The following is a 372,390-nucleotide window of genomic DNA, read 5'->3' on the forward strand; positions in this document are numbered from 1 at the left end:
TGATCTACCACGGCGAGAGGCATTCGGCCGCCGACTATCTGAACGCCAAGGGTTGGGAGATGTCCGGCACGCCCCGCTCGGAACTGTTCGTCCGCCACGGCCTGCCGGTGCCCGACCGCGACGACAATGACCCGATGGGTGAAATCGTCTACGTCAGCGGCACTCTGGACTGAGTTCTGCCGGCGCCACCCGATCACGGCACCCGGGCAAAGCGCAACGTCTCGCCCCTGGCTCCGCCCATCCACAGGTCCTGACACGCCGCGGCCATGTCGTCGAACCCTTCGATGATCTCGCCGAACACGTTGCCGGGCACCCAGCCCTGGTCTCCGTTGATCAGCAGGTTGTTGCGGCCGTAGAACAGCGCCAGGTCGACGATCGCTCCGGTGGTTCCGGTGCCGGCGCTGTTCTCGTATCCGTACGCGGGGTTGCCCAGATCGTCTGAGTCGAACGAGAACCAGCACAGATCGCCCGGGATCGGGGTGACCGTGGTGTTCTCCTTGCCGGGGTCGGTGCCGAACGCCGGCAGCAGCGTGTAGATCTCGTTGCGGGCGTACTTGCCGTGAAATACCTGTGCCGCCAGCGGCAGGGCGTCCCACACCGCGGCGCAGGTGCGCGGCGCCGCTTCGTCGAGAAGCCGGGCCACGCAACTGACTCCGCGTTTGTCCAACGACACCGTGATCAACCGGCTCATGCAACCTCCTCGGTGAGCAACGCGGGCACCCGGCGATGCCAGTCCGTGGCGCCCTGGTACGCCTCCCCCACCCGGAGCACCAGGGCATCCGAGTGTCGGGGTCCGACGATCTGCAGTCCGACGGGCAGGCCACCCGCGCTGAACCCGCACGGCACCGAAAGTGCGGGCTGCTGAGTCAGATTGAACGGGTATGTGTAGGGCGTCCAACTCGTCCAGTCCGGCGAGGGCGAACCGTCGGGCACGTCCTGGCCGACGGCGAAGGCGGTCAACGGCAGCGTCGGGGTGACCAGGACGTCATAGGTCTGGTGGAACCTGCCCATCAGTTCCCCGAGCTTCATCCGGACCGCGGTCGCGTCCAGATAGTCCGACGCGGTGAAGGCCGCCCCGGTATCGGCCGTGCGGCGTAGACCGGGATCGACACGTCCGGCGTCCGCACCAGTCAACTTGCCTTCCAACACCTTTGCCTCACCGGCGAACCACAGCACATGGAAGGCGTGCACCGGGTCGGCGAAGCCCGGATCGACCTCCTCTACGTGCGCGCCTGCCGCCGCAAGCACCTCGACCGCAGCCCGCACCGCGATGTCCACCTCAGGGTCATTGACCCCGAAGCCGAGGTTCGGCGAGTAGGCGACCCGCAGCCCGGCGATGCCGCCGTTCAGCGCGGCGCGGAAAGATGTACGCGGAGCAGGCATTGCCGACCAGTCCCGCACGTCGAATCCGGTGACCACATCCAGCAACGCGGCGACGTCGGCGACCGTGCGCGCCATCGGCCCGGCGTGCGACAGCGTGCCGAACGGGCTCGGTGGATACAACGGGATGAGTCCGTAGGTCGGTTTGAGGGCGACGGTGCCGGTGAACGCGCCAGGGATGCGCACCGAACCACCGCCGTCGGTGCCCACCGACCACGCGCCCATACCGAGCGCCACGGCCGCGGCACTGCCCCCGCTCGACCCGCCTGCGGTCATCCCGGGATCCCACGGGTTGCCGGTCACCCCATAGCGCGGCGAGTCGGTCACGCCCTTCCACGAGTACTCCGGGGTGGTGGTCTTGCCGAGCAGCACCGCACCGGATTCGCGCAGCCGCGCCACGCTGGGTGCGTCCTCGTTCCACGGGCCCGCCTCGTCAATGAGCCAGCTGCCACGCAGGGTCGGCCAGTCCCTGGTCCACAGCGCGTCCTTGATCGACGTCGGGATCCCGTCGCCGGGGCCCAGCGGACACCCGTCATGCCAACGCTTTTCGGACTCCCGCGCGGCGGCCATCGCGCCCTCGGGGTCGACGAGCACGAACGCGTTGACCGCGTCGTTGTGGCGGTCGATGGCCGACAGCGCCGCGCGGGTCGCCTCCACTGGCGAGAGCGCCTTGGTGCGGTAGGCCTCGATCAGCTCGACGGCCTGCGGGATGGTCACGTCCGCTCCCCCGGTACGTAACCGAGCGCCTTGTCGACGACGTTGACCAACGGCTGCCCGGCCAGCCAGCGCCGCGCATTGTCGGCGAACTGATCGGCGAGAGTCTCGCGGAACCCCACGACGTCACCGGACATGTGCGCGGTGATGACGGTGCCGGGCGCGTCCCACAGCGGGTGTTCGGCGGGCAACGGCTCGGTGCTGAACACGTCCAGGGTGGCCCCGCCGATGCGGTGTTCGGTCAGCGCGGCAAGCAGCGCATCTTCGTCGACGATCGGTCCCCGCGCGATATTCACCAGGTGCGCATCGGGTTTCATCTCCTTCAACACGGCCGCGTTCACCAGGCCCCGCGTCGCTGCGGTGAGCGGAGCCGCCAGCACGAGGTGATCGCACCAGCCGACAGCCGAGGTCAGATCGTCGGTGGCGACCACCGCACCGAAATCCGGGTCCGCGGCGACGGCCACGCGCCCGGCACCACGCACGGACAGACCCGCCGCGCGCAGCAGACGCGCGATCTCCCGGCCGATGCCACCCGTCCCGACCACGAGAGCCTTGGCGCCCGCGATGCTGCGGGTCTCGCGGTAGCGCCACTCATGGCGGCGCTGGAAATCCAGGCTTGCCTGGCTGCCCTTCGCATACGCCAGCACCGCGCCGAGCACGTATTCAGCTATGGGACGGTCGAATACGCCGCGGGCATTGGTGATCACCACGTCCGATTCCCGTAACCGGTCGAACAGCAACGTGTCGACCCCGGCCGCGGGGACGTGAATCCACTCGAGCGCATCCGCACGTGCCCAGACGTCACGCAACGCGGTGGAGAAGTAGTCCCACAGCAACAAGGCCCGCGCCCCCTCGACCGCCTGCCCCAACCCGGCGGCGTCGCAGTAGCGGAACTCCGCGTCCACGTCGTCCAGACCGGGCACGCGGTCGGTCTCACGCTCGCACAACACCGCGATCAGGGGGCGGGTTGCGTTGGGTGGCACCATTCCGAGGCTAGGAACACGTTCGTATTATTGTCAACAATCTGTTGCCGGTTTGCCCTCTCGGCCTCACACTGTGGACATGACGCTCGAGGAAGTCGTTCCTCCCCCACCGTTGCAGCAGGTGGGGATAGGCGTCGTGACGCCCTACGACTTCGCCCTCGATCGCGAACTGTGGCGTTGGGTGCCCAACGACGTCAGCCTCTACGTCACCCGACTGCGGTACGCCCCGATGCAGGTGACGGTCGACATGGCGGTGCACGTCTCCGAACCCGAGCAGGTCGAGGCCGGCGCCGCGAACGTGCTTTCCGTGTCGCCGTTGGTCACGGCATACGCGTGTACCGCGGGAAGCTTCGTCAAGGGAATGGCAGGCGAGGCCGCACTGGTCGCGGCGATGCGGGCGGCAGGAGCCCCGGCAGCGGTGACCACCAGCGGCTCCATGCTCGCCGCGCTCCGGCACCTCGGGGTGAAGACGGTCGCCACGGTGACTCCCTACACCGCCGACCTGACGAGCGGACTGACCAGTTACCTCATGGAAGCCGGCATCGAGGTCGCCGCCACCGCAGGCCTGGGGATGACATCGCAGATCTGGGCGGTGCCGTATGCCACCACGGCCGAGTTGGTATGCGCCACAGATTGTTCCGATGCCGAGGCCGTCGTCATCAGTTGCACGAATCTGCCGACCTACGATCTGATCGCCCCGCTGGAGCGTCAACTCGGCAAGCCGGTGGTCACCGCCAACCAGGTGACCATGTGGGCGGCACTGGCAGTCGCCGGCCGCAACGCCGTCGGAGGCGGTCAGCGACTGCTGGAGACCTGAACGCACGGTAGCGACAGGGCCACCATTGAAAGGACGATGCATGACCACGGTGGGGATCCTCTATCCCGGCCACAGCGCCGAAGACGACTTCGGCGCGCTGGAGGCACGCCTGCAGGCGACGGTCAGACTGCCCGTCGCGATCACCTCAGTGGGTGAGGACGCTCATCGCGTCGATGCCCTCCTCGACCTCGGCCGGACCGAACGCCTCGCCGACGGTGTCGTGCGCCTGGGGGCGGCGCATCCGGATTCGATGATGTGGGCGTGTACGTCGGGCAGTTTCGTCTTCGGGCGCGACGGTGCCCGACGCCAGGCCGACGACGTGGCCGCCGCGTCCGGCGTCCCGGCGTCGTCGACATCGATCGCCTTCGTAGATGCATTGCAGCACTTGGGCATCCACCGGGTTGCCGTGGCCGCCTCTTACCCGGGCGACGTGGCGGCACACTTCGTCGCGTTCCTGTCGGCCGGCGGCATCGACGTGGTGTCGATCGGCAGCCACGGCATCGTCACCGCAGCCGAGGTAGGCCGGCTGGCACAGGCGCAGGTCCTCGCGATGGTCACCGCAGCCGACCACCCCGACGCCGAAGCCGTGCTGGTACCCGACACCGCCATGCACACAATGGGTTTCATCGATCAACTGGAATCCGCCGTCGGAAAACCGGTGCTCACCGCCAACCAGGTGACGGTCTGGAAGGGCCTGCACCTGCTCGGCCCCGTGCCGCCTCTGCCCGGGCTCGGTCACCTGTTCGGAGGCCGGCCGTGACCGACTTCATCACTCCCGTCGAGCAGGAGTCGACGCCCAGCATCGTCGCCGAGAAGCTCCGGCAGGCCATCGCGTACGGCGAGCTCGTCCCCGGCACGCAACTCGGCGAGGCCGAGTTGGCGCGCAGGTTCGGCGTCAGCCGCGGACCGCTGAGGGAGGGAATGCAGCGCCTCACCCAGGAAGGTCTGCTGATCGCGATCCGCAACCGGGGAGTGTTCGTCAACACCATGGACTCCGGCGAGATTCGCGACATGTACCTGGCCCGCGAGGCGATCGAGCGGACCGCGAGCCGCCAGATCCTGCAGGGTGACTATGCAGGTGCCGGGGACGCATTACTCGCCGTGGTCGACGAGATGGCAGCAGCCAGGGATCTCGATGAGGTCAGCGAAGCCGATATGCGTTTCCACGAGGTGCTCGTGGAACTCGCAGGCAGCCCGCGGCTGTCGCGCCTGCACCAGACCTTCCTCGTCGAGACCAGGATGTGTGTGCACGCGCTGGCCGACACCTATGACACCGCCACCGACCGGGTGAACGAGCATCGGGCGTTGGCGGGCGCCATCCGATCCGGCGACGTCGCACTCACCGACAAGTTGATGCTGGCCCACATGGAGGACGCAGTCGACCGGCTGATCGCGCGACTACCGGCCGGCTGACGCTGACGTCGTGCCTGTGTCGGCGTCGGCGTCGGTCTCGTAATCCAGCTGGGGCGGCGCTTCCGGCGTCCCGGGTATTTCGGTGCCACTGATCGGACATCGCGCGGTCTCCGGCACCTTGATCAGCGCGATCATCCCGATCACGCAGGCGATCATCATGTAATAGGCCGGCACCAGTTGGTCGCCGGTCTTTGACACCACCCAATCGTTGACCGCCGGAGCCGTACCGCCGAACAGCGATGTCGACACGTTGTAGGCGATGGCGAAGCCCGCGTAACGCACCTGGGTGGGGAACATCGCCGGGAACGTCGCGGAGATGGTCGACAACTGGGGTACATACAGCAGGCCCAGCACCGCGAACGCGATGATCGCACCCACCATGTTGGTCGACATCAGCAGGAACATCGGGATGCCGGCGATGAATAGACCGATCAGCGAGAACCACCACATCGGTTTGCGGCCCACGCGGTCGGAGATATGGCCGGCGAACGGCAGGAACACCATCATCGACAGCATGCCGATGATGGGTACCACCAGGGAGTGACCGCTCGACAAGCCGATCGTCTGCTCCAGGTATGTCGGCATGTAGGTGAGCAGCGTGTAGTTGACCACGTTGAGTGCGACGACCAAACCGCCCAATCGCAGGATCGGGCCCCAGTACTCGACCACCAGATCCTTGAGCTCAGACGCAGGTCCGCCTTCCCGCTCCCCCGTCGCCTCGAGTTCGCGGAAGATCGGGGTGTCCTCCAGCTTCGAACGTAGGTAGACACCGACCAGGCCGAGCGGGGCGGCCACGAGGAACGGCAGCCGCCAACCCCATTGCCCCATCTGCTCATCCGAGAGCACTGCCGAGAAGCCGAGCATCAACAGCGCACCCATCGAAAAGCCCGCGAGGGTGCCGAATTCCAGGAAACTGCCGAGGAAGCCACGCCGACGCGACGGCGCGTACTCGGCCATGAACGTCGCGGCACCGCCGTACTCTCCGCCGGTGGAGAAGCCCTGGATCATCCGGAGCCCGACCATGAGCACCGGTGCCCACATCCCGATCGCGGCATAGGACGGAATCAGGCCGGCGCAGAACGTCGCGCCTGCCATCAACACGATGGTGATCGCGAGGACGTGTTTACGCCCGAGTCGGTCGCCGAGTGGCCCCCAGACGAATCCGCCGAGCGGGCGGACCAAAAACGACACCGCGAACGTCGCTAGGGCCAGCAGGGTTGCCTGCTGGGCGTCTCCAGGGAAGATGGCGGCGGAAATGTAGCCCACGCCATAGGCGTAGATACCGTAGTCGAACCATTCGGTGGCGTTACCGATAGCCGAGGCGGCGATGGCCCTCTTCAATACCCCGGGGTCCGGCGAATCCTCGGAGGGTTCGCGATAGTCGATCTCCGGTTTGTCTCCGAAGCCCCTCATCGGGCTTTTATGCGCGGGCACGAGTCCTCCATGTGTCTGACGACACCGTTCCCCGCCGCGCACTCTCTGTTACGGCTGCTCTGACTGGGTTGAACACCGCAGGGCCAGGCCGTCATTTCGTCGACAATTCAATAGTTGCCAAGATCTGACGTTACAGCCCCGCGCCCGACAAAGCGCCGCCCGCTACCGCGTCGTAACTATCGCATGCGTCAAAACCGGGGTTCTCCCAGCCAGAGCGCGTGGGATCCGGTCACCGCGCGCCCGGCGTTCTCGAGGACTCCGACCACCGATTGCCCCAGCAGGTTGCCGACAGCCTGCGGCACCGACGCCGCTGCGGGTTGCGACGAGGGCTTGGGCCGCAACATGTCCAACCAGGACGAACCGGGATAGCTCAGCACCCGCACCTTGGTGTCCGGATCCAGCCCGGCCAGGACCTTGGCGCGGGTGACCGCGGTACGCAGGCCCCCGAGTTCGTCGACGAGGCCGTGGCCCTTGGCGTCGGCGCCCGTCCAGATCCGTCCGCGCGCCACCTTGTCCACCTGCTCGACCGAGAGCTTGCGCCCCTCGGCCACGCGGGTGATGAAATCGGTGTAGAGCAGGTCGGTCTCGGCTTCGATGTGGGCGTGCTGTTCATCGGTGAATGGTGTGTTGGACGACCAGGCATCGGCATTGGGGTTGGTACGCAAGGAGTCCGATCCGACTCCCAACTTGTCCTTGAGCTCGCGGGAGACCAGCTTGCCGGTGATCACACCGATCGACCCGGTGATGGTGCCCGCATTCGCCACGATCTCGTCTGCCGCCATCGACACGTAGTAGCCGCCCGATGCGGCCACCGCACCCATGGAGGCGACGATGGGCTTACCGCGCTCGCGAATCCGGACCACCTCGCGCCAAATGGTTTCCGACCCGGACACCGAGCCGCCGGGGCTGTCGACGCGCAGCACGATCGCCGACACCTCGTCGTCGGCAGCTGCCTCACGCAGAGCCGCGGCGATGGTGTCGCCGCCGGCACTGGAATTACCTATCGGCAGCACCTGTGGCCCGCCGCGGCCGCTCACGATCGGGCCGTGCAACGTCACCAACGCGACCGTGGGCTTGGACTTACGGCCAGGTATCTGTGGTGCCGGAACCTTCGGGGTGGTCCGCGCATAGCGCGAAAGATACAGCCGCGGTAGGGCATCGGGGTGACCGTCGGCATCGGCACCCGCCTCGGCCGGTCCGCCGGACAGTTCCCCGATGCGTGAGTAGGCCTCGTCGCGGAACCCGATCCGGTCGATCAGGCCGGCGGTGACGGCGTCATCCCGCAGCACCGGCGCCTTGTCGGCCAGTACATTGACCGCCTCCGACGTCAGGCCCCGTGATTCGGCGATGGCCTGCCACACCTGCGACTGCAGGCTCTCGATCATCCGGCCGTCGGCCTCACGTTGCGCGTCGGTGTAGCCGGCCTGCGTGAAAACGTTTGCCGCGGACTTGTATTCGCCACGCGCGACGAACTGCGCCTCAACCCCCACCTTGTCGAGTGCGTCGCGCAGGAACATCGCATTGGTGGCGAAACCGACCAGCCCGACCGAGCCCGACGGCTGCATCCACACTTCACGGAAGGCGGACGCCAGGTAGTAGGACAGCGTTCCTGGGTAGGTCTCGGCCCAGGCCACCGTGGGCTTGACCGCGCTGAACGCCGCGATGGCATCCCGCAGTTCCTGTACCGGGCCGGGCGCGGCGGCGGGCAACTGCACCCGCGCAATCAACCCGGCCACCCGGTCATCCTCGGCGGCACGGTGGATCGCGGCGACGGCCTGCCGCAACACCAGCGGGCGGCCCCCGCCCGCGATCACGGCCAACGGGTCGAAACCGGCGGTCTCCGGCGGCGTCGACATCAGATCCAGCTCCAGCACACACCCGCTGGGCACTCCGTTGTGCCGGGCGGTGTCCACGCGCCGGGCCAACGCCCTGAGGTCGTCCTGGCCGGGCAGTCCTGGGAGAAAAGCGAACATGGACCGAGCCTACCGATCGGCGGATTCCGCGCGCGGCGACGAGAACTGTCCCCCTACCCGAGCACCGTCGTAGCGTGAGACGGGTGACGTTCTCCATCTCGCTCCCGCAGCTCGATCACGACGGCTTCGACGACGCGGCCTTCAAGGCGTATCTGGCCCGCGCTGAGGAACTCGGTTTCGAGGGCGGTTGGACGATCGAGCAGACCGTGGGGCCGGCGCCGACGATCGCCCCGCTGGAGTTGCTGTCGTATGCCGCGGCGGTCACCACGAGACTGCGGCTGGGGGTCGCGGTCCTGGTCACCTCGCTGCACGACCCGCTGCAGTTGGCTTCGGCGATCACCGCGGTGGACCGGCTCAGCCACGGCCGCCTCGACGTCGGCGTGGCGCCGGGCGGCAGTTTCCGGCAGTTCCCGGCGTTCGGGGTGGACTCGTCGACATTCATCGCGAGCTTCACCGAGGGGCTGGAGTTGATGAAAGCCGCCTGGTCGGATGAACCCCGGATCACCTTCCACGGCCGCTTCCGCGATGTCGACGATCTGGCCATCAGCCCCAAACCCGTTCAACGGCCACACCCGCCGATCTGGTTCGGGGCCAACGCGCCGAGGGCACTGGCGCGGGCGGTCCGCTACGGCGACGCGTTTCTGGGAGCCGGCTCGTCGACCACGGCGGCCTTCGCCGAGGCCGTGCGGACGGTGCACCGCGAAATCGACGAGCAGGGCAAGGATCAGGCCGGCTTCCGGATCGGCAAGCGGGTGTATCTGATCGTCGACGACGACCCTGCCCGCGCTCGCGAGCGGGTGGACGCGGGCCTTCGACGGATCTACGGGGAGCGGATCAGCCTCGGAGCGGTGGCGGTGGCCGGCACCGTGGACGACGTGGTCCGGGGTCTGCGCGAGGTGCTCGACGCCGGGGCACAGACCCTCGTACTCAACCCCACGGGCGCCACGATCGCCGAGGACCGCGAACAGATGGAACGGCTTGCCGCTGAGGTGATCCCGAAGCTGAGCTGACGGCCCGCCCTGACGGCCAACGCAAAAAGCCCCCGCCGAAGCGGGGGCTTTTGTGTCTGCTCGCGCAGAATTACAGTTCGGTGGCCGAACCGCCGGCAGCGGAGATCGCCTCACGGGCGCTACCGCTGAACTTGTTGGCGGTTACGTCGACCTTGACGGCCAGCTTGCCGTCGCCGAGCACCTTCACCAGGCTGTTCTTGCGAACGAGGCCCTTGGCAACCAGCTCGTCGACACCGATGGTGCCGCCCTGCGGGAAGGCCTTGGCGATGTCGCCGACGTTGACGACCTCGTACTCGGTCCGGAAGCGGTTCTTGAAGCCCTTGAGCTTCGGCAGCCGCATGTGGATCGGCATCTGGCCACCCTCGAACGTCGCGGGGACGTTCTTGCGGGCCTTGGTGCCCTTGGTACCACGACCGGCGGTCTTACCCTTGGAGCCCTCACCACGACCGACGCGGGTCTTGGCCTTCTTCTCTCCGGGGGCGGGCCTCAGGTCGTGAAGCTTGATAACGGACATCAGGACTTCACCTCCTCCACCTCGATGAGGTGATGAACGGCCTTGATCAGACCGCGGGTCTGCGCGTTGTCCTCACGCACCACGGACTGACGAATCTTCTTCAGCCCCAGGGTCCGCAGGCTCTCGCGCTGCTTCCAGCGTGCGCCGATGGTTCCGCGCACCTGGGTGATCTTGAGTTCTGCCATGGTTATGCCGATCCCTCACGCGCTGCTGCGGCAGCCAGCGCTTCGCTCTCGCGCCGGGCCTTCAGCATGCCGGCCGGCGCCACGTCCTCGAGGGGCAGACCGCGACGGGCCGCCACCTCTTCGGGACGCTGGATCATCTTCAGCGCGGCAACGGTGGCATGCACCACGTTGATCGCGTTGTCGCTGCCCAGCGACTTGGCCAGGATGTCGTGCACGCCGGCGCATTCCAGCACCGCGCGAGCCGCACCACCGGCGATCACACCGGTACCCGGGCTGGCCGGACGCAACATCACCACACCGGCAGCGGCTTCGCCCTGAACCGGATGGACGATGGTGCCGCCGATCAGCGGAACCCGGAAGAAGCCCTTGCGAGCCTCCTCGACGCCCTTGGCGATGGCGGCCGGAACTTCCTTGGCCTTGCCGTAGCCGACGCCGACCATGCCCTTGCCGTCACCGACGATGACCAGCGCGGTGAAGCTGAAGCGCCGACCACCCTTGACCACCTTGGAGACGCGGTTGATCGACACCACGCGCTCGATGTAGTTGCTCTTCTCGCCGCTGTCGCGGCCACCACGGCCACCGCGGTCGTCGCGGCGGCCACGGCCACCGCGGTTGTCGGAAGCGCCTGGGCCGCCGGCACCAGTTGCCTGCTCGGCCATCATGCAGTCCTCTCGTTGACAGTCATCAGAATTTCAGCCCGCCCTCGCGCGCGGCATCCGCCAGCGCGGCGATCCGGCCGCCATAGGTGTAGCCACCGCGGTCGAACACAACCGTGTCGACGCCGGCAGCCTTGGCACGCTCGGCGATCAGCTGACCGACCCGAACGCTGTGCGCCTTCTTGTCACCCTCGACGGCACGCACGTCGGCCTCGATCGACGAGGCAGCCGCCAACGTGACGCCTTCCAGGTCGTCGATGAGCTGGACGTGGATGTGCCGTGCCGAACGGTTGACCACCAGACGCGGGGTCTGGGCGGTGCCGGAGACCTTCTTGCGCAACCGGGCGTGCCGACGCAGCCGGGAGTTACGGCGAGTCTCAGAGATGTTCTGCCCCACCGGCTTGCGGACGGCGGCAGCTTGAGTCTTTGCAGCCATGGTTACTTACCTGTCTTTCCGACCTTGCGGCGGATCTGCTCACCTTCGTAACGCACACCCTTGCCCTTGTACGGGTCGGGGCGGCGCAGGCGGCGGATGACCGCGGAGATCTGACCGACCTTTTGCTTGTCGATACCCGTGACCGAGAACTTGGTGGGCGTCTCGACGGCGAAGGTGATGCCCTCGGGCGCCTCGATCACCACGGGGTGGCTGTAGCCGAGTGCGAACTCCAGGTTGGAACCCTTGAGTGCGACGCGGTAGCCGACGCCGAAGATCTCCATCTTGCGGGTGTAGCCCTCGGTGACGCCGGTGACCAGGTTGGCCACCAGGGTGCGGGAGAGCCCGTGCAGGGAGCGGCTGCGCCGCTCGTCATCGGGACGGCTGACCACGATGGCGCCGTCTTCGTTGCGCTCGACGGTGATCGGCTCGGCGACATCGAGGGTCAGGGTGCCCTTGGGGCCCTTGACCGAGACGTTGCGGCCGTCAATCGTCACATCGACCCCGGCGGGAACCAGGACCGGCTGCTTACCAATACGCGACATGTCTTCTATCCCCTCACCACACGTAGGCGAGGACTTCGCCGCCCACGCCGCTTCGTGCCGCCTGACGGTCGGTGAGCAGGCCCGAGGACGTGGAGATGATCGCCACGCCCAGGCCGCCGAGCACCCGAGGCAGATTGGTGGACTTTGCGTAAACCCGCAGACCGGGCTTGCTCACGCGACGCAGGCCGGCGATGCTGCGCTCACGGCTGGGGCCGTACTTGAGCGACACCACCAGGGACTTGCCGACGCGGGCATCCTCGGTGCGGTAATCGGAGATGTAGCCCTCTTTCTTGAGGATCTCGGCGATGTTCGCCTTGATCTTCGAGTGGGGCAGGGTCACCTCATCGTGGTACGCCGAATTGGCGTTGCGCAGACGTGTCAAGAAGTCTGCGATCGGGTCAGTCATCGTCATGACAACCGGCTCACCTTCCTCGCGGCGGTTCCCTTTTCAGGGCCTTCCGCAACCTGTTTGGATTGGTCTGTGTGGTCTACTGCGCAGATGCCGGCTGGATTACCAGCTGGACTTCTGCACACCGGGCAGCTCACCTGCGTGCGCCATCTCGCGCAGGCAGATGCGGCAGAGCCCGAACTTGCGGTAGACCGAGTGCGGGCGACCGCACTTGTTGCACCGCGTGTACGCGCGAACCGCGAACTTGGGCTTCTTGTTGGCCTTGTGGACCAGCGCCTTCTTTGCCATGTGCTCAGTTCTCCTTGAAGGGGAAGCCCAGCGCCTTCAGCAGCGCACGGCCTTCGTCGTCGTTGGTCGCCGAGGTGACCACGGTGATGTCCATACCGCGGGGACGGTCGATGGAATCGACGTCGATCTCGTGGAACATCGACTGCTCGTTGAGGCCGAAGGTGTAGTTACCGGTGCCGTCGAACTGCTTGCCGTTGAGGCCGCGGAAGTCGCGGATACGGGGCAGGGCGATGGAGATCAGCCGGTCCAGGAACTCCCACATCCGGTCGCCGCGCAGCGTGACGCGCGCGCCGATGGGCATGCCCTCGCGCAGCTTGAACTGTGCGATGGACTTGCGGGCCTTGCGGATCTCCGGCTTCTGGCCGGTGATCAGGGCCAGGTCGGCGACCGCGCCGTTGATCAGCTTGGCGTCACGGGCGGCGTCGCCGACACCCATGTTGACGACAACCTTGACCACGCCGGGGATCTGCATGACGTTGTCGAACTCGAACTGCTTGTTCAGCGCCTCGCGGATCTCTTCGCGGTAGCGCTGCTTCAGGCGGGGCTGAACCTTTTCTGGTGCGGTCATCAGATGTCCTTGCCATTGGTCTTGGCGATGCGGACCTTCTTGCCGGTCTCTTCATCGACGCGGTAACCCACACGAGTCGGCTTGCCGTCGGAATCGACCACCATCACGTTGGACACGTGGATGGCGGCTTCCTGGGTGACGATGCCACCCGACGATGCGCCACGCTCGTTCTGCGACTGGGCAGTGTGCTTCTTGATCCGGTTGACGCCCTCGACCAGAACCTTGTCGCGGGTCGGGTAGGCCTCGATGACCTTGCCCTTCGCGCCCTTGTCCTTGCCCGAGACCACCAGAACGGTGTCGCCCTTGTGGACCTTCATTACAAAACCTCCGGCGCCAGCGAGACGATCTTCATGAAGCGCTTCTCGCGCAGTTCGCGGCCGACCGGCCCGAAGATGCGGGTACCGCGCGGGTCGTTGTCGGCCTTGATGATGACGGCTGCGTTCTCGTCGAACTTGATGTAGCTGCCGTCGGCGCGGCGACGCTCCTTGACGGTGCGGACCACGACGGCCTTGACGACATCGCCGCGCTTGACGTTGCCGCCGGGGATGGCGTCCTTGACGGTCGCAACGATGACATCACCGATGCCGGCGTAGCGTCGCGATGAGCCACCGAGCACGCGGATGCACAAGATCTCCTTGGCGCCCGTGTTGTCGGCGACCTTCAACCGCGATTCCTGCTGAATCACTCGATCTCCTGACCTGGATTTGTATGCACGCCAGATACCGACCTGGACGTGCGCGGTCTTTGTTACCGAAGGGCACGCAGGGCCGACTCTTAAACAGCAGTCAACCGAGGTCTGCCCAAGGCAACCCCTACATAGTAGGTGAGCACGGCGAATGCACCAAATCGCCGCAGATCTCCTCACCGAGCGTGCGGTGAGATCGCATCTGCGGGCGGAAACGCGATCTGTGTGCACACTCGGCGCGAGTGCATCGCGCGGTCAGCCGGCCACGCAGCGGAACCCGATGTGGGTGGTCGAGCTGTCCTGTGACTGCGGGGATCGCGCGGCCGGGCGGTAGCGGTGACAGTACTCCGGCGCGCAGAGGTGCGAACCGCCCTTGAGCACCTGGTTCACCATCGGATCGGGATCCGCGGGTGGCGGGCAGCACGCCGGCGCGTCGGCATCTGGCCGGTGATGTCCGGCGAATCGCGTGGTGGTCCACTCCCACACATTGCCGATCATGTCCGCCAAGCCGAACGCGTTGGCCGGGAAGCTTCCGACCGGTGAGGTGCCACGCCAGCCCAGCGCGCCGTCGTTGCGATACGGGAACCGACCCTGCCAGGTGTTGGCCATCAGCGCTCCGCCCGGGGTGACCTCGTCGCCCCAGGCGTAGGTGCCCTCGACTCCCCCGCGGGCGGCGTACTCCCACTCGGCCTCGGTGGGCAGCCGACGGCCGGCCCAGGCGGCGTAGGCCGCCGCATCGGGGTAGGCGACCTGCACGACGGGGTGGTCCGGTGCGGCGGGGTCGCGGTCGGGGCCGAACGGCCGACGCCAGTTGGCGCCGGGCGCCCAGTCCCACCACTGCCGCCAGTCCCGCAGGTCGACCGGACCCTCGGCGGGCCTGAACACCAGGGCGCCGGGCACCAGGTCCGCCTCGTCCACACCGGGATACAACGCGGGGTCCATCGGCCGTTCGGCGATCGTCACGTATCCGGTGGCCTCGACGAATGCGCCGAACTGAGCAGTGGTGACCGGATGTTGTTCGATGGCGAACGCACCGACGGTCACGGCGTGCACAGGAGCTTCTTCGGGGTAGAACGCCGTCGAGCCGATCCGGAAGGTCCCGCCGGGAAGCTCGATGAGTTCGGTGGCCACGGCACCGAGGCTAGTCGTGCCCGCTCATCGGTCGGCTCAGCCCGGCATGGCGATGCCGAAGTCGGCGAGCATCGCAGAACTGGCCTGGTCGAAATCCGGGGTGCCGCTTGGGGCTTCGACGCGCACCGCGGCCAGGAAGTCGCCGCTGTTGGTCCACACGTGAACGATCCGGTCGGCGTATTGGGTGCCCTTGCCCGGCCGGTCGGCCAGGATGCCCATCAGCTTCTGGCCGCTGTAGCCGCACAGGTCCCCGGGCAGCACGCTGACGCTGTTGATGGGGAACTCCGCGACGCGGTCGTTGCTGTACTGATCGAACGCGTCCTGCGCGTCCCCGGTGGTCGGGGTGAGCGTGACCTCGGCGGTCAACCCGGCCCGTCCGGTCAGCCGCACGGTCTCCGCATGCGGTATCACCTCGGCGAACCCGTCGGGAATCCCGACGGTGAGCGTCGGCGAGCCGGGCGCCGGGCTGCGCACGGTGACGGTCGGTCCGTCCGGGGGTGGGCAGGTGATCTCACCGGCGGCCAGTGCCCGTGTGGTCGTGGGTTCGACGCCGTAGGCGGGCAGGGCGAATTCCGGTGCCGGTCGGCCCGACGAGGTGGTCGCCGCGGGAGCTGTCGTGAGCGGTGCTGCCACGGTGGTGGCGGGGGCGACCGGACTGTTGACGGGGCCACCATTGCCGCAGCCCACCATCGCTACAACGGCCAGCGCGCCGACACCCAGCGCCGTCGGGTTCATCGATCAGTCCTTGGCGAACGCGGCTGCGAGGCCGCGCTCGAGGTCCTGATACGGCGCGCCGGACAGGTCGACGGTGACCTGCCGGATGCTGCCGCCGGTGAAGGCGAATGGTGCCCGGTACTGCTGTGACACCGCCGATCCGGTGTTGCGGCCGATGCAGATGCCGCCCCCGGCGAGCGCGAACATGCCGGGATGGGTCTGCATCCCCGCCAACTCGGCGACCGCGGTGTCATCGACGTACAGCGCGGTGTCTCCGAGCGGGGTGTGGCTGCCCTCGACCGTGCCGGCCCGCCGGTACTGCACACCGAAGATGTGCCGTCCCAGCGGGATCGGATCGGGTGAGATCAACGACTGCTCGTGCTCGCCGAGGAAGTTGTATACGTAGTGCAGTCGGCCGTCGGCGAGGAACAGCACATGTCCGCCGTGTGCGCCGCCCTGTTTGAACAGCACGCCCTGCGCGTCGGCGCTGTCCACGGTGACCTCGGCGAGCACCGTGAACGACTGCCCGCGCAGTTCGGCGGCCGCGCCCAACCCGACCTCGGCGGTGTGCGGGTAGTAGGTGTAGCGGGTCCGCTCCCCCACCAGGTACGGCCGCCAGCGGGTCATGGTCTCGAGGATGTTGAGATCGGCCAGAGGCAGCCCGTTGTACTTGTCGGCCTCGCTGAACCACAACGCCGTGAGCTCGGCGAGTTTGTCCGGCTGTTGCTCGGCCAGGTCGTGGCACTGGCTGCGGTCGGCCTCGATGTGGAACAGCTCCCAGCGGTCGCTGTCGAAGTGGGACCAACCCGACGGGGTCGCGGCATGCACGGTGTTGGCGAACCACCCCTTGTGCCAGATGCCCCGGGTGCCGAGCATCGTGTAGAACTGGGTTTCCTTGCCCGTCGGCGCGTCCGGGTTGTCCAGTGCCACTTTGAAACTCACGCCGTCGAGGGGCTTCTGCGGAACCCCGCGCACACTCGCCGGCGGCGTGATGTCGAGCAGGTCATAGACGGTCGGAGTGATGTCGCAGACGTTGACGTAGTTGTCGCGCACGGCGCCGTGGGCGCCAATACCGTTGGGCCAGGAGATGATTGCGGTGTCGGCGATTCCACCCTCGTGCGAGGCGTAGCGCTTGAACAGCTTGTAGGGCGTGTTGAACGCCATCGCCCAGCCGATCGGGTAGTGGTTGTAGGTCTCGGGCGACCCCAGCCGATCGATGAACCTGAGCCCTTCCTCAGCGGTGTCGATGTAGCCGTTGAAGAACTTCGTCTCGTTGACCGAGCCGTTCGGCCCGCCCTCTCCACTGGCCCCGTTGTCGGAGATCACCACCACGATCGTGTTGTCGAGTTGCCCCGTCTCCTCCAGGAAGTCCAGCACCCGGCCGATCTGGGCGTCCGTGTAGGACAGGAACCCGGCGAACACCTCGGCCATCCTGGCGAACAACCGCTTCTCGTCGGCCGACAACGACTCCCACGGCCGAACGGTGTCCTGCACGGGCCACGGTTCTCCGTTGGGTCCCTTCACATCCGCGTAGGGGTTGATCGGCGACAGCTCGGTGTCGGGTGGCACGATGCCGAGCCGCTTCTGGTTCTCCAGCACGATGTCGCGATAGGCCTCATACCCCATGTCGAACCGCCCGGCATAGCGGTCGGCCCAGTCCTTGAACACATGGTGCGGGGCGTGGCCGGCGCCCGGACACAGGTAGGTGAACCAGGGTTTGTCCGGGGCGATCACCTTGGCGTCCCGGATGAACTCGATAGTCTTGTCGGCGAGGTCCTGCGACAGGTGGTAGCCCTCCTCAGGAGTCGCGGGGGGATCGACCGGATGGTTGTCGTACACCAGGTCCGGATACCACTGATCGGTCTCGCCGCCCATGAACCCGTAGAACCGTTCGAACCCTCGTGAACACGGCCAATGCCGTTTGGTGGCAGCGAGGTTGGACTCCTCCAGCGGAGTCAGATGCCATTTGCCGACGCAGTAGGTGTTGTACCCGTTCTCGGCGAGCACCTCCGGCAGTAGGGCGGTCTCGTACGGAATTCGCCCGTTGCAGTTGGGGAATCCGTCGGTGAACTCCTCGATGGTGGCCATCCCGACCGTGGTGGCGTTACGCCCCGTGAGAAGCGAGGCGCGGGTCGGCGAGCACAGCGCGGTCGTGTGGAACTGCGACAACCGCACTCCGCGCTGGGCGATACGGCTCATCGCGGGCATCTCGACCAAACCACCGAAGCAGTCCCACGTCGCGATGCCGGTGTCGTCCCACACCAGATACAGCACGTTCGGGGCGTTCTCGACCGCAGTGGGCGCCGCGAAGGGTCCCCAGTCCGGTTCGGAATCCCGGATGTCCAGTTCGATCTTGCCGTTGAACGCTGAGTTGAACCCGGTGGCCATGGCGAGCCTCACTCCCGGTTGGCTATTCGGCGCGGATCAGACCGATCGCCCGGACGTTACACCCGCTCGCCCGCATTTGCCGGAGAAACTGACGTTGCCTTCGATGTGAACTGCGGGTGCGCTTGATCGGTGAGACCCGTTAGCGGGCCAGCCATCCGGGCGACGAGGGGGCTGGCCGCCGCGAGGGCGGCGAGCACCGTCGAGACCACCGCCGGACCTGTTGCACCGTGCGCGTCAGCCGTGAAGCCGGCGATGGCGGTCCCCATTGCCCCGCCCACGAGCGAAGCGCTGTTGAGCCAGCCGAAGGCCTCCGTCGCGGAGTGCTCGGCGATTTCCCGGGACACCATGAGGTACAGCGCCGACATGGCCGGCGCAAAGCCCAGTCCTGAGACGAACAACGCGACGAACTGCAGCACGCGGTTGTCGATGAGCCCGAACACGCCGGTCCCCACGGCCACGGTCGCCAACGCGGTGACCAATCCGGTCAGCCCGAATCTGCGATGCCCGAGCACCAGACCGCCGATGAGAGATCCCACGCTCGCTACCGCGATGGCCAAGCCGGCCGTCAGTCCGGCGCGGCCGAACGCGGCGACGATGCCGACTTCGAGCGCCATGAACGAGGCGACCAGGGCCAAGCTGGCTGCCATGGCCAGGATCACCGCCCGGTTCGCGATCACCCGGCCGAAGGCTGCGGCACTTCCCGTCGGCGGGTCCGCCCGAAAGCTCTTGGCGCTCAGCAGGAACCATCCGGTGCCGACCACGGTGACGGCGGCGGAAACGACCAATGGCATCGCGGTCGACAGCGCCGAGGCGAGCAACGTCGCCGCCACGGGCCCGACCACCCAGATCAGTTCCTGCGCCGTGGTGTCGAAGGCGAACAGGGCGCGGACTCCGTCACGGGGCACCAGCTGTGGGTACAGCGCCCGGACCACCGGCATCAGCGGCGGAACGGAGGCGCCGATCACCACTCCCAACATCAGCAGCAGCGCCGGGGCGGGACCGCAGAAGGCCAGCGCGACCATGGCGACGCCGTCCGCGAGGGCCGCGACGACCAGCGTGGTGGTCATGGCGCGGGCGGCGAGCCGGGCGGTGACCGGCATGGCCACCGCTTCTCCGACACTGACACACGCCACCGCGGTGCCGGCCAAGGCGTAGGACCCGGTCTCGGACTGGACATGCAGCAGGATCGCAAGGTTGAGCATGCCCAGTGGCAGCCGGGCGAACAGCTGCGAGGCAGTCAGGTTCAGCACGCCCGGAACACGGAGCACGTCGCGATAGGCGCGCATTACCAGCTTCTCCATAGGGAATCGACGGACGTGATGACGATTTACTATACCGTCTGGACGGTATAGTTCGATATCCCTTGTCGTAAGCTCTGGGAATGGCTTCGTCGCGGGACCGCATCCTCGACGCTTACGAGGACGTACTCGCCGTCGAAGGCGAGCGCTACGCCACCCTCGACGCCGTGGCGGCCAAGGCAGGTGTGTCGAAAGGTGGTCTCCTCTACCACTTCCCGTCAAAGGATCGCCTGGCCGACGCGCTCTGCGATCGCCTACTGACGCTGGCAGCCGACGATGTGAACGAGATGCGGGCGGCCCCCGAAGGACCAGCCCGCTACTACATCCGGTCCTCGCAGTACGCGAGCACACCGCTGGATCGCGCACTGGTGGCGGTCTCCCGGTTGCAGCAGGCGGGCGACAACCACGCGCGCACAGTCATCGAAGCGGTTTCCGCTGACTGGCTCAATGCTCTGCACGATGCACTCGGCGACCTCGACGTGGCCCGCGCGGTGAAACTGATCGGCGACGGCCTCTATTACAGCGCGCTGCACCGCGCCCTCGGCGGCCATGTGGCGCAAGCCGGCGACGACGACGGCCTGCTGTCCGTGATCGACCGCATCACCGCCACCTCAGACCCGGCTCAATGACTCCGACCGGGAACCGGTGCGCGCTGCCTGTCTGCCTATCCACAACTGCAGCAACAGCAGCGGAATCGTCCAGCCCAGCCATCCGTCCACGCCCGCGACCAACCACATATACCTGTCTTCGTCGCCACCGAAGGCACTGTCGCGCAACGGCTGGAAGCTCAGGTACAGAACGGGCGCCCAGATCCGGTTCGTGATGATCGACAGCGCCAGCGTCGCGCTGCGCAGCATCTGACGGCGGTGCCGACCGAACCGATGTTGCCGGCCCGCGATGAAGCCGTCCACGGTGAACCAGAGCCACAGCGCACCGAGTGTCACGTTGCTGACCGCCAGGATGGGGCCGAACGGCGTCGCCGCGCCGATCACGATCGCGCAGACGGCGGCCGGTATGGCCGTCGCGACGTAGACCCGTCCGGTTCGGCGGTGCAGCGTCGGATGTCGGCGCCGCAGGCCCGGCCAGATCTGCGCGACTGCGCACACCATCGCCACGCTCGCGAACAGAACGTGTGCGACCAGCAGTGGGTAGTGCAACCCGAACGTGGCCGGCACTCGGGTGCCGCCGGTCAGATAAGGCGGCAGCGAATACGCGAGAAACACCACGACGACCACCGCGAGCGCCATCACCGGTCGGACGGAACGGCCGAATGCGTATGTCATACGCATAAGGGTATGACATACGCATTCCGATGTCACTGATTACGCTGAGCGTTGATGACCGGCCCCGACACCCCGCTCCCCCGCGCGTTGCGCCTGCTCTGGCAACCCGACGCGGCGCCGCGTCGGGCGCGCGGGCTCACCCGGGAGGCCATCGTCGCCGCCGCCGTCGAACTCGCCGACAGCGACGGCCTCGCGGCGCTGTCGATGGCCCGGCTGGCCGAGCGACTCGGGTGCGGCACCATGTCGCTGTACCGGCACGTGGCCAACAAGGACGAGCTGGTCACCTTCATGCTCGCCACCGGACCCGGCACACCGCCTGCGGCACCTGACGGCGCGAATTGGCGTGAGGCACTGACAAATTGGGCGCATGAATTGTGGAGCGTCTACCACCGCCATCCATGGATCCTGCAGGCCGCGTCCGCCGGCCTGCCGGCAGATCCCGGCCAGCTCGCCTGGCTGGACGCCGGGCTGGCGGCCCTGTCCGGCACAGCACTGGCCGAACGCGAGAAGCTCACCGCGGTCATCGCCGTGCTGATTTTCACGCGCGGTTCGGCGGCATTGGCCGTCGAGGCTCACGACGTCGATGACAGCGAGTACTCCGCGCTGCTGCGGCGCCTCGTGACCCCCGTGCGGTTCCCGGCTCTGGCGGCAGCGATCGACGCCGGCGTATTCGATCAATCCGACGACCAGATGACGGAATTCCGTTCCGGGCTGGATCAACTGCTCGACGGCATTGCCGCCAAAGCGGGGTGAGCAGCTAGGGCCGTAAACGGTCCAGCCGCAACGAGATACCGTCCAGCAGCAGCTCCAGGGCCGATTCACAGCCGCTCCGCCTCATCGACTCGTCGAGGAGGTGGCTCGTGGCGGCGATGTTCGGGTGAGTTTCGGCGGGCAACCGCGCGTAGGTATCGCGCCACCGGTCTTCGTCGCGCTGCTGATGCTCAGCGGGCAGGGCTTCGAACGCGGCATCGAGCGCTGCGAACCCCAGCATCTGGTCGATGAAGGCGTGGTACACCTCGACGGCTTCGCGGTCGGGAAATCCGGCCGACCGCAGCAGACCCAAAACCGTTTCGATGACCTGGATCTCGTGGGCGCTGCCGGTGACCCGGCTGGCAGCCAGCACCCCGGCCTGCGGGTGATCGACATAGACGCGGTGCACGCGCAGGCCGAGTTCCCGCATGTCCTCCCGCCAACGGCCGGTCGGTTCCCACCCCTCGACCACCCGTCGCAGCAACTCATCGGTGATGGCCAGCACCACATCCTCGATACCGCGGAAGTAGCGGTACAGCGCGGTCGGATCGGCGCCCAGCGCGACGCCGAGGCGTCTGACCGTCAAGCCGGTGGCACCGTGGTACTGGAGCACGCGCAGTGCGGCCTCGACGATGAGCTCTTCGGACAGGACCACGCCCTGCTTGGTCTGCCGCCGACGGCGCCGCGGCGACTCAGACTTCAGTGTTCGGCCCATCCGTCCCACCTTCGGCACTTACGTCAACGCGCTCGCCTCATGTGCGCACCATCGTATTCGCCGCGGGACCGCCCTATCTACGTGATGTACACCTTCCTCAGGGTTTCCCGGATCGTCCAGGTCGTGCGCTGTCCGGCGTGGAGGCGAACCAGCGCACCGGCACGGAGACCGATTGCCGGGGAGCCGTCGTCGAATGTGATGGTGGCGTCGCCACTGAGCACGACGAACACCTCGTCGGACTCCACATCTCGCGACACTCCCGGCGTGTGCTCCCAGACGCCGATACTCTTGTCCGACAACGAGACCAGGTCGCAATGCGCTGTCGTCGGCGCTCCCGCCACCACCGACTCGGGCGGAATTGCCGTGTGGTCGAGCACCAGGGCCGTGACATCGACGACATCGACCGACGCCTCGTGACTCACGAGTCGAACCCCAGCCCCACGGAATCGAGTGCCTTCAGCAGGACGTTGCGACGGCCCTGGCGATGATCGGCCCGGTCCAGTGACCAGCGCGTGGCCTGAATCCCGGCCGAGGCCAACGGTTCCGGCGGGAACGGCAGGGGCATGGACCTGACCATTTCGAGCTCGGTGCGGGGAGTCGGCTTACCGGTGAAGCGGTCGAGCATGACCTCGGCGGCGAAACGCGTGGCTGCCACGCCGAGCCCGGTGAAACCGGCGGCGTATCCGGCGCGGTCGCCATAGGCGGAGCCGAAGAACGCGCAGAACCGGGTCGAGGTGTCGATCACGCCGGCCCAGCGGTGGCTGAACCTGACGTCCTCGAGTTGCGGGAATGTCGTGAAGAAGTGACCGGCGAGGCGCCGATAAGTTGCGTCACGGTCTTCGTACTGAGGCCGGATCCGTCCACCGAAGTGATAGATCGCGTCATACCCGCCCCACAGGATGCGGTTGTCCTTGGACAACCGGTAGTAGTGGAACTGGTTCGACATGTCGCTGATGCCCTGCCGGTTGCTCCAACCGATTTCGGCCAGCTGGGAATCGGTGAGGGGTTCGGTCATCAACGCGTAGTCGTACACCGGCACCGTGTGATAGCGGTAGCGCTTGAGCAGTGACGGAAAACCGTTCGTCGCCAAGATGACTCGGTCGGCACGCACCGACGCGCGCTCGGTGCGCACCGACAGTGACCCGCCGCGACGATTCTGATCGAGCCCGAGTACCTTGCTGTACTCGTAGATGTCCACGCCGAGGGCACCTGCGGCGCGGGCGAGTTCGCTCGCGAGCTTGGCGGGATGGACCAGCGCGGCAGCGTCCTTCGACCACACGCCGGCCAGGTATGTGGGTGAGTTGACCTCGTTGCGCATGGCCTGCTGATCGAAGTAGACCTGATCGGACCGCAGCGCGGCGCCGGCCAGTTCGGCGGCCTGGTGCGGCTCGACCGCGACCGCAATCGAGCCGGTCCGCTCGAAGTCACAGTCCAGATCCAGGGCATCGACGGTCTTCTCGATGGCGTCGAGGTTCTCCACTCCGAACCGGTCGAGGACGTCGATCTCGTCGGGCCATCGGCTGCGGCCGTTCTCGACGCCGTGGGTGAGCGAGGCCTCGACGAAGCCGCCGTTGCGCCCCGATGCCGCCCAGCCGATCGTCTGCCCCTCGACGACGGCGACCCGGATGCCGGGGTTCCGTTGCTTGGCCAGCAGCGCCGACCACAGCCCGGTGTACCCACCGCCGACCACGACGAGGTCGTAGTGCGACGACGCACTGGTCAGCACCGGGTAGTTGGGCTGATCCGGCATGTCGTCGAGCCAGAACGGCTGCAACACGGTGTTGGCCAGTGAGTGATCAACGAGGCTCACAGCAGGAGCGTTTCGTTCAAATGCGGTTTGCACGGGTTCTTCCTCGATGGTGATGTAACACCAGTAAGAAGGATTTCCCGCACTACCTCAACGGTGTTGACGTAAGCGCAGCAGGTCGCCGATCAACACCCGGGTGTCCGGCACGAACGGCCAGGCCGGATCGGCCAGGTGCGCGGCCAGTTCCTCATCGGTCCACCACCAGCCGTCCACGATCTCTTCGGGTTGATGACGGATCGGACCATCCCAGCGCGCCTCGAATGCATACAGGTGACACCGCATGGGTTTTCCGGCCCATTGCCCGTCCCAGGCCGTCGACGCCAGTGCAGTCAGCGGCGGGCCGCTGATGCCGAGTTCCTCGGCCAGTTCCCGGGCTGCGGCCTGCACGGGCGTCTCCCCCGGGTCGACGACGCCGCCGGCCAGGCAGTCGTGCATGCCGGCGAACACCGCCTTGGTCATGGTGCGCCGGTGGACGTAGATCCGGGCGCCGTCCATCGAACGCACCAGCACACCGGCGCTCGCGTGCCAGAGCCCCTCGGCGTACACCCGTGAACGGGGCGCCGCACCAACGGCATTGCCGTCGGCGTCATACACGGAGACGAGTTCGTCGGTCACGGCTTCACGTTAACGGGCCGCCCGGTTGATGGCTTCCCGTCGATTGGTCGCACCGAGTTTCTTGTAGATGGCGCGCTGATGGGTCTTGAGCGTGTTCACCGAAATCGCCATCTTGCCGGCGATCTCCTGCATCGTCATCGGCGTCCTCAGGAAGGTGAGGATCTCCCGCTCGCGCGGTGTCAGGCCGGCCGCGCCAGAATCCGACCGGCGGTGCGCGCTCGCCAAAAGGGCTTGCTCGACGAAATCGGGGTAGGCGGTGTACGAGCGGTGAGCGGCGAGCAGCTCTTGGCACACCGCATCGGGGTTGTCGACGAACTGGTACCGCACGTGCTCCGGGCACGCCGCAGCCACCACCTCTTCCATCCGTTTGTGAGCCTGCTCGGCCTGCCCGTGCTGCCAGGACAACAACGCCAGCGTGTAGAGGGCATAGGCGGCGATGTACCCCGGTAGCTGCGGCTCCAGCGCCTGGTGGGCCAGCCGATCAGCCAGGTCGAGCGCGCCCAGACGACGGCACATCCCGGCCAGGACCGCCGACACCATCGGAACATGTCGAGAACCGACCACACTCGCGGCCAGCTCCAGCGCAAGGTCATGATCACCGCGAGCCTCGGCCAGGCGGGCGCGGCTGGCCGTCTTGTAGCTGACCCACGGCACGCCGTGAGTGTCGGCATCGGGCATGCGAGCCACGACGGCCTCGGCGGTGGCGAGCACGCCGTTGTCGCGCAAGGTGGCCGCACTGAACGCCAGGAACATCCGTGACGTGTCGGGGTAACCGACGCCGACGGTGCGGCTCGATGGAATCAAATCCTCGACGGCCGCAGCGATCTCACCGTGCCAGAAGTGAATCCAGCCTGACGTGAATCGTTCGATGCCGTCACCGTCGTGGGACAGCCACAACTCAGGAGTGGATTCGTCAGATGACACCGCCAGGTGCAGCGCCTGCTGTGCACGGCCCAATTCGCCCGAGTGGGCCAGCGCGAACGCAAGGCTCTGCCGGGCGCGGTGAGCCACCTCCGCCAACCCGAGGGCCACACACTCGTGCACCGCGGCCTCCAGATACTCCGAACCACGCGTCGGACTGCGCCGCATCCGCGAATCCGCCCAGCCCAGGACGAACAACGCACACGCATAGATACGCGGCGCGACCAGATCACGGTCTGACAATGCGGCCTCGACACGTCCGGCGGCGCGGTCCATCACTTCGCGGTCGTCAGAGATCAGGAGCTGTGTGAGATCGGCAATGAGATCGAGCCGCCCCGGTACGTTCTCCGACTCCGGAATTCCCCCGGCCCGGTTGAACAACAACGCCGCCGTGACGTCGTCGCCGGCCATGGCTCGGCAGCTGGACCGGATCATCAGAACCTCCGGATTCTCACCGAAAGCTTCGGTGAGTCGCACGCACGCCAGATCGAGTGCGCTCGAACGAGATTGCAGCAACAGCTCGAGCCAGCTTTCGGCGACGATGTCGTATCCGAAGCGGTCGTCGCCCCGGATGGCGTAGTCCACCGCTTCCAGCGGATACTGCTGTGCCAGTTCGGCCGCCGCCAACCGATTGAGCCGTAGCCACTCCTCGGGGTGGCGCCGCCTCAGGATCTCCCGGCAGTGCTTGACGAAGATCGAATGCCATTGAAAGACAGCACTTTCTCCAGAACCGATACGTTCGAGGAACAGACCGGCGGCAACGCAGTCATTGAGCAGTTCACCACTGTCCGGTCGGTCCGTGAGTACCTGGGCCAGTCGTTCGTCCACCCGCGGGCACACAGTGGCCTTCAGCGCGAATTCGGCCAGATCCGGCCGCATCCGGGCCAGCACGGCGGTGCCGATGTAATCGGTGAGGTCGACATCGTCGGAGAACGCGGCGGCTTCGTCGCCGCTGACCAGGATGAGTCGAACCGCACCGGGCCAACCGCCGCTCTCCGTCATGATGCGATCGACGTCCTCGGGCCGCACCGACGTGTCGCCTCGTTCGACCAGCGCCTGCACATCGTCTCGGGTGAAGGCGAGATCGGCCGAACCGATCACCGCAACCTTGTCGTGGACCCGCAGTCGCGCCCACGCAGGGCCGACCGGATCGGTTGTGATCAGGACAAACCGCAACCACTGTGGGCCGTTCTCGACCAGTTCCACCACATCGTCATCGCCCCATACCGCCCGCGTGAACTGGAAGTCGTCGATCACGATGGTCACGTTCCGACCCGGATCGATGGCCATGAGCGCGGCAACGGCCGCGTCGTAGGTCGCCGACTCGAATGCGCCTGACAAGGACTGGTCCAGCGAGCTGTCCCCCGCATCGCGCGCGGTGTTCAGCAGTGCGGTCAACATGCCGCGCAGCACATCGCTGCGGTCGTTGATCCGCTCGGTCAGTGTCAGCCATGCCACCGAGCCCGGTTCGGCCCGTTGACGCTCGAGGGTCCACTGTGCGACGGCGACGGTCTTGCCAAACCCCGAGGGAGCGGCGACAAGCACGGCGCGCCTCCTGGCGGTGTGCTCATCCAGCGTGCGGCCGATCGCCTGACGCGGCAACATACCCGGACTCGACGACGGTGTCGTGGCGAGAAACCACGGCACCGGATGCATCGATGATGTTCCGGAGGGCTGCACGTTGGTTCCTGTCGATCACTGTCCCGGGCACGGCGTGTCGCCCTGCGGACCACAGGGCAACACACCATTGTCCCAGCTAGGGGGTGACGATATTGAACCAGAAGGGGAAGGTGTCGAGCAGACCCATGAACTCGTCGAACGAACCGCGGTTCCCGTCGATGGTCACCTTGTTCTGTGCGATCGCGTCCTCCAGCTTGAGATTACCCAGCTGGATGTCGTCGAGGGTCACCTTGTCGAGGGTGACGCTCGCGTTGGCGTTCGGCACCGGCTCCGGGGCGTAGTTGAGGACGGCGTTTTCGACAGTCAGGCCGTATTCCTTCTTGATGTCTTTGAAATTGACGTTCATCGTCAGGTTCTTCCCGGTGGCTTTCTCTCCGTTCAGGCGCACCGCCAGGTAGTCGAACAACATGTCGGGCGGCATCGCCTTGACCGTGTCGGGGCTCGCGCTGTCGAGGCCTCCGGTGTCGGGCACGCCATTACGTAGCTCATACGCACCCTGCAGATATATCGAGCGCCAGGGGCCCGATTCGGCCTGATACCCCAATTGCTCGTACGAGTCAGCGAGCAGGTTCTTGGCATCGGTGTTGTTGGGGTTGGCGAACACCACCTGCTTGAGCACCGTGGCGGTCCAGCGGTAGTTGCCGGCGTCGAAATCCTTCTTCGCCTTGTCCAGAACCGCACCTTCGCCGCCCATGTACTCGACATACTTTTTGGCGGCGGGCTCTGGCGGCAGATCGTCGAGATCCGACGGGTTGGCGTCATACCACCCCATGTACCGCTGATACACCGCTCGTGAATTGTGCTTCAGGGTTCCGTAATAGCCGCGGTCCGGCCAGAAGTTGTTGAGTTCCGGCGGCAACGTGATCTCTTCAGCGATCTCGGAGCCCACCAGACCGTTGTTCATCATCCGAACCGATTGGTCGTGAATGTATTTGTACAGATCGCGTTGACGCTTCCAGTAGTCGATGATGTTGGCGTTGCCCCACTTGGGCCAGTGGTGACTCTGGAACTTGACCTCTGTGTTCTCGCCATAGCGACGGATCGTCTCGTCGATGAACTTGGCCCAGACCAGTCCGTCACGCACCTGCGCGCCACGCAAAGTCAGCAGGTTGTGCATGGTGTTGGTGGTGTTCTCGGCCATCCACATGGCCTTGAACTGCGGGAAAAAAGTGTTCATCTCAGTGGGCGCCTCAGTGCCGGGCGTGTACTGAAATTCCATCTCGACGCCGTCGATCGTCACCTTCTGACCCGTGTGGTCGATGATGTCGGTCGGAATGATCATGCCGGCGGTTCCGGTCGAATTGGTCTGGCCCAGACCAGCTCCCACACCCCCCTGGGCGTTGCGCGGGAGCAGCGCCCCGAACATGTACACCGCACGACGGCTCATCGCATTGCCGGCGATCACGTTCTCGCTGATCACGTCCTCTACGAAGTTGACCGGAGCGATGATCTTCACCTTGCCGGAGTCGACGTCTGCCTGGTTGACGACACCGCGCACGCCGCCGTAATGGTCGATGTGCGAATGGCTGTGTACCACCGCGACAACCGGGCGGGGACCCAGCTTCTCGTTCGTCAGATCCAAAGCGGCCTTCGCAGTTTCCGCCGAGACCACGGGGTCGATCACGATCCAGCCCGTATCACCCTTGATGAAAGTGATGTTGGACAGGTCATAGCCCCGCACTTGGTATATCCGGTCCTTGACCACCTCGAACAGTCCGTACTGCATGTTGAGCTGAGTCATGCGCCACAAGCTGGGGTTGACGGTATCGGGCGCCGCCTTGTCATCGGAGATGTACTTCTTGTACTCCTCCATGTCCCAGACAACGTTGCCGTCGGCATCCTTGATCGTCAGGGTTTCGGGCTTGGCGATCAAGCCGCGCTTGGCATCCTCGAAGTCGCCCTTGTCGTTGAACGGCAGTGTGTCGAGCAGCTTCTGGTTGGCCGCCTTGGTTGCCTCGCTCGCACCCTTGACACTGTTGTCGGTGTTCAGATCACCACCGCCGGGTGATCCGCCGGCAGCCCCACCAGACTCGTCGTTGCAGGCTGCGATCAGCGTGGTTGCGACACCCGCCACCGCCAGACCGCCCAGCACCCTCCGCCGCGGCAACCTCGCACGCAATTCGTCAGGCTTATCAGCTTGATATGACTTCGAATTGGGATCCATGCGTGCAAATTATGCCTCTGCACCATCCAATTGGCGGGTAATTCACCCCAGCGATCTCAATGGTTACACAAAGAGCGCTGCGACCCGCCCGTTGCCGGTAAATCGAATCAGACAGCAAGCAAACAGATGTCGCCTCGCTGCGACGGCCGAGTTCCGAAAATCAATGCAGCTCAATCTGAAATGTCGATTACGCCCACCCGCCACTTCCGGCCTTCGAGGAAGCACGGGTCGACGGAGCCGGCCGTCGGGCAGTTGGTCTTCAGCGTCGGGCACTCGATGTCGTCGCGGTGGCATATCGACCGCATTCGCAAATGGTCGACATAATTGAGTTCCCTCACCCAAAAAGGGTGAGGGAATAATCAATTCGCACCCACCGGTGAACACGGCGCTACTGGTTCGGGTCTACTCTTAGCGACCAGACGCAAAAGTGCCCCAAACCCGAAGGGGTTTGGGGCACTTTTCTGTCTGCTCGCGCGGAGAAGAGAAGGAGCCTTCGCTACTTCGCCTTTTCCAGAACCTCGACCAGCCGCCACCGCTTGGTGGCCGACGTCGGCCGTGTCTCCATCAACGAGACGCGGTCGCCGATACCGGCGTCGCCGTTCTCGTCGTGCGCCTTGACCTTCTTGGTGGTCCGGATGATCTTGCCGTAGAGCGGGTGGCTCTTACGATCTTCCAGCTCGACCACGATGGTCTTCTGCATCTTGTCGCTCACCACGTAGCCGATGGCGGTCTTACGACGGCCGCGCGGCTTCTCGGTGGCCGGGGTGTGCTTGGGGCCCTTGGTCTCTGCCATTACGAATCCTCACCAACGGGCCCGGAAGCCAGACCCAACTCACGTTCACGCAGCACGGTGTAAACCCGTGCAATCTCCTGGCGCACGACGCGCAGCCGACGGTTGTTGGCCAGCTGACCGGTCGCCATCTGGAAGCGCAGGTTGAACAGCTCTTCCTTGGACTCGCGCAGCTTTGCCGTCAACTCGGTGTCGGACAGTTCACGCAGCTCACCAGGCGTAGTTCCCACTGCCATCAGAACTGCTCCTCTCGACTCACGATGCGTGCCTTGATCGGCAGCTTGTGGATTGCGCGAGTCAGTGCTTCCTTGGCGATCTTCTCGTCGGGGTAGCTGATCTCGAACAAAATGCGGCCCGGCTTCACGTTGGCGATCCACCACTCCGGCGAACCCTTACCGGAACCCATGCGGGTCTCGGCGGGCTTCTTGGTCAGCGGACGGTCCGGGAAGATGTTGATCCACACCTTGCCGCCACGCTTGATGTGCCGGTTGATGGCGATACGAGCGGACTCGATCTGCCGGTTGGTGATGTAGGCGTGGCCGAGGGCCTGGATGCCGTAGTCACCGAAGCTCACCTGCGTGCCACCGCTGGCGATGCCACGCTGGCGCGGGTGGTGCTGCTTGCGGTGCTTGACCTTACGGGGAATCAGCATGATTTAGCTCTCCGTGCTCTCAGCGGCAGGCGCAGCCTCAGCAGCGACAGCCTCAGTAGCGGCGGGCGCATCTCCGGTGGCGGCGCGGCCGGCTTCGGTGCTCGTCGCCGTGGTGCCCGAAGAACCGCTACGACGCGGCCGGGTGCCCGACGGACGCTCACGACGCGGCCGGTCGCTGGCCGGTGCGGCGGCGGTCAGCTCACGCTTACCACCGACGATGTCGCCCTTGTAGATCCACACCTTCACGCCGATCCGGCCGAAGGTGGTCTTGGCCTCGTACAGGCCGTAGTCGATGTCCGCGCGCAGCGTGTGCAGCGGAACCCGACCCTCGCGGTAGAACTCCGAGCGGCTCATCTCAGCACCGCCGAGGCGGCCCGAGCACTGCACCCGGATGCCCTTGACGTTGGGCTGACGCATCGCCGACTGGATCGCCTTGCGCATCGCGCGGCGGAACGCCACACGGTTGCTCAGCTGCTCGGCGACACCCTGGGCGACGAGCTGCGCCGTCGACTCCGGGTTCTTCACCTCGAGGATGTTGAGCTGAACCTGCTTGCCGGTCAGCTTCTCCAGGTCGGCACGGATGCGGTCGGCCTCGGTGCCGCGGCGACCGATGACGATGCCGGGGCGCGCGGTGTGGATATCGACGCGAACCCGGTCACGGGTGCGCTCGATCTCCACGTCGGCGATGCCAGCACGCTCAAGACCAGTGGCCAGCAGACGCCGGATGGCGACGTCTTCCTTCACGTAGTCCTTGTACTGCTTGTCGGCGTACCAGCGGGACTTCCACTCGGTCGTGATGCCGAGCCGGAAGCCGTGGGGATTGATCTTCTGGCCCACTACTCCGAGCCTCCCTTCGTCTCGGCAGACTTCTTCGTGGCGGTCGCGGCCTTGCTGCCCTGAGCGCGACGGCTACGTGCCGAACCGGCGGCCGCACCCTTCTGCTTGGGCGGACGGCTTTCCACGATCACGGTGATGTGGCTGGTCCGCTTGCGGATCCGGAACGCACGCCCCTGGGCACGCGGACGGATGCGCTTGGCGGTCGGACCCTCATCGGCGTGGATGGTCGCAACCACCAGCGTCGTCGGGTCCAGGCCCTCGTTGTTCTGCGCATTGGCGGCAGCGCTGGCGATCACCTTGGCGACCGGTTCGCTGGCGGCCTGCGGCGCCCACCGCAAGATGTCGAGGGCTTGCTCGACACTCTTGCCGCGGACCAGGTCGATGACACGACGGGCCTTGCTGGCCGAGACACGCACGAAGCGTGCCTGCGCCGTCGCGGACGGGTATTCAGTGACTGTGGTACTCATCGCCGCTTGCTCTTCCGGTCGTCCTTGATGTGACCCTTGAAGGTGCGCGTCGGGGCGAATTCGCCGAGCTTGTGCCCGACCATCGCCTCCGTGACGAACACCGGGACATGCTTGCGGCCGTCATGCACCGCAAAGGTGTGCCCGATGAAGTCGGGGAGGATGGTCGACCGACGCGACCAGGTCTTGATGACCTGCTTGGTGTTCTTCTCGTTCTGAACGTCGACCTTCTTGAGCAGATGGTCGTCGACGAACGGACCCTTTTTGAGACTACGAGGCATCGCTGCTACTCCTTCCGCGGCCTAGCGCTTCTTGCCGGTGCGCCGGCGACGGACGATGAGCTTGTCGCTCGGCTTGTTGGGCTTGCGGGTGCGGCCCTCAGGCTTGCCCCACGGGCTGACCGGGTGGCGGCCACCGGAGGTCTTGCCTTCACCACCACCATGCGGGTGGTCAACCGGGTTCATGACGACACCACGGACGGTCGGGCGCTTGCCCTTCCACCGCATACGGCCGGCCTTGCCCCAGTTGATGTTGGCCTGCTCGGCGTTGCCCACCTCGCCGACGGTGGCGCGGCAGCGCACGTCGACGCGACGGATTTCACCGGAGGGCATACGCAGCGAGGCGTAGGTGCCTTCCTTACCCAGCAGCTGGATGCTCACACCGGCCGAGCGGGCCAGCTTGGCACCGCCACCGGGCCGCAGCTCCACAGCGTGGATCACGGTGCCGGCGGGGATGTTGCGCAGCGGCAGGTTGTTGCCGGGCTTGATGTCGGCGTTCGGCCCCTGCTCGATGACGTCGCCCTGCTTCAGACCCTGCGGCGCGATGATGTAGCGCTTCTCGCCGTCCAGGTAGTGCAGCAGCGCGATGTTCGCGGTGCGGTTGGGGTCGTACTCGATGTGAGCGACCTTGGCGTTGACGCCGTCCTTGTCGTGGCGACGGAAGTCGATGAGGCGGTAAGCGCGCTTGTGGCCGCCACCCTTGTGCCGGGTGGTGATGCGGCCGTGCGCGTTACGCCCACCGGTGCCGTGCAGCGGACGGATGAGCGACTTCTCCGGAGTCGAGCGAGTGATCTCGGCGAAATCGGAGACGCTCGAACCGCGACGACCCGGGGTCGTCGGCTTGTACTTGCGAATTCCCATATCAGTTAAATCCTCTTAGTTCCCGGCGTTACGCCGGGGCTCCGAAAAGCTCGATCGGCTTGCTGCCGGCGGCCAGGGTCACGATGGCGCGCTTGGTGTCCTTGCGCTTACCGAAGCCCGAGCGGGTGCGCTTGCGCTTGCCCTGCCGGTTGGCGGTGTTCACCGAGCTCACCTTGACGTCGAAGATCTTCTCGATAGCGATCTTGATCTGCGTCTTGTTGGAGTCCGGGTGCACGACGAACGTGTACACGTTGTCCTCGATCAGCCCGTACGACTTCTCCGAGATGACCGGGGCCAGGATGATGTCGCGGGGGTCGGTCACGGTAGCCATCAGGCCGACACCTCCTCTTTCTTCGTGTTGGCCTCGATGTAGGCGTTCAGAGCCTCGACCGAGAACACCACGTCGTCAGCGTTGAGCACGTCGTAGGTGTTCAGCTGATCCGGCGAGATCACGTGCACACCAGGCAGGTTGCGGACGCTGCGGGCGCCGACCTCATCGGTGCGGCCGATGACGACGAGAACCTTCTTGTTCTCGGTCAGGCTGCCCAGGAACGCCTTGGCGCTCTTGGTCGACGGGGTCTGGCCCTCGATCAGTTCGGTGATCGCGTGGATGCGCTCGTTGCGGGCCCGGTCCGAGAGCGCACCGCGCAGAGCGGCGGCGATCATCTTCTTCGGGGTCCGCTGGCTGTAGTCGCGCGGCTGCGGGCCGTGGACGACGCCACCACCGGTGAACTGCGGTGCACGGGTCGAACCCTGACGGGCGCGGCCGGTGCCCTTCTGGCGGTACGGCTTCTTGCCACCACCGGACACCATGGCCCGCGTCTTGGTGGCATGCGTGCCCTGGCGCTTGGCGGCCAACTGTGCGTTGACGACCTGGTGCATCAGAGCGATGTTCGGCTCGACGTCGAACAGCGCGGCGGGCAGCTCCACGGAGCCGTCCTTCTTGCCTGCCGGCGTCTTCACATCAATTTTGAGAGTCATTACTTCTCGCCTCGCTTGATTGCGCTGCGGACAACCACCAGACCACCGTTGCGTCCGGGGATGGCGCCCTTGATCAACAGCACGCCGTTCTCGGCATCGACCTTGTGAACCTTGAGGTTCTGCGTGGTCACCCGGTCGTGGCCCATGCGGCCCGACATCCGGGTGCCCTTGAACACACGGCCCGGGGTGGCGCAGCCACCGATGGAGCCGGGGCGGCGGTGCACTGCCTGGGCGCCGTGCGAGGCGCCCTGGCCGGCGAAGCCGTGACGCTTCATGGTTCCGGCGAAGCCCTTGCCCTTGCTGGTGCCGGTCACGTCGACGTAAGCACCGTCGGCGAAGATCTCGGCGGTCAGCTCCTGGCCCACCTCGTACTCGGCGGCGGCAGCCTCGTCGACCCGGAGCTCAGCCAGGTGGCGGCGCGGGTTGACACCCGCGGCGGCGTACTGACCGGTGACGGGCTTGTTGACCTTGCGCGGGCTGATCTCGCCATAGGCGAGCTGCACGGCGCTGTAGCCGTCGCGCTCGGGGGTACGGATAAGGGTCACCACGTTGGGGCCGGCCTTGACGACCGTCACCGGGACGACTTTGTTGTTCTCGTCGAACACCTGCGTCATGCCCAGCTTGGTGCCCAAAATGCCTTTTCTAGCCATTTTTCTCGGGTCTCCTACTGGATGTTGACGTCGACACTGGCCGGCAGATCGATGCGCATGAGCGCGTCAACCGTCTTCGGCGTCGGGTCGAGGATGTCGATCAGTCGCTTGTGGGTACGCATTTCGAAATGCTCCCGCGAGTCCTTGTACTTGTGCGGCGACCGAATCACGCAGTACACGTTCTTCTCGGTCGGCAGCGGCACGGGGCCCACCACACTGGCACCGGTACGGGTGACCGTCTCGACGATCTTGCGCGCCGAGGCATCAATGGCCTCATGGTCGTAGGCCTTGAGCCTGATGCGGATCTTCTGTCCCGCCACGCTTCTCCTACCTCTACTTCGTACATCGGCCGGCCGTATCGAAGCCTCGATGGGAAAACCCACCGAAACCCGTCGGGCCTGGTCCCCGGCGCGGGTGCGCCGAGTATTTGCCGCCGCTGTTTACCTGTCTGTGGTCCACCGGCCCCCGCGGTCGGGCGTGTCGCCTTCGCGCACATTTTCTCGCCCTGAAAATCAGTCGCGATCTAATGTTGGGACCGGATGCGCCCGTGGGGGCGCGGGTCGGATGCCCGGCCAGGAATACCCGGCTCAAGGCAACCCGAACAGTATGCCCTAGATCTGGGCGTGCTCCAAATCCGCGATCGAGCAGGTCGGGGCCCGTCGGCGCGGCCGGCAGCAACGAGCCTCCAACTAGCGGATCTCCCAGTGTTTTCCGACCTCAGACACCCGTCGGCCGGACGCGGTCCGCGTATGTAGCGCCATGGCGGAAGAACGCGCTTCGGACCGCCACTGCGCTTCACCCGCGACGGCGCTGGTGACACTCTGCCGAACTTACTTTTGAGTAAGGTATGGCGCATGACGCAGTCTCCGGTGGGCACACCCAGCGCTACCTATAAAGCATGGAAGAAGTTGTCATCGCTGCCCGGCGGCAGCTGGGCGTTCTCCGCCGCAGCCATGGCCCGGGTGCCCTACTTCGCGTCGGTCCTCCCCCACGTCGTCCGGATGGAACCGGGACTGGCCGAGGTGACGGTGCCGAAGTGGTTCTACGTCTACAACCACCTGCACACCGTGCACGCCATCGCGTCGTGCAATGCCGCGGAGATGGCGATGGGCATGCTCATGGAAGCCACCGTGCCGACAACGCACCGCTGGATCCCCAAGGCCATGAATGTGCAGTACCTCGCCAAGGCCACCACCTCGCTGCGGGCCCGCGCCGAGCTCACTCCGCCGGATTTCGGGACCATCACCGAAGGCACCGACATCGTGGTGCCGGTCAGCATCACCGACCGCCACGGCGTCGAGGTGGTGCACGCCGATATCACCACCTGGGTGACGCCGGCCTAGGTCGCCGAGCGTGCCCTCAGATCGCGATGTGCGCCGAATCCGCGATCTGAGCGCACAGTCGGCGCTAGTCCAGATAGGTGCCGTGCCCTTCGCGCACCAGTGCGCCGTCGAACAGCAGCACCTCGTTGACCAGCCCGCCGTTCTGGTTGCGGTAGTGGATCACCAGGGCGGATTCGCCGCGGTAGGTCGCCAACACCTCGAAATGCAGGTCCGGCATGCCGACCAGCGCCGTCGTCCAGTAATGCCGTAGCGAGTCCTTGCCCCGCACCACACCGCCGGTCTCGGGGAAGAGGCGGGCGGCTACCGGTGAACTGAACACCACGTCGTCGTGGAAATGCGCGAGTACCGCGTCCACGTCGTGCGCGTTCCACGCACGCACCCATTCCTCGGCGAAGGCCTGCGGATCCGGTGTCGCCATCGAGTTCACTTCTCCCTCAACCCGGCCCAGAACGGGCATTGATGCTCATCTGGGTAGCCATTGTCGACGCGACTGCCGTCGGCCCGCAACGACATTCGGCCGTCGCCGTAGTGGGGCCAGTCCGGTTGACCGTCGACCGCCGGCTCGCCGGTGCGCACGAAGGCGCTCCAGTAGTCGATCATCTGGTCCGAAAGTCGCTGCTGCGCCGGGTCCAGCGGCGGCGCCCCGCCGACGTCGAACAGATAGCGGAGCTCCAGCGAGTGACTGGCTCCGACCGGGAAGGGCAGCGTTCGCATGACCTCGGGTGCGGGGGCAGAGCGATCGTTGAACTCGTAGGCGTAGACCGGTCCGGTGCGAGAGAGCTCACCGGCCATCCGCTCCGACACACAGCTGAATTCACCGTCGGTGACCGCCGCCGAATATGCCTGCGCCACACCGCCGTACCGATCGACGGGATAGTGTGCGCCGACGGCCGCGGCATCGGCACCGAACGTCTCGGACAGCAGCCGCGGGTAATCCCCCGCGACGTAGCGCTGTCCCAGGCGCAGGTAGCGCAACGCCACGAAGAGCGTGAACTCATCGCGGGTGGTGCCGATGAGCACCGGCACCGGTTCGGCCCGGTCTGATGCGAACGCGGCCAGCGGGGCCTGCGGAATCACAGTCGACCCGGTGACCGGACCGGTCAGCTCGTCGCTGCCGATATTGAAGTACCACACCGGTTTCCGCAGACTGTCCACCGGCAGGGCCCGCAGGCAAGTGGCCGCCACCGCGGGGTCGGGGCAGCCGGCAGCGGCCGCGTAGTCGAGCGAGCGGCGGGTCGCGGCGGCGAGATCGGCCTGGGCCTGGCACGGCGCGCTCATCAGGATCGCGGCTCGGAACAACCCCGCCGAGCCGGGTGACACCAGGTGGTCGCACACCGACATGCCGCCCGCGGATTCACCGGCGACGGTGACCTTTTCCGGATCGCCGCCGAAGTCGGCGATGTTGTCGCGCACCCACTGCAGCGCCGCCCGCTGGTCAGCCAGACCGTAGTTGCCGACGTCGCCACCGGCGCCCAGGGCCGGGTGAGCCAGGAACCCGAGCGTCCCGAGGCGGTAGTTGATCGTCACCACGACGATGTCGCCGTGCGCGGCCAGCCGTCCCGCGTCGTAGATGCCACTGCTGCCGCCGGCGAACGCGCCGCCGTGGATCCAGACCATGACGGGACGCTTCTCCTCCGAGACCGGCGGCGTCCAGACGTTCAGGTTCAGGCAGTCCTCGGCGGTGTTCGCTCCGCGTTCGGGATCGGAATCGGGGTCCTGGATGCACCGCGGACCCGGGCGGGTGGCGTCACGCTCCCCCGGCCAGCCCGGCGCGGGGACCGGTGCGGCGAATCGCATGGGGCCCACCGGCGCGGCGGCATACGGCACACCGGCGAACAACCGATGGTCGGATACCACTGTGCCGCGCAAGGTTCCGGCTGCGGTCCGGACCACTGCCGGGTCCTGCCCTTGCACCAGGCCGGGCGGAGTGTCAGCTGAACTGCCGGGCGTCGCCGCCCGGCCGCCACCCCGTGCACAGCCTCCCACCAGCATGGCCAACACTGCCAGCAACGCGACGACGCGACGCCCGGACCGCATGGCTGCGAGCGTACGGGGCCGATCGGCATATTCGACTCCCTTACGTGGCGCCGATCACATATGGTGGCAATTGACACCCGTCAAGTTCTGCCAGTGAGGAGTCTGTATGAGCGCGCCGACAATGGATGACGCCGCGAAGGTGCTCGCCGATCCGACGGCTTACGCCGACGATGCACGCCTGCACACCGCGCTGACCCATCTGCGCGCGAACAACCCGGTGGCCTGGGTCGACAATCGGCCCTACCGGCCGTTCTGGGCCATCACCAAGCACGCCGACATCATGGCGATCGAGCGGGACAACGAGCTGTTCATCAGCGAGCCCAGGCCCCTGCTGGCCACCGCGGCGGCCGACGATCTGGCCAAACAACAGCTCGAGGCCGGCATGGGCCTGCGCACACTGATCCACATGGACGACCCGCACCACCGCAAGGTTCGGGCGATCGGCGCAGATTGGTTCCGCCCCAAGGCAATGCGTGACCTCAAGGTCCGGGTGGACGAGCTCGCCAAGCGCTATGTCGACAAGATGCGCGACATCGGGCCGGAGTGCGACTTCGTCACCGCCATCGCCGTCGACTTCCCGCTCTACGTGATCATGTCGCTGCTCGGGCTGCCCGAAGAGGACTTCGGCCGCATGCACATGCTGACCCAGGAGATGTTCGGCGGCGACGACGACGAGTACAAGCGCGAGGGGGGCTCACTGGAAGATCAGCTCGCCGTACTGATGGACTTCTTCGCCTACTTCTCGACGCTGACCGCGTCGCGCCGCGCCAACCCGACCGCGGACCTGGCCTCGGCGATCGCCAACGGCACCATCGACGGGGAACCGCTGTCCGACGTCGACACCGCGTCGTACTACGTGATCGTCGCCAGTGCGGGACACGACACCACCAAGGACGCGATCTCCGGCGGACTCCATGCGCTCATCGAGAACCCCGACCAACTGGCCAGACTGAAGGCGCAACCCGATCTGATGGGCACCGCGGTCGAAGAGATGATCCGGTGGTCCACCCCGGTCAAGGAGTTCATGCGCACCGCCACCGCCGATACCACCGTGCGCGGCGTACCGATCGCCAAGGGCGAATCCGTCTACCTGGCCTATGTTTCCGGCAACCGTGACGAAGAGATCTTCGACAACCCACATCGCTTCGACGTCGGCCGGGATCCGAACAAGCACCTGGCATTCGGATACGGCGTGCACTTCTGCCTGGGTGCAGCACTGGCCAGGATGGAGATGAACAGCTTGTTCACCGAACTGCTCAGTCGGCTGGATTCCATCGAATTGGCCGGGACGCCAGAGCTTTCCGCGACCACATTCGTCGGTGGGCTCAAGCACCTGCCGATTCGTTACTCGCTGCGCTGAGTCTGCCCGGTCCGCCGGTGGGTGGCCAGGAAGCCATCCACCGCGGACTGCACGCAACGGGTGTAATCGAACTCGGCCAGCGTGCTGAGCTTACCCAACACGATCGGCCCCAGCAGTAGCGCGGCGGCCTGCGTCCGATCCACCTCGCCGAGTTCGTCGACCGCCTCGGGACTGTCGAAGATCGCCTCGAACGGCAACGCGTACTGCTCGGCCACCCGCTCGCGCAACGTCCGCACCTCGGCGCTGTCATCGGTCCGCCACGGCAACTGCTCCATGTCACCACCGAGCGCCAGCCACGACATAGCAGTGATGCTGATCGGAGCCTCGGCGATCAAGTCGGCCTGCGCCTGAACCAGGGCGATCAGCCGATCGCGGAGCGTTCCGTCCGCCGGCGGCATCGGCGCGGCCGGGATGAGTGCGCGAAATGCCGCTGCCAGCAAGTCATTTCCGCTCGGGAAGTGCCGGTACAGCGTTGCCCTGGCCACGTTCGCGGCCCTGGTGACCGCGTCCACCGTCACCGCACTGGGACCGCCCGACCGCAACAGCGTCGTCGCCGCCTCGAGCAACCGGGCCCGGGATCGGGCCGGACGCGGGTCACTGCTTTCGGCGGTCATGCGCCAACACCTCCACAAAAACAGACTTACCGTCTCGCTACGAGACTGATAGTCTCGAAACCTCACCGACCGAGGAGGCGCAGCATGTCTGACACCCTCGTCGATTCTGGCCAGGATATAGATCCCGGCCTGTCCTATCTGTCGATCCGGAAGCGATACTGGCTGCTCGCGGTCGCCTGCATGGACGTCTCCATCGTGATCGCCTCGATGGTGGCCCTGAACGCCGCGCTGCCCGACATCGCCCGCCAGACCGCGGCCACCCAGGCCCAACTCACCTGGGTGATCGACGGCTACACCCTGGTGCTCGCCTGCCTGCTGCTCCCGGCCGGCGCGATCGGCGACCGCTACGGCCGCCGCGGCGCCCTGTTGACCGGCCTCGTGGTCTTCGTCCTGGCCTCCGCGGCACCCCTGCTTTTCGACGATCCCGTACACCTGATCATTTCTCGTGCGGTGGCCGGGGCAGGCGCCGCCTTCATCATGCCGGCGACCCTGTCCCTACTCACCGCGGCGTTTCCGAAATCCGAGCGCAACAAGGCAGTTGGGATCTGGGCCGGCGTGGTGGGGTCCGGCGCCATCGTCGGCTTCCTCGTCACGGGTGGCTTGCTGCACTTCTGGGGATGGCAGTCCATCTTCGCCACCTTCGTCGTCGCCGGGGTCGGGTTGTTCATCCTGACCTGCACCGTGCCCTCTTCACGCGACGAACACAGCGCCCCGGTGGATTGGACCGGCGCCGTCCTGATCGGCGCGGCCGTGGCGGTCTTCGTGCTCGGCGTGGTCGAGGCCCCGATCCGAGGCTGGACGCACCCGGCGGTGTGGGGTTGCATGGCCGGCGGGGTCGTCCTCGCTGCTGCGTTCACCGTGGTGCAACTCAAGATCCGGCACCCGCTGCTCGATGTCCGACTGTTCGGAAAGCCCGACTTCGCGACCGGGGCAGTGGGCGTGACATTCCTGTTCTTCGTCAACTTCGGCTACTTCTACGTCAGCATGCAGTACATCCAGCTGGTCATGGGATATAGCCCGATCCAAACCGCAATCGCCCTGTGCCCGTTGGCCATACCGCTCCTGATCCTCAGTGCCACCACACACCTGTACCTGCCTCGGCTCGGCCTCCGGACCTGTGTTTTCGTCGGACTGCTGGTGATCTCGGCGGGGCTGCTGAGTATGCGCTGGCTGCAGATCGACTCCAGCTATCCGCAGTACGCCTGGCCACTGCTGATCATCAGTATCGGCATCGGGCTGTGCACGGCGCCGACGACCTCGGCCATCATGGGCGCGGTTCCCGACGAGAAACAAGGCGTGGCCTCCGCGGTCAACGACACCACTCGGGAAGTCGGTGCCGCCCTGGGCATCGCGGTCGCCGGCTCGATCCTGGCCGCGCAATACCAGAACCACCTGGGGCCCAAGCTGACCGGGCTACCCGCCGAGGTGCGTGAACCCATCCTGAGCTCACTGGCCGAGGCACTCACCGTGGCCGGGCATTTGGGTCCGCAGGGCGTGACCGTCGCCGGGCTGGCCAAGCAGGCGTTTCTCGACGCGACCAACTCGGCCCTGCTGGTGATGGCGGCGGTCCTGGCGGTGGCGGCGGTGTTCGTCGGGATCTGGGCTCCGGGCCGCGACGGTGAGCAGCTCCGAGTGATCCGGCGGCTCAGGTCGCCAGGAACTCCGCAGCCCGATGACCGATCATGGCAATGGTCGCGTGCGGGCCGCGGCTGGTGATGGCCGGCATGATCGACCCGTCGACCACCCACAGATTCTCGACGCCCAGCACCCGGCAGGTCGGATCCAGCACTGCCTGCACGCCGGTGCCCATGGGCGCCGTACCGGCCAGATGCTGCGATGTCGACCACGAAGCCTCACCGACTTCTGCTGTGTGACTGACCAATTCACGAGCCAGTTCCGCGCCACGGCGCAAAGTGTCGACATCCTCTGCCACCGTGTCATACCGATGCTCGATCACCGGTGCCACCGTCGGGTCGGCCGATGCCAACCCGACCCGGCCCCGTGAGTGCGGGCGCATCAGCGCCACACCGAGGTGCGGAAGTTCGGCAGGATCGTGCCCCGGCCCGTGCACCATGGCCGAAAAACCTGCGGTGTAGGGACGCACTTCGATGCCGTCGTCGGTGGTCAGCACAGCCTCCAGCGGCGGCAGGTCGTGAGTCGGCGTCCAGGAGACCGGCAGCACCCATTCCGGATGGTCCACGGTGTGCATGCCGACCGGCAGATCGGAGACCACCTCGATGCCGAGCGCTTCGAGCTCTGCCGCCGGCCCGATGCCCGACAGCAGCAACAGGTGCGCTGACCCAATTGCGCCAGAACACAGAACAATTCGTTCGGCACCGAGCACAGAGCCGTCTTCGCACTGCACTCCGACGGCCTGGTTCGCGCGGAACAGCACGCGGTGGACCCGGGTGTCCGTCACCAGCTGGAGGTTGGGCCGACCCAGCGCGGGTTGCAGGTAGGCACCACCCGGACCAACCCTGTTGCCGCCGTTGATGTTCAGCGGAACGGCACCGACCCCCGCCGGGAGTGCCGCCGCAGCGGTGGACCCATTGAGGTCGTCGATCCAGCCGAATCCGGTACCTATCGCTGCGTCGACGAAAGATGCTGTGCAACCGTCAAATTCGCGGACCCGCCGCACGGTGATCGGCCCGGCATCGCCATGCAGGGAGGTGTCGAAATCCAGATCCGTCTCGATGGCACGGAAGTGCGGCAGTACATCGTCCCAGCCCCAGCCCGGCACGGCCCACCGGTCGAAGTCTCCTGGCAGCCCCCGGCAGAAATAACCGCCATTGACCGCACCGGAGCCACCCACCACCGATCCCCGGATGATCTCGGCGTGCCGGGGCGGGTGTTCGGTCAGTACCGAGGCGTAGTGACGGACCACCGAACTGGCAGCCCCGATCGGCAGGCGCAGCGCATCGGTGATCTGCGCCGCCACCCGGGGGTCACTGGGCTCCGGACCGGCTTCCACGACCGTGACATGGCAGCTTGGATCGACGGAAAGCCGTTCAGCCAGAATTGATCCGGCGCTTCCGGCACCGACGATCAGGACGTCTCGCTCCAACTCGGGTTAGCTCCGAAGCTGCGGCTTGAGCGCGCCCAGCTGACGTTCACGCACCACACCGGTCCACAGGCCGATCCCATAGGCGAGATCGTCCAGACGCTTGAGCAGGATGTGGGTCAGCAGGCCGACGGGCTTGGTGTCGTCGTCGGCATTGCCGCGTCGGGTCGCCCAGTCGACCACACCGTCCAGCACCGCGGCCACCAGGACCGCGTGTCTGGCCCGCCGGAACATCAGGGCGGCGACGAGGGCGACCGGCCAGTAGTGCCGGCAGATCGCCGAACACAGCTGCAGAGCCGCCGACCACAGCCCGCGCGCGGTCACCGCGGCGACCTCGGTGGGTTCGGTGTCGACCGTGCTGAGGGACCGGGCGATACGCCGACCGGTGAAGATCGCGATCACCACCGAGCCCAGGTACCCGAAACACGACCCCATCGCAAGCAGCAGCCAGACCATCAGCGTCCACCCGGAGATCACCACAGGGGCCGTCTTGCCTGGATGGCGGACCGTCAACGGAGCTGCCGAAGTGCCGTAGAAAGCCTTGCGGTTGAACCACTCTCGCAGGTCTGTCCGGTGATCGTGGGCAACCAGCGCAATGGGCTCATAACGCAGGCGGGACCCGGTTTCGACCAGGCGCCAGCACAGATCGACATCCTCACCGGACTGCATGGTCTCGTCGAAGCCGCCCACCGCGGCCAGCGCCGCGCGCCGGCAGATGATCGCCGCGCTGGGTACGTAGGACACCGGGCCATAGGGCACCACCGGTGCCTCGCGCACCCCGAGGTCCAGGGACGAACGCACCGCCTCGTACCTGGCCACCACATTGTCGGCGGTGTGCAGTCCGACGATGCGGGGTGCGACCAGCGCCACGGCCGGGTCGCAGAAGTGGCCGAGCAACGCCTCGAGCCACCCGCGCCGAGGCACCACGTCCGAGTCGAGGAACGCGACGAAATCGGTCTCCGTCGCGGCGAGGCCGGTGTTGCGGGCGGCCGCCGGACCGTTGCTACGGAAGTGCCGGAGGACCTGCACGTCGCAGTGCATCCCGGCGAATTCTGATTGCGAGACCGGAACCGCCGAGCCGTCGTCGACCACGATCACCCGAAGGCCCCGCAACGCCGAGATGAGCCGGTGCAGACCGGATACGTTGTCGCGCACCGGGATAATGACCGTCACATCACGGTGGGACGGACCGCTGGGCGGACGGGGATGGGCGACCGTGGCGTCGAGCAAAGTCCGGGCCAGTTGCGCACTCTGCGCGTCGTGCACCTCGAGACGGCCGCCGTTGAGCATGGTCTGCGCCGTCGGCGCCAGCCGCAGCAACCGGGTCGGCGACCCGCCGAGTAGGGCCGCGCCGGCCCCCAGCACCTTGACACGGCGATCCACCTGTACGGCAAAACCGTCGGGCAGCCTCGGTCCGGTCATGTCAGCAATCCGTTCCGGTCCGGTTGCCACCGCCGTATCCGACCGGCGCAGCCGTTGACCATCTCAGCAAAGATACGCTCCCCCTCGGCAGCCGTGGCGGTTGTCGGGTCACCCAGCACCCCGACTTCGCTTACGGCCGCGATCCCGCCACTGCGCATCGCCGGCATGAGCTCGGCCAGCGGGGCGGTGTTCCCGGGAGCCAGGCCGTCAGCCCAGACATCGCCGGGCGAAATATGTAGCAATACAGATGTTTCGGTATGCCCCGCGTGTGCGTCGGCGCCCGCGGCGATGCACGGGACCCAGCCGACGTCGCGGCTCTCCTGGCGCAACAGGGCCACCGCAGCGGCCAGCGCCTCCACATTCCCCCCGTGACCATTGACGAACACCAGACGCGACGTCCAACTCAATGCGGAACGCCCGTACTCCAGCAGCAACAACCGCAGGGCCGCGGTGCCGATCGACACCGTGCCGGGGAACCCCTCGTGCTCGCCGCTGGCCCCGTAATGGACGGGCGGCGCGACCACCCAGTCACCGGACGACGCGTCATCGACGTGCTCGAGCAGCGCATGCGAGACTGCGGCGGCGATGCGCGTGTCGGTGTCCAGAGGCAGGTGCGGACCATGTTGCTCGGTAGAGCCCACTGGGACGATCAACATTGGCGACATGCTGCGTAGCTGTCTCGACGTTGAGTTCCCGAGCCCGCTGGGGAAAGCCACGTGCCGATGGTAGGCCCAATTCACCTACTGTGCGCCAATTGTTGGAGCACAGGCAGCAATTGATTTGCCGTAGCTTTCCCGGCACCGGTCGTGAACATCACGTACGTCTCTCCCGCCACCCCTGTCACGCTGCACCTCAGGGTGAACGTCAGTGTCAGGCGCGCGGCACACCGAGGGTCCGGGTGAAGCCCTCCGGCACCAGGATGTCCTCCGGTGTCAGGTCGTGGATCGACGACTTGCCCAACCCGCGCAGCGCGGAGTCGATGCCGCCGCTGAGGATGTCCAACACGTTCTCGACACCCGCCTGGCCGTTGGCGGCCAGACCCCACAGATAGGCGCGGCCGATCATGACCGCCCGGGCGCCCAGCGCCACGGCCTTCACGACATCGCTACCCCGGCGGATCCCACCGTCCAGCAAAACCTCGACCTGATCCCCCACCGCGTCGGCGATGGCAGGCAGGCAGCGGATCGCCGCGGGCGTGCCGTCCAGGTTGTTGCCGCCGTGATTGGACACCGTGATCGCCGAAACACCCGCATCCACGGCACGTTTGGCGTCGTCAACCCGCACCATTCCCTTGAGCAGGAAAGGACCGCCCCACTGCTCCCGCAACCAGGCGATGTCCTCCCAGGTCGGGGGCGGGGTACCCATCCACTGCCCGTAGGCCTCGAAGAACGTCGGCCCCGGCTCGCCGGCGCGACCCTGGTTCGGCACCCGCAGGTCCGGCGGACGCAGGTGCTTGCCGAAGCTCCACAGCCAGCGTGGCTTGGTGAGCACCTCCGGAGACATCCGCAGCATCGTGCGCAGGTCCATTCGCTCCGGGATCTTCGGGCTACCCCAGTCGCGGCCGTGGCTGAAGCTCCAGTCGGTCGTGGCGATGAGCCCGACGGCGCCGGCGTCCTTGGCCCGCTGCACACGCTCGGCGATCTCGTCGCGCGACCCGAGCCAGTAGATCTGGAAGAAGATCTTGTCGTTGACCGCGGTGACTTCCTCCATCGGCTTGCTGGCGAAGGAGGACAGCCCCATGGCCGTGCCGCGTGCTGCGGCGGCCCGGGCGACGGCCACCTCACCATCGGGGTCAACGGCCTGCACGCCGGTCGGCGAGATGATGACGGGCATCGAAATATCCTGCCCCATCACCGTTGTCGCCATCTCACGCTTCTCCGTGGCACCCACCACGTGCGGCGCGAAACCGAGCTCGGCGAACGACTCCACGTTGTCGGAGACCGTCACGCCCTTCTCACTGGCAGAGATCAGCGAGGAGTAGGCGGACTTGGGCAGCCGCTTCTTCGCCCGCTGCTGGGCAATGGCGACGGTCTCGAACCAGGTATCACGAGCCATGGGGTTACACCGGACTTTCGTTACAGATGCGGGCGGGCGGCTTGGTCAGCAACTTCAGTGCGACCGGGCCCTGCTTGGTGCCGCGGGAGTGGTCACCGCTGGGCTTGGGTTTGACGCGCTCGGCCGCGAGGGCGGGCTCGCCCCAGCCTTCGACGCACTCGGGATCCGGCCCGTCCATCGGCAGACCGGTGAAGAACTTGGCAGCCATGCAGCCGCCGCGGCAGGCGTCGTAGTGTCCACAGCCGCTGCAGGCGCCGGCCGACTGGGGCTCGCGCAGTTCGCGGAAGAGCGGGGAGTTCTGCCAGACGTTCTGGAATCCGGCGCCGAAACCGGTGTCTTCCAGAATGTTTCCGGCCAGGAACTTGTCGTGGATGGCGAACGGGCAGGCGTAGACGTCGCCCACCGGATCGATCAGGCACACCACGCGGCCGGCGCCGCACAGGTTCAGCCCGGCCAGTGCACCGGGCTCACCCAGCCCCGACAGGTGGAAGAACGAGTCACCGGTCAGCACCCGCTCACCGTGGGCGACCAGCCAGTTGTACAGCTGGCGCTGCTGCTCCGGGGTCGGGTGCAGCTCATCCCAGACATCGGCGCCACGGCCCGACGGGCGCAGCCGCGTGATCCGCAGCGTGGCACCGTAGCGGTCGGCCAACGCCTTGAACTCGTCGAGCTGGTCGACGTTGTGGCGGGTGACCACCACCGAGATCTTGGCGTCCGAAAAGCCGGCGGCGGCAAGGTTTTCCAGTGCACGCACAGCCATGTCGAACGAACCCTTGCCGCGCACCGCGTCGTTGACCTCGGCGTTGGCGCCGTCCAGGGAGATCTGCACATCGACGTAGTCGCTGGCAGCGAGTTTCGCAGCCACCTCGGGCGTGATGCGCACCCCGTTGGTCGAGAACTTGACGCCGACATGATGGGCGGTTGCGTAATCGACAAGTTCCCAGAAGTCCGGGCGCACAGTCGGTTCCCCACCGCCGATGTTCACGTAGAACACCTGCATGCGTTCCAGTTCGTCGATGATGTCCTTGCACTGCTGGGTGGACAGTTCACGAGGATCGCGCTTCCCCGACGAGGACAGGCAGTGCACACACGCCAGGTTGCAGGCGTAGGTGAGCTCCCAGGTCAGGCAGATGGGGGCGTCGAGTCCGTGTTCGAACTGCTCGACGAGCCTTGGAACAGGCGTGCGCACGGGCGCAACAGAAGTCATTGTGGATTCCCGGGGATGAGCATCTTCGAGGACACCAGCACGCTCAGCGCGTGCAGGTAAGGGCCTTGGTCGGAGTCGGCGATACCGACAGCGCGACACGCGGACCGGGCGTCGGGGTGGTCAGCCAGTGAGTTGACCACCTCGACGACCGTCCGGTTCTTCAGAAACGACAGCTTGCGGGTTCCGAAGTGATACAGCAGGGCACCGAACGGCTCCGGCCGCACCGCCACCTGGTGGTGCAACCGCCAGCTGACATTCGGGTCGAAGACGACGCCGACGTGCCCGGCCGTATCGGCAACCTGTGTAGACACGGTCAGTAAACCCCGCACATACCGTCGATCGAGACCTCTTCGACGAGCGTCTCGGTGACGAGCTGGGTTTCGGTTTCGGCCTGCGGGTTCTGATCCATGAATCGCACCTTTCCTGTAACTGTGGGTCTCGACAATTGTGACCTGAGTCGCAAGAATATGGCATCGAGTGCACAAATGGAAGGGCGGGTTTTATGCGGCAGGGATCCGGGCCCCGCGTCGGCAGGCGTCCGTCCACCACGCAGGACCACATCACCGACGTCGCACTGGCATTGTTCGCCGCCCACGGCTTCGACGAGGTGAGCGTCGACGACGTGGCCAAAGCGGCCGGCATCGCGCGACGCACGCTGTTCCGCTACTACGCCTCCAAGAACGCCATCCCCTGGGGAGACTTCGACGCCCACCTGCAACACCTGCGCGACCTGCTCGCCGCGCTGAGCTCCGAGATCCCGCTGGCCGAGGCCCTGCGCGAAGCACTGCTGTCGTTCAACACCTACGACGCCCAGGAGATGGCCCAACACCGCCTGCGTATGCGCGTCATTCTGGAAACCGCAGGGCTGCAGGCATATTCGATGACGATGTACGCCGGATGGCGTGAGGTCATCGCCACCTACGTGGCCCAACGCATCGGCGCGACCCCAGAGGACCTGATGCCTCAGACCGTCGGATGGCTGATGCTCGGAGTCGCGCTCTCGGCCTACGAACACTGGCTTGCCGACGAGTCCGTCGCACTGCCGGACGCCATCGGCCGGGCCTTCGAAGTGGCGCGTCCGGGGTTGGAGCGGCTAGCCCCGCAGTAACCCGTCCCACGCTGCCGCCAGCGCCGCCGGGCCCTGCGGACCGAGCCTCTCGGTGAGCAGGATCGGCGCCTGCGACATGAAACGCGGTGAGCGACCGCGATGTACATCGGCGGCGTGCGCGGTGAACGGATGCAGCACGTACATGTCGCCGGGCCGGCCCGTCGCATGGTCCACCGGACAGGTTCGGCTGGCCACGTCCACCATGGCACCGGCCTCGATGAACTCGACGGGGTCGGGCCCGAGCACCCGGGCGACGTCGCGATGCGAACCCACCCGAATCCGCGTCGGCGCGTCGGCGGGTCCCACCTCGGACAGCAGGGTCAACACCAGGACGGTGTGCGGACGCCCGCTGACCGTCCACTCCCCGCCCGGCAAGGGGGTGTTGGCGTCGACGTGCCAGCCCCGGTCCGCTGCGGGCGGATCGACCGGAAACCGCACCGGGATGTTGCCCAGGGCCCCACGCGGCAGCCAACCTCCTCGTCCACAGATCGCGTCCAGGGCATCGGTGAGCGCTGCGTTGTCCACCAGTTGCCGGAACGGGCCGGCGCCGGTCAGATCGGCCGTCCACACCACCGCACTCGTCCACGACGCGGGCTCATCCGGAGACAGTCCGATCTGCGTCCAGAGCAGATCCCGCGCGGCATCGGCGATTTCGGCCGGCGCGGCCTGCTCGACCTTGACGAACCCGTCCCGCTTGAATGCCTCGACGTCCACCACGCCGACCACCATGACGCACCTCCCCTGACCGGCGCCAATGGTTTTCCGGCGAAAAAACTTCGCCCAAGGCCGTCGGAGTTCGGTGCCCGGCGGCGACGATAAGGGTGTGAGCGCCGAAACAGACGCTCCGCGGGCGCTGCTGAGGTGCTACGACGAGGCCCTGCCTGCGGTGTACGGCTACTTCGTACGCCGCTGCGGCGACCGCGGAACCGCCGAAGACCTGACGTCGGAGACGTTCCTGGCCGCCATGGACGCGGCCCGCAGACCGTCGCCGCCGCAGATCTCGGTGCCGTGGTTGATCGGGGTGGCCAGGCACAAACTCGCCGACCACTACCGCCGCCGCCACGACCGGTTCACCGTGCCGGTGGCCGAACTGCCCGAACCGGTGGACCCGGCCGATGACTGGGACGCGGAACTGGATCGCATTGTCGCCGAAGCGGTTCTGGCCCGGCTACCCGAACAGCACCGCACCGTGCTCGCCCTGCGTTACCTCGACGACTGCTCGGTGGGTGAATGCGCCGAGCTGATCGGGCGCACGGTGCATGCCACCGAGGCTCTGCTGGTCCGGGCCCGCCGAGCCTTCAGAGCCCAGTACCCGACACCGGAGGGAGGGACGTCGTGATCAACAGCCACGATCCGTTGACCGTGCTCAGCGGCGACGACCCACCGGTCTCCCCCGACCCGGCGTTCGCCGCCCGGCTGCGCGCGCGGCTGGAATCGGCGCTCACCCTTCCCCAACGCACCGAAGGAGTTGACATGAGTGGAACCGAAACTGCCATCGCCGAACTGAACGAGCCCGCGGCCACGCCGGCCACCCCGGCTCCCCCACGGCCCGGGCCCGATTCGCGGCCCGCCGCGGCCGCGATCCCGTACCTGGCCGTGGCCGGTGCCCGTGAGGCCATCGCCTGGTATGCCGATGTCTTCGGCGCGTCCGTCGTCGGCGAGACGTACGAGATGGACGACGGCCGCATCGGACATGCCGAGCTGCGGATCGGTGACGGCGTGCTGTACCTGGCCGACGAATACCCCGAGCTGGGCCTCAAAGCACCTGTATCACAGATTAATTCGGTGAGTCTGATGCTGCATGTGGCCGACACCGACGCCGCCATGGAACGGGCGCGCGCGCTCGGCGCCGTCGTGCACCGGGAGCCCTACGAGAACTACGGGGCGCGCAACGCCACGATCATCGACCCGTTCGGCCACCGGTGGATGCTGTCCGGACCGGTCACCGGCGCGGCCGTCACGATCCAGCACGGCGATGTCGGATACGTCTCGGTGTGGGCTCCCGACGCCGCACGCGCCGCGGCCTTCTACGGCCACGTGCTGGGCTGGACCTACGACCCGGCCACCGGCCAGGTCACCAACACGCGACAGCCCATCGGCATCTTCAGCGTCGCGGGCGCCGGCAACCTGTTCTGCTGCTACGCGGTGACCGACCTGGACGGAGCACGCCAGGCGATCCTCGCCGGCGGCGGCCAACCCGGCCAGACCCAGGAATTCGACTTCGGCACCGTGCTCGACGCCACCGATCCGGCCGGCACCCCGTTCGCAGTGTTCCTGCCGACACCGGGCACGCCGCGGCCGGAACTGAACGGCGCAGGGCCAGGCGAGCTTTCGTACCTCACCTACGAGGTGCCCGACTCGACGGCGTTCAAGGAGTTCTACAGCCGAGTCTTCTTCTGGACCTTCGAACCCGGCCGGATCAACGACGGTTGGGGCGTACAGGGCAGTCAGCCGATGTCGGGGGTGGCCGGCGGCGCCGAGAGAGCCACCGCTGTGCCGATGTGGACGGTCGCCGATATCGACGCCGCGGTCGCCCGGGTCCGCGAGGCAGGCGGCACCGTGCTGCAGCAGCCGTCACGACAGGACTACGGCTTCATGGCCGAGTGCACCGACGACCAGGGTGTCCGCTTCTACCTCGGCCAGGTCTAACCGCGAGGAAAAGTCAGCCCAGGACGTCGGAGATGGGAGCGCCTGCGGCGATCTTGCCGCGGGCCTTCATCACCTTGCCGGGCATGCCGCCGCCGACCACGCCGACCACGACACCGTCGCGCTCGTAGAAGGCCAGGAACTTGCGGCCGTCGTCCTCGACCACGTGCACGACATCGTCGGCCTCGGGCTCACCGAGGCACTGGATCTTGACGTCGTACTGATCGCTCCAGAAGTACGGCACCGACACGACGGGCGAGGCCTCCTGGCCCAGGATCGCCGGCACCATTGCTCGCGCCTGATCGGCGACGTTGCTCCAATGCTCAACGCGCGCTTGGTCACCCACGTGATCGCGCCACGATGCGACATCGCCGATGGCCCACACGCCTGCGGCACTGGAGCGCCCGACCTCGTCGCACACCACGCCGTTGTCGAGCGCGATCCCGCTGCCCTCGAGCCACTCGACCGCCGGGTGCGAACCGATGCCGACCACCACCAGGTCGGCGTCGAGTTCGGTGCCGTCGCCCAGCACGACCTCCTCGACCTTGTCGGCGCCACGCACTTCGCTGACCCCCACACCGCAGCGCACGTCGACGCCCTCGGCCTGGTGCAACCGGGTCACCAGGGCCCCGATCTGCTCGCCCAGCACCGAGGCTAGCGGGGTCGGCTGCGGCTCCACCAGCGTCACCTCGACACCGAGCTTGCGAAGGCTCGCGGCCACCTCGCAGCCGATGAAGCCGGCACCGACCACCACGGCCCGCCGGGCCTTACCGGCGTGCTCCCGCAGCGCCATGCTCTCGTCGTAGTTGCGCAGCACGTGGATTCCGGCCAGGTCGCCGAAGGAGCGGATGCGCTTGGGCACCAGCCCGGTCGCGATGATCAGCTCGTCGTAGGCGACGTCGCTGCCGTCGGCCAGCTTCAGCGTCTTGGCGGCGGTGTCCACCGACTGGGCAGCGGAGCCGAGCCGCAGCGCGATGTTGTTCTCGGCGTAGAACTCGGCCGGCTTGAGGGTGACGTCGTCCGTCTCGGCGCGCAGCACCTCCTTGGACAGCGGCGGCCGATCGTAGGGCAGATGGTCCTCGTCGCTGACGATCGTGATGGGCCCGCCGTACTCCGACCGGCGCAGCTGTTCGGCCGTCCGGGCCGCGGCCAGGCCGCCGCCGACGATGACGATGCCCGCTGCTGATCCCGTTGAAGTAGTCACGTGGGGTTTTTACACGATCGCGGTTAAGCGTTGTGCGTCACCCTATGTTTGCGCAGGCCGCTGGGTCACATCAGGACCGGCCCCGCTCGATGACATTCGTGAGCACCACGATGCTCTCGCTGCGCTCGATCCGAGCCGTCGACCGGATGCGTTCCAGTGCCTCTTCGAGGTGGCGCATGTCGCGAGCCAGCACATGCAGGATCGCGTCGGCGGTACCGGTGACCGTGGCCGCACTGACCACCTCGGGAATGTCGATCCAGGCCGTGCGCAATTGATCCGGGGCGATCGTGCCCTGGCAGAACACCTGCACGTAAGCCTCGGTGCGCCACCCCAGCACGTTGCGATCGATCACGGTGGTGAAGCCCCGGATCACCCCGTCGGACACCATCCGGTCCACCCGGCGCTTCACCGCGGGAGCCGACAGGTTCACGCGGTGTCCGATCTCGGCGAACGTCGCCCTGGCGTTCTCGGTGAGTTCGGCCAGGATCCGCTCGTCGGTGTCGTCCAGACGCTCCATTTCCCACCTCCACGCAACAAACCGCCGCAGTATGACGGTTCATGCAATATATCCCTGCTCAAGACGCAACAAGGAGCGATTGATTGCGTCACAGCGGCTCCATATCGTCGAATCATGACGATTTTCGATGAAGTCATGCCTGAAACTGCGCCCGCATCCGGGTCCACAGCCCCCGCCGGGACCGCAGTGCCACCCGCGCGGACCGCGACAAACCGCCACTACGCCATGACCGCCCCGCAGTACTTCACCGTCGAATACGCCATCAACCCGTGGATGGACCCCGCCACCCCCGTTGACTCCGCGCTCGCACTGTCACAGTGGGAAACGCTGCGCCGGGTGTACGCCGACCTGGGCCACACCGTCGACCTGGTCGCCCCGCGCGCCGGTCTGCCCGACATGGTCTACGCCGCCAACGGCGGCTTCGTCGTCGGCGACACCGCCGTGGTCGCCCGCTTCGCCTACCCTCAGCGCGCCGGTGAGGCCGACGCCTACGCCGAGTGGATGACCGCCGCCGGCTACCGGACCGTGTTCACCGATCACATCAACGAGGGCCAGGGCGACCTGCTGCTCGTCGGATCAACCTTGTTGGCCGGATACGGTTTTCGCACCGACCGACGTGCCCACGACGAGATCGGGGCCGCTACCGGCCTTGACGTGGTCAGTCTGGAACTGGTCGACCCGCGGTTCTATCACCTCGATACCGCGCTGGCCGTACTCGACGACTCGACCATCGCCTACCACCCCCCGGCCTTCACTGCCGCGGCCAGAAAGCGTCTGACCGACCTGTTCGGTGACGCAATCGAAGTGGGCTCCGCCGACGCCTTCGTCCTCGGCCTCAATGTGGTGTCCGACGGCCGGCACGTCGTGATGCCTGCCGCCGCCACGGGATTCGCCGACCAGTTGCGCCGGGCCGGCTTCGAGCCGATCGGCGTCGACCTGTCCGAACTCCTCAAAGGCGGCGGATCCGTCAAATGCTGCACCCTGGAGCGGTATCGATGACCATGCTGGACAGAGTGGACGGTCAGGCCGCCCCGGACCCTGCGACCGCCGCCGCGATCGCGCTCGACGATCGCCATGTCGCCCACAACTACTCACCACTGCCCGTGGTCGCCGAAAGCGCAGAAGGGGCCTGGATCACCGATGTGACGGGCCGCCGCTATCTCGATTGCCTGGCTGCCTACTCGGCCGTCAACTTCGGTCATCGCAACCCGGAGATCATCGCCGCCGCCCACGCCCAACTGGACCGGCTGACGCTGGTGAGCCGCGCCTTTCACTCCGACCGGCTCGGGCCGTTCGCCGAGGCACTGGCCGGGCTGTGCGCGAAAGACATGGTGCTGCCGATGAACAGCGGCGCCGAGGCCGTGGAGAGCGGCATCAAGGTGGCCCGCAAGTGGGGCACCGACGTCAAGGGCATGAAAGCCGACAGCTCGAACATTGTCGTAGCGCACAACAACTTCCACGGTCGCACCACCACCATCATCAGCTTCTCCGACGACGACACCGCCCGCCGCGGCTTCGGGCCCTACACCCCCGGATTCCGCTCGGTGCCATTCGGCGACCATCGGGCGCTGGCCGAAGCGATCGACGAGAACACGGCCGCCGTCCTGATCGAACCGATCCAAGGAGAGGCGGGCATCATCGTCCCGCCCGCCGACTACCTGCCACGTGTCCGCGATATCTGTACCCGCAACAACGTGCTGATGATCGCCGACGAGATCCAGTCCGGACTGGCCCGCACCGGCCGAACCTTCGCCTGCGAGCACTGGGGTGTGGTGCCCGACGTGTACCTGCTCGGTAAGGCACTGGGCGGTGGCGTGGTGCCGTTGTCCGCGGTCGTTGCCGACCGCGATGTCCTCGGTGTGCTGCACCCCGGCGAACACGGCTCGACCTTCGGCGGCAATCCACTGGCCACCGCTATCGGCTCCACGGTGGTGGGCATGCTGCGCCGCGGCGAATTCCAGCTCCGTTCAACCCAACTCGGGGAGCATCTGCACAGCCGGCTCACCGGGTTGATCGGGCACGGCGTGACGGCCGTGCGTGGCCTGGGCCTGTGGGCAGGAGTCGACATCGACCCGGATCTGGGCACCGGCAAGCAGTTCGGCCTGGCGTTGACCGAGCGTGGTGTGCTGGTGAAGGACACCCACGGATCGACGCTGCGGTTCGCCCCACCCCTGGTGGTGACCGCCGACGAGCTCGACTGGGCCGTTGACCGATTCGCTGACACCCTGGCCGAGGCGCGCCGATAATCGGTTGACCGGCCGCAAGGAGGCACCATGTCCGCCCCAGCCAACAACCTGACCAGCCAGATGTTGCGGCGCAGGCCGGTCATGGGAGCACCTGTCGCCCACGGCGCGTCCGACCACCTCAAACGAAGTATCGGCACATTCCAGCTGACGCTGTTCGGCGTCGGCGCCACCGTCGGCACCGGCATCTTCATCGTGCTGCAGCAGGCCGTCCCCAAAGCCGGCCCCGCAGTGCTGGTGTCGTTCCTGGTCGCCGGCGTCGCGGCGGGGCTGTCGGCCATCTGCTACGCGGAAATGGCAGCGGCCGTACCAGTTTCGGGCTCCACGTACTCCTATGCCTACACCACCATGGGCGAGTTCATCGCGATGGGCGTCGCGGCCTGCCTGCTTCTCGAATACGGCGTCTCGATGTCAGCCACCGCGGTCGGTTGGAGCGGCTATCTCAATCAACTGCTGGACAACCTCTTCGGTTGGCGGTTGCCGCACGCCCTGTCCGCGGCCCCATGGGGCGACAACCCCGGATTGATCAACCTGCCGGCGACAGTCCTGATCGTCATGTGTGCGCTCCTGCTGATCCGCGGCGCCAGCGAGTCCGCCGCGGTCAACACCGTCATGGTGCTCCTCAAACTGTGTGTGCTCGGCATGTTCGTCGCCATCGCGTTCACCGCGTTCACCACCGATCACTTCGCTGGGTTCTGGGAGAAAGGGTTCACCGGCATCACCGCCGCGGCCAGCACCATCTTCTTCACGTTCATCGGCCTGGACGCGGTGTCCACTGCGGGCGACGAGGTGAAGAACCCGCAGAAGACCATGCCGCGGGCGATCCTCGGAGCACTGATCGTCGTCACCAGCATCTACATCCTGGTGGCGTTCGCCGGCCTGGGCACGCAATCCGCGGACGAGTTCGGGTCCGACGAGCAGTCCGAGGCCGGGTTGTCGGTGATGCTCACCAACATCCTGCACGGCCAGACCTGGGCCAGCACCGTGCTGGCCATGGGAGCGGTGATCTCGATCTTCTCGGTGACCCTGGTGGTGATGTACGGCCAGACCCGCATCCTGTTCGCGATGGGACGCGACGGCCTGCTGCCGCCGATGTTCGCAAAGGTGAACCCGCGCACCATGACTCCGGTGAACAACACCATCGTGGTGGCCATGGTGACCGGCACCCTGGCCGGGTTGGTGCCGCTGGACTACCTGTGGGACCTGGTGTCGATCGGCACCCTGGTGGCATTCATCGTGGTGTCGGTCGGGGTGATCATCCTGCGGGTGCGTGAACCGGATCTTCCGCGGGCCTTCAAGGTTCCCGGTTACCCGGTGACACCGGTCCTTTCGGTGCTGGCCTGTTTGTTCGTGCTCTACGGCCTGCCACACATCACCTGGCTCTGGTTCAGCCTCTGGGTCGCCTTCGTCCTGGCGTTCTACCTGCTGTGGAGCCGCCATCACAGCGCACTGAACGACGGCGGTGACGGCTACATCCCGGGTGCGGCGGCCGGCGAGGACGACGTCAAGACCACTCCCAGAACCGAGGACAGCCGATGACCGTCGTCGTCGGGTATCTGGCCGGCAAGGGCGGAGCGTCGGCGCTGCACCTCGCAGTCGGCGCGGCCCGCACCCTGAACACCTCACTGGCCGTGGCCACCGTCGTACCGCGTCCGTGGCTGAACCCGTCACCGGCGCGCGTCGACGCCGAATATGCCGAGTACGCAGCGCAGTTGGCAGCCTCGTCGGCCGAGCAGGCGCGGCAACACGTATCCGCACTCGACGATCGCCTCGACGTCAGCTTCCACAAGTTCGCGCACCGGTCGGTTTCCGGCGGACTGCTGGAAGCCGTCGATTCGCTCGGCGCCGAGGTGCTCGTTCTCGGTTCGGCGTCCGATGGCCAACTGGGCCAGGTGGTGGTCGGTTCGACCGCCGACCGGCTGCTGCACTGCTGCCCGGTTCCGTTGGCGATCAGCCCGCGCGGGTACCGTCGGTCGAAATCTGCTGCGCTGGCACGTATCACGTGCGCCTACCCCGGCTCACTCGAAGCAGTGGCGGTGGTTCAGCAGGTCGCCGACCTGAGCCGGCGACTGGCTACGCCGATGCGGCTGGCCACATTCGCAGTGCGGGGACGCAACATGTACCCACCGACCGTCGGGCTACATGCCGAGGACGCGATCCTGCAAGAGTGGGTGAAACAGGCCCGGCAGGCGATGATCCGGCTGAGAGACGAGAAGGTGATCGGCGAGGACGTCGATCTGAAGGTCGTCACCGGCAACGACTGGAGCGAGGCGATCGATGCCATCGACTGGATCGAGGGCGAGATCCTGGCGATCGGAACCTCACCCGGCGGCGCGGTCGCCCGGGTTTTCCTGGGCTCGCACGGGTCAAAGATCCTGCGGCACAGCCCGGTTCCGGTTCTGGTCCTACCGGGCTAACCCCGGCGAGCAGACGCGGAAGCACCCGGGTTGGCCCGTTTCCGGGTACCGGGGCGTCTGCTCGCCGGGAAAGGCTCGCGGAAAGGTCAGTACTTGAGCACGCCGCGGTCGACGGCAATCTGGCTGCCCGACAGCGTTGCCGAGTTGTCACTGGCCAGGAACGCCACCACGTCGGCGACCTCTTCAGGCGCCATGAAGGCCGCAAGTCCCTCGTTCTTGCCGTCGGTCACCTTGTGATACGGCATCGGGGCGAAGCTGTGCAGGAAGCTGGGGAACTTCGAGAAGATCTCGGCCATGGCCTCCGGCTCGATCATCGGAGTGTCGATCGAGTAGGGATGGATCGAGTTGACCCGGATGCCGTACTCGCCCACCTCGAGAGCCAGCGTGTTGGTCAACGCCACCAGCCCGTGTTTGGAGGCAGCGTAGTGGCCGTTGCCCGGGGTGGCTTTCACACCGGCCGAGGAGCTGACGATGATGATCGATCCACCGTTGCCTGCCTCGATCATGGCGGGCACCGCGGCCCGGATGGTCCGCCAGGTGCCGTTGAGGTTGACGTCGATGACGGTGTCGAACTGCTCGGGGCTCAGCTCCCACAACCGACCCCAGCTGAGCACACCGGCGTTGGCCACCACGATGTCGAGCCGGCCGAACTGCTCGACGCCGTCGGCCACCACCTGCTGCTGTGCCGCCAGGTCGCGGATGTCGACCTCGCGTGCGAGCACCTTGCGGCCCGCAGCCTCCACGGCGGCAACGGTCTCGGCCAGATCCTCCGATGTCGCGGCCGGATAGGTGATTGTGCCGTCGACGGGCCGGCAGACGTCGATCGCGATGATGTCGGCACCCTCGTTGGCCAACCGCACCGCGTGCGCACGCCCCTGTCCGCGTGCAGCGCCGGTGACGAATGCCACGCGACCTTCCAGTGTTCCGTTACCTGCCGCCATCCCAGGGTCCTTTCAGTGAGCCTGGCCACAGGCTAACAGCAGAAGTAGAACGTGTTCCTGGCCGATACCGATCAGTGGGAGGACCGCCGATCGGGGCTGGTCACTCGGGGCCTGCGCGGGTTCATCCACCGCCTGATCAGAGATCGGCGATGATCTGCTGTCGTTTGGCCGCGTATTCCTCTTCGCTGACGGCACCGGTGGCACGCAGGGTCTCCAGTTCCTGAAGGCGTTGAGCGGTCGACGGGGCCGGCGGAGCCATGAACGGGGCCGCTGCAGGCGCGGCAACCGAGGGCGCCGGCGCCGGCGCCTGTTGCGCGGCCGCGCGCCGCACGACGGCCTGAACCTGTTCGCGGGCCGCCGGGTTGGCCCGCAGATCGACCATGTTGTTGATGGCGATGCCGTGAGACTTGAGGATCTGCAGGATCTCCATCAACGGGCCGGACTGACCGGTGAGGTCGTAGGTCTTGTTCTCCTCCGCGATCGTGAACGTCGCGGGCATCAGACCGCTGACCAGACTGCTTCTCTCCCAATCGATCCGGTACTCGTTGGTGGTCGGGTCCACCATGGCGACCAGTTTGCGGTTGGTGATCATCGGAAGCCGCGACACCGAGGCGAGCACGCGATCCTGAGTGGCGAACGGTGCGATGCCGGGTCCCGAGATCTGCAGGTCCAGCTTCACCAAAGGCTGCTCGTTGATGCGGGTGCCGGTCTCGTGGATGCCGGTGACCTGGGCCAGGGCCAGCACGCCGACCTGTTCGAGTTTCTCGTTCTGCGCCGCCGATTTCGCACCGGCTGCCGTGATCCCCAGCGCGATCAGGATGTCGATCGCGGTGATCAACAGGCCGGCCCAGAACATCCACTTCATCATCGGATCGCCGCCCGCGACGAAGTAGATGACCAGGAAGATGGGCCCGACGATGCCACACAACAGCACGAAGGCCTGAATGCGTACGTACCGCCAGAAAGTGGACATCGCAGGCTCCTGCCGTCGGTTGGGCGCCATCAGATTAGCGCCAACAGCCGCCGAGATCAGGAGTGAACGACTCCATCCGTCGACCCGCCCACCGGCACGGTCTGCTGCTGCATGGGCGACGGGCCCAGCATCCGGTACAGCGGCCAGGTCCAGCGGTAGCCGCCGCCGCTCGAACGGGCATAGCTGGTGTGCACGGCGATAGCGGTGGCCGTCACTTCTTCGTCGTCCGAATCGTAGTCACAGACCGCGTCGCCGCGATCGCACACGCTGATCGTGCGACTGCCGACCGAGGGCGACATGGGGCCCGGCGCATGGGCCAGGATCGGCCAGTCCTGCGCGACACCCTTCCTGGTGCTCACTGCGGTGGCCGTGCCCAGGTTCACGGTGGGATCGGCAGGCAGGCGGTCTCCGTCGGCGACCAACAGAGCCGCAGCCAGATTCGGGCTGCCCGCCAAGCCTGCCAGGTTACGGTGGACCACCATCGCGCCCTGCGAATACCCGGCAAGTACAACCTCGCTGGAGGGACACCGCTGGGTGAACGCCGCGTATTGGTTCCCCAGCGCCGCCACCCCGGCGTCGACACTGCTCATGAAACCGCCCCAGCCCAGCAGATCGCCGTCCGCCGGCACCGGGGCCGCCGGGTAGGCCACTGCCTCGGCCGTAATCGTCCGACCGTCCTGCTGCACCCACTGGGACAGATCACGCAGCGAGTTGTAGACCACCCGGCCCATGCCGGCGTCGACCGTGGGATCGTCACGCTCACCCGAACCGGCGACGCCGATCCAGTGCACGTCCGGGCATCCCGGCGCTGCCTGCGCCACACCCGCCGCAAATCCGACCGCCGTGCCGGCCAGCACGACAGCCGAAGCCACCGAGGCCAATGCCCGTTTCCGTCGCACCATGTCCGTCCCCAACCCGTGTAGCTCACCTATGCAATAAAGATCGTCTCACCTATCACAGCCGTTACACCGGACGCAGCAAGAACACACCGGAAATACAAAAGCGGCACTCACCCGAAGGTGAGCGCCGCTTTCGCAGTGCTAGGTCAGATCATCACTTGATGATCTTGGTAACGCGGCCGGCGCCGACGGTACGGCCACCCTCGCGGATCGCGAAGCGCAGGCCCTCGTCCATGGCGACGGGCTGGATCAGCTTGACGGAGATGTCGGTGTTGTCACCGGGCATCACCATCTCGGTGCCCTCAGGAAGGGTCACCACGCCGGTCACGTCCGTGGTACGGAAGTAGAACTGCGGACGGTAGTTGTTGAAGAACGGCGTGTGGCGGCCACCCTCGTCCTTGGACAGGATGTAGACGCTGCCCTCGAACTCGGTGTGCGGGGTGGTGGTGCCGGGCTTGACCACAACCTGGCCACGCTCGACGTCCTCGCGCTTGATGCCACGAACCAGCAGACCGACGTTGTCGCCCGCCTGGCCCTGGTCGAGCAGCTTGCGGAACATCTCCACACCGGTGACGGTGGTCTTGGTCGTGGTCGGGCGGATGCCGACGATCTCGACCTCTTCGTTGACGTTGATCACGCCACGCTCGACGCGACCGGTCACCACGGTGCCACGACCGGTGATGGTGAAGACGTCCTCGACGGGCATCAGGAACGGCTTGTCGGTCTCGCGAACCGGATCCGGGATCGACTCGTCGACGGCCTCCATGAGGTCCTCAACCGACTTGACCCACTTCGGGTCGCCCTCGAGCGCCTTCAGCGCGGAGACGCGGATAACCGGGGCATCCTCGTCGAACTCCTGGGCGGCCAGCAGTTCGCGGACCTCCATCTCGACGAGCTCCAGGAGCTCCTCGTCGTCGACCATGTCCGACTTGTTCAGCGCCACGAGGATGTAGGGCACACCCACCTGACGGCCCAGCAGAACGTGCTCGCGGGTCTGCGGCATCGGGCCGTCGGTCGCGGCGACCACCAGGATCGCGCCGTCCATCTGGGCGGCACCGGTGATCATGTTCTTGATGTAGTCGGCGTGACCGGGGGCGTCCACGTGGGCGTAGTGCCGCTTCTCGGTCTGGTACTCCACGTGGGAGATGTTGATCGTGATGCCGCGCTGACGCTCTTCAGGCGCATTGTCGATCTGGTCGAATGCGCGCGACTCGTTCAAATCGGGGTACTTGTCGTGCAGAACCTTGGTGATTGCTGCAGTCAGCGTCGTCTTGCCGTGGTCAACGTGACCGATGGTCCCGATGTTGACGTGCGGCTTCGTCCGCTCGAACTTCGCCTTCGCCACTGTGGTGTCCTCCTGGACTTGTTGGTGCTTTGGTTAAAGCAATGATGATGTGTTCAGTTGTGAGCCGCGACAGTTGCCGCGACGAGCTTACTGACCCGTCGCCTTCGCGATGATCTCCTTCGACACGTTCGCCGGAACCTCGGCGTACGAGTCGAACACCATGGAGTAGTTAGCCCGGCCCTGGGTCTTCGACCGAAGGTCGCCGACGTAGCCGAACATCTCCGACAGCGGCACCTGCGCCTTGACGACACGCGCACCGCTGCGCTCCTCCATGGCCTGGATCTGACCACGGCGGGAGTTCAGGTCGCCGATCACGTCACCCATGTAGTCCTCGGGTGTAATGACCTCGACAGCCATGATGGGTTCCAGGATGACCGGCTGGGCCGCCTGAGCAGCCTTCTTCAGCACCTGCGAACCCGCCACCTTGAACGCCATTTCCGAGGAGTCGACCTCGTGGTAGGCGCCGTCAAGCAGCGTCACCTTGATGTTCACCAGCGGGTAGCCGGCCAACACGCCGTACTGCATGGCGTCCTGCGCACCGGCATCCACCGAAGGGATGTACTCGCGCGGGATGCGGCCACCGGTGACCTTGTTCTCGAACTCGTAGGTGGCACCGTCCTCGCCGACAAACGGCTCGAGGTCGATGAGCACCTTCGCGAACTGGCCGGAGCCACCCGTCTGCTTCTTGTGGGTGAATTCGACCTTCTCCACCTTGCGGCGGATGGTCTCGCGGTAGGCCACCTGGGGCTTACCGACGTTGGCCTCAACCTTGAACTCGCGACGCATGCGGTCCACCAGGATGTCCAGGTGCAGCTCGCCCATACCGCCGATGACGGTCTGGCCGGTCTCCTGGTCCAGGTGCACCTTGAAGGTCGGATCCTCTTCGGCGAGCTTCTGGATCGCGGTGCCCAGCTTCTCCTGGTCACTCTTGGTCTTGGGCTCGATGGCCACCTCGATCACCGGATCGGGGAAGGTCATCGACTCCAGCACGACCTGCTGGTTCGGATCGCACAGGGTGTCACCGGTGGTGGTGTCCTTCAGACCGATCACGGCGTAGATGTGACCAGCGGAGGCCGACTCGACCGGGTTCTCCTTGTTGGCGTGCATCTGGAACAGCTTGCCCAGCCGCTCCTTCTTGCCCTTGGTGGCGTTGATGACCTGCGCACCGGACTCGACCTTGCCCGAGTACACGCGCACGTAGGTGAGCTTGCCGAAGAAGGGGTGCACGGCGATCTTGAACGCCAGCGCGGCGAACGGCTCGTCGGTGGACGGCTTGCGCAGAACCTCTTCGTCCTCCTTGCCGGGGACGTGGCCCTTGACGGACTCGACATCCAGCGGCGACGGGAGGTAGTCGATGACGGCGTCCAGCATCGGCTGCACACCCTTGTTCTTGAACGCGCTGCCACACAGCACCGGGTACAGCTCGCTGGCCACGGTCAGCTTGCGGATGGCGCCCTTGATCTCGTCGATCGTGAGCTCTTCGCCGCCGAGGTACTTCTCCAGAAGCGCCTCGTCGGTCTCGGCGACCGTGTCCAGCAGCTCGCTGCGGTACTCGGCGGCCTTGTCGGCCAGATCCGCGGGGATCTCGACGGTCTCGTAGCTCTCACCGAGCTTGGTCTCGCCGCGCCACACCTTGGCGTTCATCTCGACCAGGTCGATGATGCCCTCGAAGTCGTTCTCGGCACCGATCGGCAGCTGGATCACCAGCGGCTTGGCGCCGAGGCGGTCCTTGATGGTCTGCACGGTGAAGTAGAAGTCCGCGCCGAGCTTGTCCATCTTGTTGACGAAGCAGATCCGGGGCACGTCGTACTTGTCGGCCTGACGCCACACCTGCTCGGACTGGGGCTCAACACCCTCCTTGCCGTCGAAGACGGCAACGGCACCGTCGAGCACACGCAGGCTGCGCTCCACCTCAACGGTGAAGTCGACGTGCCCGGGGGTATCGATGATGTTGATCTGGTTGTTGTTCCAGAAGCAGGTGACGGCTGCGGAGGTGATGGTGATACCACGCTCCTGCTCCTGCTCCATCCAGTCGGTGGTGGAGGCACCGTCGTGCGTCTCACCGATCTTGTAATTGACGCCGGTGTAATAAAGGATGCGCTCGGTCGTCGTCGTCTTGCCGGCGTCGATGTGCGCCATGATGCCGATGTTGCGGACCTTGTTCAGGTCAGTCAGCACGTCCTGTGCCACGGAAGTCTTCCCAACTCTTTCGCTTGCTTGATTAGGTGTTCGATTGCGCGCGTACCGGCACCCGACGCTGGATGCCGGGCGCGGGTATCACCAGCGGTAGTGCGCGAAAGCCCGGTTCGCTTCGGCCATCTTGTGAGTGTCCTCACGGCGCTTCACAGCTGCACCCAGACCGTTGCTCGCATCCAGGATCTCGTTGGCGAGGCGCTCGATCATGGTCTTCTCACGCCGGGCCTTGGAGAAGCTGACCAGCCAGCGCAGAGCCAGGGTGGTGGAGCGATCGGGGCGAACCTCGACCGGAACCTGGTAGGTGGCACCACCGACGCGGCGGCTACGCACCTCGAGGGCGGGCTTGACGTTGTCGAGCGCGCGCTTGAGGGTGACGACCGGATCGGTGCCGGTCTTGTCGCGAGCCTGCTCCAGCGCACCGTAGACGATGCGCTCCGCCAGTGACTTCTTGCCGTCCAGCAGAACCTTGTTGACCAGCTGAGTGACCAGCTGCGACCCGTAGACCGGATCGTTGACCAACGGACGCTTCGGCGCGGGACCCTTGCGCGGCATCAGCTCTTCTCCTTCTTGGCGCCGTAGCGGCTACGGGCCTGCTTGCGGTTCTTGACGCCCTGGGTGTCCAGCGACCCGCGGATGATCTTGTAACGGACACCCGGAAGGTCCTTCACACGACCGCCGCGCACCAGCACCATCGAGTGCTCCTGCAGGTTGTGGCCTTCACCGGGGATGTAGGCGGTGACCTCAACCCCACTGGTCAGCTTGACGCGCGCGACCTTGCGAAGCGCCGAGTTCGGCTTCTTCGGGGTGGTGGTGTACACGCGGGTGCACACACCACGGCGCTGCGGGCTGCCCTTGAGGGCCGCGGTCTTGACCTTCGCGACCTTGTCGCGGCGACCCTTGCGGACCAGCTGGTTGATGGTTGGCATGTACCGGCTTTCTCTGTGTTGCTCTCTACTGTTCTAAGTCTCTGTACTGCAGTTATCCCCCGGCCGCGTACCCCGCGTCCGGGCGTGTCGCACGTGCTTACACCGGTGGAATTCCGATGCGTGTTAGACATGCAGATTGGCCCGGCGTGCGGGCACGCTTGCGAAACACTCAGCCGCAGGCGTCTTCCGGCCAGGCACGATCTACCACGATACCAGGGCTGGCCTCGCCGAACCAAACCCGCTCACGACGACCTATCCCCAGGTCAGACGCTACGACTCTCGCTGCCCCATACCGGCGGCCAGTCGTCGCAGCATATCGGTGAATACCGCATCGGTGTCGATATCGTCCATAACCCCGGTCATTTCCAGGAGTACGAAGCCGTGCAGAGCCGACCAGAACTGCAGCGCGGCGTAGAAGGCATCCTCGCCTTCCAGCCCATAAGACGTCAGCACCTGGATGACCGGTCCGGCCGCGTTCCTGGTGGCAGCCGAGTACTCCGGATCGTCACCGCCGAACGGCATCCGGGTGAAAGCCGAGTAGCGACCCGGATGGTGGTGGGCGTAGCTGCGGTAGGCGCTGGCCATCACCGACACGGCATCGTCACGGGTGCGGCCGGAGCCGACGGTGTTGAGCATCTCGATGATGTCGTCGATCACCCGCATCCGGACCGTGCGTCGCAGGTCGTCCAGGCTGTCCACGTGGTTGTAGAGCGACGGGCCCTTCGTGCCGAGCTGATTGGCCAGGGCATTGATGGTCAGCGCGTCCCAACCCTCACGGTCCAGGAACGTCAACGCCGCATTGACAATCGCGTCACGGCTGAGCTTCGTGGTCCGCGCCGGCCGTGACGGAGAGCGTCGAGTGCCAGCCGCCTGTGGCTCCGGCCGAGCTGACATGTAGGTACTGCCTTCGAGTCGATGTGATCGACCCCACCGTTGGGGTCGCCGTGAAACTGTAGCCCCTCAGACAGCGCAGATCAGTTGACCCGGCCCTGACTGAGCCGCGCGAGTTTCTCGATGACCTGACACAGATCGGGCAGCGTGGCCGGATTCATCGTCTGGATCGACCACGTGATGACGTCTTCGCCTTTGGCCACATAGATGCTGCACACATTTGCGTCGGCCGCCCGGAAGCCCTTGTTCCCGTCGATCGACAATTCGGTGAGCGTGCGTCCGGCCCGGGTCTCCAATGTCCGTTCGGTGTCCATGTCGCTGCCCCGGTACCACCACGTGGAGATGCCCATGCCGGCACCGAACGTGCCCAGCACCGAGTTCTCCTGCCAGAAGCACCCGTTGTCGCTGACCACGGCCTTGGTGAACATCGACGATCCGACGGCATCGGTGATATCGGCATCGGTGACCCCGTTGCAGTCCGCGCCATGGAAACCGCCGCCGGGAGCCGCAGGCCCGGGAGCCGGCGACGTGTCCGACGGCCCGCAGGCGGTCAGCAACGCCACTGCGGCTGCGAAGCCGACCAAGTACCTCACGGCGAGGCAGCGATGCGTCACGGGTCAGAGTTCCGATTGCAGGGTGGCCGAGAGCAGCTTCTTGGCGTCCTGGCAGGGGTCGCCCTTGGCAGCCGGTCCGGCACCGGCCGCGCGACGGAACTGCACCCACCAACTGATGACGCCCGATCCGGCCGAGGCGGTCGCCGAGCAGGCCGCGCCGGTGACATCGCGACGGGCGAGGAATGCCTGGTGCCGCTCCAGCACGGTGTCGGTGATCTGGGCGTCGCGACTGCGGGCCACCGCCCGCTCCCGATCCAGGGACCCTTCTTCGAACCAGGAGAAGATCACGTCGAGCATTGCCGGCCCGCCGGCGTTCGGCGTCCCGCCGGTCTTACGCGACAACACGTACTGGCACACCGCGCCGCTGTACGGGCGCACCACATTGTCTGCGGCAAGGATCTCCTGGACCGTGCTGTCGACCAACAGACCGCACCGGTCGTCGACGTAGCCGAAACTGCGATCGGGATCGGCGGTATCGGCCGACGCACGGCGGGCAGCCCCGTCGATGGTGTGCGAACACCCCGCGACGGTCACCACGGCTGTGACTGCCACGGCAGCAGCATGAACAACACACCGACGCATTGCTGAACACGGTACCCAGCACCGACACCACACGCGACCCGTCGGCAACCGCCCGTCAAACTGACGAACACCTGCCGTCACCGCGACAGCGCCACGTACTCTTCTCGCAGCGCATCGGAAGGGGAACTCATCGTGAATTGGACAGCTGTGAGCCGGACAGTGATGGCCGGTCTGGTCGCATTGCCGTTGGCGCTCACCGTCGGCGCGCCCGGCGCCGCAGCCAAGAACGGTGACACCACCGTCACCGGCCAGAGCCTGGAACAGACAATCGACTGCAACAACGCCACGCTGCTCGTCAACGGATCCAACAACCGGGTCAACGCCTTGGGCACCTGCTGGGCGATCACGGTTCAGGGGACGTCCAACGTGATCGTCGCCGACAATGTCATCAACGACATCACCGTGTACGGCTGGGACCAGACGGTGTTCTTCAAGAACGGCGACCCGATTATCGTCGACCGCGGCCGAGAACTGGCGATGGTCAACCAGATCAGCCGCGTTCCCGCCTGACCAAGCCTGAGGAAGAAAGCAGAGGCAGACCCCGTGCTCACCCGTTTCCCCCACACCCAGCTGGTCCTCGCGGTCGGCGCCGCCGCGGCCGCTCTCACCCTGGCGGCCTGTGGATCCGAAAGCTCGGACACCGCCACCCCCAGCGCCACTGCGGGAGAATCCGGGGTCAATGTCGAGGTCGGCAACACCATCAACTACATGTCGGTCGGCACCACGACCGACATCGACTGCGCCGACGGCAAATCCCTCACGGTGGGAGGCACCAACAACACGCTGACCGTCAAGGGCACCTGCGCGAACGTGAACATCGGCGGTTCCGACAACAAGATCACCTTCGAGCGGATCGACAAGGGCCTCACCATCATCGGGCTCAACAACACTGTCAGCTACGCGGCGGGCGACCCGAAGGTCACCAATACCGGCAGCAACAACAAGGTCAACAAGGGCTAGCTCGCGCTGGCACCGTGCCGGCCGGCTCCCCCGGCGAACCGACCGGCTCCCTCGGCCGCCTCACCCGCGACCCGGTTGATGCTGGCGAACTCGAATTCCATTGCTGCCTGCTCGGATTCGCCCCACTGATGCAGTGCCGAGAGCCGGTCGGCCCGCAGACATTGCTGTGGGAGCCGAGAGAGCTGGGCGGCGAGCTCCTCGGCATGTTCGCGGGCCTGGCCTTTCGGGACCACCCGGTTGGCCAGGCCGATCGCGTGGGCCTCGGCGGCATCGACAGCGCGTCCGGTCAGGATCAGGTCCATGGCGCGGCTCTGACCGATCAACCGGGGCAGCCGCACCGTCCCGCCGTCGATCAGCGGCACGCCCCAGCGACGGCAGAACACGCCCATCACCGCATCCTCGTCGACCACGCGCAGGTCACACCACAGGGCCAGCTCCAATCCGCCGGCCACGGCGTGGCCGCTGATCGCCGCGATCACCGGCTTGGACAACACCATCCGGCTCGGCCCCATCGGCCCAGGGCCGGTGCGGTGCAGCTGATTCATCTGCGGGGTACCGAAGGCCTTGAGATCTGCGCCGGCACAGAACGTTCCACCGGCACCCGTCAACACCGCGACCGCCGCGTCGTCGTCGGCATCGAACTGCTCGAATGCCTCGAACAGTGCCGCGGCGGTGGGGCCGTCGACCGCGTTTCGTGCGTGCGGCCGGTCGATGATGACCGTGGTCACCGCCCCGTTGCGTTCGACCCGGACAGCTTCGGTCACGTCGCCTCCATGAGTTCGTTCTGATCGCGCCGATCAACGAGTTCGGCAGCGAAGTCGTTGTAGGCCTTACGCAATTCAGTACCCGGCCAACTGCCCGGCAGCAGTTCGTCGGGCAGCACGGGGTCCGAGAGCAGGTGACGCACGATGCCCGCGGCCGCGACGAACCGTCCTGGAACGTCGGCCGCGTCAGCCATCTCGTCCAACAAGTGCTCGCCGGTGCGCCGCCAGCCGGGAAGGTCCCACAGCGCGGCGACCAGGCCGGCCGGATCGTCGTCCCGGGTGTGCAAGACCCGCACCCGATGGGTGATCTCCTGCGGCAACGCCTGGTCGAGATTGTCCGGGCGCATCCACACGCCCTCGCGCAGCTCACCGAACCGATACTGCTGCAAGGTGTTCCGCAACGACGCGCGGGTACGGGCGTCGGTACCGACGCTGGTGATGACCAGCGTCAGCCATTGACCGCCATACTCACGCAACCGCGGATCGATCGCGTCGTCCTGACGGCGCTGACGGGTCAGCAGCCGGTCCGACAGTCGGTAACCGTCCTCGGAGCGAACCAGGTCACCGGCACTGACCATGCGCGTCAGCGCCACCCGCAGCGTCGGCTCTCTGATGTCGAAATCGGCTGTCAGCCTGATCAGCTCGGCGGCACTCGCCCATGCCGGATGCGCGCCGAGCAGCACGCTCAGCACCACCGAGCGGGCCGTCATCCGTTTGAGCGCGGACATCTCAGACCCCAGAAGACCTGCGCCCGTAGTCACCCATCGGTTCGTCGCGATGGCGCACCGCCTCACGGAAGCCGTGTTCGACGGCGTCGGCCACGAAGGCGTGTCCTTCGGGAGTGTGCCGGGCGATGCCGTCGAACACCGTACTGACCATCCGACTGGTGGCAACACCCTGCTGCAGCAAGGCGGAGTTGCAGGCCAGCTTGGCCATGATGAGCTGGTTGACGGGCATCGCGGCGATGCGCGCGACGAGACGCTCGGTGCGCTCGTCCAGATCCTCGGGCTCAGGCGCCTCCACGGCCAGACCCCATTCGGCGGCCTGCGCGCCGGTGATGCAATCCCCGGTGAACAGAAGGCGTTTGGCGCGTTGATCCCCCAGTCGGTGCGCCCACAGGCCGGCGGCCGGAACGCCCCATACCCGCATGGGCGGATAGCCGATCTTGGCGTCGGCGGCGGCGATCACCTGGTCAGCGTGCAACGCGATGTCGGTACCGCCGGCCACGCAGTAGCCGTGGATCTTGACCACGGTCGGCTTGTCGGCATGCATCAGGCTGGAGAATCCACGCACGAACCGGCTCATCATCTGGTAGTCGACCATCGGGTCCCAGGGTTGATCCGGGAGGTGGTTGATGGCCTGGGTTCTGCCGGACAGCACGGTTCCGTCGTAACGGCCACCCCCGGCCTCGCCGGTTCCATCGGCGTAGGCCGACAGGTCGAACCCGGCGCAGAACCCCTCGCCGCGGCCCGACACCAGGATGACGTGGACGTTCGGGTCGAGGTCAGCCCGCTCGACCAGCATCTGCAGTTCCAGCGGGGTGTCGGCGACGATCGAGTTGCCTTTTTCGGGGCGGTTGAACGTGATTCGTGCGATCCGGTCGGTGACCTCGTAGGTCATCGTCTTGAGCGTCTCGACGCTCATCCCTTGACCAGCGCCCGCTCGAGGATCGGGGCGAGGTCGAGCCCGGTCGGCAGCGTGCCGAAGGCCTGACCCCACTGTCCCCCGAGCCGGCTGGCCAGGAAAGCCTCGGCCACCGCGGGGTGGCCGTGCCGCACCAGCAGCGCGCCCTGCAGTGCGAGTGAAATGTCCTCGGCCACCTTGCGGCCCCGGTACTGGATGGTCTCGAGATCCGCGAGGTCGTTCTGCAACGACGTGACGTGACGGTCCAGGCGCGGGTCCTGCCCGGCGGTCTTGGACAGTTCGTCGAACAGCACCGCGACGCTCTCCGGCCGGGTTGCCATGGCGCGCAAGGTGTCCAGCGCGCTGACGTTGCCCGAGCCTTCCCAGATGCCCATCAGCGGAGCCTCGCGATAAAGCCGCGGCATACCGGATTCCTCCACATAACCGTTGCCGCCGAGGCATTCCATCGCCTCGGCGGCGTGCGGGGTGGCCCGCTTGCACACCCAGTACTTGCCCGCCGCCAGACCGATGCGGCGCAGCAGCGCTTCACGCTCGTCACCGCGCACCGCCTTGTCGGTGGCGCCGGCCATCCGCATCGCCAGCATGGTCGCCGCCTCGGCCTCTACGGCCAGGTCCGCGAGGACGTTGCGCATCAGCGGCTGATCGATCAGGTAGGCGCCGAATGCCTTCCGGTGCTGGGCGTGGTGCACGGCCCGGGTCAGGCCGGTGCGCATGCTGGTGGCACTGCCAAGGGTGCAGTCCAGACGCGTGAGGTTGACCATCTCGATGATGGTCGGCACGCCGCGGCCCTCCTCACCAACCAACCAGGCCGTGGCACCGTCGTACTCGACCTCACTGGAGGCGTTGGCATGATTGCCGAGCTTGTCCTTGAGCCGCTGCAGGAACATCCGGTTGCGGCTGCCGTCGGGCAGGATGCGCGGCAGGAAGAAGCAGCTCAGGCCGCCCGGGGCCTGGGCGAGCACGAGGAAGATGTCCCCCATCGGGGCCGAGGTGAACCATTTGTGCCCGCGCAGCGAGTAGGTGCCGTCACCGTTCGGTGTGGCCTCGGTGGTGCCGGCGCGAACGTCGGAGCCGCCCTGCTTCTCGGTCATCGACATGCCCGCGGTGATACCGGCTTTCGTCGTCGCGAGCTTCAGTTCGGGGTCGTACACCCGGCTGGTCAGCAGCGGCTCGTAGACCGCGGCCAGCTCGGGGTTGAACCGCAGGGCGGGCACGACGGCATAGGTCATCGAGATCGGGCAGACGTGCCCGGGCTCGACCGTCCACACCGAGGTCTTGGCGGCCCGCACCACGTGCGAGCCCTCCCGCTCATCGGCCCACGGGGCACCGTGCAGGCCGTGGGTGACGGCCACATTCATCAGCTCGTGATAGGCCGGGTCGTATTCGACCTCGTCGATCCGGTTGCCGTAGCGGTCATGGGTGTGCAGCACCGGCTGATTGCGGTCGGCGAGTTCACCCCAGCGCTGCGCCTGGACGCTGCCGTTGATCGCACCCAGTTCGTGGACCTCGTCGACGCCCCACTCTCCGCCTTCGCGGATGAGGGCCTCGGCGAGCACCGACGAGGTGGCGGGGTTGTAGTCCTCCAGCGTGGGGACCTGATTGGTGACGACGTGCGTATCAGCCATGCACCCAGTGTTACAAATTCTCGACAACTGCACAATAGTTGTAATAGGACGGCCACCCCGGCCGATCGCCCGTTGTCACGCTGGAGTGGCTCTCGACTCCGGGTGCCACCCCAGCGTGACGCTCGACGATTGGGCCCACGTGCCGGACCCGAGCGCGTCACGCCAGCGTGGCGCTCGCGGTCGACGGCCACGCTGGCGTGACAGAAACTGGCCTGGCAGAACGGGCGTGACAAACGCGTCAGAACTGGCGTGGCAACAGAGTCACCCCGGCCGATCGCCCTTGGCGGCGAATCAGGCCGGGTCGAGTCCTCCGACGACGGTCGGTACGTCCTCGTTGTCGCGGGCTTGTTCGTCGCGCTCCGCCGAGCCTGCAGCCCGCCGCACTTCGTACCGGTTGAGCGCGAACAACACCACGGCCGCCAAGGTCCAGCCGAGCAGGATGTCGACCACGTAGTGCTCGGCGGTGTAGACGAGTGTGAAGGCCATGATGAGCGGATAGGCCACCAACAACGGCCGCCATCCGCGGTTCACCCGGTTCCACAGGAACACCGCTACCGCCGCGGTCAGACCGGCGTGCAGGGACGGGATGGCCGCGACCAGGTTCACGCTGGCCTGGCCCTGGTCGATCAATGCCGTCGCGGTATGCAGGTGGAGCTTGCCCCAACCGCGGGTGACGATCCGTTCGATCCAGTCGTGCGCACCGTCCTGACTGCCCTGCATGGCGCCGAGCAGGCCTCCGTCGACGGCTTCGCGCGCCGATCTGAACATGCACCCCGGGCCCGACGGGCCGCCGTCGACATCGTCGGCGGTGCATCTCGCCGCGGCCCACGGCGGCGCGGCAGGCAACAGCGCATAGATGACCAGCGCCGCGAACGACAGTCCGACGAACAAACGCACGAACCGCTTCCACTCCTCGCGGTCACGCAGCCACAGCACACCGGCCACGACGTAGGGAAGGATGAAGAAAGACATGTACACCGTGCTGATCACGACTTCCCACCACGGCGGGTGGAGCATTTTCAACCGCTCCTGCAGCCACACCGTGGGCACCGTGCCGAAGAACATCCACCGATCCGCGTCGACCTGCCAGTGCCACAGCGTCGGCCGGCCGACCAGGGTCGCAGCGCCCCGGCTCAGGTCGTAAGCGGCCAGCACCAGTGCGAATGGCAGCCAGTCGCGGATGACGTAGAGCATTCGGCGCCCCTGCCCGATACTCGCGGCCAGCAGGCCGGCCGCGATGTAGAGCAGCAACAATTCCCGGTTGAAGGCGAAGCCGTCGGTGACGGTGCGGTAGATGACCACAGCCGCCCACCCGGCGATCGCGCAGTACCGCAGTATGCGCAGCCGACTGGCACGGTTGGTCGCGCCTGATTGCGCGGGAGCTTCTTCGGTTACCGAATCATCTACCGCGGTCACAGAGGTGACGTTAGTTCACCTTTGCGTCACGGTGCCGTTGAAAACGGTTCAAGTTGCCGAACGTGTCAGCCGGCGTGCTCGCGGAGAAACGCGATGTCGTCCTTGCGTCCCTCTTCTGCGGTCTCACAGATCACGGGCGCATCGGCCGCATTGACCACCGCCGCCAGCAACTGCGGATCGATCTGCCCGGCACCGAAATTGGCATGACGGTCGGCGCCCGAGCCGGCCGCATCGCGCGAGTCATTGCAGTGCACGAGGTCGATGCGTCCGGTGATGCCCTTGATCCGGTCTACCGCGTCGATCAGCGCCTCCCCCGCCGCCCACGCATGGCAGGTGTCGAGACAGAAGCCAATTCCTTTGTCCCCGATGTGATCCCACAACCGGCTGATCGTGTCGAAATGCCGCGCCATGGCGTGATCCCCGCCTGCGGTGTTCTCCAGGTACACCGGCACGTCGGTGTTCAGATAGTCCAGCGCCTTGGCCCATCGCTCGAACCCGGCGTCCATGTCGTTGTCGTCAGCGTGGCCGCCGTGCACGATCACCGCGGTCGCGCCGATCTCGGCGGCGGCGTCGCACGTGTCCTGCAGGATCTTGCGGGACGGGATCCGCACCCGGTTGTTGGCCGAGGCCACGTTGATCAGGTACGGCGCATGCACGTACAACGGCACCGCCGAGGCCTTGAGCACCTCGGCGTCCTCGCGGGGCTTGGGTTTTTTCCAGCTCTGCGGGTTGCCGAGGAAGAACTGCACCACGTCGGCGCCGTCTGCGGCGGCCGCGGCCAATGGATCGGTGTTGTCTACATGCGAGCCGATGAGCACGCCGCCAAGTCTAGGCGGGCTCGGTGACAGTCCCGCTTTGTCACGCTGGAGTGGCCGTCACACTCGAGTGTCACGCTGGAGCGGAAAGCCCAGACCGCCGGACCGCGCCCACTTCTCGAGCGTCACGCTGGAGTGGCGGTCGATGTCGGGAGCCACTCTGGCGTGACAAAAGCAGGCGACAAAGCGGCGCGGCAGCGGGCGCACCCACCGCACCCACCGCACGAAAAAGCCCCCGCCGAAGCGGGGGCTTTTCCGTGAACTACTAGCGGTAGTCCGAGTATCCGTAATCGTCCAGTGGCACCGCAGCACCGGTGGCCGCACCGAAGTCCGGGCTGTAGTACTGATCCTCGTAGGACGGAATCGTGTACGCCGCAGCGCGGGCCTCTTCGGTCGGCTGCACCTGGATGTCGCGGTAACGGGCGATACCGGTACCGGCCGGGATCAACTTACCGATGATCACGTTCTCCTTCAGACCCTGCAGCTTGTCGCTGCGGCAGTTGATCGCCGCATCGGTAAGCACGCGAGTGGTCTCCTGGAACGACGCCGCCGACAGCCACGAATCCGTGGCCAGCGATGCCTTCGTGATACCCATCAGCACCGGGCGTCCGGCCGCGGGCTCGCCGCCCTCGGCCACGACGCGACGGTTCGCGGTCTCGAACTCGGCACGCTCGGTCAGCGAACCGGGCAGGAACTCCGTCGCACCCGAATCGATGATCGTGACGCGACGCAGCATCTGCCGGACGATGACCTCGATGTGCTTGTCGTGGATCGACACGCCCTGGGCCCGGTAGACCTCCTGGACCTCCTTGACGAGGTGGATCTGCACCTCGCGGGGGCCCTGGACACGCAGCACCTCGTGCGGATCGGCGGAGCCTTCCATCAGCTGGTCGCCGACCTCGACGTGGTCACCGTCGGACAGCACGCCTTCGGAGCCGTCCTCGTGGGTGAGCACACGCAGCCGCTGACGCTTGGAGAGCTTCTCGTAGACAACTTCCTCGCCACCGTCGTCAGGAACGATGGTGATCTTGAAGAACTTGTCGCTCTCCTCCAGCCGGACCCGGCCCGCGACGTCGGCGATGGGCGCCTTGTTCCGCGGAATACGGGCCTCGAACAGCTCCTGCACGCGGGGCAGACCACCGACGATGTCGGCGCCACCGGTAACACCACCCTGGTGGAAGGTACGCATGGTCAGCTGAGTACCGGGCTCACCGATGGACTGGGCGGCGACGATGCCGACGGCCTCGCCGATGTCGACCAGCTTGCCGGTGGCCATCGAGCGGCCGTAGCACTTGGCACACACGCCGGAAGCCGAGGCGCAGGTCAGCACGGAGCGGACCTTCACCTGGGCGACGCCGGCTGCCAGCAGCGCGTCGATGGCCGGGTCACCCAGGTCATGGCCGCGCTCGATGACGACGTTGCCCTTGTCATCGACTGCATCGGTGGCCAGGGTGCGGGCGAACGCCGAGGTCTCGACGTGCGCATCGCGGATCAGCGAACCATCCGGGCCGCGCTCGGCCAGCGTGACGACGATGCCGCGCTCGGTCTCGCAGTCGGTCTCGCGAACGATGACGTCCTGCGACACGTCCACCAGACGACGGGTCAGGTAACCCGAGTCGGCGGTACGCAGAGCGGTGTCGGCCAGACCCTTACGGGCACCGTGGGTGTTGATGAAGTACTCCAACACCGTCAGGCCCTCACGGAACGAGGACTTGATCGGGCGCGGGATGAACTCACCCTTCGGGTTGGTCACCAGGCCCTTCATGCCGGCCAGGGTGCGGGTCTGGGTGAGGTTACCCGTGGCGCCGGACTTCACGATCGTGATGATCGGGTTGTCGGCCGGGTAGTACTCCTCCATCGCCTTACCGACCTCTTCGGTGGCGTCCTGCCAGATCTTGACCAACGACTCGTTGCGCTCGTTGTGGTTCAGCGCGCCGCGCTGGTACTTGCGCTCGATCGCCTCGGCCTCGGCCTCGTGCCGCTCCAGGATCTCCTGCTTCTGCGGCGGCACCAGAACGTCGGCCATCGAGACCGTGACACCCGAACGGGTGGCCCAGTGGAAGCCGGCGTCCTTGAGCTTGTCGACGGTCTGCGCCACCACGATCATCGGGAAGCGCTCGGCCAGATCGTTGATGATCCGGGCCTGGACCTTCTTGTGCATCTGCTCGTTGACGAACGGGTAGCCCTTGGGCAGCAGCTCGTTGAAGAGCACCCGGCCCAGCGTGGTCTCCGCGGTCCAGGCGTCGCCCGGCTTCCAGCCATTCTCGAAAAGTGCAGCCTCGACGGCGGCCGGCGGACGCTGCTGCGTCAACCGCACCTTGATCTTGGCGCGCACCGACAGAGCACCGCGGTCCAGCGCCATGATCGCCTCGGCGGGCGAGCTGTACACGCCCTGCTCCGCACGATCCTTGGCGGCGGCCACGTACTCGCCGGGGTCGCCGGCGACCTCGGTGGTCAGGAAGTACAGACCGGTCACCATGTCCAGACGCGGCATGGCCAGCGGCTTACCCGACGCCGGGGACAGGATGTTGTTCGAGGACAGCATCAGGATGCGGGCCTCGGCCTGAGCCTCTGCCGACAGCGGCAGGTGCACGGCCATCTGGTCACCGTCGAAGTCGGCGTTGAACGCCTCACACACCAGCGGGTGCAGCTGGATGGCCTTGCCTTCGACCAGCTGCGGCTCGAAGGCCTGGATACCCAGGCGGTGCAGCGTAGGTGCACGGTTCAGCAGCACCGGGTGCTCGGCGATGACCTCTTCGAGGACATCCCACACCTGGGGACGCTGACGTTCCACCATGCGCTTGGCGCTCTTGATGTTCTGCGCGTGGTTCAGGTCGACCAGACGCTTCATCACGAACGGCTTGAACAGCTCCAGGGCCATCAGCTTGGGCAGACCGCACTGGTGCAGCTTGAGCTGCGGGCCGACCACGATGACCGAACGGCCCGAGTAGTCGACACGCTTACCGAGCAGGTTCTGACGGAAGCGGCCCTGCTTGCCCTTGAGCAGATCGGACAGCGACTTGAGCGGACGGTTGCCCGGACCGGTGACCGGCCGGCCACGACGGCCGTTGTCGAACAGCGCGTCCACCGACTCCTGAAGCATGCGCTTCTCGTTGTTGACGATGATCTCGGGTGCGCCGAGGTCGATCAGTCGCTTGAGCCGGTTGTTGCGGTTGATCACGCGGCGGTACAGGTCGTTCAGGTCGGAGGTGGCGAAACGGCCACCGTCGAGCTGAACCATTGGACGAAGCTCCGGCGGGATCACCGGCACCGCGTCGAGCACCATGCCCAGCGGGGAGTTACCCGACTGCTGGAAGGCCGCGACGACCTTCAGGCGCTTGAGGGCGCGCAGCTTCTTCTGGCCCTTGCCGTTCTTGATGGTGTCGCGCAGCGACTCGGCCTCGGCCTCGATGTCGAAGGTCTCGATGAGCTTCTTGATCGACTCCGCGCCCATGGCACCGGTGAAGTACTCGCCGTAGCGGTCCTGCAGCTCGCGGTACAGAACTTCGTCCACGATGAGCTGCTTGGGGGCCAGCTTGGTGAAGGTGGTCCAGATCTCGTCGAGCCGGTCCAGCTCACGCTGGGCCCGGTCGCGGAGCTGACGCATCTCACGCTCGCCGCCGTCGCGCACCTTGCGGCGCACGTCGGACTTGGCACCCTCGGCCTCGAGCTCGGCCAGGTCGGCCTCGAGCTTCTGGGCCCGGGCCTCCAGGTCGGCGTCGCGCTGATCCTCGACGGCCTTGCGCTCGACGGCCATCTCGGCCTCGAGCGTCGACAGCTCGTTGTGGCGCATCTCGTCGTCGACCGCGGTGATCACGTAGGCCGCGAAGTAGATGATCTTTTCCAGATCCTTCGGGGCCAGGTCGAGCAGGTAGCCCAACCGGGACGGAACACCCTTGAAGTACCAGATGTGCGTGACGGGTGCGGCCAGCTCGATGTGGCCCATCCGCTCACGACGCACCTTGGCCCGGGTCACCTCGACGCCGCAGCGCTCACAGATGATGCCCTTGAACCGGACGCGCTTGTACTTACCGCAGTAGCACTCCCAGTCGCGAGTCGGTCCGAAGATCTTCTCGCAGAACAGGCCGTCCTTCTCAGGCTTGAGCGTGCGGTAGTTGATGGTCTCCGGCTTCTTGACCTCGCCGAAGGACCAGTTACGGATGTCGTCCGCAGTGGCGAGGCCGATGCGGAGTTCATCGAAGAAGTTGACGTCTAGCACGTAACTCCCTTTCCCCTTTCGGGACTAGAAAACAACTCAGGCGAGATCTTCGACAGAGGCGGACTCGTTGCGCGACAGGTTGATACCGAGGTTGGCAGCGGCACGCTCCAGGTCCTCGTCGTCACCGTCACGCATTTCGATCGCCGCGCCGTCGCTGGAGAGCACCTCAACGTTGAGGCACAGCGACTGCAGCTCCTTGAGAAGCACCTTGAACGACTCGGGGATACCGGGTTCAGGGATGTTCTCGCCCTTGACGATGGCCTCGTACACCTTCACGCGGCCGACCGTGTCGTCGGACTTGATGGTCAGCAGCTCCTGCAGGGTGTAGGCAGCGCCGTACGCCTGCATGGCCCAACATTCCATCTCACCGAATCGCTGACCACCGAACTGCGCCTTACCACCGAGCGGCTGCTGGGTGATCATCGAGTACGGGCCGGTGGAGCGGGCGTGAATCTTGTCGTCCACCAGGTGGTGCAGCTTGAGGATGTACATGTAGCCGACCGTCACCGGGTACGGGAACGGTTCGCCACTGCGGCCGTCGAACAACGTCGCCTTGCCGTCGGCATTCACCATGACGTCGCCGTCACGGTTGGGCAGCGTCGAGCCGAGCAGGCCGGCCAGTTCCTCTTCGCGGGCGCCGTCGAACACCGGGGTGCTGACGATGCTGTCGACCGGGGCCGAGTGCAGACCATCGGGCAGCCTGCTCGCCCACTCCGGCGTTCCCGCGGCCACATCGATGTTCCAGCCGGCCTTGGCCACCCACCCGAGGTGGGTTTCCAGGATCTGGCCGATGTTCATACGACGCGGCACACCGTGGGTGTTCAGGATGATGTCCACCGGAGTGCCGTCGGGCATGAACGGCATGTCCTCGACGGGCAGGATCTTGCCGATGACGCCCTTGTTGCCGTGGCGTCCGGCGAGCTTGTCGCCGTCGGAGATCTTGCGCTTCTGGGCCACGTAGACGCGGACCAGCTCGTTGACGCCGGCGGGCAGCTCGTCGTCGTCCTCGCGGGAGAACACGCGGATGCCGATGACCTTGCCGGACTCACCGTGGGGCACCTTCAGCGACGTGTCGCGAACCTCGCGGGCCTTCTCACCGAAGATGGCACGCAGCAGGCGCTCTTCCGGGGTCAGCTCGGTCTCACCCTTCGGGGTGACCTTGCCGACCAGGATGTCGCCGTCGCGGACCTCGGCGCCGATGCGGACGATGCCGCGCTCGTCGAGATCGGCCAGCACCTCATCGGAGACGTTCGGGATGTCCCGGGTGATCTCCTCGGCGCCCAGCTTGGTGTCGCGGGCATCGATCTCGTGCTCTTCGATGTGAATCGAGGTGAGCACGTCCTCTTCGACCAGACGGTTCGAGAGGATGATCGCGTCCTCGTAGTTGTGACCCTCCCACGGCATGATCGCCACGAGCAGGTTCTTGCCCAGGGCCATCTCACCGTTCTCGGTGCAGGGACCGTCGGCAACGACCTGGCCGGCCTCGACACGCTGCCCGGCGTCCACGATCGGACGCTGGTTGGCGCAGGTGCCGTGGTTGGACCGGGCGAACTTGCGCATCCGGTAGGTGTGCCGGGAACCGTCGTCGGCCATCACGGTGATGTAGTCGGCCGAGACCTCCTCGACGACGCCCGCCTTCTCCGAGACGATGACGTCGCCGGCGTCGATCGCGGCGCGCAGCTCCATACCGGTACCGACCAGCGGGGCCTCGCTGCGTACCAGCGGAACTGCCTGGCGCTGCATGTTGGCACCCATCAGGGCACGGTTGGCGTCGTCGTGCTCGAGGAACGGGATCATCGCGGTCGCGACAGACACCATCTGGCGCGGCGAGACGTCCATGTAGTCGACGTCGGATGGGGCCACGTTCTCGACCTCGCCACCCTTACGACGGACCATCACGCGGTCCTCGGTGAAGCGACCGTCGGTGTCGATCGGCGAGTTGGCCTGCGCCACGACGTGGCGGTCCTCCTCGTCGGCGGTCAGGTAGTCGATCTGGTCGGAGACCACACCGTCGTTGACCTTGCGGTAAGGCGTCTCGATGAAGCCGAACGGGTTGACCCGGGCGTACACCGACAGCGAGCCGATCAGACCGATGTTCGGACCCTCAGGGGTCTCGATCGGGCACATGCGGCCGTAGTGGCTGGAGTGCACGTCACGGACCTCAAGGCCGGCGCGCTCACGGGACAGACCGCCGGGGCCCAGCGCCGACAGGCGACGCTTGTGGGTCAGACCCGACAGCGGGTTGTTCTGGTCCATGAACTGCGACAGCTGCGACGTTCCGAAGAACTCCTTGATCGCCGCCACGACGGGACGGATGTTGATCAGGGTCTGCGGCGTGATCGCCTCGACGTCCTGAGTGGTCATGCGCTCACGCACGACACGCTCCATGCGGGACAGGCCGACCCGGATCTGGTTCTGGATCAGCTCACCCACGGTGCGCAGACGACGGTTGCCGAAGTGGTCGATGTCGTCGACCTCGACGGGAACCTCGACCCCACCGGGGACGGTCATCGAGGTCTGGCCCTCGTGCAGACGCACCAGGTACTCGATGGTGGCGACGACGTCTTCCTCGGTGAGGGTCGACGACGTGATCGGCTGGCCGGCGTTCAGGCCCAGCTTCTTGTTGACCTTGTAGCGACCGACGCGGGCCAGGTCGTAGCGCTTCTCCTTGAAGAACAGGTTCTCCAGCAGGGTCTGCGCGGACTCCTTGGTCGGCGGCTCGCCCGGACGCAGCTTCCGGTAGATGTCCAGCAGCGCCTCGTCGGGACCAGCGGTGCTGTCCTTCTCGAGGGTGCCCATCATGATCTCGGAGAAGCCGAAGCGCTCGGTGATCTGCTCGCTGGTCCAGCCCAGCGCCTTCAGCAGCACGGTGACCGGCTGACGACGCTTGCGGTCGATACGGACGCCGACGGTGTCGCGCTTGTCGACGTCGAACTCCAGCCACGCACCGCGGCCCGGGATCACCTTGACGCTGTGCAGCGTCTTTTCGGTGGACTTGTCGATGCTCTCGTCGAAGTACACACCGGGAGAGCGCACGAGCTGGCTCACCACGACACGCTCGGTGCCGTTGATGATGAAGGTGCCCTTCTCGGTCATCATCGGGAAGTCACCCATGAAGACCGTCTGGCTCTTGATCTCACCGGTGTTGTTGTTGATGAACTCGGCCGTGACGAACAGCGGAGCCGCGTACGTCATGTCCTTGTCTTTGCACTCGTCGACCGGCGCCTTGACCTCGTCGAAGCGCGGGTCGGAGAAGCTCAGCGACATCGAGCCCGAGAAGTCCTCGATCGGCGAGAGCTCTTCGAGCACCTCTTCGAGACCACCCTTGGGGTCGGTCTCGCCGCGATCGACGGCCTTCTGGCGCCAGCCGTCCGCTCCGACGAGCCAGTCGAAGGAATCCGTCTGAACGTCGAGTAGCCCCGGAACCTCAAGCGGTTCGCGGAGCTTGGCAAATGAAACTCGGTTCGGTGCTCCTGGGACGGAGTTATTGGTGTTAGCGTTCGCTGTGCTCTGGCTAGAGACTGCCAAGATGCATCCTTCCAGCACCTCATGCGACTTTTGAAAGGGCCAGCAAGAGCCGTCCTTCTGGGCCGCGATTCTGCGTCGGTTCGGCTGGCTTTGGCCTGTCCAGAACCCCATACGCACGGCACAGGACTAGATACTGAGCAACGCTCAGGCTAGAACATTATGTGCAGATCAGGTGAGGGTGGGCAGGGTGCAGCCAGCGCAACGTCCAACGATAGCGCAAGACGGCGCATTCCTCAACCACCACACATCCACTGCATGAATTGGGTCACCCGGCGCTGGCTGGCGTCCACTAAACCCTTCACACATGCTGCCCAACAGATTGGCCTGTCCATGGCCTTCCGTCAAGAGGTGACGCGCGGTTTGATGCGCCCAACTCTGCCCCGGATCCGCAGCTCGCGCAACGGTTGAACCGGCGTTATCTTGTCCGCGGGTCACGCCGCGCCGAATTGCGCGAACAGCCCTGATGCGACATCCGCCGGAACCAACCGCTCCGGGATGACCAGACCTGTTCCCAAACCCCGCGCCGAGACGTGAAATACGTGGTCAGCGTGCCAGATTCGCTCGATACCCGCCAGCTTCAGGATCTGCAGATGACCTCCTAGACGCACCCCGATCTGCTGCGGACCGAACTCGGCGGCGATCGGCGCTCCGGGCGGAACCAACTGACGGAATTTCGCCGGCGTGGCGAAGTACACCACGTACGTGAGCGCACCGACGGCCGCGATCAGCAGCACAGCGGCGCGGAGCACCGACGACGCGGTCAGCTCCCCGTCCTCCACATACGAATGGCCGAGCACCGCCAGCGGTACCAGGATCGCGAGTGCGAGCGCCAACCGCGTCACGACACTGCGCTTGACCGCGGCGCCCAGTTGGCCGGCCAAACCGGTGTCAGCGATGTCCGTGGTGCGGGTCACCCCGTCGGGACCCGTCCGCTGCCTCGCACCGGGGATCGCCTCCGGATACGACGGAACCACCCGACGAGGCCCGTTGAAGGTGGACAGCAATGTGGCGGCGACGTCCGGCGGTACGAGTTCGTCGGGGATCAGCAGTTCGATGTCACCGACGCCCTGCACGACGAGGACCGAGTCAACACGCCGGACCTGAAGTACCTGGTCGAGGTAGAGCGCATTGAAGTGCTCCAACCAGCCGATTCCGATGGCCTCCGGCCTGAACTCGGCCCACATAGCGGTGCCGGCAGGCAGCTTGAGCGCCCAACTCCGGGGTCCTGCGAGAACGAACACGCCGAAACCGAACACGGTGAAGATCCCGACCCCCATGGCGACGGCGAACACCAGCCCGTACAGGAGATAAGGGAGGTTCTCGCCCGAGAACGGTATCTGGGCGGAAAGAACGAGAACGGCGGGGACGACCACGGTCACCAGGGCCAAAACGACCCACAGCCAGTTTTGGAGAGGTATTCGGCGCGCGCCAGCTGGTTGGTCATGTGCCGGTGCGCGACGCCGTGCGCCCGGGTGACGTCACCGCCCAATTTCTCGAATCGGGTGGGGCGGCCCCGCTGCGCGTGCATTCGGCTCCTGCTCTCTCACGACACAAATCAGGCCGGACCCGATGGGCCCGGCCTGATTGTCAAAACTCAGCTCTGGTGAGGAACCTCGATGGCCCCGGTGGGAGCGTCGTCCTCGACCGGGCGGTGGTGGCGCGCGGTGGGCTCGTCGCCGAACTGGTGCACCGGCAGTTTGTGCGTGCCCTCAAGGTCATCGAGGATCGCGGCCTGCGCAGCCGGCGGCAGGGTGTGCAGGATCTCGCGCACCCGAGCCTGGCGGCGGGCCACACCCTTACGTTCAGGCATACCGGGAGTGGCCGACAGCTGCGGCGGCACACCCTCGATCTCCTCGACACCGCCGTCGTGCTGACCGGCATCCAGCATGGCCTGCTCGGCGGCCGCGGTCGCCTCGTCCTTCTCCTCCGACATACCGATCGGGCCGATACGGCGTCCGTTGAGGAACTGCTTGACGACGGGCTCTTCGCTGGTCAACAGCACCTCGCGGGGGCCGAACATGACCAGCTGCTTACGGAAGAGCATGCCGATGTTGTCCGGCACGGTCCGGGCGATGTTGATGTTGTGCGTCACGATCAGCACCGTGGCGTCGATCTGCGCATTGATGTCGATCAACAGCTGGGACAGATACGCGGTACGCACCGGGTCCAGACCGGAGTCCGGCTCGTCGCACAGGATGATCTGCGGGTCGAGCACCAGGGCACGGGCCAGGCCGGCACGCTTGCGCATACCACCGGAGATCTCACCGGGGAACTTGTGCCCATCGTTGGGCATACCGACGAGCTCGAGCTTCTCCATCACGATGTTGCGGATTTCGCTCTCGCTCTTCTTCGTGTGCTCGCGCAACGGGAAGGCGGTGTTGTCGTAGATGTTCATCGAGCCGAACAGCGCGCCGTCCTGGAACAGCACACCGAACAGGGTGCGGATCTCGTAGAGCTCCTTGGCCGAGCACTCCAGGATGTTGGTGCCGTCGATGACGATCGAGCCACGCTCGGGGCGCAGCAGGCCGATCAGGGACTTCAGGAACACTGACTTGCCGGTACCCGACGGGCCCAGCAACACGCTGACCTCACCCTCGGGAATCGACATCGTGACGTCTTCCCAAATCTTTGACGATCCAAAAGATTTGCTCAGTCCCGTCACGTCGATTTGGACGCCCATCAAAGATCCTTCCGCCTACGGCTCACCCCGCCACCTGCTGCGCCTGTGGCTTGAGTCACCATAGCGCACGGTGCATCGCACACACATGGTTGTCTCCCAATATTCGGGAGTACCCGGGCTCCAAACGAACCAATCGTGATCATCCAAGCAAAGAACCCCCGAATCCGTCGGGATTCGGGGGTTCTTGCGGTCCGGGTTTGGACTACTTGACGCTGACGCTGGCGCCGGCGGCCTCGAGCTTGCTCTTGGCGTCCTCGGCGGCTTCCTTGGTGACCTTCTCCAGCAGCGGCTTGGGGGCGCTGTCGACCAGGTCCTTGGCTTCCTTCAGACCCAGGCCGGAGACGATCTCGCGGACGACCTTGATGACGCCGATCTTCTTGTCGCCGGCACCCTCGAGGATGACGTCGAACTCGGACTGCTCCTCGGCGGCCTCGGCGGCGGCCGGGGCGGCACCCGCGGCGGCAACGGCGACCGGGGCGGCAGCGGTGACCTCGAAGACCTCTTCGAACTGCTTCACGAACTCAGAGAGCTCCAGCAGGGTCATTTCCTTGAACGCGTCGAGCAGTTCGTCGGTGGACAGCTTGGCCATGTTTATGGTCCTTCCTGATTTTTCTTACAGATGTTGGGATGTTTGTGCGGTTGCGGTTAAGCGGCTTCCTCAGCGGCCTTTTTCTCCTGCAGCGCCGCCGCGAGGCGGGCCACCTGAGAAGCGGGCGCGTTGAACAGGCCGGCAGCCTTGGACAGGTTGCCCTTCATGGCACCTGCCAGCTTGGCGAGCAGAACCTCGCGCGACTCGAGGTCGGCGATCTTCTCGACCTCGGCGACGGACAGCGCCTTGCCGTCCATGAAGCCGCCCTTGATGACGAGCGCCTTGTTGTCCTTGGCGAACTTCTTGATCGCCTTGGCGGCGTCAACGGGCTCACCCTGGACGAACGCGATCGCCGTGGGACCGGCGAACAGCTCGTCGAGACCTTCAATGCCGGCTTCGGAAGCGGCGCGCTTCACCAGAGTGTTCTTGGCGACGGTGTACGTGGCGGAGTCGCCGAGGGAACGACGCAGCTCAGCCAGGTTCGCCACAGTCAGCCCGCGGTACTCGGTGACGACGGTGGCCGTCGACGCCTTGAACTGCTCAGCAATGTCGGCAACCGCCGTGGCTTTGTCAGCCTTGGCCATGCATGCCTCCTTGTGGTGGGTATCGGGCGCTCCACCAACTTGGGGCCGTGAAATGACGAACGCCCCGACGCAGACAGGTCGGGGCGCAGAAATAACCAATACAAAACTGGTCTAGCCTCGTCCTCCTGCGTGGGCCGCCGGGACATTTCCCGGACCTTCAACCTATTGCTAGGTGACCGACGGTCTTCGGTGGAACCCGACCAGAGTAGCCGAACATCTACCGATCAGCCAAAACGGTCAGCCGGCCAGCACCAGCAACACGAACGCCGCCGCGAGCAGTCCGACCCTCACCCAGTGCAGTCGATCCCAGCGCCGGGCCAGTTCGTGAAACTGCTCCGGGTCCTCACCTGCGTCGTCACCACCGAATCCGGCGGCGACCCGGTTGTTGATCGGCACCAGCACGGTGACGCTCACCAACATGACCAGCACCATCATCACCACCGCCGTGACCAGCAGTGGCCCGGGCCTGTACACCGTCGCAGCGATCAGCAACGCCGTCGACGCCAGGTACCAGAACGGCATCGCGGTCCCGAGGGTCTTGGCGCCGGTGCCGCGGGCCTGCCGGTAGGCGGCGTCAGGCAGCCGCTGCAGGATCGGGTTGGTGAAGGCGGCGACACCGAACTCGACGCCGAGAAGCGGGCCGGTGACGATCACCGCGAGGATCTGCACGATTTCTTCCATGCCATCCAGGCTGGTCACTATGCTGACAGAAAACAAGGTACTGACAAATTAGTCAGCTTACGAAGGGCCGGAACCGTGGCGGTTTCCAAGAAAGAGATCGGCGAGTGCCCGATCGACGCGACGTTGTCGGTCATCGACGGGCGCTGGAAGGGCACCATCCTGTGGCGGCTGGCCGACGGGCCGATGCGCACCGCCGAACTGCGCCGCAGCATTCCGGACATCACCGAGCGGATGCTCATCCGGCATCTGCACGATCTGGTCAGCGCCGGGATCATCGAGCGCCACGACGCGGGCACGGTGCCGCCGTGCGTGCACTATTCGATCTCCGAGTACGGCCAGACGCTGGCGCCGGTGCTGGGCGCCTTGTGCGAATGGGGCCGCACCCACATGGAGATCCAGAAGCAGAAGCGTCAGCCGCGGGCCAGTGCCGCCGCGCCCACCAGGCCGGCATCACCACCGAGTTCGGCCGGGACGACCCGCAGCCCCCGCAGGAATTCCAGCCCGACATAGTCGGCCAGGGCCGCGTTCACGGGGTCGAACAACAACGCCCCGGATTTGGCCACTCCCCCGCCGATCACCACCAGGTTCAGGTCGCACACCGCACCCACCGAGGCGATCATCGCCGCCACCGCCCGCGCACCTCGATGAAAAGCCTTGACAGCCAGTTCATCTCCCTCATTCGCCGCCTCGCCCAGCGCCTTGGCGTCGGTACCGTCCCACCCGTGCCGCCGCGCCCACCGCACCATGCTGGGTCCGGACGCGATGGTCTCGACACAGCCGTGCCCGCCGCACGTACACAGGTCGCCGCCGTCGGGGGCGACGATGACATGGCCGACGTGCCCGGCGTTGCCGGTGCGGCCGTCATACGGGGCGCCGTCGAGCACCAGACCACCACCGACCCCGGTCGACACCACCATGCCGAGCAGGAACTGCGCGCCCCGGCCCGCACCGCACCACTGCTCGCCCAGCGCCATGCACAACCCGTCGCCGCCGAGCCGAACCGGTAACCCGGTGGCTGCGGTAACGCGTTCGGCGATCGGAAAATGTTGCCACTCGGTGATATTGATCGGGCTGACCGTGCCGGTGGGCAGGTCGATCGGGCCGGCAGAGGCGATACCGACGGCGGTTGCGGCACCGTCCGCCGTCTGCATGGACTCGGCGAGCAGCTTCTCGACGACGGCCCATACCGTCTCGGCGTCACCGTCCGGGGTCGGCAGTTGCGCCCGACGCACCAGCTGTCCCTCGGCGTCGACCAGGGCGACGGCGATCTTGGTGCCGCCGATATCGAGCGCGAGGGTGAGTGCGGTTGTCGGCGCCATGCGGGTCCCCCTCAGTGCTTGTGCGTGTTGTCCGGTTGACGAGGGTCGCCGGGATGCTCGTAGCCGGGCGCCAGTTCCACGAGGGTCGCGCAGCGTGTGTCGAGCCACTGCCGGAACGCCTGCCTGCGCGCGGCCGCCCGCAGGTGAGCGGCGATCCGGTAGCGCGCCTGATCCAGCGACGGCACGACCGGCCGCCCGCGCCAGCCGCGCGAACCCGCCTGCGCCGACGCGAATCGCAGCGGATTACGCGCGTGGTAGGCAGCCACCTCGGCATCCGAAACATCGACCGCTGCAGTCACATCCGCGAACACCGCTCGGGCTCGTGGGGATCCGAGAGTGGCGGCGGCGACGCTGCCGATCTCCAACCGGGCCGCGGTGTCGGGCAGCAGCTCGTCCTGGCCGGGCGCGCCGAGACCGGACAGTCCGCGCGCGCAGGCCTCGGCATCGACCACCCGCTCGGCAACCACCAGCTGGGTGAGCCAGCGGCGTAACTGCCGGCCCTCGCTTGTCCCTGGGCGTGGCAGCGCCGACGCGCGGTTTCCCGCCCGCAACGCCGCCTCCCGATCGTCGATCTCCTTGACCGACACCGGGTTTCCGGCGACCCGCGCCGCACATTCCGCCGGGTTCACCGGACCGTCACCTTCACCGCCGGCGAGTAGACCAACCGCCCGGCGCAGCCCACCCGGATCAACGCCCACCACTCCCCCGGTTCGACCCACGACGGCGGCATGACATCGAAGACCACCTCGGCCGTGCCCGCCGCGGGCACCTCGACACCGGCCGCGGCCGGTCCCATCCACTCCCAGGTCCCCCACGGGCTGATCAGGTGGGCCTCGGCGTTCAGCCCCGTGACCGCGTCGGTGCCGATCGTCATCGACAGTCGCGCGGTCTCACCGGCCTGGACGTCGACGGCTTGCGGCTCGGAGACCAGTTTGAGCACGTGCGCACCGGGTTCGCCGATCGTGACGACGCAGACGTCCTCGACCACCTGCCGCCATGACGGCGGCAGCGCATCCGATCCGCTGCCGGTCACCGCGAGTTCGGCGCGCACGGGGTACAGCCCGGGTTCGGCCCCGGACGGGATGCTCAGCACCACATCGGTTTCCAGATGCTCTCCGGGCGGCAGGACGTAGGGCAGCTCGGCGGGCTGCACGTCCCATCCCGGCGGGCCATACAGTCTGACCCGGCCGTGCAGAGCGGCGTCGGTGCAGTCGCTGGCCGCGGTCAGCCGCACGACCACCTCGGTATCGGGTTGCGCGGCAACGCTCTCCGGATGCAGGTACGCGACGGCAGGCAGGCCGCCGAGCGGCGCCGGGCCGCGATTGTGCAGCCAGTACCTGGCGTACAGCGGTTGGGCTGCCTCGGCTTCCGGCGCCAGCCGCTCGTGCTCGCCGCGCAACACCTTCGGCAGGTTGAACCGGGTGGACACCGTGGCGATCTGGTAGCCGTGCAGGCTCAGATGCGAGGGCTGTTGCGGCTCCGGTTCCTCCAGCAGGTTCAGGTTCGCGGCGGCCGAGACAGCACGCAGCCCGGACCGGATGGTGACCTCGGCAGCGCTGCCGGTGATCTCCACCAGGCGCGCGGTGACCCCGTCGGCCGGGTCGGTGTTGCGGACGCTGCCCGACGCGAGCGGATTGCCGGTGGCCTTGAGCGCACCCAGTTGCACGGTGCCCGCCGGCTCGATCTCCAGCAGCGATCCCCACGCCGGCAGTCCGCCGCCGGCGTCCGAATCCACCACCACCGGCTGCAGCGGCCGGTTGAACTCCGCGGCGCTGGGGGCGACCCCCGCGGCGCGCCAGTCTCCGGCGCCGGTGACCAGCGCGTAGTCGAATGTGTGGGTCCAGTGCTGCAATTGGAAATTGGATCCGTCCGGTGCGGTACGGCGCGGCGGGTCGATCCAGGTGCCCGACGGCCAGCCGGTGCAGGACCGCATCAGCGACGTGTGCAGCGTGCCGTCCGGTTCGATGGCGAAGCTCGGCACGCCACGGTTCAGCAGTGCGACGGTGCGGGCCTCGAACGGCTCGGCCGCCGCGGCTGCCTGCTGGGTGACGACGATCTCGGCGTCACCCAGGTCCTCGACCACCGCGTCGAGGTCACCGGCCAGGATCAGCACCGGCAGGCTTCGCACTCCGCGCAGATCGGCACCGGGCACCCACTGTTCGGGCAGGGGCGCGACAGCAGGCACCCAGACACGGGCCGATCCGGTGGCGTCTATCTGGCGCTTGAACTCGTCGGAGTAGGCGATCTCGGCTTCGGCGAGAACGGCTGCGGTGAACGGGTTTTCATCGGGCCCACCGAGTGTGAACCGGGTGTCGGGCAGATTAGAGTCCACCGTCAGATCGCCGTAGCGGGGTTTGTCCGCGGCGCTACAGGTGGCCGTCACCCCGGCCCGCACCAGCGCCACCATCAGATCCCGCGCGTCGGTGCCGTCATCGGGGGCGACCACCTCGGCCACTGAAACCGCCCGGACGTCCGAGCCGATCCGCACCCGCGCGGCAGACGACAGCCCGAACCAGCCGTAGGCCGGGTTGTCCAGCGTCCACGGATGTTGCGCCGCGTCCACCGCGTGGTGGGCCGAATGTTCGTGCAGCAACCCGAATCCGCGGCCGATCACGGCGTCGCCGACCTCGCTCACCGGTAGCGCTCCGGGCACCGGGCAGGGCCAGCGCAGCCGCACCAGGCGGTCCGTCCCGACGAACTCGTCGATGACAGTGCGGCAATCGACCCGGTCCACACCGGACCACAGCGTGATGATCTGGGTGTAGCGCAACAACTCTCCGACGCGGCCCCGCACGATCACCCGCTGACCGAGCGCGCTCCGGTAGCACTGCACGTCCTCGGCCGGCGCCGCCGAGGAGCACACCACGGGCCCGGTGGGCAGCAGGTGCCAGGGCCCTTCCCCCGCCTCGGGGTGGGCCGAATACTCTTCGTAGACCGCCAGTTCATTGCCGACCCCACCGTCGGCGATGAGCTCACGCCCACCGTCGAGGAGCGAATACACCCCACCGCCGCGAGCCGCGTCGACGCGTAACCGGTAGCGGTCGTTGGCGATGGAATCGCCCGCGACCGGTTCCCAGCCGTGTGCCGTCCCGGCGGTGAACCGGTAGGACCGCCAGCCCAACGACGGCACGTCGCGGGCCAACCAGCTCACTGTTGCTCCGTCGTGTTCGACCAGAACGGGAACCTCGTTGCCGTCGCAATCGAGCACCCGGCCCGGGAACGGTTCGTCCAGGTGCACGGTGACGATGTCGGTCCGGTTGTGCGCCACGGCGTTCCACACCACCACTGAACCGTCGACAGCCTGCGACAACAGGCGCAGAGCATTGTCGCGGGCGGTGACCCCCAGCTCCCAGGCGTCGCGCCAGCTGGTCAGCAGGTCGAGATAGACCTGGTCGGACTCCGAACCGGTGATGGCGTCGTGATGTGCGCCGTAGGCCAGCTGCACCCAGGCCTTGGCCATGGCGGCCTGCGGGTAGTCCGCACCACCGAGCAGTCCGGCGAACACGGCGAACCGCTCGGCGTCGAGCACCGCGTCCTCGGCGGCCCGGTTGGCCTGCTTGGTGTCGATGTAGGAGACGTCTTTGCCGGTGTAGATCGGGTTCATGTCGCGGGTCTGCGGGGACGGGGTGATGCCGCGCTCGTCGACCTCGGCACGCACCGCGGTGAAGAATTCGGACGGCAGGGCGCACACGAACTTCGGCCAGGCGTACCGCGCGTTCCAGTCGCGGTGGATCTGCGTGACCCATTTGTTGGGCGGGGTGTAATCGGTGCCCACGGGCAGGAGCACGTTGCGGGTCAACGCAACTCGTTTGAGTTTGGTGAACAGCGCGTAAGTGGATTCTTCCGCCTCGGCCAGTGAGGCCGAGGAGTCCATCCACCATCCGGCCGAATAGTGCGCGGGCATGTAGTGGGTGAGCAGGCCGCGGCCCGACGGTGCGATCCACTCGAACTCGCTCGCGAACTGCATGCGCTCGGGGTCGCCGTCGTTCTGCATCGGCCCCCACTGGTGGTGCGGTCCGCGGGCCCAGGAGCTGGAGGTCAGGCCGACGTCGGCCGCCATCCCGGGAAACTGCGGATCGTGGCCGAACACGTCGAGCTGCCATGCCGTGGCCGGCTTCGCGCCCAGCACGTCACGTTGGAAACCCATGCCCGACACGAAGTTCCGGATCGCGGTCTCCGGGCTGGTGAGATTGGTGTTGGGCTCGTTGTACGTGCCGCCCATGATCTCGACGCGACCCTCGGCGATGAAGCGGCGCAGATCGTCGCGGTCTTCGGGCCGGGCATCCCAGTAGGGCTTGAGATAGTCCACCTCGGCCAGGACGAACTTGTACTCCGGAACCCGACGCGCCATTTCCAGGTGTGCGTGCACCAGATCAAATCCGTTGGTCTGCCGGCACTGGCCGGGCGGATCCTCGGTCCACACGCTGGTGTAGGCGGCCTGGGTGTTCCACCAGACGGGGTCGTAGTGGAAGTGGCTGATCATGTACATGGTCCAGCCGGGTTCGGCGACGGTGAAGTCGAAGTCGATCGAGCCCGCCCGGGCGCGCCGGACCTCGCCGGGCACGCCCTGCTCGACGTCCACCGGGACCTCGACGATGCCGTCCCCGGCCGCCGCGATCGCCTCGCCGCTCAGCCCGTCCCCGCTGACCCGCACCGGCGTCGGCGACGTGCAGGCCTCGTATCGCACCCGAACCAGCTGCCGAGCGGCATCCTCCGGCCCGACAAACAGCTCCGTCGTCTCCACTGACAGGACGCGCATCTGAAAAACCCTACGACTTCAACGCTCCGAAATGTCGACGACCAACGCCCGATGATCCGAAATCGGTAGGTGCGGGGCCACGCAGGCCGTGGCGAACAGTGTCGGGTCGTCGGTGAGGATGTGGTCGAGCTGCGTCGTCGGCGTGTCGGCGGGAAACGTCGGCGCCGTCCCGAGTCGGCGCCAGCGCGCCGGTGCGCCCGAGTTCAGGTCGCCCATCAGGAGCCTCGGTGCCGGGAAGCCGCTCAGATCCCGCATCAGATGCTGCAGTTGCACCCGGTTCCATCCCGGCACGAACGACAGATGGGTGTTGGCCACCGTGAGCGCACCGAGTGGGGTGTCGATGCGCGCGACCATCGCGGCCCGGGGTTCTTCGTGGACGATCCGGAACCGGCGGATGCCCGAGACGTACATCGGGAACCGGACCGGTATCCGCGGAAGCCGCAGCACCTGCCAGTTCTCGACCGGGTACCGGGTGAGCAGGGCGATGCCGTAGGCGGCGGTGCCAGGTTGTTCGCGGCCGGTCGCAGCCATCCAGGTGGCGCCCGGGGTCCCGGAGATCGCAGCGACGAAGCGATGGTGCACGGCGTTCATCGCCCGGGCGGCCACGGCGGTCAGATCGGCCTTGCCCGAGCGCGGCTGATCCAGGTCGACTTCCTGCAGCGCGAGGATGTCGGCGTCGAGCTCGGCCACCGCGGCGGCAAGTCTGCCGAGGTCGACGTCGCCATCGTGGACACTGCGTCCGTGCAGGATGTTGAAAGTGGCCAGCCGCATGGGTACTCAGTACCCACTCTGCATCCGCTCCACCATGGCGATGCCCGACCGACCGGGATGGCACATGCTCGACCGCAACGACGACCTGCGTGACGCGCTGAAGCGCGCCGCTGCGGCGTTCAAGGCCCACGGGCCGCACTTCGCGCTCGGCGGCAGCTATGCCCTGTGGGTGTACGGCGCGCCCGAGCCGGTTCACGACGTCGATTTCGTGGTGGCCGAGACCGACGCCGAAGCGGCCGAGGTGGCGTTGCGCAAAGCCGGGTTCCAGATCGTGCATGTGCCCGAGGACTGGTTGTTCAAGGCCTATCCCGACGACGACGTGCTGGTCGACGTGCTCTACCAGCTCAACGGGGTGTCGGTCGATGCGGCGACGCTGGCATCCGCCGAGGTGTTGGACGTGCTCGCGGTCCGGATGCCGGTGTTGCCGCCGACGCTGGTGGTGTCGGAGAAGCTGCGGTCACTCAACGAACACCATTGCGACTTCGCCCCGTTGCTGCCGGCCGCCCGTGCGGTGCGCGAGCAGGTCGACTGGGATGCGGTGCGCGCCTCGACCGCAGACAACGACTTCGCCGCCGCGTTCCTGATGCTGCTCGACCGCCTCGGGATCACCTGACCTTGCCGCGCGCAGCCAGACGTAGGCGGTCGGCCACGGTGTGCACGGCGGCGGCCACCTCGGGCGGCTCGAGCACCTCGAAGTCGTGGCCCACGGTGGCGAAATACAGCACCATGCGCTCGGGGTCGTCGGCGCCGGTCGTGACGATGCAGGCTTCGGGTCCGTCCGCCTCGACGGTGGCCGATGCCGGTGGAAACTTCTGCGCCACAACCTCTTGCGGGGCGTGATAGCGCACCCGCGCCCGGTAGCGGTAGGGCGAGGAGCTGATCGACCGGCGCACATAGTCAGCCGCGTTCGGGGCCTCGCGCGGGGTGAAGGTGGTCCCCGTCGCGGCCACCGTGGACATCCGGTCCAACCGCAGGCTGCGCCAGTCCTCACGGTCACGGTCGTAGGCCATCACGTACCAGCGTCGGCCGGTGGTCACCAGCTGGTAGGGCTCGAGCCGCCGCTGGGTGTGGTTGCCGCGGATGTCCGTGTAGTCGGTACTGACGTGTTCGCGGTCGCGGCAGGCGCGGGCCAGGGTCATCAACACCTCGGGTTCGACCGGGGAGTCCGACGAGTTGGGGGAAAGGGTGACGGTGGCGTCGTGCACCGCCGAGACCTGTGACCGCAACCGTGCGGGCATGACCTGGTCGAGTTTGGACAGTGCGCGCAGGGCGGATTCGCCGACGCCGGCGACGCTTCCGCCGGCAGCCAGTCGCAGGCAGACGGCCATCGCGACGGCTTCGTCGGGGTCGAGCAACAGCGGGGGCAGTGCCGCACCTGCACCCAGTTGGTAGCCGCCGCCCTGCCCCTTGCTGGCGTGGACCGGGTAGCCGAGGTCGCGCAGCCGCTCGATGTCACGACGGACGCTGCGGGTGGTGACACCGAGCCGTTCGGCCAACTCTTCACCCGTCCACGCCCGGCGCGCCTGCAACAGGCCGAGGAGTTGCAACACGCGGCCGGTGGTTTCGCTGCTCACCGCCATGTCAGAAGTCTGCCGCATTTTTAGGACCGAAACTGTCCTATATGGGTGAAACAGTGTTCCCATGTGGACAAACCTTCTGGCCGATCAACTGGACTTCCACTGGAGAAATCAACTGAGGCCGCGATTGGACGGTCTGACGGACGACGAGTACTTCTGGCAGCCGGTGAAAGACTGCTGGACCCTCCATCCCGACGGGGCCATCGACTTCAGTTATCCACCGCCACAACCCGAACCGTTCACCACGATCGCCTGGCGACTGGCACACGTGATCGTCGGCGTGTTCGCGATGCGCAACCACTCGCACTTCGGCGGGCCGCCGGCCGACTACGAGTCGTGGCCGTACGCCACCGATGCGGCCACGGCCCTGCGCCAACTCGACGACACGTACCGAAATTGGATCGACGGGGTCAGGTCGCTGAGCGAAGATGACCTCTCTCGGCCGGTCGGCCCGGCCGAAGGACCGTGGGCCGACGAGTCGATGGCCGTGCTGATACTGCACATCAATCGGGAAGCGATCCACCACGGCGCCGAAATCGCCTGCATCCGAGATCTTTACGCCCACTCAACCGACAACAAGGAGAACTGAACCATGCCAGGAATGCCGCCTCCCGCCGCCGACGAACGCCGGAACCTCGTCGAGTTTCTCGCCTTTCAGCAGAACGCCTTCTTCGCCGTGGCGCACGGCCTGACCGACGAGCAGGCGCGGTCCACGCCGTCGGTGAGCGCACTGTCGGTCGGCGGTCTGATCAAGCACGTCACCGCCGTACAGAAGAGTTGGGCCGACCGCGTCGAGCACGGACCGCAGTTCCCGCCGGCCGACCCCCGTCCGTTCGAGGAACAGGCTGCCGACTACGCCGATATGCACGTGATGCGCGAGGACGAAACCCTGGCCGGCCTACTCGACGCCTTCAAGGCCCAGAACGCCGAGACGCTGCGGGTGTTCACCGAGCGGGACCTCGATACCGCGGTTCCGGTGCCCCACGATGTGCCGTGGTTCCCGCAGGATGTCGACAACTGGTCGGCGCGGTGGGTGGCCATGCATCTGATCGAGGAACTCAGCCGCCACGCCGGACATGCCGACATCATCCGCGAATCGATCGATCGCGCAACGATGTACGAGTTGCTCGCGGCCGAAGAAGAGTGGCCCGAGACCGAGTGGATCAAGCGCTGGCGGCCGGTCGCTCAAGCCTGACGGCGCTGGGTTACCGGCCTCGCCTAATTGGCAGCACCGCTGCCGAGTACCAGCCGGAGCGCGTAATCCACCACGACGTCGAGGTCGTCGCCCAGGTTTCCGCTCAGCCACTGCTGGGCGAGCTCGGCCATCGCACCGGTGTACATGGCCGCGCCGATCTGGGCGGCCACCGGATCGGAACCCGGGTGCAGCCGGCCGCCCTCGGACAGCACGGCCTCGCGTAACAGGTCCTGGGTCGCCGTGCGCCGGGCGGCCAGTACCGGGTTGGCCCTGGCGTCGGTGAACAGGATCCGTCCCCGCCGCGGGTCGGCCGAACTGAAGCCCAGCACCGCGGCGATCCCGGCGCGGGTCCGGGCCCGCAACGAGTCGCCGGCCCCGGTCGTCGCCGCTTCGACGTCGACGGCCAGGGCCGCGCTGACCTCGTCGTAGACGGCACCGAGCAGGTCGTCGGTGTCGGCGAAGCTCTCGTAGAAGTAGCGGGTGTTGAGGCCGCATTCCCGGCAGACCGAGCGCACGGAGACCGCGGCCTCCCCACCATCTCCGAACAGCCGGAACGCCGCGTCCACCAGCAGGGCGCGGCGTTCGGCCCGGCGGTCCGTCAGCGGCACGCCGGCCCACCGGGTCGGGTTGGGCGCTCCGGTCATTCCTTCAGATTAGATCTGGTCACACCCGTACCCAAAATGTATTCTGGCTACAGACGTAACCAGAAAGGGGTCCCGCGGTGGACATGCCACACCAAATCCTCGAGCAGATGCTGCAGCGGAAGTTCGACACGGACATTCGTCAGCACTACTTCCGTGGCATGGAGTTCGCCGGGCCGGCCGGCGATCCGGGATGGTTCGGCCCGGGCAGCGCCGTCTGGCACGTGCACTCCCACACCGAGGCACTCATCTTCGGTCTGCAGTGCGCGGCGTACATGGAACGCCTTGATCCCTCGATCTACTGGATGGGTATGCACCATTCGCGTCTGGTCAAGCGCGACGAGGACGGGACCGCCATGCCGGTGATCGATCCGCAGGGCGCGGCGGTGCGCCTGGGGCACTCGATCGCGTTCTTCATCGGCACCGCCTACGGCAACACCGAGACCGCCGAACGAGTGGCCAAGACCGTGCGCGCCATGCACCACACCATCAAGGGGACCCGCCCCGACGGTGCGGTCTACGACGCCGACGATCCCGACTGGCTGCGCTGGAACTACGCGACCGTGGTGTGGGGGCTGGCCACCGCGCACGAGATCTACCATCCGAACCCGTTGCGCGGTAAGAAACTCGACCGCTACTACGGCGAGTTCATCCGCGTCGGGCACGCCCTGGGCGGCACCGACCTACCCGAGACCAAGGCCGAGACACTGGAGTGCCTGCACTCCTATCTGCCCAGGCTGGCGCTCACCCACGGGGCGGCCATGGCCACCGGCCCCAATCTGCCGATGCCGCAGAGCGCGGTGGACTGGGCGATCCGCGACACCATGCCGAAGTGGGCCAAGCAGCTGATCGGCCACACCGATCCGAACCCGATCGAGCGGGCCGCCCGCCGCGCCATGGTGTGGTCCATCATCAACGGACTGCACACCGCGGCCGGCAACACCTTGGAGTTCCGGGCAGCGCAGAAGCGCGTCGCGCACGGCACCGTCACCCCGCACACCGAGCCCACCTACGTGCCCGGAAGCGACCCGGTTCTGAGCCGTGACGAGGTCGAGGAAAGTTTCGCGTCAGTGTGACTCACGGCACAGATGTTTTTGGCCGCACCGTGGCCTTTGAGACACTGCAGCTATGAGCACTACGCCGCCGAAAACCAAGCACCGCGAGGTCGCCAGGTTGAGCCGGGTGCCGCTGCCCGTGGAAGCCGCCCGTATCGGCGCCACCGGTTGGCAGATCACCCGCACCGGGGTCCGCGTCGCCGCCAACATGTTCGGCAGCGGTTCCCTGCAGCAGAAGGTCATCAAGCAGGTGCCGCAGACGTTCTCCGATCTGGGTCCCACCTACGTGAAGTTCGGCCAGATCATCGCGTCGAGCCCGGGCGCCTTCGGTGAGCCGCTGAGCCGCGAATTCCGGAGCCTGCTCGACCGGGTGCCACCGGCCGATACCGATGAGGTGCACAAACTGTTCGTCGAGGAACTCGGCGACGAGCCCACGAAACTGTTCAAGAGTTTCGACGAGACGCCGTTCGCCTCGGCCTCGATCGCCCAGGTGCACTACGCCACGCTGCACAGCGGCGAGGAGGTGGTGGTCAAGATCCAGCGCCCGGGGATCCGTCGTCGCGTCGCCGCCGATCTGCAGATCCTCAAGCGCGGTGCGCAGCTGGTGGAGCTCGCCAAGCTGGGCCGGCGGCTGTCGGCCCAGGATGTAGTCGCCGACTTCGCCGACAATCTGGCCGAGGAGCTCGACTTCCGGCTGGAAGCCCAGTCGATGGACGCCTGGGTCTCGCACATGCATGCCTCCCCGCTGGGCGAGAACATCCGGGTACCGCAGGTCTACTGGGATCTGACCAGTCAGCGGGTGCTGACCATGGAGCGGGTGACCGGGGTACGTATCGACGATGTCGCCGCGATCCGCAAGAAGGGGTTCGACGGCACCGAGCTGGTCAAGGCCCTGCTGTTCAGTGTGTTCGAGGGCGGTCTCAAGCACGGCCTGTTCCACGGGGACCTGCACGCGGGCAACCTCTATGTCGACGACGACGGCAAGATCGCGTTCTTCGACTTCGGCATCATGGGCCGCATCGACCCGCGCACCCGCTGGTTGTTGCGCGAGCTCGTGTACGCCCTCCTGGTCAAGAAGGACCATGCCGCAGCGGGCAAGATCGTCGTGCTGATGGGGGCCGTGGGCACGGTGAAGCCCGAGGCGCAGGCCGCCAAGGACCTGGAGAAGTTCGCCACCCCGCTGACCATGAAATCGCTCGGCGACATGTCCTACGCCGAGATCGGCAAGCAACTCTCGGCGCTGGCCGATGCCTACGACGTCAAGCTGCCCCGCGAACTGGTGTTGATCGGCAAGCAGTTCCTCTACGTCGAGCGGTACATGAAGCTGCTGGCGCCGAAGTGGCAGATGATGAACGATCCCCAGCTCACCGGGTACTTCGCCAACTTCATGGTGGATATCAGCCGCGAACATAAGCAGGGCGAAGACGGCGACGGGATCGAGGCCTGAATGGCCGGCATGAAGGTGCGATCCGGGTTCGCGAAGTCGTCGGCGGAATCCGGCGATGTCGACCTGTTCTACGAGGACATGGGCGATCCGAACGATCCGGCCGTGTTGCTGATCATGGGCCTCGGTGCGCAGATGTTGTTGTGGCGCACCGGTTTCTGCGAAAAGCTGGTGAATCAGGGGTTGCGGGTCATCCGCTATGACAACCGCGACGTGGGTCTGTCCACCAAGTTGTCGGGCAAGCGGGTCGATTCCCCGCTGCCGCTGCGGATGGCCCGGTCGTTTCTGGGGCTTCGGAGCCCGTCGGTCTACACGCTCGAAGATGTGGCCGATGACGCTGCCGCCCTGCTCGATCACCTCAACATCGACAACGCCCACATCGTCGGCGGTTCGATGGGCGGGATGATCGCCCAGGTGTTCGCCTCCCGCTACGCGCAGCGCACCAAGTCGCTGGCGGTGATCTTCTCCAGCAACAACCAGCCGCTGTTGCCGCCGCCGGGCATCAAGCAGTTGCTGTCGGTGATCACCGGCCCGCCTGCCGATTCATCGCGAGATGCCATCATCGACAACGCCGTTCGGATCAGCCGGATCAACGGCAGCCCCGGCTACCCGACTCCCGAGGCGGAGATTCGGGCCCAGGCCGCCGAACTGTACGACCGCGCCTACTACCCGGCCGGGATCGCCCGGCATTTCGACGCCATTCTCGGCAGCGGCAGCCTGCGCCACCACGACAAGCGGATCAGTGTGCCCACTGTGGTGATCCATGGTCGCTCCGATCGGCTGATGCGCCCGTTCGGGGGCCGCGCGGTGGCTCGCGCCATCAGTGGCGCCCGCCTGGTGCTGATCGACGGAATGGGCCACGAACTGCCCGAACCGGTGTGGGACGAGATCGTCGGCGAGCTCAAGACGAACTTCGCGAGTTCCGCCTGATACCTGCGTCTGCAACGTTAATTCGTTTGCCGGTGCGGGAAAGCTCGGTAGCTGGCCGTGCCCGCTCTACTGTTTTTACAGCAGTCTGGGGGGGCGGCTAGGTCAAGACGTGGCTTAGTGCGGCTCTCGCCAGTCCGTCTTCTTTCGTTAGGCGCCGCATGGCACACCAGCCGGCACATCTCAAACCCCACTTCGACGACGTACAAGCTCACTACGACCTGTCCGACGATTTCTTCGCCCTGTTCCTGGATCCGACCCGGACGTACAGCTGCGCGTACTTCGAACGCGACGACATGACGCTCGAAGAAGCCCAGCGCGCCAAGATCGACCTGGCGCTGGGCAAGCTCGGACTACAACCGGGTATGACTCTGCTCGACGTCGGATGTGGCTGGGGCGCAACGATGATGCGCGCAATCGAACGCTACGACGTCAACGTCGTGGGCCTGACCTTGAGCCGCAACCAGGCCGCTCACGTTCAGAAGCTGTTCGACGGCTCCGACTCCCCGCGTTCCAAACGGGTACTACTGGCCGGATGGGAGGAGTTCGACGAGCCGGTGGACCGGATCGTGTCGATCGGAGCGTTCGAGCATTTCGGCCCGGACCGCTACGCGGACTTCTTTCGCTTCACCCATCACGTCCTGCCGGACGACGGGGTGATGCTGCTGCACACCATCACCGGGATGCACCCCCGAGACGCCCACGATCGTGGCATCCCGCTCACCTTCGAGCTGGCCAAGTTCATCAAGTTCATTCTCACCGAGATCTTCCCGGGCGGGCGACTGCCCACGGTCGAGATGGTCGAGGAGCATGCGCAGCGGGGATCGTTCACCCTGACGCGTCGGCAATCGTTGCAGGAGCACTACGCGCGAACCCTCGACCTGTGGGCAGCCAATCTTGAGACCCACCACGAAGAGGCCGTCCGGACCCAGTCGCAGGAGGTCTACGACCGCTACATGCGCTACCTCACGGGCTGCGCGAACCTCTTCCGCGTCGGCTACACCGACGTCAACCAGTTCACCCTGCATGTCGCCGGCTGATTTCCTTCGCCAACGAAGCACCACCGATGCATTACCGCAGGCACCACCGGAAAAATGACGGTGCAGTCCGAAAATTTTATTTGCCAAGGCAATTCACTGACGGCGGCGACAACAGGGCGTTGGGGCGCGCCTGCGGTACTCTGAGATTCGCGGGGAGAACTCTACAGCTTGGAGCATATCGAATATGTCCAAATTGACACCGAAATATGAAGAACTGCAGTCGATCTACGACATTTCCAACGAATTCTACGAACTCTTTCTAGGCCCGACCATGGGCTATACGTGCGGTTATTTCGAGCGTGAGGACATGACCGGCGACGAAGCCCAGATCGCCAAGTTCGATCTGGCACTGGGCAAACTGGGTCTGGAACCAGGGATGACGCTGCTCGACGTCGGCTGCGGCTGGGGCGGAGGCATGGCGCGCGCGATCGAGAAGTACGACGTCAACGTCATCGGCCTGACGTTGAGTGGTGAGCAACGCGAATACGCCATCGAGAAGCTCGCCAAGATTCCCACCGAGCGCAACGTCGAGGTTCGGCTTCAAGGCTGGGAAGAGTTCAACGACAAAGTCGATCGCATCGTATCGATCGGCGCCTTCGAACATTTCGGATTCGAGCGGTATCCGGCATTTTTCGAGACGGCCTATAACGCGCTGCCCGACGACGGCATCATGTTGCTGCACAACATCACCGGATTCGACCTTCGGCAGGGCCAGAAACTCGGGTTGCACATGACGTTCGAAGACGCCCGGTTCGCGCGGTTCATCATGACCGAGATCTTCCCCGGCGGCCGGTTGCCCTCGGTGTCGATGGAGGAGGAGAAGGCGAAGGAAGCCGGCTTCACCGTGGCCAGGATTCACGAGATCGGCCCGCACTACGTCCGGACTCTCAAGATCTGGGCCGACGCGCTCGAGGCCCACAAGGACGAGGCCATCGCGATCCAGGGCCAAGAGGTTTACGACCGCTACGACAAGTACCTCAACGGCTGCCAGAAATACTTCGCCTCCGGCCACATCAGCGTGCATCAGTTCACCCTGCAGAAGTAGTCGCCGAAATATCTTCGGTGGGCTGTCGGATCCAAGCAGCCTCGTTCGTCGGATAGGTAGAGAGTGGAACAGAGGGTTCTCACTCGCTGATGCCGGGAGATGACGATGCATTACTTCGCTTTACTGATCAGCCAGGACGTCGAACTCGCCCCCGAGGAGCGGGCCGAGGGCATGGCAGCCTTCCAGGCTTTCCACGCCAAGGCCGGGTCGGCGATCCGGGCGGGCGACGCGCTGGAGCGGGCGGCGACCGCCACCCGCATCACCGGTGGGCCGGACCACCCGACGGTCACCGACGGCCCGTACGCCGAGGGCGCCGAGGTGGCGTGCGGCTACTACGTGTTGGAGGCCGACAATCTCGACGAGGCCCTGGCGCTGGCCCGAGACATCCCGGTCGCGCAGTTCGGTGCGGTCGAGGTGTGGCCGATGGTCCACTGGCAGGCACCCGAGCAGCCATTGGGCAACGATTGGCTGGCACTGCTGCTGGAGCGTCCGGAGGACGTCAACACGCCGGGCACCGACGAGTGGAACCGGCAGGCCGGCCGGCATGTCGAACTCGCCACCACCATCGGCGACAAGACGCTTGCCGGTGCGCCGCTGCATCCGCCGTCCACCGCGACGACCGTGCGCGTGCGTGACGGCGAGGTGACGCTCACCGACGGTCCTTACGCGGAGGGCGCCGAGGTGGCCAACGGCTTCTATGTGCTGCGAGCGTCCGATCGTGATGAGGCGGTCAAGCTGGCGTCGATGATCCCGGCGTCGGCCATCGAGGTCCGCCAGTTGTCGGCCGTCTCGGGCCTGTAGTTCTCGGTGACCCAGCTGGACGGCGTCTTTCGGCGCGAGTGGGGCCCGGTGGTGGCCACCATCGCGCGTTGGTCGGGTGACCTCACCGTTGCCGAGGACGCCGTCCAGGAGGCCTGCGCACAGGCCTTGCAGACATGGGCCGCCGACGGTGTGCCCGCCAATCCCGGTGCATGGTTGACGACGGTGGCGCGCAATCGGGCCCTGGACCGTCTGCGACGTGAATCCGCCCGTGCCGGAAAGGAACTCGCAGCGGTGTATGAGCACGTGAGCGCGGCCGACGGCGGCGGTGCCGAGCTGCAGCCGGTGCGCGACGACGAGCTGCGGATGATGTTCACCTGCGCCCACCCGGCGCTGGACCGGAGCTCGCAGCTGGCCCTGACCCTGCGGCTGATCTCCGGTCTCACCGTCACCGAGATCGCCCGGGCCCTGTTGCAGTCCGAGGCCGCCGTGGGGCAACGAATCACCCGGGCCAAGAACAAGATTCGTCAGGCCAACATCCCGTTGCGGGTGCCGCCGCCGGAGCTTCTGGGCGAGCGGACGCCCCACGTCCTCGGCTGCATCTATTCGGTGTTCACCGAGGGCTACTGGTCGACCGGCGGCCCCTCGGCCATCCGTGACGAGCTCTGCGATGAGGGAGTCCGGCTCGCGGGCGAACTGTGCTCGTTGATGCCGGGCAATCGCGATGCCCACGCGCTCGCCGCGCTTGTGCTACTGCATGATTCACGCCGACGCACCCGGGTGGGCGAAGACGGCGCACTGATACCGCTGGACGAGCAGGACCGCAGCCACTGGGATCGCGGCCGCATCGCAAGGGGCCTGGAGCAGCTGCGATTGGCCGACGGCGCGGCCGGTACATATCTTCCGCAGGCGGTGATCGCGGCGCTGCATGCCACGGCGCCCACGTGGCAGCTCACCGACTGGGGCACCATCTGCCTGGCCTACGACCAGTTGGCGGCGATGACGGACTCGCCTGTCGTACGTGCCAATCGTGCACTGGCCGTTGGCTTTCGCGACGGGTTCGAAGCCGGACTGGCCGCCCTCGACGAGGTTGCCGACGATCCACGGCTGGCCCGGACGAATGCCGTGGCGCCGATCCGGGCGGATCTGCTGCGCCGCGCCGGCCGCCTCGGTGAGGCCCAGCGCTGGTACCGCGTCGCACTTGACGGCGAAGGCGCGGCGTCCGAGCCGGCGCGGGCGTTCCTGCGTCGCCGCCTCGCCGAATGCACCCCAGAAACGCCGAATGGCCAGTTATGACACGCGATTCAGAGAATCTTGTGCCGTAACTGGCCACTCGGGCTTAAGGACTACGCCTCAGAGCCCATGGTCGGCTCCGCGAGCTACGCCTCGGTGCCGATGGTCGGCTCCGCTGCGCTACGCCTCGGTGAAGTTCCGGGTCACCGACGGGTCAACCGGGATACCCGGGCCCGTGGTGGTGGAGACGGTCACCTTCTTGAGGTAACGACCCTTCGAGGAGGACGGCTTGGCCCGCAGCACCTCGTCGAGGGCGGCGCCGTAGTTCTCGGCCAGCTTGGCGTCGTCGAAGGACGCCTTGCCGATCACGAAGTGCAAGTTGGCCTGCTTGTCGACGCGGAAGTTGATCTTGCCGCCCTTGATGTCGGCCACAGCCTTGGTGACATCGGGGGTGACGGTGCCGGTCTTGGGGTTCGGCATCAGACCGCGCGGGCCCAGCACGCGGGCGATCTTTCCGACCTTGGCCATCTGATCCGGGGTGGCGATCGCGGCGTCGAAGTCCAGGAACCCGCCCTGGATCTTCTCGATCAGGTCGTCGCTGCCGACGACGTCGGCGCCGGCGGCCAGCGCCTGCTCTGCCTTCTCACCGACGGCGAACACGGCGACGCGGGCGGTCTTACCGGTGCCGTGCGGCAGGTTGACGGTGCCGCGGACCATCTGGTCAGCCTTGCGGGGGTCGACGCCGAGGCGGATGGCGACCTCGACGGTGGCGTCCTGCTTCTTGGAGGAGGTCTCCTTGGCCAGCTTCGCGGCCTCAAGCGGGGTGTAGAGCTTGTCCCGGTCGACCTTCTCCGCGGCTTCGCGATATGCCTTGCTGTTCTTGCTCATTGAATCTCCAATTCAGAGTCTGTGGTTGGCGGGCCGAAGCGGGCCCTCCCACAATTGCCTGGTGCCGAACTATTCGACCGTGATGCCCATCGAGCGGGCGGTGCCGGCGATGATCTTCGACGCAGCGTCGATGTCGTTGGCGTTGAGATCGGCCTTCTTGGTCTCGGCGATCTCGCGCACCTGATCCCAGGTCACCTTGGCGACCTTGGTCTTGTGCGGCTCGCCCGAACCCTTCTGCACACCGGCTGCCTTGAGCAGCAGCTTGGCGGCGGGCGGGGTCTTCAGTGCGAACGTGAAGCTGCGGTCCTCGTAGACGGTGATCTCCACGGGGATGACGTTTCCGCGCTGCGACTCGGTCGCGGCGTTGTACGCCTTGCAGAACTCCATGATGTTGACGCCGTGCTGGCCAAGTGCAGGACCGACCGGCGGGGCGGGGTTGGCCTGCCCGGCCTGGATCTGCAGCTTGATGAGCCCGGCGACCTTCTTCTTCGGGGCCATGCTTCTGGTGTTCCTTTACTTGCTCATCCAAGGGCGTGAAACGCCCGTTGTTTCTAGCCGCTGTGGCGACTAAATCTTGGAGACCTGGTTGAAGGTCAGTTCGACCGGGGTTTCGCGGCCGAAGATGGAGACCAGCACCTTGAGCTTCTGCTGCTCGGCGTTGACCTCGCTGATGGAGGCGGGCAGCGTCGCGAACGGGCCGTCCATGACGGTCACGGACTCGCCGACCTCGAAATCGACCAGGATCTCGGGCCGTTCCAGGGTGGCCTCGGTGCTGGCACCGGCGGTCGCCGCGGCGCTGGACTTGGCGGGCTTCTTGGCCGCGCCCTGCGGCAGCAGGAACTTCACCACGTCGTTCAGCGACAGCGGCGACGGGCGCGACGTGGCGCCGACGAAGCCGGTGACGCCGGGGGTGTTGCGCACCGCGCCCCACGACTCGTCGTTGAGCTCCATGCGGACCAGGATGTAGCCCGGCAGCACCTTGCGGTTGACCTGCTTGCGCTGGCCGTTCTTGATCTCGGTGACCTCTTCGGTGGGCACCTCGACCTGGAAGATGTAGTCGCCGACGTCCAGGTTCTGCACGCGGGTCTCGAGGTTGGCTTTCACCTTGTTCTCGTAACCGGCGTAGGAGTGGATGACGTACCAGTCACCGGGCTTGAGGCGCAGCTCCTTCTTGAGCGCGACTGCCGGGTCCTCGTCTTCGTCGACCGCAGGCGCCTCTTCGGCGGCTTCGTCGGCCGGAGCCTCTTCGGCCTCGTCGACCGCTTCGGTCTCGTCGGCCGAGTCGGCCGCTACAACCTCTTGGCCCTCAGCCGATTCATCGGTTTGCGACTCGACGCCGTCGACGTCAACGGTCTCGGCAACGGTCTCGTCGCCGTCGAACGTGGTCACGTTGTCAGTCCTCTCTCAAATTCCAGATCAGGTGCCGAACACCAGCGACACGAGGCGCGCCAGGCCCAGGTCGGCGCCGGAGATCAGCGCCACCATGAACACCAGGAACACCAGCACCACTGTGGTGTAGCTGACCATCTGCTTGCGGTTCGGCCAGATCACCTTGCGGAGCTCGGCAACGACCTGCTTCAGGTAGTTGACGACGAACATGATCGGGTTGCGCGACGGCCCGGTCTTCTTGGCCTTCGCGTTCTTCTTGGCCTTCTTCGACTTGTCGGAGTCGGCCTTGGCATCATCGCTCGACGCGTCGCCCTCGGCGGCCTCGTCACCGTCGGCCTCACCAGCCGCACCACGACGGCTCCGCTTGCCGGTCGGGCGCAGCGGCCGGGTCACCACCGCGGTCTGACCGTGGGAGGTGTCCGTTGCCCCGGTGTCGGTGCTGGCGTCGGTTCCAGTGTCGTCTGCGGAGCCGGCACCTTCGCGCTCGTCGCTCACCGCATGCCTTTCATCCTGGTTTGTATGTCCACCTTCCAGTGTCCACACGTTGTCGAGTATTCAGTTTGAGCAGGGGCGACAGGACTTGAACCTGCAACCTGCGGTTTTGGAGACCGCTGCTCTGCCAGTTGAGCTACGCCCCTCTGTTGGTGACTTTCTGGCGCTTTTGTCACCGTACTGCGCCGAGGCTTACACAATTCGCGCGCGGCCCGTTCGATTGTCAAGCCGACGGACAGCGCGCTGAAATGGGAAAAACCCCGAGTGCCGAGTGTACCCCGGCGTACGTGCCATCTACTAATCGCTCGCTACTCGCCAGCGGCCTTCCGCATGACCTTGCCGGTCTCCGGATCCCACTTGACCTGGATCGAATCGTCGGCGTCGTGACCCATCATCGTGGTGATGGCTTCGAGGACCACCTCACCGTTGTCGTCGGTGCACACGTTGTGCGTGACGACGATGTCCGCGCCGAAGCGCTCCTCGACCGAGGCGACCTCCATGACGGCGTGCAGCTGATCGCCGGCCTTGAGCGGCTTGCGGTACAGGAATTTCTGGTCCACCTGGACGATCTGCTTGGTTTCCATGCCGATGTCGACGTTCTGGAAGAAGTGTTCCTGCACCAGCAGCGCCAGGGTGGAGGCGAAGGTCAGCGGCGCGACGAGGGTGTCGTGGCCGAGTTCGGCGGCGGCAGCCTCATCGTGGCTGGCCGGGTCCATGGCCTTGACGGCCTTGGCGTACTGGCGGATCTGCTCGCGGCCGATCAGGAAGGGATACGGATACTTCCAGACCATTCCCCGGATGTCAGCCTTGAGTGCCATGGCCCAGAACTCCTTACGCCAGTTTTGCGGTCGCTGTGGCCCGCCCGAAGATCTTCTTTCCGCCTGCGGTCGCCGAGATGGCGAGGGTGACCAGCTTCTGCTCGGGGTCGACGGACTTGACCCGTCCGTTGAAGACGATCTCGGCGCCCACACCGTCGTTGGGGACGGGCACCACCGCGGTGAAGCGGACGTTGTACTCGGTCACGGCAGCCGGGTCGCCGACCCATCCGGTGACGTAGCCGCCACCGAGGCCCATGGTCAGCATGCCGTGGGCGATCGCGGTGTCGAGGCCGACCTGCTTGGCGATCTCGTCGTCCCAGTGGATCGGGTTGAGGTCACCGGACACGCCGGCGTAGTTGACCAGGTCTCCACGGGTCAGCGGGATCACCCGCTCCGGAAGTGTGTCACCGACCTGAACTGAACTGAACTCGCGCAGCGCCATCAGTTAAAACCCTCTTCTCCGTCGCCCGCACGCCCGGCCAGGGTCGTGTAGGCCTCCTGGACCACGTCACCTTTGTCGTCGGTGATGATGTTCTTGGTCACGATGATGTCGGTGCCGTGCGCCTTGCGCACGGAATGCACGTACACGTCGCAGTACAGCTTGTCACCGGCCTTGACCGGCTTCAGGAACTTCAGCTCCTGATCGACCTGGACGATCTGAGCGTCCTGGATGCCGATGTCGGCCCACTCGAAGAATGCCCACTGCGCCTGGTAACCGAAGATGCAGATGAACGTCAGCGGCGCCGGCAGCGAGTCGTGGCCGAGCTCGGCCGCAGCAGCCTCGTCGTGGAAGAACGCATCGTCGTTCTTGACCGCGATCGCATGCTCGCGGATCTTCTCGCGCCCGACTTCGTAATGCTCAGGATGCCGGTAATGCATCCCGACGATGCTGGTCGAAAGAGCCACAGCGAATGGCTACCGCGACTCTTTGTGCGGCTGGTGGGTGCCGCAATTGGGGCAGAACTTCTTGATCTCGAGCCGGTCGGGATCGTTGCGGCGGTTCTTCTTGGTGATGTAGTTGCGGTGCTTGCACACCTCGCACGCCAAAGTGATCTTCGGCCGTACGTCGGTACTCGACGCCACGTCAGTTCTCCCTGCTCAAAATCACGCTCTGCTTTTGATGTTCCTGTAGCGGTGGGGAGGCTCGATCTCCCGACCTCACGATTATGAGTCGTGCGCTCTAACCAGCTGAGCTACACCGCCCCGGAGGGTCCCAGGTGGGGCTCCACGTCCGGATACTCCCGCGTCGCTTCGCTCGCCTGGCGTCCACCGAGCCCCCTAACGGAATCGAACCGTTGACCTTTTCCTTACCATGGAAACGCTCTGCCGACTGAGCTAAGGGGGCTTGTCCCGCAGCGTTGCGGCTGCGGGGCCTTAAAGAGGGTACAACCTCCCCGGCAGCCAAACCAAACCGCAGGTCAGCGCGGCCGCCGGGGAGCTGTTTTGCCTGGTCGGTTAATCCAGCAACCAATCGTTGGGTGCGAACAGCTCGCAGTGCACCCGCTCGTGGGCGATTCCCCGGTCACTCAGCTGGGTGCGGACCGCCTCGACGAATCCGGCCCCGCCACACAGGTAGTAGGCGGCGTCGGCGGGCAGGTCGATCCCGTCGAGCTTGAGCAGTCCGGCGTGCACGCCGGCCGCCCCTCCGGTGACACCGTCCTCGTACCAGAGGTCGAGGCCGGCGTTGGGCAGCGCGTCGATCAGTTCGTGCTGGCGTTCGCGCATCGGTTGGCCGCTGTCGCTGCGGTCGGCATGCAGGACCCGCACGTGGGTGTCGGGCGCCTCGGCGGCCAGGAACTCCAGGATGCCGACCATCGGGGTGATCCCGATGCCCGCCGACACCAGCACCAGCGGGCCGTCGGGCTTACCGCCGGTGTACAGGTCGCCGAAGGGCAGCGTGACGTCCAACAGGTCGCCGATGCACAGGTTGGCCCGGATCCAGGACGACACCTCTCCGGCGGGCTGGTCCGCGACGGCGTCGACGGGCTTGACCGCAAACGTCAGATCGGTGGACCCGGGCGCGCCGACGAGGCTGTACTGGCGTAGCTGGCGGGCGCCGTCGGGCAGCGTGACGCCGACCGAGACGTACTGTCCGGCAATGAAGTTGACGGGTTCTGCGGCGCGGACCGTGACCAGCACCGCACCGGACGGGTCGTCGACGCGGGAGACGACGCGCAACCGCCGGAAGACGTCACCGGGTTCCACGCCGGCACCGGCGTAGAGGTCACGCTCCAGGGCGATCAAGGTGTCGGCCATGATCCAGTAGACGCGGTCCCAGGCCTCGGCCACCTCGGGCGTCACGGTGTCGGCGCCCAGCACCTCGACGATCGCGGCGAACAGGTTGTCGTGCACGATCGGGTACTGGTCGGCGGTGATGCCCAGCGAGGCGTGCTTGTGACCGATCCGGGCCAGCAGCGCCGACGGGTGCGGCAGGTCGGGGTTCACCAGGTGGGTGGCGAACGTGGCGATGGACGCCGCCAGCGCGCGCTGCTGGGCACCTTGGGCCTGGTTGCCCCGGTTGAACAGGTTGCGCAGCAGCTCGGGGTGGTTGGCAAACAGCCGGCGGTAGAACTCCGAGGTGATCTCGTCGATGTGCGCGCCGATGAGAGGCAGTGTCGCGGAAACGATCTCGGCGTGCTTCGGCTCCAGTTCGTCGCGTACCGCAGACGGCTCGGGGCTGGTGACGGTCATCGGGGATTCCTTTCAGGGGTGGTGAGTTGCAGAACAATCGGTAGGCGGCTGTCAGCCGTCAGGTCTGTGACGGTGTATCGGTCGAGTTCGCGATAGAACGCCTCCTTTGCGTCGGCCAGCACCCGGCGTAGCCGGCAGGCTGCGATGAGCGGGCATGGGGAGTCCCCGCCGCATTCGATGACCTCGCGGTCGCCTTCGAGTTCGCGCACCAGCCAGCCGATCGAGGCCTTGCGCCCGGCCTCGGTGAGCACCAGTCCCCCGACCCGCCCGCGCCGCGCGTGCACCATCCCGAGCTCGGACAGCTTCGAGACGGCCTTGGCGACGTGATGCTCCGACGCGTTGGCGCCCGAGGCGATGGTGCGGGTGGTGATGCGCCGGTCCTCGGTCTCCCCCGAGGACAGCAGCATCAGCGTGCGCAGTCCTAGGTCGGTGAACCGGGTGAGGTGCATACCGATGACGCTAGTAATTCCGCATTTTTGATGCGAGTTTTATCGGTGTGGGTTCAAACACGTCATGACGTGCGGTTTTTGGACCTGCAGGGATGGCCGGACGGAGCCGCAATAGGCTTGGCGCATGTCCGAGCCCAACGCCCAAGACCGCTTGTACTTCCGGCAGTTGCTGTCGGGCCGCGACTACGCGGCCGGCGACCCGATCGCCCAGCAGATGCGCAACTTCTCCTACCTGATCGGGGACCGCGAGACGGGCGACGCGGTCGTGGTCGACCCGGCGTACGCGGCCAACGATCTCGTCGACGCGCTCGAGGCCGACGACATGCGCCTCTCCGGCGTGCTCGTCACCCATCACCACCCGGATCACGTCGGCGGCACGATGGCGGGCTTCACCCTCAAGGGCCTCGCCGAACTGCTGGAACGCCAGAGCGTGCCGGTCCACGTCAACTCCCATGAGGCCGACTGGGTCTCGAAGGTCACCGGGATCGCACCGAGCGAGCTGACCTCGCACGTCCACGGCGACAAGGTTTCGGTCGGCGCGGTGGAGATCGAGCTACTCCATACTCCCGGCCATACGCCGGGCAGCCAGTGCTTCCTGGTGGATGGCCGACTGGTCGCCGGGGACACGTTGTTCCTCGACGGATGCGGTCGCACCGACTTTCCCGGCGGCAATGTCGACGACATGTTCCGCAGCCTGCAGGCACTGGCCCAGCTGGCCGGAGACCCGACCGTGTTCCCGGGGCACTGGTACTCGGAAGAACCGAGCGCTCCGCTCGATGAGGTCAAACGCAGCAACTACGTGTATCGCGCGTCGAACCTCGACCAATGGCGCATGTTGATGGGCGGCTGATGAATCGTTTCAGAGGACCCAAATGCGGAATCCACTGAATTAACGAGCGTGAAACGGGGCAATCCCACCCCGTGACGGCCTGTCTGCCACGAATTTCGTTGCCGAAGCGGTTGCAAGGGGAACTACGTACCGTTTTGCGCGATTCGAGTAGTGCAATACTCAGGACATCAGGCCGCGGACCCGGCAAAGTACTAGCCAGCATCAGTTGAGCAGTAGTTGACAGTCCCGCCGGGGGTCGCCGTGAAGAACATCGTGCTGTGCTTCGACCACACAGATGAACAACCCGGACTCCGTGACGCGTCGAATACCGAGATGCTGTTTCGGTTGCTGGATGGCACTGATCAGTTGACCTGGTATCACAGCGGCACGGCCATGCGACACGGCAGACGGCTCGCGCCGGGCCGCCGTGGCGACCCGGCCAGCGAAGCCCGGGCGGCCATCGCCGAGGCCTACCACTTCCTCGGCGACGCGTGGGATCCCGGAGACCAGATCTTCGTGTTCGGCGGCGGCGAGGGCGGGCATCGCGCCGGTGAACTCGCCACCCTGCTCGGCACGGTCGGCTTGTTGCCGGCCCATTCCGACGACGTACTCGACTACGCGCTTGCCACCTACGTGCTGCCGCGCACGGCGCGCACACCCCAGGACTGGCGACAGATCAGGGTGTTGGCGGCGCAGTTGTTCGGCGACCGCGATCCGGCCGTGCCGGTGCGGTTCGTCGGGCTGTGGAACGCCACGGCCACGCCCGGAACCAAGCGCCACATGGGCCCGCTGCCCACGGTGGAGTCCGGCCGGCACGCGGTGGCGGTCGACGGCGGCCGACGGACGATGCGGTACTGCGAGAGCCTTGATGAAGTCTGGTTCCGGGGAACCCGCCACGATGTCGTCGGCGGCACCGGAGCGTGCTGGCCGCTGGCCGACATCGCCCTGGACTGGATGCTGGACGGAGCCATCGCCTCGGGGCTGCGGGTCCACGACCACAGCGCCTGCCCCACTGATCTCGATGCGCTGGCCGGGACCGCGCCGGCGATCGGTCGGTGCCGGGCGCCGCTGGACGCCAAGGTGCACGCGAGTGTCGAGGTGTACCTGCGCTCGCACCCGCACTATTGGCGGCGACTGCCCGCGCGCATCGAATGGACCGATATCGAGTGGCTGGCCCGTGGCGAGCGGTTGGTCCACACGCCCGTGACCGTGCCGGTGCAGCGCGACATCCTCGCCGCCGTCGCCTCCTGAGGACGCCGGTTTTGACCGAAGTTTGCTGAGCCGGACCGCTGCCCAGGGTGAATGTCCGTGATATACCCACTTGGTGGGGATCATCGATTCAGTCACGGAGCGGGGGCGTGAGTTGGCTAGTTTCGAACCGGGTGCATGGACTGCGCTCGCAGCATGGGTGGCGATTGCCGTCATCGTCGTCGCGTTGATCTATGCGTGGCGGCAGTATCTGAAGGCCAGGGATCGGCGCGCCGAGCTGACCCAGCCGAATGTGTCGATGTTCATGGAGCCGAGCAGTGCCGATTGGCACCTGGTGGAGCTGGTCGTCCGTAACTACGGCCAGCGGCCGGCGTACGGGTTGCGGTTCGAGTTCGCGAACCCTCCCACGGTCGGCAAGTACGAGAGCTCATATGACGACAACTTCGTCGACATCGTGCCGTTGAACCTGCCCGCGGAGATCCCGTATCTGGCGCCGTCGCAGGAGTGGCGCATCGTGTGGGATTCGGCGCTGGACCGCAAGCAGCTCGGTGAGGCGATCGCGTCCCGCTTCGACGGGGCGGTCACCTACTACGACGAGCCTGGCTCGGCCGGCAAGCCCAGTGGCCGCAAGCTGCGTAACACCGCAGTGCTGGATTGGGCGACGCTGCCGCCGGTGGACCGCATGGAACTGCTGACCACCCACGATCAGGCCCGGCGGGAGAAGCAGAAGCTGGAGTTGCTGCGTGGCGTGCTGACGTATTTCCAGTACGCGGCCAAGGAGACGGACGAGCAGAAGCTGCGTTCGGAGATCAACCGGATCAACGCCATGGGCGCCGAGATGCGCTCTCGCTGGCGCGATCGCTACGAGGCCGGCGACGACGATGACGATGATTACGACGATGACGATCCCGAGACCGACCTGATCAAGCCGGCGGCGACCTCCGGCAGGCGTCACCGGGCCTGAACCCACTCGCTAGCATCAGTGCGATGAGCAGCCTGGTGAGCTACGAGCTCAACGATGCCGTGGCCACGATCACGATGGACGACGGCAAGGTCAACGCACTGTCACCTGCAATGCAGGCCGAGATCAACGCGGCGCTGGATCAGGCCGCCGCCGGTGCGGCTGCCGGCGAGGTGAAAGCCGTGGTGCTGGCGGGCAATTCGAAGGTGTTCAGCGGCGGGTTCGACCTGAGCGTGTTCTCGTCGGGCGACGCGGCGGCGACGCTGGGCATGCTCGCCGGTGGTTTCGAGTTGTCGGTGCGGTGCCTGAGTTTCCCGGTGCCGGTGATCATGGCCGCCACCGGTCACGCCATCGCGATGGGCTCGTTCCTGCTGCTGTCCGGTGATCATCGGGTCGGCGCCGTGACATCGCGGTGCCAGGCCAACGAGGTGAAGATCGGCATGACGCTGCCGATCGCCGCCATCGAGATCATGCGCATGCGCTTGACCCGCGCGGCCTTTCAGCGCGGGATCGCCATGGCGGCGGTGTTCACCGGAGACGCGGCGATCGCGGGCGGCTGGCTCGACGAGGTCGTCGAGGCCGACGCAGTGCTGTCCCGCGCCCAGCAGGTGGCGGCCGAGGCCGCAGCGACCCTGCACACCGGCGCGCACGTGGCCAGCAAGCTCAAGGCCCGCGCCGAGGCCCTGACCGCGATTCGTGCAGGAATCGACGGCCTGGCGCAGGAATTCGCGGGGTAGCACGCTGGCGCGGTTTCGCTTTTCGCTTCACACGAGGCTCACAGTCACGGCGCGGCGAGACCTGCTCGTCCTACCTCAGGCCACCAGAGGATCGGCACACTACGCGGCGAATTGCAGTCAGGATCAAGCAGCGATCCGCCACCTTGTTGATGACGGCCTGAAGGTACGCCCGGTCGGCCCCGCTGATACCACCGCACAACATGCACCGGCCGTCCGTCGCACTGGTTCACGATCGGCGACGCTGTGAACGCGACGACGAAAGTATGCCCGCCTCTTCAGCGACCTTTTGTCGCAAACAGGCGGGAGAGCGTCAAGCGCGGACCGCTCGTCGACATTCGCTCCAAAATATATGTATGTGCTATGCACATATACTGCCTCGCTACAACCAACTCGATGAGCTTCTGGTGCGCATCCACATCGTCCGGCAGCGCCCCGGTTGGCGACGCCGGCTGATCGACGCGTCGGGCAGCGTCCCGTCCCTGTCGACGCTGCGGGTGCTCCGTGCCGTCGAGCAGCGGGAGAAGGCCGGGCAGAGCGCCTCGGTCGGCGAGGTCGCCGAGTACATGGCCGTCGAACACTCCACCGCCAGCCGCACCGTCGCCAATGTCGTCGCCGCGGGCCTGCTCACCAAAACCCAAGACGCCGAAGATCAGCGCCGGTGCGTCCTCACCCTCACAGAAGACGGCCGCAAGGCCCTGGCCGACGTCACCGAACGGCGCCGCGAGATGGTCGCCGAGACCGTGGCCGAATGGCCCGAGTCCGACGTCGACAAACTCGTCGACCTGTTGGAGCAGCTGGTCACCGATTTCGAGCGGGGAGTGAGCTCGTGACAGCCCAGACTGCTACCCGCCCGCAGCCGCGCGGCGCCCTGCGGCTGATATTCGACCCGGTTTTCGGTGCCCTGTTCTGGGGCAAGATGTTCTCGGTCGTCGCGGTGTGGACACACGGCATCGTCGCGGCCATCGTGATCTTCGACGCCACCGGCTCCGCGGTGATGGTGGGCATGGTCGGCGTGGCACAGTTCCTGCCTCAGCTCATCCTGAGCCCGACCAGCGGCAAGTGGGCCGACATCGGCGACCCGGCCCGTCAGATCCTGTGGGGCCGGGTGTTGTGCATCATCGGCTCGGGTTCGACAGCACTCTGGCTGGCCCTGGACCCCGACCTGCAGGGCACGGCCGCGGCGATACCGGTGCTCGTCGGCTCCACCCTCGTCGGCTTCGGTTTCGTCATCGGCGGCCCGGCCATGCAGTCGGTGGTGCCAAGCCTGATCCGCGACGGCGAGCTTGCGACGGCCATGGCGCTCAACAGCATTCCGATGACCATCGGCCGCATCCTGGGCCCGGCGATCGGTGCCTTCCTGGCGGCGCGGCTCGGTGCGGCGCCCGGCTTCGCGATCAGCGCGGGCCTGCACCTGGTGTTCGCGATCTTCCTGCTGCTGGTGACCTTCCCGGCCCGGCCGGAACGCAGCCCGCACGGCGACTATCGGGTGCGCGCGGCACTGGCATACGTATGGCGGGACCGCCCACTGCTGCTGGCATTGCTGGCCGTGGCGACGGTCGGGTTCGCCTCGGATCCGTCGATCACGCTCACCCCGTCGATGGCCGAGGACCTCGGCGGCAGCGCCCACCTGGTGGGCGCGCTCTCGGCGGCGTTCGGCGTCGGCGCAGCGCTCGGCATGGTGGCGCTGGCGTCGATGCGCGGACGGCTGGCGGCCGCCCGGGTTTCGGCGATCGGGCTGTGGCTGCTCGTGGCCGGCTGCGGGCTGCTCGCCGCAGGTACGGTCACGGCCGTGGCGCTGGCCGGTTTCGCGGTCGCGGGGCTGGGCTTCGGTTGGGCGATGACGGGCCTGAGCACTGTCGTGCAGGAGCGGGCCCCCGAGGAACTACGGGGTCGCATCATGGCGCTGTGGCTGGTCGGATTCCTCGGGTCGCGCCCGTTCGCGGCGGCGTTGTTGGGCGGCGCGGCCGACGTGTTCAGCGTGCGGGTGGCGTTCGTCATCGCCGGCGCGGTGACCCTGGCGGTCGCACTCGCGGCCCGACCCGCCGCTCTGTCGGCACCAAACGCGGCAACACTCTGACCGGGTCTCCTATCGTGTCTTTCGATGGGATTGCACCTGCACCGGGCCGAGCGCACCGATCTGCTCGCCGACGGGCTGGCAGATCTGCTGTCGCACCCTCCGACTGACCCGTTCGCCCAGGAGCTCGTGCTGGTCCCGGCGAAGGGTGTGGAGCGCTGGCTGAGTCAGCGGCTGTCGAACCGGCTGGGGATCTGCGCGGCGGTCAAGTTCCGCAATCCGCGTTCGTTGATCGCCGAGCTGACGGGAACGGCCGAGGACGATCCGTGGTCGGCCGACGCGATGGCCTGGCCACTGCTGGCGGTCATCGACGACAATCTGGATCAGCCGTGGTGTGAGCCGGTGGCCACGCACCTCGGTCACTTCGAGACCGGCGACGAGTACGAGCTGCGTCAGGGCCGGCGCTATGCGGTGGCCCGACGGTTGGCCGGCCTGTTCGCGTCCTATGCGCGGCAGCGCCCGCAACTGCTGGTCGATTGGGCGGAGCTACCCGACGACCTGTCCTGGCAGGCCCCGCTGTGGCAGGCGCTCACCGAGCGCATCGATGCCGAGCCCCCGCATGTCCGGCACGCGGAAACCCTTGCCCGGCTTACCGATTCACCCAGTGATCTACCCGAGCGCCTGTCGTTGTTCGGGCACACCCGGCTGCCGGTCACCGAGATCGAGTTGCTCACCGCGCTGGCCACCCATCACGATCTGCACCTGTGGCTGCCGCACCCCAGCGACGACCTGTGGCGGTCACTGACCGCGCACACGGGTCCACTCCCCCGCCGCGAGGACACCAGCCACCGCGATGTGGGCCACCCGCTGCTGGCCACCCTCGGCCGCGACCTGCGGGAACTGCAGCGTGGGCTGCCGATCCCGGACACCGACGAATATCTCAGCGGCACAGGTTATCCCAACACCGTGTTGGGCTGGCTGCAGTCCGATATCGCGGCCAACGCGGTCCGGTCGGCCGGGCGGGTGCCGCGGCTGTCGGACCGCTCGATTCAGGTGCACAGCTGTCACGGCCCGGCCCGGCAGATCGAGGTGCTGCGGGAGGTGCTGTTGGGCCTGCTCGCCGATGACCCGACGCTGGAGCCGCGCGACATCCTGGTGATGTGCCCCGACATCGAGACCTATGCACCGTTGATCACGGCCGGGTTCGGGCTGGGTGATGTGGTGCGCGGCGCGCATCCGGCGCACAAGCTTCGGGTGCGGTTGGCCGATCGCGCTCTGGTGCAGACGAATCCGCTGCTGTCGGTGGCGGCGTCGGTGCTGACCCTGGCCGGTGGGCGGGCCACTGCGAGCGAGGTGCTGAACCTGGCCGAGTCACCGCCGGTGCGGGCCCGGTTCGGATTCACCGACGACGATCTGGAGGCCGTCACCGCCTGGGTGCGTGAGGCCAACATCCGGTGGGGTTTCGATCAGGAGCACCGCAGCCCCTACGGCGTCGAGTTCCTGCACAACACCTGGCGTTTCGGGATCGACCGGGTGCTGGCCGGGGTGGCGATGTCCGACGATTCGCACGCCTGGCTGGGCACCACGCTGCCGCTCGACGACGTCAGCAGCAACCGGGTCGAGCTGGCGGGCCGGTTCGCCGATTTTGTCGACAAACTCAGTAAAGCTGTCCGTGATCTGAGTGGAGTCCGTCCCCTCGACGAGTGGTTGTCGGCGCTGGGAACCGGGATCGAGGCGCTGGCGTACTCCGACGAGGAATGGCCCGCGGCCCAGGTGCAGCGTGAGTTCGCCGAGATCGGCGAGGCTGCCGGTGCGGGCGAGACACCGATGCGGCTCAGTGATGTTCGCGCGCTGCTGGATCGGCATCTGGCCGGACGGCCGACGCGGGCCAACTTCCGCACGGGCACCCTGACCGTGTGCACCATGGTGCCGATGCGCTCGGTGCCGCACCGGGTGGTGTGTCTCGTCGGGTTGGACGACGGGGTGTTTCCGCGGCTGGGTGCGGTCGACGGGGACGACGTGCTCGCCCGCGACCCGCGCACGGGTGAGCGCGACATCCGCTCGGAGGATCGCCAGCTGCTGCTCGACGCGATCGGGGCGGCCACACAGACGCTCGTGGTCACCTATACCGGCGCCAACGAATACTCCGGTCAGGCCCGCCCGCCGGCAGTGCCGCTGGCCGAGTTGCTCGACACGCTCAGGGTGACCGCCCAGCAGCCGGTGGAGGTCGTGACCACACACCCGTTGCAGCCCTTCGACATTCGCAACGTCACCCCCGGCGCCCTGTTGCCCGACGGGCCGTTCACCTTTGATCCCACTGCGCTCACCGCCGCGCAGGCCAGCGCGGGCCGGCGGGCCGACCGGCCGGCGTTCTTCGCCCACCAACTGCCGCCGCGGCCAACCGAGGATGTCGCGCTGGAGGATCTCGTCACGTTCTTCAAGGATCCGGTGAAGGGCTTCTTCCGGGCCCTGGAGTACACCCTGCCCTGGGATGTGGACGGGGTGTCGGATGTGATGCCGGTGGACATCGATGCGCTGGAGGAATGGACCGTCGGCGATCGCATGCTCGGCGACATCATGGGTGGCATGACCCCGGCCGATGCCCAGCAGGCGGAGTGGCGGCGCGGCACCCTGCCGCCCGGTCAGCTCGGCTGGCGCCGCGCGATCGCACTGCGTGATCGGTGCGCCCTGCTGGCCACCGACGCCCTGCGGTACCGGGACGCCGACCCGCAGGCCTATGACGTCGACATCGACCTGGGGACCGGACGCCGGATCACCGGTACCGTCTCGCCGGTGTTCGGCGAGAGGCTCGTGTCGGTGACGTACTCCAAGCTCGACGGCAAGCATCTGCTGCAGTCCTGGATTCCGTTGCTGGCGTTGGCCGCCGGGCATCCCGACCGGGACTGGTCGGCCGTGTGCATCGGGCGGCCCCGGCGCGGCGACACCCCGCGCATCGAAGGGTTGGGCCGTCCGGACAATCCGGTCGAGCTGCTGGCCGATCTGGTCGCCATCTACGACGCGGGCCGCCGGGAGCCGTTGCCCCTGCCCATCAAGACCTCCTATGCGTGGGCGGCGGCCCGCTACGCCGGTGACGACCCGGAGCGTGAGGCCGGGTTCCGCTGGCGCAGCGGCAAATTCCCCGGTGAGGACGAGGCACCCGCTCATGTGCGGGCCTGGGGCCGGAGTGCGCCGTTGAGCCGCCTGGAGGGCCTGGGCGAGTACTCCGAGCGGTTGTGGCTGCCGCTCCTGCAGGCCGAGAGGTCCACCCGGTGAACGTCTTCGACCTACTCGGCCCGCTGCCGCAGACCAACAGCACCACGGTGCTGGAGGCCAGCGCGGGCACCGGAAAGACCTTCGCGCTGGCCGGTTTGGTGACCCGCCTGGTGGCCGAGGGGGCGGCGACGCTGGATCAGATGCTGCTCATCACCTTCGGCCGGGCCGCCAGTCAGGAGTTGAGGGAGCGGGTGCGGGCCCAGATCGTCGGCGCCCTGGCGGCGTTGGAGGACCCGTCACGCGCCGACAACGATCTGCTGCAGTATCTGGTCGCCGAGGACCAGCAGGCCCGTGGACAGCGGCTGCGCGACGCGCTGGCCGGTTTCGACGCAGCCACCATCGCGACCACCCACCAGTTCTGCCAGATCGTCCTGAAATCCCTCGGCGTGGCCGGGGACAGCGATTCGGGTGTGACCCTGGTCGAGAGTCTTGACGAGTTGGTATGCGAGATCGTGGACGATCTGTATCTCGCCCACTTCGGTGCTCAGCGGGATACCCCGGAGCTGGGGTATGCCGAGGCGCTGCGGCTGGCCCGGGTGGTGGTGGCCAATCCGGCGACCGAACTGCGCCCGCTGGATCCCGAACCGGAATCCCCGGCGGGCATTCGGGTGGCGTTCGCGCGGGCGGTGCTGGCGGAGTTGGAGATTCGCAAGCGCCGCCGCGGCGTGCTGGGTTACGACGATCTGCTGACCCGGTTGGCCGGGGCGCTGACCGCGGAGAACTCCGCGGCGCGGGTGCGGATGGCGCAGCGCTGGCCGATCGTGATGGTCGACGAGTTCCAGGACACCGACCCGGTGCAGTGGCAGGTGATCGAGCGGGCGTTCTCCGGCCGGTCCACCCTGATCCTGATCGGTGACCCCAAGCAGGCGATCTACGCGTTCCGCGGCGGCGACATCGACACCTATCTGCGGGCCGCGGCGACTGCGGGCGACAAGCAGACGCTGGGCACCAACTGGCGCAGCGACAGTGTGCTGGTCGACCGGTTGCAGGCAGTGCTGCGCGGTGCCGAACTCGGTGGCCCGGACATCGTGGTGCATGACGTGCAGGCACACCATCAGGGGCACCGGCTGGCCGGGGCACCGTACAACGATCCGTTCCGCCTTCGCGTGGTGACGCGGAACCGCACCGGCACCAAGGTGATTCCGATCGCCGATCTGCGCCGCCACATCGGCAGGGATCTGGCCGCCGACATCGGCACGTTGCTGAACAGCGACGCCACCTTCTGCGACAGACCATTGCAGGCGGGTGACATCGCGGTGATCGTCGAGACCCACAAGGACGCCCGGGCCTGCCACACCGCACTGCTCGAGGCCGGTATCCCCTCGGTCTACACCGGCGATTCGGACGTGTTCAATTCCGAGGCAGCCGAGGACTGGCTGTATCTGCTGGAGGCCTTCGATCAGCCGCACCGACCCGGGCTGGTGCGGGCCGCGGCCGCCACGATGTTCTTCGGGGAGACCGCGGAAACCCTTGCCGCGGGCGGTGATGCGTTGACCGACCGGGTCGCCGACACCCTGCGCACCTGGGCCGGCCATGCCCGCGATCGGGGCGTCGCAGCGATCTTCGAGGCCGCGCAACTGGCGGGCATGGGCAGGCGGGTGCTGTCCTGGCAGGGCGGGGAACGATTGATGACCGACCTGGCCCACATGACCCAGTTGCTCGGCGACACCGCCCACCGCGAAGGGTTCGGGCTGGCCGCGCTGCGGGACTGGCTGCGTACTCAGCGCAGCGAGGGCGGTGGCGCCTCCGAGCGCAACCGCCGCCTGGACAGTGACGCGGCGGCGGTGCAGATCATGACGGTGTGGGTGAGCAAGGGGCTGCAGTTCCCGATCGTGTACCTGCCGTTCGCATTCAATCGGTATGTGCCGGAACCGGATCTGATCCTGTTCCACGACGAGGGGGTGCGCTGTCTGCAGATCGGCGGCCCCGACCCGGCGGTGACCCGCGCCGGCCGGGCCGAAGCCGCTGCCGACGACAGCCGCCTGACGTATGTGGCGATGACGCGGGCCCAGTCGCAGGTGGTGGCCTGGTGGGCACCGTCGAATGACGAACCGAACGGCGGCCTCTCGCGGCTGCTGCGCGGGCGTGCCCCCGGGCAGGCCACAGTGCCCGACCGGTGCACTCCGGCCAGGGTCTCCGATGACGATGCACTGGCCCGGCTGCGGGCCTGGGAGGCCGCGGGTGGGCCGGTGTTGGAGGAGTCGGTGGTCGGCGCGGTCATGCCGGTTCCGGTCCATGCGATACCGGATGATCTGGCGGCGCGGCATTTTCACCGCTCCATCGACACGGCCTGGCGGCGAACGTCGTATTCGGGGCTGCTGCGGGCGGCCGAGGATGGCGAACACTCCGGGGTGTCCAGTGAGCCCGAGGTCGTCGAGCTCGACGACGAGTCGACCGACATCACCGTCGTCGCGCCCGCCCAGGGCGCCGACGTGCCCTCTCCCATGGCCTCACTGCCGACGGGAGCCGCGTTCGGCTCGCTCGTGCACGCGGTGCTGGAAACCGCCGACCCACTGGCGGTGGATCTGACGGCCGAGCTGCGAACCGAGGTGCGACGGCACGCGGCCCGCTGGCCGGTCGAGGTCGAGTCCGGCGAGCTGGCCGCCGCTCTGCTGCCGATGCATGACACCCCGCTGGGACCGTTGGCGCCGGGGGTGACGCTGCGCCAGATCGGGTTGGCGGACCGGTTGTGCGAGTTGGACTTCGAGTTCCCGATGGCGGGCGGCGATCTGCGCGGCGGCGAGTTCGCGCGGTTGGCCGAAATCGGCGCCTTGCTCGACGAGCATCTGCCTGCCGACGATCCCGTGGCTGTGTATGCCGAGCGATTGTCGACCGGGCTGCTCGGCCGTCAGCCGTTGCGCGGCTACCTGTCCGGTTCGGTGGATGTGGTGCTGCGGATCGGTCAGCGTTTCGTGATCGTCGACTACAAGACCAACTGGCTGGGCACCGGCGACGCGCCACTCACCGCGGCCGATTACGGGCGGGACCGGATGGTCGAGGCCATGCTGCACTCGGACTATCCGTTGCAGGCGTTGTTGTACAGCGTTGTGCTGCACCGGTTCCTGAGCTGGCGGCTGCCCGACTATGACCCGGCCACACATCTGGGTGGGGTGCTGTATCTGTTCGTGCGCGGGATGTGCGGGGCGCAGACGCCCGTGGTCGACGGGCACCCGGCCGGAGTGTTCAGCTGGGAACCGCCCGCCGCGTTGGTCATCGCGATGTCGGAGCTACTGGACAAGGGAGCCCGGTGATGTTGGACGCGTTCGCCGAGATCCTGGAGCCCGCCGATGTGCAGGTGGGCAGGCGGCTGAGCACGCTGGCGGAGGAGACCGATCCGCGGGTCGAACTCGCTCTGGCCCTTGCGGTGCGGGCGCTGCGCGGCGGCTCGGTTTGCGTGGACCTGCGTTCGGTGGCCGAGCAGTCCCAGCTGCCCGATCTGCCGTGGCCACCGGTCGACGAGTGGTTGGCGGCCGTGGCGGACAGCCCGCTGCTGGGCACTCCCCCGGTGCTGCGGTTGTTCGGAGACCTGCTGTATCTCGACCGGTACTGGCTGGAGGAGCAGCAGGTGTGCGACGACGTGCTGGGCCTGGTCGCCAGCAAGCCGGGTGGCCTGGCTCCCGACGTGGCGCGGTTGTTCCCACCGGGTTTCGAGGAGCAGCGGGCTGCGGCGAAGGTGGCGTTGTCGCAGGGGCTGACGGTGCTCACCGGCGGGCCGGGTACCGGCAAGACGACCACGGTCGCGCGGTTGCTGGCGCTTCTGGCCGAGCAGGCCGCGTTGGCCGGCCGTCCGTCGCTGCGGATCGCGCTGGCCGCACCGACCGGCAAGGCCGCGGCCCGTCTGCAGGAGGCGGTCCAGCTCGAGGTGAACCGGCTCGATGCGGTGGACCGCGAGCGGATTTCGGGCCTGCAGGCCACCACGCTGCATCGGCTGTTGGGGTCACGCCCGGACACGTCGTCACGGTTCCGCCACCATCGGGCAAATCGGTTGCCGCACGACGTGATCGTCGTCGACGAGACGTCGATGGTATCGCTGACCATGATGGCCCGGTTGTTGGAGGCGGTGCGGCCGCAAACCCGGCTGCTGCTGGTCGGCGACCCAGATCAGCTCGCCTCGGTGGAAGCCGGGGCGGTGTTGGCCGATCTGGTCGATGGGCTGGGATCGCGTGGAGTCGCAGCGCTGCAAACCTCGCACCGGTTCGGTGAGTCGATCGGTGCGCTGGCCGCAGCAATCCGGGCCGGTGACGCCTCCGGCGCCGTCGAGGTGCTGGCGGCCGGCGGCGAGCATGTCGAGTGGGTGGGTACGGACACGAGCGAACGGCTGCGGGAAGTGCTTGTGCCACATGCCCTTGCCCTGCGCCAGGCGGCGATTCTCGGGGACGACGGTGCGGCACTGGAAATTCTCGACGAGCATCGGCTGTTGTGCGCGCACCGCCACGGTCCGTTCGGTGTCGCGCAGTGGAACCGCCAGGTGCAGCGGTGGCTGGCCGAGGCGACCGGCGAACCCATGTGGGCGTCGTGGTACGTGGGGCGCCCAATCCTGGTGACCGCCAACGATTATGGGCTCAAGCTGTACAACGGCGACACCGGTGTCACCGTGGCCACCCCGGACGGGGTGCGCGCCGTGGTCGGTGGAGCCGTCGGCGGGTCCGCGTCATTCGCCACCGGCCGGCTCACCGAGGTGGAGACCATGCACGCCATGACGATTCACAAGTCCCAGGGCAGCCAGGCTGACGAGGTGACCGTGCTGCTACCGCCGGAGGATTCCCGCTTGTTGACCAGGGAGTTGTTCTATACCGCTGTAACCCGGGCCAAGACGCGAGTGCGCGTCGTGGGGTCCGAAGCGGAAATCCGCGCGGCTATCGCCCGGCAGGCAGTCCGTGCGACCGGCCTGCGAAAGCGGCTGAAGCTCTAAACGGCACGTCCGGCGAAAAACGCGCCGGAAATGAGACCGATCACGAGTGCCAGGGTGGGAAGACCCATTGCCACTGCTACTACGACGCCGGCGACCGCACCGATGCCGAGCACCAGCAGGAGTGCCCCAACAAATGCTCCAAACATTGACCGCCCTTTCGTATGACAGCGATCACAATGTACATCGTCCGTGTGCTGAATCACATACAGATGAGGCACCAATTTGGTTAACGATCTGGCGGCAAAATGTATAGCTGAGCTCGGTATATGCCTTGTTCAGCGCACCTCAGCGAACTCGGAGGCGGCGCTATCCCGCACCCGACACGCTCAGCGCCCAGAACGCCAGCAGGTTGAGGGCCACCAGGCTCAGCAACGAGATCGCAAACGCGCGTCCCCACCAGCGTCTGGGCGCCGCGAACGGCAACACCAGCGCCCAGAAGAGGCTCACCGGCACCGCGAGCAGAACGCCGAAGACAATGCCGTAGCCGTGTGGATCGGTGGCCGGGTTCGTATCGAAGGCCGAACTCAGCACCACATAAACGATCAACGCCCAGAACGCCACGGCACAGCCGCCGATGACTGCTGCGAAGCACCGGACGGTCAGCACGACTTGGGATTGCTGACCTCCGGGCGGGGGCGGGGGAAGGTAGGCCTGGGGCGCGTACATCTGGGGCCCGTACCGGTCGACCCACTCGTGCGGGTATTCCTCTGGCGGTGTCTGCTCCACAGCAACCCCCCGGTTCGGCGTCCTCACCAGGATAAAGGCGCAGCAGTGGAGCCGCGGGCACCGATTTCTGCGGTCAGACCGTCACCGGCACCGACTGTCCGGCCAACGGTTCGTACACCGCGTATTGGAACAGCGCATCGAGGAGCGGTCCCACCAACCCGTCCCACGGCGTCGCCTGCACCGGTTCGGTCGAGGTGAAGGGCAGCACCACCGCGGTGGCGGTGCCCGACGGGGTGGGGATCTCGATGCTTTCCTGCGGCGCACCGTGCACGCCATTGCCGGTGCCGTCGTACATGTCGTTGATCCAGCCGGCCGAAATCACCTTGACCGCATCGACATTCTGCGGCTGCGAGAATCCGGCGATCAGGTACTCGGCGAATTGCAGGATCGGGTTGGCACCCTGCAGTCCGTCGATGTGCCGCCCACCGACGAGCATCACACCGTTGAACTCGCCGGGGCGGGCGGTCTGCAGTTCCTGGCCGACCGTACCGTTGCGATTCCACACATACGGATCTGACGAAATGAGCAGCACCGGACGGTAGTTGGCACCACTCAGCTGGTCCAGCGCCTCGGGCATGTCGTTGTGGGTGTCGACCGCGTCGAGCAGCACCACCCCGGCCAGGTCGTCGACGGCGCCGTTGTCGACCATGCGTCCGGCGGCGCCGGTGACCAGCATTCCGCCCAGAGAATGCCCGACGAGGACGAACCTGGACGGCAGCGTGACGGGGTGACCGGCTGCCGCGCTGGCGCTCGCGGTCAGTTCGGGCCGGTCATCGGCGAACAGGTCTGCCACGGACTGCTGCATCGGTTCGCCGCCGAGCCATTCACCGTTCGGGTCGAACAGGTTCGACGAGAGCGTGGGGACGACGACGATGCTGTTGGTTTCCTCCGCCAGGTAGGCCGCGGTGTAGCTGTACATCGGGCCGGTGGCCATGAATCCGTGCTGCAGATAGATGACGCCGGTGGCGGAGTCCGGGTCTTCGGGGAAGTACCAGTCGGCGCGGACGGTCTGGTTGGTGCCCGGCATGTCCAATGTCGAGGAGCGGACGGTGACATTGCTGCCCGGCGGGAGCACCGGCGGGCCCGAGAACACCTGCAGCGCAGCGCCGACCACGTTGAACACCAGCGAGCCGACGATGTTGACCAGCGGCGGCGCCGGCCGTGACGCGGTGAGCGGGGTGGCGATGGCGGCGATGGGCTTGACGATCTGGCGGTCTTGGGCGGCAACCGGTTTCGTGACCAGGTCACCGATATCCGCGAGCAGGGCACGGCTCTGGGTCGGGACGCGGTCGACGAGCGTGCCGACGGCTTCAACAGGCGGCGCCTGCGTATCGGCCGGACGGGTGATGGCCTCAACGGCGTCGGCGATGTCCGGCGCCTTGTCGGCCACCGCGGCAACCGCAACTGCCACGGGGCGCTTCGTCGCATCACGCCGCGCCGTCGCCTTGGGGCGTGGAAGTGATTGTGCAGTACGCAGGTTCGGCTTTCGGTCGGCAAGGTCGGTCAGCGCGGTGCGCGCGCGACCAGTGAGATCGTCGACCAGGTCACGTGCCTCGGAACGTGTCGTCGCAGCCTTCGGCACGGAGAGCTTCGGGCGCTTCTCCGTGCGCGGACCGAGCCGGGAACTCGGGTCGCGCTGCTTTTTCGCCGGACCAGAGTCATTGGCGGACTGCGTGGTTGACTTCTCCCGGCCGGGATCGGCGTGCGCCGTCGAGACCGCTCCCGCGATCAGGCCCATCCACAGGGCGACCACCAGCACGCCCCACGCCGTCGCCGCCACTGCATGAATTGCCCGCCCTCGTGTGGTCACGCAGGCACGCTAACCGCCACCATCGGCCGTCCGCAGGAAAATGAACAAATCAACAACAATGTTTCTTTACTGGCCGTTATCGGGGCATCCGGCATACTGAAATCCCCAACGCCGCCGACCAGGACAGTCGATTGCCAGCACCAGAACGTCGCCCCCGGGGCCGACCCGTCGGTGGCGGCAATACCGCCGAGCAGGCGCGCGAGGTGTTGATGGACGCCGCCGAACACCTCTTCGTCACCCGTGGATACCGGGCATCGACGATGGAGGTTATCGCCCACGAGGCCGGATATTCACGCACGGCGATCTACCGCCAGTTCACCAACCGCGACGAGCTGATCGCGGCCATGGTGCAGCGCACCACCCAGCGGCACATGGCGTCGATCATCCCCCGGATACCCGAGGATGCCGGGCCCATCTATCTGTTGGTCGAGAGCCTGGTGATCGTCGCGACCGAACTGGTGTCGGACCCACTGCTCAACACGATCGCCGACCAGACCCCCGACGGCACGATCGCCTCGTCGATCGCCACCGATTCCGAACTGACCGATCTGGTGACGACCACCATCAAAGCCATGATCGCGGAGGACGCCGCCCAGTTCCGCACCGGTCTCGACCCACACGACCTGGCGCAGTTCATCATCGCGACCGCCCTCGGTTTCCTGGTGAAGACCGTCCCCGACATCACCGAGCCCGACGCGGCGCGACGCTACATCGAGACCTTCGTCCTGCCGGCCATCGTGAAGAAACCGCCGCCGCCGCAACGGGTGTTCCCTGCCGGATCGGGATAGCCCCGGCTACTCCGCCCGCAGTCCCACCAGTTCCTTCGGGTTTCTGGCGATCAGCGCGGTCCCGACCTGTTCCACCACCCCGCGGCGGTCCGGCGCGGGCATCCGCCACAGGCGTTGGCAGGTGGACAGATCCGTGGCGACGATCTCATCGCGGGACGCGTGGTAGGTCGTGCTGAGGACGATGTGGCCGTCGGATCCGACGTAGTGGGTGAAATCGACCTGACAGCGTGTGCCGGGGTCACCGGTGTCCAGGCTCCACTGCTGCCAAGTCTCGTTGTCAGGGCCGTCCTCGCCCTGCCACACATACAGGTCACCGCCGATCACCCGGAACTTGGCCTGGCGGTAATCGACTGCGGCGCCGGGAAATTCGACGACCTGCCGGCCGTCGCGGGAGTACACCCTGACCACCGCCCGGTCGAGCACGATCGGGACGGTGGTGGCGTCCAACAGGTTGTATCCCGTCAGCTCCTGCTGGGCCAGCAGATCGCCGGACGCGTTGTAGAACAGCACACCGGCCACGTCCTGTGCCTCGTATTGATAGGCGAATCCGCCGGGGTAGACGGCCGCCCGTCGCAGCGTCGTGCCCGGCGGCGGTGTCGGGGTCCGCTCGGTGCCGTCGATCACGGAGAACACCCGGTAGGTCGGGTCTTCCGGCGTGGGGATCTGCGTCGCGAGGGTCAGAGGCGCGTCGTCGGCCACGGTCAGCGTCGGCACAGCGAGCTGGCCGCTGCCCGGGACGAACCACGTGCGCTCACCGGTGGCCCCGATTCCGTAGACACCCGTGCCCGGCACGGTGGCCACCAACCGGGTCTGCCCCAGCGGATTTCCGATCGCTTCGGCGACGGGCTCGGTGCCGTAACCCTCGATGAGCAAGTCGGTTTCGCCGGAGTGGGTGACCTGCCCCCGCGCCAGGTCGAGCACCCATACCCGGCGCGGCTGGGAGTGGGCGGTGTCCTCGTCGGTCAGGCATACCGCGGTCTGCTCGCCGTTCAGGTGACAGTTTCCGTCGAATCGGACGTGCAGGCCCTCCAACAGGATCGGGTCGAACAGCCTTGCGCCGGTGCGCAGATCGATGCCGTACACCCAGCCGCGGTATCCGTCCCCGCAGGACAGATCGCAGTCGGCGAGAAAATACCCCCGATCACCGGCGCTGCCGAACGGCTTTCCCACCGGTATCTCGTCGGGCAGCCCGATGTCGGCCGGAGTCAGCCGCCAGGCCTGCCTCGGTGGGTTCTGCAGCGAGAATCCGATCAGCTGCGGCGTCGGCGCGGGCGGCTCCGATTCTCGGCGTTGCACCCACAGCACCACCGCGGTCACCGCCACCACGACCACGACAGCCGCGGCCGCCAGCGCAACAAGCAAGCCCCGGCGCATCGCTAGAACACCCAACTGCCCGAGGGCTGCACAACGAAGCCGTGGTTCACGATCGGGTCGATGCAGGCGACCCCGTCATCGGTCACCGCGCAGGTGATGTTGACGGCGGTGAGCTTGTGGCCGGGGGCCAGCCTCGGATATCCGGCCGGCGGCGGACAGGTCCCGCGGCCGCGGCCGAAGGACGAACCGATCCCGTCGCACGACCCTTCCATCTCGCTCTGCGGCGCCTCGGCGGGCAGGCCGACGATGGTTCCGCTGCACCCCGGGACGACGTGGTCGTTGTGGTCTGGGCGGTAGTCCCATGTGCACGTCAGGGTCGGCGTGGTGAAACCGATCCTGGAGGCCTTGAGACCGTGCTGGACATACGGCGCGGGATCGACCGCGGAGAACGCGTCGAGATCCGGAAAGCCGGGCGGTGCGGCGGCGGCGGTCGGTGCCGTCGCACCGGCGAGGACGATGGCTGCCCAGGAGGCCGGCACCACGAATGCACGACGCACGGTCCAATGCTAAGGGCCGTCGGCGGGCCTGCTCAGCGGCAAAAGTCAGTGCAGCGCGCTGCCCTTGACCCACTCGGCCCACGGCACCGTCCAGTCGCCGTTGTTGGTCGCCTTGAGCGGGTCGCCTCCGGTGTTCCGGATCTCGACGATGTCGCCGGGCACCGAGAAGTTGTAGAACCATTCGGCGTTCTCGCCGTTGAGGTTCAGGCAGCCGTGGCTCGTGTTCTCCTTGCCCTGCGCCCACACCGTCGCATTGAGCTGGTGCAGATAGATGCCGTCGATGCTGATGCGGGTGGCCCACGGAATGGTCGTCTTGTAGCCGAGCCGTGAATTGACGGGCAGGCCGTAGGTCGAGGAATCCATGATCACCGGGTTGGCCTTGTCCATCACGGTGTAGATGCCGCGCGGGGTCCAGAAGCTCATCGTGGTGCCACCGATGGTCTCGGTGCCGCCCATGCCCATCGAGGTCGGCATGGTGCGCACCAGCTTGCCGTTGTCGTAGACCCGGACCTGCTTGTCGGCGTCGTCGGCGACGGTGACGTGCGAGGCGCCGATGATGAAGGACACCTTCTCGTCCTGCGCGCCGTAGAGGTCGTCGCCAAGTTTGGCGCCGTAGATGCCGGCGTCGACAGTGACCTTGGTGCCCGGGGCGTAGTACTTCTCCGGACGCCAGTGCGCGGTCTGGTCGTCGATCCAGTTCCACGAGCCGACGGCCTTGGGCGCGGTGACGACCTTCATCCGGTTCTCGGCGGTGGCCTTGTCGGTGACCGGTTCGTCGAAGCGCGCGACGATCACCATGCCGACGCCGTAGGTGGCACCGTCCTGCAGGGGGGAGTAGTTCGTGCCGTTGAGGTAGACGCGGGCCTGATAGCCGGGGGTCACCGTGGAGAACGTGGTGGTTTTGCGGGTCGGCATGCCGCCGGGGCCGCGCGCGTCGACCTTGAGGGTGTAGGTGCGGCCGTAGCCGAGCGTGGTGGTGGGCTTCCACGTCCTGGCGTCGGGGGTGAGGACGCCGGGGATCTCCTTGCCGGCGTCGTTGAGCATCGTCACGCGCGCCACGGTGCCGGTGTCGGCGGTGACCATGACCCGGGCCAGCGGGTCGACCTCGGCGTCGGGCTTGGGAACGATGGTCAGCCTGGCCGGCTCGGTGGGTGAGGGCTGCGGCGCACCTTGGGGTGCGGCCGCCAACGTCTGGCAGTGCTCGGCGCAGTCCGGCAGGGCCGAAACAACGACACCACCCGACACGGCCAACACAGCAAGTGCGACCGCCAGGTAGGCACGACGAACAGACGTCAACTTCACTCCAATGTGGTTCGGCGAGGGCCTGATTGATCAGGGCGTGATCAGTGTCTCAATGGTAGCCGGGCACGCTTCAGCGCGAGCACAAGGCCCACGGGATGTGGGCGAGTCGTGACGGTGTCGTTGCGTCAGCCGACGCCACGCTCGAGGTAGTCCATCGCCGCGGCGGGTTCCTCGGCGACGAACACCAGCTCATCCAGCGGCACGGGCAGGAACCCGTCCTGCTCCATCCGGCGCAACTGGATCATCAGGCCGTCATAGAACCCGGCGGTGTTAAGCAGCACGACGGACTTGTCGTGGCGCCGGTGCTTGCGCAGTTCCAGGATCTCGGTGGCCTCGTCGAGGGTGCCGAGCCCGCCGGCCATCACCACCAGTGCGTCGGAGCGCTCCAGCAGCATTGCCTTGCGTTCGGAGAGATCGGCGGTGATCACCATCTCGTCGGCGCCTGTCCTGGCCTGCTGCCGCAGGAACTCGACCGAGATCCCGACCAGACGGCCGCCGCCGGCCTGCACTCCATCGGGCACGACCTTCATCAAGCCCTTGTCGGAGCCACCCCAGACGAGCGTATGGCCGCCCTTGCCGAGGAGTTCGGCGAATTCGCGCGCCGGTTCGGTATAGCGCTCATCGAGGTCGGCGGCGGACAGGAAGACACAGATGTTCATCGGGAACTTTCGGCGGCACGTTGGGGAGGACGGATGTCTCTACCGTGGCATAGCGTGGCCGCCATGGTTGACCCGGCTGAGCAGCTGTCGACGATCCTGGCCGAGCACGGGCCGTTGGACGAGGACGAGATCAAACGGCGATTGCGCGCCGCCGGTGTCGCGGATCCGGATGCCGTCGTCTACGACGCCCTTCACATGATGAACAGCCCGGCAGGTCAGTTGACCGATGACCGGTGGGTGTGGCTGCCGACGCTGCTGAGCGGCCGGGTGTTCACGCATCGTCTCGAGGCGCCCGAGGTCGCCCACAACATGCTCACGGTGACCCCGGATCTCGGCGCGCTCACCGATCTCTTCGAACACGAGCCCTACCATCGGTTCGCCGACGGTGCACCCGCGACGGTATTGATGGTCGGCTACGACGACGAACTGCTCGCGGAGCAGGGCATCCCAGAAGACGTGGTGCCCGAGGGCGGCGTGCTGTTGTTGCCGTTGGGAGCGCTACGCGCGTCGGGCGCGACCGTGGGAGATCTGGTCGGGATCCGGCTGAGCCCGCAGGGGCTCGTGATCGAGCGGGTCACGGTGGCGGCCGCCACGAATGTCGGAGCCCAGTTGGCCGCAACCCTCGATGTCGACGAGCCCGTGGACGCCGGCGCCGCGGTGTGGACCGCGTGCGTCCAAGACCCGACATTGTTCACCTCACCGCTTCCGCCCGTGTCGGAGATCGTCGACGACTACGGAATGGTCCGCGACAGGCACTTGCTCGCACCCGCGGGTTTCGATTTCGGGCCTTGGCGTTTCAAACTCGACTGCGAACTGCTGGCGACGCGGTATGAACTCGAACGGACCGACGCGATCGCGGTGCACGCTCTGGCCGCTGCGTGTGAGCAGCTGTCGGATCTGGTCGACGACGCCGGCGCGATCGAAGTCCAGGCGGCCGAGGACGGAGAGCTCCTGGCCGAATTCGGGGCCTTCCTCGCCGATCCGTTCTTGGCGGATGTGTTTCTGGCGGAGACGGTTCGCAGCGGACGGGTCTCGGCTCTCGCGTTGCGTTTGTTCGCCGAGTCGCTGGAACCCATGGTGCCGCGACAGGCCCGGGTGGCGTTTCGTTGGTTGCGGGGCGTCGCGCTCGAGCGGATCGGTGACATCGCCGGCGGCGAACGCGAACTGCTCGCAGCTGAGTCGATGGACACGGACTGGCCGCTGCCGTTGTTCGAGCTGGCCCGGTTCGCCTCCGATCGCGGCGACGCCGAACGTGGCCTGGCGTTGCTGCGTCGCGCAGAGGCCGCGCCGGACCATCCGCTGCTGGAACTGTTGGGGCGGTACCGGGCCGCGCCACGCACCGACCTCGGCCGCAACGAGCCGTGCTGGTGCGGGTCGGGCCGCAAGTACAAGAAGTGCCATCTTGGCAACGAACAGCTGCCCTTGGCGGAGCGCGCTGCCTGGCTTTATGCCAAGGCCGCCCAGCACGTGGAGCTGAGCGACTGGAAGGAGCTGCTCATCGAGGTGGCCTTCGAACGCAGCCGATACGACGACGACCCTGGCGCACTGACCGATGCGCTGGCCGACCCGTTGGTGATGGACGCGGTCCTGTCCGAGGGCGGCGCCTTCGAGGATTTCCTGGACATTCGGGGATCCCTGCTGCCCGACGACGAGCGACTTCTGGCCGACCAATGGTCGCTGTCGGAGCGGTCGGTGTTCGAGGTCGAACAGGCGAAGCCCGGCGTGGGAGTTACCGTGCGCGATGTCCGCACCGGCGATGTCCACGAGGTACGCGAGCGGTTGGCCAGCCGCCAGCTCAAGCCCGGGCTGCTGGTCTGTACCCGAGTGCTGCCGGCCGGGGACACCGCCCAGTTCTTCGGCGGGCTGGAAGTGATCCCGCTGCACCTGCGGGACCCGCTGGTGGAGTTGCTGGACTCCGAACCCGATGCAGAGGAGCTGGTGGCCTTTCTGACTGCGCGATTCGCACCGCCGACGTTGGTCAACACCGAGGGCGACCCGATGGCGATCTGCGAGGCCACCGTGCGGGTCAGCGACCCGGCCGCGGTTGAGGCCGAGCTCGACGCCAACTATCAGAGGCTTGACGGCGACGGACCACCGCGGTGGCATGAGTACGTCACCACGCACGGCATGCAACGGGTCCGGGCCACATTCGCCCTCGAGGGGAACAAGTTGCGCGTGGAGACCAACAGCGAAAAGCGAATGGACAATGCGCTTTCCACGCTGGAGAGCCTGGACCCCGGTTTAGAGGTCCTCGATGACACGCGGCAGCTGGTGGGCGATGTCCGCGATTTGTCCGATCGGTTTCCGGGTGACGACGCGGACGTGCTTGATCCCGACGATCCCGAGGTGGCCGCCGCCCTCGACGCGTTCGTCCGTGAGTACGAAGCCAACTGGCTCGATCAACCGATCCCAGCCCTCAACGGCTACACACCGCGGCAGGCCGCCGACGATCCAACCCGCCGCGGTGACCTGATCAAGCTTCTCGACAGCTTCCCGGCCGGAGCAACCGCCCGGGGCGCGATGGACGTCGACCGGCTGCGGGCCGCACTGGATTTAATGTAAGACCAGGTTGGTATCAAACCGGTATCATCGCGCCATGGGCATGACTCTGCGGACCAGTGACGAGCAGACCGAGGCGCTGCGTCGGCAGGCCGCCGCCGAAGGCCGCTCGATGCAGGCTGTCGCGCTGTCGGCGATTGACGAGTACATCGCTCGACGCACGCATCAATCCAAGGTGCAATCAGTTCTGCAGCGCGTGGTGGCCGAGGAGGCCGGGGTTCTGGAGCGTCTGAAGGACGCATGATCGAGTACCTGGATCTCGATGACCTCTTGGAAGTTGCACGCCACGCTGTCGGAGCCGACGTGAAAGTCGGAGACTACGGATTGCTCGAATCGGCGCTGGCCCGACCGCGGGCATCGGTGTTCGGCGATGACGCTTACCCCGACCTGCATCTCAAGGCCGCGGCCCTGCTGCATTCCCTGACCCGCAACCACGCACTTGTCGACGGCAACAAACGGCTGGCGTGGACGGCCTGCCTGACCTTTCTCGGCGTCAACGGGCAGCGGATCGCGGCGCCTGAAGACGACCGCTTCGATTTCGTGATCCGGGTCGCCACCGGCGCCGAGTCCGACCTCGACGACATCGCCGCACAGCTTCGCGCGTGGAGCCACCCTTCGGGATAGCGGGCTTCGACGTCCTCGATTACGGGTTTGCCCCCAAACCCCCATACCATCGCTAGTCGAGATGACCGAAAAAGCCCTCGAAGATGCCCCGGCGACCCCGCCCTCCAACACCGCCCAAGCTGCCAAGATCGCGGCCGAGGCCGCCCGTCGCCGCACCTTCGCGGTCATCAGCCACCCTGACGCCGGTAAGTCCACGCTCACCGAGGCGCTGGCGCTGCACGCCCGGGTGATCACCGAGGCCGGCGCGATCCACGGCAAGGCGGGCCGACGCTCGACGGTGTCCGACTGGATGGACATGGAGAAGGCCCGCGGCATCTCGATCACCTCGACGGCGCTGCAGTTCCCGTACCGCGACTGCGTCATCAACCTGCTCGACACCCCCGGGCACGCCGACTTCTCCGAGGACACCTACCGCGTGCTGACGGCTGTGGACTGTGCGGTGATGCTCATCGACGCCGCGAAGGGCCTCGAGCCGCAGACGCTGAAGCTGTTCCAGGTGTGTAAGCACCGGGGCATCCCGATCATCACGGTGATCAACAAGTGGGACCGCCCAGGCCGCCATGCGCTGGAGTTGATGGACGAGATCCACGAGCGGATCGGGCTGCGCACCACTCCCCTGACCTGGCCGGTGGGCATCGCCGGTGATTTCAAGGGTGTGATGGACCGCCGGGCCGAGAAGTTCATCCGGTTCACCCGCACCGCGGGTGGCGCCACCGCCGCCCCCGAGGAGCACATCGCCGCCGCCGACGCCCACGCCGCGGCCGGCGATGACTGGGACACCGCGGTCGAAGAGTCCGAGCTGTTGTCGATGGACGGCTCCGACTACGACCGGGAGACGTTCCTTTCCGGCGAGTCCTCCCCGGTGCTGTTCACCTCGGCCGCGTTGAACTTCGGCGTGAACCAGTTGCTCGATGTGCTGGTGGAGTTGGCCCCGGCGCCCAGCGGGTCGGTCGATGTCGACGGTGTGCGGCGGGCGGTCGATTCGCCGTTCAGCGCGTTCGTGTTCAAGGTGCAGGCCGGCATGGACAGCTCGCACCGCGATCGCATCGCCTATGCGCGGGTGGTCTCAGGGACGTTCGAGCGCGGCGACGTGCTCACCCACGCCGCCACCGGCAAGCCGTTCGTCACCAAGTACGCGCAGTCGGTGTTCGGTCAGCAGCGTTCGACGCTCGACGACGCGTGGCCCGGCGATGTGATCGGGTTGGCCAACGCCGCGGCGCTGCGCCCCGGCGACACCCTGTACCGCGACATCCCGGTGGTGTACCCGCCGATCCCGAGCTTCTCCCCCGAGCACTTCGCGGTCGCCCGCGGCACCGACCCGAGCAAGCACAAGCAGTTCCGCAAGGGCATCGAGCAGCTCGAGCAGGAAGGCGTCGTGCAGATCCTGCGCTCGGACAAGCGCGGCGACCAGGCGCCGGTGTTCGCCGCAGTCGGACCGATGCAGTTCGAGGTGGCCGCCCACCGGATGGCCACCGAACTCAGCGCGCCGATCGCACTGGAGAACCTGCCCTATCAGGTCGCGCGAGTTGTCTCCCCGGAGGACGCCGACTTCGTGAACCGTCAGGTGTCAGCCGAGGTGTTGACCCGCAGCGACGGGGTCATGCTCGTGCTGTTCTCGACGCCGTGGCGGCTGGAGGGTTTCCAGCGCGACAACCCCGACATCAAGCTGGGGTCGTTGGTCGCCGCTGAGGGGTAGTGCGAGACCGGCCGTCAGGTTTACCCTCGCCTGATATGGCTGGGGCGAAGACTCGGGACCTCGTTGTCGTCATCGCGCTCAAAGACTGGACCTGCACCTCATGCGGCGGAACTGGCGACATTCTGTCCATGGAGGACGCGGGCCCGGTTTGCCTGGTGTGCGCCGACCTCGGGCATCTTGAGTTCCTTCCCGCCGGTGATGCCGCGCTGACGCGGCGAGCAACGAAGGCAAGCGACCTGCACGCGGTGGTAGTGCGTTGGAGCAGATCGCGCAAACACTATGAGCGGCAAGGGATCTTAGCCGAACCCGAGGCGATCGAACTCGCTGAACAAGAGTGCCTGTCCGACGCCGAGGTCCGCGCCCGCCGACGGGAACGTGACCGGGTGCGGCGCAGCGACGAAGACTTGCGATTCCAGGCCGATTTCGCCGCGGCGATTCTCGACCAGTTTCCGCGCTGCCCAGCCCGCCGCGCCGACATCGTCGCCCGCCACGCGGCTGCCCGTGGCAGTGGGCGGGTCGGGCGCAGCGCTGCCGGGCGTGCGCTCGACCCCGATGCCGTACGCCTCGCAGTCACGGCGTCGGTACGTCATGAGGACACCGACTACGACGAACTGCTCATGTCCGGTGTTGACCGGCGTACAGCTCGGGATCGGGTGTACGACGCCGTGGACGCGGTGCTCGACAGTTGGCGGTGACAGCCGGCGGTACTAAACGTCAGCCCCACCAGAACGAGGCGGCGATGATGCAGTACAACGCGATCAGCGCCGCACCTTCCAGCCACGTCGACTCCCCGTCGAAGGCAATGATCGCCGCCAGCACGACGGCGACCAGCAGCGCGACGATCAGCATCGGCCCGAACACCAGGGTCAGTGAGGCGAGCCCGAAGATCTGGCTCACCAACACGAGCACCGGCGCCAACACGAGGGCGATCTGAATCGGGCTGTTGAGGATGATCGAGAAGGCGTACTCCGACTGGTTTTTGGCGGCCAGTTGCACACCGACGACGTTTTCCACCGCGTTGCCCGCGATGGCCACGATCACCAGACCGGCGAATGCCTGCGAGATGTGGAGCGAGTCCATCGCCGGTTCCAGCGCGGCGACAAACCAATCGGAGACGAACGCGGCCAATCCGCCCGCAATGGCGAGCATGCCGATCGCCAAACCGACCGGCCAACGCGGCTGTTCTTTGTGCGGCTGGGGCACCGGCTCGCCGGTCTTGTCCTCGCTGGTCTTGTTCTTGTCGCGGCTCAGCGAATACGGCAGCGACAATCCGAACAGCACCAGCAGGACGACCGACACGATCATCGAGAACGACACTTCGTGCTCGGAGGCGGGTGCGTGCACCTCGTGGGCGATCGACGGAATCGCCATGGCCGTCACCGACAGCACCATCAGCACGAGGATGGTCCGGACCTGGGCGGAGCCGAGCTTCTGCGGGCCGTGCTTCAGTCCACCGACCAGGAACGCCAGGCCCAACACCAGCAGCAGGTTGGCGAGGATCGAACCGACGAGTGCGGCGCGCACCACGTCGACCAGTCCGGCCTTGAGCGCGAAGATGCAGATGAACAACTCCGGCAGATTGCCGAGTGCGGACTGCAGGACGCCGGTGGCTCCGGGGCCGAACCGGTCACCGAGTTGGTCGACGGCCAGCCCGACCAGCGAGGCCAATACCGTGACGGCCAGTGCACTGACGACAAAACCGACCAGGTGCGGCCAGCCACCGTAATGGGACAGCCCGGCCACCACACAGATGGCCAGGCCACCGAAGATCAACAGCTTGTCGGATCGGATGAAGACCGCCGTCATGCGCGTCATCTTGTCACCTCGACCCGCTCACCGGCGGGAACCGGAACTATCCTGTCAACGCCTCCGCCGCCGGGCCGAGATCGAGGAACACCGTCTCACCGTTGGCGTCGTCGAGCCCGTCGTTGTCGGTGACCACGTACAGGTCCTGGTTGCCGGCGATCGCGAAGCCTTCGACCTTCTCCTGCACATAACCGTTGGTGGCCTGCAGATCCGGCACCAGATTGCGGGCCAACGTCTTCGGCAGAACGTTCGGCTTGTCGGCAGCGGACGTCACGCCCGGGCCGTCGGGAATCGTCACGCGGTACAGCGCTTTGAGCCGTGCGTCGGGTCCGTTGAGTTTGTCGCGCTCAAGGATCAGCAATTCACCGTTGTGGACGGCGATTTCGGAGACACCGATCCAGTCGTCCTTGGTGTCGGTGGACTCCAACTGGTAGCCGAACCATTCCCACTTGTCCCCTGCCGGTGTGTAGCGCCCGATGCGGACCACGCCCGACGGGTCGGACTTGAGCTCACGTTGCAGCGCCACCCAGACGGCGTCTCCATCGACAGCGACTCCTTCGAAGCCCTGGCTACCCAGCTGGGCGGCAATGTCTTTGGGCAGCGGCACCCGCTTCTCGATCCGGCCGTCGGCGGCGACGTAGACCAATTGGTTGCCGGGGCCGTCTTCGCCTTCGACCGCCAGTACGAAACCGCCGGCGGGTCGGGCAGATACGCCCTCGGTGTCCAGGGTGGCCGGCTTGCCGTCCTCGGTGATGGGCAGTTGGGTGTCGATCAGCGCGGGCTTCTGTGCTGCGTCCAGGCCAAGGATGCGGGCCGGGCCGTAGGCGCTGTCAGTGGCGGTGTAGAGCCGGTTGCCGTCTTGCGGGTCGGCCGACAGTGCTCCGAGAGCGCCCCAGCCGATCGGCTTGCCGTCGATGTCGCCGGACACAATGGATGGAAAGTCCGGTTTGCCTTCGGCTTTGAAAGCGTCGCCGTAGCCGTAGAGGTTGACCGCGGCTCGCACGTGGGCCTCGGCGTCGTCGGCCTCCGAGGAGATCGCCAGCAGGTTGCGCGACGGGATCGGCAGCACCCCTTCGGGGCCGGGGGTGGTCGGCAGGATCTGCCGGAACTTCGGAGCGGCCGGTTCACTGACGTCGTACACGGCGACGAAGTTGCTGCGCTCCGATGCGATCAGCGCGGTGGGGCGGCCACCGATGGTGGTGATGGCCAGGCCTTCCGGCTCGGGGCCTTTGGCCTCGGCGCGCCCTTCGATGTGCAGGCCGGTGCGCACCGCGAGTTGTTCGAAGGAGTTCCCGGCGTCCCACACCACCTTGCCGGTGTTGGCGTCGAAGATCGTCCAGCCGCGGGTGCCGCCCTTCCAGTCGCCTTCGTTGGCGGTGGCGAAGTAGTCGTCGCCGATCCAGCCGATGGCGTCGGGCTCCCGCGGGGTGTCTTTGATCGAACCGGTCTGATCGATCGCGTCGTCTTCTTTGGTGTCGATGCCGTCGACGGATTGGCTTCCGGCGCTGAAGATCTTGGTGACCGTGCCGGTGTGGCCGTCGAGGACGGCGATGCCGTTGTTCTCCTGCAGCGTCACCGCGACCTGGCCGCGGGAGTTGATGCTGACGTATTCGGGTTCGAGGTCTTCGGGGGTGTCCAGACCGGCTTTCCGCGCCGCGTCGACATCGAAATCCACCTTGCGGGGCGTCCAGCTGTTCGGCGCGCCCGTGAGGTCGATCAGTTGCACGAATCCGGTCGGCGGCTGGGGCAGGCCGCCTTCCTCCTTGCCCGGCGGGGTGAACTCCTCGTTGCGCTGGTTCTCCATGGCGATCGCGGCGAACGTGCCGTCGGGGCTGATGGCGATCGAGTCGGGCTGACCGCCCAGGTCGATGCTGTGCACGGGGGTGCGGTCGGCGGTCCGGACGATATCGACGCGGCCGGAGGGGTGCGCGAAGTCGCCGCCGGTGGTGTCGACGACGACGAGGACGTGGTCTTTCACGGCCGCCACCGACGTCGGCTGGTCGTCCTTATGGCCCAGCTCGGTGAGGGAAAGCGTGCCTTTGCCAACGGGTTTGGCGGGATCTGTGATGTCGAGGAAGCCGATGCGCTTGCCGGCCGCGTCGGTGTAGATGACCGTGTTGCCGTCGGGGGTGACGGTGGAGATCTCGGCGACGGTCTCCTTCTCCGCCGGATCCTCAGCAGGTTTGTTGAGGTACACCGGGTACGTGGCGGTGCGGTGGTAGCGGTCCGCGTCGGGCAGGTTCCAGTCGATCGGCGACGTCGCCTTCGGGGTGCTCGATTCTGGCTTGCGGTCCTGCGTGGTGCAGCCCGCCAGGATCAGCGCTGCCGCCGTGGTCAGTGCTGCGGTCCGTCTCGCCGTTGTCATTCGTCACCCTCTTCAGTTGTGCCGGTGCGTCGCACGAGCCTGCCTCGCACAGGTGACTGACAGGGATTGCACAGATGAACGGAGAGCGACGCGTGGCTACAGCGGCGCCGAGAGCGGGCCGAGCACCTGGCACTGCGGCGCGATCTCCGCGATGCCCATCCAACCGCCGCATGCCCGGCCGGTGGACACGTAGGTCGCTCCGGGCCGGTAGGGCGTGCGCACCTGCGCCGGTTGAGCTCCCCTGCCCTGGTTGCATTGGATGGGTGAGGCGTTGTCCTGACGCTGCACGCAGGCGACGCTGAAGCGCGGATCTGCCGGCGCTCCGCACGCGTCCGGCGATACGGTCACGCTGACCATGTCGGCGCCGTCGACATGAACGACAGCGGGCGGCGACAGCGTGAAGGAGCATGGCGGCGCCGGATCGGCGTGGGCCACCGGCGCGGTGACGCCCGTGAACCCCGCGATCACGACCCCTGACAACAGCACCAAACTGGCCCGAGCCATGTGCCGATCATAGTTCGCGCGGCCCGTTTGATCAGGAGAGTTCGACTCCGTCGGCACCGGTATGCGAAAAGTCGTCGCCGACATACAACAGGGGTTCGCCGGTCACATCGGCTAGCGCGTAGGAATAGCAGTCACCGAGATTCAGTCCGGCGGGGTGGCCGCTACCCCGCCCGAACTCGCGGTAAGCACGCGTCGCGCTCGCGGCCTGCTCGGCGTCGAAGGGCACCGTCTCGATCCCCAGCTGATCGATCAGGCGCTCGACCCGGCGGAAATCTTCGGGCGACAACCGCCGCATGAGTACAGCAGCAACTTCGACGAGTGAGGCCGCCGAGATCTTCGGCGCAGACGCATCGAGCACAGCGTCGACGAGCGCGTCGCGTTGGGGCTCATCGAGCGCGATGGCGACGATCGCCGAGGTATCGACGATCACACGGGCAACCCGTGGTCGTCATACAGTTCGTGCTCCTCCCGGCGTATCCGCTGCTTCTGCCGACCGGTCAGCGACCGGTCCAAGTCGCCTAGCAGCCGATCGACTTGTGCGCGCCGAGCATTTCGACCGCGGCTCGCTTCGAGCTCAGCAAGTTTGGAACGGACTGCTTCCTCAACTGCACTGGTCTGACTGAGACCCGTGTGGCGCGCGAGCTCACGCACCAGTGCCACTGTCTGCTCGTTCTTGATGTTCAGACTCATGGTAGAAGTCTACCCCCAGAGGGTAGATATCTCCCACATCAACCAGGTCCGATGGTGACCAACGACGCCACCACCCCACACAAGTACTCGACCTCGGCGCTGGACGGTTGCATCTCGAAGGCATGCACGTGGCAGGCGACGCTGAGGCGGTTCCACGCGAGCGCCGCCCGGTCGGCGGCCTCGGCGGTGTCCAGGGACTTGAGCACGACGAGCTTGCTGCGCGAATTCGCCCCGGGAGCGTCCACCTTGAGGGCAGCGCATCGCTGATCGATGATCTCTTCCAGGGCCTGACGGGCCAGGAACGCCGCCACCCGGGACGACAGCCCCTCGGCCGCGCCGGGAGACCGCAGAACACGTTGCGCCTGGCCGAGCAGGTCCATGGCACTCATCGGACTCATCGCAACGCCAGCACGTCGAGCACCGTTTTCTCCAGATCCCGGGCATCGTGGATGGAGACCGGTTTCGCGTCGCCGTGCGCGCCGGCGTTGCAGATCCGCAGTGCCCGTTTGCGTTCCGGCTTGAGCCATTGCGTCAGATCGACCTGTGGGTCGCCGTGGATCGCCAGCGCCAGCCGGTTCGAGGTCTTCTTCGCTGCCGCCCATTTGTCCTCGGATTCGGTGAGTGCGCAGCCGGCCAGTGCCTGCTTGGCATAGAAGGTCTGCTTGGCAGCGGATTCCAACGCCATCCGGAACAGCGCCGGCGCGGCCCGGCCTTTGATGTCCTCGGGCATCTTGGCGTCTTTGATCAGCGCGAAGATGTCGCCGACCTGACGCAGCGCTGGATTCACGTTGTCACGCACGGTGACTCGCGACCCCGTCTCACGGACCACTTCGATGAGCCGGGCGTCGACCCCGGTTTCCCGGATGACCGAGGCCAGCCGGTCGTCGTGGGAGAAGACGATGACCTGATGGGTCTTGGCGATCTCGCAGAGCACCTGGACGAATCCGTCGATCTTCGACGGGTCCATCGCCTGGATGGGGTCATCGAGGACCACGAAGCGGAACGGACTCTTCGCTGAGGTCGCGCGCGGCAGGAACAACGCCAGTGCCAGCGCGTGCAGTTCGCCCTGGCTCATCACCGAGAGCGCCTTGGTGGGCTTGCCGTCCACGGCGCCTTCGAGCACCACCTTGCGCCGGGTGGACGTCCCTTCCAGGGAGATCTCGACGAGGTCGACATTGCTTTCCTGGCGGAGCTGGTGCCAGATGTCGCGGGCTTGGGCGGCAATGGGTTTGAGCCGCAGATTGCGGAAGGCAGCGGCATGCTCGTTGACCCACTTCTTGGCCTTGGAAACGGCGTTGAGCTCGTCGTCCACAGCCCGGGCCTGCTCTTCGAGGCCAACCCAGCCACCCAGCTGGGCCGCCAGTGGCGCCCATGCGGTCTCGCGTCGCGCGAGTTCGTCGGCTGCTTCGGCGCGCAGCGATTCGGCGGTGGCGATCACCTCGGTCAGCGTCGACTCGGCGTGCGCCGCGAGCGCGTCGTCGCCGACCGGGATCTTCCGTGCCGCGGCCACCGCGTCGTTGTAGCCCACAAGGGCTGCGAGTTCGACGCCGGGCACTGCGGCCGCCGAGGTCAGTCCCTGGATCAGGGCGGTGACATTCGCCCGAGCGGTTTTGAGTTGTTGTGCCGTGGCACGGTATTCGTCCAGCAGTTCTTCGCTCTGCGCGATGCTGTGCTGAGCAGCCGTGGCCCAGTCCGCGTCGAGGCGCCCCTGCGCGCACACCGGGCAGTCGGTGTCACCGCCCTGATGGTGAAATCGCAGCGCGGTCCGCAGCAGGTCGACGCGTTGACTGGTGAGGTCGATCGCGGCGGTCGCGGAGTCGGCCGCGGCTTTGGTGGCGGTGCGTAGTTGCCGCGTCACCTCCTCGACGCTGTCGATGGTCGGCGTCTCCAGCTGGGCAACAGTCCGCAGGGCAGGCATCACGTCGGTGCGGGCCTCGCCCCCTCCGGTGGCCAGAGCCCGCACATCATCCAGTGGCACACGGTGTTTGCGCAGGAGCTTGGCGGCGCGTTCGGCGCGTTCATCGGACTGCCCGGCCAACGCAGCCTGCACGCGCTTGCGTTCCGCGTCTGCGGTGTCGCTGGCGGTCCTGATCTCCTTGAGCCTTGCGGCCAGCAGCTTCTCGGTGTCGGCGAGCGCGTCGAGCCCCAGCAGTTTGGCCAGCGCGTCGTACAGTGCCGATGGCCCGCCGTCGAACAGTCGGCCGAGTTCCTCGTAGGACAGCAGCGGTCGGTGCAGTTCGAGGGCCCGCGTCCAGCCCAGTGCCGCGGTGCCGTCGACCCGCTTACCCCCGCCGGCCTGTGTCCAGGTGGTGCAGTTGTCCAGCTTCGCGCCCTGGCCCCAGTCCACTCCGACGGTGAACGGACCGGCCGCCTCGCGGGTGAACCCGACCTGGATCTGGCACGGGTCGGGGTGGTGGAGGTTCTGCCAGGCCTCGGCCCACAGGCTCTCCTTCTTGTTCCAGCGGTAGCTCGTGCCGGTGAGCGTGAGCTCCAGCGCCTCGGCGAAGCTGGATTTTCCGGAACCGTTGCGGCCACTGACCACCATCAGACCCGGAGCCGGGAACAGGTCCAGCCGCGCCGACGGGCCGACACCGCGGAATCCGGAGACCGCGATCGAGCTGAGAAATGTTGGCGCCGGACTGGTTTCCGCGGCGTCGTCGGTGCCGCCGGACACCTCCGCCAGGGCGCTCAGCACGACGTCCTTGGCCCCGTCGGACAGCGCGTCGTCGGCTCCGAGGAGTTCCAAGATGACGTCGTGGACGGACTGTTCGGCACCTGCGGCGGGCCTACCCTCTTGCGGCATGCAACGATTTAACAGCCTTCATCCGACAAATTTGTCGGGACCGTCAGTCCGGCGTTGTGCGGGCCACCTCAGCCCTTGAGCCACCGGCCGATCTCGTAGCACAGGACATACAGCACCGCCGGTGCGCAGTACAACGGAATCGACACCACGGCGAGCACGACAGCAGGCACGTACTGGCGCCGGAATCGCGGAAAATCTCCCGCCATGTCGACGAATCCGATGATCGCCGCGCCCAGCGCGAAGATGCCCGCCGCGACGGCGGGCCGACCGGTCCACCCCTCGACCCACACGACGTAAGCGCTGGCCCCGACCAAGATCGCCAGCAACCACCACACCGTCGACGCCCTCAGCTTTCCGTAGCTGAGTGCCGATCCGCCGTCCTCATCGTCCTCGGGCGGATCCGGTTTCCGGTCGCTGCTCGATGCGGCGTAGATGGTGTTGCCGATCTTGAGGAACGGCGTTCTGAAGAAGGCCATCATCACCGACATCGACGCGGCGAAGCCGGCGATCCCGAGCGCCCGGGCGGGGTCCTGTTCGCTGGTGGCAAGGGTCATCAGCAGCCCGCCGGCCAGCCAGCACAACCAGTAGATCCGCCGCTCGAGGCGGCGATCATCGATGAAGATGCCGTACCCGACGCCGACGAGGACGATCGTGACGCCGACCCAGAAGACCCCGTCAATCGTCCCGCTCGGTTGCATGCTGGAAAGACTAGGTGTCATACCTCGGTGCGATGATGAACGGCTATCGCGAAGACAGATAGGGGGCCGGATGAACGAGGGCTACGACATCATCGGCGACGTCCACGGATGCGCCACCCAGCTGGAGGCGCTGCTGACCGAGCTCGGCTACCGGAAGCGCAGCAGCACAAGCGAATACCGGCATCCCGAGCGTCAGGCGATCTTCGTCGGTGATCTGATCGACCGCGGCGACGAACAGCTGCAGGTGCTGCAGACCGCCAAGGACATGGTCGATGCCGGAAGCGCACGGATCGTGATGGGCAATCACGAGTTCAACGCGCTCGCCTATGACACCGAGTGGCCGCTCGGGAGCGGGAGGTTTCTGCGGGCCCACGATGACCCGGACAGCCCGTGGTCGGCGAAGAACACCAAGCAGCATGCGGCGTTTCTGGCCCAGGTCACAGGTGCCGACCGGCGTCGGTATCTGGACTGGTTCGCCACGATTCCGCTGTGGCTGGACTTGGGTGACCTGCGCGTCGTGCATGCGTGCTGGCACCCGGACTCGATGGCGGTGGTGGCCCGGCAATGCGGTTCGACCGCGCCGTTCACCGAACGGGACCATCTGGTGGCGGCCACCGCCGAAGGCGATCCGCTGTATCAGGCGGTCGAGACGCTGCTGAAGGGGCCCGAGATCAGTCTGCTCGACCACGGTCAGCGCAAGTACCTCGACAAGGACGGGATCCCGCGCGGCAATGCGCGCATGCGGTGGTGGAACAGCGATGCCGTCACTCTGCGTGACTTTGCCGAGATGGGCGGAAATTTCACCACCGAGGCAGGCGAACCGTACCCGCCGCTGCCTGAACTGGACCTGTCAGGAAACGATCTGTCCTACGTCTACCCGCCGGGGGTCCCGGTGTTCTACGGGCATTACTGGCGGCAGGGCTCCCCGGAGCATCTGCACGACTGGACGGAGTACACCGCGTGTGTGGACTTCAGCGCGGTGAGAGGCGGGGCGCTGACCGCGTATCGATGGTCATCGGGCGAGACGCGGATCAACCCAGCCAATTACGTGCCGTTGGTCTCCTGACCGCCGACGACCGCGTGAATACGGCCCTGCGGGTAGGGCAGGTTGATGCCGTTCTCGTCATAGGCGCGCAGGATTTCGCGACGGAGCTTGCGCTGCACCGACCATTGCGCGTTCGGTCGGGTCTTCAGCGTCATCCGCAATGTGAGCTGGTCTGCCGCCAGCGACTGCACACCGAGCATCTCCGGTTCGCCGATGACCTTGCCGGCCATCGACGGATCGGAGATGACCTCGTGGGCGGCTTCGACGGCGAGCTGTTCGGCGCGATCCACATCCGCGGTCAGCGCGACCGGTACCTCGAGGCGGGCCACTGCGTAGTCCTGGCTCATGTTCCCGACGCGGGCGATCTCGCCGTTGCGGACGTACCAGAGCGTGCCGTCGATGTCGCGGACGGTCGTGATCCGCAGCCCGACAGACTGCACCTCCCCGGACACCTCGCCGAGGTCGACGTTGTCGCCGACGCCGTACTGGTCCTCCAGCAGCATGAACACGCCGCTGACGAAATCGCGGACCAGGTTCTGGGCGCCGAAGCCGATGGCGAGCCCGACCACGCCGGCCGAGGCGATGAACGGTGCGATGTTCACCCCGAGCACGCTGAGGAGCGCCAGCACGACCCAGACCAGCAGCACAATCGACACCGTCGATTTGAGCACCGAGCCGATGGTCTGCGCGCGCTGCTGACGGCGCTCGGCCGCCCGTATACCGTTGGTCGTCGCTGAGGCTCGATCACGCAAGTAGCGCAGCAGTGGAGGTTTTTTCGCTTGCCCTTCCAGTTCCGTGCTACTGGATTTCTTGGTCCTGCCGGTGGTCGCGCGGTCGATCATGCGATGCAGCAAATACCGAATGATTAACGCAACGACGATGTACGCCGCGACTCGAACCGGAACCTCGATCAGCCAATGTCGATTGGTCTCTGTCCATTCGAAAGCCTGGTTGTACACAGCCATATTTTCGACCGTACGGCAGAACTGACGCCCACGTCGAACGAGGACAGCAGCTTACGTCGGCAACACAGCAAACCGCTTATACACCAGTCGGATTCGACCTCACGTCGACGCAGCGCGCCGGAACAGCTCGGCGGGGCGCCCGCGGCCGCCGGCGGTGAAGTCGCCGGTCGCTTCGAGTTGATCGACCATCGCGCGCCGGAAGTTGTCGCGCTGCAGCGGATGTCCCGCAACCGCTTCGTGGGTCAGCCGCAGGTCACGCAGGCTGAACGTGTCCCCCAGCAGGTGGTCGGGGTCCGGAGACTTTTCGTAGCGGGCCCGTACGTCCGCGACGGCCAACTCGATGATGTCGTCGTGGTCGAAGACCAGCCCACCGCGGATATCGGTCGTCACCAGGCGGGTCGTCTCGGCAGCGCGCGTCGCCAGGCGTTCTGCCGGGACAACGGCGAGGTGCGCGACGGACAACACCCGACCCCGGTCGTCGCGCTTCAGCGCGTCGAACACGTGGAGTTGCCGCGGGTTAAGCCCGTGGACGTCGGCCTTGTCCGCCAGCGACCGCCGGACCGCATCGGCGAGGAGCTCCCCCTCGTGCAGGAATGTGCCCGGCAAAGCCCAGCCACGCCCCCGTGTGCGACGGACCTGCAGCACCACCAGGCCGGCGGCGGGGTCGACGGTCAGCACGGCGGTATCGACCGCGACCGAGGGCCGCGGGTAGTCCTCCAGCCCCTTGCCGCTGGTGTCCCGGTACTCGTGCTTGTCCATGTCAGTACCTCAGCGTACAGTTCTTCACTAATTAGCGCGTATTTGCGCAATATCGAGGAGGGGCCATCATGGCATCACTGAACGACCGCGTTGAAGGCGTACTGCTGGGCACCGCAGCGGGCGACGCACTGGGAGCGCCGTACGAGTTCCAGCCGGCGCGCGGACCGGAACTGCCGGTCGAGATGGTAGGCGGCGACCCCTGGGAGCCCGGGGAATGGACCGACGACACCTCGATGGCGATCGCGATCGCGGAAGTCGCCGCCACCGGTGCCGATTTGCGGGATTCCGAGGCGCAGGACGCGATCGCGCGCCGCTGGTACGAATGGTCGCTGGTCGCAAAGGATGTCGGGATCCAGACCCGGTCGGTGCTCCGCGCCGCGGGCCGTGACGGCACCATCACCGCCGCCGCCGCGCGGGCCGCAGCGGCCGACGTTCACGCACGTGAGGGTCGCAGCGGCGGCAACGGATCACTGATGCGGACCGCGCCGGTGGCCATCGCCTACCTCGATGACGAGGACGCCATGGTCGAGGCCGCTCGTGCGATCAGCAGACTCACTCATTTCGAGGCCGATGCCGCCGACGCCACGGTGTTGTGGTGCAGCGCAATTCGTCATGCCGTGCTGACCACCGAGCTCGATGTCCGAATCGGCCTGCACCACCTCGACCCCGATCGTCGTGCCCTGTGGACCAAGCGACTCGACGAGGCCGAGGCTTCCCGTCCCGCGGACTTCCCGAAGAACGGGTGGGTGGTCGGGGCGCTGCAGGCAGCGTGGTCGGCGATCGCCACGACCGCCGCCGACGGTCGCGGTCCCGAGCACCTGCGTCGCGGGATCGATGCGGCCGTCCGCTCCGGGAATGACACCGACACCGTGGCGGCAATTGCCGGCGGACTGCTCGGCGCCGCGTACGGAGCGTCCGCGGTCCCGTTGCAGTGGCGAACCCTGCTGCACGGTTGGCCCGGGATGCGGGCACGTGGACTGGTGAGGTTGGCGACGGCGATCGAACAGAAGAAGCCGAGCACCGACCCGGATTACTCGTGGTCGCGCGCCGACATCCTCGTCGCTCACCCGCATGACCCGGGGGTTCTGCTGGGCAGCGTGGGCGCGTTGCGGAAACTTCCGGCCGAGGTAAGCGCGGTCGTGTCGCTGTGCCGCATCCCGGAAAGCGATGTGCCCGAGGGTATGCCACATGTCGAGGCGCGACTCATCGACAAGACCGACTTCGACGAGAATCCCCATCTGGATTTCGTTCTGCTCGACACGGTGGGTGCCATCGACGAGCTGCGCGCGCAGGGACACACGGTGCTGGTGCACTGCGTCGAGTCCTACAGTCGCACACCCACGGTGGCGGCACTCTACGGTGCGCAGCGCTCGGGGGTCGGAACTAAGCAGGCACTGGCCGACGTACTCGAGGCATTGCCCGACGCCAACCCGAACCTGGTCTTCCGGGAGGCGTTGCGTCGCTTGGGTAATCGTTAAGTTTGCCGGCCTCACCACCACGCGTGGTCGCATACGGTGCACCACCACTTCTCGTCCCTGGGGCAGCAACCGCCGATGTGCAGCCACGGTCCCCACGACTGGGGGTCGGCCGGATCGCCGTACTGGATCGTCTGGGTCCGTAGCCCTCCACACTGCGGACATTCGGGGTTCTGGGCGAACTTGAAGTCGATGAACGACCGGAAGCTTCCGTCGCGCATGCGGTCGCGGCAGCGTCGACAGATGACGGCCGGCCAGTCCGTGGCCACTGCCCGCACCGCCGCGCGGAGCGGTCCCCGTACGCGTGGACTGTCCGCGGTTCGAAGCGGTGAATCCGGGTGCCACCGCGGCAGCGGGTCGACGGTGTGGATGTGCACCAGGTCGCGGGCGTCGGCTTCGGTCAGGTCGATCGGCGCGCCACAGCCGTGACAGTCCCCGTCGAACTTCAGCAGATTGCGTGCGGCCGCCACCGAGGAATGCCCCCAGCGGTTCTCCGGTCCCCCGTACACCGGGCTCTCGTGGATGGCCAGGATCACCCGCTCGGCGTCGTCGTCATCGAGGCGCCAGCTGACGAATGCATCGCTGAGGTCGAGCACCATCGCCAGCGTCGCCAGGTCCACCAGATCGAGGCTGTACGGATTCAGCAGCGCGCCGCCGAAGCCACCCTCGTGGTCGATGCGGGCCAGCCGCGTCACCACCGAAACCGGATCGGTGCCCAGCACGACGACCGCGTAGTCGCCAGGACGTGACTCCCCGAACGCGTAGCGCCACGGGCGGTACGGCGATCGCGGCTCCAACAGCGTGATGATGCCGTCCTTCCAATCTGCGGCTTCGAGGATGTGGAGGCGGTGGTGGACCGTTTGCGACATGCGTCAATTATCCCATTGGGGTACGACAATTCGAGGTTCCGAAAGTTAGCTGACGAGCACACGATGACACCAACTCAGCCGATCCCGTCGCGGCACGGCGGCCGAGTGCCTACCGTGTATGCACCAGCAACCGAGAGGGAGCCGAGTTGGCCGTCGAAAGCTCCGCACACCCCACCACACCGACGCTGCGCGAGCTCACCGTCCGCGGCATCCTGCTCGGCGGCGCGATCACGCTGGTGTTCACCGCCGCCAACGTCTACCTCGGCCTCAAGGTCGGCCTGACGTTCGCCACCGCCATCCCGGCCGCGGTGATCTCGATGGCCATCCTGCGTAACTTCGCCAACCACTCCATCGTCGAGAACAACATCGTGCAGACCGTCGCCTCGGCGGCCGGCACGCTGTCGGCGATCATCTTCGTGCTCCCCGGGCTGATCATGATCGGCTGGTGGACCGGGTTCCCGTACTGGATGACAGTGGCCGTGTGCGCGGTCGGCGGCATCCTCGGCGTGATGTACTCCATCCCGCTGCGTAGGGCCCTGGTGACCGGCTCAGATCTGCCCTATCCGGAAGGGGTGGCCGCCGCCGAGGTCCTCAAGGTCGGCGACAGCACGCGGGGCGTCGAGGAGAACCGCGTCGGCATCCGGGTCATTGCGTTCGGCGCTCTGGTCTCGGCTGGCTTCGGACTGCTGGCCAACCTGAAGGTGCTGGCCAACTATGTCGCGGCGTTCTTCCGCGTCGGGGCAGGCGGTTCGATGTTCGGCGCCAGCCTGTCGTTGGCGCTGATCGGGGTGGGGCATCTGATCGGGATGACCGTCGGCATCGCGATGTTGGTCGGGCTGATCATCTCGTTCGGGGTGCTGCTGCCGATCCGCACCATCGGCACGTTCGGCACCGGCGAGTCGGTGGCCGACGTGATCGATGGCGTGTTCGTGCATGAGGTGCGGTTCATCGGTGCCGGGGCGATCGCGGTGGCCGCGGTGTGGACGTTGCTGAAGATCCTGCGCCCGATCATCAAGGGCATCACCGAGGCGATGGTCTCGGCACGGGAGCGACGGGGCGGCCAGCTCGTCGACATCACCCAACGCGACATTCCGTTCCCTCTCGTCGTGGGGGTGATCGTGGCGATGCTGATCCCGATCGCGGCGCTGCTGTGGGACTTCAGCCGTGGCACCGCACTGCAGGGTAGTTCGGCCGGGATCATCGTGGCGAGCCTGGTGTTCATCTTCGTCATCGGTCTGATCATCGCCGCGGTGTGCGGGTACATGGCCGGCCTGATCGGCTCCTCGAACAGCCCCATCTCCGGGGTTGGGATCCTGACCGTGCTGATCGCCGCGCTGGTGATCAAGGTGGCCTTCGGTCGCGCCGGCAGCGACCAGTCCACCGCGCTGGTGGCCTTCACGCTGTTCGTCGCCGCCGTCACCTTCGGCGTCGCCACCATCTCCAACGACAACCTGCAGGACCTCAAGACCGGCCAACTCGTCGGCGCCACACCGTGGAAACAGCAGGTGGCCTTGGTGATTGGAGTGCTGTTCGGGTCGGCGATTATCCCGCCGGTGCTCGACCTGATGCAGCAGGCCTTCGGCTTCCTCGGGGCGCCCGGGGCCACCGACCACGCACTGGCTGCCCCGCAGGCCGCGCTGATCTCCTCGCTCGCCAAAGGCGTGTTCGGCGGGTCGCTGGACTGGTCGCTGATCGGACTGGGCGCGGCGATCGGGTTGGTGATGGTGATCGTCGACGAAATCCTCACCCGCACATCACGGTTCAGTCTGCCGCCGCTGGCCGTCGGGATGGGCATGTACCTGCCGATGAGCCTGACGCTGATCATCCCGCTGGGGTCCCTGCTGGGCTGGTTCTACAACCGGTGGGCCGACCGGAGCGACTCCACGGCCGGCGCCGAACGCAAGAAGCGCCTCGGCGTGCTGTTGGCCACCGGCATGATCGTCGGCGAGAGCCTCTACGGGGTCGTGTTCGCGGGGTTTGTCGCCGGTACCGGAAGCGATGATCCGTTCGCCATCTTCCCCGGCAATGACGGCACCCCGGCCGAGATCATCGGGATCGTGGGGTTCGCAGCGGTTCTCCTGTGGATGTACAAGCGGACGCAGAAGATTTCGGGGCGTGAGCTGCCTGCCTCGAAGGTGTAGCCGGTCGCCCATCAGGCGCTCTACACCTCGGGTTTCGGTCAGTATTGAGCAGTAACCCGACGCCTTGTGCGACTGCGCCGCTCACCGAGGCACGACCGTGACGGTGCATCGAGGTCCGTTCGCCCCCGGCAACCGCGCATCCGCTGTGACCAGGACGCAGTCCAGGTTCTCAGCAAGCGCGACATACATCGCGTCATACGCCGTCACCGTCGCCCGAAGTTCCCAGACACGTTCCAGGAGAGGCGAAGCGGCGTAGCGAATCAGCCCGAGCCTCCGCCAGACATCCAGAGCCTGACGCGCATCCGCTGTCCCAAGCAGGCCGGCCGCGGCTTGCCGACGCAGCACGCTGACGACTTCCACATCGACCAGGTGTGGTGCGTGAATCGCTTCGGCGGCAAGGAGTCTCCGGGCCGGCCCGTCATTCAGCAATCCGGAGACTGCCGCCGATGCGTCGAGGACGATCACCTACGTTCGGATTCCAACTGCTCGACGATCGTTCCTGCGGGAATGTCGAGATCGGGCAGCGTGGCGACCAGGGCCGCGTTGTCGACTCGGCGAGTCGCCGCATCGAGTTCCCGGATCGCGACGGCAGTCACCGACGTGCTCGCAGCACGCGCCATCCGTTCGAGTCGATCCATGACCTCGTCGGGAACATTGCGCAGATGCAGGGTTCGCACCGTCTCAGCGTACGCGGGTCGCTTGCTTTCTGCTAGCACATTGCCAGCAGGGCGGATGCTATCCCTCCTAGCCCGCATCGTCGAGATCCCAGCGCTCCGCTTGCCTCAGAATCTCCCGTTTGTAGCGCGACCTCAGTTGGTCGATCGTCGCGATCGTTCGCGCGGTCAGCTCGTCGCGAATCCCGCTCTGCGCGTGGGCGTATGGGATGAAGGCACGTAACAGATCGGGCGCGTCCAACAGAATCTCCAACGGAATGTAGCTGTCGTCATAGGCCGGACAGCCGATCGCTTGTTCGACGCGGATGACGCTCCACCGCAGCGGATCACCACAACCCGTTTCGAAGAGCTCGAGCAGCAGGTCCCGGTGGCCACGGTCGGCGAAGGGCGCTGCAGGGTCGGCGGTGAAGAAACTGTCACACAGCTCCGCAGCCGCTACCCAGTCCGTGGGTGCCCGGTGAGCACCACCTTCAGGCAGCTGCCGGACCAACCAGTGAATCAGGGGCAGGGACTGGGGCCAGGTATCGGTTGCGCGCGTGAAAGTCGACTCGGAGAGTGAGTCTTCGATCCACGTCCGGGCATCGGCCAGCGTCATCTCGACGACATAGGTGTCCCTGCTGGATTCGTCCGCCCGTGCCAGACCCTCGTCGATCGAGTCCGATGCAACGACGGCATCGATGACGTCGGACAGCGCGTTGTGGTCGATCAGAACTGCCGCAGTCAGCTCGTGTGTGCCATTGAGTCGCGCACCGATCACGAGTTCGTCGGCGTCGCCGAGTACGTCAGCTCGGCGCACCGCGCGGTACACCTCGATCCGCGGAAGTGCCGCGATCCATTGCGGCAGAGGATCATTACGCTCAACCACCGCGTCTCGACATCGCAACTGCAGCGCTGGGTCGTCCACGAGAAGCTCGGCGAACACGGCCAGCAGCGCCGTCGTCTCACGAGTCCGCGCACCGATAATGCCGGACACGAACCGATCCAGAATGCCGGTGTCGCGCTCCACTTTCGGCCAGGCCATCGGGTCGGGCTTCATCATATGGATCAGATAGCTGGCCACGCCGAGCAGGCTGAGGGGGTGCTTGCTCGAAACGGCCTTGCGGATCGCATCTCTGAAGGTCGTATCGGGACGAGATTCCCGGTCGCGTTTCTTCGCTCGCCGCACATCACGACGAGCCTGTTTGGCCTTGCGCTCACGTCGTTTGTCTCCCATACGCGGAGGCTACTCAGGGTTACTGACATCTCCACCGGACTACGCCGGCACGCTGGCGACCCGGCGGAACTCCGCGGCGAATGCCTGCGCGATGCCCGTGGCACGGCGGTGGTACTCGTCGTCATCGAGATCGGCGTCCCCGCGTCGGTACCGTGAGCCCAGCCGCGCCAACGCGTCGGCACCCTCGTTCAGTGGGTCACCTGAATGACCATGCACCCAACGTAATTCGATCCGGTCGCGCTCGACATAGATGCGGCGCCGGGCGACGTGCAGACAGTGGTCACGGTCAGGCAGCTCCGCCGGGTAGTCGGCGGGCATGGCCGGCTCGCCGCGCTTCCAGCGGTTCCCCACGGCGATGGCGAGCTGGCTGTCCGACAACACCGTGAGGTGGTGGCGAGGCAACGCGGACACCGCGGCGCCGATCGCGCGCAGCTCGGCGACGAGCACCGGTGCGGTACCGACTCGTCGCGGCGACGAGCGGTACCCGGCCAGTCCGTAGTCACCGGACGAGGCGAGCCAACCGAACCCGGCGTGCCGTTGACGCACCGAGCCGTCGGTCGCCACGGTGACGGGCCCGCCATCCACGGGTCGTGGGGACGGATGCGGCGCCGACTGCGCCGGGCAGGCGTCCTGCAGTCGCGCGACGGCAGCTGCCAGCAATGATCGATCGGCATGATCAGGGCGTTCGATCCACCAGTCGCTCGCTGCCTCGGAGAGCTGCGCGGCGTAGCGCCACAGCGGACTCCCACAGGACAGGTTGACGACGAATCGGAACCGCTCCGGCTCCGGGTGTCCGGCGCGGACCGCGTCGATGGCATCCAGCACGGCCACCTCGGGGTTGGGCGCTGCCACTGCTCCTGCACACGACCAGGACTCCCCGACCGCGGCATACCGGTAACCAAAGGCCGTCTCGGCGACCGCGATCGCGACCGACTCGGCGGGGCGCGGGCGGGCAAACACCAGGTCGACGCGCCTGGGTCGTGCCTGTGGTACCTGCACCATTTCTCACCTCCCGCGGGTTTCGATGGGGAGACAGTAGAGGTGGGCACCGACAATGGATCGGCGCGCGACGTGCCCCGCTTCCAGCAGCCGCACAGCAATCGCCGATACTCTGCGACCGATCGGGGGGGACGGCGATGCAGTTCGGTGTGAACAAGGACGACGAAAGCTCATCGCCACGTGCCTGGTTTCGGCGTGGTCATGAACCGAAAGGCTTGGGCCGCAGCGGGATCATTTTGCTCGCACTAGTCGGTGCCATCACGGTTGTCGTGGTGGCCTACATCGGGTTTGTCACCGTCGTTCGCGACCCGGATACCACCAATCCTGAGCTCGCGAATTTCACCCCTGCCCTCCAGCATGACCGGGTCCAGGCGGCGATCGATGCGCTCAATGACGGCTCCATAGAGCGGGGCTTCACCCGTTTGGAATACGTTCCGGGGTCCACCGTGCAAAGCGATGTCTACCTCGGTCAGGAAAGAAATATCCGAGCGGCGATGCCGCCGGACGGCTGCCGATACGACCTCAACCATGTCGAAGACGCCGGCGGCCGAGGCACGAAGCTGGTTCCTGGGTTGTCCGCCCCCATGCCGATTTATCAGCTGAACGCGATTGTGGATCAACAGTGCCCGGGGACGCCGCCGATGTCGCGGACCTTGTCCTTCCTGCTCGTCCATCACTGGGGACACTGGACGCCGGTAGCAGTCGCGACCAGCTGACGGGCGACGCCGAAGCCAACCGTCACCACCATCCGGCCGGGTTGTCGGTGCCTACCTTCATACTGTGCGGCTCGCTGGAGATTCCACGTCGAGCGAGAGGACTCCGGCATGACGACCCGCATCGCGACACTGAACATCCGCCACGGTGGCAGCAAGTTCGGTGCCGCGCTCACCGCACGACTTCTGGGCTATGACGCCGATCTGCTCGTGGTCACCGAGTTCCGGGCCAACGACGCGGGTGCGGCACTGATTGCCCAGCTCGAACGCGCCGGGTATGAGACGTCACACCCCTTGGCCGATCCGAAGCAGAACGGTGTGCTCATCGCCTCCCGCGCTCCGATCGATCGGGCGGCGCCATTCACCCGAGAGCTGCCCGCCCGGCACCTGTGGTGCGCCGAGTTCGACGGCGTGATCGTGTGCGGGGTCTACCTGCCGCAGGCCCACGCGAAGCTGCCCTACTGGGAGGCCCTGATCGACCGTGCCCGCCATAGCGGCATCGACCTGCTCATCGGTGACTTCAACACGGGCAACAACGATCTCGACAAGGAACCCAGGGGCACGAAGTTCATCGGGCCGGAGATGCCCGGCCGTCTGACTGCCACCGGGTACACCGATGTGTGGCGGTCCCTGCACCCGACCACCCGCGAGTACTCCTGGTTCAGTCGCCCCGGCGACAACGGGTTCCGGCTCGACTACGTCTTCGCCGCGCCCGAGTTCGCACAGCGCGTCCAGGCGTGCCGATTCGACCACGCGCCGCGGCTTGCCGGGGAGACCGACCACTCGGCGCTCGTCGCGTCGTTCGACTGAACGCCAACCAGGAAAGGAGACCATGCGCGATCAGAGGTGTGTGCCGCGTACCCGTTGGCCGCTGAGCCTCATCCGCGGTTCGAAAATGCCTGACCCGCATTGTGTTCGTGTGACCGTCACCTTCTACATGAGCTCCGACGTGGGGACCGTTGACCTCGCGGTGCACGGGTACGAGATCGGGGCGACCCCGCACGAAGCCGTTGACCGCACCAAGGAATACGTTCTCGTGCAGCTGCATCGGGTGATCACGCAGCGGGGTGGAACGTTCGAGCGGTGGTGGGCCGAAGACGAAGACGGCTACGTCCTCGAATCGCACGACGACTACGTACGGCCCCGCCAGCCGCGGAGGTGGAGCTAGGTTATACGGCTCATGAAAGTCACGACCTTCGACTGCGACAATCATGGCGCAGTGTCAACCACCCTGGCGAGGGCGAGACTTCAGCTGTTCGCCTCCTGGACACCAAGGTTCGTGGCATTCTCACTTCCGATCGCGAGAACCTTGACAAGCAGATTTACATGCACAGAACGTGGGTAAAGAATGTCGACTCCTGAGCTTGGTCGATTGACCATCGTCCCGCCGAGACAGGTGTGGCCGCATGAGGCCCTCAACTTCACTCCGTGGCTCCTACAGAACGTCGATGTGCTCGGTGATCTCCTCGGGATGGACCTCGAGCTCGAAGTCGCCGAGCATCCAGTCGGCGATTTCTCGCTGGATCTGATCGGCCGCGACCTCTCCGACGACAGCGTAGTCATCGTCGAGAACCAGCTGGAGGCCTCCGACCACGGCCACCTCGGCCAGATTCTCACCTATGCCGCCGGCACCGATCCCAAGACCATCGTGTGGGTCACCACCCGCTTTCGCTCCGAACATCGAGCCGCCCTGGATTGGCTCAACGAGCACACCGATCCCGACACCCGTTTCTTCGGGGTCGAGATCGTCGTCGTCAAGATTGGCGATTCCGACCCGGCACCCAATTTTGCGCTGGCAGCACAACCTAACGACTGGGGCAAACAAGTCAAAGCCGCCACCGCAACGGCCGGAACAAGCGAGAAATCTCAGCATTACTGGAACTTCTGGGAATCGTTCCTCAACACTCTCACTGATCGCCATCCCACCTGGACCAACCGTAAGACCTCTAGCCGGGACAATTTCTACGATTTGTCAACCGGCACTGGGGGTGTCGTCTTCGCGATCACCTTCGCGAGTGACGGTCTCCGCCTGCAGCTGTATTTCAACGGTGCTGCTGAGCTCAATCTGTCCCGCTTTCTGGCGTTGCGGGACAAGAAGGAACAGTTCGAGCTTGCGCTCGGGGAGTCGGCCGAGTGGGACGAGAAACCGGGCTTGAAGTCAGCCGCAATCTACGTGTCCTCGCCGTTCGATGACGTGACTAATGTCGAGCAGCGGGCGGCGATGATCGACTGGCTCATTGACCAGCTGGCGCGATTCCGGAGAGCCATCGACGCGGTGGGCGGTCTGGGCTCGTTGGTCTGACGAGGCTGTCGCTTGTCTGCGCTGATGCAGCCGTTGTGGCATAGGTTGGTGCTGTGTGGCCCGTAGCTTTGAGCTCGACGACCGACCGCTGGTCCCGAAACGGGCCACCCTAGATCATTACGTGGCGGCTTCCCCGTCACGGGCCTGCTGAATCTGATTCTTGATCTCCCGGTAGGCCTGCACGCGTGCCATCACCGCATCCACCGCCGAATCCTGCTGCGTGGTTTCCGGAGTGGCTTCGATGCCGTACAGCATGGCGCTCAGTTTCGCGTGCAGCTCGGCGCGCTGCTCGGCAACCCGGGCGTCCTCGCGTTCGGTGCGTAGCGACTTGTCGATGAGCTGCGCTTCCTTGGCACATTTGCCGATGAGCTCTACCCGTTCGATCGCAACGACTTCCAGGTTCGCGGCGGTGGTCTTGGCCTCCGCCAGAATCTTGCGATCCTCGGCGCTCGGCTTGTCCAATGCCGACAACTTTCCGATGACGCCACGCAGCGCATGCGCCTTCTCGAAGTTGTCGGTGATCGCCTTGACGTCGGCGCTGAAGTCGACGTCGCCCAGCCAGCCGGCGCGGGCGGCTTCGGACGCGGCCACCTGCTTCACCGCGCTGAGCGCGGACTCCACGAGCGCGGCATTCTGCTTGCCGAGCGTGTCGATGCGCCGTTGCTTTTCCTTGCGGACCCGTTCCTCGCGTTGACGTTTGGCGTCGGCAGCCAGCGCCGCCTGCTCGGTGCGCTTCCGTTCCTGGGCCTCGTAGCTGCGTTGCTCGAGCGCAACGACAATCTTGTAGCCAGCCCAGCCCACGACGGTGACCGCGGTGATGACCCCGAGGACGATCCACACCGGTTTCGGGACCAGAGCGATGACCACGATGACGAAGAAGATGACGCCGCCCGCGCCCGAGGAACTCTTATTGCTGCTCACGAGGTACCTCCAGATACTCGTCGATGCGACGCTCTGCTGTCATTGAATTGACTGGGCCAAAACGCTCCCGCGGCTGGCCGGGCCGGCGCTCTCCCGGACCTCATCGATCACGAGGTTCTGGGTGGGTGATCCGTTCCAGGACTGTCGGACGGTCTTGCACCACCACGACATCAGGGAACTGGGCGAGCAGCGCACACACGAATGCCGACCGCTTGACGTTCAGGTAGTTGAGCAGCTCGATATGACTGAGAGTCCCGTTCTTACACAACTGTTCCCAGGCCACGACGATCATCCATGCCGGTACCAACTGAGGTCCTGATGCGCGCGCCCGCGACCGCTCCGTCTCCACCCACACGCCCGTACGGTCGAACGACGTCATCCAATTGGTGCGCTTGTTACTCAACGTCTCGACGACATCGCTGCCCTTGAGGACCTCGGTGATGCGCTCCAACAGGTCGTCGTCGAGTTCGACGGCCTTCTTGCGACGACCTCCAGAATCACCAGTCATTCGCCTTGCCTCCTATCGGTCATTCCGCTTGCAATCGGCGATGCCGAGTGCGCTCGCTCGAGCCGGACAGGATGACAGAGACCACCGACAGGTTCCGTCGCGTGGCGCTTGCGACCCGACATCGTCCATCACCAAGATGGGTCTGTGACCGCTCTCGCCGACTCCGTTCTCCCCCTGATCCGAACCCGGACCGATCTACATCGGTGGAATGTCGCCAACGCACACGGCGCCCAGATGCATCAGGGCGTCGCGATCCTGCAGCAAGCGGCCGACCACGATCCCGCCGACGTGTTCGCGGTGACTCAACGGGCGATCGCGTCTGCACTGACGGTGATCATGCGAGCCGACGACTCCAGCGGAATCATCGGCGACGCCTGCCGCGACCTACTTGAGCTTCACGCGGCCGTGGCGGTCCGGGCCCGCCCGGCCGCAACCAAACTCGTCGATTGGATGGTGAAGTTCCAGTTCGACAACGAGTGCGACTTCTTCACCATCGACCCGGTCGCCTACGCGCCTGCGCTCGGTCCCAAAGGCATGGCCACCTACCGGGCCAAGCTCGACGAACGCGCGGCAGCTCTGGGCCCGCGTCCGTCCGAAGATCAACGATGGTCCTCGTCGCATTCCGGCGAATGGTTCACCCTCGACTGGAATGCCCGGCGTCTGGCCGTGCTCGACCGGGACGTCGACGCCATCATCCGTACCCACGCCCGAGACCGACGCGTAGCCGCATGGTTTCAGGACACGGCGGTGGCACTCATGGAGATCGGCGAGATCGATACCGCCATCGACTGGGCAAAACAGGCTACGGATTTCGACGACGGCCATCAGTCTCGCCGGGCCGCTGACTATTGGTGCGAGCTCCTGGCCGAACATCGGCCCGACGAGCTGCTGGATGCGCGGGTCGCAATATTCCGCCGCTGGCCGTCGTCTTCCACCGCGGGTTCCCTCTATCGGGACGCAACCGGCGCCTGGTCAGCCTACGAGGGCGAGGTGATGGAGCGCCTCACATCCCACCCACGCGACGCAGTGTTATTCGCCCAGAACTCGCTCAAAGACGTGCCGCTGGCATGGAATCTGGCCCACACCCTCGGCCTCGACGACGCCCGCACCTGGAGCGACCTCGCGAAGGTTTACGAGAAGCGAGACCCCCTCGCCGTGCTGCCCATCTACACCGAGCTGGTCGAGGGCGAGCTGGCCGCCGCTGACGCAAAGAACTACCGCAGTGCCGCGCGGCGGCTATCGAAGATGCGCAAGCTGGCTGTGGGATCGAGCGAGTCCGCAGGGGTCGACGAGTTCATCGCCGACCTCCGGGACAGATACCGTCGCCGCCCGAGACTGCAACAGGAGTTCGACCGCGCCGGCCTCCCCTGACCTTGGCGGCACCGGAGATGTTATTGGGCCGCAACGATATCGGTCTGCGCATAGCCATCGCCCGTGAACAACAACGGCTCACCGCTGACCTCGGCGAGGGCAACGGAGAAACAGTCGCCGTAACCCAGACCTGCGCGGTGACGGCCCTTGCCATATCGCCGGCAGGCCGCCCGGGCTGCCTCGGTTTGGTCGGCGTCGACCGCGACAAGATCCACCGATGCCCGGAGTAGCCACAGGTCCAACTCGCGGCCGCCGGATTCGTCGAAGCGACTCCCGATCACGATGGCGGTTTCCACGTATGACGCGGTGGACATCATCCGCATCGACTCATCGGCCAGCATGGCAACAAGTACGGATTGGTCATGTTCGGTGATGCCCGGCGTGGAGCGGTGTGGCACACCGCATCTCACGGTCCCGACTCGACCATCGCGCCCATCCCTCGGAGAGTCTCGGCGATCCGCGACCATCCCGGACTTGTCTTCGCCGCCGGATCTACGGTGTCCAGAAACTCGTAGACGGCGTCGCGCAGCACCTGCTCGTTCGCACGCAATCCACTCCTGTAGTCGTCGTCGAGAAGATACTGCGCGGCCCGTTCGTCGCTGGAAGCCGCCTTCCAGCAGAGCCGGTCCAGAAAGATCTCCAGCCGATGCGCTCCCTCGCCGAACGAACTTGCGCCCATCGATACCGAGTGCAGGTCCTGGTATCCAAAATCTGCGACCGCGCTGTCCATGAGCGCGACAGCCGTTCCGGCACGGCTCCCGCCGTTGTGACGGGCTCGCTGCCGGACCTGGGTAACCTCGCTCGCCAACGCCAGAAAACTTTGTTCGCGCAGGCTGTAACCGACGAACAGCAAGTGGCTGGTGAGCAGCAGACCCTGGACCACTCCCCGCAGTGCCTGGCTCTCCGCCTCGTGCTGGACGAAGTCTTTGCGGGTCAGCACCACCGATTCGGGCACCTTGATGTCGCCGTTGAGCTTGAGCAGCCACGGCAGGCTTCCGTCGGCGAGTTCACGTGCGAGCACACGGTATTCGTGGGCAAGCACCGAGTCGAGCGCTGCCTCCAGGCAAGGGTCGAAATTCGTCGTGACCATCTTCTGCACCCGCAGGCCGGCCAGCAGGGCGTGACCGACCGCATGGCGTGGTACATCCAGCAGGTCGGCCAAGAGTCCGTGGTAGCGGTCCCCGAGCTGGGCGCTAATGACGGTCGCGGCGTCCTCGGGTGCTGTTCCCTCGGCGGCATGCGGAAGACCTGCCTCATCCGCCAGGCGCTGCAGCAGGGCCGTCCAGTCCGGCAGACCTGCCGGACTGGATACACCTGCCCCCAGGAACAACGAGAGCTGGCCGTGCCGGCCGAGCTCACCGAGACGATCGGCCTCTGATGTCAGCTCATCGGACAGCTCTGACCAATCACGATGTGGATCGCGACGATTCTGAGCCGCCGCGAAGTCGCGCTGATCGAAGAGGATCAGGGCGACGTCGGATGACGGCGCTACCTTGCGATACCGATCGAGCAGTCGGTCGATCACTTCCCCGCGGCGGCCACTCAGTCCACCTTCACCTGTTCCCGGCAGGGGAACCCCGATCAGCGGACGCATGCGTCCATCGCCTGCTTCCAACCCCTGCGCCACGTGGTCGATGGCCGCCCACATGCGACGCACCACATCGTCTGGCGTCGCGCGTCCTTCCACGGCGACGAACGCGCACACCCGCCGGCCATCGTGGTCATCGAGCCTGACGACGCCGGTGTTGCTGACGTCGCCGGGAAGCCGCAGCCAGCCGGCATCTCCCGCCGGGAGCCCTGTCGGCAGGATGTTTGACCACGCGCGGCTGACGTTCAGTCGGGCGTCACAGGGAATCAGGACCGCGTCGCAGGCCAGCTTGGTCAGGTCGCCCTGGGCGACGAAGAGGTGCCCCACGGCCAAAAACCCTAGTCAGCTGCTGGTGAGGCGGTGGCCCAACCCGGGCGATTTCACACTGCCAGTGCTCCCGGGGCACATTGTGGTGCACTCTTACCCGCACCGGGCGGCGCGAGGCGATTCGCACGTCTGCGCTGAGGCAATCGTCTGGCGGTGCAGGTTGACCAGCACAGACTCAGTCAGACGAGGACCGACGTACCCTCCGGCGAGGACGAAGCACACGGGGATCCGCCGGCAGCGGCACCAGTCGAACACGAGGTGTTCGCGTTCGGCGATCATCTGCGCGGTGATCCCGGCCAGCCCGCCGACGCTACAGCCCTCGTACGGGTCCATCCCAGCGTTGTAGAGGCACAGGTCGAACGGGCGGTCTTGGGCCGCTGTGTGCAGCGCCCGGCGGATCGACGGGAGATAGTTGTCCGCGGAGGTCACCTCGGTCAGGGCCGAGTTGGCGGTGACCTCGTACCAGTCGAAGACGCTGACCGACACATCGTGCTGCGTGATGTGCTGGTCTTCGGCGATCAGCTCGGCCGTCCCGCCACCGCAGTGGGCATCGAAATCCAGGATCAGCACCGAGGACACCGCCCCCTCCGCAAGCAGCTTCTTGGCGGCGATCACCAGACCGTTGAACGTGCAGAATCCTTCGCCACGGCCATATTTCGCGTGGTGCAGCCCCGACGACAGCGATCCGGCCACATTGTCGGTCAATGCGGCACGTGCCGCGGCGAGCACGCCTCCGTTAGAACCGCACACCATGTCCCACAGACCCGGATCCCACCCGAAGCCCTGCGCCTCGGCCAAGTCGCGAGGCGAGCCGGTGCGCACCGCGTCCACATACCGGCAGTCGTGAACCAGCTCAATGTCCGCGGTGGTCAACGGCTGAGGCGAGACGAGATCAATGCCCGCAATAGGCCGGGCAGCCAAGGAATTGGCGATCCAGCCCGACTTGCGGGTGGTGTCGAAGCCGTACTCCGACACCACGTACGACGGATCGTAGAAAACTTTCATCAAGTCCTTTCCTCGCGCGATTTCGGCCGTTGTTGCTCGCTGACTTACCGTGCCTCGGCCTGCGCGAGCTCCACCAAAATCGTCGCCAGCTCGTTTTCGCCCAGGTTCCCACGTCGGTAGCACGACCGGGCCATCTCGCGGAGTACCGGAATCGTGAAACGACGCCTGCCGCTCTTGCCGAGGCGAACCGGCTCGATGATGGTCCCGTTGGGCCGGGTGAACACATTGTTTCGCATCGCCCAGTAGCACCACTGGTTCGACTTACCGAACAGCTTCGCCACTTCCGAGGTGGAGTAAAACTTCTCGCCCACCGCGTTCGCCTCGGCTGAACGGTCAGCCACCACCGCGATCGCAGGAGCATCCGCCAAGCCGTCAGCGGCAGTCAGCGCACGCTCGATCTCCGCGTCCAGCGCCCTGACGCCCGCGGCCGCCAAGACCGTCTGATCGAGGTCATCGACCGCGTGCACTTCCATCCTCAGCGCGTGATCCACGGCGCTGAAGCCGCCCGTGGTGGGTGAGGGAGCGAGTTCGCGCCCCAGCAGCAGGTCCAGCCCGTGACGTTGGAGCACCAGGCCGAGCCCCCGGAGATGCTGCTCACGACCGATATCGGCGCCGGGGAAGGGAGCCCACACGTCGCGACGGGTTTCGATCGCCCTCGTCAGTGCGCTAACGACCGCCGAAACCTTCGTGAGGTCGTCGCGCGATGCCACCTCGCCCGTCTCGAACGTGTAACATCTCGGCGATCGAGGCGCCCTTCTCGGCGGCCTTCTCCGCGAGGTCTGGCCTCTCCGCGGCATCGCGACCGCACAGCACAATGATTTCGGCATCTCTGGTGAACTGGGTCAATGCCACATCCTTTCGGGCTTGCACATGGCAACCGCCGGCGAGCCGCTCGATACATCGAGTCCAAATATGTTGCAACGTCAACCGATTCGCGGCTTGCCGGATGCTGACGTCAGGCCGCTACCACGTCTGGTTTCGGGGTCGATCCAGAACGGGCGCTGAGTCAGTCGGACAACCTGGAGCGTTGCTCGTCGCTGAACTCGGGCATGGCCGCATTCGGGTCGCGAAGCTTGCGGTTGCGGTATCCGCGGACGTTGCTGGATGCCTCGGCCCACGCCTCGCGGGATTTCCCTCGTCCGTACGTGACGGACTGCTCGCCTTTGACGCCGAGGCCTTTGCCGACCTCTACGGCGTCTTGGTCGGCACCCATGTAGAGAAACTCCCACCCGTGTTCGTTGGTTTGTTGCTCGACAAGGGATTTGATGTCGGGCCGGTGCCATTCACGGCTCGCGTTTTCGTGGCCGTCGGTCATGATCGCCACGACGACCGTGCCCGGCTTCTCGTCCTCGGGCAGCGCATCAATCTTGGCGGCGGTGTCGGTGATGAGTTTGCCCATCGAGTCCAGCAGCGCGGTACGCCCGCGTGGCGACAGCGCCAACGCCGGCACCCGATTGAGCGGAACCTCCCGGTAGACGACCTCGTATTCGTGGTCGAACTGCGCCAGGGTCACGGCGCACTGTCCGTCGGCAGTACTCTGTTCAGCGAGGAAGGCATGAAATCCCCCGATGACGTCGGACTTGATCGACTGCATCGAGCCGGACCGGTCGAGCAGAAACACGAGGTGACTGAGATTCTGATTGGCCATGGAGAGTCCTTTCCGGAAACGCTAGGAGGGCTTGGATTTTCGGCGCGGTTTGAACCGCATCGGTTCGGGTGGAGCCGCCCGCGGCAACGGGGTGTTGGCCCACTTGTCATTGCGGGCGCGTTTGACGTCCTCGGCGGTAACGCGACTGCCCGCAGTGGCGTAGGGGGCCAGCCGCGCGGTGTTGGCCAGACGTGGCCCGACCGCGTTCTCGGTGAGGCCCGCACTCTTTCCTGCTGCCGCGATTGACATTTCGTCGTCGACGACGGCGCGGGCCAGCTGGTCGTCGAGCAACTCACTGACCGTTGCCAGAACGAACCGCAGGTGTTTCAGAGATTCCGCAGCAGTATCGGCGGTTTCTGCGTGGGTGAGGTGGCTGCGAATCTTCTCGTAGGGGTTGGACATGATCCATTGTAACGCAGTTAGTGCGGCATCCGCAATAACTGCGGATTATTCATGGCGCAGAAGCCGAGCGACGCGCGCCCCGAGGATCTTGTCCGCCGGGTACCGATCGAGCTGATCGAGCGTCAGGCAGCGCTCTGGCCGCAGAATCCGGATCAAGGTCCACACCTTGGAGCGGTCGATACCTGCCCGCGCCTCCGGAAGGCTGATGGCCAGCCACTGGAGGCTCTCATCGTCGATGCGGTTGAGGCGCCAATACTCCCAGCCCTGCCTCGGCGCCCTGATCGTGTTCTTCCTCACGAGTTGGTGATCCTTTCCAGGACAGCCGGGCGATCCTGCACCACCACGACATCGGGGAACTGCGCGAGCAAGGCGCAGACGAACGCCGACCGCATGACCTTCAGATGGTTGAGCAGCTCGATGTGGCTGAGAGTTCCGTTCTTACACAACTGCTCCCAGGCCACGACGATCATCCATGCGGGCACCAACTGGGGTCCCGCTCCCCGCCCCCGCGACCGTTCGGTCTCCACCCACACGCCCGCACGGCCGAACGAGGTAATCCAGTTGGTGCGCTTGTTACTCAAGGTCTCGACGACATCGCTGCCGGCGACCACTTCGGCGATGCGGTCCAACAGGTCGTCGTCGAGTTCGACCGACCTCTTCCGAGAACCACCAGTGTCACTAGCCATTCCCTTTTGCCTCCCATCGTTAATCCGCTCGCGCTCAGGGCGCCGGCTGCGGTCAAGGCAGCCGGACAGAATGACAGAGACCACCGACAAACGGCCTTTCGGAACTGCTGAGACATGACAGACCGCCTTATCGGGACACAAGACCCGCATCCCTCGCAGCGACCCATCCCACCGCCGGAACTTGCTTCACAGGCTGGGCATGGGGATACGCAACCGATGGATCCTCGCGGTCGTCGGACCGAATCATCAGCATTTCGCCGGACGGCGCACACGTGAGGCTGACAAGATCCGACGACGAGCAATCACCCAAGAAACAACCCAGCACGGAGGACCACATGACCGCGGCGTCACCTGACCGAGCCATAACCGAGTGGTTGAGCGCGGGCCTCACCGCCGGCGATGCACAGACGTTCCTCGATGCCGGCGTCCCGCTGGCAGTCGCTCGTCAGTGGGTATACGCCGGTGTCGACCCCGACAACGCCGTCGACTACATCGAAAGGACCGTACCGCTTGACCAGGCAACCGATTTCGACAGGCGAGGAGTCGAGCCCTCGCAGATCACCCGCACCGACAGCGGACACGAGGTCGGGCTCGAGCGTTGGCAGGAGGACCCCGTCAAACAGCTTCCGGAGGTGATCGAGCCGGGGCACTTCGGACTGAGCCTATGGTCATTCGCACCGTGGAACGGCGAACATCTCGAGAGCGAGGTCTCGTTGGAATGGGACGGGAAGCACACCGCCGAATGGTCGGCGGTCAGCGGCGTCGGGCTTTCGGTGATGTCGGACGTCGCGTTCCGTGGCGTCGCAGGCTGGCCGGACGGAAAGGACCTACTGGTGGCCTACTCGCTTGACTCCAGCGACCTAGGATTCGAACGTTTCGAGGGCGGTGCGCCTACCGCGGCCAATCCGGATGGCGCCAAGGATCCTCAGCAGGGACAGAACTCGCGGCCAATGCCTCTGCTCCTGGCGACAGCGCGGTAACCGGCCATGCATGTCGGCGCAATGTGCAAAGCTGCGTCCACATCGGGGAGGGAGAACGTGTCTGTGGACGGCGTTGGACTGGGCGGGTCGGTCGAGGCGGAGGTTTGGGAACTCCTCCACGCGGACGACACGGTGACAGACGAGACTGTGTACCTCGTTGCGGCGGCGCTGCAGGGGAACGAGGAACTGGCAGAGCAGCTTGGTGGCGACGTACCCACTCCGCAGCGAGCAGATACGCCGGCTGAGGAAGGACCGGCACCGCTGCAAACGTTTCTCCGCTCGATCACCGTGTCAGGCTTCCGCGGGAGCGGCCCGAAAGCCGTGCTGGAGCTGAACCCGTACCGGGGTATCACGGTGATCAGCGGCCGCAACGGCTGCGGTAAGTCGAGCTTTGAACGGTCTGATTCCGAAGCGGTCCGGCCAGTCGAAAGTATGCGAGCAATTGGGATGGAACCTAGATGAAGACATTCGGTCGAGAATCAGCCGCCAAAGTGGAGGCAGTAGGTCGCCGGCTGATCGAATCAGGCTTCGGGAAGAGCGGTTCGCTTCTTACTCCCGGCGCCGCGATCTGGACGGTCGAACACCTTGATGAGCTCACTCGGGATTACATCGATCGACCGGACGCCGGAGAAGGTGGCTTCTTCGAAAAGCTAGAACAACAACTCGCCGAAACCTCGCCGGAGGCGGTGCAACTATTCGGTGAGTTACTGATCTTGAACGTGCTACCGATCTCGAACATGGGTGGGACCCTGAAAGTCAAACAGGTCGAAACCGTGCTCAAAATGAGTACGTCCCCTGCCGCCGTCCCGAGTGATGTCGAAGAAGCACTTCTTGCCGGGGGTGTCTTCAACGGTGGCCAAGCATTCACCACCTTCCGTTGGGCGCAGATCGTGTGGCTGATTCAACTTGCACGCCATTTCAAATCCCTTCCGGAACAGCGCCAGATGGCCGCGCTGGCTGAACCCTTGATCTTCCGTGAGGAAGTGAACGCGGTACCGACAGGCCAAGCCGCGCAACGGCAATCGCTGTTGTACCTGGCCTTTCCGCAGTTCTATCTTCCGGTCGTCAACGTCGCACATCGCAAGGCTATGCGTGATGCCTTCGTCGCCGAGTACCTTGCCGCGCCTTCGGGAGACATGGACGCCGACCTGGCCCAGATCTACGAAGCCATCACTAGTGAAGAAGGCAACCACGTTGATCTCTACGCGCAACCCTGGGTCGACCGGTGGCAAAAACCGTCGACGTCAGGGCCTGGCCCGACCGACCAGGTGCAGCATGCCTGGAAAGTACATGGATCCAACGTCAAAGCCCAAGACATGGTGCCGGTCTGGCTCCGCAAGCAGTCGATCTCGCTCGCGGCCGGCCTGCTGCGACCGGTCAACGCCGACACCACTAGAGACGAACTCAAAGCCTTCGTCGACGAGGACTACCGATCGTCCGGCTACGCGGCCCGTCAGGAGAAGTTCGACGAGTTCTACGCCTTCCTCACCCGCATGCACCCCGGCGACCTGGTCGTCACGGTCAGCCAGGGCAAGGTCTACTTCGGCAACATCACCGGCGACCTCGTATCCGTCAGTAGCAGCGACGGCCGTTCCAATCTCCGCCGTTCGGTGAAGTGGTACGAACATCCATGCTCACTCGGTGAGCTACCCGACGATGTGGCCGCGCGCCTCAACGCCCAGGGCGAAGTCCTTGACATGAGCCAGCATCTGCAGACGCTCATCGCCTTGGCCGAGCGTCGACCGCAGAAGCCACACTCGGGTGAGGTTGACCTGCCCGACGCGACCGATGATCTGGCGCAACGGCTTCACGTGGGAATCGACTGGCTGCAAGAGTGCATCGACCTGTTGCAGGACCGCCGCCAACTCATCTTCTACGGACCTCCGGGCACCGGAAAGACCTATATTGCACAGGAACTCGCACGCCACATCACCGACAAGGCGAACGTCAAATTGGTCCAATTCCACCCCGCGTACTCTTACGAAGACTTCTTCGAAGGCTTTCGCCCGCAAGGGGAGGCCGGCGGGCAAGTCGGCTTCACCTTGAAGCCTGGGCCGCTGCGATCCCTGGTCGACAAGGCAGCCGACAACCCCGACGCGGTGTACGTCCTCATCATCGATGAGATCAACCGCGGCAACCTGCCGAAGATCTTCGGGGAGCTGTACTTCCTGTTGGAGTACCGCGACCAGGCGATCGACCTGATGTACTCCTCGGACAGCGCAGAACCGTTCACGTTGCCGAAGAACATCTTCGTCATCGGCACGATGAACACCGCCGACCGCTCGATCGCCCTCGTTGATGCCGCGCTTCGCCGCCGGTTCGCGTTCCTACCGCTGCATCCATCGGAACAACCGACCAACGGTATTCTGCGCCGCTGGCTCACGGCCAAGGGCTTCTCCATGGAACTTGCCAACCTGCATGACGAACTCAACGCCCGCATCAGCGATACCGATTTCAAGATCGGGCCGTCCTACTTCATGCGGGACAAGATCGCCAACGACACGACCGGCGCCAAGCTCAAATTGATGTGGCGAACCGATATTCTGCCCCTTCTCGAAGAGCACCACTACGGTGACCGCAACGTCGATGTGCGCGCCCGTTACGGGTTGGCCGCATTGACTAAGAGTGCGACCGCCGCCCCCGATAGCGAAGATCTGGCATCAGATACTGAACCGAACGACGATGTCCCCAGCGCCACTGACTCTGACTGAGGGGGAGGCTGCTGTCCCGGTGGTCCTGACCTCCGCGGAGTACCACGCGGTGCGAAGAGTGGGAATCGCCACGGCCACACCTACTCTCAGCCCCGGTGTCTACGACGTTGCGGCAGCACGCAAGGTGGGTGCCGTGGCGATCGGAGACCGGCACTTGATTGTCCGCCCGAAGATCACCGATCTGAATCGGCTGCTCTTCCTGTTGGGATACGCACAGAATCCCAATATCTGGCGCGACGAACCCATTGGCCTCACACATGCCGATGAACTGCTCCCCGGCGTCGCCGAGGCATTCGCCCGCCTTGCCACCCACGCCCTGGAACAGGGGTTACTACAGGGGTACCGCACCATCGCCGATACGTTGCCCGTGCTTCGGGGGCGGGTCCTGGCCGGTGAACAGATGAACCGGCTGTATGGACTTCCGGTACCGATCGCCGTCGAGTACGACGACTTCACCGTCGACATCGCAGAGAATCAGCTGCTGGCGATGGCGACGTTGCGGCTCCTAACGATGCCGCGTATCAGCGAACCGGCCCGCCTTCTTCTACGGCGGTTGCGCCGCACACTCGCCGACATCACCGTGCCGCCCCGGGGCAGCGCGATCCCAAGATGGCATTCCAGCCGGCTGAATGCCCGCTACGAATCCGCCTTGAGACTTGCTGAAATTGTGCTGGCAGCTGAATCCTTCGAGCACCACCTCGGCGACGTCACCGTCACCGGCTACATGTTCGACATGTGGCGGATCTTCGAAGACTTCGTCACAGTTGCCCTGAGAGAGTCGATGAACGCTCGAGGCTGGCGAAGTCAGACTCAGGCTGCGCTGCATCTTGATGAGCTACGCCAGATCGACATGCGTCCAGATCTACTGGCGCACAGCGCTAACGGATCAACCGTAGTCGTCGATGCGAAGTACAAGGCGGAGCGGCCTGACGGCTTTCCCAATGCCGATCTCTACCAAATGCTGGCCTACTGCACGGTTCTCGGACTCGACGACGGGCACCTGGTCTATGCCAAAGGCAACGAACCGGTGGCCACACACACAGTGCAGCATTCCGGTGTGACGATTCACTGCCATGCACTGGATCTAGCAGTGCCGCCGGCGGAACTGCTGCAGCAGGTCGAGAAGTTGGCCTCGGGAATTACGGCCGCGTGATCACGTGTATTGGCAACATGGCAAGGAAGGTTTGACCGTGGGAGAAGGAACGGGTGCCCGGCTGGACACCGTCGACATTGCTGACTCCTCAGGATGGGGCGTCGAATGTACACATGCGATCGACAGATTCACCAAGGACGGCCACCGTATTGAGGTCCACTACACCGACGGCGACGTGCTCGACAGTGCCGTAAAGCACGGCGATAACGGCGGCCTCGACAGCCTTGACCGGCACACTGAGGCCAAGGTTGAGCAGCTGCGCTCTTGGCTGACGGGTCGGCCAGTCAGCGCTGGTGCGACTGTGCGGTATCCGGAGGCAGATTTCACCACGGAGCCCGGTGGGTGGACTCGCCGAGAGTTTGTGGCCGCAGTAACCGATTCCAGCGATCACGCCTTCCTGCTGCAGTTTCTATCACGGGTAGATGCCAACGCTCAGCTTCAATCGCAGGGGTCGCACGCCCGGCTGACCTTTGGCAAGCGACCAAACGGTGCGCTGTTTGTGTACCCCTTCGGGAGAAGATTCCCCCCGTTCAAGCTCTTGGTTAAAGATGGGCGGCTCATGGTCGCGGGTTGTTGGAAAGGCAACTGGACGGTCACGGGCCATTCCGGATTCGCTGAAATCGCAGCACTGTTGGGTCAGGACGAAACAGGGCCAGCGAAGGCGGTAGCGACCGCTGGCCTCGACCCCGATGAATTGTGGGGAGTGGGGGATCGAGTCTCGGCTGCGGTGAATCGGTAGCCGGGGCATTGGTGTCGCAAACCGGGTTCGTGAAAGCTTCAACTGATTCGAATGCATGATGGTGCATAAGGTGTGGAGGTTGACCAGGTGTTGCCTCGGGGCGTCAACCCACAGACACAGGATTGCCAGCGTACGTTGTTGCAAGTTACCGGATAGGCACTAACCGATGGCAGAGCGAACTGTAGCGCGGCTCGACACCGTGGATATCGCCGATAGTTTTGGCTGGCAGGTGGATTCAACGCAAGATGTTGACACCTTTAGGAAGGGCGCCGTTGTCATCGAAGTTCGGTATGCAACCGACGATGACATTGAGAGCGCGGTGAGGAGCAGCTCGGCAGGTGACTTGGTGACCCTGGGCGAGCACACCGCCGCCAATCTCGACCAACTGCGCGCGTGGCTTGGCGAGAATCAGCTCCAAAAGCAGGTGGGCGAGTTTGCCCGCTCTGCAGGGTCCACTGACCACCGAACCCAGCTCTATAAGAACTTCTGGCGACAGTTTCGCAACCGAGTGGCAGCTGAGCACCCGGACTGGAAGGCGCGAGCGGGCACATCACGAACCGCACCGAACTCGACTCTACCCGGGCCTGCCGCTCGGACGCTATTCGTCTCGGCATTCAAACCAGGGCCCCTGCGGCTTGAGCTCGCGTTCGTAGACCCGGATCCTGCGGTCAACCAGGCCCGCTTTGCGGCTCTGAATGCGAGGCGCGACGAGCTCGAGCGGACGCTCGGGCATAGCCTGCTGTGGGATGAAATGACAGGCAAAAAGGACACGCGCGTATGCATTGAATCGTCCTTCAGAAGCATCGATGATCACGAGCAGTGGGTCGCGATGATGGATTGGTTGATCGAGAAGCATCTGCGATTCAAGGAGGCCATTCGAGCGGTCGGCGGTGTGGAGTCGCGGTAGGGCATTCACCGAGGGGTGGGTAGAAGTCGTGTTTCATATCTAGCGGCATCGATCGGAAGGCACGAAATGGGCGAAACAGATGCAAGCAAAGTCCTTAGGACGCTTGATAAGTCGATCGAAGCTGCGGGCAAGCTGGCCCGTCAGCGCGTAGTAGATCTACGTCTCAAGCATCCCCAGCTGTCCGACGCGCAGCTGCTCAAAAAGGTGAACACCGCATTCACCTCGGCAGTTACCACGACGGGCGCTGCAACAGGGGCATTAGCTGCTGCTCCCGGGGTAGGAACCGCTGCGGGTCTCGTTGCGGCGGCGGGTGACACTTCTTGGTTCCTTGCAGCGGCGTCGGCGTACGTGCTGAGCGCAGCAGAGCTTCGTGGTGTACAAGTCGAAAGCTTCGAGCATCAGCGAGCCTTGGTGTTGATGGTCCTCGCCGGTGGCGGAGGGTCTACGTTCTTCACAAAGGCGGCAAGTCGCACTGGTCCGCATCTAGGAAAGATCGTCACAAATGCAGTCCCGCTGTCGACTATCCAGTCGATTAACAAGATTCTCGGTGCCCACTTCATCACGAAATACGGGACGAAGAGGGGGATCATCGCGATCGGAAAGGTGGCCCCATTCGGCGTCGGCTTCGCCATCGGCGCGGGCGGCAACATGGTGATGGCTCGCGGAGTCATCAAGACTGCCGGGATGATGTTCGACTCGGCTGACGCGCTGAACCAGGCTGACTCCGGCAAGTGAGTCGCAGTGGATCAGCGTGACTAGAGAATTCTCACCTCACGGGTATCGGCACTGCCGCGCTGTCGCCGTCCTCGCCGGTCCACCCCGCCGTTCTTCACCATGCCCTGTAATAGTTTGGACACTGTCTCTGTTTGGAGATCGAACGCTGTAGCCACACGGTCAGTGATGTCGCAGCATCGGTGCCAATGCCCGTCGGCGACGATGTCGAGGATCATGCGGCACGCTGGCGCAATACGGCCGGGCGTATCCCAGGAGAAGCCGGGCCAGGGAATTGGCGTCGGGCGTGTGGACGTGCGCGCCTTCGACATAGCCAACGAAGGCGGACATCTGCCTGCGGTCCATGGGCACAGGGAAGGATCGTATTGCCGCTCGCGGATGTCGTTGGTATACGTCCATCGCCGGTATCCGCCGCGGGGATCTAGCCATCGTGCAACGGTCATTACCGACACGGTGTGCGCGCCAGCATGTTTCAATGCGGTCGCGACGGAGGCTGCGTGTCCGCCAGTCGTCCAGGTGTCATCGATGACCATCACGTGGCTCCCGGCCGAAACGGGAGTTTGCACGTCGTAGAAATCGGGTTGCACTTCTCGTCGCTGCGCATCGGTAGCCTCTCGCGAGGCCATACTCGCGGAGATCACTATCTCGTCTTCGACATCGAGTAGGCGAAGCAGGATCCGATGAAAAGGATGCTCTTCGCCGATGCGTTTCAGGGATGGAACCGTCGCCCAGTATCGTGTTGCGTTTCCTACGAGCGCGTCTGCGCAGTTGCGGTGCAGCAAACCTATGGCGGTTACGGTTGCGACAAGCTGAGTGTCGGCGGGCGTTGCCTGAGGTTGTTTGTAGCGATGCATCAGTGCGCCGCTTTCCAGGCCGGTGCAGCCGTAGATCATCGAGCCGACGAGATCCACGGTGGCGGATCCAGTGTTCGTAGCGCAGCGGTCGCAGCATGCGGCGTCGCCGTTCATCAACCCGCCACGACACACTTCGCAGGTACGCCGTGGGATGTGAATTGCGTTGTGAAACTCGTGAACTGTCGCTTGAGCAACGTACGCCTCGAGTAGGTCCTGCGTCTCACGCTCGCCGTTCACTCGGCATCGCCTGCGTTGGGATCCCCACACCTATCGGGCAAGATCTGTCCGACTATTTTGGAGAGCTCCGTCAAGCTGGCTGCCCTGTACACACCAGGAACCGAAAGTAGTTGCTGAGCCCAATTATTGGCGTCAGCGACGAGATGAGTCAGGATCAGTGGTCGACCTAGCTCAACCGCTTGTCGGGCGAGGTTGCGAGCCCCGCTGCGCTCTCCAGCTTCGACCACGATTGCAGCAGATGCGTATTGTGCTATGGAGGTGTTCCGGAGCAGAAAGTTGGGCTTCTGGGGTGGGGCCGTTGGCCAGAACTGTGACAGGAGCAGGCCGCGTTCGCCAATGGCATGCTGTATCTGGCGATTCGCCGCCGGGTAACTCTTGCTGATGCCAGTGGCGATGAAGGCCACGGTGCGTCCCCCGTTGCGTAGCGCGGCCTCGTGTGCGGCGGCATCGATTCCAGCGGCCAAGCCGGAAACAACGGTGAGTGATTGTGCTACGAGGTATTCAGTGATCGCCGTCGCCAACCGGACACCATGCACTGATGCATTACGTGAACCAACGACCGCTATGGCGGGATCGTTGTCTTTGAGCTTTCCCTGGGCGAACAGGAACGGCGGAGTATTGGCGGTGCCGAGTAGAGACCGCGGAAAGCTGACGTCTATTGCGCTGAGAAACCGAAGGCCGGTCCGATCCCATGCTCGAAGATCTACTTCCGCTTCTGCGAGTGGCTCACCCTCGGCACTAATGGGGAGCAAACCTTCAGGATTGTACTTGCGCCAGATTTCGACGGCACTGCCACTAGAAACCACCTGTTCAGTAAGGTTTCGCCATGTCAGGTTGCCTGGCCGGGTGCGGAGAAGGGCGACAAGTGCCGCGTGTTCTACGACCGAGTCCAACTGAATAACCTCTTCTCCGATCAGCGTCCGTGCACCTTGGATCAAGGGCCCCGCACTGCCTGCCGAAAGTCTAGGTCGCAAGGGCTGCCGTTGGCGGCGTCATCGGCTACGTGGCCGGTAATCATGACCACGACGCACACCGCCAGCCAGGCCGGGCCGATGATGACCAACGTGGTCGATAGTCAGTTGATGGTGGTGCGCTGCAGCAGTACTGACGCGGCCCGTCGCCGGCCCACGCTGTTGTCTGCCCAACATCGCACGGGTGGCCGACGAGTAGGGAATCCGCGTGGCCGACGACTTTCAGGTCGGGAAGCGGTTGCTTGCGCTCGACGGGGCCGATATCGGACTCATCGCCGCTCAAGCAAGCGTGGGTGGTCTCTGGGCCAGGCGCGCCAATGTCCGGCACGCCAGACGAAGTCGTGTTGGGCCGCCCGCCTCGGGCCTCTGGCGTGAGGGCTATCACCGCGCACTGGGCGTTCAGCCGCCCGCGTCATCGGCTTGCTCCAGGACGGACTGCTGTTCATCATCGGGATCGACGGACACAAGCCGGCCCGACTCTTTACGCCAGATGGCGTGATCGAGATCAGTTGCAGGCACACCCATCAGCCGCGCCACTGCGCGGACAAGGGATGCAGCGGCCTCCGGTGACAGCTCCACTTCGTCGAGTGCCCGGCTGACAAACCGGGTCACCATCCGGTCAGCCTTGACACCCGGGAGGCCGGCAAGCATGAGCGCGTAGTTCCAGGTGATGCCGGACGACTGCGCTTCGATGCGGGTCCACAGCTTCTTGGTCGCCCGTCGTTGAGCTTCGTTGCCAGGTTCCAGGGCGCCGCGGGCTCGCAGGTCATCGGTGGTGCGGACACCGTCGTCGTGAAGATTGCGTGCAACCTGTTGGATGACGGCAGCTTTCAAGGAGGCGCCTTTGCGCGTCGAGGCCGGCTTGTGGTTGCCGATCACGCATGCCCAGCCGTCAACACCACCACAGGTGTCGAACGTGGCGAGCAGTTCCCCGGTCCCGTCGGTAGTCGCCGCATCGCCGCGATAGCGGCGGTAGCGACCGACGACGTTCCGAACGCTGGCGTAGTGGGAGCCAGTCGACTGGATCGAATCGATGATGCACAAGGCCAGCCCCTCGTGATATCCCTCAGGTCGGAACCAGCGTTCGGGGCTGCCCAGCACCTCACACGCCGTCGATGGCCGATCAACATCGTCCACGCACCCACTCCTTACCCCTGAACACAGCGAGCACCAGCGTGTCATCGAAGTACGACATTGCTTAGGCGTTTGGGATACGGAGCCGCGGCGGTGCGGTCATGCGGCCGGCGCTCCTGCCTGACGAGTTGCGTGCTCAACGAAGGCATTGAGTGTCGCGAGTAGCCGCATGTCGGCGACCGTGCGCGCGCGGGTGTTGAGCAATTGCTCGGTGCACACCAAGTAGGCGAGACAGCGAGCGCGGCTGACGGCCACGTTGAGGCGATTGCGGGAGAAGAGAAAATCCATCCCACGGACCGCGTTGTCGCCGCTCGACGTCGTCATGCTGAAGAACACGACGGCGGCTTCCTTACCCTGGAACTTGTCCACGGTTCCGACCGGCACGCCCGCGATCCGCGGGTCTGCGGCGAGGCGCTCCCGGATGGCGCGGACTTGGTCGTTGTAGGGCGCGACCACCATGAAATCTGTGACCGTCAATTCCTTCTCGGCTCCGTCGAAGTTTACCCAGGTGGTCCCGATGAGCTGAAGCAGCTGTGCCGCAATCAAATCGGCCTCTTCCATCGAGCTGGTCGTATTTCCATCGTGCGCCGCGGCAATCCAGCGCAAACCTGTTCCCGCCGTGGTGGATTGCCGCGCACAATTCGGGTGGTACGTCAGTCGGCCTTCGTAGATCTGCTCCGAGATGAAAGCACACACGTCGGGGTGCATCCGCCACGTTGTCGACAGGAACACGCCGCGGTCGTTAGCCAGGGTGACATCCTCCCCCACCACGTGTTCGAGCACGCTCCGTCCACTATCGCGCGGGTGCGAGGCCTGTGCTACCTGCGGCAGCTGCAGTGGGTCACCCAGGAGGATCAGATTGTGGGCGGTGCGCGACGCGGCCAACGCGTCGGCGAGCGATAGCTGACCGGCCTCATCGATGATGAGTACGTCGACCGGCTCCTGTGCCATGACGTTGGAGGCGAAAAGCCATGCCGTTCCTGCGACGAGGTTGAAATCCGTTCGTGCACAGGACGGATTGTCACTGGCGAGCGTCACGCCGGCCGGTGCTCCGGCACCAGCGGCCGGTTTCTGAATCGCACGTAGAGCATCGCCATTCCCGTGTTCTTCGAACACTGCAATCACTTTCTCCAGCAGGTGGGTGATGGCGACGTGGCTGGTGGCTGTGATTCCGACTCGCCGGCCGGTCGTGATCAATGCGTAAATCAGGTGAGCCGCATTGTGTGTCTTCCCCGCACCAGGTGGCCCCTGAATCGCGACGAAACTGTGGTCGAGCTGCGTCACCCAGCGCGCCATCGCGTCGAGGTCATCACTGAACACGCCACCTACGGGTCCAGGCCCAGCGAAGCGTGGCAGCTCACGACTCAGAAGCGCCAGCGTGACGCGGTTGGCTGGGCGTCCATCGAGGATGTCGTCCGCAAATGCCTGCAGGGCAAGCGCCTTCGGTTTCGCGTCCACCCAGTCGTCAAGGACAACCGATCCGGGAGGGGCGGGCAACTCACGCAACTTTTCGCCCCAGGTCAAGTCCACTTCATTACCCGTTCGATCAAGTCGCTCGATGCTGGAATACAAGCGGTTCCCATCCTGGTCAAGCAAGATTACCCGGCCTCCGTCGCGAGGAAAACGCTCCAGGGTCTGGTCGGGAAACCGGAACCGCATCAGCGGAGTGATGGGTTGGCCACGTTTACCGGTCCGCTCGATCAGCTCAACGCAGGCCAACTCCGCGATCACTTCCGGATCTGCCAGCAGATCGGCGGGCTCGGCCTGCAGTTTGAGCATCCGCGGGACGATGTAAGCCAACCACTCTCGCCACCAGTAGCCCAGCAGGTCGCCGAGGAAGAACTGGAGCGTTCCTTCGCCGAACTCATGTAGTTGCACGACACGTTCGTTGAGTTCGGGAACACCCGGCTCTGGCTCGATCACCGCATCACGGAAGGGAAGAGCGGCCGGGCGATGGGCGAGCAACCAGTCGCGCAGCGCCAGAGTCGCCCGAACGTCGTCCTCGTTGTACGCGGCGATGGCACTAAGTTCCGCCTCGTCGCGCTGGGCCATGAAGCGCTCGTACTGAACCACTGCGCCGGCACCCTTGTCGATGTCGTGGCTGCGCTCGTACTCGGTGAGTCGCTCCACTGACTTCAGGCCGTACGACTCGGCGCCGACCTGAAATCCATTGAGGATGACGCGGTAGAGGTCGACGAACGCTCCGGTACACACCAACTCGGTCAGTTCCGACTCAACCACTCCATGTGATTCCGCCATGCGTTGCAGGGCTGAACGCTCGGTGTGGTTGTAGTGGTAGACGTGCATGTTGGGAAAATCGCGGCGTCGTCCGTCGAGATAATGCACCAACTCGCGGACCGCGACGGCCTCCTGCTTCAGGTCGTGCGCCCACCAGGTGCGATATGACCAGTCACCCTTGTCGTCACGTTCCACGAGCCCGAACAGAAAGAAGAGGCCGGAGTCGGCACGCCAAAAGGGATGGCCCTCGAAGTCCAGGAAGACGTCGCCGTCATCGGGTGCAGGCATTTCCTCTAGCCCGCGGCCCCATACGGGCTCCTCACTCGGGGGAACTATCGAAAATGGTGGCGGCACTTCGAGATCGGAGTGGGCCTGCATTTGGAGGGCGGCCTGTCCAACGAGCCTGGTGAGCCGATTGGCATTCATTCCCTCGACTGGCTCCACAACCTGCGCCAGTTGGGTCAGCGTCGGTAGCTCCGCCTCCACGAGCGCAGCGATTTCGAGCTGGCGAATGCCGGCGACGTAGATCAACGAGTCCTCGGCACGCCATCGGTCCTCGCACACGGCGTTGAACTCGCAGAACGGACAGTGTGCACAGGGCTGCGGGACGGTGGTTGAGTCCGGTCCGGTGTCGATGGCCACAGCCAGCTGGGACCGTAGTCTGCGCCAGTAGGGACGAAACTCATTGACGCGCAGTGTTTCCACTTCGCCGGAGCCCAGCCAGATGTGCACTCGTTGAACCGGCGTGCCCGTGAGCGCCTCGATTGCCTCGGCGTAGAAGCATAGCTGCAGCACGTGGCCGGGCTTGGCCTCGGTACGGGTGAGTTTCGCATCGACGGGTTCGTACGAGATCGCGCCGGATTCCGGGTCGCTGACGCGGATGACGAAGTCCGCGATGCCTCGGATGCCGCCGTGAATGAACGGCATCTGGTACAGCACATCCCAGTCTCCACCGAACGGGCTTCCGACACGGCCCACCCAGTCACCGAACTGTTCACGCGCGTCTCGCTCCGGGACCTCCAGAATCGACAATCCCTCGCGCCGATAATGCTGCAGGCAGTCTTGCTCGTGGACCAGGCCCTTGTCCGCGAGTAGTCGAGCGAAGGAGCCGAAGATCGGCTTGGGGTCATCGACGAGGCCAGCATCCACCTGCCCACGCAATGTCAAATAGTGGGCGCAGTTGAGCCACGCAGTCAGCTTCGACGGGGTGATCAACGGCTGTGACATGGAGCCTCTCGATAATCAGGTTTGGGGAGGTTAGTCGTCTAGAAGGGCGAGAACCGCGACTTCAACCACGCCGATCGCTCGGGGGAGTTAGCCTCATTATCAGAACTATTCAAGCAGAGCAATTGTTGACTCCCGCGGCGCCAAAAGGACGGAGCCCTCAAACAATGCGCCATCGCTACGTGACGCTGGGCTTGCCCTTGACAGCCATCCAAGCGACAAGGCGGACTTCCTCTAGGTTGACGTACGGAAGCGGTTCTGGCGGGGGCGGGACCTGAATTCCGTATTCATCGAGAACGGCCTTAACGAGAGTGATTTGTTGTTCATTCGTGTTGCCGTCATTCAGAGCGCCACGAACCTCGCGTGCGACCTTTGCGGAGGGAACGGCGCCCAGGCGTAGGCGGAGTTCGGTCTGTTCCTCGGGACCGAGGAAACCGCCGGCGCGGAGCACGAGGTCTGCCGCATCGCGAAAAGCCTTAGGGACATCAGGCTGCAGGTTCAGAGGATCAGTCAACAGCTCCCACGCCTCCCACGCAGATTCGCGGGCCACCGCCCAGGCGTCGAATGCCTTGTCGTAGACCTCGTCGGTCATCCAGCGGTCAATGTCTTTAGTGCCAGGATCGGCCGCGATGAGCGAGGCGAGTGTGTCTGTGAAGACGGCCGGTTCCAAGTCCTCGGTGACTTCCACGCGCCACTCTTCGTCACATCGGACGTATCGGAACCAAGGCTGAGGATGGTCAGCCACCTTTACGCAGAAAACGTAACCATTGCCATCTACCCGCGGGTTCTCGAAGCCAGAGCCCGATCCATACGGCAGATTCTTGAATGCTGCTGACAGGAGCGGATCCTGTTGAGTTGAGTTAAACAGCCTGCGCCGATATTCCTCGCCGGAAAGTGCAGCGCTCGAGCCGCCAAGCTTTACGAGCTCCTCGATCTGCTCGACAGCCTCGTCAGGGTCGGCGAGGATTACGTCAGGTGACGCAGCTTGGCCCGGCAAGACGTGACCCGTGCCGACCGCAGCCGCCGCCTGGGCGAGTTTCTCGACGAGGCGAGTTTCGAGTCCGAGCATCGCATCGAGGCGCTCAGCCGGGAAGAACACACCCAGTTGCACTTCTTTGAAGTGGGAGCCAATGCGGTCAATGCGACCGTGGCGCTGCACAATTCGCATGGGATTCCATGGGAGGTCGAAGTTGATGATGTGTCCCGCCTGTTGCAGGTTCACGCCTTCCGCCAGTACATCGGTAGTGAGCAACAAATCAAACTCATCTTTAGCTGTCGGAGTGCCGTCGTCGCGCAGACGTGAGGCCGTCTTCGGGGCGAAACCCTCAACGGTTGCTGCACGACCGCCCTGGTCGACGCCGCCAGACTCGCCACGTTTATGGATCGACTTGTAGGCGCCCATGATTGGCGGCGCTAGCCGGCCCTTGTAAGCGGCGAGCGGTGAATCGACGGACGCCAAGTTGATAGCTTTCTGCACCTCCTCGTGAACTGCGACGATCGTGTCGGAGTACGTGGAAAAGACCAGGACCTTCCGTCGGTCCCCACTACTAATGCCGTCCTTGTCTGGTCGCTGCGCGGCCCTCGCGATGCGTTCGAGCTCGGCCAAGAGTGTTTGGACTTTAGGCTCGGTGTCATGGATGGCCGTGTCCGTCAGTGCGTGCAGATGCTGGAGCAACTCGAGATCAGCGCCAACCGCAGCAGCTAGGGCATCGGTGCGATATTGGTCCGCGCGTTCCGCTTGATCCCTGCGGTCGAGGTCAAGATCAGCCACGTACTGGTCAAGGTCGTCGGACTCTGAGGAACCCCATTCGCGTAACGCGTCGCCGATGAGGACCCACCCTTTGCTGAGCGAATCGAGGAAAGTTTCGTGCGCGGCGATAAGCGTCTCCAGCGTGCTCTTTAGCGCTTGCGGTGATGATTCCAACCGCTTCAACAAGGCTGAGCGGAGCAGTCCTGCGTTGGAGACTTGATACCCGAGCGCTTGACCAGTGAGAAGGTAGGCACTTGGCGTATATCGAGCCAGAGTCAGTTTTAAAGGGTCAGGTGGATCAGTGGGCTCAGGCGGGTCGAGGGCGTAGATCATCGAATCGACGAGGTTAAGGCCGGCCCCGTCAAGGTCATAGTCGATCCGTCGCACTTTGGGCGCGGGGAAGCGAATGAATTGAGGTTGACCATCCGGGCCAATAATTTGCTCGTTCGGGTAATGCTCTTTGACGAACTTGCGCGTGCGCCGAACCGCGACTTGGTCCATCAGATCGAAAAGGTGGGCCGGAGTTAAGTCCTGTGGATTTAGCGCCTGCGCATTGCGAATGTACTGGCGTATAGACGGGATACCGACAGAAGCGAAATGAGCGTCGTCCCGGACGAAATAACGGATCAAGACTTCAAGGTCAGTCAGCGAGTTATTGACCGGCGTCGCGGTAAGTAGCACGACTTTCTTCGGGTGCACCCCATCCAGAATCACCCGGTCCACGGCCTGCGAGCGCGCCGCGCCCGCGTTGCGCAGATTGTGGGCTTCGTCGACGACCACAAGCGCGAAGTCCTGGACCTCTGCACGAAAGGAGGCATGTTCGGCATGCGCGGGGTCCATCCGGTCACGGACCTGTTCGTACGAATACACCTGAGTCAATCGGGAAAATCCGTGCTTCGTGAGAAATGGTTCCCACATTGACTTCACGAGTGCGGCGGGGGCAATAACGAGTACGCGCTGGCGATTCACCTCGTTCGCTTCATGGATGACCTCGCCTGCGAGAAAGGTTTTGCCTAAACCTACTTCGTCTGCGACGAGCACTCCACCGAGTTCATCGAGTAGGCGTCGCATCCGGGTAACGCCGTCCGATTGGAAGCGTGTAAGCCTGCCGAAGGTCCGTGCTGGAGTTTTCTCCTCGTCCAGGTGCTCGGCGTAAAGCTCCCAGAGCATCCGGAGGAATACCTCCCAGGGGCTGTGCGGTGCCCACTGGCCTGCGTAGAGAGCGGCGAGGTCGTACGAGTCTGATTGGTCCCAACGCGCGTTGAACCAGTCGATGACCTTATGCGCCGCGGGAGTAGACGCTAGCGTTCCGAGGTTGAGCTCGGCGTTGTGGGCGAGCCCCGCGTAGGTCATGTTGGACGAGCCGGCGATTGCGGCATCGAAGATGGTGTGATCGACGATGTAGGCCTTGCCGTGCAAAAAGCCCTGTGTGTAGCGCCGAACTTCGACTCGAGCCCCGCCGTCGTCAGTCATGGAGCGGAGCCACTCGACCATGCGTTGAGCTGCCTGTGTCGACTCTCGCTCGAAACCCATCGTGTCACGTTCCGACTTAAGCCAGGCCTCGTGCGTGGTGACCGCCTCGTGACGACGTTCGTCCTGATCGGCCGAAGCTGGCGGAGTGAGCGCTCGGACGGTTTCCTCATCTGGCTCAGCTCCGAGGAGCAGGCGCACCCGAGGTGCTTGCTCCAGCTCATCTGCCAGAAGAATGAATCCACCGGGGTTGATGTAGGCCGTGACGATGGCGAGCGGTGGAGGGGTCGCGAGGTTTTCCCGCTGGATCTTGAACAGACGATTGACCTCGTCTGCGACGCGAAGTCCGTCAGGGCCGTAGTTGGTGGCGAAGTCCGGGAGCCCAGCAGTCATGCCTTGGTCCTCCAGGTTGTGAAGTGCTTCAAAACGGCAGCGAGACGTGGCTCGTAACGCCAACCCCGATGGAAGGTGGCGAACACATGCTCTACCTGGTGCTCGGTAAGCCCGTAGAGCAAGGAGACCAGGGCATCGAGCTCAGCGATGAGATCGTCTTTGTCTGCTTGCCTTTCCACAGATCCCACAGGCACGCCAACCTCGGCCGCCCAATCAGCGAAGCGGCCATCGATTGCTGCGAGACGGCCAGCGACCTCAACGGTCCGAATGCACAACGGGGAACCGCCGTCGAACTCAGGGATAGGCAATCCGTTGAATATGTGAAGGTTCAAATGGAGTTCCACATACAAGCGGGCGTACCAATCAAGAGGAATGGACGAGAGCACAGCGAGCAAGAATGATGTTTCGCGGGGTCCTCCACTGCGCACCAGGAGGTACGGTGCGCTGTTCTGACAGATCGTCTCCGGTGGGATCAGCGCTGCAATACAGGTCCGCGTGTCCGTTGCTCTGGCCACATCTCGGAATGCGATTCTTGGATGGTGAAACGGCAAAGTCGACCGGTCGGCAACGATCTGATGTGGAAGACCATGAAATGCCGACCGTGCCCGCCGTACTTGATTCTGACGTTTCGTGAAGAGGGCGTCCTCGACTGTCTTGGGATCGGCCCACGCATACACTTCACCTGTTTCGGGTTCCCAGATGTTGAAACCACGGCCAGGGCAGACGGGGATGCGTCCCTTGCCCTCGCCTGCGTCGAATGTGGAACGGTCGTTGGTGGCGTGGAACTCGGCCACAGGGCGAAAGTCCCAGCCGGGCCTACGAGTATCCAATCGTCGCGCCCCGCGCATTTTCCTGAATATCGCGACCGACTCGCTGTCGGGGAGATTAGGAATTGCTGCGCCGGCCGACGCAGCTTCCAAAGTCTTGAACGTAATCGCACCGAGGTTCGACTTGCCGGCGATGAACTTACCGAGGGTATGGAACGGGCCAGCTAGCCGCAACTCACCGTCGCCGTCGTCAACCTTGGCAACTGAAATCATGCAGAACGAATATTGAGGGTGTGCGCCTTTGAAGACCCACCGTGCTGAGTTTGTTAGGACGATCAACTCAGCAGATGTTGTCGAAAGTGTTGCCTTCCGCCACTCAACACCTCCAGCGCTATTGAACAGTGTTCGTGCGGTGATAACTCCCAAGTACCCTGAAGTACGTAGGAGTTGCCAAAAGCGCCACGCGAACGCTTGATAGAGGTCGATATCTCCCGTACCCAGGCCGGGATAAGGACCAGCGAGAAGCACCTTGCGCATAGCAGCCACTTCCGCCACTTCCCGTTCAAGCTCCGGCAGCAAATCAGCGCGGTCGGTCCGCAGCCGCTTCACTTCTGCGCGTTGAGCAGCGGCGTTGAGGCCGAGCAACCCGGGGCGTGCACGAAGCCAAAACTTGGGTTCTTCAACCTGGAGTTCTTCATAGGGTGGGTTGCCAAGGATGACATCAAACCCAGGGTTGTCTCGGAGAAATACTTCGGGAAATAGGTACGGCATGTGTGCCGGCTTTAGCTGCTCGTGAATCTCATCGAGCAGCCCACTTGCAATATGGGCGTCGATGTCGGCAGTCGCCATGATGGAGCCCGCAGAGATTCGGCCAATCCGGGTTGCGACTGCAGTATCGAAGATGTGGCGGGTCGGCTCTGCCGCTTGTCGCGCTTGCGCGAGCAAGGCCGCTGCCTCAGCCACCTGCTGCTTATCAGCTTCGCCTGCGTCGGCCATGTCGGTAAGCAGAGTTTTGGCCGAGATCAGCGAGTCCGTAATGACATCGTCAAAAAATGTCTGTTCCCCCGGGCGGCGACCGGGCTGGAGCGCTTCGAGTGCTTCCTCGACGGTGCCTATACCGGTCAACGAGTTTGCACAGACCAGACCATGATCCAGGTTGCTCATGGGGAGCCCGGGGACAAACGTGTGGATCCACATCGCTAAGCGGGCAAGCTCAACGGACATGTCATTGACATCAAGTCCATAAATGCAGCGGCGCGCAATCTGCCGGCGAAGTAGCGCCACATTATCGACTTCGGACTTCGCCACCTCGTCATCACCGAGCGCGTTCTTCGCCACTTCAGCAAGACGCAGGAGCTCACTCTGGATGCCAAGCAGCGAGTGCTCAGTAAGGAAGTTGCGCATCAACGCTTCGATCTTGTCGATCGCTGCGACAAGAAAGTGCCCTGATCCCATTGAAAGATCTGCGACGCGGAAGTCGAAGAACAACCGTTCCGCGGCTACTTCGTCACCATTCATTAGGAGCTCGGTGACCTGGGCTAGATGCGCTTCAAGAGCTGGTGCGAGCGAGCGTTCGATCAGATGGTCGACGACGAATTTGGGCGTGAAGTAGCTGCCGGTTGCCTTTCGCTCGCCGCTGGCACTGTGGAAGTAGACAGATCCGGCGGTCGCCTCCACCGGTTCTCCACGCTTAGCTGGCACCCATGCCCCGTTAGCATCAACTGTGAGGTCTTGCTCGGCAACGGATAGGGACGACTCAAGCAGCCCTTCGTAAATCGTCCCGAACTCGCGGACCGAGAGCGAACGGAAGTCGACGGGGCCGCGGGTGCCGTCTTCAGATTCGTCGACCAGAAGATGTTGCAGCGCTGGACCGATAATCGCGTCGGGCAGCGTAAGGGTCGCGAGGATCGCTCCTTCTTTGCTGATAGCAGGATCCCCGGAAAAGAGGCCCCCGTTGTACGCCGGAACTTGCCAGAGCTTGTTGCCTTTGTCGATCGCATTCCAAACCTGCGCAAGGTCCATCCAGAGCTGACTGCCGTCGGCGCTGAAATCACTTGGATCAGTATCGAGGTCCCGCTGCGCCGCGGCCTTGAGCGAATTCGCGTCGTATCTCTCGTTTCGTCCCGAGGGAAGAAGCCCACGGTCCTCTGCGTATGCCTGGAACAGCAATCGGAACAGGATTCGCAGGGTCACCCGGTAGGCGAGATTTAGGCCTGGGCCATCCAGGGGATGTCCCTGGGCCGAGAGATGTTGGGCAACCGCCGTTGCAAGTGGTGGAACGACTTCGACATAGATGCGGTCGCGAAGACGCGCTCCAAGCGCACTTGCGAATCGAGCCGACTCGTCTAAGAGCTGGTGCGCACTGCCATCGGGTTGGACGGCTGCAGCCGAAAAAACCAGGGGAAGCAGCGCGGCGTAGTCCGAGTCTAGGGCAGCCAGGTCGAGTTCGAAGTAGGTCTCGGTCTGACCCTTTTGGCCAACGCCCACCCCGTCCCTGCCGGGGTAAATGCGGATCTGGTCTCGGCGCAGAACAATCAGCCATGGGATTTCGCGACTCATAGCGACTTTGAGACCGAATGCAACCGGCGATAATTGGAAACGCTGTGACGTCGCCTCGAAATGCTCAGTGTCGTCCAGGACAACTGCCACCGCTGACGGCGGGCCGCTAACGCCCGAGAGAATTTGAATCCCTCCCGTGGCCTGTTCGGACTTGAAACTGAGTGCCTGAATCAATTGCGCCCCACGTTTGGTGAGAGCGGCGGCCGCGACCGCAGTCGCTTCCCCCCAGTCCGGCCGGTGCGGAGCATTCTCGCGCAGGTGATGAGACGCAAATAGACCAGAGTTGGTGACGCCTGGAATCATCGTTGTCTCGCTCGCGTGGCTTAGCGAGATCATTCGGTTGTAGGCAGATTGCGTGTTCGGTTCCTGCAGCACGGATTGCAGGTACCGCTGGGCAAGCTCGTGCGGGAGTGGATCACGACTCTGTTCCGTGGAAGGTCCGATCAGCCATGCGACGGAGCCGTTAGTAACAGCGATGACGGTTGGCGTCGTGCCCGTGCCGGCACGGAGTCGATAGAGGGCGCGAAGGTCGCCAAGGCTGGGGGCTGAGCGGCCGGAATGGATCGTGGCCGTGGCAACTTGGAAGCCCAGCCCGCCCGGGCCCGCCGGGTCTGGCCCGTATAGAACTTGTTCGAGGGCGACCCCCGTAGGGAGTGAGGCGCCAGCCCGCCACGGCTGCGCGCGTTTTGCCTGCAGTTGAAACCCACCAGTCACAGACGCAGCCTATTGCGAGTAACCGACATTTCCGAGTGAGCTGGGCAGGTACGGCGTGCCTCCGATCTGCCCACGAATTGAACTGGGTCGGGCTCTGGTGCACCTTCGAACCCGGTGGGATTGAGGTCCTCCATGTCGCGATTCATCAGCAGCCGACCACTCGATTGTGTAACTGTGTATAAGCAGTCATCACACGCCTGCCTCGCGTCCAACCATCTCGATACTCCCAACGTCCGGCACCAGCTTCAGCGCGTCACTCAGTACAGATCGTGCTACATCGGTAAGCCGCTTCAGCCCGAGCACATCGAGCACCGCCTTGTAGAGTTCGTCTTCCGACAACGCAGTCACGCCGGCGTACTCGGCTAAGTCGGAGGCCAGCTCGCTTGGCGGCACCAGCCCGAGCGTCCGCGGCCCGAGCTCACGCTGAACGACCTCCGGCTGCGACGGCAACCGGAACGTCTTCGGTTTGACGCCGGGTTGGCCAAGCGGATTGTCCGCAATGATCTGGCCACGCTTGACAGCGAACTCGATAGCCCTGTTCAGCTGTCGGGCGGTCTCTTTGCCGACACGCTGCCCGCCATAGGCATTGCGGTAGGCGTCGTGCAGACGGTGTCCAAGCACAGGCCCTTCGGTCTCAACGATGCGAACCACATTGGCCACCAACGCGGCCAGCGGTGTGTCCTGAACCGGGGGCAGGGTTTCGTTGAACGCGACGTACGGCGCCAGGGAGCTGTCCGCATTACCGGGATCATCTGTGGCTACTGATGACTGACGACCATCATCTGCCCGCACGGTATCGATGCTCAATTCAACGGCCGCGTCCTGTTGCGGAACAACGATATCCTCGTCCGGCGCCCGGTGCCTGCCCTGTGTAGCAACCGATTCCGATTCGGTGTGCTGCGGAATCAGCTCGGTGACGAGTACTGCATCGACTCGGCCCGTCAACGTATGCACCGAATCCTCAAGAGTGGCAGACGCTTCCGAATCGTCTTCGGACGGCTCACCGGTTTCCGACTCGTCCTCATCAAAGCTCGGATCAATCCAGTCCGCGGTCCGGATATCCAGCTCATCGAGGGTGTCCCACAGTGCCCGCAACGTTCCCGGCATATCCGCGTAGAACACCGACTCCCGGATGCGGAAGAACTCCCACCCGCACCGTTCCAGTTCACGTTGCCGCGCCAGATCATTCTCGTATTGCTCTGGGCCATGCCAGAAGTCGCCGTCACACTCGATCGCGAGCCGGCCTTTCGCGCCGGTGACCACCATGTCGATGCGGTAGCCAAGGGCTTCAACTTGCGGGACCACGGTGTAGCCCCGGTTGACGATCCGGTTGAACACCCGCTGCTCAAACAGGGAGTCAAACGGCGGAACCGGCACGTCCTCGGGAACAACCGTGGTCACCGCACCCTCGACGTCACCATGAACCCGATTGGCCACGCCGTAGCAGTAGTCGAGCAGCTGGAAGCGCATGTCCTCGGAGTTGGTTAACGCTTCCCGGGGCATCGAGTGGTACACCCACATTTGGTCTTTCGCGCGGGACGCCGCCACGTTAAACCGCTGCACATACTGCGCCTGGGTGAGGCCGCCCATCCGTCTGTCGGCTCCAGGTGCTTTCACCATCGACAGAAACATGATGTCCCGCTCGGAACCCTGGAAGTCCGAGGCGTCACCACAGCGCAGCTCACGCGCCGACCATTCCTCCGGCGGTACCGCATCAAGCAACATATTCCCAATGAGCTTCGCCTGCTCCTTGCCCAGCAGCGAGATCACCCCGAACGTCATCCCGTCGTAGTGCGGCTCGGCCAGGCATTTGCGAATCTGGTCGACGATCGCCTGAGCCTCAACGACATTGGTCTTGTTCGGCGATTCGTAGGCTTCATCGAGGTAGACAACCTTGATGGGTTCGAGCCGCTCGGCACCGAACTGGCGCACCGGTACGAGGCTGATCCCTTCCGGCTCATAGGCAATGCGGTTCGAGAAGCCGATGATCTCCGGCACGCAGCGCCGGTGTTCGGTGAGCGTGATGCGTCCGCCGAAGCGCATATTGGCCGCGTCGAAGTAGCTGACCTTCGGGTCCAGCCACGACTCCCGGTACGGGTCGTCGCTGAGATACATGGCGGCGAGATCCCGCAGCTGCTGTTGATCTACACCCACCGCCGACGGTGAAACTTGTTTGTCGTCACCGATAACCACCATCTTCGGCGCCAGGTACTGCAGGAACGATGCTTCCAGCCCGGCCTGCGACGCCTCGTCGACGATCACCACGTCATACAGGTTGGGCTCCACCCGCACCTGCTCGGCGATGCGATACAGCGGCATGATCCACACCGGCACCGACGGCCGGCAGCGGTCCATCGCCTCAGCGATCGCCGCCCGCTGCTTGGACGCGTACTTGCCCGTGCCCTTGCCGAGCCGGGACACCAGCTGGGCGTACTGCGTGAGGTTGGCACGCGCACTGCCGGTGATCCGATCAGGTGCCACCGCATGCCCCCACGCCCGCTCGGCTGCCAAATGCTCCACCTCGCTGCGGATCTGGTCCTCGATGGCGTTCAAGCTCACCTTGAGCACATTCGCGTCCTCGCTGTCTTGAGCAAGAATCCAGCGTCCCGTCATCTCCCAGCGCCACGCCTGCTCGTAGGAGGCCAGCCAGCTATCCCATTGCTCGGCATCGGGATTGGCGGCGATCTCGGCAGCCAGCACCGGCGCTGAGCGGTTGAGCTCCAGCCGAATTCGGTCCCGGTCGGCGACCGATTCAGCGATCCGATGTAGATGCTGGAGCCGTTCGTGCGACTCGGCGTAGCCGTCGATGTGGCGATCCCGGACTGCAGCTAGCAACTCCAGCGTGATGGCCGGCGGGTTGGCCTGCTGGGCTTGAGCGCGAAGATAGCTCTGCAGCACCTCGATCGGCGATGTTGCAGCGAGCGCGTCATCGGCCGCCGTCGCAGCCTCCACCAGGTCTGCGTACCGGCGGATATCCTCCAAGTTGTTCCAGTCGGGCACCGGAAGGTTGTTGCGCTGGAACCACTGCCGCTCAACGTCAAGCTGATCCCCGAGCGCCAGCACCTTGTCGAGCTGCTCGACCTCGGTCAGATGCCACTGCAGCTTCTCGTCGAGGGTGTCTTCGTCGGGAATCTCCACGGTGGCCGGCCAGGCCTGATCCATCGCCATGATCGTCCGGGTGGCGTCCACCCAGTCGATGAAGACAACCAGCTGTTCCTTGGTGACGGCGGGCAGGTCGTTGATCTTCACCGCGGCGAAGAACGGCTCGGCGAGCTTCACGGTCTTGGAGGTGAACGCGCCGATCTTCGGAGTCCCGTCCGGACGCACCTTGATCGCGCCACCGGAATCCACGTGGGCAAGAAGCGACTTGGCAATCTGTTGGTGCACACCGAGATCGCCGTCGCTGACCACCACCCGGGTGGTCGGCCCGATCCGCCGAGTGAGCTCGCCCGTGGCGTGCGCGAGCGACTTGACCTGTGCGGAGCGTGCCAACCAGGCCTGCTGGCGGCCGGTCCGCACGTCACGCAGCGCGTCGTTCATCCACGCCTCGTCGCGGCGTTCTAGGTTGGCCGCCCGCTCGGCAAGGTTGGACACGCGAGAACGCAGCTCATCGCGAAGTTCAGTGCTGAGCGAGCGCACGAACTCGAACGACGTATGCGCCAGCAGATCAGCGAACCCGTCTTTGCGTACCGAGGCCTTTTGTTCAGCGGCGACGAGTGCAGCGAAATCTTGCGGGGAGTTCAACGATGCCGTCTGCGGGAGCGCACGTGTTGCCTCGGCCTCGTTAGCGGCGACGTCCTGGCTGCGAAGCAGGCTGCGCCACAGCTGGATTTCGGTGGTGGACACCGAAGAACCGGTGCCGTCCTTGTCGACGTCAAACCCGCGGATCCACTCGTAGTGCGCCTCGTTCTGCAGATGGTCAAAGGCGATGGCCGCCAATGTGCCCTCGGCAGGACCATCCGTGCGTGACTCGACCTCCTGCTGACGGACGGCCAGCAGTCGGTTGCGAACGGCCGCGCGTTGCCGGCGAAGATCCTCGATCGTGCTGACATGCCGGGCGATCGACCGCTGAGAATCAGCCACATCGAAGTCATCGGCCCTCCGCGAGATGTTATCCACCGCGGTACGCAGATCTGCCATGTCCGAACGCGATTGACCGATCACCGCAACCGCGAGGGATTGAATCTCGCGCGGCAGCTTCGCACGAACCTCACGCAGCGCCCGATCGGTCTGGGCGGTGATCAGGATGCGTTTACCCTGGGCCAACAGATGCGACACCAGGGCCGCCGCGGTGTGCGTCTTCCCTGTTCCGGGCGGTCCCTGCACCACAGTTTGCGCACGCGTATCAACCCGGTCGATGATTTGGCGCTGCTTGTCATTGACCGGCAGCGGAAGAAAATCCTCCTCATCGATGGTGACGACGGCACCCGGGACCTCGCCCGATCGCGTTGATTCCGGTTGACGATCCGGGTCGATGAGCGGCAGCACACCCGCTGGCACCTCGCCAGCCTTGCGAATCTGGCTGACGATCTGTTCGTAGATCTGCACCAAACCGCGATTGGTGCGGCGGCGCACGATGATCGCCGGGGCGAATGCTCCACGCGGGTTCGTTCCCGTGGGAGCACTGACCTCGTCCTCGTCATACTCCGCGTCCGCATCCAGCCGGTGGATCAAGCGGCGGCAAATCTCGCCGATCGCCGGCTGATCCAGCAGGTGCCCGTCATAATCGGCGGCGAGGTCCTTGATCTCGTCGATCTTCGCTGGGCTGGGGATGAGCGCCGGGTCCAGCATCTCAGCAATCTCGATGGTGACCGCGTCCTGCGCGCTGACCTGGACGACCGTGAGGCGACCCGAGTTCTCGTCGAAATTGATCGCGATCGGTGCGGTCGCGACGTGCCGCTGAATCTGGTCGTGATCCTCGGGCCGCCAGCTCAGGCAGCCCACGCCAAGGACCAGCTCGAATTCCTCGCTGTGATCCGTGGACTTCAGATGGACCGCGAAGAGGTCCTTGTAGACGTCGCGGACTGCCGCGTCACGACGCTCCCGCTCGGCCCACAGCCGCCAATCCGTCAGCCAGCTTTCAAACGCTTCCGTGATCTCGGGGTGCTCAGCCAGCTCGACGCGGCGCCGCTCGATGTCCGGCTCGTCATCGTCACCTGTGTCCGGGAGTGGTTCTTCGCGGTAGATCGCCTCGCGGATCGTTGGCTCCCGGCTCGCGTCGTCGGCCTTACCGTCAACCCAGGGCACCAGGCCGTCGGGCACCGACGGCGGATCAAGTTTGGCGATCCGGTCAACCGTGAGCAGCGGGGTCTCGGCGTCGAGCTCGGCCATGCGATGCGCCGACCGGATCGCCTCGTGTTCGGGCAGATTGCCGAACCACATCGCCTGCTCAAACTTGTCGACCGTGCGGACGGGCTTGACCAGCAGTTGTTGGGCACCGCTCAAGAAGGTGAAGAGGTTAACCGCGCGACGCACCAAACGCTCGTTGTCGGTTTCATGCTCGGCAGCCATCGTGCCTCCTTCGTGACAAGTCCGGATCGCACGTGATGGAAAAAGTGCCACCCGTCACCCGCGTCAATTAGCGATGATTATGGACCCCCAGTCCGACAACTCGGCACACACCCTCGACATTCGATTCGGCCGCCTCTGCGGTTTGCCAACTACCTACCCATCTCCGTCATGTTTCCCTGCCGAGCGGTTGATTAGTGCGGACGCCGAGATCCGCACCGGACGCGCAACTCTGCAGTTGCGGCTGCACACCAACGCATCTCAATTGTGTATTGAAATCCAGAATGCTTGCCGTACGCAAGAGGTGGTGGGACGGACTTCCAGCTTCGCCGACCACGACATTCACGTAGCACATCGGCGGCATTTCCGGCCGAAAATGCGAAACTCAGCTACCAGTTGCGCGAACGCAGCACCGAGGTCACGCGACCGCAGCCCGCGCCCCCAAGTACACCTCGGTCGGCATTGTCTGACGCAAACGCCACGTGATCGCCATTGGCCGATCGCCCTCATGGGACACGTAGTCCGCCGGTCCGAGGAAGATGTACGGCGCGGCACCGAACGCATTGGTCTTCGTCTCGCGCACGAAAAGCAGAATGTGGGAACCGCGCTCACGGTGATGGATGTAGCGCAGCCCGGTTGGTGACGCTGCCGACGTCGTGGACTGCGACTCCCAGTGGAACAACTCCGGGCTCAGCGCGAAGTCCCGGTACATCGTGGTCGGCAAGTAGTCGGTGTCGGATTTCTTCAGCGTGATGAGGAAGGCGTCAGCGTTGACCTCCGGGCACCACGCGACGCCCTCCCTCATGGCGCTCGGTGTCCGCTTCTGCGATGCAAAGCCCAACCCCGCCAGGATCTCCTCCCGCGAATAGCTCGCGTGCAGCGCCAGCGGGACGTCCGTGAATTCGTCACCCATATTCCACAGGCCGTAGGTGCTGCGGTGGGCAGCATCGAACGCGATATCGATGACCTGGCGCATCTCCTGAGCTACTGCTTCATCGCGAAGAACACTGAGTCCTTCTGCCACACTGCCGAACCCACCACCGTTGGGAAACAACGAGTAGAACAGCATGGCCGCCAACCGGGCCCCGGTGACACCGTCCTCAGCTTGGTAATCCTGCAGGAACGCGCTGTAGGCCTTCCAGCGACGCTGGTCATCCACGTGCGCCAGCGCCTTCACCCGTTTGACCAATTCGGCCTCCCAGAGCCCAGGCTGCTCCCCCAGCTTCCCGGCATCTCGGCACAGCGTGGTCCACGACCGGTCCGCCCGCAGAATGTCTTCGAGCCCGCGGCCCGACTCGTCCAGATACGACGCCAGTCGGTCGTCGGAATGTGCCCGAATCTCGGACACCAACACGGCCTTCTTCGGCGACACCTGCTGGCGTACGTTCTCCAACACCAACTCCCGGGCGACAGAGTCCAGCACGATCTGGCTGCCCGATGGCAGGAACGGAAACCCTTCCTTGACTTGCTTTTCCAGCTGCTTACGACCCAGCCCAGTCAGCGCCCGGAACCGCTGATCGAACCGAAACTCTTTGCGCTGGTGACCCACGAAGTCGAGTGCCGTCAACACAGTCTTGCCGGGTGCAAGCCGCAGGCCGCGCCCCAGTTGCTGCAGGAATACGGTCGCGCTCTCGGTGGGCCGCAGGAACAGCACTGTGTCGACCAGCGGGATGTCGAGGCCCTCGTTGAATAGGTCGATCGTGAACAGCACGTTGATGTCGCCGTTGCGGAGCGCTGCCAGAGCCACACGCCGCTCAGCGGAATCGTCGAGTCCAACGATGGCTCGAGCCGGGATGCCGGCCGAGACGAACTGGTCGGCCATGTATCGGGCATGCTCGACGCTCACGCAGAAGCCGAGCGCCCGCATCGCTCCGACATTGGCAACTTTGTCCTGCAGTTGGTCAAACACGATGCGCGTCCGGGCGTCGTTGCCGGTGTAGATCTCGTTTAGCTCTGCCAGGTCGTAGCCGCCGCGCTTCCACTGCAGTGTTCCGAGGTCGGTGCCGTCGTGGATGCCGAAGTAGTGGAATGGGCACAGCAGGTTCTGCTCAAGCGCATCCCATAGTCGGAGCTCGGCGGCCACCCGTCCACCGAAGAATGCCCGCACGTCGATGCCGTCACCACGTTCCGGGGTCGCGGTCAGTCCGAGCAGTTCCATCGGCGCGATGTGGTCCAGCAGTCGGCGGTAGGAGGCGGCCTGAGCGTGGTGGAACTCGTCGATCACCACGATGTCGAAGTGGTTGGGCTCAATGCTGGAAAACCGGTCCGCGGTGAGGGATTGGATGCTGGCGAACACATGACGCCAGCGGGTCGGTTGATCGCCATCGACCAGCAACTCACCGAACAGGGGGTCGGTAAGCACCTCCTGATACATCCGACGCGCTTGTTGCAGGATCTCCTTACGGTGCGCAACAAACAGCAGCGTGAGGTCGCGGCCGTGAACTTCTCGGACGAGCCGGCGGTAATCCAGCGCGGCGATCACGGTCTTTCCCGTGCCGGTGGCGGCCACGATCAGGTTGCGATGGCGATCATGCAGCGCGCGTTCAGCATCCAGTTGTTCGAGCAGTTCGGCTTGATACGGCTTGGCGGTGACCTCCAGCCCGGACAGCGTGACCACCAACGGGTCCCGCTGCTTCTTACCGGAGGCCACCTCCAACGCCAGCCTGAGCTTCTCTGAATCTTCAGCAGGGCGATAAGGCTCGAATTCGCGATTCTCCCAATACGAGTCGAACGTCGCACGAAACTTGTCCAACAGATGTGGGGTGGAGATCGCCGAGAGCCGCACATTCCATTCCAGGCCGTCGACGAGTGCAGCATGCGAGAGGTTGGACGAGCCGACGTAGGCGGTGTGGAACCCGGTGTTGCGGCGCAGCAGCCAAGCCTTCGCGTGCAACCGGGTTCGGTCAGTCTCGTAGTTGACCCGCACCTCGGCGCCGAAGTCGTTGACCAACGCATCGAGGGCGCGGGCGTCGGTGGCACCCAAGTATGTGGTGGTGATGACTCGTAGTGGCACGCCGCGTTCACGCAGTTCGATGAGCTCGCGTTCCAGGAGGCGCAGGCCCTGCCACTTCACAAATGCACACAGCAGGTCGACGTGGTCGGCGCTGCCCAGCTCGGCCCGCAACTCGGCCGCGAGCGTCGGTTCGTTGCGGGCGTTCGTCATGAGTGCGGCGTCCGACAACGGCGTCGCGGGACGTGGGAGTTGAACCGTGCCGAGGGTTTTCGGACTTACCGCGTCCAGGCGACAGATCTTCGCGGGATCGTCCTGATGCAACACTTCTTGCTGTGCATCGGTATCGCCAAGCACTCCAAGGATCTTGCGCAGCAGTTCCGCTCGTGCATCGGGACTGCCCGCTGCCTTCAGCTGCCGTTCGATGAGCGGCGTCAGATGCCGGGCGATGGTCAGCGCCTGCTCGGCGTCGTCGACGGTGCTGAAGTCTGGCTGTAGGTCCGGATGCTCCGCCAGAGCAGTGGCAAGTCGGTTGGTGAGCAGGGATTCGTAAAGTCCAACGTCCACGCCGGGAGGTTAGCGCGACAGGATGACAACGGGCGCGAGTTCTGTTCTGTCATTCATCGTGGAGGCAGATGGACAGCATGTGCTTGCGTGGGTCAAGCACATAGGCGTCAGCCGACCTGCCAGCTTCGACCTGAACCGAGAGCGAAGTGACTCATCTCGTTTGATACAAAAAGTATCCGCGAAGACGTCTCGCTGCCTCGTCCGACAGGTACGGATGGCGATCCCTCATCGTGTCTCGAGCGTAATCGCCCGCTTCCTGCCAAGATTGCGTCCGCCAATGCACCGTAACTCCCATCAGCTCCTCGAGGAGGGGCCTGATCTCGCCAAGAAGCGCATCGGCTCGTTCCGGCCCATAATGATTGGCCATGTTTTCCTTGCTGACGATCGGTGCGCCTTTGGGGCTGCCGTTCGTAAGAGCCCACACGATCGCTTCATTGATCTCATCGTGGCTGATGTTGCTGTCGGTCATCGACCCCTCCCAAACCTTCACCACTCGAATATCACTGCCTCAGTATGGATTCGGGATCAAAATCAACTATCCGGGCAACATCTGGGCTATCAACGCATCAGATAGGTGAAGTAGTTGCCGATACAGTCTAAGGACTTCCTCGAAAGCTCGGGATGGTGATCCTGCATGACTGATTCAACGTAGTCACCGGCCTCGTTGAGGTCCATCGAGTTCCAGTCAGGCTGGATACTCATCGCCTCGTCAAGTAGCGCGCGAACTGAGCCTTTGGCGACCCCAGCTGCAGCCGAGCCAAAATATAAAGCAAACTCTGCATCATTTCGACCGGGGTAGTGCTTCAGGTACAGGGCAATCGCCTCGTTGATATCGATTTCGTCGCCCACCACTTGCCGTCTCCACCTCGAAAACATGGGAGCCGATTTCCTTCCGTGAGCGCCCGAGGAAATCCTGCGTCAAATCACCCGGAGCCAGCTGGTTTTCGATGCCGCGCACGTTTGCCAACCGACGGGCGTCCACGATCAGTTCATAGACACCGGGTTCAACGAGTCCAGCTCCGACCTGCTCCGCATCGGCGGGATCATCGGAGAGCAGAAGCAGCTCGGATCGTGGCCCGTTTCCACGATGGCGCCAGCGATAGGGCCAGCATGCAGCTTCTGCAGTACTAGCGGGTCAGGCACGACGGGTCTCTTCCACCTGTATGTCCGTCAACCTGTCGGGCGTTACCAGACCAGTCCATCCCATGTATTGGTCGCCATCCAATCCAAGTTCCCGAGCTATGGCGGGGGGACCGACGAATTCAAGCCCAATTTGTCCGTCAGGGAATTGGCTCTGCAGGGACACCGCATGTCCGGAGAGCTTTCCGCTCACTCGAACGTGCACCAGGCCGTCCAGGGCGGATCGGGGAACCTTCACCCAAGACTGGTAGTACCCACGACCCATGGACGCTTCGCCGGTCGCGAACCCATCCGGTATCTCAGTATCCGGTTCTGCATGCAGTGCGACCCAGTCGTCAGCACCAAATAGGATCAGGAATCGCTTCCCGCGATACTCCGCGTACGCGCCAGACATCAACACATCAATCATCAGTTCCCCTGAGGTAACCATGCTCGATTTTAGAGAACGGCCACGATGCGTTGAGTTCCGTCGCCCAAGACCGACCATCACGTGGGGAGTTACTGAAGCACTGGTCTAAGGATTGCCGTACATCTCCAGAATACCGGTATGCGCGCTTTTATAGTTATTCGCGATACGGTCGCGCACCCATTCCAATGGGTCCGAATACGATTCGTACTCCACTCGTGCCGCCCGTATCAATTCCTCCAACGGCAGATCTGGACGCTTCGCGAAACGCGTGAAGTACTGCCACTTATCTGCGCGCACTCCGAATTCGTTAGGAGCAGCCAAGGGACCAATCATGCAGTTCACCTCACCTTCCCGGGACGATGTGTATATCTGCACCTTGCAGTCTTCAGAACGGTAATAAACAATGTGCCGACTGCCACCTCTGTCCGGGCTGTCATCAGATCCATCGAACGCGAAACCAAGTTCATCCAACAGTGGGCCTACCGTAGCCCGAACCTGTTCCCTAAAATTCGTCGTCATCTCGTTCCATCTTTCACATAAACCCAAGAGTCGCCGACTCGTTGATACCCGTAAGACGCGGCATACTTATTTAGAAATTCTACCTCCATCGCAGAAAACGAACCTGGACGTTCGATCGCCATATCTTCAAGTGAGGAATATTTTCCTCGGTCGAGAATGTAATCGATCCGGCCAACGTGGTTCTCCATCTGGCTGCGCAGGAATTGTTCATTGACCTGCCAGCCTAGGGCTTTCGCCTGCGCCTCGGAGAGCCCCCGTTCAACCGCATCCCACGTCGCATCTCCCGTGTCGAAGAAAGTGCCTCCGTGATGTCTTGCGTCTCCAATGTAGCCACCATCCTGCCCATCCCATTTACCTAGAACGACGCGGTCGGCGTTGCCGAATTGGTGTGTCGATAGGTCGGCGACCTGGCGGACCAGGTCGGCTGTCGGATGCCCGTTCACGAAAGCGCTGTTGAGTTGGCCCGCGACATCGGGGGCTTCCGGCGCATAGGTGGTAGGCGCGCCCAGCGCGGAGGGCTGATGGTCACCGCCAGTGGGCGGCACAGAATTCCCTGGTGGATGTTGGTCGCCCGAATCATGAGGGACCTGGTGGTCACCTCCAGCATGCGAAGCATCTCCAAGATCACTTCCGTGCCCACCACCACCGACATGCGCCTCAGCCATCTCCCGAGGAGTGGGTAGGTCATGCGGGACCGAGCTACCCGGCGAGACTTCACCTGCCGACGCGTTCACCGGCGCTGGTGCATGTGACCGATCGCCGTGAGGCGCGTCGGTCGCCGGCTCACCTGGCGGATGCCCACCTGCTGGCAGCTCTGATCCTCCGCTGTGTGGCGCGACTCCCGCCACGCCGCCCTCGCCGTCATGTGCTGCCGTCCCCGGACCATGAGTGCCGGGCACCGACTCCCCATTCGGCCGCACCCCAGCGTCTACCGGGGCCTTTCCGGCACCAGCGTCCCCCGCGGCTACGCCGTCACCGGCGGGATGTGTTCCCGGTACAGGCCCGGAATCCGCCGGCCGCGCGACCGGTTCAGGGGCCTTCGGCGCCTCCACCGGGGTGGCGCTCAGCGAGTCGAGGTCCTTGCCAATCTTGCCGGCCTGACCGGCGATTTCGTCGACGCCGGTTTTTCCGAATGCCTCGACCCCGCTGCGGGCCGCCGCGCCCTCGGCACGAGCTACCTGCGCGCCTTCCTCGCCCACCTTCCCCGCTGTCAAACCGGCTTTGGCCTCTCCCAAACCGGGCATCAGCACCTGCACAACGCTGCCGATGTTATCGCCCAGCCCGACCAGCGGACGATCGCTGGACCAATCCTTGTAATCGACAACACCTTTGACGGTCTCGAGAAGGTGCTCTCCCGCTTCTTTCTGCCCCTCCGGATCAAGCATCGGCCCCAACGGATTGAAAAACTCCGCCAGGTTCTTGTCGATTTCCCAGATACCTTTCGCTGCTTCTACCGGGTGGGCGAGCATCGTCGGAACGGTCTGCCCAACCTCCAGCCCCGACTTCACCACGCCCTCAGCGATTTGTGTGCGCGCATTAACAAAGCCCGCCAAGAAACCGCCGACGTCGTTGCCGAAGAACCGGGTGAACTCCTTGCGGTCCCATTCCTCGAACTCGCGAACCAGCCCATCCATGCCATCGATGAGCATCTGGAAACCGGAAGCAGCGGTGTCCAATTCACCGCTGAGGGCGTGCAGGATCTCCGAGATATCGTGGCCGATCTGTTTGAGTCCATCGAGCGGGTTATGCCCGCTGAAAACGCTGCCGATCTGGCTGACAATTCCGGAGGCACTCAATCGGTGGAGCAGATCCCGGATCGCATCCTGTGCGCTTCGCACGTCACCGGCGAACGAATCCAGCTTCTCCGCAAGGGAACTGCACTTACCGGCCAAAGCATTAGTACCACCGGTCAACGTGTTCAGAGCTCCGGTGATGTGCGTCAACTCAGGAATGTCCTGGCCCGACACGCTCGAGAGGCAATCTCCGGCGTCGCCTGCTGCAGTCGATATCGCCATACCGAGCGCGCGCCACGCGCCCGCGACCGCGCCCATCGTGTCCGGATTGCCGTTCGGCCAGGCATGGCTGACGAACGGCTGAACCAAGGACCACAAGCTCGGTTCGGGGATTTCCGGCCCTGACTGTCCGGCCACCCCCGAAGCCGTGTACTTGGTCGGCTCTGCTGGCACAGGAATCGATTCGCGTCCACCGCCGACGGTCGAGGCAGCATCACTGACCCCATAGTTGTGCGCCGACACCTCGACGCCATAGCCGACATTACGGAAGGCGTTCACGGCCGACTCAGCCGCCGAGATCACCGCTTGCCCACTTTTGCGGTAGTCGGAGAAGAATTGCAGACCAGCCGCATCGGTTCCACACATCAACCCGGATCCCGCCAATGCAGAATCCAGGGCATCCAGCGCAGCGACCAGCGCATCACCTTGCGCACCAACAGTTTTCCCAGAGGCCGCTAACTGTTGCGGATCAACCTCGTAGCCACCCACCGACTAACCCCAGTTGCGCAGGTTCATTTGCGCAGCACCGTGATAGTTCTCGTGTGCGCCTTCAGCTATCGCGCGCAAATGGGCCAATGCTTGCCGCATCTCGGCCACGCCCTCGGTCCACTGCTGCTGGGCGGCAGCTTGCGCGTGCCCACCCTCGCCATCCCAGGCTGTGCCCAATTGATGCTCGACGGCCTCCAGCTGCGCCACCGTCTGCTCCATGTGCTGCTCGAGTTGCGACATCCGATCGGCAGCGGCCAACAACACCGCCGGATCCACCTTGAAAGCGGCCATGCCCTAGAGGCCCGATCCTGCGATGGACACGCCACCGTCCCGGTCAGTGCCCGAATACCCGGCGGCCGCCGCGACCAAGAGGTCCGACATCGCCGTCAACCCCTGAACGACTTTCGACGACCCGTCATGCCACTCGCGCCAGACTGAGTCGTAGGCCGATGCCGCGTTCCCGGTCCAACTCGGCCCCAGCATCTGCGCGACCTCGCTGTCGAGCGATGCCAGGCTCGCGTGCAACTGCTGCGCCGCCGTCCCGAATTCCGTCGACACCTCTCGCAGCACTTCCGGTGTCACATGCAGATCTGCCATAGTTCCCCCCTGGGCGCTCGCCCTGACTACAGCAATCATCTCAGTCCGATCGGGCGCATTTGCTGTGAAGTAGCTGTCAATGGCCACAGCCCGAATCGGAAAGCTGCCTCGGCAGTGCCAGCAAATTCGTGAACCGGAATTTGTCAAGGCGGATGTGTCCATCGGGTGTTAAGCGGCTGTGGTGTTGGCCTCCCGGGCTGGCGGGTTGATCCAGACGGTGTCGGGTAGGTCGAGAATCTTGGGCGCACCTTGCTTCCGAGAGCTGGCATGCTTGCCGCCATGTGGGGCCAGGAGTAGACCTGGTCAGGGCGCCGCCGCGGCGGATTCCCCGAAGGCCACATACGCTGGTCGCAGAATCTCAGCGAGCCCCCGCCTGCGCACGGCGACCGCCACCGTGGGCAGCTGATCCAGCAGTGCCGTCGACGAGGCAACGGGAGGGCCGAACACAGGAAGAGTGTTCTGCTGCACGAAGAACGAATCGAGACAGTCCGCCAGAGCGGGGCCTGAGGCCGCCCGGTCGACAGCCGGCCGCCCACCCGAACGGGCAGCCGACAAATTCTCCAGCAGGTCCTCACGGTCCCGGCCGCGCCAGGCAAGGATGGTGAACGGATCCTCGTCAAACGCCTCGGCCAGCAGGTAGAACGTCGCGGCGAGATGCTTGCACGGCACCGCAAAGTCAGGACACGAACAATCCAGGGACAGGTCGCGGGCCGTCGTCGGAAACAGCGGCAACTCCAACGCGCCGAACACGTCCTCGATGTCACACGGCATCTCGCCGGCCAGCAAAGCTGCGGTGTACAAGGCATTTTCGGCCAGTACAGCTTCGATCTGCAACCACTCGCCCTTGCCGAATGCGGCGATCCCGATCCGGACCCGATAGGGCCGTACCCTACTGCCCTGCACCTCCGCAGTGACCAGACCCGGCCCGATTTCCAGCGAGATCACCTGACCCCGGCGGGCATAGTTCCGGCCGCGCTGCATCCGACTGCCCATCCCCATGGCCTCGAGCACTTCGATGAACCGTTGCGACCACCATGTCTGAGCGATCGCACCACGGGCGCTGCGGGCCTTCAACCCGTCTGCAGCACGGGGCCGCGACGGCGGATACCAGTCACTCACCGACGGCCCCTTCCGACAGGGTGAACAGTTTGCGCAGATCCCCGGTGGACAGCTCGGTCAGCCAGCCCTCGCCGTCTCCGACCACCAGGTCGGCCAACGCCTTCTTCTGCTCGATCATGTCGTCGATCTTCTCCTCGAGAGTGCCCGTGCAGATGAACTTGCGCACCTGCACGGTGCGCTGCTGACCGATCCGGAACGCCCGGTCGGTCGCCTGGTTCTCCACCGCGGGGTTCCACCATCGATCCAGGTGCACAACATGATTGGCGGCGGTCAGGGTCAGCCCGGTACCGCCCGCCTTCAATGACAGCAGGAAGATCGACGGTCCCTCACCGGACTGGAAACGCTCGACCATCTCGTCGCGCCGCTTCTTCGGCACACTGCCGTGCAGGTACGCGACATCCTGACCGAACCGCGCGGCCAGGTGCGGCGCCAACATCTCGGCGAACTCGGTGAACTGGGTGAAGCACAGCACCCGATCGCCTTCGGCGAGAATCTCCTCCAGAATTTCCTCGAGCCGGATCACCTTGCCGGAGCGCATGCCAACCGGCGAGCGGTCGTGCAACAGCTGCGCGGGGTGGTTACAGACCTGCTTCAGTTTCGTCATTGCGGCAAGTACATTGCCGCGCCGCTCGATTCCGTCGGTGTGCTCGATCTTCTCCATCATCTCGTCGACGATGGACTGGTAGAGCGAGGCCTGCTCGGTGGTGAGCCGGCAGTACTGCTTGACTTCGATCTTCTCGGGCAGGTCGTCGATGATGGCAGGGTCGGTCTTGAGCCGCCGCAGAATATAGGGGCGGGTGATCCGGCGCAGCCGTTCGGCCGGCTCGATCTGGCCGTACTTCTCCACCGGCACCGCGTACCGGGCCCGGAACAGCTCCGAAGAGCCGAGCAGGCCGGGGTTGAGAAAGTCCATGATGGACCACAATTCGGCGAGCCGGTTCTCCACCGGGGTGCCGGTGAGCGCGATGCGGTTCGCGGCGTCGAGCCGCCGCACCGCCTTGGCGCCGCGCGACAGGCTGTTCTTGACGGCCTGAGCCTCGTCGAGCACCACCCGGTTCCACCGGTAGTCCGCGAGTTCATCGACATCACGGGTGGCGGTCGCATAGGTGGTGACAATCAGGTCGACCTCGGCCAGCCGTTCCTCCAGAGCCTCGCCGCGGAGCCGTGCCGGGCCGTGGTGGGCGTAAACCCGAAGCGCAGGTGCGAATTTCGCGGCCTCACGCTGCCAATTGCCGACCAGCGACATCGGGCACAGCAGCAGTGTCGGCGCAGTACCGGGCTCGTTGTGACGTTGTGTGGACTCCAGCGCAAGCAACTGCACGGTCTTACCCAAACCCATGTCGTCGGCCAGACAACTGCCCAGACCCAGCGCCGACAGGAAGGCCAGCCACGACAGGCCCCGCTGCTGGTAGGGACGCAGCGTCGCAGCGAAGTCCGGCGCCGGTTGCAGGGGCTGAAGTGATTGCCCGGCAACACCGTTGAGCAGATCACCGAGCCAACCATCGGCCCGCACCGACACGATCTCCAGCGGGGTGTCGGTGTCGTCGGGGTGGCTCGCCGCCAACGCCAGAAGCTCGGCGGGACTCGCCTGCTCCGACCGATGGGCCTTGAGAAACTCCAGCCCGCGGCGCAGCTGCTCCTGGTCGACCGCCACCCATTGACCGCGCAACCTGATCAACGGTGCCTTGGTCTGCGACAGCGCGTTGATCTCATCCTCAGTGAGCGTGTCATCGCCGACCGCGAGCGCCCACCGGAAGTCGATCAGCTGCTCGCGGCCGAACCGACTCGCCGTCGCCACCACACCGTCGACGGGGGTGGACGCCGATACGGCGAGACCGAGCTTGCGGCGCCGATCCCACCACGACGGCAGTAGCACCCCGAAGCCCGCATCGTCGAGCAGCGGCGCCGCGACCGACAGGAAGTGGTAGGCGCCCTCGGCGTCCAGGTCGATACCGCAGGGACGTGCGGTGCGCAGACCGGAGGTCAGTTCCGGGTAGACCCGGACGGCCCGTCCGAGTTCGGCGAGAAGTAACTCCTCGGGACGGTCAAGCCAACGCCGCAGGTTGCCGTCGTCGTCCCAGGTCTGCTCGGCCGGGACCAACAGGCTGGGGTCGGCGACCGACTGCAGCAGGAACTCCAGCCGCCAGCCCGCGTCGTCGTCGGATTCGTTCTCGGTGAGCCGGAAGGTCGCACGAGCCGGGCCCGGCTCCTCGATCCCGATCTCATCCCACGGCGTCAGCGCGTCGGCCAAGGCATCGAGATCATCCAGGTCCGCATCGAACCTGCCGTCCGGCGCCGTCAGTGCGGTCACCCATTCTTCTTCGACCGCAAGGCGTTTCGGGCGCCGCCCGCGTCGGGGTGGCAATAACTCCTCGGCCGGCGGCGCGGCGGCGCGCGCCAACTCGTCGACAAATGCGGCCAACGCCGACGTCACCAACTCCGGTGTGCCGGCCGCATCCGACTCCGCCCGGCACACCGGAGGCATAGCCGCGATGATCGCGGTGAGTTCCATCACGTCGGCGCCCTGAATCACCGGCCGCCAGAACGCGACGGGCTGCCCCTCGTCGACACCCAGGGCGGGCAGAATTCGACCGCGCGCCACCAATTTTCGCGCGAAGTTCGCGATATCGGCGATGTAGGTCACCGACTCGCCGTACCGCACATCGGCTGCCTTCTCATCGAAAAGGGCCAGCGCAGAGGCGGCGGGAAGCGATACCACGGGAACCGACCACGGCAGCAGCGCGGGCGCACTGCGTGATGCGGGCCGCGGCGTGACCCGCATCAGTTCCGGCGAGTCCAGCGGCGACGTCCGCAGCGAAGGCAACAGGAGCACGGCGTTGCCTGGCTTGCCGGTGTGGATTTCGGCGATCACATCGGCCGGCGCCGCGAAGGGATGCGGACGGGCGGCACGCAACGCCTGGCTTGCGCTCTTCACCGACAGGGCCGAATCCTCGGCCCACAGACACAGGTCCTCGGTCGACCAGAATCCGTGCAGAACCAACATCGATATTTCACTTCCCTCGAGGCTTCGCCAGGCTAGCTATCGGCACCACCATCCCGAAACCGCCGCGCCGGATTTACCCTGAGCCCGAGCCTGATTGGTGACCAGTGAGGCAGTTGGTACCGGTGAGGTCGGCTGCTTCGGGTGTGAGCCGGCTAAGTTGCGTGCCGGTGACCATGACGGAGCGAGGGGGCGCGGCGCACCCGAGAGACGGGGCCCGCACATGACACGGCGCAGCCATTCGGCTGGATTGGGGATGCACTCAACGGTGTTCGGAGTCCGCGGCGTCCACCGATTTGGGAGGCCGTCAAAGAATTTGACGACCTCCGACAAAGACCCACTACCCAGACCCCGGCCCTTGCCGGTCAGATCAGTGGAGCTGCTGAACCACGCGTCACCGTCGGTCAGCGACTGAATCGCGTCCTGCGCACCCTGCAGATCCATCCCGATCGAATCCGACATGGTCCATGACGACTCCGACATCAGTGATCGCCGGACGACACCAACTCCGCGACGTCGTCGTGCAGATGCGCCAGCCCGGTGTCGAGCGTCGCCAACCGCCCGCCATAGTGGCGAGCAAGCTGCGCCAAGTAGGCGTCGGTCACCTGTCGGTGCCCGACCACCCCGTCCAGTCGCACACCATCGAAAGACACTGCATCCGGCCAGAACTCGTGTAGATCGGACGCTGCGACTGCGACGAGCACCTCGCGGGCCGCCAAAGTGGGGTACCCCATACGCAACAGGAAACGCAGCAGGCTCCCCTGTGTTATCGGGCAGGTCGCAAATGCCTCGTCCGACGCTGCCAGCCACTCGGTAGCCGCCTCGTGATGCACATGCTCTACCACCACCAGCGCGATCAGCACGTTGGCGTCGAGCAGCGTGGTCACTCGTCGTCCTCCAGCGACCGCACATCCTCGGAGGTGACGACGGCGCCTACGCTGACCACCGGCAACCCCGTCCTGGGATCGGTCGAAACCGTCGAGGGAGCCACAGCTACGCCCAGGCCCCTTCGCATCAGGTCAGCGACCGTCTCACTCAGGGTCCGGCGTGTGTCCCGCGCTATCGCGCGGGCCTGCTTATGCAGGTCATCAGGTAAATCAACGGTGGTCCGCATGCCACATCCTAGCATCTCTGCATCATGATGCATTGATGCGCTAGGCGTCCGGGCAGCACACTCCGGACATGAGCCGCCGCAACCGCCAGAAGCGCGCCGCCAAGCAGAAGAACCGCCGCGCATCGTCCCGACGAGAACGCTGGAGCACCGATCCCGGGTACGACCGGGTCGCCCTCCTCGACCGCATCACCGCGGCGCTGTACAACTCCGCTTTGTGTCCCGACCACGATGCGGAATTCCACGCCGCTGAGCTACTCGACGAATTCCCCTGCTGGGCAGACGATCTCGACCTTGCCGCCGAGGGCACCTTGGCCGGTGCCATCAACAGCGCGTGGCAGGTGGGTTGGTCGCCCAATGACCTGCACGAATTCGCTCGTCGCCGTCTCGACGCAGCGGCAGCCGGCTACCTGGCCGAGGCCGTCGTTCGCGAATCGCGGCACTATTCCGTCACGACCCTGCATCCTCGATGGCGGGCCGAACTCGCCGCATTGCCTGCGGATTTCGATCACGGCGCACCGCAGATGTGGAGCTGGGCGGACAGGAATGCCGTCGACCATCACGCAGCGTTGACGGTCGTATTGAAGGTGCTGCGGCTGCTGGGAACCCTTCCGATCCTCGAGCCGTTGCTGCCGTTGCCCGGTGCGCACCAGCATTCGGCGGTCGCGGTGAACCCGACCGATGCGAAAGCGCTCAGCCGGGTGCGCGGGCTACTGGCCAAGGCAGAGGCCACCAAATTTCCCGAAGAAGCGGAAGCACTTTCGGCCAAGGCCCAAGAACTGATGAGCAGATACTCACTGCACCATGCGATCCGAGATCACGAGCAAGGTCGCGCAGCCGAGGCGACCGCCCGGCGAATCTGGATCGACAGTCCCTACGTCATCGCCAAGGCAGCGCTGGTGCAGTCCGTGGCAACGGCCAACCGGTGTCAGATGGTGTGCGCGGAGAAGCTCGGGTTCGTCGCCGTCATCGGCGCCGCGTGCGATCTGGAATTCGTTGAGCTGCTGTCGACTTCACTACTGGTCCAGGCCAACCGGGCGATGCTGGCAGCGGGCCGCGTTACCGGCGACGGACGGACCCGGACCCGCTCGTTTCGTCAATCATTTCTTCTTTCGTACTCCGAGCGCATCGGTGAACGCCTCACCGTCACCTCCACGACGGTGGCCACCGAGTTGGACCGCGGCACACTGCTTCCGGTACTGGCAGCGCGCAGCCAGGCAACCGATGACCTCACCAACCGGCTCTTCCCGGCGACGATTGCCCGCATGATGTCGCCGTCCAACGGTGCTGGATGGGCGGCCGGGCGCATCGCAGCCGACTTGGCACAGCTCGACGTGCGTCGACCGATCGCGGGGTGATGTGGCCGCCAACGAATCGTCCTTGTTGATCCCCGACAGCGACGTACGTACGCTGTACATACCGACCGAGTGAGGCAATATGCGCAACACCGACGCCAGCACCACGAAAACCACCCGCGACCAGCGGATGAATATTCGTGCCAGCGCGCAGCAACAGCTCCTCATCCGTCGGGCGGCCGAAGCCACCGACAGCACGGTCACCGACTTCATTTTGGACAGCGCACTAGAGACCGCCGAGCGAGTTCTCGCAGACCGCAAGTGGTTCGTCGCCAGCGAAGAGCAATGGGTCGAGTTCCAAACCCTGCTCGATGCACCGCTGGAGCCGATGCCCAAACTTGGACGGCTTCTCCGACGCGAGAGCCCTTTCGCCGACAACGATTGACACGACCGGTGGCGGACACCCAGCCAAAACCAACTCGACCCGAGAAACTCACGAAAACCCACGACCGATCGGCCTTCGAATCAGGCGCCGCCGAACTCGACGATTGGCTCCGCAAGTACAGCTGGCAAAACCAGCGGGCCGACAACGCCACCACATACGTCAGCACGTACGAAGGCCGCGTCGTCGGCTATTACGCGATCACCGTCGCCGGCTACCGACGCCGCGCCGCACCCGAAGCAATCGCAAAAAAGGCACCCGAGATGGTTCCGTGCTTCCTCCTGGCACGACTCGCCGTCGACCTCGAATGGCAGGGCCGCGGCTTAGGATGGGGCCTACTGGGCGACGCACTCCAGCGCGTCTTCATGCTGTCGAGGTCCGTAGCCGCACCCGCACTCTTGGTCCACGCTCGTGACGACAATGCCCGCAGTTTCTATCTGCACCACGCAGAGTTCATTGCGTCGCCGGTGGATCCTCTCCACGTCTTCCTTCCCATGAAGGCCATTGCAGCCGCAATGCATGACCTCGATGCCATCTGAAGGATCGCCCTACCAACTAGCCGGCGAGTAATCCTTCAAGAAACACCCATACAGATCCTCGCCCAACTCCCCGCGCACGATCGGGTCATACACGCGCGCAGCACCATCCACCAGATCCAGCGGTGCGTGGAAACCTTCATCGGCCAGCCGTAGCTTGGTCGGGTGCGGACGTTCGTCGGTGATCCACCCGGTATCGACGGCCGTCATCAAGATGCCGTCCTGCTCCAGCATCTCCCCAGAGCTGGTGCGGGTCAGCATGTTCAGCGCAGCCTTGGCCATGTTGGTGTGCGGGTGCCCAGGCCCCTTGTAGCCGCGGCCGAACTGGCCTTCCATCGCGGACACGTTCACCACGTACTTGCGTCGGGCCGGTGACGCGGCCATCGCGGGACGCAGCCGGCTCACCAGAATGAACGGCGCGGTCTGGTTGCACAGCTGCACTTCGAGGAGCTCCATCGCGTCGACCTCGTGCACGCGTTGGGTCCAACTGTTCACCGGCGCGGTATCGGGCAGCAGCCCGCCCGCGTCAATGGCCGTGCCCGCGGAGATCCGCTCCGGCGAGGCGCTGCGGGCGGTCAGGGCCAGCTCGGTCAGTGCGTGCGCGGTGGGGTGCTCGCCGAGGCTCCCGGCCAGGGCATGCGGATGCGCGTCACTGACGTGATCGAAGGTGACGACGTCCACCAATGCCGGCGGCGGGGTGCGCTCGGCCTCGACCAGCGCGGCATACGAACCCGGCGCCCGACGGACCGTCTGGGCCGCGTTGTTGATCAGGATGTCGAGCGGGCCCTGCGCGGCCACCTCGTCGGCCAGGGCGACCACCTGGGCCGGGTCCCGCAGGTCGATGCCGACCACCCGCAGCCGGTGCAGCCAGTCGGCACTGTCCTCCATCGCGGCGAAGCGGCGCACCGCGTCGTTGGGAAACCGGGTGGTGATCGTGGTGTGCGCGCCGTCGCGCAACAGCCGCAGTGCGATGTACATGCCGATCTTGGCGCGCCCGCCGGTGAGCAGGGCCCGGCGCCCGGTCAGGTCGGTGCGGGCATCGCGCTTGGCCCGGTTGATTGCGGCGCAGTCGGGACAAAGCTGGTGGTAGAAGGCATCGACCACGGTGTGGTGCTTCTTGCAGATGTAGCAGGCCCGCGAACGCAGCAGCGTGCCCGCACTGGCCCCGACCGCGGTGGACACCAGCGGCAAGCCCTGGGTTTCGTCGTCGATCCGTCCCGGTGCACCGGTGGCGGTCGCGGCGATGACAGCGCGGTCAGCGGCCGCGATCGCGTCGCGTCGGGCGGTCCGGCGAGCCTTCTTCAACGCCTTGAACATCTTCGCGGTGGCCAGCCGCACAGCAACGGCGTCGGGGTGCTCAGGAGGCAGCTTGTCCACCTCGGACAGCACCCGTAGGCACGTGCTGAGCTGGTCGGGGTCGATCGCGTTCACCATCGAAGGGTACGGGGAGTGGGCACAAATCCCCTTATCGAGCGAACCGGTGGCAACCCCGTGCGGCCCGTGATGTCAGTCGTAGATGACGTCCAGCCCTTGCCGACGGAGGCCAGCCAGGGTGTCGCGCATGCCTTGCAGCTGCTCGGCTGAATGCCCCACCCAGTCGGTGAGCTCACCGACGATTCTCACCGGCTCGCGGGTGCGGTACGAGCAGGTCGGGTTTCCGGGCAGCTTCTTGTCGGTCACGTTCGGGTCGTCCTCCAGCGCACCGTCGGGTTCGACGATGTAGATGCGGCCCGGCCCGTCGCCGGCCGCCATCTCAGCGCCCCACACCGCGGCATCCAAGGTGCGGGTGACGTACACGTGGTTCATGATCCGTCCGGCTTCATAGTTCGACTCACGCCCGGGCACCAGGTATTCACCCACCGCCAGGTCGGCCTTGGTGCCGTGCAGGAGCGCACCCGACTCGTGCACCTCGAACGGTTTCGGCGTATTCGTCACAACATCCCCCATCTCGTCACGGACCGGAAGATTGTGCAGCACGTCAGGGGCCTTGCCGCAAGCCCCACCCCCGGTCGTATAGTGAGAGTGGGAACGGATCGAAAGTCTTTCGCGCCCAGCCAATCCGATTCGGCCGCAACCTATGTCGAGCGAACTGACCTATGTCGCCGCCCTCACGCTGTTCAGCGGTCCAGGTTGGGTTTCCATGTCCCGGAGACATGCTCAATGATCCGCTCCGTCATGCGTTCCGCCTCGGGTTGCACGCTCTCTGGCAGAGTCACCGCAGCACGCGCGAACGCAGCAGGAAGGTCGCCACGGAGTTCGTCCACCCAGGCCACAGCTTGGTCCGCGGGAATCCCGAGACGGCGTCCAACCTTCCTCCAATCCGAGGCGGTGACGTCGAGCATCTTCCAGTGGTCACCGATCTTCATCGAAGAGTAGAGGCACTCGCGCTGGTCATACGGTGCTGCCGAGGCTGCGTCATACAGCGGCGACACCTGGGCGCGTGACCCAACGAGGACGAGCGAGTAGTTCTTGGCGTGAGCGTCAGTTCCGCCGATGAGGACGTTGTAGGACAACGATTTGAAGAAGCGCTCGGCGTTCACAGCGCGGTCCTCGATCGGCAGCCTGTTGAGAAGGTCAGCGATATCACCGACACCGGGGCCTCCGTCGGACTGGTATTTCAGACTGGGGTGGACCGACAACGCCTGGCAGATGTCTTCTTGGTGGACCCGGTGCCAGGTAGTCCCGTCATAAAGGCGGTCGTAGCGCGTCGAGGTCAACACCTGAACGTCACCGATCTCCATCACTGTGGATTCGGCTGCGAGCAGCCCGGCTTCGCTCGCTGCACGCTGGCACAGTGCCTCGTTGATGTGATGCCGTGCGTAACCAGCAGTTGCCGGCTTGACGATCACGGTCGTCGGCGTCGAATCTCGCGGGATCCCGAACCGCCCGGACTCTGGCTCCCGGAATAGCGCGACCTTGGGTTGAGCGCCAGCGAGGCTCCACCTGCCCTCGAACCTTCCTGCGTCCCAGTCGGATTGATGAGCAGCGAGCGCTTGGACGAGCTCGGCGAATTCAATCTCACTGAGCCATTGAATGTCACCTGTCCGCGCCCGCGCGTCAGACGGATCGGCCTCGGGCGGGAGAATCTGGACTGCGCCGGCTGCGTCGCGCCCGACGTGAGCGAGCAGGGCGAAGGGATTGTTCGGCGAGACGTTGTATTCGCGTCCCCACCGCTGTCGCGCACCTTCACTGTCTGGAAGCAGACCTTCAAGATAGGACCGAACAGCCTTGTCCCGATGCCGATTCGACACGACAGGTAAGGACAGCGACAAGGGCGTAGGATCAGCCCGCTCGGCGTACTCATCGTCATAGGTGAAACTCAGCGCTCCGTGAGCAGACTGTGTCACCGTGCCGGTCGGGATCCCGTCCAGGTAGATCCGCAACGCCCTGTCCGCCATCACCTTTTCCCTGTGCCGAATAGCGCGTCGAACGGATCAAGGGTTGCGGGAGCCGTTCCGGCAGGCGTGGACTTCTCGGGAGCTCCCTTCCGGGTACGTTTTCGAGCGTTCGACGGCGCCTCGGGAGCGGTCGCCTCCAGGCTCACACCGACGACGCGAAGTGCATCGAGCACCCGTTGCGCTTCCAGTCGTGGATGCCCCTTCTCCAGTCGAACGACCCAGTCCCGACTCATCCGCAGTTGCTCGGCCAGCTCAGCCTGAGTCATTCCACGGGCTGTGCGAGCTGCTCGGACGAGGGCGCCAACGTCGCCCATTGTCTTGACGTGCATGTCCATTCCTTGTAGTCACTCGACGACATTTCGGATTGTAGTCGTTCGACGTCTTTTGCAAAAGAGGTCGTTCGACCACTTTTCACACTTCAGGCGCCTACACGGCGACTGCCGGCGGCACCGCTTGGCCTCCCAGCCGAATCCGGGCACAATCGCGGTGTGGCGGAGATGGTCATAGCCCTCAACCCGGACGAAGGTTCCAGACTGCCCTACCTACTGCGGATTCCACAGCCCGGCAACGACCTCCTGTTTCGCACTTCGGGGACGTGGCCCCGAGCCAAGGCGCTGTACTGCTATCCGGTCGGCCTCGACGAGTGGCCGACAGACGCGCAGATCGTCGAACGTGTCGCTTTGCGGTCGTGCCAGCGCCGGGGTGCTGCCATCGACGTGATTCTGCAGCGGGGCCGGGAGAACCGCTCCCAGTTGGTGTTCACCACCGCCCGGGGCCGGGACGCGGTGTTCTGGCAGTCGCCACGTACCCGCAAGCAGGCGCGCCCCAACGTGCGGACCCCGGCAGCACGCGCCCAGGGCATCGACGAGCTACAGATCGTGGTCGACAGCCACGAACGGTACGCCTACAAGTTCGCCGGCCAGCAAGCCAATACCGTTCAACGTGCGCTGCCGTGCGGCGATTATGGTCTGCTCATCGATGGGACGCTCGTGGCCAGCGTAGAGCGCAAATCCCTGGCCGACCTGGTCTCCAGCCTCACCACCGGCAAGCTGCGCTATCAGGTCGCCGACCTGGCCGCACTCCCCCGAGCGGCGGTGGTCGTCGAGGACCGCTACTCGCAGCTGTTCAAGCTCGACCGGGTACGCCCCGCTGTCGTCGCCGACGGGCTGGCAGAACTGCAGGTCCGATGGCCGAATGTACCGATCGTATTTTGCGAAGCTCGCCAACTCGCCGAGGAATGGACCTACCGGTTCCTCGCTGCCGCACACGCCTGGTCGACGACTGAAGATGCTGCGATGCAACGTATTTCACAGGTCCGCGTCGACGTCGCCGTCGTCGATCAGGGCAGCGCGGCGCCCGGCCCGAGCACCGCCGAGGTCCGAGCCTGGGCCCGAGAAGCCGGCTTGGAGGTTCCACCCCGCGGCCGACTCCGCCCTGACATCTGGCAGGCATGGCAAGACGCTCACTGACACCCTGGGCAACGTCGAACAATCGGCCGAGTGTGAGGCCATGACAGAGCAAGCGCCCGCGGTCACCGTGGCGCATCCGCCGGCAGCGATGTTGCGCTAGCCACTACTTGAGACACGTGTCGAACTCGTCGCGGATGCGCTGCTGCAGTGCCAACGCTTCCGGCAGGAGCGGTTCGGACACAGTGCGGTCGCCGTTGACGTACTCGCATTTGCCGATCATGGCGCGGCCCGCCCAGCGAGGCTCGTCGTAGCGAGCCCGGTCGCCGTCCCAGGCCCAGGTGAGGCTGACCGGATGCTCCGGACCGGCCTTGAGCGCGTGGATGGTTCGCACGATGTCGTCGTAAGCGGTCTCCCGCGTCGGCACACCGAAGGTGAAGTGGTCGATCCACCCGTCCCGGACACCGATCCAGCCGGGGTCGGCGGGGGCTGCCGCGGCCAACTGCTGTTCGATGCGTTGCTTATCCGCCGGGGTAAACCGGTTGAAGATCATCCAGTGCGGATCCGCGACCCGGTTGGCGGCGGAGACTTCGATGTCTCGGGGTGGCCGATCGGCGAAGATCCGCAGGATCGAGTCGACCGCGTGATCAGGGTGCTGGGCTTCCAGAATCTGCACCTCTGTGGAGTCCGGCGCGGAGCCGACGGACCACATGATGTCCCGGGCCGGAGCTTCGACGCCGAGGCGACGCACCAGGCCGGTGAGCTGTTCGGTGTCGTCGGGCAGATCAGCGCTCGCTGAAATCGAAGTATCTTCCCCCACAACGATCTTCATCGACTGGTCGAACTTCGCGAAGTCTTTTCCGCGGAGTTCGTCGAGTTCAGCGGCCACTGCGCCGACCTGCTGATCGGTTGCCTGCGACATGTCAACCTTGAGTTGGAACCGAGTGCCCTCGATGATGCCGTTGTTGTAGATCAGATCGACCTCGGACACCCCCGGCATCGCCACGATGCGGTTCTTGATGTCGACGGCTTCCTGTTCACGATCAGGCGCACCGGTGCAGCCACTCACGCCCACCATCACCGCGACCAACAGCGCGGCGGCACCAGCAGCGAATCGCATGCTCATGAGCCTAAGGCCGGGACCGGGTCTGGCAATGCGCAAATCTTGTCGGCACCCTGCGTTACGTTCGCCTGTTCGCCAGTCGAGGAGGCACACAGGATGGTCGAGAACAACCCGGGCGTGGGTGACCGGTTCGGCAAGTATGAGCTGACCGCGCTCCTCGGCCGTGGCGGCATGGGCGACGTGTACGAGGCTCTCGACACCGACAAGGGCCGGACCGTTGCCCTGAAGATCCTGCGCGCGGAGTTTGCCCACGATGAGCAGTTCCGGATCCGGTTCCTGCGTGAGTCGCAGGCGGCGGCGAGTTTGGAGGAGCCCCACGTCGTGCCGATTCACGACTGGGGCGAGATCGACGGCAACCTTTACATCGACATGCGTCTGGTCCGCGGGCAGACCCTGCACGACCTCATCAACAGCGGCCCGCTCGAGCCGCGCCGCGCGGTAACCATCGTCGAGCAGATCGCTTCCGCGCTGGACGCCGCGCACGCGCACGGGCTGATCCACCGCGACGTCAAGCCGCAGAACATCATCGTCACCCCCGCGGACTTCGCCTATCTGCTGGACTTCGGCATCGCTCAGGCCCAAGGCGATTCGAGCCTCACCCAGGCAGACACCCGGATCGGCTCCTTCAGCTATATGGCCCCGGAACGGTTCGGTGACGAGCCGTGCACGCCCGCGGCCGACATCTACTCGCTGGCCTGCGTGCTCTACGAGGCGCTGACCGCCGACGCACCGTTCCCGACCCATAGCAACGAACAGCTGATCGCGGCGCATCTGACGACCCCGCCGCCGCGGCCCAGCACAGCCCACTCCGGCATCCCGACGTCCCTGGATACCGTCATCGCGCGCGGCATGGCCAAGGAGCCCGACGACCGTTACGGCAGCGCCGCCGCATTGGGACGCGCCGCGCAACGGGCGTTGCACACCACTGACGAGAGGGTCGCCGCCAGCGCCGAAACCATGATGGCGCCATATGTTTCACCCCCGACCCTCGGCGCACCGCCGGTCGTCGCGCACTACGCACCTGCCATCACCGCTCCCGGCCCGCCCGCGCGGCAACCACTGGTGCCGCTGGCGGCGGTCGTGTTGGTGGCTGCGCTGCTGCTGGGCGCGGTGAGCCTCGTCATTGGTCTGCTGCTGTCGAAAAACTCTGCGCCGACGGTCAACTCCGCACCGACGCAGACTGCCGCATTCGCCCCGCCGCCGGGCGTGACCGTCCCCGGACCGACTGTGTACAAGACGGTGCCGGCCCCGACGACACCGCCCGCACCGTCGTACACGCCGACGGCGTCCCGCAACCCGGAAGCGTCGAGTTCGGCACAGCTACGCCAGATCTCGCTGGGTGACCACACCGTCGTGAGTACCCAGGGCTCGGATCGGTGGGTGCCGCAATTGAGTTCCAAGCGGCCGGGCGTCGTCGACCGAGGTGTGGTGTGGGACAACGCGTTGACGTTGGAAGAGCATCTGCGGCTGCGCCAGGAGTACGGCGCCAAGCTCCTGTGGTCCGGTGATTGGTCGACGTTCGACGCACCCAACTTCTGGGTCACCATCGCACCGATCACCTATCCCACCGCGAGTGGGGCGTTGGCCTGGTGCAGCGACCACGGTTTCGATCGGAATCACTGCTACGCGAAGCTGATCAGCACGACGCACGCCGTGGCCGGCAGCACCGCATTCAACTGACGGGCGACGACCACGTCGGATACACGACGCTGAGCCCTGCGTCCGGCCAGCCCATCTGGGTGGCGGGAAACGGGTCGACGCCCGTGTCGCGACTCCCCGGCGAACCCCCGGTTTGCAAACTAGAACACGTTCCAGTACAGATTGATTGTCTGCGCGAATGAGCGGCGTTCGGCAGATGAGCAAAACCATGGGGGCCGCATCGCACGTGGGGGATCTTCACGCTCGGCACCGGCAGCAAACGGTGCCATCACTTTGGCGTGTCCCCTGAAGGCGGTGCCAGCCGCCACGAGGGGAAGGGCGATTGATGACCTCCGCAACCGAGTCGACCAGTCTGAGCCGGGTCGGGGACCCGTACCCGCCGTACCCGTACAGCTGGTACTCCGTGGCCTTCGCCCACGAACTGCGCCCCGGCACCGTGCTGACACGCCGCTTCCTCGACGGCGAGATCGTGCTCTTCCGCACCGCTTCGGGCGAACTCTCGGCCACCGTGCCGTTCTGCCCGCATCTGGGTGCCCACGTCGGCAAGGGCGGCTGGATCGAAGGCGACACCATCGTGTGTCCGTTCCACGAGTTCAAATTCGCGGCCACCGGTAAGTGCGTCTCCACCCCTACCGGTGAACCGCCCCGCGGCGCCGCGCTCACCACGCTTCCGGTGCGCAACCACCTCGGCATGATCATGGTCTGGCACGGCCCCGAAGGACAGCCACCGACATTCGAACTGGAACTGCCCGAGTCCGACCCCGACTGGCATCCGATCGCCACGAAGAAACTGCACTTCCACACTCATCCTCAGGAAGTCAACGAAAACGGCCTCGATCACGCGCATTTCGCGACGATCCACAAGTTCCGCAACTTCGTCGTCCCCAAGCCGATGGAGGTCGATGGACCCCGGATCCACACCGAATACGGTGGCACCAAACCTGTCCCGGTCATCGGCGGCATCAACTTCCACTTCAATTCCGTCCTGATCGGGCTCGGGTTCTCGCTGGTCGAGATCGCGATTCAGGGCGGTCTGACCGTCCGCCAGATGGTGCTGCCCACCCCCGTCGCCGAACGTCACGTCGACATCTACATCGGCATCAGCGCCAAGAAGCGCGCCCGCAACAAGGCGCTCCGCGCTCTGCTGGCTCCGGTCGAACGGCTCCTCGGCTGGATCGTGCTGCAGGTCGTCGCCTACGAGGTCCAGCGCGACCAGATCATCTGGGACGAAAAGGTCTATCTCGAGCATCCCAAACTGGCGCCGGGTGACGGCCCGATCGGCAAGTACCGGCATTGGGTGCGGCAGTTCTACACATCATCGTCGTGACCTGACGGCAAGGGATTGGGGACAAAGTGACGAGCATGCAGGGTGCCCGCGCGGAACGTGTCAGCGGAATGGATGCCTGGCAGCTGTATCAGGAGACCGAACTGCAGGTTGGCAACGGAATGTCGTTGATCCATGTGGACCGCAGCTCGGTGCCCGGTGATCTGCGGGAGCACGTGGTGTCGGCACTCAACAACCGCATGCACCTGATGCCGGCGTACCGCAAGGTGCTCCTCGACCCGTGGTTCAACCCAGACCGGCCGATGCTGGTGGCCCGACCCGAGATCGACGTCTCAGCGCATGTGACGGCGCTGCCGATGCCGGCGCCGGGCGGCACGCAGGGAGCCTCCAAGGTGCTGGCCCACGTCCGCGCCACCCATCTCGACCGTCGAGAACCGCTGTGGCACATGTACGTCATCGAGGACGACGAGCGCCACGCATATCTGATCTCGGTCCTCCATCACCTGCTTGTCGACGGCGACGCCGCCATGGAGGTCGTCGGTTGCCTGATGACACCCGGCGATCTGAGCGCCAGACCGCCCCGACCCATCGCACCGGCGTCGTCGTTCCCGGCGCGGCCCTCGGCGATCGTGGGCGATGCGCTGCGCCGCAAGGCGAAACGGCTGCGACGGTTGCCACGCCTGGTTGCGATGTCGGCACGCACCACCGGCAGCCGGTGGGCCGCACGACATCTCAAGGTCAAGGCGCCCAAGACCACGCTGAACTGCTCGCTGTCGGGTTCCTCGACGGCAGCGGTCGCGGTGCTGCCGATGGCAGATCTGCAGGCGGTGACCGAAAAGTATTCGGTCACCATCAATCACGTCCTGCTCAGCTGCGTGGGGGCGGCCCTGGACGGTGCGCTCGCCGGCCGGGGCGAACGTCCACAGAAACCGCTCGTGGCGGCGGTGCCCTACGCGATGCGGAGCGCAGACACCTCGGAGTACATCACCGATGGTGTCGGCACCACCACCGTGCTGCGCGTGAACCTCAACACCACGATCTCCGATCCTGTCCTGCGACTCCTCGCGATCGCCGACCATGCCCGTGCCGTCAAGGCCGTGCAGGAACGCCGCGGCATCAACCTGTTCCGGCAGTGGAACGAATATGCGCCGGGGCGGGCGGTCAATCTGCTGTTCCGGAGTATCGAATGCTTCGGCCTGGCTGAACGAATCTCCTGGCCGTGCAACGTCATCGTGTCGAATGCCAGCGGTATCGCGGTGGAGGATCCGGTGTTCCTCAACATGCCGGCACTGAGCTTCTACCCCGCCGGCCCGCTGTATCACGGCATGGGACCCAGCGTGATTGCCATGTCCTGGGCTGACAACCTGTGCCTGTCGGTCGCTGCCGACACCCGCCATGTCACCGACGCCGCCGTCATCACCGCAGGTATCGAGGCCGAGCTCACGAAGCTCGTCACCTCTGTCACCTAAGAGTTCGAGGCTCCGCTCCGGCGGAAACTGGCGCAACGGACAGGTGGCCGACGATGTCACAATCGCAGGGGGTCAACTGGAACACCGCGCCATCCGTCGAAAGGACACAGTCCGTTGTGGGTTTGGTACAACACCGCACCATGGTGGGCTCGTTGGCTCGTCAATTCGGCATGGATAACGGTGTGGTCCTTGTTATTCGGCTGGGCCATGCTTCGACCCGAATACCATTGGTCGACACCGTGGCCGATCTGGGTTGACGCGATCGGACTGGCCATATTCGGACTGGTAGCCGGCATCCCGATCACCCTGCTCGGCCGACCCGTCGTGAGAACCTACGCCACCGTGCTCGAGGGCCTCACCGCCGCCCAGCGCACCGCAACCGCCAGGGCACTGCGTCGCGGTCCGGTACCCACCGACCCGGCGGTGCTGACCGCCGCCGTGCGCGCCAGCGATCTGGCCCGGGCATACCGGAACCGTGTCACCCCGACGGGCCGCCGCCTCACCTGGGTGCTCATCGGACTGTTCGCCATACCGCTTCCCGCCGTTGAATTCATGACAGACCAGCCTCGACTGGCCGTAATGTTTCTGGTCCTGGCCGTGATGATGGTGGTCGCACAGGTATGGCCCGCATGGGTCCGACGCCGACGCGCCCCGCATCTGGCACAGTTGCGCGCCACCGCCGATGCCGATCCGGAGATCGCCGCTGCGGTCGCTCACGCCGTGCCTCCCGCGGTGCCGACGACCCGTGAGCATCTGCTTCGAATCGGTGTCATTCTCGTGTTGGTGGCCGCGGCCATGCTGGCCACCTTATTCTTCACGCAAGAGTCCGGCCGAGACTGCCGCACCGCCCGGGCAGCAGTTGGCTACATCGCTGACCACCAGGACCTTCTCGACCCGGGCCAAATCGGCCCCGGCGGGCCAGATCTATCGGAGTACCGAGCGTGGTCAGCTCAGCTGGGCCGCTATGCCGACGAGGTCGCCGACCCCGGAATCAGCAGCCATCTGCACCAGATCAGCGATCTGTCAGCCGAAGCCGTCAGCATCGTCGAACAAGCCCGCACACCCGGACTATCCGACGATAGCGTCGAGATCCGAACAGCGAGCTATACCAACATCATTCAACGACTCGTCGATGCGGATACGCAGATATACGAGCTGTGCAAGCGGTGACGCTCAGCCCGCCCGCTGGACCGCCCTCAGTGCCGCTTCCTTCGCGCTGCCAGCGCAGTTCCCTGCGGTAGGTGTGTTCACTCCCACCGTGACGATCGGAGTTGACGCGACCAGGTCGGCAGCCCCGGTTCCCACGGTCACCGGTTCAATACTTCGGTTGGTGTTGGCGATCACGTAACAGTCTGGACCCGAAGACCCACCGACGTCGAACAGTGTCACGCCGTCCTGCTCGCTACGTTGCGACTCTGGACTCCACGGCATCTTGACAATGTCATCGGACCACTTGACCAGTCCGTATTTGACCACGGCCGTGGCGGATTTGGCAGCGACCGGATCGAGTTGGAGTTCGCACACACCGGGATGCCGCCACGTCGTCGGCCACTGCGCTTCGGGTTTGGGTTCCCACCATTCGAAGCCCACCGCGTGAAGATCCGCCGCTGCCGCACACGGATCGGCGGTCAGAAACCGTGTCGCAGTTGAAGACTTATCAGTGTGCACCGGGACGCCGTTGGCTTCGACGTGTGCCGCGATCTCACCCGCGACCGCCCCACCGAGCTCGCACAGCTCGGTGTCCTCGGAGTTCCGCCGCCCGTCTGTCACGTCCAACGCAGACACCTCCACCACCGGATCCCGCATCGATTCGGGTGCGCCGGTCAGGCCGGCCAGTGGCAGAGGAACCCGAAACGTGCAGCCCGGTGGCGTCGTCCCCAGGACACCCGGATGCGCTGGATCGGAACTGAACTGGCTGTCGTTCCACCGGGCTTCGCCCGGTCGGACCAGAAGTTCGAGCCCCGCCTTGGTGTCCGGGAAGCCAACCGTGCACCCCTCACCACCGAGTGTCGCGATAGGCGAATTCGCACCGGTTTCGATCCAGGACACCGAGGAATAGGTGTAGCTGAAGTCCTTGTGTCCGTTGCCTTCAAGGGTTTTCCGGTCGACGAAACCGCACGGATCGATCTGGCGCAGCGCGTACAGCTCGGCCAGATGGTCGCGGTCGGTCGGCGTGAGTTCGAGTCCGTAGGTCTCCACCGTCCCCGGAAAGAAGACCTTCGATTGATCCGGCGGCATCGGCGCTTCCGTCCGGGGGCCGCACGCCGTCATCGAGACGCCGAATGCCAACAGCACGGACGTACACATCATCGCTCGCAACATCTAGCCCCCGGTTCCGTCGTCAACCAGACTAAGACGGGCCGGCCTACGGCCCATGCAGCGATTTTTGGGGCTCGAAGCGGCGGCTTCGAGCCCCAAAAGTCACACCATCACGGGCACTTCTCCGTGTCGATGCGCACCACCCCGAAGTCGATCTTGGTCGACGTACCGAACGTCGACCCGGGCGGCGGCGTCGAACTGCACACCTGCCAATTGCGGTCGCTGATCTGGGCCCGGCCCTTCCCGGTCAGATCGGTCGAGCTGCTGAACCACACCTCGCCGTGCGTCAGCGACTGGATCGCGTCCTGTGCGCCCTGCAGATCCATCCCGATCAGATTCGGCATGGTCCACGACGGCGACGCCACCGCCGCCGGACTCGTCGCCAGAACCACGGCCACCAGACCGACGACTGCCACCGATACACGCTTCATCTCAACCTCCTGTTTGAAGTGAACCGCGCATCGTCGCACCAGCCACCGACAACCCAGGAGTCTCACGGGCGTGCCTGTGACGAGGCCGGGGCACCGATATCAGGTATCGACGACCATCTCGACGAACACCACATCGCGGGGCACCTTGTGCCGGGCCAGGTTGTTCTTCACGTGCAGCTTGATCTCGGCCGCGTCTGGGCTGGCACCAGGTTCCGCAACGATGAAGGCCCGCAATCGTTTTCCGAACTCGACATCATCCACACCGACCACCGCCACCTCGGCGATGTCGTCGCGTTCCTCGAGCAGGTTCTCCACTTCCTGCGGGAAGACGTTCTCACCACCGGAGACAATCATGTCGTCGTCGCGGCCGTCGACGAACAGCAATCCGTTCTCGTCGAAATGGCCCATGTCGCCGCTGGACATGTAGCCGTCGATGATCTGTTTGGTGCGACCATCGGTATAGCCCTGAAACGGCGCACCGTTGCGGATGAAAATCCGGCCGCGCCGGTTGGCGCCTTCTACCCGCTGGTCGTTCTCGTCGTAGAGCACCACCTCGCAGGTCACCGGGGCACGCCCCGCAGTTCCCGGAGCGGCCCGCAGTTCGGCCGGCATGGCGATGGTGGCGATGGCGCACTCCGTCGAGCCGTACATGTTGTACAGCACGTCGCCGAAGGCATCCTGGACCCGAGTGGACAACTCCGGGCTCAGTGCGGACCCGGCGATCAGGATCACCTTCAACGCCGACGTGTCGTACTTGCCGAGCACCTCGGGGCCCAGTTCGACCATCCGGTGCAGCATCGTCGGCACCGCGACCAGCATGTCGGCCCGCTGCTCCGCCATCAGCTTCAGCGTGCCCTCGGCGTTGAACCGCCGCGCCGTCACCACCTTGTTCCCCAACGCGGCACCCACCAGGTAGGTGGCCCAGCCGGTGCTGTGGAAGATCGGTGAGACGATCACCATGGTTCCCTTGCGCGGGAACGGAACTCGGTCGACGATCTGCGCAGTCGCGAACGGGGACACAGCGTCACGCGGGGCGCCCTTCGGCAGACCGGTGGTGCCGCTGGTCAGGATGACCGACCCGCCGGGCTTGCTCGGCGGGGGCAGCGGTCCGGTCGGGTTCGCCGCCACGATGTCGTCGATTGTCTGTGCGCCGTCGGGTAACTCGGCGTCGTCGTCCACCCAGGTCAGTATCCGCGGGAGCTCGGCAGGGAGTGCGTCGAGCAGTCCGAGGAACTCGCTGTCGTGCATCACCACGCTGACGCCCTCGCGCGCGCATACCTCCGCGAACTGCGGTTTGGCGAAGCCGGTGTTCATCAGCACCAGCCGCACACCGAGTTTGCCGCAGCCGGCCATCGCGACGATCAGGCCGCGGTGATCCCGGCACAGCAGCCCGACTACGGAGCCTTCCTTGAGGCCCAGGCCTTGCAGTCCGTGCGCCAACGCCCATGACTGGTCGTCGACCTGCTTATAGGTCAACGTGCCGCGTTCGTCGACCACCGCAGGCAGGTCTGCGTAGCGGCGCCCGCCCTGAATTGCCATGGTGGCCTGCGGCCCGTACAGCCGGGCAAGTTTGGCGCTGCGCACCACCGCACCGATATCCAGGGGCTCGATGATGCCCCGGTCGACGAGACGCACGACCGCATGCCCCGACTCGATGATCTGACCCAGCTTTTGCCGAACTTCGGCTATTGCTTGCATGCCTCTGCCCCTCGCCGATTTCGCTGGACAGTAGCAGTGCGCGGGGCGCCCGTCACCGGCACGAAACCGCACCCCCACACCAAATGCCCCAATAACCGCCACCAGCAACATCCACCTCGGTAACGTCGGAAGAGATGCGGCGGGCACTGACGTGTTGATGGCGGCGTTACGCGATCTGCAGTGGCGGCGACGGCGATTCCTGATCGCCGCCGTCGGCACCGGCCTGGTCTTCGCGATGACGCTGGTGTTGACGGGCCTGGCCCACGGCTTCCGCGTCGAGGCCGAACGCAGTGTCGACGCCCTGAGCCTCGACGCATTCATGATCAAAGCCGGTGCGGCGGGCCCGTTCCTCGGCTCGGCGCCGTTACCGATCACCGACGTCCAGCGCGCCGCGCGCCTGCCCGGCGTCACCACCGCCGTCCCGCTCGTCTACGGATCCTCGACCATCCCCAACAACGGCACTCCGCGCAACGTCAACGTGTTCGGCGTTCCCGAGGCGGGCCCGGGCACGCCCGCGCTGAAGGAGGGCCGGGCCCCGCGCGCCACCGACGAGGTCGCGGTCTCGACGACGATGAACCAGCCGATCGGCTCCGATGTCGCGGTCGGCGCGGCGAAACTGCGCGTCGTCGGCCTGGTCGACGACCTCACCGCCCTGGCCGCCCAGGACAACATCTACCTGACGGTCCCCGGCGCCCAACTACTGCTGTTCTCGGGACAGAAACTGATCTCCTCGGTCGGCATCGTCGGCAACCCGGGCCCCCCGCCACCCGAATTCCGCATCGTCGACCGGTCCGGCGCCATCGACGACATGGTGCGTCCACTGCGGGGCGCCAACCAGGCGATGAGCCTGATGGCGGGCCTGCTGTGGGCGGTCGCGGTGTTGATCGTCGGCTCGGTGATCTACCTGTCGGCACTGGAACGCACCCGCGACTTCGCGGTGTTCAAGGCCGTCGGCGTGGCCAGCCGCTCCATCATGGCCGGACTGGCGATGCAGGCCGTGACGGTCGCTCTGCTGGCCGCGGTGCTGGGCGCCGGGCTGTCCTTATTGCTCGGACCGCTGTTCCCGATGCGTTGCGACGTGCCGACCGTGGCATTCGTCGCGCTACCGATCGTCGCCGTCGTGGTGGGCCTGCTGGCCAGTGTGGCCGGGCTGCGTCGCGCCGTGAACGTCGACCCCGCACTGGCATTCCGAGGTCCCTGATATGGCTGATCTGATGGTCAAAGACCTCGTCGTGGAGTACTCCAGCGGCGGCTATGCGGTACGCCCGATCGACGGCCTCGACCTCGAGGTTCCTGCCGGGTCACTGTCAATTCTGTTGGGCCCCAGCGGCTGCGGGAAGACCACACTCCTGTCGTGCCTCGGCGGGATCCTCAAACCGACCGCGGGCCGTATCGAGTTCGGTGACATCGACGTGACGACGCTCGACAAGAAGTCGCTCTCGGACTACCGGCGCGACACCGTCGGCATCGTGTTCCAGGCCTTCAACCTGGTACCCAGCCTGACCGCACTGGAGAACGTGATGGTGCCCCTGCGCGCCGCGGGCCGGACCCGACGTGAAGCCCGCGAACGCGCCACCGAACTGCTCACCCGCGTCAACCTCGAGAGCCGATTGCACCACCGCCCCGGCGATCTCAGCGGCGGGCAGCAGCAACGCGTCGCGGTCGCCCGGGCGATCGCCCTCGATCCACCGCTGATCCTGGCCGACGAGCCGACCGCCCACCTGGATTTCATCCAGGTCGAGGAAGTGCTGCGGCTCATCCGCGAACTCGCCAGCGGCGACCACGTGGTCGTCGTCGCCACCCACGACACCCGCATCCTGCCGCTGGCCGACCAGGTCGTGGAGCTCGTCCCTCACGTCGCCGTCGAGCATCAGAACACCGAGACCGTGACCATCGCGGCCGGGGAGTTGTTGTTCTCCCAGGGCGAGATGGGCGACCAGATCTACATCGTCACCGAGGGTGAGATCGAACTGGCGCGCGAATTGGCCAGCGGCGGTGAGGAAGTCATCAAGACCGTCGGCCCCGGCGACTACTTCGGGGAGATGGGGCCGTTGTTCAGCCTGCCGCGGTCTGCCACCGCCCGCGCGAAGACCGACGCCGTCGTCGTCGGCTACACCATCCAGGCGTTCCGGGAACTGCTCGGCCCTACCGGCGCCCGCAACCTGATCGGGCAGCCCGAGACCGAGACCGAGGACTGAGATGACCGAACTCGACACCCGCGTCGCGGTGTACCTCGACTTCGACAACATCGTGATCTCCCGCTACGACCAGGTCAACGGCCGCAACTCATTTCAGAAGGACAAAGCCAAGGGCCTGGAGGCCGACAAGCTCACCAAGGCCACCGTCGACCTCGGTGCCATCCTCGACTTCGCCTCGTCCTTCGGCACGTTGGTACTGACCCGCGCCTACGCGGACTGGTCGGCCGACCTCAACGCTGGATACCGCGAGCAGCTCGTCGGCCGCGCCGTCGACCTGGTGCAACTCTTCCCCGCCGCCGCGTACGGTAAGAACGGCGCCGACATCCGGCTGGCCGTCGACACGGTCGAGGACATGTTCCGCCTGCCCGATCTCACCCATGTGGTGATCGTGGCCGGCGACTCCGACTACATCCCCCTCGCCCAGCGCTGCAAACGGCTGGGCCGCTATGTCGTCGGTATCGGAGTGGCCGGTTCCTCGAGCCGGATGCTGGCCGCCGCGTGCGACGAGTTCGTCGTCTACGACGCCCTGCCCGGCATCCCGACACTGGCCCCGGCGCCGGAACCCAAGCAGCAGAGGCGAACCCGCAAGAAGGAGGAACCCGACCCGCAGGCCCAGGCCACCGCACTGCTGACCCGCGCCCTGCAGATCGGCCTGGAGAAGGACGACGTCGAGTGGCTGCACAACTCGGCGGTCAAGGGACAGATGAAGCGGATGGACCCGTCGTTCAACGAAAAATCGTTGGGGTTCAAGTCTTTCAGCGACTTCCTCCGGTCGCGCTCCGATGTCGTTGAGTTGGACGAGAGTTCGACGACGCGCATGGTCAAGTTGCGCTGACCGGCCCCGCGGAGCTGCGGGTATCAACTAGGGGGGCCGCCTCTTGCCCCCGCGCGGCCAGCTGAAAGGCCAACAGCCCCAATCTCTGGGTGAGGGCCTGTTCGAACTCGAGCGTGAGGTCGTCCGTCCGAGTGGCGGCGTGCACCAACTCGTGCACCAAGGTTCCACAGAAACTCACCGGGTTCGCCAACTGGTCGCGGCGAATGACGATTCGATGATTCCCGCTTTCGAAAACACCGGCGACAGCGTCACCATGGCTACCCAACCGCATGGTCTCAGAAATGAGAATGTCCTTGACGCCATGGAGCGCCAGGTCCACACCGGACAGTCTCACCACCTCATCGGTCATGTTCCATACTCGTGATTCCTTGTCCACCAACTGAGCTGGATCAACAAACTGGAAACTGAAGCTGTCATTCCACGCGTCCCGGTAGCCGTTGAAGGTGATGAGCGGTTCGCCGTTCAAGTTCAACTCCCCCGACAGCTTCCGGGCGACGTCGTCCGACACCATTACCAGCTGATATCCGTCGTCCTTGGCGTATTCAATCTGCGCTCCGCCATCGGCGAGTTCGCCCGCGGTGACGAACACCACCTTCTCATGCGTGGCCAGCACGCGGCAGGCGTGAACCGTCACATCGTTCCACCGGAGTTCATCGCACACCCGACCCGAGCGATACTCGCCCAGGTTATCGGCCAGACTGCGAGCGACCTCCCCGGATGTGCACTTCATCAGGATCGACTGAATGCGGTCGGAGTACGCGCCACGCCCCACGTTGCTGCGCTCGCGGTTCAACGCTTGCCGCAACGGCTTCGTCAGGCTGGTGATGTTATAGGAGAACAGAAAGTTCTCCTCAGTCGCCACCCGCAGACCCTTGACGTAGATGTTGGCCGGCTTGCCCGTTCCTGGATGGGCCAGTACTTGACCGAATTCGGTCTCCTCCAACACCAATTCACCGCTGTAACGCAGGAAATACGTTCGCGCATTTGATACATCGACATCCTTCACACCGGTGAGAATGACTGATGTTCCGATCCGGTTCGGATTCGAGGACGCATCGACGATCGCGTGCAAGGTCGTGACGTCGGGAAATCCCTCTTTGGCCCGCAACGCGGTCGAAATGTCACCGAACGGCGACAAGATCTGGACGTCGATGCCGTGACGGTCAAACACCGCCAGCGCATCCTTCAAACCCATCCCAAACTGGCCGATAACAGAAGTGTGCCGTGCCTTCTCGATGTTCTCGTTCTGTGTCAGGTGCTGGTATCGGATCCCCCGTCCAAAATCGGTGACCAGCCAGCGGTTGGAACCAATCTTCTCAACTGTCGGTTCGGCCGTCTGTGTGATGGTTGCTTCGTCGAGCGCGTTGGCGATGATCTCACGCACCGCGTATGCAACCGGCCAATGTTCAAGCACCTTCTCAATGTTCAGATCGAACGCCTGCATCATGTCCCCCCGGCTATCACTAATTTCCCTTCGGTCGACGAAGCTACCGAAGAGGTGTGACAAGTCGACGCCTGTCTCACCGGTTCGTCGGTCGACGGACGCTTGCTTGCTCAGATCCCGACTGAGATGGGTACCTAAACCCCCAACTGCCCCGATAGCCGGTTCAGCCGGTCCAGGCTCTCCCCGTCAAGCCCGGTGAACGACACGGACTTCCCACGCGAGGAGTACTTGAACCTGACCGCATCGAGACTCGCCACAGATGACGCGTCCCATACCGACACACCGGACATGTCGATCACCACCTCGGCGGGATCATCCGCGTAGTCGAACTGGTGCACCAGATCATTGCTGGACACAAAGAACAGATCTCCCCGGACCCGATACGTCCGCACACCGTCCGGCCCGGTAACCGCCGTCACCGAGGTGAAGTGTGCAACGCGGCGAGCGAACGCCACCATCGCCGTGAGGACCCCGAGCGACACCCCGACCGCAAGATTTCCCGTGGCGACAGTCGCAATGACGGTGACCACCATGATCAGAGTTTCACTGCGCGGCAGCATCTTCAAGGTCTGCGGCGTCACACTGTGCCAGTCGAAGGTCGCGAACGACACCACGATCATCACCGCGACCAGTGCGGCCATGGGGATCCGCCCGACGAGATCGCCCAGCGACACCACCAGGATCAGCACGAACACCCCGGTAAGAAGTGTGGACAGGCGAGTCCGGGCCCCAGCCACCTTTACGTTCATCATGGTCTGCCCGATCACCGCGCAGCCGCCCATACCGCCGAAAATCGCAGTGACCACATTGGCCGTGCCCTGCCCGAACGCCTCACGGGTCTTGTTGGACGGTGTGTCGGTGATGTCGTCGACCAGCTTTGCCGTCATCAGCGACTCCAACAGACCGACGAGCGCCGCGCCCAACGCGTAGGGTGCGATCACCTGCAGCGTGTGCAAAGTCAGCGGCACCTGCGGAAACCCCGGTACCGGTAATGAATCGGGCAGTGCTCCTTGATCTCCCACGTCGGGTACGTCCCAGCCAAAGAATACGACGACACCGGTCAACACCAGCACCACGACCAACGGTGCGGGCACCGCCGTGGTGAGCTTGGGCAGCAAGAACATCAGCCCCACCCCCACCGCCGTCAGCGGATACACCAGCCACGGCACGTCCATCAGATGCCGCAACTGCGACATCAACACCAGGATGGCCAACGCGTTGACGAAACCGACCATCACACTGCGCGGAATGAACCGCATGAGTTTGGCAACCCCGAACCCCGCCAACAGCATCTGGATGACGCCCGCCAAGAGGATGGTGGCAATCAGGTAGCCCACCCCGAACTCCCTGGCCACCGGTGCGACGACGAGTGCGACCGCTGCGGTGGCGGCCGTGATCATCGCCGGCCGTCCGCCGGTGAAGGCGATGGTGATCGCCATCGTCACCGTCGAGAACAGACCGACCCGCGGGTCTACCCCGGCGATCACCGAGAACGCGATGGCCTCCGGAATCAAGGCCAGCGCGACGACCAAACCGGCCAGCACCTCGGTGCGCAGCACGGCCGGCGACCACCGCGACGGGCGGGTGACGGCCTCTGAAGGCGCGCGGAATCCAGGGATGGTGATACTCATCGAATCTCCTTGGCGAACAGCCAGATCAGTTATGCAGCTGGACGATGCCCGAGGAAGTCCAGGATGGCGCGTCGGCGCCGTTGATAGGACTCCTCGAACTGTGCCTCGGGTGTGCGGGGCTTCTCGATCGTGATGATGTCGGCGACGGTCGCGGGCCGATGGCTCAACAGCACGATCCGGTCGGCCAGCAGCAGCGCCTCGTCGACATCGTGCGTGACGAACAGCAACGTCATCTGCTGGGTCTCCCACACCGACGTCAGCAACTGCTGCATCTCGAGCCGGGTCTGCGCATCCAGTGCACCGAACGGCTCGTCCATCAACATCACCCGCGGTTCGCAGGCCAACGTACGGGCCAGCTGCACCCGCTGCCGCATGCCACCCGAAAGCTGGCTGGGCAGGTGATCCAGGTAGTCACCGAGCCCGACCTGTTCCAGCCGGGTGGTGGCTTTCTCCTTGAGTTCCTTGCCGCGCGTGCCACGGAGTTTGAGTGGGAACTGGACGTTCTTGAGTGCGGAGCGCCAGGGGAAGAGCGCGTCCTCCTGGAACACCATGGCGCACTGGGCGGCGTTACCGGTGACGGGTGCACCATCGACAGTCGCGGTGCCGCCCATGGGTTTCAGCAGCCCGGCCAGGGCCCGCAGGATCGTCGACTTGCCGCAGCCGGACGGGCCGAGGAACACCACCACTTCACCCGGTTCGATCTTGAGGGTGATGTTGGCGGCGACCACGCCGTTGAAGCCGATTTGCAGCTGCTGGAGGTTGACGGCGCCGGCGCTCATCGGGCGGCCCTCGGCAGCCAGCGGTTGACCCGGCGTCCGACGCGCTCGACCAGCCAGGCGGTGCCCAACCCCAGCGCTCCGATGGAGATCATGCCGACCACGACACCCGCATAGTCGAGCAGCCCGTAGGCCTGCCAGGTGTAGTACCCGATGCCGAACTGGCCCGAGATCATCTCGGCACTCACCACACAGATCCACGCCACGCCCATCGCCACCGACAGCCCGGCGAAGATGCCTGGCAGCGCCCCCGGGATGATCACCTGGAACAACAGCGCGACTCGGCCGGCACCCATGGTCTGTGCAGCCTCCTCCCACACCTTCGGCATGGAATCCATGGCGTGGATGGTGCTGACCACCACGGGGAAGAACGCCGCAAAGAACGTGATGAACACGATTCCCTGCTCGCTGGAGGGGAACAGCAGGATGGTCAGCGGCACCAGCGCGATCGCCGGGATCGGTCGGATCAGTTCGATGAACGGCCGCAACGTCATTCGCGCGACCTCGGAGCGGCCGACGAGCACGCCCACCCCGATGCCGACCATCGCGGCCAGACCGAAGCCGAGCAGGATGCGCTGCAGGCTGGCCAACAAGTCGTCGTAGTAACCGCCCGAGCTGATCCTCGCCAGCAGCGCCTGCAGCACTGCCTCCGGCGCCGGCATTCGGTTGAACCGCAACCAGGCGACCACGTTGTTGGTGGTCAGCAGGTGCCAGGCCGCCAGAAAAGCGGTGATCGGGATCAACGGCAGCAGCAGCGCCGGAACGCGCCGGGTGACGGATGCGGGCAGCAGGTCAGCCACGCTGCGGCGCGGCGACGTGTCGCTCCGGTGGGCCGGGGACCACAGCCGCGGGGCGGTGATCGTGGGCCGGGTCATGAGCTCGGTCATACGGTTTCCTTTCTGGGAGGGGTTCAGCCGGCAGTGCGGGACTGCCCCACGGCAGCCGGGTAGGCGACGGGTACTGCCTGCGGATGGCTTGTCCGGTAGATGTCTGCGCCGCCGGCGGTCGCGAACGGCTTGTAGCGCTGCATAGGCGGTGCGGACGGATCGTCCAGCCACACAGCGTGATCGGCGAAGATCCGGAGCCCGGTCGGGGTATCGGGCACATAGGCGGCCCGCACCTCCGGAGTCGCGGCTACCCGGCGCAGCAGGCACGTCGGGGTCGCGGCAACGTCGGTGCGCTCCGATCCCGACGCCCACACCTCGGACGCCTGCGCAGGGTCGTTCACCGGCAGCCCGCACAGGTCGTCGAAACCGGTGAGTGTCATCGGGTTGGCCACGCTGGCACGGCGCTGCGCATACTCGTCGCCGAGCAGCTGCCGCAGATAGCCATCGTTGAGGAATGCTGCGACGTCGAAATCCTTTGTCACCGAACCGCGCCCAACCAGATACTCCTTGACGAAGGTGAACGCGGTGAGGAACTGCTCCTTGAGAGTCATGTCAAAGCTGACCAACCCGTTGGGACCGTTGTAGAGGTAGATGACCTCGGGTTCGATGCCGGTCAGCTCTCCCACCCGCTGCGCCGCGGCAAGCGGATGAGCGACGATGTCGTCGGTGGTCGACTTCATCGCCCGCAGGAACGCCGCCATCACCTCGGGATGACCCGCGGCGAACTGCTTGCGCACCACCACGCCGTGGAAGGTCGGCACATTGTTCTCGCCGCCGTCGTACAGCAGCCGGCCCTGGTTGCGGTAGATCACCAGTTGCGGCCACGGCACGAACTGCGCCAGTCCGTCGACCTGTCCCCCGTCGATGGCCGAGGCGCCCACCGACGGATCCTGGTTGACGATGTGCACCGCGCCCTTGTCCATCCCGCTGGCGCGCACAGCCGTGGAGAACATTCCGTCACCGGCCGACCCGAGGCTCGTCGACACCTTCTTGCCGGTCAGGTCGCCAAGCGTCCGGGCGGTTGAATCCGACGGCACCACTACCTGATTCAACGATCCACGCAGGTTGTAACCGGTCGTCGCGATCATCTCGGTGACGGCGTCGTCGTACTTGCGGGTCTTGGATCCGTTGGTCAGCAACGGGTAGTCACCCATCGAACCGATGTCGACGTGAGTGGCCATCATCTGCGCGGTCAGAGGCGCTCCCGAAGCGAAGTCCTGCCACACCACCCGGTACCTGGTGCCGGTGGAGGCTCCCAGCTGCTTGAGAGCGTTCTCGAAGTCACCGCGGTCGCGCAGCAAGGTGCCGGCGTTGACGGTATTGATGGTCTTCGATTGGTAGCCGACGTTGACGACGACGGTCGGCTCAGTGAGCAGACCGCAGCCGGTGAGGAGTTGGGCGCCGCCGACCGTGAATACGGTCAGCAGCGCAGCCGACCGAGCTCGCCACCGGCCCCGAGGGAGATGTTGCACGTCGTCCATACCGACAAGGTTCGACGGCTTCTGTTACCTCGCTGTCATAGGAGGTTGCGCGGCAGTTACGCCATCGGCACACAAAGAACGCCGAGGTTACGCCACCACTACCGTCCTGGCAAGCCGTGTTCGTTTCGGAAAAGCTTGCAGCCGTGGATATCCCGATCGAACCCGACTACCGGTTCACGCTGGCCAACGAGCGCACGTTTCTGGCCTGGCAGCGCACGTCCCTCGGGCTGCTCGCGGCGGCCGTCGCGGTGGTGCAGTTCATGCCCGAACTGACAGTCCCGGGTCTGCGGCACATACTGGGAGTGGCGGTCGGTGTCATGGCGATCCTGACGGCCGTCGCGGGTCTGCGCCGCTGGGCCCAGGTGGATCGAGCGATGCGCCATGACGAGCCGCTGCCCCGAGCTGCCGTGCCCACCTATCTGACCGCAGGCCTGGCCATGATGGGACTGGTGACGGTGGGCTTGGCGATCGTGGCGACCGTCCGATGACGCGCCAGGCGCTGGCGCAGGACCGCGGACTGCAGGCCGAACGGACTGCCCTGGCCTGGACCCGCACGTCGCTGGCGATCGCCGCGTCCGGCGTGCTGGTGCTTGTGCGGGACGGCTATCTCCTCGCCAGTCCCCTGCGCATAGCCGTCGTCCTCGCCGCGACCGTGCTGGCCGCCGCTGTCTACACGCTCGGAGCGCACCGCCGTCGGCAACTGGTGGCGCACCCGCGGCACTGCGCCGCTGCCGGGCGCCGCTATCTGCCGACCGTCGGGGCGGCCGTCATCATCGAAGGTGCTCTTGTGGTGACCTACCTGGCGATGCCGGCGGCCTGACGCTGCGCGAGCAGCAGCTTCTGCCGCACCCGCGGCACGAAGTCTGATGGACCGGACACCATCGACTGAGTCACCCACACCACCGACCAACCGAACGACTCGAGTTCGGCCGTCTGGGCATGCACCCACCGTCGATAGTCCGGACAGTCCCGTTCGTCGTCGCATTCGATGGCGACCTGCCAACGGCGCCATCCCATCGCCACTCGGGTGCACACCAAGCCCCAGGTATCGAAGAACGGTATCTGGGTTTCGAGTCCGGGTATGCCGATATAGCCCAGCACAAGTCGAGTTCGTGTCTCAAGCGGCGTTTCAGCACCGCCGTCGGCCTCCGCCAGTGCCATCCGCAGCTGGTCGACGCCCCGGATACCTCGATTCGCCTCGTACATCAACCACACTTCCTCGGGGTCAAGCCCCGTCCTGTTCAGCAGCGCGTCCAATATCGGAACCGCCTGCGTATGCGGCAACAACCGGCCGAGGTCGAACGCGGTGCGCGCGACCGTGGTGACCCGCATGCCGTCGAACTCGCAGACATCTTCTGGGGCAAGGGCATACGAGTGGACCCGCAGCCCGTCCGGCGCGTGCCGGTTGGCGCGCACGATCTCCGCGGGCGCGTCGGCGTCCAGCCACTTGGTGCCATGGACGGCCGCGGCCGACACTCCGCTGATCACCGCATCCGGACCGGCGAACAACCAAGCCGCCTGGGCGCGTAGCAGTGGGGTCAACGCGACCTCATTGTCCAGGTAGACGTTGCGATAGATGGCTCTGTACTTGGTCTCGAGTTCGTGTGTGGTGAGAAGCCCGGCCCTGATCGCCTCTCTGCCCAGGAACGGGCTGGGCCGTCTGCCGGGAAACGCTCCGGGAAACTGCGTGGTCATGTGGCCAGCATCAGCGCGCTGACCGACAATTCTCGGGCTCTGTCGGGGGGTTATCCACAAGTAAGGGCGCTGTGACGAGCGTGCAGGTTCTACGGATGATCTCGCGTTTCCGGCCGGAAAGGCTGCACGCTCGTCACAGTGTTTTGAAAGGGGTATGGGGAGTGAACCGGTCAAACGTCGAGGAAACGGATGTCTTTGGCATTGCGGGTGATGAAACTGCGGCGCGCCTCCACGTCGTCGCCCATGAGAATCGAGAACAGTTCGTCTGCGGCCGCGGCGTCGTCGAGCGTCACCTGACGTAGCACGCGCACCGACGGGTCCATGGTGGTCTCCCACAGTTCCTTGGCGTCCATCTCGCCCAGACCCTTGTAACGCTGGATACCGTCGTCGACATTGATTCGCTTGCCCGAGGCCTTGCCCGCGTGCAACAGCGCGTCGCGCTCGCGATCGGAGTAGGCGAACTCCGGTTGACTGCGTTGCCATTTGAGCTTGTACAGCGGCGGCTGCGCCAGGTAGACGTGGCCGTGTTCGATCAACGGCTTCATGAAGCGGAACAGCAGCGTCAGCAGCAGGGTGGAGATGTGCTGGCCGTCCACGTCGGCATCGGCCATCAGTACGATCTTGTGGTACCGCAGCTTGGTCATGTCGAACTCGTCATGAATCCCGGTGCCCAGGGCGGTGATGATGGCCTGGACTTCGGTGTTCTTCAAAACCCGGTCGATACGGGACTTTTCGACGTTGATGATCTTGCCTCGTAGCGGCAGGATGGCCTGGAACATCGAGTCGCGGCCACTCTTGGCCGAGCCGCCGGCCGAGTCCCCCTCCACCACATACAGTTCGGATCTGCGCGGATCGGTAGAGCGGCAGTCGGCGAGCTTGCCCGGCAGCCCACCGATCTCGGTCGCACTCTTGCGTCGCACCAGTTCCCGCGCCCGCCGGGCCGCGACCCTCGCCTGCGCTGAGGACGCCACCTTGGTGATGATGACCTTGGCCTCTGCCGGGTTGGCCTCGAACCAGTGCGTCAACTGCTCGTTGCAGATCTTCTGAACGAACGACCGGATCCCGGCATTGCCGAGTTTGGTCTTGGTCTGGCCCTCGAACTGCGGCTCGGCGACCTTCACCGAGATCACCGCCGCCAACCCCTCGCGGATGTCGTCGCCGGTGAGATTCGGGTCCTTGTCCCTGAGCAGCTTCTTGTCCTTGGCGTACTTGTTCACCACGCTCGTCAACGCCGCCCGGAAACCCTCTTCGTGAGTGCCGCCCTCGTGGGTGTTGATGGTGTTGGCGAACGTGTGCACCGACTCGGAATATCCTGCGTTCCACTGCATCGCGATCTCGACCTCGTGGCCGGCCCCGGCACCGTCGAACGCGATGACGCTCGGCTGGATGGGCTCCTTCACGCGGTTGATGTGGGCGACGTAGTCGATCAGCCCGCCCGGGTGGTGAAAGGTCCGGGTGTCATTGTCGCCGGTCCGCCGGTCGGTCAGCGTCAGGACCAGGCCCTTGTTGAGGAACGCCATTTCCTGCAGACGGCGCGCGATGGTCTCGGCGTTGTATTCGGTGGTCTCGAAGACCTCTGGGTCCGACCAGAATCGGACCGTGGTGCCGGTGCGGGCCGAGGGGCCACCGCGATGGAGGGTGCCGGGGACCGACCGGTCGTAGTGCTGGCTCCACGCGTAGCCGTCGCGGTCGATGATCACCTCGAGACGGGTCGAGAGCGCGTTGACGACGGACACCCCCACACCGTGCAGACCACCCGACACCTGGTAGGACTCGCCGTCGAACTTGCCTCCCGCGTGCAGTTGGGTCATCACGACGTCGACGGTGGGAATTCCCGTCTCGTGCATGGCGACCGGGATGCCGCGGCCGTCGTCGCTCACCTCGACACCGCCGTCGGGCAGCAACGCGACGTCGACGCGGGTGGCGAACCCGGCCATGGCCTCGTCGACCCCGTTGTCCACGACCTCCCACACCATGTGGTGCAGGCCGCGCTCACTGGTCGACCCGATGTACATTCCGGGGCGCTTGCGGACGACGTCAAGCCCTTCGAGGATCGTGATCGATTGCGCACCATAGGTGGTGGTCATGGCTGGGCTCCCTCTGAGAGAGAAGCCCTGCCCCCGGACGGGGCAGGGCTTCCGGTGCTACTTGGTGCTGACGGGTTCGCGGGCAGGGACGAAATCGATTGGGGCGCCGGCCGGAATCAGCTGCTCGGTCTCGACGCTGGCGTCGAACTCCTGGATGAAGCGGTAGGCATGCTGCATCACCCACCATCGCACCCAGGTCTGGTTGACGGCCTCACGTTCCTTGGGGTCCTCCAGCAGGTTGGTGATGCGCGCGAAGCCCAGCGGGATCTCCGGGTCGTGGAAGTGCTGCTGCCGTTTGAAGTTGATCTTGAACTGGGACCACTTCACGGCGTGCAGTTCCTCGTTGAGCCAGACCATGCAGCCCTCGCGATTGGATTCCTCTGCCCCACCGAAGAATTCCCGCTGATCGATGCCGTCGATAATCCGGTCTTCGGGGATCTCGCAGCCGGCCCACCGCAGCAGGGTCGGGAACATGTCGGTGACGTGCACCATCTCGTTGCTCTCGCGCACCGCAACCTGTCCGGGATAGCGGATCAGGCACGGTGTACGGATGCCGCCCTCGGCGGAGCTGAAGTAGGACCCGTCGAAGAAGCCTGCCGTGCCGCGTCCGGCCAGGTGGTCCTCGGCACCGTTGTCTCCCGCCATGACGACGATGGTGTTGTCCTCGATGCCCAGTTCGGTCAGGTAATCCAAGATGCTGCCGAAGTCATGATCGAGCATGAGCAGCGAATCACCCCAATTCCCATTGGTGCTCTTGCCCTTGAACTCCTCACGGACCTCCATCGGGAAGTGCATCAGCGAGTGGTTGTGGTACAGGTAGAACGGCTTGTCCGCCTCGACGCTGCGTTTCATGAACGCCTTGGCCCGGCGGTCGTATTCGCCGTCGACCTCACCCTTGAGTTTGACCGTCAGCTGCTGGTCGGTGGTCCGGACACCGTCTTTCTTGGTGCCGTCGTACATGTAGGAGTAGCCGTCGCGCTCGGCCTTGTACCAAGGATCGTCGGGCCACAGGCACTCGTCATAGGTGCGCGCCGGGCCGTACCACTCGTCAAACCCGTGATCGGTCGGCCACCGGCCGTCCTCGGCACCAATATGCCACTTGCCGAAACATGCTGTGGCGTAGCCGGCTTCGGACAGAATGTCACCCATGGTGCGCTCCCAGGCCACGATCCCACCGCCATTTCCGCCGAGGGCGATGGTGTGGTTGCCCGATCGGATCGGGTATCGCCCGGTCATCAACGCGGAGCGGGTGGGCGTGCACTGTGGTTCGACGACGAAATGTGACAGCTTCAGCGACTCGGCGGCGAACGCGTCCATCCGGGCGGTGTCAGCGCCGCGAAGGATGCCACCGCCGTAGCAACCGAGCTCGCCCATTCCTAGGTTGTCGACGTGGAAATACACGATGTTGGGCTTTTTGGGCATGGTTGAGCTACCTCTCTGTCGATAGGGTGAAATCCGGTGAAGGTGAAGCGGAGAAGTGCCGGCTACTTTGGCGGCTGTGACGGCTGGTCAGGCGACCGCGCGGCAATCGTCATCAACGAGCATCGATCCCCGCGATAGCGCACGGTCTCGAAGTCGAACGGGGTTCCATCTTCCAGGTGGGTCAACCGGTGCAGCAGCAACAGTGGTGCGCCGGAACGGATTTGCAGAAGCGCGGCGGTGTTGGCATCTGCCGAGACAGACTCCACGGTCATCTCGGCCCAGCCCAGCCGCATACCGAGTTCGCGTTCTATCAAGGCGAATACATCTTGGCGATCGAGGTTGGCGTCCACAGGTATCGCCCCGATCCGTAACGACGTGGTGTCCAGCGACAGCGGCACCCCGCCGACGGACCGCAGCCGTTCGATGAAGAGAATCGGTGCGTTCTCGGGCAATTGGAGTTTGGCGGCGACGAAGGGCGACGCAACCGACTCGCGCACGGAGAGCACCGTGTTCTCGACGGGCAGTTGGTGCCCTGCCAGAGACTCGGCCAATCCCTCAAGGCGATCGATGCGCTGGCTCAGCTTGGCGCCGGTGACGAAGGTCCCTGCCCCCTGCACGCGGGTGATCAGGCCCTCGCCGCGGAGCAGCTCGAGCGCTTCACGGATCGCGTTGCGGCTGACCCCGAACTCGGTGGCGAGTTCGTTCTCGGGCGGCAGCAGCGGGCGCGCGGCCGCCAATCCGCCGTACACACCGTCGAGGATCTGGCCACGCAGGACATCGCGGGCCCACCGGGCGGCATCGTCCCGCGTCCCTGCGTATTCCCTGTTCGCAGGACGGGGAAAGTCCTTCGGCGGGATGTGCGGGCGGCGGGTCATGACTTCACTGTGCCACCGCTGGCACCCGGTGGCGATACGGCGCGTGTTACGCCACCTGTTACTTCGTAAAGCCCTAGGCCATCGGCTATGAGGCGGCGTTTAGGCGCGGCTTCCGCCACTGCATGCTAGCTCGCGACACAGCGAAATCCGATGTGAGTGGTGGCGCTGTCCTGTGATTGCGAGGACCGGGCGGCGGGGCGGTAGCGATGGCAGTACTCGGGGGCGCACAGGTGTGACCCACCTTTCAGGACCTGCATCACCGATGGGTCACCGGTAGGTGCGGGGCAGCATCCAGATGTCTCGGCGACCGCGCGACGCCGAGGCGTGTAACGGGTGGTGGTCCACTCCCACACGTTGCCGATCATGTCGACCAGACCAAAAGCGTTCGACGGGAACGTGCCAACCGGTGAAGTCCCGGTCCAACCCAGAGCCCCGTCATTGCGGTACGGGAACTGGCCTTGCCACGTGTTGGCCATCAACTGCCCGTTCGGCCGGACATCGTCACCCCAGGCATAGACAGTCGTCACGCCCGCGCCGGCCGCGTACTCCCACTGGTCTTCCGTCGGCAGCCGTCGTCCGGCCCAGGCGGCGTACGCCGCCGCATCCGGGTACGCGACCTGGACCACTGGATGATCGGGCCGGTCGACGATGGCCGACCCGCGCCCCTCCGGATGCTTCCAACACGCGCCTTCCGCCCACGTCCACCACTGCCGCCAATTCCGCAGATCCACCGGTCCGTCGGTCGGTTGGAACACCAGCGCACCCGGGACGAGCTCCTCGGCGGGCACCCCCGGAAATGCCGCAGGATCCAGTTGCTGCTCGGCCACCGTGAGATAGCCGGTGTCAGCGACGAACTCGGCGAACTGGGCATTGGTCACCGGATGCCGCTCGATGGCGAACGGTGCGACCGTCACGTCGTGAACCGGCGATTCCTCGGGATAGAAGTTCTGCGATCCCATGCGGTACGTGCCGCCGTCAAGTGCGACGAGTTCGGTGAGCATGCGGACAGACTAGGTAGGTCAGGAAGCTGGCGCAGTCCGATGCTCCCACGGCCCCGCACCACTGCCCGCGCGCGTCCTGGTAATGCCCGGCTCCGGATAGCCGACCTCTCGCACCGCTCGCGACACAGCTTCGCCGACCACGTCCGCCTGCTCCCCCGGCACTAGCGCGATGACGCAGCCACCGAACCCTCCGCCGGTCATCCGCGCTCCCAGTGCACCGGCTTGCACAGCGGTCGCCGCGATCAGATCGAGGTGCGGTGTGGTGATCCCGAAGTCGTCGCGCATCGAGGCGTGCGACGCGTTCCACAGCGCGCCGACCGCCGCGAAGTCCGACGATGCCAGCGCGGCAACACAATCGAGCACCCGCTGGTTCTCGGTCAGCACATGACGGGCACGGCGGGCATCGACTTCGGCAAGCCTGTGCAGCGCAGACGGATCGGCCTCGCGGAGCGAGGCCACGCCGAGTGCGACGGCGGCCCGCTCACACGATGTTCGCCGGGCCGAGTACTCGCCACCGGCGTGCGCGTGCCGGGCCCGCGAGTCGATCACCAGCAGTGCCACGCCGGATGCGTCGGGATCGAAGCGCACCGGTCGCACGGTGACGTCGCGGAAATCGATCAGCAGAGCCTGCCCCGGTTCACCGAACAGTGACGCCAACTGGTCGAGCAGTCCCGTTGGCGCACCGACGTACTCGTTCTCGGCCTGCTGGGCAATGTGCGCCTGCTCGACGCGATCGAGATCGACACCCACGGCAGCGAGCAGCGCGCCCAGCACCGCGCATTCCAGCGCTGCCGACGACGACAACCCCGATCCGATCTCCACCTCACTCGTGATCGCCATCGTCCCGCCCGGCACCGCAATCCCGGCATTCAGCAGCGCCCATACCACCCCGGCGACGTAGGCCGCCCAGCCGGTGACCTGCCCGGGTACGGTATCCAGACCGATCCGCGCCCGCCCGTCGCCCGACGAACTCGATACCGACAGCACGCCCGACGGGTCCGGATCGAAACTCACAAAGGTCCGCTGCGGCAGGGCAATCGGCAGCGCGAAGCCCTGGTTGTAGTCGGTGTGCTCGCCGATCAGATTGACCCGGCCTGGGGCGGAGTACTCGATTCGCACTAGCGCGGATCCACCCGCGTGGCCCGGCGGAAGCGGTCCAGGTACGCGGGCCAATCCCAGGTGGACAGGAACTCCGTCGCCGCCACGTAGCCCTTCTCGTACAACGCCTCAGCCTCATTGCGGGTGATGTCGAAGTCCAGCACCCCGACATCGGTCGAATCCACCTGTACCGCACGTACCTCCACCCACGGCAGGCTCAGATGGGCCTGGTCGTGGCCGACCAGCATGGTGGTGAGCAGGCTTTCCAGGAAGGTCGGCTCGCCGCAGCGCAACATCCCCAACCCGGGGATGAGCTGCTCGGCCGACGGCGCCGGCAGATACGGCACCACCGTCACCCCGAACGTCGGCCAGCGCGGCGCGTCACCGTCGGGTCGGTCGAACGAGTCGATCGGGAAGTTCGACAGCACCCCGCCGTCCACCAGCGTGCACGGCTCGCCGGCAGCGGTGTTGAGCGTGACCGGATGGAACAGAAACGGGATCGACATCGAGGCCCGCACGGCGTCGGCGACCAGCTGCTCGTCAGGATCCAGTCCGTACACGCGCCGGTAGTCCCAGGGCAGACGCACCAGCTGCCCCGTCGTCACGTCGGTCACGGTGACCACGAACCGGTAGCGCCGTTCCGGAAGCAGATGATCATCGTCGATCGCCAGATCACCGAAAGTCTTGACGCCCAGGTTCTTCAGCTCGCTGCGTATCCAGTCGTATGCGAAATCCCCGCGATAGATCCCGGTCTCCCGCAGCAGCCCCCACGCGGTTCCCAACACCGGGATGCGCTCGATCGGGCCGCTGTCGCGGAACTTGCGGTAGGGCACGTTCAGCGCCAGCTCGCGCAGCTGGGCACTGGTCAGCTCGCCACGTTGCTCGGCCGCGGCCACCACGGCGCCGACCAGTGAGCCGGCCGAGGTCCCGGAGATCCGTTCGATCGAATAACCGGCGTCCTTGAGTGCGACGACGGCGCCCACCAGGCCGATGCCCTTGACGCCACCGCCGGAAAGTACGAGGTCGGCACGGTGCGGGGAACGTTTCGCAGCCATGCTCCCAGCTTGGCACGCGAGTCTGACGCTCGGCTGGACATCGGGGTGCTGGTTGACCTGGTCTGCGTTCGCGCCGGCCTCGTCAACGGCACGGCTCAGCGTGTCGCCCCACGAGTAGCCTCGAATCATCATGCGGATAGCCATCAGTGGTGCCGGGGTCGCCGGGGCGGCGCTCGCGCACTGGTTGCATCGCACCGGCCACAACCCGACGCTGATCGAACGGGCGCCGGCGTTTCGCACCGGCGGCTACATGATCGACTTCTGGGGCATCGGCTACCGGGTCACCCGAAAGATGGGCATCGAATCCGCCATCCGCGACGCGGGCTATGACGTGGAGTCGGTGCGCTCGCTCGGACCCGACGGCGCGACCCGTGCCGAACTCCGCGTCGATGTATTCCGCCGTATGGTCGGCAACGACTACACCAGCCTGCCCCGCGGCGACCTGGCCGCCGCCATCTACCGCACGGTCGAGGGCTCCGTTCCGACGGTGTTCGACGACAGCATCACCGGCATCGACCAGCGCCCCGACGGGGTGCGGGTGGCCTTCGACAAGAACCCGGCCGACGATTTCGACCTCGTCATCGGCGCCGACGGGCTGCACTCCAACGTGCGCCGCCTGGTGTTCGGACCCGAGGACCGGTTCGAGCACTACCTGGGCTGCAAGGTGGCCGCCTGTGTGGTCGACGGCTACGGCGGCGGGACTTCGGATACCTATCTCACGTACAGCGTTCCGGGGCGCCAGATCGGGCAGTTCACCCTGCGCGGGGACCGCACCATGTTCCTGTTCGTGTTCCGCGACCAGCACGACGACCGCGGTATGACACCAAAAGAGCAGTTACACAACCAGTTCGACGATGCCGGATGGGAATCGCGACAGATTCTGGCCGCGGTGGACAAGGTTGACGATCTCTACTTCGACGTGGTCAGCCAGATCAAGATGGACCGTTGGTCCGACGACCGGGTGTTGCTGATCGGCGATGCCGCGGGCTGCATCTCGCTGCTCGGCGGCGAGGGCACTGGGCTGGCGATCACCGAGGCGTACGCCCTGGCCGGGGAACTCGCCCGTGCCGGAGACGATCACCGCCGCGCCTTCGCGAGCTACGAGTCGCTGTTGCGGCCGTTCATCGAGGGCAAGCAGGCCGGAGCCGAACGGATGCTCGGTTTCTTCGCCACCAGGACCCGGTTCGGGTTGTGGTTCCGCGATGTCGCGCTGCGCGCGATGAACCTGGGACGCCCGATAGCGGGGCTGTTCGCCGGCAGTGTGCGCGACGACCTCGATTTGCCCGACTACCCAATCATGTGAGCAGTAGGGTTGCTACCACTAGTTTCACCGGGGGGAGGGTCGGTGCCGTGCGTAGCCAGTCACACAACAACAGGAAGGGCCCGTCGTGGTGGGCCCGGCGCGGCGGAGCAGCTCTGGCCGCGGCGGTCCTCATCGCGAGTGGCGGTGCGGCGAGCGCGCACGCAGACCCCCTCGCCGACTCCTGCCCCATCCAGGTGTCGGCCAGCCAGGCCGTCGAGGCCAAGATCGACAGCCACAACGCCATACCGCACCATTTCATCGTGCCGCGACAGCAGGCCGAAGCCAATGCATATGACGAAGAGGCAGCCCGACTCAATGCCGAGAAGGACGCGGCGAACGCGAATCTCGCCTCTTGCGCCGCAGCCACCTCACGCCTCGCCGCCGGCGGAAAGACCCGCGTACCTCTTGCGACGACTGTGCAGAAGATGAAGCAGGCGCAGGATCGGCTGGGCCAGCAGAAGCCGCCCGTGCTGCCGAATATCCGCGGCAACGCGAAGACCGCGGTCTGGGAGCCGGGCCGGGAGCTATACGACGTGTTGCGCAACACCTCGCCAGATCAGGAGGGGCTGGGCGACATCCCGTTGCAGGGTGAGGGCTGGCCAGAGGCAGGGTCACCGGATCCCGCCTACCCGTCCGGCAGCGGCGTGATGATCGGCACCAACGGCAACGGCACCCCGAAGGTCGAGCCCGACCACATCGTGCCGCTGGCCCGGCTGTTCTACATTCCGGGATTCATCAAGCTCCCTCCGCAGTACATGTATCAAGTGGCGCATTCGCCGCTGAACATGCAGTGGCTGTCACGGAAGGCCAACCGGTCCAAGCAGGCCGGCGAGGCCGCTGTGGTGACCGGAGCAGATCCAGATTGGATCGACAAGCAGCAAGAGCTGGAACTCGAGACAGTCACCGAGCTGACCGAAATCACCAAGCAGATCCTCGATAGTCTGGGTATCCCGATATGAGCGTCAGCGACGACGAGATCGACGAACAGTTCCGCCGCGGCTCGGCCGTGTCCCGACTAGGACCCGATCAGCGGGAGATGGTCCCTGCGTCGTGGCTACCGGTGTTCGACGCAGCCGATCCGAGCGTGCGTGCGGTGGCGGCGCTGTCGCTGTGGACCGACGGCGCGCGCACATTGGTCCCGCGATTTTGGGGGGTGCTGCAAGAGTTCCTGGTCGACGCATGGGTGGGCCAGCGCGATGACCGACCAGTGCTCGTCTATGTCGTCGAGTTTGTCTTCCGTTTCGCCGACGTGGGGTATGAGCAGACCCAGCGCACCGTGGCCGTATGGGTCGGCGAGCCGCCGACGGCGAAGGCGGTCGCGCGGTATCCGGAGCTGTGGTCGGCGGCGCCGGCCGCGCTGGTCGATTTCTATCGCACAGTCCATGGCTCGTTCACCGTGCCCGACGGGCAGTCCTTTGGCTTGATGGCCGTGGGCGCGATGCCAACCCTGGCGGAGGCGGTGTCCGACGGCGACCCCGACGACGTCCCAGAGTGGGATGAGGGGCCGGCGGCTGACCGGTTGCTGATGGTCACTCGGACTTACAGCGGCCTGCGCTTGTGTCTGTCCCCAGATGTGCCGCCCGGCATGGGCGTCCAGGTATACCGCTACGACGATCCTGACCCGCCAGGTGAGTTCGCAGAGCAACTCGACGCTCTCCTACTCGTCCGATTCGAGGTGGAATGATGTCCCAGCCTCCGCAGCCGCCGATCTTCGGCGGCCCGCCTGGTCCGTATGGTCCTCCCGGGCAGTTCGGCGGGCCTGGACCGTTCGGGGGCCCTGGTCAGTTCGGGGGCCCTGGTCCGTTCGGCGGCCCCGGTCCGTACGGTCCCCCAGGTCAGTTCGGCACCCCCGGACCATACGGTCCTCCCGGGGCACCGCAGCTGGCCTACTACCCGATGGGCGCTCCCCCCGCGAAGAAGTCGCGCAAGTGGTTGCTGATCGGCGTTCCTGTTGTGGCCGTGGTCCTCATCGCAGCCGGGCTCACCGCGTTTTTCGTGTTCCACAAGTCCGACAAGGAACTGATCACCAACGCCACCTACTCGTTTGCCGACGCGATCAACCGCGACGACATGTCCGCTGCGGCCGCGCTGATGTGCGCCGACCGGGCACACAGTCTGCAGGACACCGACGATGCCGACTCGCATTCGGCGCCAGACGAGCAGCCGCAGGAACGCGGTTTCACCGTGACCGATGTGACGGTCAACGGTGATAGTGCCGCCGCGACGCTCACGTTCGACAAAACCGGCACAACCCGCCAACTGGACTTCCAAAAAGAGGGCGGGGCTTGGAAAGTCTGCGGCGAATAGTGGACTAAACCTCCCCCGCCAGCGACGTGTGAGCAGCGCCGGCGGACGTCACCTCCCTCAGCGCCCGCACACAGATCCGCGCCCCACGGTTCGGGACCAGCGTGACGTGTTTGACGCGCTGCCCTTCGTCGGCCGCGGTGGTCGTGAAAAGGTCCACCCGGCGCAGGATTTCGCGTAGCACCACCCGTAGCTCGACCGTCGCGAACGTCGCGCCCAGGCAACGACGGTTGCCGCCGCCGAACGGGAACCACGTGGTGGGCCCCAGTGTCGCGCCGAGCATCCGGTCCGGGTCGAATTTGTCGGCGTCGGGATACACGTCGTCGCGTTCGTGCACCAGGCCGATACCCGGGGCCACCATCACCCCGGCCGGCAGGCGGTGACCGGCCACCTCCACCGGCTGTTTCAGCACGCGCCCAACGTCGAACACCACCGGCCGGATCCGCAGGATTTCCTTGGCCACGGCATCGAGGTATTCGTCGTCGCCGGTACGCGCGGCCTGCACCGCCTTGTCCAACACCGCAGGATGACGGGTCAGCCGTTCCAGCGCCCACGACAACGCCGTCGCCGTCGTCTCATGCCCGGCTACCAGCAACGTCATCAGCTGATCGCGCAGCTCGCGGTCAGTCATGGTGTGCCCACGCTCATCGGTGGAACGCACCAGCATGGCCAGCACATCGGTGCGGGACGCCAGCTCAGGATCGGCGCGCCGCTCGGCGATCTCCGCACCCAACAGCCGGTTGGCCTCTTCGATATTTCGCCGCAGCGCCCGCCACGGGCGTCGCTGCATCAGGGCCGGCCGGGCGACCGCCATCAACTCCCACGGACCCACCGTGAGCAGCCGCGGCATCACCTCACGCAACGCCGCCAGCCGAGCGGGATCCGACGCCCCGATCACCGTTCGCAGGATCACCTCCAGGGTGATCTCGGCCATCTTCGGTGCCGCCGGGAAGGCGGTTCCCACCGGCCAACCTGCGATGTTTTCCGCGGCGATCTCGGCCATGACCTCGGTCTGGCGGGCTACGGCGTCGCGGTGAAACGGCGGCAGCATCTGCCGACGGCGTTCGTGGTGTTCGTCCTCGTCGATCACCAGCACCGAGCTGTCGCCGAGCAACGCGCTGAGCACCGAATTCGCTTCCCCGGCATGGAAAATCGTGGGGTCTCCGGCGAACACCACCTTGATGTCGGCCGGGTCGGCCAGATAGACCATCGTGCCCATCGCCGCGACCCGCAACGTGAACACGTCGCCGTAGCGGCGTCGGCAGGCCGAGACGAAACGCGGCCAGTAGTGCATCATCAACGCGGCCTGTACCACCCGGGGCAACGGTGGCCCCGGCGGTAGTGACGCGGAACCGCCCATAACCCCACCATACGAGCCTGGGGCCGCATGCCAAAGGCCCGGACGCCGGCTTGCGTCCGGGCCTTGCCTCCCCCTGGCCTACTTGGCGTGGTTGCGCTGGTGGTGATGGTGGGTCGAGGAGCCCGGCTGGGGCATGTTGTGCTGGTGCGGGAAGGCCTGATGCGCGCTGACCGACGGCCCGGCGTTCAGGGTGGCGGAATCGGCATGAGCAGTGGCGGCGCCCAGGGCGATCAGCGCGGGAGCGGCGGCCAGGGTGAATCCTGCGGCGATGCGGCGGGTAATAGTGCTCATGTCGACTCCTTTGTCGGATAAGGCTTTTGGTGTTTCTCCCGGGGTGTTCCGGCGTTGAAATAAGAATGCGCCGCTGCCGCGCGCGGCTGTATCGACCGACCGGCCCATCCACCGGACGAATCCCATGTCCCCCGATCGGGGGAACGAGCGGACGTGGCTGCGGGTTGGGCTGCCGGCTGCGCCGTTTTCCACACCCGGGTCGTGACACCTCGGCCGTCACGACCCGGGCGTAGAAACGGGCGCGCGGGTCCGACAGAGCAGCTCACCGGTTTCCACCCACGGGTCGTTGACCGGGTAGGCGAGCAGCCGTGGGGTGGAAAACGGTGGCAGAGGAACTGGACCGGCCGGCCCTCGCAGTCGAACGACGCAGTTCACCCACTGGTCACCAATTACCGTCTGGCGCACCCCGCGATCACGTTTAGGATCAGCAAACAGATCCAAGGGGGACCCGATGAGCGCTCATCGCAACGCGGCGGCCGGCCTGGTGCTGTGCGCTGCACTGCTCAGCGCCTGCACCCCCACGGCCCCCGATTCCGACGGCACTCACGTCGACGTGCTCGGCAGCATGATGGCCAGTGAATCCGAGATCAACACCGTGATGAACGCCGAGGTCCGGCCCAAGACCGCGCTGCGTTCCCCGATGACGAACGCCAACTACGAGCCCGTCTCCCGCCCGGAGTGCATGGTCGTCGTCGGCAACGCGATGGAGTGGATCTACGGCCCCAGCGGTTACCGCGAGTTCCGCGAAACCCAACTGGCCGACGACGCCGACGACGTGGAGGTCGACCAGGCCATCGCCAAGTTCGACACCCCCAAGGACGCCAAGGCCGTGGTGGCCCGGACCGTCGACATCTGGCGCCGCTGCGGCAACGACATCCTGACCTTCAGCTATGACGGCGGCAAATCACACGACGCCCGCCGGATGGCCGTCCCGAGCGTGCTCGACGGTGTCGACATCACGCACGACGAACCCGTGGACATCACCGACCGCATCACCCACCGGGCGATCCTGGCCGTCGACAACCTCGTCGTCGACCTGCGGATCAGCGGTAACGACATCACCGACCAGCAGACCGTGCAGCTGGCCAAGATCATCGCCGGCCGCAACGCACTCTGACCCCGCCCGGCCTACCCTGGTCACAGGAGTACGACCATGCCCAGTGGTGCTGTGAACCAAAGAGTCCCGCGGGGGAAGCGGCGCAAGTCCGGCCGAGTCCCGCGGCTGGTACAGACCGCCGCCGTCATCACGGACACCCTCTTCGCCGACGTCTCCGAGTGGCAACACCCCGTCGATGACAGTTACCCGTATCAGGTGCTGTCGATCCGGGTCAGCGACGGCACGTACCGCGACCACAATTTCGCGGCCAACTACGCCTGGATGCGCGGCGCGCTGGATTCCGGGCGGCTGGTGTTCGGCATCGTCTACACCTACTGCCGCCCCAACTGGTTGGCCAATGCCACCACCGTGCGCGCGATGATCGACGCCAACGGAGGCCTGCACCCGCGCATCGCGCTCATGCTCGACGTCGAACAGGGCGGCAACCCGTACGGCGACGGCTCGGATTGGATCAACCTGCTGTACGGGAACCTCGCTGATTACACCGGCGACCGCGCCCGCATCATCGGCTATGGGAACGTCGGCGACCTCAACAGCATGTGGCGCACCAAGCCCAGCGGGATCCGGCTCGTCATTGCCGCGTACGGCAGCAACCCCGATTACCCCGGCAAGGTCGCCCACCAGTACACCGACGGCAGCGGGTTCGGGTTCGGATTACCTCAGGGCGCACCGCCGTTTGGTCACTGCGACATGAACTCGTCCGACGGGCTCACTCCGGTGCAGTTCTCCGCGGCCTGCGGTGTCGCGACCCCATCGCAGGGAGGCATCGACCTGACCTGACCGGAGCGGAGCCACCTCAGCTCGGAAATGCACTGCACCACAATCGATTACGATTCGACATTCAATCGCGTTGACACGGCCGCAGTAGGGGCGTGTACTGGGGGTACAGGGCGCGCCACCCGATGATCGACAGCTTCTCCCTGTTCGACCACCAACGGCACAGGGGCTGCAGAAGTGAAGTTCCTTTTCGGGATCCCGGTCAGACGGGTGGCGCAGCTCGGAACAGCGATCGCCACCCTGCATTGGGCAATGCGAGTTTGAAGATCGTCCGCAGAGTCTGCAGATACTGCCGGGTCAGAGACCCGCTGGTGTAGGGCAGGTTGTACTTGTCGCACACGTCGCGCACGTGCACACTCACCTCTGCCAGACGGTTGCTGGGCAGATCCGGGAACAGGTGATGCTCGATCTGGTAGCACAGGTTTCCACTTGAAAAGGCCAGCACCGGGCCGGCTTTGAAGTTCGCCGCGCCCAGCATCTGTCGCAGGTACCACTCGCCGCGGGTCTCCTCCTGCAGCGTCTCCGGGCCGAACCGCTCCGCGCCGTCGGGGAAATGCCCGCAGAAGATCACCACGTAGGCCCACAGGTTGCGCAGCACATTCGCGCCCAGATTCGCGACAAGAGTTCGCTTCCACCGCCGCCCGCTCAACACCGGCAGGACGATGAAGTCCTTGGTGAGTTGGCGGCCGATCTTGGCGCGCAGCAGCTGCCGGGCGGAGTTCTTACCGTCTTCGGTGTCCGCCCGGTCCCTGGCGGAGTAGAAGTCGTGCAGGGCGATTCCCCACTCAAAGATCATGGCCAGCAAAATGTTTCGCAGCGGCTGGACGAGGTGCTGAGGTTCCCATTGCTGGTCGCGGCTCATCCGCAGGATGCCGAAGCCGAGGTCGTCGTCCACGCCCAGCACGTTGCTGAACACGTGATGGTGGTAGTTGTGCGAGTAGCGCCACTGCGCCGACGGGCCCACCATGTCCCACTCCCAGGTGGCGGAGTGGATCTCGGGATCGTTCATCCAGTCCCACTGGCCATGGCCGACGTTGTGCCCGATTTCCATGTTCTCGACGGATTTCGCATAGGCCAGCGCGGCTGTGCCGGCCAGCAGGCCCGACTTCGACCGGGTTCCTGCGATCAACAGCCGTGCGGCCACCTCGAGCGCCCGCTGGAACACGATGGTGCGCCGAATGTAGGCGGCGTCCCTCGCCCCCAGCGACTCCTCGATGTCGCTGCGGATGGTGTCGAGCTCGGCACCGATCGCGTCGATGTCCGCGCCGCTCAACATCGCGTATGCCGCGATATCTCTGATTGTCAGAATTCCCGGTCCGTCTGTGTACGGCGGCATGGTCCGGGCCACCTGGGTGAAAGTGCTTTCAGCCTAGGTGGTGACAGGGATCCCTGCCACCACACCAGGTCGGGCATCGATGACCGGTGCCCATGCTTCGCTACGGGCGTAATGCGCCCAGCAGTTCAGGCAGGGGAACGGTGGCGATGCGGATTGCGGCGTCACCGACCCCGAACGGCAGTACCAAGGTGCCGGCGTGCACGAACGCGCCGCAGGAGTACACGACATTGGGAACGTAGCCGTCACGTTCGTCGTCCGCCGCGCTCAGCAGGGGCTCGGCGAGCCGACCGAGAATCCGGGTCGGATCGTCCAGGTCGAGGAGGATGGCCCCGATCCGGTAGGTGCGCATCGGGCCGACGCCGTGAGTGAGCACCAGCCATCCATCCTCGGTCTCGATGGGTGGACCGCAGTTTCCCAGCTGAAGCGCTTCCCAAGGTTGCGTCGGCTGCTGGCACGGCGACGAGCTCGTCCATACCGCCGGGTGGTCCGAGTAGGCGATCGTGTTCGTTTCCCGGTCGGATCGCGACATGGCCGCGAATCGTCCACGGATCCGGCGCGGGAACAGGGCAAGTCCCTTGTTCGCGGCGGCCCGTCCGACCATCGGCACCGAGGTGAACGACCGGAAATCGGGGGTCGCGAGAAGCTGTTGGCTGATCTGCGAGCCGCTGTACGCCGTGTAGGTCGCGTAGAACGTGACCGCACCGTCGTCGTCGACGAAACGCACGAAACGCGCATCCTCCATCCCGGCGGCCTCGGCGCTCGTAGCGGGCCACAGCACACGTTGGGAAAGCGCGGTATCGGCTGAGAACTCGACCCCGTATGCGCGGTCCGCGATAGCGCGGATCGACGCGATCGTCGCCGGTGCATGCCGGCGCGTGCTGCGATGTCGCTGTAACTGCTCGAGCCGCTCATCCAGGTCGGCGCGGGTAAACCGGTCCCCGAGCGCATCGAGCACATAGTCGGACGCCTCGCCGCCACCGTGCAGCCATGCCAATTCGCTGCGGAACACATCCGCTTCGTGCAGCGTCGGCACGGTAGCACCGACGGAGGCGAACGGTACCGGGTCGTCGACCACGGCGCGGCCGGCAGCATCGACAGTGCCGGTCCGGAAGCCGATCGACGACCGGTGCCCCTCGCCGATCCCCCGCACACTCATCACGAATCGCACACTGCCCGTGGCGGTTCCGGACTGATCCGGATGCGCGACGATGCTGGGGTTGCACAGTGCAGCACCCTCGATCGCGTACTCGTTGGTGAACACCGCGCCAAGCAACAACATGCGAGGCTCGGACAGCTTCGATCCGGAAGCGAGCCGGTCGGCCAGTTCGGCGGCGTGGCGCCGAAATGTGTCGGTGAGTCCGCGGTGGCGATCACCGTATCTGAGAAGGACGTCGTCCAGCGCCGCCTGCACCTGAGTCTCGTCCAGATCCAGGATCCGCGTGAGAACCTTGCCCGCCCGGGATTCCTGGTGTTCGAAACCCTCCTGGCCCGGCACGAACAGCTGCGTGATCACGCGCGAATGGTCAGCTCTCAACCACTGCGGACTGCGCGTGAGGGCTACCTGCCGGGTCGATGTCATGAGGTGGCATGGGAAAAGCGTTGCGCCTGCAGAAAAGTCGAGAGAGCCGCCAGTGTCGACTCGGCACCCTGGTTGCGGTTCACCCCGTCGACGTGCAACCCGTCGAATCCGCCACCGGTCTCGGGATCCCACATCAGCTCGCCGACATCGTTGGCACCCTGGAACCAGGCGGCAGCGGCCCGCACGGTTTCCGGCCAGATCGCACTCGGATCGACCGCCGCAGCGCGAGCACAGGCGTCTGCCAGCGTGGCTACCTCGATCGGTTGCTGGTCGAACCCCGGCCGCGGGTCATCGATGCCCCAACCGCCGGCAGGCGTGACCGACAGGTGATCGTCGGCCGTTTCCCGCTCGACCAACCACGCCAGCAGGTCCAGGCCCCGGTTGGACACCGCCGAGTCGTCGATCGCGACACCCGCGGCAATCATAGCCTCGGCGAGAACCGCATTGGCGTAGGTGAGTCTCGGTTCGGGCCACGGCCAGTCCGGGTTACCGGTGGGCGCAGGGAGACCTGCGACATAGTCGGCGATCAGGGCGAGGGCGACCCTGTGCCCGGGGTGGGCGGAGAGCAGCTCAGCCGCTCCCAGCACGGCGAACGCCATCGCCCGAGGCCAAATCGACCTCTGCTGCGCGGCTCGCCTGAATTGATTGACAGCCATGTTGCGGACCATGCCGACATCACTGTGCGCAGCGGCGGTTCCCAGGCCCCATAGGCAGCGCCCCCACGAGTCTTCCAACGCCGGTTCGTCGACCCACGCACCGGTACTGTCCATCCGGTTGCGGCAAGCGCCGGTGAGGGTCTGCGCCTCGTTGAGGAAGCGCATCGCCACCCCGGCCAGACGATTCAGGTCCCGGTCAGGGCCGGGTGCGCGGGTGGCGACGACCAGTACACGCGCCATATCGTCTGTGCAGTAACCATTTTCAGATCTCGGTTCAGCCAATCGGGCATGTTCGAAGGTTCCGCTGCCGTCTGTCATCCGCAGCAGGTGGTCGAACCGGGGGATCGGCAGTTCGGTCACCGGCGTTTCGACCGATCGGCCAGGATCTGGCGTGCCGCCGACTGGTACGCATTGGCGACGACGGACCACGACATCGTGGGCGCCAGCCGACGCGCCTCGGCGGCCATCGCGCCGGCGAGGCGCGGTTGGGTGAGCACGCTGCGCAAGGCGGATGTGAGCGCCTCCGGATTCCCATGCTCGACCGCGATGCCTGCCCCACTCCCGAGCAGCTCGACGGCATGCGGAAAGGCGGTGGCGACAACGGGCCGCCCATGTGCGACCGCGTCGACCAACACCCCGGAGGTGACCTGCTCGGTCGAGTCGTAGGGCAGCACCACCACGGCCGCGGCCCGGAGCTGAGCACTCAGCGACGACGCGTCGAGGTAGCCGGAGTCGAAGTGCACCGAGTCGGACAGGCCACTCAACCGTGCCTTCTCGATACAGAACTCGCGGTATTCCTCGCCATCGGCGGCGAGCACCTTTGGGTGCGTCCGGCCGGCTACCAGGTACCGAGGTCGGCCGTTGAGCCGATGCAGGTCGCCCATCGAGTCGATGACCCGCTCGATACCCTTTCCTGGTCCGAGCAACCCCCAGGTCAAGAGGGTGGGCCTGCCGCCGCGCTTGGTCTGCACGGGTGCCGGGACCACCGCACCGTGCGGGATCGTGGTGACTTTGTGCCGGTCGACGTGGTAGCCGAGACACAACCGCCGGTGGGCCGACTCAGACATCACGACGACCCGGTCCGCCAGCGCCGCCACCACCTCGAGTAGTGAACGCTGGTGGGGCGTCGGATCTTTGAGGACGGTGTGCACGACGACGATCGACGGGATGTCGAGGTCACCGATGATGTCGACAACCTCGTCACCGTCCAATCCCCCGTAGATGCCGTACTCGTGCTGGATGACGGCAATGTCGTTCTGATTGAGCAGATCCGAACTGGCCGCGAGCGATCCCGCGGATCCGTTGACCAGCTCTCCGACCACCCGACCGGCGCCAGATGGCGGACCATCGGAGACCCTGACGACACCCACTTCCGCACCGGTCGCGGACAAACCGCCCGCGAGCGATGCACTGAACGTCGCCAAACCGCAGGGGGTCGGCGGATACGTGCTGAGTATCCCGACTCTCAGAGATTCGAAACGGGCAGGCACAGCCGTAGGGTCGGTCGGCAAGTGCAGAACCGACGGAGCGCTCAAGACGAACCCGAGATGATTTGGGCGTGAACCACCGCCATGGCAGCCAAGGCCGCTATTGAAACTTCTGAGTCGTCAACACCTTTCAGCTTTGACGGTCCCATATCCGCGTGGTTGCCGATTACCCTCGGCTCGGTGATGTGCGTAATGACTGCCCTCGCTTCGGCTCGCGGCCGACCTCTCGGGCTACTCCGAGCACGTCAAGACCGACATGTATGAACTGAACCGAATTTCGCGATACCGCAAGAAAACTGATTGCTTTCTGCTAGCGCATGGATCGATTGTGCCTAGTGGCGGGATCCGGGCCAGAACATCAGTTAACGCTGCACCACAGGCATTGTCAATTGCGCCGACCTGCGTCGGCGCCCGCGCAACCGGCCGCACGCGTATGGTTCGGGGCACCGGGACCGACACAGGCCCCCAAATCAAAGGGGCCGACATGGCCGACAAATCGCCGCGGCAGAGCCTGACCAAGAAATCCGGCAAATCCCTCAAAGAAAAACGCGCCGTAAAGCGCGCCAAAGCCGGTGATGCGTCGTCCACGGATGACGTTCTGCATCCCAAGAAACGCTAAGCCGTTTCGATCCGATAGGTGGCGTCACGGGCTGTACCACGTTTCGGAACCGCATATCCCCGGCTCCTGTGGTGCTGCTGAGACCGGTGTGTCTACAGATGCTGCAGCAACCCTGGCGCGCTGCGCCGGACCCCTCTGAGCGTTTACGATCAGCAAACACGATCAAGGGGGGTCAGATGGACGTGAAGCGGGCGGCGGTACCGGCCATTGCGGCCATTGCGCTGGCCGGTTCTGCACTCACCGGGTGCGGCACCAAGCCGGCCGAAGACGACGACGGCTCACACGTCGACGTCCTGGGCAGCATGCTGGCCAGCGAATCGGAACTCAACACCATCCTGGCCACCTCGGACCTGCACCCCAAGACGGCGCTGCGTCAGCCCGCCCGGCTCGACGCCGACGAACACGCGTCGCGCCCGGTGTGCCTGGCCGTCATCGGCAACGCCATGGACGAGGTGTACCGCGACAGCGGATTCCAGCAGTTCCGTGAGTCCCTGTTCGCCGACGAGGGCGACGACCTCGAGGTCGACCAGGCCGTCACCGCCTTCGATACCCCCACGGCGGCAAGGACACTCGTCACCCGCACCGTGGACACCTGGCGACAGTGCGCCGGGGACAGCCTCAAGATCAGCTACGACGACAACCGTCGGCCCAGCACTTACGTGCTCGGAAACCCGAGCGTCGTCGACGACATCGACGTCACCAACGAACAGTCACCGTCGAGCCCGCAGCAGGGCAGTCGGCGCGCGATCCTGGCCGTGAACAACCTCGTGGTCGACGTGCGGATCACCGGAACCAACCTCACCGACAACCAGGTGGTGCAGCTGGCGAAGGCCATCGCCGGGCGCAACGCAGTCTGAAGACGGGAAACGCCTAAGGGGCCGCCCCGTTGATCACCGGCTGGTTGATCATCCCCATCTCCACACCCCACATCGTGGCGATCGTGCGGTACTCGCCGGTGTCCATCACGTGCTCCAGCGCCAGCCGCAACGATTCGGCCAGACCCGAACCCTTGGCCACCGGCCAGCCGTAGGGCGCCGAGTCGAACACCTCGCCGGCGGGCTCCAACGCGCCGCCGCTCAGCTTGATCGCGAACCCCGTGACGGGGGAATCGGCGGTCATGGCGTCCGCCTCACCGGCGATCAGCGCGGCAGTCACCTCGTCCTGATGGGTGCGGACCACCTTCTCGATGGCAGGCAGCCCGGCCGCCACACAGGCATCGGATTTGGCCGGGATCTCCTGAGTGTCCTGAATCGTGCTGTATGCCACGCCAACTCGCAGTCCGCACGGCGAACCAGGGTCCGCCGATGAGCCGGGCCGTCGCGCCCACAGCGTGCCCGCCTCGAAGTAGGTGACGAAGTCGGCCTGATTCTCGCGCTCGGCGGTGTCGGTCATGGATGACATGCCGACGTTGAAGTTGCCGTCCTGCACCGACGGCAGGATCCCCTCGAAACCCGTCTCGCGGAAGTCGGGTACCAGCCCCATCGTGCGGGTCACCGCCTTCATCAGATCGATGTCGAACCCGACGATCTCGCCGCTCGAATTCTTGAACTCGTTGGGCGCATAGGGCACGTTCACCCCGACCACCAATCGGCCGGAGTCACGGATGCCGGACGGCACGGTCTTCGCGATCTCGTCGACCGCACCCGTCGGCGCCTGCACCGGACCGGATCCGGCTGCTCCGACCGTGTTGGCGACACGATCCGAACCGTCATCGCGCAGCTGCCACACCCCCACCGCGCACAGTGCAGCCACCAGAACCGTCGCACCGGCGATCGCGGCCACCTTCTTCGACACCCGCACCCGGGTCGGAACCCGTTGCGCCGAATGGCGACCCGACCGCCCGGTGGTGCGCACCGGTACCTGCAGCGCGGCCCTCGCCGCTGCCGCCAGCGCCCCGGCACTCTGATAACGCTTGGACGGCTTCTTGGCCATGCCCTTGGCGATCACCTCGTCGAAGGCCGCCAGGCGCGGATCCTTCTCCGACGCCCGCGGCGCCGGGGACACCATGTGCCCGGCGATCTGCTGCTCGAGGCTGTCAGAGGGATAGGGCCGTTCCCCGGTGAGGCATTCGTAGAGCACGCACGCCAATGCGTAGACGTCCGAACGCAGATCGACCTTCCCGCCGTCGAACCGCTCCGGCGCCATGTAGGCCAGCGTGCCCAGCGTGCTGCCCGCGGTGGTCATGCCCGAATCACCCGCGGTGCGGGCCAGCCCGAAATCGATCAGGTACACGAAGTCGTTGTCGGCGATCAGGATGTTCGACGGTTTGACGTCCCGATGGATCAGCCCGGCCGCGTGGGCGCCGTCCAGCGCCTCGGCCACCTGCTCGACCATGCCGACCACGAAGGCCGGGTCCAGTGGCTTGCCCGTCTTGGTCAGCATGGCGCCGAGGTTGCGGCCCTCGATCAGCCGCATGTCCAGATAGAGCCGACCGTCGATCTCGCCGTAACCGTGGATGGGCACCACATGCGGATTGCTCACGCCTGCCGCGGCGTGCGACTCGCGGCGGAATCGTTCCTGGAACGTCGAATCCTGCGCCAGGTGCGGCGGCAGAACCTTGAGCGCGACGATGCGGTCGGTGTCGGAATCGTAGGCCCGGTAAACCTCGCCCATTCCGCCCCGACCGATCAGCTTCTGCAGCTGATAGTGCCCGAATGGGGTCGAATCCACCCGTTCAACTCCTCCGGACCGGCCAATTCGGCGTCGGCATGTCGATCGAAGTTACATCACGTTTGCCGCATACGTCGCACTAGATCACATCCGGCGAGCAAAAATTGTCGCCTGCGGTGACACATGAGAACGATGTGAATTCGTAACGGTCCAGATGACCATCAAATGCCGATATCGGCATCCGATCCCGCTACCTTGGTCGCGGGCTTTGATAGCGCGTCTCGATAACGGGCCGGGAAGGGGGAACATGCGCGTTGACGGACGGGACATCACCGTCACCGGCAGCCTCCTGCAACCGCCGACCCGTCGCACCAACGACATCCTGCGTCTGACACTGGCCGCGATCTTCCTGGCCACCGTCATCACCAGCTCACTGATCACCCGCTACGAATGGGTGGCGCTGGAAAAGTCGATCTCCGAGATCGTCGGCGTGCTGACCCCCACCCAGTCCAATCTGGTCTACCTGGCCTACGGCATCGCCATCCTGGCCCTTCCATTCGTGATCCTGGTCAGCCTGATCCTTGGGCGGCAATGGAAGTTGTTGGGCGCCTACGCGGCCGCGGCGCTGATCACCATGCTGTCGCTGTCGATCACCGCCAACGGCATCGCCGCCCCCAGGTGGCATTTCGACCTCTCCGACCGGCTCGACTCGCAACTGTCGCAGTTCCTCGACGACCCGCGCTGGATCGGCATGCTCGCCGCGGTGCTCACGGTGTCCGGGCCGTGGCTGTCGCGTCGGCTGCGGCGCTGGTGGTGGACGCTGCTGCTGGCATTCGTGCCCATCCACCTCGTGGTCAGCGCCGTGGTGCCGGCCCGCTCTCTGCTGGGTCTGGCCGCGGGCTGGTTCGTCGGTGCCCTGGTGGTGTGGATCGTCGGCACCCCCGCCCTGGAAGTCCCGCTCGACGGCGCGGTGCGTGCGCTGGCCCGGCGAGGCTTCGTCGTCTCGGCATTCACCGTGGTGCGCCCGGCCGGCGCCGGACCCCTGATGCTCGACGCGGCCTCCCAGGATCCCGACTCCAGTGCCGTCATCGAGCTCTACGGCCCCAACCAACAGAGCGGCGGCGCCGTGCGTCAGGTGTGGCGCAAGCTGCGCCTGCGCTCCAACGAGACCGCACCCCTGCAGACCTCGATGCGCCGCGCCGTCGAGCACCGGGCCCTGATGGCCATCGCCATCGGCGACCTGGGCCTGGCCAGCACCTCGACCATGTCGGTCGCCGCGCTCGACCGCGGCTGGACCCTGTACGCGCACAACCGCAAACGCGGCATCCCGCTGGACAAGTGCACCGACGAGACCACCGTCGGGCGGGTGTGGAACGCCTTACGCACCTTGCACGACCACCAGATCTCCCACGGCGACCTCCGCAGCAAGGAGATCACCGTCGACGACAGCGCCGTGCTGTTCGGTGGGTTCGGCAGCGCCGAATACGGCGCCACCGACGCCCAATTGCAGTCCGACATCGCCCAACTACTCGTCACCACCACGGCGCTGTACGACCCACAGTCCGCGGTGGCCGCGGCGATCGACGCGTTCGGTCGCGACGCCGTGCTGACCGCGTCGCGGCGGTTGACCAAAGCAGCCGTGCCGTCGCGGGTCCGCGACGCCGTTCCCGACGCCAAGGCCATCATGGCCGCCGCGCGCGACGAGGTGAAACGCCAGACCGGTGCCGACCAGATCCAGACCGAGACCATCACGCGGTTCACCCGGACCCAGGTGATCCAGCTGGTGTTGCTGGGCGCCCTGGTCTACGTGGCCTACCCGTTCATCAGCACCGTGCCGACCTTCTTCTCCGAACTGCGCACCGTCAACTGGGCGTGGGCCCTGCTCGGGCTGACCGTCTCAGCGCTGACCTATGTCGGCGCGGCGGCCGCGCTGTGGGCGTGCGCCGACGGGCTGGTGAGCTTCCGCAATCTGTCGATCATGCAGGTGGCCAACACCTTTGCCGCCACCACCACGCCCGCGGGTGTCGGCGGCCTGGCCCTGAGCACCCGGTTCCTGCAGAAGGGCGGCCTGAGCACGGCGCGCGCCACCGCCGCAGTGGCCTTGCAGCAGTCGGTGCAGGTGATCGTGCACGTGATCCTGCTGATCCTGTTCAGCACCGCGGCCGGAGCCTCGGCCGACCTGTCGCACTTCGTCCCAAGTTCCACGATCCTGTACCTGATCGCGGGGTTGGCCCTCGGACTCATCGGCGCATTTCTGGCGGTGCCCAAACTACGGCGCTGGCTGGCGTCCTCGGTTCGGCCCAAGCTCGAAGAGGTCACCGCCGACCTGGTCAAACTCGCCCGCGAACCGCAACGGCTCGCACTCATCGTGCTGGGCGCCGCGGGTACGACTCTCGGTGCAGCCCTGGCACTCTGGGCCAGCGTCGAGGCATTCGGCGGAACCACCTCATTCGTCACCGTCACGGTCGTGACGATGGTCGGCGGCACCCTGGCCTCGGCGGCTCCCACCCCCGGCGGTGTCGGCGCGGTCGAGGCGGCCCTGATCGGTGGTCTAGCGGCGTTCGGCGTGCCCGCTGCGATTGCCGTGCCCGCAGTGCTGCTCTACCGGGTGCTGACCTGCTGGCTTCCGGTGTTCATCGGCTGGCCCGTGATGCGCTGGCTGACGAAGAACGAGATGATCTGACGCGCTTGCGCCGTGTCGCGGCGGGCGTGTCGCGGCTGGCGTGTCGCGGCTGGTGAGCGGATAGCGACCCGCCCGCCTGTGAGCGACAATTCAGCGACAATCGCCACATGCCTATCGTGAGCACCATTGGTCACGTCCGCGATGTGAACTTCCGTCACTCCAATGTGCATCAGCCTCGTATGCAACGGAATTCAGGCTGCCCAGCTATCAGCGACAGTGTCGCTAATAGGTGGGCACTGGACAGGTGGGGCTGATGTGGCCCATGGCGCTGGATTGGCGAAAACGCTCAGCGACAATGAGTTTGGTGAGACAGGAGCTACCGGTGTTGTGATTGTCGCTGAATTGTCGCTGACAGGCGGCCACATAGACCATTGGCCCGAACCGATTAAATCGGCATGCGATTGCCAGCGCAGCCAGGCCGGAAAACCGGTGGTGACCGAAAGCGCATAGCTGGTCGACGTGCCGGGATAGCGGGTGAGGAAGTCCTGCATCCAGCCGTAGTGCCGGAGTTGCTGAGCCACAAAGACGACGACGACCAATGCGACGGCACCGAGAAGCACCAGCCACAATCCGCTGACCCAGCGCCGGCCCAACCGAACCCTCGGGAACCGGGCGGGCGCCCGCGGAATGCAGCTGGCGAACTGTCGTTCGTCTACGCGTTCGCGCAGCGCCGCGTCGGGCCGATGGTTATCGAGCAGTTCCTCCAACCGGTTGTCGACGGCCATGCCCCGACCTCCTCATAACCGTGCGCATCACAGGATCCACGGGAAATTTCCGTACATCGGGAATGTGTTGACGAACGGCGGAGCATCGTTGATCTGCGCGTTTCCGGGTGAGATGCACTCACTACCCACGTTGGTGGTGGTACACGACTGTGGCGCCGGCCCGATGTGCTGACTGCCCGTCGGTACCGGTGCGGCTCCCGCGAGGGGCGCCAAGATGAGCGACGCCGCGACGCCGGCCGCGGCCAGCGCGGCGGCAGGAACTATTCGCATGATCCGCCACCTTCCATATGTTTTTGTATGGTCCGCCCTCAAAGTTAGCTCCGCCAGCTGGGCATTCCCTGAGTCGAACATGAGCGCAAGCGAGAACTTTGCGAAGAGCCCGCCAGCGAAGTCCGGCCGTTCGGATAAATACCCGCGCCCCGCCACGGCCCGACAGTGCAATGATGATTTGTCATGGACAGCGCCGACCCCGCCGAGCTGATCCGCCATGCCGATGCCGCGCTCGCCGGAATCGGCAAACTTCGTGCCGACATCGCCGACCGTATCCACGCGGGCACCGACGAGGTGGTCACCCGGACACTGCAGGCTGCGCCGCTGGAACACCTGCGCCCATATCTGGCCCGCGGCGCCCGCCTCGGCGGGCTGGCCAATTCCGAGTACCGGACGGTCGCCGACATCCACACCGTGCCGGCCCGGGTGTTGACCCAGGTCCCCGGCGTCGACATCGAGGCTGCCCAATCCGTCCAGGCCGCGGCACAGGCCATCGCCGACCACATCCGCACCACCACTCGGCCGCGGCTGCGCAAGGAAGACACCGAGCTGCTGACCTCACTGTTGACGCTCGCTCACGCCGAGGCACCGGTCAAACAGCTGCGCCGGCTGATGCCTCGGCTGCGCAGCCACACCGCCTCCGATCAGTTGCGGGAATCGATCGCAGAGCTGCTCGACCGGATCGAGGAGGCCCACCACTCCCAGGGTGACCCGTGGGCGTCCTACCACGCCGACCCCCGCCCGATCGACCAGTTGCTGAGTGAATTTGCCTCCGGGACAACAGATGTTGACGCCGCCCAGGGTTTCGTCGGGGCGGAGGTGGCCGCGCAGGTCGAACAGACTGTGCTGAACCGTTCCCTACTGCAGACCGAGTTGCGCGGGTACCAGGAATTCGGCGCCCGCTATGCGGTGGCACGCGAGCGGGTTCTGCTGTGCGACGACCTGGGCCTCGGCAAAACCCTGCAGGCGCTCGCCGTCGCCGCGCACCTGGCCGCCACCCAGCACCTGCGCCACACCCTGGTGATCTGCCAGCCCAACACCGGAATCCATTGGGCCGCAGAAACAGCCAAGCACACCGCGTTGCGGTCGGTCGAGATCCGCGGCATCGAACGCGATGCACGCCTGGACAATTGGAAAACTTCCGGCGGCGTGGCCATCGTCTCCTACGACACCCTGCAACGCATCAAACTGCCCGAGCGGCCCGGCCTGGTCATCGTCGACGAGGCGCACCTGCTGCGTGACCCGAAATCGGACCGGGCCCGCGCCGTCCGCAACGTGTTGACCTCCGACAACCGCGTGCTGTTCTTGTCCGGCGTGCCGATGCACCAGCGGATCGGCGGTTTTCGCCACCTCGCCGACTTCCTGCAGCCCGACGTCGCGGGCAAGGTGGCACCCAACGCGGGCGACCGCGGATCGGTCGCGTTCCGCCGCGCAGTGGACCGGGTGTACCTGCGACGCGACTACCGCGACGTGGTCGACGAGCTGCCGGCGCGGATCGCCACCGAAGAATGGGTGCGGCTCACTCGACCGGACCGCGAGCGCTACCGCCAGGCCGTCACCAGCGGCAACTTCAGCGCGATCCGGCAGGGTGCCTGGCCATCCGGTTCGCCGACGCCGGGCGCCAAGCTGGACCGGCTCGTCGAACTCACCAACGAGGCCCACATCAACGGAGCCAGGGTGGTGGTGTTCTCCCACTTCCCCGCCGTGCTCGAGGTGATTCGGAAAACATTGCCGGGCAACATCTTCGGAACCGTCGATGCGTCAGTGCCCGATCAGCAGGCCGTCATCGACGCATTCGCCACCGACCGCGGCCCGGCGACCCTCCTCGCCCACATGGGCGCCGGCAAGCTGGACCTGCGCCGACTGAACGCCCCTGCGGTATTCATCGTCGCCGAACCTCAGTGGCAGCCGCGCACGGAACGGCAGGTGATCGGACGTACCCAGCGGCTCAGCGAACTGCACACCGTGCGGGTCTACCGCCTGTTGGCCAGGGGCACGGTCGACGAGCCGATCCGCCGTCTGGCGCAGCATCCCGACCAGACTCCCCCGCATCAGGACGAGGTGGTGCGCGCCGAGCAGGCCCGGCTGGCCCGGGCCGGGCTCACCGCCAAGTTCAGTGGAAACGGTTGATGATCGGGATGCGTTCGATGATCCGGTCCCGCAGCCGGGGCTGCGGATAGGTCACCGGCGGCGGTACATACGGCGGCGGGCTGTACACCGGAGCCGGCGCGGGCGGCACATAGACCGGTGCGGGTGCAGGTGCGGGCGCGGCCGGAACCTGGGCGGGCGGCTGATGCGCCGGCGGACTGGCGGCCTCGACCGCTTGAGCCGGTGGCGGGGCGGCCGGAGCCGGCGGTGCCGGTTTGGTCGCGGCCTTGTCCACCGGCTTCTGCACCGGTTTCGGTGCCGGTCCGGCCTCGGGGGCCGACTCATGGATGCTGGACGCCTGCGCCGTCTCCGACACCGCTCCGGGATGCAGATGCAGCCCGATCGCGGCCGAGGTCGCGACGACGAGCGTCACCAGGGCGCCACCGACCACCGACGACAGCGCGCCGACCTTGGTCCAGTGCACCGCTTTGACCGGCGCGGTAACGGTATTCACCGCGAGCGCCGCGGCCAGTCCCGCACCCCGGGCGAACGCCAGATCGGATTCGTTGGCGGTGATCACCGCGGCCGGAATGGACTCGGCCAGATCGGCGACGATCGGGCCGTGCGCATCGGAGCCCAGGATGAACAGCGCGCTGATCGGCCGCCCGGTGAGGGCCAGGAGCCCGGCGATGTCGGCGGCGAAGGTGTCCGAACGATCGATGCGGTCGGCGCTGACGTCGTCGGGCGTCACGATCGCCACCACCGCAGCGTCGGGTTCGACGATGCAGACCGCGATGTCGTCGTGCTCGGTGATCTCGGCAATGCCGCTGGCCAACATGCCGGCCGCCTCGATCTCCGACACCGCGAAAACATTTCCGTAGCCCCGGGTATCCAGGGATTGCATGATGTGGCCCGCCAGTGGCGCAGCGTCATTCGTCCACGTCACGCCGATCGCGTGAATGCGGTGTCCGCCGTCGAGTTCGGTGTCATCCACGAGGCCGCACAGCAGGCCGTCGGGGTCGTAACTGCCGGCGTCCTCGAGAGAGATCGCGCCACGATCGAACGGACGCCCCTCGCCCGTCGTGCCTTCGACGAGCACCCACCGAACGGCTCTCGAGGTCATCGCGAGGCCGAGCACGAGATCCATACCGATCCCCCGATCTGCCTAGTCAGTCATTACCCAGGTTACCGGTGTGACGGCGCTTACACGTGGGTGCGGCGATCTCCGCGCAAACTCCCCTGCACGGCATCGTGCCGCGCGGGAACGGTTGCACCCCATAAGCTCGCTGCATATGAGGTACATCGCTGCCCTCGTGGCCACCACGTCTGTGCTCGCCGGTTGCGCTGTCGCAGGCAAGCCCACCGCAGCCCCGGTGACCGATGAATGGCGGCATGCCGTCATCGACGCGGTCGTCGGCCTCGGCACTCAACTCGGCCCGATCGGCGATGCGATGACGGCGCCCGTCACCAACTACGGCGCACTGCACACCGCGTGCACCGACTTGCGTAAATACGTCGACTCCGTCCAACCGAAGGTCCTGCCGGGGCCCGACGTCGCGGTCAACAACGCCCTCGGGGACGGCTTCGACGGCTTCCGCAGCATGGCCGACCAGTGTGAGGCTTTGACGCCGGCAAACAGTTCCGCCCGGCTGACGAAGTTGGGCGCCACCATGGAAGAGGCCCACTCGCACATCAACAAGGGGCTCAAGCTTCTCGGCATCGACATCCCGAAGCGCTGAGCGGGTTCGCTACCACACCATCGCGATCTCCGGGGTTCTACCAGCGGCGCCCAAACGTGACCGAAAACTCAGCCAGTTAATTAGGTTTTCGTTGCGTTTGTGTTCAAGAATTGTTTACCGTGTCGTTACAGTTCCTCCTGCTGTGCATCGTCGTCTTCACCGCGTTGATGTTCGACTTCACCAACGGCTTTCACGACACCGGCAATGCAATGGCGACATCGATCGCCAGCGGGGCACTCAAACCCCGTACCGCCGTGGCCCTCTCGGCACTGCTGAACCTCGTCGGTGCCTTCCTGTCCACCGCTGTGGCGGCCACGATCGCCAAGGGTCTGGTCGACGCCGATCTGGTGACCCTGGAGCTGGTGTTCGCCGGACTCGTCGGCGCGATCCTGTGGAACCTGTTCACCTGGCTACTGGGCATCCCGTCCAGCTCGTCTCACGCCCTCATCGGCGGCATCGTCGGGGCGATGATCGCCGCGGTCGGCGGTCACGGCGTGATCTGGCACGGCGTCGTTTCCACCGTCATGGTGCCCGCGGTGCTCTCGCCGCTGATCGCCGGCGTGGTCGCCTGCATCGCCAGCTGGCTGGTCTACCGGTTGATCCGCGGCCTGCCCAAGGACCGCACGATCGCCGCGTTCCGCTACGGCCAGATCGGCTCGGCATCGCTGATCTCGCTGGCGCACGGCACCAACGACGCACAGAAGACGATGGGCATCATCTTCCTGGCCCTGATCTCCTACGGCGCCGTCGACGAATCCGCGACCATGCCGCCGTTCTGGGTGATCGTGGCCTGCGCCGTCGCCATCGCCCTCGGCACCCTCTCGGGTGGCTGGCGCGTCATCCGCACGCTCGGCAAGGGCCTGGTCGATACCGAAGCTCCCCAGGGCATGGCAGCGGAAGTCTCCTCGGCGGCGACCATCCTGCTGTCCAGCCACTTCGGCTACTCACTGTCCACCACACACGTCGCCACCGGGTCGATCCTGGGCAGTGGGTTGGGCCGGCGTACCGAGGTGCGCTGGGGCGTCGCCCGCAACATGGCCACCGCCTGGCTGATCACCCTGCCGGCCGCCGGCCTGGTGGGTGCGCTGACCTACTTCCTGGTGCACGGGATCGGCGGCTTTGCCGGGGCGCTGGTTGGGTTCTTGGCCTTGGTCGCCTCGACGGTGCCCATCTGGCTCAAGTCACGTAAACCGCCGATCGACCACAAGAACGTCAACGACGCGTGGCAGGGCAGCCTCACCGCGGTCGACGGCACGACTGAAGGCAAGCAGGACGGGGCAATCAGATGAACAACTGGATCAACCTCGTGGCCGTCAGCAAGATCCTGCTCTTCGGCCTGGCCGTCGGCGCATCCGTACCCACGCTGTTCGCGATCGGTGTCCGGTTGCACATCGCGGGCGTGACCGAGGGGCCTGCGACTGCGGCCCAGCGCCGTCTGCTGGTGGGCCTCAGCTGGGTGATGTTCGCGTTGGTGCTGGTCGTGGTGGTTGTCGGAGTGCTCTACATCGCGAACAACTTCATCGGCCATCACACCGGCGTCTACCTGTTCGGCAACAACGCACACCACTAGGTGGCTATACCGGCGCAATCGGCGGCGGTGCGGCCGGTCCGGGACCGGGCTCGACGGGTGCGGCCGGGCCGGGTGCGGCGGGCGTCGGCGCTGCGGGACTCTGCGCCGGAGCCGGGCCGGGAAGATTCTGCGGGGCCGGGCCCATGTGCTGCGCAGGCTGCGGAGACTGCGCGGGCTGGGCCGGTTGCACCCGCGACGGCTGCGACGGTCCGGTACCCACCAGCGTGGCCGGCGACGGCGGCTGAGCTGCCTCCTGCGCCCAGTCGTCCTGAAGCTTGCTCGCCGCGAATGCTGCCCCCTGGTTCACCAGGCCGGCTTCCGCGTACTGGGTGTGGATACCGAAGCTCCTGCCCTGCGGATCGCACACCAGATCGTTGTCGACACACAGGTCGATGGCCTTCGCGGTGTAGCCCGGGCCCACGACCACCGAGGGGTTGTTCAGCACCTTCATGAAACGCGGCGACGGTTTGCCGAACAAGGCGACGGCCGCGACATGATCCGCCACATCGGGCGGCATCGGCGCAGGCACATCGGCCACTGAAACCCCGTCGGGCACAACACTGGCCGTCACGAAGCCGATGACCGCCGCGCCCTGAGAAAACCCGCCGAGCACCATCTTGGTGTCGGGGCAGTTGGCGGCGGTGGTCATGATGCGCGCTCGTGCGTCGGCGATTCCCTGAACGGCAGTTGGGAAGTCAGTGGTGGCGGGGTAATCGACGGGATAGACGTCAACCGATTTCGCGCCCACGTTGGCACGCAACGAGTTAACGAACGCCTCGCCGGTATCGCCTACTCCGGGCGCTTCCATCGTGCCGCGGGCGAATATCACCTCAGCATCCGGACACGGTGCCGCATCGGCGGACGGCATCGTCATGTTGCTCATCACGGAAGCCGCCCCCGCCATGACGGCAACCAAACCGGCACTTCCGAACTTTCCCACCGATTTACTGTGGCATAGCAGCGCTGTTGGCGCGCTCCGAGAATGTGAAGCATAGAGTTCCCTCAAGAACCAAAGAGAACTCTCAATAAGTGGGCCAAGACGTTTGGCATCCGCGCAACCTCAGCCTGTCCGGCATATCCGACTAAATCGCCTTTCCCGCAACAACTCTCGGCCATCGCCCGATGCGAGAACCCGGCCGTCTGCCGGCACACCCGCAAATCCGTGCCGTCGTCGTCTGCCGGTCACCCGAGCCGGGCATCAGAAGGTCGACATCGAAGGTCTATGCCCCCGTGGCGCCACTACACTGCGATCCATGGGTAGACCGCCGGTGGCCCCCGATGCGCACGAGACGCCGGAGCCCACCGCAAAGCCCCGCGGGCAGCGCACGATCCGCGGACTCGATGCCGAGCAGCGTCGTGCCCATCGCCGCGAACAACTATTGACGGCAGCCTTCGAGCTGATCGCCCGCGACGGGTATCCGAACACCTCGATCGAGCAGATCTGCCAGGCAGCGTATGTGGGCAACAAGGCGTTCTACGAGGTGTTCGACAGCAAAGAGGACTGCTACCTGGCCCTGCTGACGCAGATCGCAGGACGCATCGAGGAGCAGGCGGTCGCAGCGCTCGCCGATGCCCCCGACGATCCCGACGAAACCGTTCATCGCCTGCTGTCGGCGTTCGCCCACGCACTTGTCGACGATCCCCGCGTGGCAGTGGTGGCTTTCGGTGAATGCGCCGGGATCTCGCCGCGGGTCGAACGGGCCCGCCGCGAGAATCGGCGCTGGACCGCGGCCTTTCTCGAAGGATTGTGGCGGCAACGCGAGTTCCCCTGCCTGCCCGAGAGCGGCGCGGTGGACTACCACAGCCTGGCGGTGTCGACCGTGGGCGGTCTGTTCGAGAGCGTGGCCGACTGGTTGCACCAACGGGAGACCGCCAGCGACTCGCCACCGACCATCGACACCCTGATCGACACCATGACGACCTTCGTCTCGGTGGTGCGCGCCGGGATCGCCGCGACGACGCGCTGAAACCGCAAACCCCCGTTTGCAACAAGAGCCCTTGTTTCGAAAAGTGCCTCTTGTCATAGATCACTACCCGCTGGTAACTTTCCCGCAGCGCGCGAAGTGGCGCCCGTCACATTTCACTGTTGACACGCTGGTCGCGGGCCCGATGTTCGGCCATGCCATCCGGGCGGCCGTTCACAACCATGAGGAAAGCGGGAACAGCATGAGGGGTCGGGGGGAGTCGTCGCGCGGTGCGCGCCGGCAGCGCGGTTCACGTCGTTGGGGTTCGATGTTGATGGCCGGCGGAGTTGTCGTCGCCGTGTCGGCCGGGGTCAGCGTCAGCACTCCATCCGCCGTCTACAGCGCCGCGGTGCGGCTGGTCGGCACCACGATCGGCGTCGGGCCCTCGTTCGACGGATTCGGCTTGAGCATCCCGCTGTTCTTCTACGGCAGCACGGTGCCCGAAGGCGACTCGTTCCACACCGTGCCCTACCCGGCGCAGATCAACCTCGACATCCCGATCATCTCCGACCTGCCCGGGCTGTCCGACATTCCGTACTGGCCGCACTCGCTCAAACGATCCGAGCAGATCGGCGCGGGCTACCTCCAGCAGGACATCGCCGAGACACCGGCTGACGACAAGGTCACGATCATCGGCATGTCGCAGGGCACCGAGGTGGCCGAGATCGTGCGCGCCGAGATGGCGAAGGACCCGAATTACGTTGCCAATGCGGACAATTACGAGTTCGTCTTCATCGGTGACCCGTACCAGCCCAACGGCGGCATCCTGGCCCGCTTCACCTCGTGGAGCGATGTGCCCGTGCTCGGCGACATCTTTCCGCTCGGCCGACCGGGACCGTCGGACAGCCCGTTCAAGACCACCTATTACCAGAACCAATACGACGGCTTCGCCGATTTCCCGGCCTATTTCAACGTGCTGTCCATTGCCAACGCCGTCGCCGGAATCCTGTTCCAGCACGTCTTTCCCGGCTATGTACTGGAACATCCCGACGCCCCCAACGCCGTGACCACTCAGGTCGGCAACACCACCTACGTGACGCTGCCCCAGTACCTTCCGCTGCTGGCACCGCTGCGCATCCCCGCATCCCTGATCGGCGCGGAACGCTTCGTCGACGCGATGGATCCGGTGCTGCGGGTGTTCATCGAGATGGGCTACGACCGCACCGCAGACCCCGGCCAGGTCAAGGAATTCGGCTGGATCACACCTGACGAGAAGATCCACGAAGCTCTGAACGCGTTGCCCGGTGCCTTCGAGCAGTCACTGGCGATCCTGGCCGGCGAGAAGTACACCCCCACGCTGCCGCAGCCTGTCGTCTCCGGCACCGAACCCGAAACCCCGGTGACCCAACATCCGATCGACCCGGTAGGCACCTCGCCGTTCGAGCAAGGCGTGCGTCACACGGTGGAGGATGTGGCAGCGGCCTTGTCGGATGCCACCCGACCGCTCGCCAAGGTACTGCAGGCGATCGGTGAAGCGACGGCACCGAAGAACGCCGTCAAGCCGGCTGACGCCACCGCGCCCGTGACCGCCAAGGTTGCGGCGGAGGTGGCCGCCGAGCCGGACCCCATAGCCAACGAAGATGCCAAGGACCAAGCCCAGACCGAGAGCAACACCACGCCGAAGCCCAGCCCATTGAGTCGGCACCAGCGGACGCGAACCGATTCCCCCCAAACCGATTCGGCGCAGCGACGACTGAGAGCGGTCCCGGATGCCGACGGGTCCGGGAAACGCGCCCTGGGCACCGCACCCACCCGCACGTCGACCCAGGACCGGGGAGCCAGCATGTCGTCGGGAACCGAGCACTCCGACCGGGATTCGGTTCGATCAGCAAGGCGCGGCGCAAAGCAGTCCGCGCACTCGGCAGACGGTCAGCGCGAAGGAAATTCAAAGCGCGCGAGCGCGCACGCAAGTTAGCCGTCACCGGCTCCTGGAGGATTTCGTCAACGGTGTTGCCTGCACCGTCGGCGAAACTTCCTTTGCCACAACAACTCCTGGTCGTCATTTTCCGAAAGGACGCCGCCACCGCCCGCCGAGAAGTTGCCGCAAACCCGCTGTAGGCCGCTGTTTTCGCTGGTAACTTCCGGTCCCTGTAAGCACCACATCGGGGAAAGGTGCAGGCGATGAAGGGTCGGGGTCGACAAGGGGTGCCGCCGCGCCGTGCACGCCGGTGGGGAGCGATGGTGTTCGCCGGCGGCGTCGTCGTCGCGGTATCGGCGGGAGTCACCGTCAGCACCCCGACCGCTACCTACAGTGCCGCAGTGCAACTGGCCGGAACGACGCTCGGTGTGGGAGCTTCCTACGACGCGTTCGGTCTGAGCATCCCGATGTTCTTCTACGGCAACATCGTTCCGGAAGGCGACTCGTACCGCACTGTCCCCTATCCGGCGCAGATCAGCATCAGTATCCCGGTCATCTCGGATCTGCCGGGCTGGTCCGACCTTCCGTACTGGACTCAGTCTTTGAAACGGTCCGAGGCGATCGGTGCCGGTTACCTGCTGCAGGAAATCGCCAAGATTCCGGCCGGCGACAAGGTGACGATCATCGGCGTATCGCAGGGCACGCAGGTCCTCGAGATCGCGCGCACCGAGATGGCCAAACTATCGAATTATGTTGCCAATGCCGACAATTACGAGTTCCTGTTACTCGGTGACCCCTATCAGCCCAACGGCGGCATCCTCGCCCGCTTTGCCTCCTGGAGCGAGCTTCCGGTACTGGGTGACATCTTCCCGTTCGGCCGCCCGGGCCCCTCGGACAGCCCGTTCAAGACCACCTTCTATCAGAATCAGTACGACGGGATCGCCGATTTCCCGGCCTATTTCAACGTGCTGTCCATCGCGAACGCCCTTGCCGGGCAGGTCTTTGAGCACGCCTTCCCCGGCTATGTGCTGGAGTACCCGGACGCCCCAAACGCCGTCACCACCCAGGTCGGCAACACCACCTACGTGACGCTGCCCCAGTACCTCCCACTGCTGGCGCCGCTGCGCATCCCCGCAGCGTTGATCGGTGCCGAGCGATTCGTCGACGCCATCGACCCGGTGCTCCGGGTGTTCGTCGAGATGGGATACGACCGCACCGCAGACCCCAGCCGGGTCAAGGAATTCGGCTGGATCACCCCCGAGGAGAAGATCCACGAAGCCCTGAACGCGTTGCCCGGTGCTTTCGAGCAGTCACTGGCGATCCTCGCCGGCGAAAAGTATGTTCCGGCCCTGCCGCAGCCCGTCGTCTCCGACGCCCCACCGGACACCCCGCTGCCCGAGCATCCGGCCGACCCGGTGCGCAACTCTCCGTTCGAACAGGCGCTGCGACAGGTGGTGAACGACGTGGGGACGGCATTGACGGACGCCACCCGGCCGCTGGCGAAGGTGTTCCAGTCCCTCGGTGGTAGGACGCCGACGCCGACGCCGCAGAAGGTCGTTGAGCCGAGTGATGCCGACAAGGCTGCCGCCACAGTTGCGGCCGATGTCGACAAGGCAGACAAGGCCGACAAGGGGGACAAGGACGGTGCCGTCGCTGCGCCGAAGTCCACCGCACCGAAGTCCACAGCCCCCAGCCGTGTCAATCGGCCCACCAGAACCCAACCGGACGCGCCACGCACCGGTGTGGCACCGCGGTTGAAGGCAGTCCCTGGGGCGAAGGGCTCTGACCGCGATTCCGTTCGCTCAGCGATCCGTTCGACGATCGGCTCGGCCAAGAAGGCCCCGAAAGCCCCACACTCTCAGCGCCATCGTCCCTCACAGCACAGGAGCGACCGCGCCGGTTAGCTCTCCGACGGCGGGCGCTGCGGACGACGCTGGATCCGCAGCGCCTGCGTCGGCACCTGCAGATCGGTGGTCGGCGGGGCGGCCAGCACGGTCGTCGAATCCTCTTTCAGACGAACAATTCTCGGCACCGACGCCGCCCGGGGCTGCCGAACGATGGTCGGCGGCGCGGACTCCTCGACGGCGGGCTTTGACGGCACGACCTCCGTGGGCGGTTCCGGGGTCACCGGCTTGGCCGCACGGGTTTGGCGGCGCACCAGGTAGCCGGCGAACGGCCCGGTGAACACCATGACCGCCAACACGAGCAGGCTCAGCACGCACACCGCGACATCGAAGGTGCTGGTGATCTGCTGGGCGAGGTTGTTGCCGTAGATCGCCGCGGGCGCCGGCCCGGAGTAGCGCGGCGCCAGTGCGACCCCGATGGCCACGTTCGCCACGGTGAAGACGAACAACACCGCACTGAAGGCCGCGGCCACGGTCGTCGACGTCAGCCCCCTGTCGAGCTGGCGGTGCAGCCACCGCGCAACCAGGGCGGTGACCAGGTTGAACACCGTCATCGCGACCGTGTCGTACAGCGCGCGCGGAAGGTCGAGCGACAGGGCGATCAGGAAGTCGACGACCCGCAGTGCCGCCGCCGCGAACGCCCAGAAGGCGATCAGCGTCAGGCACTTCTGCGCGGCACCACGGTAGGCGCCGATGGTCGGCGGCCGGATCAGAAAGACGGCGTACAGCGTCGTCGGCGCCACGATCGCGGCGGCCGCAGCCCAGGCGAGGTAACCCTCGTAGCCCACCGCCGCCGTCGACGTGTTCTGGGCGATGCCGTGAAACGCATCGATATCGCGGCCGATGCCGGCCAGCCACACCAGGGTGGCAGCGACCGCGCCCGAGACGCCGATGGCTGTCGTGGCCAGCCGCGCTGCCCCGGTACGTTCGGTCAGCCAGCGTGAGGCGATGACGAGCGCGATCATCGCCTCCGCGCCGTAGAGCAATGTGGTGACGATGACGGCGATGTCGTGCCCGCCGAACTCGACCTGGGTGACGAACAGGTACCGCAACCGCCAGTAGAGGTTGAATGCGACCGACAGCGTCGCTAGCGCGATCGACAGGAAACCGATCACCCGCGCAATGGCATACCAGCGTCGAAACTTGTTGTCCTCGACGGTGATCGACGTGATGGGCGGCTGCCCGGCCAGCAGCGCGCCCGCGACGCCGAGCAACATGCCCGGACCCACCCCCGGCGGAACGGCCCCGGTGCCGCCACCGCTCACCGTCTGCACCACGTGATAGCCGGCGAAACAGACGACCACCACCAGGTACGCGGCGGTGAGCAAGAACCGGACGCGACTGGTGCGCCACACGTCGGAGTGGCTCGAGCCGAGGCGGAACGGTCCCAGGTGCGGCGCCAGCGCGGCGGCGATTGCGAGCACCGTCACGATGGCCAACATCACAAACGTCGACCCGGCGCTGCCGGGCACACCGACGCCGAATTCCAGGTTCCACGGGAGCAGCATCGCGATGACGAGCAATGCCACGGCGAGACCGTCACGTACCCGGTTGGTCCGGGTAGGTACGTAGCCGACCCGCGGCGGACGCTCCGCCGCCGGTACGGCCGTGGTCGCCACCTGGACGGTGGCGGACGCGTCGTAACGCTCGTCGCTCACGTACCGATTCCTCTCTATGAGTGACCTCGCAACGGACCCAACCAGCGTGCTCACTTTTGCTCCGGCGCACAAGCAGTGCTGGCAGCCGCGGTCGTTCGGCCACCAAGGTAGGCCCTGGCTGTGCGGTAGCTTGGATTTGTCCGTCGGGGCTCGTACAACATGCACAAAGCAAGGAGAAGAACCGTGGACGTAGTCCTCGGGGTGGCGGTCACCGGGCGTGTGGCGCGCTTGGCCATGATCGGATCGCCCGCGAGCGGCGGCCAGGTTCTGGATCAGTACGCGCTCGACCTGCCCGATGACTTCGTGGCCGAGATGTCGGAGCTTGCCGAGACCATCATCGGCACCTACCGCGCGGTGACCGAGTCGGGCAACCAGGTTGCCGCGACCCGACTGTGCCTGCCCGACGAATCGGCGGCCGACACGCTGCGCCAGACCGTGCTCGACGCCGGAGTGCCGAACGTCGAGGTGGTGGCAGAAGCCGAGGCCGCCGCCGCCCTGGCCCGTAGCGTGGGCGCTGACGCCGCATTGCTGGTGGCCGACGATGACACCGTGTCGCTGACCGTGGTTGGTGAAGAGGCCGCCGCGCCGAACTCGACATTGGCCACGGTTCCGATCGGCACTGCCGGGGCCGCCGCTGCGTGCGCGGCGGTGCTCAAGCGGGTGTCCGCCGACGAGGCCCCCAGCCGGGTGCTGTTGGTCGGACAGCGACTCGATCTTGATTCCGTTGCGGCAGAGCTTCGTTCGACCGCCCCGGTCGAGGTGGCACCGGATGCGGGCTATGCCATCGCCCGAGGCGCGGCCCAGTTGGTCGACGACCTCGCGCCGGCGAGTGCGTCCACCCAGATGGCGCCCGTCGTCGGTGCGCCACTGGATGCAACCCAGATGGCCCCCGCGGCCTCGGACGCGACGCAGATGGCACCGGCGTCGGACGCGACCCAGATGGCACCGATGGCTCCTGCCGCCGAGGCCACCCAGATGGCACCTGCCCCCGCAGATTCCGCGGCCGTCGGACCGGATCTGGCGTACTCGCAGGACCCCGACGACCAACCGTGGGCCGACGAGATGCCGATGGACGCGGTCAACGAGTTCATCCCCGAGCAGGACGACGACCCCGACTACACGACCGTCATAGCACCGCCGCCGCCGCGGATGCTGTTGATGGGCAGTGCGCTGGCCTTCGTCGTGGTGAGCTTCGCCACGCTGGCCACCGCGGTCGCGATCAACGTCCGCCCCACGGCCGACGTGCGCGCGCAGCCTGCGCCCACCGAGCAGGCGGCGACGGTACCCGGCAATTATCTCCCACCGGTCCCGCACGAGCCGGATCCGGTGGCGCTGCCCGTCTCGGTGCTGACCCCGCCGCCCGCTGCTCCGGCAGCACCCAAGGTGCGCCAGGACATCGGCAACCAGCCGGTCAACCAGCCACCTGCGGTGGTACCTCCGGCCGCGCCCCCGGTTCAGCCGGCTCCCCCGCCGGTCGTCCCCCCGGCTCCGGTTCCGATACCGGTGCCGGTACCGATTCCGATCCCGCTTCCTCCCGTCGTGTGGCCGACGGTGCCGACGTGGACCCCGCCGACCACCACCACGGCACCGCCGACGACCACGACGGCGCCGCCCACGACAACGACGGCTCCCCCGACCACCACTACGGCACCGCCGACGACGACTACGGCACCGCCCACCACCACGGCGCCACCCACGACTACGGCACCGCCCACCACGACCGCGCCACCCACCACCACGGCGCCTCCGACCACCACGGTGGCGCCGACCCGTACGTCGGAACCTCCCATCGAGGTACCGACCCACACCGTGCCGACCTACACGGCACCGGTCGAACAGCCCACGTACCAGGCTCCGGTGACGACGGTGGCGCCGCAGTCGCCGTTTGGTGGAGGTGAGTCCCCATATGGGGGTGGCTCGTCGTCCGGCGGTAGCTCGTCCAGTGGCGGGTCATCCAGTGGCGGATCTTCGGGCGGCGGCCTCTTCGGTGGTGGAAGTGGTTCTGGGAGCGGTAGTTACGGTGGCTCGCCGGTGACGACGATGCCCACCAGCCCATAGCCGTTCAGTAGTCGTGGTTCGGGCAGGCGACGTCGACGTAGACGGTGACGAAGGTCGTCGGGCCGGGCTCCTGATTGGCGGGATTGTTGACGCCGGTGACCCAGCACTCCGACAGTGGCTTGGTGTCGAATCCGTTGGTCCAGTTGATGTGAACGGTGTAGCCCTGCGATTCCAGGTCGCGGATCACGTCGTCGGCACCGGCGGACGCCACCGGGGATGAGACGACCGCTGCCACCAGCAGCGCGGCATACAGAACCGAAGCCCGAAGCATGGTCTCCATCGTCCGCTCGTCAGCTGGAAACACCCAGTGCGATTGAGCGACGTTTACCTTGGAGGCTGACGTCCGTTCATCCGAAAGGAACGCCGCAGTGGCCAAGAAGCGTTGGAATGACCTGTCCCCTCGAGCCAAGACGGCCGTGATCGCGGTGGCAGCGGTAGACGCCGGGCTGCGGGCCTGGGCGCTGCGTGACCTCGCCGGCCGCGACGCGAGCCGGATCAACGGACCGAAATGGTTGTGGGGCAGCGCGCTCGGCCTGCTGAGCACCTCGGGTGTGCTGCCCGCGGTCTATCTGGTCGCCGGGCGCAGGTCCTGAGTCGGCCGTTGCCTGGCCATGTTCGGCCAGGCAACGGCAGATCTGTTTTCCCTCGGCTGGGCCTACCCGGTGTGCGCCACGCTCTGACCGCGCTGAGGCGCGGGATCGGTGATGGCGCCGTCGTCGAGGAGATTGTCGAGGTTGCGCTTCGAGGTCTCCGGCGCGAAGTAGGCGGCGATCAGCGTCAGCACCGACGACGCCGAGATGTAGATCGCGACGGATGTCACCGAACCGGTGGTGTCCAGCAGCGTCGACGCGATCAGCGGTGCGAACCCACCACCGACGATGCCGATCAGCATGTAGCCCAGCGAGACGCCGGTGTAGCGGTAGCTGGTGTCGAACAGCTCGGCGATGAACGCAGCGAGGACGCCGTACATCGCACCCTGGAACACCATCGCGACCGACACCGACAACACCATCAGCCCAAAGTTGCCGGTACCCATGAGCGGGTACACCGCGAAGGCCCACACCGCCATCCCGACACCGCCGATCAGGAAGGGAATGCGCCGGCCCACCCGGTCACTGAGCCGTCCGAAGTACAGAATCGACAAGAGCTGAGCGACCGCGCCGATGGCGACAGCGTTGAGGACTGTCGCCTTGGAGATATCGGTGTGATGAGTGACGTAGGACAACGAGAACACGTTGATCACGAAGTAGGCGACCTGCTGGCCGAGCCCGAGCAGCACGACCAGCAAGATCATCTTCGGGGCGTGGCGAAGCACCTGCAGGATCGGGGCCTTCGCCTCTTTCTCCTTGAGTTGCTTCTGATTTCGGGTGAAGACAGAGGACTCGACGATCTTGACCCGGATCAGCAGGCCCACCAACACCAGTGGCGCACTGAGCAGGAACGGAATGCGCCAGCCCCACGCCATGAACTGTTCCTCGGTCATCAACGCGCTCACCGCTGCCAGGGTGGCCGTGGACAGCAGGAAGCCCAACGGCGAGGCGGATTGCATCCAGCTGCCGGCCCGCCCCCGGCTGTCCACGGACTCGTCCTGCTCCACCACCATCAGCACGGCGCCGCCCCATTCTCCACCGAGACCGATGCCTTGAATCAGGCGACACAGCACCAACAGGACGGGTGCCAGGATGCCGATGGAGCTGTAGGTCGGCAGCAGTCCGATGGCCACGGTCGCGGCACCCATCATCAAGATGGTCGCGATCAGGGCCGCCTTGCGCCCGACCCGGTCACCGATGTGGCCGAAGATGATCCCACCGATCGGGCGGGCAGCGAACCCGACCCCGAATGTGGCCAGCGCCAACAATGTTCCCGCCGCCGGATCCACATCGGGAAAGAAGATCTTGCCGAAGACGAGTGCGGCGACGGATCCGTAGATGTTGAAGTCGTACCACTCGATCGTGGTGCCGACCATGCTCGCGATGATGGTGCGCCTGCGACGCGATTTCGCGGCCGCAGCGTCTGCGTCTGCAGCAGGAACTGAAGGGTTCATATGATCCTCTGGTAGGTGCTGGTCATAGCGAAAATGCTAGGGCGGCAATATGGCTGCACCCATAGTCGCGGTGCAACGCGATCCAGCTCACACAGTGTGCGTCTGCACAACTGCGGATGCGCACGCGAACTCATGACCGCAGCAGGCACAGCTGCACCATGGCTTGCGCTCGAGGCGTCCGAAGGCTGATGCCGGTGGCCTCCTCGAATTTCCGGATTCGATTTAGCACGGTGTTGCGGTGACAGTAGAGCTTGGCCGCGGTGGTCGAGACCGACCCGCTCTCGGCGTACACCAGCATGGTTTCCACGAGCAGGTCGCGATCGTTCATCGCGGCCAGAGGCACCTCGACGTAGCTGCGAAGGTCGTCGATCACGGTGCACAACTGCGCGATGGACAACTTGGCCCAGGAACGGCGAAGCGTCGTCGCCGGCAGGCCCAACTGCGCCAGCATCCGGACGGTTGTCGCCGCCCGGAAGACGTTCGGTAACTGGACGGTTCGCGAGGCCACGGCCCCCGTCACTCCGGGAAGGAGATCGGCTGCCAGCGTCTCGTCATCGGGCCAGCGACTGTGCGCGGACAGCAGGATCAGCGTGAGGCCCTTGCTCGTGTGGTCCAGCGCCACACCGCCGAGTCCGGCCAGCTGCCGGTTGACCGCCGAGGTCGCCTCTTCGGCCGTCACGCCCACGACCCAGTAGGACGCGGTCTCGTCGAGACCGAGTACCTCCGCTGCGCGGTGCACGACGGTGGGACCGGGTTCATCGGAGAACTGCGTGACGCTCATCCTGATGGCCGCCGAGGGCCGCTGGGCCGACGACGAGTCTGTGGTTGCCGACCTGCTGGCCGACCTCGAAGGCGCCGTCGCACCCAGGTCGGTGCCGCTCTCGGAGGTACACCGAGCCGCCGCGATCGTCCGGATGCTCGTCGATCTGGACCGTACGGCGACCACCTTGCGCGGATCATGGGCCCAGCTGTCGATAACCCAGCTGTCACAGGTCATCGAGGACCTACGTGGCTACGTTCTCGGCCCGCTCGACGAGGTTCACGACTGCGAGCTGATCGTCGAGACAATCCAGGTGTTCGCCGGGAGCGGTTCCGTTTCCGACACCGCCTCGGCCCTCTACTGCCACCGCAACACCGTGATGAACCGGATCCGCCGGTTCGAGGAGGCCACCGGTATCAGCTTGCGCAGCCCCCGCTCGCTGGCCATGGTCCAGTTGTGCCTGCTGCCGGCCTAGAACCGGCCACGACCTACGTGCCCTTCACGTTGAGCACCTGACGGAGCTCGTGTTCGATCTCGATCAGGCTCGCTGCGTCAGCCATCACCACGTCGATGTCCTTGTACGCGTCGGGGATCTCGTCGACCCACTGCTCGCCGTGGCGGTACTCGATACCCTGCATCCGCTGTGCGAGGTCGTCCGCCGTGAAGCGGCGACGTGCCTCGTTCCGGGAGAACCGCCGGCCGGCGCCGTGCGGAGCTGAGCACAACCCGGCGGCATTTCCCTTGCCGCGCACCACATATGACCGCGTCCCCATGCTGCCCGGGATCAGGCCCATGACCCCGGTGTGCGCATCGATCGCACCCTTACGGGTCAACCACACCTCGCGGCCACCGTGGTGTTCCTTGCGGGTGTAGTTGTGATGGCAGTTCAAGCGTTCGACCTCGAAATCACCCGCAGTCTGCGGCCGGTCCAGATGGGCATAGCCCATCCACGCGGCGAACACCCACATGTAGCGGTCCATCATCTCGGCGCGGTTCTCGAAGGCGAACCGCTGCGCCCAGTTGAGGTCCCGCAGATAGCCGCTGAACTCCGGCGTGCCCTGCGGAAGGTAGGCCAGATCGGGGTTGGGCAGGTCGATCCACCACCGCTTCATGAGCTTCTGCGCAATCCTGATGTGCTTCTGCGCGATCTTGTTTCCGACCCCGCGGGAACCGGAATGCAGGAACAGCCACACCCGGTCGGCCTGGTCCAGGCACAGTTCGATGAAGTGGTTGCCGCCACCGAGCGAGCCGAGCTGCTCGCGCCACTTGGGCGAGTGCGACAGGTCGATCCCGCCGTCCTTGGCCAGGTGCTCGAGGTCGGTGATGCGGCCCGCCGTGAACGGGAACCGGGCGAGCGTGTCGTTGTAGTTGCCCGGTGACAGCGGGATCGCCGCCTCGATCGCCGTCCGCAGCGCCGCCAGATCACGGTCCTGGATGTCGGCAGCGGTGAATTCGGTGCGGGCCGCGATCATCCCGCAGCCGATGTCGACGCCGACGGCCGCCGGGATCACGGCGTCGATGGTCGGGATGACGGTGCCGACGGCCGACCCCTTGCCGCTGTGGGCATCAGGCATCAGCGCGACGTGCGGATGCACGAACGGCATCGAGGCGGTCTGCTTCGCCTGCTCGATGGTGTTGTCGTCGATGTGGCTGGCGAAGTTCAACAGCTTGTGGTCGACGACGCGATGCGTAGTCATGACGTCGATTCTGCCCATGCTGTCGAGCCTTTTTGTTTGTCGCCGCGCACTACCGGGTATCGCTCGTCAGCGGGTCGCCAGATTCCTACGTAGAGTCGGATTCACCGCTTCGGCCCAAACGCCTGCGCCGGATCTGACGTGATGCCGTCGTCCGGTGAAAACTGGATACGGACTTGTGGGCACCGTCGGGACCGGGGGTTCCGGTGAAATTTGGATGGTACGTATTCCTGCACCGCCCGGACGGTGGCGTGATGCCAGTCGCCGGGTTCTGGCGCAAACGCACCGCATTGCGGTGGATCGACGAGCATGCCGCACCAGACGACTACCTTGAGGTCCACCGTTTCAGCTGGTGGTCGGCCGACGCGGCCGGCCAACGAACGGCAGCCGATCCAGCGAGCGGAGGCCGGGGATCAGACGGCCGCTAGGCGGCCGGCCCAAAACCAAACAGGCCCCCTCGAAAGGGGGCCTGATCAGGGTGGCAGATGCAGGATTCGAACCTGCGTAGGCGTAAGCCGACGGATTTACAGTCCGCTCCCATTGGCCGCTCGGGCAATCTGCCTGGTTTTCACCCCGCCCCGTTTCCGGTTTGGTGCGAATAGCAGGGTACAACGAGGACCTACCCAAGTTACAAACCGGCAGGCCAGGTGCGACGAGGGCCACAACCGGACGGTACCGCGGGTGTGGCCTTCGACCGCCGCAAATGCAGTAGGGCAATACTCAGCACCCCATGTTGCGCAGGCGTTATTTTGTGCCGGCCAGACGTCAACTCCATGGGAGCGAGGCCCGACATGCAACAGACCACCGCGCGATCCGACGGCAGGCGCACGACTGTGCTGCTCGCCGGGATGTTGAGTTCCGGCACGATGCTCGCCGACTTGGTGTTTTCGGGCCCCTCCGCGCATGCGTCGTGCATCTCGGCCTTCGGCGTCAGCAGCAGCGCGGACTGCTCCAGCGGCGTGGCCGACGTCGCGATCGCCATCGGCAATGGTGCGACCGCATCCGCGTACGGCTGGTTCACCGGGGCGCTGGCGATCGGCGACGGCGCATCCGCGGTGGTGCCTGCCGATTTCCTGAGCCTCAATTCCCTGAGCGCGGCAATCGCCGTCGGTGAAGGTTCGACTTCAACTGTTCGCGGCATCCTCACGTTCGCTTACGCGAGCGGGTACCACGCATACGCCCAGTCGGCCGGTCTTACCTCGCTGGCGGTGACCGACGGCGCTCAGGGACATTCCATGACCAGTGGAATCGCCAACATCGCCATCAACCGCGGCGACCACGTCGACTACAACTGGGCCGAGGCGTTCGGGATCGGCAACCTCGCGGTCAACCTCGACGGCGACGGACGCGTGGTCGCCGGGTTCGACATCGACAGCGTCGCGTCCGTGGCATTCAATACCTCCGGCACCAATACCGTTAAGACACAGGGCGGTCCGTTCGCGATCGCCGGTGCCGTTGACCAGGACGGCGTCACGGTGAACCAAACCGGTCCGGGCATCAGCATCGTCGACGGCGCCGTCGCGGTGGCGAAGCGCCTCGTGGCAGACGATCCGGCTCCGCGGGCTCCGAAGTCATCGAAGCCCGCCCGCGCGGCGACCCTCGAATCCCGGCCACAGCGCGCCGCGTCCACGGTGCGGTCCCTGGTCAAGAAGCAGCTGGCGAAGCAGATGAACCGACCGTCAGGTCTGACCCGCGACCGGGTGGTGCACCGTGCAACAAGGCCGAAGGCCGGAGACGATTCCGCGTAGCCACGACAGCCCGCGTGTGGTGCGGGCAGCAAGGTGCGACGAGGATGTACCTAAGCTACAAACCGGCAGCATTCACCGAGGGAAGAGGAGGGGCGTCCAATGGCGGATTCCAGCTTCGACGTCGTCAGCAAGGTCGACCGGCAGGAGGTCGATAACGCGCTCAACCAGGCCGCCAAGGAACTGTCCACCCGCTTCGACTTCCGCGGCACCGACACCACCATTGCCTGGAAGGGCGAGGAGTCCATCGAGTTGGTCAGCTCCACCGAAGAACGCGTCAAAGCCGCGGTCGACGTGTTCAAGGAGAAATTGGTCCGCCGCGACATCTCGATGAAGGCCTTCGACGCCGGCGACCCGCAACCCAGCGGCAAGACCTACCGGGTGTCCGGCGACATCAAACAGGGCATCACCAGCGAGCAGGCCAAGAAGATCACCAAGATCATCCGCGACGAGGGCCCCAAGGGCGTCAAGGCGCAGATCCAGGGCGACGAGATCCGGGTGAGCTCGAAGAAGCGCGACGACCTGCAGGCCATCATCGCCCTACTCAAGGGCTCCGACCTCGACGTGGCATTGCAGTTCGTCAACTACCGCTAGCGGGGCCATCGACGGTGCACTCAGATCGCGTTTGACGACGAAATCGCGATCTGAGCGCACTCTCGGCGCGTCAAGGGATAGGCCGCGGCGAGAACCTCGGGATGAACCGGTGCATGGTGGCCGCCCCGCCGCACGACACCGCGCCCAGGACGGCCGCCGCAACGCCCAGCGGCGCCACCGCTGCCACCCCACCGACCGCCAGCGGCCCGAGGAACATCCCGCTGTCGTGCATGAGCCGCCACGCGGCCAGGAACTCGGCCCGGGTTGCCGTGGGCGCGACGTCCGCACCCAGCGTCATGATCACGCCGTTGCCCAGCCCGTTGCCCACACCCATCAGCACCGCCACGGCCGTCATGCCGATCACCCCGGCCGCAAACGGCAGTGCGAACAACGACGCACCGATCACCACGAGCGAAGGCACCGCCATCGCCCGCCGCCCGTAGCGGTCCATCACCACTCCAGACGGATACGAGCACAACAGGTCGGCCAGTGCCCCGATGCCGAAGACCACCGAGGCGGTCGCGGCACTCAGCCCGATGTGATCGGCCCACAGCGGCAGCACCGCATCCCGAGACGACCGTGCCGCCCCCATCATCAGCGCGCCCAGGCCCAGGGTGCCCAGCAGCGCGCGGTGAGTGCGCACGATCTCGGCGAGCCGGGCCCCGCCGGGCACCGCTCCCTCGGCGCGCGGCGGATCGGCCAGCCGGGCCATCAGATACCCCGACACCACGATGCCGACCATCTGCACGAGGAAGCCGCCGTGAGTCCCGACGGCCAGGATCACCGCCGCCCCGATGAGCGGCCCGACGAAATAGCCGAGCCGCCACGTCATGGCGAACATCGCCATCGCGCGGGCCCGCCGCTCGACACCCACGGCCTCGGCCAGATAGCTCTGCCGCGCCAAACCCCATACTGCACTGGAGAACCCGGTCAGCAACACGCCAATACCGAGAACCAGTGGATTCCAGGCGATCAGGCACAGCAGCACGCCCGCGGTGCCGAGCGAGGACCCGACGATGATGGACCGGCGCTCGCCGAACCGAGCGACCATCCGCCCGGCCGACAGGTCGCCGCACACCGCGCCGAGGCCGACGAGTGCGACGATGAACCCGGCCACTCCCACCGACGCGCCCAGATCCCTTGCGACGAGCGCGATCACGGGTGCGCCGGCGCCCTGCCCGATCCCGAAGATCGCGGACGGCAGGAAGACCGTGGTGGCCAGAGAGCGGAGCGGGACGCCCTCGCTCACGCGCTGGTTTCGGCCGCCGTCGCCGTGTAACGGCTGGGCCGGTGCGCCAGCCCGTAGTGCCCGCGTAGCGTCGTCGCGGTGTAGTCGGTCCGGAACAGTCCGCGCCGCTGCAGGATCGGCACCACCTGCTCGACGAAATCCTCCAGGCCGCCGGGCAGATACGGCGGCATGATGTTGAAACCGTCGGCGGCACCCTCGGTGAACCACAACTCCAGGTTGTCGGCCACCTGCTCGGCGGTGCCGGCGAAGGTCCGGTGTCCGCGGCCGCCACCGAGTTTGGCGATCAGTTGCCGCACGGTCAGCGATTCGCTGCTGGCCAGATCCTTCACCAGTTGGTAGCGGCTCTTGTTGCCCTGGATCTGTTCGATGGGTGGCAGCGCGGGCAACGGCGCGTCGAGCGCATGCGCGGTCAGGTCCACTCCGAGCATCTGCGACAGCTGACGCAACGAGTACTCGGGCGAGATCAGATCGGTGAACTGCTGTTCCAGTTCGAGGGCGGCATCCTCGGTGGAGCCGATGAACGGCACGATGCCGGGCAGGATCTTGACGTCGTCGGCACTGCGACCGAACTTCACCGCCCGGGACTTCACGTCGCGGTAGAACGCCTTGCCGTCCTCCACCGATCGCTGCGCGGTGAAGATCGCCTCGGCGTACCGGCCGGCGAAATCCTTGCCGGATTCCGAGGAACCGGCCTGCACCAGCAGTGGACATCCCTGCTCCGACCGCGGCGAGTTCAGTGGGCCGCGCACCGTGAAGTGCTCGCCGTCATGGTCGATCCGGTGCACCCGGTCCGGGTCGGCGAAGATTCCGGTGGACTCGTCGAGGACCAGGGCATCGTCCTCCCAGCTGTCCCACAATGCCGTTGCCACGTCGACGAATTCAGCCGCACGCCGATACCGCCCGGCATGGTCGGGAATGCCCTGGACACCGAAGTTGGCCGCCTCGTCCTCACCGGCAGAGGTGACGATGTTCCATCCGGCCCGCCCGCCGCTGATGTGATCCAGCGACGCAAAGCTACGGGCCAGGGTGTAAGGCTCAATGTAGCCGGTGGTGGCGGTGGCGATGAGTCCGACGTGCTCGGTGACCGTCGCCATCGCGGTCAGCAGTGTGATCGGTTCGAAGATTGCCTGCGTGTTGTGCTTCACCCGTGGCCCCACCGCGAGCCCGTCGGCGAAGAAGACCGAATCCAATTTGCCGCGCTCGGCGAGTTGGGCCAGACGCTGGAAGTGCTTGACATCGGTCAGGTTCCGCACATCGGTGCGGTCGTGCCGCCACGCTGCCTCATGGTGGCCGACACCCATGAGGAAGGCGTTGAGATGAAATTGTCGCGTCATGAACATCCTTTGATCAATTGGTGGCCCGCCAGCCCGACAGCCGCCCTTCGATGGCCACGACGATGCCGTTGAAGATGACGCCCACCAGGGCGATGGTGACGATGCCTGCGTACATGTTGGGAATCTGGAAGTTCAGCTGCGATGCCGTGATCAGGTAGCCCAATCCGGCCTTGGCGCCGACCATCTCGGCGGCGATGAGGACCAGGATCGAGGAGGCCGCCGCCATGCGCAGGCCGGTGAAGATGGTCGGCACTGCCGCGGGCAGGATCACCTTCTGGAACAGCCGGACCGGGGAAAGTCCGAGGGAACGCGCCGATTTGATCAGCAGGGGGTCCACGGTGCGTACCCCGGAGATGGTGTTGAGCAGGATCGGGAACGACGCCGCGTATATCACCAGCGCCACCTTGGAGGTTTCCCCGATCCCCAGGATGAGGATGAACACCGGCAACAGCGCCAGAGCGGCGGTATTGCGGAACAACTCAAGGATCGGGTTGAGGAACTCCGCGACCGGCCGGTACCAGGCGATCGCCACGCCGAGCGGGATGCTGATCACGATCGCGATGGCCAGACCGATGAGGGCGCGCGACAGGCTGGCCGAAACATGTTCGGCTAGTTGGCCGTTGCCCAGGAGGGTGAACCAGGCGCTGACAACCTCGGAGAACGGCGGCAGGAAGACCTTGTCCACCAGTCCGATCCGTGGCGCGACCTCCCACAGACCGAGGAATGCGGCGACGACCACGGTGGCACGTAACACCCGCCAGGTGAGGGCCTGCAGCCGGCGACCGCGCGGCTCGGGCTCCGGCGCCGTCGGTGCCGAGGCTGGAGTATCGACGTGCGACTCGACGGGAGCTACCGCGACGGCGCTAGACATGTTGAACCTCCTCGGACCGGGCGCGTTCCACCTCGTCGTGCAGTAGCGACCAGATGTGGTGGCGTTGCGCCCGGAATCCCTCGCTGGAACGGATGTCGTCGGTGCTGCGGTCGATGTCGACGTCGACGATCTTCTTGATCCGGCCCGGCCGCGACGTCAGCACGGCGACCCGCTGGCCGAGATACAGCGCCTCGTCGATGCCGTGGGTGATGAACAGGATGGTCTTGCCGGTGGCCTGCCAGATCCGCAGCAGCTCATCCTGCAGCGATTCCCGGGTCTGGGCATCCAACGCGGCGAACGGCTCGTCCATCAGCAGCACCTCGGGGTCGAACGCCAGGCTGCGGGCGATCGCGACGCGCTGCTTCATCCCCCCGGACAGTTCGTGCGGGTAGCGATCGGCGAAGCCCTGCAGCCCGACCAGCTCGAGATACTCCTCGGCCCGCCGCCGACGCTCGGCCGCCGGTAAACCTTTTGCCTCCAGGCCGAATTCGATGTTCTTCCGGGCGGTCCGCCACGGCAGCAGGGCGTACTGCTGGAAGACGATGCCGCGGTCCAGCCCGGGACCGGTGACCGGCGTGCCGTCGAGCAGGATCTCCCCCGACGTCGGCTGGGTCAGCCCGCCCAACAGGTCCAGCAGCGTCGACTTGCCGCAGCCGCTCGGGCCGACCAGCACCAGGAACTCGCCGTCCGCCACATCGATGCTGATGTCCTGGATCGCGGTGAAATGGGTCTTCTCACCACGGATCGCGAACTGCTTGGTCACGTGCCGCAGACTCAGTTTGGGTGACGAATTCTCGACGTGTGCACTCACTTGTGCGCCAACGCTTTCCCGTCGGGGCCGCTGCCGTCGGGATAGGTTCCGTTGGCGTACGGGTTGAACTCGTTGGTGTAGAGGTCCTTCGCCTCAAGCTGCCCTTCCTTGAGCTCGCCATTGCGCACGAGCCAGTCGATCCAGGTCTGCAGCTCGCGTTCGGCGATCACCGCGCCGGGCACCGGAATGCCCGAGCTGCGCCAGTATTCGATGGATTGCGTGTCCTCGTTGCGTTTGCGCTTGTCGATGATCTCGCGGAACTTGGCGACCACCTCGTCACGCGGGGTCACCTGGGTCCACCGGATGGCCCGCGCGGTGCCCTGGACGTAATCGGCCACCGCGTCCCGGTTCTTGGCCAGGAAATCGTCACGGACCACATACGTGCCGTAACTGAACGCCCCGAACAGAGACTTGTCGGTGAACAGCGGCCGGATCCCGCCACGCTCCTGGGCGGTCTCCCGCCAGATCCCGTTGAGCGCCGCGACATCGATCTGCTTCTCGCGCAGCGCCTGCTCGGTGTTGACCGGCGGCACCACGGTGAGTGTCACGGTCTTGATCTCGTCGTTGGTCAGCCCCTCCTTGGCCAGCCATTCCCGGGTGAGGAATTCATGATGGGCGCCAAGGGTATTCATCCCGACCTTCTTGCCGATCAGGTCACGTGCCGAGTGGATCGGGCTGTTCTCCAACACGAAGTATCCGGTGTATTCGCCCTCGTCGGCGCCATAGGAGCTGAGCACCGACGTGATCGGCGCACCCGCGGCGTTGAGCTTGACCACCGCGCCGTTGAACGCCTCACCCACGTCGATGTCGCCGGTGGCCACCGACTGGATGTCCTGCGGTCCGCTGGTGGTATTCCCCACCCAATCGAGCTTGATCTTGTCGTAGTAGCCGAGGTCCTCGGCCAGTTCCTGGAATCGAACCTCTCCGGCCCAGCCCTGATAGCGCACCACGGTCTTGCCGTCTTCGGTGCGCGCGGACTCACCGGACGAGCCACACGCGGTCAGTACCAGCACGAGTGCACTGAGCATCGCGAGTACCGAACTGATTAGGCGCATGGCCGTTGCCCCCCATGGAGTCGCACTGATTGGTGCGGCTCATGGTGGCAACAAATCGGGGTCGGGTAACCCTTTAGCCTCGCGAAGAATCGAAAGGCTCAGACGGCTTCCGGCCTGACGGTCAGGCGCCGCCGTACTGCGGCTGCAGCACCGGGGCGAGCGCGGAGAGCGGGATGTGCGCCTGCACTGTGCCGCCGTCCATCGACCACTGCATCCGGCCCGGGGTGAAATCGACCGGGGAGTCACGGCCGACCGGATAGTCCGGCATGTAGAGGATCAGCTCGTCCTGGGTCAGCGCCCAGGCCTTGTAGCCGCCCGAGTACACGTTGTTCGGCGTCCAGCGGTCCGGGGTAAATGGGTAGGTGCCGGGCTGGTGCGGCGGCGGCGCGGCATCGAGCGCGGCGACGATGAACGGGTCACCCAGGCGCGGGATCTCGGCCCGGTGGTCGACGCCTGGTTTGAACAGGTCGGCCAGCTGCACCTGCCGGCCGCCCGCGAACGTGAACGTGCGGTAGGCGTCGCTGACGATGGGCGCGTTCGGGTGTGACAGGGCGTCGGTACCCCAGGTACCTGAGTACATCTCGTGGAAGACAACCGTCGTCGCGTCGCCGTGCTGGAAGATCTCGAACTGCTCCTCGCCGAAGCTGTCCGCGGCCATCTTCTGCGCGGCGTTGCGCCAGTTGTTCATCAGGTTGGTCAGGTACTGCCGGATGACGGGGTTCTCCACCATGTCACCGGGCAGCGCCACCTTGATGTCCCGAACCGCCTTCCGGTCCGAGGTCACCGACGTGTGGCAGGCCTGCCCATCCCACTGTCCGGCCAGTTCGTCACAGAACGTTGCCGCCGAGGCCGCGGCGGACGGGGTGACCGTGATGGCCATCGCCGAACCTGCCACCACGGCCGCCGCGCCGATCAGCTTGCCGATGCGCAACATGTCAATACCTCAGGGAAGTTCCACTTTGCTTGCCCGCCACTGCCCGTCGACCTTCTCCATCGTCATCTTGATGCGGCTGCGGTCGATCCGTGGATCGGGCACCGTGCTGTTGGCCACCGACTGGTCGACGAACAACAACACGACGACCTTGTCCTTGCTCGCCGACTGCACCGCCGACTGCACCACCACGCCGTGTGCCGTGGCCTTGTTGTCGATGAGCAGTTGGCGCAGCTGCATGCTCGACTGCGAGTACATGTCCTTGAACTCACCGGTGGCACCGGCCAGAACCTGGTTGAAATTCTCGTCGACCTTGTTGGAGTCGATACTCGTCAAGACCTGGGCATAGTTGACCGCGGCATCCTGCGCCTGCTGGCCGGCCTGGGCCACCTGCTTGGTCTGCCACAGCTGCCACCCCAGGAAGCCCGAAAGCGCCAGGGAGGCAGCGACGACGACGGCCACGACCCCGACGAGCGCCCAGCGGCGCCGGCCCCGTGACGTTGCATCCGAAGACTCGGGCTCTGCCGCCTCTTCTGCCTCGTCTTCGTCCTTGGCCTCGTCGTCGACCTCGTCCTTGGATTCTTCGTCGGCCTCCGTCTCGGCCTCCGACTCCGCATCAGAATCAGCGACCTCCTCGGCCGTCTCTTCGATACCGATTGCGTCGTCGACGGTCTCGGTCTGATCGTCGGTCTTCTTGTCCGTCGTCACAGTCACCGTCATCTCCTTTGGGTGAGGTTGGGTGGATTAGCGGGGCGGTTCGATCGGCAGGGTCGGGCCGCCGTAGGGCGTGGGAATGGTGTAGCGCCCCTTCGGTGTCGGATCGGTGGTGCGCCCGAGGTCGGCCCCGGGCGGCGGGCCCGCGGTGTCGTCACCTGCCGGACGCGGCGCATTCTTGGCGCCACGAACCAGGACACCGGGGTGGTCGTCGCGACAATACGTGTACATGTAGGGCTCCGGGTAGTCGGCCGACGCCGGTGGCCGGCGCGGTGTCCCGTAGTCACACGTATAGCGCGGATAGATGTCAGCCGTTGCCCACAGCCCGTTGTCGTGCATGACGCTGCCCAGCGCATCGAGCACCGAGGTGCGGTAGTTCGGAAACAGTGCATTCAAGGCCGGCACCCGCAGATACAGCAATTGCGAAGTGCTGGCGAGGCTTCCGAGCAGCTGCACCATTGTGTCGGAGTTGTCGGTGAACAGGTTGTCGACCGAGTTCAACGCTCCCGGGGTCTGATTCGTCAGCCGGCGGTAGCCGTCGCGCATCTTGTTGATCCCGTCGAACGTCGAGTCGAGGTTGTCCGACGCCACTGCGATCCCGGCATTCTTCTCCGACATCAGGTTGAACACCACGCGACTGTTGCGCAGCACGCTGACCGTCTCGGGTAGCACCGAATCCAGGGTGGACAACAGGAATGTGCCGCCGTCGATGACGTCGGCCAGCTTGCGCGGACCGGCCTGCGACATGCTCAGTTCCCGGCGGATCACTTCCAGCTTGCCGGTATCGACCTGGGCCAGCGCACCGTCGGCGTCGGCGAGCAACTGGGCCAGGCTGACCGGCACCGTGGCCTTGCCCAGACCGATCACACTGCCGTCGGAGAGGAACGGGCCGTCTGCCGTGTTCGCCGCGAAATCGATGTACTGCTCACCGGCCGGGGACAATCCGGACACCCGGACATCGCTCGACTTCGGGATGGAGACCGCCGAGTTCACTTTGACGACGGCGTTGACCCCGGCGGGTGTGATGTTGAGTCGCTCCACCCGCCCCACCCGCACGCCGCGCAACGTGACGTCCTGATTGGGCAGCAGGCCGGCGGATTCCGGCAGCTCGATGGTGATGCGGTAGCTCGAGTCCAACGGCTTGACCCGCAGTGCTCCGATCATCAGGTAGGCGCCGGCCACCACCAGCGTCATCACCAGCGCCCCGGCCGAAAGCCAGGCGCGACGCCGATACCCGGCCCGGACCACGCCGACGACGAAGTCGGCCAGTGCGTTGATCATCGCGGCACCTCCGCTGCCGGCACCGGCGCCGGTGTCTCAGCGGGAGCAACCGGCGGCGCGCCCGGGGGTGGCTCCGGAGGAGCCGCGGGTGCCGGGACGATCTCACCGGGTTCGGTCGGGCTGGGAATCACCGGCATCTGCGGCACCGACGGGCCACGACCGACGACCCGCTCCTGCAGCCGCAACAACGTGTACTGCAGTGAGCCGACCAGCTGATGCCAGTTGTAACGCTTGGGACCGTGCAATCCCGGATCACCACCGAACCCGATATCGGGAATCGATCCGAGAACCAGCCGGTCGATGCTGGCGCGCACCGAAAGCCCGCTGCCGGACGTCGCTTTCACCAGTGGCGGCATCAGCCGGTTGAGCGCGTACAGCGAGGCGTCCGGGGACAGCGCCACATCGTTCCACGCGCCCGCCACCCTGTTGGCATCGGCGATCACGCTGCGCCCGCTGGTGTCCGTGCCCGCGATCGACGGGAACTTGCGCAATTGCGCAGAGGTGTCGCCGATCTGGGTGATCAGATCGGCGATCTGAGTGGTGTGCTCGGCCAGCGTGTCGGTGGCCGGCCCGGCCGCATCCATCAACTCGCTGACGGTCTGGTTCTTGTCGTCGATCTGCTTCAACAGCCGCGAGGTCTCGGTCATGGCGGTCGAAAGCTGGTCGGAGCGCGCGTTCAGGGTGCCCAGCGTGTGGTTCGTCTTGGCGATCAGATTGCCGAACGCCTGACCCTGATCACCGGTGGCCTTGCCCATCCCGTTGATGATGTTGGTGAAATTGCGTACGGCACCACCGTTGACCAGGATCGCCGCCGAGCCCAGCAGTGATTCCACTGTCGCGGCGGCGCGGGTGTCGTCCAGACCGATGGTGTCGCCGTCCTTGAGCAACGGAGCGTTCGTGTCGACCGGGCTCGGCGGCCTGACCGAGACGAACACGTCGCCCAGCGGTGTCGCCGAACGCAATTCGGCGGTGGTGCCATGGGGCAGCCGGACCCCGTCCATGATGCGCAGGGTCGTCACGGCGGTGTAGTCCTTGGCCACCATCGACTCGAGTTCACCCACGTCGGCACCGGCCAACTTCACCTTGGCATTGGCCGGCAGATTCAAGGCGTTCGAGAACACCGCGGTCAGCCGGTAGCCACCGGAGCCGACACCGGGAGCCGGCAACGGCAGGCTGGCCAGGCCTTCGGACGCGCATCCCGAGACGGTCAGACATGCCGTCATCACCACGGGCAGAACGTATTTACGCCACGGTCGTTTCATCGCTGCCCCATCGCCGCCATGCCGTCGAGCATGTAGGAAAGCCCGAAGTCGGGACCGAAGTCCTGCACCGTTCCGGTGCTGCAGCCGAGCTGCCGCAGTCCCATCATGTTGCAGACCTCTTTGACGGTCTGCGAGTCGAACAGCACCTTGTCCACGAGGACGTGCGCCCGCGCCGAGCCGTTGTTCTGGTCGACGATGTTGTAGATGTTGTCCAGCGTCAACGGGGCCAGATCGAGGAACTCCGCGAGATCACGCCGCTGGTCCACCGTCGTGGTCAGCGCGGTATTGCCGTTGAGGACGATCTGTTTCACCTCATCGCGGTGGGTCTGCAGCACCTCGCCCACCTGGGTGATCACCTCGTTGATCTTCTTGCCGGTCGTGCCGCTGCCGAAGTTCTCGTCGGCCAGGATCTGGCTGAGTTGCCGCACCGACGAACCGAATTCCCGCAACGTGGCGTCGTTGCGGGAGGCGGCTTCGAACAACGAGCTCAAGTTCCGCACAATCGTGGTGAGCTGGTCGCGGGTCACCGCTCCGCGATCCGAACTGAGCCGCAACGCGTCTGACAGTTCACCGAGGGCGTCCTTCATCTGCTGCCCGTTGCCGTCGGCGATCGCCGCACTGGCGTTGACGACGTCGGCCAGCGGTCCGTTGCCCTTGCCGTCGCCCTTCAGCGACGAGGACAACTTGTCCAACACGTCGAGCACCCGGGCGAACTCGACGGGTGTCTTGGTTCGGTTCAGGCCGATCGTGTCGTGATTCTGCAGCGTCGCCCCACCGTGGTAGGCCGGGGTCAGCTCGATCTGGCGGTCGGTGAGGATCGAGTTGGAGATGGTGACCGCCTGCGCATCGGCCGGGACCGAAACGTCCTTGTCGACGGTGAACTCGACCTCGACGTAATTGCCCTTCGGCGTGATCTTGGTGACCTGACCCACCTGCATGCCGAGCACCGCGACCGTATTTCCCTCGTAAAGACCTGCAGCACTGTCGAATTGGGCCGTCACGGTGATGGTGTCGGTCCGATTTTTCAGAAACCACCAGCCCGCGCCTGCCACCGCCGCGACCAGCACGGCACCGGCCACGCACAGCGCGGCGATCTTGCTCCTGAACACGCTCATTGGCAGTCCTTGTAGTACTGGATCATGTTGAACTGCTTGGCCCGGCCGCTGATCGCACACATCCAGGAGTCGATCAGCAGCCCGTTGCCGACGTGCATCTCCCCGGCGTTGCCGTTGCCGGTGGCGTTGGCGAGCCCGCGCAGGGCCACCGGCCCGGATTGCAGTGTGCTGCGCAGCAGATCGTCATGCTGCCCCAGCATGTTGGACAGGTCGCGGAGGTTGGTGAGCAGCTGTTCGAGCTGCGGCCGGTCGTCGATCACGATGCCGGTCAGGGTCTGGACCAGGTTGGTCAGGGCCGCGAGCATGGCCTGAAATGAGGCCCGGCGCATGACGAACTCGCCGACCAGGTCGTTGCCCTGGTTGACCAGGTTGCCGATCGTGGCCTGCTGGCGGCGCAGCGTGTTACCGACCAGATCCGTGGTCTCCAGCAGGGAGCCCAGTTGGTCGCGTCGGTCGGCGATGATGGTCGCCAGCGTGTGGGTGTTCTCCAGTGCCTTGGGCACCACCTCCGGCAGACCCTCCATCTGCTTTCCGAGGATGCCCAGTGTCTGCGCGAACTTGTCGGAGTCGACCTGTTCGAAGGTGGTGGTGACGTCCCCCAGCGCCTCCTGCAGGTCGTAGGGCACCTCGGTGTGGGTGAGGTCAAAGGTGTTGTCGGGCAAGGAACCCGTGCCTGCGGGCTGCAGGGCCAGATAGCGGGACCCCAGGATCGTGGTGATCTTGATGACGGCCCGGGAGTCCTGTCCGAGCGGAACATCGTCGCGCACCTTGAGCTTGGCCTCTACGTGGTCACCGGCCAGCTTCATGCTCCTCACCTCGCCCACCGGCATGCCGGCGACGGTGATCGGGTTGCCGGCCTTGAGCGCAGCAGCCTGCTGGAACCGCGCGGTGTACTGCCGGTAGCCGACATCGGCCACCTTGACGATCAGCATCGCCCCGATCAGCACGGACACCACAGCGATCGCCATGATCCCGAGCCACGTCCGGTTGTAGCTCTCCAGAGGACGCCGCTTCTTCTTCGGCTTCTTCGGCGCCGTCGGATTCTCGCTCTTCGTCAGCTGATCAACCATTGGCCATGTTCCTGCACTTCGGGGTGTACTGCGCCTTGTTCCCCGGGGTGGCCGCGTCGACGATGATCGGTGTGACGTCGTTGAGGCCAGGGAAGAATCCCGTTGCGTTCAGATCGCATGCGTAGGTGGTGGCGTAGGCACCCTCGTTGGTCATCCGCGCGAAACCCTTGAGCAGCAAGGGCAGATTGGCGCCGGTGAATGCCAGTTGCGGTTCGATCCCCACCATGTGTGCGGCGAAACCGGGCTGCCGGGTCACAAGTTCGTTCAGCGACGGGTACACCTGATCGCTGATGGACGACAGTTGCTGCACCACCTTGGAGATCGAACCCAGAGAGTCCACCATCTCGGGCCGGCGGGCATCGAATGTGGCGACCATTCCCCGGGTTTGGGTGATCACCTCGTCCAGGCTGTCGTTGTGCTGGGCCAGGTTCTTGGCCACCGCGTTCAAGTTGTTGATCACCTCTCCAAGTTCCTGATCCCGGCCGGCGAAGGAATCGGTCAACTGCGAGGTCTGGTCGACGAGGGCGACGATCGAGGCGTTGTCGCCCTGCAGCGAGGCGATCACGCCTTTGGTGAGATTGTCGGCGTCCCGGGGATTGAGCACGCTGAACAGCGGCTCGTAGCCGTTGAGCAGGGCCCCGACATCGAACGACGGATCGGTCTGATCGACCGGGATCGTGCTACCGGCCGGAAGTGGGCCCGGATCACCGAGATTGCCCAGCGACAGCCCGAGATACCGCTGCCCGACGATGTTCTGGTAGGTCACCGAGGCGACCGTCCGGCCGTACATCGGCTGGTTGTCCTGCACCACAAACGACACCTTGGCCAACGCGCCCTGCAGTTCGATCTTCTCGACGCGCCCGACCCGCACCCCGGCCATCCGGACGTCGTCTCCCTCGCGCAGGCCGAACACGTCGGAGAACAGTGCGGCGTAGGGCACCGTCTTGCCGGCCACATCACGGCGCAGCGTGACGTAGACCAGCCACGTCAACCCGAGCGCGACCACCATAAACAGCGACAGGCCGATCATTGCACCGCGGTACTTCATCGGCCTCCCTCTCCTGAAACTGGTTGCGGCGCCTCGGCGGGCAGCAGCGGACCGTCCGGTGCCGGCGCGGCACCGGGTGCGGGAGCCGATCCGGGCACCGATGCCGCCGGCGGTGAACCGGGCGGCCGCGGGGCCACCGGCGCGACCGGCGACAGCGGCACCGGCGGAGGCGGCGTCGGCACGAGTGCGGGGTTCGCCGTCCCCGGCACCGGCCCGGCCGGTGGCATCCACGGTGGAAGCGGCGGATTCGGATCCGACAGATCGGGGTTCGGGTTGACCAACGGCGGGCCGACCGCGACGAGATTCCCGTTGGCGCCCAACGCCGTTCCAGGCGGCGGCATCAGATCGGCAGGCGGTTGATAGTTCTCCGGCAGCAACACATCCGGCAGCGACGGGCGGGTCGGCACCAGTGGGGCGGTGAAGCAGCTGGGGCCCTTGAGCCCGGAGTACTGCGGGCAGTCGGCACGGGTGTAGGCGTAGCTCGGTGTGAGCGAGAGGTTCACCCGCATGTTGCCGAAGTCGTTCTCGGGCATCCACACGTGGTCGAAGAACTTGCCCGACAGCTGGTTGAGCTTGACGAAGGCCGGCACCCAGTTGTTCGAGGTGTCCGCCAGCACGCCCAGTACCGGGGTCAGGTTCGACGTGGTCTTGACCAGTTGATCGGTGTGGTTGTCCAGCGCGGTGTGCGTGGTACCCACGGTGTTGATCCCGCCGTTGATCATCGTGTTCAGCTGCGAGCGTTGCTCGACCAGCGTGCGCATCGGCTCCACGGCCTTGTGCAGGGCGTCGAGCAGATCCGGCGCGGTCTGTTGCAACCCGTGGGTCGCATCGATCAGGGCGGAGACGGTGGTGTCGCCGGGCTCGGTCGCCACCACCGCATCGAGTTGATCGATCAACCGGTTCAATTGCGCTCCGCTGGTGAGCAATTCGTTACGACGGTTCTCGGTCGCGGCATTCACCGCGGCCAGGATGCCCACTGTCTTGTCCTCACGGCCACGACCCGTCGCGGCAAGCACATCGCGCAGCTTGCTGATCGTGGTCTGGAAAAGCACCGTGGGAAGCTCGGTGTCCTCCGGGATTTGGGCGCCCGCCGCGATGGGTGCGCCGGGGCCCCTGTCGACCAGTTGCACCGACGACACCGCGAAGACGTTGCTGGGCACCACCCGTGCGGTCACCGTGTTCGGGATGGAACCGGCGTACTCGGGTTTGAGGTCGATGTGGACGAAGTTCGGATCGCCGTTGGCGGCCGGGACGACATCGTCGACCATCCCGACGAGTACGCCGTGATACTTCACGTCGGAGCGCTGCGGCAAGCCGTCGCCGACGTTGACCAGTGCGGCCACCACCGGCACCCGGTCGTCCAGCTTGCCGGTGGCCTTCACCAGAAGGAACGTCGAAACCAGCGCTGCCACAACGAGTACCGCGGCGCCACAGCCGAGCAGCTGACGGTCGGACGGGCCCCGACCATCCATTTCCAGCGAGTTACCCATCTAGCCGCCGAACCTCGCTCCTGAATCGACCGTCCACAGCGCCATGGTGAGCAGCATGTTGACGATGACCACCACGGTGATGCTGGCACGCATGGCGTGACCGGCGGCCACGCCCACCCCTACCGGTCCGCCCGAGGCGTAGAACCCGTAGTAGCACTGCACCGTGGAGGCGATCCACACGAAGATGACCGCCTTCAGCACCGAGTAGAGGATGTCCTGCCCGGACAGCATGAGGGTGAAGTAATGCATGTAGGAACCGGTCGAGCCGCCGCTGATCAGGAAGACCACCACCTGGGTGGTCAGATAGCTGACCGCAAGGCAGAGCGCGTAGAGCGGGATCACGGCGATCACCGCAGCCATCAGCCGCGTGGTGACCAGATACGGGATCGGTCGGATCGCGATGGAATCGAGCGCGTCGATCTCCTCGGCGATGCGCATGGACCCCAGCTGCGCGGTGAATCGGCAACCGGCTTGCGTGGCGAAGGCCAGCGACGCCGCGATGGGCGCCAGCTCACGGGTGTTCACCAACGACGAGATGATGCCGGTGGCCGGACCGAGCCCGAGCAGATCGAGAAAGTTGTAGCCCTCGATACCGACGAGCGCACCCATGGTGATGCCCAGTACGACCGCGACCCCGATGGTGCCGCCGCCGACCACGAGTGAGCCGTTGCCCCAGGCGATGTCGGAGAGCAGCCGGACGAATTCACTGCGGTAGTGGCGCAGCACGATCGGTACCGCTGTCAGTGCCCGGACGAAGAACACCATCATGTGGCCCAGCCGCATCACCGGCTGGGAAGCCCGCCGGTAGAGCCGGACCCACGGCGCCAGTAGCGGTGGGACGAATGTCGAGGCCGTCACGTCACAGCCCGACCCGGGGGAACAACATGATGTAGAGCTGGCTTATCGCCACGTTGACCACCATCAGCAACAGAATCGATTCCACTACCGCTGCATTCACTGAGTTCGCCACACCGGTGGGCCCACCTTTGGTCGACAACCCCTTCTGACACGACACCACCGCGACGATGGCGCCGAAGATCACCGCCTTCACCAGAGCCACGATCATGTCGCCGGTGGTGGCGAACGAGGCGAAGGTTGCCACGAAGCTGCCGGGCGCACCGTTCTGGAAGTAGACGTTGAACAGGAAGCTGGCCAGGAAGCCGACGAAGCACACCACCCCGGTCAGCGCCACGCCGATCATGATCGCGGCGACGAAGCGCGGCACGACCAACCGCTGAATCACCGAGACACCCATGACCTCCATGGCATCGGTTTCCTCACGCATGGTCCGCGAACCCAGGTCGGCGGTGATCGCCGACCCCACCGCGGCGGCCATGAGAACAGCTGCGACCAGTGAGGCGGCCTGCCGGATGACCGCCAGGCCACTGGCCGCACCGGCCAGTGAGGTCGCGCCGACCTGGCCGGCCAAGAGCGCGAACTGGATCGAGAGGGTGACGCCGATCGGCAGGGCCACCAGCACGGTGGGCAGCACGGCGGTGCCGGCCATGAACGCGCCCTGCCGGATGAACTCCTGCCACTGGAAGCGGCCCGTCACAAGGTCGAGGAACAGGATCTGGACGGTGCGGACGCCGAGCACGAACTGGTCCCCGACCGTGGCGAGCGACGCCAGCGGATGACGCCGGGCGTAACCGGTGGCCCAATTCTCGATGGCGTCGATTCCCCGCTCCGGTTCGACCCCATCAGAAACGCTCTCAGGCGGCGCCGTCATCCTCTCTCATTAAGCAGCAGAACCAGCAAAGATCAACCCTCCCCAAACCGAGGTACGGCCGCTCTCGGCCGAATAACTCGCATTGGATGGCACCGTAACGTCGAGACTCGATCCCCGTCAACGTTTTGCCGAATTATCATTCACTTAGCGAGATGGGCTCATCAATTTCCGGCAAACCACCCGCCGCCACCATCGCGTAGCCAGCACCGCTCGAACGGGCGGGCGATGCCTTGTCACTTCCCGTATTACGTGTAAATACAGTGCATTCAGGCGGTTGCGAGGGTGATCAACATTGACGCCGGCGCAAGTGCCGCGCTCTGACCGGCCGAGGGTTCGTGCCGCATGGACGAACTCACCACGGAATCCGTGCCCGGTATGGCCATTAACTTTGCCGATCGTGTCGAAACTGTGGAAAAGCTGTCGGATTTTTGCCGACGACGGGGCCGCGTCGGCCGGCTCACCGCCCGCGCCGAAGTCTACTGACTACGCGCGATGTCAGTCGGGTTTCGCAACATCTCGTCCGCGCCGGATTCCCGGTTCGCCTGCGCCACGATCGCGGACAGCAGACCGGGCATGGCGGCGTCCACGTCATGCGCGCGCAACTGCTGATAGACGTGACCCTCACTGATCACCCGTTCGGTGAGGCCGGCGTCGCGCAGGATGTTGAAGTGGTGGGTGGCCGTCGACTTGTTGATGCCGTCATAGAGCGCCGCGCATTTCACCGGCTCGCCGGCGTCGTGTAGACGACGCACCATCTCGAGCCGCACAGGATCCTGCAGAGCTGCCAGCAACTGCGGCAACGTGCCCACCCGACACGGCGCCTCGACCGTCGGAGCATCTGCCATGCGTGTCCCCCCGCCGCCAGAAATAAGTTTGATGAACGTCAAACCCAGCGTAGGCTCGGCCGGGTTCGATGAATATCGAACCTACCGGACGGGGAGTGGCGATGGCGCGGATTTCGGCGGAGAACGTCCTCGGGCGGGAGGTCGAGCAGGGCCAACGCTGGGCCTATCCACTGCTGCTCATCTTCAGCGGCGTGGCACTGGGAGTCTCGGGCCTGCCGGCACCCCTGTACGGAATCTACGAAACCGCCTGGCATCTCACGCCGCTGGCCACCACGGTCATCTTCGCGGTGTACGCGCTGGCTGCGCTGGCCGCCGTCCTCATCTCCGGCCGCATCTCCGACGTGATCGGCCGCAAGCCCGTGCTCGTCGGCGCCCTGATCGCCATGCTCATCGGACTCGGCGTGTTCCTGGTCGCCGACAACATGGCCCTGCTCCTGCTGGCCCGCACCATCCACGGCGCGGCCATCGGTTCGATCGTGGTGGTCGCCGCCGCCGCACTACTGGACCTGCGCCCGCACCGCAGTGTGCGCTCGGGACAACTCAGCGGCGTCGCCTTCAACATCGGCATGACGGTGGCGATCATCGGCTCCGCCGTCCTCGCGCAGTACGCCCCGCACCCGCTGCGCACCCCGTACGCCGTCGTCGCGGTGATCTGCGTGCTCGTCGGCGTCGGCGTGCTGGCGCTGCGCGAAACCCACACCACCCGCTCCCCCGGCCCCATCCGGATCTCGAAACCCGCTGTGGCCAAGGAAATTCGGTCAGACTTCTGGTTCGCCGCACTCGGCGCCATGGCCTCGTGGTCGGTCCTGGGTGTACTGCTGTCGCTGTATCCGTCGCTGGCCGCCCATCAGACCCACATCGAGAACCTGGTGTTCGGCGGCGGAGTCGTGGCCATCACCGCGTTCTCCGCAGCGATGGCCCAACTGGCCACCACGCGCATCCCGGCACACCGTTCCGCGATCATCGGCGACATCGGCATGGCGGTCGCCCTGATGCTGACCATTCCGGTGCTGCTCACCCACTCCTGGCCCCTGGTGTTCGTCGCGGCAGCAATGCTCGGTGCGACGTTCGGGCTCGGGTTCGGCGGATCGCTGCGGCACCTGTCCCATGTCGTCCCGGCCGACCAGCGCGGCGAAACCATGTCCGCGTTCTACCTGCTGGCCTACACCGCCATGGCCGTCCCGACCCTGCTGGCCGGCTGGGCCGCCACCCGCTGGGACCTGGCCACCGTCTTCCCGTGGTTCGCCGGCGCGGTGTCGACGGCATGCCTGACGGCCGCGATCATCGGCGCGCTGAGCCGACGCAGAACCGCCACCGGCTGACCCAGTTCGACAAGTTGCGCTCAGCAACGGGGTCTCGGCAATACGCTGATCGCCATGGCACCAGCGCAACGCGAACCGAACGTCGTCGTCCTCGGCGGCGGGTCTTGGGGCACCACCGTCGCCTCCATCTGCGCCCGGCGCGGGCCGACGCTGCAGTGGGTGCGCTCGGCGGAGACCGCCGAGGACATCAACGACAACCACCGCAACTCGCGTTACCTGGGCAACGAGGTGGTTTTGCCCGAAAGCCTCAAGGCCACCAACGATTTCAACGAGGCGGCCAACTGCGCCGATGTGATCGTGATGGGCGTCCCGTCCCACGGCTTCCGCGGGGTCCTCACCGAGCTGGCCCGGGAACTGCGTCCGTGGGTGCCGGTGGTCTCCCTGGTCAAAGGCCTGGAACAGGGCACCAACATGCGAATGAGCGAGATCGTCGACGAGGTGCTGCCCGGGCATCCGGCCGGCATCCTGGCCGGGCCGAACATCGCCCGCGAGGTCGCCGAGGGCTATGCCGCCGCCGCAGTGCTGGCCATGCCCGACCAACATCTGGCCGCGAACCTGGCACAGTTGTTCCGCACCAAGCGTTTTCGCACCTACACCACCGACGACGTGGTGGGCGTGGAGATGGCCGGGGCCCTCAAGAACGTCTACGCCATCGCCGTCGGCATGGGCTACTCACTGGGCATCGGCGAGAACACCCGCGCGATGGTGATGGCCCGCGCGGTGCGAGAGATGGCCAAACTGGGCGAGGCCGTCGGCGGCCAGCGCGACACATTCGCCGGCCTGGCCGGCATGGGAGACCTCATCGTCACCTGCACCAGCCAGCGCAGTCGCAACCGCCATGTCGGCGAACAACTGGGATCGGGCAAGTCCATCGACGAGATCATCGCGTCGATGAATCAGGTCGCCGAGGGCGTCAAGGCAGCCAGCGTGATCATGGAGTTCGCCGACAAGTACGGGCTCAACATGCCCATCGCCCGCGAGGTCGACGCGGTGATCAACCACGGCGCGAAGGTCGAGGACGCCTACTACGGGTTGATGGTCGAGAAGCCCGGCCACGAGGTGCACGGCTCGGGGTTCTGATTTTCTGCGCCGAGAGTGACGCCGTGGTCGCTCAGCGTCGCTGACGACGACCTCTACCTCGCTTTCGCGGAACCGGGTTCGACGCCGCGCACGGCGGCGCGGAAGTCCTCCGCCCCGACCGGTGGGGCGATGGTCCAGAGCACCTCGGCCTCGCCTTCGGTCGGGTTGTGCCAGTCATGCAGTTGGGTCGCCCCGAAGGTCATGCTGTCGCCGGTGTCGAGCAAGGTGGTCTGGCCCTCGACGGTGATACTGAGCCCGCCCTTGAGCACGTAGACGAAAATCGTTGCGGCGTCGAGTCGGTAGGCCCCGCCCGAACCACCGCCCGGCCGCATGATGGTGTGCATCACCTGCACATGGTGTTCGGACTTCGGGGTCAGCAACTCTTCCCTGACCCCGTGGCCGCCCATCTCCAGCGGCGCGCCGGCCCCGCTGCGCACCACCGGCGCCGAGGGGTACTCGAACAGATCGCCGATGCCGATCCCCAAGGCGTCGCAGATGCGCATCAGCACCGGGACCGACACGTTGGTCATCCCCCGCTCGGCCAGGCTCAGGAAGCCCTTGGTCACCTCGGCCCGGGCGGCCACCTCCGTCAGGCTCAATCCGCGCTGACCACGGAACTCACGCAGCCGTGCCCCGGCTCGTCCCATCCCGGTCTCCGTGCCGGTCTGGCCTCCGTCCGCCACTGAACCTCCCCCTTCCTGTTGACGCCCATTCGTTTAGTGGTGTAAAACACATCCATCGTTTTATGGCATTGAACCCTACACGTGGCGGTGCCCCTCCGAAGCACAGAAAGGCACGCGGTGTCTGCACCTGCAACCGAGCCCAACAGCGAGTCGACGCGCATCCAGGCCGCCGTCCTCGACGGCAACGGAACCATCAGCATCGAGCGCGTCGACCTCGCTGCGCCCGGCCCCGGCGAAGTGCGGGTCCGGATCGCCGCGGCCGGCGTCTGCCACTCCGACCTGCACGTCACCACCGGAGCCTGGGACGTCCCAGCGCCGGTGGTGCTGGGACACGAAGGATCCGGCGTGGTCACCGCGGTCGGCCCCGGCGTCGACGACCTCGAACCCGGCGACCATGTGGTGCTCAGCTGGGTGCCCGGCTGCGGCGATTGTCGCGCCTGCCAGGCCGGCCGTCCGGCCCAGTGCGCGCTCGTGGCGTCGGTCGTGGCCACCGGCGGCACCCTGTACGACGGAACCACCCGGCTGTCCAACGAGCGCGGCCAGATCCACCACTACCTCGGGGTGTCCTCCTACGCCGAGCAGGTCGTGGTCCCCCGCAGCGGCGCGATCAAGGTCCGCAAGGATGCGCCACTGGAAGACATCGCGATCGTGGGCTGTGCGATCGCCACCGGAGTGGGCGCGGTGCGCAATACCGCAGGCGTACAACCTGATTCGACCGTCGCGGTGATCGGCTGCGGCGGAGTGGGCCTGGCCTGCGTCCAGGGCGCCAGGCTGGCCGGCGCCTCACGCATCGTGGCAGTGGACGTCGTCGCCGAAAAGCTCGACCTGGCACGCAAACTCGGTGCCACCGACACCGTCGACGCCTCGACGGTCGAGGACGTCGTGGCAGCCCTGCGTGAGATACTGCCCGACGGATACGACTACATCTTCGACGCCATCGGCAAGATCGCCACCACCGAGCAGGCCATCGCGGCACTGGGCCTCGGCGGAGCCGCGGTCATCGTGGGCCTGCCGCCGGCCGGCGAGCGGGCCAGCTTCGACCCGCTTGCACTGGCCGAGGCCGATCAACGGATCCTGGGCTCCAGTTACGGCTCGGCGGTGCCGGAGCGCGACATCCCGCAGCTGGTCGACGAGGTGATGGCGGGCAACCTCGACCTGGCCTCGATGATCTCCGCCCGGCGGCCCCTGGCCGAAGCCGCGGCCGCCCTCGATGATCTGGCCGCCGGCCACGCTCTGCGCCAACTCCTCGTCCCGAACGCCTGAGAAGAATCGAGATCCCAAGTGACTGAAGATCTCCAGACCCGGGCCGAGACCCCGACCGGGGACGCGGGCCTTCGCCGCGGGGTGATGGGCGGCGGCGAACTGGCCGCGCAGGCCATCGCCAACATCGCACCCAGCGCCGTCATCGCGTTCACCGCTGCCGCCATCTACACCACCGCCAGTAACGGCACCTGGGTCTCGTTCGCGCTGGCCACCGTCGTCATCCTTTCGGTGGGCTACTGCATCTCGCAGTTCGCGAAGCGCCGCTCGAGTGCGGGCTCGCTCTACAGCTATGCCGCGACCGCGCTGGGGCCGTTCGGCGCCTACCTGACCGGCGTCAGCCTGATCATCGGATGCTTCGGCATCGCCGCGGGTTCACTGAGCGGCTCGGTGGCCTACACCGCCACCCTGCTGAACCAACTCGGTATTCCGGTCCACGGGGTGGCTGCGCAGATCGTCCTCGCCGCCATCCTCGGTGCGCTGGCCACTTTGTTCACCATCCGCGGCATCCGGCTGTCCGCCCGGGTTTCGCTTGTGCTGGAACTGGTTTCGCTGTCGATCATCACCCTGCTGCTGGTCTTCACCCTGGTGCACCTGGGGGCGAACGCTTTCGATGCCGACCAGTTCGACCTGAGTGGCGCCAAGCCGTCGGGTATCGCGGTGGGCATGGTGTTGGCGATCCTGGGCTTCGTCGGATTCTCCAGCGCCGACGCCTTGGCCCGCGAGGCCAAAGATCCCTACCGCGCGGTGCCGCGGGCCATCATGTGGAGCGCCGCCGGCGTGGGTGTGCTGTATGTCTTCGCCGCCTACACCCAGGTGGCCGCGCTGGGCCCCGACCTCGGCGAATCCGCCCAACCGCTCAACGATCTCGCAACCCTGGTCGGCATGCCGGGCTGGTTCAACCCGATCCTCAACTTCGGTATCGCCGCATCGTTCTTCGCCGTCGTGGTCGCGCCGATGAACGTCATCGGCCGCATCCTCTACGTGATGGGCAAGGAGGGTGTGGTTCCGTCGGCGATCGGCCGGACCCACCCGACGCACCTGACCCCGCACCGCGCGCTGATCTCGGTCAGCCCGCTGGTGATCGCGGTGCCCGTGGTCCTGTACCTGGTGGGCGTCGACGCGATGAACGTCGTGACCTGGGTGGACACCTACGGAACCTACGGCTACATGGTCGCCTACGCGGCCGCCGCGATCGCGGCCGTCGTCTTCCTGCGCAGTATCAAAGTCCGTGTTCCGCTGGTCTGGCCGGCCGCCGCGCTGGCCATCGGATCAATGGCATATGTGTTCTACGCCAACGTGTATCCGGTGCCGGCCTACCCGCTCAACGTGATCCCGTGGCTGTTCCTGGCGACGGTTGCCGCCGCGCTGGCCTGGTACTGGATCCTGAGCCGTCGGTCACCGGAAGTGATCGCAAGGATCGGTACCAGCGACATGGAAACGCTCGAAGGAATCGGCTGACGCGTCGGGGGCTCAGCCGATCTGGAAGGTGGGCTTGAAGTCCGACTCCTGCTCACCGATGACGAAGCTGCCCGCCGGGCTGATCACGAAACCCGCCTGATTGCGCCCGTCGATGCATGAGGTGGTCACCCCGTCGGTGCCGCAGCTCACCGTCTGATAGCTGAGCCGCGAATTCGGCGGCAACGGCTTGGGGTTCTCGACGACGGCGAAGACCGGGGCCGGCGAACTGGCGAACCCGGGTACTCCCGGCCCGCCGCTGACCAGGTTGGCCCCGTTGGGCGCGGCCGGGATCGGTCCGCTGCAGCCGTAGCTACCGTTGCGCTGAATCACGCAGGTGATGCCGTCGGGGACGCTGAACGCGTACCAGGTCTTGTCCATCACCGCGTATTCGGAGGTCTTGACCGGTGCGTACGCGTTGACGTTCGGGGCGGCCGGCGCGGGCTCCGGCTCAGCTTGCGCGACCCCTGGCACGCTCATCACCGCCGCTCCCGCGGCGCTCACCAGGCCAATCACCACTCTGCTCAGCACGCCGCCACCCTAACCTGGGGCGAGTGGACGGTCCACCGCTCCGGGGCGGGGCTGGGGCTACTTGCCCTGCCCGCAGGCGAGGTCGACGTAGACCGTCGTGTAGCGGACGCGCTCCTCGGTGTTGCCCCGCGGCGCGGCCTTGAGTTCGGTGATGTCGCGGCCGGGACGGACCGCCTTGACGTTGCAGTCACTGATCGACCCACTGCCGACGCGGGACAGGATGACTCGGTAGCCCTCGTCCTCCAGCTGCTTGATGGTCTGCTGGGCCGACCCTGTGCCACCCGGCGCAGCGGCGGCCGGGGCTGCCAGCGCGCCCAATGCCAGACCGGCTCCCACGGAGGCGATGGCAACAGTTTTCCAGATGTTCATCATTGAATTACCTGGCCTTTCTCTTGCTGAGGTAGTTCCAGCCTAAAGAGCCATTTCACCAGGGTCCATCAACTCATATTGAACACATACGAATTACTGCATACGGCTCGGCCGTCAAAGAATATTCAGGGCTAATTCATATTTTTTGCATGGGCGGCAAGCGTCTCCGGCGCGACGTCGGCGGCGAGCGGGAGCCGCACAGTAAACACCGTGTGACCAGGCCTTGAGTCGACCGCGACGGTGCCCTGGTGGGCCTCGATGATCGAGGCCACGATAGCCAGCCCCAACCCGGTACTACCCAATTCCCGCGACCGTGATTTGTCCGCCCTGACAAACCGGCCAAAAAGATTCGGCAACAATTCTGCATCAATTCCGGGGCCGTCATCGACGACCGTCAATTCGGCGAATTCTCCGGCCTCGGTCAATGCAATGGTGACCGTCACACCGGGCGGTGTGTGTATCCGGGCGTTCGTCAACAGATTGCTGATCACCTGATGCAGCCGGGCCAGGTCTCCGCGCACCCACAGCGGATCGTCGGGCAGCTCGGCCACCCAGTGATGTTCGGGTGCGCCCACCGCCACGTCGTTGATCGCGTCCACCACCAGATCGCTCAGGTCGATGTCGTCGGTCTCCAGTTCCTGACCTTCACTCAATCGCGACAACAGGAGCAGGTCGCTGACCAGCCCGGTCATCCGCCGCGCCTCGGCCTCGATGCGGGCCAGGGCATATTCGGTGGTCGGCGGCAGGTTCGCGCTGTCCTGCCGGGTGAGCTCGGCATAGCCCTGGATCGCCGCGAGTGGCGTGCGCAGCTCGTGGCTCGCATCGGTGAGGAACTGTCGCGTGCGCCGGTCGGAGTCGGCCAGCGCGGCCAGCGCGCTGTCGACGTTGGCCAAGAGCTGGTTGAGCGTGTCCCCCACCAGGCCGACCTCGGTGTCCGGATCGGTGTCCTTGTCCCGCACCCGTGTCGTGATGCGGTGATCTCCACCGTCCAACGGCAATTTCGCCACCTTGGCCGCGGTGGCCGCCACCCGGCTCAACGGCCGCAGTGCGTAACGCACCACCGCGACCGTGCCCAACGCAGTGACGATCAGGGCGATGACGATCATCACCCCGACGGTCACCGTCTTGCGGGCGATCACCATGTTGGCGCTGTCCAGCGACACCCCGGAGACCAGCATGTCGCCGTTACCCGCAGGCAGACTGGCCAATCGATAGGAGCCCAGCACCGGAAGCTTCACCGTGCGGGGCTGCTCGTCGCTCCAGTCGTACTGATCGAGAGCAGCGGTCACCGCTGCCGGCGCGGGGTGCGGCTCACCGTCGGAGAACACCGCCGACTGGATCACCTCGCCGTCGTGCAGCACCGCGATCAGGTTGCCCGGAGCCTGTCCGACGAACGCCGTGAGCGCCTCGGTGTCGGACGCGAGCTCGTGATCGGTCCGGCTCTCCCGCCATTTCTCAAGGGAATGGCTGAACGCCGCCAACGACCGCGACACCTCGGTGTCGCTCATCGTCGTCACATAGGTGTGCAAGCTGTACACGGACAACGCGCCGACGGCGAACAGCACCACGGTGACGAGCGCACTGACGCCCAGTACCAATTGCCGGCGCAGTGAGCGCGGCCCCCAACGCCTGGGCGGCATCAGTGGGTCACGAGGCCGGGCGCAGCATGTAGCCGACGCCACGCACGGTGTGGATCATCGGTTCGCGGTCGGTATCGACCTTTTTGCGCAGGTAGGAGATGTAGAGGTCGACGATGCTCGACTTTCCGCCGAACCCGTAGTTCCACACCCGGTCGAGGATCTCGGCACGGCTCAGCGCACGGCGCGGATTCCGCATCAGGTAGCGCAGCAGCTCGAACTCCGTCACGGTGAGGTTGATCGGCTCACCGCCACGGGTCACCTCGCGGCTGGCTCCGTCGAGCACCATGTCGCCGACCTTGAGGGTCTCGTCGGCCGGCGGTGTGGTGTGACTGGAGCGGCGCAGCAACCCACGCAGCCGGGCCACCAGCTCCTCGAGGCTGAACGGCTTGGTCATGTAGTCGTCGGCACCCGCGGTCAGGCCGGATACCCGGTCAAGCACCGAATCCCTGGCGGTCAGGAACAGCGTGGGCGTGTAGCCGTCGGCCTCACGGACCCGCTGCAGAATCTGCAACCCGTCGATATCGGGCAACATGATGTCGAGGACCACGACGTCAGGTTCGATCTCGTCGAACTTGGCCACGGCATCATGGCCGTTGTGGGCCACGTCGACCTCCCAGCCCTCGTAGTGCAGGGCCATCTTCACCAGGTTGGTCAGCGCCGGCTCATCGTCGACCAGCAGTACGCGAATCGCAGACCCGTCGGCGCGATGGATCTTCGGCAACTGTCCGAGGATGGCCTGGCGCGGTTGCTGGGCACGGGGGGAAACGGACATCGTCGTCATATTTCCATTGTGCGGAGTACACAGACCGTTGTCACGGAGTTCATATGGAGTTCTAAGGGAATGCCGTTCACCCACCGGTCCCTATGACTCACATCACCTTCATATGAAATGGTGATCCAACCGAGATTCGGTGCAATGCATATCTTTTCGAAACAATTTGGTGAACACTTGGTGCCGCACCACTGATGTGCCAAACGGTTTTCCCTGCACACCAGTCATATTCACCGAATGACACACCAATGAAACATTTGGGTTCTCTATGCATGGCACAAACTTCCTTGCGCCTGCTTACAGCGATAAATACTCTCGCCCATAGCAATTGGGTGTTGCCGAGCTACATCTGAACTCAGCCGGCTTGTGTCGCGCTGTGCTCCAACACCTTTCGAAGTTGTTCACCGACAACGGCGTCAATAACTTTGCGCGGACCTGCAACGCGGCGGGTCCGCGCATGACCATCTCCACACGGAGGAGTGCAATGCAGCAAACGACTGATTTCGCAGAACGGGCCCGGGCCGTTCTGCGATACGACCTACCCGCCTCGCTGGTGGTGTTCCTGGTCGCCCTGCCGTTGTCCCTGGGCATCGCTGTGGCCTCCGGCGCCCCGGTACTCGCCGGGATCATCGCCGCGATCGTCGGCGGCATCCTCGCCGGCGCCCTCGGCGGGTCCCCGCTGCAGGTCAGCGGCCCCGCGGCCGGCCTCACCGTGGTGGTCGCCGGGCTCATCTCGCAGTTCGGCTGGGCCGTCACCTGCGCCATCACCCTGTGCGCCGGCGTGCTCCAGATCCTCTTCGGACTGAGCCGGGTGGCACGCGCCGCACTGGCCATCTCCCCCGTCGTGGTGCACGCGATGCTGGCCGGCATCGGCATCACCATCGCCCTGCAGCAGATCCACGTGCTGCTCGGCGGCAGCTCCAACAGCTCTGCCTGGGCCAATGTCACCGAACTGCCAGGTCAGCTGATGAACGCCCACGGCCACGGCGTCATCCTGGGCGCACTGGTGATCGCGATTCTGGTGGGGTGGCGCTGGGTGCCTGCCCCGATCAAGAAGGTTCCCGGTCCGCTGGTGGCCATCGTCGGCGTCACCGCACTGTCGTTGCTGCCGACGTTCGGTGACGTCACCCGCATCCAGATCAACGGCTCCCTGCTGGACGCGCTGGCCCTGCCCAGCCTGCCCGACGGCAACTGGGGCGCGTTCGCCGCAGGCGTCCTCACCATCGCGTTGATCGCCAGCGTCGAGAGCCTGCTGTCGGCCGTGTCGGTCGATCGCATGCACACCGGACCGCGCACCAACTTCGACCGCGAGATGATCGGCCAGGGCACGGCCAACATGGTCTCGGGCGCCATCGGCGGCCTGCCCGTCACCGGCGTGATCGTGCGCAGCTCGACCAACGTCGCCGCCGGCGCCCGCACCCGCGCCTCGGCCATCCTGCACGGCGTCTGGATCCTGATCTTCGCGGTGCCGTTCGCCGGTTTGGCCCAGATGATCCCGACCGCCGCACTCGCCGGCCTCCTGATCGTCATCGGCTGCCAGCTGGTCAAGCGTGCTCACATCGAAACCGCCAGGCGCACAGGCGACCTCGCGGTGTACGCCGTCACGGCAGCGGGTGTGGTGTTCCTCAACCTGCTCGAAGGTGTGCTGATCGGCCTGGCGCTGGCGGTCGCACTGACCGTGTGGCGGGTGGTGCGCACCAACATCGTGTCCGAATCCACCGGCGAGAACACCTGGCGCGTCGCCATCGAAGGCTCGTGCACCTTCCTGTCCCTTCCGACGCTCACCAGCGCACTGGGCAAGGTGCCGACCGGCTCGTCGGTGACCGTGGAGCTGTCGGTCGACTTCATCGACCACGCCGCGCACGAGACGATCGAAGAGTGGCAGCGCCAGCACGTGGCCACTGGCGGCACGGTCGACATCCACGATGTCGGCGCCGTCGAGATGGCCAGCGCGGTGGCCGGGCCGCCGATGCGCGGCTTCACGCCGTTCGACAAGCGTTCCGGCGTGGTGCCGTGGAGCTCGTGGCAGCGCGAGGAGGTGTCGTCAGTCCTGCACGGCCTGGCCGCCTACCACCGTCGCACCGCCCCGGTGCTGCGCCCGCACATGCAGGAGCTGGTGCACGCCCAGCGGCCCGAGACGCTGTTCCTCACCTGCGCCGATTCGCGGGTGGTGCCCAACGTCATCACCAGCAGCGGGCCGGGTGATCTGTTCACCGTGCGCAACGTCGGCAACATGATCCCGGCCGGCCAAGCCGACGCGTCGATCGAGGCGGCCATCGCCTTCGCCGTCGACAAGCTCGAGGTCAGCTCGATCGTGGTGTGCGGACACTCCAGCTGCGGTGCGATGACCGCGATGCTCGGCAAGACCGACGCGGGTGACAAGCATCTGGAATCGTGGCTGGCCCATGGCAATCCGTCGATCGAGGCGTTCGACGACGGCCGCCACCCGGTGGCGCAGTCAGCGGCGGAGGCCGGCTTCGGCATGGTCGATCAGCTGTCGATGGTCAACATCGCCGTGCAGGTGCAGACGCTGCAAGCTCACCCGCTGGCCCGTCGCGTCAACGTCATCGGCCTGTTCTACGACATCGCCAGCGCCGGCGTGTTGCGGGTGACGCCCACCCACATCGAGACCCTGGCCGACGCTGCGTAGGTAGGTTCCCTTCCCCTGGCACCGCGAGCGTGCGTGTCTGCTGCCCGACACACCGGATTTCGGCAGCAGTTCACGCACGCTCGCGGTGTTTGTCTGGGTGAGATGTCCTCGGCAACTTCGTCAAAGCTCTTGACGGTCCTGGCGGGCACCTTGAGCTGGGAGAGCATCCCGAACCAACTTCGGCGCCCGGCGCGTGGACGGCCGTGCCCCGCCGGTGGCGATCTCACGTCGCACACTCGCGCCGCGCGAGCGTGCGCCAAGCGCCGACAGAAAGAACCGCGAGCGGCGTGTCGGGCAGCAGACACGCACGCTCGCGGTGAAAAGGAGGTGAAATGGATCAGTAGTGACCGGGGCCGCGGCCGGCCATGTCCTCCAGGCGGCGGATGCGGTCGTCGATCGGCGGGTGCGTCGAGAACAGCTTGCCGATCCGCTCACCGGCCCGGAACGGGCTGGCGATCATCAGGTGCGCCTGATCGGCCAACTGGGGCTGCGGAGGCAGCGGTGCTGCTTCGACGCCACCGGAGATCTTGCGCAACGCCGACGCCAATGCCAGTGGATCACCGGTTAATTCGGCGCCGGACTGGTCGGCCTGGTACTCACGCTGGCGGGACACCGCCATCCGCACCACCGTGGCCGCGATCGGGCCCAGCAGCGAAACCAGCAGCATGGCAAGCGGATTCGTACCCTCACGGTTACCGCCGAACATCCCCGCGAACATGGCCATATTGGCCAGGGCGGTGATCACCGACGCCATCGCGCCTGCCACACATGAGATCAGGATGTCGCGGTTGTAGACGTGGGAGAGCTCATGCCCGAGAACCGCACGCAACTCACGCTCGTTGAGGAGCTGCAGAATGCCGGTGGTACAGCACACCGCGGCATTGCGTGGGTTGCGGCCGGTGGCGAATGCGTTCGGGTTGGCGGTGTCGGAGATGTATAGGCGCGGCATCGGCTGATGCGCCGTGGTGGCCAACTCCCGGACGATCCGGTAGATCTCGGGCGCCTGCACCTCGGTGATCGGCTGGGCGTGCATCGCGCGCAGCGCCATCTTGTCGCTGTTGAAGTACACGTAGACGTTCATGCCGACGGCGAACAGCACCGCCAGGTACATCACGTTGCGGCCGAACAACGAACCGACGAACACAATCAGCGCCGAAAAACCGACCAGCAACAGGAATGTCTTGATTCGGTTCGCGTGCGGGTTCCACGTCATCGCAGTTTCCTCCTAGGCAACTACTCGGCAACCATCGCTGATTAAACGCTCAGTTACCGTCCGTGGTTCCGGAATCAGCCGTGACGGTTGACCGTGTAGTCCACGAGAGTGGCCAGCGCGTCACGCCCCGGCCCGGCCGGAAGGCTGGCCAGCTCGTCACGGGCCTGCGTCGCGTACTCGGCCACTGTCTCCTTGGCGCGCGCCATCCCGGTCGACCGGCGCAGCAGGGTAAGCGCCTCGGCCACGTCCTCTTCCCGCTCCACGGGGGTGGCCAGCAACTCGCGCAGCCGGTCCGAATCCGGCCCCGACTCACGCAGCGCGTACAGCACCGGCAGGGTGTGCACGCCTTCGCGCAGGTCAGTGCCCGGAACCTTGCCCGATTCATCGGGATCGCTGTCGATGTCGATGATGTCGTCGGAGATCTGGAACGCGGTGCCCACGATCCCGCCCAGCCGGTGCAACCGCTCGACCTGCTCGGCATCGGCACCAGAGAACGTCGCGCCGAACCGTCCCGATGCAGCGATCAGGCAGGCGGTCTTCTCGTAGACCACCTTGAGGTAATGGTCGACGGAGTCGGCATGCTCGGCCGCGCCGCGGGTCTCACGCATCTGACCGGTCACCAATTGGGCGAATGTGTCAGCAATCACACGCACGGCGTCCGGTCCCAGCCGGGAAACCAGCCGCGAGGCCGTGGCGAACAGATAGTCACCCGCCAGGATCGCGATGTTGTTGCCCCACCGGGCGTTGGCACTCGGTGCCCCGCGCCGCATCTGGGCCTCGTCCATGACGTCGTCGTGATACAGCGTCGCCAGGTGCACCAGCTCGATGACCGCACCGGCGATCGCGACGTCCGGATCGTCGGGCCGAGGCCCCAGGGACGCCGCGAGCACGGTGAACAGCGGCCGGAACCGCTTGCCACCCGCCTGGAACAGATGCTGGACCGCCTCGGCCATGAGCTCGTCGGCTTTGCCCAGCTCGTCAGACATCAGTTGTTCGATCCTGGCGACGCTGTCCCGGACGTCGGCGGCGAACGCCGCGTCCCCGAAATCAACGCCTGCCACCACAGTCGCTGGTGTCCTCATTCGTCCAACATACTGGGAGCAATGGATATCAAGTCAGACGTGGTCGTCGTCGGCGCGGGACCGGCCGGGTCGGCGGCCGCCGCGTGGGCGGCCCGAGCCGGTCGTGACGTGCTCGTGGTCGACGCGGCACAGTTCCCCCGGGACAAATCCTGCGGCGACGGACTCACGCCGCGCGCCGTTGCCGAACTGGAACGTCTCGGCATGGGCCCGTGGCTCGACACCCGGATCCGGCACCACGGCCTGCGGATGTCGGGGTTCGGCGCCGACGTCGAGGTGGCGTGGCCCGGGCCGTCGTTCCCGTCCACCGGGAGTGCGGTCCCGCGCACCGAACTCGACGACCGGATCCGCTCGGTCGCCGCCGACGACGGCGCCAAGATGCGCTTGGGCGCCAAAGTGGTTGGAGTCAACTATGACTCACGTGGACGGGTCGAATCTGTGCAGCTCGACGACGGCGCCACCATCGGCTGCAACCATCTGATCGTCGCCGACGGAGCCCGTTCCACTCTGGGCCGCGTGCTGGGCCGCACCTGGCACAAGGAAACCGTGTACGGCACGGCTATCCGCGGCTACCTCGCCACGCCACGCGCCGACGAGCCGTGGATCACCTCGCATCTGGAGCTGCGCTCGCCGGAAGGCCAGGTGCTCCCCGGCTACGGCTGGATCTTCCCGCTGGGCAACGGTGAGGTGAACATCGGTGTGGGAGCCCTGGCGACGGCCAAGCGTCCCGCCCACGCGGCTCTGCGGCCGCTGCTGTCGTATTACACCGAGTTGCGTCGCGAGGAATGGGGATTCTCCGGGGAGCCACGGGCCGCGCTGTCGGCGCTCCTGCCGATGGGCGGGGCGGTGTCCGGGGTGGCCGGGCCCAACTGGATGCTCGTCGGCGATGCGGCAGCGTGCATCAACCCGCTCAACGGCGAGGGCATCGACTACGGGCTGGAAACCGGCCGGTTGGCGGCCGAGCTGTTGGGGTCCGGCGACTATTCACAGGCCTGGCCGGCACTGTTGCAGGACCACTATGCCCAGGGCTTCTCGATCGCCCGAAGGCTGGCCCTGCTGCTCACGTTGCCGCGGTTCCTGCCGGCCTCCGGACCGCTCGCGGTCCGCTCGTCGTTTCTGATGAACATCGCCGTGCGGGTGATGGGCAACCTGGTCACCGAAGAGGACGACGACTGGGTCGCGCGGGTGTGGCGGGGTGCGGGTCTGGCATCGCGTCGCCTGGATCAGCGCAAGCCGTTCAGCTGATCGCCGTCAATCTCGGCTAATCGCGGTTGAGCATCCAGATCCGGGTGGACAGCGCGGTCGCGAAGGCACACCACAGCGGATAGGGCGTGAGGATGGCGCCGGGGGCACCCTGGGCCTGCACCGCACGACGGGTCAGATCCGCACTACTGGCGGTCAGTGCCGCGGCGGTGACAGCCGCGGCGCCGAGCCTGCGCTGCGAGAAGAACACCCATGACCATGCGGCGTTGACGGCGAGATTGCCGGCCAGCGCGACCGTGTAGGCGCGAGCTTGGTCCTGGCGGCCCTCGGTGCGCAGCCGGTCGATCGTGCGGGCCGACACCACCGCGATACCGGTGTACAGGATCGGCCAGACGATCGGAAAGGCTTGTCGCGGAGGCTGAAAGGACGGCTTGCGCAGCTGCTCGTACCAATGGGACTGGGCGGGCCGGCTGGCCAGGCCGCCGACGAGCGCAGTGGTCAGTGCCGCGGTGGCCGTCTTGGCCAGAGTGATCGGTCGCATGGGCGACTACATACCCGGATTGCCTGGTCCGCACACGTGCGCGTCAGTCGCCGATTTCTACGTCTGGGTCGCGACGAGCGACTCCGAACAGCCCTTGGGTCGAAATCGGCGTGCCTGAGAGGGCTAGGCGGCCGAGTCAATCCGCGTCAGCGGTACTCACACAGGTAGGCGGTCTCAACCTCGACCCGGACCTGGAACTTGCTGTCCGCGGGCACGGTGAATTGTGTTCCGGCCGCGAAGGTTTCCCACTGCTCGCTGCCGGGCAGCTTGACGGTCAGCGCGCCGGAGACCACCTTCATGATCTCGAGCTGGGAAGTGCCGAACTCGTACTCGCCGACAGCCATGACGCCCACGGTCGCGTTTCCCTCCGGCGTGGCGAAGGCGATCGATGCGACGTCGCCGCCGAAGTACTCGTTGACCTTGAACAATGCCGCTCCTTGAATTCGGGTGAGCGGCCAGGATAGCCGGGCGAGGAACCGCCGCCGCCGGCTACACCACGTACTTGAGCACCCCGAGCATCGCGTTCTCGTCTGCCGGCTCACGGGTGCACCGCTCGAGGCCGGCCCGCAGCGCCGACGGGTCCATCCCGGTGCCGATCAGCACCAACTCGGTGCCGCTCGCGCGCCGCTTCTCGAAACGCAGCGAGCTGCCGACCAGCTGCAGCAGGAAACGCTGGGCGCCGAAGTCGACGAACCCCTTGACGCGGTACAGGCCAGCAGGGCGGTCCCGCAGAAACTCCATGAACAGGCGCGGGTTGACCGCTGCGTCGGTGCGGAAGTCGACGCTCTGATACTGGGGATGGTCGTGATCGTGCTCGTCGTGCAACAGCTCGCCGAAGGACAGCTGGGCCTGCGGCGTCCGCTCCGGCGGGTCGATCAGCAGCTGGGGATCGATGCGGGCGAAGTCGGTGGGCAGCAGCGGAACCCGGGGACTGAACTCGCGGATCTGCGCGAGCAGGCCGTCGACGTCGGCGCATGAGGACGCCTTGTTGAGCACCACCAGATCGGCGACCGGCAGCCCGTGACTCAGGTCGGGTTGCAGGCCGTCGAGGACCAGAACCAGGCCGGCGTAATGGAATCGCGGATCGTCGACGGTGACGATGGTGCGGGCGAGTGAGGCCGGTTCGGCTACGCCGCTGGCCTCCACGACGATGAGATCCAGCCGGGGTTTGACCGCCGCGAGCTTGCCCAGCATCTCGCCGACTTCCTCGCCGTCGACCGCACAGCAGATACAGCCGTTGGACAGCGACGCCATCGCATCGACCTGCCCAGCCACCAGCATGGCGTCGATGTTGACCGCGCCGAAGTCGTTGACCAGGGCACCGATCCGGACGCCGCGGCTGTTGCGCAGCAGATGGTTGAGCAGCGTGGTCTTGCCCGAGCCGAGATGCCCGGCGACCGCCAGCACGGGTACCGATCCGGTGGACGTCACCGGGCCATCGTAGGTTTATTGAGAATTGTTTTCAGTAAGGGGGTCAGGTCGGCCAGCGGGTATCGACGATGTCGAACGCGTGGGGCAGCCTGGCCCGGTACCGCGCCTTGTCGGCCGCCTTGAACGGGGCCCACCACGGCGCCTGGAACAACCCGAGGACGTTGGCCTTGGGACCCGCGTAACCCGAGGCCAGCAGTACGCCGTTGGCGGCATAGCGGCCGCCTTCGTTGGCGCCCTCCATCGTGGTGACGTTCTGGTCGGTCTTGATCCACTCACCGGCCAGGAACAGGTTGTCGATCCCGGTGACGGCCTCCGGCCGGCGCGCCCACGACCCCGGGTCCTGGATGAACAGCGGTTCGTCGTTGCGCACATTGGGCGTGCCCGAGTCGATGATCGACGGGTCGAGAAACCACGAATGCACCATCTGGTCCGTCACCACGATGCTGGTGTCGTTGAGATGGGCCTTGATCTGTGCCCAGGCCTCGGCGGCGATCTGCGGCGGGGTGCACTGCCGGGCGCTGAGCCCGTTGAAATTTCCCTGCGTGCTCCAATCCGAGATGATCGCCGACAGACAGTCTTTGACGGTGCCGTCCCCATAGGTCGTCAGCGGTCGCTTCCAGAACTGGGCCTCACTGATGGAGGTGAGCCCCCACCCGGAGTCGACGTAGTTGACGTGCCCCTTGGTGACGTCGACGCGTTCGCGCAGAAAGAACATCAGACCGTTCATCCACTCAGTGCGCAACGCCGCCACCGAGGCAAGCTTGGGATCGGCGGCGATCACGTCGGGGGTCAGCACCGCCGCGAGTTTTTCGCACGGCACCGCGGAGATGTACCAGTCGGCGACCACCGGTTGGGCCACCCCGTTGCCGTCCACCACCGTGGCCGACGCGATGTGCCTGCCGTTGGGAGTCAGCCGCGCCAGTGCCTGCCCGAGCCGGAACGTCACCCCGAGCGACTGCAGGTGGGCCACCCAGGGATCGATCCACTGGGTGCTGGTGGGGCCGTTGAGCACCCGGTCGAATCCCTTGTTGTCGATGTCGTTGCCCAGCAGCAGGATCGACCACACTGAAGCCTCGCCGACCAGCCCGATCGAATGGGCACTGGCGTCCTTGGACTTGGACGCGGCCAGGTTCCGGATGATGCCGTCGGCGAGGTAGCGGTTGTACTCCTTGCTCTTGTGGTCCGCCCCGATGAATTTCTCCCAGGTCATGTTGTCCCACTGGCCGAGCTTGCGCTCGTCGCAGCTGGTGACGTAGACCGCCAGCTTCTGCGCGGCGTACACCGCCTCCAATGGCGGCAGCCGGAACAACGTCTGGAACACCGCGGCCACCGACTCGGTGAAGGCCTTCGGGGTGATCGGGTTGGGCAAGGTCGGGATCGGAAACGGCAGCGGGATCGTCAGATCCGCCCGCCCCAACCCCGAGTGCAGGTATGACGTGGCCCGGGTCAGGTTCTGCCAGACCCCGAATGTGTTGCCGGCGAAAGGAATGCGCCGCATGGTGTCGGTGACATTGCGGTAGAAGCCCGGGAAGAACCGGAAGCCGTGCTCGGCCGGCAGCGGGCTGCCCGACGGGGACGGCGCCGGAATCGACCGCGCCTTGCCGCCCAACGCTTTTCGCTCGAACACCGTGACCCGGTACCCGCGCTCCGCCAGTTCGTGCGCGGCGGTCAGGCCGGCCACACCGGCGCCGAAGATCGCGACCGTGGAGCCCGGTGCGGCGCGCGCGGTCGCCGGCCTGCTCAGCGCGGCCGCGGCCACACCGGCCGTGGCCGTTCCGGCCAGAAATGACCTCCGCGAAATGTGACGTTCCCCAACCCCACCCGACATACCGACACCACCTCAGTTCGGCAACCCCTGTGGGCGCTAAGTTAATCGTGATTCTGCCGCGGGCCCCGCCCGACACGCCGAGTTGAATTCACGCGAAAGTAAGGCGATCAATTGATCACAAACTTGGGCCTCGCACCGTTGAAGACCTCACAAGACGGGTCGGATCGACTCGAGAATGACCATTCACTTAATTCTTGCGAACGCGTCCCGAAATGTGACATGCTCCACAGGCGACCGGGGGGTCGAAACGTGCTCCAGCACAGCCGGTGGTCACCGGTCGGCCCCGCGCATGCCACGACAAGCGGGGAAGGAACTCGATGACCTACGAGCTACCGGCGTCCAAGGGGCCCGTTCGGGACGTCCTGGTCCAGGGCGGCTACGTGCTGGGTTTCTCGGTGCAGGCGCTGGTCAGCGTCGTTACCGCGGTGGTGCGCCGGCGCCTGGTGCTCGACGAGGTCGTCAACCAGACCCTGTTCATCGGCCGGGTGTGCACCGGCCCGGCCCTGCTGCTGATGATGCCGATCGGGGTGTTCATCGCCGTGTCGGTCGGTGAGCTGGCCGGGCGCATCGGCGCCGGCGGCTACTCGGGCGCGGTGGTGGCGTTCATCATCGTCGGCCAGGCCGCGGCCCTGGTGTGCGCACTGATGATGGCCGGCGTGGCCGGTTCGGCGATCTGCACCGACCTGGGATCGCGCACCATCCGCGAGGAGATCGACGCGATGGAGGTCATGGGTCTCGACGTGATCGAGCGGCTCGTCGCACCGCGACTGGTCGCCGCCGTCATCGTGGCCCTGGCCCTGTGCTCGATCGTCACCTTCGGTGGCGTGATGGCGTGCTACCTGTACCACATCAGCGTGCAGCACCTGCCGGCCGGAACGTTCCTGGCCACGTTCAGTCAGTACGGCCAGGTGTCGGATTTCGTTATGGCACTGATCAAGTCGGCGGTGTTCGGCCTCACCGCAACGCTGGTCGCCACCTTCAAAGGCCTGCACACCAAGGGCGGCGCCGGCGGTGTGGCCAACGCCGTGAACGAAGCCGTGGTACTGGCCTTCGCCCTGGTCTTCATCCTGAACACGACCATGTCCGCGCTGTACACCGTGGTGGTTCCGGCCGTGGGCAGTTACCGATGACCGCGCTTTCCAGCAGCGCTGCCCTGCACCGGATCTCGCGACCCGCAGTCGCCGGGTACGACGCGCTCGCGGTCGCCGGTCAGCACGTCACGTTCTACGCCAAGGTCCTCGGCTCACTGCCGTATGCCCTGGTGCGTTACCGCAAGCACACCCTCGGCCAGATCGGCGAGGTCACCTTCGGCACCAGCTCCCTACTCTCCGGCGGCGGCACCATCGGCATCGTGTTCGCGATGTCGCTGGCCGCGGCGATGATGCTGGGCGTCGAGACCCAGCGCGGCCTGGACCTGGTCGGGATGAACACCCTGTCGGGGATGCTGGCCGCGATCGCCAACACCCGCGAACTCGCGCCGGTCGTGGTGGCAATCGCCCTGGCGGCCAAGGTCGGAACGGGCTTCACCGCGCAGATAGGGGCCATGCGGATCTCCGACGAGATCGACGCGCTCGACGCCATGGCACTGCGGTCCATTCCCTACCTGGTCGGCACCCGCGTACTGGCCTCGGTGGTCTGCGTCATCCCGATCTACATGATCGGCCTGCTGGCCAGCTACCTCTCCACCCGGACCGTGGTGGTGATCTTCAACGGCGCCTCCCCCGGCACGTACGACTATTTCTTCCATCTGGCCCTCGGCCCGCGGGACCTGCTCTATTCCGGGATCAAAGCCGTCGTCTTCGCGATCGTCGTCGCCCTGGTGCACTGCACGTACGGCTACTTCGCCTCGGGCGGGCCCGCCGGGGTGGGGCAGGCGGCCGGCCGGGCGTTACGCACCGCGATACTGGCCGTCGGCATCCTCGACGTGCTACTCACCTTCGCACTGTGGGGCCTGGTCCCCGAGATCCCCGGGATGGGAATGTGAAGCGCCTCAAGCGGTTCGGCAGGCGCCGCAGGTATTCGGAGCCCAGCCGGGCCAGGCTGGCGCTGCGCGGCCTGGCCGCCGCCACCGTGGCGGTAGCAGTGGCCGCGGTGCTGGTGGCCCGGGCCTCGGGACACCTGGAACGCAGTGCCGATGTGTTCGTGGGGGTTCCGGTGTCGGCCGGGCTCATCACCGGCGGGTCCCCGGTGCGCTACCACGGCGTGAACGTCGGGCGCATCGCCGACATCGAGTCGGGCACCCACACGTCCCGGGTCAAACTCGCGATCGAGCCCGACAGCCTCGGCATCATCCCGTCCTCGGCCGTCGCGCGGATCGTGCCCCGCACCTTCTTCGGCGACATCTACCTGCAACTCGTCGACCCGAAAGGCAACCGGTCGGCGACGGGCCTGAAGGCCGGCGACACCGTGTCGATCGACGACAGCCCCGATGCGATGGCCCTCTACGACGTGTTCACCAAGATCGTCGACCTGTTCTCGCAGATCAAGCCCGAGCGCATGCAGACCGCCCTCACCGCGATCAGCCAGTCGCTGCGCAACCGCGGTACCGAACTGGGCTCCACGATCGACAACCTGAGCGCCAGCGCGCAGGTGCTGACCCCGTCACTGGTGCGATTCCTCGACACCACACCGCAATTCCGGGACGTGATGGCCTCGCTGAACGCCGCCACCCCCGACATCATCTCGACGCTGTCGGCGGCGACGTCGGTGTCCAACCGGATGGTCGACGACCAGAAGAAGTTCGCTTCGGCCATCGACGGTTTCGCCCGGTTCTCGTCGGTGCTCACCTCGTTCATGTCCGATCACCGCGAACAGTTGATCACCGTGGTGGATTCGGCTGGCAAGATCATGGCGACCACTGCCGCCCAGCCGCTGGGATTGCTCGACACCCTGGCCGGCGCGCAGTCGTTCGGTGAGGCCGGCGCCAAGGTGTTCGCGACGGGTAAGTTCAACATCACCGCCGTGGCGACCTTCGCCGGGCCGATGCCGTACTCGATGCAGGACTGTCCGGTCTACGGCACCACCCAGGGCGCGCGCTGCGCCGAATCGGCACCGTCGGGCCAGGTTCCGGATCAGCCCGCCGACGTGCTGGCCCGCCCGGCCGCCGACCTTCCGGTCACCCCGTTCACGGCGCCGGCGCCGCACCTGCCGACGAACTCGTATCTGCCGCCGGGCCCCGGGCTGCCGCAGTCGGCGCCCATACCCACGGAACCGCTTCCCGCCGAAGCGGTTCCGGGATCCGCACCGGGAGCGGCGCCCGCGTCCGCGGTCGTCGACGCCGACGGCCAGGCCCACGCCCTGGCAGTGCTGCAGGACGAACTTGTACCCCCGGCCGGCGCTCCCTCGACCCAACCGAACATCGCCACGGTACTGATGCTGGGCCCGCTGGTACGCGGCACGGAAGTGCAGGTCTCATGAACCGGAACGGACGGTGGCAGTCGTGGGTCAAGCTCGGCGGCTTCAGCACGGCCGGGGTGCTCAGCGCAGTGCTGGTGATCAACACGCTGTCGGTGCCGGTGCGCGGTAGCACCGTCAACTACCAGGCGCAGTTCAGCAGCGTCGAGGGGCTCAACGTCGGAAACCCGGTGACCATGAACGGCATTCGGATCGGGCGGGTGGACTCGATCCGGTTCGCCCCCAACACCGACGGCACCAGCCGGGCCGACGTCGACATCGAGGTCAACTCCGACTTCACCCTGACCAGCAACGTCACCGCGGCGGTGCGTTACGGCGACATGCTCGGTGCCCGTTATGTGGCCCTGTCCGATCCGGGCGGCGCCATCATGGACGTCTCCACCGACGAACCGCCGGCGCGACTGGCCGCCGGGGGCGTCATCCCCCTGGCCCAGACCTCGCCCGCGGTCGATCTGACCGCACTGCTCAACGGATTCAAGCCACTGTTCGACGCGCTGGCCCCCGAACAGGTCAACACATTGACCCGGGGATTCGTCGAGACGTTCAGTGGTCAAGCCCAGACCCTGACGACGTTGCTCACCCAGATCGCCGCAATGACTTCGTCTTTGAGCAACAACGCGGGGATATTCACCCAGCTCATCGACAACATGTCGACGTTGATGCGCACGATGAACACCCGCCAGCCCCAGCTGGAGCAGATGCTCACCGGGCTCAACCGGCTCAGCGCAGCGGTGACCTCCGGTGACCGGCAGTTCGAAATGCTCATCGACCAGGGCAACGCCGTGCTGGCCACCCTGGCCAACACGGTCAACAACTCCAGTGCCGCCTACGGAGACACCATCACCAATCTCAACTCCATGCTGCAGACCTGGCAGCCCAACACCGAGGAGTTCACCAAGCTGCTGACCCGGTTGCCGGAGTTCGGCGATGCCATCAACCGGACCTCCAGCTACGGCGGGTTCGTCAGCCTGTACCTGTGCAACTTCACCCTCAAGATCCGCAGCCACGAAGCCAACATCTTCGGCTACACGCATTCAGAGGTGTGTCAGTAGATGTTTCTCGTCAAACTGATCGACCTCTTCGTCGGCGCGGTGATCTTCCTCTTCGTGAAGGATCAGCGCAAACACAACCCGTCAATCCCATTGGCGCTGGGCATGATCGGCACCATCACTCTGGTGGCCATCATGGTCGTCTCGATCGGGATTCCCCGCGCGGTCTACCACGTGCGGACCAACTCCTATGTCGCCGAGCTGGCCAATGCCAGCGGGCTGACCGGGGGCGACCCGGTGTACGTCGCCGGGGTCCCGGCCGGGCGGGTGGAGGATGTGGCCCTGGCCGTCGACCGGGTCCGGGTCGGCTTCCGGCTGGACAAGGCCCAGGCGCTCGGCAACCGCACCACGGTCACGGTGCGGCTGCGGACCGTGCTGGGTAAGCGGTTCCTCGATGTCATGCCGGCCGGAACCGTCAACGGTTTGGACTCCAACGTCATTCCGTTGTCGCGCACCACGGTTCCGTACAGCCTCGACGAAGTCGGGCGCAAGGCCGCCGACACCGCCGAGCACGTCGACCAGCAGCCCCTGACGGCGATGATGAACACCTTGGCCGAGACCATGCCCGGCAACAGCACCGAGCTCGGCCAGGCTTTGGCCGGGATCAGCGCCGCCAGTTCGGCCTTCGCCGACAACGGCGACAAGATCGACGAAATCCTGCGGATCAGCCGGTCGATGGCCGAAATGCTGTCGCACCAGACAGATTCGCTGGCCGACACCGCGGCCAATGCCCAGTACATCGTGTCCTCACTGGCCGCGCGTCGCCAGGCGCTGTCCGACATCGTCACCAACCTGACCGCGATCATGCGGCATCTGGCGGCGATCTACACCGACAAGCAGGCCGATTTCGGCAGTTTGATCAGCGGCCTCACCGCGGTCACCGGAACCCTGAAAGCCAACGTGGACAAGATCGACCAGACCCTGCAGAAGATGCCGCCGGCGATCCGCGCGGTCACCAACTCCACGGGCAACGGCAATTGGGCCGACGTCAACTCGCCGTCCGTGGTGATGCCCGACAACCTGTTGTGCTTCCTCAACGTCCAGCGGGAGTGCCGATGACGCGCAGAATTGTGACCGCGCTCGTCGTCGTCGTGTGCGTGGCCGCCGGCGGCTGGTACGTGTTCGGCCGCACCGACCGGGCCCGCACGGTGCACGCCGACTTCGGCTACATCAACGGCATCTACCCGGGCAGCAAGGTGACCGTGCTCGGGGTGCCGGTGGGGCGGGTCACCGCGGTGACCCCACAGGGCACCACCGTGCGGGTCACCATGACGCTGCCCGACGACGTCGCGCTGCCCGCCGAACCCGATGCCTACGTGGTGAGCCCGGCGCTGATCAGTGACCGCAGCGTCGAACTCGGCCCCGCCTACAGCGGAACGGGCCCCACCCTGGCCGACGGACACGTCATCGGGGCCGACCACAGCCACTCCCCGATCACCTTCGACACCATGCTGGGCAGCCTGAGCACACTGACCTCGGCGATCGGGCCGCAACAGGGAGACATCGGCGCGGTGCTCACCCGCGGCGCCGACCAGTGGCGCGATCAGGGCAAGCTGTTCAACTCCGCGATGCGCAACCTCAGTGCGGCCAGCGGTGTGCTCGGCGCCCGGGCCGAGGACATCGGCGCCGTGGTGGACAACCTCAGCACCCTGATGGCCGCCTTCAACCAGCGTCAGGTTTCGCTGAACCAGATGGTCGACGAACTCGGTCAGGTCGGCGGTAGCTGGGCCGACGCCAACGTCGACATCGCCCAGCCCATGGCCGATCTGAAAGTGGTGCTCGATCAGGTCGACACCTTCGTCACCCAGCACGGTGACGATCTGGGCACGATCGCGGCCAACCTCAACGCCGTCGGCGATGTGCTGACCGCCAAGCAACCCCAGCTGGCCGAGTTCATGGACCTGGTGCCGCTGATGATGCAGAACCTGTCCAACACCGTCGGCCAGGACCGGCGCGGCCGGATCCGGCTGAACGTGTCCACGGTGCTGTCGCAGTTCGCCGCGGCCCAGAACTTCTGCGACCGCAACATGCTGCCGATGTGTGTGGGTGCCGGGATCACCAACCCGATCTCCTACCCGATCAGCCGGTCTGACCCGCTGGGCATCGTGTCCGCCGTCACCGGTAATGCCCCGGCTCCGAACCCGAAGTACCCGAGGTGAACGTGCCTAGATTCCTGCCCAAACCCACCCTGCGGGGCGCGGCCGTCGGTTGCGCGGTGGTGGTCGCCGCCGCGAGCGTATGGGCGTTGAGCGACATCGGAATTCAGGACCTGCCGCTTGGCCGCACCTCACCGAGCGACACCATGGCAGTCACGGTGGTGCTGCCCACGGCCGACGGCATCACCATCGGGGCCGACGTGCGCAACGGGCAGAAAGTGGTGGGCCGGGTCAGCGGGATGACCCTGGCCGCCTCGGGCGCGTCGGTGCAGCTGAGCCTGGCCGACGCCGACGGCCTGGACTCCGCGACCGTGGCCAGCGTGGAACTGCCGTCGGCCCTTGGCAATCCGTTCGTCCGGCTCAGCAGCGCACAGCCGGCTCCCCAGCGGGCGTTGCGCGACGGAGACGTGATCCCGCCCAGTCACACCGAGCTGGGGCCGCAGATCGAGAGCGCACTGGCCACCTTCGGGGCGCTGCTGTCCCGCAGCGGCGTCGATCAGCTGGCCACCATCGTCACCGAACTGGACAAGGCCTTCGCCGGCCGGGCCGACAAGGTGCGCGGACTGATCGACTCGATGTCGCTGCTGGCCGCCAAGGCCTCCGAGCATCAGGGCGAGTTCGATCAGGCAATGAGCCTGGCCGCCAACATCACCGGCCAGTTCGGCCACGAGCAGAAAACCGTTGCCGGCTACCTCGACGCCGTGCCCAAGGTGGTGGCGATGCTCGATGTCCAGCGGGCCAAGTTGCAGACGCTGTTCTCCTCCACCACCGCGCTGGCCGCCACCGCCAACAGTGTGCTCTCCTCGACCGATCTGAACGCCATGGTGACCGACGCCGGCACCGTCGTGCAGACCATGGGCGCGTTCAACGACCGGCTCGGCGGGATGCTCACGGCGATGAACAACTTCCTGGAGAAGTTCGGCAACTCGGTGCACGGCGACTACCTGATGTTCGATGGTGCCCTGGACATCCCGGGCACCATCGACAAACTCCTCACCGGAGGGTTGATCGTCAACGGCACCCCGATCACCGGGGACGTCGCCTTGGAAGGGTTCTTGTCGGGAGGTCTGAATTGAGACGCCTGGTAGTGGTTCAGCTGGCGATCTTCGCAGCGATCGCCGTGATCGTCATACCGTTCGGCATCCGCTATGTGGCCGGGCCGCAAGGCTTCCGGACACCGATGACCCTGACCGCGACGATGAGCGACGCGTTCGGACTCACCGCGGGCACCAGCGTCACCGTTCGCGGGGTGCAGGTCGGCACCGTCGACGACGTGTGGCTGTCCCCCGACGGCACCGCGATGGTGCGGCTGGCGATCGACCCCGACACCCGGATCCCGCGCGACGCGATCCTGACCGTCGGGATGGGCACGGCCGCCGGCATCCAGAGCGTCGACATCATGCCGCAATCCGATGCCGGTCCGTACCTGGCTTCCGGTGACACCATCGCCGCACCGGCCGACCGCCAACCGATCCAGATGGACCGGATCATGGGCGACACCGCACAATTGGTGAAAGGCATCGACACCCGGGCGGTGAGAGACGTCGGCACCGAACTGTCGAACGCCTTCGACGGGCTGGGGCCGGATCTGGCCATGCTGATCGACAACGCGTCGGACATGTCCACCCGCATCCGGAACCAGACCGGGCAACTGCAGCCGCTGATCGAGGGCACCGCGGAGCTGGTCACCACCATGGCCGGTCAGGGTGACCCGTTCGTGCGCGGCATGGCCGCCAGCTCACGGTTGGCCAATCAACTCGACGGCAGTGGCCCGGCGTTCCTGTACCTGACCGATCGATCACCGGCCGCACTGAAGTCCCTGCAGCGGGTGCTGGATACCTATCAGGGCACGTTCGGCGCCACCCTGGCCAACCTGGCCACCGTCACCCCGATCATCGGCGACCGCACCGATTCGCTGCAGACCGGGCTCTCGACCATCCCGAAGGGCCTGCAGGATCTGACGTCGATCGTCAAGGTCGACGCCACCGGCCAGACCCGGGCGGATTTCTCGCTGATCGCCACCCAGGGCCCGGTGTGCAACTACGACGTCGACCGCCGGGCCATCGGCGATGTCAGTCCCACCGAACCCAACCTGGTGATGTACTGCCCGCCCGCACCCGACATGCTGATGCGGGGGGCGGTCAACGCACCCCGACCCAACGATCTCGGCCTGCAGAACTCACAGATCCCCGGACATCCGATCGGACCCGAGGTGGTCAGTGACCCGGTCAAGATCCCGACCCTGGCCCAGCTGGCCTACAAATGGCGCAGCATCCTGAAAGGTGGCCCGCAGTGAGCAAATCCGACGAGTCCGATGGCACCGACGACACTGTCGACGACGACCGCAAGGAATCGGTGCTGACATTGGACAAGCCCTCGGAAGATGTCACTGAAGATGTCGCCGAGGACGCCCAGGAACCTGACGTCGACGAGACCGGGTCCGAGGACTCCGAACCCACTTCGCCCGGTCGGCTCAAGCGCCGGATCGCAACCGGTCTGGTCGCGCTGCTGGCGGTTGCCGCCGTGGCAGCGCTGGTCGTGTTGTCGCTCGGCGAATACCACCACCGCCGCGACGACGCACTGCGCACCGACGCTGTAGCGATATCGCGCGACTATCTGGTGGCGATGGCCGCGTTCGACTACCAGAAAATGGACGCCAACCGTGAGCACATCGTCGCCAATTCCACCCCCGGATTCGCGGCCAAGTACGACGAGATGGTCAAGGCGCTGCGCGACATCGTGGTGACCAGCAAGGGCGTCGCGACCGCAACGGCCGATCACGTGGTCGTCGACACCCTCGACGGCGACACCGCGACCGTCGTCGCCTTCGTCGATCAGCACGTCACCAATGTGACTGCGCCGCAAGGCAGTAATCAGAAGTACCGGATGGTGGTCAAGCTCGTGCGCAGCGGTGACCGCTGGATCGTCGACGACGTGCAGACCGTGTAACCCGCTGTTCGCCCTGTTTCACCCCCGAGAGGAGTCCCCATGCCAGCGACGTACGTGGACCTGGCCGCCGAGCCGCGGCTGACCACCGCCGAGACCCGCATCACCGTCACACAGCGGGTACCGCGGTGGATCCGCAAGAAGCATGTCGACCTCTCGGACGCGCTGGACTTCTGGTCCGCCGCCGGAGCGGCGGCCAATGTCATCATGCAGATGAGCTGGCCCGAAGTGGGGTACGGCGTCGCCGAAAGCCGGGTGGAATCAGGAAGTTTGGTGCACCACCCGTGGAAGCGCCTGCGCACCACGGCGCAATACCTGACCGTGGCGATCCTCGGCACCGACGAGGAGAAGAACGCCTACCGCGAAGCCGTCAACGTTGCGCACCGGCAGGTTCGGTCCACCGAGGACAGTCCGGTCAAGTACAACGCGTTCAACCGCGAACTGCAGTTGTGGGTGGCAGCATGCCTTTTCATCTTCTACGAGGACACCCATCAACTGCTCTACGGCACGATGACCGAAGAACAGGCCGAAACCTTCTACCAGAGCGCGATGACCATCGGCACCACGCTGCAGGTCCTCGAGGAGATGTGGCCGGCCACCAGGGCGGACTTCGACGCTTACTGGAACACCGCATGCGAACGCGTCGAGATGACCCCGTTCGTCCGGGATTACCTCATGGTCCTGGTCGAATTGCGCATGATCAACTGGCCGATGCGGAAGATGCTGGCGCCGCTGCTGCGGTTCCTGACCATCGGATTCCTGGCACCGGTGTTCCGCGACGCGATGGAATTGGAGTGGACCGATACCGACCGGCGCCGCTTCGAGCATCTCTTTCTGTTCGTGGCGTTCGTCAACCGCTTCCTGCCGAAGTCACTGCGCAACGGCAACTATGCGGTGCTGATGAAGGACCTGCGCCGCCGGATCCGCCGCAAGAAGGCGCTGATCTGACCTCCGTGGCGGCCGGGCTCGGCTCGGACACCATGCTGTCGCGTTATCTGCAGGACCGGCGGTTCCTGTTCGTCCTGCCGAGAGCCGTCTGCCTGCAGTCCCTGCATCCGACGATCGCCACCGGGATCACACAGCACGCGCTGTTGCACCGACGGGTGTGGTTGCACCACAAACGCACGGTGACCCAGGCGATCAGGATCGCCTTCACCGACGTCGACATGCGCCCCTACATCCGGTTCGCACACGAGGACGTCAAGGGTCGGGACCCGGACGGGAACAAGTACCACGCGCTGAATCCCGACGTATTCCACTTCCAGCACGCCACGTACGTGGAAAGCATTGTGATGATGGTCAATACATTCATCCGGAAGCTGGACGAAGGTGAGCACGAGCGGCTCTACCAGGAGTGCTGCGCGTGGTATCGGCGTTACGGCATCTCCACGCGCCCGATGCCGGCGAGCTGGCCCGAGTTCTGCACCTACTTCGAGGACGCCTGCCGCACCCAGTTGGTGGCGGGCGAACACTTCGAGCCGTTCCGCCGGCAGATGTTCGCGCCGACGGACTGGTGGCCGCGGGCCGTGCCGCGCCGGGCGATCCGGGCGATGCAGCATCCGAGGGCGGCCGAGCTGACTGGGACGGTGATCACCCCGCGCGATCGGCGGTCTCTGCGGCGGTTCGTGCTGACCAGTCGCGTGCTGGCCTGAAGTCGAACCGCAGCAAGCCTCTCCTTCGGGACACATCGCGACGACATCGTCAAAGAACTTGACGCCCAGGCGGGCCACCCGGTCAATACACTCGGCCGCGTGGCAAAGAAACCTTGGGACGGTGACCGACCGCTGACACCGCGCACAGTGCTGGAGAGAAAGAAGGTAAACGCGCGGGGCCTGTCCTTCACCTTCGCCACGGAGCAGATTTCCGCACCGACGGACTGGTGCAGCTTCGATGAGGACCACCACCTGATGTATGTGTATCGGCACGGAGCGATGCGGTCGATGACGACGCTGCTCGACTGGGGCCCTTCTGGCCAAGTCCCACCCAGTACCGGCGACATCTGGTGGAAGCCGGCCGGAATACCCTGTGCCGCACTGGTTCAGGGGAACGTGGCCCGATACTGCGAGATCGGCATCCCCGGCCACGCGATCGGTGACACGGCACTGCTCCCCCGGGTCAAGTACAAAGACCTCCTGGTCCATCACCTGATCGAGGAGATCTACGGTGTCGCCGGCCGCGAAGACGCGGTGGCCCGGTTACTGACGGACTCGCTCGCCGAGACGATCCGGCTGTTGATCGTCGACACCTGCACGGCCGCCCGACCGCAAAAACAGCACCAGCGAACCACTCTGGACGCCGCGACCCGCTCGGCGATCGTGGCCTATCTGACCGACAGCCTCGATTCCGAGATCACACTCGATGGGCTCGCCGAACTGGCCGAGATGCCCGTGAGCACGTTCAGTCAGGCATTTCGCCGGTCCTTCCACACCACGCCATACCAGTTCGTACTGGAACGCCGGATCGCCCGCGCCCAGACACTGTTGCTGACGACAGCACTGTCGATCAGCGACATCGCCACGAAAGTCGGGTTCCCGAACCGTAGTCACTTTGCCACCGCTTTCAAGCGGCGCGTCGGTATATCACCGAGCGAGTACCGCGCCAAAGAGTAAACGTGCTGGTACACAACGAGGCACTCCCTTCACATCCTCCTCAGCGCGAGGCACCCCTGGAGATCTTTTAGCAATGTGAAGATTCGCAGCTTGCAGGAATTGAAACGTGTTTCAGAATGCGAATGTTTCACAGGTTTCTTTCAGCTACGTTCGCTCGGTCAGTGATCGCTGACACGTTTCACGATCTAGAAGGAGACCGAGTTGCACCTCGCACTACGGCCTTATGTGACCGCCGGCGTGGCGATTGTCGGGGCCGGCATCATTGCGGCCACCCCCATCACCGCGGCGGCGCCCGAGATCCAGAACCGCGCGGTGACGCTGTCGGCCGCGGTGCAGACCCTGGACCTGCCCAGCCCCGCCGATGCCAGCCCGTTCGCGGCGATCCTCGGCGATGCCAACCCGTTCGCAGCACCCCTGGCTGAGTCCTCGCTCGTGGATCCCATTGGGCGGTGGGCCGAGGTGTTCGAGCTGACATCCAGCAACCTGACGAAGCTCTTCCAGAACGCGCTGGCCGAGCCGGCGCCGGTCCTACGCCAGATCATCGCCAATCAGACCGGCTACGCCGAACTTGTCGGCGAGTCACTGTCGACGACGGTCCAGAACTTGATCAATGCGGCGACCATCTACATTCCGGAATATCTGGAAGAGGCGCGCCTCAAGTTCGAGGCCGGTGACATCATGGGCGTCGGCAACGTCATGTCGCGCGCCACCCTGACTATCGCGTCGACCCTGTTCCCGATGCTCAATCTCCTCTCCATCCCCAACCAGATGGTCGGCAATCTGTCCTCCGTGCTGAATCTTCTGTCCTACAAATCATTCATCGATGTAGGGCTGGTAGGCCAGGTCGGCATGGGGTACGTCAGCCTCATCCAGGGCTACGTGTCAGCGGGCGCCGCTCGCATCGGGCAGGACCTTTACGACGCCGTCAAGACTGGCGACATGGTGAAGTTCGCGAGCACGATCATCAACGCACCGGCCGATACCGTCAGCTCGATCCTCAACGGGTCCTATGTGCCTCCTCGACGCCCCGGAGCGCCCGGCAGCTGGACCGCCGGGCTCTTCAGCCCTGACCGGGGGTACGCCCCGCTGCGCGCGATCCTGATCGACGTTCCCAAGGCCATCGCCGCGGCGATCACTCCGCCCGCCGCGCCGGCCACCGCACGTCTGGCGGCCGGAACCACCTCGGAAACAACAGGATCCGAGTTGGCCGGTGCCGACAACACACTCGCAGCCATCACTGCGGTCGACGACGCTACCGTGAAGCCCGAAGCCGAACCGGCCGATACCGGCGCCGCGGTGACCGGACCGGCAGAGACGCCATCGGAAACCACCACCCCGGTGTCATCGGAAACCGAAACGGCTCCGGCCGCCGACGAATCCGAGACGCCCGCCGCCATCCCGGAGAAGGCAGGCACCAAGCCGACTTACCGGCTGGTGCGGGACAGCATCGTCGCAGTGCCCGGTAAGTCCACCGTCGAGGGCACCGCGGGTGACAAGGTGCTCAAGCCCGGCAAGGTAGTCAGCGAGAAAGTTTCGGCGACCGTCGACAAGATCGGTCAGAAGATCAAGAAGGCCTTCGACAAGCCCGCCAAGAAGGCCGCGTCAGCCGACAAGACCGCCGGCAGCAAGACCGGAAAGTCCGACAAGAGCAGCAACTCCGAATAGCAGTACCACGCAAGGTAATCGGCCCTCTCGCTCAGGCGAGAGGGCCGATCTCCATCTGTATGTGTGTGCGCGGAATGCTGCCTCGACGCGGAATGCCCGGCGGGTGTTCAGGGAGACGGCTTGGTCGCCGCGTGCAGGGCCACGATGCCACCAGTCAGGTTGCGCCACTTGACCTGTGACCACCCGGCCTCGCCGATGCGCCGGGCCAGCTCGGCCTGATCCGGCCACGCGCGAATCGACTCGGCCAGATAGACGTAGGCGTCCGGGTTACTGGACATCGCGGTCGCCATCCGTGGCAGCGCCTGCATCAGGTACTCCTTGTACACCGTGGCGAACGCACCGTTGGTCGGCGTCGAGAACTCACACACCACCAACCGGCCGCCGGGCCGCGTCACGCGGGCCATCTCACGCAGACCCGCCACGTGGTCGACGACGTTGCGCAGCCCGAAGCTGATGGTGACCGCGTCGAACACCCCGTCGGCGAACGGCAGCCGGGTGGCGTCGGCACCCACCTTGGGCACGGGACGTCCTGCCCCCGCGGCGAGCATGCCGACCGAGAAGTCCGCCGCCACACACCAGGCACCCGACGTCGCCAACTCGACCGTCGACACCGCGGTGCCCGCGGCCAGGTCCAGCACCTTGTCACCGGGCCCGATCCCCAGCGCCGCGCGGGTCTGCCGGCGCCAGAAGCGGTCCTGCCCGAGCGAGAGCACGGTGTTCGTCAGGTCGTAGCGCCGCGCCACGGCATCGAACATCGACGCCACTTCGTGGGGGTTCTTCTCCAGGCTCGCTCGACTCACGCCGCCGACGCTACCCGTACTCATCTCTGTGAACTTCCTGCGACCGGGAATTGGCGCTCACCGGCACGCCTTGAACCTGATCATGAGTGAAAAAGTGTGGTTCATCACCGGTGCATCGCGCGGCTTCGGCCGGGAATGGGCGATCGCCGCCCTCGACCGGGGCGACAAGGTCGCCGCCACTGCGCGCGACACCGCCACGCTGGCCGACCTGTCCGCCAAGTACGGCGACGCACTCCTGCCGATCCGGCTGGATGTCACCGACCGCGAGGCGGACTTCGCCGCCGTCAAACAGGCCCATGACCACTTCGGCCGGCTGGACATCGTCGTCAACAACGCCGGCTACGGCCAGTTCGGGTTCATCGAGGAACTGTCGGAGGCCGACGCCCGCGATCAGATCGAGACGAACGTCTTCGGCGCACTGTGGGTCAGCCAGGCCGCGCTGCCGTACCTGCGCGCCCAGGGCAGCGGGCACATCATCCAGGTGTCCTCGATCGGCGGTATCACCGCGTTTCCCCTGGTCGGCATGTACCACGCGTCGAAGTGGGCGCTGGAAGGGTTCTCACAGTCACTGGCCGCCGAGGTCGCACCGTTCGGTGTGCATGTGACGCTGATCGAGCCGGGCGGCTTCTCCACCGACTGGGCGGGATCCTCGGCCAGACATGCTGCCCCGCTTGCCGATTACGACGAAGCCCGCGAGGCCGCGCAACGCGCCCGCGCCCAGCGCAGCGCCAAGCCCGGCGATCCGAAGGCGTCGGCCGAGGCGATGCTCAAGATCGTCGACGCCGAGAACCCGCCGCTGCGGGTGTTCTTCGGTGAGCTGCCCCTGCAGTTGGCCAGGGCCGACTACGAGAGCCGGCTGGCGACGTGGGAGCAGTGGCAGCCGGTGTCGGTGCTGGCCCAGGGCTAACCTCGCCCAGGGGAAGGTGGGCCGGTTTCGCGGCGTGAGCACGCGGGAACGCTAGGGAGATGCCGGAGAGCGTCACACAGAAGTTGATCGGTTCGCATCTCGTCTCCGGGTCGATGACACCCGGGGACGAGATCGCGATCCGGATCGACCAGACCCTGACCCAGGACGCCACGGGAACGCTCGTGATGCAGGAACTCGAGGCCCTCGGGCTCGACCGGGCCCGCACCGAGGTCAGCGTGCAGTACGTCGACCACAACCTGCTGCAGACCGATGAGAAGAACGCCGAGGACCACGAATACCTGCGGACCGCGGCGCAACATTTCGGGCTGTGGTTCTCCAAGCCCGGCAACGGCGTCTCCCACCCCACGCACATGCAACGCTTCGGGATACCGGGTAAGACGATGGTGGGTTCGGACTCCCACACCCCGGCGGCCGGATCGCTGGGCATGCTGGCGATCGGTGTCGGTGGACTCGAAGTGGCGCTGGCCATCGCCGGCGAGCCGCTGCACCTGCGGGCACCGGAGGTGTGGGGTGTCCGACTGGAAGGCGAACTCCCGCAATGGTGTTCAGCGAAGGACGTCATCCTCGAGATGCTGCGGCGCCATGACGTCAAGGGCGGCGTCAACCGCATCATCGAGTACTACGGGCCCGGCCTGGCAGGGCTGTCGGCCATGGACCGGCATGTCATCGCGAACATGGGCGCCGAGCTCGGGGCCACCACGACCGTCTTCCCCAGCGACGACGCAGTGCGTGACTTTCTCACCAGCGAGGATCGCGGTGACGACTGGACCGAACTCGTCGCCGACGACGGCGCGCAATACGACATCGACGAGGTCATCGACCTGTCGACGCTCGAACCGCTGATCGCCAAACCGTCGTCACCGGGCAACGTCGTGCCGGTGTCGGAGGTGGCGGGCGAGCCCGTCGCGCAGGTCGTCATCGGCTCCAGCGCCAATCCCGGATTACGCGACTTCGCGATCGCAGCGGCCATGGTGCACGGCCGCCAGACCTCGCCCGACGTCAGCTTCGATGTCAACCCCACCTCCCGCGAGATCCTGACCGATCTGACGAGAATGGGCGCCACGACCGAACTCGTCATCAACGGCGCGCGCATCCATCAGGCGGGCTGCATGGGCTGCATCGGCATGGGCCAAGCTCCGGCCACCGGCCGGAACTCGCTGCGGACCATGCCCCGCAACTTCCCCGGCCGGTCCGGCACCAAGGAGGATTCGGTGTGGCTGTGCTCGCCCGAAACCGCTGCGGCATCGGCGATCACCGGTGTCATCACCGACCCGCGGCAGTGGGCCGCCGACAACGGCATCGAGTACCCCGAGCTCGATCTGCCCACCCATTTCAGCGTCAACACCGCCATGCTGGTCGCTCCGGCCGCACTCGAGCAGGCCCGGACCGTCCAGGTTATCAAGGGCCCCAACATCTCCAGCCTTCCCGAGCTGGCACCGCTGCCCGAAGCAGTGACGGCCCCGGTCCTGCTCAAAGTCGGCGACAACATCTCCACCGACGAGATCTCACCGGCAGGCGCGCGTGCCCTGCCGTTCCGGTCCAACATTCCCAAGCTGGCCATGTTCAGCTTCACCCAGATCGACGAAAGCTATCCGGAACGGGCGCAGTCCGCCGAGAACGGCCACATCATCGTCGGCGGGGAGAACTACGGTCAGGGCTCATCGCGCGAACATGCCGCGATCGCGCCACGCTATCTCGGGCTGCAGGTCGTGATCGCCAAGTCCTTCGCCCGTATCCATTGGCAAAATCTCGCCAATTTCGGTGTGCTGGCACTGGAATTCGTCGATCCGGCCGACTACGACGGCGTCGCTCAGGGTGACGTGCTTTCCCTCACCAACGTACGCCAGGCGTTGACCGACGGCCTTCCGATGACCGTTACCAACGCCACGAAGGGCACGAGTTTCCCGGTGCAGCACAGACTTTCATCGCGCCAGATCCAGCACGTCCTGGCCGGCGGCCTCATCCCGTGGCTGGCCGCCCAGCAGAAGAATTAGGCCGAGAACCCCGCCGGCAAAGCGCGGATGGGCGTAGCGTCGAGCACATGCCTAAGATCACGACTTCTGACAATGTCGAGATTTTCTATCGGGACTGGGGCTCCGGCCAGCCGATCGTCTTCAGTCACGGCTGGCCGTTGTCCGCCGACGACTGGGACACGTTCATGCTGTTCTTCCTTCAGCACGGCTATCGGGTTGTCGCTGTCGACCGGCGTGGGCACGGGCGCTCCTCCCACGTGGCCGACGGCCACGACATGGACCACTACGCCGACGACCTCGCCGCGGTGGTCAAGCATCTGGACCTGCACGACGCCATCCACGTCGGCCACTCCACCGGCGGGGGTGAACTGGTGCGCTACCTGGCCCGTCACGGGCTGGATCGGGCGGCGCATGCGGTCCTGATCAGCTCGGTGCCGCCGCTGATGGTCAAGACCGACGCCAACCCGGGCGGCCTGCCCAAGTCGGTGTTCGACGATCTGCAGGCGCAGCTGGCGGCGAACCGCTCGGTGTTCTACCGCGCCCTGCCGTCGGGTCCGTTCTACGGCTTCAATCGCGAACAGGAGAAAACTCCCGAGCCTGCTCGCGAGGCGATCATCGCCAATTGGTGGCGCCAAGGCATGATGGGCGACCCCAAGGCCCACTACGACGGCATCGTCGCCTTCTCCCAGACGGATTTCACCGAGGACCTCAAGAAGATCACCTTGCCGTCACTGGTGATGCACGGCGAAGACGACCAGATCGTGCCGTACGCGGATTCTGGTCCGCTGTCGGCGAAGCTGCTGCCCAACGGGACCCTCAAGAGCTACCCCGGTTTCCCGCACGGCATGCCGACCACCCACGCCGAGACCATCATGGCGGATCTGCTGGAGTGGCTGCGGTCCTGAAACCGGTTGGAGCAGTAGCCAAGTCAGGCGGCGCGCAGCCGGCGTAGGCCCTGCACGGCTTCGTAGTGCCCGATCAGCTCGTCACAGATGGCCGGCCAGGTGCGGCTCAGCACGCTGCGCCGAGCGGCCACCGAGTAGCGCGACCGCTCGGCGATCAGGTGCTCCACAGAAGCGGGTAGCGCGGACTCGAATTCGTTCACGGGCAGCAACAGTCCAGTGCGGTAGGGCGCCACCAGATCCCGAGGCCCACCGGCATCGGGAGCGATCACCGGCAGTCCCGAGGCCATCGCCTCCTGAACGGCCTGACAGAACGTCTCGTGCTCGCCGGGGTGGACGAACACGTCCATGCTGGCGTAGGCCGCCGCCAGTTCCGAGCCGTGCAGTTCACCGGTGAAAACCGCCGATGGCAGCACAGATTCGAGCTTGGCCCGGTCCACCCCGTCACCCACCACCACCAGCTGCAGGTCGTCGCGCACGGCCAGCGCCGCCAAGCGCTCCACGTGCTTCTCCGGCGCCAACCGTCCGACGAACCCGACGACCGGCTTGCCCTCGGCCGACCACGACGCCCGCAGCTGCTCATCGCGAGCCGACGGGGCGAACCCGGTGATGTCCACACCGCGTCCCCACTTGAACACTCGGGGAATCCTATGGGCCTCAAGGTTTTCCATCGCCGAGGTGGACGGTGCCAGGGTACGGTCGGCCTTGCTGTGCAGACGCCGGGTCCAGGCCCATGATGCCCGCGACAGCACACCAACGCCGTAGCTCTCGGCGAAACCGGCGACATCGGTCTGGAACACGGCCACCGACGGCACGCCGAGGTAGCGGGCGGCGTGTACGCCGCCCCAGCCGAGCAGCGCGGGTGAGGCCAGGTGCACAACGTCGGGGTCGAAGCCGCGCAGCACATTGACCATCCGCGGCCGCGGCACGCCCAGCGGCAGCGAGGTCACCTTGGGAAACATTCGCGAAGGCACCCGGTGCACCCGCACACCGTCATGGACCCGTTCGGCAGGCGGCTGACCCCGCGGGGTGTCCGGGGCGATGACGAGTACCTCGTGGCCGGTGCGGCGGAGATGCTCGATCACCCGAAGCACCGAGTTGGTGACGCCGTTGACATTCGGGAGGAAGGACTCTGCAACGATCGCAACGCGCACACCAAGATAGTCCCAGCGGCACCTGTCCCCGAGGTAGCGTCCGGGGATACGACACGCTAAAACCTGATGCCCGGGTCTAGGGTTGGCGAATGCGATTACCGCGCGTTGCTGCAGCGATGCTGGCCGTGGTGGCCCTGTCCGTCGCCGGTGCCACCTCCGGTTGCACCCGATTGGTCGACGGCACCGCGCAGGCCAACAGCAACAAGCCCGGCAGCGAGATCACCGAGGACGGCTGGGGTATCCAGATCGGCTTCCCGGATGCGCCTGCCCAGATCGAGTTTTTCACCGAACCGCAGTGCCCGGCCTGCGCCCACCTGCAACATGAGTCCGGCGATGCCATCGCCGCGGCTATCGGCCAGGGCCAGCTGGCCGTGACCTACCGGCCGCTGACCTTCCTGGACCGGATGGGCACCGAGTACTCGGCCCACGTGGCCAACGCGCTGTTCCTGGCCGCCGGCCCGGGCACCACGGGCATGGCGTTCCAGGCATTCGTTCAGGACCTCTGGGGCCACCAGGAGCCCGAGGGCTCGCCCGGCCCGACCGACGACGAGATCGCCGCGATGGCATCCGGGAGCGGGGTCGGCAGCGAGCAGACCGACAAGATCGCGGCCGGCGCGCAGGCCATCGACTCCGAACAACTCAACGAGGCCAACGCCGAACTGCTCAGCGAAACCCAATACGAGGTGTCCACCCCGGCGATCTACGACCTCGTCGGCGAAGAGGTCGTCGATATCGGCGACCCGGACTGGCTGGCCAAACTGCTTGCTACGCCGAGGAGTTGACGGTTCCGGTTGAGCTGGGCCGGCGCTGCAGAAAAGCCAGCAGCGCCAACGCCGCAGCCGCCACCAGCCAGCCCACCACCGCGATCGATCCGGCCGGGATGATCGCCAGTGACGCGTCGCGGTCCCGCACCCGCACCAGATCGGGATTGTTCTTGTCGTACTCGACGTAGATCCGCATCCCGGTATCGAGCTCCGAGGGGTACAGCACCCCCAGCTCGGGGCGGTAGGTCACTCGGTCCGGCGTGACGAACTCGATGGTCGAGCGCCGCGGTCCGGCGCTGAGCACCTCGGCCGCGGCCACCCCCATGTTCCGCTCGATCTGCTGGTCGTTACGCCAGGCGCCCATCACCAACAGCACAGACTGCAACGTGACCAGGCAGGCGGCGATCACCACGCCGATCCGCACCCGCCGGATGATCCGCTGCGAGCGGGTCTCCCCCGGCTCGCCGTACAGGTGCGGGATCAATGGCTGCACCATTGCCCGCAACCGCGCCGCGATCTGTGCGGGCCTCACAAGGCTGCCTTGATCGACGCGTGCAGGGCACGCAGCGACGACCGGTCGGCCTTCACCTCCAGCACCCGCATGCCGTCGAAGGGTTCGGCCAGGGCCGCGCCGAGCGCGCCGGCCTCCACCTGCCCGCACTCGACGTGATAGGCCCGGCACAACGCCGCGATGTCCACATCGTGCGGCGTGCCGAAGATCCGGGAAGACACGTCGGAGAACCGCGGATCACCCTGTTCCAGCAGCTCGAAGATGCCGCCGCCGTTGTCGTTGGACACCACGATCGTCAGGTTCCGCGGCGTCGGCTCGGTGGGCCCGATCAACAACCCCGAGCTGTCGTGGACGAAGGTCAGATCCCCGATCAGCGCGAGGGTCCGGCCGTCGTGCGCCAGCGCCGCGCCGATCGCCGTCGACACCGTGCCGTCGATACCGGCCACACCGCGGTTGGACCGCACCTTGACGCCCTCGGTGGTCAGCCCGACCAGGGCGGCATCGCGCACCGGGTTGGACGCCCCGAGCACCAGCTGATCCCCCGGGCGCAACGCATCGGCGACCACCGCGGCCACGTGCAGGCCGGTGGTCAGCGGGTGGGCCTCGAGTTGTTGACGCACCGCAGCCACCGCGTGCCGGTTCACCTCGGCGCAGCGGTTCAGCCAGGCCGGGTCCGGGGTTCCGGTCGCCACCGCCCGGGTACCGGTGGCCATCGAGTTGCCGGAGACATCGGGCCAGCGTGGACCCGTCGTCAGCGCGTAGACCGGCACCGCCGGATCGGCCAGCAGCGCCGACACCGGCCGGTGCAACGTGGGCCGGCCCAGCATGATGACCTGCTTGGGATGCACCAGGCGAAGTGCCAGCGGGTGCAGCGGGTTGGCGGGCAGCGGCGCGGTGGGCTCGGCCACCGTCGGCAGACCGGCCAGGTTGGGGTGCACGCCGGCGCCGTGCCCGGCGATCACCACCGTGTCCGGGGTGAGGTCGATCTCCAGCGGCTGATCGAAGCTCACCGCCGGGGTGTACGTCCACGGCTTGCCGTCCGGACGGCCTTCCGACGAGCGCTCGCGCGAGGAGCCGACAAACCCCGGGAATGACTCGTCCGCGTGCACGCTGTCGGGAACCAGCGGTTCGCGCAGCGGGATGTCGAACTGCACCGGGCCCGCGTTGGCGGTGCGTGATCCGGTGGCCGCCGCGAGCACTCGGCAGGTCGCCGAACGCCATTGGGCGTTGAGTGAGTCCAGCTGTTCTGGGCGGTCTTCAGCCAGGCCGAGGCTGATGTTGGCCCGCACCTGGGTACCGAAGTAGCCCAACTGCTCGAAGGTCTGATTGGCGCCGGTGCCCAACATTTCATAGGGCCGGTTGGCGCTCAGCACGATCAGCGGAACCCGGGCGTAGTTGGCCTCCACGACCGCGGGGCCGAGATTGGCCACCGCGGTACCCGAGGTCATCGCGATGCAGACCGGCGCCCGTTCTGCCACCGCAAGACCGATCGCCAGGTAGCCGGCCGTGCGTTCATCGATGCGAACGTGCAGACGGATCCGGCCGGCCCGGTCGGCGTCGGACAGCGCGAACGCCAGCGGGGCATTACGCGAGCCCGGGCACAGCACGACATCGCGGACGCCGCCGCGGATGAGTTCGTCGACGACTACGCGCGCCTGTGCCGTCGAGGGGTTCACCACTTCACCTTATTCGTCAGTACTGGCCGGTCTGGCCGGTCTGCCCGGCCAGGAACTCGAGCAGCACGGCGTTCACGGCGTCGGGCTTCTCGATGAAGCCGAGGTGACCGGTGTCGGGGATCTCCAGGTAACGGGCGGTGGGAATCGCATCGGCCACCTCACGGCCCAGATGCGGCGGCAGCACCACATCGTCGGCGAACCCGATGACCAGCACCGGAGTGGTGATCGCCTGGTACGCCGGCAGCCGGTTGCCCACCGGACCGGCGTCGGACTGGGCGGCGAGACCGGGAGTCTGCTTGGTCGGCCACATGGTGAACATCTCACTCCAGTCGCGCACCAACGCGTCGTCGTTGAGCGTCTTGGGCGAGAAACTCTCCATCATCCGGAGCTTGGCGTCGAACGTCGGCGGCAGCTGCACGCCTGAGGCCGCCAGGTCACGCTCGGCGGTGCGGAAGAACTCGCGGGCCCGGTCGTGACGGCCACGGGTGGCCATCAACACGGCCGACCGCACCAGATCCGGACGCGCCAACATCAGCTCCTGTGCGATGAACGACCCCATCGACACACCCACGATGTGCGCCGGGGCCGCCCCGAGCTTTTCGATCAGCTCGGCGGTGTCGGCCACCATCTGCTCGGTGCCGAACCCCTGGGCGTTCTCCGTCGCGCCGACCCCGCGGTTGTCGAAGGTGATGACGCGGTAGCCGGCCCGCTGCAGCGCCGGGACCTGGTGCAGGTGCCAGGTGCGGCCCGCACCACCGCGGCCGGCGATGAACAGCACCGGGTCGCCCTTGCCTCGCTCGTCATATGCCAGATTCACCCGGCCGACGCTACTCGATCACGACCAGTGCACCAGATCACGCAGTGCGACGGCCCCGGACCTTCCTGATCGCCTGATCCCACGCCAGCAACACCCCCGCCTTGAGCGGTTCGGGCTTGATCATGTCCTTGCTCAGCAGCGCGGTGGCACCGGCCTTGGTGGCCGCGCTCGCCTTCGACATATGCCCGGAATCGAACGGCGGCTGCGGGTCGTACTCGATCATCAGCTGAATGGCCTTCGCCTTCGCCTCGCCGCCGATCTGGCCCGCCAGCCAGACGGCCAGGTCGATCCCGGCCGAGACGCCCGCCGCGGTGATCACCTTCCCGTCCGGGTCGGCCCGCACGATGCGCTGATCCCCGACCGGTGTCACACCCATCATCTTCAATGCGCTCAGCACCGACCAGTGCGACGTCGCACGTTTCCCGTCAAGCAGGCCCGCCGCGGCCAGCACCACCGAACCCGAGCACACCGACGCCATCCAGGTCGTTCCCGGATAGACCTGACGCAGCCAGCCGAGCACCTTGTCGTCGCGGGCGGCCATGGTGGTGCCGGGACCGCCGGGCACCAGCACCACATCGGGTGACGGGGTTTCGTCGAAACTGTGGGTGGCCCCCACGGTCAGCACGCCGGAGTCGGCGGTGACGGGACCCGGCTCGTGCCAGACGAACCGCACGTCCGCGTCGGGCAGGTTGCGCAACACTTCGTAGGGCCCGATGAAGTCGAGTGCGGTGAAGCTGGGGTACAGCACGATGGCGATCTGCATGGTGTTTCCTTTCACGCGAAGGTCTTGCGGTATTGGTCGGGCGAAATGCCCAGGCGCCGAACGAAGTTGCGCCGCATGGTTTCGGCGGTACCGAATCCGCAGCGGGCGGCGATGACGGTGACGGTGTCGTCGGACTCCTCCAGCTGACGCCGCGCGGCATCGGTGCGGATACGTTCCACGTAGGCGCCGGGCGCCTCACCGACCTCGTCGGTGAACACCCGGGTGAAATGCCGGGGGCTCATCGCCGCCCGTCGGGCCAGCTCGGAAATACTGTGCACCCCACCGGGTTCGACCTCGATGGATTCCTGAACCACGCGGATCGGGGCACGCTTGGCCCGCGGCATCCACACCGGCGCGGCGAACTGGGTCTGACCGCCGGGGCGGCGCAGGTAGAGCACCAGATACCGGGCGACCGTCTGGGCGATGTCGGTGCCGTAGTCGTCTTCGACGAGCGACAACGCCAGGTCGATGCCTGCGGTCACTCCCGCCGCTGTCCACACCTGCTCGGAACTTCTGACGAAGATCGGCTCGGGATCGACTGCCACCGAAGGGAATTCATCTGCCATCCGGCGCGCGGAGGACCAGTGCGTGGTGGCGGGGCAACCGTCGAGCAGTCCGGCCTCGGCGGCCAGGAACGCACCGGTGCACACGCTGACGACGCGGCGGGCGTTGCGCGCGGCCGTGCTGATCCAGTCGATGACCGCCGGGTTGGCCCGGGCGGCATCGGCGCCGATCCCACCCGGGATGACAATGGTGTCGATCGGACCGTGCGGGTCAGGCAGCGGCGCGGCGACGAACTCCAGCCCGGTGAGGGTGCTGACGGGCTGCCCGTCCGCCGAGGTCACCGTGACGGCATAGCCGTCGCCAGGTCTGCCCAGGCCGGCCAGTGCCAGCGTGGCGGTGGAGAACACGTCGAAGGGCCCGACGAGGTCCAGCGCCTGCACCCCGGCGTAGCCCAGGATCACCACCGATCGCGTCACGCCTTCAGTGTTCGCGACGTCGGCGATGGCGTCTACGTCACGCACCCCACAAATCAGGACATGGGCCGGCACCCGGGCTCTAGAGTTTCTTGATCCCGCGCACCACCCGGTAGAACGACGGCACCGTCGCCACACCGTGCCGCAGACTGCGCTGCATCAGGCCCCCGTTGGTCAGCACGAGGTGGCGCACGCCGCAATCCCGCCACTCGGCCACCCGGTCCAGCACCTCGTCGGGCGTCCCGATCAGCCCCATGTCCCGCATCAGGTGCGGCGTGATGCCCTTGATGTGGGAGAGCGCGGTCTGCTCGTCCCAGTCCTGGGGCAGGATGTCCTGTCCGCCGGAGAAACCCACTCCCAGTGGATGCTCTGCGCCGCGCCGCGCGAAGTACTCATCGGACGCACTGAGGCAACCTGCCCGCATCACCTCGGATTCCAGGGCATCGTCGACCTCGGCGCGGCTGCGCGCCGTCACGACCATCACCAACAGCGCCGGGGTGATGGCCATCGGGTCTCGACCCGCGTCGGATGCGGCCCCGCGCACCACCTCCAACCGCTGGGCATAATCCTGGGGCGAGTGTGGGAACGCCGGGAAGAACCCGTCGCCGTAGCGTCCGGCGATACGCAACATCCTGGGGCCGTGCGCGGCAACCCAGATCGGCGGCCACTTGCCCCGGTAGGGCGGCAGGTCGAAGATCGCGTTGCGCAGCGGGAAGAACGGTGAATCGCGGTTGACCAGTTCACCATTCGAGTCCCACAAGGCACGGATCGTGGCCATCGCCTCCTCGAACCGGGCCACCGGTTTCGACCAATCCACACCATAGGGCTCATTACCCTCGCGCTCGCCGGGGCCGATACCGAAGATGAAGCGCCCCTTGGTCAGCAGCTGCATGGTTGCCGCCGCCTGAGCGCTGACGGCCGGGTTCCGGCGCCCGGCATCGGTGACACAGATGCCGAGCGGCAACCGCGCGAAGCGGTTGCGCGCCGCGAGCTTCCCCAGCATCGTCCACGGTTCCATGCAGGCATCGACAGAGGGGACCAACTTGGCTGCAGCGCAGTACTTCTCCTGCCACAAAGCCCGGGGGAATATCGCGTTGAGATGGTCGGGCACCCAGAAGGAATCGACCCGGGCACCGACGGCCGACAGATAATTGGCGCTGGTGAAGGTGTCTGCCGCTGGCTTGCTCGCGGTGATCAAGTCCAACAGGCCGACCTGCAGACCACCCATGGGGATCAGAGCTTCTTCAGCTTGCGGATGACCTGGCTGTACAGCAGTTGCGACGTCAGGCCCCTGCGGAGCGTGCCCTGCAGCGGACCGACATTCGCCAGCACCAGGTACCGAACACCGTGGTGGCGCCACTCCGCCGCCTGCTCGACGATCTCATCCACTGTCCCGCACAGGTACATCTCCCGCAGCAGCGACGTCGGAACCGCCTTGACATAGGACAGCGCCGTCTCCTCATCCCAGTCCTGGGGCAGGATGTCCTGCGCGCCCGAGAAACCGACGCCCAGCGGGTGCTGAGCCCCGTGTCGGGCGTAGAAATCATCGGGTGCGTTCAGGGCACCGGCCTTGAGGACCGCCGATTCCAGTGCCTCGTCGAGGTCGTCGGGCGTGCGCGCCGGCACGACCATCATCCACAGGGCAGGGGTGATGGCCATCGGATCGCGCCCGGCGTCGGAGGCAGTCGACCGCACGACCTCGAGACGCTGGGCATATTCCTGCGGCGCATGGGGGAACGCGGGAAAGAACCCGTCGGCGTAGCGGCCCGCGGCCCGCAGCATCCTCGGACCGTGCGCGGCAATCCAGATCTCGGGCCAGCGTCCGCGGTACGCGGGCAGGTCGAAGATCGCGTTGCGCAGCGGAAAGAACGGCGAATCACGGTTGACCAGTTCACCATTCGAATCCCACAGGGTCCGGATGGTGGCCATCGCCTCTTCGAACCGGGCCACCGGTTTTGCCCAATCCACCCCGTAGGGTTCGTTGCCCTCGCGCTCTCCGGCGCCGATGCCGAGGATGAACCGGCCCTTCGTGAGCAGGTTCATCGTCGCAGCGGCCTGCGCGGTGACGGCCGGGTTGCGCCGGCCGGTGTCGGTCACCCCCACTCCCAACCTGAGCCGCGCAACCCGGTTGCGGGCGGCGAGATTACCCAGCATCGTCCACGGCTCCAGGTAGGCATCGGCCGAGGGCAGCATCTTGGCGCCACCGCAGAACTTCGGCTGCCACAACGATCGGGGGAACAGCGCGTTGAGGTGGTCGGGCACCCAGAACGAGTCGACGCCTCCGGCGACCGCACTCAGGTAGTTTGCCCGGGTGAACAGGTCCACGGTGGGCCGGGAGGCGATCGTCGGGTCCATGATGCCGACGCGAAATCGAGTCATCCAGCGAGTGTCGGACGACCGAGCCGGTTTGCTTAGAGTAGTGCCCTACTCCAATGTCAGTGGGTAGCACTCGCGTACCCGATTGATCCACCATTGCCGACGCTCCGGCGTCGCTGCCAACGCGGACAGTCGGTCGGGATCCGGCACCACCGTCTCCACCGGCAGGTACCCATCGACCGGCGCCGGAACCTCGGCGACGTCCTCCACGAAGAATCCGCCCGTGCCCAGACCGCACGCGTGCTCCAACTCGGGCAGGACGGCGGCGGCCAGCAATCCGCGCGCGATGCCGACCGCTGAATCCAGCGCACTGGACACCACAACCGGGATATCGATCTGCGTGGCGATGTCGAGCATGCGTGCCACCCCGCCCAGCGGCGCCACCTTGAGCACCGCGACATCGGCGGCACGGGCCCGCACCACCCGCAACGGATCAGAGGCCTTGCGGATCGACTCGTCGGCCGCGATCGGCACCGACACCTGCCGCCGCAGCGCGGCCAACTCGTCGACCGTCGAACACGGCTGCTCCAGATACTCCAGTGGCCCATCCGCGGTGAGCGCAGCGGCAGCCTCGACTGCCTGCGGCAGCGTCCAGCCTCCGTTGGCATCCACCCGTACCACCGGAACCTGCGCGCGCACGGCGTTGACCCGCGCGACGTCGTCAGCCAGGGTCTGCCCCGGCTCGGCGACCTTGACCTTGGCCGTGCGTGCACCCGGGAACCGCGCCAGCACCTCGGGCACCTGGGCGGCCGGGACCGCGGGCACGGTGGCGTTGATCGGGATGCGATCGCGGTGGACCACAGGCGCCGGCCGGTACGCCGCCTCGATGCCGGCGGCCAACCAGGCCGCCGCCTCCGGCGCCCCGTATTCGACGAACGCGCCGAACTCCCCCCAACCGGCCGGGCCGTCGATCAGCGCCACCTCACGAACGGTGATGCCGCGGAAGCGAACCCGCATCGGCAGGGCCACGACATGCAGACGGTCCAATAGGTCATCCAACGTCGGCGCCGCGTCCATCACGCCGTCAATGATGCCCAATGCGGTCAGGCGGCGCCCAGGGTCCGTTGGATGTCGGGTTTCATCTGGTTCAGCTGCGCACCCCAGTAGCTCCAGGTGTGGGTGCCGGTGGGCGGGAAGTTGAACACCGCGTTGTTTCCGCCCGCTGCGACGTACTGGTCGCGGAAGTTGAAATTGCTCTGCAGCGCGGTGCCTTCCAGAAAGGTGGACGGCAGGTCGCCGCCGCCCAGCTCGCCCGGGGTTCCCGAACCGCAGTACACCCAGATGCGGGTGTGGTTCGCCACCAGGCGCCCCACCTGCAGTGTCGGATCGTTGCGCGCCCACGCCGGATCACCCGGCGGACCCCACATGGCCGCCGAGGAGAAACCACCGGAGTCGTTCATCGCCAAGCCGATCAGACCGGGCCACGGGCCGGCCGAGGGATTCAGGAACGCCGACAAAGACCCCGCGTAGCGGAACTGTCCCGGGTAATAGGCGGCCAGGATCAGCGCCGAGCTACCCGACATCGACAGTCCGACCACCGCGTTGCCCGATGCGGACACATTCCGGTTGGCGGCCAGCCACTGCGGCAACTCGCTGGTCAGAAACGTCTCCCACTTGTAGGTCTGCACACCGCCGTTGCCCGCCGCCGGCTGATACCAGTCGGTGTAGAAGCTCGACATGCCACCGACGGGCATGACCACCGACAACCCCGATTGGTAGAACCACTCGAACGCCGGGGTCTCGATGTCCCAGCCGTTGGCGTCGTCGCGGGCACGCAGGCCGTCCAGCAGATAGACCGCGTGCGAACCGCCGCCTTGGAACTGCACCTTGATATCGCGCCCCATGGCGCCCGACGGAACCGAGAGTGTCTCGACCGGCAAACCGGCTCGTGACCAGGCATTCGCTGTCGGCGGTGAACCGAGAAGACCGGCCGTCACGGCCAACATCAGTGCGGACAAGACCACCAGCCCGCGGGAAAATCCCTGCCGAATATACGTATCCACCATGTCCGCACCCCAGTTCTCGCGCACACGTATGGATTCGAAGCTACTCCGGCTGGAACAGGAAATACAGAGCCAATTTTCACACGGTGGCGCGGTCGCGACCCTCCCAGTAGGGCTTTCGCAGATCCTTCTTGAGGATCTTGCCGGTGGGATTACGCGGCAACTCGTCGACGATGTCGACCGACTTGGGGCATTTGTAGGCGGCCAGATGTTCGCGGGCGAACGCGATCAGGTCTGGCTCGGAAACCTCGCCTTCCAGTGTCACAACGGCTTTCACCGACTCACCCCATTTTTCGTCGGGCACCCCGATCACCGCGACGTCGACGACAGCGGGGTGTTCGGCCAGCACGCGCTCGACCTCGATCGAGTAGATGTTCTCCCCGCCGGAGATGATCATGTCCTTGAGCCGGTCTTCGACGAAGATGTAGCCGCCGTCGTCGACGCGGCCGATGTCGCCGGTGCGGAACCAGCCCTCAGGCGTGACGGCCTCTGCCGTCGACTCCGGGCGGTTCAGATAACCCTTCATCAATTGCGGTGAGCGGAACCATAATTCGCCCTGCTCGCCAGCGGGCACCTCGGCACCGGTGTCGGGATCGACCACCCTGACCTCGGCGCCGGGAACCACGGTGCCCGCACTCATGAGCCGCTCTTCACTGGCCTCACGGTGATCATCGGGCCCCAGCCGGCTGATCGCCCCGGAGACCTCGGTCAGCCCGTACACCTGGATGAACTCTGTCTCCGGCCAGGCCTGCAGCGCAGAACGCAACAGCGGCAACGGCATCGGCGATGCGCCGTAGGCGAAGGTCTTCAACGCACCGAAGAGTTTCACCGCGTCCTCGCCGGTGTCGAACACCTTGGCCAGCACGGCAGGAACGAGGAACGTCCGGTTCGCCCCGGCGAGAATCCCGCCAGCCAAGGCCATCCCGTCGACATCACGCGTCATGTACGTCGGCGCCCCGTGATACAGCCCCCACTGCATGTAGGACGACCCTCCGACGTGGAACAGCGGCATGGCCACCAGACTCTTGTCGCCGGCGCTGAGCGTCCAGCCCTCGAATGCGTTGATCGTGTGGGCGATGACGTTGGAGTGGGTGAGCGCAATACCTTTGGGCCTGCCGGTGGTGCCCGACGAGTACATGATGATGCACGTGTCGTCGGGCTGAACATCGGCCGAGCGACCCACCGGCGACGCACCGGCGAGCAGCGCCTCGTACTCGTCGCCGTCACCGCCCTCGGGCGTCACGGTCACGATGTGCTCGACGGACGTGAGCCGATCGGCGATGGCGTCGATACCCGGCCGGAGCTCCTCACCGACCACGAGAACCTTGGCCCCGCAGTCGTTGAGCACGTAATCCAACTCGTCGGCGGCGAGCCGGAAGTTGATGATCGCGTTGGCCGCGCCGAGCGACGCGGCCGCGAGCGTCATCTCGACACACGCCACGTGGTTCTTGTCGAGGAATGCCACCACGGCCGACGCGCCACGCACTCAACGCACCGGCCAACCGCTGGACCCTGTCGTACCACTGCGACCAGGTCCAACTGCGGCTCAGATAGGTGACCGCTTCCTCGTCAGGCTTTGTGGCCGCCCAATGGGCGGCGCGTTCGTCGAGAAACTGCGGAGCCGGCAAATCTGACATGTCCAGAGCGTGCCATGGCACGCGAGCCGTCAACCGGCTTTCGGATAAACCTGCTGCCCAGCCAGGAATGTGGCCTGTACTTCCAGGTCGGCGATGCTCTCCGGGCTTGTCGTGCGCGGGTCGGCCGAGACGATCACCAGGTCGGCGTACTTACCGACCTCGAGTGAGCCGATCACGTCGTCGGCGAACAACTGCCACGCGGCGTCGATGGTCTGCGCCCGGATCCCCTGCTCGACGGTGAGCCGCTCCTCGGGGGCGAGCACCCGGCCGCTCGGCGCGGTCCGGGTGACGGCCACGCTGATGTTGCGCAGAGGTTCCTCCGGGGTGACCGGCGGATCGTTGTGCAGCGAGATCCTCATGCCGGTCGCCACTGCCGAGCCCGCGGGCATCCAGCGCCCGCCGTGCTCGGGCCCGAACAGCCCGTCGACGAGGATGTCGCCCCAGTAGTGCAGATGGTCGACGAACAGGCTGCAGGTGACCCCGAGGCCGTGCGCACGCTGCAACTGCTCGGGCGTGATCGCGCCGACGTGTTCCAGCCGCAGCCGGTGATCTTTTCGTGGCCAGCGCCCCAGTGCTTCCTCGTAGACGTCCAAAATGGTGTCCACGCCGGCGTCACCGTGCACGTGACAGGCCAGCTGCCAACCCTGCGGGAAAAACGTGCCCACGATCTCGGTGAGCTGTTCCTTCGTGTAGTTGGCGTGGCCGCACGAGCCGGGCACCACACCGATGGTCCGGGTGGCATCGGTGTCCAGGTACGGGAACGTCAGATCGATGTTGCCCACCCATGGCGACCCGTCGACCCAGATCTTGATGCCGACCTGGCGCACGATGTCGTCGCCCTCGGCCGGGCTGGCGTCGGTGTGCAGCGCAGCGGTCGACATTTCATAGGTGCGCAACCGCACCGTCAGCTGGTCGTGCAACTGCGCCAGCAACGGCCGGAACATCGGGTCGAACGCCATCTCCGAGCAGGTGGTCAAGCCGGCCCGGTTCAGCCGCGCGCATTCCGCGGCCAGCATCTCCGGATAGTCGCGAGCCGAGATGGCATCGCCGAGCAGCGGGAACACCGCCCCGGTTTCCTCGGCGGTGCCGTCGAGCTCCCCGTCTGCCGTGCGTCCGTACTTGGCGCCCTTGGGGTCAGGAGTGTCTCGGGTCAGCCCGGCACGGCGGGCGGCCGCGCTGTTGAAGAAGGCCTTGTGGCCCGAGTTGTGCACGATCACCAGCGGCGTGTCGGGCGCGATGCCGTCCAGCCAGGCCAGGTTCGGGTCGGGCAATCCGTCCTGCAGCAACGGATCCCAGCCGTTCAGGAACGCGCCGTCGGCTCCGCGCTGGGCGACCTCGGCATCTATCGCGTCGAGCACCTCGCCGGCACTCGGCAAGGTGACCGGGCGGATGTCGACGATACGGCCGGAAAGTGCGACCGCCTCCATCAGCGGATGACCATGTGCCTCAACGAAACCCGGCATGACGCAGCCGTCGACCTCACGGACATCGGTGCCCTCCCCGACCCAGCCGGCCACCTCGGCCCGGGCGCCGACCGCGACGATGCGCCCGCCGGAGACTGCGAGCGCCTCGGCAGTGGGTTGCGTGTCGTCGACCGTGAGAATGGTTCCGTAGAGGACGAGATCAGCGGACTCGCTCGGGCTGGTCATGCCCGGATGTTAGAGCGTCGCCCGTCTTCGAGGAGCCAATGCTGAAGATAGCGGTCATCAGGTGGCCGCAATCTTCAGCGCAAACAGCCGTGGCCTGCGGATTGAGAAATTTTCAGAAAGTTTTCGGCCTGTGTCGATTTTCGCGGGGTGCCGTTCGACGTAGTAACGAGGGCACGATAGGCCGAGCCCCTTCCCGACGCACGAAGGAGACACACAATGTCGCGCTACATGCTGATCATGCGGTCCACCCCCGAGGCCGAGGCCGCGATGGCCGAGGAGAACATCGACTTCGACGAGATCATCGCCCAGATGGGCCGCTACAACGAAGAGCTGATCAAGGCCGGTGTGATGCTGGCCGGCGAGGGCTTGACCGATCCCGACGAGGGCTTCGTCGTCGATTTCAACGCCGATCCCCCGGTGGTCACCGACGGGCCGTACACCGAGGCCAAGGAACTGTTCAACGGGTTCTGGATCCTGGAGGTGTCTTCCAAGGAGGAGGCCAAGCAGTGGGCCCGGAAGTGCCCGCTGGGATGCGGCGTGAAGCTGGAGGTCCGCCGGGTCAGCGAGACCGAAGAGTTTCCACAGGACAACGAGTGGGTCCAGAAGGAAATCCAGTGGAAGGCCGACCTCGCGGAAAAGGCGGCGAAGGCCGCCCGCGCGGCCGCCAACCGCTGATCCGAGCACAAGCCCCGGCGGTCCCTAACCCGCCGGGGCCCGGCTCCGCCCCCCACATCTCAGAGATTAAGCAGCGCGGACTTCGTGGACACGAGTACCGCACTACCTGTATTTCGGTCTGTATTTCGGTCCGCGATGACCTTGTGTTACATCCCACATCGGGGGATCGGCTCCGCAGTTTCTGGAACACGTTCTAGTCTGTAGTTCATGAGTGATGCGCTGCTGCACCATCCCATCCATTCCGGCCACCTCACCGTCAGTGCGCTGAAGCGCAACAAGGACAAGCCTGTGCTGTTCCTCGGCGACACCACCCTGACCGGTGGCGAGCTCGCGGAACGCATCAGCCAGTACATTCAGGCCTTCGAGGCGCTCGGCGCCGGCACCGGCGAGGGCGTCGGCCTGCTGTCCCTGAACCGGCCCGAAGTCCTGATGATCATCGGCGCCGGCCAGACCCAGGGGTACCGCCGGACGGCACTACACCCTCTCGGTTCGCTGGACGACCACGCCTACGTGCTGTCCGACGCCGAGGTGACGACGCTCATCATCGACCCCACCCCCGCGTTCGTGGAGCGGGCCCTGGGGTTGCTGGAGAAGGTGCCCTCGCTTCGCCAGGTGCTGACGATCGGCCCGGTGCCCGAAGCCCTGGCCGCGTCCAGCGCGTCGGTCTCCGATCTGACGGCCGAGGCCGCCAAGTACTCCCCGGTGCCGCTGGCTGCCGCCGAACTCGCTCCCGACCACGTCGGCGGCCTCACCTACACCGGTGGCACCACCGGTAAGCCCAAGGGCGTGATGGGCACGGTGCGTTCGATCTCCACCATGACGACCATTCAGCTCGCCGAGTGGGAGTGGCCCGAGAACCCGCGCTTTTTGATGTGCACCCCGCTGTCACACGCCGGCGCGGCGTTCTTCACGCCGACCATCGTCAAGGGCGGCGAACTGGTGGTGCTGACCAAGTTCGACCCGGCCGAGGTGCTGCGCGTCATCGAGGAACAACGCATCACCGCGACCATGCTGGTGCCGTCGATGATCTACGCCCTGATGGACCACCCCGACTCGCACACCCGCGACCTGTCCTCGCTGGAGACCGTGTACTACGGCGCCTCGGCGATGAACCCGGTGCGGCTGGCCGAGGCGCTCAAGCGCTTCGGGCCGATCTTCGCTCAGTACTACGGCCAGTCCGAGGCACCGATGGTGATCTCCTACCTCGGCAAGAAGGACCACGACGAGAAGCGTCTGACGTCGTGTGGCCGGCCCACCCTGTTCGCGCGGACCGCGCTGTTGGATGCCGAGGGCAATCCGGTGCAGCAGGGCGAGGTCGGTGAGATCTGCGTGTCCGGGCCGCTGCTGGCCGGCGGTTACTGGAAGCTCGAGGACGCCACCTCGGAGACTTTCCGCGACGGCTGGCTGCACACCGGCGACATGGCCCGCGAAGACGAGGACGGCTACTGGTTCATCGTCGACCGGGTCAAGGACATGATCGTCACCGGCGGGTTCAACGTGTTCCCGCGTGAAGTGGAAGACGTTGTCGCCGAACATCCTTCGGTGGCCCAGGTGTGCGTGATCGGCACCCCCGACGAGAAGTGGGGCGAAGCCGTCACCGCGGTGATCGTGCTACGTCCCGACGCTGACTCCAGCGACGAGGCAGTGGCCACGGTGACCGCCGAGATCCAGGCCGCGGTCAAGGACCGCAAGGGCTCGGTGCAATCGCCCAAGCAGGTGATCGTCGTCGACTCCGTGCCGGTGACCGCACTCGGCAAGCCCGACAAGAAGGCCGTGCGCGCCCAGTTCTGGGAAGGTGCTGCCCGCGCGATCGGCTGATTTTCTCGGGCCTGCTTGCCCGCTTGCCCGCTTTGTCACTTGCCCGCTTTGTCACTTGCCCGCTTTGTCACGCTGGAGTGGCGCTCGGCCCCCAGTGCCACTCCAGCGTGACAGTGGGGTGACACGTCGCCATCGACCATCCAGCTTTGTCACGTTGGAGTGACTGTCGGCCACCAGTGCCACTCCAGCGTGACAGTGGGCGCCCGGGGCAATGGACGCCCGACAATGGGCGACGCGTCTGCTCGGCAGAATGGGTGAGGTGCCCGACGTGCCCGCCACCTCCGCCGACATGCGCGCAACGCTCGACGCGGTCTGGCGGATGGAGGCGGCCAAGATCCTGGCCACGCTGACCCGCACTGTCGGCGATGTCGGCCTGGCCGAGGACCTCGCCTCCGACGCACTGCTCGACGCCCTCATGCAATGGCCGCAGACCGGTGTGCCGCGCAACCCCGGTGCCTGGCTGACCACCGTCGCCAAACGCAAGGCCATCGACCACTGGCGGCGCGCGGAACGCCTCGACGCGAAGTACGAGGTGCTGGCCCACGACCTGGCCGAGCACGTCGACGAGGCCTGGGACCCCGACCGGATCGACGACGACGTCCTGCGCCTCATCTTCATCGCCACCCACCCGGTGCTGTCGCGTGAGGCCCAGGTCGCGCTGACACTGCGTATGGTCGGCGGGCTGAGCACCGAAGAGATCGCCCGGGCCTTCCTCATCTCGACCGCCACCGCGGCCGCGCGCATCACCCGCGCCAAAAAGACCCTGTCACAAGCCAACCCGCCCTTCGAGGTGCCGCCGCGCGACGAATACCCGCACCGGCTGTCGGCGGTGCTCTCGGTCATCTACCTGATCTACAACGAGGGCTACTCGGCATCCGCCGGACAGCGCTGGATCCGCGACGAATTGTGCACCGAGGCCCTGCGATTGGGCCGTGTGCTGGCCGCCCTGGTGCCCGACGAACCCGAGGTTCACGGCCTGCTCGCCCTGATGGAGTTCCAGTCCTCACGCTTTGCGGCGCGCACCGATGCCGAGGGCCGGCCCATCCTGCTGGAGGACCAGAATCGGGCCGGCTGGGACCGGGCCCAGATTCGGCGCGGCATCACAGCCCTTGAGCGCTCCGGCGCCGCACGGCAGCAACGTGGTTGGGGCCCATATGCGTTGCAGGCCGCGCTCGCCGAATGCCACGCGGTGGCCCCGACGGCGGCCGACACCGACTGGGCCCGCATCGTCGCCCTGTACGACGCGCTGCTGCAGATCAACCCGTCCCCGGTGGTGCAGCTCAACCGGGCAGTGGCCGTAGCCATGCACTCCGGCCCGCAGGAGGCATGGGAGATCGTCGACGGGATCGAGGGGCTGGACAGCTCGTACCTACTGCCCAGCGTGCGCGGCGAACTGCTGTCCCGGCTGGGCCGGCACACCGAGGCCGCCGAGCAGTTCGACCGGGCCGCCGCCCTGACCGACAACGAACGCGAGCGAGACGTACTGGCGAACAAGGCAATCCGCGAACGCGGCTGATCCCGGGCGAGGTCGTGGCACGATGGCGGACATGGTGTCGGCAGTGTTGTTCGACTTCTCCGGAACCCTGTTCCGCCTGGAGGAACAGGACAGTTGGTTCGCCGGAATGGCCGTGGACGAACGCGAGGTCGACGGGCACGTGCAGGCCGAGTTGATGCGCCGGCTGACCGCCCCGACCGGACGGTCCGTGACGATGACCGACGAGCAGTACCGGGCCTGGGTCAACCGGGACCTGGCCCCACACCTGCACCGTGAGGCCTATCTGCATGTGCTGCGGGAATCCGGGCTGGCCGACCATCACGCCGAATCGCTGTACAACCGGGTGATCGAGCCGGCCAGCTGGACGGCCTACCCGGACACCGCGCGGGTCTTCAAAAGCCTCAAAGCACAAGGACTCCGGACGGCCGTCGTATCCAACATCGCATTCGATGTGCGTCCGGCCTTCACCGCGATCGGCGCCGCCGAGCACGTCGACGAGTTCGTGCTGTCCTTCGAAGTGGGCGCGGTCAAACCCGACCCGGCGATTTTCACCACGGCGCTGCAGCGCGTCGGCGTGCCGGCGCAGGAAGCGCTGATGGTCGGCGACAGCGAGGAGGCCGATGGCGGTGCCCGTGCCGTCGGCTGCCAGTTCGCTCTGGTCGATCCGCTGCCCACCGCGCAGCGGCCCGACGGGCTGATCACGGCCCTGCAGGCTGTCGGTATCCGCGCCTAATGTGGAGTCATGGCTGACGACCGCATCCGGCCACCGTGGTGGCTGAAATACGTCAACAAGGTGATGATCGGGCTAAACAAGCTCGGCGTCGGCGGCGACAAAGGTCCTGTGGTGCTCACGGTGACGGGCCGCAAGAGCGGTAAACCCCGGTCGACGCCCGTCACCCCGATGACCGTCGACGGGCACCGCTACATCGTCGGCGGGCTGCCGAAGGGCGACTGGGCCGCCAACGCCCGCGCTGCCGGCGAGGCCACCGTGCACCAGGGGCGCAAAGACCAGCGGGTCCGGGTGGTCGAGATCCCCGTCGAGCAGGCCCGGCCACTGCTGCGCCAATTCCCCGTCCTGGTTCCGACCGGTGTCGGGTTCATGCGCAACGCCGGGCTGGTGACCGGGCCCAATCCGGACGAGTTCGAGACACTCGCCGGGCGCTGCCCGGTGTTCCGGTTGGACCCGATCTAGCAGCTGCCCGTCAGCTCAGGTGCGGGGCTTCCTTGATCTTGGAGTCCTGCTTGCCCACCGTCTGGCAGAAGGCCTGCACCGCCATCCGGGTTCCGGTGATCTCGAGCTGAGCTGGATCGTTGCCCTTCTCATCCTTGAGCATCTTGGACACGGCTTCGTCCTGGGTCTTCTCGTCCTGCCCGATGAAGTCCTTGCACTTGGTGTCACCACCGGTGATCGCAGGTGAACATCCGACGAGTGCAAGGCCGACAGCCAACCCCGAGAACAACACACCTGCCGACTTCTTCATTGTGGTCAACGTCGTCTCTTTCTGATCTGGTGATGCGCTGTACGCATCATCGCGCCAGGTTTTGTACCCCGCGACGGTACCTGTGAAACGTCGAGTTGCCCTCGCTCTACAGTCGAGCACGTGAGTGCAGACAACCCGTTCGACCCCACAGCCTGGGAGCCGGTGCCCGGCTTCGACGATCTGACCGACATCACCTACCACCGCCACGTCGCCAACGACGCCCGGCAGCCCACGGTGCGGGTCGCGTTCGACCGGCCCGAGGTGCGCAACGCTTTCCGGCCGCACACCGTCGACGAGCTGTACCGCGTCCTCGACCACGCCCGGATGTCCCCCGACGTCGGGGTGGTGCTGCTGACCGGCAACGGCCCGTCGGCCAAGGACGGCGGCTGGGCCTTCTGCTCGGGCGGGGACCAGCGCATCCGCGGGCGCTCCGGGTACCAGTACGCCGACGGGGAGACCGCCGAGACCGTCGACCCGGCCCGGGCCGGACGACTGCACATCCTCGAGGTGCAGCGGCTCATCCGGTTCATGCCGAAAGTGGTGATCTGCCTGGTCAACGGCTGGGCAGCCGGTGGCGGCCACAGCCTGCACGTCACCTGCGACCTGACCCTGGCCAGCCGCCAGCACGCCCGGTTCAAGCAGACCGATGCCGACGTCGGCAGCTTCGACGGCGGCTTCGGCAGCGCGTATCTGGCCCGCCAGACCGGGCAGAAGTTCGCCCGCGAAATCTTCTTCCTGGGCCGCGCCTACGACGCCGAGACCATGTACCAGATGGGCGCGGTGAACGACGTCGTCGACCACGCCGAGCTGGAGGCGGTCGGCCTGCAGTGGGCGGCCGAGATCAACGGCAAGTCGCCCCAGGCCATCCGGATGCTGAAGTTCTCGTTCAACCTGATCGACGACGGCCTGGTCGGCCAGCAGGTGTTCGCCGGAGAGGCCACCCGGTTGGCGTACATGACCGACGAGGCCGTCGAGGGCCGCGACGCGTTCCTGCAGAAGCGCGATCCCGACTGGAGCGGTTTCCCGCGCTACTTCTAGAAATGGAAACCCGTCTGGCCGTGCGGTGACTTAGCGAACGCGAGCACTTTGGCCGGGGTGACCCGGTAGACGATCGCCGCCTCACCGTCCGGATCGAAAACCTCGTCGTCGCAATCGAAATCCCAGTCGTCGCCGTACTTGCTCCGATAGGCATCGGCCAGGGTGGTCAACCGTTGCCGACCGGTCACCCGCGCGGCGGTCCCCTCGACCACGATGTCCAGGCCCGCATTCCACGTGTTGGTTCCGGTTGTGACGACGACGGCAGCGCCTGCCTGCAGGTTGCGGGCCTTCTGCTCGGAGGGCCCGGTGCAGAACACGAACGCATCGTCGGTCCACACCCCGACCAGTGGTGTGACGTGCGGCCGCCCGTCGCCGCGCACGGTGGTGAGCCAGTACAGCCCGGCGGCTTCGAGTGCGGCCGCGGCGGCCGGCCACGTGGTCGGTTCGGTCGCCTCGCTGAAGCGCTGGTCGAGCTTGCCGGTGATGGTCATAGCGATATCGACTCGGGAGGCGCCCACAAGTCATCGCGGAAAGGTAGGCGACCTAAACTCGGCGGATGAGCAAGAACCCGCTGCGCCGGCTCTCTGAGCAGGTGCTGTTGACGAGCATGCGCCCGCCGCTGACCGAACGGCTGCAGGCCCGTGACGATATCGATGTCGCAGGCAAGCGCATCCTGCTGACCGGCGCCTCGTCGGGCATCGGCGAGGCCGCAGCGGAGAAGTTCGCCGCGAAGGGAGCCACCGTCATCGCGGTGGCCCGCCGCCAGGAACTGCTCGACGACCTGGTCGGGCGGATCTCCGCCAAGGGCGGCGACGCCCACGCCCACGCGGTGGACCTGTCCGACATGGACGCCATCGACGAGCTGGTCGCCACCGTGGAACGTGACCTCGGCGGTGTCGACATCCTGATCAACAACGCCGGCCGGTCGATCCGGCGGCCGCTGGCCGAATCTCTGGATCGCTGGCACGACGTCGAGCGCACCATGACGCTCAACTACTACTCGCCGCTGCGGCTCATTCGCGGCCTGGCCCCGGGCATGCGGGAACGTCGGGACGGGCACATCATCAACGTCGCCACCTGGGGCGTGATGAACGAATCCTCACCGCTGTTCGCGGTGTACAACGCATCCAAGGCAGCGCTGGCCGCGGTCAGCCGGGTCATCGAGACCGAATGGGCCTCCGTCGGCGTGCATTCCACCACGCTGTACTACCCGTTGGTGAAGACCCCGATGATCGCCCCCACCCGGGCCTACGACGGACTGCCCGGACTGTCGGCCGCCGAGGCCGCCGACTGGATGCTGACCGCGGCGCGCACCCGGCCGGTACAGATCGCGCCACGGATGGCAGTGACCGCCAAGGCACTGAACACCGTGGCACCCGGTCTGGTCGACGCCCTGATGAAACGGCAACGGGTCCAACCGGTCTGACGTGTCGCACCGCGGCCGGCACCCGGCGGTGGTAGACAAGGGCTATGGAGATCCTGGCCAGCAGGATGTTGATCCGACCGGTCGATTACCCGAAGTCAGTGGAGTTCTACCGCGATGGGATCGGCCTGGCCATCGCCCGCGAATACGGTGCAGGCACAGTGTTTTACGCGGGCCAGTCACTGATCGAGCTGGCCGGGCACCATAGTCCCACCGAACCCGGGGTGTTCCCCGGGGCACTCTGGCTGCAGGTGCGCGACGTCTACGCCACGCAGGCTGAACTGGAAAGCCGCGGCGTGGCCATCGCCCGCGCCGCGACCCAGGAACCGTGGGGACTACACGAGATGCACGTGACCGATCCCGACGGCATCACCCTGATTTTCGTCCAGGTGCCCGACACTCATCCCCTGCGCCGGGACACCCGCGACTGAGTCAGCGCGCCGTTTTCCACCCCTGGGTTGTCGATCGGCACGATCAGCAGCCCTGCTGCAGAAATCGGCGATGCGCAGCCGTATGCGGCAATAGCGTCAGCGCGTCGGGGTCGACAGCGGCCAACCCACCGAGGCCAGCCGCGCCGCGACCTGGTTGACCTCTTCTGGAAGTGGTTCCTTGTCGATGACGTTCTGCACCGCGCCCCGGATCTCGTCGTCGGTGACAGGGCTGTCCCCGTCCGAGGAGCGCAGGATGTCGTGGGTGGCCCGGACCACCTCGTCCTCGGACAGCGACCGGGTCAGCAGCGCCAGCAGGGCGAACTGGTCCTTGTGCGGCACGCCCTCCGGATAGCCGGCCCGCAACCAGCTCAGCACGTTGTCGAGGAAGCTCGTCGTTTCGGTCATGCTGCGCTCACTTACCCGGAATGAACGGGACGGGGTTTAATCCGAAGTGATGAATGATCGTGGTCTTGGTGATCCACAGGATCGCGATCACGATCACCGCGGCGACGACGGCGAAGAGCGCCAGACCGAGGAACTTCAGCACCGGGTTGGGCGCCACGACGGTGCCGTCCTCGTGAGTGCCGCCGGCGCCGTTCGAGTAGGCCACCAGACCTGTGGCGAACACCGCAGGCAGACCGGCTCCGAGGATCAACCCCACAACCAGCACCTTGAAGATGGAGTCCACATAAATCATCAGCTGATTCCTTAGCTAGATCCGGTCAGACTGCGGCTTTGTCGACTGTGGCGGCAGGCTTGCCGGCCTCACGCACCTCGGCCGGCACGACCGAGTTGGTGGAGTCATCCCAATCGGCATTGACGTTCTTGTGGTCGACCTTCTGTTGCTGGGCGCGCCACCACATGTATCCGGACAGGGCGACCAGGATCAGGAAGATCAGGCCGTCGCCGGCGAGCGCCGCCCCGGTGAGCGACTCGACACCGTGCGACAGCCAGAAAGCCAGCGCGCCGACGATTCCGGCGGCGGGCAGCGTGATCAGCCAGGCCATCGCCATGCGTCCTGCCACGGCCCAGCGCACCTCGGCGCCGGGCTTGCCGACGCCGCTACCGAGGATCGAGCCGGTGGCGACGTGAGTTGTGGACAGCGCCATACCCGCGGCGCTGGAGCTCAAAATGATTGCGGCCGAGGATGCTTCGGCGGCCAGCCCCTGCGGGGATTCGATCTCGACCAGGCCCTTGCCCAGCGTGCGGATGACGCGCCAGCCGCCGATGTAGGTGCCGAGGCCGATGGCCAGTGCGCAGGAGGCGATGATCCAGAACGGAAGACCGTTCTCCTTCACATCCCCGGTGAGGTGCCCGGTGGTGATGAGGGCGAGCGCGATGACACCCATGGTCTTCTGTGCGTCGTTCGTTCCGTGCGACAGGGCGACCAGCGAGGCGGTGGCGATCTGTCCCCAACGGAAACCCTGCTCGCGGCGCTTCTTCAGCACGTTGCGGGTGATGCGGTAGACCAGCCAGGTTCCGGCCGCAGCGACCAGGCAGGCGATGAACGGAGCCGCGATCGCGGGGATGAGCACCTTCTGGAGGACGCCGGACCAGTTGACCCCGGACAGTCCGATAGCTGCCAGCCCGGCGCCGATCAGACCGCCGAAGAGCGCGTGCGACGAGCTGGACGGAATGCCGAAGAGCCAGGTCAACAGGTTCCACAGGATGCCGCCGATCAGGCCGGCGAAGATGATCGTGAGACCCGTCGAGGCATCGATGCCGGATACCAGCGACCCCGTCTTGCTGTCCTGAATCTTGAGCACCGATGTGGTGACCGTGACGGCCACCTCGACCGAGAGGAACGCGCCGACCAGGTTGAGGACACCCGCCAGGATCACAGCGGTCTTGGGCTTCAGCGCCCCCGTGGCGATCGAAGTGGCCATTGCATTGCCGGTGTCGTGAAAGCCGTTTGTGAAGTCAAAGGCCAGTGCTGTTGCTATCAACAGCACCAGGACGATCAGCTCAGCGCTCATGGCGGTAATTCTGTCGGACCATTGGCGTTTTTGACCAGCCGGAAACACCTCGCTGAGCTGGGAATTCGAATACGCTACGAATGAGTTCACCGAGTGTTCATCTGTCCACCCCGGTTTGTTCGCCGGGGCGGTTTGCCGATCTCCGAGCGGGCTATAAGTTCACTGCGAGCCAGAGTCGGCCGGCACCACTAACATCAATGCGGTCCTCCGACTCAAACTCGTATGTCCGGTGGAACGTCGCTCGGGTGCATCAGGAGTAGGCACAGTGAACGCTTTTCTCGCGAAGATCGCGGCCTGGCTGAACGCCGGGTACCCCGAGGGGGTGCCCGGACCAGACCGGGTGCCGCTGTTGGCGCTGCTGACCCGGCGCCTGACGAACGACGAAGTCAAAGCAGTCGCACGGGATCTCATCGATCGCGGTGATTTCGATCACATCGACATCGGCGTGCTGATCACCCAGATCACCGACGAGCTGCCCCGCGTGGAAGACGTCGAACGGGTACGGCAACGACTCGCCGCCAAGGGCTGGCCGTTGGACGATCCGCGCGATGCCGAGGATTCCGTCGGCACCGATGAGACCGGCCGCACCGACGGTGACGACCCGAAAGAGCCAGGGGGCCCGGCATAGCCGTTCTCCGCCCCGTCTCCGTCGGATCTGCGACGGGTCCGTTGCTGGCGGTCCTCGATGACGTCCTGACCGGACGCGAGTCGGCGATCCTGCCCGTGCCCGCAGACGACGAGCGTCAGAGTTCCCTGCTGACAACCACTTTGCGCGCCGGCGAGGAGATCGACGACGACGTCGCCCTGGTGATCTCAACCTCGGGCACCACCGGCAAACCCAAAGGCGCGTTGCTGACCGCGGCGGCGTTGCGATCCAGCGCCGAGTCCACCCACGCCCGGTTGGGTGGTGCGGGCCGGTGGCTGCTGGCCCTGCCCGCCTATCACATCGCCGGCCTGCAGGTGCTGGTGCGCAGCGTACTGGCCGGTACCACGCCCGTCGCCATCCCGGCCTCCTTCGAACCGGGCGAGTTGCCTTCGGCGGTAGCCGCTTTGGGCAGTGGGCGCCGCTACGCCTCGCTGGTGGCGGTACAGCTGGACAAGTCCCTTCAGGACCCGGCCGCCGCGGAAGCGCTGGCCGGACTCGATGCCGTGCTGATCGGCGGCGGACCGATGCCGGCCGGTGTGGCCGAACGGGCCCGAGCGGCGGGGGTGAACGTGGTCCGCACCTACGGGATGAGCGAGACCGCAGGCGGCTGTGTGTACGACGGTGTGGCGCTCGACGGTGTGAAGGTGCGGATTGACAACTCCCGCATCCTGCTCGGCGGCGCCACCGTAGCCAAGGGGTATCGCAACCCGGTCACACCCGATCCGTTCGCCGAGCCCGGCTGGTTCCGCACCGATGATCTTGGTTCCGTGGATGATTCGGGTGTGATCAGGGTCTTGGGCCGGGTCGACGACGCGGTCAGCACCGGAGGGCTGACGGTACTGCCGCAACTGGTCGAATCGGCACTGGCCGGCCACCCGGCGATCGCCGACTGCGCGGTGTTCGGGGTGCCCGACGAGCGGCTCGGTCAGCGGGTGGTGGCCGCGCTGGTGCTGGCTCCTGGTGCGACAGCCCCCGACGTGGCCGAGTTACGGGCCCAGGTGTCCCAGACGCTGGATGCCACCGCGGCACCGCGCGAAGTGCACATCGTCGACGAGTTGCCCCGCCGCGGCATCGGCAAGCTGGACCGCCGGGCGCTGGCGGCCCGCTACAGCTGAGCGCAGGACGCCCAAAACAACGCCATGGCTGTTCCCCGGCACGGAGAACGACCACTGCGTTGTTACCGCGGGAGCATCGCCGCAACCACGGAGCCGGAATTTCACTTGTCGGCTTGGGCATGATGGAGACATGCGCCGAGAAGTGACCTCCGCGGACGAGCTGCGCGCCATCGTCGGGCAACCCACCCCAGCCGTCGCAAAGAAGGTGACCGACCGCCTGTCCGAAGCGCAGCAGGGCTGGCTCAAGCAGTCACCCCTGGGTTTCGTGGCGACCACCGATGCGCACGGTCGCGTCGACGTGTCCCCGAAGGGCGACCCGCCTGGATTCGTCCAGATCATCGACGACACCACGATCGCGATCCCGGAACGGCCAGGCAACCGGCGCGTCGACGGCTTCCTCAATGTCCTGCAGCGGCCGCACGTGGGCACGGTGTTCGTCATCCCCGGCCGCGGCGACACCCTGCGAATCAACGGCTCCGCCCGGATCCTTTCGGACGCCGATTATTTCGATGCCATGGTGGTGGACGGCAAGCGGCCGATCCTGGCTCTGGAAATCGACATCGAAGAGGTGTTCTTCCACTGCCCCAAGGCGTTCCTGCGCTCCGACGCCTGGAAACCCGAGAGCTGGAATCCGACGGCGGTGCCCTCGGTGGCGCAGATGGCCAAGGCCTTCAAACCCGACCAGACCCAACAGGAACTCGACGCGTATTACCGCGAGGACAACCTGCGCAAGATGCTCTACTGAACCGCCGCAACCGGTTTCACCAGGATCGCCCGCGTGTACAGCAGCTGGAATCCTCGACGCTGCACGTTCTGCTGTGACTTCGAGCCGGGAGCCGTCGTCACCACGGCGATCTCGCATCCGGCGTCGGCGGCCTCGGCCAGCCGCGCCGCCAGCAGCGCGGCCTGCACCCCGCGGCGCCGGTAGGCCGGCGCGGTCGCGGCTCCGGCCAGCTGAGCGATCCCGCCGCTCAGCCGCATCATCCCGCCGCCGGCGACCGCTCCGCCATACAGCGCGATATACGCTGTGGCCCCGGCCTTTTCCATGTCCCGTTCGGCCCTCTCGATGATGTCGGCAGGGAACTGCTCATGGCTGACCGGGCCTTCCCCGTCCGGATGAGCGAAGCCCTCCACCACGACGTTCACCCACGCGGTGAGATCGTCGGCCCGGCGCACATCCACCTCCGTCGCCAACGGGGCCTCGACGGCGATCGGGCGGCCGAGGACGTTCTCGAACTCGGCGAGGCGATAGCCGCGGCCGGACAACAGCGCGGTGATCTCGGGATCGGCGAGATTGGACAGTTCGACCCGGGTTTCGCTGCCCCTGGCCGCGAAGGCCCGTTCGATCTCGCCCAGCACGGCCTCGTCGGGCACGCCGTCGAAGCCGAGGCCGACCAGCTTGTTCATCGGCGACTCAGCCTCGGCGAAACAGGCGAATCCGCCGGCGACCGGCAGCACCAACCCGTCGGCACCACGGTCGCCCGCGGACCGGGTCGCCGCGACGATCAGGTCCGACTCGGCTTTCTCGATCCGGCGGGCCAGCTCGACCCCGCAAAACAGTTGTCCTGTACCAGCGTCCGAATCATCGTAGATAGCCACGTCGATATTGTGCCCGCACAGGCATTTCCGAAACGTCCCGACATCGTGTCGGTCAGCGCGGCGGCCCGGCCGGCTCCCAATACTGCATCGCGGTGTCGAGCTCATCGCTGTCGAGCGCCTTCACCGGAATGCACGATTGGCCGGCGTGGTAGCGCATGCCGGCCAGCAGGATGGCCACATAGCGACGCCACAGTTCGGCATCGACATTGCCGGCGAATTCGCTGACCGTGCCGGCCAGAAGCCCGAAGATCGGCATGTCCGTGGACGACAGCTCCGGACGTAGATAACCGTCACGCTGGGCCCGCTCCACCAGTTTGGTCAACACCGGGACGAGCTGCTCCTGGCAGGCCTTGACCCGGTCGCACCCATAGGACTTGCTGAACGCGATTTCCCGCAATCCCCGGTCAGTCGCCGTGATCTCGCACATCTTCTCGACGTACCAGGCGAATCCCTGCCACGAATCTTCTTGTTGCAGCGCAGATTCTGCCAGCGCAGTGAGCTGCTCCATACCGTCGACGAAGATGGCCGCGATGAGCTCTTCCTTCGTCGCGAACCGTCGGTACACCGTGCCCACCCCGACATTGGCGTAGCGCGCCACATCGTTGAGCGTCGCCTCAAGACCTTTCTCGGCAAACAGCTCCCTCGCAGCGTCGAGCACCCGCTGACGATTGCGCTCTGCGTCCTTGCGCAGCACGGGTCTTGTTTCCTCGGTCATATCTCTCTGTCCAAAGTGAGCGGCGTCATAAGTGGATTGATCCTATCCACTTATTCGGATAACTTTACGCCTCGAAGTGCGTAGGACGCCTAACAGCAGGGTTGTCGCGATCGCATCGAAAACGTCGGGAGGCCCACCAGTGACACCTGTCATCGAAACGCCCGCCGCGGGCCTCCTCTCGGGGCCGCCGCGATGCTGAAGGCCATCCGCCGAATCTGGCTCCCCGTACTGATCGTCATCGCGATGGGGGCCGGCGTGCTGATCGTGATGAACGTCCGCAAGGTCTTCGGCGCACATCCGGTGATTATCACCGACACCACCTCGGACAACGCCGAAGACTTCAACCCCAAGTTCGTGAAGTACGAGATCTTCGGAACGGGCGGCACCGCCGTCATCAACTACATGGACCTCGAAGGCAAACCCCAGCGCACCGGAACCGTGCCGCTGCCATGGTCTTTGACCCTGCAAACCACATTGCCGTCGGTGCAACCCAACATCATGGCGCAAGGCGACGGAAGCAGCATCAGTTGCCGAGTCACCGTCGATGACGAGGTCAAAGAAGAGAGAACGGCTACTGGATTGAACGCACAAACCTTCTGCTTTGTGAAGGCAGCATGAGCAGCCACACGGAAGAAACCCAGACCGACGACACCCCGACCGACGCCATCCCAACGGGACGCCATGCGGCACCTCCGCATCCGATGCTCCCGCGATTCATCCGGGCCTTCGCCCTGCCGATCATCCTGATCTGGATCGTGATCGTCGCACTGCTCAACACCGTCGTGCCGCAACTCGAGGTCGTCGGCAAGATGCGCGCGGTGTCGATGAGCCCCAACGACGCACCGTCGATGATCGCCATCAAAGAAGTCGGCAAGAAGTTCCAGGAGTACGACACCAGCAGCTCGGTGATGGTCGTCCTCGAAGGTGACAAGCCACTGGGCCTCGAAGCGCACATGTTCTACGACCAGATGGTTCGGGACCTGCGCGCAGACACCACCCACGTGCAGCATGTGCAGGACTTCTGGGGCGACACCCTGACGGCCAAAGGCGCCCAGAGCCGCGACGGCAAGGCCGCCTACGTGCAGGTCTACATCGCCGGCGACCAGGGCGAGACGCTCGCCAACGAGTCGGTTGAGGCGGTGCGGCGCATCGCCACCGAAAGCCCCGCGCCGGATGGCGTGAAGGCGTACGTCACCGGATCGGCAGCCTCCAGCACCGACCAGAACATCGTCGGCGACGAGAGCATGGAGCTGATCGAGCTCGTCACCTTCGGCGTCATCGCCGTCATGCTGCTCGGCGTGTACCGATCGATCATCACCACACTGATCGTGCTGTTGATGGTTGTGCTCGAATTGTCCGGCGCCCGTGGACTTGTCGCACTTCTGGGCTATCACAACTTCTTCGGCCTCACGACGTTCGCGACCAACATGCTGGTGACCTTGGCCATCGCCGCGGCCACCGACTACGCGATCTTCCTGATCGGCCGATATCAGGAAGCACGAAGATCCGGCGAGGACAAGGAAGCGGCCTACTACGACATGTTCCACGGCACGGCCCATGTCGTGCTCGCGTCGGGTCTGACCATCGCCGGTGCCACGTTCTGCCTGCACTTCACCCGCCTGCCGTACTTCCAGACCATGGGCATTCCACTGGCGATCGGAATGACGATGGTAGTCGCCATGGCACTGACCCTGGGACCGGCCGTCATCTCGGTGGCCAGCCGATTCGGCAAGATCCTCGAGCCCAAGCGGCATTCGAAGTCCCGCGGGTGGCACCGGGTCGGCACCGCCACCGTCCGTTGGCCGGGTGCAATCCTGGTGTGCGCCATCGTCGCGGCATTGGTCGGTCTGCTCGCCCTGCCCGGCTACCACACCACCTACAACGACCGCATCTTCCTGCCCAAGGACGTGGGGACGAACGTCGGATACGACGCCGCGTTCCGGCACTTCTCGCAGGCGAAGATGAACCCGGACCTGATGATGATCGAGTCCGACCGGGATCTGCGGAACCCGGCCGATTTCCTGGTCATCGACAAGATCGCCAAGGCCCTCAAGAACGTGCACGGCATCGCCCAGGTACAGACCATCACCCGTCCCGACGGCGATCCGATCAAGCACTCGACGATCCCGTACACGCTGGGCCAGAGCGGTACGACCCAGCTGATGAACAACGACTACGCGCAGACCAACCTGCAGAACATCCTCGATCAAGCTGAGGATCTGCAGACCAGCATCGACGCAATGACCGAGATGATGAGCATCCAGACGGATCTCGCTGCGGTGTCACAGCGCATGGCCGACAAGATGAAGACGACGTCGGGCGACATGAACGACGTCCGGGATCACCTGGCTGACTTCGACGACCAGTTCCGGCCGCTGCGCAACTACCTGTACTGGGAACCGCACTGCTTCGACATCCCGATGTGCTGGTCCATCCGGTCCATCTTCGACGCCCTCGACGGCATCAACACGATGTCCGACGACTTCCAGGACCTGGTTCCCGAGATGCAGCGCATGGCCGACCTGATGCCCAAGATGGTCGCCACGATGCCACGGCAGATCCAGTCGATGAAGCATCAGAAGCAGATGCTGCTGAACCAGTATCAGGTGCAGAAGGCCCAACAGGATCAGACGATGGCGATGCAGAACACCGCCACCGCCATGAGCGAAGCGTTCGACACGGCCAAGAACGACGATTCGTTCTACCTGCCGCCGGAGGCGTTCGATACCGCCGACTTCCAGCGGGGCCTCAAGCTGTTCATGTCGCCCGACGGACATGCGGTGCGGTTCACCATCATTCACCAGGGTGATCCGCTGACTCCGGAAGGCACCGCACGCATCGAACCGATGAAGGTCGCGGCAACCGACGCCATCAAGGGCACACCGTTCGAGGGGGCCAAGATCTACCTCGGCGGCAGCTCGGCGACGTACTACGACATGCAGAAGGGTGCCGACTACGACCTGATCATCGTTGCCGCAGCGGCACTGATCCTGATCTTCATCATCATGTTGGTGCTCACCCGCGCCGTGGTGGCTTCTGCGGTGATCGTGGGCACGGTGGTGTTGAGCCTTGCCTCGGCCTTCGGCCTGTCGGTACTGCTCTGGCAACACATCGTGGGTATCCCCCTGCACTGGATGGTGATGCCGATGTCGGTCATCGTCCTGCTGGCCGTCGGCGCGGACTACAACCTCCTGCTCGTCTCACGAATAAAGGAGGAAATCCACGCCGGGCTGAAGACCGGAATCATCCGGGCCATGGTCGGTACCGGCGCCGTGGTGACCTCCGCGGGCCTGGTCTTCGCCTTCACCATGGGATCGATGGCGGTAAGCAGTTTGATCGTTATCGGTCAGGTCGGAACGACGATCGGCTTAGGCTTGCTATTCGACACGCTTGTGGTTCGGTCGCTGATGACACCGTCCATCGCCACGTTGCTCGGGCGCTGGTTCTGGTGGCCTCAGCGGGTCCGTCAGCGTCCGCTGCCACAACCGTGGCCGAAGCCCGTCCAACGAGACCCCGAGGAGGCCCTGGCCTGATGAAACGCCTGATCATTGCCCTGTCGATCTGCGCCGCAACCGGTCTCGCCGTCGCGGCACCGGCCTCGGCCGATCCGGACACCGATTTCGCCAATGAGCTGCACACCTTCGGTATCTACGGGCAGCGGGACTACAACGCCTGGATCGCCAAGATCATGTGCAAGCGACTGCACAACGGCGTCGACCACACCGCCCAGGACTCGGTCGGTTTCGTGAAGAAGCAACTGGCCAAGGACAGCACCGACGCCCAGTCGTGGCAGTTCACCGGCACCGCCATCAACTACTACTGCCCCGATCAGCGCTTCGTCTACGAACAGGCCGCGCACTAACCAACCCTGGGAGCACCATGTCCAACCGCACCAGCGTCAAGAACCTGATCCGCACCGGCGTCGCCACCTGCGCGGTGGCCGCCAGCCTGGCCGGCGCCGGCATCGCAAATGCCGACGCCACCGACGACTACCCGATCCCCAACCGGATCCTGCGCAC

General features: G+C 65.8%; 354 protein-coding genes, 4 tRNA genes and 3 pseudogenes (1 of these 361 only partly in view). 133 read left to right on the forward strand and 228 right to left on the reverse strand.

The window, feature by feature from the left end:
- Nucleotides 1-173 carry the 3' portion of a class I SAM-dependent methyltransferase gene (locus AB0876_RS18360; RefSeq protein ID WP_526042567.1) on the forward strand. 748 nt of this gene lie to the left of the window's left edge, so 173 of the gene's 921 nt are visible here — the last part of the coding sequence; its start codon lies beyond the left edge, outside the window; it ends in the stop codon at nt 171-173.
- A gap of 20 nt (nt 174-193) precedes the next feature.
- Here AB0876_RS18360 and AB0876_RS18365 read toward each other — a convergent pair whose 3' ends face one another.
- From AB0876_RS18365 to AB0876_RS18375, 3 genes are read right to left on the reverse strand one after another with little or no spacing between them, the layout of a single operon-like run.
- The gene (locus tag AB0876_RS18365; RefSeq protein ID WP_526042568.1) at nt 194-691 is read right to left on the reverse strand and encodes a DUF3830 family protein; all 498 of its coding nucleotides are present in this window, start codon (nt 689-691) and stop codon (nt 194-196) included.
- Nucleotides 688-2,097 carry an amidase gene (locus AB0876_RS18370; RefSeq protein ID WP_526042569.1) on the reverse strand — a complete coding sequence of 470 codons (1,410 nt, stop codon included), beginning with the start codon at nt 2,095-2,097 and terminating at the stop codon, nt 688-690. Before AB0876_RS18370 ends, AB0876_RS18365 begins: the two co-directional genes overlap by 4 nt.
- A complete protein-coding gene (locus AB0876_RS18375; RefSeq protein ID WP_526042570.1) occupies nt 2,094-3,080 on the reverse strand; it encodes a D-2-hydroxyacid dehydrogenase in 987 nt (328 codons plus the stop codon). Before AB0876_RS18375 ends, AB0876_RS18370 begins: the two co-directional genes overlap by 4 nt.
- A 76-nt stretch (nt 3,081-3,156) precedes the next feature.
- Between AB0876_RS18375 and AB0876_RS18380 the strand changes: the two genes are divergently transcribed.
- The 3 genes from AB0876_RS18380 to AB0876_RS18390 are packed head-to-tail and all read left to right on the forward strand — an operon-like array spanning nt 3,157 to nt 5,307.
- Entirely contained in the window at nt 3,157-3,894 is a 738-nt protein-coding gene (locus AB0876_RS18380) for a maleate cis-trans isomerase family protein (RefSeq protein ID WP_526042571.1), read from the forward strand.
- Between the two features lie 40 nt (nt 3,895-3,934).
- Nucleotides 3,935-4,654 (forward strand): maleate cis-trans isomerase family protein, encoded by a 720-nt coding sequence (locus AB0876_RS18385; RefSeq protein ID WP_526042572.1) that lies wholly within the window; start codon nt 3,935-3,937, stop codon nt 4,652-4,654.
- On the forward strand, nt 4,651-5,307 hold the full coding sequence (locus AB0876_RS18390) for a GntR family transcriptional regulator (protein WP_526042573.1): 657 nt from the start codon (nt 4,651-4,653) through the stop codon (nt 5,305-5,307). The genes AB0876_RS18385 and AB0876_RS18390 overlap by 4 nt, the downstream gene beginning before the upstream one ends.
- On the opposite strand, the gene AB0876_RS18395 is transcribed toward AB0876_RS18390, so the two are convergent.
- Nucleotides 5,293-6,720, reverse strand: a complete 1,428-nt coding sequence (locus AB0876_RS18395) for an MFS transporter (RefSeq protein WP_526042574.1) — start codon at nt 6,718-6,720, stop codon at nt 5,293-5,295. The genes AB0876_RS18390 and AB0876_RS18395 overlap by 15 nt on opposite strands.
- A 209-nt stretch (nt 6,721-6,929) precedes the next feature.
- On the reverse strand, nt 6,930-8,714 hold the full coding sequence (gene sppA, locus AB0876_RS18400; RefSeq protein ID WP_526042575.1) for a signal peptide peptidase SppA: 1,785 nt from the start codon (nt 8,712-8,714) through the stop codon (nt 6,930-6,932).
- A gap of 83 nt (nt 8,715-8,797) precedes the next feature.
- Here sppA and AB0876_RS18405 point away from each other — a divergent pair, with 83 nt between their 5' ends.
- The gene (locus AB0876_RS18405) at nt 8,798-9,724 is read left to right on the forward strand and encodes an LLM class flavin-dependent oxidoreductase (RefSeq protein WP_526042576.1); all 927 of its coding nucleotides are present in this window, start codon (nt 8,798-8,800) and stop codon (nt 9,722-9,724) included.
- Between the two features lie 70 nt (nt 9,725-9,794).
- Here the strand turns inward: AB0876_RS18405 and rplO are convergent, their stop codons facing one another.
- The 14 genes from rplO to AB0876_RS18475 form a co-directional block, all read right to left on the reverse strand.
- Entirely contained in the window at nt 9,795-10,238 is a 444-nt protein-coding gene (rplO, locus tag AB0876_RS18410; protein WP_064883273.1) for a 50S ribosomal protein L15, read from the reverse strand.
- Entirely contained in the window at nt 10,238-10,423 is a 186-nt protein-coding gene (gene rpmD, locus AB0876_RS18415) for a 50S ribosomal protein L30 (protein WP_029106891.1), read from the reverse strand. The genes rplO and rpmD overlap by 1 nt, the downstream gene beginning before the upstream one ends.
- Nucleotides 10,424-10,425: 2 nt before the next feature.
- Nucleotides 10,426-11,082, reverse strand: coding sequence for a 30S ribosomal protein S5 (gene rpsE / locus AB0876_RS18420; protein ID WP_072279034.1), 657 nt, complete (start codon nt 11,080-11,082; stop codon nt 10,426-10,428).
- A 25-nt stretch (nt 11,083-11,107) separates the two neighbouring features.
- A complete protein-coding gene (gene rplR, locus AB0876_RS18425; RefSeq protein ID WP_491837861.1) occupies nt 11,108-11,515 on the reverse strand; it encodes a 50S ribosomal protein L18 in 408 nt (135 codons plus the stop codon).
- A gap of 2 nt (nt 11,516-11,517) precedes the next feature.
- The gene (gene rplF, locus AB0876_RS18430) at nt 11,518-12,057 is read right to left on the reverse strand and encodes a 50S ribosomal protein L6 (protein WP_055109950.1); all 540 of its coding nucleotides are present in this window, start codon (nt 12,055-12,057) and stop codon (nt 11,518-11,520) included.
- A 13-nt stretch (nt 12,058-12,070) separates the two neighbouring features.
- Complete coding sequence (rpsH, locus tag AB0876_RS18435; RefSeq protein ID WP_029106887.1) at nt 12,071-12,469, reverse strand: 30S ribosomal protein S8; 399 nt, start codon at nt 12,467-12,469, stop codon at nt 12,071-12,073.
- A 99-nt stretch (nt 12,470-12,568) separates the two neighbouring features.
- A complete protein-coding gene (locus tag AB0876_RS18440) occupies nt 12,569-12,754 on the reverse strand; it encodes a type Z 30S ribosomal protein S14 (protein WP_003892855.1) in 186 nt (61 codons plus the stop codon).
- Between the two features lie 4 nt (nt 12,755-12,758).
- Nucleotides 12,759-13,322: a 50S ribosomal protein L5 gene (gene rplE / locus AB0876_RS18445; RefSeq protein ID WP_055109951.1), complete on the reverse strand. Its 564-nt coding sequence runs from the start codon at nt 13,320-13,322 to the stop codon at nt 12,759-12,761.
- On the reverse strand, nt 13,322-13,639 hold the full coding sequence (rplX, locus tag AB0876_RS18450) for a 50S ribosomal protein L24 (protein WP_003883431.1): 318 nt from the start codon (nt 13,637-13,639) through the stop codon (nt 13,322-13,324). Before rplX ends, rplE begins: the two co-directional genes overlap by 1 nt.
- The gene (rplN, locus tag AB0876_RS18455) at nt 13,639-14,007 is read right to left on the reverse strand and encodes a 50S ribosomal protein L14 (protein WP_003883432.1); all 369 of its coding nucleotides are present in this window, start codon (nt 14,005-14,007) and stop codon (nt 13,639-13,641) included. The genes rplX and rplN overlap by 1 nt, the downstream gene beginning before the upstream one ends.
- A 255-nt stretch (nt 14,008-14,262) precedes the next feature.
- A complete protein-coding gene (locus tag AB0876_RS18460) occupies nt 14,263-15,138 on the reverse strand; it encodes a formylglycine-generating enzyme family protein (RefSeq protein ID WP_526042577.1) in 876 nt (291 codons plus the stop codon).
- Nucleotides 15,139-15,174: 36 nt separating this feature from the next.
- A complete protein-coding gene (locus AB0876_RS18465; protein WP_526042578.1) occupies nt 15,175-15,873 on the reverse strand; it encodes a hypothetical protein in 699 nt (232 codons plus the stop codon).
- A gap of 3 nt (nt 15,874-15,876) precedes the next feature.
- Nucleotides 15,877-18,240: an arylsulfatase gene (locus tag AB0876_RS18470; RefSeq protein ID WP_526042579.1), complete on the reverse strand. Its 2,364-nt coding sequence runs from the start codon at nt 18,238-18,240 to the stop codon at nt 15,877-15,879.
- A 56-nt stretch (nt 18,241-18,296) separates the two neighbouring features.
- Nucleotides 18,297-19,541, reverse strand: a complete 1,245-nt coding sequence (locus tag AB0876_RS18475) for an MFS transporter (protein WP_526042580.1) — start codon at nt 19,539-19,541, stop codon at nt 18,297-18,299.
- A gap of 80 nt (nt 19,542-19,621) precedes the next feature.
- Between AB0876_RS18475 and AB0876_RS18480 the strand changes: the two genes are divergently transcribed.
- Complete coding sequence (locus AB0876_RS18480) at nt 19,622-20,167, forward strand: TetR/AcrR family transcriptional regulator (RefSeq protein ID WP_526042581.1); 546 nt, start codon at nt 19,622-19,624, stop codon at nt 20,165-20,167.
- On the opposite strand, the gene AB0876_RS18485 is transcribed toward AB0876_RS18480, so the two are convergent.
- Nucleotides 20,150-20,821, reverse strand: coding sequence for a DUF2306 domain-containing protein (locus AB0876_RS18485; RefSeq protein WP_526042582.1), 672 nt, complete (start codon nt 20,819-20,821; stop codon nt 20,150-20,152). The genes AB0876_RS18480 and AB0876_RS18485 overlap by 18 nt on opposite strands.
- 54 nt (nt 20,822-20,875) lie before the next feature.
- Here AB0876_RS18485 and AB0876_RS18490 point away from each other — a divergent pair, with 54 nt between their 5' ends.
- The gene (locus AB0876_RS18490; protein ID WP_491837855.1) at nt 20,876-21,574 is read left to right on the forward strand and encodes a TetR/AcrR family transcriptional regulator; all 699 of its coding nucleotides are present in this window, start codon (nt 20,876-20,878) and stop codon (nt 21,572-21,574) included.
- Nucleotides 21,575-21,578: 4 nt separating this feature from the next.
- Here the strand turns inward: AB0876_RS18490 and AB0876_RS18495 are convergent, their stop codons facing one another.
- The 17 genes from AB0876_RS18495 to rpsJ form a co-directional block, all read right to left on the reverse strand.
- A complete protein-coding gene (locus tag AB0876_RS18495; RefSeq protein ID WP_491837854.1) occupies nt 21,579-22,286 on the reverse strand; it encodes a TetR/AcrR family transcriptional regulator in 708 nt (235 codons plus the stop codon).
- Between the two features lie 77 nt (nt 22,287-22,363).
- The gene (locus AB0876_RS18500) at nt 22,364-22,708 is read right to left on the reverse strand and encodes a cupin domain-containing protein (protein WP_491837853.1); all 345 of its coding nucleotides are present in this window, start codon (nt 22,706-22,708) and stop codon (nt 22,364-22,366) included.
- The gene (locus tag AB0876_RS18505; RefSeq protein ID WP_526042583.1) at nt 22,705-24,129 is read right to left on the reverse strand and encodes an NAD(P)/FAD-dependent oxidoreductase; all 1,425 of its coding nucleotides are present in this window, start codon (nt 24,127-24,129) and stop codon (nt 22,705-22,707) included. The genes AB0876_RS18500 and AB0876_RS18505 overlap by 4 nt, the downstream gene beginning before the upstream one ends.
- 54 nt (nt 24,130-24,183) lie before the next feature.
- A complete protein-coding gene (locus tag AB0876_RS18510) occupies nt 24,184-24,708 on the reverse strand; it encodes an NUDIX hydrolase (protein ID WP_491837851.1) in 525 nt (174 codons plus the stop codon).
- 9 nt (nt 24,709-24,717) lie between these two features.
- The gene (locus AB0876_RS18515) at nt 24,718-27,234 is read right to left on the reverse strand and encodes a helix-turn-helix transcriptional regulator (protein ID WP_526042584.1); all 2,517 of its coding nucleotides are present in this window, start codon (nt 27,232-27,234) and stop codon (nt 24,718-24,720) included.
- A 151-nt stretch (nt 27,235-27,385) separates the two neighbouring features.
- Nucleotides 27,386-29,473: an alkyl/aryl-sulfatase gene (locus AB0876_RS18520; protein WP_491837849.1), complete on the reverse strand. Its 2,088-nt coding sequence runs from the start codon at nt 29,471-29,473 to the stop codon at nt 27,386-27,388.
- A 496-nt stretch (nt 29,474-29,969) separates the two neighbouring features.
- Nucleotides 29,970-30,266 carry a 30S ribosomal protein S17 gene (rpsQ, locus tag AB0876_RS18525; protein WP_055109976.1) on the reverse strand — a complete coding sequence of 99 codons (297 nt, stop codon included), beginning with the start codon at nt 30,264-30,266 and terminating at the stop codon, nt 29,970-29,972.
- The gene (rpmC, locus tag AB0876_RS18530) at nt 30,266-30,499 is read right to left on the reverse strand and encodes a 50S ribosomal protein L29 (protein ID WP_055109978.1); all 234 of its coding nucleotides are present in this window, start codon (nt 30,497-30,499) and stop codon (nt 30,266-30,268) included. Before rpmC ends, rpsQ begins: the two co-directional genes overlap by 1 nt.
- A complete protein-coding gene (gene rplP / locus AB0876_RS18535) occupies nt 30,499-30,915 on the reverse strand; it encodes a 50S ribosomal protein L16 (protein WP_205262643.1) in 417 nt (138 codons plus the stop codon). Before rplP ends, rpmC begins: the two co-directional genes overlap by 1 nt.
- Before the next feature lie 3 nt (nt 30,916-30,918).
- The gene (gene rpsC / locus AB0876_RS18540; protein WP_491837848.1) at nt 30,919-31,752 is read right to left on the reverse strand and encodes a 30S ribosomal protein S3; all 834 of its coding nucleotides are present in this window, start codon (nt 31,750-31,752) and stop codon (nt 30,919-30,921) included.
- A complete protein-coding gene (gene rplV / locus AB0876_RS18545) occupies nt 31,752-32,219 on the reverse strand; it encodes a 50S ribosomal protein L22 (RefSeq protein WP_491837847.1) in 468 nt (155 codons plus the stop codon). The genes rpsC and rplV overlap by 1 nt, the downstream gene beginning before the upstream one ends.
- A complete protein-coding gene (gene rpsS / locus AB0876_RS18550) occupies nt 32,216-32,497 on the reverse strand; it encodes a 30S ribosomal protein S19 (protein ID WP_003883480.1) in 282 nt (93 codons plus the stop codon). The genes rplV and rpsS overlap by 4 nt, the downstream gene beginning before the upstream one ends.
- Nucleotides 32,498-32,518: 21 nt before the next feature.
- On the reverse strand, nt 32,519-33,355 hold the full coding sequence (rplB, locus tag AB0876_RS18555) for a 50S ribosomal protein L2 (protein ID WP_044516133.1): 837 nt from the start codon (nt 33,353-33,355) through the stop codon (nt 32,519-32,521).
- Nucleotides 33,356-33,383: 28 nt separating this feature from the next.
- A complete protein-coding gene (rplW, locus tag AB0876_RS18560; RefSeq protein WP_064885135.1) occupies nt 33,384-33,686 on the reverse strand; it encodes a 50S ribosomal protein L23 in 303 nt (100 codons plus the stop codon).
- Complete coding sequence (gene rplD, locus AB0876_RS18565; protein WP_491837846.1) at nt 33,686-34,336, reverse strand: 50S ribosomal protein L4; 651 nt, start codon at nt 34,334-34,336, stop codon at nt 33,686-33,688. The genes rplW and rplD overlap by 1 nt, the downstream gene beginning before the upstream one ends.
- A complete protein-coding gene (rplC, locus tag AB0876_RS18570; RefSeq protein ID WP_044516127.1) occupies nt 34,336-34,986 on the reverse strand; it encodes a 50S ribosomal protein L3 in 651 nt (216 codons plus the stop codon). The genes rplD and rplC overlap by 1 nt, the downstream gene beginning before the upstream one ends.
- Before the next feature lie 14 nt (nt 34,987-35,000).
- On the reverse strand, nt 35,001-35,306 hold the full coding sequence (gene rpsJ / locus AB0876_RS18575; protein WP_003883485.1) for a 30S ribosomal protein S10: 306 nt from the start codon (nt 35,304-35,306) through the stop codon (nt 35,001-35,003).
- A gap of 534 nt (nt 35,307-35,840) precedes the next feature.
- Here rpsJ and AB0876_RS18580 point away from each other — a divergent pair.
- On the forward strand, nt 35,841-36,329 hold the full coding sequence (locus tag AB0876_RS18580; RefSeq protein WP_491837845.1) for a hotdog fold domain-containing protein: 489 nt from the start codon (nt 35,841-35,843) through the stop codon (nt 36,327-36,329).
- Nucleotides 36,330-36,393: 64 nt separating this feature from the next.
- Here AB0876_RS18580 and AB0876_RS18585 read toward each other — a convergent pair whose 3' ends face one another.
- A complete protein-coding gene (locus tag AB0876_RS18585; RefSeq protein WP_491837844.1) occupies nt 36,394-36,747 on the reverse strand; it encodes a nuclear transport factor 2 family protein in 354 nt (117 codons plus the stop codon).
- Between the two features lie 5 nt (nt 36,748-36,752).
- Nucleotides 36,753-38,366, reverse strand: a complete 1,614-nt coding sequence (locus tag AB0876_RS18590) for a carboxylesterase/lipase family protein (protein WP_526042585.1) — start codon at nt 38,364-38,366, stop codon at nt 36,753-36,755.
- Between the two features lie 106 nt (nt 38,367-38,472).
- Here AB0876_RS18590 and AB0876_RS18595 point away from each other — a divergent pair, with 106 nt between their 5' ends.
- Nucleotides 38,473-39,726 (forward strand): cytochrome P450, encoded by a 1,254-nt coding sequence (locus AB0876_RS18595; RefSeq protein WP_526042586.1) that lies wholly within the window; start codon nt 38,473-38,475, stop codon nt 39,724-39,726.
- Here AB0876_RS18595 and AB0876_RS18600 read toward each other — a convergent pair.
- Entirely contained in the window at nt 39,711-40,340 is a 630-nt protein-coding gene (locus AB0876_RS18600; RefSeq protein WP_448448227.1) for a TetR/AcrR family transcriptional regulator, read from the reverse strand. The genes AB0876_RS18595 and AB0876_RS18600 overlap by 16 nt on opposite strands.
- 84 nt (nt 40,341-40,424) lie before the next feature.
- Here AB0876_RS18600 and AB0876_RS18605 point away from each other — a divergent pair, with 84 nt between their 5' ends.
- Nucleotides 40,425-42,056 carry an MFS transporter gene (locus tag AB0876_RS18605; protein WP_499049220.1) on the forward strand — a complete coding sequence of 544 codons (1,632 nt, stop codon included), beginning with the start codon at nt 40,425-40,427 and terminating at the stop codon, nt 42,054-42,056.
- Here AB0876_RS18605 and mftG read toward each other — a convergent pair.
- The 7 genes from mftG to mftA form a co-directional block, all read right to left on the reverse strand.
- Nucleotides 41,986-43,404: a mycofactocin dehydrogenase MftG gene (gene mftG / locus AB0876_RS18610; RefSeq protein WP_499049217.1), complete on the reverse strand. Its 1,419-nt coding sequence runs from the start codon at nt 43,402-43,404 to the stop codon at nt 41,986-41,988. The two genes, AB0876_RS18605 and mftG, sit on opposite strands and share 71 nt — an antisense overlap.
- A 6-nt stretch (nt 43,405-43,410) precedes the next feature.
- The gene (gene mftF, locus AB0876_RS18615) at nt 43,411-44,823 is read right to left on the reverse strand and encodes a mycofactocin biosynthesis glycosyltransferase MftF (protein WP_448448224.1); all 1,413 of its coding nucleotides are present in this window, start codon (nt 44,821-44,823) and stop codon (nt 43,411-43,413) included.
- A complete protein-coding gene (gene mftE, locus AB0876_RS18620) occupies nt 44,820-45,563 on the reverse strand; it encodes a mycofactocin biosynthesis peptidyl-dipeptidase MftE (protein WP_064885115.1) in 744 nt (247 codons plus the stop codon). The genes mftF and mftE overlap by 4 nt, the downstream gene beginning before the upstream one ends.
- A gap of 130 nt (nt 45,564-45,693) precedes the next feature.
- Nucleotides 45,694-46,878, reverse strand: a complete 1,185-nt coding sequence (mftD, locus tag AB0876_RS18625; protein ID WP_055109998.1) for a pre-mycofactocin synthase MftD — start codon at nt 46,876-46,878, stop codon at nt 45,694-45,696.
- Nucleotides 46,879-46,882: 4 nt separating this feature from the next.
- Nucleotides 46,883-48,067 (reverse strand): mycofactocin radical SAM maturase, encoded by a 1,185-nt coding sequence (mftC, locus tag AB0876_RS18630; protein WP_498885549.1) that lies wholly within the window; start codon nt 48,065-48,067, stop codon nt 46,883-46,885.
- 14 nt (nt 48,068-48,081) lie between these two features.
- On the reverse strand, nt 48,082-48,396 hold the full coding sequence (gene mftB / locus AB0876_RS18635; protein ID WP_055110001.1) for a mycofactocin biosynthesis chaperone MftB: 315 nt from the start codon (nt 48,394-48,396) through the stop codon (nt 48,082-48,084).
- A 2-nt stretch (nt 48,397-48,398) separates the two neighbouring features.
- Nucleotides 48,399-48,494, reverse strand: coding sequence for a mycofactocin precursor MftA (mftA, locus tag AB0876_RS18640; RefSeq protein ID WP_003881928.1), 96 nt, complete (start codon nt 48,492-48,494; stop codon nt 48,399-48,401).
- 93 nt (nt 48,495-48,587) lie between these two features.
- On the opposite strand from mftA, the gene mftR reads away from it, so the two are divergent.
- A complete protein-coding gene (gene mftR, locus AB0876_RS18645) occupies nt 48,588-49,193 on the forward strand; it encodes a mycofactocin system transcriptional regulator MftR (RefSeq protein WP_064886302.1) in 606 nt (201 codons plus the stop codon).
- On the opposite strand, the gene AB0876_RS18650 is transcribed toward mftR, so the two are convergent.
- The gene (locus tag AB0876_RS18650; RefSeq protein WP_499049213.1) at nt 49,179-49,922 is read right to left on the reverse strand and encodes a phytanoyl-CoA dioxygenase family protein; all 744 of its coding nucleotides are present in this window, start codon (nt 49,920-49,922) and stop codon (nt 49,179-49,181) included. The genes mftR and AB0876_RS18650 overlap by 15 nt on opposite strands.
- A gap of 94 nt (nt 49,923-50,016) precedes the next feature.
- Between AB0876_RS18650 and AB0876_RS18655 the strand changes: the two genes are divergently transcribed.
- Both AB0876_RS18655 and AB0876_RS18660 read left to right on the forward strand, forming a co-directional pair.
- Entirely contained in the window at nt 50,017-50,532 is a 516-nt protein-coding gene (locus tag AB0876_RS18655; RefSeq protein ID WP_055111492.1) for an RNA polymerase sigma factor, read from the forward strand.
- Nucleotides 50,529-51,842: a VOC family protein gene (locus tag AB0876_RS18660; protein ID WP_499049210.1), complete on the forward strand. Its 1,314-nt coding sequence runs from the start codon at nt 50,529-50,531 to the stop codon at nt 51,840-51,842. Before AB0876_RS18655 ends, AB0876_RS18660 begins: the two co-directional genes overlap by 4 nt.
- A 13-nt stretch (nt 51,843-51,855) precedes the next feature.
- On the opposite strand, the gene AB0876_RS18665 is transcribed toward AB0876_RS18660, so the two are convergent.
- Together AB0876_RS18665 and AB0876_RS18670 are read right to left on the reverse strand one after the other, a co-directional pair.
- Complete coding sequence (locus AB0876_RS18665; RefSeq protein WP_064886304.1) at nt 51,856-53,043, reverse strand: NAD(P)/FAD-dependent oxidoreductase; 1,188 nt, start codon at nt 53,041-53,043, stop codon at nt 51,856-51,858.
- A 70-nt stretch (nt 53,044-53,113) separates the two neighbouring features.
- Nucleotides 53,114-53,560: an Rv2324 family transcriptional regulator gene (locus AB0876_RS18670; protein ID WP_526042587.1), complete on the reverse strand. Its 447-nt coding sequence runs from the start codon at nt 53,558-53,560 to the stop codon at nt 53,114-53,116.
- A gap of 225 nt (nt 53,561-53,785) precedes the next feature.
- Between AB0876_RS18670 and ddaH the strand changes: the two genes are divergently transcribed.
- Genes ddaH through AB0876_RS18690 form a run of 4 tightly spaced genes read left to right on the forward strand, consistent with a single transcriptional unit; the run spans nt 53,786 to nt 58,220 of the window.
- Nucleotides 53,786-54,559 (forward strand): dimethylargininase, encoded by a 774-nt coding sequence (ddaH, locus tag AB0876_RS18675; protein WP_064886397.1) that lies wholly within the window; start codon nt 53,786-53,788, stop codon nt 54,557-54,559.
- The gene (gene rocD / locus AB0876_RS18680) at nt 54,556-55,806 is read left to right on the forward strand and encodes an ornithine--oxo-acid transaminase (protein ID WP_526042588.1); all 1,251 of its coding nucleotides are present in this window, start codon (nt 54,556-54,558) and stop codon (nt 55,804-55,806) included. Before ddaH ends, rocD begins: the two co-directional genes overlap by 4 nt.
- A gap of 27 nt (nt 55,807-55,833) precedes the next feature.
- A complete protein-coding gene (locus tag AB0876_RS18685; RefSeq protein ID WP_448448217.1) occupies nt 55,834-57,342 on the forward strand; it encodes an amino acid permease in 1,509 nt (502 codons plus the stop codon).
- Nucleotides 57,339-58,220 (forward strand): universal stress protein, encoded by an 882-nt coding sequence (locus AB0876_RS18690; RefSeq protein ID WP_448448216.1) that lies wholly within the window; start codon nt 57,339-57,341, stop codon nt 58,218-58,220. Before AB0876_RS18685 ends, AB0876_RS18690 begins: the two co-directional genes overlap by 4 nt.
- An 86-nt stretch (nt 58,221-58,306) precedes the next feature.
- On the opposite strand, the gene AB0876_RS18695 is transcribed toward AB0876_RS18690, so the two are convergent.
- The 10 genes from AB0876_RS18695 to AB0876_RS18740 all read right to left on the reverse strand — a co-directional run bounded on the left by AB0876_RS18695 (nt 58,307) and on the right by AB0876_RS18740 (nt 67,587).
- Nucleotides 58,307-59,161, reverse strand: a complete 855-nt coding sequence (locus tag AB0876_RS18695; RefSeq protein ID WP_448448215.1) for an SDR family mycofactocin-dependent oxidoreductase — start codon at nt 59,159-59,161, stop codon at nt 58,307-58,309.
- A gap of 136 nt (nt 59,162-59,297) precedes the next feature.
- On the reverse strand, nt 59,298-60,134 hold the full coding sequence (locus AB0876_RS18700; RefSeq protein ID WP_499049194.1) for an SHOCT domain-containing protein: 837 nt from the start codon (nt 60,132-60,134) through the stop codon (nt 59,298-59,300).
- A 56-nt stretch (nt 60,135-60,190) separates the two neighbouring features.
- The gene (locus AB0876_RS18705) at nt 60,191-61,036 is read right to left on the reverse strand and encodes a cutinase family protein (protein WP_448448214.1); all 846 of its coding nucleotides are present in this window, start codon (nt 61,034-61,036) and stop codon (nt 60,191-60,193) included.
- Between the two features lie 151 nt (nt 61,037-61,187).
- Complete coding sequence (tuf, locus tag AB0876_RS18710) at nt 61,188-62,378, reverse strand: elongation factor Tu (RefSeq protein ID WP_003881870.1); 1,191 nt, start codon at nt 62,376-62,378, stop codon at nt 61,188-61,190.
- Nucleotides 62,379-62,465: 87 nt separating this feature from the next.
- Nucleotides 62,466-64,568 (reverse strand): elongation factor G, encoded by a 2,103-nt coding sequence (fusA, locus tag AB0876_RS18715; RefSeq protein WP_064932890.1) that lies wholly within the window; start codon nt 64,566-64,568, stop codon nt 62,466-62,468.
- Nucleotides 64,569-64,655: 87 nt separating this feature from the next.
- Nucleotides 64,656-65,126 (reverse strand): 30S ribosomal protein S7, encoded by a 471-nt coding sequence (gene rpsG / locus AB0876_RS18720; protein ID WP_003881868.1) that lies wholly within the window; start codon nt 65,124-65,126, stop codon nt 64,656-64,658.
- Entirely contained in the window at nt 65,126-65,500 is a 375-nt protein-coding gene (gene rpsL, locus AB0876_RS18725) for a 30S ribosomal protein S12 (protein WP_003881867.1), read from the reverse strand. Before rpsL ends, rpsG begins: the two co-directional genes overlap by 1 nt.
- 270 nt (nt 65,501-65,770) lie before the next feature.
- A complete protein-coding gene (locus AB0876_RS18730) occupies nt 65,771-66,394 on the reverse strand; it encodes a TetR/AcrR family transcriptional regulator (RefSeq protein ID WP_055110023.1) in 624 nt (207 codons plus the stop codon).
- A gap of 80 nt (nt 66,395-66,474) precedes the next feature.
- The gene (locus AB0876_RS18735) at nt 66,475-66,984 is read right to left on the reverse strand and encodes a DUF3558 domain-containing protein (RefSeq protein ID WP_064959291.1); all 510 of its coding nucleotides are present in this window, start codon (nt 66,982-66,984) and stop codon (nt 66,475-66,477) included.
- Nucleotides 66,985-67,008: 24 nt separating this feature from the next.
- On the reverse strand, nt 67,009-67,587 hold the full coding sequence (locus tag AB0876_RS18740) for a DUF3558 family protein (protein ID WP_526042589.1): 579 nt from the start codon (nt 67,585-67,587) through the stop codon (nt 67,009-67,011).
- Between the two features lie 162 nt (nt 67,588-67,749).
- Here AB0876_RS18740 and AB0876_RS18745 point away from each other — a divergent pair, with 162 nt between their 5' ends.
- Together AB0876_RS18745 and AB0876_RS18750 are read left to right on the forward strand one after the other, a co-directional pair.
- Nucleotides 67,750-68,097, forward strand: a complete 348-nt coding sequence (locus AB0876_RS18745; protein ID WP_413784937.1) for a DUF3060 domain-containing protein — start codon at nt 67,750-67,752, stop codon at nt 68,095-68,097.
- A gap of 33 nt (nt 68,098-68,130) precedes the next feature.
- A complete protein-coding gene (locus tag AB0876_RS18750) occupies nt 68,131-68,547 on the forward strand; it encodes a DUF3060 domain-containing protein (RefSeq protein ID WP_064886317.1) in 417 nt (138 codons plus the stop codon).
- On the opposite strand, the gene AB0876_RS18755 is transcribed toward AB0876_RS18750, so the two are convergent.
- From AB0876_RS18755 to AB0876_RS18815, 13 genes are all read right to left on the reverse strand, one after another.
- The gene (locus tag AB0876_RS18755; protein WP_526042590.1) at nt 68,544-69,311 is read right to left on the reverse strand and encodes a crotonase/enoyl-CoA hydratase family protein; all 768 of its coding nucleotides are present in this window, start codon (nt 69,309-69,311) and stop codon (nt 68,544-68,546) included. The two genes, AB0876_RS18750 and AB0876_RS18755, sit on opposite strands and share 4 nt — an antisense overlap.
- Nucleotides 69,308-70,039, reverse strand: coding sequence for a PaaX family transcriptional regulator C-terminal domain-containing protein (locus AB0876_RS18760; RefSeq protein ID WP_499049187.1), 732 nt, complete (start codon nt 70,037-70,039; stop codon nt 69,308-69,310). The genes AB0876_RS18755 and AB0876_RS18760 overlap by 4 nt, the downstream gene beginning before the upstream one ends.
- A gap of 1 nt (nt 70,040) precedes the next feature.
- Nucleotides 70,041-70,955, reverse strand: coding sequence for a crotonase/enoyl-CoA hydratase family protein (locus tag AB0876_RS18765; protein WP_064886320.1), 915 nt, complete (start codon nt 70,953-70,955; stop codon nt 70,041-70,043).
- On the reverse strand, nt 70,952-72,580 hold the full coding sequence (locus AB0876_RS18770) for an acyl-CoA dehydrogenase family protein (protein ID WP_526042591.1): 1,629 nt from the start codon (nt 72,578-72,580) through the stop codon (nt 70,952-70,954). The genes AB0876_RS18765 and AB0876_RS18770 overlap by 4 nt, the downstream gene beginning before the upstream one ends.
- A gap of 291 nt (nt 72,581-72,871) precedes the next feature.
- Entirely contained in the window at nt 72,872-73,996 is a 1,125-nt protein-coding gene (locus AB0876_RS18775) for a phosphatase PAP2 family protein (RefSeq protein ID WP_448448210.1), read from the reverse strand.
- A gap of 65 nt (nt 73,997-74,061) precedes the next feature.
- Nucleotides 74,062-74,814 (reverse strand): deoxyribonuclease IV, encoded by a 753-nt coding sequence (locus AB0876_RS18780; protein ID WP_463790917.1) that lies wholly within the window; start codon nt 74,812-74,814, stop codon nt 74,062-74,064.
- Nucleotides 74,815-75,076: 262 nt separating this feature from the next.
- Nucleotides 75,077-79,030, reverse strand: coding sequence for a DNA-directed RNA polymerase subunit beta' (locus AB0876_RS18785; protein WP_526042592.1), 3,954 nt, complete (start codon nt 79,028-79,030; stop codon nt 75,077-75,079).
- 36 nt (nt 79,031-79,066) lie between these two features.
- On the reverse strand, nt 79,067-82,576 hold the full coding sequence (rpoB, locus tag AB0876_RS18790) for a DNA-directed RNA polymerase subunit beta (protein ID WP_526042593.1): 3,510 nt from the start codon (nt 82,574-82,576) through the stop codon (nt 79,067-79,069).
- 413 nt (nt 82,577-82,989) lie between these two features.
- Nucleotides 82,990-83,937 (reverse strand): hypothetical protein, encoded by a 948-nt coding sequence (locus AB0876_RS18795; RefSeq protein WP_526042594.1) that lies wholly within the window; start codon nt 83,935-83,937, stop codon nt 82,990-82,992.
- 215 nt (nt 83,938-84,152) lie between these two features.
- Nucleotides 84,153-85,238: an ABC transporter ATP-binding protein gene (locus AB0876_RS18800; protein WP_526042595.1), complete on the reverse strand. Its 1,086-nt coding sequence runs from the start codon at nt 85,236-85,238 to the stop codon at nt 84,153-84,155.
- 202 nt (nt 85,239-85,440) lie between these two features.
- A complete protein-coding gene (gene rplL, locus AB0876_RS18805; protein WP_064886328.1) occupies nt 85,441-85,827 on the reverse strand; it encodes a 50S ribosomal protein L7/L12 in 387 nt (128 codons plus the stop codon).
- 56 nt (nt 85,828-85,883) lie between these two features.
- Entirely contained in the window at nt 85,884-86,411 is a 528-nt protein-coding gene (rplJ, locus tag AB0876_RS18810) for a 50S ribosomal protein L10 (protein WP_064959282.1), read from the reverse strand.
- Nucleotides 86,412-86,648: 237 nt separating this feature from the next.
- Nucleotides 86,649-87,110, reverse strand: coding sequence for an anthrone oxygenase family protein (locus AB0876_RS18815; protein WP_526042596.1), 462 nt, complete (start codon nt 87,108-87,110; stop codon nt 86,649-86,651).
- Between the two features lie 57 nt (nt 87,111-87,167).
- Between AB0876_RS18815 and AB0876_RS18820 the strand changes: the two genes are divergently transcribed.
- On the forward strand, nt 87,168-87,602 hold the full coding sequence (locus AB0876_RS18820; protein WP_491837810.1) for a winged helix-turn-helix transcriptional regulator: 435 nt from the start codon (nt 87,168-87,170) through the stop codon (nt 87,600-87,602).
- On the opposite strand, the gene AB0876_RS18825 is transcribed toward AB0876_RS18820, so the two are convergent.
- The 4 genes from AB0876_RS18825 to AB0876_RS18840 are packed head-to-tail and all read right to left on the reverse strand — an operon-like array spanning nt 87,503 to nt 93,941.
- The gene (locus tag AB0876_RS18825; RefSeq protein ID WP_491837809.1) at nt 87,503-88,411 is read right to left on the reverse strand and encodes an ROK family protein; all 909 of its coding nucleotides are present in this window, start codon (nt 88,409-88,411) and stop codon (nt 87,503-87,505) included. The genes AB0876_RS18820 and AB0876_RS18825 overlap by 100 nt on opposite strands.
- 11 nt (nt 88,412-88,422) lie before the next feature.
- Entirely contained in the window at nt 88,423-89,040 is a 618-nt protein-coding gene (locus AB0876_RS18830; protein ID WP_491837808.1) for a DUF7158 domain-containing protein, read from the reverse strand.
- The gene (locus AB0876_RS18835) at nt 89,037-93,170 is read right to left on the reverse strand and encodes a glycoside hydrolase family 38 N-terminal domain-containing protein (RefSeq protein WP_526042597.1); all 4,134 of its coding nucleotides are present in this window, start codon (nt 93,168-93,170) and stop codon (nt 89,037-89,039) included. Before AB0876_RS18835 ends, AB0876_RS18830 begins: the two co-directional genes overlap by 4 nt.
- Before the next feature lie 18 nt (nt 93,171-93,188).
- Nucleotides 93,189-93,941 (reverse strand): endonuclease/exonuclease/phosphatase family protein, encoded by a 753-nt coding sequence (locus tag AB0876_RS18840; protein WP_526042598.1) that lies wholly within the window; start codon nt 93,939-93,941, stop codon nt 93,189-93,191.
- A 64-nt stretch (nt 93,942-94,005) separates the two neighbouring features.
- On the opposite strand from AB0876_RS18840, the gene AB0876_RS18845 reads away from it, so the two are divergent.
- On the forward strand, nt 94,006-94,554 hold the full coding sequence (locus tag AB0876_RS18845) for a nucleotidyltransferase family protein (RefSeq protein WP_491839266.1): 549 nt from the start codon (nt 94,006-94,008) through the stop codon (nt 94,552-94,554).
- Here AB0876_RS18845 and AB0876_RS18850 read toward each other — a convergent pair.
- Nucleotides 94,547-95,521: a helix-turn-helix transcriptional regulator gene (locus AB0876_RS18850; protein WP_491837805.1), complete on the reverse strand. Its 975-nt coding sequence runs from the start codon at nt 95,519-95,521 to the stop codon at nt 94,547-94,549. The two genes, AB0876_RS18845 and AB0876_RS18850, sit on opposite strands and share 8 nt — an antisense overlap.
- Before the next feature lie 61 nt (nt 95,522-95,582).
- Here AB0876_RS18850 and AB0876_RS18855 point away from each other — a divergent pair, with 61 nt between their 5' ends.
- Both AB0876_RS18855 and AB0876_RS18860 read left to right on the forward strand, forming a co-directional pair.
- A complete protein-coding gene (locus AB0876_RS18855) occupies nt 95,583-96,107 on the forward strand; it encodes a DinB family protein (protein WP_526042599.1) in 525 nt (174 codons plus the stop codon).
- Nucleotides 96,108-96,110: 3 nt separating this feature from the next.
- On the forward strand, nt 96,111-96,713 hold the full coding sequence (locus AB0876_RS18860) for a DinB family protein (RefSeq protein ID WP_491837803.1): 603 nt from the start codon (nt 96,111-96,113) through the stop codon (nt 96,711-96,713).
- A 23-nt stretch (nt 96,714-96,736) separates the two neighbouring features.
- Here the strand turns inward: AB0876_RS18860 and AB0876_RS18865 are convergent, their stop codons facing one another.
- A complete protein-coding gene (locus tag AB0876_RS18865; protein WP_526042600.1) occupies nt 96,737-97,357 on the reverse strand; it encodes a TetR/AcrR family transcriptional regulator in 621 nt (206 codons plus the stop codon).
- 77 nt (nt 97,358-97,434) lie between these two features.
- Here AB0876_RS18865 and AB0876_RS18870 point away from each other — a divergent pair, with 77 nt between their 5' ends.
- The 7 genes from AB0876_RS18870 to AB0876_RS18900 all read left to right on the forward strand — a co-directional run bounded on the left by AB0876_RS18870 (nt 97,435) and on the right by AB0876_RS18900 (nt 104,920).
- Complete coding sequence (locus tag AB0876_RS18870) at nt 97,435-98,430, forward strand: oxygenase MpaB family protein (RefSeq protein WP_526042601.1); 996 nt, start codon at nt 97,435-97,437, stop codon at nt 98,428-98,430.
- 52 nt (nt 98,431-98,482) lie between these two features.
- The gene (locus AB0876_RS18875) at nt 98,483-99,856 is read left to right on the forward strand and encodes an ABC1 kinase family protein (RefSeq protein ID WP_491837800.1); all 1,374 of its coding nucleotides are present in this window, start codon (nt 98,483-98,485) and stop codon (nt 99,854-99,856) included.
- Nucleotides 99,857-99,865: 9 nt separating this feature from the next.
- Entirely contained in the window at nt 99,866-100,783 is a 918-nt protein-coding gene (locus AB0876_RS18880) for an alpha/beta fold hydrolase (protein WP_526042602.1), read from the forward strand.
- Nucleotides 100,784-100,941: 158 nt separating this feature from the next.
- Entirely contained in the window at nt 100,942-101,820 is an 879-nt protein-coding gene (locus AB0876_RS18885; RefSeq protein WP_491837799.1) for a cyclopropane mycolic acid synthase family methyltransferase, read from the forward strand.
- Nucleotides 101,821-102,004: 184 nt separating this feature from the next.
- Entirely contained in the window at nt 102,005-102,865 is an 861-nt protein-coding gene (locus AB0876_RS18890) for a cyclopropane mycolic acid synthase family methyltransferase (RefSeq protein WP_491837798.1), read from the forward strand.
- Between the two features lie 105 nt (nt 102,866-102,970).
- Nucleotides 102,971-103,666: a YciI family protein gene (locus tag AB0876_RS18895; protein ID WP_491837797.1), complete on the forward strand. Its 696-nt coding sequence runs from the start codon at nt 102,971-102,973 to the stop codon at nt 103,664-103,666.
- A 6-nt stretch (nt 103,667-103,672) separates the two neighbouring features.
- On the forward strand, nt 103,673-104,920 hold the full coding sequence (locus AB0876_RS18900) for an RNA polymerase sigma factor (protein WP_526042603.1): 1,248 nt from the start codon (nt 103,673-103,675) through the stop codon (nt 104,918-104,920).
- A gap of 117 nt (nt 104,921-105,037) precedes the next feature.
- Here the strand turns inward: AB0876_RS18900 and rplA are convergent, their stop codons facing one another.
- From rplA to AB0876_RS18965, 13 genes are all read right to left on the reverse strand, one after another.
- Nucleotides 105,038-105,745, reverse strand: coding sequence for a 50S ribosomal protein L1 (rplA, locus tag AB0876_RS18905; protein WP_491837795.1), 708 nt, complete (start codon nt 105,743-105,745; stop codon nt 105,038-105,040).
- A gap of 69 nt (nt 105,746-105,814) precedes the next feature.
- A complete protein-coding gene (gene rplK, locus AB0876_RS18910; protein ID WP_003881829.1) occupies nt 105,815-106,243 on the reverse strand; it encodes a 50S ribosomal protein L11 in 429 nt (142 codons plus the stop codon).
- Between the two features lie 69 nt (nt 106,244-106,312).
- Complete coding sequence (gene nusG, locus AB0876_RS18915) at nt 106,313-107,134, reverse strand: transcription termination/antitermination protein NusG (protein ID WP_491837794.1); 822 nt, start codon at nt 107,132-107,134, stop codon at nt 106,313-106,315.
- Between the two features lie 27 nt (nt 107,135-107,161).
- Nucleotides 107,162-107,629 carry a preprotein translocase subunit SecE gene (secE, locus tag AB0876_RS18920; RefSeq protein ID WP_526042604.1) on the reverse strand — a complete coding sequence of 156 codons (468 nt, stop codon included), beginning with the start codon at nt 107,627-107,629 and terminating at the stop codon, nt 107,162-107,164.
- Between the two features lie 70 nt (nt 107,630-107,699).
- A tRNA-Trp gene (locus tag AB0876_RS18925) sits at nt 107,700-107,772 on the reverse strand.
- Nucleotides 107,773-107,934: 162 nt separating this feature from the next.
- A complete protein-coding gene (gene hadC / locus AB0876_RS18930; protein ID WP_064886347.1) occupies nt 107,935-108,444 on the reverse strand; it encodes a (3R)-hydroxyacyl-ACP dehydratase subunit HadC in 510 nt (169 codons plus the stop codon).
- 13 nt (nt 108,445-108,457) lie between these two features.
- A complete protein-coding gene (gene hadB, locus AB0876_RS18935; RefSeq protein ID WP_055110091.1) occupies nt 108,458-108,886 on the reverse strand; it encodes a (3R)-hydroxyacyl-ACP dehydratase subunit HadB in 429 nt (142 codons plus the stop codon).
- Nucleotides 108,886-109,350, reverse strand: a complete 465-nt coding sequence (gene hadA / locus AB0876_RS18940; protein WP_491837792.1) for a (3R)-hydroxyacyl-ACP dehydratase subunit HadA — start codon at nt 109,348-109,350, stop codon at nt 108,886-108,888. Before hadA ends, hadB begins: the two co-directional genes overlap by 1 nt.
- Before the next feature lie 9 nt (nt 109,351-109,359).
- Nucleotides 109,360-109,527, reverse strand: coding sequence for a 50S ribosomal protein L33 (gene rpmG, locus AB0876_RS18945; RefSeq protein WP_003881823.1), 168 nt, complete (start codon nt 109,525-109,527; stop codon nt 109,360-109,362).
- Nucleotides 109,528-109,573: 46 nt separating this feature from the next.
- Nucleotides 109,574-109,647 (reverse strand) — tRNA-Met (locus tag AB0876_RS18950).
- Nucleotides 109,648-109,716: 69 nt separating this feature from the next.
- Nucleotides 109,717-109,789, reverse strand: a tRNA-Thr gene (locus AB0876_RS18955).
- Between the two features lie 110 nt (nt 109,790-109,899).
- Entirely contained in the window at nt 109,900-111,135 is a 1,236-nt protein-coding gene (locus tag AB0876_RS18960) for a globin domain-containing protein (protein WP_526042605.1), read from the reverse strand.
- Complete coding sequence (locus AB0876_RS18965; protein WP_526042606.1) at nt 111,132-111,584, reverse strand: RrF2 family transcriptional regulator; 453 nt, start codon at nt 111,582-111,584, stop codon at nt 111,132-111,134. Before AB0876_RS18965 ends, AB0876_RS18960 begins: the two co-directional genes overlap by 4 nt.
- Before the next feature lie 124 nt (nt 111,585-111,708).
- Here AB0876_RS18965 and AB0876_RS18970 point away from each other — a divergent pair, with 124 nt between their 5' ends.
- The 9 genes from AB0876_RS18970 (at nt 111,709) to recD (ending at nt 125,519) form a co-directional block, all read left to right on the forward strand.
- Complete coding sequence (locus AB0876_RS18970; protein WP_491837789.1) at nt 111,709-112,434, forward strand: MBL fold metallo-hydrolase; 726 nt, start codon at nt 111,709-111,711, stop codon at nt 112,432-112,434.
- Between the two features lie 240 nt (nt 112,435-112,674).
- Nucleotides 112,675-113,664 carry a phospholipase effector Tle1 domain-containing protein gene (locus AB0876_RS18975; protein WP_491839264.1) on the forward strand — a complete coding sequence of 330 codons (990 nt, stop codon included), beginning with the start codon at nt 112,675-112,677 and terminating at the stop codon, nt 113,662-113,664.
- Nucleotides 113,665-113,737: 73 nt separating this feature from the next.
- Nucleotides 113,738-114,586 (forward strand): DUF8453 domain-containing protein, encoded by an 849-nt coding sequence (locus AB0876_RS18980; protein WP_526042607.1) that lies wholly within the window; start codon nt 113,738-113,740, stop codon nt 114,584-114,586.
- A 23-nt stretch (nt 114,587-114,609) separates the two neighbouring features.
- The gene (locus AB0876_RS18985) at nt 114,610-115,320 is read left to right on the forward strand and encodes a crotonase/enoyl-CoA hydratase family protein (RefSeq protein WP_526042608.1); all 711 of its coding nucleotides are present in this window, start codon (nt 114,610-114,612) and stop codon (nt 115,318-115,320) included.
- A 353-nt stretch (nt 115,321-115,673) separates the two neighbouring features.
- On the forward strand, nt 115,674-116,150 hold the full coding sequence (locus tag AB0876_RS18990; RefSeq protein ID WP_526042609.1) for a MarR family winged helix-turn-helix transcriptional regulator: 477 nt from the start codon (nt 115,674-115,676) through the stop codon (nt 116,148-116,150).
- Nucleotides 116,147-117,397 (forward strand): MFS transporter, encoded by a 1,251-nt coding sequence (locus tag AB0876_RS18995; RefSeq protein WP_526042610.1) that lies wholly within the window; start codon nt 116,147-116,149, stop codon nt 117,395-117,397. Before AB0876_RS18990 ends, AB0876_RS18995 begins: the two co-directional genes overlap by 4 nt.
- A 24-nt stretch (nt 117,398-117,421) precedes the next feature.
- Nucleotides 117,422-120,607 carry an exodeoxyribonuclease V subunit gamma gene (gene recC, locus AB0876_RS19000; RefSeq protein WP_526042611.1) on the forward strand — a complete coding sequence of 1,062 codons (3,186 nt, stop codon included), beginning with the start codon at nt 117,422-117,424 and terminating at the stop codon, nt 120,605-120,607.
- Nucleotides 120,604-123,858 carry an exodeoxyribonuclease V subunit beta gene (gene recB, locus AB0876_RS19005; RefSeq protein ID WP_526042612.1) on the forward strand — a complete coding sequence of 1,085 codons (3,255 nt, stop codon included), beginning with the start codon at nt 120,604-120,606 and terminating at the stop codon, nt 123,856-123,858. Before recC ends, recB begins: the two co-directional genes overlap by 4 nt.
- Nucleotides 123,858-125,519, forward strand: a complete 1,662-nt coding sequence (gene recD, locus AB0876_RS19010; RefSeq protein ID WP_526042613.1) for an exodeoxyribonuclease V subunit alpha — start codon at nt 123,858-123,860, stop codon at nt 125,517-125,519. Before recB ends, recD begins: the two co-directional genes overlap by 1 nt.
- Here the strand turns inward: recD and AB0876_RS19015 are convergent.
- The 3 genes from AB0876_RS19015 to AB0876_RS19025 all read right to left on the reverse strand — a co-directional run bounded on the left by AB0876_RS19015 (nt 125,516) and on the right by AB0876_RS19025 (nt 128,055).
- Nucleotides 125,516-125,665, reverse strand: a complete 150-nt coding sequence (locus tag AB0876_RS19015) for a hypothetical protein (RefSeq protein WP_526042614.1) — start codon at nt 125,663-125,665, stop codon at nt 125,516-125,518. The two genes, recD and AB0876_RS19015, sit on opposite strands and share 4 nt — an antisense overlap.
- 160 nt (nt 125,666-125,825) lie before the next feature.
- Nucleotides 125,826-126,245 (reverse strand): hypothetical protein, encoded by a 420-nt coding sequence (locus AB0876_RS19020; protein WP_135359486.1) that lies wholly within the window; start codon nt 126,243-126,245, stop codon nt 125,826-125,828.
- 73 nt (nt 126,246-126,318) lie between these two features.
- Nucleotides 126,319-128,055: an alpha/beta fold hydrolase gene (locus AB0876_RS19025; RefSeq protein WP_526042615.1), complete on the reverse strand. Its 1,737-nt coding sequence runs from the start codon at nt 128,053-128,055 to the stop codon at nt 126,319-126,321.
- A gap of 131 nt (nt 128,056-128,186) precedes the next feature.
- On the opposite strand from AB0876_RS19025, the gene AB0876_RS19030 reads away from it, so the two are divergent.
- Nucleotides 128,187-128,843 (forward strand): TetR/AcrR family transcriptional regulator, encoded by a 657-nt coding sequence (locus AB0876_RS19030; protein ID WP_526042616.1) that lies wholly within the window; start codon nt 128,187-128,189, stop codon nt 128,841-128,843.
- 6 nt (nt 128,844-128,849) lie between these two features.
- On the opposite strand, the gene AB0876_RS19035 is transcribed toward AB0876_RS19030, so the two are convergent.
- From AB0876_RS19035 to AB0876_RS19050, 4 genes are all read right to left on the reverse strand, one after another.
- Nucleotides 128,850-130,217 (reverse strand): 9-bladed beta-propeller domain-containing protein, encoded by a 1,368-nt coding sequence (locus AB0876_RS19035; RefSeq protein WP_526042617.1) that lies wholly within the window; start codon nt 130,215-130,217, stop codon nt 128,850-128,852.
- 2 nt (nt 130,218-130,219) lie between these two features.
- A complete protein-coding gene (locus AB0876_RS19040; RefSeq protein WP_491837779.1) occupies nt 130,220-130,714 on the reverse strand; it encodes a hypothetical protein in 495 nt (164 codons plus the stop codon).
- A 45-nt stretch (nt 130,715-130,759) separates the two neighbouring features.
- Nucleotides 130,760-132,016 (reverse strand): Ig-like domain-containing protein, encoded by a 1,257-nt coding sequence (locus AB0876_RS19045; RefSeq protein WP_526042618.1) that lies wholly within the window; start codon nt 132,014-132,016, stop codon nt 130,760-130,762.
- A 125-nt stretch (nt 132,017-132,141) separates the two neighbouring features.
- Nucleotides 132,142-132,675, reverse strand: a complete 534-nt coding sequence (locus tag AB0876_RS19050; protein ID WP_526042619.1) for an LOG family protein — start codon at nt 132,673-132,675, stop codon at nt 132,142-132,144.
- A 54-nt stretch (nt 132,676-132,729) separates the two neighbouring features.
- On the opposite strand from AB0876_RS19050, the gene AB0876_RS19055 reads away from it, so the two are divergent.
- The 5 genes and pseudogenes from AB0876_RS19055 to AB0876_RS19075 form a co-directional block, all read left to right on the forward strand.
- Complete coding sequence (locus tag AB0876_RS19055; protein ID WP_526042620.1) at nt 132,730-135,237, forward strand: SEC-C metal-binding domain-containing protein; 2,508 nt, start codon at nt 132,730-132,732, stop codon at nt 135,235-135,237.
- A gap of 34 nt (nt 135,238-135,271) precedes the next feature.
- Complete coding sequence (locus tag AB0876_RS19060; RefSeq protein ID WP_003885622.1) at nt 135,272-135,478, forward strand: hypothetical protein; 207 nt, start codon at nt 135,272-135,274, stop codon at nt 135,476-135,478.
- Nucleotides 135,475-135,858, forward strand: coding sequence for a type II toxin-antitoxin system death-on-curing family toxin (locus AB0876_RS19065; protein WP_491837775.1), 384 nt, complete (start codon nt 135,475-135,477; stop codon nt 135,856-135,858). The genes AB0876_RS19060 and AB0876_RS19065 overlap by 4 nt, the downstream gene beginning before the upstream one ends.
- A 61-nt stretch (nt 135,859-135,919) precedes the next feature.
- Nucleotides 135,920-137,554, forward strand: a complete 1,635-nt coding sequence (locus tag AB0876_RS19070) for a peptide chain release factor 3 (protein ID WP_491837774.1) — start codon at nt 135,920-135,922, stop codon at nt 137,552-137,554.
- A 56-nt stretch (nt 137,555-137,610) separates the two neighbouring features.
- Nucleotides 137,611-138,249 (forward strand): annotated as a pseudogene (locus tag AB0876_RS19075) (DUF2293 domain-containing protein); the annotation flags it as partial.
- A gap of 19 nt (nt 138,250-138,268) precedes the next feature.
- Here AB0876_RS19075 and cax read toward each other — a convergent pair.
- The 8 genes from cax to AB0876_RS19115 form a co-directional block, all read right to left on the reverse strand.
- Nucleotides 138,269-139,369: a calcium/proton exchanger gene (gene cax, locus AB0876_RS19080; protein WP_491837773.1), complete on the reverse strand. Its 1,101-nt coding sequence runs from the start codon at nt 139,367-139,369 to the stop codon at nt 138,269-138,271.
- Nucleotides 139,370-139,406: 37 nt separating this feature from the next.
- Nucleotides 139,407-141,725, reverse strand: coding sequence for an esterase-like activity of phytase family protein (locus tag AB0876_RS19085; protein ID WP_491837772.1), 2,319 nt, complete (start codon nt 141,723-141,725; stop codon nt 139,407-139,409).
- A gap of 96 nt (nt 141,726-141,821) precedes the next feature.
- Nucleotides 141,822-142,229, reverse strand: coding sequence for a hypothetical protein (locus tag AB0876_RS19090; RefSeq protein ID WP_491837771.1), 408 nt, complete (start codon nt 142,227-142,229; stop codon nt 141,822-141,824).
- A 31-nt stretch (nt 142,230-142,260) separates the two neighbouring features.
- Complete coding sequence (locus tag AB0876_RS19095; protein ID WP_491837770.1) at nt 142,261-142,659, reverse strand: type II toxin-antitoxin system VapC family toxin; 399 nt, start codon at nt 142,657-142,659, stop codon at nt 142,261-142,263.
- Nucleotides 142,656-142,919: a type II toxin-antitoxin system VapB family antitoxin gene (locus AB0876_RS19100; protein WP_491837769.1), complete on the reverse strand. Its 264-nt coding sequence runs from the start codon at nt 142,917-142,919 to the stop codon at nt 142,656-142,658. Before AB0876_RS19100 ends, AB0876_RS19095 begins: the two co-directional genes overlap by 4 nt.
- A 38-nt stretch (nt 142,920-142,957) precedes the next feature.
- On the reverse strand, nt 142,958-143,308 hold the full coding sequence (locus AB0876_RS19105; protein WP_491837768.1) for a hypothetical protein: 351 nt from the start codon (nt 143,306-143,308) through the stop codon (nt 142,958-142,960).
- 5 nt (nt 143,309-143,313) lie between these two features.
- A complete protein-coding gene (locus AB0876_RS19110; protein ID WP_526042621.1) occupies nt 143,314-145,722 on the reverse strand; it encodes an AAA family ATPase in 2,409 nt (802 codons plus the stop codon).
- Nucleotides 145,723-145,790: 68 nt separating this feature from the next.
- Complete coding sequence (locus AB0876_RS19115; protein WP_526042622.1) at nt 145,791-146,420, reverse strand: hypothetical protein; 630 nt, start codon at nt 146,418-146,420, stop codon at nt 145,791-145,793.
- Between the two features lie 70 nt (nt 146,421-146,490).
- On the opposite strand from AB0876_RS19115, the gene AB0876_RS19120 reads away from it, so the two are divergent.
- A complete protein-coding gene (locus tag AB0876_RS19120; protein ID WP_526042623.1) occupies nt 146,491-147,486 on the forward strand; it encodes a metallophosphoesterase in 996 nt (331 codons plus the stop codon).
- Here the strand turns inward: AB0876_RS19120 and AB0876_RS19125 are convergent.
- Both AB0876_RS19125 and AB0876_RS19130 read right to left on the reverse strand, forming a co-directional pair.
- Nucleotides 147,465-148,430, reverse strand: a complete 966-nt coding sequence (locus AB0876_RS19125; RefSeq protein ID WP_491837762.1) for a mechanosensitive ion channel family protein — start codon at nt 148,428-148,430, stop codon at nt 147,465-147,467. The genes AB0876_RS19120 and AB0876_RS19125 overlap by 22 nt on opposite strands.
- A gap of 99 nt (nt 148,431-148,529) precedes the next feature.
- On the reverse strand, nt 148,530-149,189 hold the full coding sequence (locus AB0876_RS19130) for an NrtR DNA-binding winged helix domain-containing protein (protein ID WP_526042624.1): 660 nt from the start codon (nt 149,187-149,189) through the stop codon (nt 148,530-148,532).
- A gap of 68 nt (nt 149,190-149,257) precedes the next feature.
- Between AB0876_RS19130 and AB0876_RS19135 the strand changes: the two genes are divergently transcribed.
- Nucleotides 149,258-150,667, forward strand: coding sequence for an ADP-ribosylglycohydrolase family protein (locus AB0876_RS19135; protein WP_526042625.1), 1,410 nt, complete (start codon nt 149,258-149,260; stop codon nt 150,665-150,667).
- 11 nt (nt 150,668-150,678) lie between these two features.
- On the opposite strand, the gene AB0876_RS19140 is transcribed toward AB0876_RS19135, so the two are convergent.
- Nucleotides 150,679-151,533, reverse strand: a complete 855-nt coding sequence (locus AB0876_RS19140; protein ID WP_526042626.1) for a hypothetical protein — start codon at nt 151,531-151,533, stop codon at nt 150,679-150,681.
- Nucleotides 151,534-151,679: 146 nt separating this feature from the next.
- Here AB0876_RS19140 and AB0876_RS19145 point away from each other — a divergent pair, with 146 nt between their 5' ends.
- Nucleotides 151,680-153,674 (forward strand): OPT family oligopeptide transporter, encoded by a 1,995-nt coding sequence (locus tag AB0876_RS19145; RefSeq protein ID WP_526042627.1) that lies wholly within the window; start codon nt 151,680-151,682, stop codon nt 153,672-153,674.
- An 81-nt stretch (nt 153,675-153,755) separates the two neighbouring features.
- Here the strand turns inward: AB0876_RS19145 and AB0876_RS19150 are convergent, their stop codons facing one another.
- The 4 genes from AB0876_RS19150 to AB0876_RS19165 all read right to left on the reverse strand — a co-directional run bounded on the left by AB0876_RS19150 (nt 153,756) and on the right by AB0876_RS19165 (nt 156,563).
- Complete coding sequence (locus AB0876_RS19150; protein ID WP_526042628.1) at nt 153,756-154,139, reverse strand: type II toxin-antitoxin system VapC family toxin; 384 nt, start codon at nt 154,137-154,139, stop codon at nt 153,756-153,758.
- Nucleotides 154,136-154,351 (reverse strand): antitoxin, encoded by a 216-nt coding sequence (locus AB0876_RS19155; protein ID WP_526042629.1) that lies wholly within the window; start codon nt 154,349-154,351, stop codon nt 154,136-154,138. The genes AB0876_RS19150 and AB0876_RS19155 overlap by 4 nt, the downstream gene beginning before the upstream one ends.
- Before the next feature lie 67 nt (nt 154,352-154,418).
- Complete coding sequence (locus AB0876_RS19160) at nt 154,419-155,561, reverse strand: hypothetical protein (protein ID WP_526042630.1); 1,143 nt, start codon at nt 155,559-155,561, stop codon at nt 154,419-154,421.
- A gap of 39 nt (nt 155,562-155,600) precedes the next feature.
- Nucleotides 155,601-156,563: a ribonuclease HI gene (locus AB0876_RS19165; RefSeq protein WP_526042631.1), complete on the reverse strand. Its 963-nt coding sequence runs from the start codon at nt 156,561-156,563 to the stop codon at nt 155,601-155,603.
- Between the two features lie 134 nt (nt 156,564-156,697).
- Here AB0876_RS19165 and AB0876_RS19170 point away from each other — a divergent pair, with 134 nt between their 5' ends.
- The 4 genes from AB0876_RS19170 (at nt 156,698) to AB0876_RS19185 (ending at nt 159,575) form a co-directional block, all read left to right on the forward strand.
- Entirely contained in the window at nt 156,698-157,276 is a 579-nt protein-coding gene (locus AB0876_RS19170) for a hypothetical protein (RefSeq protein WP_526042632.1), read from the forward strand.
- A 108-nt stretch (nt 157,277-157,384) separates the two neighbouring features.
- Nucleotides 157,385-158,083, forward strand: coding sequence for an endonuclease/exonuclease/phosphatase family protein (locus AB0876_RS19175; RefSeq protein ID WP_526042633.1), 699 nt, complete (start codon nt 157,385-157,387; stop codon nt 158,081-158,083).
- A gap of 109 nt (nt 158,084-158,192) precedes the next feature.
- Nucleotides 158,193-158,441 carry a hypothetical protein gene (locus tag AB0876_RS19180; RefSeq protein ID WP_526042634.1) on the forward strand — a complete coding sequence of 83 codons (249 nt, stop codon included), beginning with the start codon at nt 158,193-158,195 and terminating at the stop codon, nt 158,439-158,441.
- 303 nt (nt 158,442-158,744) lie between these two features.
- On the forward strand, nt 158,745-159,575 hold the full coding sequence (locus AB0876_RS19185) for a DUF4268 domain-containing protein (RefSeq protein ID WP_526042635.1): 831 nt from the start codon (nt 158,745-158,747) through the stop codon (nt 159,573-159,575).
- Between the two features lie 117 nt (nt 159,576-159,692).
- Here AB0876_RS19185 and AB0876_RS19190 read toward each other — a convergent pair whose 3' ends face one another.
- Together AB0876_RS19190 and AB0876_RS19195 are read right to left on the reverse strand one after the other, a co-directional pair.
- Complete coding sequence (locus AB0876_RS19190) at nt 159,693-160,496, reverse strand: hypothetical protein (protein WP_526042636.1); 804 nt, start codon at nt 160,494-160,496, stop codon at nt 159,693-159,695.
- A 100-nt stretch (nt 160,497-160,596) separates the two neighbouring features.
- The gene (locus AB0876_RS19195; protein WP_526042637.1) at nt 160,597-161,004 is read right to left on the reverse strand and encodes a hypothetical protein; all 408 of its coding nucleotides are present in this window, start codon (nt 161,002-161,004) and stop codon (nt 160,597-160,599) included.
- Nucleotides 161,005-161,148: 144 nt separating this feature from the next.
- On the opposite strand from AB0876_RS19195, the gene AB0876_RS19200 reads away from it, so the two are divergent.
- Nucleotides 161,149-162,375, forward strand: a complete 1,227-nt coding sequence (locus AB0876_RS19200) for a DUF6880 family protein (protein WP_526042638.1) — start codon at nt 161,149-161,151, stop codon at nt 162,373-162,375.
- Between the two features lie 20 nt (nt 162,376-162,395).
- On the opposite strand, the gene AB0876_RS19205 is transcribed toward AB0876_RS19200, so the two are convergent.
- The 8 genes from AB0876_RS19205 to AB0876_RS19240 form a co-directional block, all read right to left on the reverse strand.
- The gene (locus tag AB0876_RS19205) at nt 162,396-162,716 is read right to left on the reverse strand and encodes a type II toxin-antitoxin system VapC family toxin (RefSeq protein WP_526042771.1); all 321 of its coding nucleotides are present in this window, start codon (nt 162,714-162,716) and stop codon (nt 162,396-162,398) included.
- 65 nt (nt 162,717-162,781) lie between these two features.
- The gene (locus AB0876_RS19210) at nt 162,782-164,290 is read right to left on the reverse strand and encodes an SIR2 family protein (RefSeq protein ID WP_526042639.1); all 1,509 of its coding nucleotides are present in this window, start codon (nt 164,288-164,290) and stop codon (nt 162,782-162,784) included.
- A 93-nt stretch (nt 164,291-164,383) separates the two neighbouring features.
- Entirely contained in the window at nt 164,384-165,295 is a 912-nt protein-coding gene (locus tag AB0876_RS19215) for an arginase family protein (RefSeq protein WP_526042640.1), read from the reverse strand.
- A gap of 44 nt (nt 165,296-165,339) precedes the next feature.
- On the reverse strand, nt 165,340-166,005 hold the full coding sequence (locus tag AB0876_RS19220) for a DUF7229 domain-containing protein (protein WP_526042641.1): 666 nt from the start codon (nt 166,003-166,005) through the stop codon (nt 165,340-165,342).
- A gap of 296 nt (nt 166,006-166,301) precedes the next feature.
- Nucleotides 166,302-166,943, reverse strand: a complete 642-nt coding sequence (locus AB0876_RS19225; protein ID WP_526042642.1) for a VWA domain-containing protein — start codon at nt 166,941-166,943, stop codon at nt 166,302-166,304.
- A 21-nt stretch (nt 166,944-166,964) separates the two neighbouring features.
- Nucleotides 166,965-167,345: a hypothetical protein gene (locus tag AB0876_RS19230; protein ID WP_526042643.1), complete on the reverse strand. Its 381-nt coding sequence runs from the start codon at nt 167,343-167,345 to the stop codon at nt 166,965-166,967.
- A gap of 45 nt (nt 167,346-167,390) precedes the next feature.
- Complete coding sequence (locus AB0876_RS19235) at nt 167,391-167,642, reverse strand: hypothetical protein (protein WP_526042644.1); 252 nt, start codon at nt 167,640-167,642, stop codon at nt 167,391-167,393.
- Nucleotides 167,639-168,031 (reverse strand): hypothetical protein, encoded by a 393-nt coding sequence (locus AB0876_RS19240; RefSeq protein WP_526042645.1) that lies wholly within the window; start codon nt 168,029-168,031, stop codon nt 167,639-167,641. Before AB0876_RS19240 ends, AB0876_RS19235 begins: the two co-directional genes overlap by 4 nt.
- A 335-nt stretch (nt 168,032-168,366) precedes the next feature.
- On the opposite strand from AB0876_RS19240, the gene AB0876_RS19245 reads away from it, so the two are divergent.
- From AB0876_RS19245 to AB0876_RS19275, 7 genes are all read left to right on the forward strand, one after another.
- Nucleotides 168,367-169,011, forward strand: a complete 645-nt coding sequence (locus tag AB0876_RS19245) for a hypothetical protein (protein WP_526042646.1) — start codon at nt 168,367-168,369, stop codon at nt 169,009-169,011.
- A 57-nt stretch (nt 169,012-169,068) separates the two neighbouring features.
- Nucleotides 169,069-169,473 carry a hypothetical protein gene (locus tag AB0876_RS19250; protein WP_526042647.1) on the forward strand — a complete coding sequence of 135 codons (405 nt, stop codon included), beginning with the start codon at nt 169,069-169,071 and terminating at the stop codon, nt 169,471-169,473.
- Nucleotides 169,470-171,722, forward strand: a complete 2,253-nt coding sequence (locus tag AB0876_RS19255; protein ID WP_526042648.1) for an AAA family ATPase — start codon at nt 169,470-169,472, stop codon at nt 171,720-171,722. The genes AB0876_RS19250 and AB0876_RS19255 overlap by 4 nt, the downstream gene beginning before the upstream one ends.
- Nucleotides 171,694-172,875, forward strand: a complete 1,182-nt coding sequence (locus tag AB0876_RS19260) for an McrC family protein (RefSeq protein ID WP_526042649.1) — start codon at nt 171,694-171,696, stop codon at nt 172,873-172,875. The genes AB0876_RS19255 and AB0876_RS19260 overlap by 29 nt, the downstream gene beginning before the upstream one ends.
- A 37-nt stretch (nt 172,876-172,912) precedes the next feature.
- Nucleotides 172,913-173,614 carry a hypothetical protein gene (locus tag AB0876_RS19265; RefSeq protein WP_526042650.1) on the forward strand — a complete coding sequence of 234 codons (702 nt, stop codon included), beginning with the start codon at nt 172,913-172,915 and terminating at the stop codon, nt 173,612-173,614.
- A 166-nt stretch (nt 173,615-173,780) separates the two neighbouring features.
- On the forward strand, nt 173,781-174,521 hold the full coding sequence (locus tag AB0876_RS19270; RefSeq protein WP_526042651.1) for a DUF4268 domain-containing protein: 741 nt from the start codon (nt 173,781-173,783) through the stop codon (nt 174,519-174,521).
- Between the two features lie 66 nt (nt 174,522-174,587).
- Nucleotides 174,588-175,256, forward strand: coding sequence for a hypothetical protein (locus AB0876_RS19275; protein WP_526042652.1), 669 nt, complete (start codon nt 174,588-174,590; stop codon nt 175,254-175,256).
- Nucleotides 175,257-175,276: 20 nt separating this feature from the next.
- Here the strand turns inward: AB0876_RS19275 and AB0876_RS19280 are convergent, their stop codons facing one another.
- The 19 genes from AB0876_RS19280 to AB0876_RS19370 all read right to left on the reverse strand — a co-directional run bounded on the left by AB0876_RS19280 (nt 175,277) and on the right by AB0876_RS19370 (nt 208,989).
- Complete coding sequence (locus AB0876_RS19280) at nt 175,277-176,221, reverse strand: hypothetical protein (protein ID WP_526042653.1); 945 nt, start codon at nt 176,219-176,221, stop codon at nt 175,277-175,279.
- Nucleotides 176,222-176,340: 119 nt separating this feature from the next.
- The gene (locus AB0876_RS19285) at nt 176,341-177,237 is read right to left on the reverse strand and encodes a DNA-processing protein DprA (RefSeq protein WP_526042654.1); all 897 of its coding nucleotides are present in this window, start codon (nt 177,235-177,237) and stop codon (nt 176,341-176,343) included.
- A gap of 477 nt (nt 177,238-177,714) precedes the next feature.
- Nucleotides 177,715-178,452, reverse strand: a complete 738-nt coding sequence (locus AB0876_RS19290) for a DUF8548 family protein (protein WP_526042655.1) — start codon at nt 178,450-178,452, stop codon at nt 177,715-177,717.
- A gap of 96 nt (nt 178,453-178,548) precedes the next feature.
- Complete coding sequence (locus AB0876_RS19295; protein ID WP_526042656.1) at nt 178,549-181,914, reverse strand: TM0106 family RecB-like putative nuclease; 3,366 nt, start codon at nt 181,912-181,914, stop codon at nt 178,549-178,551.
- Between the two features lie 175 nt (nt 181,915-182,089).
- Nucleotides 182,090-185,524 carry an SNF2-related protein gene (locus tag AB0876_RS19300; RefSeq protein WP_526042657.1) on the reverse strand — a complete coding sequence of 1,145 codons (3,435 nt, stop codon included), beginning with the start codon at nt 185,522-185,524 and terminating at the stop codon, nt 182,090-182,092.
- Nucleotides 185,521-189,564, reverse strand: a complete 4,044-nt coding sequence (locus AB0876_RS19305) for an Eco57I restriction-modification methylase domain-containing protein (RefSeq protein WP_526042658.1) — start codon at nt 189,562-189,564, stop codon at nt 185,521-185,523. The genes AB0876_RS19300 and AB0876_RS19305 overlap by 4 nt, the downstream gene beginning before the upstream one ends.
- Nucleotides 189,565-189,753: 189 nt before the next feature.
- Nucleotides 189,754-195,075 carry a PDDEXK-like endonuclease domain-containing protein gene (locus AB0876_RS19310; RefSeq protein WP_526042659.1) on the reverse strand — a complete coding sequence of 1,774 codons (5,322 nt, stop codon included), beginning with the start codon at nt 195,073-195,075 and terminating at the stop codon, nt 189,754-189,756.
- 415 nt (nt 195,076-195,490) lie between these two features.
- A complete protein-coding gene (locus AB0876_RS19315; protein ID WP_526042660.1) occupies nt 195,491-198,589 on the reverse strand; it encodes a DEAD/DEAH box helicase in 3,099 nt (1,032 codons plus the stop codon).
- Between the two features lie 151 nt (nt 198,590-198,740).
- Nucleotides 198,741-199,058 carry a hypothetical protein gene (locus tag AB0876_RS19320; protein WP_526042661.1) on the reverse strand — a complete coding sequence of 106 codons (318 nt, stop codon included), beginning with the start codon at nt 199,056-199,058 and terminating at the stop codon, nt 198,741-198,743.
- 89 nt (nt 199,059-199,147) lie between these two features.
- Nucleotides 199,148-199,441 (reverse strand): hypothetical protein, encoded by a 294-nt coding sequence (locus AB0876_RS19325; RefSeq protein WP_526042662.1) that lies wholly within the window; start codon nt 199,439-199,441, stop codon nt 199,148-199,150.
- Between the two features lie 283 nt (nt 199,442-199,724).
- The gene (locus AB0876_RS19330) at nt 199,725-200,138 is read right to left on the reverse strand and encodes a UCP033725 family protein (RefSeq protein WP_526042663.1); all 414 of its coding nucleotides are present in this window, start codon (nt 200,136-200,138) and stop codon (nt 199,725-199,727) included.
- Between the two features lie 105 nt (nt 200,139-200,243).
- Nucleotides 200,244-200,657 carry a hypothetical protein gene (locus AB0876_RS19335; protein WP_526042664.1) on the reverse strand — a complete coding sequence of 138 codons (414 nt, stop codon included), beginning with the start codon at nt 200,655-200,657 and terminating at the stop codon, nt 200,244-200,246.
- Entirely contained in the window at nt 200,654-203,158 is a 2,505-nt protein-coding gene (locus AB0876_RS19340) for a WXG100-like domain-containing protein (protein WP_526042665.1), read from the reverse strand. The genes AB0876_RS19335 and AB0876_RS19340 overlap by 4 nt, the downstream gene beginning before the upstream one ends.
- A gap of 3 nt (nt 203,159-203,161) precedes the next feature.
- Nucleotides 203,162-203,449: a WXG100 family type VII secretion target gene (locus AB0876_RS19345; RefSeq protein WP_491841723.1), complete on the reverse strand. Its 288-nt coding sequence runs from the start codon at nt 203,447-203,449 to the stop codon at nt 203,162-203,164.
- Nucleotides 203,450-203,452: 3 nt separating this feature from the next.
- Complete coding sequence (locus AB0876_RS19350; RefSeq protein ID WP_491841724.1) at nt 203,453-203,755, reverse strand: WXG100 family type VII secretion target; 303 nt, start codon at nt 203,753-203,755, stop codon at nt 203,453-203,455.
- A gap of 303 nt (nt 203,756-204,058) precedes the next feature.
- Nucleotides 204,059-204,874 (reverse strand): SWIM zinc finger family protein, encoded by an 816-nt coding sequence (locus AB0876_RS19355; protein WP_526042666.1) that lies wholly within the window; start codon nt 204,872-204,874, stop codon nt 204,059-204,061.
- A complete protein-coding gene (locus AB0876_RS19360; protein WP_526042667.1) occupies nt 204,867-207,878 on the reverse strand; it encodes a DEAD/DEAH box helicase in 3,012 nt (1,003 codons plus the stop codon). The genes AB0876_RS19355 and AB0876_RS19360 overlap by 8 nt, the downstream gene beginning before the upstream one ends.
- Nucleotides 207,879-208,357: 479 nt before the next feature.
- On the reverse strand, nt 208,358-208,762 hold the full coding sequence (locus AB0876_RS19365; RefSeq protein WP_526042668.1) for a TA system VapC family ribonuclease toxin: 405 nt from the start codon (nt 208,760-208,762) through the stop codon (nt 208,358-208,360).
- Nucleotides 208,759-208,989, reverse strand: a complete 231-nt coding sequence (locus AB0876_RS19370) for an antitoxin (RefSeq protein WP_526042669.1) — start codon at nt 208,987-208,989, stop codon at nt 208,759-208,761. Before AB0876_RS19370 ends, AB0876_RS19365 begins: the two co-directional genes overlap by 4 nt.
- 68 nt (nt 208,990-209,057) lie before the next feature.
- On the opposite strand from AB0876_RS19370, the gene AB0876_RS19375 reads away from it, so the two are divergent.
- The 3 genes from AB0876_RS19375 (at nt 209,058) to AB0876_RS19385 (ending at nt 211,262) form a co-directional block, all read left to right on the forward strand.
- Complete coding sequence (locus AB0876_RS19375; RefSeq protein WP_526042670.1) at nt 209,058-210,344, forward strand: DUF2786 domain-containing protein; 1,287 nt, start codon at nt 209,058-209,060, stop codon at nt 210,342-210,344.
- A 79-nt stretch (nt 210,345-210,423) separates the two neighbouring features.
- Nucleotides 210,424-210,726: a type II toxin-antitoxin system TacA family antitoxin gene (locus AB0876_RS19380; RefSeq protein WP_491841730.1), complete on the forward strand. Its 303-nt coding sequence runs from the start codon at nt 210,424-210,426 to the stop codon at nt 210,724-210,726.
- 8 nt (nt 210,727-210,734) lie between these two features.
- Nucleotides 210,735-211,262, forward strand: coding sequence for a GNAT family N-acetyltransferase (locus AB0876_RS19385; protein ID WP_526042671.1), 528 nt, complete (start codon nt 210,735-210,737; stop codon nt 211,260-211,262).
- Between the two features lie 9 nt (nt 211,263-211,271).
- On the opposite strand, the gene AB0876_RS19390 is transcribed toward AB0876_RS19385, so the two are convergent.
- The 5 genes and pseudogenes from AB0876_RS19390 to AB0876_RS19410 form a co-directional block, all read right to left on the reverse strand.
- Nucleotides 211,272-212,690 carry an SDR family NAD(P)-dependent oxidoreductase gene (locus AB0876_RS19390; protein ID WP_526042672.1) on the reverse strand — a complete coding sequence of 473 codons (1,419 nt, stop codon included), beginning with the start codon at nt 212,688-212,690 and terminating at the stop codon, nt 211,272-211,274.
- Nucleotides 212,691-212,765: 75 nt separating this feature from the next.
- Entirely contained in the window at nt 212,766-213,206 is a 441-nt protein-coding gene (arr, locus tag AB0876_RS19395) for an NAD(+)--rifampin ADP-ribosyltransferase (protein ID WP_526042772.1), read from the reverse strand.
- Nucleotides 213,207-213,376: 170 nt separating this feature from the next.
- A complete protein-coding gene (locus tag AB0876_RS19400) occupies nt 213,377-214,345 on the reverse strand; it encodes a HipA domain-containing protein (protein WP_526042773.1) in 969 nt (322 codons plus the stop codon).
- Nucleotides 214,346-214,399: 54 nt separating this feature from the next.
- Nucleotides 214,400-214,657, reverse strand: a pseudogene (locus tag AB0876_RS19405) (HipA N-terminal domain-containing protein); the annotation flags it as partial.
- Nucleotides 214,657-214,992, reverse strand: coding sequence for a helix-turn-helix domain-containing protein (locus tag AB0876_RS19410; protein ID WP_526042673.1), 336 nt, complete (start codon nt 214,990-214,992; stop codon nt 214,657-214,659). The gene AB0876_RS19410 and the pseudogene AB0876_RS19405, both read right to left, overlap by 1 nt.
- Nucleotides 214,993-215,145: 153 nt before the next feature.
- On the opposite strand from AB0876_RS19410, the gene AB0876_RS19415 reads away from it, so the two are divergent.
- Nucleotides 215,146-216,126, forward strand: a complete 981-nt coding sequence (locus AB0876_RS19415) for an ERCC4 domain-containing protein (protein ID WP_526042674.1) — start codon at nt 215,146-215,148, stop codon at nt 216,124-216,126.
- 103 nt (nt 216,127-216,229) lie between these two features.
- On the opposite strand, the gene AB0876_RS19420 is transcribed toward AB0876_RS19415, so the two are convergent.
- Nucleotides 216,230-217,183: a hypothetical protein gene (locus AB0876_RS19420; RefSeq protein WP_526042675.1), complete on the reverse strand. Its 954-nt coding sequence runs from the start codon at nt 217,181-217,183 to the stop codon at nt 216,230-216,232.
- Between the two features lie 99 nt (nt 217,184-217,282).
- Between AB0876_RS19420 and AB0876_RS19425 the strand changes: the two genes are divergently transcribed.
- The 4 genes from AB0876_RS19425 to AB0876_RS19440 all read left to right on the forward strand — a co-directional run bounded on the left by AB0876_RS19425 (nt 217,283) and on the right by AB0876_RS19440 (nt 222,769).
- Complete coding sequence (locus AB0876_RS19425; protein WP_526042676.1) at nt 217,283-218,866, forward strand: serine/threonine-protein kinase; 1,584 nt, start codon at nt 217,283-217,285, stop codon at nt 218,864-218,866.
- 304 nt (nt 218,867-219,170) lie between these two features.
- Nucleotides 219,171-220,172, forward strand: a complete 1,002-nt coding sequence (locus AB0876_RS19430) for a Rieske 2Fe-2S domain-containing protein (RefSeq protein ID WP_526042677.1) — start codon at nt 219,171-219,173, stop codon at nt 220,170-220,172.
- Nucleotides 220,173-220,207: 35 nt separating this feature from the next.
- The gene (locus AB0876_RS19435) at nt 220,208-221,599 is read left to right on the forward strand and encodes a wax ester/triacylglycerol synthase domain-containing protein (RefSeq protein WP_526042774.1); all 1,392 of its coding nucleotides are present in this window, start codon (nt 220,208-220,210) and stop codon (nt 221,597-221,599) included.
- Between the two features lie 207 nt (nt 221,600-221,806).
- On the forward strand, nt 221,807-222,769 hold the full coding sequence (locus AB0876_RS19440; RefSeq protein WP_526042678.1) for a hypothetical protein: 963 nt from the start codon (nt 221,807-221,809) through the stop codon (nt 222,767-222,769).
- Between the two features lie 3 nt (nt 222,770-222,772).
- On the opposite strand, the gene AB0876_RS19445 is transcribed toward AB0876_RS19440, so the two are convergent.
- The 3 genes from AB0876_RS19445 to AB0876_RS19455 form a co-directional block, all read right to left on the reverse strand.
- A complete protein-coding gene (locus tag AB0876_RS19445) occupies nt 222,773-223,837 on the reverse strand; it encodes a hypothetical protein (protein ID WP_526042679.1) in 1,065 nt (354 codons plus the stop codon).
- 191 nt (nt 223,838-224,028) lie between these two features.
- Entirely contained in the window at nt 224,029-224,349 is a 321-nt protein-coding gene (locus tag AB0876_RS19450) for a hypothetical protein (RefSeq protein ID WP_526042680.1), read from the reverse strand.
- Between the two features lie 99 nt (nt 224,350-224,448).
- Nucleotides 224,449-226,047, reverse strand: a complete 1,599-nt coding sequence (locus AB0876_RS19455; protein WP_526042681.1) for a class I adenylate-forming enzyme family protein — start codon at nt 226,045-226,047, stop codon at nt 224,449-224,451.
- Nucleotides 226,048-226,198: 151 nt separating this feature from the next.
- On the opposite strand from AB0876_RS19455, the gene AB0876_RS19460 reads away from it, so the two are divergent.
- Genes AB0876_RS19460 through AB0876_RS19470 form a run of 3 tightly spaced genes read left to right on the forward strand, consistent with a single transcriptional unit; the run spans nt 226,199 to nt 229,080 of the window.
- A complete protein-coding gene (locus AB0876_RS19460) occupies nt 226,199-227,248 on the forward strand; it encodes an ABC transporter permease (RefSeq protein WP_491841739.1) in 1,050 nt (349 codons plus the stop codon).
- Nucleotide 227,249: 1 nt separating this feature from the next.
- Nucleotides 227,250-228,245 (forward strand): ABC transporter ATP-binding protein, encoded by a 996-nt coding sequence (locus AB0876_RS19465; protein WP_526042682.1) that lies wholly within the window; start codon nt 227,250-227,252, stop codon nt 228,243-228,245.
- 1 nt (nt 228,246) lies between these two features.
- Nucleotides 228,247-229,080 carry an NYN domain-containing protein gene (locus AB0876_RS19470; protein ID WP_526042683.1) on the forward strand — a complete coding sequence of 278 codons (834 nt, stop codon included), beginning with the start codon at nt 228,247-228,249 and terminating at the stop codon, nt 229,078-229,080.
- On the opposite strand, the gene AB0876_RS19475 is transcribed toward AB0876_RS19470, so the two are convergent.
- The 5 genes from AB0876_RS19475 to AB0876_RS19495 all read right to left on the reverse strand — a co-directional run bounded on the left by AB0876_RS19475 (nt 229,067) and on the right by AB0876_RS19495 (nt 235,299).
- A complete protein-coding gene (locus AB0876_RS19475; protein ID WP_526042684.1) occupies nt 229,067-230,527 on the reverse strand; it encodes a hypothetical protein in 1,461 nt (486 codons plus the stop codon). The genes AB0876_RS19470 and AB0876_RS19475 overlap by 14 nt on opposite strands.
- 131 nt (nt 230,528-230,658) lie before the next feature.
- Nucleotides 230,659-232,155: a SulP family inorganic anion transporter gene (locus AB0876_RS19480; protein WP_526042685.1), complete on the reverse strand. Its 1,497-nt coding sequence runs from the start codon at nt 232,153-232,155 to the stop codon at nt 230,659-230,661.
- A gap of 29 nt (nt 232,156-232,184) precedes the next feature.
- Entirely contained in the window at nt 232,185-232,934 is a 750-nt protein-coding gene (locus AB0876_RS19485) for an ABC transporter ATP-binding protein (protein WP_526042686.1), read from the reverse strand.
- Nucleotides 232,931-233,818 carry an ABC transporter permease gene (locus AB0876_RS19490; protein ID WP_526042687.1) on the reverse strand — a complete coding sequence of 296 codons (888 nt, stop codon included), beginning with the start codon at nt 233,816-233,818 and terminating at the stop codon, nt 232,931-232,933. Before AB0876_RS19490 ends, AB0876_RS19485 begins: the two co-directional genes overlap by 4 nt.
- Nucleotides 233,819-233,841: 23 nt before the next feature.
- On the reverse strand, nt 233,842-235,299 hold the full coding sequence (locus AB0876_RS19495) for an ABC transporter substrate-binding protein (protein WP_526042688.1): 1,458 nt from the start codon (nt 235,297-235,299) through the stop codon (nt 233,842-233,844).
- A gap of 143 nt (nt 235,300-235,442) precedes the next feature.
- Between AB0876_RS19495 and AB0876_RS19500 the strand changes: the two genes are divergently transcribed.
- Nucleotides 235,443-235,787, forward strand: coding sequence for a YidH family protein (locus tag AB0876_RS19500; protein ID WP_491841745.1), 345 nt, complete (start codon nt 235,443-235,445; stop codon nt 235,785-235,787).
- Complete coding sequence (locus AB0876_RS19505; RefSeq protein WP_526042689.1) at nt 235,784-236,119, forward strand: DUF202 domain-containing protein; 336 nt, start codon at nt 235,784-235,786, stop codon at nt 236,117-236,119. Before AB0876_RS19500 ends, AB0876_RS19505 begins: the two co-directional genes overlap by 4 nt.
- On the opposite strand, the gene AB0876_RS19510 is transcribed toward AB0876_RS19505, so the two are convergent.
- The 7 genes from AB0876_RS19510 to AB0876_RS19540 all read right to left on the reverse strand — a co-directional run bounded on the left by AB0876_RS19510 (nt 236,095) and on the right by AB0876_RS19540 (nt 244,532).
- Nucleotides 236,095-236,994 (reverse strand): hypothetical protein, encoded by a 900-nt coding sequence (locus AB0876_RS19510; RefSeq protein WP_526042690.1) that lies wholly within the window; start codon nt 236,992-236,994, stop codon nt 236,095-236,097. The two genes, AB0876_RS19505 and AB0876_RS19510, sit on opposite strands and share 25 nt — an antisense overlap.
- A gap of 170 nt (nt 236,995-237,164) precedes the next feature.
- On the reverse strand, nt 237,165-239,081 hold the full coding sequence (gyrB, locus tag AB0876_RS19515) for a DNA topoisomerase (ATP-hydrolyzing) subunit B (RefSeq protein ID WP_526042691.1): 1,917 nt from the start codon (nt 239,079-239,081) through the stop codon (nt 237,165-237,167).
- 57 nt (nt 239,082-239,138) lie between these two features.
- Nucleotides 239,139-240,503 carry an arylsulfatase gene (locus tag AB0876_RS19520; protein ID WP_526042692.1) on the reverse strand — a complete coding sequence of 455 codons (1,365 nt, stop codon included), beginning with the start codon at nt 240,501-240,503 and terminating at the stop codon, nt 239,139-239,141.
- A 62-nt stretch (nt 240,504-240,565) separates the two neighbouring features.
- On the reverse strand, nt 240,566-241,378 hold the full coding sequence (locus tag AB0876_RS19525; protein ID WP_526042693.1) for a GntR family transcriptional regulator: 813 nt from the start codon (nt 241,376-241,378) through the stop codon (nt 240,566-240,568).
- A 125-nt stretch (nt 241,379-241,503) separates the two neighbouring features.
- A complete protein-coding gene (locus AB0876_RS19530; protein ID WP_526042694.1) occupies nt 241,504-242,379 on the reverse strand; it encodes a formylglycine-generating enzyme family protein in 876 nt (291 codons plus the stop codon).
- Between the two features lie 18 nt (nt 242,380-242,397).
- The gene (locus AB0876_RS19535; protein WP_526042695.1) at nt 242,398-243,498 is read right to left on the reverse strand and encodes a galactokinase; all 1,101 of its coding nucleotides are present in this window, start codon (nt 243,496-243,498) and stop codon (nt 242,398-242,400) included.
- Nucleotides 243,498-244,532 carry a patatin-like phospholipase family protein gene (locus AB0876_RS19540; protein WP_526042696.1) on the reverse strand — a complete coding sequence of 345 codons (1,035 nt, stop codon included), beginning with the start codon at nt 244,530-244,532 and terminating at the stop codon, nt 243,498-243,500. Before AB0876_RS19540 ends, AB0876_RS19535 begins: the two co-directional genes overlap by 1 nt.
- Nucleotides 244,533-244,662: 130 nt before the next feature.
- Here AB0876_RS19540 and AB0876_RS19545 point away from each other — a divergent pair, with 130 nt between their 5' ends.
- Genes AB0876_RS19545 through AB0876_RS19560 form a run of 4 tightly spaced genes read left to right on the forward strand, consistent with a single transcriptional unit; the run spans nt 244,663 to nt 248,142 of the window.
- Nucleotides 244,663-245,835 (forward strand): FAD-binding domain, encoded by a 1,173-nt coding sequence (locus tag AB0876_RS19545; RefSeq protein ID WP_526042697.1) that lies wholly within the window; start codon nt 244,663-244,665, stop codon nt 245,833-245,835.
- Nucleotides 245,836-245,882: 47 nt separating this feature from the next.
- Complete coding sequence (locus tag AB0876_RS19550; protein ID WP_526042698.1) at nt 245,883-246,794, forward strand: hypothetical protein; 912 nt, start codon at nt 245,883-245,885, stop codon at nt 246,792-246,794.
- Entirely contained in the window at nt 246,791-247,519 is a 729-nt protein-coding gene (locus tag AB0876_RS19555) for a hypothetical protein (protein WP_526042699.1), read from the forward strand. Before AB0876_RS19550 ends, AB0876_RS19555 begins: the two co-directional genes overlap by 4 nt.
- The gene (locus AB0876_RS19560; protein WP_526042700.1) at nt 247,519-248,142 is read left to right on the forward strand and encodes an Rv0361 family membrane protein; all 624 of its coding nucleotides are present in this window, start codon (nt 247,519-247,521) and stop codon (nt 248,140-248,142) included. Before AB0876_RS19555 ends, AB0876_RS19560 begins: the two co-directional genes overlap by 1 nt.
- A 4-nt stretch (nt 248,143-248,146) precedes the next feature.
- Here AB0876_RS19560 and AB0876_RS19565 read toward each other — a convergent pair whose 3' ends face one another.
- The gene (locus AB0876_RS19565; RefSeq protein ID WP_526042701.1) at nt 248,147-249,499 is read right to left on the reverse strand and encodes a cytochrome P450; all 1,353 of its coding nucleotides are present in this window, start codon (nt 249,497-249,499) and stop codon (nt 248,147-248,149) included.
- A 78-nt stretch (nt 249,500-249,577) separates the two neighbouring features.
- The gene (locus AB0876_RS19570) at nt 249,578-249,790 is read right to left on the reverse strand and encodes a hypothetical protein (RefSeq protein ID WP_526042702.1); all 213 of its coding nucleotides are present in this window, start codon (nt 249,788-249,790) and stop codon (nt 249,578-249,580) included.
- 451 nt (nt 249,791-250,241) lie between these two features.
- Between AB0876_RS19570 and AB0876_RS19575 the strand changes: the two genes are divergently transcribed.
- Nucleotides 250,242-250,907, forward strand: coding sequence for a sensor domain-containing protein (locus AB0876_RS19575; protein ID WP_526042703.1), 666 nt, complete (start codon nt 250,242-250,244; stop codon nt 250,905-250,907).
- A 105-nt stretch (nt 250,908-251,012) separates the two neighbouring features.
- Complete coding sequence (locus tag AB0876_RS19580) at nt 251,013-251,687, forward strand: glycoside hydrolase family 25 domain-containing protein (protein ID WP_491841844.1); 675 nt, start codon at nt 251,013-251,015, stop codon at nt 251,685-251,687.
- A gap of 199 nt (nt 251,688-251,886) precedes the next feature.
- Here the strand turns inward: AB0876_RS19580 and AB0876_RS19585 are convergent, their stop codons facing one another.
- The 4 genes from AB0876_RS19585 to AB0876_RS19600 form a co-directional block, all read right to left on the reverse strand.
- Nucleotides 251,887-252,990, reverse strand: a complete 1,104-nt coding sequence (locus tag AB0876_RS19585; RefSeq protein WP_491841845.1) for a fatty acid desaturase family protein — start codon at nt 252,988-252,990, stop codon at nt 251,887-251,889.
- Nucleotides 252,991-253,120: 130 nt separating this feature from the next.
- Complete coding sequence (locus AB0876_RS19590; protein WP_526042704.1) at nt 253,121-254,599, reverse strand: glycoside hydrolase family 130 protein; 1,479 nt, start codon at nt 254,597-254,599, stop codon at nt 253,121-253,123.
- Entirely contained in the window at nt 254,596-255,573 is a 978-nt protein-coding gene (locus AB0876_RS19595) for an AGE family epimerase/isomerase (RefSeq protein ID WP_491841846.1), read from the reverse strand. The genes AB0876_RS19590 and AB0876_RS19595 overlap by 4 nt, the downstream gene beginning before the upstream one ends.
- 38 nt (nt 255,574-255,611) lie before the next feature.
- Nucleotides 255,612-256,745, reverse strand: coding sequence for a glycosyltransferase (locus AB0876_RS19600; RefSeq protein ID WP_526042705.1), 1,134 nt, complete (start codon nt 256,743-256,745; stop codon nt 255,612-255,614).
- 481 nt (nt 256,746-257,226) lie between these two features.
- On the opposite strand from AB0876_RS19600, the gene AB0876_RS19605 reads away from it, so the two are divergent.
- Together AB0876_RS19605 and AB0876_RS19610 are read left to right on the forward strand one after the other, a co-directional pair.
- On the forward strand, nt 257,227-257,361 hold the full coding sequence (locus AB0876_RS19605) for a hypothetical protein (RefSeq protein WP_526042706.1): 135 nt from the start codon (nt 257,227-257,229) through the stop codon (nt 257,359-257,361).
- 176 nt (nt 257,362-257,537) lie between these two features.
- Nucleotides 257,538-258,218: a sensor domain-containing protein gene (locus tag AB0876_RS19610; RefSeq protein ID WP_491841762.1), complete on the forward strand. Its 681-nt coding sequence runs from the start codon at nt 257,538-257,540 to the stop codon at nt 258,216-258,218.
- Between the two features lie 13 nt (nt 258,219-258,231).
- Here the strand turns inward: AB0876_RS19610 and stpK7 are convergent, their stop codons facing one another.
- The gene (gene stpK7 / locus AB0876_RS19615; RefSeq protein WP_491841763.1) at nt 258,232-260,031 is read right to left on the reverse strand and encodes a serine/threonine protein kinase StpK7; all 1,800 of its coding nucleotides are present in this window, start codon (nt 260,029-260,031) and stop codon (nt 258,232-258,234) included.
- 247 nt (nt 260,032-260,278) lie between these two features.
- Here stpK7 and AB0876_RS19620 point away from each other — a divergent pair, with 247 nt between their 5' ends.
- Nucleotides 260,279-262,654 carry a flippase-like domain-containing protein gene (locus tag AB0876_RS19620; RefSeq protein WP_491841764.1) on the forward strand — a complete coding sequence of 792 codons (2,376 nt, stop codon included), beginning with the start codon at nt 260,279-260,281 and terminating at the stop codon, nt 262,652-262,654.
- Between the two features lie 191 nt (nt 262,655-262,845).
- Here AB0876_RS19620 and AB0876_RS19625 read toward each other — a convergent pair whose 3' ends face one another.
- Together AB0876_RS19625 and AB0876_RS19630 are read right to left on the reverse strand one after the other, a co-directional pair.
- On the reverse strand, nt 262,846-263,379 hold the full coding sequence (locus AB0876_RS19625; RefSeq protein ID WP_526042707.1) for a hypothetical protein: 534 nt from the start codon (nt 263,377-263,379) through the stop codon (nt 262,846-262,848).
- A gap of 27 nt (nt 263,380-263,406) precedes the next feature.
- Complete coding sequence (locus AB0876_RS19630) at nt 263,407-263,649, reverse strand: hypothetical protein (RefSeq protein WP_491841766.1); 243 nt, start codon at nt 263,647-263,649, stop codon at nt 263,407-263,409.
- 183 nt (nt 263,650-263,832) lie between these two features.
- Here AB0876_RS19630 and AB0876_RS19635 point away from each other — a divergent pair, with 183 nt between their 5' ends.
- Nucleotides 263,833-265,779 carry an SNF2-related protein gene (locus tag AB0876_RS19635; RefSeq protein WP_526042708.1) on the forward strand — a complete coding sequence of 649 codons (1,947 nt, stop codon included), beginning with the start codon at nt 263,833-263,835 and terminating at the stop codon, nt 265,777-265,779.
- Here AB0876_RS19635 and AB0876_RS19640 read toward each other — a convergent pair.
- Nucleotides 265,763-266,884, reverse strand: a complete 1,122-nt coding sequence (locus AB0876_RS19640; protein ID WP_526042709.1) for a DUF7159 family protein — start codon at nt 266,882-266,884, stop codon at nt 265,763-265,765. The genes AB0876_RS19635 and AB0876_RS19640 overlap by 17 nt on opposite strands.
- A 145-nt stretch (nt 266,885-267,029) precedes the next feature.
- Here AB0876_RS19640 and AB0876_RS19645 point away from each other — a divergent pair, with 145 nt between their 5' ends.
- From AB0876_RS19645 to AB0876_RS19655, 3 genes are all read left to right on the forward strand, one after another.
- Entirely contained in the window at nt 267,030-267,476 is a 447-nt protein-coding gene (locus AB0876_RS19645; protein WP_491841769.1) for a hypothetical protein, read from the forward strand.
- Between the two features lie 167 nt (nt 267,477-267,643).
- Nucleotides 267,644-268,765 carry an inorganic phosphate transporter gene (locus AB0876_RS19650; RefSeq protein WP_526042775.1) on the forward strand — a complete coding sequence of 374 codons (1,122 nt, stop codon included), beginning with the start codon at nt 267,644-267,646 and terminating at the stop codon, nt 268,763-268,765.
- The gene (locus AB0876_RS19655) at nt 268,762-269,046 is read left to right on the forward strand and encodes a hypothetical protein (RefSeq protein WP_491841770.1); all 285 of its coding nucleotides are present in this window, start codon (nt 268,762-268,764) and stop codon (nt 269,044-269,046) included. Before AB0876_RS19650 ends, AB0876_RS19655 begins: the two co-directional genes overlap by 4 nt.
- A gap of 4 nt (nt 269,047-269,050) precedes the next feature.
- On the opposite strand, the gene AB0876_RS19660 is transcribed toward AB0876_RS19655, so the two are convergent.
- Nucleotides 269,051-269,950, reverse strand: coding sequence for a cutinase family protein (locus AB0876_RS19660; RefSeq protein ID WP_491841848.1), 900 nt, complete (start codon nt 269,948-269,950; stop codon nt 269,051-269,053).
- 349 nt (nt 269,951-270,299) lie between these two features.
- Here AB0876_RS19660 and AB0876_RS19665 point away from each other — a divergent pair, with 349 nt between their 5' ends.
- From AB0876_RS19665 to AB0876_RS19675, 3 genes are all read left to right on the forward strand, one after another.
- Nucleotides 270,300-271,013 (forward strand): TetR/AcrR family transcriptional regulator, encoded by a 714-nt coding sequence (locus AB0876_RS19665; protein WP_491841771.1) that lies wholly within the window; start codon nt 270,300-270,302, stop codon nt 271,011-271,013.
- A 271-nt stretch (nt 271,014-271,284) separates the two neighbouring features.
- On the forward strand, nt 271,285-272,925 hold the full coding sequence (locus AB0876_RS19670; protein ID WP_526042710.1) for a PE-PPE domain-containing protein: 1,641 nt from the start codon (nt 271,285-271,287) through the stop codon (nt 272,923-272,925).
- 206 nt (nt 272,926-273,131) lie between these two features.
- Nucleotides 273,132-274,772 carry a PE-PPE domain-containing protein gene (locus AB0876_RS19675; protein WP_526042711.1) on the forward strand — a complete coding sequence of 547 codons (1,641 nt, stop codon included), beginning with the start codon at nt 273,132-273,134 and terminating at the stop codon, nt 274,770-274,772.
- Here the strand turns inward: AB0876_RS19675 and AB0876_RS19680 are convergent.
- Entirely contained in the window at nt 274,769-276,430 is a 1,662-nt protein-coding gene (locus tag AB0876_RS19680; protein ID WP_526042712.1) for a DUF7937 domain-containing protein, read from the reverse strand. The two genes, AB0876_RS19675 and AB0876_RS19680, sit on opposite strands and share 4 nt — an antisense overlap.
- 183 nt (nt 276,431-276,613) lie before the next feature.
- Between AB0876_RS19680 and AB0876_RS19685 the strand changes: the two genes are divergently transcribed.
- Complete coding sequence (locus tag AB0876_RS19685) at nt 276,614-278,488, forward strand: DUF7159 family protein (RefSeq protein ID WP_526042713.1); 1,875 nt, start codon at nt 276,614-276,616, stop codon at nt 278,486-278,488.
- A gap of 4 nt (nt 278,489-278,492) precedes the next feature.
- On the opposite strand, the gene AB0876_RS19690 is transcribed toward AB0876_RS19685, so the two are convergent.
- A complete protein-coding gene (locus AB0876_RS19690) occupies nt 278,493-278,768 on the reverse strand; it encodes a hypothetical protein (RefSeq protein WP_463791018.1) in 276 nt (91 codons plus the stop codon).
- 88 nt (nt 278,769-278,856) lie between these two features.
- Here AB0876_RS19690 and AB0876_RS19695 point away from each other — a divergent pair, with 88 nt between their 5' ends.
- A complete protein-coding gene (locus AB0876_RS19695; RefSeq protein ID WP_526042714.1) occupies nt 278,857-279,081 on the forward strand; it encodes a hypothetical protein in 225 nt (74 codons plus the stop codon).
- A gap of 62 nt (nt 279,082-279,143) precedes the next feature.
- Here the strand turns inward: AB0876_RS19695 and AB0876_RS19700 are convergent, their stop codons facing one another.
- Together AB0876_RS19700 and AB0876_RS19705 are read right to left on the reverse strand one after the other, a co-directional pair.
- Nucleotides 279,144-280,532: an MFS transporter gene (locus AB0876_RS19700; RefSeq protein WP_526042715.1), complete on the reverse strand. Its 1,389-nt coding sequence runs from the start codon at nt 280,530-280,532 to the stop codon at nt 279,144-279,146.
- A gap of 130 nt (nt 280,533-280,662) precedes the next feature.
- Nucleotides 280,663-281,313 carry a helix-turn-helix domain-containing protein gene (locus tag AB0876_RS19705; protein ID WP_526042716.1) on the reverse strand — a complete coding sequence of 217 codons (651 nt, stop codon included), beginning with the start codon at nt 281,311-281,313 and terminating at the stop codon, nt 280,663-280,665.
- On the opposite strand from AB0876_RS19705, the gene AB0876_RS19710 reads away from it, so the two are divergent.
- Nucleotides 281,303-281,767, forward strand: a complete 465-nt coding sequence (locus AB0876_RS19710; protein WP_526042717.1) for a helix-turn-helix domain-containing protein — start codon at nt 281,303-281,305, stop codon at nt 281,765-281,767. The genes AB0876_RS19705 and AB0876_RS19710 overlap by 11 nt on opposite strands.
- A 13-nt stretch (nt 281,768-281,780) precedes the next feature.
- On the opposite strand, the gene AB0876_RS19715 is transcribed toward AB0876_RS19710, so the two are convergent.
- Complete coding sequence (locus tag AB0876_RS19715) at nt 281,781-282,989, reverse strand: RtcB family protein (RefSeq protein WP_526042718.1); 1,209 nt, start codon at nt 282,987-282,989, stop codon at nt 281,781-281,783.
- 251 nt (nt 282,990-283,240) lie between these two features.
- Between AB0876_RS19715 and AB0876_RS19720 the strand changes: the two genes are divergently transcribed.
- The gene (locus AB0876_RS19720) at nt 283,241-283,414 is read left to right on the forward strand and encodes a hypothetical protein (protein ID WP_526042719.1); all 174 of its coding nucleotides are present in this window, start codon (nt 283,241-283,243) and stop codon (nt 283,412-283,414) included.
- A 51-nt stretch (nt 283,415-283,465) separates the two neighbouring features.
- Here AB0876_RS19720 and AB0876_RS19725 read toward each other — a convergent pair.
- Nucleotides 283,466-283,548 (reverse strand) — tRNA-Tyr (locus tag AB0876_RS19725).
- Between the two features lie 229 nt (nt 283,549-283,777).
- Between AB0876_RS19725 and AB0876_RS19730 the strand changes: the two genes are divergently transcribed.
- Both AB0876_RS19730 and AB0876_RS19735 read left to right on the forward strand, forming a co-directional pair.
- Nucleotides 283,778-284,734: a hypothetical protein gene (locus tag AB0876_RS19730; RefSeq protein ID WP_526042720.1), complete on the forward strand. Its 957-nt coding sequence runs from the start codon at nt 283,778-283,780 to the stop codon at nt 284,732-284,734.
- Nucleotides 284,735-284,833: 99 nt separating this feature from the next.
- Nucleotides 284,834-285,325, forward strand: a complete 492-nt coding sequence (locus tag AB0876_RS19735) for a YajQ family cyclic di-GMP-binding protein (protein ID WP_463791023.1) — start codon at nt 284,834-284,836, stop codon at nt 285,323-285,325.
- A 70-nt stretch (nt 285,326-285,395) separates the two neighbouring features.
- On the opposite strand, the gene AB0876_RS19740 is transcribed toward AB0876_RS19735, so the two are convergent.
- From AB0876_RS19740 to AB0876_RS19810, 15 genes are all read right to left on the reverse strand, one after another.
- Complete coding sequence (locus AB0876_RS19740) at nt 285,396-286,574, reverse strand: MFS transporter (protein ID WP_526042721.1); 1,179 nt, start codon at nt 286,572-286,574, stop codon at nt 285,396-285,398.
- Nucleotides 286,571-287,914, reverse strand: coding sequence for an LLM class flavin-dependent oxidoreductase (locus tag AB0876_RS19745; RefSeq protein ID WP_526042722.1), 1,344 nt, complete (start codon nt 287,912-287,914; stop codon nt 286,571-286,573). Before AB0876_RS19745 ends, AB0876_RS19740 begins: the two co-directional genes overlap by 4 nt.
- 7 nt (nt 287,915-287,921) lie before the next feature.
- A complete protein-coding gene (locus AB0876_RS19750) occupies nt 287,922-288,779 on the reverse strand; it encodes an ABC transporter permease (RefSeq protein WP_526042723.1) in 858 nt (285 codons plus the stop codon).
- On the reverse strand, nt 288,772-289,590 hold the full coding sequence (locus AB0876_RS19755; protein ID WP_491841783.1) for an ABC transporter ATP-binding protein: 819 nt from the start codon (nt 289,588-289,590) through the stop codon (nt 288,772-288,774). The genes AB0876_RS19750 and AB0876_RS19755 overlap by 8 nt, the downstream gene beginning before the upstream one ends.
- Nucleotides 289,587-290,618 (reverse strand): ABC transporter substrate-binding protein, encoded by a 1,032-nt coding sequence (locus tag AB0876_RS19760; RefSeq protein ID WP_463791175.1) that lies wholly within the window; start codon nt 290,616-290,618, stop codon nt 289,587-289,589. Before AB0876_RS19760 ends, AB0876_RS19755 begins: the two co-directional genes overlap by 4 nt.
- 148 nt (nt 290,619-290,766) lie before the next feature.
- Nucleotides 290,767-291,579: a DUF3298 domain-containing protein gene (locus AB0876_RS19765; RefSeq protein WP_526042724.1), complete on the reverse strand. Its 813-nt coding sequence runs from the start codon at nt 291,577-291,579 to the stop codon at nt 290,767-290,769.
- Nucleotides 291,580-291,588: 9 nt separating this feature from the next.
- Nucleotides 291,589-292,296 carry an Rv1363c family protein gene (locus AB0876_RS19770; protein WP_491841785.1) on the reverse strand — a complete coding sequence of 236 codons (708 nt, stop codon included), beginning with the start codon at nt 292,294-292,296 and terminating at the stop codon, nt 291,589-291,591.
- A gap of 24 nt (nt 292,297-292,320) precedes the next feature.
- Nucleotides 292,321-293,571, reverse strand: a complete 1,251-nt coding sequence (locus tag AB0876_RS19775) for an MlaD family protein (RefSeq protein WP_491841786.1) — start codon at nt 293,569-293,571, stop codon at nt 292,321-292,323.
- The gene (locus AB0876_RS19780) at nt 293,568-294,833 is read right to left on the reverse strand and encodes an MCE family protein (RefSeq protein ID WP_491841787.1); all 1,266 of its coding nucleotides are present in this window, start codon (nt 294,831-294,833) and stop codon (nt 293,568-293,570) included. The genes AB0876_RS19775 and AB0876_RS19780 overlap by 4 nt, the downstream gene beginning before the upstream one ends.
- The gene (locus AB0876_RS19785) at nt 294,830-295,948 is read right to left on the reverse strand and encodes an MCE family protein (RefSeq protein WP_491841788.1); all 1,119 of its coding nucleotides are present in this window, start codon (nt 295,946-295,948) and stop codon (nt 294,830-294,832) included. The genes AB0876_RS19780 and AB0876_RS19785 overlap by 4 nt, the downstream gene beginning before the upstream one ends.
- Nucleotides 295,945-297,018, reverse strand: coding sequence for an MlaD family protein (locus AB0876_RS19790; RefSeq protein ID WP_491841789.1), 1,074 nt, complete (start codon nt 297,016-297,018; stop codon nt 295,945-295,947). Before AB0876_RS19790 ends, AB0876_RS19785 begins: the two co-directional genes overlap by 4 nt.
- Nucleotides 297,011-298,066: an MlaD family protein gene (locus tag AB0876_RS19795; RefSeq protein ID WP_491841790.1), complete on the reverse strand. Its 1,056-nt coding sequence runs from the start codon at nt 298,064-298,066 to the stop codon at nt 297,011-297,013. The genes AB0876_RS19790 and AB0876_RS19795 overlap by 8 nt, the downstream gene beginning before the upstream one ends.
- Nucleotides 298,063-299,556, reverse strand: coding sequence for an MlaD family protein (locus AB0876_RS19800; RefSeq protein ID WP_526042725.1), 1,494 nt, complete (start codon nt 299,554-299,556; stop codon nt 298,063-298,065). The genes AB0876_RS19795 and AB0876_RS19800 overlap by 4 nt, the downstream gene beginning before the upstream one ends.
- The gene (locus AB0876_RS19805; protein WP_491841792.1) at nt 299,557-300,414 is read right to left on the reverse strand and encodes an ABC transporter permease; all 858 of its coding nucleotides are present in this window, start codon (nt 300,412-300,414) and stop codon (nt 299,557-299,559) included. It abuts the gene before it with no gap.
- Between the two features lies 1 nt (nt 300,415).
- Complete coding sequence (locus tag AB0876_RS19810; RefSeq protein WP_055110313.1) at nt 300,416-301,285, reverse strand: MlaE family ABC transporter permease; 870 nt, start codon at nt 301,283-301,285, stop codon at nt 300,416-300,418.
- 342 nt (nt 301,286-301,627) lie between these two features.
- Here AB0876_RS19810 and AB0876_RS19815 point away from each other — a divergent pair, with 342 nt between their 5' ends.
- Nucleotides 301,628-301,768, forward strand: coding sequence for a hypothetical protein (locus AB0876_RS19815; protein ID WP_491841793.1), 141 nt, complete (start codon nt 301,628-301,630; stop codon nt 301,766-301,768).
- On the opposite strand, the gene AB0876_RS19820 is transcribed toward AB0876_RS19815, so the two are convergent.
- Nucleotides 301,762-302,130 carry an ArsR/SmtB family transcription factor gene (locus AB0876_RS19820; protein WP_491841794.1) on the reverse strand — a complete coding sequence of 123 codons (369 nt, stop codon included), beginning with the start codon at nt 302,128-302,130 and terminating at the stop codon, nt 301,762-301,764. The genes AB0876_RS19815 and AB0876_RS19820 overlap by 7 nt on opposite strands.
- Before the next feature lie 101 nt (nt 302,131-302,231).
- Here AB0876_RS19820 and AB0876_RS19825 point away from each other — a divergent pair, with 101 nt between their 5' ends.
- Entirely contained in the window at nt 302,232-303,452 is a 1,221-nt protein-coding gene (locus tag AB0876_RS19825) for an MFS transporter (RefSeq protein ID WP_526042726.1), read from the forward strand.
- Nucleotides 303,453-303,506: 54 nt separating this feature from the next.
- Entirely contained in the window at nt 303,507-304,532 is a 1,026-nt protein-coding gene (locus AB0876_RS19830; RefSeq protein ID WP_055110319.1) for an NAD(P)H-dependent glycerol-3-phosphate dehydrogenase, read from the forward strand.
- 53 nt (nt 304,533-304,585) lie between these two features.
- Here AB0876_RS19830 and AB0876_RS19835 read toward each other — a convergent pair whose 3' ends face one another.
- Nucleotides 304,586-305,215: a helix-turn-helix domain-containing protein gene (locus AB0876_RS19835; RefSeq protein WP_526042727.1), complete on the reverse strand. Its 630-nt coding sequence runs from the start codon at nt 305,213-305,215 to the stop codon at nt 304,586-304,588.
- Nucleotides 305,216-305,332: 117 nt separating this feature from the next.
- On the opposite strand from AB0876_RS19835, the gene AB0876_RS19840 reads away from it, so the two are divergent.
- Together AB0876_RS19840 and AB0876_RS19845 are read left to right on the forward strand one after the other, a co-directional pair.
- Nucleotides 305,333-306,478, forward strand: a complete 1,146-nt coding sequence (locus tag AB0876_RS19840) for a zinc-binding dehydrogenase (RefSeq protein WP_526042728.1) — start codon at nt 305,333-305,335, stop codon at nt 306,476-306,478.
- A gap of 18 nt (nt 306,479-306,496) precedes the next feature.
- Nucleotides 306,497-307,936, forward strand: coding sequence for an amino acid permease (locus AB0876_RS19845; protein ID WP_526042729.1), 1,440 nt, complete (start codon nt 306,497-306,499; stop codon nt 307,934-307,936).
- A gap of 12 nt (nt 307,937-307,948) precedes the next feature.
- Here the strand turns inward: AB0876_RS19845 and AB0876_RS19850 are convergent, their stop codons facing one another.
- The 4 genes from AB0876_RS19850 to AB0876_RS19865 all read right to left on the reverse strand — a co-directional run bounded on the left by AB0876_RS19850 (nt 307,949) and on the right by AB0876_RS19865 (nt 311,254).
- Complete coding sequence (locus tag AB0876_RS19850) at nt 307,949-308,464, reverse strand: hypothetical protein (protein WP_526042730.1); 516 nt, start codon at nt 308,462-308,464, stop codon at nt 307,949-307,951.
- Between the two features lie 57 nt (nt 308,465-308,521).
- The gene (locus tag AB0876_RS19855; protein ID WP_491841800.1) at nt 308,522-308,836 is read right to left on the reverse strand and encodes a hypothetical protein; all 315 of its coding nucleotides are present in this window, start codon (nt 308,834-308,836) and stop codon (nt 308,522-308,524) included.
- A 128-nt stretch (nt 308,837-308,964) separates the two neighbouring features.
- Nucleotides 308,965-310,473, reverse strand: a complete 1,509-nt coding sequence (locus tag AB0876_RS19860) for a sensor histidine kinase (RefSeq protein ID WP_526042731.1) — start codon at nt 310,471-310,473, stop codon at nt 308,965-308,967.
- A 7-nt stretch (nt 310,474-310,480) separates the two neighbouring features.
- Entirely contained in the window at nt 310,481-311,254 is a 774-nt protein-coding gene (locus AB0876_RS19865; RefSeq protein ID WP_003883610.1) for a response regulator transcription factor, read from the reverse strand.
- 475 nt (nt 311,255-311,729) lie between these two features.
- Between AB0876_RS19865 and AB0876_RS19870 the strand changes: the two genes are divergently transcribed.
- Nucleotides 311,730-313,895, forward strand: a complete 2,166-nt coding sequence (locus tag AB0876_RS19870) for a SulP family inorganic anion transporter (RefSeq protein ID WP_064886843.1) — start codon at nt 311,730-311,732, stop codon at nt 313,893-313,895.
- 337 nt (nt 313,896-314,232) lie between these two features.
- Here AB0876_RS19870 and htpX read toward each other — a convergent pair whose 3' ends face one another.
- Nucleotides 314,233-315,108 (reverse strand): zinc metalloprotease HtpX, encoded by an 876-nt coding sequence (htpX, locus tag AB0876_RS19875; protein WP_491841803.1) that lies wholly within the window; start codon nt 315,106-315,108, stop codon nt 314,233-314,235.
- 74 nt (nt 315,109-315,182) lie between these two features.
- Nucleotides 315,183-316,190 (reverse strand): nonaprenyl/(2E,6E)-farnesyl/geranylgeranyl diphosphat synthase, encoded by a 1,008-nt coding sequence (gene grcC1, locus AB0876_RS19880; protein ID WP_418008562.1) that lies wholly within the window; start codon nt 316,188-316,190, stop codon nt 315,183-315,185.
- A gap of 21 nt (nt 316,191-316,211) precedes the next feature.
- Here grcC1 and menJ point away from each other — a divergent pair, with 21 nt between their 5' ends.
- A complete protein-coding gene (gene menJ / locus AB0876_RS19885; RefSeq protein ID WP_491841804.1) occupies nt 316,212-317,432 on the forward strand; it encodes a menaquinone reductase MenJ in 1,221 nt (406 codons plus the stop codon).
- 16 nt (nt 317,433-317,448) lie between these two features.
- On the opposite strand, the gene AB0876_RS19890 is transcribed toward menJ, so the two are convergent.
- The 4 genes from AB0876_RS19890 to AB0876_RS19905 form a co-directional block, all read right to left on the reverse strand.
- On the reverse strand, nt 317,449-317,931 hold the full coding sequence (locus tag AB0876_RS19890; RefSeq protein WP_526042732.1) for a TspO/MBR family protein: 483 nt from the start codon (nt 317,929-317,931) through the stop codon (nt 317,449-317,451).
- Nucleotides 317,932-318,077: 146 nt separating this feature from the next.
- Nucleotides 318,078-318,359: a pyrimidine/purine nucleoside phosphorylase gene (gene ppnP / locus AB0876_RS19895; protein WP_526042733.1), complete on the reverse strand. Its 282-nt coding sequence runs from the start codon at nt 318,357-318,359 to the stop codon at nt 318,078-318,080.
- Nucleotides 318,360-318,420: 61 nt separating this feature from the next.
- Nucleotides 318,421-319,362: a CobW family GTP-binding protein gene (locus tag AB0876_RS19900; protein WP_526042734.1), complete on the reverse strand. Its 942-nt coding sequence runs from the start codon at nt 319,360-319,362 to the stop codon at nt 318,421-318,423.
- Nucleotides 319,363-319,405: 43 nt separating this feature from the next.
- Nucleotides 319,406-321,190 (reverse strand): hydroxysqualene dehydroxylase, encoded by a 1,785-nt coding sequence (locus tag AB0876_RS19905; protein WP_526042735.1) that lies wholly within the window; start codon nt 321,188-321,190, stop codon nt 319,406-319,408.
- A 317-nt stretch (nt 321,191-321,507) separates the two neighbouring features.
- Here AB0876_RS19905 and AB0876_RS19910 point away from each other — a divergent pair, with 317 nt between their 5' ends.
- The 13 genes from AB0876_RS19910 (at nt 321,508) to AB0876_RS19970 (ending at nt 335,029) form a co-directional block, all read left to right on the forward strand.
- Nucleotides 321,508-322,320, forward strand: coding sequence for an MlaE family ABC transporter permease (locus tag AB0876_RS19910; protein ID WP_055111544.1), 813 nt, complete (start codon nt 321,508-321,510; stop codon nt 322,318-322,320).
- A complete protein-coding gene (locus tag AB0876_RS19915) occupies nt 322,317-323,174 on the forward strand; it encodes an MlaE family ABC transporter permease (protein WP_088305613.1) in 858 nt (285 codons plus the stop codon). The genes AB0876_RS19910 and AB0876_RS19915 overlap by 4 nt, the downstream gene beginning before the upstream one ends.
- Nucleotides 323,171-324,607, forward strand: coding sequence for an MCE family protein (locus tag AB0876_RS19920; RefSeq protein WP_526042736.1), 1,437 nt, complete (start codon nt 323,171-323,173; stop codon nt 324,605-324,607). Before AB0876_RS19915 ends, AB0876_RS19920 begins: the two co-directional genes overlap by 4 nt.
- Nucleotides 324,604-325,656 carry an MCE family protein gene (locus tag AB0876_RS19925; RefSeq protein WP_491841810.1) on the forward strand — a complete coding sequence of 351 codons (1,053 nt, stop codon included), beginning with the start codon at nt 324,604-324,606 and terminating at the stop codon, nt 325,654-325,656. The genes AB0876_RS19920 and AB0876_RS19925 overlap by 4 nt, the downstream gene beginning before the upstream one ends.
- The gene (locus tag AB0876_RS19930; protein WP_491841811.1) at nt 325,657-326,712 is read left to right on the forward strand and encodes an MCE family protein; all 1,056 of its coding nucleotides are present in this window, start codon (nt 325,657-325,659) and stop codon (nt 326,710-326,712) included.
- On the forward strand, nt 326,709-327,812 hold the full coding sequence (locus AB0876_RS19935; RefSeq protein ID WP_526042737.1) for an MCE family protein: 1,104 nt from the start codon (nt 326,709-326,711) through the stop codon (nt 327,810-327,812). The genes AB0876_RS19930 and AB0876_RS19935 overlap by 4 nt, the downstream gene beginning before the upstream one ends.
- A 2-nt stretch (nt 327,813-327,814) precedes the next feature.
- Nucleotides 327,815-328,885 (forward strand): MlaD family protein, encoded by a 1,071-nt coding sequence (locus tag AB0876_RS19940; protein WP_526042738.1) that lies wholly within the window; start codon nt 327,815-327,817, stop codon nt 328,883-328,885.
- Nucleotides 328,882-330,105 (forward strand): MlaD family protein, encoded by a 1,224-nt coding sequence (locus tag AB0876_RS19945; RefSeq protein WP_526042739.1) that lies wholly within the window; start codon nt 328,882-328,884, stop codon nt 330,103-330,105. Before AB0876_RS19940 ends, AB0876_RS19945 begins: the two co-directional genes overlap by 4 nt.
- Nucleotides 330,102-330,758 (forward strand): Rv1363c family protein, encoded by a 657-nt coding sequence (locus AB0876_RS19950; protein WP_526042740.1) that lies wholly within the window; start codon nt 330,102-330,104, stop codon nt 330,756-330,758. Before AB0876_RS19945 ends, AB0876_RS19950 begins: the two co-directional genes overlap by 4 nt.
- A 39-nt stretch (nt 330,759-330,797) precedes the next feature.
- Nucleotides 330,798-331,703 (forward strand): oxygenase MpaB family protein, encoded by a 906-nt coding sequence (locus AB0876_RS19955; protein ID WP_055110359.1) that lies wholly within the window; start codon nt 330,798-330,800, stop codon nt 331,701-331,703.
- Nucleotides 331,704-331,708: 5 nt separating this feature from the next.
- Nucleotides 331,709-332,407: an oxygenase MpaB family protein gene (locus AB0876_RS19960; RefSeq protein ID WP_526042741.1), complete on the forward strand. Its 699-nt coding sequence runs from the start codon at nt 331,709-331,711 to the stop codon at nt 332,405-332,407.
- Nucleotides 332,408-332,506: 99 nt separating this feature from the next.
- Complete coding sequence (locus AB0876_RS19965) at nt 332,507-333,364, forward strand: helix-turn-helix transcriptional regulator (RefSeq protein WP_491841818.1); 858 nt, start codon at nt 332,507-332,509, stop codon at nt 333,362-333,364.
- Nucleotides 333,365-333,565: 201 nt separating this feature from the next.
- The gene (locus tag AB0876_RS19970; RefSeq protein WP_526042742.1) at nt 333,566-335,029 is read left to right on the forward strand and encodes a hypothetical protein; all 1,464 of its coding nucleotides are present in this window, start codon (nt 333,566-333,568) and stop codon (nt 335,027-335,029) included.
- A 107-nt stretch (nt 335,030-335,136) separates the two neighbouring features.
- Here the strand turns inward: AB0876_RS19970 and AB0876_RS19975 are convergent, their stop codons facing one another.
- Nucleotides 335,137-335,829 (reverse strand): demethylmenaquinone methyltransferase, encoded by a 693-nt coding sequence (locus tag AB0876_RS19975; protein ID WP_526042743.1) that lies wholly within the window; start codon nt 335,827-335,829, stop codon nt 335,137-335,139.
- Between the two features lie 82 nt (nt 335,830-335,911).
- On the opposite strand from AB0876_RS19975, the gene AB0876_RS19980 reads away from it, so the two are divergent.
- From AB0876_RS19980 to AB0876_RS19990, 3 genes are read left to right on the forward strand one after another with little or no spacing between them, the layout of a single operon-like run.
- Complete coding sequence (locus tag AB0876_RS19980) at nt 335,912-336,736, forward strand: SDR family oxidoreductase (RefSeq protein ID WP_526042744.1); 825 nt, start codon at nt 335,912-335,914, stop codon at nt 336,734-336,736.
- Nucleotides 336,737-336,795: 59 nt separating this feature from the next.
- Nucleotides 336,796-338,751 carry an aconitate hydratase gene (locus tag AB0876_RS19985; protein WP_526042745.1) on the forward strand — a complete coding sequence of 652 codons (1,956 nt, stop codon included), beginning with the start codon at nt 336,796-336,798 and terminating at the stop codon, nt 338,749-338,751.
- Nucleotides 338,752-338,798: 47 nt separating this feature from the next.
- Nucleotides 338,799-339,635, forward strand: coding sequence for an alpha/beta fold hydrolase (locus tag AB0876_RS19990; RefSeq protein ID WP_064957040.1), 837 nt, complete (start codon nt 338,799-338,801; stop codon nt 339,633-339,635).
- A gap of 23 nt (nt 339,636-339,658) precedes the next feature.
- On the opposite strand, the gene AB0876_RS19995 is transcribed toward AB0876_RS19990, so the two are convergent.
- Complete coding sequence (locus tag AB0876_RS19995; protein ID WP_064886785.1) at nt 339,659-340,786, reverse strand: glycosyltransferase family 4 protein; 1,128 nt, start codon at nt 340,784-340,786, stop codon at nt 339,659-339,661.
- Between the two features lie 89 nt (nt 340,787-340,875).
- On the opposite strand from AB0876_RS19995, the gene AB0876_RS20000 reads away from it, so the two are divergent.
- Nucleotides 340,876-341,568 (forward strand): DsbA family protein, encoded by a 693-nt coding sequence (locus AB0876_RS20000; protein WP_526042746.1) that lies wholly within the window; start codon nt 340,876-340,878, stop codon nt 341,566-341,568.
- On the opposite strand, the gene AB0876_RS20005 is transcribed toward AB0876_RS20000, so the two are convergent.
- The 11 genes and pseudogenes from AB0876_RS20005 to AB0876_RS20055 form a co-directional block, all read right to left on the reverse strand.
- Nucleotides 341,552-342,046: a DUF3592 domain-containing protein gene (locus AB0876_RS20005; RefSeq protein WP_064886832.1), complete on the reverse strand. Its 495-nt coding sequence runs from the start codon at nt 342,044-342,046 to the stop codon at nt 341,552-341,554. The genes AB0876_RS20000 and AB0876_RS20005 overlap by 17 nt on opposite strands.
- Before the next feature lie 32 nt (nt 342,047-342,078).
- The gene (gene menD / locus AB0876_RS20010; RefSeq protein ID WP_526042747.1) at nt 342,079-343,737 is read right to left on the reverse strand and encodes a 2-succinyl-5-enolpyruvyl-6-hydroxy-3-cyclohexene-1-carboxylic-acid synthase; all 1,659 of its coding nucleotides are present in this window, start codon (nt 343,735-343,737) and stop codon (nt 342,079-342,081) included.
- Nucleotides 343,738-343,753: 16 nt separating this feature from the next.
- The gene (locus AB0876_RS20015; RefSeq protein WP_055110380.1) at nt 343,754-344,554 is read right to left on the reverse strand and encodes an alpha/beta fold hydrolase; all 801 of its coding nucleotides are present in this window, start codon (nt 344,552-344,554) and stop codon (nt 343,754-343,756) included.
- A 37-nt stretch (nt 344,555-344,591) separates the two neighbouring features.
- Nucleotides 344,592-345,317, reverse strand: coding sequence for a DJ-1/PfpI family protein (locus tag AB0876_RS20020; RefSeq protein WP_064886831.1), 726 nt, complete (start codon nt 345,315-345,317; stop codon nt 344,592-344,594).
- An 11-nt stretch (nt 345,318-345,328) separates the two neighbouring features.
- A complete protein-coding gene (locus AB0876_RS20025) occupies nt 345,329-346,297 on the reverse strand; it encodes a GlxA family transcriptional regulator (protein WP_526042748.1) in 969 nt (322 codons plus the stop codon).
- 79 nt (nt 346,298-346,376) lie between these two features.
- A complete protein-coding gene (locus AB0876_RS20030) occupies nt 346,377-347,522 on the reverse strand; it encodes an LLM class flavin-dependent oxidoreductase (RefSeq protein WP_064886783.1) in 1,146 nt (381 codons plus the stop codon).
- Between the two features lie 5 nt (nt 347,523-347,527).
- A complete protein-coding gene (locus AB0876_RS20035) occupies nt 347,528-348,673 on the reverse strand; it encodes an LLM class flavin-dependent oxidoreductase (protein WP_064886782.1) in 1,146 nt (381 codons plus the stop codon).
- Between the two features lie 45 nt (nt 348,674-348,718).
- Entirely contained in the window at nt 348,719-349,687 is a 969-nt protein-coding gene (locus tag AB0876_RS20040) for an o-succinylbenzoate synthase (protein ID WP_526042776.1), read from the reverse strand.
- 26 nt (nt 349,688-349,713) lie between these two features.
- Nucleotides 349,714-350,676: an esterase family protein gene (locus tag AB0876_RS20045; RefSeq protein ID WP_064957185.1), complete on the reverse strand. Its 963-nt coding sequence runs from the start codon at nt 350,674-350,676 to the stop codon at nt 349,714-349,716.
- Between the two features lie 76 nt (nt 350,677-350,752).
- Nucleotides 350,753-352,310, reverse strand: a pseudogene (locus AB0876_RS20050) (long-chain-fatty-acid--CoA ligase).
- Nucleotides 352,311-352,339: 29 nt separating this feature from the next.
- Nucleotides 352,340-353,959 (reverse strand): amidohydrolase, encoded by a 1,620-nt coding sequence (locus tag AB0876_RS20055; RefSeq protein ID WP_526042749.1) that lies wholly within the window; start codon nt 353,957-353,959, stop codon nt 352,340-352,342.
- 216 nt (nt 353,960-354,175) lie between these two features.
- Here AB0876_RS20055 and AB0876_RS20060 point away from each other — a divergent pair, with 216 nt between their 5' ends.
- The 5 genes from AB0876_RS20060 (at nt 354,176) to AB0876_RS20080 (ending at nt 359,139) form a co-directional block, all read left to right on the forward strand.
- Complete coding sequence (locus tag AB0876_RS20060) at nt 354,176-354,634, forward strand: YciI family protein (protein WP_055110391.1); 459 nt, start codon at nt 354,176-354,178, stop codon at nt 354,632-354,634.
- A 207-nt stretch (nt 354,635-354,841) separates the two neighbouring features.
- The gene (fadD8, locus tag AB0876_RS20065) at nt 354,842-356,452 is read left to right on the forward strand and encodes a fatty-acid--CoA ligase FadD8 (protein WP_526042750.1); all 1,611 of its coding nucleotides are present in this window, start codon (nt 354,842-354,844) and stop codon (nt 356,450-356,452) included.
- A gap of 289 nt (nt 356,453-356,741) precedes the next feature.
- Nucleotides 356,742-357,968 (forward strand): RNA polymerase sigma factor, encoded by a 1,227-nt coding sequence (locus AB0876_RS20070; RefSeq protein ID WP_526042777.1) that lies wholly within the window; start codon nt 356,742-356,744, stop codon nt 357,966-357,968.
- Between the two features lie 22 nt (nt 357,969-357,990).
- Nucleotides 357,991-358,680, forward strand: coding sequence for an HAD family hydrolase (locus tag AB0876_RS20075; RefSeq protein ID WP_135359600.1), 690 nt, complete (start codon nt 357,991-357,993; stop codon nt 358,678-358,680).
- Between the two features lie 9 nt (nt 358,681-358,689).
- On the forward strand, nt 358,690-359,139 hold the full coding sequence (locus AB0876_RS20080) for a nitroreductase family deazaflavin-dependent oxidoreductase (RefSeq protein WP_526042751.1): 450 nt from the start codon (nt 358,690-358,692) through the stop codon (nt 359,137-359,139).
- 10 nt (nt 359,140-359,149) lie between these two features.
- On the opposite strand, the gene AB0876_RS20085 is transcribed toward AB0876_RS20080, so the two are convergent.
- Nucleotides 359,150-359,428, reverse strand: coding sequence for a hypothetical protein (locus tag AB0876_RS20085; protein ID WP_055110400.1), 279 nt, complete (start codon nt 359,426-359,428; stop codon nt 359,150-359,152).
- Nucleotides 359,429-359,548: 120 nt separating this feature from the next.
- On the opposite strand from AB0876_RS20085, the gene AB0876_RS20090 reads away from it, so the two are divergent.
- Nucleotides 359,549-360,466, forward strand: coding sequence for a 1,4-dihydroxy-2-naphthoyl-CoA synthase (locus tag AB0876_RS20090; protein WP_448443730.1), 918 nt, complete (start codon nt 359,549-359,551; stop codon nt 360,464-360,466).
- Here the strand turns inward: AB0876_RS20090 and AB0876_RS20095 are convergent.
- Nucleotides 360,463-360,957: a pyridoxamine 5'-phosphate oxidase family protein gene (locus AB0876_RS20095; RefSeq protein ID WP_448443732.1), complete on the reverse strand. Its 495-nt coding sequence runs from the start codon at nt 360,955-360,957 to the stop codon at nt 360,463-360,465. The two genes, AB0876_RS20090 and AB0876_RS20095, sit on opposite strands and share 4 nt — an antisense overlap.
- 65 nt (nt 360,958-361,022) lie before the next feature.
- Here AB0876_RS20095 and AB0876_RS20100 point away from each other — a divergent pair, with 65 nt between their 5' ends.
- Together AB0876_RS20100 and AB0876_RS20105 are read left to right on the forward strand one after the other, a co-directional pair.
- Nucleotides 361,023-361,892 (forward strand): SDR family oxidoreductase, encoded by an 870-nt coding sequence (locus AB0876_RS20100; RefSeq protein WP_064886772.1) that lies wholly within the window; start codon nt 361,023-361,025, stop codon nt 361,890-361,892.
- Nucleotides 361,893-361,936: 44 nt separating this feature from the next.
- Nucleotides 361,937-362,320 carry a VOC family protein gene (locus AB0876_RS20105; protein ID WP_448443735.1) on the forward strand — a complete coding sequence of 128 codons (384 nt, stop codon included), beginning with the start codon at nt 361,937-361,939 and terminating at the stop codon, nt 362,318-362,320.
- A 96-nt stretch (nt 362,321-362,416) separates the two neighbouring features.
- Here AB0876_RS20105 and AB0876_RS20110 read toward each other — a convergent pair whose 3' ends face one another.
- From AB0876_RS20110 to AB0876_RS20120, 3 genes are read right to left on the reverse strand one after another with little or no spacing between them, the layout of a single operon-like run.
- Entirely contained in the window at nt 362,417-362,725 is a 309-nt protein-coding gene (locus AB0876_RS20110) for a DUF3349 domain-containing protein (RefSeq protein WP_064934916.1), read from the reverse strand.
- A 7-nt stretch (nt 362,726-362,732) separates the two neighbouring features.
- The gene (locus tag AB0876_RS20115) at nt 362,733-363,017 is read right to left on the reverse strand and encodes a hypothetical protein (RefSeq protein ID WP_448443738.1); all 285 of its coding nucleotides are present in this window, start codon (nt 363,015-363,017) and stop codon (nt 362,733-362,735) included.
- Between the two features lie 25 nt (nt 363,018-363,042).
- The gene (locus tag AB0876_RS20120) at nt 363,043-364,296 is read right to left on the reverse strand and encodes an inorganic phosphate transporter (RefSeq protein ID WP_064886763.1); all 1,254 of its coding nucleotides are present in this window, start codon (nt 364,294-364,296) and stop codon (nt 363,043-363,045) included.
- Between the two features lie 265 nt (nt 364,297-364,561).
- Here AB0876_RS20120 and AB0876_RS20125 point away from each other — a divergent pair, with 265 nt between their 5' ends.
- The 3 genes from AB0876_RS20125 to AB0876_RS20135 all read left to right on the forward strand — a co-directional run bounded on the left by AB0876_RS20125 (nt 364,562) and on the right by AB0876_RS20135 (nt 366,802).
- On the forward strand, nt 364,562-364,924 hold the full coding sequence (locus AB0876_RS20125) for a DUF3349 domain-containing protein (RefSeq protein ID WP_064957060.1): 363 nt from the start codon (nt 364,562-364,564) through the stop codon (nt 364,922-364,924).
- 41 nt (nt 364,925-364,965) lie between these two features.
- On the forward strand, nt 364,966-366,057 hold the full coding sequence (menE, locus tag AB0876_RS20130) for an o-succinylbenzoate--CoA ligase (RefSeq protein ID WP_448443740.1): 1,092 nt from the start codon (nt 364,966-364,968) through the stop codon (nt 366,055-366,057).
- 130 nt (nt 366,058-366,187) lie between these two features.
- Nucleotides 366,188-366,802, forward strand: coding sequence for a pyridoxamine 5'-phosphate oxidase family protein (locus AB0876_RS20135; protein WP_064886761.1), 615 nt, complete (start codon nt 366,188-366,190; stop codon nt 366,800-366,802).
- Here the strand turns inward: AB0876_RS20135 and AB0876_RS20140 are convergent.
- A complete protein-coding gene (locus tag AB0876_RS20140; RefSeq protein WP_064886760.1) occupies nt 366,796-367,656 on the reverse strand; it encodes a GNAT family N-acetyltransferase in 861 nt (286 codons plus the stop codon). The two genes, AB0876_RS20135 and AB0876_RS20140, sit on opposite strands and share 7 nt — an antisense overlap.
- 52 nt (nt 367,657-367,708) lie before the next feature.
- Nucleotides 367,709-368,371 (reverse strand): TetR family transcriptional regulator, encoded by a 663-nt coding sequence (locus AB0876_RS20145; RefSeq protein WP_448443743.1) that lies wholly within the window; start codon nt 368,369-368,371, stop codon nt 367,709-367,711.
- A gap of 192 nt (nt 368,372-368,563) precedes the next feature.
- Between AB0876_RS20145 and AB0876_RS20150 the strand changes: the two genes are divergently transcribed.
- The 3 genes from AB0876_RS20150 to AB0876_RS20160 are packed head-to-tail and all read left to right on the forward strand — an operon-like array spanning nt 368,564 to nt 372,233.
- Nucleotides 368,564-368,989: an MmpS family transport accessory protein gene (locus AB0876_RS20150; protein ID WP_064886758.1), complete on the forward strand. Its 426-nt coding sequence runs from the start codon at nt 368,564-368,566 to the stop codon at nt 368,987-368,989.
- Nucleotides 368,986-371,904 (forward strand): MMPL family RND transporter, encoded by a 2,919-nt coding sequence (locus tag AB0876_RS20155; protein WP_448443747.1) that lies wholly within the window; start codon nt 368,986-368,988, stop codon nt 371,902-371,904. The genes AB0876_RS20150 and AB0876_RS20155 overlap by 4 nt, the downstream gene beginning before the upstream one ends.
- The gene (locus tag AB0876_RS20160; protein ID WP_526042752.1) at nt 371,904-372,233 is read left to right on the forward strand and encodes a DUF732 domain-containing protein; all 330 of its coding nucleotides are present in this window, start codon (nt 371,904-371,906) and stop codon (nt 372,231-372,233) included. The genes AB0876_RS20155 and AB0876_RS20160 overlap by 1 nt, the downstream gene beginning before the upstream one ends.
- Nucleotides 372,234-372,390 lie beyond the last annotated feature (157 nt).

Source organism: Mycobacterium sp. NPDC049093 (assembly GCF_040704635.1).
Lineage (GTDB): Bacteria > Actinomycetota > Actinomycetes > Mycobacteriales > Mycobacteriaceae > Mycobacterium.

What these genes read in the sequence shown, in the direction of transcription:
- AB0876_RS19160 (WP_526042630.1), bottom strand. Translation starts at nt 155,561, where the DNA reads ATGGGAGACAAACGACGTGAGCGCAAGGCCAAACAGGCTCGTCGTGAT.
- AB0876_RS19335 (WP_526042664.1), bottom strand. Translation starts at nt 200,657, where the DNA reads ATGACGACGAATTTTAGGGAACAGGTTCGGGCTACGGTAGGCCCACTG.
- AB0876_RS19595 (WP_491841846.1), bottom strand. Translation starts at nt 255,573, where the DNA reads ATGACAGACGGCAGCGGAACCTTCGAACATGCCCGATTGGCTGAACCG.
- rpsE (WP_072279034.1), bottom strand. Translation starts at nt 11,082, where the DNA reads ATGGCCGAGCAGGCAACTGGTGCCGGCGGCCCAGGCGCTTCCGACAAC.
- AB0876_RS19530 (WP_526042694.1), bottom strand. Translation starts at nt 242,379, where the DNA reads ATGCTCACCGAACTCGTCGCACTTGACGGCGGCACGTACCGCATGGGA.
- AB0876_RS20110 (WP_064934916.1), bottom strand. Translation starts at nt 362,725, where the DNA reads ATGACCGAAACGACGAGCTTCCTCGACAACGTGCTGAGCTGGTTGCGG.
- AB0876_RS19765 (WP_526042724.1), bottom strand. Translation starts at nt 291,579, where the DNA reads ATGTTGCGCATCGGCAAGCTGATCGGCGCGGCGGCCGTGGTGGCAGGT.
- AB0876_RS19035 (WP_526042617.1), bottom strand. Translation starts at nt 130,217, where the DNA reads ATGCGCCGGGGCTTGCTTGTTGCGCTGGCGGCCGCGGCTGTCGTGGTC.
- AB0876_RS19205 (WP_526042771.1), bottom strand. Translation starts at nt 162,716, where the DNA reads ATGCTGGCCGATGAGTCGATGCGGATGATGTCCACCGCGTCATACGTG.
- AB0876_RS19185 (WP_526042635.1), top strand. Translation starts at nt 158,745, where the DNA reads ATGGACCTCGAGCTCGAAGTCGCCGAGCATCCAGTCGGCGATTTCTCG.
- mftA (WP_003881928.1), bottom strand. Translation starts at nt 48,494, where the DNA reads ATGGATCAGAACCCGCAGGCCGAAACCGAAACCCAGCTCGTCACCGAG.
- AB0876_RS19425 (WP_526042676.1), top strand. Translation starts at nt 217,283, where the DNA reads ATGGTCGAGAACAACCCGGGCGTGGGTGACCGGTTCGGCAAGTATGAG.
- AB0876_RS19860 (WP_526042731.1), bottom strand. Translation starts at nt 310,473, where the DNA reads ATGCCGCCCAGGCGTTGGGGGCCGCGCTCACTGCGCCGGCAATTGGTA.
- AB0876_RS19985 (WP_526042745.1), top strand. Translation starts at nt 336,796, where the DNA reads ATGCCGGAGAGCGTCACACAGAAGTTGATCGGTTCGCATCTCGTCTCC.
- fadD8 (WP_526042750.1), top strand. Translation starts at nt 354,842, where the DNA reads ATGAGTGATGCGCTGCTGCACCATCCCATCCATTCCGGCCACCTCACC.
- AB0876_RS19795 (WP_491841790.1), bottom strand. Translation starts at nt 298,066, where the DNA reads ATGAAGTACCGCGGTGCAATGATCGGCCTGTCGCTGTTTATGGTGGTC.
- AB0876_RS19300 (WP_526042657.1), bottom strand. Translation starts at nt 185,524, where the DNA reads ATGACTGCTGGGCTCCCGGACTTCGCCACCAACTACGGCCCTGACGGA.
- AB0876_RS19435 (WP_526042774.1), top strand. Translation starts at nt 220,208, where the DNA reads ATGCAGGGTGCCCGCGCGGAACGTGTCAGCGGAATGGATGCCTGGCAG.
- AB0876_RS19525 (WP_526042693.1), bottom strand. Translation starts at nt 241,378, where the DNA reads ATGACCCGCCGCCCGCACATCCCGCCGAAGGACTTTCCCCGTCCTGCG.
- AB0876_RS19635 (WP_526042708.1), top strand. Translation starts at nt 263,833, where the DNA reads ATGGACAGCGCCGACCCCGCCGAGCTGATCCGCCATGCCGATGCCGCG.
- AB0876_RS19720 (WP_526042719.1), top strand. Translation starts at nt 283,241, where the DNA reads ATGCCAGTCGCCGGGTTCTGGCGCAAACGCACCGCATTGCGGTGGATC.
- AB0876_RS19465 (WP_526042682.1), top strand. Translation starts at nt 227,250, where the DNA reads ATGGCTGATCTGATGGTCAAAGACCTCGTCGTGGAGTACTCCAGCGGC.
- AB0876_RS18990 (WP_526042609.1), top strand. Translation starts at nt 115,674, where the DNA reads ATGTGCTATGCACATATACTGCCTCGCTACAACCAACTCGATGAGCTT.
- rplK (WP_003881829.1), bottom strand. Translation starts at nt 106,243, where the DNA reads ATGGCCCCGAAGAAGAAGGTCGCCGGGCTCATCAAGCTGCAGATCCAG.
- AB0876_RS19915 (WP_088305613.1), top strand. Translation starts at nt 322,317, where the DNA reads ATGACCGCGCTTTCCAGCAGCGCTGCCCTGCACCGGATCTCGCGACCC.
- AB0876_RS20100 (WP_064886772.1), top strand. Translation starts at nt 361,023, where the DNA reads ATGAGCAAGAACCCGCTGCGCCGGCTCTCTGAGCAGGTGCTGTTGACG.
- AB0876_RS19620 (WP_491841764.1), top strand. Translation starts at nt 260,279, where the DNA reads ATGCGCGTTGACGGACGGGACATCACCGTCACCGGCAGCCTCCTGCAA.
- AB0876_RS20045 (WP_064957185.1), bottom strand. Translation starts at nt 350,676, where the DNA reads ATGGTGGATACGTATATTCGGCAGGGATTTTCCCGCGGGCTGGTGGTC.
- AB0876_RS18845 (WP_491839266.1), top strand. Translation starts at nt 94,006, where the DNA reads ATGCTCGACCGCAACGACGACCTGCGTGACGCGCTGAAGCGCGCCGCT.
- AB0876_RS19610 (WP_491841762.1), top strand. Translation starts at nt 257,538, where the DNA reads ATGGACGTGAAGCGGGCGGCGGTACCGGCCATTGCGGCCATTGCGCTG.
- AB0876_RS20055 (WP_526042749.1), bottom strand. Translation starts at nt 353,959, where the DNA reads ATGACCAGCCCGAGCGAGTCCGCTGATCTCGTCCTCTACGGAACCATT.
- AB0876_RS19125 (WP_491837762.1), bottom strand. Translation starts at nt 148,430, where the DNA reads ATGGCTGTGTACAACCAGGCTTTCGAATGGACAGAGACCAATCGACAT.
- rplB (WP_044516133.1), bottom strand. Translation starts at nt 33,355, where the DNA reads ATGGGAATTCGCAAGTACAAGCCGACGACCCCGGGTCGTCGCGGTTCG.
- AB0876_RS18745 (WP_413784937.1), top strand. Translation starts at nt 67,750, where the DNA reads ATGGCCGGTCTGGTCGCATTGCCGTTGGCGCTCACCGTCGGCGCGCCC.
- AB0876_RS19935 (WP_526042737.1), top strand. Translation starts at nt 326,709, where the DNA reads ATGACGCGCAGAATTGTGACCGCGCTCGTCGTCGTCGTGTGCGTGGCC.
- AB0876_RS18895 (WP_491837797.1), top strand. Translation starts at nt 102,971, where the DNA reads ATGCATTACTTCGCTTTACTGATCAGCCAGGACGTCGAACTCGCCCCC.
- rpsQ (WP_055109976.1), bottom strand. Translation starts at nt 30,266, where the DNA reads ATGGCAGAGACCAAGGGCCCCAAGCACACCCCGGCCACCGAGAAGCCG.
- rpsS (WP_003883480.1), bottom strand. Translation starts at nt 32,497, where the DNA reads ATGCCTCGTAGTCTCAAAAAGGGTCCGTTCGTCGACGACCATCTGCTC.
- AB0876_RS19520 (WP_526042692.1), bottom strand. Translation starts at nt 240,503, where the DNA reads ATGCCCAAAAAGCCCAACATCGTGTATTTCCACGTCGACAACCTAGGA.
- AB0876_RS19505 (WP_526042689.1), top strand. Translation starts at nt 235,784, where the DNA reads ATGACGCGCCAGGCGCTGGCGCAGGACCGCGGACTGCAGGCCGAACGG.
- AB0876_RS19925 (WP_491841810.1), top strand. Translation starts at nt 324,604, where the DNA reads ATGAACCGGAACGGACGGTGGCAGTCGTGGGTCAAGCTCGGCGGCTTC.
- AB0876_RS19820 (WP_491841794.1), bottom strand. Translation starts at nt 302,130, where the DNA reads ATGGCAGATGCTCCGACGGTCGAGGCGCCGTGTCGGGTGGGCACGTTG.
- AB0876_RS18580 (WP_491837845.1), top strand. Translation starts at nt 35,841, where the DNA reads ATGACGCAGTCTCCGGTGGGCACACCCAGCGCTACCTATAAAGCATGG.
- hadB (WP_055110091.1), bottom strand. Translation starts at nt 108,886, where the DNA reads ATGGCGCTGCGCGAGTTCAGTTCAGTTCAGGTCGGTGACACACTTCCG.
- AB0876_RS19360 (WP_526042667.1), bottom strand. Translation starts at nt 207,878, where the DNA reads ATGTTGGTTCTGCACGGATTCTGGTCGACCGAGGACCTGTGTCTGTGG.
- AB0876_RS18875 (WP_491837800.1), top strand. Translation starts at nt 98,483, where the DNA reads ATGAGCACTACGCCGCCGAAAACCAAGCACCGCGAGGTCGCCAGGTTG.
- AB0876_RS19330 (WP_526042663.1), bottom strand. Translation starts at nt 200,138, where the DNA reads ATGATTGATGTGTTGATGTCTGGCGCGTACGCGGAGTATCGCGGGAAG.
- AB0876_RS20030 (WP_064886783.1), bottom strand. Translation starts at nt 347,522, where the DNA reads ATGGGTGGTCTGCAGGTCGGCCTGTTGGACTTGATCACCGCGAGCAAG.
- AB0876_RS19370 (WP_526042669.1), bottom strand. Translation starts at nt 208,989, where the DNA reads ATGCGGACCACCGTTGATTTACCTGATGACCTGCATAAGCAGGCCCGC.
- AB0876_RS19060 (WP_003885622.1), top strand. Translation starts at nt 135,272, where the DNA reads ATGGGCATGACTCTGCGGACCAGTGACGAGCAGACCGAGGCGCTGCGT.
- AB0876_RS18380 (WP_526042571.1), top strand. Translation starts at nt 3,157, where the DNA reads ATGACGCTCGAGGAAGTCGTTCCTCCCCCACCGTTGCAGCAGGTGGGG.
- AB0876_RS19910 (WP_055111544.1), top strand. Translation starts at nt 321,508, where the DNA reads ATGACCTACGAGCTACCGGCGTCCAAGGGGCCCGTTCGGGACGTCCTG.
- AB0876_RS20155 (WP_448443747.1), top strand. Translation starts at nt 368,986, where the DNA reads ATGAGCAGCCACACGGAAGAAACCCAGACCGACGACACCCCGACCGAC.
- rplW (WP_064885135.1), bottom strand. Translation starts at nt 33,686, where the DNA reads ATGGCTACCGTGACCGACCCCCGCGACATCATCCTGGCCCCGGTCATC.
- mftR (WP_064886302.1), top strand. Translation starts at nt 48,588, where the DNA reads ATGCGGCAGGGATCCGGGCCCCGCGTCGGCAGGCGTCCGTCCACCACG.
- AB0876_RS19345 (WP_491841723.1), bottom strand. Translation starts at nt 203,449, where the DNA reads ATGGCCGCTTTCAAGGTGGATCCGGCGGTGTTGTTGGCCGCTGCCGAT.
- AB0876_RS18855 (WP_526042599.1), top strand. Translation starts at nt 95,583, where the DNA reads ATGTGGACAAACCTTCTGGCCGATCAACTGGACTTCCACTGGAGAAAT.
- AB0876_RS19770 (WP_491841785.1), bottom strand. Translation starts at nt 292,296, where the DNA reads ATGACGGTGACTGTGACGACGGACAAGAAGACCGACGATCAGACCGAG.
- AB0876_RS19605 (WP_526042706.1), top strand. Translation starts at nt 257,227, where the DNA reads ATGGCCGACAAATCGCCGCGGCAGAGCCTGACCAAGAAATCCGGCAAA.
- AB0876_RS19070 (WP_491837774.1), top strand. Translation starts at nt 135,920, where the DNA reads ATGACCGAAAAAGCCCTCGAAGATGCCCCGGCGACCCCGCCCTCCAAC.
- AB0876_RS19135 (WP_526042625.1), top strand. Translation starts at nt 149,258, where the DNA reads ATGGCATCACTGAACGACCGCGTTGAAGGCGTACTGCTGGGCACCGCA.
- AB0876_RS18385 (WP_526042572.1), top strand. Translation starts at nt 3,935, where the DNA reads ATGACCACGGTGGGGATCCTCTATCCCGGCCACAGCGCCGAAGACGAC.
- AB0876_RS19230 (WP_526042643.1), bottom strand. Translation starts at nt 167,345, where the DNA reads ATGTCCAACCCCTACGAGAAGATTCGCAGCCACCTCACCCACGCAGAA.
- AB0876_RS19555 (WP_526042699.1), top strand. Translation starts at nt 246,791, where the DNA reads ATGAGCGTCAGCGACGACGAGATCGACGAACAGTTCCGCCGCGGCTCG.
- sppA (WP_526042575.1), bottom strand. Translation starts at nt 8,714, where the DNA reads ATGTTCGCTTTTCTCCCAGGACTGCCCGGCCAGGACGACCTCAGGGCG.
- AB0876_RS19485 (WP_526042686.1), bottom strand. Translation starts at nt 232,934, where the DNA reads ATGAGCGCCGGCGCCGTCAACCTCCAGCAGCTGCAAATCGGCTTCAAC.
- AB0876_RS19630 (WP_491841766.1), bottom strand. Translation starts at nt 263,649, where the DNA reads ATGCGAATAGTTCCTGCCGCCGCGCTGGCCGCGGCCGGCGTCGCGGCG.
- AB0876_RS19245 (WP_526042646.1), top strand. Translation starts at nt 168,367, where the DNA reads ATGACCGCGGCGTCACCTGACCGAGCCATAACCGAGTGGTTGAGCGCG.
- AB0876_RS19690 (WP_463791018.1), bottom strand. Translation starts at nt 278,768, where the DNA reads ATGGAGACCATGCTTCGGGCTTCGGTTCTGTATGCCGCGCTGCTGGTG.
- AB0876_RS19440 (WP_526042678.1), top strand. Translation starts at nt 221,807, where the DNA reads ATGCTTCGACCCGAATACCATTGGTCGACACCGTGGCCGATCTGGGTT.
- AB0876_RS19705 (WP_526042716.1), bottom strand. Translation starts at nt 281,313, where the DNA reads ATGAGCGTCACGCAGTTCTCCGATGAACCCGGTCCCACCGTCGTGCAC.
- AB0876_RS20105 (WP_448443735.1), top strand. Translation starts at nt 361,937, where the DNA reads ATGGAGATCCTGGCCAGCAGGATGTTGATCCGACCGGTCGATTACCCG.
- AB0876_RS19100 (WP_491837769.1), bottom strand. Translation starts at nt 142,919, where the DNA reads ATGAGTCTGAACATCAAGAACGAGCAGACAGTGGCACTGGTGCGTGAG.
- AB0876_RS19140 (WP_526042626.1), bottom strand. Translation starts at nt 151,533, where the DNA reads ATGTCGCAAACGGTCCACCACCGCCTCCACATCCTCGAAGCCGCAGAT.
- AB0876_RS19170 (WP_526042632.1), top strand. Translation starts at nt 156,698, where the DNA reads ATGCAGTTCGGTGTGAACAAGGACGACGAAAGCTCATCGCCACGTGCC.
- arr (WP_526042772.1), bottom strand. Translation starts at nt 213,206, where the DNA reads ATGGGGGATGTTGTGACGAATACGCCGAAACCGTTCGAGGTGCACGAG.
- rpmD (WP_029106891.1), bottom strand. Translation starts at nt 10,423, where the DNA reads ATGGCAGAACTCAAGATCACCCAGGTGCGCGGAACCATCGGCGCACGC.
- AB0876_RS20060 (WP_055110391.1), top strand. Translation starts at nt 354,176, where the DNA reads ATGTCGCGCTACATGCTGATCATGCGGTCCACCCCCGAGGCCGAGGCC.
- AB0876_RS19955 (WP_055110359.1), top strand. Translation starts at nt 330,798, where the DNA reads ATGCCAGCGACGTACGTGGACCTGGCCGCCGAGCCGCGGCTGACCACC.
- AB0876_RS18960 (WP_526042605.1), bottom strand. Translation starts at nt 111,135, where the DNA reads ATGACCGTCACCAGCCCCGAGCCGTCTGCGGTACGCGACGAACTGGAG.
- AB0876_RS19175 (WP_526042633.1), top strand. Translation starts at nt 157,385, where the DNA reads ATGACGACCCGCATCGCGACACTGAACATCCGCCACGGTGGCAGCAAG.
- AB0876_RS18650 (WP_499049213.1), bottom strand. Translation starts at nt 49,922, where the DNA reads ATGGTGGTCGGCGTGGTGGACGTCGAGGCATTCAAGCGGGACGGGTTC.
- AB0876_RS18365 (WP_526042568.1), bottom strand. Translation starts at nt 691, where the DNA reads ATGAGCCGGTTGATCACGGTGTCGTTGGACAAACGCGGAGTCAGTTGC.
- AB0876_RS19195 (WP_526042637.1), bottom strand. Translation starts at nt 161,004, where the DNA reads ATGACTGGTGATTCTGGAGGTCGTCGCAAGAAGGCCGTCGAACTCGAC.
- rplF (WP_055109950.1), bottom strand. Translation starts at nt 12,057, where the DNA reads ATGTCGCGTATTGGTAAGCAGCCGGTCCTGGTTCCCGCCGGGGTCGAT.
- AB0876_RS18485 (WP_526042582.1), bottom strand. Translation starts at nt 20,821, where the DNA reads ATGACATACGCATTCGGCCGTTCCGTCCGACCGGTGATGGCGCTCGCG.
- AB0876_RS20150 (WP_064886758.1), top strand. Translation starts at nt 368,564, where the DNA reads ATGCTGAAGGCCATCCGCCGAATCTGGCTCCCCGTACTGATCGTCATC.
- AB0876_RS18490 (WP_491837855.1), top strand. Translation starts at nt 20,876, where the DNA reads ATGACCGGCCCCGACACCCCGCTCCCCCGCGCGTTGCGCCTGCTCTGG.
- AB0876_RS19270 (WP_526042651.1), top strand. Translation starts at nt 173,781, where the DNA reads ATGGCAGAGCGAACTGTAGCGCGGCTCGACACCGTGGATATCGCCGAT.
- AB0876_RS20145 (WP_448443743.1), bottom strand. Translation starts at nt 368,371, where the DNA reads ATGACCGAGGAAACAAGACCCGTGCTGCGCAAGGACGCAGAGCGCAAT.
- AB0876_RS19450 (WP_526042680.1), bottom strand. Translation starts at nt 224,349, where the DNA reads ATGAAGCGTGTATCGGTGGCAGTCGTCGGTCTGGTGGCCGTGGTTCTG.
- AB0876_RS19130 (WP_526042624.1), bottom strand. Translation starts at nt 149,189, where the DNA reads ATGGACAAGCACGAGTACCGGGACACCAGCGGCAAGGGGCTGGAGGAC.
- rpsL (WP_003881867.1), bottom strand. Translation starts at nt 65,500, where the DNA reads ATGCCAACCATCAACCAGCTGGTCCGCAAGGGTCGCCGCGACAAGGTC.
- AB0876_RS18495 (WP_491837854.1), bottom strand. Translation starts at nt 22,286, where the DNA reads ATGGGCCGAACACTGAAGTCTGAGTCGCCGCGGCGCCGTCGGCGGCAG.
- AB0876_RS18800 (WP_526042595.1), bottom strand. Translation starts at nt 85,238, where the DNA reads ATGGGCGTCCAAATCGACGTGACGGGACTGAGCAAATCTTTTGGATCG.
- rpmC (WP_055109978.1), bottom strand. Translation starts at nt 30,499, where the DNA reads ATGGCAGTGGGAACTACGCCTGGTGAGCTGCGTGAACTGTCCGACACC.
- AB0876_RS18840 (WP_526042598.1), bottom strand. Translation starts at nt 93,941, where the DNA reads ATGCGGCTGGCCACTTTCAACATCCTGCACGGACGCAGTGTCCACGAT.
- AB0876_RS20005 (WP_064886832.1), bottom strand. Translation starts at nt 342,046, where the DNA reads ATGGTGCAGCCATTGATCCCGCACCTGTACGGCGAGCCGGGGGAGACC.
- AB0876_RS19665 (WP_491841771.1), top strand. Translation starts at nt 270,300, where the DNA reads ATGGGTAGACCGCCGGTGGCCCCCGATGCGCACGAGACGCCGGAGCCC.
- cax (WP_491837773.1), bottom strand. Translation starts at nt 139,369, where the DNA reads ATGACGCGCATGACGGCGGTCTTCATCCGATCCGACAAGCTGTTGATC.
- AB0876_RS20080 (WP_526042751.1), top strand. Translation starts at nt 358,690, where the DNA reads ATGGCTGACGACCGCATCCGGCCACCGTGGTGGCTGAAATACGTCAAC.
- AB0876_RS19815 (WP_491841793.1), top strand. Translation starts at nt 301,628, where the DNA reads ATGGACGAACTCACCACGGAATCCGTGCCCGGTATGGCCATTAACTTT.
- rplA (WP_491837795.1), bottom strand. Translation starts at nt 105,745, where the DNA reads ATGAGCAAGAACAGCAAGGCATATCGCGAAGCCGCGGAGAAGGTCGAC.
- AB0876_RS18970 (WP_491837789.1), top strand. Translation starts at nt 111,709, where the DNA reads ATGTCCGAGCCCAACGCCCAAGACCGCTTGTACTTCCGGCAGTTGCTG.
- AB0876_RS19120 (WP_526042623.1), top strand. Translation starts at nt 146,491, where the DNA reads ATGAACGAGGGCTACGACATCATCGGCGACGTCCACGGATGCGCCACC.
- AB0876_RS19560 (WP_526042700.1), top strand. Translation starts at nt 247,519, where the DNA reads ATGTCCCAGCCTCCGCAGCCGCCGATCTTCGGCGGCCCGCCTGGTCCG.
- AB0876_RS18865 (WP_526042600.1), bottom strand. Translation starts at nt 97,357, where the DNA reads ATGACCGGAGCGCCCAACCCGACCCGGTGGGCCGGCGTGCCGCTGACG.
- AB0876_RS19645 (WP_491841769.1), top strand. Translation starts at nt 267,030, where the DNA reads ATGAGGTACATCGCTGCCCTCGTGGCCACCACGTCTGTGCTCGCCGGT.
- AB0876_RS19655 (WP_491841770.1), top strand. Translation starts at nt 268,762, where the DNA reads ATGAACAACTGGATCAACCTCGTGGCCGTCAGCAAGATCCTGCTCTTC.
- gyrB (WP_526042691.1), bottom strand. Translation starts at nt 239,081, where the DNA reads ATGACCACCACCTATGGTGCGCAATCGATCACGATCCTCGAAGGGCTT.
- AB0876_RS19350 (WP_491841724.1), bottom strand. Translation starts at nt 203,755, where the DNA reads ATGGCAGATCTGCATGTGACACCGGAAGTGCTGCGAGAGGTGTCGACG.
- rpsH (WP_029106887.1), bottom strand. Translation starts at nt 12,469, where the DNA reads ATGACGATGACTGACCCGATCGCAGACTTCTTGACACGTCTGCGCAAC.
- AB0876_RS18585 (WP_491837844.1), bottom strand. Translation starts at nt 36,747, where the DNA reads ATGGCGACACCGGATCCGCAGGCCTTCGCCGAGGAATGGGTGCGTGCG.
- AB0876_RS18480 (WP_526042581.1), top strand. Translation starts at nt 19,622, where the DNA reads ATGGCTTCGTCGCGGGACCGCATCCTCGACGCTTACGAGGACGTACTC.
- AB0876_RS19905 (WP_526042735.1), bottom strand. Translation starts at nt 321,190, where the DNA reads ATGTCGGGTGGGGTTGGGGAACGTCACATTTCGCGGAGGTCATTTCTG.
- AB0876_RS18965 (WP_526042606.1), bottom strand. Translation starts at nt 111,584, where the DNA reads ATGCACCTCACCCGGTTCACCGACCTAGGACTGCGCACGCTGATGCTG.
- AB0876_RS19890 (WP_526042732.1), bottom strand. Translation starts at nt 317,931, where the DNA reads ATGCGACCGATCACTCTGGCCAAGACGGCCACCGCGGCACTGACCACT.
- recD (WP_526042613.1), top strand. Translation starts at nt 123,858, where the DNA reads ATGTTGGACGCGTTCGCCGAGATCCTGGAGCCCGCCGATGTGCAGGTG.
- AB0876_RS19510 (WP_526042690.1), bottom strand. Translation starts at nt 236,994, where the DNA reads ATGACCACGCAGTTTCCCGGAGCGTTTCCCGGCAGACGGCCCAGCCCG.
- AB0876_RS19790 (WP_491841789.1), bottom strand. Translation starts at nt 297,018, where the DNA reads ATGGTTGATCAGCTGACGAAGAGCGAGAATCCGACGGCGCCGAAGAAG.
- AB0876_RS19670 (WP_526042710.1), top strand. Translation starts at nt 271,285, where the DNA reads ATGGCCGGCGGAGTTGTCGTCGCCGTGTCGGCCGGGGTCAGCGTCAGC.
- AB0876_RS19545 (WP_526042697.1), top strand. Translation starts at nt 244,663, where the DNA reads ATGCGGATAGCCATCAGTGGTGCCGGGGTCGCCGGGGCGGCGCTCGCG.
- AB0876_RS18475 (WP_526042580.1), bottom strand. Translation starts at nt 19,541, where the DNA reads ATGGAGAAGCTGGTAATGCGCGCCTATCGCGACGTGCTCCGTGTTCCG.
- rpsG (WP_003881868.1), bottom strand. Translation starts at nt 65,126, where the DNA reads ATGCCGCGCAAGGGTCCCGCGCCGAAGCGTCCGTTGGTCAACGATCCG.
- AB0876_RS19105 (WP_491837768.1), bottom strand. Translation starts at nt 143,308, where the DNA reads ATGAGTGCCATGGACCTGCTCGGCCAGGCGCAACGTGTTCTGCGGTCT.
- hadC (WP_064886347.1), bottom strand. Translation starts at nt 108,444, where the DNA reads ATGGCACTCAAGGCTGACATCCGGGGAATGGTCTGGAAGTATCCGTAT.
- AB0876_RS19260 (WP_526042649.1), top strand. Translation starts at nt 171,694, where the DNA reads ATGTCCCCAGCGCCACTGACTCTGACTGAGGGGGAGGCTGCTGTCCCG.
- AB0876_RS19490 (WP_526042687.1), bottom strand. Translation starts at nt 233,818, where the DNA reads ATGACCGAGCTCATGACCCGGCCCACGATCACCGCCCCGCGGCTGTGG.
- AB0876_RS19280 (WP_526042653.1), bottom strand. Translation starts at nt 176,221, where the DNA reads ATGAACGGCGACGCCGCATGCTGCGACCGCTGCGCTACGAACACTGGA.
- AB0876_RS19110 (WP_526042621.1), bottom strand. Translation starts at nt 145,722, where the DNA reads ATGCCGCAAGAGGGTAGGCCCGCCGCAGGTGCCGAACAGTCCGTCCAC.
- AB0876_RS19310 (WP_526042659.1), bottom strand. Translation starts at nt 195,075, where the DNA reads ATGGCTGCCGAGCATGAAACCGACAACGAGCGTTTGGTGCGTCGCGCG.
- AB0876_RS19730 (WP_526042720.1), top strand. Translation starts at nt 283,778, where the DNA reads ATGCAACAGACCACCGCGCGATCCGACGGCAGGCGCACGACTGTGCTG.
- AB0876_RS19650 (WP_526042775.1), top strand. Translation starts at nt 267,644, where the DNA reads ATGTTCGACTTCACCAACGGCTTTCACGACACCGGCAATGCAATGGCG.
- AB0876_RS19855 (WP_491841800.1), bottom strand. Translation starts at nt 308,836, where the DNA reads ATGATGAACATCTGGAAAACTGTTGCCATCGCCTCCGTGGGAGCCGGT.
- AB0876_RS19380 (WP_491841730.1), top strand. Translation starts at nt 210,424, where the DNA reads ATGCGCAACACCGACGCCAGCACCACGAAAACCACCCGCGACCAGCGG.
- mftF (WP_448448224.1), bottom strand. Translation starts at nt 44,823, where the DNA reads ATGACCGGACCGAGGCTGCCCGACGGTTTTGCCGTACAGGTGGATCGC.
- AB0876_RS19410 (WP_526042673.1), bottom strand. Translation starts at nt 214,992, where the DNA reads ATGGACATGCACGTCAAGACAATGGGCGACGTTGGCGCCCTCGTCCGA.
- AB0876_RS18595 (WP_526042586.1), top strand. Translation starts at nt 38,473, where the DNA reads ATGAGCGCGCCGACAATGGATGACGCCGCGAAGGTGCTCGCCGATCCG.
- AB0876_RS19750 (WP_526042723.1), bottom strand. Translation starts at nt 288,779, where the DNA reads ATGTCTAGCGCCGTCGCGGTAGCTCCCGTCGAGTCGCACGTCGATACT.
- AB0876_RS19735 (WP_463791023.1), top strand. Translation starts at nt 284,834, where the DNA reads ATGGCGGATTCCAGCTTCGACGTCGTCAGCAAGGTCGACCGGCAGGAG.
- AB0876_RS18590 (WP_526042585.1), bottom strand. Translation starts at nt 38,366, where the DNA reads ATGCGGTCCGGGCGTCGCGTCGTCGCGTTGCTGGCAGTGTTGGCCATG.
- AB0876_RS19240 (WP_526042645.1), bottom strand. Translation starts at nt 168,031, where the DNA reads ATGGCTAGTGACACTGGTGGTTCTCGGAAGAGGTCGGTCGAACTCGAC.
- AB0876_RS18985 (WP_526042608.1), top strand. Translation starts at nt 114,610, where the DNA reads ATGAGCAGCCTGGTGAGCTACGAGCTCAACGATGCCGTGGCCACGATC.
- AB0876_RS18835 (WP_526042597.1), bottom strand. Translation starts at nt 93,170, where the DNA reads ATGCGCGTCCTGTCAGTGGAGACGACGGAGCTGTTTGTCGGGCCGGAG.
- AB0876_RS18760 (WP_499049187.1), bottom strand. Translation starts at nt 70,039, where the DNA reads ATGTCCGCGCTCAAACGGATGACGGCCCGCTCGGTGGTGCTGAGCGTG.
- AB0876_RS18770 (WP_526042591.1), bottom strand. Translation starts at nt 72,580, where the DNA reads ATGGCTGATACGCACGTCGTCACCAATCAGGTCCCCACGCTGGAGGAC.
- rocD (WP_526042588.1), top strand. Translation starts at nt 54,556, where the DNA reads ATGACCATGCTGGACAGAGTGGACGGTCAGGCCGCCCCGGACCCTGCG.
- rplP (WP_205262643.1), bottom strand. Translation starts at nt 30,915, where the DNA reads ATGCTGATTCCCCGTAAGGTCAAGCACCGCAAGCAGCACCACCCGCGC.
- AB0876_RS19065 (WP_491837775.1), top strand. Translation starts at nt 135,475, where the DNA reads ATGATCGAGTACCTGGATCTCGATGACCTCTTGGAAGTTGCACGCCAC.
- rplE (WP_055109951.1), bottom strand. Translation starts at nt 13,322, where the DNA reads ATGACCGCACCAGAAAAGGTTCAGCCCCGCCTGAAGCAGCGCTACCGC.
- AB0876_RS19660 (WP_491841848.1), bottom strand. Translation starts at nt 269,950, where the DNA reads ATGGCGGGGGCGGCTTCCGTGATGAGCAACATGACGATGCCGTCCGCC.
- rplX (WP_003883431.1), bottom strand. Translation starts at nt 13,639, where the DNA reads ATGAAGGTCCACAAGGGCGACACCGTTCTGGTGGTCTCGGGCAAGGAC.
- AB0876_RS19865 (WP_003883610.1), bottom strand. Translation starts at nt 311,254, where the DNA reads ATGACGACGATGTCCGTTTCCCCCCGTGCCCAGCAACCGCGCCAGGCC.
- AB0876_RS18700 (WP_499049194.1), bottom strand. Translation starts at nt 60,134, where the DNA reads ATGTCCACTTTCTGGCGGTACGTACGCATTCAGGCCTTCGTGCTGTTG.
- AB0876_RS20075 (WP_135359600.1), top strand. Translation starts at nt 357,991, where the DNA reads ATGGCGGACATGGTGTCGGCAGTGTTGTTCGACTTCTCCGGAACCCTG.
- menJ (WP_491841804.1), top strand. Translation starts at nt 316,212, where the DNA reads ATGGATATCAAGTCAGACGTGGTCGTCGTCGGCGCGGGACCGGCCGGG.
- AB0876_RS18470 (WP_526042579.1), bottom strand. Translation starts at nt 18,240, where the DNA reads ATGGCCACCGGGTTCAACTCAGCGTTCAACGGCAAGATCGAACTGGAC.
- AB0876_RS18730 (WP_055110023.1), bottom strand. Translation starts at nt 66,394, where the DNA reads ATGTCAGCTCGGCCGGAGCCACAGGCGGCTGGCACTCGACGCTCTCCG.
- AB0876_RS19830 (WP_055110319.1), top strand. Translation starts at nt 303,507, where the DNA reads ATGGCACCAGCGCAACGCGAACCGAACGTCGTCGTCCTCGGCGGCGGG.
- AB0876_RS18860 (WP_491837803.1), top strand. Translation starts at nt 96,111, where the DNA reads ATGCCAGGAATGCCGCCTCCCGCCGCCGACGAACGCCGGAACCTCGTC.
- mftD (WP_055109998.1), bottom strand. Translation starts at nt 46,878, where the DNA reads ATGGCTCGTGATACCTGGTTCGAGACCGTCGCCATTGCCCAGCAGCGG.
- AB0876_RS19760 (WP_463791175.1), bottom strand. Translation starts at nt 290,618, where the DNA reads ATGCTCAGTGCACTCGTGCTGGTACTGACCGCGTGTGGCTCGTCCGGT.
- rplL (WP_064886328.1), bottom strand. Translation starts at nt 85,827, where the DNA reads ATGGCCAAGCTGTCCACCGACGAACTGCTCGACGCGTTCAAGGAAATG.
- AB0876_RS18850 (WP_491837805.1), bottom strand. Translation starts at nt 95,521, where the DNA reads ATGGCGGTGAGCAGCGAAACCACCGGCCGCGTGTTGCAACTCCTCGGC.
- AB0876_RS19785 (WP_491841788.1), bottom strand. Translation starts at nt 295,948, where the DNA reads ATGAGCGTGTTCAGGAGCAAGATCGCCGCGCTGTGCGTGGCCGGTGCC.
- rplD (WP_491837846.1), bottom strand. Translation starts at nt 34,336, where the DNA reads ATGACTCTCAAAATTGATGTGAAGACGCCGGCAGGCAAGAAGGACGGC.
- AB0876_RS19115 (WP_526042622.1), bottom strand. Translation starts at nt 146,420, where the DNA reads ATGCAACCGAGCGGGACGATTGACGGGGTCTTCTGGGTCGGCGTCACG.
- AB0876_RS19085 (WP_491837772.1), bottom strand. Translation starts at nt 141,725, where the DNA reads ATGACAACGGCGAGACGGACCGCAGCACTGACCACGGCGGCAGCGCTG.
- AB0876_RS20000 (WP_526042746.1), top strand. Translation starts at nt 340,876, where the DNA reads ATGCGATTACCGCGCGTTGCTGCAGCGATGCTGGCCGTGGTGGCCCTG.
- AB0876_RS18825 (WP_491837809.1), bottom strand. Translation starts at nt 88,411, where the DNA reads ATGGCGCCGACAACCGCACTCACCCTCGCGCTCGATATCGGCGGCACC.
- AB0876_RS18880 (WP_526042602.1), top strand. Translation starts at nt 99,866, where the DNA reads ATGAAGGTGCGATCCGGGTTCGCGAAGTCGTCGGCGGAATCCGGCGAT.
- AB0876_RS20070 (WP_526042777.1), top strand. Translation starts at nt 356,742, where the DNA reads ATGCGCGCAACGCTCGACGCGGTCTGGCGGATGGAGGCGGCCAAGATC.
- AB0876_RS18705 (WP_448448214.1), bottom strand. Translation starts at nt 61,036, where the DNA reads ATGGTGCGACGGAAACGGGCATTGGCCTCGGTGGCTTCGGCTGTCGTG.
- AB0876_RS18605 (WP_499049220.1), top strand. Translation starts at nt 40,425, where the DNA reads ATGTCTGACACCCTCGTCGATTCTGGCCAGGATATAGATCCCGGCCTG.
- recC (WP_526042611.1), top strand. Translation starts at nt 117,422, where the DNA reads ATGGGATTGCACCTGCACCGGGCCGAGCGCACCGATCTGCTCGCCGAC.
- AB0876_RS20120 (WP_064886763.1), bottom strand. Translation starts at nt 364,296, where the DNA reads ATGAGCGCTGAGCTGATCGTCCTGGTGCTGTTGATAGCAACAGCACTG.
- AB0876_RS19420 (WP_526042675.1), bottom strand. Translation starts at nt 217,183, where the DNA reads ATGCGATTCGCTGCTGGTGCCGCCGCGCTGTTGGTCGCGGTGATGGTG.
- AB0876_RS18440 (WP_003892855.1), bottom strand. Translation starts at nt 12,754, where the DNA reads ATGGCAAAGAAGGCGCTGGTCCACAAGGCCAACAAGAAGCCCAAGTTC.
- AB0876_RS19980 (WP_526042744.1), top strand. Translation starts at nt 335,912, where the DNA reads ATGAGTGAAAAAGTGTGGTTCATCACCGGTGCATCGCGCGGCTTCGGC.
- AB0876_RS19470 (WP_526042683.1), top strand. Translation starts at nt 228,247, where the DNA reads ATGACCGAACTCGACACCCGCGTCGCGGTGTACCTCGACTTCGACAAC.
- AB0876_RS18740 (WP_526042589.1), bottom strand. Translation starts at nt 67,587, where the DNA reads ATGCGTCGGTGTGTTGTTCATGCTGCTGCCGTGGCAGTCACAGCCGTG.
- AB0876_RS19540 (WP_526042696.1), bottom strand. Translation starts at nt 244,532, where the DNA reads ATGGCTGCGAAACGTTCCCCGCACCGTGCCGACCTCGTACTTTCCGGC.
- AB0876_RS19810 (WP_055110313.1), bottom strand. Translation starts at nt 301,285, where the DNA reads ATGACGGCGCCGCCTGAGAGCGTTTCTGATGGGGTCGAACCGGAGCGG.
- AB0876_RS19870 (WP_064886843.1), top strand. Translation starts at nt 311,730, where the DNA reads ATGCAGCAAACGACTGATTTCGCAGAACGGGCCCGGGCCGTTCTGCGA.
- AB0876_RS19215 (WP_526042640.1), bottom strand. Translation starts at nt 165,295, where the DNA reads ATGAAAGTTTTCTACGATCCGTCGTACGTGGTGTCGGAGTACGGCTTC.
- AB0876_RS18690 (WP_448448216.1), top strand. Translation starts at nt 57,339, where the DNA reads ATGACCGTCGTCGTCGGGTATCTGGCCGGCAAGGGCGGAGCGTCGGCG.
- AB0876_RS19090 (WP_491837771.1), bottom strand. Translation starts at nt 142,229, where the DNA reads ATGGCTCGGGCCAGTTTGGTGCTGTTGTCAGGGGTCGTGATCGCGGGG.
- AB0876_RS19990 (WP_064957040.1), top strand. Translation starts at nt 338,799, where the DNA reads ATGCCTAAGATCACGACTTCTGACAATGTCGAGATTTTCTATCGGGAC.
- AB0876_RS19430 (WP_526042677.1), top strand. Translation starts at nt 219,171, where the DNA reads ATGACCTCCGCAACCGAGTCGACCAGTCTGAGCCGGGTCGGGGACCCG.
- rplJ (WP_064959282.1), bottom strand. Translation starts at nt 86,411, where the DNA reads ATGGCCAAGGCTGACAAAGCCACGGCGGTTGCCGACATTGCTGAGCAG.
- AB0876_RS18890 (WP_491837798.1), top strand. Translation starts at nt 102,005, where the DNA reads ATGTCCAAATTGACACCGAAATATGAAGAACTGCAGTCGATCTACGAC.
- AB0876_RS19320 (WP_526042661.1), bottom strand. Translation starts at nt 199,058, where the DNA reads ATGACCGACAGCAACATCAGCCACGATGAGATCAATGAAGCGATCGTG.
- AB0876_RS19700 (WP_526042715.1), bottom strand. Translation starts at nt 280,532, where the DNA reads ATGAACCCTTCAGTTCCTGCTGCAGACGCAGACGCTGCGGCCGCGAAA.
- AB0876_RS19375 (WP_526042670.1), top strand. Translation starts at nt 209,058, where the DNA reads ATGAGCCGCCGCAACCGCCAGAAGCGCGCCGCCAAGCAGAAGAACCGC.
- AB0876_RS18515 (WP_526042584.1), bottom strand. Translation starts at nt 27,234, where the DNA reads ATGTTGCCGCGTCAGGCGATCGGCCGCACGCTGGATGAGCACACCGCC.
- AB0876_RS19745 (WP_526042722.1), bottom strand. Translation starts at nt 287,914, where the DNA reads ATGTTCATGACGCGACAATTTCATCTCAACGCCTTCCTCATGGGTGTC.
- AB0876_RS20115 (WP_448443738.1), bottom strand. Translation starts at nt 363,017, where the DNA reads ATGATTTATGTGGACTCCATCTTCAAGGTGCTGGTTGTGGGGTTGATC.
- AB0876_RS18885 (WP_491837799.1), top strand. Translation starts at nt 100,942, where the DNA reads ATGGCACACCAGCCGGCACATCTCAAACCCCACTTCGACGACGTACAA.
- AB0876_RS19775 (WP_491841786.1), bottom strand. Translation starts at nt 293,571, where the DNA reads ATGATCAACGCACTGGCCGACTTCGTCGTCGGCGTGGTCCGGGCCGGG.
- rplV (WP_491837847.1), bottom strand. Translation starts at nt 32,219, where the DNA reads ATGAGTACCACAGTCACTGAATACCCGTCCGCGACGGCGCAGGCACGC.
- AB0876_RS20085 (WP_055110400.1), bottom strand. Translation starts at nt 359,428, where the DNA reads ATGAAGAAGTCGGCAGGTGTGTTGTTCTCGGGGTTGGCTGTCGGCCTT.
- AB0876_RS18375 (WP_526042570.1), bottom strand. Translation starts at nt 3,080, where the DNA reads ATGGTGCCACCCAACGCAACCCGCCCCCTGATCGCGGTGTTGTGCGAG.
- AB0876_RS20040 (WP_526042776.1), bottom strand. Translation starts at nt 349,687, where the DNA reads ATGGACGCGGCGCCGACGTTGGATGACCTATTGGACCGTCTGCATGTC.
- AB0876_RS19800 (WP_526042725.1), bottom strand. Translation starts at nt 299,556, where the DNA reads ATGGGTAACTCGCTGGAAATGGATGGTCGGGGCCCGTCCGACCGTCAG.
- AB0876_RS20020 (WP_064886831.1), bottom strand. Translation starts at nt 345,317, where the DNA reads ATGCAGATCGCCATCGTGCTGTACCCCAGCTTCACCGCACTCGACTTC.
- AB0876_RS19590 (WP_526042704.1), bottom strand. Translation starts at nt 254,599, where the DNA reads ATGACATCGACCCGGCAGGTAGCCCTCACGCGCAGTCCGCAGTGGTTG.
- AB0876_RS19495 (WP_526042688.1), bottom strand. Translation starts at nt 235,299, where the DNA reads ATGGACGACGTGCAACATCTCCCTCGGGGCCGGTGGCGAGCTCGGTCG.
- grcC1 (WP_418008562.1), bottom strand. Translation starts at nt 316,190, where the DNA reads ATGAGGACACCAGCGACTGTGGTGGCAGGCGTTGATTTCGGGGACGCG.
- AB0876_RS19275 (WP_526042652.1), top strand. Translation starts at nt 174,588, where the DNA reads ATGGGCGAAACAGATGCAAGCAAAGTCCTTAGGACGCTTGATAAGTCG.
- AB0876_RS18670 (WP_526042587.1), bottom strand. Translation starts at nt 53,560, where the DNA reads ATGGAGCGTCTGGACGACACCGACGAGCGGATCCTGGCCGAACTCACC.
- AB0876_RS19050 (WP_526042619.1), bottom strand. Translation starts at nt 132,675, where the DNA reads ATGAACATCTGTGTCTTCCTGTCCGCCGCCGACCTCGATGAGCGCTAT.
- AB0876_RS20035 (WP_064886782.1), bottom strand. Translation starts at nt 348,673, where the DNA reads ATGACTCGATTTCGCGTCGGCATCATGGACCCGACGATCGCCTCCCGG.
- AB0876_RS20160 (WP_526042752.1), top strand. Translation starts at nt 371,904, where the DNA reads ATGAAACGCCTGATCATTGCCCTGTCGATCTGCGCCGCAACCGGTCTC.
- AB0876_RS18520 (WP_491837849.1), bottom strand. Translation starts at nt 29,473, where the DNA reads ATGGATCCCAATTCGAAGTCATATCAAGCTGATAAGCCTGACGAATTG.
- AB0876_RS19675 (WP_526042711.1), top strand. Translation starts at nt 273,132, where the DNA reads ATGAAGGGTCGGGGTCGACAAGGGGTGCCGCCGCGCCGTGCACGCCGG.
- AB0876_RS19475 (WP_526042684.1), bottom strand. Translation starts at nt 230,527, where the DNA reads ATGATGCAGGCGTTCGATCTGAACATTGAGAAGGTGCTTGAACATTGG.
- AB0876_RS18765 (WP_064886320.1), bottom strand. Translation starts at nt 70,955, where the DNA reads ATGAGCGTCGAGACGCTCAAGACGATGACCTACGAGGTCACCGACCGG.
- AB0876_RS19930 (WP_491841811.1), top strand. Translation starts at nt 325,657, where the DNA reads ATGTTTCTCGTCAAACTGATCGACCTCTTCGTCGGCGCGGTGATCTTC.
- AB0876_RS19565 (WP_526042701.1), bottom strand. Translation starts at nt 249,499, where the DNA reads ATGGGCGGTTCCGCGTCACTACCGCCGGGGCCACCGTTGCCCCGGGTG.
- rplO (WP_064883273.1), bottom strand. Translation starts at nt 10,238, where the DNA reads ATGTCCGTTATCAAGCTTCACGACCTGAGGCCCGCCCCCGGAGAGAAG.
- AB0876_RS19570 (WP_526042702.1), bottom strand. Translation starts at nt 249,790, where the DNA reads ATGAGCACTATTACCCGCCGCATCGCCGCAGGATTCACCCTGGCCGCC.
- AB0876_RS20095 (WP_448443732.1), bottom strand. Translation starts at nt 360,957, where the DNA reads ATGACCATCACCGGCAAGCTCGACCAGCGCTTCAGCGAGGCGACCGAA.
- ddaH (WP_064886397.1), top strand. Translation starts at nt 53,786, where the DNA reads ATGACCGCCCCGCAGTACTTCACCGTCGAATACGCCATCAACCCGTGG.
- AB0876_RS19780 (WP_491841787.1), bottom strand. Translation starts at nt 294,833, where the DNA reads ATGAAACGACCGTGGCGTAAATACGTTCTGCCCGTGGTGATGACGGCA.
- AB0876_RS18465 (WP_526042578.1), bottom strand. Translation starts at nt 15,873, where the DNA reads ATGAACCCGACGGCGCTGGGTGTCGGCGCGCTGGCCGTTGTAGCGATG.
- AB0876_RS18600 (WP_448448227.1), bottom strand. Translation starts at nt 40,340, where the DNA reads ATGACCGCCGAAAGCAGTGACCCGCGTCCGGCCCGATCCCGGGCCCGG.
- AB0876_RS19480 (WP_526042685.1), bottom strand. Translation starts at nt 232,155, where the DNA reads ATGAGTATCACCATCCCTGGATTCCGCGCGCCTTCAGAGGCCGTCACC.
- AB0876_RS19625 (WP_526042707.1), bottom strand. Translation starts at nt 263,379, where the DNA reads ATGGCCGTCGACAACCGGTTGGAGGAACTGCTCGATAACCATCGGCCC.
- AB0876_RS20135 (WP_064886761.1), top strand. Translation starts at nt 366,188, where the DNA reads ATGCGCCGAGAAGTGACCTCCGCGGACGAGCTGCGCGCCATCGTCGGG.
- rplC (WP_044516127.1), bottom strand. Translation starts at nt 34,986, where the DNA reads ATGGCTAGAAAAGGCATTTTGGGCACCAAGCTGGGCATGACGCAGGTG.
- AB0876_RS19255 (WP_526042648.1), top strand. Translation starts at nt 169,470, where the DNA reads ATGAAGACATTCGGTCGAGAATCAGCCGCCAAAGTGGAGGCAGTAGGT.
- AB0876_RS19825 (WP_526042726.1), top strand. Translation starts at nt 302,232, where the DNA reads ATGGCGCGGATTTCGGCGGAGAACGTCCTCGGGCGGGAGGTCGAGCAG.
- AB0876_RS18395 (WP_526042574.1), bottom strand. Translation starts at nt 6,720, where the DNA reads ATGAGGGGCTTCGGAGACAAACCGGAGATCGACTATCGCGAACCCTCC.
- AB0876_RS18685 (WP_448448217.1), top strand. Translation starts at nt 55,834, where the DNA reads ATGTCCGCCCCAGCCAACAACCTGACCAGCCAGATGTTGCGGCGCAGG.
- htpX (WP_491841803.1), bottom strand. Translation starts at nt 315,108, where the DNA reads ATGACGTGGAACCCGCACGCGAACCGAATCAAGACATTCCTGTTGCTG.
- AB0876_RS18695 (WP_448448215.1), bottom strand. Translation starts at nt 59,161, where the DNA reads ATGGCGGCAGGTAACGGAACACTGGAAGGTCGCGTGGCATTCGTCACC.
- rplR (WP_491837861.1), bottom strand. Translation starts at nt 11,515, where the DNA reads ATGGCTGCAAAGACTCAAGCTGCCGCCGTCCGCAAGCCGGTGGGGCAG.
- AB0876_RS19225 (WP_526042642.1), bottom strand. Translation starts at nt 166,943, where the DNA reads ATGGCCAATCAGAATCTCAGTCACCTCGTGTTTCTGCTCGACCGGTCC.
- AB0876_RS19165 (WP_526042631.1), bottom strand. Translation starts at nt 156,563, where the DNA reads ATGGTGCAGGTACCACAGGCACGACCCAGGCGCGTCGACCTGGTGTTT.
- AB0876_RS19640 (WP_526042709.1), bottom strand. Translation starts at nt 266,884, where the DNA reads ATGGATCTCGTGCTCGGCCTCGCGATGACCTCGAGAGCCGTTCGGTGG.
- AB0876_RS19015 (WP_526042614.1), bottom strand. Translation starts at nt 125,665, where the DNA reads ATGTTTGGAGCATTTGTTGGGGCACTCCTGCTGGTGCTCGGCATCGGT.
- AB0876_RS19455 (WP_526042681.1), bottom strand. Translation starts at nt 226,047, where the DNA reads ATGCAAGCAATAGCCGAAGTTCGGCAAAAGCTGGGTCAGATCATCGAG.
- AB0876_RS19715 (WP_526042718.1), bottom strand. Translation starts at nt 282,989, where the DNA reads ATGACTACGCATCGCGTCGTCGACCACAAGCTGTTGAACTTCGCCAGC.
- AB0876_RS19445 (WP_526042679.1), bottom strand. Translation starts at nt 223,837, where the DNA reads ATGCCGCCGGATCAATCGAAGGTCTTCTTTCCGGGGACGGTGGAGACC.
- AB0876_RS19295 (WP_526042656.1), bottom strand. Translation starts at nt 181,914, where the DNA reads ATGTCACAGCCGTTGATCACCCCGTCGAAGCTGACTGCGTGGCTCAAC.
- AB0876_RS19575 (WP_526042703.1), top strand. Translation starts at nt 250,242, where the DNA reads ATGAGCGCTCATCGCAACGCGGCGGCCGGCCTGGTGCTGTGCGCTGCA.